This window comes from Actinospineispora acaciae DSM 45401, assembly GCF_000620785.1.
Classification (GTDB): domain Bacteria; phylum Actinomycetota; class Actinomycetes; order Mycobacteriales; family Pseudonocardiaceae; genus Pseudonocardia; species Pseudonocardia acaciae.
The window spans coordinates 422,073-750,166 of the sequence record NZ_JIAI01000002.1; the positions used below are offsets into that span (position 1 = coordinate 422,073).

Consider the following 328,094-nt stretch of genomic DNA (forward strand, 5'->3'; position numbering starts at 1 on the left):
CTGCCCACCCCGAACATCACCGACCTGTTCACCAGCCTGCGCGGCAAGGTCAAGCTGCTGGGCACGGACGGCCAGCTGACCGAGATGCGCAAGATCAACCCCGTCTACCAGGTGGCCACCATCCCCGGCGCGACCTACCCGGGCGCGGTGGACACCCCGACGATCGTGGTGCCCAACCTGCTGCTGGTGCCGACCACCATGGACCCGGCGGTGGCCTGCGTGCTGACCAGGACGCTCTACGAGCGCACCGCCGAGTTGGTGGCCGCCAACCCGTCCGCCCGCGACATCACCCGGCAGAACGCGCGCGCGACCGACCCCGTCCCGCTGCACCCGGGCGCCGCCCGCGCCCTGGACGCCCTCGGCGCTGGATAGTCACCTTACGTCAAATCTTCCATTGCACTGCGTATGAGCGCCCGAGCCGCGGCGCCATACACGGCGGATTGCTGTAGGTGTGCGAACATCTCGGCATAAAGACGGACTTCGCTCGGCTGTGTGATCTGCAATTCAGCCGTAGGTGTTTCGACGCAGACCAATGTGTCGTCGTAGATCCAGTATGGGACTTGCGAGAAGGTTTTGCGAATTTCGGACTGTGGGATGATCCCGAGGCTGATCCTTGGTAAGGACATCGTGGCGAGGAGCCGGTCGAGCTGGCCCGCCATGGTCTCCCGGCCACCGACGCGCACGCGTATTGCGTTCTCTTCGAGTACGACAGCGAAACGGCGACTTCCGGAGTATAGAATCGCTTGCCGTTCCAGGCGTGCCCGAAGGGCGTCATCGACGTCGTTCGGGGCGTTCAAGAAGTCGATAAAGTATCTCAAGACCGCTAATGAGTAGTCCGCTGTCTGGAATAGTCCAGGTATGGCGCTGTGCTCGTATATGCGAAACAGCGTTGTCTGTTCGTAGAGCGGTACCGACGCCATCATGAGGTGCTTCATGCCCGCGCGGGTCTGCCGACGCCACTCAACGTACATCGAATCAATGGCGCGCGCTGTGGCGATGAGGTCTGGTATTTCGTCCTCGACGCCGCAGGCGTGGCACCACGCTCTAATGTTCTCTTCGGAAGGTGCCTGGTTCCCGTTCTCTATTCGGCTGACTTTCGTGAAGTGACACCCGACGGAAGTCGCCAGGGCTCGTCCCGTGAGGCCAGCCTGCTTGCGGAGATCCCGGAGCCGGAGCCCGAGCGACTCTCGAGCTTGCTGAGCGGGACTAGCCGGCCTTGTATTCACGATCGGTAATCGACAGTTCCCAGACGGCGTCGAATGCGGCTCGGCACAGATTGACGGCATAGGGGTCGCGCGTCTTCTGGCGGTCGACAACCAGGCCGCCTGCCGCAAAGATCAAGAAGACAACGATCTCGTTATCAAATAGCCAGAAGTCGTTACCTGGCAGGGCGATCGTTGATACGCGAGCGCGCGGAACCCAGCGGATGTCCTCCCCGGCCTCGACATACAGATGAGAGTCCTTGAGTACCCATTGCTGATATTCCGAGATTGGTTCCGATATTATCCGAGCCCGCCGAAATACCTTACCCGCACGCGAGGCGTCACGTACGGTGTCGAACCATGGTTGCAGCCACTCGGTGTCGTCGGGTTCGCCTGCCTGCCATCTAGCGAAATGCGGTATCTCGGCCGATGTTCCGTACGAATCCCGCATCTCCAGATGCAGTGCTTCTTGGCGAAACGAAGAAAACAGGCTTGCCAAGGATTCGTAGGAGATGCTTTCCAAGGTTCAGCTCCCAACGAGTTCGAGTACAGCGTGACGGGAGACTTCGACGCAGTCCTCGTGGTCCGGGATCTCCATCTGGCTCAGCGCCTCGTGATCGGTGACCTTCTTCCCGCGGATAATGTAGTTTCCGGAGTCGGTTACATGCACTATGGGCGGAATCAGGTTCACGATGGCGCCATCAACTCCGTCCTTTGTCAGGTGCTCCATGAGCTTCGCTGGGACCTCCACCAGAGTCTCATCGTCTAGCACGGTCACCGCGGCCAGGATCTGGGGATCGGTCACGATCCAGCCCTGCACGACATACGAGCCGTGGTCGGTGGCGTACAAGGTCGGTGACTGGTTGGGCTGGGAGTCCTTGCCGAGGAAGGTGAGTCGCATCGCCACTCCTTCGAGAGCCGTTGCAGATCTTCTCAAGACATCGAGCGTCCGACAGTGTGGCACACGGGTCAAGAACTCGGTGAGCTTCAGGGATCGACAGGGTTCTGACAGGCGAACTCGCCGCCAGTTCCACGACGGCGCGAACGCTCCCCACAACTTTCTGCAACATCGTTGAGCTTGCCGCGTTGACGTTCGTAGCGTTGCTGACATGCAGACGGCGGACGAGCGGGCCCTCGACGATTTCCCCAGCGAGCAGACCGTCCGCTTGGCGGCAACGCGCCACCCGCTCCCTGCGTCGCGGTGTGAGACATCGAACATCGGCCCAGGTCTCGGCGTGATCGACAACGGCACGCGATGCGGGCCGGCTCCCGACTGGGGCAGTGCCGTACTGCAGTACTGGCTCGCCAAGCGGCGCGGTGAACGCACCCTGCGCCGGGCACGGCGGCGTGGCTGACCGGCGGGAGTGCTCCGTTGGCTGAGTCGGAGAACTGCGTGTGCGGTGTCAGCCTGAAACCGCCGTCCACTGGTGAATGGTGGTGGCCCCAGGCTGACCCGGAACCCGGCCCGGACGTTCGAGCCGTGGTCCGCTACGGCGGACATCCATACATGAACCGCCTTATCCGGACGAAGAGTGGGTGGATTGCGCGACACGGCTCTCCGCAGCCTCAGCCATGGCGCGAAGTCGGGCTCTGCGTGGCAGGGAATTGTCATCCGGTGGTCCGCGCAAGAGTACTTGGGGAGGGGACGTGATCTCGGTGGCGACCGATCTTCGCTCGGACCAGGGCGACGACGGTACGAAGAAGCCAATGAGCCCGCTCAAGGTTCGGCTCTGGTGGCTCTGGCAGTGGTTTCTCGGCGCTTGTGAGTTGACCTGGGCGCTGCTCAGGCCGCGTTAATGCGCGAACTCAGGCCCCGGCGTTGTCCTGCCGGGGCTGAGCCAGCGAAGTGCGAGTCAGAAGTGGGTGCCGTGGCGGACTTTACGGTCGGCGGCGAACGCGGCGTCCAGGGCGGGGCGAGCGCGCGGGCCTCCTCCGCGTCGACGTACCGGACGCCGCCTGGCACCCCGCCTACCTACGGCTTGGGCTCTGGCCCATCGCGCCACTCGCACAACCGGAGATGCTTCGCCTCGGCGAATCGCTACCGGTGGCCTGGCGGACCAGTAAGCGGCTGTTTCGCCTGCGGCTCGCGCGCGCCGGATTCACCCCGGCCGTCACCGAGCCGCGCAACCCCGAATCGTTCGACGACACGATGCGTGACGCCCTTCGCCGCCACGCGCCGCGACTGCTCGCCCGGATGCTCGCGGAGTCGGTGCTCGTCGACTTGGGCTTCGTCAACCCTGACAGTCTCACAACGACCCTGCGCCGCCTCCGGCGCGGCTCACCGGCCCCGCCGCTGCTCTACGACATGCTCGCTGTGGAGGTCGGGCTACGGAGCATGACCAGCCACAACACGTCGCCACACGCCACCGGGATACCGACATGATCGACGCCGCAAGCCTGGCTGAGGCGAACATCGTCTACCGCCACCCCAACCTCTACGACGAGCTGACCCACGCCGATGACCAGGCGGACACCGTGGCCCGGGTCGTGGCCGACCTCGGCGCCCGGGTGGCGACGGTGCTGGATCTCGGCTGCGGCACCGGCCGCGACCTGGGCATCTTCCGGAACCGATGCGGCTGGTCGGGAGTGGGTATCGACCTACAACCACAGATGATCGACTACGCCCGCACTACCCGCCCCGACCTTGACCTACGGGTCGGGGATCTCCGCGACCTGCGCCTACACGCCAGGTTCGACCTGATCACCTGCCTGGGAAACAGCCTCGCCTACCTGCACACCGACCGCGAGCTCGCTGCGGTCGCCGAGACGGCGAGCGAACACGCCCACCCCGGCGCCCTGTTGATCATCAACACCCTCACCACGCCGCCGCCGGAAGCTTCCGACAGCTCACACCGGGTGCACACCGCGGACGGGGACGCCACGGTGACCATCAACTCACGGTGGCACCCGGACACCCGCCTGCACACCACCTCCCGGGCCTGGGACTTCGACCACGGCGGATCCGCCCTGGACAGGTTGGTCCGCCGCGTCATCGCACGAGACGAGCTGGACGCGATCCTTGCGGGCGCCCATTTCGAGACCGTGCGCGGGCACGAATCGCCTTTTGCGGTCTACCAGGCGCCGGATCGGCGTTTATAGGCTGGTGGTCACGACCATGCCCGCTGATGTGCCGGACTCCATCCGCCCGCGGCACAGTCGGTGCGGCGAGGCGGGTTCTGGGGGATCGCCGGCCGGCGGCTAGAAGTGGGTGCCGTGGCGGACTTCGCGGTCGGCGGCGAACGCGGAGTCCAGGGCGGCGAGCACCGCCGGGTCGTCGGCCGCGAGCAGGCCGGCCCTGGCCATGGCGTGCGCGCGGTGCGAGCCGAAGTAGAGCATGGCCAGGGTGGCGATGTTCAGGTGCGCGTCCGGTTCGGACGTGACGCGCTCGCAGCTCGCGCCGCCGGGGCCGCCGCGTAGCCGGAAGCGCCCGCCGAGGTCCAGGAACGGGTCGGCGACGTCGAGCACCGCGTCGATGTCGACCGGGTAGCGGCGGGCGGCCAGGGTCCGCTCCACGTCCAGGATGCGCGCCCACAGGCCGTCCGCCAGGTCGGTGGTCCGCACCTGGCGCGGGTCCTCGAGCAGCCACGGCAGCGGGTCGTCGAGCGGGCAGGCCTCGCTGGTGACGGTGTGGGTCAGGTCCAGGCCGAGCAGGACGCGCCAGAGCGCGGCGTGGGCGTCCTCGGTGGCCGCGAAGAAGTCGACCACCCGGCAGGAGCGGTCGGACTGGTGGATGCGGTACGAGGCGTAGCCGTCCGGATGCACCAGGTGGAACAGCTCGGTGCCGCCGCCCCGCCGCTCGGCGCGGTCCACGAACTCGTGGTCCCACCAGGGCTCGCTGCGGGACAGCGCGCCGGGAGTGACCGCCGCCCACCGCCGGTGCACGTCCGGGGCGAGCGCGCGGGCCTCCTCCGCGTCGACGTACCGGACGCCGCCCGGGTTGGGCGCGTCCGCCCGCATCCGGGCCAGCCGCCGGTCGATCCGCACCTCGCGCTGCCGGCTGGCCTGCCCGTACCCGAACCGCCCGTAGATCCCGCCCTCGCTGGCGGTCAGCACCGACAGCGCCACGCCCTGCTCGGCGTGCTCGCGGTGCTGGCGGTCCATCAGCCCGCGCAGGATGCCCTGCCGCCGGTGGGTGGCCGCCACCGACACCCAGGTCACGCCCTCGGTGGCCAGCGTCGCGCCGCCGGGCACCGTGATCTCGAACGGGAACGCGCCGGTCACGCCCAGGATGGTGGCGTCGGCGGGATCGTAGGCGAGCAGGTAGCGGTCCGGGTCGAACAGCGGGCGGAAGTCGTCGATGTCGGTGCTGGTGTAGGTGATCCCGAACGCCCGGCTGTCGGCCGCCGACATCGCGAGCAGGTCGTCGGGCAGGGCGTGACGGATCTCGAACTTCATGGTCACCGATTCTGTCGTCGATCACCCCGCGGTGTCGACCAGGTTACGGCGGTGTCACTCTCCGTACATCGCCAGGGCGGACCCGAGGAGCAGCAGGCCGCGCGCGGTGCGCGGGTCGGCGCCGGTCACGGTGGTCACCCGGGTCAGCCGGTTGTCCACGGTGTTGGGGTGCACGTGCAGGGCTCGCGCGGTGCGCCGGCGGTTGAAGTCCTGCGCGAGGTAGGCGCGCACGGTGTCCAGCAGGTCGGGGTCGGCGCGCAGGGCGGCCACGACGGACTCCAGCTCGGGCCGGGCCGCGCTGTCGTGGTCCAGGTGATACTCGAGGAGCAGCTCGCCGAGCACGGCGACCTCGCCCGGGTTCGGGGACAGCCGCAGCAGCCGCCGCGCCTGGCCGGCCGCCGACGGCACCGCGCCCAGGCTCGCCGCGTGCGCGAACCCGGCGCTCACGTCGGCCCCGGCGGCCTCGCGCAACGGGCGCATCGCCGCGCGGGCCGCCGCCAGGTCGTCGCGCTCGGCCCCGGCTGACGGGGTCGACGGCCGCAGCACCAGCCCGCCGTCGGGGTCCAGCGCGGCCAGCACCTCCTCGCCGAGCGCGGTGGTCAGCGCCCTGGTGAGCTGGTGGACCTTGCGGCGCCCGGCCAGGCGTTGGCCCACCGCGTCGCCGACGGACTCGGCGGGCTGCTGGCCGAACCGCAGCGCCAGCACCGCGTAGGCGTCCGCGAGCCGGATCCCGGCGCGGTGCGCGAGGTCGGCGGCGGGCTCGCCGGCCACCAGCGCCCGGACCACCGCGCGCACCGCCTCCCGTTCCTCGCTGTGCGCGGCCTGGAACTCCCGCTGGTGCGCCTGGACCGCCGCGTTCGCCACCGTGTGCAGGCAGCGCAGCAGGACGCCGGCCGCCGGCCCCGGTGGGCTCCCGCCGGCCAGGGACACGACCTCGTCCCACAGCGTCTCGGCTGCGACGAAGTACGCGTCGACGAAGTCGGCCACCGGCAGTCCCTCGGCGCCCCGGTCGCGGGCGCGGTCCCGGAACAGCCGCAGGTCGGCGCCGGCGGGCTCGCGGCCGTCCCGGACCGCGCGCAGGAACAGCCGGCCGAACGCGTGGCAGGTGTGCGCCATGTGCCGGTGCAGGTGGTCGGGCACCGTGCCCTGGTAGCGGGGCGAGCGGTCGGCGTACGCGTGCAGGGTGCGGTCCACCACCTCGGGCAGCCGGTGCTCCAGCCGGTTCCAGAGTGGTTGTGACATGTCACAGGACGTTAGTCGGAAGAGTGGACAATGAGCGCTGTCGCGCCGGCTGCGAACGGCCCAGAGTTGGGTTGTAGTACATGACGCCCGTCACAGGGAGACCCATGCAGACCGACCGCTGCGAGCCGCTGTTCGCGCCGAGGTCGATCGCGGTGGTCGGGGTGTCCGGCCGGGCGGGGCTGTCCTGGGGGCGGATCACCGTGCAGCGGCTGTTGGCCGGCGGGTACGGCGGCGAGGTGGTCGCGGTGGCGCGCGGCCCGGTGGAGCTGGCGGGGGTACGGGCGGTGCGGTCGCTCGGCGAGATCGGGTACGGGCCGGACCTGGTGGTGGTGGCCACGCCGGCGGCCACCGTGCCCGGGGTGCTGCGCGAGGCCCGCGAGGCCGGTGCCGGCGCGGCGGTGGTGTACGCGGCGGGGTTCGCCGAGGCCGGCGGGCACGAGCTGGAGGCGGAGCTGCGGGCGGCGGCGGGCGAGCTGGCGGTGCTGGGGCCGAACTGCCTGGGCCTGGTCGGCCGGCGCGCGGCGGTGCGGCTGTCGCCGACGGCGATGCTGGACCGCGAGCAGGCCCCGCCCGGGCCGGTGGCTGTGGTGTCGCACAGCGGTGCGCTGGGGTTCGTGCTGCTCGACATGCTGGAGCGGGCCGGGGTGGGCTACTGCTACTACGCGAGCACCGGGAACGAGGCGTGCCTGGGCGCCGCCGAGGTCGGGCGCTACCTGCTGGCCAGGCCCGAGGTGGAGGTGCTGGTGCTCTACCTGGAGGCGGTGCGCGACGCGGCCGGGCTGCGCGAGCTGGGCCGGCTGGCGCGCCGGTCGGGCAAGGCGGTGGTCGCGCTCGCGGCCGGTCGCAGTGAGGCCGGGCGCCGCGCCGCGCTGTCGCACACGGCGGCTGTGGCCGGGGACCGGCTGCTGCTCGCGTCGCTGTGCCGGCAGGAGGGGATCACGCTGGCCGCCGACGACGACCAGCTGGTGGACGCGGTGCTGTGCGCGCGCCGGGGCGTCACGCTGCCGCCGTCACCCCGGCTGGCGATCCTGACCATGTCCGGCGGCGCCGGGGGCGTGCTGGCGGACAACCTGACGGCGCTGGGCGCGCGGATCCCGGCGCTGTCCGACGCGACCCGGCGCGGGCTGGCCGAGGTCGGCGGGGTGGAGGCCACCGACGCGAACCCGGTGGACCTCGGCGGGAACGTGGGGCACTGGGTGGACCGGCTCCAGGCGCTGCTCGGGGTGCTCGACGCCGACCCCGAGGTGGACGGCGTCGTGCTGTACCTGACCTTCGGCGACCGGTTCCTGGACGCCTACCGCCGCGTCGCCGAGCGCGCCTCGGCCGCGCGCACCCCCACCTGGTTCGTCTGGACGTGCGCGCCGGCGGGGGAGCGGGAGCGGCTGGGCCGCCCGGACACGGTGCTGGACGGCATCGGCTCGCTCACCCGGCGGCTGTCGGTGCTGCTGCCGGACACGGTGCCGCCGCGTCCGCGCCCCGCCCGACCCCGCGTGCCCGGGCGGACGGTCTGGACCGAGCTGCGCGCGGCGCCGCTGCTGGCCGACGCCGGCATCGCGCACGTGCCGACGGTGTCCGCCGCCGACGCCGAGGACCTGACGGCGGCGGTACGGGACCGAGGGTGGCCGGGCCCGTTCGTGGTCAAGGGCGACGCGGCGGACGTGCCGCACCGCGCCCGGCTCGGCCTGGTCCGGCTGGACGTGACGGCGGCCGAGCTGCCCGCCGCGGCCGAGGCGGTCGCCGGGCGGCTGGCGACGGCCTCCACCGACCCCGGCCGTCGCCTGGTCGCCCAACCCCTGCTCGACCACTGTGCCGAGCTCGCGCTGGGCGCCGTCCGCGACCCGATCTACGGCACCGCCGTGCTGCTCGGCGCGGGCGGCGACCGGGCCGAGGACGGCGCGGCACCCCGGCGCGGCCTGCTGCTCCCAGCCGCCGACGGCCAGGTCCGCGAGCTCGCGTCCTGGGCGGCCACCGTCCTCGCCGCCCCCGCCGACGCCACCGCCGGGGTGCTCGAAGCGCTGGCCGGGCTGCTCGCCGACCACCCGGAGATCACCGAGGTGGACGTCAACCCGCTGTGCGTCGTCGGTGACCGGCTGGTCGCCGTGGACGCGCTGATCACCGTCACCGAGGAGGGCACGCCGTGACCGACCTGCTCGACTACGCCGACCGGATGTGGCGCGGCGAGGCCAACGCCCGTGCCTACCACTCCGGGACGCTGCGCGCCGAGGGCCTGCACGAGCTCGCCGACGGCGTGTGGATGTGGCCCGCATTCGGCAACGTCTACGCCTTCCCCACCGCCGACGGGCTGCTCTGCTACGACACCGGCGGCGCCCAGACCGCCGCCGAGCTGTTCGCCGCCGTCCGCGCCCGCACCGACGTGCCGCTGCACACCGCGATCTACTCGCACGGGCACATCGACCACGTGTTCGGCATGGCCGCGTTCGACGCGGAGGCCACCTCGCGCGGCCGGCCTCGGCCCAACGTGGTCGCGCACCGGGACGTGGAACCCCGGTTCCGCCGCTACCAGGCCACCCTCGGCTACAACACGGTGATCAACCAGCGGCAGTTCCAGAGCCCGGGTTTCCGCTGGCCCGCCGAGTACCGGTTCCCCGACACGACCTACGCCGAGTCGGCCACCCTTCGGATCGGCGACCTTGACGTCCACCTGCGGCACTGGCGCGGCGAGACCGACGACGCCACCGTCGCCTGGTTCCCGGACCGGGGCATCCTGTGCTGCGGCGACTTCTTCATCTGGGCCTGCCCGAACCCCGGGAACCCGCAGAAGGTGCAGCGCTACGCGCTGGAGTGGGCACGGGCCCTGCGTTGGATGGCGAGCCTGGGCGCGGAGCTGCTGCTGCCCGGGCACGGCCTGCCCGTCGTGGGCGCCGACCGGGTCCGCACCGCGCTCACCGACGCCGCCGACCTGCTCACCACCCTGCACGACCAGACGGTCGAGGCGATGAACGCCGGCGCCACCCTCGACGAGGTGATCCACGGCGTGACCGCGCCGGCCGAGCTGCTGCGCAAGCCCTACCTGCGGCCCAGCTACGACGAGCCGGAGTTCATCGTGCGCAACGTCTGGCGGTTCTACGGCGGGTGGTACGACGGCGACCCGGCGAGCCTCAAGCCGGCCCGGCGCGGCGAGCTGGCCGGCGAGCTCGCCGCGCTGTCCGGCGGCAGCGCCCGGCTGGCCTCGCGGGCGCGCGAGCTGCTGGCGGCCGGCGAGCACCGGCTGGCCGGCCACCTCGCGCAGCTCGCGGTGGACGCCGACGACCGCGACGCCGACGCGCACGCCGCCCGCGCCGAGGTGTTCACCGCACTGGAGAAGGCGGCCACCTCGACCATGGCCAAAGGCGTCTACGCCTGGGCGGCCGCCGAGTCCCGCGCCGTCCTGGCCGGCGACGACCTGGACGCCCAACTGCGCGCGCACACCGAGGGCCGGCTGCGATGGGCGATCTGACCGTCCGTACCCGCGTCGACGCCTCCGGCCGCCGCGAGGCGCGCGCCTGGGTCGTCACCGCGCTGCTGCTGGTCTTCATGCTGATCAACTTCGCGGACAAGGCGGTGCTCGGGCTCGCGGCCACCCCGATCATGCGCGACCTCGGCCTGACCCACGCCGAGTACGGCCTGCTGTCCAGCTCGTTCTACTTCCTGTTCAGCGTGTCCGCGATCGTCGTCGGGTTCGTCTCCAACCGGGTGCCGACCCGGTGGGTGCTGCTGGCCATGGCGGTGGTCTGGGCGCTGACCCAGCTGCCCATGGTCGGCACCGTCGGGTTCGGCGTGCTGATGGCCAGCCGGGTGATCCTGGGTGCGGCCGAGGGCCCGGCCAACCCGGTGGCGATGCACGCCGCGCACAAGTGGTTCCCCAACGAGAGGCGCAGCCTGCCCAGCGCGCTGCTCAACCTCGGCTCCGGCCTCGGCGTCGCACTGGCCGCCCCGCTGCTCACCGCCGTGATCATCACGTTCGGCTGGCACTGGGCGTTCTTCTCCCTGTTCGCCGTCGGGATGGCGTGGGTGGCGCTGTGGGCGCTGCTCGGCCGGGAGGGCTCCGTCGCCTCGGTGCGCAACGACGCGGGGGAGGAGCCCCGGGTGCCGTACTCGAAGATCCTGCTCAGCGGCACCTGGCTCGGCGGATTCCTGGCCGGCTTCGCGGCGTACTGGGCGCTGTCCCTGCTGGTCGCCTGGGTTCCGCCGTACCTGGAGACCGCGCTCGGCTACGGCCCCGCCGCCACCGGCACCCTGGTCGCGCTGCCCTGGGTGGCCGCCTCGGTCCTGATCTTCGGCCAGGGCGTGGTGACCCAGTGGCTGATGCATCGAGGCGTCTCCAGCCGAATGGCCCGGGGCGTCCTCGGCGGGGTCGGCGTCCTGGTCTCCGGCGCCGCCATGGTGGCCTTTCCGCCGCTGCCGGACGGCCCGCTCAAGATCGCGCTGCTCACCCTGGCGTTCAGCGTCGGCGGCATCACGTTCGCGATCGGCCAGACCGTCTCCGCCGAGATCAGCCCCGCCCGCCAGCGCGGCGCCGTACTCGCCATCGGCACCGGCCTCGTCACCTTCGCCGGCCTGCTCGCCCCCTATCTGACCGGCCGCATCATCCAGGCGGCCGCAACCCCCGCCGCCGGCTACCGGCTCGCCTTCACCCTGACCGGCGCCCTCATGCTCCTCGGCGGCACCCTGGCCGTCATCTTCGTCCGCCCCGAACGCGACGCCACCCGCCTCGGCCTGCGCTGACCCCGCCTCACGAACACGGCGGGCTGTCGTCAGCCCCGGGCGGCAGAAGGTCGCGCTCCGCCTTCGTGAACGGCCGGTTCGCCGCCGAACACAGCCTGTCGTGCCAGGCTCGCGCCGTCAGCGGCAGGTCGTACGGCAGCTCGCCGTTGACGCCGAGCACCGGTGCGTGTGGATCTCCGGCCGTCAGTCGCAGGTTCACGTCCGGGACGCCGTCCATCGAGCCGGCTTCCCTGCCCGAGGCCAGGTCGACAAACGTCACCCGGGCTTCGTTGTTGCCGGTCAGCACGCAGAGGTTGCCCTCAGCGTCGAAGCCTACAAGTGACCGTCCGTCGGTCATAGGAATCGGAGGCTGGAGCAGATTGGCCGGCTCGACGCTCCAGAGCTCGATGGTCTTGCTGTTGGTCAGGATGGCGATCCGCTGGCCGGTCGGATCGAAAGCCACCGAGTCGGTGCCCCATGGCCGGACCGGGATGGTGGCGACCTCGCGGCCGGTCAGCGCGTCCCAGATCTTGACGTCGCGGGCGCCCGTCACGGCGACCTGGCCGGGTGGACGCCCCGGGCGGGCGGTGAGCCCGACCTCGCGGAACAGCCGGTCGAACTCTTCGGGCGGCCCCAATGTGACGGGGGCAGCGAGTAAGCGCCCTGTCATGGCATCCAGCGCGGAGAGCACGCCCCCGCTGACCGCCAGCATCATGGTCGTGCTCCCTTCGGTGGCGAAGTGGGCACCAAACCCGGACCCGCCCAGCGTCCCAGGCCCGCCCAGTGCCGGGCCGGGGGCTACGAACGTGGTGGCCTTGGTCAGCGGCACGATGTCGTACCGGTCGGTCTCTACACGGCCGTCGACAGGGTGGTGCAACCACATCGAGTTTCCCACCAGGATCGCGCTCGTGGTGGGCGGCAGTCCCTCGACGGCCGCTATGCGACGCCCGGTGGCGCGATCCTCTACCGCGAATGTGCCCTGTCCTCTCGTCGGGGTGTCGGGGTACAGGCTGAGGTAGCGGTCGCCATCCATCAACTGGCGCGACCGCGGTATTTCCTGGTCGGTCAGGCCGGGCTCGGTACGCATGCGCAGCAACGAGGTCCCGTGCGCGACCAGCGCCGAGGGCTGACCGGTGACCGTCGAGACACCCAGCGCCCGCGCCGAACCAATGAACGTGTTCGTCAACTCCAGCGCCGGGACGCTCACCCAACGTTTCGTCCCGCTGCCAAGGTCGGTGAGCCGGAGCCGACCGTGAGATCGAGCCGCGGCCGAATCCTGCTCGACCAGCCAGCCACCATCTGTGGACAGTCCGACGTGTGAGGAACAGATCGATTCGACCGAGCTGAACCGCATCGCCGGTACGGATCCGTCGACCTGGGTCACCACCATCGTCGGCCGGCGATAGATGCTGCTGCCCTGAGCCGGCTCGCAGGAGACGAGCGTTGCCCCGTCCCGTGCCACCGCCGCGTCGGGCGCCATGACGGCCAGCTCCGATCCGTCTGCCACGGAACGCACGACCAACCGGCTGTCACGGCCGCTTGGGGCGCTATCCCGGACGAGGACTCGGTTGGGGTCGGGGGTGAGCCAGAAGCCATAAACCGTGCGGTCCGCCGGCAGTGGGCGCGGCTCGGGATGCCTCGCCACGCACTCGGCGAGCTCACATATCCGGAGTTCGACGACGCTCGTCTGAGCGCTGTCGGTGAGCCAGGCGAGTCGTTTGCCGTCCGGGGAGAACTTGACGAACCCCTGCTGCTGCCCGGTGGCCACGGTCATGGGTTCGGCGCGAGTCAGGATGTCGCGCACCCGCAGTGTGCCGTCCTTGGTGAGGTAGGCGAACCATCGGCCGTCCGGGCTCAGGTCTCCTTGCAGCTCGGTGGGGAGGTTCGGAATCTCCCAGCGCTGCGGTGCCGGTCCGGTGATGCCGGTGACAACTGTCAACGGCCTGGCGGTGAGCACCGCTGTGTCGCCCCTGACCCAGACATCTTTGATCGGGGCAGTGGTCAGCTCGGTGATCTCGGCGTCGAGCGTGGGCATGGCGAGATAGGCGTTGGCCAGGGCGGTGCGTGCCTGTGGGCTCGTCGGGTCAGAACGCCACGCGGCGAGCGCGAGTTGGGCGGCGGTGGAGATGTCGGCGGGCGCCCGACTCTGCGACTCCCGTCCCAGGGTTTCCGCGTTGGCCGCCTGGAGTCGGGTGCTGAGCTCGCCGCCGCGAATGGATGCGGCGACCGACAGCGCGGCAGCGGCGAGCGCCAGCACCGTGAGCACCGCGATGACAAGCCGTCGGGTCCGGACGCGGAGCCGATGCGCCTGGGCGCTGGCCAGCAGGAAGTCGTCCTCGACCGGGCGCAGGGGTAGATGGCGAGGGTCGGTTCGGACTCGGTTGGCCGCCTCGGTCGCGGTATCGAGCAGGTCACCCTGGTAGAGGTAGGAACGATCGCGGCGGCTTCGGTTCCACTCGTCGGCGGCGAGGCGCAGGCGGGCGTGCACCATGCGGTCACCGTGGACCTCCTCCAACCAGGTGTCGCGCAGTAGCGGCCATGCGGTGAGGAGCGCCTCGTGGCTTATCTCGACGGTGTCAGCGGCGAGGGTGACCAACCGCGCGTCGGCGAAGGTTTCCAGAACCTTCTCGACATCGCCGGGGTTGTCACCTCTCGCCAGTTCGGCGCGGCGCACCCGATCCGCGGTGTCCACCCCGTCGCCACTGGTGGCCACCAACCGGGTGAAGACTCGCCGAGCCGTCTCTTGCTGGGGCGAGGTGAGGCGTTGGTACGCCCGTTGCGCGCTCCGGGCGAGGGCTCCCTCGATACCGCCGGTGCGCTCGTAGTCGGCCAGGGTCAACGCCTGACCGGTACGTTCCCGCCAGGCTTGGTCCAGGGCGTGCGAGAGCAGCGGCAACGATCCGGCGGACGTCGCGGCGGCCATCTCGTGCAGTAGGACCTCGGCTAGTCCGTCCTCGACCTGGGCGCCGGCCTGTTTCGCCGGTTCGGTGATGGCCAGCCGCAACTGCCGTTCGGTCATCGATGTGACCAGGTACCGGTCCTGGACCGCGGCCGTCAGCTCGGGGTACTCGGCGCAGCGCGTCTCGAAGTCGGCGCGCACCACCAGTGTCACCACCGCCGCGGGGGCGCTGCCCGCTCCGTTCGTCGCGGCGTGCAACGCGTTGACGAATGCTCGCCGCTGCTCGTCGTCCTCGCAGTGAGTGAACATCTGCTCGAACTGATCGACCACCAGCAACAGCCGGCCCGCGGTCGAGTCGAGCCCGGGGGCTTGGGCCGAGGCGGCTTGCCGCGCGGTGAGGGCGAATGAGCCCGGGTCGCCGGCGAGGCTCCGGCGGATGGTGGCCGCGTCGGCGCGCGCGATCGGCGCGACCCGCTCGGCGAGTTCGTCCAGGGGGTTCGCGGTCGGGGTCAGCACCAGGCGTGGCCAGCTTGCCGAGCCTGGCGCGGCCAGCGCCCCAGCCCGAACGCGGGGGAGCACGCCGGCGCGCAGCAGCGAGGACTTGCCGGCGCCCGAGACCCCGGACACCACCACCAGCGCCGATCTGTCCATGCGCTCGAGGATCTTCGCGGCGGCCTCGTCCCGCCCGTGGAAGAACCGCTCGTCCCACTGCTCGAACCGGCTCAGACCCCGGTACGGCGAGTCGATGTTCCCGGCCTCGTCGGCCAGCGGCGGTGGAGCCAGCGCGTCGGTCCACGTGCCGTGAAAGATGTTGATCTGAATGCCGAAGTCGCCGGCCAGCACGCCCCGGGCGCCGCGCGCATCGAACGAGGGTCGTTGCCGGGGTGCCCTGGCCCCCTCCGTGTCACCGCCGCCCACCGTGACACCCCCTGCCCGCGATCCCGGTCATGAGCACGGCGGGTTCGGATCGGTGCCCCTGGGCAGGAGCCGAAGCTCGGCATCGGTGAAGGGCCGGCTGGCCACCGCGCAGAGTCTGTCGCGCCAGGCCTGAGCGGTCAGTGGCAGCTCGTATGGGCGCGCTCCCGCCATTCTGGTGTCGTCCACCGATACCACCGGCGCGCCGTGCAGGGCCGCCGCGGTCCGCACATCGGGCACGGAGCTCATCGCGCCGGCCTCTTGGCCCTTCTCGGTGTCGATGAACGCCAGGCGGTCCCCCTGGGCGCTGACGGTATCGAGGTAGCCGTCCGCATCGAACCCGAGGAGAGCGCCGGCATCGGCCGACGCGATCGGCGGTCGCACCGGTGCGACCGACTCGACGTCCCAGATTTCGATGGTCTTGTTCTCGGTCAGGATGGCGATCCGCCTGCCGGATCGGTCGAAGGCCATCGAACTGTTCTCCGCCGCGCGTAGCGGAATCGTCGCGAGCCGGTCGCCGCCCCGCGCGTCCCAGATCTGGACTTCCCGCCGGCCCCACACCGCTACCTGGCCGGGGTGCTCAGGACGAGCGACGAGCTGCTCATAGCCGATCTCATCCACGGCGTCCCGGGGCGGCAGCGTGACTGGCGGCGCGAGCGGCCTTCCGGTCATCGGGTCCAGGGCGGCGAGCACCCTGCCATAGATCGTCAGCAACATGGTCGCGCGTTCCTCCGCGAGGGCGATGGCCGAGCCGGGGCTCCGTCGTTCAGAGCCCGGCGGCACGAACGTTGCGGCCATGCGCAGGGGCGATATGTCGTACCGGTCGATCCGCGTGAGGCCGTCTGACGAGTTGACCAACCACAGCGAGTTGCCCACGAGAATGGGATTCGTGCCGCTCGACTGGCCGGGGATCGTGGCGATGCGTTGCCCGGAGGCGGCGTCGTCCACCGCCACGGTGGCCCCGCTCGCCGTCTCCGTGCTCTTCGGACTTATCACGCTGACGTAGCGACCGCCGTCCGCGAGCCTGCGGGTTATCGGCCTGTCCAGGCCCTTCAGGGCAGGTTCGGTACGCAGCCGCAACAGCGACGTACCGTGGGCGAACATCACCGTGGGCTCGCCGGCGGCCGAAGAGACGCCGAGCGCGTTTTCCACGGAGATTGGCGTCTGGCGCCTGATATCGAAGTCGACCGAGATCGACTTGACGATCACCTGGCGTTCCAGCCCGCCCCGCAGATCGGTCAGCCGGAGCACCGTCTGCGAGGCGCGCGACGCGATCGTCGTGATCAACCAGCCGCCGTCGCTGGACAGCTTCCCGGTGGGGCACGTCGGTCCGTCCAGAGCGAACCGGGTCGGCGGTTGGGGCGTGCCCACGTGCGTCACGGTCACCATCGGCTTCGGGAGGTCGTCGTCGACCTGGGCTTGCTCACAGGAGACAACCTCCGCGCCGTCGCGCGCGACGATGGCCGTTGGCGGCATCGTGGCCAGTTCCGCGCCGTCGGTGAGCGAATGCAGGACCAGCCGGGTGCCGGGCGTCCGCACCGAGCCGTGCCGAACCAGGATCTGGTTGCGGTCGGGCGTGAACCACAGGCCTGCGACGTCGTTGCCCAGCCGAGTGCCGACGCCGTTGGGGATCGTCGCACCGGTGGTTACGTCCCACATTCCCGGCTCGCCGTCGCCAGCGAGAAAGGCAAGGCGGCTGCTGTTCGAGGAGAACCGGGGGTATCCGTCGGGGCGCTGGCCGGTAGCCACCGTCCTCGGCTCGGAGCGAGCCGGGACGTCGCGTATCTGGAGTCTGTTGTCGTTGGTCAGGTAGGCGAACCACCGGCCGTCCGGACTCAGGTCCGTCCGGCTGGGAACGAGGTCCGGTATCTCCCAGCGCCGGGGAGAGGGTCCGGTGATACCGGTGAGGATGACAACACTGTTCGCGGCGTACACCGCCGCCGTGTCGCCTCCGAGGTCGACGGTCACCGCCGGGTCGGTGGTCAGATCGGCGAACTCGGCGTCGAGGGTGGGCATGGCGAGGTAAGCGTTGGCCAGGGCGGTGCGGGCCAGAGGACTCGTCGGGTCGGAGCGCCACGCGGCCAGGGCGAGTTGGGCGGCGACAGCGATGTCGGTGGGTGCCCGGCTTTGTGACTCCCGGCCCAGGGCCTCCGCATTGACCCGCGCCAGTTGCGCGGCGGTTCGGTTGCTCAAGTACCCCGTGAGCCCCGCCGTTGCCATGGTGGTCACGGCGAGCACCGCGAGCACTGCCGTGACGAGTCGCCGGGTTCGGACGACGCGTTCGCGCGCTCGTGCACTGGCTTGGAGGAACTCGTGCTCGCCCCTGCTCAGCGGTTGGTAGCGGGGATCGGTGCGGATGCGGTCGGCGGTCGTGATGGCGGTGACGAGCCGCGTGCCCTGGTACAGGTACGAGCGGTCCCGGGAGTTGCGGTTCCATTCCTCGGCGGCACGCTGCAGCCGGGTGCGCACCGCCCGGTGGGTGCGCGTGTCGGCGAGCCAGTCGCGCAGCAGCGGCCAAGCGGTCAGCAACACCTCGTGGGTGATCTCGACGGTGCCGGCGGCCAAGGTGAGCAGCCGCTCGGAGGCAAAGGTTTCCAGGATTGTCTCGACGTCGGCGGCGTTCTCTCCCCCGGTCAGTTCGGTGCGGGCGACGGGTCTGGCGGTGTCCACACCGTCGTCGCTGGTGGCGACCAGCCGGGGCAAGACCCGTTGGGCGACCTCCCGCTGGTCGGGGGAAATCCGCTCGTAGGCGCGTTCGGCGGTTGCCGCGACGGCGCCCTCGATGCCGCCGGTGCGCTCGTAGTCCGCCAGGGTCAGGGTGTCACCGGTGCGCCCGCGCCAGGCCCGGTCCAGGGCATGGGACAGCAGCGGTAGCGCCCCCGCGCCTGAGACGACAACACGTCGGGCGCCACCCGGTGAGGACGCCGACGCGGGGTCGAGCATCTCGCGTAGCAACGCATCGACCAGGTCGTCGTCGACGGTGGCGCCGGCGCGTTTGGCCGGTTCGGTGATGGCCAGGCGCAGTTGTCGCTCGGTCATCGAGGTGAGCAGGTAGCGGTCTTGGACGGCGGGTTCGAGCTCGGGGTACTCGGCGCAGCGGGGTTCGAAGTCGGCTCGGAGCACGAGGATTACCAGGGCTCCGGGTCGTCGAGAGGGGCCGGGGCGGCCGGTCGCGGCGGCGCGCAACGCGGTGATGAACGCGCGCCGCTGTGTCTCGTCGGGGCATTGGGTGAACAGCTGCTCGAACTGGTCGACGACGAGGATCAGCCGCCGGCCGTCGGTGCCGTCGTGCTCGGGGGCCTGGGCGGCTACGGCCTGGCGGGCGGTGAGGGCGAAGGATGCCGGGTCGTCGGTGAGGTTGGTGCGGATGATGGCCGGTTCGGTCCGGGCGATCGGCGCGATCTTGGCGGCGAGCTCGTCGAGCGGGCTGGCGGTGGGGGTGAGCACCAGGCGCGGCCAGGAGTCCGAGCCTGGCGCGGCCAGCTCGCCGGCGCGGATGCGGGGGAGCACGCCGGCGCGCAGTAGCGAGGACTTGCCCGCTCCCGAGACACCGGAAACGACAAGCAGCCCCGATGTGTCGAGCTGTTCAGAAATTCGGCCCACCAATTCCTTGGCGGCTGTCTCGCGCCCGAAGAAGAACCTCTCGTCCCGTTGTTCGAACTGGCTCAGGCCGCGATACGGCGATTCGATCTCTCCGGACTCGTCGGCCAGCGGCGGGGAAACGCGCGTAGCGGTCCAGGTGCCGTTGTAGTAGTTGATCTGGACGCCGAAGTCACCGATGAGCACGCCCTGAGCTCCGCGCAGGTCAAGGGCATGCGGATCTGGGGCGGGCGGCTCTGTCCCCTCCGGGTCGGTCATTGTGACGGTGGTTTCCCATGGACGATTCCGTGAACACCGATCGGACCATCATGCCCAGGAAAGTAAAGCCTGTCACCATTCGATCGAGAAAACGAGCGGCGGTTGCCTCACCAGCACGGGCTGGCTCGGAGCCTGGCGAGGCCTTCTCGGTCGCCGGGGCCGAAGCCGGCGAGGCCGGTGTAGTTGGGTGCCATCAGCTCGCCGGGGGCGTTCACGTGGTCGAGGCCGACCAGGTGGCCCAGCTCGTGCATGACGATCGCGCGGGCCCGGACGTAGCCGTCGCGGCGGTTGAGGAGCTCGGCGAGGCCGTCGCGGTTGAGGACCACCTGGCCGGTGACGTAGCGGGCGGACTCGGGGCCCGCGGGCTCCAGGGAGGTGCTGCCGCCGATGCCCTCGATGTCGCCCCGGACCCGGGGGAACTCGGCGCGGTCGGCCCAGGCGATGAGTACGGGCTGGGCGTTCTGGCGCGGAGATCGCGGGCCGCCGCCGTCGCCGGACAGGTCGGGGCGCTGTTGGGTGACGCCGTCGTCGGCGAAGGTGAAGCCGGAGGCGGCGGCGACCTGGTGCACGGCGTCCTGGACCAGGTTCGCGGCGGCGTCGGGCTGGCCGGACGGGTTCAGCACGTAGTGGATCGGGCGGCACGGGTCGTAGCCGACGGGGCGGCCGGTCGGCGTGGTCATCAGGAAGGCGTGCGGGCCGGTCCCGGTGGGGCTGGGCTCGCGGGCGCTGTCGCCCACCGACCACGGGCCGGGTATCCCGGTCAGCAGGCTCGGGAACGCCCGCCCCAGTCCGTACACCAGTCCCAGCACCGCCAGCGCGCACCCTATGAAGATCAGGTTGGCCCGGCCGAGCCGGCGCTTGCGGCCGCGTTGGGCGCCACGGTCCAGCCGATCCAGCTCCGCCAGCCGGCGCGACATCTGCCGGTAGCGCATCCAGGCGCGAGCCCTGCGCACGATCCCCACGCGGGGATTCTGCCAAGGCTCCGGCTCAGGGCACTCCCGGCGGCGGGGTGAGCACGCGCCGGATCCAGTCGGCCCGCACCGCGTTCGCGCACCGGGCCACCCTTGCCTCGGGGGAGAACCCCGAAAACCCGTGGTAGCCCCCGGCCCAGACGTGCAGCTCGGCCTGGCCCCCCGCGTCCCAGATGCGCTGGGCGTACCGGGCGGCCTCGTCGCGGAACACCTCGGCGGCGCCCACCTCGATGAACGCCGAGGGCAGGCCGGACAGGTCGGTGGCCCGCGCCGGCGCCGCGTACGGCGAGACGCCCTCGGTGCCGCGCCGCTCGCCGAGCAGCGCCGTCCAGCCGGTGTGGTTGTTGTTGCGGTCCCAGGCGCCGATGCCGTCGTACTGGTGGCTCGACCCGGTGTCGTTGCGGTCGTCCAGCATCGGGCAGCTCAGCAGCTGGCCGGCCAGCGCGGGGCCGCCCCGGTCGCGGGCCAGCAGCGCCACCGCCGCGCTCAGGCCGCCGCCCGCGCTCATGCCCATCAGCAGGATGCGGGCCGGGTCGACGCCCAGCTCCTCCGCCGCGCCGGCCATCCAGGCCAGGCCGGCGTAGCAGTCCTCCACCGGGGCCGGGTGCGGGTGCTCGGGGGCCAGCCGGTACTCCACGCTCACCGCCACCGCGCCGTGCTCCTCGACCAGCTTGATCAGCGACTCGACGCCGAAGAAGCGGTTGCCGAGGACCAGGCCGCCGCCGTGGATGTGGTACAGCCCTGGCGAGTGGCCGTCTGTACCACCCGCCGGCCGCAGCACGGTCACCGTGACGTCCGGTTCGCCGGGCGGGCCGGGGACGTCGCGGTGCTCGAACTCCACGGCGTGGCCGTCCACCAGCTGTTCGATCGGCGGCACCAGCGTGGCGAAGTGCGCCCGGTTGGTCAGGATGGTGTCGGCGCGCAGCGGGACGATCTCCACCAGGTCCAGGAACGCGGCGAGCCCGTCCACCAGCTCGGGGTCGTAGGGGACGCGGATGGTCATGCCGTTGCCCCCAGGGTGCGGCGGAACCAGGACGACCGGGCCGCGAGCGCGGTCGTGGTGGCGTCGCTGTCCGGCGCGATGCGGTCGAAGCCGTGGTAGGCGCCGGCCCAGACGTGCAGCTCGGTGGGCACCCCCGCCCGCCACAGCCGCGTGCAGTACTCGACGTTCTCGTCCAGGAACACCTCCGACTCGCCGACCTCGACGAACGCCGGCGGCAGCCCGGACAGGTCGGTGGCGCGGGCCGGCGCGGCGTACTCCGAGACCCCGGAACCGCCGTGATCGTCGCCGAGCAGGCTGCGCCAGCCGAACTCGTTGCTGGCCCTGCTCCACATCGGGGCGTCGGCGTGGCGCAGCGCGGACGGCGAGCCGTTGCGGTCGTCGATCATCGGACAGAGCAGCATCTGGCCGGCCAGCGCGGGGCCGCCCCGGTCGCGGGCCAGCAGCGCGACGCCCGCGCTCAGCCCGCCGCCCGCGCTGCCCCCGCCGATGATCAGCTTGTCCGGGTCGAAGCCCAGCTCGTCGGCGTGCTCGGCCATCCACACCAGGCCGGCGTAGCAGTCCTCCACCGGCGCCGGGTGCGGGTGCTCGGGGGCCAGCCGGTATTCCACGGTGACCCCGACGAACCCGAACTCCTCGATCTGGCCGACCATCCTCGGCAGGTCGGAGAACCGGTTGTCCAGGACCATGCCGCCGCCGTGGATGTTGTAGAAACCCGGGGCGCCGGGCCGAGGGTGCCGGGGCCGCAGGATGGTGACCGTCAGGTCCGGGCTGCCGGGGATCACCCGGTCCTCCCAGGTGATCGCGCGCCCGCCGATCGCCTCGGCGCAGGTCAGGTTCGCGTCGGCCACCGTGTGGCGGGCCTCGGCCAGGATCTCGGCGGTCAGCGCCCGTGGCTCGCGGGTGGCGAGCAGCTCGCGCAGGGCGCCGGCCAGCTCGGGGTCGAACTCGGTGCCGGCGCGCGCGGTCACGGCCCCTCCGGGTCGACGACGCCACGGTCCGCCCAGAACGGGGTCACCAGCTCGCGCAGCCGTTCGCCCCCGACCCGCTCGACCAGGTCCACCGCCGCCAGGTTCTCCCGCAGCTGCTCGATGCCGGTCGCGCCGAACAGCGTCGTCGCGTTCGCCGGGTGGGTGAGGGTGAACGCCAGGCACAGCTGGGCGGGGGTGGCGCCCAGCTCGTCGGCGACCGCGCGGACGCCGGCCACCGAGCCCTCGATCCGCTCCCTGATCCCGCCGGGGTCGCGCCCGACCTGGCGGGCCCCGCCGCCCTTGCCGAGCAGCACGCCGCCCTCGAACACGTCGGAGGACTCCAGCGACACCCCCTGGGCGAAGATCCGGGCGAACGGCTCGCCGTCCGGGATCGAGCGGCGGGCCACGCTGTACTTGAGCTGGGCGATCGACGGCCCGGCCACGCCGGCGGACGCGGCGCTGTCGATCAGGGTCTGGACGTTGGTGGCCGACCAGTTGTTCACGCCCCAGCTCCGGATCAGGCCGGCGTGGTCCAGCTCGGCGAGGTCCAGCACGAGCTGGCCGAGGTCGACCTCGTGGCGGATGTCGCCGAGGACGACCAGGTCGGCGTGCTCCACCCCGGCGCGCAGCAGTGCGTTCTCGATCTGGTCGCGCAGCGACCGGGTGGGGTACTCCTCCAGCCACAGCTTCGCCGAGAGCAGGTAGTCCTCGCGGCGCAGCCCGGCCGCCCGCACCATCGCCGAGAAGATCACGTCGGTGAATACCCTCGGCGGGCGGTCCGGCTGCCCGTACACCCCGACGTCGAACAGGTTGACGCCGGCGTCGACGGCCTCGCGGAGCATGCCGACCGCGTCCCGGAAGTCCATCCGGTCATAGGTGTGCCAGGAGCCGAGCGAGAGCACGCCGGCGCTGGGTCCGGAACGGCCGATGCTCCGGCGGGGGACGGTGGTCGAGCCCGCTGCTGACATGCGCTCTCCTTGCTGTGAGTGATCGGGGTTCTCAGGGCAGGCGTGGGTCCACAACGGCCTTGATCTGGTCGAGCCGGGACATCGCGCGCACCGAGTCGGTGGCCCGCGCCAGGCCGACCGGCTCGCTGAGCAGCTCGTCCCACGGCATCCGGTCGCCGAAGGTGCGGAAGAACTCCACCGCGCGGTGGTAGTCGGCGATGTCGCCGTTGAGCGAGCCGGCCACCGTCAGCTCCTTGCCCATGATCGTGCCGAGCGGGACGGGGGAGGTGGCCGGCCCGGTCGACCCGACGACGGCGATCCTGCCGCGCTGCGCCGCGAACGCCACCGCCTCCTCGCCGACCGTGGGCCCGCCGGCGAAGTCGAACACGTAGTCCGCGCCCCGGCCGCCGGTCAGCTCGTACACCCGCGCGATGCGGTCGGCCACCCCGAGGTCGAGCGGCACGGCGGCGGTGGCGCCGAACCGGGTCGCGGTGACCAGCCGCCCGGTCGGCGAGCCGACGGTGATCACCATGCCGGCGCCCGAGATGTGCGCGACCGCCGTGGCCACGATCCCCAGCGCGCCGGCGCCCTGCACCACCACCGTCGATCCCGGCCGGATCCCGCCGACCCGGTCCACCGCCCGCAGCACCGTCTTGCCCGCGCATCCGGACATCGCCGCCCAGCCGTCCGGCACGTCCGCCGGCAGGATCAGCTTCGCCGCGCCCGGCGTGACGTAGCAGTACTCGGCCAGCCCGCCCGTCGCGTACGGCGGCCGGTCGGCGCGCTGCCGGAAGCCGTACCCGCGCCGCGCGCAGAGCACCGGCTCACGCAGCACGCTGCACCCTCGGCACTCGCCGCAGGTCGACTCCGACCAGCCGATCCGGTCACCGGCCGCGATCGCCCTGCCGAACGTGTCGACGGTGCCGTCCCCGGCGGCCACCACCTCGCCGACCATCTCGTGCCCGAGCACCATGGGCAACATGTCCGGCAGCGACATCCGGCCGCTCCACAGGTGCACGTCCGTGCCGCACAGCGTGGCGCAGGTGATCCGCACCAGCGCCGCGCCCGGCTCGACCTCCTTCGGAAGCGGCAGCTCCTGACGCTCCAGCGGCTTGCCGTGCTCGGTCAGCACGGCGGCCCCGGTCGTCGTCGGCAGCTCAGTCGGCAGCGCTGTCGGCAGCGCCGTCTTCGAAGCCATCGTCACCCTCCGTTGGCCGAGCTAGCCGGGCGTTTAGTCTACATACGTTGAAGAAAATCAGGTGAGCAGTTGGCCGCCGTCGACCTGGAGCACGGCGCCGGTGATGTGGCGGGCCTCGTCGGAGGCCAGGAAGGCCACGGCGGGGGCGATGTCGGTGACCTGTGCGATGGTGCCGAGGGGGATGCGGGCCTCCCAGCGCCGGCGGGCCTCGGGGTTGGTGGTGAGGCGCTCGGTCATGGGGGTGACGACCGGGCCGGGGGCCACGGCGTTGACGCGGATGCCGTGCGGGGCCAGCTCGATGGCGGCCGAGCGGGTGAGCGCGTCGACGGCGGCCTTCGTCGCCTCGTAGTGGCCGAGGCCGGGCGTGGGCTGGCGGGCGCCGATCGAGGAGATGTTGACGATCGCGCCCCGGACGCCTTGGGTGAGCATGTGCGCGCCGACGGCCCTGGTCATCAGGAAGGTGCCCCGGAAGTTCACCCGCACGCAGTTGTCGAACGTGGCCACGTCCAGCTCGACCAGGGCGCCGGCGCCGCCGCTCAGGCCGGCGTTGTTGACCAGCACGTCGACGGTGCCGAAGCGGTGCTCCAGCTCGGCGATCGCGGCGTCGACCGAGGCGGCGTCGGCGACGTCGAGGGCCATGTGGTCCGCGCCGATCCGGTCGGCCACGTCCTTGGCGCGGTCGGTGGCGCGGTCGGCGAGTATCACGCGGTCGTTGCGGGCGAGGAATGCCTCGGCGACGGCCCGGCCGATGCCGCCGGCGCCTCCGGTCACCACGACTGTCCTGGGCATGGGCCTCCCAACGGCGGGTTCTGGTCTACGATCGTAGAATAAAATCGCATGTCAAGGGGGCGCGACATGGAACAGGTACCCGCCGGACGGCTCGGGTCGGGCGGCACCTCGCTGTTCGGGCTGGGGTCGTGGAACACCTGGGACCGGATGGCGTTCGACGACGTGGTCGCGTTGATCCGGTATTGCCTGGACGTGGGTGTCACGCTTTTCGACGTCGCGCATTACAACATGGGTCCGCATGCCGAGCAGTCGCGTACCGATCTCATTTTCGGGTCCGCGATACGGGAGGCCGGCGTGTCCCGCGACGAGTATCAGTTGTGCGGAAAGCTCTGGTTGTGGGAATACCCGACGGTGAGTTTCGCCGACCAGATGTCGACGTCGCTGGACCGGATCGGGGTGGACCGGGCCGACGCGGTGGTGGTCGGTGACTACCGCGAGCGGCCGGACATCCCTCGGATCGTCACCGACGTCGCCGACCTGATCCGGGCCGGGCGGTTCGACGGCTGGGGGGTGAACAACTGGAAGGCCGCCGACCTGGACCTCGCCATCGAGTTCGCCGAAAGGGAAGGGCTCACGCCGCCGGAATTCGCCCAGCTCAAGTACAGCGTCGCGCGGCGGTCGATGGCCGAGGGCAGCGCATACGGCGCGCATTTCGCCGCCGGAAGGCTCGCATTGCAGGCATCCGACGTGTTCGAGGGCGGGATCCTGGTCGGGAAGGCATTTCCGACGCGCAAGATCGGCGCCGACCCCGGCGGGATCCGGGAGTCGATACGGGAGGCTGCCGGCGCGGTCGCGGAGATCGCCGCGCGGTTCGGCGCGTCCCCGGCGCAGGCGGCCGTCGCGTTCTGTCTCGGGCACCCGGCGGTGGGGAACGTGCTGTTCGGCGTCACCAGCCGGGAGCAGTTGGACGACAACCTGGGTGCGTTGGCGTTGTGGCGCGAGCACGGGCGCGAGCTGCGGGCGGCGCTGGAGGAGCTCTGGCTCGACCGGGCGGTGCGGTCCGACGGCGGGTAGCGGTTATAGCGGACGACCGGTCGTATAGTTTGTACGAAAACGGGAGGACAGACGATGGGCGCGCGGGCGGGCACGGTCGACCAACGGCTGGTGCGGGGCGCGCGGACCAGGCGGACCATCGCGCGCCGCGCCGCCGACATGGCCTCGGTGGAGGGGCTCAACGGGCTGAGCATCGGCCGGCTGGCCACCGACCTCGGGCTGAGCAAGAGCGGCGTGCAGACCCTGTTCGGGACCAAGGAGCGGCTGCAGGTCGCCGCCGTCGAGTCCGCGCGCGAGACGTTCCTGGACGCGGTCGTGCGGCCCGCGTCGGAGGCGCCGCGCGGCGTTGCTCGGCTGCGGGCGCTGATCGAGCGCTGGATCGCCTACGTGGAGGCGCCGGTGTTCCCCGGCGGCTGCTTCTGGGCGGCGAACCTGGCCGAGTTCGACGGCCGGCCGGGCGAGGTGCGCGACGTCCTGTTCGGCTACCACCGGGACTGGCGCGCGCTCATCGCCGGCGAGCTGCGCGAGGCCGTCCGCGCCGGGGAGATCGCCGAGCCGGACGTCGAGCTGGCGGCGTTCCAGATCGTCGCCGTGCTCCTGGCCGCGAACACCGGCCTGCGGCTCGGCGGCGACGGCGGTGCCGACGTGGACATGGCCCGCCGCGTCGTCGACGGGTTCCTCACGCCACCGGGCTGAGCCGGTTACGCCGCCGCGTCCCAGCGGGCGGAGCGTTGGTGGCTCCTGAGGTCGCTCGGTGGCCTGGGTCCGCACCGTGAAGACCGCCTCGAGGGCGGGCTCGAGACCGGAAGGCCGGGCGACGCGCGGATGCGCCACCCGGCTTACCCAGGCGCCTACTGGCCGAGCCTGGTGGCGCTGGTCCGGGCCTGTTATGGGAGATTCGGGTGGTGCGCCGGACGACTGCCCTCCCGATCTTCCTGGGAGCGCTGGGTCTGGCCTTGCTCGCGATTGCCGAGAATGTCGCGGCGGACAAGTTGCCGGCCGCCTGGGAGCCCTATCTGTGGATTGCGTGGCCGGTAGTCGGCTTGGGAGCGGTGGCGACGACCGTCATCGGCCTGCGTGCGACGAGGAGGACGTCGAACGAGGCTCGCGTCGTTCCGGCGGCGGTCCGCGACGCGCTGATCTCCCGGGTGCGCGAGTACTGGGTCGACGGTGTTCTGCACGCGTCACTGTGGAACGCCGCCCGGATCAGGCTGGGTATGAACGTGCAGGAGAACGCCCCGCACCCCTGGGGTCTCCGCACCGCGGGTCCGGGCGCGGAGCCGCGAACAGTCGCGCCCAGCACCTCGATCGTCGAGGTCTTTGATGAAAGCGACAAGCTGCTTCTCATCTTGGGGGAGCCGGGCGGGGGTAAGACCACGATGTTGCTCGAGCTGGCCGAGCAACTCCTGGGACGCGCCGGCGCCGCCGCGCAGCCGGTTCCGGTGGTATTTCCACTGGCCTCATGGGCATCGGCGCAGCCGCTCGATGAGTGGATGGCCGATGAGCTGTCGGCTCGATACGACATTCCGCCGAGGTGGTCACGCACGCTGGTGATGGGCGAACAGCTCATCCCACTGCTGGACGGTCTGGACGAGGTCGACCCGGACGACCGTGCCCAATGCGCCAAGGCGATCAACGCCTACCGTGCGGAACACGGCGCCACCCGTGTCGTGGTGTGCTGCCGCGCGGACGACTACCGAAGGCTCGACGCCAAGGTGGACAGCTACGCGACCGTGACCATTCAGCCGTTGCGTCCCGATCAGGTGGAACGCTTTCTGGTGGACGCGGGTGAGGCGGCCAGAGGTGTGCGCGTCGCGCTCACCGCCGAGCCGGCGCTCTGGGAGCTGCTGGAGTCACCGCTGCTGCTCAGCGTGTTCGTGCTGACCTACGCCGACTCACGGGTGGAGCCGGGTGACCTGGCTGCTGGTCGGCGCGATCGGCTGTACTCCGCCTATGTCCACAGGCAGTTGCGTGGTGGCCAGCCGGACGGGCGCGAGCCGGGGCAGAGCATTCGCCGGCTGGCCTTCCTGGCAAGCATGGGAGAAGTGGTCGACCTGGAACTTGTCCCCACCGCATTCCGGTCGTGGACGCAGGGGGGATGGTGGTCGACGCCGAACGGGTTGGCGTTGACGGTCTGCATGCTGGTCGGCTCCGGAGCGTTGGGTGGCGTCGCGGGCGCCCTGCTCGGCTGGGGTGGTGCCGTGGGAGGCTGCTTGCTCGGGGGTGCTATTGGTACCTGCGGGGCGCCGGCTCAGCCGCGCGACGAGTTCGGTTGGAGGTTCGTCGGGATCATCCTGATCGGCCTGATAGCTCCCCAAATCCTCTTCTGGGGAAATTCGCCGGAATGTCATGACATCGTGTGGGTGGGACCGAGTTTCACCTATCCTCCGTCGACGACCGGACCGGCAATGCCGACGTTCACGCCAGGGCACTATGCATGCAACTCCTGGGTTGGCCTGTTCTACTTGGTGCCTTGGATTATCGTCGCTTATGTAACTGCATTAGTCATCTTTCTCGCCCGCGTTGGCGGGGCCGCGAAGTCAAGTCGGCCTCGATGGAAGATGCCGGGTCCGACGGCGTGCGCGGCGGCTCGGAGTGGGTTGCGAACCGCCGCACTGGCCGGGGTCCTCGCTCCCATTCTGCCCGCGGTGGTCGTCGCGTTGACGGTGTCCGGGGAGGTAGGCATCCGGTTCGCCGGCGTTGTCGCCGTCGCCGCGGTTCTTGGGCCGATCTGTTTCGGGGGGTACGCGCTCGTGGAGCAGGTAATCGCATACTGGATTCTGCGTAAGCATGGCCTGCTGCCTACACCGCTGCGCCCGTTTCTCGACTATGCGACCTCGTGTCTGCTGCTTCGTCGGATCGGCGAGGACTATGTGTTCGTGCACCGCGAACTTCAGCTGCATTTCAGACACGTGTGGCTCGAGACGCGCGGCGAAGAAGTGAGGTCACTTCGCCGCGCGAACGACTTTCGGTGACGAGCTCAGTATCCTCGGGCACTACGCCGCCGCGTCCCAGCGGGCGGAGCGTTGGTGCCACACCAGCACCAGCACGATCACCACCAGCGGCAGCACGCCCCGGTAGACGCTCAGCGACGGGAACGAGCTGAGCAGGCCCTGCAGCGCGCCGAGCCCGAGCCCGCCGAGGAGGGTGCCCCAGAAGCTGTGGAACGCGCCGATCAGGGCGGCGGCGAACGCCCAGGTGATGAGCAGGCTCAGGTTGTTGAAGTCGTTCTGGAAGCTGGGCGCCACCACCATCATGGCCAGCGCGGTCGCGGCGCCGGTGAGCATCCAGACGATCGCCGCCAGCCGGGGCGCGGCCACCCCGACCAGCTGGGCGGTGCCCGGCCGCGACGCCAGCGCGCGCAGTTGCAGCCCGGTGTGGGTGCGCGCCAGCAGCACCATCGGCACCACCGTGAACACCACCGCCAGCCCGCACACGATCAGGACCGTCCACACCACCGTGACGCCGGCGACGGTGAAGGCCGGGTGGGCGAACGGGTCGGGGAAGTTGTGCGGGTGGGCGGCGCCGAACGCCATCCCGCCGATCCCGAGCAGCGCGGTGAACAGCACCACCGTGACCGCCGCCTTCACCTCCTCCTTGCCGGCGGCGAAGAACCGGGTCATCACCAGGCCGATCGCCCCGTGCGCCAGCGCCCCGACGACCAGCCCGACCAGCACCGCGACCACCAGCGGCACGCCCTGTTCGTAGAGCAGCACCATGGCGAACGCGCCGAACGCCCCGACCGAGGCCTGGGTGAAGTTGACGACGGCCACGAACCGGTAGGTCAACAATGTGCACAGGCCGAGCAACGCGAACGCGCCGCCGCCGACCAGGCCGGCGATCGCGGTGGACAACTGCAGCATTTCTCTGCTCCGCTCTCAGCCCGCGGCCTTGGGCAGGGTGAAGAAGTCGCTGTTCAGCGTTTCCCAGCTGCCGTCCTTCACCTTGACCATTTTGATGGCCTGGTTCGGGGCGTGCGACTTCCCCGGCCCGAACACCAGCGGCGAGCCGACCATGGGAATGGAGTACGGAGTGCCGGCGCGCAATGCCTTGGTGACGGACTCGCGGGTGATCGGGCCCTGGATGGACTTCAGCACCGCGATGATCCAGTCGGCGGCCACATAGGCGCCCTGGGTGAACGCGGTCTGTTTCACCTTTCCCCGCTCGGCGGCCGCGCGCCAGCCGGCGTTGGCCGAGCTCTGCGCGGTGTAGGGCTCGAACTCACTGGCCAGGTACACCTTCATGCCCAGCGGTGAGGACGCCTGGGCCAGCTCGGCGGAGTAGGAGGAGGCGTCGAACAGGAAGTCGACGTTCTGCATTCCCTGGTTCTGCGCGGCCTTCAGTACGGAAAGCCCGACGGTGTCGGCGCCGTTGCGGAACAGCGCGTCGCAGCCGGCGTCCTTGGCGCGCAGCAGGTACGGGGTGAAGTTGGCCTCGGTGAGCGGCAGGCTGTCGTCCATCAATGCCGGCTGTTGGCCGGTGATCGCCGTCCATTGTTTCACCGCTTCGAGCTGTGCCTGTTTCGAACCGGGGGTGGCGGCCAGGAAGATGCAGATCTTCTTGTCGTTCAGGAACTTGGACGCGTAGTAGAGGTCGGCCGTGATGGAGGTGAACGGGCCGATGTTCACCGGCGTGATGTTCGGGCTGGTGAAGCAGAACGGGTCGGCGCCGATCGCCACCACCGAGAGCAGCTCCTGCTGCTGGTAGTAGCCGTGGTTGGTGCCGCAGTCCACGAAGCTGGTCGAGCCGACCATGGCGACCACGTCCTTGTCGACGTAGTCGCGGGCCAGCCTGGCCGCCTCGGTGGGGCTGCCGGTGTCGTCGCCCGAGAGGTACTCGATGGTGCGGCCGTTGATCCCGCCGCGCGCGTTGACCTCGTCGAACACCGTCTGGATCATCTTCTGCGCGTCGTTGCCGAACGGCTGCGGGGACAGCGTGAACAGCCCGCCCAACCTGATCGGCCCGGTGTCGCCGCCCGAACCGCCCGAGCCGCAGGCGGCGAGCAGCAGCGCCGCGACCAGCGCCAGCGCGGTGCCGGCCGCCCGCCTCTTCGCGTTCGTGACCACGTGGCCTCCTCAGTTGCCGACCGGGGTGCGCCCGGGGGAAGGTGCCTCGGCGGACCCCAGGTACGCCCGCACGACCTCGGGGTCGGCGAGCACGGACTCCGGGTCGCCGTGCGCGATCACCCGTCCGAAGTCGATGACGATCAGGGACTCGCAGGCCAGCCGGACCAGCTCCAGGTCGTGCTCGACCAGCAGCACGCTGGTGCCGGTGCGCTCCGGGATCTGGGCGATCCGCCCGCCCAGCAGCCGCCGTTCGCGCGCGCCCTGGCCGGCGGCGGGCTCGTCGAGCAGCAGCATGGACGGGCGGCCGGCGACCAGGCCGGCGACCTCCAGCATCCGCCGGCTGCCCACGTCCATCGTCCCGATCGGCAGGTGCGCGGGTGGGCACCCGAACCAGTCGAGGTACTCGGCCAGCTCGTCGGCGTGCGGGGTACGGCCGGCGGCGGTGGACACGAACCTGCCGGCGGTGAGCGTCGGCGGCACCCGGAGCTGCTGGAAGCTGCGGCGCAGGCCGGCCCTGGCGCGGCGGTGCGGCGGCCCGGTGATCGGCTTGCCGTCCAGGAACACCGAGCCGGTGCACGGCGTGAACCCGGTGGCCGCGTTGATCAGCGTGGACTTGCCGGCGCCGTTCGGGCCGATCAGGCCGACCACCGAGCCCTTGGGCACGGCGAAGCTCACGTCGTCCACGGCGGTGACGGTGCCGAAGCGGACGGTCAGGTCGCGGATCTCCAGCGCGGTCGGTCGGTCGTGGTCCCCGGCGGCGTCCGGTCGGGGGGTCCGGGGGGTCACGGTGGCCGGCGGTCGGGCAGCGGTGGTGTGTTGGCGGGCGAGCTTGGCCTGCCGGCGGGCGCGGATGATCTCGCTCTGCCCGAGCTGGCCCCTGCCCTCCGCGATGACCAGCACCGCGAGCACGCCGAACAGGACCTTCACGTACGCCTGCGGGACGTGCACGGCGTCCATCAGCACCGGCATCAGCGCGCCGGTCAGGCCGGCGATCACCGCCGCGTCCCAGTGCCGGACGCCGATCACCACGGCGATCGCGAAGTACGTCAGCGAGATCTGCGAGGAGAACGCGGTCGGCGTGGTGGACCCGGCCTGGCCGACCAGCAGCGCGCCGCCGACGCCGCCGATGAACGCGCTGACCGCGAACGCCGCCAGCTTGCCGCGCGCCACGTTGGTGCCGTGCGCGGCGGCGCCCCGCTCGGAGTAGCGCAGCTCCAGCCAGGACGCCCCGAGCCGGGAGCGGTCCAGCAGCGCCAGCGCCACGAACAGCAGCGCCACCACGATCACCGCGAACCTGAAGTAGCCGCCGTCGCTGGTGAACCCGGCCGGACGGGTCACGAAGCTGAAGTTCTCCGCGCCCGGGTACTGCAGCGGCCCGAACACCACGTCGACCGCCGTGGCGAAGGTGAACGTGGCGATCGCCAGGTTCACCCCGCGCAGCCGCAGCGCCGGCAGCCCGATCAGCAGCCCGGCCGGCACGGCGGCCAGCCCCGCCAGCACCATCCAGGCAGCGAACCCGCCGGGCACCTCGGCGACGTTGCACCAGCCGACCACCCAGGCGCCGATCATCGCGAACGACATCTGGCACAGCGAGATCACGCCCACCCGGCCGGTGATCACGCCCAGGCTCTGCATGATCGGGATCGCGACGACCCCGCTGGTGAGCAGGAAGATCCAGTAGTGGCCCAGGGTGGCCGGCACCACCAGCAACACCACGACCGTCACCGCCGCCGGCAAGGCCACCGCCCGCGCCACCCGCCGCCACGCCAGGGCCGGCTCGGGCTCAGCCGGCTCGTCGCGCGCCATTGCCCGCCTCCACCTCGCCCAGGTACAAGCTCTCCAACAGCTCGTCGGACGCGCGCAGCTCGGCGCACCCGCCGTCGTAGACGACCTCGCCGCCGCGCAGCACGTACGCCCGCCGCCCGAGCTCCAGCGCCAGCCGGGCGAACTGCTCGACCAGCAGCACCGCGATCCCGGCGTCGGCCAGCTCCCGCACCGCCGCCATCAGCCGCGCCACCACCCTCGGCGCGAGCCCCTGCGACAGCTCGTCGACCATCAGCGCCTTGGGCCGCAACAACAGCGCGCGGCCGAGCACCAGCATCTGCTGCTCACCCCCCGAGAGCAGCCCGCCCGCGACATGCCGGCGCTCGGCCAGCTCGGGAAACATCTCGAACACCTCGTCCACCGCGCGCCCGCCCGAGGCGACCAGGAGGTTCTCCGTGGTGGTCAGCTCGGGGAAGACGCTGCGGCCCTCCTCGACGTGCGCCAGCCCCGCCGCCACCCGCCGGAACGGCTCCTTGCGGTCGATCCGCGCCCCGTCCAGGCTGATCGTCCCGGCGGCCAGGTCCACGATCCCGGAGATCCCCTCCAGCAGCGTCGTCTTGCCGGCGCCGTTCGCCCCGAGCAGCACGGTGATCGCGCCGGCCTCGACGGACAGCGAGACGTCCCGCACCACCGGGAGGCGCTCGCGTTCCACGGTGACGCCGTCGACGCTCAACACGCGGCGCCCACCGCGCGGCGAACCCCTGGAATGCCGTCGTACATCGGGTTCCGCACAAGCGCGTCCCTTCCGCCCCGAGGAGTGTTCGGCCTGGTCACTCGCCGGCTTGCCCCCCGCGAGCTGGCCAGATTCGGCGGCACGAGCTGTTGGATCTACGCATGTTGACAGACCGGGATGGTGGCGTCAATGGTTGCGTCTACGCGTGTAGGAACAAATCTCGAACCGAAGGAGCGCACCGGTGACGGCCTCTTCCAACACCCCGGCACCCGATGGCATCGTCGACATCGCCGTCGGTTACATGGCCGCCAAACAGCTGTTCGCGGCCAGCCGCATCGGGCTGTTCGCCGCGCTGGCCGATCGACCGCTCGGTCCGGCGGAGCTGGCCGAACGCACCGGCGTCACGCCCCGGGTGGCCCGCATCCTGGCCGACGCGATGGCGTCGCGTGGGTTGCTCGTGCGGGCGGAGGGGTGCTACGGGCTGAGCCCGGCCGCCGCGACGTACCTCGTGGGGTCGGGGTCACGGCTGGACCTGGCGCCGTTCCTGGCGTTTCTCAACGAGGTCAGCTACCCGCACTGGGTGGGGTTCGACGCGACGGTGGACAGCTCGGAGCCTGGCCACCTGGATCTGGGTGGCTCGCGCCGGGACACCTTCCTGGCCGGCGTGATGACCTACAACGCGCTGCACGCCGCCATGCTCGCCGACGGCTTCGACTTCGGCCCGTACCGGGAGCTGCTCGACCTGGGCGGGCTGTCCGGCGCGTTCAGCATCGAGGCGATGCGGCGCAACGAGCGGTTGCGCACCACGTTCGTGTTCGACCCCGGCTCGGTCGACCGGGTGGTGCGGGAGGCCACCGAGGCGGGGTTCGGGCAGCGTGTCACGGGGATCGGTGCGGTGACCGACACGGCCGAGCCGCCGCGCGGTGGGTTCGACCTGGTGATGGCCAACCACGTGGTGCACCGGTTCTCCGAGGAGCAGAACGCCGGGATACTGGCGCGGGCGCGCGCGGCCTCGGCGCCGGGGGCGCGGCTGGTGCTGCTCGACTTCTTCCTGGACGACGACGAGCGCCAGCGCCCGCTGGACGCGCTGCACGCGGCGGAGTACCTGGTCATCGACGGGACCGTGGTGTACCCGGAGTCCGAGGTGCGCGGCTGGCTGGCCGGGGCGGGCTGGACGGTGGACGGCAGGCTCGCGTTGCCCGGCAGCCCGCGCGCGTTGTTGGCGACGGCTGGCTGATCGGGGCGTTACGGGCGGGTCAGGCCGTCCAGGAACGACGTCACGAGCCGTTGCTGACGCTCCACGCTGGAGTGCTCGGCGCCGACCACGTTCATCACGGTGGCCCCGGCGTTGAGCAGCACCACCTGGTCGACGAGCAGCTCGTCCGGGGTCTCGGTGAGGATGTCGCCGTCCTCGCGGCCCTCGGCGATGAACCGGAACAGGGTGGCGCGCCAGTGCTCCAGGTGTTCGAGGTACTTCTCGTGCAGCCGGGGGTTCGACAGCGACGCGTGCCAGAACGTCAGCAGCACCTTGCCGGCCTGGATGCGCTCCTCGTCGATCGGCATCGCGGAGTGGCAGATCTCGCGCAGCGCGTCCAGGCCCCGCAGCTCGTCCAGCGAGATGTGCCTGGCCACCTTGCCCAGCGCGCGCTCGTAGGTGGCCTGGATGATGTCGTCCTTGCTGGTGAAGTAGATCTTGAGGGCACCGTTGGCAAAGCCGGCCGCGCTCGCGATCCCGCGCATGGTGGCGGCCTCCATGCCACCGCGGGTGATCAGGTCCCAGGTGACGTCGACGATGTCGCTGCGCCGCCGGTCGTAGTCGATGATCTTCGGCACGCGTGGCCCTTCCCTATCCGATATAGCGGGCCAGGATTCTACCAGCGTAGGACGAAAAGTCGCCGGAGCGTGGGCTAGGTGGTTCGCTCGCGCAGGATGTCGGCGAGCACGGCGGCCTGGCTCAGCTCGGGTTGCTTGGTCGCGGTGAGCAGGGTCAGCGGCCCGGTTCGTGCCAGCTCGCGCAGTCGCCGCAGCCCGTCGCCGCGCTCGGGCTGCTCCAGCTCGGCGCGGTATCGCCGGTCGAACTCGGCGAACCGCTCCGGGTCATGGCCGTACCATGTGCGCAGCTCGGACGAGGGGGCAACGTCCTTGAGCCAGGTGTCCAAGTGTGCCCGTTCCTTCGTCAGCCCGCGCGGCCAGAGCCGGTCGACGAGCACCCGGTGACCGTCCCGGTCCTCCCGAGGGTCGTACACCCGCCGGACCCGGACGTCGATCCCCGCGCCGGCCTCGGCCATCCCGCCACGCTACCTCCGGCCGCCGCCGGTGCCTCGCCGCGCCACCCGGCCGTACAGCTCGCGCCACGCGTCCGGTCGACGGGTTTCGTGATCATCAGGCACTCATGGTTGTTATAGCGCCTTGTAAGCAACCGTGGTGGCCTGATGATCATGTGGGAGGGAGGGGGGACGGTGTGTGCCCGGTCAGGGGCAGCGCGCGGCGTGGTCCGGAGTGGGGGCCGGGTGCGTACGGGCCGGAGCCGGAGCCCGTAGGTACGGAGCCAGGCTGAGCAGGCCGAGCGCGGCGAGCGCGGCGCCGACCCAGAGCGGCGAGGTCAGGCCGAGTCCGGCGCCGATGGTGATCGCGCCCAGCGACGGGCCGACCACGATGCCCACGTTGGCGGTGGCCGTCGCGACGGTGGCCACCAGCGGCCGGTCGTTGCCCACCCGCATGGTGCGCGCCGAGACCGCGGGCAGTAGCGACACCCCGGACAGCCCCACGCCGACCATCGCGGCCACCGCCACCCACGGCACCTGGGCGAACAGCGCGAAGACCACCAACAGCACGGTGAGCGCGACCAGCCCCGCGGTGAGCACCGCCATGGTGTGCCGGTCCGCGAACCGCCCGACCACCGCGTTCCCGACCACCGTCGCGGCGCCGTAGCCGAACATGAGCGCCGGGGCCACCGCGCCGTCGAAGCCGCTGACCCAGGTGAAGACCGCGGCGAGGTAGCTGAACGCCGAGAACGCCGCGCCGATCAGCAGCGCCGTGGTGGCGTACGACGCCCACAGGTGCGGGTTGCGGAACGCCGCCAGCTCGGCGCGCACCGTCACCCCCACATCGGCCGGCCGCGCCGCGCTCGGCACGAACGCCAGGATCGCGACGCCCGCCAGCGCGGTCAGCGCGGCCACCGCCCAGAACGCGCCCCGCCAGCCCACGTGCTGGCTGATCACCATGGTGGCCGGCACCCCGACCACCGAGCCGAGCATGATCCCGCCGAACACGAGCGACGCTGCCCGCCCGCGCAGCGCCGGCCCGACCAGGGATGCGGCCAGCGCCACCGCCACGCCGAAGAACGCCGACTCGGCCACTCCGGCGATCACCCGGCTGGCGAGCATCACCGCGTAGTCCGGCGCGACGGCGCCCAGCGTCTGGCCGACCAGGAACACCCCGGTGAGCAGCAGGAGCACCGGCTTGTGCCGCGCCCGCAGCAGCCCGAGGGTGAGCAGCGGCCCGCCGATCACCATGGCCGCCGCGAACGCCGAGACCAGGTAGCCGATCGCGGGCACCGACACGCCCAGCCCGCCGGCCAGCTCGGGAAGGATCCCGGCGACCATGAACTCGCTGCTGGTCATCGCGAACGTGGTGAGCCCGAGCAGGTAGATGGCGAGTGGCATGCGCGCCGTCTCTCCCTCGTCAAATTTTTCGACTGATCTGTACAAAATGCGGTCACGACGACGTCACTCGAGGCCGGCCAGCGTGCCCTCCACGATGTCGAGCAGCGCCGTCCGGTCGGTGCTGACCCTGGTGAGCACCCGCAGGCCGTAGTAGGCGCTCTGCACGGTGCGGGCCAGCCGCAGCGCATCCCGGTCGGTGCGGAACTCGCCGTCGCGCTGGCCCTCCTCGATCACCTCGCGCAGCGCGCCCTCCAGCTTGTCGAACTGGCGCTTGGCGGCGCGGGCCACCGCCTCGTCGCGGCCGGCGGCGTCGATCGCGGCGTTGATGGCCATGCAGCCGCGCCGGGTGGGGTCGTCGAGGTCGGTGTCGATCACCCACAACATCAGCTCGCGCAGCCGCTGCCGTGCCGGTTTCGGTTGCCGCAGCGTCGCCAGCTGCCCCCCGAAACCGATCTCGGAGTACTTCCGCAGGCTGGTCAGGTAGAGCTGGTGCTTGCCGCCGAAGGCGTTGTAGAGGCTGCCCCGGCCGAGCCCGGTGCTGGCGCACAGCTCGGCGGTGGAGGTGGCCTCGTAGCCCCTGGTCCAGAACGTCTCCATGGCGGCCCGCACCGCCTCGGTGTCGTCGAACTCCCGGGGCCTGCCCATGGCGCGACCGTAATCTCTTTTGTATCGGTCAGTCAAGAATCCTAGAGCCAGCCGTTGTTCTCGGCGATGCGGGCGGCGTCGGCGCCGCCGGTGGCGTTGGTCTTGCCGATGGCCGAGGACAGGTGGTTGCGGACGGTGCCGTGCGAGAGGTGCAGCTCCTTGGCGATCTCGGCCGCGGTGTGGCCGAGGCGGGCCTGGGTGAGCACCTCGCGTTCCCGGTCGGTGAGCGGGTTGACGCCGGTGGCCAGCGACTCGGCGGCCAGTTCGGGGTCGACGGCGCGCAGCCCGCCGTGCACCCGCCGGATGGCGTCGACCAGGCGCTCGGGCGGGGCGTCCTTGAGCACGAACCCGCTCGCCCCCGCGGCCATCGCCCTGGCGAAGTACCCGGGGCGGCCGAACGTGGTGCAGATGATGATCCGGCAGCCGGGTTGGGCGGCGCGCAGCTCGGCTGCGGTGGCCAGCCCGTCCTTGCCCGGCATCTGCACGTCGAGCAGGGCCACGTCCGGGCGGGTGTCGGCGGCGGCTCGCAGCGCATCCTCGCCGGTGGCCGCCTCGGCGACCACGGTGATGTCCGGCTCCAGGTTGAGCACGGCGACCAGACCGCCCCGGACCAGCGCCTGGTCGTCGGCCACCAGCACCTTGATCACGTTCATCGCGGCACCTCCGCGCGCAGCCGGTACCCGCCGGCGGGCAAGGGCGCGGCGGTGACGGTGCCGTGCACGGCGGCCATCCGCTCGGCCAGGCCCGCGAGCCCGTTGCCCGGCGCTCCCGGCGGCTCGGCGCCCGGCGGGCCGTCGTCGACCACCTCCAGCCAGTGCGCGGCCAGCCGCACGGTGCACCGGCTCGCGCCGCTGTGCCGGATCACGTTGGTCACCCCTTCGCGCAGGACGTAGGCGAGCGGCTCCTCCAACCCGGGCGCCACGTCGTCCACGGCGTGCGGCAGGTCGGCCTCGATCCCGGCGGCCCGCAGCGCCGCACGCGCGGACACCAGCTCGGCGGCCAGCGACATCCGCCGCTGGTCCGACACGGTGGCGCGGATGTCCGCCAGCGCCCGCCGGGACAGCTCCTCGGTGTCCCTGATCTCCGTGAGCACCCGGTCGGCGGGGGCGCCGCTCTCCAGCAGGCGCCGCGACAGCGAGGTCTTCACCGTGATCGTCGTGAGGCTGTGGCCGAGCACGTCGTGCAGGTCGCGGGCCAGCCGGGCGCGCTCACCGGCCACCGCGAGCTCCCGGATCTCCGAACGGGCCGCTTGCAGCTTGCCGGCGATCCGGACGATTCGGGACAGGCTCAGGGTGATGACCGCGATCAACGCCAGCATCACGGTGCTCAACCAGTCCGGCCGGCCGGCGTGCAGCCAGGAGGCGAGCGGACAGAACGCGATGCACGCCATCCCGATCCACTGCGCCCAGCCCAACGGCAGCAACATCACCGAGCCGCTCAACGCATAGCCGAGCACGCCCGGGGAGGTGTTGCCCTCGACCACCAGGTAGCCGATGCCCAGCACGAACAGCGTGACGACCAGCGCGATCCGCCCGGCCGGCGGCCAGCGTGTCGCCAGCCACCACACCGCCAGGTACGCCGTGCCGTAACAGGCGGCCAGCGGCGCCAGCCAGGCGACCGGGCTGCCCACCCGCACCGCCTCGGTCACGGCCGGCAGCAGGAACACCACGAACAGCGACGCCAGGATCCGGTCCCGCCGGCGGGCTCGACCCCAGTACCCGGACGGATCGAACGTCGGCCATTCCAGCGGATCGACCCGGAAGTCGTCCGGGTCGTCCCTGCCGGTCTCGGCGCTGCTCACCGGGCCAACCCTACGGACGGCCGGCGCGGCCTCGGATCGTCCACGTGATCAGGACGCCGTACGTGGCGACCATGAGTGCGGTGGACGCGGCCACGGCGACGTCGACGGGCAGCAGGTAGACCAGCGGGACCCGGAGCACGGCCTCGGCGAGCAGCCCGCCGCCCCAGCCGGCGGACAACACGTACCAGCGCCGGCGCAGGGCGGGCTCGGCGGCGGTTCGTGCGCGCAGCTCGGCGGCGGCGTCCGGGCCGGCGAACCGCTGCGCCGCGTAGTAGCACAGCGGGCTTCGGGTCAGGCAGCTCGCCAGGAACACGATCCCGGCCACACCGTTGACGATGGACTCCTTGACCAGCATGAACCGTTGATCGCCCGTGAGGAACGCCAGCCCGAGCCCGGCCGCGAACAGCACCAGCAGGAACGCCGCGAACACGTCCAGGTTGCGGCGCCGCAGGGCGACCCAGACGATGCGCGCGACACACGCGACGGTGCCGGCCGTCAGCGCCACGAAGTCGCCGAGGCCCAGCGCGCGGGCGCCGTAGTAGACGGCCACCGGAATGCCGACGTCTGCGGCCAGCGGACGCACCATCGTCCGAAAGCTGGGGCGGGCGGTCTTGGTTGTGGTCGTCGTGGTCCTGGTCATCGCTTCTCCTGAAATCGTCACAGGTGAAGCGTCGCGCGCGGTGGCCGCCCGTGACCCCGACAGCGGTCACCGTCCGGGGATGACAGTTGTCATCCGCGCGGGGGTTCGGCGGCGTGCAGGGCCGGGATCACCTCGGCGGCGAACAGCTTGCTGGCCTCGGCGAGCAGTTCGGGGTCGGCGTCGCGGGAGTGGCCGGCGATGACCAGGTGGGTCAGGCCGGTGTCCAGCAGGGCGGTGAGCCGGCGGACGCAGTGTTCGGGGGTGCCGATCACGGCGAAGCGGTCGACGAAGGCGGGGTCGCGCAGCGCGGCCCGGCCGGAGCCGAGCGTGGCGTGGCCGTGCGCGTCGTAGGCGTCGGTGATCTCGTTGACCGCCGCGCGGTCGGTTGAGGCCAGGCCGTGGGTGCCGCCGCGTTGCATGCCGGAGAAGCGCGCGAACACGCTGAGGCTGCCCGCGACCAGGTCGTGCGCGGTCTCCGGGCGGGGGTGGCACACGGCGTTCACGTAGGCGCCGAACGAGATGGCGTCGGGGTCGAGGCCGGCCTCGGCGCGGGCCTGGCGGGCGACCCCGATCGCCCAGCGCACCCGGTCGGGGTCGGCGCCCACGGTGAACGACAGCCGGTCGGCGACGCGGGCGCCGGCGGCGATCGCCTTCGGGCCGGTGGCCGCCACGTCGACCGGGACCTTGGGCAGCCCGGTGTCGGTGATCCACGACATCCGGCTGGGGTAGCCGTCCAGGTCGACGGGCTGGCCGGCGAGGTAGCGCTGCAGGTGGCGCAGGTGGGCCTCGAAGTCGGGCACGGCGGCCGGACGGCGGCCGAGGTGGGACAGCGCGGAGTCGCCCCGGCCGATGCCGAGCACGGCCCGGCCGCCGGAGTACTGCTGAACCGTCGCGATCGCGGCGGCGGTGACCGCCGGGTGCCGGGTGACCGGGTTGGTGACGCCGGTGCCCAGCCCGAGGGTGTCGGTCACGGTGGCGGCCATGGTCAGCACCGCGTACGGGTCGCCGGTGAGGTTCTGGCTGTCGGCCACCAGCAGGCCGTCCCAGCCGTGGTCCTCGGCCTGGCGGGCCAGCCGGGGCAGCTCGCGCGCGGAGGTGAAGCTGAGCATCCAGATCTCCGGGTGCACGGATGAGGTCCTCTCGTTGGTTACCGCCACTGTTCGCCCACCGCGTCCAGGGTGGTGACCCAGCCGAACGCGGTGCCGATGACCTTGAGCGCGTGCTCGTGGGTGGCCGTGTCCATGTCCGCGGTGGCGTCCGCGACGACGTGCGCGTTCAGGTTCGCGTACGCGGCGTCGCGGACGGTGGAGTCGACGCAGGTGCCGGTCAGGACGCCACAGAGCACCACAGTGTCGAGCCCGCGCTCGTGCAGCAGCGCCCGCAGCGGGGTGTCCCAGAACGCGCTGAACCTGGTCTTGGTGATCACCGGGTCGCCAGGGGCCGGGCGCAGCTCGTCGACGCCGTCGGCGTCCCATGAGCCCGGCGCGAGGTAGCCGCTCGCGACCAGCTCGGGGAACAGGTGCGCGACGATCGGGAAGTCGCCGACGTGCACGTGCCGGGTGTGCAGCACCGGCACGCCGGCCCGCCGGGCGAGGCCGACCAACCGCCGGCAGGGTTCGATCACGGCGGCCAGCGGGGTCACGTCGTAGCCGGCGCGCGCCCAGGAGCCGTCCGGGTGGCAGAAGCCGTTCTGCATGTCCACCACGACCAGCGCGGTGCGGCCGGTCACGGGGACACGTCCTCGAGCCGGCGGTTGCGGGTGCGCACGGTCAGCTGGGCCAGCGCCGCCGCCGCGACCAGGAACCCGCAGATGATCGCCAGCGCGGCCGGGGCGTGCAGCCGCTCCACGTTCTGCGCGATCAGGAACACCCCGATCCCGCCGCCGACGTGCCCGATCCCATCGGTGATGCCGAACGCGCCGGCGCGCATCCGGGTCGGGAAGCTCTCCGCGGTCAGCGCGTAGGTCGGCGCGAACCACAGGTTGTAGCCGAAGAAGATCAGCACCGAGCCCAGGAACGCCACCGGCATGCTGCCGCCGCTCGCGCCGACCAGGACCGCGCCCACGATCACGATCGCGGTGCCCACCGGCAGCCAGTGCTTGCGTTCCAGCGCCTCGACCACGAAGTAGCCGACGACCTCGGCGGCCAGGTAGCCGAACGTGCCGATGGCGACGATCATCCCGGCCTCGGACGGGGTGTACCGGACCGCGGACAGGATCGAGGTCAGCCCGGCGCCGAAGCCGTACACGGTGGTGTACGCCAGCACCCAGATCGCCGTGATGAGCAGGCACCTGCCCAGGTAGCGGCGGCTGGTGAACAGGTCGAGCAGCGAGCCTCGCCCGGCCGGCTCGGGCACCGAGGGCGCGGGGGCCGGGGTCGGCTCGCGAGGTGGCGTCCAGCCGCGCGAGCGCGCCCGGCGCTCCATGTCGACGATCACGGCGTCCGCCCTGGCCAGCTTGCCGCGCGCCAGCAGCCATCGTGGCGACTCCGGGAGCTTGAGCCGCAGCAGCAGCGCGACCAGCGCCAACAGCGCGCCGACGGCGTACATCCACCGCCATGCTCCCGGGTTGTCGGCGCTCGCGGCGGCGAACGGCAGGCCCTGCGGCCACGGCGCGGCGGGGGTGGTGAGCACCAGGCCCAGCCAGGTCGCGCCGGCCGCCCCGATGGCGGAGAGCACCAGCACCAGGGTGGTGAACCTGGCGCGGGCGGCCCGGGGCGCCACCTCGCTGATGTAGACGTTCACGATCGCGATGTCCGCGCCGACGCCCAGCCCGGTGATCGCCCGGGCCAGCACGAAGTGGGTGTAGTCGCCGGCCAGCGCGTTGTACAGCGAACCGAGGCCGGTGAGCAGCATGGTGAACATCAACATGTCTCGCCGGCCGAAGCGGTCGGCCAGCCGGCTGAGCACCACCGCGCCGACCGCGTAGCCCACCAGGTTGGCCAGCACCGGGGTGCCGAGCCAGTGCACGGCCGTCTCCGGCGCGCAGCCCGCCACGATGTCCAGGCAGGTCTGGATGAACGAGACGTTGATGTCGAAGATGTCGTAGTAGGTGAACGCGGTGCCGATGCCGATCACCACGACGAACAACCGGGGCAGCGACCAGACGTCGATCCGGTCGAGCCTGCGCAGGTGTCCGCCGGCGTCGGTGGCGGGCGCTGTGTGAGTCATGACGGCCTCCCGCACAAGAGAGTGCGTGCCGTCACACGCCCCTGTGAACTGCGCGAGCGGCGAACCTGGCTCGTATCCGAGACACTTGGGAGACACTTGGGGGACACTTGGCGGGTGCGACCGAGCGAACAGGTGCCCAGCGCGACGCGGGCGTTGACGGTGCTGCGGATGCTGGCCGCCCAGCCGGGGCCGGTGCCCGCGGCCGTGATCGCGCGCGAGGTCGGGTTGCCCCGCTCGACGACGTATCACCTGCTCGCGGCCATGGCCGAGCAGGGTTTCGTCGCGCACCTCGCGGAGGAACGCCGGTGGGCGCTGGACGTCGCCGCGTTCGAGATCGGCTCGGCGTACCTGCGGCACCGCCCGCTGGAGCGGCTGGCCCGCCCGCTGCTGGCGCGGCTGGTCGACGCGGTCGGCGAGACCGCCCAGCTCGGGGTGCTGCACGGGCCGGACATCCTGTACCTGCTCAAGGAGCAGCCGCGCCGCCCGGTGCCGCTGATCAGCGACGTCGGGGTGCGGCTGCCCGGCGCGCTCACCGCGTCCGGGCGCGCGATCCTCGCCTACCTGCCCAGGGCACAGGTGCGCGCGCTGTTCCCGTCGCCGGCGGCGTTCGTGGACCGCACCGGCCGGGGCCCGCGCTCGCTGGCCCAGCTGCGCCGGCTGCTGGCCGAGGACCGCCGCCGGGGCTGGTCGGACGAGGACGAGTGCGTGACCGAGGGGTTCGCCTCGGTGGCGGCCGCCGCGTTCGACCACGGCGGCCGGCCGGTCGCGGCCATCGGCGTGACCTTCCCGCGCCCGTCCCGGGAGCCCGACCAGTGGCCCGCCGTGGCCGCCCAGGTGCGGACCGCGGCGGCGGCGCTGACCCGGCGGCTGCGCGGGCGCGAACCGTCCTGAGCGGGCGCCGTCATCGAGCTACCGGCGCGGTGGCCACCGCAATAGGCTCGCCGGCGTGACCGAGCTGCCCGAACCAGTCGATGACCACCTGCGGCAACGCGCCTCGGACGCGGACCGGGAGCGGGTCGCGGCGGTGCTGCGCAACGCGACGGCCGAGGGCCGCCTGACCATGGGCGAGCTGGACGAACGGCTGGCCGCGCTGTACGCGACGAAGACCTACGGCGAGCTGGTGCCGTTCACCAGGGACCTGCCCGTGCCCGCGCAGCCCCCGGTGCCCGAGGCGTCTGCGGCGGCGGGCGCGGGCGCCGGCGTGGTCGGTACCCCCGCCTCCCGGCACGCGATAGCCGTGATGTCCGGCTTCCGGTACAAGGGCGACTGGGTGGTTCCGACCAGCATGACCGCGTTCGCCTTCTGGGGCGGCGGGGAGATCGACCTGCGGTACGCGCGGTTCACCGGGCCGGAGACGACCATCCGGTGCACGGCGATCATGGGCGGGGTCTCGATCACCGTGCCGGAGGACATCACCGTGCGCGTGGACGGCGTCGGCATCATGGGCGGCTTCGACCGAGGCGGCGCCGGCGAGGGGCCGCCCGGGGCGCCGGTCGTGCGCATCACCGGTTTCGCGTTCTGGGGCGGGGTCGACGTGCGACGCAAGAAGCGCAAGCAGCGGCCCCAGATCGAGGGGTGAGGGCGGGCGCCCGACCCGGTGATGTCTGGTATCTGAGACGGAACCGGGGGCTCGGCCCTGGCCTCCGGCGGGCGGGGCGGCAATGCTCGGGCCGAGATCGTCCGTGGCAAGACGGGAGTGACGAGATGAGCGAACCACGACAGGTCCGAGCCCCCCGGGGCAGCGCGCTCACCGCGAGGAGCTGGCAGACCGAGGCGCCGCTGCGGATGCTCCAGAACAACCTGGACCCGGAGGTCGCCGAGCGGCCGGACGCGCTGGTGGTCTACGGCGGCACCGGGCGCGCCGCCCGGGACTGGGCCAGCTTCGACGCCATGGTCAGGACGCTGACCACGCTCGCGGACGACGAGACGATGCTGGTGCAGTCCGGGCGGCCGGTCGGCGTGCTGCGGACCCACGAGTGGGCGCCCCGGGTGCTGATCGCGAACTCCAACCTGGTCGGTGACTGGGCGAACTGGCCGGAGTTCCGCCGGCTGGAGCACCTCGGGCTGACCATGTACGGCCAGATGACGGCCGGGTCGTGGATCTACATCGGCACCCAGGGCATCGTGCAGGGCACCTACGAGACGTTCGCGGCCGTCGCGGAGAAGCGGTTCGGCGGCACCCTGGCCGGCACGCTCACGCTGACCGCCGGCTGCGGCGGGATGGGCGGCGCGCAGCCGCTGGCGGTCACGCTCAACGACGGCGTCTGCCTGATCGTGGACGTGGACGAGACCCGGCTGCGGCGCCGGGTGGAGCACCGCTACCTCGACGAGGTCGCCCCGGACCTGGACGCGGCGATCGAACGCTGCGAGCGCGCGAAGCGGGAGCGGCGCGCGCTGTCGGTCGGGGTGGTGGGCAACGGCGCCTGGGTGTTCCCCGAGCTGCTCCGGCGGGGCGTGGAGATCGACATCGTGACCGACCAGACCAGCGCGCACGACCCGCTGAGCTACCTGCCCGAGGGCATCGACCTGGACGACTGGGGCGACTACGCGGAGAAGAAGCCGCAGGAGTTCACCGACCGGGCGCGCGCCTCGATGGCCAAGCACGTGGAGGCGATGGTCGGGTTCGCCGACGCCGGCGCCGAGGTGTTCGACTACGGCAACTCCATCCGGGACGAGGCGCGCCAGGGCGGGTTCGACCGGGCGTTCGCCTACCCGGGCTTCGTGCCGGCGTACATCCGGCCGCTGTTCTGCGAGGGCAAGGGGCCGTTCCGGTGGGTGGCGCTGTCCGGCGACCCGAAGGACATCGCGGCCACCGACCGCGCGGTGCTGGAGCTGTTCGGAGACAACGACAGGCTGCAGCGGTGGATCCGCGCGGCCCAGGACCGGATCGCCTTCCAGGGCCTGCCGGCGCGGATCTGCTGGCTGGGGCACGGCGAGCGGGACCGGGCCGGGCTGCGGTTCAACGAGCTGGTGGCCTCCGGCGAGATCAGCGCGCCGATCGCGATCGGCCGCGACCACCTGGACGGCGGGTCGGTGGCCTCGCCGTACCGGGAGACCGAGGCGATGGCCGACGGCTCGGACGCGATCGCGGACTGGCCGCTGCTCAACGCGATGCTGAACACCGCCAGCGGCGCGACCTGGGTGTCCATCCACCACGGCGGTGGGGTGGGCATCGGGCGCAGCATCCACGCCGGCCAGGTGAGCGTGGCCGACGGCACCGAGCTGGCCGCGCGCAAGCTGGCCAGGGTGCTGGACAACGACCCGGCCACCGGGGTGCTGCGGCACGTCGACGCCGGCTACGAGCTGGCCGGTCAGGTCGCCGAGGAGCACGGGATCCGGGTTCCCATCCAGGAAACGGACTCATGACGTTCGACGGGCTGTGGGACGAGCTGGCGCCGGTCGGTCGGGACGCGGGCAGCGGTGGTTACCGCCGGTTCGCGTGGACCCGTACGGACGGTGAGCTGCGCGAATGGTTCACCGGGGAGGCGCGGCGGCGGTCGCTGGACGTCATGAGCGACCGGGGCGGCAACCTGTGGGCCTGGCTGGGTGACCCGGACGCCGACGGGCCGGGGCTGGTGGTGGGCAGCCACCTGGACTCGGTGCCGGACGGCGGCGCGTTCGACGGCCCGCTCGGCGTGGTGTCCGCGTTCGCGGCGTTGGACGCGCTGCGCGAGTCCGGCTGGCGCCCGAGCCGGCCGCTGGCGATCGCGGCGTTCTCCGACGAGGAGGGCGCCCGGTTCGGGGTGGCCTGCGCCGGCAGCCGGATCATCACCGGCGCGCTGGACGCGGACCGGGCCCGCTCGCTGGCGGACGTGGACGGCACCACGATGGCGGAGGCGATGGCGGCCGCCGGGCACGACCCGGCGCGGGTCGGGCGGGACGACGAGGCGCTGCGCCGGGTCGGGACGTTCGTCGAGCTGCACATCGAGCAGGGCAAGGGGCTGGTCGACGGCGACGCGGCGGTCGGGGTGGCGAGCGCCATCTGGCCGCACGGGCGGTGGCGGCTGGACCTGCGCGGGCGGGCCGACCACGCCGGCACCACCCGGCTCGCGGACCGCTCGGACCCGATGCTCGACCTGGCCGCCGCCATCGCGAAGGCCCGCGCCGCCGCGGCCGAGCACGACGCGCTGGCCACCATCGGCAAGCTCGCCGTGCACCCGAACGGCGTGAACGCCATCCCGTCGGCGGTGACCGCATGGCTGGACGCCCGAGGCCCTGTCGAGGCGGACGTCAGGAAGGTGGTGGCCGCCGTGGGCGCCGCCGCCGGGGTGACGCCGGCCGAGGAGTCGTGGACCTCGGCCACCGCGTTCGACGCCGAACTGCGGGACAGGCTCGCGCGCGTGCTGGCCGGCGCCGACGGAAAGCCGGCCCCCGTGCTCCCCACCGGGGCCGGGCACGACGCCGGCATCCTGTCCGCCGCCGGCATCCCGACCGCCATGCTGTTCGTCCGCAACCCGACGGGCGTGTCCCACGCGCCCGACGAGCACGCCGAGCCGGCCGACTGCCACCACGGCGTGCGCGCGCTGGCCCAGGTGCTGGAGAACCTGGCGTGACCTGGTTCTGCGAGCACGCCTGGCTCGACGACGGCGTCCGGGCGAACGTGCGGGTGGTCGCGGACGCGGGGCGGATCACGGCGGTCACCGCCGGCGCGGACCCGGCGCCCGGCGACACCAGGCTGGCCGGCCTGGTGCTGCCCGGGTTCGCCAACGCGCACAGCCACGCCTTCCACCGCGCGCTGCGCGGGCGCACGCACGACAGGGGCGGCACGTTCTGGACGTGGCGGGAGCGGATGTACGCCGTCGCGCAGCGGCTCGACCCGGACGGCTACCTCGCGCTGGCCCGAGCGGCGTACGCGGAGATGGCGCTGGCCGGGGTCACGGCGGTCGGCGAGTTCCACTACCTGCACCACGGCCCGGGCGGGACCCCGTACCACGACCCGAACGCCATGGGCCGCGCGCTCATCGCGGCCGCCGCCGACGCCGGGATCCGGCTGACCCTGCTGGACGCCTGCTACCTCGCGGGCGGGCTCACCGCCGGCGGCCACACCCCGCCGGACCCGGTCCAAAAAAGGTTCGCCGACGCCGACGCCGCCGCATGGGCCGAACGGGTCGCGGAACTGGCCGACAGCGACACCGTACGGATCGGCGCCGCCGTGCACTCCGTGCGCGCCGTCCCCGCGGACCAGCTCGCGCCCGTACTCACCGCCGCCCGTGACCGGCCGCTGCACGCGCACCTCTCCGAGCAGCCCGCCGAGAACGAGGCCTGCCTGGCGCACTACCGGCAGACCCCGACCGCGCTGCTGGCCGCCCACGGAGTCCTCGGCGAACACACCACCGCCGTCCACGCCACCCACCTGACCAGCGAGGACATCCGGCGGCTGGGCGGCTCGCGGACGACCGTGTGCGCCTGCCCGACCACCGAGGCCGACCTCGGCGACGGCATCGGCCCGTTCCGCGCGCTGGCCGACGCCGGCTCCCCGCTGGCCGTGGGCAGCGACCAGCACGCGCACACCGACCTGCTCACCGAGGCGCGGCTGGTCGAGTCCTACGAGCGGCTGGCCCACCGCGAGCGCGGCCGGTTCACCCCGCCGGCGCTGGTCGCCGCGCTGACCGAGGCCGGCCAGGCGAGCATCGGCTGGCCCGACGCCGGCCGCATCGCCCCCGGCCGGCGCGCCGACCTGGTCGCCGTCGCGCTGGACACCGCGCGCACCGCGGGCACAACGCCCGAGCAGGCCGTGCTGGTCGCCACCGCACCCGACGTGCACACCGTGATCGTCGACGGACGCCAGGTCGTCACCGCCGGACGCCACCTGCTCGGAGACGTCGGAGCACACCTGAGGACCGCCATCGAACCGCTGTGGGAGAAACCATGAGCACGCTCGTCACCGGCATCGCCGAGCTGGTCACCAACGACCCGGCCCAGGGCGAGGGTCCGCTGGGCCTGCTCACCGACGCCGCGCTGGTGGTCGACGACGACCACATCGCCTGGGTCGGGCCGGCCGCCCGCGCCCCCGATGCCGACGACCGCGTGGACGTCGACGGCCGCGCGGTACTGCCCGGGTTCGTGGACAGCCACACCCACCTGGTGTTCGCCGACGAGCGGGCCGCCGAGTTCGAGGCGCGCATGTCCGGCGCCCGCTACGACGGCGGCGGCATCGCCTCCACGGTGCGCGCCACCCGGGCGGCCGACGACGCCACGCTGCGCGCACGCCTGAACCAACTGGTCGCCGAGGCCCGCGCCCAGGGCACCACCACGATCGAGGTCAAGAGCGGGTACGGGCTGAACATCGCCGACGAGGAGCGCGCGCTGCGGCTGGCCGGCGAGGTCACCACCGAGACGACGTACCTGGGCGCCCACATCGTCGCGCCCGAGTACGCCGGCAAGGTGGACGAGTACGTCGAGCTGGTCACCGGGCCGATGCTGGCCGCCTGCGCGCCGCACGCCCGCTGGGTCGACGTGTTCTGCGAGCCCGCGTCCCCCCACGCCTTCGACGCCGACGCCAGCCGCGTGATCCTGCAAGCCGGCCGCGCCGCCGGGCTGGACCTGAGGCTGCACGGCAACCAGCTCTCCGAGGGACCCGGCGTGCGCCTGGGCGTCGAGCTGGGCGCCGCGAGCGTGGACCACTGCACGTTCCTGTCCGACGCCGACGTCGACGCGCTGGCCGGCGGCGACACGGTGGCCACCCTGCTGCCCGGCGTGGAGTTCTCCACCCGCCAGCCCTACCCGGACGCGCGCCGGCTGCTCGACGCCGGCGCCACCGTGGCGCTGGCCACCGACTGCAACCCCGGCACCTGCTACACCTCGTCCATGCCGTTCTGCATCGCGCTGGCCGTCCGCGAGATGCGCATGACGCCCGTCGAGGCGGTCCAGGCGGCCACCCTGGGCGCGGCCCGGGCGCTGCGCCGCGACGACGTCGGCCACCTGCGCATCGGCGCGCGGGCCGACCTCGCGCTCCTGAACGCCCCCTCCTACCGCCACCTGGCCTACCGCCCCGGAGTCCCGCTCGCCCGCACCCTGGAGCTCCCCTAGCAACTTTACATCGGACTATCTCTTGTCAAGCTAGCTATACAACAGCTACAGTTTTGTCAACTTCGTCGGGGAGGTTGACATGAGCGGCGCGGCGGGAACGGTTCCGTCCGGTTCGACCGAGCGGTGGACCGATCGCAAGCGGTACCTGTGGTTGATCGGCCTGGTGGTGCCGTCGCTGGCGTTCCTGGCGATCGGCATGCACGCGGTGACCGGCTGGGGCGTCTGGTTCTGGATCGGCCCGATCGTCATCCTCGGGGTGGTGCCGGCGATCGACCTGGTGGCCGGCCTGGACAGGTCGAACCCGCCGGACGACGTGATCGAGGCGCTGGAGAACGACAGGTACTACCGCTGGATCACCTACGCGTTCCTGCCGATCCAGTACGCCGGCTTCGTCGTGGCGTTCTGGCTGATCGCGCGCGGTGACCTGACGCTGGTGGACAAGATCGGGCTGGCGATCAGCATCGGGTGCGTGGGCGGGATCGGCATCAACACCGCGCACGAGCTCGGGCACAAGAAGGAGAGCCACGAGCGCTGGCTGTCGAAGATCGCGCTGGCGCAGAGCTTCTACGGGCACTTCTACATCGAGCACAACCGGGGCCACCACGTGCGGGTGGCCACCCCGGAGGACCCGGCCAGCAGCAGGGTCGGGGAGAGCTTCTACCGGTTCTGGCCGCGCACGGTGGCCGGCTCGGTGCGGTCGGCCTGGCGGCTGGAGCGCAAGCGCTACGCCCGGCGCGACCGGCACCCGTACCGGATCGGCAACGACGTGCTCAACGCCTGGCTGATGTCCGCGGTGCTGTGGGCCGCGATGGTCGCCTGGCTGGGCGTGGGCATCCTGCCGTACCTGGTGATCCAGGCGGTGGTCGGGTTCTCGCTGCTGGAGATCGTCAACTACATGGAGCACTACGGGATGCTGCGGCGGAAGGTCGGCCCGCCGGACCGGCGCCGCTACCAGCGGGTGGACCCGAGCCACAGCTGGAACTCCAACAACATCGCCACCAACGTGCTGCTCTACCACCTGCAGCGGCACAGCGACCACCACGCCAACCCGGTCCGCCGGTACCAGACGCTGCGCGACTTCGCCGAGTCGCCGGTGCTGCCCACCGGGTACTCCGGGATGATGACGCTGGCCCTGATCCCGCCGGTCTGGCGGCGGGTGATGGACCCGCGCGTGCTCGCGCACTTCGACGGCGACATCACCCGCGCCAACATCCAGCCCGGCCGGCGGGCGAAGGTCCTGGCCCGGTACGGAGCCGCGGCGCCGGCGGTCGAGCACTACCCTGCCGACAGCCCTGCCGACCCCCTGGGCAACGCCGAGGCCGGCGGGACGTGCCCCGGCTGCGGTTACGTCTACGACGAGAAGCGCGGCGACCCGCGCGAGGGGTTCCCGGCCGGCACGCCGTGGTCGGTGATCCCGGACTCCTGGTGTTGCCCCGACTGCGGGGTGAAGGAGAAGGTCGACTTCGTGGCAACGGGGACGGTGAGTGCGTGACCATCGGCAGCGAGCGGTCGGCGGTACCGGGCGAGGGCGGCCGGTACCGCCGGCCGCTGATCGAGGCGGCCATCAAGCTCACCGCCGAGGCCGGCTGGGCGGCGGTCACCATGGCACGGCTGGCCGAGGTCGTCGGGGTGAGCCGCCAGACCGTCTACAACGAGATCGGCTCCAAGACCGCGTTGGCCGAGGCCATGGTCTCCCACGAGCTGGGCCGGTTCCTCGCCCTGGTCCGCGACGCGTTCGACCGCCACCCCGAGGACCTGGTCGAGGCGATCTACGCGGCCGCGCTCGGCGTGCTGGAGCTCGCCCACGACAACGCCCTGATCAGGGCGATCGCCTCGGCCACCCACGGCGCCGACACCGAGCTGCTGCCGCTGCTGACCACCAGGGCCGGCACCCTGCTCACCGAGGCCGAGGCGCTGCTGACCCGCCGGGTGCGCTCCTACCGCCCGCCGCTGACCGCCGACCAGGCCGCCGTGCTCGGTGACCTGATCGTCCGGCTGGCCCTGAGCCACATCATGCAACCCTCCGACACCCCGGCCCGCACCGCCGACGGCATCGCCTGGGTCGCCGCCCGCGTCGTCGGCGCCACCTCCGCCCCGCCGCTGCGCCTGGCACGGGCCTAGTCCGGCGCGAACCGACCGCCCGGCAGCGCCTGTACGTCGCGGGCGTCCACGAACACCCGCCGGTGGTTGAACGAGATCGCCCAGAACCGCCGCTGTCCGGTGACCACGCTGTGGTTGTCCGGCGTGTCGGTGCCGTCGAAGCGCGCGAAGTAGTACGCCCCCGGGTTCTCCGCGACGCCGAGGTACACCTGCCCGGCCGGGATGCGGTACGGCAGCGGCGCGAGGTCCGTCGCCGGGATCGTGCCCGGATAGGCGGCCGCCTCCGGGTACGCGGCGCCGTACACCGGAATGGACGTCCGCCCCGGCCGGGGGGTCAGCATCGGCCCGAGCCACCCACCGGGCACGCCGAGCCGACCGCCCGGATCCCGAAACCAGGCCAGCCGCCCGCCGAACCAGATCGCCGTCCACTCGCCGCTGCGCCCCGCCGTGACGAACGACTGCCCGGCCACCGCCTTCGCCGACCAGTCCGACACCTCGGTGGTCCCCGGCGAGCCGTCCGGGTGCACCGCCGGGTCGCCGATCAGCGGGGCGTCGGCGGCCGGGGCGGTCCGCAGGTAGACCACGTTGGAGCCCTGCGCCGGCAGGTCGGTGCACCTCGCCCGCACGCACTGGCGCAGCGGCTGGGCGTTGGCGTCGAACGGCGGCACCAGCGTGAGCACCGACGGCACCGGCACCGGAGGGGCCGCCGCGCTCGCCGGCGACGGCCGGTCACCGCGCAGCGGCTCGCCGAGCAGGGCGAAGAACCGGTCCCAGTCCCAGTACGGGCCGGGGTCGTAGTGCGCCGTGCCGGCCCCCTTCGGCGTGGCGCTGGGCACCTCCTCGTGGCCGAGGATGTGCTCGCGGTCCAGCGGGATGTGGTAGCGGGCCGCGAGGTAGCGCACCAACCGCGCGGAGGACTCGTACATCGCGTCGGTGTACCAGCGGGCGCCGTCGACGAGCACCCCCTCGTGCTCGATGCCGATCGAATGCGTGTTGTACCAGTAGTTCCCGGCGTGGTAGGCGATGTCCTCGGTGCGGACGGCCTGGGTCACGTCGCCGTCCGAGGAACGCACCACGTAGTGCGCCGCCGCGCCCTTGCGCGGGTTGGCGAACAGGCCGAGCGTCCTGTCGTAGGTCTCCTCGGTGTCGTGAATGACGATGTAGCGAATGTCGTTCCCGTCGTGCGGCCGGTCCGCCGTGTCGTAGTTCCCGTCCGCCGCATAGGCGGCCGGGACGAAATGGCACGCCAGCCCCGTCGGGCATTCCGGCACACCGGGATTCGTCGGCGCGAAGACCAGCGGCAGCGCCGAGACCGCAATAGCGGCGACGACGGCGCAGGCCCGGCGAATCCGGCCCCGGGCGGCCCCGGACCTCGAACGCCCGGGCCGGTCGTGAACGACACGTGCGGAGGATGGCATCGAGCGGAACGGTACACGCCCCGGCGACGCGACCGCCGATCGGTGCGGTTCGTGACGGTGATCGACCGGGCGATGCGATGTTCGACACCATTTCCTATGCCGCGCGGGAATGGTGCAATTACTTCCCGGCGAGCCGTCCGCAAGCGTTGCTTGGTCTCAGCGGCACTGACCACCCGTGTCGCCGTCTTCCGTACCGGCCACCGGCCGACCGATGCTGGGGTGCGACGACAGCGGCTCAACGGGGAGGCCGTCGGTGGAGCACGGGGAAGCGGGCGACCAGAAGCTGCGCCGGACGCTGTCCGCCCAGCAGTTGTTGTTCATCTCGATCGGCTCGATCATCGGGTCCGGCTGGCTGTTCGCGGTGCTCGCGGCGGGTTCGGTGGCCGGGCCGGCGGTGGTCGTCTCCTGGGTGCTGGCCGCGGTGCTGGTCCTGTTCATGGCGCTGAACTACGCCGAGACCGGGACCATGCTCCCGCGCAGCGGCGGCATCGTGCGCTACCCGTACCTCACCCACGGCGGGTACCTGGGGTTCCTGATGGGCTGGTCGATGCTGCTGGGCGCGGTGACGACGGTGGCCATCGAGGCGCTCGGCGTCACCCAGTACGCGGCGTCCTACATTCACGAGTGGACCGGGGTCGCGCTGACCGGAGCGGCGGAGGGAAAGAACACGCTCACCGGGGCCGGCCGTATCGTGGCGGTACTGCTGATGGTCGCATTCTTCATTATCAACGTTCTCGGGATACGGTTCTTCGGTCGGTTCAACCAATGGGTGAGCTGGTGGAAGCTCATTATCCCCGTGTTGACGTTCGTGTTGTTGTTCGCGGTATTCCACGGTTCGAACTTCACCATGTACGGAGGCGTCGCGCCGAGGGGCTGGGGCGCGGTGTTCAACGCCATTGCGGTGTCCGGGATCGTGTTCGCGTTCCAGGGGTTCCGGGAAGGGGTGAACTTCGGCGGCGAGTCGCGGCGGCCGCAGCGTGACATCCTCATTGCCACGGTGGGGTCGGTGCTGGTCTGCGCGGTCATCTACGTGCTGTTGCAGGCGGCGTTCGTCGGCGCGCTGAACTGGGGTGCGGCCGGGGTGCGGCCCGGTGACTGGGCCGGGCTGGAGACGAGCGGGTGGGCGCACCAGCCGCTGTACTCGGCGCTGGAGTCGTCGGGCGTGGCGCTGCTGGGCGCGTTCGGGGTGTTCCTGCTGGTCGACGCGGTGATCTCGCCGGCCGGCACCGGCTGGATCTACATGGGCGACACCGCCCGCACGGTGTACGGGATGGCCGTGCACGGCGGGCTGCCCGGCGTGTTCGGGCGGATCAGCGACCGCCACCGGGTGCCGTGGGCCGGGCTGGTCGGCTGCCTGGTGGTCGGCTGCGCGTTCTTCCTGCCGTTCCCGGGCTGGTACCAGCTCATCGGGTTCACCAGCTCCACCGCCGTGGTGACCTACCTGGCCGCGGCCCCCCAGCTCCAGGTGATGCGGCGGGTGGCGCCGGACGCCGAGCGGCCGTTCGTGCTGCGCCGCTCGCGGCTGTTCTCCCCGCTGGGGTTCCTGGCCGCGAGCATGATCCTCTACTGGTCCGGGTACGAGGTGCTGAACGGGGTGGTGGCCACGGTCCTGGTCGCGCTGCCGGTCTACGCGCTGTACCAGGGGCGCAGGCAGGGCCGGCTGGCCGACGGCGCGGCGAAGGCGACCGGCGTGGCGTTCCTGGTGTGCTGGGCCGCGACGCAGGTGGCCGGCCCGCTCGGCACCGGGGTGCTGCCGTTCCCCGCGTTCTGGGGCCTGGTCGCCGCCGAGGTGGCGGCGTTCACGGCGCTGATGTGGCGGGCCGCCACGCCCGAGGGGCGCCGGGAGCTGGGGGCGGCGAGCTGGGCGGTGGTGCTGCTGCTCGCGCTGTACCTGCTGTCGTACTACGGCGCCTACGGCGGCCTGGACAGCCCGGTGCTGCCGTTCCCGTGGGACAGCGCGGTGGCGCTGGTGCTCGGGCTGGGCTGCTACTACTGGGCGGTCGCCAGCGGCTATGCCACGGCGGAGCTGCGCGCGACGGTCAGGTGCCGGGAACCGGAGGGGGCGCAGGGGTGACGGACGTGGTGATCGTGGGCGCCGGGGTGGTGGGCGCGAGCGTGGCGTTCCACCTCGCCGAGCGGGGCGTGGACACGCTGGTGCTGGACGCCGCCGGCTGCCTCGGCGGGCAGACGCCGCGCTCCGGGGCGATCATCCGGGGGCACCACGCCACGGTGGTGGAGGCCGGCCTGGCCTGGGAGAGCCTCACCGACTACTACGAGCGGTGGGACGAGCGGGTGGGCGGCGGATGCGGGTTCACCCGCAGCGGTTTCGCCTACCTCGCCGACGAGGCCGACGCCCCGGCGGTGCGGGCCAACGTCGCCATGCTGCGCCCGCACGGGCTGGCCGAGGAGCTGCTCGAACCCGACGAGCTGGCCGAGGTCGAACCGGCCGCCGTGCCCGACGGCATCAGCCTGGTGGCCTACGAGGAGCGGGCCGGTTACGCCGACCCGGTGGCCACCACGCTCGGGCTGCTCGCGGCCGCGCGGCGGCTCGGGGCGCGGGTGGAGCGGGCGCGCGCGGTGTCGGTGATCGAGTCCGGCGGGCGGGTCTCCGGCGTGCTGACCGACGCCGGTGCGCGGCGCGCGGACGCGGTGCTGCTCGCGGCGGGGGCCTGGACGCCGGGCCTGGCCGCCGGCGTCGGCGTCGAGCTGCCGATCCGGGCCGCGCGCATCCAGGTCATGCTGTACCAACGCCCGTACCAGCTCACGACCCACCTGGTCATGACCGACGTCGCCAACGACACCTACCTGCGCCCCACCGCCGACTGGTGCACCCTGGTCGGCCGGCACGCCCCGGAGCGGGAGTGGCTGGCCGGCCCGGACGCGGACACCGGCGAACCCGACGAGTCGTTCGTCCGGGACTGCCGCGAGCGCCTGGGCCGGCGCGTCCCGAGCATGCGCGACGCCGCCTACCGCCTGGGCCGGACCTGCGCGCTGGACATCACCCCCGACGGGCGCCCGGTGCTCGGCCCGACCGGGCCCGACGGGCTGTACGTGGCGGCGGGCTGGAGCGGCTCGGGCTTCGGCAAGGCGCCCGCGATCGGCGCGGAGCTCGCGCGCTGGATGGTCGACGGCGGCCCCGAACGCCCGGAGCTGACCCGGTTCGGCCCGCGCCGGTTCGTCACCGGCGAACTGATCACCGGCGAGCACGAGTACGGCGCCACCGGCCCGCACTGAGCCCTGCAGGTTGACACGACCGGGTGGCGTCCCTACTTTGTGTAAAGCGTTACACACACGGAGCACGGAGTCCTCGCACCGCAGGCAATGGAGCTTGGGGGAGGCCGTTGAACACCGCGATCCCGAAGGTCACGCTGGATCACCTCTCGGTGCGGCTGGCCGGCAACCAGATCCTCGACGACGTCACGCTCACGGTGGAGCCGCACGAGCTGGTGGGCATCATCGGCACCTCCGGCGGCGGGAAGACGACGTTGCTGCGGGCGGTGGCCGGGCTGTTGCCGGCGGCCGGCGGCTCGGTGCTGCTCGACGGCGACGAGGTGCTGTTCCCGACGCCGAGGATCGCCATGGTGTTCCAGCAGTTCGGGCTGTTCCCGTGGAAGACGGTGCGGGCGAACGTGGAGTACGGGCTGCGCGTGCAGGGCCGGGCCGACGAGGGCGGCGGGGTGGACCGGCTGCTGGAGATCATGAACCTGGCGCACGTGGCGCGGCTGTACCCGCACCAGCTCTCCGGCGGGATGAAGCAGCGGGTGGGGATCGCCAGGGCGCTGTGCGTGGAGCCCGAGCTGCTGTTGCTGGACGAGCCGTTCAGCTCGGTGGACGCGATCACCCGCGAGGTGCTGCAGAACGAGGTGCTGCGGCTGTGGGAGCGCAACCGGGACATGACCGGGATGTTGATCACGCACGACATCGACGAGGCGATCCTGATGGCCGACCGGATAGTGGTCATCGACGGCCCGCCGGGGCGGGTCGCGATGCAGGTTCCGGTGCGCATCCCCCGCCCGCGCACGCCCAGGGGCGTGCGGTCCCACGAGTCCTACGCCGACCTGCGTGACCAGCTCTGGTCCGCGCTGCAGAACGGCTCGCACCTGGAGCGGACATGACGACGATGACCAGCCCGCAGCCGGTCAGCGCGGGCCGGCCGCCGAGGACCCGCCGGCCGGCCCGGAGCATCAACGCGCCGCTCGCGCCCGGCACGACGTGGGCGCTGCGGCTGGCCTCGGTGGTGGCGATCCTCGCGGGCTGGGAGGCGTACGGCAGGGCGGTGAACCCGGTGCTGCTGTCCTCGCCGAGCGCGATCGCCGTCGCGTTCGTGCGGATGGTCGCGGACGGGACGCTGCCCCATGCGCTGGGCGAGAGCCTGGTCGTGCTGGGCATGGGCTCGCTGATCGGGGTGGCGGTCGGGCTGGGCGTGGGCCTGGCCGCCGGGCGCAACCGGGTGCTGGCGGCGCTGATCGAGCTGCCGCTCAACGCCCTCTACGCGACGCCCAGCGTGGCGCTGATCCCGGTCATCGTGGTGTGGTTCGGCTTCGGGCCGACCGCGAAGACGGTGGTGGTGATCCTGTTCGTGCTGTTCCCTGTGCTGATCAACACCATGCGCGGGGTCCAGGAGGTGGATCGCGAGCTGGTCGAGGTGGCCCGCTCGTTCTGCTCGGGCGAACGGCGCATGTGGTTCGACCTGATCCTGCCCTCGGCGCTGCCGTACGTGGTGACCGGGCTGCGGCTGGCCATCGGGCGGGCGCTGATCGGCGTGATCGTGGCCGAGTTCTTCACCGCGTTCGCCGGCCTCGGGCACCTGATCGTGACCAACGCGAACAGCTTCCGCACCGACCGGACGTTCGTCCCCATCCTGGTCATCGCGGTGTTCGGCGTGCTGCTGACCGCGCTGCTGGAGCTGGTCGAGCGTCGCATCGTCCGCTGGTCGGCGAAGGACTGAGGGGGGGCGGCATGCGTACGACACGGGCTCTGCTCGCCGTCCTCTGCCTGCTCGTCGCCGGCTGCGGCGCCTTCGGAGACCGCCCGAGCGCGCCCAGCGGCCCCGGCGGCGGCACCACGATCCGCCTGGGCCTGCCGACCGGGGTGACGAGCTTCGCCAACGCCGACATCGTTGTCGCCCAGCAGAAGGGGTTCCTCGCCGAGGCCGGGCTGAGCGTCCAGACGCAGAACCTGCGCTCGGGGGTGTCGGTGGCGCAGGGCGTGGTCGGCGGCGCGCTCGACGTCGGGGCGGCCAGCATCGAGCCCGTGGTCAACGCAACCGCCGCCGGCGGGGACGTCGCGATCATCGGCGCCTACACCGACCGCCTCGCGGTCTCCGCCGTGACCCCGTCCACCATCCGTACCCCCGCCGACCTGCGCGGGCGCCGGGTGGGCGTGCAGGAGGTCGGCGCGTTCCGCGAGGTGATGTCCAGGCTGGTGCTCAAGTCCGGCGGCCTGACGCCCCGGGACGTGGAGTACGTGCCGGTGGACGCGCAGAACTACACCGCGGCACTGGTCGACGGCCGCATCCAGTCGGCGATCCTGCAGACCGAGCAGGGCATCGCGGCGGTGCGGCAGAACCCGAACCTGCACGTGCTGGCGAACCTCGCCGACATCGTCCCGACCTACCACTACGGCACGTACTTCGTGTCCCGGCCGTGGCTGGAGCGCAACCGGGACACCGCCACCCGGCTGCTCACCGCGCTGACCAGGGCGCACCGGTTCATGTACGAGAACAAGGCGGAGACGGTCCGGATCGTCGCGGGCGCCACCACGTTCGGCGAGGACGTCATCTCCGCCGCGTACGACGAGTTGCTCGGCCGCCAGGGCGTGTTCCCGGTGAACACCGGCCTGGACCGCGAGCGGATCGAGGCGACGGTGGCCACCATGCGCGGGCTGGGGATCCTCGAGCACGACCCGCCGCCGTACGAGCGGCTGGTGGACAGCGGCCCTGTGACCGCCGCCGTGTCGACGCTGGGAGAGCGGCGCGGCGACCCCCGCTGGCGATAGGCGTGCACCGGCTCGACGACAGAGAGGACCGACGATGGCTGAAAAGGATTACATGGACGCCGACGCGAACGCCGAGCGCAAGCACAACATCCTGGCGCTGTCCTACGCCGAGGTCACCGAGCGGCTGGCCGAGGGCAACCAGGACGTGGTGCTCGTGCCGCTCGGCAGCACCGAGAAGCACGGCGCGCACCTCCCGCTGGGCACCGACAGCTACGTGACCATGGAGGTCGTCGAGCGGACCGCCCGCGACGCCGACGTGCTGTACTCGCCGCTGGTCCCGTTCGGCTACTCGCCGCACCACATGGGCCGGCACCTTGAAGGCGCCGGGACCATCACGCTGCGCGCCGAGACCTACCGCCGGGTGATGCACGACGTGGCCCGCAGCCTGATCTACCACGGCTTCCGCAAGCTGGTGTTCGTCAGCCACCACGGCTCGAACGTCAAGCCGATCGACGAGATCATGCGCCAGCTGCGCTACGACACCGGCGCGTACATCTCGTACTACAAGACGCCGACCGAGCGGGACGCCTCGGTGGTGGCCGACCTGTTCGACAACCCGCCGGAGGAGACCCCGGGCTGGCACTCCAGCGAGCTGGAGACCTCGGTGCTGATGGCCACCGCCGACGGGCTGGTCGACATGGACCGCGCGGTGTCCGACACCGCGCATGCGCCGGCCTACATGACCGGGGCGTTCTCCAAGGTCGACGGCACCGCGACCGTGAAGTTCCAGGGCTCGGAGAACATCTGGGTGCCGATGGAGCACCACGAGTACTGCGACACCGCGGTGATCGGCAACCCGTTCCGGTCCAACCGGGACAAGGGCCTGGCCATGCTGGACCGGATGGCCGCGCACCTGACCGCGTACGTCAACGAGGTGCGGCAGTTCAAGGTCGAGATCACCCGGAGCGACTACCCGGAGCGGGCGTGAGGCTGTGACCGAGGCGGCGGTGAGGCTCCTGCGCGAGGAGCTGGTGGCGGTGTCCCGGCGCGGGTACGAACGTGGCCTGGTGGTCGGGGTGAGCGGCAACAACAGCGTGCGGGTGCCCGGCACCGAGCTGGTGCTGATCAAGGCGACCGGCGGCTGCCAGGGCGAGATGGACGTCTCGGACACCGTGCTGATGCGGCTGGACGGCACGGTGCTCGACGACGGGCGCCGGCCGTCCAAGGAGTGGCGCTGGCACCTGGAGGTCTACCGGAACCGGCCGGACGTGGGCGGGATCGTGCACCTGCACCCGCCGCACGCCGTCGCGTTCGCGGTGGCCGACGAGCCGATCCCGCTGGTGCACACGGCGGCCAGGGCGCACCTGCGCCGGGTAGGCGTGGTCGGGCTGCTGCCGGCCGGGTCGGCGGAGCTGGCCGCCGAGGTGGCGCGGGTGCTGGCCGACCCGGACACCCGCGCCGTGGTGCTGCGCGAGCACGGCACCATCACCGTCGGGCCGGACCTGCGGACCGCGTACTACCGCACCGAGTACCTGGAGGACAACGCCAGGGTCGCGCTGCTCGCCGCGCGGCTGCGGCTGACCACGCCCGGCGGGCTGCGGCTGGCCGAGGACACGGCGCCGCTCGCGGAGGTCGGCGGATGAAGCCCGAGTTCGTGGCGGTGCTGGCCACCATGGACACGAAGTCCGCCGAGGCCAGGTTCGTCCGCGACGAGCTGACCGGCCACGGCCTCGCGGCCCGGCTGGTGGACACCGGGCTGCGCCCCTGCCCAGGGGCCGACGTGGCCGCCGCGGAGGTGGCGGGCGCGGGCGGTCACGAGCTCGCGGACCTGCGCGAACACGCACGCCGGGACGTGGCGATGGCCGCGATGGGGGACGGGGCCGGGGTGCTGCTGCGCGGCTGGCTGGCGGACGGGCGGCTGCTCGGCGTGATCGGCATCGGCGGCAACCAGGGCACCTCGATCGCGGCGGCCGCCGTGCGCGAGCTGCCGTACGGGCTGCCCAAGGTGGTGGTGTCCACCGTGGCGTCCGGGAACGTGCGCGGGTTCGTCGGGGACTCCGACATCACCATGATGTTCGCCGTCGGCGACCTGCTCGGCGGCCCCAACGAGGTCACCGGGCCGGTGCTGCGCCGGGCGGCCGCCGCGCTGGCCGGCATGATCTCGGTGCGCGACCAGCCCTGGCTACCCGAGAGCGGCCGGCCGGTCGCGGTGACCGCGTTCGGCAACACCCACGCGGCGGTCACCTCGGCGTCCGCCCGGCTGGCCGCCGCCGGGCGACGCGCGGTGGCGTTCCACGCCTCGGGCGCCTGCGGGTCGGCGATGGAACGACTGGTCGAGGACGGCATGTTCGCCGGCGTGCTGGACCTGACCACGCACGAGCTGCTCGGCGAGCTGGAGCCGGCGGACATCTACGCCCCGGTGCGCCCGGGCCGGCTGACCGCGGCGGGCCGCCGTGCGCTGCCGCAGGTGATCGCGCCCGGCGGCCTGGAGTACTACTGCTTCGGCGCCGAGGACACCATCCCGGCCAGGCTGCGCGGGCGGGCCGTCCACCACCACAACCCCAGGAACACGAACGTGCGCGCCGACGCCGACGAGCTGGCGGCGGTGGCCCGGCTGCTCGCGGCGCGGGCCAACGCCGCCCGGGGCCCGACCGCCGTGCTGGTCCCGCTGCGCGGCTGGTCGGAGGTGGGCGCCCCGGGCGGCGCGCTGCACGACCCGGCGGCGAACGCGGCGTTCGTCCACGTGCTCCACGCCGAGCTGGCCCCGTCGGTGGAGCTGCGCGAGCTGGACATGACGATCAACGATCCCCGGTTCGGCACCGAGGCGGCCGAGGTCCTGCTCGGTGCGCTGACCGGGACGCGACGCTCGGAGGTGGTGCGAGGATGACGATCCCGGACATGATGCGGGCCGCCGTGCTGTTCGGCCCCGGCGACATTCGGGTGGTGGACCGCCCGGTGCCCAAGCCGGGGCCGCACCAGGTGCTGGTGCGGGTGGCGATGTGCGGCACCTGCGCGACCGACCTGAAGATCTTCGACGGGCACTTCCCGCAGACCCCGCCGTTCGGCGAGTTCACCCCCGGCCACGAGTGGACGGGCACGGTGGCCGACCTCGGCGAGGGCGTCGACGAGCTCGCCCCCGGCGACAAGGTGTGCATCGAGGTGCACGCCGGCTGCGGCCGGTGCGACAACTGCGTGGTCGGCCGCTACACCGCGTGCCTGAACTACGCCCGCCCCGGTAAAGGCCAACGGGCGAGTGGAATCACCGTCGACGGCGGCTTCGCCGAGTACGCGGTGCACGACGTCAAGGCGCTGTACAAGATGCCGGAGACGGTGTCGTTCGAGGACGCCGTGCTGATCACTACGGCCGGCACCGGGCTGTACGGCATCGACGTGGCCGGCGGGTACATGGCCGGGCAGGACGTGGTGGTGGTCGGCCCCGGCCCGATCGGCCTGATGACCGTGCAGCTGTGCACGCAGCTCGCGGCGCGCCGGGTGATCCTGGTCGGCACCAGGGAGTCACGCCTGCGCCTGGGCGCCGAGCTGGGCGCGGACGAGATCGTCAACGCGCGCGAGGTCGACCCGGTCGCCAGGGTCCGCGAGCTGACCGGCGGCGACGGCGCGGACTGGGTGATCGAGTCCTCCGGTGGGCCGTCGGTGCCCGAGCAGTGCGTCCAGATGACCAAGCGCGGCGGGCGGATCGTGTTCGTGGCGTTCTACCCGGGGCCGATCACCTTCGACCTCAGCGCGGCCGTCCGGAGCGACATCACCATGTACACCTCCCGGGGCGAGGGCGGCAACAACGTGAAGCGGGCGGTGGCGATGGCCGCGGCCGGGAAGCTGCGCGGCGCCCGGCTGGTGTCCCACCGGTTCGACCTGGCGGACATCGCGGAGGCGTTCCGGGTGGTGCGCGAGCGCGACGGCGACCCGATGAAGGTCGTACTGGTGCCCTGAGCGGGGGCGCCCGGCGTGTAATGCTTTACGCGAGAGCGAGCGCGTCGGGAACGGGGAGAGCGGATGCCCAGGAACAAGGCGGCCGTCAGCATCAGGGACGTGGCCGCGGCGGCGGGCGTCTCGGTCGCGACGGTGTCCCGGGTGCTCAGCCCCGCCTCGGCGGACATCGTGGTGCGCGAGGAGACCCGCGACCGGGTGGTGCGCGCCATCAACGAGCTGGGCTACCGGCCGAACGACCTGGCCAGGGCGCTGTTGCAGCAGCGCACCTCGACGATCGGGCTGGTGCTGCCGGACATCTCCAACCCGTACTACCCGCCGCTGGTGCGCGGGGTGGAGGACGCCGCGTCCCAGCTCGGCTACCGGGTCGTGCTGTGCAACACCGACCGCGACCCGGCCAAGACGGCCGCCTACCTGGACACGCTGGTCAAGGCCCGGGTGGACGGCGTGATCGTGGCCGGCGGGAACCTCTCCGAGCTGCCCGGGCACCCCCGCGTGTTCGAGACATACCGGACCAAGCTGGTCATGGTCGGCCGGCACGGGCTGGCGCACCCGTCGGTCCGGGTGGACAACACCGCCGCGACCGAGGACGCCACCGCCCACCTGATCGGCCTCGGCCACCGCGGGATCGCGTTCCTCGGCGGCCCCGAGGGTTCCAGCACCGCCCAGGACCGCCTGCTCGGCCACCGCCGCGCGATGGCCGCCGCCGCCCTGCCCACCGCCGAGCGCGTCGCCGGCTTCGACGAACACGGCGGCTACGACGCGGCCCGCTCGCTGCTCACCGGCACGCCCCCGACGGCGCTGCTGTGCGCGAACGACCGGATGGCGTTCGGGGCCTACGCCGCGCTCGCCGACGCCGGCCTCGCGGTGCCGGCGGACGTCTCGGTGGTCGGCTTCGACGACGTCCCGATGGCGTCCTACGTCCGCCCCACCCTGACCACCGTCGCTGTGCCCACCTACGAGCTGGGCCGGGCCGCCATGCGCCTGCTCCAGGACGCGCTGGACGGGTCGGCGGCCACCGAGCCGGTCCTGCTGCCCACCCGGCTGGTGCACCGGGCCAGCTGCGCCCGGCTCGCCTGAGTCGGCCGGGCGCCGGTCACTGCCTCGCGGCCGAGGTTGCCGGTGGTTGCGGCGGTTCGTCCGGCCGGCTTCCCCGTTCGGTAGCGACCATGCTCAGCGCACCGGCGGCGAGCACCAGCCCGGCGAGCGCCGCGGCGACCACCCGCCGGCGGCATGCCTCCCGTCGTTGGCGCCGCACGCTGCGGCGGACGTAGTCCTGGCTGGCGGGGGAGACCTCGTCGCCTCGGGTGGGCATCCACCGCTGGGACGTGGCGAGCGCGGTGCCGCGCAGCAGCGCCTCCGGGTCGTGGGCGGCGTGCTCCCAGCGTTCGCGGTGTTGGTCGAGTTGGGCGCGCCAGGCGAGGAAACCGCGGTCCTCGGTCAGCCAGGCCCGCAGCTGTGGCCAGTGCTCGATCAGGGCCTGGTGGGCCAGCTCGAGAATCTCCCCACCGTTGCCGCAGTCTCGCAGCACCACCAGCCGGCCGGCCGCCAGCCGGGGCACCAGGTGTCGCGACTCGGGCGGGACCTCGGCCATTGGCACGGGCCGGCGCGCGAACCGGCCGTCCCGGTCGGGCTGGGTGAGCTGGGTGAGCAGCCGGCGCAGCCAGTACTGCTCGGCGGGGTGGCGGAACTGGGCGAGCAGGTGCTCGGCCCGCCGGGCCACCGCGCCGGCGACCCCGCCGGCCGCGTGGTAGGCGGCGAGGGTGAGGTAGCCGCCCGTCCGCCGTTCCCACAGCCGCGTGAGCAGCGACTCCACCAGCGGGAGCTGGCCGGGCTCGGTCCCGGCATCGTCCAGGATGCGGTCGACCAGGCCCGGTTCGAACGACAGGCCGGGCGCCCACCGCGCCGGGCCGACCACCGCCTCGCGCAGCCGGGTGCGGTCCATCGGGCCGACCAGCACGGTGCCCGCCACCAGCGCGGAGCCGGCGTCGAGGACGGAGTCCAGCGACCGGGGCAGCCGCTCCGCCGCCGCCGGCGTCATCAGGTCGGTCAGCGACTCCCAGCGCACGGTGAGCACCGCGCGCAGCCGCCCGGTCCCGACCAGGTCGACGACCAGCAGCAACAGCTCGCGCGCCACCCCGGGGTGGCTGGCCGCCAGGTCCTCGAACTGGTCGACGAACAGCAGCACGCCCGGCTCCGGGGCCCGGGCCGCCAGCTCCCCGATGGCCTCGCTGATGGCAGAGCCGCGAACCGACGGGTCTGGTGCACGCAAGCGCCTGGCCAGGTCGGCGATGGCCGCCGCCTGCGCGTCCCGGGACTGCCACGGTCGTAGCGCCGGAACCAGGGCGGCGGCCAGCGCGTCGGCCGGCCTGGTGCCGGGCCCGACACGGAGCTCGGCGACCCGCACCCCCGCATTGCGCCGCCGGGGCAGCAGCCCGGCGCGCACCAGCGACGACTTCCCGATGCCCGAGGGTCCGGCCACGGCGACCAGCGGCTGGGCGGCGGCCGCGGCGAGCAGCCGTTCGATGTCGGGGTCGCGGCCGAAGAAGAACGCCGCGTGCTCCTCGCCGAACGGCTCCAGGCCGCGGTAGGGGCACGGCAGCAGCTCCGGGTCGACGCCGAGCACCTGTTCGATCGGGATCAGGTAGGCGGTGGTGGTGTCGGGACTACGGTCGGCGGCCACCGTCATGCCGACCACCGCGCCGCTGTCCTCGTCCCACACGGGGGAGCCGCTGAAGCCCTCCACGATGCCCTGCTCGCCCGGGGCGGCCTGCAGCTGGAACCAGTGGGTGCCCTGCTCGCCGCGGATCCTCCCGGTAGCCCACACGCCGTCGGCTTGACCTTCCGGGAAGCCGAGCACCCGGAAACCGTGGTCCCACAGGGCGTCCACCCGCCGCAGCGGCGGCATCCGCGCGCCGCCGGGCACCGGCCGCTCCAGCCGCAGCACCGCCACGTCACCGGTCCCGTCCGGCCGGATCGGCATCCAGTGCCGAACCCGGGCCCGCAGCGGCTCGGAGCCGGCGTCGCGCACAAGCGGCAGGTCGATCCGGACCGGCGCCCGAGGCGGCATCGGCGCATAGGGGTCGGACGCGGTGGCCTCGGCGACGACGTGCGCGCAGGTGCCCACCAGGTCCGGGCCGATCAGGAAGCCCGCGCCGACGACCTCACCACCGGGCGCCAGCACCCGCACGACGGCCCTCGCCTGATCACGCACCGCGCGGCGCGCCGGATGCTCTGCCACCCGGACGACTCTGTCAGCCGTCCGATGGGAGTGGTCCCAGTCAGCCGCAGGGCGAACCGTCGCCCACATCGGCGGGCAGTGACGAGCGTTCTCCGGCCGGGAATGGGCGACCGGCGAACTTGCACAAATCGTCGCGCCACTGCTGGGGCGTGATGGCCATGGAGGACGGGGGGACGCCGCCGACCCCGTCGAGCGTCAGCGTTGCGCCGTCGGTGGACAGCTTGCCCGACTGCTGGTACGCGAGCCCGATCGAGCCGACCTGGCGGCCGGCGGAGGGGCTCCAGAACGTCGCCCGGTAGCCGAGGAGGGGATTCTGGGTCTGGATGAGCACGGTGCCGTCCGCGGCGATCCCGATGAGCGTGGATCCGGTCGGCACCGGGATCGGTGGGTGCGCCAGCTCGTGCCGGCCCACGTCCCAGACTTGCAGCGTCCCGGAGTCGACGAGCGTCGCGAGTTGAGAACCGTCGTGGTTGAAGGCGATCGAGTGTTCCCCCGCCGGGCTGCCTTCCCATGGTCTCAGGGTCTGCAGTAGCCGCTGCGCGGGTAGGTCCCACAGCTGCACCTCATGGTCGGGGCCCATGATGGCGACCTGGCCGGGATGCTGGGGGCGCGGCGCCAGTCTCGGGGACCCGCCGCGTCCGTCAGGCGGGACGGGCACACCGATCATCACCCCCCTGGCCGTGTCCCAGAGCGACACCTTCCCATCGCTCAGCGCGTAGAGACGTCCCGGTTCGGCCGCGATCGCGGTTTCCTCCGCTGAACCCGCCTGGGAGGGTGGGAGCGGATAGCTGCTGACCGGATCGAGACCCGGGAGCCTGAAGGTGTCCACTCGCAAGCCCTGCTCGGTCTGGACAGGAAAGGACAGCAGGTCCCCTTCGACCTCTGAGAGCTGCGGGTGCGCAGGGCCCGCGTCGCCGGAGACGGGGATGCTGGCAACCCGTCGCCCGGAGCGACGGTCGAACGTGGTGATCCGGTCGAAGTTGTAGGCCACGACCACGCTGCCGTCCGCGCCCAGCTCCGTGCGAACCGGCTTTATCTCCCAGCTCGGCTCGGGCGTCGTCGCCAGGCGGAGCACCGACCGGCCGCTGACCAACAGCAGGACGGGGCCGTCCGCGCCGCTTGCGACGCCCATGTCCTCGACGGGGCGGAAGCCGGCGGTCCAGCCCCTGGGCGACACGGCGAACGCCGGGACGAACGTGTCGTAGGTCATGCCGTCCGCCAGGCGGATCACCCGTACCGCTACTCCGTTGGACTCGGGCAGTACCCACCGTTCCTCGACGACATGTCCTCGGTCCGCGGTGATACGCAGGTTCTTGCAGGTGAACTGGCCGGAGTCACGCAGAGGGATCCGCCGGAGTTCGGCGCCCGACGCCGCCTGCCATACGGTGAGGAACGCATTGTCGGGGTTCGTGTCGTCGCAGGAGACGACCGACCGTCCGTGCTGGGTGACGATGGCGGGTGCGGGGAAGGACACCTTCTCGGCGCCGGTGGACAGTGACCTGGCCACGACCCGTGTCCCCGCGTCCTTCTCGGCCAGGGCGGTGGCGAACAGGATGGTGTCCGGGTCCGTGGTGGGCGTTATCTCCGGCTTGCTGCCGTCGGGGACCGGCGGCACCGTGTGCGGCAGCGCCGTGCGGGTCCGGGTGTCCCACACCGTGAGCTGCCGTCCGGCCGGCGTCGAGGGCCCCAGCCAGGCAAGCCGTTCGCCGTCGGGGCTGAACCCGTGTACCTCCGAGCCCTTCGGCGCATCCCACAACGGGACGGACTTCTGCGTTCGGACGTCCCAGAGCTCCATGCCGTGCTCGAATCCCGGGGCGAGCAGCTGCGAGCCGTCCCCGCTGATGATGAGGGCAGAGCCGGCGGGCAGGTCCCAGCGTCGCGGTGGCTGCGGACCGGTCAGGCCGGTCAGCACGACGTCATGATCGGTCAGGTCGGTCGCCACCATGGTGTCGCCGTTCGCGCTCTGCCGAAACCTCGCGATTCGCTGCCCCGTGATGTCCGGGTGCACCCCGGTGACCGATCGCATGGCGAACGCGGAGACGGCCAGCGCTTCGCGTGCGGGCAGGCTGTTCGGGTCGGCGTGCCAGGCGGCGAGGGCCAGCCGGCTGCCGAGCTCCGGGTCGGTGCGGGTCACGGCGAGTGCCTCGCGGCCGAGGCTGCCGGCGGTCGCGGCTCGTAGTTGTTCTTCCAGTCGGTTTCCGCGTTCGGTCACGGTTACGGTCAGGGCGCCGGCGGCGAGTACGAGCACGGCGAGCACGGCCGTGACCACCCGCCAGCGCCGCACCTCGCGGCGCTGGCGTACCACGCTGCGGCGCACGTAGTCCTGGCTGGCCGGGGACACCTCGGCGCCTCGGGTGGGCATCCACTGCTGGGCGGCGGCGAGCGCGGTGCCGCGCAGGAGCGCGCCGGCGTCGTGGGCGGCGCGCTCCCAGCGCTCGCGCTGTTGGTCGAGTTGGGCGCGCCAGGCAAGGAAGTCGCGGTCCTCGGCCAGCCAGGCCCGCAGCCGTGGCCAGTGTTCGACCAGGGCCTGGTGCGCCAGTTCGACGGTCTCCCCGCCGTTGCCGTGGTGTTGGGTCACGACCAGCCGGCCGGCCGCCAGCCGGGGCACCAGGTGCCGCGCCTCGGGCGGGATCTCGGTCATCGGCACGGGCCGGCGTACGAATCGGCCGTCGCGGTCCGGCTGGGTGAGCTGGGTGAGCAGCCGGCGCAGCCAGTACTGCTCGGCGGGGTCGCGGAACTGGGCGAGCAGGTGCTCGGCGCGGGCAGCCAGTGCCCCGGCGACGCCGCCCGCCGCGTGGTAGGCGGCGAGCGTGAGATAGCCGCCGGAGCGCCGTTCCCACAACTGCGTGAGCAGCGACTCCACCAGCGGTAGCTGGCCGGGTTCGGTCCCTGCGTCGTCCAGGATGCGGTCGACCAGGCCCGGTTCGAACGACAGGCCGGGCGCTCGCCGCGCCGGGCCGACCACCGTGTCCCGCAGCCGGGTGCGGTCCATCGGGCCGACCAGCACGGTGCCCGCCACCAGCGCGGAGCCGGCGTCGAGGACGGAGTCCAGCGACCGGGGCAGCGGACCGGCGGCGGCCGCCGGGGCCATCAGGTCGGTCAGCGACTCCCAGCGCACGGTGAGCACCGCGCGCAGCCGCCCGGTCTCGACCAGCTCGACGACCAGCAGCAACAGCTCGCGCGCCACCCCGGGCTGGGTGGCCGCCAGCTCCTCGAACTGGTCGACGAACAGCAGCACACCCGGCCCGGGCGCAGTGCCCACCAGCTCCCGGACGGCCCTGGCGCGAGCCGACGGGTCCGGCGCGCGCAGCCGCTCGACCATCCCGGCGACGGCCGCCGCCGACTCATTCGGCGCCAGCCCCGGGCGCAGGGCACGGATCAGGGCGGCGGCCAGCGCGGCGGCCGGCACCGTGCCGGGTCCGACGCGCAGATCGGCGACCCGCACCCCCGCATCGCGCCGCCGGGGCAGCAGCCCCGCGCGCACCAGCGACGACTTCCCAACCCCCGAGGGTCCGGCCACGGCGACCAGCGGCTGGGCGGCGACCGCGGCCAGCAGCCGTTCGATGTCCGGGTCGCGGCCGAAGAAGAACGCCGCGTGCTCCTCGCCGAACGGCTCCAACCCCCGGTACGGGCACGGCAGCAGCTCCGGGTCGACGCCGAGCACCTGCTCGATCGGGATCAGATACGCCGTGCCTGACTCCGCCCTCCGGTCCGCCGCCACCGTCATGCCGACCACCGCGCCGCTGTCCTCGTCCCACACCGGCGAGCCGCTGAAGCCCTCCACGATGCCCTGCTCGCCCGGCGCCGCCTGCAGCTGGAACCAGCGCGTGCCCTGCTCGCCCCGGATCCTCCCGGTAGCCCACACCCCGTCGGCTTGACCTTCCGGAAACCCGAGTACCCGGAAACCGTGGTCCCACAGCGCGTCCACCCGCCGCAGCGGCGGCATCCGCGCACCGCCGGGCACCGGCCGCTCCAGCCGCAGCACCGCCACATCGCCGGTCCCGTCCGGCCGGATCGGTGACCAGTTCCGCACTCGCGCGCGCAGCGGCTCGGAGCCGTGCACCAGCGGCAGGTCCACCCGCACCGGCGCCCGAGGCGGCAGCGGCGCATAGGGGTCGGACGCGGCGGCGTCGGCGACGACGTGCGCACAGGTACCCACCAGGTCCGGCCCGATCAGGAAACCCGCACCGACGACCTCCCCACCGGGCGTCAGCACCCGCACGACAGCCCTCGCCTGATCCCGCACCGCACCGCGGGCCGGGTGCACCCCCACGCGGCGATTCTGTCATCCGTTCGGAGTACGACCAACGCGATACCCAACCGAACCGAGGCTCGGCGGGTCGTTCCGCACGATACGGCGGAGCCGGGCCGCTCACGCTGGTTGGTCTGGAGGGGAGGTCACGATGATTCTTGGGATCCTCGTCTGCCTGTTGGTGGCCGGGTCTGTGGCTCTGGTGGTGAGCCTGACGCCAGGCAAGGTTTCGGTGGTACGTGCGATCGTGCCGGTCGTGGTGTTGTCCGTGGCGCTCACCGCGTGCAGCTTCAGGGTCGGAAGCGGGAGCGGGGCGGACACCGCTCGGTTCGACATCCCTGGCTACAATTTCACCTTCGAGTACCCGAAGTCATTTGTCATGTCGGAAGACGTCAGGATCGAAAAGTCCGTGGGCGGCGATCGGCACACCAAGAATGTCGCTGTCGCCCTCGACAACTCAAACATGATCATGGCCACTCGTAGGCTCCTGCGCCGCGACGTCACCAAAGAAAGTCTCGCCTCGGTCCGTCCGGAGCTCGACAAGGTCATCACGGAGCTCGCCACCGGAAATTTTGATCCGGGAAAAGAGATCGAAATCGGCGGATTTCCTGGCTTCGAGTATCAAATTCCCTTCGGTGACAAGCAAAGTCGCTACATCGTGTTCTTTGACGGCGCTGTCCAGTACACCCTCAACTGCCAGTCCACCACACAACACCGCACGGAGATCGCCGACGCATGTCGGACCGTGGAACACACCCTGCGGCGCCGCGGTGCCGAAACCGCCCGCTTCGATCTGCCTGGCCACAATTTCACCTTCGAGTACCCGAAAGCATGGAGCACAACGGAGGACGTCAACGCCGACGGAACCGCGCAAACAGGTCCTTCCGGTTCCGGTCAAAAGCGCGTCGCACTTCTTCTTGATGGCTCCAATATGATGATCATTAGCCGCACTCACCTGAGTGGTGATGTCACGAAGGAAAACATTGCCTCGATCCAGCCGGAGCAAGACGGCAACATGGCGGAACTGGCCGGCTCCAACGTCGGACCGGGAAAACCAATCGAACTGAGCGGGTTCCCCGGCCTCGAGTACCAGGTCCCCTTCGCGGACGTGCACAGCCGCTACCTCATATTCTTCGACGGCGCGGTCAAGTACACCCTCGACTGTCAGTCGACCGAGCAGCACCGCGCGGAGATCACCAACGCGTGCCAGACCGCGGAGCACACGCTGCAGCGCCGCGGAGCGGAGAACACCCGCTTCGATGAGGCTGGATACAATTTCACTTTCGAATACCCGAAAGCGTTTACCAAAACAGAAAAGGGTCCCGCCGAGTCCGGCGCCAAGGACATTACGCTTGCCCTTGACGACTTTCATGTGATAAGTATCCATCGTGGAAACGTGGATCACGATGTCACGAAGGAGAACATGGCCTCGGCTCAGTCGGAGTTCGACAGCAGGGCCACGAAGGCGTTCGGCCCTCTCACTGCTCCGGGCAAGCTGATCGAACTGGGAGGATTCCCCGGGCTCGAATATCAGGCTTCAATCGCAAACGAGCAAATTCGTATGATCATTTTATTCGACGGAAGGGTCTTCTACGCCATCGACTGCCGGTCCGCCGGGCGGCATGGCGCGGAAATCAACGACGCCTTCCAGGCCATGCAACGCACCCTGCGACATCGCTGATCGAGGAGGTCTCAGTGGAAGCGCCCGCGCCCGAGGGAACTCCGTACCACAGACTCGGGGTTGACTCCCGGTACCACTGGTGGCGGCCTCCCGTGGAACTTGTCGTAGTCCTTGTGGCCTGGGCCGTCCTCATGAGCATCGTTCTGTCCGTGTACCGGGCCCTGGGCGTCGACCCGCTGTCGTGGGAAACGCCGATCGGGAGAGCGATTTTCGACCACTGGTGGTACGGGGCTTTGTTCCCGGCCATCCTCGGGACGATGCTTGTGGTGGGGCGCCGCCCGGGAAGCGTGTCCAGCGTCGTGGGCTGCATCCGATGGCGGTGGCTCGGGGCATGCGCCGCGCGGGCGACGCTCGTTGTCGTGCTCCTTGTCCTCGCCAGGCTCTGGGACCTCGGCGGGTGGCAGCCGGAGCGTTGGCCAGGCATGGGGACCTGGGCCGCCGCTGCCGGTATCGCATTGGTGGGTGCCCCGCTGGAAGCCCTGGGTTACCAGTATTTCCGTGGCTGGCTGCTGCAGGCGTTCGGCGCATGGATCGCGCGGCCGTGGATTGCGGCGGCGCTCGCGACGGCGGTACTCGTGCTCGCGCACGGGTGGCCACGCAACCTCGCGCTGATCGCCCACGATGTGATCGTGGGCCTTGCCGTGTGCTGGCTGGTGCTCCGAACCGGCGGCCTGGAAGCCGCGATCGGGCTGTCCGTGGTCGAAAAGCTCGCCATCGACGTGGTAGGCCACAGCCAGAGGTTCCCGGACGCACCGATGCCGTCCATGGAGATGAGCCCTGTCGCCCTGCTCGTCCAGCTCCTGCCATTCACACTGGCCACCCTCGTCTACACATGGTGGATCAGCCGTGCGGCCCGCCCCCTTTCGGCCCCCGCTCCCTCGGGTTTCGGATCGGCGACCCGGACGGACTAGGCCGCCGCGAGGTCGCCGAGGGCGGGTACGGTCGGGTATGGCTGCTGACGACAGGGCGTCGATCCGGGAGCGGCTCGACCTGGCCGGCGCGGACTGGCGGAGGGCGCCCGGGTCGGACCCGAGCGAGCCGCTGGTGGAGTACGCGTTCGTGAGGGGTACGGACGGTCAGATCTACGTGGCGTTGCGGGACGCCGCGAACCCCGACGGCCCGTACCAGGTCTACACCCGCAGGGAGTGGGAGGCGTTCGTCGGCGGCATCGGCGACGGCGACTTCGACGAGCGCTACTGACGCGGGTGTCGTGCCCGGTCGTCCGGCGTCCCGTTCCGCTGGGCGACGAGCGTGGCGACCAGGTCGGCGATCTGTCGTTGACCGGCAGCGAATTCGTCGAGCCGAACGCGCATTTCGTTGAACCCGGCATCCACCTTCTGGAATATCGTTTCCATGTTCTGGAATCCGGTGTCCAGCGTCTGCCGCAGGCTGGCTATGTCGGCGCGCATCTCGCTGAGGAGCCGGTTGTTCTCTTCACGGAACTCACGGATCTCCTCGCGGAGTTTGCGCATCTCGCCAAGCATCACAGCGACCTTCCGACGGACTCCGCCGGGCTACTTGTCGTTCGGCCGTTCGCCCTGCTGTGCGATGAGCCTGGCCAGCAGGTCGGCGATCTGCTGGTGGCTAGCTGCGCTGGCGTCGAGCAGCCCGCGCAACTCGATGAACTTGGAGTCCACTTTCTGGAACTCGGCGTCCATTCTTCGGAATCCGGTGCCCACCGTCTGCTGCAGTTCGGTCAGGTCTGTACGCACGTCGGTCAGGTCCTCGCGCATGGCGTTGAGGACGCGGTTGTTCTGGTCGCGGAACTCGCGGACCTCGGTGCGGACCTCGCGGACATCGGTGCGGATCTCGGCGACGTCGCGGTCGGCTCCGCCGGCCAGGACACGGGCGGCGGCCGCGTCCTGTTCGGTGTGGCGTACGCGGTCCGACAGTTGGCGGACCTCGGACTCCAGCGCGGTGACTCGGGCTTCCAGGTCGGGAGACTCTGGCATGGCGGCAGCCTAGCGCGGCGGGCCGACCAGGTGCTGCGAACGGTCGGAAATGGCTGGTCAGAGGCCGTGAGTGGTTAGCGTTGCTATGACAACGCTAACCACTCACGGGGTGTCGAGGGTGCCGTTGAGGGCGGCGGTGCGCAGGGCGTGCCAGTTTTGGGGGCTCATGGTGAAGATCGGGCTGGCGGCGGCGAGCTTGTGGTCGCGGACGGCTCGGGCGCCCTCGTTGTTCAGCCAGGCGATTTCGACGCAGTCTTGGCCGCCTCCGCTGCCGCCTCCGCCGCCGCTTCGGCGTGCTTTGCGCCAGCGGAGGTGGGTGTGCGGGTGGTTCGGATCGCTTGCCGTCACTGTGACCACCTACTTCGTGCGTTACGGACCCGATCGGCGCGCCATCTCGGTCGCCACGTCCAGTATGAGCGCCTTGGAGGCCGGCAAGCTCAGCGCCGCGACCCTTCGGCGTTCCCAACCAAGCCTATAAGGCTCTGTCGCGCCTGTCCGGTCGCGATAGAAGCTGTCTCCGTGCGCTTCGACCTGCACGAGGTCGGCGGCGGTGTCGTTGTCGAAGCGCAGGAGCATGAACGAGATGCCGATGCCCGGATAGGCGCCCGCGTCGCTCGGTTGGACCTGGATCTCCACGTTCGGCAGGGCGGACAGCTCGACCAGGTGGAGGAGCTGCCGGTGCATGACCGTCGGCCCGCCGATCGGGAGCCGCAACGCGTTCTCGTGGATGATCGCCCGGAACATCGGCGGGTGCTCTTGGGTCAGCACGGCCTGCCGGGCGAGGCGCGCGGCTATGAGCCGGTCGTTGTGCTCGGGCGCCAGGCTGTCCGCCTCGAACAGGGCGCGCACGTAGTCCTCGGTCTGGAAGTGCGCGGGGATCAGGTCGATCAGCGCGTAGAGGATCTCGCTGGCGTCGGTCTCCATGTCCAGCGCGCTTCGGGTCTTGACCGAGTAGATCGCCGGGTACTGGCCTCGGCGCATCCGGGTCTCGCGCAGCATCTCCAGCAGCGCGTCGCGCTCGGCCTCCGGGATGTCGTAGGCGTCGGCCAGCGCGAGGACGTCCTGGCGCTTGAGCCTGGTCTCGCCGCGTTCGATCCGGGTCATCGTCGCCGGGCTGACCTCGATCACCTGGGCGGCGTCCTCGCGGTCGATGCCGGCGTCCCTGCGGAAGGATCGCAGCGCGGCGCCGAGCTGTTTGCGCTGGCTGACGCTGCTGGTGCGGGCGCGCTTTCCGGTCGTCACGGGTTGCTCCATCCTGTTCACTCCGCGTCAAGGCCTGCCTTCATACTGAACGTTCCAACTGCACGACCAGCGATTCACTCGTTTGGATGAGTATCGTTTTTGAACGTTCATTGTTAACTTCGCGATGTGGACGTCATTGAGACCGCCGCCTGGTGGGCCATCGAGCAGCCGGGCTGGGTCGAGCGGGTCTTCGAGCGGCACGTCTCGGACGACGGCAGGTGCACCGGCTGCGGCAGCTACCGGCCGGTGCCGTGGCCGTGCGTCCTGGTCGTCATCGCCCGCCGGGCACAGGAGCTCATCGAGCTCGGCCGCGCCCAACGGGGCGGCGTCGGCGAGCGACCCGCGCCACGGCGACCGGCGCCGATGCGGCCGAGGGTGCCGGGGCAGCGAGTGACGCCGGGGGCGGCGTGATGTGTGAATCGATCGTCTATCGGGTGTGGGGGTATGTCGTGCCTGGCGCGGCGGGTGGCGTCGACTGCCTGTGCGACGTGTGGTTCTCGGGGGAGGAACGGGCGCGGGCGTTCGCGGAGGCGATGTTGCTGGACATCCACCGGGAGGTGGTGGTCGGCTTCGGCGACCCTCGGGTGTTCTGGTGCGAGCTGGTCGCGGGGCGGCGCGGTGACAGCGGTTGGCGGCCGGACGGGCCGGTGCGGGTCGCGCGGTTGGACAGCCCGCACGGACTGGTCGACTGGAGGCGTTCGCCGGAGCTGCCCCGGCCGAGGGCAGGCTCGGTATGAGGCAGCGCGGACGTTCAGAGCCGGCGGTGGGGGGTGAAGAGGCGGCGGTCGCGGTGGGTCACGGTGGCCATGACGCGCGAGCGCCAGGGGGTGTTCGTGGCGCGGCGGTACTCGGGGGTGTCGAACGCTTCGGGGCCGTCCACCGCGTGCAGCGCCAGCAGGGTCGGGGCGTCGCCGGTGACGAGGCGGTAGCGGGTGGTGTGGCGCCAGCCGGGCACCTGGCTCAGGGCGGGGATGTGCTCGCGCTCGTACCAGTCGTCGAGGGCGGCGTCGTCGGTGCTGGTCATGGCCACCGCGATGAGCAGGGGGGCGCCGGCGGCCGGATCGCGGCCGGGGTCGGTGGCGGGGTGGGGCAGCCGTTCGTAGACGCGGCGGTCCAGGGTGTCCAGGCGGGACATGACGTCGCGTTCGCGGTCGCTGCGGTCGGAGCGCAGCGAGCGGTAGGCGGGGGTGTCGAGCAGGGCGAGGTCCAGGGTGTAGACGGCCAGCCAGCTCGGGCGCCTGCCGTCCGATGCGACGTAACGCCAGCCGGCACGCACCTGGTCGAACGCCATCCGCGCCGGGGCGTGCTCGTTGTCGTACCAGTCGTGGAACTCCGGTCCGGGCACGGCGCCCGGTTCGGAGAGCACGTACAGCAGTCCGTCACGCATCGGTGTCGTCCGTTCTGAGGTAACGTCGTTGATCGTCTCGGGGATCGGAGGGTTGGGGGTGTCTCGCGAGGATCCGGACGTCATCGACTCGGTGGAGAAGGCGCTGCGGGTGTTGATGACGTTCTCCGCCGAGTATCCGGCGTTGACCGTCAGCGAGACGGCCGAGCTGACCGGCCTGACCAGGGCCACCGCGCGGCGGGTGCTGCTCACCCTGACCAGGCTCGGGTTCGCCCGCGCGGACGACCGGCGGTTCCGGCTCAACCCGAGCGTGCTGCGGCTCGGCTACGGGTACCTGAGCAGCCAGCCGTGGTGGGACCATGCCCAGCCGCACATGCGCACGCTGGCCAACCGGCTCGACGAGTCGTGCTCGATGGCGGTGCTGGACGGGGCGGACATCGTCTACGTGGCCAGGGTGCCGAGCAGCCGGAGCATGTCGATCACGCTGACCACCGGGTCGCGGCTGCCGGCGTACCCGACCTCGATGGGGCGGGTGCTGCTGGCCGCGTTGCCGCCGGACGAGCTGGACGCCTACTTCCGGGACGTCACGCTCACGGCGCTGACCGAGCACACGATCACCGACGAGGCACGGCTGCGCGGGGAGCTGGACGCGGTGCGCGCCCGGGGTTACGCGCTGATCGACGGCGAGCGGGAGATCGGCGTGCGCTCGATCGCCGCGCCGGTGCGGACCAGGGCGGGAGCGGTGCTGGCGGCGCTGAACGTGTCGGTCAACGCCGCCCGGATCTCCGTCGAGGACCTCACCGAGCGCTGCGTCCCGGCGCTGCTGGAGACGGCCTCGACGATCTCCGCCGAGGTGGGCTTCACCGACCATTAGAAGTCGTAGCAGGCCACGGGGTTGTCCACCAGCAGGGCGCGCGGGTCCGGGGTGATGTCGGCCAGCAGGTCGACCAGGTCGCCGTCGTCGGGCGCGGCGCCGGTGATGTTGGGGTGCGGGAAGTCGGTGCCCCAGAGCACCCGCTCGGGGGCGTGGCGGGCCAGCAACGCGGCCAGCTCGGCGGCGTCGGACAGGTCGGGCGGGCGCAGCGCCAGCCGGTCGGCGCCGCTGAGCTTGACCCACACCCGGCCGGTGTCCAGCAGCCGGCGCAGCGCGGTCACGGCGGGAGAGTTGAGGCCGGCGCGCAGGTCCACCCTGGCCATGTGGTCGATCACCACCGGGGCGCCGAGGTCGCGCACCATCCGTTCGTGCTCGGCGATGCCGTCGCCGGCCACGTGCAGCGCGATGTGCCAGCCGTGCGGGCGGACCAGGTCCACGATCGACGTGATCGTCTCGGCGCTGGGAGCCGGGCCGAGGTGCGGGGTGAAGTGCAGCCGGGCGCCGCGCACGCCGGCCTCGTGCAGCTCGGCGACCTGGGACGGCGGTGTGGACGGGCGGATCAGCGCCACGCCCCGGTAGCGGCCGGCGCCCCGGTGCAGGGCGTCGAGCAGCGAGGCGTGGTCGGTGCCGTGCGCGGCGGACTGGACCAGCACGGCCCGGGAGAGCCCGAGCAGCTCGTGCAGTGCCTCCAGGTGCTCCAGCGGCGCCTCGGGCGGGGTGAACGTGCGGTCCGGGGCGTAGGGGAAGCGGTCGGTCGGCCCGAAGATGTGGCAGTGCGCGTCCACCGCGCCGGGCGGCAGGGACAGCGACGGGCGGTGCGGGTTCGGGTGCGGTCCGGGGTTGCTCATCAGCCTCCTCAAGGAACGTCAGTCGCAGCGGGCGGTCATGCCGCCGTCCACCACTATCTCGGTGCCCGTCACGAACCGGGCCTCGTCGGAGGCCAGGAACAGCGCGGCGCACGCGGTGTCCCGGCCGTCGCCGTCCACCGGCAGCGGGATGCGTGCCCGGCGGGCGGCCAGCAGGGCCGAGACGTCGCCGCCGGCGCGCTGCCCGGCCAGCCGCGCCTCGACCATCGGGGTGTGCAGCTGGCCGGGCACCACGGTGTTCACCCGGATGCGGTGCTCGGCGTACTGGACGGCGGTGACCCGGGACAGCTGGATCACCCCGGCCTTGGCCGCCGCGTACCCGACCTGCGCGGAGCCGGTCCAGCGCAGCCCGGAGGTGGACGCGATGTTCACGATCGCGCCGCCGCCCGCCGAGCGCATCACCGGGATGACCTCGCGGCAGCCGTAGAACGCCGCCGTGAGGTTGACGTCCAGCTGCGCGCGCCAGGTGGCGTCGTCCAGCTCGGCGGCGCCGCCGGCCCGCGACCCGCCGACGTTGTTGACCAGCACGTCCACCGTGCCGAAGGCGGCCACGGCGGCTTCGATCATGGCGGTCACCTGGGCGGGGTCGGTGACGTCCGCGGTGTGCGGGCGGACCTCGCCGCGATCAACCAGCTCGCGGGTGGCGGCCAGCGCGGCGGCGTCGCGGTCCACGGCGAGCACCCGCGCGCCCTCCCGGGCGAACAGCACGGCGGTGGCGCGCCCGTTGCCCCAGCCCGGCCCGACGCTGCCGGCCCCGGTGACCACCGCGACCTTGCCGGCCAGCCGCCCGGTCACGCCACGCCCACCTGCAGTGCGACCAGGAACCGGGACACCAGGTTGTAGGCGCCCACGGTGGCGGTCAGCTCCACGATCCGCCGGTCGTCGAAGTGCTCGCGCAGCTTGTCGAACAGCTCGTCGGGCACCTGCACGTCCTTGGTCATCGCGTCGGTGTAGTCCCTGGCCAGCCGCAGCCGCTCGCCGAGCACCTCGTCGGCGTCCACATCGGGCGGCGCCGGGATCCGGAGCACGGCGATCTGCTCCGCCGTGAGCCCCTCCGCGAGCCCCTCCGGCTCGTGCGCCTGCCACTCGTAGTCCGCGCCGTTGAGCGCGGCGACCCGCAGGATGGCCAGCTCGCGCACGTCGCCGGCCAGCTCGCAGCGTCGCCGGATGGCGCCGAGCAGGCTGTTCCAGCCGTCGGCAACCGGCGGGCTGTGCAGCAGCATCTGGTCCAGCGGGGTCAGCCAGCCGCCGCGTCGCAGCCGAATGCGGTCCGCCACATCACCGTCGCCGGTGACGTGCTCGATCCGGACCATCGAACCTCCTTCTCGTCGTGGGTCAGGAACTGCGCTCGGTCGCGAGCGGAGCGTTTTCCAGCGGTTCGGAACCGGACAGCCGCGCGTTGACCTTGGGCACGTCGAGCTGGTTCTCCCAGCGGGCCACCACCAGGCTGCCCATCATCTGCCCGCACAGGCTGACCAGCCCGCGCATGGTGGACAGGAACCGGTCCACGCCCAGGATCAGCATGATGCCGACCACCGGAACCGCGCCGGTGGAGGACAGCGTGGCGGCCAGGATCACGAACCCGGCCCCGGCCACCCCCGCGCTGCCCTTCGAGGTGATCAGGAACACCGCGAGCAGGCCCAGCTGCTGCCACAGCGACAGCTCGATGCCGAACGCCTGCCCGATGTACAGCGAGGCGAACCCCAGGTACAGGCACACCCCGTCGCCGTTGAACGCGTACCCGGACGGCACGACCAGCCCGACGATCCGCTTCGGCGCGCCCAGCCGCTGCAGCTTGGTCATCAGCTGCGGCATCACCGCCTCGTAGTTCGCGGTGCCCAGCGTGATCAGCAGCTCGTCCTTGAAGTACCGGGCGATGGGCAGGAACCGCAGCCCGCACATCCGCGCCACCAGCCCGAAGAACGCCACGGCGAACACCACGCCCGCGATCCAGAACAGCGCGACGAACGCGCCGAGGCTGACCAGCGTGCCCACCCCGAACTTGCCGGTGGTGTACGCCATCGCGCCGAACGCCCCGAGCGGCGCCAGGTACATGACCATCCGCACCACGCCGAACGTCGCCTCGCCGACCAGCTCCACGCCGCGCACCAGCGGTTCGCCGCGCTCGCCCATCAGCTTGATCGCCACCGCGAACACCAGCGAGATCAGCAGCACCTGCAGCACGTTTCCCTCGGTGAACGCGCTGACCGCCGTCTTCGGGATGATGTCGACGATGAAGTCGTACCAGTGCTGATGCTCGCCGGTCTGCACGTACTGCGCGGCGGACCCGGACAGCTTGAGGTCGGCGGGGTTGGCGTGCACGGTGCGCCCCGGGGCGAACACGTCCATCACGATCAGCCCGAAGATCAGCGCCACCGTGGTGGCCACCTCGAAGTAGACCAGCGCCTTCACCCCGACCCGGCCCACGCTGGTGAGCTGGCCGGCCGAGGCCACGCCGGTGACGATGGTGCAGAACACCACCGGCGCGATCAGCATCTGGATCAGCGCGATGAACCCGGTGCCGACCGGCTGCAGCGAGGCGCCGACGTCCGGCGCGACCAGCCCGAGCGCGGCTCCCAGCACGATCGCCACCAACACCGTCACGTACAGCTTCGTGGTGAACGCACCGCGCAGGAACAAGCGGACGGACATTGTCGGCTCCAGTTCGACTGACGTACAGATGCTCGTCTGACGTACGAGCATCATGACGGCCGTCCACCCCGAACGTCAACCAGCAGCCCCAACCTCGGGCGCGGCGCCAGGGTCGGATACGGCGCTGGTGCGCGCTGGTGGAGAGGTGGCGTTCGTGGAACCGTTGCGGGACGGCGATCCGGGTGAGGTGGGGCGGTACCGGTTGGTCGGCCGGCTCCATGCGAACGACAACTGTGAGGTGTTCCTCGGCCGTGCGCCCGACGGCGTCCTGGCCGCCGTGCGGGTGATGCACGCGAGCCATGCCCTCAGCGCCCGGTTCCGGGCCCGGTTCGCCCGGGAGGTCGCCCTGGTCGCCGCGATCCGGACGCCGTGGGCGGCCCCCGTGCTCGACAGCGACGCGGAGGCGGCCACACCGTGGGTTGCCAGTGAGTACGTCGCGGGCCCCGCGCTGGCCGAGGTGGTGGCGCGGACCGGGCCGTTGCCCGAGGCGCAGGTCGGGGTGATCGGGGCCCGGCTGGCCGCCGCGCTCGCCGAGCTGCACGCCCTCGGCGGGTTGCACGGCGACCTGAAGCCGTCCCACGTGCTGATCGCCGCGGACGGCCCTCGGCTGATCGACTTCGAGGTCGGCCGGGCCGTGGACGCCACGGCCACGCTCATCGGCGCGAGGTTGAGCGTGCCGGCGTTCACCTCGCCCGAGCAGGCCCTCGGCGAGGACGCCGTGCCGGCCTCCGACGTGTTCTCGCTGGCCGGCGTGCTGGCGTACGCCGCGAGCGGGCGCGAGCCGTTCGGCCTGACCGGCAACCCGGTGGCGATGGTGCGCCGTATCACCGACGAGCACCCCGAGCTGTCCGGGGTGCCGCACGCGCTGGCCCGGGTGCTGCAGCCCTGCCTGGCCAAGCAGCCCGCCACCCGGCCGACCGCCGCCGACCTGGTGACCCGGTTCGCCAGGTGGGCGCGGGCACCGCTCGCCGAGGCGTGGCCGAGCGGCCACCAGGACCTGTGGATCGAGACGTTCTGAGCGCCGTGGCCCCCAACCGCGGGGCCGGCGGCGGGGTCGAGTACGGCGTGGAGTCATTGCGCGCCGGCGATCCGGCTGGGGTGGGTCCGTACCGGCTGCTCGGCCGGCTGGGTTCCGGCGGTATGGGGGAGGTGTTCCTGGGCAGCCGCGAGGACGGCCGGCTGGCCGCGGTGAAGATGGTGCACACCGCGCTGGCCGGCGACGCCCGGTTCCGGGTCCGGTTCGCCAGGGAGGTCACCACCGCGTGGGCCGTCGGTGGCCCCTGGGTTGCCGCCGTGCTGGACGCCGACCCGGCCGCCCCGGTGCCCTGGCTGGCGACCGAGTTCGTCGCCGGGCCGTCGCTGGACCGGGCGGTGGAGGTCGGGGGCCCGCTGCCGCCCGGGATCGCTGCCGTGACGGGCGTCCGGCTGGCCGGCGCGCTGGCCCGGTTGCACGCCCGGGGCGTGGTGCATCGGGACCTCAAGCCGTCCAACGTGCTGCTCACCGCCGGTGGCCCGCGCCTGATCGACTTCGGCATCGCGCGCGCCCTCGACGCGACGGCGATCACCCAGACCGGGACGGTGCTGGGCCCGCCGGGGTTCATGTCCCCGGAGCAGGCCCTCGGCGAGGAGGTGGGGCCGGCCGGCGACGTGTTCTCGCTGGCCGCCGTGCTCGCCTACGCCATCACCGGGCGCGGCCCGTTCGGCGAGGCCGGCAACCCCGTCGTGCTGATGCGCCGGGTCATCGACGACGAGCCGGACCTGGCCGGCGTCCCCGACGACCTCCGCGAGCCGCTGCAACGATGCCTGGCGAAGGCGCCGTCGGACCGGGTCGGCGCCGACGAGCTGGCCGACCTGCTGGCCGCTCACCAGGGCACCGAGGAGGGCTGGCCGCCGCCGGAGCTGGCCCGGCTGATGACGGCGCCGCCGCTGCCCGCCGTGCCGCCGGCACCGGGGGCACCGGGGACACCGGAGGCACGGCCGCGGCGGCCGCTCGGTCGCAGGGCGGTGCTCACCGGCGTCGGTGGGACGGCGCTCGCCGGCCTGGTCGCCGCCGCGCTCGCCCCCCGTGCCGAGGTCGTCCCCCGTATCGAGGTCGTCCGCCCTGAGGTCGTGCCCCTGCCCTCGCCGCCGCCCGGTACGGGCGCGCTGTGGACGTTCCGGGCCATCGACCGGGTCAGCGCCCTGGAGGTGGCCGGCGACACGGTGTTCGTCGGGGCCGGGGCCACCGTCACCGGGCTGGACGCCGCCACCGGACGGCAACGCTGGCTGCACAACGTCATTCTGGACGGCACCGGGCGGCTGGGCAGTGAGGTCACGCTGAGCGCGAACCCGGATGTGGTGTACGTGTCGACCGGGGGCAGCGTGGTGGCGCTGGACGCGGCGACCGGACAGCGGCGTTGGGCAACCCACATGGGGTACATCCCGCCGTACGAGGCAGTGGTTGGCGTGCGGGTCGCGGCGGCCGAGGACGTGGCCTATGCCACGGCGGCCAACAGGGTCGTCGCGCTGGATTCCGCGACCGGGCAGGTCCGCTGGACCCACCTGGTGGCACGGCGGTTCGCCGGCTCGCCCCGGGCGGAGGGCGGCCGAGTGTTCGTCACCTCCGACGCGGACATCGAGGCGCTCGACAGGGCCACCGGTGCGCCGCTGTGGCGCCGCGGCACCGGCGCGGAGTACTCCAGCTACCTCGCCGTGTCCGGGGGCCTCGTGGTGCAGACCAGCTGGCTGCTCGGGGTGGTCTGCGTCGACGCCGCGACCGGTGCGCCGCGATGGAAGGTCGACGGCGACCGGGTGCTCGGGCGGAACTCGGTTCCGGTGGTCGCGGGCGGGGTCGTCCTGATGTCCGGCCGCGACGAGCGGATCCATGCGCTGGAGCTGGACACCGGCACCGAGCGGTGGGCGCGGCCGGACCAGGCCGCCGGTGCCGGCACGGCGAACCTGACGCCGGCCGCCGACGGCGGGACCGCCTTCACCGGCAACTCCACGAACGGCCGGGTCTACGCGTTCGACCTGGCGACCGGGGCCACCCGCTGGCGGTACCGGACGGGCGCCGAGCTGACCGGGATCAACTACCTCGCCGCCCGCGCCGGCACCGTGTACCTGGCCGGGATCAGCAGCCCGACCGTGCAGGCGGTGAGGTCGGCATGAGCGTCGGGGCACAGGTGGCGCCGCTGCGCCCGTCCGACCCGACGGCGGTCGGCCCGTACCGGCTGCTCGGGCGGCTGGGCGCGGGCGGCATGGGGGAGGTGTTCCTGGGCCGGGGCGGCGGCCGGCTGGCGGCGGTGAAGGTGGTGCACCGGGCGCTCGCCGCACAGGAGCGGTTCCGCGAGCGGTTCGCGCGCGAGGTCGCCACGGTGCGGGCGATCGACGCCCCGTGGGCCTCGGCCGTGATCGACGCCGATGCCTCGGGGCCGAGGCCGTGGCTGGCCACCGAGTACGTCGCCGGGCCGTCGCTGGAGCACGCGGTGTCCTCGGCCGGCCCGCTGCCGGGGATCGAGGTGGCCGCGCTCGCCGCCCGGCTGGCCGGGGCGCTGGCCGAGCTGCACCCGCTCGGGGTTGTGCACCGCGACCTGAAGCCGTCGAACGTGCTGCTCGGCGCCGATGCCCCCAAGCTCATCGACTTCGGCCTGGCCAGGGCCGTCGACGACGCCGCCGTGACCCAGACCGGCCTGGTGCTGGGCACGCCCGCCTACATGTCGCCCGAGCAGGCGCTCGGCGCCGAGGTGGGCCCGGCCTCGGACCTGTTCTCGCTGGCGTCCGTGCTGGTCCACGCCGCGACCGGGGTCGGCCCGTTCGGCACCGCGAGCAACCCGGTTGCGATGCTGCGGCGGGTCTGCGACCAGGAGCCGGAGCTGGCCGAGGCGCCGGAGTGGCTGCGGCTGCTGGCGCGGGCGTGCCTGGCCAAGGACCCGGCCGCCCGGCCCACCGCCGCCGCGCTGGCCGGCCGGCTCGCCCGGCTGCCCGGCGCCGGTCGGGCGCCGTGGCCGCCGCCGGTGACCGCCGCGCGCATCGATGGGCTGTCCACCTCGGGGCCGCGCCGGCTCGACCGGAGGGCGCTGCTGGGCGGGCTCACCCTCGGGGCCGGCGCGGCCGTCGTCGCGGCAGTGGCGTGGGCGGCCGGCACCACGAGCCCCGACCCGTTCGCGGCCGGCCCGGCCGCCGGCCGGCTGCGCTGGAAGGCCCCGCTCGGGGCGGGGGTGGACCACGTGGCCGTCACCGACCGCGTGGTGTACGCGTCGGCCCAGGACAGCGCCGTCTACGCGCTGGACGCGGCCACCGGCCGTCAACTGTGGACGTTCACCACCCGGCACGTTCCGAGGCGGCCGATCCCCGTCGGCGGCACCGTCTACTTCGACGACGGCACCTACGCCTATGCGCTTGACGCGGGCACCGGGCGGCTGCGCTGGGACAAGGAGTTCGCGAGGATCACCTCGGCGAGCGGGGACACCCCGGTCGGGGTGATCTACGAGCACAACGTGTACACCGCCGTCGGGTACGACCCGTCGCGCGGCGACGTGCGGTGGCGGTACCCGTTTCCGGCCGACGACAGCCACGCCGACACCCCGACGGTGGCGGCCGACGGCCTGGTGCACCTGGCGTTCGACGCCACCCTGGTGACCCTGAACGGCGCGACCGGCATCCCGCTGTGGCAACTCCTGTGGCGAGGGGGCTGGCGGCGCAGGGTCGCGGTCACCGACGGCAAGGTCTTCGGCCTGGCCGACGGCGCCGTGGCGGCCTGGGGCGCACGCTCGGGGGTGGAGCTCTGGCGCAGCCCGCTCGAGGACGGCTTCACGGGCGGGCTGGTCGCCGCCGACCACACCGTCTACCACAGCGGCGGCTCCACGCTCACCGCCTGGGACGCGAACACCGGACAGGCGCGCTGGCGGGTGCCCGACGCGCCGGTTGGCGGCTTCGCGAGCCTCGACACCGTGCCGGCCGCGCTGGACGACACCCTCTACGCCGTCCAGCGGCGCATCGAGCGGTCCGCCCCGAGGGTGGTGCTGACCGCGCGCTCCACCGGCACCGGCGACGAGCGCTGGGACGTGCCGCTCGACGGGACGGACGCCGAGGGCGGTTCGCTGTCCTTCTCGACCCCGATGACCGCCGGTGGCGCCGTCTTCTTCGGCTCCGGGCCCGCTCAGGAGAGCACCCGCGACGGCGCCGTCTACGCGGTGGAGCTGGCCTGAGCCCTACTTCTTGAGGCGGCGGCTGCCGCCGTGCCAGTCCTGCTGCACACCCACCTCGCCGGTGTCGACACCGAAGGAGGGGAGCTGGGGCAGCTCGCGCAGGCTGCGCTTGAGCTCGGCGAAGCCGGGGAAGCCGGCCAGCCCGACGACGTGGTCCCACAGCTCGACCGACCGCTCCTCGTCGGGCAGGCGGCTGATCACCGGGCCGAAGAACGCCACCCCGTCCGGCGGGCCGAAGTGCAGGATCGGGGTGCCGACGTCCTTGCCGGTCAGCGACAGGGCCTCGTCGGTCTCGGCCTGTAGCTCGGCGTCCCAGGAGGTGTCGTCCAGGGCGTCGGCCAGCTCGGCGGGCAGGCCGGCCTGCTCCAGGACCGGCAGGACGAACTCCCGCGTGCCGCGCCGGCCGACGGCCTCCGCCTCGTCGGGCACGAACCCGCTCTCGAAGACGTGCGCGCCCATCGCCGCGTAGAGCGGGCCGACGGCATCGCGGCCGTGCTCGGCGCGGGCGCGCGCGGCGACCCGGAGCAGCCGCAGCCCGGCGGTGTGGCTGGCGGTGTACTCCGGCGGGAAGTGCGTGTCGTAGTCGATGTGCGCGTTGAGCAGCCGCAGCGAGATGAACCGCCAGTCCACCGAGTAGTCCCGTCGGGCCTGCACGATCCGGACCCACTTGCTGGTCAGCCAGGCGAACGGGCAGGTCGGGTCGAAGTAGAAATGGACGTCAGCCATGCCGAAAGCCTAAGCGCCGCCGTCGTCAGCGGCAGTCGATTCCGCCGGGGGGTGGGGTCAGGGTGGTGAGATAGTGCAGGACGGGTGCGTCGACGCAGGGCGCGTCGCCGACGAGGAAGACGCCGTGTTGTTTGCCGTGGTGGGTGATCAGCGGGCTGTGGAGCTGGTTGGCGAGCAGTCGGTTGCCGTCGTAGGTGGCGGCGGGGTCGTCGGTGGCGGCGACGACAACGAACGGCGGCAGGTTCGATACGTCGAATGTGTGTGGTGTGCTGGTGGGCGGGGCGGGCCAGAAAGCGCATCTGTCGAGCGGAGCCTGGCCGTGGAAGCCGCCGATGGCGAGGAACGGGGCGGCGGCGAATATTCGTTGTTGTTGGGTTGCCACCTCGGCGCGGTTGGGGATGCGCGGGCCGTCGAGGCAGAGTGTCGCGTTCTCCAGCGTGAGGTCCTCGGTGGTGTCGAATCGTTCGACGGTGGCACGCAGCGCGTCACCGTGGCCGGAGCGGAGTTGGCGCAGTCCTGTTGTGATTCCCGGCCAGCCGGATGGGCTGTAGAGCCCGTCCAGGACGCCTTGCAGCGCCTCGCCGGCGGTCAACGGCCGGTCGCCGGCCGGAACCGGTCGGGTGAGCAGCGGTCTGAGGATCGTGTGCAGGACGCGCGTGGCCTGCCGAGGGTCGGTGCCCACCGGGCAGTCGCGGTGGCGGGCGCAGTCGGCGGCGTAGGCGTCGAAGGCGCGCTGCATGCTGCCGTAGTACTTCGCCATGTCGATCACCGGGCCGTCCAGCGGCTCACCGCTGTCGAGCACCATGGCACGAACCCGGTCCGGAAACGCCTGCGCGTAGGCGGCACCGAGCCGCGTGCCGTAGGAGTAGCCAACATAGGTCAGTTTCGGATCGCCGAGGACGGCGCGGATGAGGTCGAGATCCCGGGCGGTCTCCCGGGTTCCTAGGCGCCCCAGGAGTTGCGTACCCGTGCGTTGGATGCATTTGGCGACGTAGTCCCGGTTGTTGCGTTCGGTTGCGTCGACTCCGGCCGGGGTCCAATCGGTTTCGATGTCGTCGGGGCGCATCGCCGCGTTCTCCTCGGGGGTGAGGCACTGGATCCGAGGGGTGGACGCGCCCGATCCGCGCGGATCGAAGCCGACCACGTCGAACCGGTCGCCGAGTGCCTTGGCACCGAGGGTGGCCGTGCGCAGGCCGAGCGTGCCCGGCCCGCCGGGATTGAGTACCACCGACCCGATCCGGTCGCCGCGCGCGCGGTGCCGGGAAATCGCGACCTGCGCCGTCGGGCCGGAAGGCAGATCGTAATCGATCGGCACCAGCACCCGGGCGCATTCGATATCGGGACCGAGCTGGGGGCCGTCGGGAGTGAAGCCGGAGCATGGGCTCCATGTGATGTGCTGGTCGTAGTACTTGGCCAGCCCGGTGTCATTGGTCGATCCGGGGGTCGATCCGGTACACGCGGTGCCGACAGCGAATACGACGGCCATCGCCGCGGCGGCGCCGATTACCCGAACGTACATGGGTCGCGCCTGTCTCGAAAAAGCAATTGTCACGCCACCTGACGGTATGTTCGCCACGCTCCCTGACATATCAGGGAGCTCCCGAATCCGCGGTCAGGCTAACCTCGCGTCGACTCCGGAGCGAAATCATTTGGTGAACGTCATGGTCGCGAATTGTGCCCTCGGTTCTCGCTCGGCGTGCGGATGGCGTTGCGGTAGCGCTCGGCCAGGGTGCGCAGCTGCTCGACCAGCTCGGGCGGATCCTCGACGGTGAAGTCGACGCCGAGCAGCCCGAGGTGCACCGCGAGGGCCTGCACGCTGTCCGCGCCGGTGTGCAGGACGCAGGTGTCCGCGTCCACCGCCCGCACGGTGCCCACCGCGGCGTTGATCCGCTCGCCGACGACCTCCGCCGCCGCGTGCACGGTCACCGAGGCCCGGTAGCGCCACGCCGCCGAGGACACCCCGCGCATCACCCGCTCGACCACGTCCTCCGGCGGCTGGCGCGGGGCGAACCGGGGGCCGGCCGGGGCGCGCGGGACGAGCCGGTCGACCCGGAACGTCCGCCAGTCCGCGCGGTCCAGGTCCCACGCCACCAGGTACCAGCGCCGACCCCAGTTCACCAGCCGGTACGGCTCCACCTCGCGCACGCTCGCGGCGCCGTCGTGGCCCCGGTAGTCCAGGCGCAGCCGCTGGTGGTCGCGGCAGGCGGCGGCCAGCGCGGTCAGCGTCTCGGCGGCGACCCGTGGTCCGGGCTCGTCGCGGGGCACCGGCACGGTGTGGGTCTGCAGCGCGTTCACCCGCCGGCGCAGCCGGGACGGCAGCAGCCGCTCCAGCTTGGTCAGCGCGCGCAGCGAGGTCTCCTCGACGCCGGCGATGGTGCCGCCGGCCGCGGTGCGCAGGCCGATCGCGACGGCGACGGCCTCCTCGTCGTCCAGCAGCAGCGGCGGCAGCCGGGCGCCGGCGCCGAGCCGGTACCCGCCGACGTTGCCCCGGGTGCCGTGCACCGGGTAGCCCAGCGCGCGCAGCCGCTCGACGTCCTTGCGGACCGTCCGGGTGCTGACCTCCAGGCGGGCGGCCAGCTCCGGACCCGTCCAGTCCCGGGGTGCCTGCAGCAGCGACAGCAGGTGCAGCAGCCGGGCCGAAGTCTCCATCACCCTTGCGAGAATGCCAGCGCTACAGGAACGAAACCTTCCTAATAGGCCCGTAGCGTCGAGGTCATGGGAAACAACACCGAGATCACGCCGTTCCGCGTCGACGTCCCCCAGGCCGACCTCGACGACCTCGCCGACCGGCTGGCCCGGGTCCGCTGGGCGAACGAGCTGCCGGCCGACCAGGTCACCGACGGGATCCAGAAGGGCCCGGTCCGGCCGGGCTGGGAGTACGGGGTGCCGCTGGAGTACGTGCAACGGCTGGTGGCGCGCTGGCGCGACGGCTACGACTGGCGCGAGTGGGAGGCGAAGCTCAACGAGTACCCGCAGTTCACCACGGAGATCGACGGGCAGAACATCCACTTCCTGCACGTGCGCTCGCCCGAGCCGGACGCCACCCCGCTGATCCTCACCCACGGCTGGCCCAACTCCGTGTTCGAGTACCTGAACGTGATCGGCCCGCTCACCGACGCGTTCCACCTGGTGATCCCGTCGCTGCCGGGCTTCGGCTTCTCCGGGCACACCCGCGAGAACGGCTGGAACCGCTACCGCACCGCCCGGGCGTGGGCCGAGCTGATGCGCCGGCTCGGGTACGGGCGGTACGGCGCGCACGGCAACGACGCCGGTTCCTACGTCGCCCCGGAGCTGGGCCGCGTCGACCCCGAGCACGTGATCGGCGTGCACGTCACGCAGCTGTTCTCGTTCCCGTCCGGCGACCCGGCCGAGTTCGACGGGCTCACGCCGAGCGAGCTGGAGCAGGTGCAATTTCTCAAGTACTTCGACGACAACATGTCCGCCTACGCCAAGCTCCAGCAGACCGCCCCGCAGAACCTGGCGCACGCCCTGGCCGACTCGCCGACCGGCCAGCTCGCCTGGAGCGCCCAGCTGCTCTCCGGCACCGACGACGACCACGTGCTCACCAACGCCACCCTGTACTGGCTGACCAACACGGCCGCCTCGTCCGCGCGGTTCTACTACGAGGACCACCACGCCGAGCACCCGAGCGAGCCGACCACCGCCCCGACCGGCCTGGCCAGCTTCGCGTTCGACTTCACCCCGCTGCGCCGCTTCGCCGAGCGCGACCACCGCAACATCGTGTCCTGGAACGAGTACGAGCGCGGCAGCCACTGGGCCACCCAGGACGCCCCCGACCTGCTCGTCGACGACATCCGAGGCTTCTTCCGCCGGGTCAGCGGTTGATCAGCGGTTGATCCAGGGGCCGTCGTGGGCGGCGGCGAGGGTGGGGTCCTCGCCGTGCGCCTCGTCGGTGAGCAGGGTGCGCATCGCGCGCCACGCCACGGCCGGGTCGGACAGTGCGTGGTAGATCGGCGGGATCGGCTTGTCCACGCCGGCGAGGGTGTACGCGGCGATCATCCCGGCGTGCGCGGAGTACTCCACGGTGAACACGACGTCCTCGGGGATCTCCACGAACTGGCCGACGAAGGCGAAGTTCTCCGCGCCCGGCGGCACCACCGGCGGGCGGTCGCCGGGCTCGCGCGGCTGGAACTGGGCGTCGATGTAGGGCATCTGGACGTGGGTGACGGTGGTGGTTTCCCGGGTGCGGGCGTTGACCCGCTCGTCGAAACCCAGGTGACCGAGCAGCTCGTCGAGGATCTCGGCGCCGGTCGACCGCTCGATCGTCTTGCCGGTGTGGTCGCCGGGAGTGTCGCTGAACAGCGCGTAGCCCCACAGCGTGGACGTGCCGGCGAGCTGGTCACGGAAGTGCGGCTGGTGCGGCACGACGATCGAGAGCAGCCAGCTCGACCGGTGCCAGGTCATCAGGTTGCCCTCGCCCGGCGGGTTGCCGGTGTACTGCTCGATCGCGTCCAGCAGGTCGGGGGCGTGCATGGTCAGCGTGAACGACTTCCACTTCGTCTCCTCCACCGGCCCGTAGAACCGCTCCGGCCGGCCGAAGTCGTCGAACTTTCGCGCGAGCTTCTCCCAGAGGGTCCAGCTCGCGTCGCGCTTGTCCAGGATCAGCTCGGTGGTGGTGTCGTCGCCGGCGTAGTCGGTGTCGGCGGTCATCGAGCCGAGCGTCACGATCGCGTGGTCGCCGGCGCCCAGCTCGATCACGGACGGGCCGTTCGCGTCCCGGATGTGCAGCGCGGTCACCCGCCGGGAGCCGGTGTCGCCGGCGAAGTCGACGTCCTCCACCCGGGTGCCGAAGCGCACGTCCACGCCCCGGTCGGTGAGCCAGGCCTCGATCGGCCTGATCACCGAGTCGTACTGGTTGTAGACGCTGCGCCGCACGCCGGCCAGGGTGTCGATCCGGTCGAACTCCTGGGTGAACCGCAGGAAGTAGCGTTTCAGCTCGATCGCGCTGTGCCAGCTCTGGAACGCGAAGGTGGTGCGCCACAGCGTCCAGAAATGGCTGGAGAAGAACTCCTCGTCGAAGAAGTCTGTGATCCGGCGCGCGCCGATGACCCGCTCCGGCAGCGCCAGCAGCCGCAGCAGCGCCACCCGGTCGCGCGGCCGGAAGCCCAGCTCGGACGCGTCGGCGATGGTGCGGTCAGGGTTGACGATCCGTGCCCTGGAGTGCGGCGGCAGCGCCGGGTAGAACTCGCGGAACTCGGCCAGCACCGAGCGTGACGGGTCCTCCAGGCTCGGGATCGTGTCCAGCAGGTTCCACAGGCACTGGTAGGCCTCCTCCTCGAACATCCGCCCGCCCCGGGTGACGTAGGCCGGGAGCTTCTGCTCGGCGGGGACGGGGGAGCGGGCGCCGTCCATGGACCCGCCGGTGACGTCGAGCTGTTCGAGGAAGTGGATGTGCTCGCCCGGGATGCCGGCGTCGCGGATCAGGAACGCGGCCGAGGACATGGTCGCGATGCCGCCGCCGACCATCCAGACGTGCGAGTCCTTGGTCAGTGTCATGAAGGGCTCCTCACAGCTGGCCGAGGGTGACGTTGACCGCCTGGGGCCGGCCGTCCCTGACGAACGCCACCGGGACCTGGTCGCCGGGCTTGACCGAGGCCAGCGCCTTGTTCAGGTCGACGATCGTGCGGGTCTCGGTGTTCGCGACCTTGGTGATGATGTCGCCGGCGCGCAGGCCGGCCTTCTGGGCGCCGCCGCCGGGCAGCACCTCGACCACGCCGGCGCCGGTGAGCCGGTCGGCGAAGTCGATCACCGTGCGGGCGACCACGCCGAGGGCGGCGCGGCCGGAGTTGGTCACCTTGCCGTCGGCGATGATCTGGTCGGCGATCCGCCTGACGGTGTTGCTGGAGATGGCGAACCCGATCCCCGGCGCGGCGCCGCCCAGCTGCGCGTCGGTGGCGGCCAGGGTGGGGATGCCGATTACGTTGCGGTTCATGTCGACCAGCGCGCCGCCGCTGTTGCCCGGGTTGATCGCCGCCGAGGTCTGGACCATGTCGGCGATGCTGGTGCCGCCCGGGGAGGCCTGGCTGCGCGGCTCGGTGACGGTGCGCCCGACCGCCGAGACGATCCCGTCGGCCACGCTGCTGGACAGCCCGAGCGGGTTGCCCATCGCGAGCACCAGCTGCCCGACCGCGAGCTTGCTGGAGTCGCCGAAGGTGGCCGGCCGCACCGGCACCGGCCCGTCCACCTTGATCACCGCGAGGTCGTCGGGGGGATAGCTGGCGACCAGCGTGGCCGGCGTCGGCGTGGTGCCGGTGGCGAAGGTGACCTGGAAGCGGGTGTCGGTGCCCACGACGTGCGCATTGGTGACGATGTGGCCCTTGTCGTCGTACACCACCCCGGACCCGAGCCCGCTGTCGCTGGTGATCTGCACGACGGACGGCAGCACGTCGCGCACCACCTGCTCGTAGCCGGACTCGGTGGCCGCCGTGCCACCCTGGCCGGGCGACTCGCCCGGCGGCGCGGCCGGTGGGGCCTTCGGCGGCCCGGTGACCGGCGGGGCCGTGCTGCACCCCACGAACCCCACGAACACCGCTACCACCGCGACCGCTGTGACCGCCACCCCCGCCGCGGCGGCCGTCGTGGCCCGGAGACCGGTCATCAGCGTGCGCATCTGGACTCCCCGGCTACGTCACGTTCACCCCGTTTGTCACAGCAGGCCGACTATGTGCGGACTTCGCGGCCCCAGACAACACAGACCACCCGTGCGAGCGGCCCCCGGAAGGGGCGCTACATCTCCATGCCGTTCGAGCCCATGAGCGGGCGGACCTCCACGGCGCCGGTGCCGGCGGCCGGGAGCCGGGCGGCGATCGCGATCGCCTGCTCGGCCCCGTCGCAGTCGACCACGAGGTAGCCGGCCAGGCGCTCCCCGGACTCCAGGTACGGCCCGGCCGCGGTGGTCACGGCCCGGTCGCGCACCCGCACGGTCGTGGCGTTGATCGGGTCGGCCACCGGGGCGTGGTCGATCAGCTCGCCGGAGTCGATGATCTCCTCGGTCGGCTCGACGCCCTCGTGCGCGCCGCCGTAGACCAACAGCAGGTACTTCACGCCCCGCGCTCCTCCCTGACCGCCCGGTGACGGCCTCACCCGGTGGTCGGAGCGCGCGGCCGGTTCTTGACGTGTGTGACTCAGATCACATCGTCGGTCGGACCCGGTGAGTTCGGGTTCGCCACGCCGTCGAACCCAGACATGAGCAGCTTCGCTACAGAGTTCTTCCGCAACCGGGTCGGCGGCCGGGCGGCGGCGGTCGGGACCGTCGTCAGGGTGCTCAGCGCGGTGGTGTTCGCCCCGGCCGCGCTGGCCAAGTTCGTCGACCTCGACATGGCGACGCGGGGCATGGCCGGCTTCGGCTACCCGGCCACGCCGCTGCTGCCGCTGGCGCTCGGGGTGCTCGAGATGGGCGGGGCGCTGCTGTTGCTGGTCGGGCTGGGCACCCGGCTGGTGGCGTTCGGGCTGGGCCTGGTGATGATCGGCGCGACCGTCGCCAACGTGCGGTTCTTCCCGGAGATGACCCCGCTGACAGTGGTGTTGTTCGTGTTCATGGCCTACCTGCTCTGGGCCGGCCCCGGCGCCCTCGCGGTGGACAACCGGCTGCGCGCCCGGCTCACCGGGGCTGGCCCCACAGCTCGCGCAGCGCGGCGTTGACCTCGGCGGGCCGCTGGGTGTGCGGGTAGTAGCCGGGCACGGCCAGCAGGCGGGCGCCGAGGGCGTCGGCCACCGCGTCCGCGCAGGCCACCAGCGCCTCGCCGACGTTGCGGCGGTACAGCTCCGGGTCGCGCCAGGTGCCTCGGATCACCAGGCTCGCCACGCCGGCGTCGCGCAACGCGGCCAGCGGCACCGGCACCTCCGTGCCCCCGGCGGTCCACCAGCAGCAGCCGGTACCGGTCCGCCAGCGGGCGCTGCGCGGCGAACCCGTACGCGTCGTCGTCTCCCCAGGTGAAGATGTTGTGCGCGAAGACGGCCGGCGCACCGGCACCCCCGGTCTCGTCCCACACCGTCACGTGCACTGTCTCGGCGGCCATCGCCTGAGGTTAGGGTGGAGCCATGCGTTGACGCCTGCCCGGCAGCCGGGCACCCCCGTCGTCTCCTTCGTGCCATCGACCCCGAACACGACAGCCACGAAGGAGATCTCCTCATATGAGCACGTCCATCGACGTCCCCGCCGAGCTGGCCGAGCTGCACGACAAGGACGGCGGCCGCGACTGGATCGCCGCGCTGCCGAGGCAGGCGGCCGAGTTCCTGGACCGCTGGCAGCTGCGCCCGGAAGGCCCCACCTGGCACGGCATGGCCTCGCTGGTGTTGCCGGTGACCAGGGCGGACGGCGTGCCCGCCGCGCTCAAGCTGCAACGCGTCACCGACGAGACCGAAGGCGTCGCGCTCGGCCTGCTGACCTGGGACGGCGACGGCATCGTGCGGGTGCTCGACCACGACCCGGACACCGGCACCATCCTGCTGGAACGGCTGGACGAGACCCGCCCGCTGACCGCCGTGGCCGACGACACCGAGGCGCTGCGGATCCTCGCCGGGCTGCTCGCGCGCCTGGTCGCGGTGCCGGCGCCGCCGGGCCTGCGCCGGCTGGGCGACATCGCCGCCGCCATGCTCGACCAGGTGCCGCACGCGGTGCCCACGCTGTCCGACCCGGCGCAGCGGCGGCTGGCGCGGGCCTGCGCGTCCGCCGTGGCCGAACTGGTCGGCGAGCCCGGCGACCGGCTGCTGCACTGGGACCTGCACTACGAGAACGTGCTCGCCGCCGAGCGCGAACCCTGGCTGGCGATCGACCCGGTGCCGCTGGCCGGCGACCCGTGTTTCGAGCTGATGCCGGCGCTGCACAACAGGTGGGACGAGGTGGTCGCGACCGGCGACGTGCGCGGCGCGGTGCTGCGCCGCTTCGACCAGCTGACCGAGGCGCTCGGCCTGGACCGGCAGCGGGCCAGGGGGTGGACGCTCGGGCGGGTGCTGCAGAACACCCTGTGGGACATCGAGGACGGCGGGACGAAAATGGACCCGACCCAGGTCGCCATCGCGACGGCGATGCTGGAGCGTCGTTGATCGATACGCCCGAGCGTCCGGCCGTCGCGAGAAGTTAACACAACCGTTTCGCGCTCCCGGCGATCATCATGACCAGAGGCGGGGACCGAGCCGATGATGACCTACCGGGGGTGGTTGGGGATGTCCGACGGGCCGAGCGCGGAGCCTTGGCACTGCGGCGAGCCTCGGCCCGTCGGGCGGGAGCACCCGGTGTGGACGTACCTCGCGATCATCGTCGGCACCGCGGTGGTCGCCGGCCTGGTCGTGCACCACTGGTATCGGGGGCAGGTGGGGGATGTGATGGTCGGGCTGGTCCTGGGCGTGGCGTTGGCGATGGCGGCGGCCGCGCTGCGGCGGGTGGGCGGCGGTCGGTTCGTTCCACGACAGCGGCTGACGTTCCGGCTGGCGGCGGACTCTGCCGAGGCCAGGGAGCTGGCGGTCGCGGCGCTGCGCGAGCTCTCCGCGCGGCGGGTGCGCGCGGAGAACCCGCTGGTGGTCGAGGCGTGGACGGGCATGAGCTGGCAGAGCTGGGGCGAGCGGGTCAGGATCGAGCTCTGGCCGGTCGAGGGGATGACCGACGTCGTGGTGTCCAGCAACCCCCGGTTGTGGCTCACGCTGGTGGACTGGGGCAAGGGCCGAGGCAACGTCGAGACGGTCGCGCGCGGGATGCGCGGGCTCATGCCGGGCTGAACGTGAACGAGGCGGGCAGGGTGTAGTGCCAGCCCTCCCGCCAGCCGAAGGGGGCGTCGACGAGGTTCTCGATGGCGGCCCCGGCCAGCAGGCAGTCGAGCGCCCATTTGTTGGCCGAATGGGAGATCAGCAGGACGCGCCGGCCGTCCCAGCCGGTGGCCAGGTCGTGCAGGAACTCGCCGGTGGCCGCGATGACCTGGCGGTAGCTCTGGCCGCCGGGGTAGGGGTCGTCGATGTGGCGCGCGCGCAGGGGCGCGAGGACGTCGACCGGGCAGCCGTTCAGCTCGCCGTAGTCGCACTCGCGCAGCCGTGGGTCCTGGTGGATGGGGACGTCGGTGCCGGCGAAGGCGATCTCCGCTGTCTCGACGGCCCGGTGCAGGTCGGAGACGAACACGGCCGCGAGCCCGGTGTCCCGGCGCCGGTCGCCGAGCTCGGCGGCGAGCTTGCGGCCCCGTTCGGAGAGTGTGCCCGGCAGCCAGCCGGTCGCGATGAGCTTCTCGTTGTCCTCGGTCAGCGAATGTGTCTCGTAGACGATCTCGACGGCCATGCGGGAGAGTCTCTCGCGCCGTATGGCGAGCTATGCGGCACCCGGGCCGAACACCCGGGTCACCAGCTCGCGGCGGCTGCGGACGCCGGCCTTGGCGAAGATCGACTTGAGGTGGCCCTGGACGGTGTGCCGGGAGATGAACAGGCGGGACGCGATCTCGGCGGTGTCCCAGCCCCGCAGGACCAGGTCGGTCAGCTCGCGCTCGCGGGCGGTGAACCCGTAGGCGGCCGAGATCAGCGGCGCGACCGAGGGCGGGCTCGCGGCCTGCAGGACGATCGCCACCCGCCCTGAGCCGCCGCCCGTGGCCGGCGAGCCGTGCAGCTGGACCCACCGGCCCGACCCGCCGAGCACGCGCGTGCTGGCCTGCCCGCCGTCGCGCCTGACCCGCTCGGCGACCGCGAGCAGCGCGAACGGCAGCGGTTCGGGTCCGGCGCCGGCGTCGAGGTCGTCGAGCCAGGCCCTGGCCGGCCCGGTGATCGACTCCACCCGCCCGTCCCGGTCGAGCAGGAGCACGCCCGGCCACAGCGCCGCCGCGTCGCCCACCGTCCTGGCGTGCACGCCCGCGGTGCGCAGCCCCCGGCCGAGCAGCGGCGCCACGGCGTGCGCGAAGTCCCGCTCGTCCTCGGTGAAGTCGCCGGGCGCCTCCCGGAAGAGCGCGAAGCAGCCCCAGCAGGCGCCGTCCACGACCAGCGCCGCGCGCAGCTCGCCGGTGACGTTGACCGGTCGCAGCAGCTCGCGGTAGCGCGGGCTGCGGTCCAGCCGGCCCTCGGTCGCCTCGCTGAGCACGCCGCTGTGCCGGCGCGCGCCGGCCAGCCCGACGAACGAGTTGTAGTCGCCGCTCAGGTACGCCAGCTCGGCGACCCGGGCATCGGGCGGCGGCATGTGCGTCGCGTGGAGGCCGGTCTCGATCAGCGACGCCGGGTCCATGGTGTGCCAGCAGCCGGCCTCGTGCGGCACGGCCGAGGCGAGCAGCCCGGTCGCCTCGTCCAGGAACGCCGCGATGTCCAGCCGGGCCTCGGACAGCCGCGCCACGCGCTCCCGGACGCGGGCGCGGGTGTCGTGTCTCACACCTGCCAGAGTAGGACGATCATGCTCCAGATACCCCACAAATGTGGCATAGCCGCTGGTCGGGGCGCTCCGTAGCGTTCGGGCAGAACACGGGCCGAGGGGGTCGACATGTCAGTACCGGGTATGAGCGTGGTGCGCGCGGGCGAGGGGCCGTCGCACTGGCTGGTGGGGGACACCCACACGATCAAGGCCACGGCCGCGTCGACCGGCGGCGCGTTCGGCCTCGTCGAGGTGTCCGTGCCACCCGGGTCCGGGCCGCCGCCGCACGTGCACACCCGGGAGGACGAGTCGTTCTACCTGCTCGACGGGGTGCTCGAGGTCGCGGCGGGCGGCCAGGTGTCCCTGCTGCGCCCCGGCGACTTCGCGTTCCTGCCGCGCGGCGTCCCGCACTGGTTCACCAACCCGGGCGTGGCCGCGGCCCGGGCACTGATCCTGGTCACGCCCGGGGGCTTCGAGCGGTTCTTCGCCGAGGCCGGCGAACCGGCCCGCCCCGGCGAGCAGGCCCCGCCGTTCCACCCCGACCAGGCCGAACGCCTCACCGAGCTGACCCGGCGCTACGGCGGCGACCTCCCGGCGCTCACCACCTGAGAGGAAGCCCGTCATGCCCGACGCGCACACCGTCTTCACCGCGGTCGACTCGCTGGACTCCCGTGTCATGATCGCGCTGTTCGCCGAGGACGGCACCATGGTGTTCGGCAACCGTGAGCCGATGCGGGGCCGGGAGGCCATCGTGGCCGGGGTCGAGGCGTTCCTGTCGACGATCAGGGGCCTGCGCCACGACATCCGGCGTGAGTGGACCGTCGGGGCGGACACCATTGCCGAGACCGACGTGACCTACACCCGCCACGACGACAAGCGGGTCACCATCCCCGCCGTGTCCATCTGGCGGGTCCGCGACGACGGCCTGATCACCGACTACCGGGTGTTCTACGACCCGTCCCCGCTGTTCGCCGCGTAGTCCTCGGCCAGCACCCCGCGCAGCGCCGTCGCGAAGGCGTCCGGATCGGTGACGAAGCCCATGTGGTCGCCCGGGAGGTCGGCCACCGGCGCGTCCAGCCGCGCGGCCAGCGCCGTCGAGGTGCGGTGGCAGAGCTGGCCCCGCGAGGCCGTTCCGATGCCGACCACGATCCGGGTGCCGGCCGCGCGCAGGGCGTCGATGTCGGGGCGGTGGCGGGTGGTCGGCCGGAGCATGTGGGCGAGCATGTAGTCGCCGTTGGCCTGCGCCACCTCCGGCGGCAGCGACGGGTCGGACAGCGGCGGCGCCTCGCCGTCGCCCGGGATCTCGAAGCCGCTCAGCGCGAAGAACTTCCCCCACGCGGCGTCCGTGTCGCCCCGGCGGTGGGTGTCGTACACGTCGTCGATCGCCACGCGCAGCTCCGCGCGGTCGGGCAGCAGCTCGATCAGCGGCGGTTCGTGCGCGACCAGGGTGCGCACCCGCTCGGGGTGGTGGGCGACCAGCTCGAGCGCGGTGATCGCCCCGCCGCTGGTGCCGAGCACGGACGCCGGCTCGTCGCCCAACGCCGCCAGCACGCGCCGCGCGTCGTCGGCACGCAGCTCCGGCGTCGAGTCCTGGGTCGGGTCGTCCAGCGGGCTGTGGGAGATGCCCCGGGGGTCCGTGGTCACCACCGTGTACTCGTCGGCGAGCCGGTCGGCCAGCGGCGCGAACGGGTAGCTCTCCATCGGCGCGCCGATCAGCAGCAGCACCGGGCCAGAGCCCCGGACCTCGTAGTACAGCCGCGCGCCCGGCACCCGAAGGGTGTGTGTGGTCGTCATCTCTGTCGTCCTCCTGACGGGTAACTGGGTCGATTTCTGTCGGTGGTCGTCGTTAGCGTCGGCCCCGGCTACCGGTACTGACCGGGCCCGGCCTGTGATCTGGTCGGGACGGAGCATGGGATTCGGACACGCTCCTGTTGCACCTGCGTGCGTGGCGCAGGTCATGTGGGTTCGAGCGATGAGTTGTGACGGGCCGGCGGGTCTCAACCCGGGAGACCACCGGCGAGGAGAGGACGTAGTGATGAGTACCGCCGCCCCCGAGGTACGGAAGGCGACCCGGCGCGAATGGGTCGGCCTTGCCGTGCTGGCGCTGGCCTGCCTGCTGTACGTGATGGACCTGACGGTGCTGCACCTCGCGGTGCCGGCGATCACCGAGGACCTCAAGCCGACCAGCACCCAGCTGCTGTGGATCATCGACGTCTACGGGTTCATGGTGGCCGGTGCGCTGGTCACCATGGGCACGCTCGGTGACCGGATCGGCCGGCGGCGGCTGCTGCTCTGGGGCGCGGCGGCGTTCGGGCTGGTGTCGCTGCTGGCCGCGTTCTCCACCAGCGCGGAGATGCTGATCGTCAGCCGCGCGCTGCTGGGCATCGCCGGCGCCACGGTGGCCCCCTCGACGCTGTCGCTGATCTTCCACATGTTCCAGGACCCGAAGGAGCGGACCACCGCCGTCGGCATCTGGATCGGCGCGTTCTCCGCCGGCAGCGCGGTGGGGCCGGTGCTCGGCGGGCTGGTGCTGCAGGCGTTCTGGTGGGGCTCGGTGTTCCTGCTGGCGCTGCCGGTGATGGGCGCGCTGCTGGTCCTCGGGCCGAAGGTGCTGCCGGAGTACCGCGACCCCAACGCCGGCCGGCTGGACCCGATCAGCGCCGGGATGTCGGTGGTCGCGCTGCTCGCGGCGGTGTACGGGCTCAAGCAGATCGCTCAGGACGGCGTGACGGCGGTGTCGGTGCTGGCCATCCTGGTCGGCGTGGCGGTCGGGGCGCTGTGGGTGCGCCGGCAGCGGCGCCGGGAGGACCCGATGATCGACGTCGGGCTGTTCCGGATCAGGACGTTCAACTCCGCGCTGGCGGTGAACTTCCTGGCGATCTTCGTGATGGTGGGCTACTTCCTGTTCATCTTCCAGTACCTGCAGCTGGTGGCGGGCATGTCCGCGCTGGTGGCGGGGCTGTGGTCGCTGCCGTCCGCGGTGGGCTTCGTGATCAGCTCGCAGCTCGCGCCGAAGCTGCTCAGCGGGGTGCGCCCGGCCTACGTGGTCGCCGGCGGGCTGGCCATCTCGGCGGTCGGGCTGGTCATCCTGACGCAGGTCGAGGTGGCGACCGGGCTGGTCTCGCTGGTGCTGGCGTCCGTGGTGATCTCGATCGGGATGGGCCCGGTGTTCGGGCTGACCACCGAGATGATCGTGGGCTCGGCGCCGGAGGAGAAGGCCGGCGCCGCGTCGGGCATCTCGGAGACGGCCGCCGAGCTGGGCGGCGCGCTGGGCATCGCGGCGCTGGGCAGCATCGGCGTGTCGCTGTACCGGGGTGGGATCGCGGACGGCCTGCCCGCCGGCGTCCCGGCCGACGCCGCGCACCAGGCCACCGACACCCTGGGCGGGGCGATCAGCGCCGCGTCCCGGTTGCCGGCCGAGCTGGGCGCGGAGCTGGTCGCCGTGGCGCAGCGCGCGTTCGTGTCCGGCCTGGTCTGGACCTCGGCGGTGGCCGCGGTGATCGCGGCGGTGATCGCGGTGGTGGCGGCGGTGGCGCTGCGCGGCGCGGGCACGCCGTCGCCGAACGCCGCGGACGCCACGGACGAGGACGTGGACGACACCGCGCCGGAGCTGGAGGAGCCGGCGGCCAGCCGCACGCACTGATCGTTGCGGGGGTGTTAGGGGTTTCGTGATACCGACGGTGCCCGTGAGGCGGTAACGTGCCCGCGTGCCCGAGCTGCCGCCGGAGTACCTGGACCCCAACACCCCGCCCGACGTGGTCGTCACGGACCGGGTGCGCCCGCCGATCGAGGACCCCACCCTCGGCGAGCCACTCGGTCCGCCCGCGCCGGACCTGCCGTCCGTCCCGGACTCGCCGGCGCGCCGGCTGGTCACCATCGGCGACTCGCTGACCCACGGCATGATCAGCGGCGCGGTGTTCCGCACCGACCTGTCCTGGCCCGCGCTGGTCGCCGAGAACCTCGGCGCGGGGCCCTTCACGCACCCCACCTACGCCGGTCCGCTGGACGGCCTGCCGCTCAACCTGGAGACCGTGCTGCGCCAGCTCCAGGACCGCTACGGCGAGGACCTCAACCTGGCCGAACGGATCGGCCTGCCGGTGACGCTGCAACGGCTGGTCGACGCCAACGAGGACTACTGGGAGCGCGGCGACGGACACCGCCCGCCGCCCACCGACGTCCGCTACGACAACCTGGGCATCTACGGCTGGGACGTGCGCGACGCGCTGTCCTACTCCGCCGCCCGGGCCACCGCCCGCGCCAACCTCCCCACCCACGACGACCTGCTCGGCGCCAAGCCGGAGAACGACAACGACATCGCCGCCGCCTCGGTGCTCGCCCCGTTCGGCCCCGATGCCGCCCAGCTCGACGCCGCCGCCCGGCACGGCGCCGACGGCGGCATCGGCGCGCTGGTGATCATGCTCGGCGCCAACAACGCGCTGGGCTCCGTGATCGACAAGAACCCCCGCTGGTCCGGCCCCGGCTTCGACGACCTGGACAGCAAGGAGGCGTTCAACGTCTGGCGCCCCAGCCACTTCGCCCAGGAGTACGCCAACCTGGTCGCCGCGCTGCGCCCGATCGCGGCCCGGACCGTGCTGCTGGCCACCGTCCCGCACGTCACGATCGCGCCCATCGCCAAGGGCATCAACCCGGACAACCCCGGCCAGAAATGGCGCGAAGGCAGCCGCTACTTCCCCTACTACGTCGACCCCTGGATCGACGAGCGTTCCTTCCGCCCGTCCAAGCACCGCCACCTCACCCACCAGCAGGCGCGCGCGATCGACTCGGCGATCGACCAGTTCAACGACACCATCACCGAGGCCGTCCGCCAGGCCCGGCGCGAGGGCCGCGACTGGCAGGTGCTCGACCTGTGCGGCGTCCTGGACGGCCTGAGCTACCGCCGCTTCGCCGACGACCCGGCCGCCGCCGCCCGCAACGACTGGCGCCGCTTCGGCATCCCCCCGGCCCTTGCCGACCTGGACACCCGCTTCTTCTCCTCGGACAAGACCGGCCGCCACGCCGGCGGCCTGTTCGGCCTGGACGGCGTCCACCCGACCACCTGCGGCTACGGCATCGTCGCCCAGGCCGTCCTGGACATCCTCGCCCCCGGCACCACCATCGACTTCGCCGCCCTACGCACCCGCGACACCCTCAACACCCACCCTCCACCCCTCCTGGCGTCCATTTTCGAGCTCCTGGCCCCCTTCCTAACCTGGTTCGTCTCACCCCCACCGCAACCGCCCCCGGCCTAGGGCGCCAACGCCCCCAGCGTCCGCCGGCCGTCCGGATCTCCCTCGGTGGCCGGGACCAGCGCGATCTCGTCGAGCCCGGCCTCGGAGTAGGCCCGGATGCGGGCACGAACGGCCTCCACGTCACCCACCAACCCAACGGTCTCGACCGCCCACCGGGGCAGCGCGGCGAGCAGCTCGGCTCGCGGAGCGCCCTCGTCCGCCAGACGCACCGCGTCGTGCAGCCCGGACTCGAGGAACACCTCCCGATACCCGCGCACCGTGAGGTACCCGGCGACGCTGCCCAGGATCTGGTCGTACGACTCCGCCGTCGGGTCCACCGCCGCCGGAAGCCACGCGGCCAGCGTCGGCGCCCGCCGGTTCGCCTGGCTGGCCGCCGCGTCCAGCTTCGCCCGCAGTCCGCGAACCTGCTCCGGCGACACCAGATCGAGCACCATCCGGTCGGCGTAGCGGGCCGCCACGGCGATCGCCCTGTCGCCGAACGCCGCGACCGTCAAGGGCCCGGTCGGCCCGGCCAGCCGCTGCCGGAACCCGCCGCCCGGCACCACCTCGCCGCCCGGCCCGCCGCGCTGATGGTCGAACAGCTCACGCACCCGCGCACTGCACTCCGCGAGCACGGTGGCCACCCGTGCCCGTGACCGCCCGTGCACGCCCTCCACCACCCGCACGCTGGACGCGCCGAGCGCGACCCCCACCGGCCGCCCGATCACCGCCTCGGCGGACGCGGCGCCGCGCACGATCGTGAGCGGATCGCGGACCGAGACCGCCACCGGCCCCGCCGTCACCGCTATCCGCTCCGTCCCCAACCCGACCGCCGCGCCGAGCACGAACGAGTCCCAGGTCGGCCCCTCGCCGAGCCACACCTCCGGATAGCCCAGCCGATCCGCCACCGCCGCCACCCGCAACGCCTCGGCCGGCGCGCTGTCGTCCTCACGGGACGCCGCCACCACACTGATCTCCATCCTCGCCACGCTGTCGCGGTGCGCGTTAAGGATCCGTGAGGACCGGCGGTCAACGCCGTCGACGCGGCCCCGGCCGGTGCACACTCGGTGCCATGAGGATTCCGCCGCAGCGGTTCGCCCCGCTCGCCGGGCGCACGGCCACCATCATGCGGCTGGTCGCGGCGCTCGCGGTCGCGCTCGTCGTCGGCTGCCCGCTGCTCCTGTGGGGCCTGCCGGCGTAGGGATCAGGGCTTGCGGGCGACGCCCCCGTACGAGGAGCCCACCGGCTGGGCGCTGCCCACCTCGGCCGCGTCCGGACGCCACAGCGAACCCGACACCAGCCCGGGCTCCAGCAGCTCCAGGCCGCGGAAGTAGCGGCGGAAGTGGCCGTCGGTGCGCAGGTAGAAGGCCTGGATGCCGGTCTCGTTGCGGTTCTGGATGCCCTGGCTCACCGCCGCGTCGTTGTCGACCCCGTCGTGGACGAGCAGGTAGCTGCCCGACGGCACGGCCGCCATCAACTGGTCGACGATCGAGCACGCCTCGTCGAAGTCGGCGATGTGGCCCAGCAGCCCGAAGAGGATCACCCCGACCGGCTTGTCGAAGTCCAGCGTCTTCGCGGCCTCGGCGAGGATGAACGCCGGGTCGTGCGCGTCGGCCTCCAGGTAGACGCAGGTGCCCTCCGGGGTGGAGCTGCCCACCCAGGCCTGGACGTGCGCGCGCACCACCGGGTCGTTGTCGACGTACACCACCCGGGCGTCCGGATGCACGGCCTGGGCGACCTGGTGGGTGTCCGCGAGGTCCGAGGGCGCGGGCAGGCCGCAGCCGACGTCCAGGAACTGGCGCACCCCGCCCTCGGTGGCCACCGCGTGCACCGCGCGCATCAGGTAGCGCTGCGCCTGGCGGGCCAGGTTGAAGATCTCCGGGAACGCCGAGGCGAACGCGTCCCCGGTGCTCCGGTCGAGCGGGTAGTTGTCCCGGCCGCCCTGTACGTAGTTCCAGAACCGGGCGGGGGACGGCCGCTGAAAGTACTCGTCCGCTATCGCCGGCCGTTCTGTCTGTTCCTCGCCCACGAAACCGTCAAGCTCCCGTCGGGGTCGATCACTTTTGCGTGCAACCTTATCGCCATATCCTGCGTCCGGGGCCGGTGTGGCGGCGCCCGGGGTCGTGCCGAGGGACCGGAGGTATCCGTGTGACCAGCCCGTCCGGCGAGAGCGCGGTGCTGCGGTTCACCGGGGTCGGCAAGCGGTTCGACGGCGGGACCGAGGCGTTGGCGGGGGTCGAGCTGGCGGTCGCGCGGCGCGAGTTCGTCAGCGTGGTCGGGCCGTCCGGGTGCGGCAAGACCACCCTGCTGCGGCTGGCCAGCGGCCTGTCCGCGCCCAGCGAGGGGCGGATCGAGCGGCCGCCGGAGCGGATCGCGTACGTGTTCCAGGACCCCACCCTGCTGCCCTGGCGCACCGCGCTGCGCAACGTCGAGCTGGTCACCGAGCTGCACCGGATGTCGCGGTCGGCGCGGCGGGCGCGGGCGCTGGACGCGTTGAAGCGGGTCGGGCTGGACGGGTTCGAGCGGCGGCTGCCCGCGCAGCTCTCCGGCGGGATGCGGATGCGGGTGTCGCTGGCCAGGGCGCTGGTGATGGAGCCGGAGGTGTTCCTGTTCGACGAGCCGTTCGGCGCGCTGGACGAGATCACCCGGCTGCGGATGCAGGAGGAGCTGCAGCGGGTGATGGGCGACGGCGGCTTCAGCTCGCTGTTCATCACCCACTCCGTGGCCGAGGCGGTGTTCCTGTCCCACCGGGTGCTGGTGATGTCCACCCGGCCGGGCCGGATCGTGGCCGAGGTCGAGGTCCCGATCCCGTTCCCCCGGCCGGCCACGCTGCGCTTCGAGCCCGAGTTCGGCCGGCTCGGCGCCCGGGTGTCCGAGGCGCTGGCCGGGGCGCACCGGTGACCACCACCGACCGCGCCCTCGCGCGGGACGACACCGAACGGGCACCGGCAGGGGAGAACGGGGCGGGTCGGGGCCGGCTGCGCCCGCTGGCCCGCGCGGTGCTGCCGATACTGGTCACCCTGATCGCGTTCCTGGGCATCTGGCTGGCGGTGAGCTACCTGCTGCTCACCCCGGACCGCCGGGAGATCCTGGTGCCGCCGCCGCAGCGGGTGCTCACCGAGTCGATCATGCAGTGGTCGCACCTGCGGCCGATGCTGGAGGCGCTGCTGCTGGACGTTCAGGTGTCCATGCTGGGCCTGCTCATCGCTGCGGTGCTCGGCATCCTCGCCGCGATCGTGATGAGCCAGGCCTGGTGGCTGGAGCGCAGCATCTACCCGTTCGCGGTGCTGCTGCAGGTGGTGCCGATCCTGGCGATCGTGCCGCTGATCGGGCTGTGGACGAACTACGGCTGGACCGGCCGGGTGGTGGTGTGCGTGATCATCGCGATCTTCCCGATGATCGCGAACACGCTGTTCGGCATCCACTCGGCGGACCCGGGCGCGCACGAGCTGTTCACCCTGCACGGGGCCACCCGCTGGCAGCGGCTGACCAAGCTGCAGCTGCCCGCCGCGCTGCCGGCGGTGTTCACCGGGCTGCGGATCTCCTCGGGGCTGTCGGTGATCGGCGCGCTGGTCGGCGACTTCTTCTTCGTGCAGGGCCAGCCCGGGCTGGGGACGCTGCTGGCCGTCTACATCTCCCGGGTGCAGTCCGCCGACCTGTTCACCGCGATCCTGCTCAGCACGTTGTACGGCGTGGTGGTGTTCTCCGCGTTCACCGCCCTCGGCTCGGTGGCGCTGCGGTCCTGGTACAGCGGGGCGCAGCGGCGGCTCAGTTGAGCTTGACCGCCGGGTTGATGAACCGGTTGGTGGCGATGTCCTCCGCCTTGAGGTTCGGCTTCACGTTGGCTCCCGAGCTCTTCAGGCTCGGGCTCAGCAGGTCGATGGCGGCCTGCACCCGCGCCGGGTCCATCCCGCCCAGGGCGCCGGTGCTGGGGTCGTTGGCCGCGAGGCGCAGGTCCTTCATGACCGTCGCGGCGTGCTGGGCGACCCCGAGGGAGAACGTCCAGCCGGTGTTGAACCTGGCCACGGCGTCGACCATGAGCTGGTTGGTGGGGCCGGGGTTGGTCAGGTAGTCGAGCTGGGCGCGCTGCAGGATGGGCACGAGCTTGGCCAGGCAGCCGGACAGCGGGCCGAGGTCGGCGGCGCGGACCGAGAGCGGCTCCGGGTAGACCGGGTAGCCGACGTCGGCGAGCAGCTGGTACTTCACCGGCTTCTTCCAGCTCGGCAGCTCGTGCTGGTAGGTGTAGAGCTCGTTGGTGGCGTAGCCCTGCTGGGCGATCGTCGGGTCGGTGACGAACCGGGCGGGCGCGCCGGTGTAGCCGGCCTCCACCTGCTCGGGCTTGATCATTCCCTTGCTCACCAGCATCGGGGCGAAGTGGCTGTCCTTGGACACCACGACCTTGGCGTTGGAGGCACCGATGTCGGCGATGCCGCGCCACTCCGGGTGGCTGGCCGGGTCCCACATCAGGATCTGCGGGCTCTTGTTCTGCGGGGCGAACACGGCGGTCATCGGCTGGTTGGCCGAGGTCGCGATCGCCAGGTCGGTGTGCACCCCGCCGAGCGTGATCGAGCGGTCCAGGTACATCCGCGCCGGCACGGTGGCGAACCCGATGGCCCCGCCGCCGCTGCGGACCTCCAGCCTGACGCCGGTGTCCTTCCCGGCCGCGACCAGCGGGCCGGTGACCAGCTTGTGCTCGGCGTCGATGGTGGATCCCGGGCCGAGCAGCTGGTACAGCGACGCGTCGTCCGCGCTGGGCTCCCAGGAGTTCTGCACGACGATGGTGGCCGGGCAGGCGCCGGCCAGCCGCTCGGACTCCGGCGCCGGCGGCAGCGGCAGCGGGGCGGCGCCCGGCGCGGGAGCCGGCGTGCTCGAACCTGCGCAGCCGGTCAGGACGGTACCGAGCAAGGCGGCGGCCAGCGCCGACGCGGTTCGAACGGGAAACGACATGGATGCACTCCGGAATCTGTCTCTGTCAGGTCTTGCGGGCGACGGCTCCCCAACACGTGATCACCGGGCGCAGCACCCCGACCTCGACCTTTTCCGGTCGCCACCTGGCCGCCAACCCAATGCCCGGTTCGAGGACTTCCAGCCCTCGGAAGTATGCGCGGAACTGTTCCTCGGTACGCAGGTGGTAGGGCTGGATTCCGGTCGCGTTCCGATTATCGATCCCTTGACGGACCGCCCGGTCTTTGTCGACCCCGTCGTGAAGGACCAGATAGCTTCCGGGAACAATCCTGTTCATCAAATGGTCGAGGACGGAACGCGCCTCGTCGAAGTCGGTGATGTGCCCCAGGATGCCGGAGAGCACCACCGCGACCGGCTCGGACAGGTCCAGCGTCCGGCCGGCCTCGGCGAGGATGCGCTCCGGTTCGCGGGCGTCGGCCTCGACGTAGCTGCACGCCCCCTCGGGGGTGGAGCTGCGCAGCCAGGCCTGCGTGTGGGCGCGGACCACCTTGTCGTTGTCCACGTACACCACCCGGGCGTCGGGGCGCACGCGCTGGGCCACCTCGTGGATGTCGGCCAGGTCGCGGGGGACCGGCAGGCCGCAGCCGACGTCCAGGAACTGGCGCACACCGCCCTCGGCGGCCACCGCCCGCACCGCGCGCATGAGGAACCGCCGGGCCTGGTCGGCCAGCATGAATATGTCCGGGAATGCCGTCGCGAAGGCGTCCGCCGCCACCCGGTCGAGCGGATAGTTGTCCCGGCCGCCCTGGAGATAGTTCCAGAACCGAGCGGGCGACGGCGTCCGGAAGTATGCTTCCGGTAACGCCGCCTCGGGAAGCGGAGCCTGTCCCACCCTCTCATCCTCGCCCACGAAGCATCAAGATTTCGTTCGGGTCGATCACGCTTTCCCGTAACCCTATCTTCTTCCGGACGGAAATGTCTTGGCTTATAACACTTCCCGGATTGGATCAGGCGGCGTAGCGGGCGACGGTCTCCGGGTGGATGACGATCCGGACGATGTCGGAGTCGACCATCTCCCGCAGCGTCGCGGCCTTCTCCGGGTCGGAGAGGTCCCAGTAGCGCGCCCCGAGCCGGGAGGCCAGCTCGCCCGCGCCGTCCGGCTCGATGGTGACCGTCCCGACGATCGAGATCCACCGCTCCGGCTCGCCGGCGTTGTTCGCCACCAGGATCGAGGCCCTCGGCGAGTCCCGCAGCCGCCGCACCTTCGGCGACGTGACGCCGGAGAACAGCTGCACGGTCCCCTCGGGGGTGCTCTCGAACCACACCGGCCGGGTGGTCGGCCACGCCCCGTCGCCGGGTGCCGCAACGGTGATGAAGCCGAGCCTGGTCTCGGCCAGGAAGGCCCTGTCGTCGTCGGTGAGCACCGCCGTCATGTCCGGATCCTCCGTCGTTAGGGGTTCGACCTCACGCTACCGGGGCGCCCGGGTCGATTATCGTCACCGGCGTGATCGGCCTACGCATCCGCGACCTGCGCACCGCCCGCTCGATGACGGTCACCGAGCTGGCCAGGGCGGCCGACGTGTCGGTTGGCCTGATCAGCCAGGTGGAGCGGGGGATCAGCGACCCGAGCCTGGAGACGCTGCGGCGCATCGCGCGGGTGCTGGAGACGCCGCTGTTCAACCTGTTCGCCGAGACGGGTGGCGAGCGGGTGGCGGTGGTGCGCAAGGACGCGCGGATGTTCGTCCGCTCGCCGCGCGGCGGGATCACCTACCAGCGGCTGTCCTCGGGCAGCGGGAAGATCGAGGTCCTGGAGGGGCGGCTGGATCCCGGCGCGGCGTCCTCGGAGGAGCCGTGGAGCCATCCGTCCGAGGAGTGCGTGGTGGTGCTGACCGGCCGGCTGGTCGTCGAGGTGGAGGACGCGCGCCACGAGCTCGCCGAGGGGGACAGCGCGTCCTTCGACTCCCGCTCGCCGCACCGCTACCTCAACGAGACGTCCGAGCCGGTGCGCTTCCTGCTCTCCATCACGCCGCCGAGCTACTGACCTGCTTGTTCACCTGCCCGCCCGGCGTCCCGGGCGGGCTCGGCGTTCCTCCTCTCAGGCCAGTTCGGGAACCCGCAGGTGGGCGACGGCCAGCTCGAACTCGCAGACGTCGAGCATGTCGACGCCCGCCTCGCGGGTGGCCTCCTCCCGCACCGAGGCCGCCCGCTCCCGGCTGTCCTCCAACGCCCGCTGGCTGTCGAAGGTCACCGAGGAGACCGCGCGGCCGGTGTCGCGGTTGATCATCAGGCTGGCGCTGCAGAACCCGTCCAGGGACTCCATCGCCGGCAGCGGGACCATCCGGAACACGTCGATGGCCCTGTCGATCCCGTCCATCTGGGCCTGCACCCAGGTGGAGCGGACGCAGGCGCCCGGACGAGACGTGTGATCACGGTGTAGGACGGCGATCTCCCAGTGTTCGACCTGGGGCTCGCCGCCGAGCATCTCGGCCACGCGGTCACGGATCGGTCCGGCCCGATCCTCGCTGGCCCTCATGGCATCCTCCGACTGCCATGCGCTGGTTGCGATGCACCGGCCGGCCATCCGGTCGACCAGCATGGACAGGCCCACGCACCCCTCGATGTCCAGGAGTTGGGGCATCACCTCGTCCCGGACGTGGGCCACGCCTGCGTCGATCGACTCCAGGCGCGCGTGAACTGTTGTGGATCGTGCGTACACGGTCCACCCCCTTCCGGTTGCCGGCGTGCTATAACGCACACCGGCACCCCACCTTTCTCCGGGTCGCGGTGGCATGGCAATGACCGTTTCGGGGGGTGCGACTCAGCCTGTCGGGGCTCGGCCGCGCCTGGCGAGCACCAGGTAGGCGATGGTGAGCAGCGCGAAGAACGGGACGCCGGCCAGCCAGGCGGCCTCCAGGCCCTCGATGAACGCGGTGGACACCAGCACCGCGCACAGGAACAGGGCGGCGAGCCCGGTGGTGTACGGGGCGCCCCAGAGGCGGGCGGGGGCCGGCTGGTCGCCCCGGGCGCGGCGGAACGCCCAGTGCGTCACCAGGATCATGATCCACACGACCAGCGCGCCGAAGATGGAGACGCCGAACAGCGCCACGTACGCGCTGTCCTCGGCCACCTTGGACAGCGTCGCCGCCAGCGCGAGCCCGAGCGCGCTGAGCACCAGTGCGTTGCGCGGCACGCCGGCGCGGGACAGCCGCCCGGTCCAGGCCGGGGCGTAGCCGTCGTGGGCCAGCGAGTGCAGCATCCGGGTGGTCAGGTAGAGGTTCGTGTTGGCGCTGGACAGCGCGGCGGTGATGACCACGAAGTTGATGACGGTCGCCGCGGCGGAGATGCCGGCGCCGTTGAAGACCAGCACGAACGGGCTGGCCGCGATCGTGCCGCCGTGCGCCGCGGTGGTCGTCCACGGCACCACGGTGAGCACGATCGCGATGGCCAGCACGTAGAACAGCACCAGCCGCAGCACCATCTGGCGGGCGGCGCGCGGGATGTCCCGCTCCGGGTGCTCGGACTCCGCCGCGGTGACCGCGACCACCTCGGTGCCGACGTAGCTGAACATCACGAACACCATGGCCAGGAACAGCCCGGGGATCCCGTTCGGCAGGAAGCCGCCGTGCTCGGTGAGGTTGCCGAACCCGGTGGCCGGCGCCTTCGGCAGGCCCACGGTGATCAGCACGACGCCGAGCAGGATGAACACCACGATCGCGACCACCTTGATCATGGCGAACCAGTACTCGACGGTGCCGAAGAACCGCACGGCGGCCGCGTTCGCCGCGAGCACCACCGCGGAGAACACCACCACCGGCAGCCACAGCGGCAGCTGCGGCCACCAGTACTGCACGTAGATGCCGCTGGCCACCACCTCGCCGCCGATCGCGATGACCTGGATCGTCCAGTACGTCCAGCGCTGCACGAACCCGGCCAGCCCGCCGAGGTAGCGCCGCGCGACGGCGCCGAACGAGCCGGCCTCCGGGTGCACGGACACCATCTCGGCCAGCGCCCACGCGATGACGAACGCGACCAGCGCGCACAGCACGTACGCGATCACCGTGCCGGGCCCGGCCTGCTTGATGGCCAGGCCGGAGCCGAGGAACAGCCCGGTGCCGATGGCGCCGCCCAGGCCGATCATGGACAGTTGCCGGCCGGTGAGCGAGCGCCGCAGCCCGCCGTTCTCGGCGGTGGAGGGCCTGTCGACGGCGGGGCGCATGGCGGCTCCGTTTTCAGTCAGGCTGAACGAATTCAGGGATTGTGGGGGGATGTGACGGACCTGTCAACGGCCGGGATTCCGACCGTCACGGCGTCCGAGGGCGGCGGCTTGGTGACCAGGCTGACCACGACGGTGACCAGGATGTTGAGCACCAGCGCGGGGAGTCCGACCACGGTGCCGGCCGGGCACAGCGCGAGCATCGCGTTGCCGAACGGCGGGATGGCTACCGCGAGGCCGCCGACCACCGTGCCGCTGATCGCGCCGGCCGCGCTGATCCGCCGCCACAGCAGCGAGCCGAACAGCGCGGGGGCGAGCTGGCCGATGGCGTTGTAGACGCCGACCATGATGTCCAGCAGTGCCTGGGTGCGGGCCATGGTGATCAGCACGGCGGCGGCGGTGAGCACCACGGCGGCGATCCGGCTGATCCGCAGCTGTTCGGCCTCGCTCGCCTCGCCTCGGACGACCGGGTAGACGTTGCGGGTGAACAGGCTGCTGCAGCAGAGCACCAGCACGGCGGTGGGGATCAGCGCGACCAGGATGCCGGAGCCGGCGAGCAGCCCGATCAGCCAGTCCGGCGCGTGGGTGCGGGCGAACAGCAGCAGCGCGCCGTTGGCCGCCGCGCCGCGCAGCCCGGGGTTGGTCAGCAGCGCGGCCAGCGCGACCACGACGACCAGCAGGTAGAACAGCGAGTACAGCGGCTGGACGATCTGGTTGCGGCGGATGGTGCGCACGTCCTTGGCGGTGAACGAGACCTGGAAGGAGTGCGGGAAGACGAACGCGCCGATCGGGGCGAGCAGCAGGAAGCTCATCCACCACCACTGGTTGTGTGCCCCGCCGGTGAGGCCGGGCAGGGTGGCCGCGTCCGGATGACGCTCGGCGACCGCGTCGAAGATGCCGCCCCAGCCGGACACCCCCGCCGCGCCGGCCGCGATGAGCGCCAGGATCAGCAGCACCACCACGATGAGGATGTCCTTGACCACCGCGCCGAACGCCGCGCTGCGCATGCCGCCGACCCCGATGAACACCGCGACCAGCAGGCCGGCCGCGACGATGCTCAGCGAGTCGGGGGTTTGCGGGCCGAACAGCGTCTTGAGCATCAGGGACAGGCCGGTGAGCTGGACCTGCGCGTACATCAACAGCGCCAGGATGCCGAACAGGCCGAGCGCCGCGCCCAGCCACGGCGCCGCGAACCGGCGGGAGAAGTAGTCGCCCTCGGTCATCAGGCCGTGGTCCTTGCCGGCCCGCCAGATCCTGGGCACCGCCCAGTAGCCGAACGCGGAGGTGAGCACGACCGTGCCGAGGATGTAGTAGGCGGGCGCGCCGTCGGCGTACACCGCCTGCGAGGCGCCCAGGATGGAGAACGTCGTGAACGTCTCGCCGGCGAGCAGGAACCAGAACAGGAAGCCGCCGAACCGGCGCCCGCCGACCGACCACTCGCGCACGTCGACCCGCCGGCCCCTGGCGGCCAGCCAGATCCCGCCACCGATCGCGCCCAGCGCGACCACCGCCGCCACCGCGTAGATCATCGCCTCAGGTCCTGTCGATGTCGCCGCGGGCGCTGTCGATCGCGTAGGCCACGCCGATCGCGGCGCTGCCGACGATCACCCCAAGAACCATCCAGACCAGCAGGAACGGCACGTGGCCGAACGCGTACCCGACGCTGCCGGCCCAGGGCACGGCCACAATGCACCAGAGGAAGGGCACGATGAGCAGCAGCCAGTGCCAGCGCCTCGGGCGTGACGGCGACGCGGGGGTACGCCTCTGGACCTCCATACCCGGCGAGCCTGCTGCGATTGCGTCCCGTTGTCAATCAGGCTAAAGATATTCGAGCACAATGAAATTTTCGGGCGGTCGGGGAGGTATCACGAGATGGCGGACGGTGGCGCGGCGGCTCGGTTCCGCGCGGAGTTCCCGGCGCTGGCGGACACCGTGCACCTGGCCAGTTGCAGCCAGGGCGCGCTGTCCGGCCGGCTGACCTACGCCCTGCAGGAGATCGCCTTCTCGCTGCGGGACAAGGGCGCGCCGTGGGAGGACTGGGTCGCCGAGGTGGAGCGCGCCCGGGCGGGGTTCGCCCGGTTCATCGGCGCCGAGCCGGGCGAGATCGCCGTGCTGTCCTGCGCCTCCGAGGCCGCCTACCAGGTCGCGTCCAGCATGGACTGGGCACGACGAGCCGCGATCGTGACCACCGACCTGGAGTTCCCCTCCATCGCGCAGGTCTGGCGGGCACAGGGCGGGCGCGGCGCGAGCGTGCGGGTGGCCAGGGACAACGGCACCACGGTGACCGCCGAGGGGTACGCCGAGCAGATCGACGAGGACGTCAACCTGGTGTCGGTGCCGATGGCGCTCTACGGCAACGGCGCCCGGCCTCCGGTGCGCGAGGTGGTGGAGCTGGCGCACGAGCGGGGCGCGCGGGTGTTCGTGGACGCCTACCAGGGCACCGGGGTGCTGCCGGTGGACGTGCACGAGCTGGGGTGTGACTACCTGGCGAGCGGCTCGCTGAAGTACCTGCTGGGGCTGCCGGGCATCGCGTTCCTCTACGTCCGCGCCGGCACCGAGCACCAGCGCGACCCGGAGCTGACGGGGTGGTTCGGCCGCCGCGACCCGTTCTCGTTCGACCCCCGGCTGGTGGACTTCCCCGCCGAGGCCCGGCGGTTCGAGACGGGTACCCACCCGATCCCGTCCGCGTACGCGGCCAACGCGGGGTTGGAGCTGCTCGCGCCGCTGGACATGGCCACCGTGTTCGAGCACGTCTCCACGCTGGCCGCCGAGCTGTCCGAGCAGCTGGCCGGCGACGGCGAGATGATCGCCAGCCCGACCGATGCGGCCGGGCGAGGGCCGCAGGTCGCGATCGTGGACCAGGACCCGGACGCCCTGGCACGCTGGCTGGCGCGGCGGCGGATCGTGACCGCCCCCCGGGGGCGGCTGCTGCGACTGTCGCTGCACTACTACAGCGACCGCTCGGACGTGGCCGCCGTGGTCGACGCCATCCGTAGGTACCGGAAGGAGTCCTAGATGGTCACCGTGTTCCGGGCGCCGAGGCTGCTCACCCACGCCGACGCGCCGCTGGTGGACGACGGGGCGGTGGTCGTCGACGGCGAGCGGATCGTCGCGGCCGGGGCGTGGAGCGAGATCGAGGTCCCGGCGCCGGCGCAGGTACGAGAGCTGGACGACGTCACGCTGCTGCCCGGGCTGGTCGACGCGCACGTGCACCTCGCCATGGACGCCGAGCCGACGTCCACCGGCACCGACCTGTCCCGCCCGGACGCGGAGCTGGCGCTGGTCATGGCGCAGAGCGCGCGCCGGCTGCTGGACGCCGGCGTCACCACCGCCCGCGACCTGGGCTGCCCGGGCACGCTGTCGGTGGCGGTGCGCGACGCCATCGCCGCCCGCCGCATCCCCGGCCCGAGGATGCTGGTGGCCAACGCCCCGATCACGGTCACCGGCGGGCACGCCTGGGCGATGGGCGGGGAGGCGGACACCGCCGAGGACGTGGTGCGCCAGGTGCGGCTGCGGGCGAAGGAGGGCGCCGACCTCGTCAAGATCATGACGACCGGCGGGTTCATGACCGCCGGCAGCCGGCCGTGGCACGCCCGCTACACGGTCGAGCACCTGTCCGCCGGCGTGGACGAGGCGCACCGCCTCGGCATGCGGGTGACCACCCACGCGCTGGGCGTGGAGGGGATCGCCCGCGCCGTCGCCGCCGGGGTGGACTCGATCGAGCACTGCGCCTGGCTGACCGAGACCGGCAGCCGGTTCGATCCCGCCGTGGCCGCGCGGATGGTGGCCGCCGGCATCGCCGTCTGCCCGACCATGAACACCGCGTGCCTGCCCGAGCCGTACTTCTGCCCGTGGGACTCGCGCGCCGCCGTGCTCGACAACCTCCGGGCCATGCACGCCGCCGGCCTGGAGATCATCGCGGGCACCGACGCCGGCATCGGGATGGTGCCGTTCCAGCGCTACGCGGACGGCCTGGACATCCTCGGCGAGGCCGGCATGAGCCCGAGGCAGGTGCTTGCCGCCGCCACCGCGAAGGCCGCGCGCGCCTGCGGCCTCGCCTCCGTCACCGGGACCCTGGCCCCCGGCATGGCCGCCGACGTGCTCGCCGTCCCCGGCGACCCGACCGAGGACCTGTCGGTCCTGCACCGCCCGCTGTTCGTGCTGGCCCGAGGCGACGAGCACGCCTGCGCCCCCGCCGGCGAACCGACCGGCGACGCCGCGACCGCCGAACGGATCCGCGCCACCCTCACCGCCGGCGCCGGCCGGGCCTGACCTCCGCCGACACCCCCCATCGACGCCGGCGGTCGGTCAGGCCCGGCCGGGTGTCAGCACGCCGAGTCCAGCGGGGCGAGCAGCCGCAGGTCCGGCGGCACCAGGGTGGTGGACAGCAGCAGCTCGACGATCAGGTTGTGGTTGATCGCGTTGCCGATGGGCTCGCCGACCTCGTCGCGGGTGAGCCCGGGGACGTCGTGCTCGACCAGGCGCCTGCGCACGGCGCTGACGATGTGCTCGGCCCGCTTCGGGCGCCAGCCCTCGCGCGGGCGCAGCTCGGCCAGGTCCTCGGCGACCTGGGTCCAGGACAACGGCTGCGGGAACGCCTCGTGGCGCAGGTAGCGCTGGCCGAGGACGACCAGCACCAGGCGCTCAATGTCGGTGAGCCGCCAGCCCGGCGTGACGCTGGTGCTGTCGTCCTCGCGGACCGCGTCGGCGTCGAGGCGGGGCGCGCCCGCGACGCGGACCTCCAGCAGGTGCTCGGGCCCGTGCCCGGACCGGATGAACAGCGGCGTGTACGCCACCGCCAGCGGCTCCTCGTGCCCGCTGAGCAGCAGGTGCGACCCGGGCATTCGGATCGGGACCCGGCCGGTGTTGCGCACCGACCAGCGGTGGCCGTCGTGGCTGATCACCCCGTGCCGGCGGCTCACCGCCCGGTCGCCCTCGCCGACGCACACGTGCACCTCGGGCTCGTTGCGGCCGAACACCACATCGAGGCGGGCGGTGGGGGAGACCGAGATGCCGCCCCGGTCGCCCAGCGCGAACAGGGTGCCGACCGGGCATGGCGGTAACCCCCTGGCGAGGCTGCCGGTCCCGGCCGGAAGCAGTTGTACCCCGTACGTCGTCTCGTTCGTCACCGCGTTGCCGCCCATGAGGGCATCCTGCCCAACCCGGCTTGGGAGCGTTCCCGGTTGTAGGGTTCGGTCGTCTTTGTCCAGAGCACCACCGGTAGCGAGGCTGGGTCGATGGAGTCCGGGTCGGTGATGTTCGGGCGCTACCGGCTGCACGAGCGGATCGGCGCCGGCGGGATGGGGGTGGTCTGGCGGGCCACCGACCAGCGGCGGGACCGGACCGTCGCGCTCAAGCGGATCTCGCTGACCGACGGGAACGGCGGCGAGCCCCCTTCGGTGGTGCGGGCGCGGGCGTTGCGGGAGGCGGCCACCGCGGAGCGGCTGCGGGGCAACCCCAGAGTGGTGGCCACCCACGACGTGCACGTCGAGCACGACTCCGTGTGGCTGGTGATGGAGTACGTGCCCTCGCGCAGCCTGGCCGCGCTGCGCCGCGAGCACGGCCGGCTCGACGCGGTGGCGGTGGCCAGGATCGGCACGGCGGTGGCCGAGGCGCTGGCGGCCGGGCACGAGCTGGGCATCGTGCACCGGGACGTCACGCCGAGCAACGTGCTGGTCGCCGACGACGGCACCGTCAAGCTGGCCGACTTCGGGGTGTCCCACCTGTCCGGGCACCCGGAGGTCACCGAGGACGGGATGATCAGCGGCACCATCGCCTACCTGGCGCCGGAGGTCGCGGCCGGCGGCGAGTCGACCCCCGCCTCGGACGTGTTCTCGCTGGGCGCCACGCTGTACGCCGCGATCGAGGGCGAGCCGCCGTTCGGGCTGGACCAGAACAAGCTGCGGCTGCTGAACGTGGTGCGCACCGGGATCATCCGCCCGCCCACCTCGGCCGGCGCGCTGACCTCGCTGCTGCTGCGCCTGCTGGTTCGGGATCCGGCGGTGCGCCCGGACGCCGCCACCGCGGCCGCGCTGTTCGACCGCTTCGCCACCAGGGCCGGCGCCGTCGACACCGAGGACCTGCCACCCGACCAGCCGGCGCCCGATGAGCCGTCCGAGGCCACCGAGCCGCCCCGGCGAGAGCGGACGGCGGTGCTTCCGCGGGTGTGGCACTGGTCGCGGCTGGGGCGCAGGCGGGTGGTGGCGTTGGGGCTCGTGCTGTGCACGGCCTCGGTCGCCGTCGTGGGGTACCGGTGGCTGGCCGGCCCCGACGCGCCACCGGTCGGCGTACCGCCGCTGCCCGCGACGACCGGCCCGGTCTCGCTCACCGGGGACCAGAAGGCGGCCGACCCGTGCGCGCTGGTCGACCTGGACTGGCTGCGCCAGTTCGGCCGGCCGTCGATCGTCAACCCGGCCCAACTGAGCGGGTGCCGGGTGAAGATCGTTACGCCGCGCGACACCGATGTGTACCTGGCGTTGTCGTTCCGCAGGTCAGCGGACACTGTCGCCTCGGTCGGCGGCAGCCCCGAACGGATCGGCGAGATGACCCTGGTGCGCAAGGAGCCCGTCCGCACAGGGTCGCTGTCCGGTTGCGATCGGATCCTCTTCCTCACGGACCGCACCCGGGTCTTCATCGGCGGGCACGGCATCGACGAGTTCGACATGTGCAGGCTCGCCGACGTGGGCGCCGCCGTCGCCATCGGCGCGCTTGCCCGCGACGGCGTCACGTACCGGCCGGGCCGCGCCGCCGCGTGGGCGAGCGGCGACCAGGACGCCTGCACCCTGCTCACCGGCGCCGAGCTGGCCACCGTGGCGGACCTCAACCCGACCATCCGCATCCCCGGCTTCGCCAACTGGTCCTGCTTCTGGGGCACTACGACCAAGAGCGTCGAGATCTACCTGCTGCTGAACGACTCGACACCGGGCGACTACGGTGACGCCACCATCATCGCCGGCCGCCGCGCCTGGCTGAGGATCCTGCCCGACGGCAAGCTCCGTCGATGTGATGCCACCGTCGTCTCCCGGCCGGCGGCGACCGCGGCCAGCGTCACGGAGCTGGCCCTTGTCGCGGTCAAGGGCTCGGAGCAGAACGAACGGCTGTGCGGGTGGGCGAGCGAGCTGGCCGCTTCGGTGGTGAACCGCCTACCGGCCTAAGCGCGCGGCGGGCGGGAATGTGCGCGGCCGGTACGAGGGTTGGCGTAGGCATGGCGATCGAGAACCTGGGCGCGGTCGGGATGTGGGTACGTCACTCGGGGGTGAGCCCTCGGGTAGCGAGCGAGCTGGAGCGGCTCGGGTACTCGACGATCTGGCTGGGCGCCTCGCCGGCGGCCGGGCTGGACGTCGTCGACCCGCTGCTGGAGGCCACCGAGCGGCTGGTGGTCGGCACCAGCATCGTCAACGTGTGGACCGCGCCGGCCAAGCCGGTCGCCGAGTCGTTCCACCGGCTGGAGGCGAGGTACCCGGGGCGGTTCGTGCTCGGCATCGGCGCCGGGCACCGCGAGCACAACACCGACTACCGCAAGCCCTACGACGCGCTGGTGGACTACCTCGACGAGCTGGACCAGGCCGGCGTCCCGGCGCACCGGCGGGCGTTGGCCGCGCTCGGGCCGCGCGTGCTGGAGCTGGCCCGCACCCGCACCGCCGGCGCGCTGCCGTACCTCATCACCCCCGACCACACCCGGGGCGCGCGCGAGCGGCTGGGCGTGGCGCCGCTGCTGGTGGCCGAGCAGAAGGTCGTGCTGGACGCCGACCCCGAGCGCGCCCGCCGGCTCGGCCGCGCCCGGGTCGGCCCGTACCTGCGGCTGTCCAACTACGTGGCCAACCTGCGCCGGCTCGGGTTCTCCGACGACGACGTGACCTTCCCCGGCAGCGACCGGGTGGTCGACGCGCTGGCCGTGCACGGCGACGCGGACGCGGTCGCCGCCGGGCTGCGCGCGCACCTGGAGGCGGGCGCGAGCCAGGTCGCCGTCCAGATACTGGCCGAGGACGACGACATCCTGCCCACCGCGCGGGCGCTGGCCGGCCGGGTCTGGGCCGCCTAGCCGCCGATCCGGCCGGCCAGGGTGGCCTGGCCGGGGCCGGCCAGCTCCTCCACCACGCCGCGCCGGCCGGCGGCGGCCATCAGAAGCGCCTCGCCGGGACCCCGCACCTCCGGCCCGTTGCCGTGCGACCAGTCCAGGTCGGTGGCGATCAGCCGCAGGCCCCGGGTCCGCCAGTAAGCGCCGATGGGCGGGGCGATCATGGCGCAGCGCAGCCCCTGGGCCAGCCGGTCGGGCGGGATCTGCCGGGGCAGGCCCAGCGGGCGCCGGATGTCCTGGTGGTGGATCATCGCGTCGAGCATCGCGACCATGCCGCCGAGCGCGGCGGTCAGGCCCCTCGGCTCCAGGTGGTCGTTGAGCAGGGTGAGCAGCTGGTCGGGGTCGCGCGTGCCGTACTCCGCCAACCCGACGGCGTTGGTCCGGTTGAGCGCGAACCGTCCCTTGACGAACCGCCCGACCAGCGCCCGGGTGTCCAGCTCGTCGTAGCTGAGCATGTGTGCCACCACGTCGCGCACCCGCCAGCCCTCGCACAGGCTCGGCGCCTCCCACTGTTCGGGAGACAGGGTGGCGAGCAGCTCGGCGAGGTCGGCCCGCTCGTCGCGCGCGAAGCGCTTCAGGTTCACGGCATGCATGCTTAACGGCTATGGGAGGTTCGCGCAATGATCGGGATCACGGCCGGGAGCTGGCCGGGGTGCGCGAGCGTTGCCTGGCGTTGCCGGAGGTGACAGAGGGACTCACGCATGGCGCGCCGACCTGGTTCGTGCGCGGGCGGCGCTCGTTCGCCAAGTTCGTCGAGCCGGCGGAGCACCCCCGCCTGGGGCAGCCGAGGGTGGCGCTCTGGGCGGCGGCACCGCCGGGGGCGCGCCAGGAGCTGCTCGCCGCCGAGCCCGACAGGTTCTTCGCCCCGGCCTTCGGTGGGTCCGGCTGGGTCGGCATGTGGCTGGACCCCGGCCCGGACTGGGACGAGGTCACCGAGGTGATCACCGACGCCTACCGCCAGGTGGCCCCGAAGCGGCTGGTCGCCCGGCTCGACCGGTGAGTCACAGCGCGGCCCAGCTGTCCGGCCGGGTGCCGTCGACGTCGGTGAACCCGTACTCGCGCGCCAGCTCGGCGGAGGTGACCGAGCGCTGGTTCCACCTGGCCCGGTCCGGGTCGGCGGCCAGCGCGGCCACGGCGCGGCCCACGTACCGGGGCGACTCGGAGCCCTCGAACCCCTCACGGGCGCTGGGGTAGCCCTCGACCTTGCCGGGGACCAGCGCGTCGCGCCAGTTGTCCTCGGTGACGCCGAAGTTGGCGAGCATCATCTCCGAGCGCAGCCAGCCCGGGGTCAGCGCCACCGCCGTCCCGCCGCGTTCGGCCAGCTCGTGGCCCTGGGAGAACGCCAGCCGGTTCACCGCGACCTTGGCTAGGTCGTAGTACACCGAGATCCGGTACCGGGAGGCGTTGAACTCGGCGGTGCCGTCGGTGATCTCGACCAGCAGGCCGCCGCCCGGGCGGTCGACCAGCAGCGGCAGCAGGTGGTGGGAGGTGATCACGTGGGTCTCGACGGCCAGCCGGAGGATGCGCAGGCCCTTGTCGAGGTCGTGCTCCCAGATCGGGGTGTTCCACTCCGGCGGGGCGCCCTTGAGCCGCTCGGCGCCCCAGATGTCGTTGACCAGCACGTGGATCCGGCCGTGTTCGTCGCGGATCCGCTCGGCCAGGGCGCGGACCCGGTCGGGGTCGAGGTGGTCCACCGGGACGGCGACCCCGACCCCGCCGAGCGCGGTAACCAGCTCGGCGGTCTCCTCGATCGTCTCCGGGCGGTCCGTGTAGTCGGAGCGGTCGGTGCCGGTGCGGCTGCTGCGCCCGGTGCAGATGACCGTCGCGCCGGCCTCGCCCAGCGCGGCGGCGATGCCCCGCCCGGCGCCCCGGGTCGCCCCGGCGACCACGGCGATCCGCCCGCGCAACGCGTCCCGGTCCGGCGTCCATGTACCTGGGGCCATCTCGCGAGTGTGACAGCCTGGTCCGACTAGTCGTCGAGCACGGCGAGGTCGAGGCGGGCGAGGCGTTCCGGGTCGGCCAGGATGTCCAGCTCGACGACCTTGCCGGCGCTGACGGTGAACCCGAGCACCGAGAACGGCCGCCCGTCGCGGGAGGCGACGAGCCCGGCGGCCCCGTTGACCAGCGCCGGCCGTACCCGCGAGCCGGGCGCGCCGAGGCGGGAGTAGGTGATCGCCTGGCGGGCGACCGCGGCGGCGCCCCTGACCTCGGCGGGCGCCCCGACGGCCAGGGCGCCCTGGTCGGCGCGCAGCACCACGTCCGGGTCGAGCACCGCGACCAGCGCGTCGAAGTCGCCGTCCCTGGCCGCCACGAGGAACGCGTCGACCACCTCGCGCTGGCGGTCCAGGTCGGGGTCCGGCACGGGGGCGCTCGCCCGGACGCGACGGCGGGCGCGGCTGGCCAGTTGGCGCGCGGCGGCGGGGGAGCGGCCCACCAGCGGGGCGATCTGCTCGAACGGCACTCCGAAGGTGTCGTGCAGCACGAACGCGAGCCGTTCGGCGGGCGCGAGCGTCTCCAGCACGACCAGCATCGCCAGGCCTACCGAGTCGGCCAGCAGCGCCTCGTGCTCCGGGTCGGTGCCGGTGTCGCGGCTGACCACCGGGTCCGGCACGTGCGGGCCGAGCGGCTCCTCACGGCGCGAGCTTCTGGACCGCAGCATGTCCAGGCAGACCCGGGCCACGGTGGTGGTCAGCCAGCCGCCCAGGTTGTGGATGGCGCCGGAGTCTGAGCGGCTGAGCCGAAGCCAGGCCTCCTGCACGGCGTCGTCGGCCTCGGTCAGGGAGCCGAGCATTCGGTACGCCACCGCCCGCAGGTGGCCCCGGTTCTCCTCGAACCGCGTGGCCAGCCAGTCGCCGTCGTCCATCTGTCACATTCCTCCGTCGCGCTCCGTCAGTGCGGTGACGTACCGGAACCGACGTTTGTGACAACCCCGTGACAACCCAAGGAGACAGCTCATCATGCAGCCACGGATCGAGCACCCGGTCAGGATCTTCCCCGCCGCGATGGACGCGCTGAACGCGCTGGCGAAGTCCTCCGAGGAGGCCGGCCTGCCGGCGCCGCTGGTCCCCATGGTCCACCTGCGCGCCAGCCAGATCAACGGCTGCAGCGTGTGCGTCGAGATGCACTGGCGGGAGCTGGCGCGGGCGGACGGGACGGACAAGCGGGCGATCATGGTCGCGGCCTGGCGGGAGGCGCCGTACTTCACCGACGCCGAGCGCGCCGCGCTGGCCCTCACCGAGGCCACCACCCGGCTCGCCGACCGTCCTGACCCGGTCCCGGACGAGATCTGGGAGGAGGCCGCCAAGCACTACGACGAGCGGGAGCTGGCGGCCCTGCTGCTGGCGATCGCGAACATCAACGTCTGGAACCGGCTCAACGCGGCCACCCGCCACCCGGCCGGGCGCCTACCCGTCTGACCGGAGCACCTCGGCGAAGAACTCCCGCACCGGGTCGAGCACGGCGATGCCGTCGTGCTCGACCCCGGGGACCACGTCGTGGCGGACCTTGACGCGGTGCCGCTCCAGGCTGTCCCGCAGCGCGCGCATCCGGTCCTGGCGGTTGGCGCCCTGCCGGTCCGCGCCGGGCATCCACCGGGGGCCGTCCGGGCGGATGGTGATCTCCCAGGTCGCGGTGTCCTCCGCGCCGATCACCAGCTGCACCGCCACGGCCCGGACGGCGTCCAGGTCGAGCCCGGTCCCGAACCGCTGCTCCAGGTCGCGCACGCCGACCCAGAAGTCCGCCTCGGTGTCCAGCAGGGTGACCACGCCCGGAGCGCCCACCGACACCGCCGCCAGCCGCCGAGGGTGCAGGTACAGGAAGCGGTGCGCGAAGTGGCCGCCGCCGGAGAAGCCGTGCAGCAGGAACCGCTCCGCGCGCACCCGCCAGGTCCGCGCGACCTCGTCCACCATGGCCAGCAGCACCCGGTCGAACCGGATGCCCTCGTACTCGATGAACTTGTAGTTGTCCAGCTCGCCGGGCGTCCCGATGCCGACCGGGAACAGCGGCGCGAGCGCGATGCAGCGGTGCCGCTCGCAGAACTCGGCGAACTCGTCGCGGTAGCGGTGGGCGCCGCGCTCGGTGCCGTGCATCAGCACGACCAGCGGGTACTCGTGGTCGCCGTCCTCGTCGTAGTCGTGCGGGACGTACGCGCAGTAGCTGAACCGCTGGTCGTACTGGGACGCGAAGAACGGCGTGGTGCCGAAGTGGTAGTACGACAGCCTCTTACCGTGCCCCGGCACGTTCCGCATGCGGTAGCTCCTCCTGGTCTTCCTCTTCGATGGTTGGGGGCGCGCGCCGTCGACGTTCCAGCACTCGGGCCAGCCACGACAACAGCAGGTTCAGTGCGACGTAGAGCGCCGCGACGGTCAGGTAGGTGGGCAGCAGGTTCGAGGTGTACTCGCCGAGCACCTTCGCGGAGTCCAGCAGCTCGGGGTAGCTGACCACGTAGCCGAGCGTGGTGTCCTTGAGCAGCGCGACCAGCTGGCTCAGCAGCGCGGGCGCCAACGCCCGCAGGACCTGCGGGATGACCACCGAGGCCATGGTCTGCGCCCGCGTCATGCCCAGCGCCTGCGCCGCCTCGACCTGGCCCCGGTCCAGCGCCAGGATCCCGGCCCGGACGATCTCGGCCAGCACCGCCGTGTTGTGGATGATCAGCGAGAGGGTGAGCTGCCAGAACGGCGGCACCTGCACCCCGGCGACGGGCAGCCCGAGCAGGAACACGTAGATCACCAGCAGCAGCGGTATCGCCCGGAACAGCTCCACGTACGCGGTGGCGACCCGGCTCAGGGGCGCGTACGCCGACAGCCGGGCCAGCGCCACGAGCACCGCCAGCGGGAACGACACCGCCCCGGCCACCGCCGCCGCCATCAGCGTCGAGCCGAGCGCGCGCAGCAGGAACCGCTGGACGGGCCACTCAGTGAACACCGCCCAGCGGTCCGCGTCGAGCTGACCGCGCGTACCCAGGTTCGCCAGCACCACGACCAGCGCCCCGGCCAGCACCAGCACGGTGACCGCCGTGGCCGCCCGGATCCGGCGCCGGGCGCGCGGCCCCGGCGCGTCGAACAGGAACGTCTCGGCCATGGCTGACATCGCGGGCGCTACCGACCGACCCGCAGCCGGCGCTCGACCACCCCGCCGAGCAGCCCGGCGCCCAGCGTGATCAGTACATAGCACAGGCCCGCGCAGAGGAACGCCGGCACCGGCTGCGCATAGTTGACGTTCAGCATCCGGGTGACCCCGGTCAGGTCCATCACGCCGACCGAGGCGGCCAGCGAGGTGCTCAACGCCACCGCGATGAAGATGTTGGTCAGCGGCTGCACCATGGAGCGGAACGCCTGCGGCAGCACCACGTGCACGAGCACCTGCGTGAACGTCATCCCGACCGCGCGCGCCGCCTCCACCTGGCCGACGCCGACGTTGTTCACCCCGGACCGGATCGCCTCGCACACGTACGCCGCCGCGTAGCTGGCCACCCCGGCGACCACCGAGGCGAACAGCGAGACGCTCACCCCGGCGTCCGGCAGCGCGAACACGATGAGCACCAGCAGCATCAGCAGCGGCACGTTGCGGAAGATCTCCACGTAGCCGGTGCCGAGCGCGCGCAGCAGCGGCACCGGGCAGATCCGCGCCACGGCGACGACGGTGCCCAGGACGAGCGCGCAGGCGAACGACAGCACCGTCAGCTCGACGGTGGTGAGCAGACCGCCGCCGATCGCGTCCAGGTTGGCCCAGATGGCGTCCAACGTCGTTGTCCTCCTTTCGTGCCGGTGCCGGTGCCGTTTGCCGTGGTCAGGAGCCGGGGACCGAGCCGATCTCCGGTGGTGCCGGCGGGCCGTCGCGTTCGACGGTGCCGACGGTCGCGCGCCACAGCCGCTGCCAGGTGCCGTCCGCGTAGATCGTGCGCAGCCAGTGGTTCACCACCGCCTTGAGCCGGGGGTCCTGTTTGGACATGCCGATGCCGAACGGGGCGTCCCGGGTCGGCGGCCCGGCGAACTTGACGTCGTCGTGGCGCATCGCGAACCCGGACAGGATGGCGCTGTTGAGGAAGAAGGCGTCCACCCTGCCCTGTTGCAGCGCGCGCAGGCACTGGGTGGCCGAGTCGAAGATGACCTGCCTGGCGCCGGGCTGCAGCCGCCGCAGCGCCTCCGCCGCGACGGCCGGCATCGTGCAGGTGGTCACGCCGTCGAGGTCGGCCAGGCCGTGCACGGCGGTGTTGTCCCTGCGCACCAGGATCGCGCCGCCGCCGATGAGGTAGGGCCCGGCGAAGTCCACCAGCCTGGCCCGCTGCGGGGTGATCTGGTACGTGGCGACGGTGAAGTCGATGGTGCCGTTCTGGATCAGCGCCTCGCGGGTGTCGCTGGTGACGTTCACCCAGCTCACGTCCGGCCGGCCGGTGAGGTACTTGGCGAGCATCCGCGCCAGCGAGGCGTCGAAGCCGGTGTACTCGCCGGTCATCGGGTCCTTCAGGGAGTAGAGCGGGACGTCGTAGCCGGCGCCGATGCTGACCGTGCCGCGCCGCCTGATCGCCTGCGCGGCCGGGCTGGCCGCCAGGTCCGCGTCGGTGGCCACCGGAGCCGCGTCGACGGCCGCCCGCACCGCGCGCTGGTCGCCACCGGACGCCTTGTCGTATCGCGAGCTGACCCCGCCGCAGCCTCCGGTGATGAGTGCGGCGATGACCAGCACGGTGACGACGAGCGTCCTTGCCCGCATGGCGCGTTCCTCGGATCGACTGTAATGATGACTACCGATCTGTCGTATCTGCTACAGTAGCCGTGTGTCGCAGACATCACAAGGGGAGCGCGAGATGTAATGAGTACTACAGATCCCGGGGAGGCCCCGCTGGCGCGCCGCATCGCGGAGCGGGCCGACGTGCTGACGCCGACCGAGCTGATGGTCGCCGAGTACCTGCGCGCCCGCTCCGAGGAGGTGCTGTTCGCCACCGCCGAGCAGCTCGCCAAGGCCGCCGGCACCAGCGATGCCACCGTGATCCGCACCGCGAAGGCGCTGGGCTACTCCGGGCTGCCCGAGCTCAAGCACGACGTGGGCGGTTACCTGGTGCGGGTGCGCCGGCCCGCCGTCCGGCTGGCGCAGCGCATCGAGCACGCCGGCGAGTCGGCCGGGCTGCTCGACTCGGTGTTCGCCGAGGCCGCCGAGCGGCTGGCCGAGACCCGCCGGCTGCTGCGCACCGAGGAGGTCCAGCGCGCGGTGGACCTCCTGGCCGGGGCCACCGAGGTGGTCGGCTACGGCGTCGGGATCTCCGCGCTGGTCGCCGAGTACCTGACGACCAGGCTGACCAGGGTCGGCGTGCGCGCCCGGGCGGCCGGCGCCACCGGGTTCCGGCTCGCCGACGAGCTGCTGGCGCTCGCCGGGGGCGACGTGTTGGTGATCTACGCGCCGGGCCGGATGCTCCCCGAGCTGGACGTCATCCTGGACCACGCCGCCGAGGTCGGCGCCCGGGTGGTGCTGGTCTCCGACTCGCTGGGCGCGCGCCTCGGCGACCGGGTCACCGTCGCGCTGCCGGCCGTGCACTCCGGCAGCGGGCTGACCGGTGAGTGCCTCGCCTCCACCGTGCTCACCGACACGCTCGTACTCGGCGTCGCCGCCCGCGACGAGCACCGCTCGACGGCGGCATCCGACCTGCTCACCGGCCTGCGCGGGCGGCTGTCGTCCCCACCGCCGCGCCGGCCGAGGGTCAGGGACGGACCAGCACCTTGAGCGCCGTGCGGTCGTTCATGGCGCGGTAGCCGTCGGCGATGTCCTCCAGCTTGACGGTGCTGTCGAAGACCCGGCCCGAAGGGAGCAGGCCGGCCAGCGCGTCGGGCAGGAACTCGGGGATGTACGCCCGCGCCGGCGCCACCCCGCCGGTGATGGTCAGGTTGCGCAGGAACACATCGAAGTCCAGCCGGGCGTCCCGGTACTGGGGCACGCCCACCCTGGCGATCGTGCCGGCATCGCGCGCCACGCCGAGCGCGGTCTCGAACGCGTCGACGGTGCCCACGCACTCCAGCACGTGCGGCGCGCCGTCGCCGGTCAGCTCGCGCACCCTGGCCACCGCCGGCTCGCCGCGCTCGGCGACGACGTCGGTGGCGCCGAACTCGCGGCCCAGGTCGGTGCGGTCGGGGTGGCGGCCCATGAGCACGATCCGGTTGGCGCCGCGGCGGTGGGCGGCGAGCACGGCGGACAGGCCCACGGCGCCGTCGCCGATCACCACCACGGTGGCGCCCTGACCCACCCCGGCCCGCACGGCGGCGTGGTGGCCGGTGGGGAACACGTCGGACAGCGACAGCAGCGCCGGCATGTGCTCCTCGGCGGTGTCGGCGGGCAACTTCACCAGCGTGCCGTCCGCCTGAGGCGCGCGCACCGCCTCGCCGTGCGCGCCGTCCACGTCGCCGACCGCCCAGCGCCCGCCGTTGCGGCACGAGCTGGTCCACCCGGCGCGGCAGTACTCGCAGGTGTTGTCGCTCCACAGGAACGGCGCGAGCACCAGGTCGCCGGCGCGCACGGTGGTCACCTCGGCGCCGGTCTCCTCGACCACGCCGATGAACTCGTGCCCGATGCGCTGGCCACCGGGCGGCGGCGCGGCGCTCCTGTACTTCCACAGGTCGCTGCCGCAGACGCAGGTCAGCGTGACGCGCACGATCGCGTCCGTCGGGTGCAGCAGTGCCGGGTCGGGCACGTCTTCGACCCGGACGTCGCCGGGGCCGTGGATGACTGTCGCTCGCATGGCTGCCTCATTCCTCGGGTAGCTGATTCTGGGCGCGCGGGATCGCGGGGTTTGCGCAGGGTCACAGCGAGAGGGCGGCGGCAGCGGCCGTGGGGCGCCGGCTCGGGACGTGAGCATGATCGAGGCGCGCGGCCGCACCTCATGCGTATCAGCCGCGGTCGGGCCCACGCAAGTCGTCCGGACCCGTCTCACACCGGGCGGACCCGTTCAGCCGGGTGATGAGCGGCCAGAAGAGGTCGTCGACGATCGACCGGATCCGTTCGGGGGAGATCGGCCGCAGGGTCATCAGGATGTCGTGGCGGATGAGCTGGAACGGCAGTTCGAGCAGGTCCGTCGGGATCCGCGCGAGGTCGATCTCGCCGCGGTCGTGAGCCCGGCGGTACACCTCGTCGGATCGGTGCGGGCGGTCGCCGAGCATGATGAGGCGGGCCTCCTCCGGGGTGAGCCCGGTGTTGTGGTGCAGGCCCGCGAACGTCGCGCCGATGAGCGTCGCGAACTCCGTCCGTTCGGCGTTGACGGTCGTGAGCAGCGCGAGCACGTCGTCGCGCAGGTTGCCGGTGTCCGGGACCGCCACCGGATGGGTGTCGCCGTAGTGGCGGACGGCGGCGAGCACGAGGTCGTTCTTGTCCGCCCAGCGGCGGTAGAGCACCGCGACCCCGCTCCTCGCGCGGTCCGCGACGGACTCCATGGTCAGCTTCGCAAAGCCGACCGCGACCAGCTCCTCCCAGGCCGCCGTGAGCAGCGCGTGCTCCAGCTCGGCCCCTCGGCGGCGGCGTTTGACCGCGTCGGCGGTCGTCGTGGACGCGGCTCGCTCGCTGGGCATGTCGTCCAGAATAAGAGAGGTTTGCATTCCTTCGCCAGCGACCGTACCGTCGGAAATAAGAAACGAAACCAACTCTTAACGCGAACGCGGGAGCGGAAGGATCATGATGTTCGACGTCGTCATCGTCGGGGGAGGGCCGGTCGGGCTGTTCCTCGCCTGCGAGCTCAAGCTGGCCGGGGTCGACCCGGTGGTGCTGGAGCGGCTGCCCGAAGCGAGCCAGGCGCACAAGGCCAACGGGTTCACCGGCCAGGTGGTGCGCCTGATGGATCACCGGGGCCTGTTCGAGCGGTGCGGCGGTACGGGGGCGCCGACGCCCGCGCCGGTGTTCTACTTCGGGGCGATGCCGCTGCCGCTGCGGACGCTCGGCGCGGACAACCCGATGCACTTCCTGCAGGTCAACCAGCGTGACCTCGAGCGCGTGCTCGGCGAGCGGGCGTCCGAGCTGGGCGTGGACGTGCGCCGTGAGCACGAGGTCCGTTCCCTCACCCAGTCGGACGACCACGTCGAGCTGCTCACCGTGACCAGCGACGGCAGGGGCACCCGGCTCACGGCCCGGTTCGTCGTCGGCTGCGACGGCGGCCACAGCGTGGTCCGCAAGCGGTCGGGGATCGCGTTCCCCGGGCTCGTCGACGAACGGATCGTCTCCCGCACGGCCCACATCGCGCCGACCGGGCAGATCAGGCCGGCGTCGGCCGAGCGGTCCAGACAGGCGCTGAGCGGGCGGATCCTGATCGACGGCTACGGCGCGATCGACGGGAACTTCCATCGGACGGAGCGCGGGGTCATCGGGATCGCGCTGTTCGACCCCGAACGCCCCCTCATCAACACCCTCGAGTGGGAGGACCATCCGGACGGCAGCTTCCCCGGCCCCGGCGCCCCCATGACGCTGGCCGAGATGCAGGCCAGCGTCGAGCGGGTGCTGGACGTGAACGTCCCCCTGTACCCGCCCCCGGACGGCGCACCGACCCTGCTGCGCCGTATCACCGGGCGGAACACGCGCCTGGCCGAGCGGTATCGCGACCGCCGGGTATTCCTCGCCGGCGACGCCGCCCACGTGCACCCGGCCACCGGCGGCCCCGGCCTCAACCTCGGGCTGCAGGACGCCGCCAACCTCGCCTGGAAGCTCGCGGCCCACCTGCACGGCTGGGCTCCCGACGGGCTGCTCGACAGCTACCAGGCCGAACGCCGCGCGCTCGGTCAGCGGGTCTACATGCAGACGCAGTCCCAGACGGCCCTGATGGCGCCCGGCAGCGCCGTGACCGCCCTGCGGGAGCTGTTCACCGAGATGCTGAACGGCCGGGAGAACCTGCGGATGATCGCCGACCTGATGGCCGGCGCCGACGTCCGCTACGACATGGGCGAGCCGGACCCGGCCCCGGTGACCGGGTGGTTCGCGCCGAGCCTGGAGCTGACCACCGAAGACGGACGCCGGTGCCGCCTCGCCGAGCTGCGCCGCGGCGCCCGACCGCTGCTCCTGGACCTCACCGGCGACGCGCAGCTCGCCGAGGCACTGTCACCCTGGGCCGACCGGGTCGACTCGGTGGCCGCCCACACCCCGACCCCTCCGGCTCCCGCGCTGCTCATCCGCCCCGACGGCTACGTCGCCTGGGCCGGAGCCGACCCCGACGGCCTGTGCGCCGCACTGAGCCGCTGGTTCGGCACACCCCTGCGAGCCGGGTCAGGCGCGCAGGCCTGAGTACGCGTAGTCCCAGAAGGCGTCGGCGACCTCGGCGGCGGTGAGCGCGCCGTCGGGCCGGTACCACTGGTAGGCCCAGTTGCTCATGCCGAACAGCGCGCGGCTGAACAGCTCCGGGCTCACCTCGCGGAACGTGCCGGAGCTGATGCCGCCTCGGATGACGTCGCGGATCATCGCCTCGTACCGCTGGCGCTTCTGGGTCGCCACCGCCTGGTCGGCGTCGGGCAGCTCGCGGTGGTTCTCGAAGAACACCCGGCACTGGCCCCGGCGGGTGGAGATGTTGTGCAGGAAATCGTGAATGACGCCGCGCAGCATCTCGGCCTCGCCCACCTGGGCGTCGATCCGTGCCTGCTGGCTCTGGATCAGGCCGTCGATGAGCTCTTCGTGCATGTACCACAGGAGATCCGTCTTGCTCCGGAAGTAGTGGTACAGGGTGGGCTTGCCGATTCCCACGGCCGCCGCGATCTCGTCCATCGAGGAGCCGGTGTAGCCTCGCCGCTCGAACAGGTCCGCCGCCGCCCGGATGATCTCAGCGCGTCGTTCGTCTTTGGACATGTTGCGACGCTCTGTCCGTCGCGCCGAAACTGACATTGTTGTTTTCCCCGCTTCGTCCCTATGTGTTCATAATGCGGACCCCACTAGAGCGTGCCCAGGCTGGCAGGGATATTACCAGTTCGGCCGTCCGGCCCGCGGCCGACCGATTGCCGGGGCCGCCGAGCCGCCCTCGTCGGGTGGTGAATGTGACCGGCCCGAGACATTTTCACGGCGCCCTGCCCGGTCGCCGGCGGCGGTGCGCGGGCGGGGTCGACCCGGCCTCGCCGGGCACGCTGGCTGAGCACCGGGAACGCCGCCAGGCGCCAGATCGCCGCTCGTCAGAGCGTTGACAGTGCCGCGATCGTGTGGGATGGTCGATACCCGACCGACTGGTCGGTCGTGACGAAGGTTTCATCGGTGAGGCCGGCGGAAGGTGGCACGGCGTGGACTTCAGCATCCCGTCCGAGCTCGACATGTTCGTCGATTCCGTGCGTCAGTTCCGCGAGAAGGAGCTCATGCCGCTGGAGCATCAGTTCCTGCTCGACGGGAAATTCAGCTCGGAGCAGCGGACCGAGCTGGAGGAGCGCGCCAGGCGGCAGGGTTTCTGGGCGCTCGACGTGCCCGAGGAGTACGGCGGGCAGGGGATGGGAACGCTCGCCACCTGTCTTGTCGCCGAGGAGCTCTACAAACATCCGGCCATGTTCGACTTCGGCGGAAGCCCCGAACCTGTGCTGTACGAGGGAACGGAGCAACAAAAGCAGAAATACCTGTATCCGGTCATCGAAGAGGGCAAGCGCAGCTGTTATGCGTTCACCGAGCCGGGGACGGGCTCGGACTTCGCGCGAATCACCACGACGGCGGTGAGCAAGGGAGACGAATGGGTCATCAACGGCACGAAGATCTTCATTTCGGAGGCGGACCGGGCTGACTTCTGCATCCTGTTCGCCAGCACCGACCCGGCCGCCGGCGGCCGGGGGATCACGTGCTTCCTGGTCGACAAGGACACCCCCGGCTTCGAGCTGTCCCGGCCGATCCCGACCATGGGCGACAACTGGGAGCCGCACGAGCTGTCGTTCCGGGACTGCGTGGTGCCGGACTCGGCGCGCCTGGGCGAGGTGGGCGGCGGCTGGTCGCTGGCCAGCGAGCAGCTTACCCACGGGCGGCTGCGCATCGCCGCGTACCAGCTGGGGATCGCACAGCGCTGCATCGACCTGGCCACCGACTGGGCCAAGCAGCGGGTGACCTGGGGCAAGCCGATCGCCACCCGGCAGGCCGTGCAGTTCATGCTGGCCGACTCGGTGGTCGAGCTGGACGCGGCCCGGATGCTGGTCTACCGGGCGGCGTGGATGGCCGACGAGGGCCGGCCGATACGCAACGAGGCGTTCATGGCCAAGCTGTACGCCACCGAGATGGCGCAGCGTGTCACCGATCGGTGTCTACAGATCTTCGGCGGGCTCGGGTACAGCAGGGAGCTACCGATCCAGAGCTTCTACCGGCAGGTCCGGGTGTGGCGGATCGGGCACGGTACGGCGGAGATCCATCGCTGGATGATCGCGCGGAACCTGCTCGGGCTCTCCTCACGGGACTGACCGGGGTCCGGGCGCCGACGACGGGACAAAGGAGTTCGGGCGTGGACATGGTCGGGAACCGCACGTTGTCAGATCTGCTGGTGGAGCGGACGCGGCGCCATCCGGAGCGCCCAGCGCTGGTCGTCGAGGACCGCGCGGGCGAGGTCACCGGCTACAGCTACGACGAGCTGCTCGACGCGGTGCGCCGGGCCGCCGCCGGGCTGTCCGAGCTGGGCATCGGCCCTGGCGACGCGGTGGTGCTGCAGCTGCGCAACAGCGCGGAGTTCGTGTTCGCCTGGCTCGGGCTGGCCTGGCTCGGCGCGGTGTCGGTGCCGTCCAACGTGGCCAACGCGGCGGCCGAGCTGACCTACCTGGCCGAGTTCTCCGAGGCCGTTGGCTACATCACCGAGCCGGACTACGCCGGCACGTTCGACGAGATCCTGCCCGGCCTGCCCCGGATGCGGCACCGGATCCTGGCTCGCACGGCTGACGCAGGCGGCGGCGTGCTCTTCGACGACCTGTTGAAGCACCCGCCGCTGCCGCCGGACTCCTCGGCGCCCGGCGCGGAGCAGGTGCTGGAGATGATCTTCACGTCCGGCACCACCGCGCGCCCCAAGGCGGTCATGCTCACCCACGCCAACCTGCTGTGGGCCGGCGAGCGGGTGGTCAGGGGCGCGGCGCTGGCCGAGGGCGACCGGCTGATCACCGCGCTGCCGATGTTCCACATCAACGCCCAGGAGATCACCGAGCTGGCCGCGCTGACCGTCGGCGGCACCGCCGTGCTGGTGGAGGAGTACCGCGCGAGCAAGTTCTGGTCGCAGCTGCGCCGGCACCGGGCGAACGCGGTGAGCCTGGTCGCGATGCAGGTCAGGACGCTGCTGGCGCAGCCGGAGACGAACGGCGACGCCGAGCACGAGCTGCGCAGGGTGATCTACGCGATCAACGTCAGCGACTCGGAGAAGGAGGAGTTCGAGCGGCGGTTCGGGGTCGAGCTGTGCAACGGCTACGGCCTGTCCGAGGGGGGCACGGTGGTCACCTTCGCGCCGCCGTTCGGGGACAAGCGCTGGCCCTCGATCGGGCTGCCCAACGGCGACCGGCAGGTGCGGATCGTCGACGAGCTCGGCCAGGACCTGCCGCCCGGCGGGGTCGGGGAGATCATCGTGTCCGGGGTGCCCGGGCGGACCCTGATGAAGGGCTACTTCAAGGACCCGGCCGCCACCGCCGCCGCCATGCGCGACGGCTGGCTCTACACCGGTGACTTCGGCTATCTCGACGAAAAGGGCTATGCGTATTTCGTCGATCGCAAGAAGGATCTCATCAAAAGGGCCGGGGAGAACGTGTCGGCCAGCGAGGTGGAGTTCGCGCTGTCCGAGCATCCGTCGATAGCCGAGGCGGCGGTGGTCGGGGCGCCGGACCCGATTCGGGACGAGGAGGTCGTGGCGTTCGTGGTGGCCGTCCAGGGGGCGGAGCTGACCGTCGAGGAGATCCAGGAGCACTGCCGTTCCCGGATCGCCTCGTTCAAGGTCCCCACGACCGTGCACATCGTCCCGGAACTGCCGAAGACGTCGATCGGAAAGATTGAGAAGAAAGTGCTGAGACAGCGGGTGGCGTCGGTATGAGCGACTTCGACGCGGCGTACGACGCGATACGGGCCAAGGTCGGTGACGTGACGACGACGCGTATCGGGCCGATTCGGGCGTTGGACTTCCAGCGGTTCGCGGTGGCCAGCGGGGAAACGCCGGGACGGTATGACGAACACGCGCCGCCGCTGTTCCTGACCAGTGTGCTCGGCTGGGGCGACGGTCCGGTCGATGACGAGCTGCGCCCGGACGGGACGGGCACCGAGGAGACCGCCGACCTGCCGCTTTCCGGTTTGCGGCTGATGGGCGCCGGGCAGGAGCTGGAGTTCGGCGAGCCGCTGTGCGACGGGGTCACGGTGACGGTGGAGACGTCGATCGCGGACGTCCAGCTGAAAGAGGGGAGATCCGGGCGGTTGATGCTGCTCACCATTCTGCGCGCCTACTCCGACGAGTCGGGGCGGCGGCTGGTCACCTGCCGGGAGAACTTCATCGCGCGGCCGGGGGTGTGAGCCGTGTATTTCGAGGACGTGGAGGTGGGCGCCGCGATCGAACCGGTCACGGTCCGGCCCACCACCGTTCAGCTGTTCCGGTTCAGCGCGGTCACCTGGAACGCGCACCGGATCCATTACGACACCGCGTACGCGCGCGCCGAGGGATATCCCGACGTGTTGGTGCAGTCGCATCTGCACGGCTGTTTCCTGGCCCGTACCGCATTGGAATGGGCGGGGCCGGCGGCGCGGCTGCGGAAGTTCAGTTGGCAGAACCGGCATCTCGCGGTCCCGGACGACAAGCTCACCTGCACCGGGCAGGTCGTGAACCGAATTGTCGACGACTCCGGGGCCGGGCTCGTCGAATGCGCGCTGGAGGAGCGCAACGGCGACGGCGTGCTGTGCGCCCCCGGGACGGCCGTGCTGGAGCTTCCTCGGAGGGGTGGATGACTGACACCGAGACCCGGCTGTACCGGACCATGGCCCGGATCCGGCACTTCGAGCTGGCCGCGTCCCGGCTGATGGCGTCCGGGAAGCTGGCCGGCTCGCTGCACGTGTCGATCGGGCAGGAGGCCGTCGCGGCCGGCGTCTGCGACACGCTGCGGACCAGCGACTACATCACCACCACCCACCGGGGCCACGGCCACTGCATCGCCAAGGGCGGCGGGCTGGAGCCGATGATGGCCGAGCTGTTCGGCCGGGAGGGCGGGTACTGCGGCGGCCGGTCCGGGTCCATGCACATCGCCGACCCGCGCGCCGGCATCCTGGGCGCGAACGCGATCGTCGGCGCCGGCATCCCGATCGCGCTGGGCGGGGCGTTCGCGGCGATGCGGCGCGGCGACCACGGCGTGGCGGTGGCGTTCTTCGGCGAGGGCGCGGTCGCGCAGGGCGTGTTCCACGAGTCGCTGAACCTGGCGGCGCTGTGGCGGCTGCCGGTGGTGTTCGTCTGCGAGAACAACCTGTACGCGGAGCTGACCCCCGTCGGCGTGCACCTGGCCGCCGAGCGGGTGGCCGACCTGGCCTCGGCGTACCGGATCCCGGCCAGCCAGGTGGACGGCAACGACGCGCTCGCGGTGCGCGCGGAGGCGGCGAAGGCCGTCCAGCGGGCCCGGGACGGCGACGGGCCGACCCTGCTGGAGTGCATGACCTATCGCTGGCACGGCCACTTCGAGGGCGACCCGCAGCGCTACCGGGACGCCGAGGAGGTCCAGCGCTGGAAGGACGCCGACCCGCTGGTCAAGCTGGCCGCCGCCGCGCCGGACCGCGCCGACGCCTTCGCGCGGGTCGAAGCGGAAGCCGAGCGCGAGGTCGCGGAGGCCGTCGAAGCGGCCCAGCGCGCGCCCGAGCCACCGCCGTCCTCGGTGCTGGCCGACGTCTACGCGGCAGAGGGGGTCAGGTGAGCCGGGTCAAGTACTGGCAGGCGGTGAACTCCGCGCTGCGCGAGGAGCTGGCGCGCGACCAGCGGGTGCACCTGTTCGGCGAGGACGTCGGCGCCCCCGGCGGGCCGTTCGGGGCGACCCGGAACCTGCAGGCGGAGTTTGGCGAGTGGCGGGTGCGCGACACCCCGATCAGCGAGGGCGTGATCACCGGGCTGGCGGTGGGCTCGGCGATGGCCGGGCTGCGGCCGGTCGCGGAGATCATGTACTTCGACTTCATGACGCTGGCCATGGACCAGCTGGTGAACCAGGCCGCCAAGATGCGCTACATGTCGGCCGGCGGGTTCTCCGTGCCGCTGACCATCCGCACCCTGTGCGGCGCCGGCCGGGGCTCCGGGCCGCAGCACTCGCAGAGCCTGGAGGCCTGGCTCGCCTCGGTGCCCGGGCTGAAGGTGGTCTGGGGCGGCACCCCGGCCGACGCGAAGGGCCTGCTCAAGTCCGCCATCAGGGACGACGACCCGGTGGTGGTGATCGAGAGCGTGTCGCAGTGGACCCAGCGCGGCGAGGTGCCCGACGACCCGGAGGCGCTGGTGCCGATCGGCGCCGGGCTGGTCCGCCGGTCGGGGCAGGACCTGACGCTGGTCTGTTGGGGCGGCACCGTGGCCCGGGCGGTGGCCGCCGCCGAGACGCTCGCCGACGAGCACGGCGTCGACGCCGAGGTGCTGGACCTGCGCACGCTCAGCCCGCTGGACCGGCCGCTGATCCTGGGCTCGCTGAACAAGACGGGCCGGCTGGTGGTCGTCCAGGACGCGACGGGGCCGTGCAGCATCGGCTCGGAGGTCGTCCGGCTGGCCGCCACCGAGGGGTTCGGGTCGCTGCGCGCGCCGGCGGTGCTGCTCAGCGCGCCGTTCGCGCCGGTGCCGTTCCCGCCCGGGCTGGAGCGCGAGTACTACCCGCAGGCCGACGACCTGGTCGCGGCGGTGCTCGCCGCGCTGGAGAGGACCCCCGCGTGACCGAGATTGTCGTCCCGAAGTGGGGCGTGACCATGGACGAGGCGACCCTGCTGCAGTGGCTCAAGCAGGTCGGCGACCAGGTCGCGGTGGACGAGCCGGTGGCCGAGATGGAGACCGACAAGGCCACCGCCGAGGTGCTCAGCCAGGCCAGCGGCCGGATCGTCGAGCTGTGCGTGGCCGAGGGCGAGGACGTGGTGCCCGGCCAGGTGATCGCCCGGTTGTCGACGGATGGGGGCTCCCAGTGACTGTCACCCACACGCGCACCACCAGCCAGCTCGTGGCCGAGTTCGTGGCCGGCTTCGAGTTCGCCGACGCGCCCCCCGACGTGCGGGAGAAGGCCAAGGTCACCCTGCTGCACGACCTGGGCGTCGGGCTCGCCGGCCACCGGCTAGCCGAGACGGCGTTCGCGCTGGCCAAGGACGTCGGCGCGGCCCCCAACGGCGGCGGCGCGCGGCTTCCGGTGGACGGCACGAGCGTGACGGTGGACATGGCGGCGCTGGCCACCGGAGCCATGGTGCACGCCCGTACCCAGGACGACACCCAGCTCGCCATCTCCACCCACCTCGGTGCCACCACGCTGCCCGCCCTGCTCGCCCTGGGCGACCGTTCCGACAGTTCGGGCACGGAGCTGCTCACCGCGATGGTCGCCGGCTACGAGGCGGCGTCCGCGATCGCCGAGGCGCACGCCGCCGACTCCACCGCGCGCGGCTTCCGGGCCAGCAGCATCTACGGCCCGCTCGCCTCGGCCGCCGCCTGCGCCCGCCTGCTCGGCCTGAACCAGGAGCAGACGACCTCCGCGCTCGGACTGGCGGCCGGTTTCGGCGGCGGCACCAACCAGACCTGGGTGGCCGGCACCCAGGAGTGGCGCTACCAGGTCGGCATGGCCAGCCGCAACGGCATGACCGCAGCGCTGCTGGCCGCCAGGGGCGTGACCGGCGCCCCGGACGCGCTGGAGGGCGCCGCCGGCCACTACCGCTCGTTCGCCGGCACCCAGCCGGCCGAGCCCGCCGGCGCCGACCTGGGCGAGCGGTGGCGGACCCGCGACGTCACCTACAAGCCGTTCCCGGTGTGCGCGATCAACCAGGTACCGGTCACCGTGATGGTCGACCTGGTGACCACCCACGACGTGCACCCCGAGCAGGTGGCCGACGTGGAGCTGCGGCTGGCCCCGGTGGACGCGGCCTACCCGGGCACCGACACCCACGGCCCGTTCACCGACGTCGGCGGCACCCTGATGAGCGCGCCGTACTGCCTCGCGGTGGCCATCCGCCGGCGCACCGTCGTGCTGGACGACCTCTACGGCTTCGACGACACCGAGCTGATGGGCCTGGCCGACCGGATCCAGGTGATCCCGGACGAGACGCTGACCACCGGCTCCTGTCGGATCACCGTGCGGCTGCGCGACGGCGCCTCGGTGTCCGACTCCTTTCTGCCGGGCCCGGACACCTTCAACTGGGGCCGCGACGAGGCCGCCGACCGGCTCCGCCAGATCGCAGGCGAGATGCCGCTGTCCCCGGCCGGCCTGGACGAGTTCATCGCCGTCGTGCTCGACCTGGACAACCGCACGGTTCGTGAACTGATCGACAAGACCCTGCCCTGAGCCCCGGGAACTCCTCAGCGACGAGGAAAGCGAGAAGGCGTTGGACTTCTTCCTACAGCTCGCCCTGCAAGGCGTGGCATTGGGCACCGTGTACGCACTGGTCGGCCAGGGGCTCAACGTCACCTTCTCCACCCTCAAGGTGGTCAACTTCGCGCACGGCTCGTTCCTGATGATCGCGGTCATGATCGCGCTGTCCGCCCTCGGCGCCGGGCTGCCGCTGGCGCTGGCCATGGTGGTCGGGATCGTGGCGGTGGCGGTGCTGGGCATCGCGGTGGAGCGGATAGCCATCCGGCCGGTGCTGAAGAACGCCGGCGGGCTCGGCTGGGTGGTGGCCACGCTGGGCGCGGCGATCGTCATCAAGGCGATCGCGAGCGATGTCTACGGCGCGCAGCCCCGCGCCTTCCCGCCGGTCATCTTCGACGCCACCGACTTCGTGAGCATCGCCGGCGTGCGGATGTCGCTGCAACTGCTGCTGGTGGCGGGCGTGGCGCTGCTGGTGCTGGCGCTGTTCGAGCTGGGGGTGCGGCACACCACCTGGGGGATGGTGCTGCGGGCGACCAGCTACGACCAGGAGTCCGCCCGGCTGCGCGGCATCCGGGTGGAGTGGGTGGTGACCGCCTCGTTCGTGCTCAGCGCCGCGCTGGCCGGGCTGGCCGGGGTGCTGCTCGCGCCGATCACCGGCGTCAGCCCGGCGTTCGGCATGACGCTGATGCTCAACGGCTTCGCCGCCGCGGTGGTCGGCGGCATGGGCAGCTCGCTGGGCGCGCTGGTCGGCGGGGTGCTGGTCGGGGCCACCGAGCTGCTGGTCGGCGGCTACATCTCCACCGCCGCGCAGCACGCGGTGGCGTTCACCGTCCTGGTGCTGGTGCTCATGGTCCGGCCCGGCGGGCTGTTCGGGGCGCGGGAGGTGCAGAAGGTATGACCGCGCTGCTGCAACGAACGCTGCTGCAACGGCTGCCGCGCTGGCTGCTGCCGACCCTGTTCACGATCGCCGTGCTGGCGGTGCCGTTCGTGTTCTCCGGCCGGATCGTGCAGCTGACGATCCTGCTCGGCGTCAACGCGCTGCTCGGGCAGAGCATCAACCTGCTCACCGGGTACACCGGCCAGATCTCCCTGGGGCAGGCCGCGATGTACGGCGCCGGGGCCTACGGCAGCGGAGTGCTGTCCACGCTGCTGGAGTGGCCGATCTGGGTCACGGTGCCGGCCGGGATCGCGCTGGCGATGCTGCTCGGCGCGCTGGTGTCCATCCCGGCCGGGCGGGTCCGCGACTTCTACCTGGCCATGGTCAGCCTCGGGCTGGGCATCCTCGGCGCCGAGGTCATCGCGCAGTGGGACACGGTGACCGGCGGGTTCTCCGGGCTGTCCAACGTGCCGTCCTCGGTGCTGCGGAACCTGACGGTGTTCGGCCACACCTTCGGGCTGGTGGACTACTACTACCTGGCGGTGCTCGCCGTCGCGGTGGTGACCTGGCTGTTCGCCGGGGTGCTCAAGTCGCACATCGGGCGCTCGTTCGTGGCGATCAGCGAGAGCGAGGTCGCGGCGGCCACCCTGGGCGTGTCCGCCGGCAGCCGCAAGCGGATGGCGTACGTGCTCAGCGCCGGCCTGGCCGGGGTGGCCGGGACGATGTACGCGCACCTGGTCGGGTTCCTGAGCCCGGACGCGTTCTCGGTGGACGCCTCGGTGGCCATCCTGGTGTTCGCGGTGCTGGGCGGGCTGCGCACGCTGGCCGGCCCGTTCCTCGGCGCCGCCGTGCTGACCTACCTGCCCGACCAGCTCCAGGCGTTCAGCCGCCACCAGCTACTGATCTACGGCGTGGTGCTGCTGGTGTCGTTCCTGATCCTGCCGCGCGGGCTGACCGGGCTACTGCCGTACCGCACCGGCCTGATCCACCGATCGATCGCTCAGCGGGGTCCGGACGAACCCAACGAACCGGCCTCGGTCGCGGTCGAGGAGCCGGCCGACGGCCCGCTGCTGGAGGTGGCCGGGCTGAGCAAGGCGTTCGTCGGCGTCCGCGCCCTGGACGGGGTGGACATGTCGGTACGGACCGGCTCGATCCACGGGCTGATCGGCCCGAACGGCTCCGGCAAGACCACCCTGCTCAACGTCATCTCCGGCGTCGAGCCGCCCACCGCCGGCACCGTGCGGTTCGCCGGCGCCCGCATCGACGGCCGCCGCCCGCACGAGGTCGCCAGGCTCGGCGTGGCCCGCACCTTCCAGCACCCGCTGTGCTTCCCCGAGCTGACAGTCCGGGAGAACGCGCTGGTCGGCGCCGAACGGCTGTACCGGGGCGGGCTGGCGGGGCCGATGCTGCGGCTGCCCGGGGCGATGGCCGAGGAGCGGCGGCTGCTGCGCGACGCTGACCAGGCGCTGGAGCGGGTCGGGCTCACCGAGCTGGCCGACGAGCTGGCCGGCGGCCTGCCGTTCGGCCGGCAGCGGATGCTGGAGCTGGCCAGGGCGCTGGTGGCGCGGCCCCGGCTGCTGATGCTCGACGAGCCCGCCGCCGGCCTGGCCGAACCAGACCTGGTCGAGCTCGGCGCCCTGCTGCGCGACCTGCGCGACGGCGGCATGACCATCGTGGTGATCGAGCACCACGTGGACTTCCTGTTCGAGCTGGCCTCGTCGGTGACCGTGCTCGACCACGGCGCGGTGATCTTCTCCGGGGCGACCGAGGACGTCCGCCGCGACCCGCGCGTCCTGGAGGCGTACCTCGGTTCCGAAACGGTGAAGGAGGACGTCTAGCCGTGCTCACCGTGGAGAACATCTCGGTCGGCTACGGGCCGGTGCGCGCGGTGCGCGAGCTGTCCCTGGAGCTGAAACCCGGGCAGCTCGGCACGGTCGTCGGGGCCAACGGGGCGGGGAAGTCCTCGCTGCTCAAGGCGGTCAGCGGACTGGTGCCGGTGCGGTCGGGGACGATCACGTTCGACGGCGAGCGGATCGAGGCGACCCCGGCGCACCGCCGCACCGAGCTGGGCATCGCGCACGTGCTGGAGGGCCACCGCGTCTTCGGCGACCAGAGCGTGGAGGCGAACCTGGTGCTCGGCGCGCTGCGCCGGTACCGGTCCCGGCGGGCGCGCGCCGAGGTGCGCGCGGACGTGTCCGCCCAGTACGAGCGGTTCCCGATCCTCGGCGAGCGCCGCGCCCAGCTCGCCGCCACCCTCAGCGGCGGTGAGCAGCAGATGCTGGCCACCTCGGTGGCGCTGATGTCGCGCCCGCGCCTGCTGCTGCTGGACGAACCCTCGCTCGGGCTCGCGCCCAAACTGGTCGAGGAGACGTTCCGGCTGATCACCGCGCTGCGCGAGGAAGGCCTGACGGTCCTGCTGGTCGAGCAGCGCGCGTCGCTGGCGCTGCGGATCGCAGACTACGGCTGGGTGCTGCGCCGAGGCGAGCTGGTCGCCGCCGGCCCCCCGAGCGAGCTGACCGAGGGCGCCCAACTGGATCAGGCCTACCTCGGAGCGGCGACCTAGCCCTGAAGGCGGAGGAGAACCAATGGTGGTTTTGCTCGACAGAAGGCGTTTCCTGGCCGCCGCGGCCGGCTCGGCGGCGATGCTGGCCACCGGCTGCGCGGGCAGCGCGGCGCTGGGCGGGGACCGCGTCGCGCGCGGGGACGGACTCCTCACCATCGGCCTGACCACGGCGCTGACCGGCCCGTACTCCGAGTTCGGCGTGCCGATGAAGAACTGCGTGGACCTGGCCATCAAGCAGGCCAACGACACCGGCGGCGTGCTCGGCCGCCAGGTGAAACTGGTCAGCTACGACGACCAGCTCGTCGCCGAGACCGCCCAGGCGAACATGCGCCGGCTCCTCGACGAGGACAACGTCGACTTCGTTCTCGCCCCCGCCGGCAGCGGCCCGGTCCTGGCGGTTCTCCCGCTGGTGAACGCCAAGGGCCGGATCATGATGAACACCACCGCCCAGACGATGAAGATCGTCTACCCGCACGGCACCGACCGGCCGCCCTACCAGAACGTGTTCAGCTTCTCGCCGGGCAGCCAGATCGAGGGCCACTTCATGGGCGACCTGCTCGCCCGCAAGTTCCGCAAGGTCGGCGTCGTCGCGGAGAGCACCCCGTACGGCCAGACCGAGATGGCCGACATCGCGGCCGCCGCGAAGGCCGGCGGCGCCGCGGTGGTGGCCACCGAGAGCTACGACCAGGGCGCCACCGACCTCACGGCCCAACTGGCCCGCATCCGCTCCGCCGGCGCCGAGGCCATCGGCATGGTCGGGCTGGGCAGCGACGCGGCCACCGCCCGCCAGACCATGGCTCGCCTGGGCATGATGGACACCCCGTTCCTGATCAGCCTGGGCGCCGGCACGGTGGTCTACCCCGACCGCGCCCGCGAGCTGGTCAGCGGCACCATCGGCGTCCAGTTCGCCGCGTTCGACGGCGGCGCGCCGGCCACCGAGTCGGCCCGCGAGCTGTCCCGGGCCTACCGCGCGGCGTACGGCAACGACCGGCACTACGGCCCGAACGAGTGGCCGGTCCCGTCCTTCGGCAACACCCCGGCCAGCTCCTACGACTCGGTGAAGGTCCTGCTCGAGGCCATCAAACGGGCCGGGAGCACGGACAACGCGAAGATCATCGCCGAGCTGAACTCCGGCCGCCCGTTCCCCGCCGCGCGCGGCGACTACCGCTTCTCCCCGCAGTCCCACTTCGCCGTCACCGCCGACCTGCTCACCGTGAAGGTGTTCCGGGCCGGCCCCGGCGGCGCGCTCGACTACACCCCTTACCAGGCCTGAAAGGCGGCTGACATGGGAACCGGTACGAGCACCGACCTGACCGCGACCGAGCTTGCCGAGGCCTACGGCTCCGGCGAGCTGTCCCCGGTGCAGGCCACCACCGACGCGCTGGCGGCGATCGAGGCCCGCGACGGGGAGACCAACGCGTTCTGCCTGGTCGACGCGGAGTCCGCGCTGGCCGCCGCCGCGCTGTCCGAGCAGCGCTGGCGCGCCGGCCGCCAGCTCGGTGCGCTGGACGGGGTGCCGACCTCGATCAAGGACCTGCTGCTCACCAAGGGCTGGCCGACGCTGCGCGGCAGCAGGTGCGTGGACCGCGAGCAGGACTGGGACGTGGACAGCCCGATCGTGGCCCGGCTGCGCGAGGCCGGCGCGGTGCTCATCGGCAAGACCAACACCCCGGAGCTGGGCTGGAAGGGCGTCACCGACAACCCGCTGACCGGCGTGACCCGCAACCCCTGGGACCGCACCCGCACTCCGGGCGGCTCCAGCGGCGGCAGCTCGACCGCCGTCGCCCTCGGCATGGGCACGCTCTCGGTCGGCACCGACGGCGGCGGCTCGATCCGCATCCCGGCCTCGTTCTGCGGCGTCGTCGGGTTCAAGCCGACGCACTCGCGCGTCCCGCTCTACCCGTCCAGCGCGCTGGGCATACTCGCGCACGGCGGCCCGATCGCGCGCTCGGTCGACGACGTGGCCCTGATGATGGACGCGCTCGCGATCCCCGACCACCGCGACCCGTTCGGCCTGGGACCGGTGGCCGCGAGCTTCCGGGACACCAGCGGCCTGGACGTGCTGGCGCTGCGGATGGCCTTCTCCGCCGACCTCGGCTACGTCCAGGTGGACCCCGAGGTGGGCCGTCTGGTGTCCGAGGCGGTGGCCGGCCTGCAATCGGCCGGCGCCCGCATCGAGGCCTCCGACCCCGGTTTCGAGGACCCGATCGCTTCCTTCGACGTGCTCTGGGAGGCCGGCGCGGCGGGCTGGCTGGAGATGTTCATGCGCGACCACATCGACGACGTCGACCCGGGCCTGCGCGGCGTGGTGGAGCGCGGCCTGCGCCACTCCGCCCAGGACTACCTGAAGGCCTACACCGAGCGCCTGAGCCTGGGCATCCTGATGGGCGAGTTCCACACCCGCTACGACGTGCTGATCACCCCGACGGTCCCGATCCAGCCGTTCGAGGCCGGCCACAACGTCCCGCCCGGCAGCGGCCTGCCGGACTGGACCCGCTGGACCCCGTTCACCTACCCGTTCAACATGACCCAGCAGCCCGCGATCAGCGTCCCCGTCGGCTTCACCGCCTCCGGCCTGCCGGTAGGCCTGCAGATAGTCGGCCCCCGCCACAGCGACCGCCTGGTGCTCGCCGTGGCCAAGCTCGTCGAACAGGTCTGCGCCGCCGCCCGCCGCCCCAGCGACTGCCCGTAACCCCTGACCCGTGAGTGGTTAGCGTTGTCATAGCAACGCTAACCACTCACGGGTCCTGATCAGCGGAAACGGTCGGCCACAGTGGACAGCCGATCGAGCGCGCGCAAAGTGTCCGCCTCCGGGGCGGTCTCCAGGGCGAACGAGACCTCGCTGACGCCGGCGTCGACGAACCGGGCCACCACGTCCGGGTCCGCGCCCACGCCGCCGATGGTGATCGGCACGCCGGGGCGGCCGTGCTCGGCCAGCCAGGCGGAGACCTCGCGCAGGGTGGCCGGATCGGTGGCCACCCGGGGGAACCAGCCGTCGCCGTGCGCGAGCAGCCGGTTGCGCGCCGCGACGCTCTCGCCGCCGACGTAGACGGGCGGGTGCGGCGACTGCACGGGCTTGGGCCACAGGTAGATCGGGTCGAAGTCGATGAACCGCCCGTGGAACTCCGCCTCCTCCCGGGTCCAGATCGTTTTCAGCGCGGCCAGCTGCTCGTCCAGCAATTCGCCGCGGGTGGCCGGGTCGACGCCGTGGTTGCGCATTTCCTCGCGGTTCCAACCGGCGCCGACGCCGAACACCGCCCGGCCCCCGGAGACCAGGTCCAGGCTGGCCACCGATTTGGCGGTATGAATGACGTCGCGCTCCGGCAACAGTGCTATACCGGTGGCCAGCCGGAGCGTTTTCGTCGCGCCCGCCGCGGCGGTGAGCGCGACAAAGGGATCTACCGAGCGGAAGTACGACCGGGGCAGCATCGGGCCGCCTCCCCACGGCGTCTCCCTGCGCACCGGAATATGCGAATGCTCGGCCAGGAAGAGCGTTGCGAAGCCCCGTTCTTCCAGCGCGCGCCCGAGCGCCGCCGGGCCGACTCCTTCGTCCGAGACGATCGTGTTGACCGCAAATTTCATACAGTGGTCCCCTCTGCAGATCTGGCCGCTGACCTGCGGAGAATCGGTTGACATGGGCTATGTCACATGGGAAGGTACGTACTCGACCGACTGGTCGGTCGTGAACTTTTCGTGATCGTAGCACCTCCAGGAGCAGCGAGATGACGGACCGCACGTCGACGAAGATGGGCACCGCGAAGATCGCGGCCGCCGCGCTCGCCGGATCGAGCATCGAGAACTACGACTTCTTCATTTATGGAACGGCCGCCGCGCTGGTGTTCCCCTCGCTGTTCTTCCCCGAGCAGAGCGCGCTGACCAGTGCATTGCTGGCGTTCGCCACGTTTTCGGTCGGCTTTCTGGCCCGGCCGTTGGGCGCGGTGTTGTTCGGCCATTACGGAGATGTGCACGGGCGCAAGAAGGCGCTGACCATCGCGTTGGTGTCCATGGGCTTCGCGTCGGTGCTCATCGGGTTGCTGCCGCCTTTCCGGACCATCGGCGTGGCGGCGCCGCTGATACTGGTGCTGCTGCGGTTCGTGCAGGGCATCGCGATGGGCGGGCAGCAGGGCGGCGTGGTGCTGCTGGCGATGGAGAGCGCGCCGGACCACAAGCGGGGCTTCTACTCCAGCTTCGCGCAGGCCGGCGGCCCGGCCGGCATCCTCATCGGCAACCTGGTGTTCCTGATCGCGCTGCGCACCACCTCGCCGGAGGCGTTCCAGTCCTGGGGCTGGCGGGTGCCGTTCCTGTGCAGCGCGGTGCTGATCGCGCTGGCCGTCTACATCCAGTACCGGCTGGAGGAGACGCACGCCTTCCAGCGGCACCAGCAGGTCAAGGAGGTGGCGCCGGAGGCCGTGGCGCCGGTCACCAGGTCGCCGATCCTGGACGTGCTGCGCATCTACCCCCGGCAGATCGCGCTGGTGGCCGCCGCGTACATCGGCATCAACGTCACCTACTACCTGTACATGACGTTCGTGGTCTCCTACGCCACCAACCCCGCCCTGCTCGGCATGTCCAAGGACGTCGTGCTCGGCGCGGTGCTGCTGGCCGCCGGGGTGCAGCTGGTGACGCTGCCGATCGCCGGCGCGGTGTCCGACCGGGTCGGCCGGCGCCGGATGCTGCTGATCGGCTCGGGCGCCACGGTGATCTTCTCGTTCGGCTTCTGGCCCATGATCGACACTCGCTCGCCGGCCGTGGTCGTGCTCGCGCTGGTGGTCGCGCTCGGCGTGCTGCACACGATCATGTACGGGCCGCAGAGCGCGTTCTTCGCCGAGACGTTCGCCACCAGGATGCGCTACTCCGGCATCTCGCTGGGCGTGCAGATCGGCGCCGTCTGCGGCGGCGCGTTCGCCCCGCTGATCGCCACCGCGCTGATCGCCGGCTTCCACTCCTCGTTCCCCGTGGCCCTCTACATGGCGCTGGTCTGCGTGATCACGTTCGCCGCCGTGTGGATGCTGAAGGAGACCTACCTGACCAAGCTGGACGAGCCGGACCGCCGCACCCACCTGGCCGACGACGTGGCCTGAGTCCCCGTAAGCTCGGCGCGAGGGCGGTTGGGCGCCGAGCTTGCGGGAGGGGCCGCTGTGAGTGTCGAGTTCTGGGTGACATCGTTCATCGTCGTCGTGACGCCGGGCACGGGCGTGCTCTACACCATGGCGGCGGGGCTGTCCCGGGGCCTGCGGGCCAGCATGATCGCGGCGGTCGGCTGCACGCTGGGCATCGTGCCGCACATGGTCGCCGCGATCACCGGCCTGGCCGCGCTGCTGCACGCCAGCGCGATGGCCTTCCAGGTGGTCAAGTACGCGGGCGTGGCCTACCTGCTGTACATGGCGTGGAGCACGCTGCGGGACAAGGGCGCGCTCACCGTGGAGCGGGACACCACCCCGCACTCGGCCCGCAAGGTGATCGGCTCGGGCATCCTGGTGAACATCCTGAACCCGAAGCTGACGATCTTCTTCTTCGCGTTCCTGCCCCAGTTCGTGAGTCCGACCGAGCCCAACGCGTACCTGCGCATGATCGAGATGAGCGCGGTGTTCATGCTGCTCACGCTCGTCGTGTTCGTCGGCTACGGCAAGTTCGCCTCGGCCATCCGGGGCCACGTCATCTCCCGCCCGAAGGTGCTGACCTGGATGCGCCGCACGTTCGCCGGCGCGTTCGTGGCCCTCGGAGCAAAGCTCGCCTTCGACTAGCGCGGAGCGTCATTCGTTCAGGTGCCGGCGGACGAACACGCCGATCTTGTCGATGGCCTGCTGCGCCTCGGGCAGCAGCCAGGTCATGAGCTGGTAGACGTGCATCATGCCCTCGGCGACCTGGAGCTCGGCGGCCACGCCGGCGGCGCGGGCGTTGTCGACCAGCCGCAGCGTGTCGTCGAGCAGCATTTCGTCGGTACCGACCTGCAGCAGCAGCGGCGGCAGGCCGGACAGGTCGGCGAAGACGGGGGAGGCCAGCGGGTCGGTCGGGTCGTGGCCGTCCAGGTAGGTGGCCGCGTTCTGCAGCCCCATCTCGGGCGTGACCAGCGGGTCCAGCTCCACGTTGGAGTGGTACGAGCGGCCACCGCAGCTCAGGTCCGACCAGGCCGACAGCGTCACGGCGCACGCGGGCAGCGGTTCGCCGGCGTCGCGCAGTGCGACCATGGCGGCCAGCGCGATGCCACCGCCCGCGGAGTCGCCGGCGAGCGCGAGCCGCTCCGGGCGGACCCCCTCGGCGAGCAGCCCCCGGTAGGCGGCCAGCGCGTCGCGCAGCGCGGCCGGGAACACCTTCTCCGGCGCGAGCGCGTACTCCGCGGAGAACAGCCGTGCCCCGGCGGCCCGCGCGATGCGGGCGGTCAGGTCGGCGTGGCTGCGCGGCGAGCCGATGGTGAACCCGCCGCCGTGGAAGTACAGGACAGCGCGACCCGCACCGGGACCGAAGCAACCCCGCGAAGAGCGCTCATCAAGCCCCGCCGGCGTGTGAGGCGAGGACACCGTTCCGGTGTCCGTCTCGGGCGGGGTGAACCACAGGCCGGGTACGCCGCCGACGCTGGACTGCTCCACGGTGACGTCCTCGGGCACCGGCGGCGCCATCCGGTCGTAGCCGGCCCGCACGTCGTGTACCGGCATGTCGTCGCGCAGCCAGGAGCCGAACGCCTCGGCCACCACCTCGGTGTTGCGTTTCGATGCCATTCGCACGCTCCTACTTGGCCGGTTCGTACTGGGCGGTCACCCGGCTCGGCGTCAGCCGCAGCACGACCCGGACGTTCGCGGCGTCCTCCGGCGGGTACGGCTTGCCCATGTACTTGATCGACAACTGGTCGAGCACGCGCCTGTCCTCGTCCAGCGACACCGCGACCGAGCCGTTGATCGAGAAGTAGCGCACCGGGTTCTCCGGGTCGATCACGACGACGCTGGCGCGCGGGTCGCGTTCCAGGTTGCGCGCCTTGACCCGCCTGGCGACCGTCGACATGAGCACGTCGTCGCCGTCGCGCAACGCCCAGATCGGGGTGCTGTGCGGGGAGCCGTCGGCGTTCAGCGTGGTCAGCACGACCAGCTCGGTCCCGTCGAGCAGCTCCTTGGCGCGCTCGGGCAGCTTGTCGGTCACTCTCTCTCCGTTCCTTGTCTACGTGGGTCTACTTGGCGCCGGTGACGTTGGCGTACTTCTGGAGCACGCCGGTGCCGGTGAGGTAGCGGGAGTTGGCGGGCAGTTCGGGCATCAGGGCCAGGTCGGTGGTGCCGGGCGTGAAGTAGGTGTCGACGTTGTCCTTGGTCAGCACCACCATCGGCGGCGAGGTGAGCTCGGGCAGCGTCGCGCCCTGTTGCACGGCGGCCACCATGGCCAGCACGAACTCGCCCCAGTGGGCGTAGAAGCCGGTCTGCTCGGTGACCCAGCCGTCGTTCGCGCGCAGCGCCTTCACCGCGTCGCCGTTGCCGCCGAAGCCGGAGACGATGGCGTCGCGGGTACGCCCGGCGTTCTCGATCGCGCGCCGGGCGGCGACGGTCACGTCGTCGGCGGTGGTGTAGAGCACGATGTGCCGGTTGGCCGGGATGGACTGCAGCGCCCTGGTCATCGCCGGGTACGCGATGTCCGCGGTGAAGTCCAGGTCCACCTGCAGGCCCTGTTCGCCGCCGATCGTGGTCGTGCTCGGCGTAATGTCCCGGGACGGCACGTGCGTCATGCCCGGCACCAGCCCGGAGAGCTTGTCGTAGAAGCTGGTCACCGCGATGTTCACCGACGGGCCGTACTTCGCGGCCTGCCCGATCACCACGGTGGTGTTCTCGCCGGTCCAGCCCCGGGCGGCCATCTGCTTGGCCATCGCCTCCGCGCCCAGGCCGGCCAGGTACGGCTGGTCGAAGTTGAACAGCGGGCAGCCCTCGACCGGCACGTTCACCGAGATGCACGGGATGCCCGAGCGCTTGAACGTCTGGCTGACCCTGCTGGTCGCGTCGGCGGCCGACGGGTACTCCACGATCACGTCGGGCTTGGCGGCGACCATCAGGTTGGCGTTGCTGAGCATGGCCTCGGCGGTGCCCTTGTTGTCGTAGATGGTGACCTTGGCGCCGAGCTTCTCGGCCTGCTGCTTGAACGTCTCGCCTTGGGAGACGATCAGCGGGTTGGCGGCCGTTGCGATGGCGAACGCGAACGTCTTGCCCTGGAAGTCGACGGTGCCGGCGGGCACCGGTTGTTTCCCACCACCGGCCGGGGCACCCGCCTGACCGCCGCCACCGCACGCGGTCAGTAGCGCCATGGCCCCTACAACAACTGCCATCAAGGTTCGGCTCTGAACCATGGGTTATTCACGCTCCTGGCGCGAGGGCGGGCCGGAGGCTCGTCCGAGTGGCTGGATCAGGCAGTTTGATCGCCGAAGGCGATTCGTGAATAACCCTCTGATTAGGAGTCACAGCTCGTCCCTTCCCGATCACACGGCTCGCCGGGCGCGTTCCTGCAACTTGCCGAAGCCGACGGCGAGCAGCAGCACCGCGCCGCTGACGATCTGCTGGTAGAAGCTGGGCACCCGCTGGATGGTGAGGCCGTCGGACACCGCGCCGAGCAGCAGCACCCCGATCACCGCGCCGGCCACGCTGCCCCGCCCGCCGCCCAGCGCCGCGCCGCCGAGCACCACGGCGGCCAGGCTCTGCAGGGTGATCTCCGAGCCCAGGCTGCCGGTGGCCGCGAGCAGCTGGCTGGCGGTGACCACCCCGGCCACGGCGGCGAGCACGGCGGACACGATGTACACGCCGCCCTCGACGGCGACCACTCGTACCCCCGCCAGCCGGGCGGCGTCCCGGTTCCCGCCGACCATGTACACCCGCCGCCCGAAGATCGTCCACCGCAGCACCAGGTGCACCGCGACCACCAGGGCGGCGGCCAGCAGGACGTGCACCGCGATGCCGTCGAACGCCTCGTCGCCGAGGAACCCGGCCCCGGCCGGCACCGGCAGCGTCTGGCCGTTCGCCACCGTGAACGCGACGCCGCCGGTGATGGACAGCGTGGCCAGCGTGGTGATCAGCGCGTTGATCCTGGCCCAGCCGATGAGCACCAGGTGCACCGCGCCGACCAGCGCGCCGACCGCGATCACCGCCAGCAGCGCCGTCGCCGCCGAGCGCCCGTCGGCGGTGAGCCGGGCGTAGAGCACGGCGGACAGCGGGATCACGCCGCCGATGGACAGGTCGAACCCGCCGGCCACCACCGTCAGCAACTGCCCGAGCGAGGCGATCATGATCACGCTGGCGGTGGCCAGGATGACCGTGGCGTTGGAGTACGTGGCGAAGCCGTCGATGAAGAGCCCGAACCCGACGACGACCAGCACCAGGAAGGTGCCGACGCCCGCGGTCACCGGCACCCGGGCCAGCACCGGGACCCGGACCGGGGCCGGTGGCGCCTGCGTGCCGAGGTCAGTCATGGTGGTGTCCTCCGGCGGCGGCCAGCGCGAGCGCCCTGTTGCCCGTCTTCTCATCACCGGCCAGCTCGGCCACCACCCGGCCGTCGCGCAGCACGATCAGCCGGTCGGTGGCGCCCACCGCCTCCTGCAGGTCGGAGGTCACCAGCACCACCGAGGACCCGGCCCTGGCGAACTCGGTGAGCATCCGGTGGATCTGCGCGCGCGAGCCGATGTCCACGCCCCGGGTCGGCTCGTGCAGCACCAGCACCTTCGGCGCGGCCGCCATCCGGCTGGCCACCAGCACCTTCTGCTGGTTGCCTCCGCTGAGCTGCTCGACCTCCTGGCCCACCGCCCGGCACCTGACGTCGAACCGTTCGGCCAGCTCGCGCCCGGCCCGCGCCTGTGCCCTCGAACGCATCCAGCCCAGCCGGGCGAACCTGCCGATCACCATCATGGTCAGGTGCTCGGCCACGCTCTGGCTCAGCGCCAGGCCCTCGGTCTTGCGCTCGGACGGGACGTAGCCGATGGACAGCCGCCGGGCCCGGCGCGGCGAGCGCGGCACCGGGCGGCGGACCGAGCCGGTGACCAGCGAACCGGTGATGCCGGCCTGGTCGCCGCCGAGCCCGCGCGCGACCGCCTCGACCCCCGACCCGACCAGCCCGAACACGCCGAGCACCTCGCCTTCGCGAATGCCGAAGCTGACCTCCCGCAGCGCCGGCCGCCGCTCCCGCGACCAGCCGGACACCTCCATCGCGACCGGGAACGCGGCGCCGTCGCCGGTCAGGGTCGCCGGCTCGGCGTAGTCGCGCCCGAGCATGGCCGAGACCGTGCGGGCCGGGCTGGTGCGCCCGGTCGGGGACAGGTCGACCAGGCCGCCGTTGCGCAGCACCGCCACCCGGTCGCCGATCTCGAAGCACTCGTCGAGGTGGTGGCTGACGTAGACCAGGCAGGTGCCGCGCTGCTTGAGCCGGTGCAGGTGCCGCAGCAGCGTGCGGGTCTCGTGGGCGTACAGCGACGCGGTGGGCTCGTCCAGGATGAGCAGCCGCACGTCGCTGGCCAGCGCCTTGGCCACCTCGACGAGCTGGCGCTCGGCCAGCGGCAGCTCGGCCATGCGCCGGCGCACGTCGATGCGGATGTCCAGCTCGTCGAGGATCTCCCCGGCGCGCCGGCGCATCCAGCGCTGCGGCGCCCAGGCCCGCCCGCGCGGCCAGTTGGCCAGCATGATGTTCTCGGCGACGGTCAGGTCGGGGACGTAGGCCAGCTCCTGCGGGATCAGGCCGATGCCCTGGGCCCGGCCGTCGCGCGGCGAGCGCAGCGCGGTGGTCCGTCCCTCGATCGCGAGGGTGCCCTCGGTCGGCGCGACGGTGCCGCTCATGACTCCCACGAGCGTCGACTTGCCCGCGCCGTTCTCACCGACCAGCGCCGTGCAGTGGCCGGGCGCGAAGTCAAGGTTGATATCGCGCAAAACCCATGTCGAACCGTAGCGCTTGCCGATTCCGGCTAAGGTGACTAATGGCGACTGATCGCTCATGGGCGGTACCGCGCATTCGATATTACGAACGCCGCTCGCATGTCATTACGCTACCGCTCGCGGCCATTCCGGTCAATGAAATTCGTGCCCTTCGTGCAATGGCGAACGAATGGTCCGTTCTGGCCGTCGGAATTGACGGCTCGAGCCGCGCCCGAACGGGCCCGTCGGCCCGATCCGGCGCGGCCCTGCCGGGGAGCGGGAGCTCGCCAGGCATCACAGCTCACAGCTCGCTACGAGCCGTCTCGCGCAGGCCGATGAGGCTGGCCAGGGTGAGTGCGGCGGCCACGATGAGCAAGAACCCGGGGGACATGGTGTTGCCCGTCTGCTTGATCAGCCAGGTCGCCAGGTACGGCGCGGTGCCGCCGGTGACGATGGCCGCGATGTTGAAGCCGAGCGCGAACCCGCTGTAGCGCACCCGGGTGCCGAACACCTCGGCGAGCGTGGCGAACAGCGGCCCCATGATCGCGGCCACGCACACCCCGAGCACGCAGTGGCCCAGGATGGCCAGCGGCATCGAGCCGGCCCGCATGAGCAGGAACATCGGGATGGTGAGCACGATGAACGCCACGCACCCGATCCGCAGCGTGGCCTTGCGCCCGATCCGGTCCGACCAGTGCCCGAACAGCGGGATGGTGAGGGTGCCGACGATCAGCGCGGCGGTGGTCGACCAGTTCGCCCCGGCCGCGCCGAACCCGCCCTCGCGCTGCAGGTACACCGTCAGGTAGACGAACACGATGTAGTAGCCGGCGAAGTCGACCAGGCAGATCCCGAACGTGCGCAGCACCGACGTCCAGGACTTCGTGACCACCTCGACGATCGGAAGCTTCGCGATGTCGCCGCGCTCCTCGATGCGCCGGAACGCCGGCGAGTCCTCCAGCCGCAGCCGCACGTACAGCCCGACGATCCCGAACGGCAGCGCCAGCAGGAACGGGATGCGCCAGCCGCCGGCGTTGATCTGCTCCGGCGTCATGGCCAGGTACATCGTGCCGATCATCCCGGAGGCCACCAGCAGACCGATGTTGGAGCCGACCTGCGGCATCGAGCAGAGCAGCCCACGCCTGGCCGGCGGGCTGATCTCGGCGACGTAGGAGGCGGCGCCCGGGTTCTCCCCGCCGGCCGACATGCCCTGCACCAGGCGCGCCACGACCAGCAGCAGCGGCGCCACGAACCCGATCGCCGCGTACGAAGGGAGCAGCCCGATGGCGAACGTGCCCAGCGACATGATGATCACGGCGGCGGCCAGTGCGGTGCGCCGGCCGAACCGGTCGCCGAGGTGCCCGAACAGCACGCCCCCGAGCGGGCGCACCACGAACGAGATGGCGAACACGGCGAACGTGGACAGCAGCGCCGCCGTCGGGTTCTCGGACGGGAAGAACAGCGCCGCGAACGTGGTCGCCAGATAGCCGTAGATTCCGTAGTCGTAATACTCGACGGCGGATCCGATGGCCCCGGCGAACACCACCCTGCGGCGGGCCGAACGGGACGGTAACGCGGGAGTCGCGACCATTTCGTGGTCGCGCGTCGCTTCGGACATGTCTGCTCCAGCTGGTGTCTTTGGGGGCTGGGGGAATTACCGGCTGGTGCGTTCCAGAATCGAGCGGTGCCGGATGGTGACGCCGTCGGTGAACTGGGCGAACCCGCGCACCCGGGCCAGCGCGTCGCTTTCCATCACGTGCCGGTGGGCCAGGTCGTAGGTGGCCAGGAAACGGCGCTCGTGGGAGAGCGCCCGGAACCGCCGGCCCCCCAACAGCCCGGCCGGGTTCACCTCGGGCACGTGCGTGCCGTTGTACCACTCGTGGAACGCGTCGAGGTCGACGTCGTCGTGCACGTCGATCTCGATCTTGAACAGGTAGCGGGCGCTGTCCGCCAGCGGCCGGGCGTCCGGCGCGGCGAAGATCTCCTGGAACCACGCGCTGCCGTTGTCCGGTTGGCCCTCCCCATCGACCTCCAGCGCGGACAGCCAGCTCCCCGGCCCTTCCAGCACGCGGAACAGGGTCTCCTCCGCCGGCAGCCGGACCGCGTCGCCGGCCGCCAGGTCCGTCAGGCGCAGCAGCGTGCCCATCAGCGCCCGCCCCCCGTGGGCGCGGAGCCGGACAGCGACTCGGTGATCAGCCCGTACAGCTCGGGGCGACGGTCGCGGAACAGCGTCAGGTAGCGGCGCTGGGCGCGCAGGTCGGCGCCGGTCAGCACGGCGCGCACCGCCTCCTCCCGGTCGGTGCCCGAGCTGGCGAGCGTGTCACCGCTCGGCCCGGCGATGGCGCTGCGGCCGTAGAAGGTCTGGTCGCCGTCGGTGCCGGTGCGGTTGCAGCCCATGAAGAACACCGCGTTCTCCATCGCCCGGGTCGCGCAGCGCTGGATGATGCTGTCCGGCGGGACCTTGCCCGGCTGCACCGCCGACGCCCACAACGACACGATGATCTCCGCGCCCATCAGCGTCTGCACCCGCGCCAGCTCGGGAAAGCGCACGTCGTAGCACAGGTTGAGGGCGATGTTGCCCAGCTCGGTGGGGTACACGTCGACGGTGTCGCCGGCGATGTAGTACTCCTTCTCGTCCCGGCAGGCGTGCGTCTTGTGGTGCACGCCGACCAGCTCGCCGCGCGGGTCGATCAGCACCGCGCTGTTGTAGAGCACCTCCGGGATGCGCGGGTGGGTCTGCGATATCCCGGTGACGACGTAGGCCCCGGCCGCCCGCGCCGCGGCGCCGAGGCGCTCGGTGGTCGGGCCGGGCACCGGCTCGGAGGCGGCGTACATCCGCTCGGCGAACTCGTCGTCGCGGGCCGAGCGCACGTAGCCGGTGCTGCTCAGCTCCGGGAACACCACCAGCTCGGCGCCGTGCTCGCGGCCCTCCCGTTCGACATGGGCGGCCATCCGTTCGGCGTTCTTGTCCGGGTCCAGCTCGACCGCCGCGAGCTGGACGAGCGACACGCGCACCTGGTCCTTCACATCCGCCTCCCATCAGCGAGGGCGTGACCCGTGTGAGCTGGTCGAGCACCGTACCACGGTGTGGTCCGAGAAAACCACTGTGCGGTTCGAAGGGTCATCGCCGAGCTTTGACACCTCAGTTTGGACCGTGTTATGAAACATGACAACCACCAGACGGAACAGATCCCTCTGGTCGAGACGCTCGAGGCACGAAGGACGGTGGCGATGAAGCACTTGCGGGTGGGACCGGTGCACCTGGACGACATCCCGAAGGAGACCTCGGCCGCGGACGGCCGGCTCTGGCAGGACACCTGGCCGGACGGGACCCAGCGGCGGGTCTACACCCGTGACGAGGGCAACACCGACGCCAGCACGTTCATGCTGAACTTCCCGCCCGGCTACGCCCGCCCGCAGGAGCTGGAGTACAAGAAGACCAACCCGGTCGGCCGCTTCGAGTACCACACCTGCCACGAGGAGCTGTTCGTCCTCAAGGGCACGTTCAAGTTCGACGACTGGTACGAGATGCGGGACTTCGGCTACTTCAACCACCCGCCGTACTGGCTGCACCCGGCGCACCAGCACGCCCCGGAGGGGGTGGACCTGTTCATCACGAACTCCGGGCCGGTGGACTTCACCTACGTGCCGATCCCGGAGGACTGGGACCAGCGCGAGCTCCTCATGGAGGGCTTCCCGCACAAGTCGCGCAGCCGCCCCGTCGCCGCGCTGGAGATCGCCGACCTGCCGTGGGAGCCGGTGCTCGACCCGGACGGCGGCCGGACCGGGATCGAGGGCAAGCACCTCTGGGACGACCTGGACGACGGCTGGACCACCTGGCTGATGCGGGTGCCGGAGGGCTGGTCGGGCACCGGCGCGGCGGAGGCGAACCCGGGCGGCGACAGGTTCCTGGTGATCGAGGGCGACCTCACCCTGGACCGTGGGGAGAAGGTGGAGCTGTCCTCGATGTCGTACTTCTGCGACCCCGACCAGTTCGTCTACCCCGGCGCCGGCACCGGCAGCAACGAGGGCTGCCTGGCCATCCGCTGGACCAAGGACGACACCCTCGGGCTGCCCGTCCTGCGGTTCTGATCGCTGTGTCTCACCCAAAGGTCGGGCTATTCATCAAGACCGCCTCCGGCGGTCGGCGCGCCGTCGCGACAGTCCAGGTCGCCTCGGTCAGGCGCGCAGTCCGGCGCTCGGGCGGACCTCCGGCCCGCCGTCGCTGGCCGGACCTATGAATAGCCCTCCCGTGAAGCTGGGACTGTCGCTGGGCATGGCCGGGATGGGCCTTGCCGAGCAGCTGGCCGCGGCCGGGCGGGTGGAGCGGGCCGGCGCGGACTCGGTCGCCTCGCTGGAGGCCGGGTACGACGTCTTCGCGGTCACCTCCGCGCTGGCCGGCGTCACGGCGCGGCCCCGGCTGTTCTCCGGCGTGGCGACCTGGGCGCGGCCGCCGGTGGCCGCCGCCCGGGCCGCCGCGACGGTGGACGAGCTGTCCGGCGGCCGGTTCGTGCTCGGGCTGGGCAGCATGCCGCGCGCGTGGAGCCGGGACTACTACGGCATCGACTCCGACCGGCCGGTGGCGCGGATGCGCGAGTACGTCGAGGTGATCCGGGGCGCGCTGGGCTCGCACGCGCGGCCGTTCACGCACGCCGGCGAGCACTTCTCGATCAACGGCTACCGGCTGCCCCGGGAGCCGGTGCGCGAGCGGGTTCCCATTCACCTGGGCGCGACCCGGCCAGGCATGGCCAGGCTGGCCGGCGAGGTCGCCGACGGCGTGCTGGTGAACTTCGTCTGCACGCCGGACTGGCTGGTGGACGTGGTGCTGCCGGCGGTGCGCGGCGGCGAGGACGTCTCCGGCCGGCGGGTCGAGCGCGGGCTTCTGGTGTGCTGCGCGGTGCACGACTCGCCGGCCACGGCACGCGAGTGGCTGCGCGAGTCGTTCCGGGGCCACCTGCGGGTGCCGTACTTCTACCAGGTGGCCGCGCACGCCGGCATCGAGCCGTCCGAGACCCGGAGGCTGGCCGAGGCCGGGGACGCCGACGGCGCGCTCGCCGCGATCCCGGACGAGCTGCTCGACGCGATGGGCGTGGCCGGTTCCGTGCCGACGGTGTGCGCCCGGCTCGCCGAGCTGGCCGAACACGTCGACCACATCCAGCTCATGCCGCCCCGGCACCTGGCCGGCGAGGCGCTCGCCCACGCCATCGCCGGCATCGTCGAGGTGATCCAGGCCAATGTTGACGAGCACGCCCGCGCCGGGTAGAACAAATCATCTAGCGGAACGTATATTTCATGACACGGAACGATGCCGTTCAGGGGGGTCCGCAGCGTGATTGCATGATGTGCGCTTTCTCGCCTCTATGGAACGGACGGTGGATGTGGTGAACCGGATACCCGCTGGCATGGGGAACGACGGGGTCCCGGTGCGCGCGGTGAGCCGCGCGGTGGCGCTGCTGGTGGCGCTGACCGACGGCCCGAGGCCGCTCGGGCACCTCGCGGCCGCGACCGAGCTGTCCAAGACGACGGCGTTCCGGCTGCTGGCCACGCTGGCCGGGGACCACCTGGTGATCCAGGACCCGGACACCGGGGTGTACAGCCTCGGCCCGGGCTGCCTGCAGTTCCTGGACACGCTCAGCGGCCCCGGGAACGGGCTGGAGTTCGTGGCCCGACCCGAGCTGGAGCGGCTGCGCAACGAGACCGGCGAGACCGCCGCCGTGCACGTCCGCGTCGGTGGCCAGCGCATCTGCGTCACCGAGCTGCCCAGCCGGCAGACCATCCGCTACATCGCCGGCGTCGGGGTGGCCGAGCCGGTGCACGCCGGCTCGGCCGGGAAGGTGCTGCTGGCCTGGCTGGACGCCGACGAGCTGGGGCACCTGCTGGAGCTGCTGCCGATGGAGCCTCGGACCACGACGACGATCACCAACCGCGCGGTGCTGCTGGACGCGCTGGCCTCGGTGCGCGAGCGCGGATGGGCGGTCAGCCACGGCGAGCGCATCGAGGGCGCCATCGGGGTGAGCGTCCCGATCCGCGACGGCCGGGGGAAGGTGCTGGCCTCGCTGAGCGTGATCGGCCCGGCCGGAAGGCTCACCGACGAGCGGCAGGCCGAGGCGTTGCCGCTGGTCACGGAGGCGGCGGCGCGGATCACCGAACGCCTGGTGCGGGCCGGGGAGGCCGGCCAGCCGCGCCGTTCCGCCGCGGATGTCGAGACGGCCGCCACGACTGGAGGGACTGGTCATGATTGACGACGTCGAGGTGCTCGGCGCCGGCATGCACGAGTTCGGGCGGTTCCCGGACCGCTCGCTGAAGGACCTCGGCGGGGTCGCGGTGCGGCGCGCGCTGGACGACGCCGGGGTCGGGCTGGGCGACATCGACGCGGTGTACTCGGCGAACAGCCTGGCCGGCCTGATCACCGGGCAGGAGCAGATCCGGGGCCAGACGGTGGTGCGCGACGTCGGCCTGGAGGGCGTGCCGGTGGTGAACGTGGAGAACGCCTGCGCCAGCGGGTCCACTGCGTTCCGCGAGGCCGTGATGGCGGTGGCAGCCGGGTTCGCCCGGGTCGTGCTCGTGGTCGGGCACGAGAAGATGTACCACGCCGACCGGACCAGGGCGCTGGAGGCGCTGCGCTCGGCCAGTGACCTGGAGGTGACCGCCGGGCTCGGGCTGCAGTTCACCGCCGTGTACGCGATGCGGCTGCGCGCCCGGCTGGACGACGGCAGCCTCACCCTCGACGACCTGGCCGCCGCGACCGTCAAGTCGCACGCCGCCGGCGCCCGCAACCCGTACGCCCAGCACCGCAAGGAGGTCACCGCGGACGAGGTGCTGGCCAGCCGGATGATCGCCGACCCGCTGACGCTGCCGATGTGCAGCTCGATCAGCGACGGGGCCGCCGCGGTGATCGTGGCTCGCCGTGGTGCGGTGCCCGGCTTGCAGGGCCGTACCTCGGTGCGGGTCCGCGCCAGCGCGCTGCGCACCAGTAAACAGACCGACGGTCGGTCTGTCGCGAGCAGGACGGCGGCGGACGCGTACGACCAGAGCGGCGTCGGCCCGGAGGACGTGGACGTCCTGGAGGTTCACGACGCGATGGCCCCCGGCGAGCTGCTCTACTACGAGCACCTGGGCCTGTGCCCGGAGGGCGAGGGCGCAAGGCTGCTGCGCGACGGCGTGACCGGCCCCGGCGGGGCGCACGAGGTCAACCCGAGCGGCGGGCTGTCCTCGCGCGGCCACCCGGTCGGCGCCACCGGGGTCGCCCAGATCGCCGAGCTGACCTGGCAGCTGCGCGGCCAGGCGGAGCAACGGCAGGTGGACGGCGCCCGGATCGCGCTGGCGCAGAACAGCGGCGGCTGGGCCGACGGCGACTCCGCGGTGTGCGCGATCCATGTGTTGGAGGGAGCCCGATGACGGCGGTGCACGCGGATACCCCGAGCACGCAACGCCCGAGGCTGGACCGCGAGGCCGGCGCGCTGGTCGGCTCCCGCTGCACCGCCTGCGGCTGGGTCTGCTGGCCACCCAAGGCCGGCTGCCCGCGCTGCTATGCCACCGATCTCACACCCGCCGCCCTGCCCACCACCGGGACGCTGGTCAGCTGGACCCGGGTCTGGGTGCCGGTCGAAGGCATCGAACCGCCCTACCTGCTGGGCATGGTCGAGCTCGGCGAGATCCGAGTCTTCGCCCAGCTGCGTGACCTCGGTGAGGACGCGACGGTGCCGGCCCCGGTCCGCCTCGAGCTCGCCGAGGAGGAAGCCACCCCACAGTTCTGGTTCGTCCCCGCGTAAACCGTCGGCGATTGTGAGGCATTGATGGACCTGGGGTACCTGCTCCGGCACGGCGCCGGCGAGAACCCGTCGGCGACGGCGGTGAGCGCACCGCAGGGCCGGCTGACCTACGGCGAGCTGGACGCCGACGCCGGCCGGCTGGCGAACGCGCTGCTCGGCCTGGGCCTGCGCCCGGGTGACCGGGTAGCGGTGCTGCTGCGCAACCGGCTGGAGTACCCGGTCGTGGACGTCGCGCTGGCCAGCGCCGGCCTGGTCCGCGTCGCGCTGAACGTGCGCCTGGACCCCGGCACGTTCCGCTACATCGCGGCCGACTGCGAGGTCCGCGCGCTGATCACCGAGGCGGCCTTCGACGAGATCTCCGCCGAGCTGTCCGCCGAGGCCGCAATCCCGTGGCTGCGCATCGGCGAGCCGGGCTCCGAACCGCCCGCCAAAGCGCTGGACTACCGCACCACCCTGGACGCCGCCCGCCCGGAGCACCCCCCGGAGCGCGACCGCACCGACGAGCTGGCCTGGATCTCCTACACCTCGGGCAGCACCGGCCGCCCCAAGGGCGTCATGCTCAGCCACCGGGCGCTGGTGCGCGTGGCCGTCAACCTCATGGTGGAGCTCGGCGCGGAGACCACCGCCGACTCCGTCCTGCTCGTCCAACCCCTCTCGCACGGCGCCGGCTACTTCGCGCTGGCCTACCTGGCCTGCGGCGGGCACCTGCACGTGCGGCACGGCTTCGACCCCGAGGAGGCCGTCCGGCTGGGCCGCGACGAGCACATCAACACCCTCAAGCTGGTCCCCACCATGCTGATGGACATGCTGGAGGTCGCCGAGACGCCGGCCTACCGCAACATCGTCTACGGCGCCGCGCCGATCGCGTCGGATGTGCTCGGCAGCGCGCTGGAGCGCTACGGGCCGGTGCTGGCCCAGCTCTACGGCCAGTCCGAGGCGCCGATGACGATCACCTGGCTGCCCAAGGCCGACCACCGGGTGGGGGAGGAGCGGGTCCGCTCGGTGGGGCGGGCCTGGCGCGGCGTGCGGGTCGACGTGGTCGACGAGAACGGCGTCGCGCTGCGCCCTGGCGAGATGGGCGAGATAGTGGTCTCCGGGCACCACCTGATGGACGGCTACTGGGCCAAGCCGGAGCTGACCGCCGACACGCTCAAGGACGGCCGGCTGTGGACCAGGGACATGGGCCACCGGGACGAGCACGGCTATGTCTACCTGCGCGGCCGCCGGGATGACATGATCAACTCCGGCGGTTTCAACATCGCGCCGAAGGAGGTTGAGGATGTTGTCGTACGTTTCCCCGGGGTCCGGGAGGCGTCCGCCATCGGGGTCGCCGACCAGCGCTGGGGCGAGGCGGTGCGGGTGTTCGTGGCACCGGAGCGCGGCGTCGTGCTCGACGAGCAGGCGCTCATCGAGTTCTGCAAGCCCGAGCTGGGCTTCCGCCGCCCCCGGTCGGTCATCGTGGTCCCCGAGCTGCCGCGCACCCCGTACGGCAAGGTCGACCGGCTCAGCCTGCGCACGCACTCGACGGGGTGAGCGGCGATGACCGCGAGCAGGGCGAACGACGCACAGGTCCCGATCGAACGGCACTACGGCGGCCCGCCGGAGGACCGGTCGCTGCGCGAGTGGGTGGACCGGCGCGCGGCCGACGGCCCGCCCTACCGCCCGTACGCCATGATCTACACCGGCCAGGGCAGCCCGGAGATGACCGCCGAGCGGATCCGGATGCTGCGCGAGGTCGGCGCGGAGTCCGTCCTGCTGGCCTGTGACCTGCCGTCGCAGCTCGGGTTCGACGCGGACCACCGGCTGGCGCGCGCGCAGGTGGGCAGGGCCGGGGTGTCCTGCTCGACCCTGGACGACATGCGCGCGATAGCCGACGGCATCGACGTGCACACCGTGGACAGCGTCGGGATGCTGGCCAACAGCGTCGGCCACGTCGGCCTGGCGCAGGTGCACGAGGTGCTGACCGAGCGCGGCGTGGCCGACCGGGTACGGCTGGTCATGCAGAACGACCCGCTCAAGGAGTTCACCGCGCGCGGCACCGAGCTGTTCACCCCCGAGCAGTCGGTGCGGATCGCCTGCGACGCGGTCGGCTACGCGGTCGAGAACGAGATCCCCGGCTACGCCATGACCGTCTGCTCCAACCACTACGACGTGGCCGGCGCCGGGCCGGTCACCGCGCTGGCGATCGCGCTGGCCAACGGCGTGGCCTACCTCGACGAGCTGGTGGCGCGCGGGTACCCGGCGACCGAGGCGGCGCGGCGGATGATGCTGTTCGTCAACGAGCGCAGCGACCTGTTCGTGGGTGCGGCGATCTTCCGGTCCACCCGGGTGCTGTGGGGCGAGCTGCTGCGCGAGCGGTTCGGGGTACGGGCCGAGGACGTCCCGCCGGTGGCGCTGATGGGTTACGCGCACGGGCTGGAGAGCGACCGCGAGCCGCTGGCCAACGTCGCGCGGGTGGCGATCAGCGTGGCCGCCGCGACCCTGGGCGGCGCGGACTACCTGTGCGCGGCGTCCTACGACGAGCCGCTGCGGGTGCCCTCCCCGGACGCCTCCGCGTTGGCGGTGCGCACCCTGCGCACGGTCGGCGCCGAGCACGGCGTGACCAACTCGGTGGACCCGCTGGCCGGTTCGTTCAAGCTCGACGAGGTGCAGGCGCGGGTCGAGGCGGACGTGCGGGCCGAGCTGGACCGCATCTTCGAGCGCGGCGGCGCCGTGGCCTGCCTGCACGACGGCTACATCGCCGCGCTGATCGACCACGGCCGGGGCACCCGCCAGCGCCAGCTCGACGCCGGCGAGCGCCAGTTCATCGGCGAGAACACGGTGGCCGCGCCGCAGTGGCGCCAGCTGTTCACCGGCTCCAGCGCCCCCGCGCCCGGCATGGACACCGTCGAGTCCGCGCTCAGGGAACGGATCGTCGAGCACAAGGACAAGCACGCCGGCCCCGCCCTGGACCGCGCGCTGGACAAGGTGCGGGTGGCCGCCGCCGGCACCGACAACCTCGTACCCCCCACCCGGGACGCACTGCGCGCCGGCGCCACCATCGAACAGATCCTGTCCGCCACCCGCGCCGGCTTCGAGGAAGCAGCATGAGTAGACGGGGCCGGGTAGTGCTCAGCAAGGTCGGTCTGGACGGCCACGACGTCGGCATCCGACTGGTCGCCAAAAAGCTCACCGAAGCCGGCGTCGAAGTCGTCTACCTCGGCAAACGCAACCTGCCCGACGTCATCGTGGCCACCGCGATCGCCGAGGACGTGGACGTCATCGGGATCAGCTCGCTCAGCGGCGGCCTTGCCGAGTTCACCACCGAGCTCCTCGAACTACTCGAAAAAGAGGACGTCGACATCCCCGTGATCACCGGCGGCATCCTCGAAGAGGCCGACCGTGACCGCGCCCTAGCCGCCGGCGTCCGCCACCACTTCGGCCCCGGCGCCTCCCTAGCCGAAGTAGTCGACTCCTTCACTGCTCTTATCCCAGCTCAGACCCCGTGAGTGGTTAGCGTTGTCATAGCAACGCTAACCACTCACGGGTCATGACCAGCGGTTTTGGGTGGCGGCCGTTCGGACGGCGCGCAGGACGGTGGACAGTACGGGGTGGGCGGAGCGCGCGGAGTGCAGGGCCGGGCCGGTGAGGCGGTCGACCTCGGCAGCGCAGGTCGCGCACCGGCGGCCGGGGGGTGCGCTCAACGCCCCGGGGGCGACGACGTATCCGCAGGCGGACCGGTAGTACCCGGTGTGCCGGCTGGCGGCGAAGTCGACGTCGCTGACCGCGTGCTCGACGTGGTCGCGCACGCAGGTCATCCAGCAGCCCTCCCAGTCGGGAAGTTCGGAGTCGAGGCGTCCCCGGTGATCAGGGGAGTGCCCGGGCGAGTGCTCCGGCGGGTGTGGAGGTCCGGCAGGCTCCGCCCGGCGTCGCCTCGCTAGCATCATGCCTCCCACCCGGGCCTTTTTGCTCGGCGGCTGCGGGCCTGGGGAGGTCATTATGATATCGGGAACTCGTGAGCAGAAGTGGGTTCCCGGAATAATACTCATTCGATGTAACGCCGCGCGCGGTGCTCGTGGGTAAGGGGAGGCGAAAGGTGAGCCAGGGCAGCGGCGACGTGGTGAACGCGACCGTGCGCAGGTGGCAGCTGACCGAGACGCTGCGGCAGCTGCGCGAGCGTGCCGGGCTGACCATCGAGGAGGCGGTCGAGAAGCTGCGGGCGAGCACCGGCACCTGGTCGCGCTCCAAGCTCGGGCGGATCGAGACCCGGGAGCAGGGCGTGCGGGTCCGCGAGGTGGAGCAGCTGCTCGACCTCTACCGCGTCGAGGAGGTCGACGTGCGGGAATGGCTGCTCGACCTGGCGGCCACCGCGCACGAGCGGGGCTACTGGCACGCCATCCGCAAGGACCTCCCGGAGGACTTCCACGAGTTCCTGAACGTGGAGGCGGCGCTGGTGGCGCTGCGCCAGTTCGAGGCCATGCTGATCCCCGGGCTGCTGCAGACCGCCGACTTCACCCGCGCGCTGATCAACGGGGCGATCCCCGGGCTGGCGCCCGACCTGGTGGAGCGCAGGGTGCTGGCCCGCCTCGCCCGCCAGCAGGTGCTGACCAGGGAGCACCCGCTCGAGTACCACGCGATCCTGGACGAGTCCATCCTGGAGCGCCCGATCGGCGGCCAGCACGTCATGCGCGCCCAGCTCCAGCACCTGGTCGACCGCGCCTCGGCGCCCAACATCATGCTGCAGGTGCTGCCCAAGTCGGCGGGCGCCACCCCGGCGCTGGAGGGGCCGTTCTCGGTGCTCACGCTGCCCGATCCGATCCCCGACTTCGGTTACACAGAGGGGCCGGGCGGCGCCGTTTATATTGAAGATCGCGCGAAGGTGAGATCCATTATCATGACGTGGGGGATCTTGATCGAGCGGGCGTTGCCGCAGGCAGACTCCCTGGAACTGATCGAGAAGACCGCCCGGTACTACACCTGACCACGATCCAGAGGAGAGCGCGGAATGACCGATCACGACTCTCTGACCCGCGCCGCGTGGCGCAAGAGCAGCTTCTCCGGCAGCGGTGGTCCCGGCGGCGGCAACTGCGTGGAGGTCGCCGCCCTGCCCGATGGCCGCATCGCGGTCCGCAACAGCACCGACCCGCACGGCCCCGTCGCGTTGTTCGGCCGTGCCGAGATGGGCGCCTGGGTCCGTGGCTGCCGAGCGGGGGAGTTCGACGGGCTGGCCTGAGGACGCCGGCCTGAACGCACCCGTGCTGGTCACATCCCGCTCGGCGGCCGAGTACCGCGCGATGTTCGACCTCACCGCGACGGACCTGGCCGCCGGTTCGGTGCTGGACTGCTGCGCCGGCGGATCCAGCTTCGCCGCCGAGACCGGGGCGCGGGTGGTCGCCGTGGACCCGGCCTACGCCATCGGCCGGCGGGCGCTGGCCGAGACGGTGCTTTCCGGGCTCCGCGATGGCGACCGGATCATCGACCGGAACCGGGAGCGCTTCGAATGGGGCTGGTACGGCACCCCGGAGCGGCGGGCGGCCGCCCGCGTCGACGCGGCGCACCGGTTCCTCGCCGACCTCGGCGAACGCCCCGGTCGCTACCTGGCGGGGGCGCTGCCGCACCTGCCGCTGGCCGACGCGAGCTTCGAGCTGGTGCTGTGCTCGCACATGCTGTTCACCTGGGCGAACCAGCTCGACGCCGACTGGCACCGGGCGGCCCTCGCCGAGCTGGTCAGGGTGTCGCGCCGCGAGGTGCGGGTGTTTCCGCTGGTCGTGCAGGGCACTGGCGAGCCGGTCGGCTTCCTGGACGAGCTGCGCACCGGCCTGGCCGCGTCCGGCCACCGCACCGAGGTGCGCGACGTGCCGTACCGCTTCCAGCGCGGGGCCCATGCCATGCTCGTCGTCCGTACCGGGCGGCGTTAGAGCGCGGCGAACCGCCGCAGGCCCTCGACCGTCTCGCCGGTGTGCAGGGTGGCCATCCCGTGGCGGAACTCCCTGGCCAGCGCGTCGGACAGCGGCCGGTCCCACTGCTCGTAGCTGGACATCCGGTCGGAGCGCATGGCCGCCTGCGGATGGGCGGCGATCACGGCGGCCAGTTCGAGCGCGGCGTCGAGGGCGGTGCCGGGCTCGACCAGCCGGTTCACCAGCCCCATGCGCAGCGCCTCCGCTCCGGAGACGCCGCGCCCGGTCAGGATCAGGTCCAGCGCGTTGCCGTGGCCGACCAGCCGGGGCAGCCGGACGGTGCCGCCGTCCATCAGTGGGATGCCCCAGCGCCGGCAGTAGACGCCGAACACCGCGTCGGTGCCGGCCACCCGCAGGTCGCACCAGCACGCGAGCTCCAGCCCGCCGGCCACCGCGACCTTCTCGACGGCCGCGATGACAGGCTTGGACAGCAGCATCCGGGTCGGGCCGACCGGCCCGTCGCCGTCCGCCTCCACCCGGCTGACCCGCTCGCCGCCCTCGACCATGGCCTTGAGGTCGGCGCCCGCGCAGAACCGCCCGCCCGCCCCGGTCAGCACCGCGACCCGTAGCTCGGGGTCGGCGTCGAAGCGGCGCATCGCGGCGGCCAGCGCCTCGGCGGTGGGCCTGTCGACGGCGTTGCAGACTTCCGGGCGGTCCAGGGTGACGGTGACGATCGGCCCGGCCACGTCGTAGTGAACCGTCATGGGTTGCCCTCACGTTCCCTTAGGGAATATCTCTACGCTGGCAGCGTCCACCTTCCTGAAGGGAACGTCAAGTGGCCGAGCTGAACGCGACGGGCGCCTCGCTGCTGGGGTTCCTGCACGACGGCCCGCGCACCGGTTGGGACCTGCTGCGCGCGGTGGAGCACAACCTGGGGCACTTCTGGAACGTGACGTCCAGCCACGTCTACCGCGAGCTCAAGGCGCTCGAGGCGCGCGGGTACATCGAGGCCGGGCCGCGCCAGGCCCGGGAGCGGCGGCCGTACTCGATCACGCAGGAGGGGCGGGTGGCGTTCACGGAGTGGCTCAGCCAGGAGCCCGGGCTGGAGACGATGCGGATCCCGCTGCTGGTCACGCTGTGGTTCGGCGCCCACCTCGACCCGGCGCTGCTGCGCCGTTTCCTGGACAGCCATCGCGCCATCAACGAGCGGCGGCTGGCCTACTACCGGTCGGTGCCCGCCGAGATGCTGGCGGAGAACCCGTACCTGGCGGCGGTGGTCGGGTTCGGGATCGACTACGAGCGTGCGGTGCTGAACTGGATGGACGGGCTGGACGACACGCTGCCCGGCCTGGAGTCGTGACCGTCGGTACCGTCCGCGTCACGGATCAGGTCGCGTAATCGCCGGCCCAGCCACACGGCGTCCTCGACGCGCTCGTCGATCGCGGCCAGTCCGGCGGCGAGCGCGAGCATCCGGAACTCGCCGCGCTGGGCGTCGGCGAGCGCGGCCGAGTCACGCTCCGCGCCGTCCAGCACCGCGCGCAGCGTGGCGTGCCTGGTCGCGAGCTCGCGCCAGGCCTGGGCCACGGCGTCCAGCGGCCGGGCGTGGTCGGCGAACTCGATGGCCGCGTCCAGGCGCGCGGACAGCGCGGTGGCCCAGCGCACCTGAAGCCCGACCAGCTGCTCGTCGGTGAGCTCCGGGTCCGGCCGGTCCGGGTCACGCACCTGGTCGAGAACGGCGTTGAGCTCGGCGTAGCCCGCGAGGGCCCTGCGTCCCATGGCCGGTCCTCCGTTCCACTAGGCTTGTAACAAGGTTACAAGACGAGTGTAACACTGTAATGCGGCCTCGCGTTGGGAAGCGGCTCAGCGGTGCAGGGCCTTGCGGGCCAGCCAGTTGCCGAGGAACTGGGCGGCCTGCACGATCACGATGATCACGACCACGGTGACCAGCGTGACCGGCCAGTTGAACTGCTGGTATCCGTAGGTGATGGCGAAGTTGCCCAGCCCGCCGCCACCCACGTAGCCGGCCATCGCGGACATGTCCACCACCGCGACGAAGATGAACGTGTAGCCCAGCACCAGCGGTCCGAGCGCCTCCGGGATCAGCACGGTGAGGATGATCCGAGGCTTGCTCGCGCCCATCGCCCGCGCCGCCTCGATCACGCCCGGGTCGATGGCGATCAGGTTCTGCTCCACCACCCGCCCGATCACGAAGCTGGCCATCGCCGACATCGGGAACACCACCGACTGCGTCCCGATGGTGGTGCCCATGACGAGCAGCGTGAGCGGCCCGACCGCGGTGATGAAGATGATGAACGGGATCGGTCGGATGATGTTGACCAGCACGTTGAGCAGGTGGAACACCACCGGGTTGCGCAGCAGCCCTCCCGGGCGGGTGGCGTAGAGCAGCACCCCGATGAGCAGCCCGAGCACACCGGCGATGACCATCGTCCAGGCCACCATGTAGATCGTCTGCTGGAACGACAACAGCAGCACCGGGGAGAGCTGGTCCCAGTTGTTCATGGCAGCTCCTCAACGGACGCGAGCTGATCCAGCTCGGCGATCAGCGCGTCCACCGAGGCGTCCTCGCCGACCAGCTCGTAGGTGATGCTGCCGAACGGCTTCTCGGCCAGCTCGCCGATGCCGCCGTAGATGATCGTGCTCCGCACGTTGTGCTCACCGAGCTTGCGGGCCAGGGTGGCCTGGGAGGCGCCGTCGTCGCGGACCGCGACCGTCACGATCCGCCCCGGGAAGCTGTGCCGCAGCCGGCGCAGCGTCTCCGGCGGTGGCCTGTCCCGCAGCACGCTGTGCACGAAACGCCTGGTCGCGGGCTCGCGCGGGCGGGCGAACACGTCGTAGATGGGTCCGTGCTCGATCACCCTGCCGTTCTCCATGACGGCCACCTTGTCGCAGATGGAGCTGACCACGTCCATCTCGTGGGTGATCACCACGACGGTGGTGCCCAGCTCGGTGTTGATCTTCTTGAGCAGGGCCAGCACGTCGCGGGTGGTCTCCGGGTCCAGCGCGCTGGTGGCCTCGTCGGCGAGCAGGATGGTGGGGTCGGTGGCCAGCGCCCGCGCGATGCCGACGCGCTGCTTCTGGCCGCCGGAGAGCTGGTTGGGGTACTGGCGGGCCTGGTCGGCGATGCCGACGAACTCCAGCAGCTCGGCCACCCGGGCCGCCCGCCGCTCGCGCGGCCAACCCGCCACCTTCAGCGGGTAGGCCACGTTCCCGGCGGCGGTGCGCGAGTTGAGCAGGTTGAACTGCTGGAAGATCATGCCGACCTGGGCGCGCAGCCGGCGCAGCTCGCGCTCGGTCAGGCCGGCGACCTCCTTGCCGTCCACCACCACCGTGCCCCGGCTGGGCGTCTCCAGGCCGTTGATCAACCTGACCAGCGTGCTCTTGCCGGCGCCGGAGTAGCCGATGACGCCGACGACCTCGCCGCGCTCCACGTCGAGGTCGACCGAGTCGACGGCGGTGATCACGTTCTTGCCGACCCGGAAGTCCTTCGCGGCGTTGCGGAAGCTGATGACCGGCGGCACCGGACTACCCGACGGTCTTGCGGATGGTGTCCTCCAGCGCCGCCGTGGTGGCCTGCAGGTCCGCCGCGTCGTTGTTCTTGAACACGGTGGTGGCGCCGAGGTCCTTCTTGGCGGCGGCCTCCACCTCGGGGTCGTGGTAGATCTGCACCAGCTTCAGGTAGGTCGGGTTGTTCTTGTCCTGGTCGCGGGCCACGAACACGTTGATGTACGGCTTGGACGCCGCGCTGTTGGGGTCGTCGGTGAAGATCGTGTCGTTCGGGCCGAGCCCGGCGGGCGTCGCGTAGTCGTTGTTGGTCACGGCGCCGTCCACGCTGGGCAGGTTGGCCGCCGTCTGCGCCGCGTCCACCGGGACCACCGTCACCTTGGACGCGGCGGTGTCGATGTCGTTCGGGGTGGACAGCGCGTTCCCGCCGCCCTTGAGGGTGATCAGCTTCGCCGCCTGGAGCACCAGCAGCGCCCTGGCCTGGTTGGTCGGGTCGTTGGGGATCGCGATCTGGCCGCCGGCCGGGACCTCGGCCACCGAGCGGTGCTTGCGCGAGTACAGCGGCAGCGGGTACACGGCGGTGGCGCCGATCGGGCGCAGGGTGTCGTGGTTGCGCACGTTGTAGTTGGCCAGGTACTGCATGTGCTGGAACTCGTTGAGCTGCAGCTGGTTCTGCGAGAGCGCCGGGTTGGGCTGGTTGTAGTCGGTGAAGTTGACCAGCTGGACGTCGATGCCCTGGTCCTTGGCCTTGCGCTGGAAGACCTGCCAGAAGCCCTGCTGGGCGTTCGCCACGCCGATCTTGACGGTGGTCGCCGACGAGCTGGACCCCGGCGCCGAGCAGGCCGCCGAGACCGCCACCGCGATCGCGACGACCGCCAGGAACAGCCCCTTCGGCCGTGATGTCCTCTTCACCGGTTCTCCCTTTCATTCACTGAGGTTCGTACCATCGTGTACCACCGCCATGACACGTGCGGGCAGGCGCGCGCGACGCTGGGCGGTTCGGCAGTGGTGGGCGGCCGGGGTTACCGGCGACAGCGGCCGGACGGACAACACGAGGACGGCGTGCGTGCGGGCGCATCAGCCATGTGGAGAACCCCTCGTGGACGGTGGCCGGTTCGTCACCGTGTTCGGCCGATAGTCGATGGTTTCGGTCAACTATCTCAGGGTCGACGGTAGCAGGGCGCGTTTTGTGGCGTGGTGACCCGCGTGGTGACGGAGACAACAGTCGGTAATCTGATACTTTTCTCGGCGGTTGGGACATGCGCCCGCGAACGACCGATGACGACCTCGCGGCTCGGCGTGACCGGCTCCCCGGGTCACGGCGAGCGCCGGGGTCGATGTCATGGTCGTGACGGATGGGGCGGGTGTGACGCCGCGAGCCGTGTTGATCACGGACGTTTGACCAGCTATATAACAGTGCCTTACGGAGTGCGACGCGTTGATCGCTGAGCGTGATGGGCGTTCGCTCCTGTGATGGATGGGTCGATCGTGACCGGGTGGGCCGATGTGGCGAACCTGTCGGACGGTGTGGAATCCGCACCCGAGTGAGGTAAGGCTTTCCACCCGTGTGGGTGGCCCCGCAACGAGCTGAGGGCACTTATCTTCGACTCACCATGTACCCGAACCGGGACTCGTTCGTCGCGCAGCGACCGGCTCTGGTGATCCGCCCCAGCGGCGCCAGCCGGCGAGCCGGTCGTAGGCTCCGACGGGTGGCGCGCCGCCACGACCGGCTCACGCTGGCCGACCACGTGGCCTACTGGCGGGCCCACCGTTCCGGCCGCCAGTGCACCCGGGGCCGGTCGAGCTTCGCCTTCTCGGTGCACCTGCGGATCGCGCTCGTGGCCGTCTTCCTGCTCGCCGGGCTGACCGCCGGCATGCTGTTCGCCTGATCTGGTTCTTTAGGATCGTCCGCGTACTTCAGCGCGATCCGGAGGTCTGGTGAAGCTTCTCTACCCGACGAACGTGGACGGTCTGCCCGAGGCTCCGGCGGACGTGACGGTGGTCGGCTACGACCCCAGGCTGCCCATCCCGGCCGAGCACCACGACGCCGAGGTGCTGGTGTCCTGGGGGAGCACCACCGAGCTGATGCGGGAGGCCGCCGACCGGCTGACCAAGCTGCGCTGGGTGCAGGGCCTCGCCGCCGGGCCGGACGAGGTGCTCGCCGCAGGCTTCGCGCCGGACGTGGCGATCACCTCCGGGCGTTCCCTGCACGACGACACAGTGGCCGAGCACGCGCTCGCGCTGATCCTCGCCGGGCTGCGCGGGCTGCACCTGCTCGTCGCCGCGCAGCCGGAGCACCGGTGGCGCGCCGACCTGGGCGGCCCGCGCGTCGAGCGCGCCGACGGCCGGCTGGAGACGCTGCACGGGGCGAACGTACTGATCTGGGGGTTCGGCGCGATCGCCGAGACGCTCGCGCCGCTGCTCACCGCGCTCGGCGCCACCGTGACCGGGGTGGCCCGGCGCGCCGGCGAGCGGGCCGGCTACCCGGTGCGCGCCGCCGCCGACCTGCCCGCGCTGCTGCCGGGCACGGACGTGCTGGTGATGATCCTGCCGCACGCCCCGGACACCGCGAACGCGCTGAGCGCCGAGCTGCTCGCGCTGCTGCCCGCCCGCTCCTGGCTGGTCAACGTGGGGCGGGGCAGCACCGTCGACGAGGACGCGCTGGTCGACACCCTGCGCGCGGGCCGGATCGCGGGCGCCGCGCTGGACGTGTTCCGCACCGAGCCGCTGCCCGCCGACTCGCCGCTCTGGACGCTGCCGAACGTGATCATCACCCCGCACACCGCCGGCGGCCGCCCGCGCGGGGCGGCCGCCCTGGTGACCGAGAACCTGGCCGCGTTCCTGGCCGGGCGCCCGCTGCGCAACGCCGTGGACCGCTGAGCCACGCACTGAGCCACTCACCGGGCCGCCGTCCTGCCTCGCGTCCTGACCCACAGCAGCACGGCGCACCCGATGGCGACGGCCAGGCCGGCCGCCGCGACGGCGAAGATCGTGCCCGCCGACGACCCGGTTCCGAGCATGATCCCGGCCACGCTCGGGCCCGCGATCGAACCGGCCTTGCCCAGCGCGGACGCCCACCCGATGCCCGTGGTCCGGTGCTCGGGCGGGTACAGCGACACCGCCATCCCGAGCTGGCCGCTCTGGCTGCCGCTGATCCCGGCGCCGGCCCCGGCGAGCAGGATCAGCAACGCCACGCCGCCGGCGCTCCCGCCCGCCATCGCCACCAGGCACAGCGCGCCGAGCAGCGGCAGCACGACCAGCGTGCGCCCGATGCCCAGCCGCGCGGCCAGCGGGATCACCGCCACCCCGCCCGCGATGGCGCCGAGGTAGACGAACGCCAGCCCCAGCGGCGCCTCGGCGGCGCCGAACCCGAGCTGGCCGAGCAGCACCGGCACCCATGACGTCAGCGCCGTGGACACCAGGAAGGCGAGGAACGCGAACGTCCAGAGCAGCAGCGTGTCCAGCCGCACGGCTCGCTCGAAGAGCTGGGCCACCCGCTCGGTGCGACGGCCTTCGCCCACCACCGGAGCGCGCTCGGCGGGCAGGAACGCCACCAGCAGCAGCGCCGTCGCGCCCGACACCACTCCGGCCGACCAGAACAGCCCCTCGGTGCCGAACATCGTGATCAACTGCTGGCTGGCGACGCCGGCCACCGTGGCGCCGGCCGCGAACCCGAGCGTCACCAGCAACGGCACCACCTGGCGTTGCCGCTTCGAGCTGAAGTCCGTCGCGAACGCCACCCCCGACGGGTACGCCCCGCCGAAACCGAGCCCGGTCACCAGCCGCACCAGTGTCACCGCCTCGACCGAATGCGTGGGCAGCACCATCGCCGTCACCAGCGTGCCCGCCGAGAACAGGACCGAGCTGCCGATCAGCAGCCGCCGCCGGCCGATCCCGCGCGCCGCCCACCCGGACGCGATGTACCCGACGACGACGCCCACGCTCGTGGCCACCAGCGGCAGCGTGAAGGCGGCCGGAACCAGGCCCCAGTCGCCGGCGAGGGCGGGGATCGCCAGTGCCAGCGCGCTGGTGTCGAACCCGTCCATGAAGACCGGGAGGAAGCACAGCGCGACCACGAGCCAGTTCGTCCTGACCGAGTTCTGGATCATGATGCGGTGGTGATCCGGAAGACGGGGTAGCCGGGCGCGATGCGCAGCAGCTCGTCGTCGGAGGCGTCCGGGCCGACCCCGTCGAAGAACACGCCGACCTCGAACTTCCAGCGCCGGAGGTAGGCGCGCAGCAGGTCGGGCTTGTCGGCGTCGGCCAGCTCGACGGCGGTGAACCGTTCCACCCGCCGTCCGACCGCCAGCTCGCCGCCGCCCGCGGCGCGCATGTTGCGCACCCACTGGGTGTGTCCGCGCGGTGCGACCAGGTAGGAGGCGCCGCCGTGGGTGAGCAGGTTGACCGGGGTGCTGCGCCATTCGCCGCTCGTGCGACCGCGTACCCGCAGTACACGCGAGCCCCAGACGCTGACCCCGGCGCGGGTCAGGGCGGCGACGACCGTGTTGAAGATCCTGGTCGAGCGGGACACCTCGAGGTATCGGGCGTTCATGTTCACTGTCATTCTCCCTGTCCGAATGAGAGCACTGCTCTCGATGTAGAGCAGTGAACAGCAACCGGTGCGTCATGTCAAGAGCAGCGCTCTCGTATTTGACTAGCGCTCTCCCACGGGGCATGCTGAGGCGCATGAACGCCGCCCGTACCGCCCGAGAGCGCGCCCGCGCCGAGCTGACCAGGGAGATCGCCGACGAGGCGCGCCGGCAGTTGGCCGAGTCCGGGCCGAACGGGCTGTCGCTGCGCGCGGTGGCCCGGGAGCTCGGCATGGTGTCCTCCGCGCTGTACAGGTACTTCCCGAGCCGCGACGACCTGCTCACGGCGCTGATCCTTGACGCGTACGGCGCGGTCGGGGCCGCCGCGGAGAAGGCCGACCGGTCCGACCTCGACCCGGTCCGGCGCTGGCTGGACGTGTGCGCGGCGGTCCGAGACTGGGCCCGCGCCCATCCGCACGAGTACGCGCTGGTCTACGGCTCGCCGGTGCCCGGCTACCAGGCGCCCCGGTCCACCGTCCCGGAGGCGGCGCGGGTGCCCCTGGTGCTGGTGGGCGTGGTCCGTGACGCCTGGGCGGCCGGTTCGATCACCCCGCCGGCGGACCGCCCCGAGCCCGGCCCGCTGCTGTCCGAGCAGCTGCGCGAGCTGGCCGCGTCGGTCGCGCCCGAGCTGCCCGCCCCGGTGCTGACCTGCGCCCTGATCGCCTGGACGCAGCTCTTCGGCATGATCAGCTTCGAGCTGTTCGGCCAGCTCGTCGGCAGCGTCGACCCGACCGACGAGTTCTTCGCCAACGCCACCGCGCGGATGGCCGAGCTGGTCGGCCTGGCCCCGGTCGCCGCCTAGCCGCCTAGCCGCCTAGCCGGCCTGGGTGCGCCGGTCGAAGACCAGGTCGCGGGCGGTGTCCAGGGCGCGGGCCACGGCGCCCTGCAGCACGCCGCTGTCGCCCAGCTCGCTGGCCACGATGCGCGGGCGCAGCGGGCTCAGCTCGGCGATCCGCCGCGTGATCGCCTCGTCGAACATGTCCAGGTTGCGTCCGACGCCGCCGGCGAGCACCACCAGCTCCGGGTCCAGGATCGCGGTGACCGCCGCGATCAGCGCGCCGATCCTGCGCCCCTCGGCGAGCACGATCTCCCGCGCCTTCGGTTCCCCGGCGGCCGCCGAGGCGAACACCTCCTTGGCCGAGCGGGCGGTCAGCCCGGCGCGGCGTGCGGCCCTGGCCACCCCGCCCGCGGACGCCACCGACTCGGTCATGCCGTGCTGGCGGGAGTCCGGCTCGGTCACGTCGCCGTCGGCGGACGGGAGGAAGCCGACCTCGCCGGCCGCCCCGCTGCCGCCGACGTACAGCTCGCCGTTGATCACGATCCCCATGCCGACGCCGGTGCCGATGGAGACCAGCACGAAGTTGCGCACCCCGCGACCGGCGCCGAACGCCAGCTCGCCGACCGCGGCCAGGTTGATGTCGTTCTCGATCGCGGCCCGGACGCCGAGCGCGGCGTGCAGCTCGTCGACCAGTCCGGCGCGGCCCCAGCCGGGCAGGTTGGGCGCGAGCGAGAGCCGTCCGGTGGCCGGGTCGAGCACGCCGGGGCTGCCGATCACGGCGTAGCTCATCGTCGACCAGTCCACCCCGGCGGAGGCCGCCACCTCGTGCGCCAGCGTGTGCACCCGCCGCACCAGGTCGGCCGACGAGCGCGCGGAGTTGTGCACGTCGGCGCGCCCGATGAACTCCCCGCGCAGGTCGGCGATGGCCAGCCGGATCCAGTCCCGGCCGATGTCCACCCCGGCGACCAGCCCGGCGCGGGCGTTCATGTCGTAGATCGCCGTGGTCGGCCCCGGCCGCCCGGACAGCGAACCGACCAGCTCGACCAGCCCGGCCGCCTCCAGCCCGGCCAGCGCCGAGGACACCGTGGGCTTGGACAGCCCGGTGACCTTGGCCAGCTCGACCCGGGAGGACGGTCCGTGCTCCAGGAAGTGCGCGAGCAACAGCCGCTCGTTCATCGTCCGCAGCAGCTGTGGGTTGCCCCGGAGCGGCCGCCGGCCCCCCACGGCCGGCGGTTGCTCATGCTGGACACCCACCGCGTCAGTAAACTACCTTTCTTACCAACGCTCAATCGGGCGCCCCGCAACTCCGTCCAGAGGGTGAACCCATGCGTCAACGACGACTCGTGATGGCTGTGACGGCCGCGGCGCTCGTGGTGGTGGCCGCCGGTTGTGGCTCCGGGGGCGGTCAGCCGGCCGGCGGCGGTGGCGCCCAGGGGAGCGGCGGCACCTCGGCGACGATCGCGCTGTTCCTGCCGGAGTCCAAGACGACCCGGTACGAGGCGTTCGACAGGCCGCTGTTCGAGGCGAAGGTCAAGCAGCTCTGCGCCGGCTGCAAGGTGCTCTACGCCAACGCCGACCAGGACCCGGCCAAGCAGCAGGGCCAGGTCGAGTCCGCGCTGACCCAGGGCGCGAACGTGCTGGTGCTGGACGCGGTGGACGCCTCGGCGGTGGCGCCGCTGGTCAACCAGGCCAAGCAGAAGAAGGCCCCGGTGGTTGCCTACGACCGGCTGATCTCCGGCATCGGCTACGACTACTACGTCTCGTTCGACAACGTGAAGGTCGGCGAGGTGCAGGGCCAGGCGCTGCTGGACGAGCTGAACCGGCGCGGCACCACCGACAAGGGCCAGATCGTGATGCTCAACGGCGCGCCCACCGACCCGAGCGCCGGGGACTACAAGAAGGGCGCGCACAAGGCGCTGGACGGCAAGGTCAAGATCGGCCGTGAGTTCGACACCCCGGACTGGAGCCCGGACAAGGCCCAGCAGGAGACCGAGCAGGCCATCACCGCGCTGGGCCGGGACTCGGTGATCGGCATCTACGCCGCGAACGACGGCATGGCCAGCGGCGCGGTCACCGCGATCAAGCGCGCCGGCTACCCGACGCCGCCCCCGGTGACCGGCCAGGACGCCGAGCTGACCGCCGTGCAGCGGATCCTCACCGGCGACCAGACCATGACCGTCTACCTGAACATCCGCCAGCAGGCGGAGAAGGCGGCCGAGCTGGCCGTCTCGCTGGCCAAGGGCGAGCGCCCGCCGGCCCCGACGACCTCCAACAACGGCTCGGCGGACATCCCGTCGTTCCTGCTCGACCCGCTGGTGGTGACCAAGTCCAACATCAAGGACACCATCGTCAAGGACAGCTTCTACACGGCCGACCAGATCTGCACGGCGGATGTGGGCTCGGCCTGTGCGCAGGCCGGGCTGCGGTGACCCCCACCGCGACCGACACCGGCCCCACTCCCCAGCCAGCGCCCCGGGCCGAGAAGCAGCCTGTGCTCTCGGTCCGGGGCGCATCCAAGCGCTACGGCGCGGTGCGCGCGCTGGACGGGGTCGACCTCGACGTGCGCGCCGGCGAGGTGGTCGCGCTGGTCGGCGACAACGGCGCGGGCAAGTCGACGCTGGTCAAGGTGGTCTCGGGGGCGCTCACGCCGGACGCGGGGGAGATCCGCTTCGACGGCGAGCCGGTGCGGATCCAGCGCCCGCAGGACGCGCAGGCGCTGGGCATCACCACCGTGTTCCAGGACCTGGCGCTGTGCGAGAACCTGGACGTGGTGGCCAACCTGCACCTGGGCGCCGAGGCGCGCCGGTACGGGGTGCTCGGCGAGATCGGCATGGAGCGGCGGGCCCGCGACCTGCTCGGCTCGCTGGACGTCAGGATCCCGGACGTGCGCACGCCCGTCGCGTCGCTGTCCGGCGGGCAGCGCCAGTCGGTGGCGATCGCGCGCGCCCTGCTCGGCGAGCCGAAGATGGTCATCCTTGACGAGCCCACCGCGGCGCTCGGGGTCGAGCAGACCGCGCAGGTGCTGGAGCTGATCGGGCGGCTGCGCCGGCGCGGGCTCGCGGTGCTGTTGATCTCGCACAACCTGGCCGACGTGCGCGCGGTCAGCGACCGGGTGGTGGTGCTGCGGCTGGGGCGCAACGCGGGCACCTTCGAGACCGCGAAGGCCAGCCAGGAGGACATCGTGGCCGCGATCACCGGGGCAGGCGCCCAATGAGTGGGCCGTCGACGCGCGACGACGTCGTGAGCAAGCCGTCCGTCACACCCGCGCCACCCCCCGCGGAGACGGCCCCGCGCCCCGGCCTGCTGGAGGCCGCCAGGGAACGGCTGCGCCGGGGTGACCTCGGCTCGGTCCCGGTCGCCGTCGGTCTCGTCCTCATCGCCGTCATCTTCTCCTCGCTCAACGAGCACTTCCTCTCCCCGGAGAACCTGACCAACCTGGCCCTGCAGATGGCCGCCACCGGCACCATCGCGCTGGGCGTCGTGCTGGTGCTGCTGCTCGGCGAGATCGACCTGTCGGTGGGCTCGGTGAGCGGGCTGGCCGCGGTGGTGATGACCCTGCTCGCGGTGCGCCAGGGCTGGAGCCCGGTGCTCGCGGTGCTCGGCGCGCTGGTCGTGGCCGCGGCGATCGGCCTGGTGCACGGGCTGATGCGGACCAAGCTGAGCATGCCGTCGTTCGTGGTCACGCTGGCCGGGCTGATCGGCTGGCAGGGCCTGCTGCTCTACCTGCTGGGCAGCCAGGGCACCGTCAACCTCCCGTTCGACCGGGGCGTGGCGCTGCTGTCCGACACCTGGCTGCCGCCGGCGGTCGGCTGGGCGCTGGCGGTGGTGCTGGTCGGGGCGCACCTGGCGGCGACCCTGGTCACCCGGCGGCTGCGGGTACGGGCGGAGCTGTCGGTGTCCTCGCTCGGCTGGGTCGTCGCGCGTTCCGGCGGGCTGGCGGTGCTGCTGGCGGCCGCCGTGCTGGTGCTCAACTCCGACCGGGGCGTCCCGCTCACGCTGGTGATCTTCGGCGGCCTGGTGATCGGGCTGGACCTGGCGTTGCGGCGCACGGTGTGGGGCCGGCGGATGTACGCGGTCGGCGGCAACGCCGAGGCGTCGCGGCGGGCCGGGATCAACGTCACGGCGGTGCGGATCATGGCGTTCGTCGGGGCGTCCGCACTCGCGTCGGTGGGCGGCATGCTGGCGGCGTCGCGGCTGGCGGCGGTGAACCAGAGCTCGGGTGGCAGCGACATCCTGCTGATGGCGATCGCCGCCGCCGTGATCGGCGGCACCAGCCTGTTCGGCGGCCGGGGCCGGGCCTACGCCGCGCTGCTGGGCATCCTGGTGATCCAGTCGATCACGAACGGCATGCTGCTGCTCAACGTGGACTCCTCGGTGCGGTTCATGGTCACCGGCGCGGTGCTCGCGGTCGCCGTCGCGATCGACTCGGTGGCCAGGCGCGAGGCCACGTGACCGAACGCTTCGTGCTGGCGGTGGACTTCGGGGGCACCAAGGCCAGCGTGGCCGCGATGGACGCGGCCGGCCGGACGCTGGCCGCCGAGCGGCTGGCCATGCACCCCGAGCGCGGCGCCGAACAGGCGCTGGTCCGCACCCTGGACACCGCGAAGGCCCTGATCGCCGACGCGGGCGCGGACCGGCTGGCCGCCGCCGGGGTCGCCAGCCCCGGGATCGTCCGCCCGGACGGGGTGCTGCTCGCGCCGAACGTGCCCGGCTGGTCCCGGCTGCGGCTGCAAGAACGGTTCGAGTCCGCGCTCGGGGTGCCCGCGCTGTGCGCCACCGACGTCAAGGCCGCCACCCTGGCCGAGGCCCGCTGGGGGCTGCTGCGCGGCGTGCACACCGGCCTGCACCTGAACCTGGGCACCGGGATCGCGGTCGGCGTGCTGGTCGACGGCGCGGTGCTGACCGGGGCGCACGGCGCCGCCGGCGAGATCGGCTACAACGTCGTCGATCCGGGGGACAGGCTCGGCCCGCACCAGGGTCACGCGCCGCTGGAGGAACGCGTCGGCGGCGGCGGCCTGGGCCGGCGCGGACGTGCATACGGCGGAGACGGCGACGCCGCGTCGGTGTTCGCCCTGGCCGCGACCGACCCGGCGATGCGGGCGTTCCTGGACGAGACGCTCGACGAACTGGCCGTGCACGTCACCAACACCGCGATCCTGGTCGACCCCGAGCGGATCACCGTCGGCGGCGGCCTTGCCGAGTCCTCGGACGTGGTCCTGCCGGCACTGGCGCGCCTGCTGAACCGCGCGGCCCCCTTCCCGCCCGAGCTCATGCTCGCCCGCTTCGCCCAGGACGGCGCGTTGGTCGGCGCCGCCGCCCTCGCCTGGGACGCGCTCGCACGCCGGTAAACCCCGAGGTCAAGACCCGTGAGTGGTTAGCGTTGCTATGACAACGCTAACCACTCACGGCCTCTGACCAGCGGTTTCACGGGCGGTGCAGCCGTACGACGGCGGCCGCGCCGAGTGCGAGCAGGCAGGCGATCGTCAGGTAGGCGGTGTGGTAGCCGTCCAGTCGGGCCGCCGGGCCGTCACCCGGGCCGCCGCCGGCGATGGCGACCAGCGCCGCCACGCCGACGCCGGCGCCCACCTGTTGGGCGGTGATGTTGAACGCACCGGCCACGCCGTGCCGGTCGGGGGCCACCCCGGTCAGGGACGCGGCGGTGAGCGCGGTGTACGCCAATCCCTGGCCGACGGACATGACGACGATTCCCGGCAACAAATACGTCCAGTACGACCCGGCCAGCGGCGTCCGTATCCAGCTGACAATTCCGACGGCCATCAGGACCAGGCCGACGACCAGCACACGGCGTTGACCGAACCGGTTCATCACCCGCCCGGCAACGGTGGACCCGACGGCAACGAGGACGCTCATCGGCAACACCGCAAGACCCGACCACAATGCCGAGAAACCGAGAATGCCCTGCATGTACAGCGGCGCGAAGAACAGGAACCCGTTGAGCGCGAAGAAGAACAGCCCGCCGGAGAGGGTGGCCGCGCGCACCGGCCCCGAGCGCAGGATCCCCACCGGGAACAATGGCTCGGGCGCGCGCCGCTCCCATGCCACGAAGCCGGCCGCCAGCACCACGAACGCCACCGCCGCCCCGGTGCCCGCCTGGCTCACCGCGACGCTCACGGCCACAATCGCCGAGGTCACCAGGACCGCCCCCGGTACATCCAGCGCCAGCACCCGCGCCCGCCCGGCCGCCGGACCCGGCAGCACGAAACGCACCGCGACCAGCACCAACACGCCCATCGCCGCACTGGCACCGAACACCGAGCTCCAGCCGAACGCGCTGGTGAGGACCCCGCCCAGCACCAGCCCGACGCCGAAGCTGGCGGCCCCGACGGTGGTGTAGACGCCCAACGCCCGGTTCCGCGCCGGCCCTTCCGGGAACGTCTGGGACAGCAGCGCGATGGCCGAGGGCACCGAGACCGCCGCGCCGACGCCCTGCACCGCCCTGGCCGCGATGAGCACCCATGCCGTCGACGCGACGGAAGCGGCCAACGCGCCGGCGGTGAATATCCCCACCCCGAACGCCAACACCAGCCTGCGGCTGTAGACGTCGGCCAGCCGGCCGCCGAAAAGCAGAAACCCCGCGAAGGCGATTCCGTAACCGGTGGTCGTCCATTGCAGCAATGCGTCGTCCATGCCCAGTGAACGCCCGATCGCGGGCAATGCCGGATTCACCACCGCCACGCTGCCGATATCGAGGGCCACCGTCGCGGCGAGGACTGTCAATGCCGCCCAGAGTCGGGGGGAGAACGAGGTCACCGCGTCACACTCGCGGCGCGCGGCCGGCTTAGCCAGCGCCCAACCGTGCCCGGTCACCCCGTGACTGGTCCTGGCCGTACCACCCAAGCCCTTGAACGCCGCGCGCCGGCCGGCGAGGCTGGCCGGGTGCCCACCCGAACGGAGCTGAGCCACTTCCTGCGGTCCCGCCGGGGCCGGATCCGTCCCGAGGACGTCGGCCTGGCCGCCACCGGCCGCCGCCGCACGCCCGGGCTGCGCCGCCCGGAGCTCGCCCACCTCGCCGGCATCAGCGCGGACTACTACGTCCGGCTCGAACAGGGGCGCGGAGTCCGGCCCTCGACCGGCGTGCTGGAGTCGCTGGCCGCCGCGCTCGGGCTCAGCGACGACGAGCGCGACCACCTGTTCACCCTGGCCAGGGACGAGCCCGCGCCGCGCCGGGCCGGCCACCGCGAGCACGTCCGGCCCAGCGTGCACCGGCTGCTGCAGCTGCTCAACCCGACGACCCCCGCGTTCGTGGTGGGCCGGCGGCTGCAGGTGCTCGCCTGGAACGGCATGGCCGCCGCGCTGATCACCGACTTCGACGCCTGCCCGGCCGGCGAGCGCAACATCGTGCGGCACGGGTTCCGCGATCCGGCCGCCCGCCGGCTGTACGTCCGCTGGGAGGAGATGGCCAGGACGGAGCTGGCGCACCTGCGGGTCGCCGCCGGCCGCTACCCGGACGACCCGGTGATCACCGCGCTGGTGGACGAACTGCGCGCCACCAGCGCCGAGTTCCGGCTGTGGTGGGCCTGCCACGACGTCGAGGGCAGGGGCCACGGCCGCAAGGAGCTGGACCACCCGCTGGTCGGGCGCCTGACCCTGGACTACGAGTCGCTGGCCGTGCCCGGCGCGCCGGACCAGCACCTGGTCACCTACACCGCCCCCGCCGGCAGCCCGTCGGCGGCCGGCCTGGACCACCTCGCCTGCCTGACCGGCAACCGCCAGCGGCCTGCGAGGATGCACCGATGAGCGAGTCCGACCCCGTGCTGGACGGCGCGCTGGGCAGGTTGCGCGCGCTGTGCATGGCGCTGCCGGAGGCCACCGAGCGGCTCAGCCACGGCGAGCCGACCTGGTTCGTGCGCGGCAGGAAGGTGTTCGTGATGTTCGCCGGCCGCCACCACGACGACCGGGTGGCGTTCTGGTGCAAGGCCAACGCCGAGGACCGCGACGCGCTGGTCGCCGAGGACGGCGGCCGCTTCTTCGTGCCTCCCTACGTCGGTGTCCGGGGTTGGCTGGGGGTGTACCTGGACGTCGGCACGGTGGACTGGACGGAGGTCGACGAGATCGTCCGGGACGCCTACCGGCTGATCGCCCCGAAGAAGCTGGCCGCCCTGCTCGACTAGGCCGTGCTTAAGAAGTCCAGGGCGATGGGCTTCGTGATCCAGGTGGCTCATGGCAAGGCGGAGGTGAGCCCGGGTACCGGGGTTGTACCCGGGCTTGCCTCCAACGCCGCCAGGGGCCGCCTGGGCGCGAAGACCGCGATCAGGGGCTTCTTAAACATGGCCTAGGCGCCGGCCCCGGTCGGGGCGATGACGCACATCATGGCCATGTCCTCGTGTTCGAGGTTGTGGCAGTGCATGACGTAGCGGCCGGGATAGTCGGTGAACCGCACGGCCAGCGTGACCTGCTCGGCGGGGCGCAGGTCCACGGTGTCCTTCCAGCCGGTGTCGCCGGGGCCGGGACCGTGGGCGCCCCTCCCGACCACCTGGAACGGATCCAGGTGCAGGTGCACGGGGTGGTGCAGGTCGGAGTAGACCCGCCACAGCTCCACCTCGCCGAGCGCCGGCGCGGCGTCGGTCCTGGCCGGGTCGAAGCGCTGGCCGTTGATCATCCAGTTGGTGTCGGTGCCCCGGCCGGGCTTCGGGACCGCGCCCCGGGTGATCTGCCAGTCCCGGCGCACCGCCCCCTCGGCGGGGCGGAGCTGCTCGATCTCGGTGAGCTGGCGCGGCACCGACGAGTCGTCGCGGGCGCGCCGGGCCACCCGGAAGCGCATGACCAGCCCGGCCGGCCCGGTCTCCAGCCGGTTGACCAGCGTCACCTCGGTGCCGACCGGGTACTCGGCGAAGTCGACCACCATGTCGAACCGCTCGCCGGGCGCGATGTCGAACTCGACGTGCCGCATCGGGCGGGCGAGCAGGCCGCCGTCGGACCCGATCTGGGTGAACCGTCCGCCGGGCTCCAGCGCGAGCCGGTAGCGGCGGGCGTTCGAGGCGTTGAGCAGGCGCAGCCGGTAGCGGGCCGCGTCCACCTCGGCGACCGGCCAGGGCGCGCCGTTGACCAGGATCACGTCGCCGAGCACGCCCTCCATCCAGGCAGGCTCCACCCCCGGGACGGCACGCAGCGACGGGTCCACCGAGGGGTAGCTGAACTGGCCGTCGGCGGTGAACGCGCGGTCGCAGATGAGCAGCGGCAGCTCACGGTCGCCGCGCGGCAGCGGCAGCGCGTCCTCCTCGGCGTCGCGGACCAGGTGGAACCCGGCCAGTCCCCGGTAGACCTGCGGGCCGGTGAAGTCCATCCGGTGGTCGTGGTACCAGAGCGTGGCGGCCCGCTGCCGCATCGGGTAGGCGTACTCCCGGCTGCCGACCCTCAGGTCGCCGGGCATCGAGTGCCCGGTGGGCCGCCAGCCGGGCGGCACCACCAGGTCCAGCGGCCAGCCGTCGCTGTCGTGCGGGGTGTGCCCGCCGTGCAGGTGGGTGGCCGTCGGCACCGGCAGCCGGTTGTGGTGCGTCACGGTGACCGGCTCCCCGGACCGGGTCTCCACCGTCGGGCCGGGAAAGACGCCGTCGTAGCCCAGGATCCGGGTGCGCCGGCCGGGCAGGATCTCCACCTCGGCCACCCGCTGCACGATGTCGATGCGCCCGTTCACCGGCCGGCGGACCGGCGGGACGGGCAGCGGCACGGTGAACGGTTCGGGCAGCGGCACGGCGCTGCGCACCAGGGCGGCGGTCTGGCCGGGCGGGTTGCCGGACCCGAGCAGCGCGTAGCCGCCCAGCCCGGCGACCGCCGCCGCGCCGCCGGCCAACCCCAGGAACCGCCGCCGGTTCGGCCGGCTCACCGGGACGCACCCGGGCGCCAGGCGGCGACGACCATCGCGCTGGTCGCGGCCACCAGCGCTATCCCCAGCGCCACGTGCAGCGGGACGATGCGCTCGAACCCGGACCGGAACTGCAGCACCGTTCCCCCGAGCAACGCGACCGACACCGGGACCGGCCACAACCGGCCCCCGGCGATCCAGTGGACCAGCGCCGCCAGGAGCACCGCCGCCGCCGCGTAGGCCACGAAGGCGGCGTTCTGGGAGTGCTGCTTGAGCGCGGTGAAGTCCCCGCCGATGTACCGGCTGGCGAGCAGCCCCTGGCCGAGCACGGTGATCAGCAGCACCGCGACCCCGACGCGCAGCGCCCACAGCGCGGCTCGGGCGACCTGGGACCTGGTCGATCGTGCCTGGTTAACCGTCATGTCCGGCAACCTATATGTAGACAGTCTGCGTATACATCGATATTTCCGCTGACCGACCCACACGCCTGACAGATAGACTCCCTACCTATGAAACCGGACGGCGTGCGCGGGCACCTGGACGCGCTGATCCTGGCCGTGCTCGAGCGGGGGCCGCTGCACGGCTACGCGGTGATCGAAGCGCTGCAACGGCGCAGCGGCGGCGCGCTGGACCTGCCCACCGGCACCGTCTACCCGGCGCTGCGCCGGCTGGAGGCGTCCAGGTGGATCTCCGGCAGCTGGAGCACGGTCGGCGGCCGCCGTCGCCGCACCTACCAGCTGACCAGGGCGGGCCGGCACGCGCTGTCCGGCCAGCGCGCCGAGTGGCGGGAGTTCCACCGGGTCATCGACGGGTTCCTCGGGGGTGACCGGTGGCAGGTGCCCGCGCCGTGACGCCGGACCCGGTCGAGGACCTGCTCACCGATCTCGACGCCGAGCTTCTCGGCCCGCGCCGGGAACGCCGCACCCTGATCGCCGAGGCCCGCGACGGCCTGTCCGACGCCGTGTCCGGCTACCTGGGCGCGGGGATGACGCTCGTCGAGGCGAAGGCGCGCGCCGCGGCCGACTTCGGCACCGTCCCCCAGCTGCGCGACGCCTACCAGGATGTGCTGGTCCGCGCGCTGGGGCGCCGGCTGCTGCTGCCGCTGGTCGCGATGGGCTTCGGGAGCCCGCTGTGGGACCTGATGTTCGCCACCTCGGGATCGGCCGACCGCCCGGCCGGGCCGGCGTGGCTGTGCTCGGTCCACGACGTGGTGAACGGCGGCGCGGTGCTGGTCGCCGCCGTCGGCTGGGTGTTGCTCCGGCTGGCGGCCAGGCGCGGCCGCTCGCCCCGGGCCGTGGTGCTCGGCCTGGCGGGGAGCTGCGCGTTCGCCGTGCTGGCGCACCTGGTGGCCGCGGCGGCACTGCTGCTGCCCCAGCTGCCGTTCGTGCGACGGGTGGCGCTGGAGGCGCCGCTGGCACCGGTGGTGGTGCTGATGTGCGCCTCGGTGTGCGTGCTGGCGGTGCGGACGACGCTGTACGCCGGCTCCGTCTGCCGGCCGGGACGCGGGCTCAGCCGGTGACGCCGGCCGGGGTCGGTGAGAGCAGGCCGACGCTCTCCAGCGCGGCGCGGACCGCCGCCGTCTCGGCCTCGTCGGCGGCCACCAGCGGCAGCCGCAGGCCGCCGACGCGGTGTCCGAGCAGGTTCAGCGCCGCCTTGACCGAGACCGGGTTGGTCACGCTCATCGCCCGGTAGACAGCCTGCAGCGAGGCGTCGATCTCGGCGCGGCGCGCCGGCTCGTCCACCATCCGGTGCATCTGCTCGCCGATCACATGGCTGGCTACCAGGATGCCGCCGCAGCCGCCCAGGTCCAGGGTGCGGGCGAAGATCTCGTCGTTGCCCGCGTACAGGCCCAGCCCGTCCACCTGCGCCAGGTTGGCGTTGTTGGCCTGCTTGACGTAGTCGATGCGCTCGATCTGGGCCAGCTCGGCGAGCAGGTCGTTGGGCAGGTCGATGACCACCCGGGACGGGATGTTGTACAGCACGATCGGCTTGTCGGTGGCCGCCGAGACCTCGCGGTAGTGGGTGAGGATGCCGCGCCGGTTGGGCTTGTTGTAGTACGGGGTCACCGACAGCACCGCGTCCACGCCCAGCCCGGTGGCCTTCTCGGTGAGGTGGCAGGCGTGCCGGGTGTTGTTCGAGCCGGTGCCGGCCACGATCGTGGCGCCCGGCGGGCGGTGCCGGCAGGCCAGCTCGATCACCCGCAGGTGCTCGTCGTCGTCCAGGGTGGAGGCCTCGCCGGTGGTCCCGCAGACCACGAAGCCGTCCGAGCCGTGCGCGGCCAGGTGGTGCATGAGATCGACGAACGCCTCCTCGTCGACGGCGAGGTTGTCGTCGAACGGGGTGACGATCGCGGTGAGGACGGAACCGAGCGACATGCTGCACAGCTTCCCTCGCGCCGGCCAGGAAGTCGAGTGGCCACGGACCTGTTGACCCGGGGATTCTCCAAAGGCCATGGTGGGACGCGTCACACGCCGGGACCCCGGGAGGCCAGCCATGTCCACAGCCGCCGTCGACCAGGTGCTCGCCCTGGCGGTCGCCGCCGGTGACGTCCCGAACGCGACGGCCGTGGCCGCCGACCGCGACGGCGTGATCTACGAGGGTTCCGCGGGCCCGCGCGCGGTCGGCCAGGACGACCCGGTCGGGCCGGACAGCATGTTCCGGATCGCGTCCCAGACCAAGATGGTGGTCACCGTCGCCGCGCTGCAGCAGGTGGAGCGGGGGAACCTGGAGCTGGACGCCCCGGTGGACACCTACCTGCCCGAGTTCGCCGACCTGCGGGTCCTGGAGGGCTTCGACGGGGACACCCCGAAGCTGCGCCCGGCCGGCGCGCGGGCCACCGTGCGCCACCTGGTCACCCACACCACCGGGCTGGGCTACGACTTCTTCAGCGCCGACGTCCGGCGCTGGCAGGAGGTGACCGGGACCCGGGGCGTGAACTCGGGCTCGATGGAGGTGTTCACCGCGCCGCTGACCTGCGACCCCGGGACCCGGTTCGAGTACGGCATCAACAGCGACTGGCTGGGCCGGGTGGTGGAGGCGGCCAGCGGCCAGTCGCTGGACGCCTACCTGGACGTCAACGTCCTCGGGCCGCTGGGCATGCACAACACCACGTTCCTGATGACCGAGGAGCAGCGGGCGAACTCGGTGCCGGTGCACATGCGCGGCGAGGACGGCGCCTGGCAGGCCACCGGGGTGGACTGGAGCCAGAGCCCGCAGTGGTGGGCCGGCGGGCACGGGCTGTACGCCACGCCGCGCGACTACCTGGCGTTCCAGCGGATGCTGCTCGGCGGCGGCACCCTCGGCGACGCGAGGATCCTGGAGCCGGCGACCGTGGCGGCGGCGTTCACCAACCAGATCGGCTCGCTGGACTTCCCGGCCTCGATCCCCACCGCCGACCCCGTCACCACCTGCGAGGTCAACCTCGGCCCCGGGCTGAAGTGGGGGTACGGGCTGCTGCTGAACACCGAGCGGGCACCGGGCATGCGCGCGGCCGGCAGCGGGGCATGGGCCGGCATCTTCAACACGCACTACTGGGTGGACCCCACCAGCGGCATCACCGCCGCGATCTACACCCAGACGCTGCCGTTCGTCGACCCCGGCGCGCTGCGGATGTACCTGGACTTCGAGCGGGCGCTCTACGCGTCGCTGTGACGGGCGCGCCCGGGTAGGTTGAGCGCGGACTCACTTCCGGGAGGGACATTGAAGCTGGCGACCGTTCGGACCCAGGCAGGCACCCGCGCGGTGCGGTTGGACGCGGATCGCGCGGTGCAGACCGGCCACGCCGACGTCGGCGAGCTGCTGCGGCACCCGGACTGGCGGGACCTGGCGACGGCCGCCGACGGGGCGGAGCACGCCCTGGACGGGCTGGACTACGCCCCGCTGGTGCCCGCGCCAGAGAAGATCATCTGCGTCGGGCTGAACTACCGCGACCACATCCAGGAGACCGGCCGTACGCCGCCGGAGTACCCGACGCTGTTCGCCAAGTTCCCGCCCACGCTGGTCGGCGCCTATGACGACGTGCTGCTACCGGCGGCGTCCGACCAGGTGGACTGGGAGGCCGAGCTCGCGGTGGTGGTCGGCGCGCCGGCCCGTCACGTGTCGGCGGCCGAGGCGGTGGCCGCGATCGCCGGCTTCAGCGTGCTCAACGACGTCTCGGTGCGCGACTACCAGTACCGGACGCTGCAGTGGCTGCAGGGCAAGATGTTCGAGGCCACCACGCCGCTCGGCCCGGCGCTGGTCACTCCGGACGAGGTCGACGGGGGGACCGCGATCGACGCGGAGATCACCACCGAGGTGGACGGCGAGGTGCTGCAGCGCTCGACCACCGGGCAGCTCGTTTTCGACCCCGCCGCGCTGGTCGCCTACGTCTCGGAGATCATCACGTTGCGCCCTGGCGACGTGATCGCGACGGGCACCCCCGGCGGCGTCGGCCACGCCCGCACGCCACCCAGGCACCTGTCCGACGGCAACGTGCTCACCACCCGGATCGCCGGCGTCGGCGAGTGCCGCAACGTCTGCCGCAAGGAGAAGCTGTCCTAAGCCGTCACCGGTCGGTGAGCCGGCCCAGCTGTCGCTGCACCTCGTCCAGCCGGGCCTGCAGCAGCGCCACCTCGGCGGTGAGCAACGGGATCAGGGCATCCCGGTCGGCGTCGCTCTCGACGGTCGCGGGGGCGGCCGCGCTGTCCGGCGCCGCCTCGGCGGGCTGAACCGGAGGCGAGGCCCCGCCCAGGTCGAACGGTCGCACCGGGTCGTACGGGCGGTTCGTCTCGTCCTCGGCGACCGGGGTGCCGCCGAGCAGCTTGGAGAAGCCCTCCAGGGCGAGCCCCGGGCGCGGGCTGGCGCACGCCGTGCACACCGCGACCAGCCGCCGCCACCCCATCGAGCCGGCGCCGGTCTCCACGAACACCGTCGCCGCGTGCCCGCACCCGCACCTGCCGACCCGCACCCTGGTGACCCGCTGCCGGGCGTAGCGCAGCCCCCGCTCGTAGCGCAGGAACCGCCCGGACACCGCGACCTCCAGCAGCACCGCGTACCGGTAGTCCGGGTCGCAGGCCAGCGCCCGGGCGTCGTCGAGGGTGTGCACGCAGTAGAAGCCGCAGTCACACCACCGAGACGGGCTGCGATGTCGCCCGCCCTGGGCGCACTCGGCGTCGGCCCGTACCCCGTACACGCTCGCCCGGCCGAGGGTCACCCCGCTGAACCCCGCGCGGCCACCGTCCGCCGAGATCATCGGGTGTGCCAGCTTGTACCCGCGCAGCGGCGTGGTCAGCTGTTCCTTCGGGGTGCGCCGGACGGGCGACCAGCCCGCCATCGGGCTAGGCCTTGGCGTGTGCGACGGCCGGTTCGGCCGGCGACTCCACCCGCGTGGTCGGCACGGACGCGGCCGGCGTGGTCTTCTCGACCGCCTCGACCGACTCGGTGGGCGCCTGCGGCTCCTCGATCGGCGCCTGCTCGACTACCTCGCCGACGGAAAGCATCTTTCCGAGCCTCATCCCGGCCTCCCAGGTGCAGCGTGCGTGCTCGTTCCTTCAAGGCTGACTCGACGAGCCGCCGATGTCCAGAGCATAGGGCGTGTCCGTCCCCCATGAGGATCACCGGCCCCGCCCGACCGGCCTAGCGGTGTCACCGTGAGAGATGGCTCAGAGGTGGCTCAGAGGTGGCGCAGCGCCGGCCAGATCCGCGCCCAGGAGTCGCGGCGGTCGGTGGCCAGCCAGATCGGCGTGCCGTCCAGCGGGGTGCGGGCTCCGAGCGCCGAGGTGTCCACGGTTGCCAGCCGCCGCACGGCGCCGAAGTACGGCCGGATCGCCGAGGGGTCGCCGACGAACAGCACCGCGTCTGACCCGTCATCCCTGGGGGAGCCGAAGTACCAGTACCCCCGGTGCCCGCTGTACACCTCGGGCAGGCCCCGCGCCGGTCCGAACCTGTCCAGCGCGGCCGCCTCCCGGTAGTTCTCGGTGACGATCACCAGGCCCGGCCACGCCGAGCTCGGCACCGTCAGGTAGGCGTCGGCCACGGTGTCCGCGAGCTCCGGCCAGCCGACCTCGCCGAGCCGTGGGCTGGGGCCCACCAGCGGCCGGTCGTGGTCCAGCCAGGAGACCGGGCCGACCGGCAGCACGGGCAGCGCCAGCAGCGCGGACAGCGCGAGCACCGGCCAGCGCGGCACCCACCGGAACAGCCGGGGCAGCCGCCCGCGCTCCACCTCGACCGCCGCCGCCGCCCACAGCACCGGGAACATCCCTGCCACGTAGTACGCCCGCCCGTCGGCCAGCACGAACAGCCCGGTGACCCCGATCGCTGTCCAGCCGAGGAAGGCGTACGGGCGCAGCTCCGGCGCCCGCAGCAGCCGCGCCGCCCCGTAGCAGGCCCCGAGCGCGCCGGCCCCGATCCCGGCGCACACCAGCACCAGCGGCAGGAACGTCGACGCCCCGCCCAGCGCCTCCTGCTCGGCGGCGAGCCGGCCGTTCAGGGCCAGCTGCGGCCAGCCGTGCCGGGCCTGCCACACCAGCACGGGCACGGCGGTGACCAGGGCGAACCCGCCGGCCAGCCACAGCCGTGGGCGGGCGCCCAGCTCGCGAGGCCCCACGGTGAGCACGGCGACCACCACGACCGCCCAGAACGCCGCGATCAGGTACCTGGCCTGCAGCCCGACGGCGGTCACCAGGCCGAGCCAGAGCAGCAGCCGGTCGTCCCTGGTGCGCACCCAGCGGGCCAGCAGCCAGGTGCACACCGCCCACAGGAACGCGTCCACGGTCGGGGCGGACAGCAGATGCCCGGCGCCGAGCGTGAACGCCGAGCCGGCGTACACGGCGGCGGCCAGCACCTGGGCGTACCGCGCGCCACCCAGCTCGCGGGCGGTCAGCGCGGTCACCACCACCCCGGCCGAGGTGACCACCGCGGCCGGCAGCCGCAGGCCGACCAGCGAGCCGCCGGTCACCGCGTCCATGGCACGGGCGAGCAGCGGCAGCAGCGGCGGCAGGTCCGCGTAGGCCCAGTCCGGATGGTCGCCGGCGGCGAGCAGGTACAGCTCGTCGCCGAAGTAGCCGTAGCGCCAGCTCACCGCGAGCAGGACCGCGCCCACCGCGCCGGCGAGCGCCAGGACAGGCCGGACGGCCAGCGGGGCGACCGACTCGCCCGCGCTCCGGCCCGCCGTCAAGCCCGCTTGCATGTAACTGTGCCCCCTACGACCCTTCCCAGGACCTGTATTGCATCTCGTGGCCGACGCCGACGGGAGCGCGAGAGGTGGGAAGCGAGCGCGCCGAAGGTGGGCCTCGACGGCGCTGTACTGCGACTTTCGTCGCATAGCGGATGGCCAACGAAGGTGTTTGCCCTGGTTCGGCGGGCGCGGCCGGGATCGGTGAGTACCGTGCATACGCGTGGAGCACTCGAACCCGGCCCGGTGGTGGGCCGGGCTGCGGACATCGCGGCGCGAACTGATCTTCGACGCGGTGATGGTGCTGCTCGTCGAGGCCTTCCTGGTGATGGTGCTCTGGGAGCTGCTGGTCCAGCACGGCCCGTGGGGCCTGGTGATCCAGGCGGTGCTCGCGGCGACCCTGCTGTTCCGCCGCTCGGCGCCGCTGACCGTGCTGACGTTGATGCTGCTGAGCACCATCGCGCTGATCCCGGTCGGGCAGTGGTGGCCCAACCTGATGCTGTCCATGATCGGGGACATCAACCAGGGCTGGCTGGTGCTCGCGGTGCCGTTCGCCGCCTACGCCGCGCTGGTCTACAGCAGCGACCGGCGGCGCGCCTGGATCATGAGCGGCGCGATCATGGTGGTGGCCACCCGGCCGTGGGACCCGGCGGTGTTCGAACGCACCGTCGGCGTCGTCATCGTCGTCGGGCTGCCCGCGCTGCTGGGCAACTACGTGGCCAGCCTGAACGAGCGGGTGGAGCGCGCCGAGCGCGAGCAGCACCGGCTGGCCGAGCAGGCCAGGGTGGAGGAACGGGTCCGGCTGGCCGCCGAGATGCACGACGTGGTCACCCACCGGGTGAGCCTGATGGTGCTGCAGGCCGGCGCCCTGGGCGTGACCGCCACCGACGCCGAGACCAGGGCCGCCGCCGAGGACCTGCGCGCCGCCGGCTGCCAGGCGCTGGAGGAGCTGCGCGACCTGGTCGGGGTGTTGCGCGCGGCGCCGGAGGACGCGGTGGAGGACGTCGCGGTGGCCCGCGCCGGCGGCCAGGCCGGCGCGCCGGACTTCGCCGAGCTGCTCACCGAGTCCGAGTCGATCGGCGTGTCCGTCGAGCTGGACCAGCGGGGCAACCCGGCGATCGCGTCCCCGGTGGTCGGCCGCACCGCCTACCGGATCGTGCAGGAGGCGCTGACCAACGTCCGCAAGCACGCGCCCGGCGCCACCGCCAAGGTGACCATGGACTACCAGTCCGACCGGGTCCGGCTGACCGTCCGCAACAGCGCCCCCGAACGGCAGGTGGACGAGAGCCTCACCGCCAGCGGCTCCGGCACCGGCCTGCTCGGGCTGCGCCAGCGCGTCGAGCTGGTCAGCGGAACATTGCATGCCGGCCCGACCGAGGACGGCGGCTTCGAGGTGGACGCGACGCTGCCGTCCTACGTGCCGACCCGCGAGGAGCCGGCCCGGTCCGGCGCCCGCGCGCACCGGGTGCGCAACGGGCCGGCGAACGGCGCCCCGGCGTGGGCGCACCCAGCGCGGAGGGATGCATGATCCGGGTCATCGTGGTCGACGACGAGCCGATGGTGTGCGCGCACCTGCGCACCATCCTGGGCTCGGCGCCGGACATCGAGGTGGTGGAGGCCGCCCACGACGGCGCGGCCGGCGTGGAGGCGGTGGTCCGCCACCGCCCGCACGTGGTGCTGATGGACCTGCGGATGCCCGGCGTGGACGGGCTGACCGCGATCGCCCGCATCGCCGCGCTGCCCGAGCCGCCCACCGTGGTCGCGCTGACCACCTTCGACGCCGACCAGTACGTGATCCGCGCGCTGCGCGCCGGCGCCGCCGGGTTCCTGGTCAAGTCCACCCCGCCGGAGGACCTGATCGGCCTGGTCAGGGTCGCCGCCGACGGCCACACCGTGCTGTCCCCGGCCGCCGCCCGCCGCCTGGTCGCCGCGTCCTCGGACGAGCACGCCAGCCGCGACCGCGCGCTGTCGCTGATCCGCGAGCTCACCGACCGCGAGACCGACGTCCTGACCTGCCTGGGCGAGGGCCTGTCCAACGCCCAGATCGCCAAGCGGCTGTTCCTGTCCGAGACCACCGTGAAGGGCTACGTCTCGCGCATCCTGGTCAAGCTGGACTGCGAGAACCGCACCCAGGCCGGCCTGCTCGCCTACGACGCCGGCCTGGTGTCGCGGTAGCCCGTGAGCGGCGTCAGCCGTTGGTGACCTCGATGGAGCCGGCCTTCGTCTTGGCCTTGATCTTGTGCGGGGAGTTGTTGTCCCGCTGGACCTCGACCTCGGGGTGGCCGGTCTTGGACTCGGCCTGCACCGCGTAGCCGGTACCGGACGGCACCTGGATCTCCACGCCGCCGGCGTTCGACGAGGCGTCGACCAGGTCCGGCGCCTGCTTGAACTGCAGCTCGACCCCGCCGGCCCGGCTCTCCGCGGTGACCGACTTGCTGGTCAGGTCCTTGCCGTCGACGCCGCCCGCGCTGGTCTTGGCCGCCACGGTGCCCGCCGAGCCGGCCAGCTTGATGCCGCCGGCCCCGCTGGTGAGGTCCAGGTTGGTGCCGGCGGGGGCGCGGATCTCCCAGTCGACCTCGCAGCGGTAGTTCACCGGGCGCTGGTCCGGGCAGCCGGAGTTGGTCAGCGTCAGCGTGTTCCCGGCGACGTTGTGGCTGGTGGTGGGCTTGCTGTCGGTCCAGCGGAGCTTCTCGGTGACCGAGATCGGGCCGTCCGCCGCCACCACCGAGACCGAGCCGGCCCTCCCGTCCAGGCGCAGCTGGGTGACCGGGTCGTTGACCGTGTACGCGTTCTGCTCGACCTTCGAGCCGTCGTTCGACGAGGACGACGAGCTGGAGGAGCTGTTCGAGCTGGAGCTGTTCTGCGAGCTGTCCGTCGCCGGGTTGCAGGCGGCGGTGGCGAGCACGGCCAGCCCGAGCAGCGCGGCCGGCAGCCAGCGTGGGATGTGGGGGAGAGGGGAGGCGGTCACGCGCCGCATTAAACCGCGTGTGACGGCCGCCGACTTGACCCGGCCCCTCGGGGCAGGCTTTATCGTCGGTCGTTGGGAGCGGGTGATGGGCATGAAGATCGGCGAGGCGGCGGCGCGCGCGGGCGCCACCCGCAAGGCGGTGCGGTACTACGAGTCGCTGGGCCTGATCAGGCCCACCCGGCTGAGCAACGGCTACCGGGACTACAGCGAGCTGGACGTGCGCCGGGTGCACGAGGTGCGCTCGCTGAACCGGCTCGGCATCCCCGTCGAGCAGACCGGGGCGTTCCTGGAGTGCCTGGCCGAGGGCGCCGAGCACGGCGACGACTGCCCGGCCTCGCTGGCCACCTACCGGGACGTGATCGCCGAGCTGACCGAGCGCATCGCCGCGCTGACCACCAGGCGGGCCGCCCTGCTCGACCGGCTGCACGCCGCCGCCGACCGCACCGGGGAAAGGGACACCGTGACCGACCTGACCCAACTGCCCGCCGACCTGCCCGAACCCACCGACGACGGCGCCGCCGACCACCTGCCCGGCCGCCCCGCCCCGACCGCGACCCTGACCTCCACGGACGGCGAGACCATCGCGCTCGACGCGTTGGGCCCCGGCCGCACCGTGATCTACGTCTACCCCCTGACCGGCCGCCCCGGCGTCGACCTGCCGGAAGGCTGGGACACCATCCCCGGCGCCCGCGGCTGCACCACCGAGGCCTGCGACTTCCGCGACCACCACGACGAGCTGCTCGCCGCCGGGGCAAGCCGGGTCTACGGCCTGTCCAGCCAGGACACCGACTACCAGCGCGAGCTCGTGACCAGGCTGCGCCTGCCGTTCCCCATGCTCTCCGACGCCGCCCTGACCCTGGCCGCCCTCCTCCCCACCTTCCAGGCCGGCGCCCTGACCCTGTACCGCCGCCTCACCCTGGTCATCACCGACAACGTGATCGAACACGTCTTCTACCCCGTGTTCCCACCCAACGAACACGCCCGCCAAGTCCTCACTTGGCTCCGCGCGCCCTAAAACCCGCCCGCGAGTCGGGGCTCCGGGCACACTGAGTCGGGCGTTTCGGCACATCCTCAAACCCGCGACTCAGTGTGCTGAGACGCCCGACTCGCGGATGGGTTTTAAGGTGATGGGTGCGAACCGACACCTGGAGGACACCGTGACCGAACCGGCCGTGCCGGACCTGGCCAGCCTGACCATCGGAGTGCTGGGCGGCACCGGGCCGCAGGGAAAGGGGCTTGCGCTGCGGTGGGCGGTGGCCGGGCTGCGGGTGGTGATCGGGTCGCGGAGCGCGGAGCGGGCGGAGAAGGCGGCCGCGGAGTTGGCCGAGCTGGCCGTGTCGGTGAACCCGTCGGCGGAGGTCAGTGGCGCGGACAACCACGGCTGCGCGGCCGCCGCCGACCTGGTGCTGGTCGCGGTGCCGTGGGACGGTCATGACGCGCTGTTGACCTCGTTGCGGGAGCAGCTGGCCGGCAAGATCGTCATCGACTGCGTGAACCCGCTCGGGTTCGACAAGCAGGGGCCGTTCCCGTTGCGGGTGGCGGAGGGCAGCGCCGCGCAGCAGGCCGCCGCGCTGCTGCCGGAGTCCCGGGTGACCGCCGCGTTCCACCACGTGTCCGCCGTGACCCTGGCCGACCTGTCGGTGCCGAAGATCGACCTGGACGTGCTGGTGCTCGGCGAGGACCGGGCGGCAACGGATCAGGTGCGGGCGCTGGCCGACACGATCCCGGGCGTGCGGGGGGTGTACGGCGGCCGGTTGCGCAACGCCGGCCAGGTGGAGGCGCTGACCGCGAACCTGATCGCGATCAACCGGCGGTACAAGACGCACGCGGGCATTCGGATCACAGACCTGCCGTGAGCCTGGTCGACGACCTCGGCGAGCCGGTGCCCCTGCACGGGTGCCCGAACAGGGTGGTCTCGCTGGTGCCGTCGATCACCGAGGCCGTCGCGGTGAGCGTGCCCGGCGTGCTGGCCGGGGCCACCGACTACTGCACGCACCCGGCCGGGCTGGCGGTGGCCAGGGTCGGCGGGTCGAAGTACCCGAAGCTGGACGCGGTGCGCGCGGTCGGTGCGGACCTGGTGCTGGCCAACGCCGAGGAGAACCGGCGGGAGGACGTGGCGGCGCTGCGCGCGGACGGCATCCCGGTCTGGGTGACCGAGGCGGCGGCCGGCGTGCCGGCGGCACTGGCCTCGATGCGCCGGATGCTCGCCGCCGTGTTCGGGCTGGAGGGCGACCGTGAGCCGTCCTGGCTGGTTGATGCCATGGACGAGTGGTCGGATCCGGTGCCCGCGGTAACAGCCACAGCGGTGGTGCCGGTGTGGCGGCGGCCGTGGGTGGTGCTGGGCCGGGACACCTTCGCCGGTGACGTGCTCCGCCGCCTCGGCATCGCCAACGCCTATGCCGGGCATGCCGAGCGCTACCCCCGCCCGCCGCTGTCCGAGCTGCGCGGGCTGCTCGACGCCGGCCGGGCCGACCTGGTGGCACTGCCCGACGAGCCGTACCGCTTCACCGCCGAGGACGGCCCGGACGCGTTCCCCGGCGCCCGGTACGCGCTGCTGGACGGGCGGCTGCTGACCTGGTGCGGGCCGTCGCTGGCCGGCGCCCGTCGAGTGCTGGGTGACCAGCTCGCCGACGCCTAGGCGAACCGGTCGGTCGCGGTGAGCAGGGCGTCCCGGATGCCCGGTTCGTCGAACGCGTGCCCGGCGTCGTCCACCATGACCAGCTCCGAGCCGGCCCAGGCCCGGTGCAGCTCCCACGCGGTACGCGCCGGCGTGGCGATGTCGTAGCGACCCTGCACGATCACGCCGGGGATGCCGGCCAGCAGCGTCGCGTCCCGCAGCAGCTGGCCCTCGGCGAGGAACCCGGCGTGGCGCATGTAGTGGTTCTCGATGCGGGCGAACGCGAGCGCGAACTCCGGCGTGCCGAACGCGCCGACCACGTCCGGGCGGGGAACCAGCGTGATCGTGGCCCCCTCCCACACGCTCCAGGCCACCGCCGCCCGCCCGGCCACCGCCGGGTCCGGGTCGTGCAGCAGCCGGTGGTACCCGCCGATGATCGCCACGCTGCCGGCCTGGTGCAGCTCCGGCGGCAGCGGCGCCAGGAACTTCGCCCACAGGTCCGGGAACAGCGCGCTGGCCCCGCCGCCGTAGAACCAGTCCAGCTCCCAGCGGCGCAGTGTGAAGATCCCGCGCAGCACCAGCTCGGTGACCTGGTCGGGGTGCGCCTGGGCGTAGGCGAGCGCGAGCGTCGAGCCCCAGGACCCGCCGAACACCAGCCACCGCTCGACGCCCAGGTGCGCGCGCAGCAGCTCCAGGTCGGCGACCAGGTGCCCGGTGGTGTTCGCGGTCAGCGCGGCGCGCGCGGTGTCGGGGTCCGGCGAAGCGGCGTGCGGCCTGCTCCGCCCGCACCCGCGCTGGTCGACCAGGATGATCTGGTAGGCGGACGGGTCGAACGCCCGCCGGTGGAACGGCTTGCAGCCGCCCCCCGGCCCGCCGTGCAGGAACACCGCGGGCTTGCCGTCCGGGTTGCCGCAGCACTCCCAGTACAGCTCGTGGCCGTCGCCGACGGGGAGCATGCCGTGCTCGTACGGCTCGATGGGTGGGTAGGGCTCGCGCACCCCGGACATTGTGGTGTGCCGGGCTTGGGAATCTCAGCGGGGTCTCCGCGCGGGCGCGGGATCCGCCGCGCCCGCGCGGGACGTCTCTTCGAGTGTTACGAGTACGAGTGTTCGGGGTCCGGGTACATTCCGCCGCGCACCTCGGCACCGAACGTTTGCGCGGCCGTCAGCAGCACGTCACCCAGGTCGGCGTAGCGCTTGACGAACCGAGGCGTGCGGCCGCGGTTCAGCCCGGCCATGTCCTGCCAGACCAGCACCTGCGCGTCGCAGTCCGGCCCGGCGCCGATGCCCACGGTCGGGATGGCCAGCTCCGCGGTCACCCGCTTGGCCACGTCGGCGGGCACCATCTCCAGCACCACCGCGAACGCCCCGGCCTCCTGCAGCGCCAGCGCGTCGGCGATGAGGGCCTCGCCGCCCTCGCCCCGGCCCTGCACCCGGTAGCCGCCGATGGTGTGCTCGCTCTGCGGGGTGAAGCCCAGGTGCGCCATGACCGGCACGCCGGCCCCGACCAGCGCCTCGACCTGCGGCGCGAACCGTCGCCCGCCCTCCAGCTTGACCGCGTGCGCGCCGCCGTCCTTGAGGAACCTGGTGGCCGTCTCCAGCGCCTGGGCGGGGCCGATCTGGTAGCTGCCGAACGGCAGGTCGGCCACCACCAGCGCCCGGTGGGTCGCCCGCACCACGGCGCGGACCAGCGGCAACAGCTCGTCCACCGTGATCGGCAGCGTGCTGTCGTAGCCGTAGACGTTGTTGGCCGCCGAGTCGCCGACCAGCAGCACCGGGATGCCGGCCTGGTCGAAGATCTCCGCGGCGTAGGTGTCGTAGGCGGTGAGCATCGGCCACCGCTCGCCGCGCTCCTTCATCGCCCGCAGCTGGGGGATCCGGACCCGCTTGACCGGCGCGCTCGGATCGGTGCGGTAGGGCGCGAGTTGTTCGGTGTGTTCGGCGTGCGATGTGGGTGACGTCATCGTCAACCGTCCTCCCTCGAGGCCCGCACCGGCGGGTCCCCGGGTCGTTTCCGGTGTGGTGCACACAGCGTCGCACCCCGGTAGCGGAAACGGACCCCGCTGCGACGAGCCTCACAGCCTTCGATCTCCTTTTCAGGGTCTGACCTGCGGAGATGTCGGTGTCGGAGGTCAGCGGAAGGTCATGGCGGCGCGCACCACCTCGGGGTCGAGCGCGGCGCCGGGCAGCGGGTGCGCCGCGTCCGCCCGCAGCCCGTCCAGCAGCACCGCGAGGTGGCGCCGCCAGGCGTGCGGGGCGGCGGCGCGGACCCCGTCGGTGGCCCCCACCACGGCCCACACCAACAGCCCGAGGTCGGTCAGCTCGATGTCCGCGCGCAGCACCCCGGCCCGGTGCGCGCGCTCGACCAGCGCGGCGAACAGCTCGTGGCCGCGCTCCTTGGCCCGCTCGGTGGCGCTGTCCGGCGGCAGCGAGTGCACGCAGACGTCGGTGAACCCCCTGTCGGCGGCCTGCAGCTCGGCGACCGCGGTGAGGTGCTCCACCAGCGCCTGCCACGGGTCCGGGTGCTCCAGCGCGCGCTCGGCGAGGCGCACCAGCTCGTGCACCCGGTCGGCCATCGCGGCGTCGACCAGCTCCGCGCGGCTGGGGAACCGGTTGTACAGCGTCCCGATGCTCACGCCCGCGCGCCGGGCCACCTCGTCCAGCGGGGCCTGGAGTCCGCGCTCGGTGAACACCTCGCGGGCGGCCTCGACCAGCAGCTCGCGGTTGCGGCGCGCGTCGGCCCGCAACGGCCGGTCGCGCGTCGACGTCATGGCCCGAGCCTATCAACTTGAGGGTCTGCTCAAGTTACGGTTATCTTGAGGACGTACTCAACTTAAACGCTTGGAGGAGGACCTCATGACGAGGACGCTCGCGGTGTTCGGTGCCGGCCCGGCCCTGGGCCTCTCGGTGGCGCGCAGGTTCGGCAAGGAGGGCTACCGGGTCGCCCTGGTGGCGAGGGACCGCGCCAAGCTGGACCGCCTGGAGGCGGAGCTGCGCACGGACGGGCTCACGGCGGCCACCGCGACCGCCGACCTCGCCGACGAGGCCCAGTTGCGCTCGGCGGTGGCCGCCGTGACCGACACGTTCGGCACCCCCGACGTGGTGCTCTACGCGCCGGGCGACGTGAGCCGGCTGCCGGTGTCCGCCCTGGACCTCGGATCCGAGGAGCTGCGCACCTGGCTGCCGCTGCACCTGCTCAGCCCGGTCGCGCTGATCCAGGCGGTGCTGCCGGGCATGCTGGCGCGCGGGTCGGGAGCGGTGCTGGTCGCGCAGGGGGCCAGCGCGCGCGAGCCGATGTCCGCGCTGGCCAGCGTCGGGGCGCCGCAGGCCGGGCTGCTCAACTACCTGCACGCGCTGGCCGCCGAGGTGGGTCCGCGCGGGGTGTACATCGGCACCCTGCTGATCGGCGCGCTGATCGAGCGCAGCGCGGCCGCCGAGCTCTGGGACGGCGGGCACTTCGAGACGGTCGAGGCCGGCGAGGTGCCCCGGATCGAGCCGGACGCGCTGGCCGAGCGCTACTGGGAGATGGTCCGCGACCGCGCCCTGGTGGAGCAGTCGGCGCCGTAAGACCGTTCCACTCAGTAGGACGCGGCCCTCCGCGCCCGGATGTGACCCGGCTTACGATCCGCCGGTCCGCGCAGCCGGTCAAAGGAGGCCAGGCGTGATCGTTCGTGACGAGGTGCCGCGCTGCCCGGTGGCGGCCGGCTTCGACCCGTTCGACGCCGGCTACCTCGCCGACCCCCACCAGGAGCTGGCACGGCTGCGGGACGAGTCACCGATCTGGTACTCGCCGGCGCTGGAGCGGTGGGTGGTCACCCGGTACGAGGACATCGACCGCATCCTCACCGACCCGGCCACCTTCTCGGCCGCCGAGGCGCAGCGCCCGGTGCACCCGGCCTGCCCGGAGGCCGCCGAGATCCTCTCCGGCCTGCGCCTGGTGCCGACCATGTCCAACTGCGACCCGCCGGAGCATCGCCGCTACCGGTCGGTGATGAGCCGGGCGATGTCACCCCGGCGGGTCGCGGCGCTGCGCCCGACCATCGAGAAGCGGACCACCGAGCTGCTCGACGGCTTCGCCTCGCGGCCGCGCGCCGACCTGGTGCGCGAGCTGTTCTACCCGCTGCCCGCGCTCACCGTGTTCGCGCTGATCGGCTTCCCGCCCGAGGACAGTGACCGGATCAAGGCCTGGTGCGCGGACAAGCTGGAGGTCAACTGGGGCCGCCCGACCGTCGAGCAGCAGGTCCGCTCCGCCCAAGGCATGATCGACTACTTCGACTACTGCGCCCGGTTCGTCGCCCGCCGCCGCGCCGAGCCGGCCGACGACCTGGTCAGCGACCTGATCGCGGACGAGCGCGGCCTCACCGACGAGGAGGTCACCAGCCTGATCTTCGCGCTCAGCTTCGCCGGCCACGAGACGACGACGAACCTGCTCGGCAACATGACCCTGCACCTGCTGCGCGAGCCCGGCGCCTGGGAGGAGGTCCGCGCGGACCGCTCGCTGATCCCGGGCGCGGTCGAGGAGACCCTGCGCTACGAGAGCTCGGTGCCGATGTGGCGGCGGGTGACCACCCGGGACACCGAGGTGGGCGGGGTGGCGCTGCCGGCCGGCGCCCGGCTGGTGCTGGCGTTCGCGGCCGCGGACCGCCAGCCCGACGTGTTCGGAGAGCCCGACCGGTTCGACATCCGCCGCCCGAACGCCCGCCGCCAGCTCTCCTTCGGCCGGGGCATCCACCTGTGCCTGGGCGCCGCGATGGCCCGCATGGAATGCGAGATCGTGATCAACCTGATGGCCGACCGGCTGCCCGGCCTGCAGCTCGTACCCGGCCAGGACGTGGCGTTCTCGCCGAACCTGTCGTTCCGGGGTCCGCTGGCCCTGCACGCCGAGTGGGTCAGGGGCGGCGTTCCCGCCAGCCGTTCGTGATCGGCAGCCGCCGGTCGCGGCCGAACGCGCGCAGGCTGATCTTGGTGCCGGGCGGGTACTGGCGGCGCTTGTACTCCGCGCGGTCCACCTTGCGCACGATGTCCTCCACCAGGCCTGCGTCGAAGCCGGCCGCGAGCAGCTCGGAGAAGCCTCGGTCGGCCTCGACGTAGTCGTCGAGCAGCGGGTCCAGCAGCGCGTAGTCGGGCAGCGAGTCGGTGTCGAGCTGCCCCGGCCGCAGCTCGGCGGACGGCGGCTTGGTGATCGAGTTCTCCGGGATCGGGGGTGTCTCGCCGCGCTTCTCCGCCTCCTCGTTGCGCCACTCGGCGAGCCGCCAGACCAGGGTCTTCGGCACGTCCTTGATCGGCGCGAAGCCACCGACCGCGTCGCCGTACATGGTCGAGTAGCCGACCGCCAGCTCGCTCTTGTTCCCGGTGGCCAGCACCAGGTGGCCGTGCGCGTTGGACAGTGCCATGAGCGTGACGCCTCGGCAGCGGGCCTGCACGTTCTCCTCGGCCAGCCCGGTGAGCCCGAGCTGGTTGACGAACACGTCCACCATGCCGCCGATCGGTTGCACCGAGTAGTGCAGCCCGGTGCGCCGGGCCAGCTCGGCGGCGTCGTCGCGGGAGTGCTGCGACGAGTACGCCGACGGCATGGACACCGCGTACACCGCGTCCGCGCCCAGCGCGTCCACCGCCAGCGCGGCGACCAGCGCCGAGTCGATCCCGCCCGACAGCGCGAGCACCGCCGACCGGAAGCCGTTCTTGTACGCGTAGTCGCGCAGCCCGGTGACCAGCGCGCCCCACACCTCGGCCTCCTCCGAGAGCGGCTCGGCCACCGTCCCGACCTCGGCGGCCGCCGTCGACGCCGGCTCGGCGGGCGCCTCGGAGATCACCACCCGGTCCACCGTGAACCCGCCGGCCTCCTCCAGCCCGCGCCACGCCGAACCGGGCAGGTCCAGGTCGACCACCACCAGGTGCTCGACGAACTGGGGAGCCCGCGCGAGCAACCGACCGTCCGCGTCCACCACCAGCGAGTCGCCGTCGAACACCAGCTCGTCCTGCCCGCCGATCAGGTTGCAGTACGCCAGCGCGGCGCCCGCCTCGCTGGCTCGCCGGGCGACCAGCGGCAGCCGCAGGTCGTCCTTGTCCCGCTCGTACGGCGAGGCGTTGGGGGAGAGCACCAGGTCCACCCCGAGCTCACCCAGCGCCGCGATCGGCCCGCCGTCCTGCCAGATGTCCTCGCAGATCACCACGCCGACGTCCACCCCGGCCAGCCGCGCCACCGCCAGCGACGAGCCCGGCTTGAAGTAGCGCCGCTCGTCGAACACCCCGTAGTTGGGCAGGTGGTGCTTGAACTGGCGGGCGAGCACCCGGCCGCCGTGCAGCAGCGCGGCGCCGTTGCGCGGCCCGCCGCCCGGCTCGTCAGGGTCCGCGTCCAGGTAACCGACCACGGCGAGCAGCTCGCCGCAGCCGGCCTCGGCCAGCCGACCGGCCAGCCGGTCCAGCGCCGCGACCGAGGCCAGCTGGAACGACTCGCGCAGCGCCAGGTCCTCGACCGGGTAGCCGGTGAGCCCCATCTCCGGCAGCACCACCGCGTCCGCCCCGGCCTCGGCGGCCCTGCGGCACCAGTCGACGATCTTCTCGGCGTTACCCGCCAGGTCCCCCACGCACGTGTCGACCTGGGCCAGCGCGATCCGCAGCCTTGCCATGACCCCATCATCCCGCACGGGCTAACCGCCCCGATACGCGTTGTGACCAGCCAGGCAGGTGACGGCGCCACGCCGGCTGACCACCACTTCTGTGACCGAACGGGCATCCAGGGCAGACTGGTCGGCGATGAAGCGCACAACACGGGGCCGGCGTCGTCGCCCCTTCCTGATCCTGGCCGCGATCGCGGCGGTCACGGCCCCGCTGATCGGGTGCTCCGCGCCGGCGCCGGCCAGCACCCTCGGGACCGGCGCCGCCGTCGGTCCGGTGCCCAACGGCGACCTGCAGAAGTTCTATGCGCAGAAGCTCGAGTGGGGGCCGTGCGCGGGCTTCGCGCCGTCGATCGACGACAAGGCCACCTTCGCCGAGTCCAAGTACGACTGCACCTATCTGCAGGTGCCGCTGGACTACGCGCAGCCGAACGGCAAGACCGCGCAGATCGCGGTGCTGCGGCAGAAGGCCAGCGCGCCCAACCAGAAGATCGGTTCGCTGCTGGTCAACCCGGGCGGGCCGGGCGCGTCGGGCACCGAGTCGGTGACCAGCGTGTCCAAGGTGGCCGGTGACGGCCCGCTGGCCCAGCGGTTCGACCTGGTCGGGTTCGACCCGCGCGGGGTGGGCGCGAGCAAGCCGGCCATCCACTGCTTCACCCCGGCCGAGCGCGACGCCGACCGGGCCGACGACGAGGCCGACAACACCCCCGAGGGTGTGGCCAAGCTGGAGCAGAAGGCCAAGGACTACGACGCCAAGTGCGAGCAGCGCTCCGGGCGTGACCTGCTGGCCAACGTCGGCACCCGCGACGTGGTCAGGGACATGGACGTGCTGCGCTCCGCGTTGGGCGACGCCAAGCTGACCTACCTGGGCTACTCCTACGGCACCCGGCTCGGGTACTCCTACGCCGAGGCGTATCCGCAGAACGTGCGGGCCATGGTGCTCGACGGCGCGCTCGACCCGGACCAGAACCTGATCGACCGCTCGGTGGCCCAGTCCGCCGGCTTCCAGCAGGCGTTCGACGCGTTCGCCAAGTCCTGCGCGTCCCAGCCGGCCTGCCCGCTGGGCCAGGACCCGGCCGCCGCGACGGAGAACTTCAAGAAGCTGGTCCTGCCGCTGATCAAGAATCCGTTCCCGCAGCCGGACGGGCGCAAGCTGTCCTACAGCGACGCGATGACCGGCATCATCCAGGCGCTCTACAGCCAACAGCTGTGGCAGCCGCTGCAGCTGGGCCTGCAGGAGCTGGCCGACCGCCGCCTGCTCACCGACCGCCCGACCGGGCTGATCATGCTGCTCGCGGACCTCTACCAGGGCCGCCAGGCCGACGGCAGCTACCAGTACACGCTCGACGCGTTCACCGCGATCGGCTGCGTGGACGACAAGCCGGTCACCGACCCGGCGGTGACCCTGGAGGCGGACAAGCGGGCCCGCGCGGCGGCGCCGTTCCGCGACGACGGCCGAGGCCCGCAGCCGGCGCGCGACCCCTGCGCGTTCTGGCCGGTGCCCAACACCAGCGAGCCGCACCTGCCCACCGCCAAGGGGCTGCCCCCGGTGGTGGTCGTGTCCGGCACCGGCGACCCGGCCACCCCCTACCAGGCCGGCGTCAACCTGGCCAAGGCACTCAGCGCCCGCCTGCTGACCGTCGAGGGCAACCAGCACACCGTGGCGCTGCAGGGCGCCTCACCGTGCGTGGACGACGCCGTGACCAAGTACTTCACCGACCTGACACTGCCCCCGGACACGGCACGCTGCGCGGTCTCGGCCGGCTGACCCCGGCCGGACGGGTCCGTTCGGAGTAGCGGCGTTTGCGATAGCACACGTTCGTCCCGATTCGGCCGTGCGCGCCGAGGAGGCCGTGTTCCCTGGCCGTTATGACACGGCCTGGATACCGCCGCGGCGAGCCGACCCGCCCGCCGAGCGGTGCCCTGGCGCGCAAGGCGGTTGTCGTCGGGGCGGTGCTCGCGGCCGCGGTGGTACTGCTCGCGACGTTGACCGTGGTGTGGGCGCCGTCCTCCGACGTCAGCACCAGCCCGGCGGGCGGCGTGGGAGGCTTGCTGGGCCCCGCGCTGGCCAAGAAGGACTCCGAGGACTCCAAGGACTCGGACGACGACGATGACGACTCGGGCGGGAGCAAGGGCTCCAGCAAGAAGTCGAAGCGCGGCGGCTCGGACGACGAGGACTCGGGCAAGAAGAAGAGCTCCTCCAAGAAGGGCGGCTCGTCGAAGAAGTCTGGCTCGTCGAAGAGCAGCTCCTCCGACGGCGACTCGGACGGCTCAGGCTCGTCATCCGGTGGCTCGTCATCCGGTGGCGGCTCGTCGTCCGGCTCCGGCCCGACCGGAACCAACTCGGGCTCAGGCACGGGCTCGGGCACAGGCACAGGCACCGGCTCGGGCACCGGTGGCAGCGCCCCGACCGGCCGCGCCGGCCCGGCCGCCAACATCAACTGTACGAAGGAGGTCACCGACGAGCCCGGGTTGAAGGAGGCGCTGGCCTCGGCCGGTCCGAACGACGTGATCTGCGTGAAGGGCAACCTCGGCAAGTCGCCTGCGCCGTCCTCAGGGCCATCCCCCGGGCCGTCCACGTCGTCCCCGGTCCCCACGCCGAGCGTGCTGCCGCCGTTCGGGCTGCCCATGCCGTCCGGCGGCCCGACGAGCACCTGCGGGCCGGGGGCGGTGTGCAAGCAGAACAACCGCTCGTCCTCCGGCTCCTCGAACGGCTCGGGCGGGGGCTCGGCGCCGACCTCGAAGAACCAGTCCCTCGGCACCCCGGGCGGCGGAGGGGGCGGCGCGACCGACGCCGCCGCGACCGGGTTCACCGGCCCGCCCGGCGCCACCACCCCCAAGCAGGAGAACTGCTCCAAACAGGTCGACGGCGCCGGCCTGTCCCAGGCGGTCACCGGGGCCTCGCCAGGGGACCGGATCTGCGTCACCGGCGACTCGCCGAACCGCCTCGTGATCAACAAGGGCGGCACGGAGCAGGCGCCGATCCAGGTCATCGGCAACGGCAAGACCAGCGTGAAGGGCATCACCGTCAAGGCCAGCAACGTCGTCGTGGACGGCTTTCAGGTGCTCGGCGCCCAGGCCCCCGGCATCGAGCTGACCGGCGACCACATCACCGCCCAGAACAACACCGTCAAGCACCCCACCGGCGGCGACTTCGACGGCATGCGGTTCTTCGGCAACAACATCAAGATCCTGCACAACACGATCAGCGACATCAACCCCGACGGCGGCAGCGCGCACGCGGACTGCATGCAGACCTTCACCAGCGGCAAGCCGTCCAGCGAGAACCTGGTCATCGACGGCAACCGGTGCGAGAAGATCGCGAACATCTGCCTGATGGCCGAGGGTCCCGGCGACGTGGGCGACGGCGGCGGGGGCGACGGGACCTCGGCGAACTGGACGTACAGCAACAACTTCTGCGAGTTCGGCGCGTCCCAGGGCGTCATGGTGGAGGCGGTGCAGAAGGTCACCATCCGCAACAACCAGTTCGAAGGCAAGTCGGACAAGGCGATCGGCCTGGACATCGGCTCCACCGGGGCCACCGTCGCCGCGAACGTCCTCGGCCAGGGCATCGACCACGAGGTCGGCATGGACTCCAAGTCCAGGCAGGGCTACCAGGGCCCGCAGCCCGGTGGCGGGCCGTGACCTGGCGGAAGACGACGCGCTCGCTCGCCGGGGCGCTCAGCGTGATCATCGTGGTGATACCGGGTCCGGACGGCTCGGGCTCGGACAGATCGAGCTCCGGCACGTCCGAGCGGCCCGCGACGGCCTCGGTGCGGCTGGTCACCGGCACCGGCGACACGGTCAGGGTCACCGACGCCAACTCGCTGTCCCAGGCGCTCGCCGGAGCCAAACCGGGCCGGACGATCGAGCTGGCCGACGGCACCTACACCGGCAAGTTCGTGATCAACACCGCCGGCGAGGAGGGCAACCCGATCACCCTGAAGGGCTCCAGGGACGCCGTGCTCACCGGCGGCGACGGCGGCTCCGGCTACGACCTGCACCTGGACGGGGCGAACCACTGGCAGCTGGTCGGCTTCACCGTCTCCGGCCTGGAGAAGGGGATCATGACCGACAGGACGAACCACACGGTGCTCTCCGGCCTCGACGTCGGCAACACCGGCGCCGAGGCCGTGCACTTCGGCAACTTCAGCTCGGACAACGTCGTGCAGGACTCCGTCATCCACGACACCGGCAAGGCCAAGCCGCAGTTCGGCGAGGGCCTCTACTTCGGCACCGCCAAGTCCAACTGGTCCACGAAGTCCGGCGGCCAACCGGACAGGTCGAACAACAACAAGGCGCTCAACAACACCTTCAGGTCGATCACCGCCGAGAACATCGACGTCAAGGAGGAGACCAGCGGCGGGCTCATCGCCGGCAACAAGTTCGACGGCTCGGCGATCTCCGGCAAGAACTTCGCCGACTCGGTGCTCGACGTCAAGGGCGTCGGCTACCGGGTCGTGAACAACACCACCACCGGCAGCAGCGCCGCGCTCAAGAACGGCTTCGAGACCCACGTGATCACCGGTCCGGACACCTCCGGGTGCCGCAACACGTTCGACGGCAACGTCTTCGACGGCGTCCGGTTCAACGGCGGCCAGGAGATCGTGCTCGACGCCAAGTGCGGTGATCCGTGACCGCGCGGGGTTCGCCGAAGGTCCGCCGGTAGGCGCCGGGCGTGGTGCCGAGGTGCGCCCGGAAGTGGCGGCGCAGGTTGACCGCCGAGGCGAGCCCGACCCGGGTGGCGATGGACTCCACCGGGAGGTCGGTCTGCTCCAGCAGCACCCGCGCCGCGTCGAGGCGCTGGGCGAGCAGCCACTCTCCCGGGCTGGTGCCGAGCTGTTCGGTGAACCGCCGGCTGAGGGTCCGGCTCGACAGTTGGGCGCGTTGGGCGAGCCGGCCGACGGTCAGCAGGGTGTCGAGCCGCGAGCTGGCCCACTCCAGCAGCGGCGCCAGCGAGTCATCCGCCCTGGCCGGGGCGGGTTGGGTGGCGTACTGGAGCTGGCTGCCCTCCCGGTGCGGCGGCAGCACCATGTTGCGGGCGATCTGGGCGGCATGGGCCGCGCCGTGGTCGCGGCGCACGAGGTGCAGGCACAGGTCGATGCCCGCGCCGGTCCCGGCGCTGGTCGCGACGTCGCCGTGGTCCACGTAGAGGACGTCAGGGTCCACCCGCACCTCGGGGAAGGCGGCGGCGAGCTGGCCGGTCTGGCGCCAGTGCGTGGTGGCGCGGCGGCCGTCGAGCAGGCCGGTCCGGGCGAGGACGAACGCGCCCGTGCAGATGGCGGCGATCCGCGCCCCGCGCCGGTGGGCGTCCAGCAGTGCCTCGATGACGGCCGGCGACGCCGGTGCGCCGGGCGGCTGCCAGCCGGGGATGACCACGGTGTCCGCGTCCCTGACCGCCGCCAGGCCCGCGTCGACGAGCATCGTGTAGCCGACGGTGGTCCGCACGGGGCCGGGGCGTTCGGCGCAGACCCGGAAGTCGTAGTGGGCCGGCACGTCCGGGCGGGTGCCGCCGAAGACCTCGGCGGCGCTGGCCAGCTCGAAGGGTGACTGGGGCGGGTTGAGCAGGGCCACCACTTGATGACGGCTCATGGCACGATTCTACCCATAGATGTCTTTTCGGACTCTCGGCTGGTAGAAGGCGCCGAGGGCACAGTGGAGCCATGAGCGGTGTGCTGAGAACCGAGATCCAGGTCGACGGAGAAATAGCCAGCTACCTGACCGTGGAGCGCGACGGCCCCACCGTGTTGATGCTGCACGGGACGTACTGGAGCCGGGTGTGGCTCCCGGTGCTGGGCCGTGTCGCCGAGGCGGGGCTGCGGCCGGTCGCGGTCGATCTGCCCGGCCTGGGCCGCTCCGGAGGCGAGCTGACCCCGGAGACGGCCACCGTCCCGGCCCTGGCGGAGTGGGTGACCCGGTTCGCGTCCGCTTTGAAGCTCTCCGGGCCGGTCGCAGTGGCGGGTCACGACATCGGCGGCGCCATCGCCCAGCATCTCCTCGCCCATGAGCGGCTGGAGGTGTCCAGGCTGGCCCTGGTCAACTCCGTCACCTACGACTCCTGGCCGGCGCCGCACGTGGCCCGGTTCGGGGATCCGGCGGCCACCGCCGACGATGTACTGGCCGCCCGCCGGAAGGCGGTGACATCGGCGCTGGCCGGTGCCGCCACCGAGCAACTGGTCGCCGACTACGTGGATCCGTGGACCGATCCGAGGGTCCGCCGCTCCTGGCTGGCCATGGCGGGCGCGGCGGACAGCCGCTACACCCTCGACCTCGTCCCCGCGCTGAAGCGGTCCACGACGCCCAAGCTTCTGGTCTGGGGCGAGGACGACGCCTTCGAGACGGTGGAGTACGCCGAGAAGTTCGCCTCGGAGATCCCGCACACCACGCTCATCCGCATCCCGGCCGCGGACCACATCCCCACCGAGAACGCCCCCGACCGGATCGCCCGCGCCCTCGTCGACTTCTTCACGGCGTAGCTACCGGCTCAGCCGCTGATACCTGCGCACGGCCAGCGGCAGGAACACCGCCGTGATCACGATCGGCCAGACCACGGCCATCAGCGCGGAGTTCTGCTCGACCCAGCTCCCGCCGGTGGCCACCGGGGTGCCGTACAGCTCGCGGATGGCGTTGGCCGTGGCGGACACCGGGTTCCACATCGCGATCGCGCCCAGCCAGTCCGGCATCAGGTGCGGCGGGGTGAACACGCTGGACACCATGCCGAACGGGAACGCCAGCGCGAACAGGTTGCCCGCCGCCTCCTGGTTGGCCACCTTCAGCCCGATCCACACGCCGACCCAGATCAACGCGAACCGCAGCCACAGCAGCAGCCCGAACGCGACCAGCCCGGCGACCACGCCGGTGTTCGACCGCCAGCCGATGACCAGCGCGATCACCATCAGCACCAGCAGGTCCAGCGCGGCGTGCAGCACGTCGGACAGGCCCCGGCCGGTGACCACGGCGGACGGCGACATCGGCATGGACCGGAACCGGTCGGTGACCCCGCGCTCCTTGTCGATCGCCACCGCCATCGCGGTGTTCATGAACCCGAACGCCATGGTCATCGCGAACATGCCGGGCATCGCGTACGACTTGTAGTCGGTGCCCTCGCCGACGTTCATCGCGCTGCCGAACACGTAGACGAACAGCAGCACCGACACGATCGGGAAGCCCAGCTGCCAGGCGATCAGCGACGGCTGCTTGACCAGGTGGGTCAGCTCGCGGCGGACGATCGTCCAGGAGTCCGCCAGCGCCCAGTAGACCCTGCGCTCGGGCCGGTTCTCGGTGGGCAGAGCGGTGGTCATACCGAAACTCCTTCCGGTTCGGTGTCGTTGGCGGACGCGCGCTCGTCCGTGGCCGGGCGCCCGGTGAGCCGCAGGAACACCTCGTCGAGCGTGGGCCGGCGCAGGCCGATGTCCTCGGTGGCGAACCCGCCGTCCTGCAGCGCGTTGGCCACCTCGGTGAGAACCCGGACCCGGTCGGTGACCGCGGCGTGCACCCTGGGCTCCCTCGGGTCGGTCCACGGGTTGGGGTCGCCGGAGATCCGGGCCAGGAGCGCGGCCACCTCCGGCAGGTCGGCCGGGTCGCCGAGCAGCACCTCGATCCGGTCGCCGCCGATGGCCCGCTTGAGCCCGGCCGGGGTGTCCTCGATGACGTTGTGCCCCTTGTCGATCACCGCTATCCGGTCCGAGAGCTTGTCGGCCTCGTCCAGGTAGTGCGTGGTGAGCAGGACCGTGGTGCCGCCGCCGGCCAGCTCGCGCACCGCCTCCCACACCTCGATGCGCCCGCGCGGGTCCAGGCCGGTGGTCGGTTCGTCCAGGAACAGCACCTCGGGCGCCAGGATCATGCTCGAGGCCAGGTCCAGCCGTCGGCGCATGCCGCCGCTGAACCCCTTGACCTGCTTGTCGGCCGACTCGGTCAGGCTGAACCGCTCCAGCAGCTCGTCGGCGCGGCGCCGGGCGTCGGGCCCGCTCAGGTGGAACAGCCTGGCGAACATCACCAGGTTCTGCCGGGCGGTGAGGATCTCGTCCACGGCGGCGTTCTGCCCGGTCAGCCCGATCCGCTGGCGCACAAGCCTGGGCTCGGTCCGCACGTCGAACCCGGCCACCGTGGCCCTGCCGCCGTCCAGCCTGATCAGCGTGGACAGGATGCGCACCGCCGTGGTCTTGCCGGCGCCGTTCGGCCCGAGCAGCCCGAACACGCTTCCCTTGGGCACGGCCAGGTCGAGCCCGTCCAGCGCCGGCTTGTCGCCGTACCGCTTGAGCAGGCCCTCGGCCAGCACCGAGTACTCGGATGACATTCGTGTCCCTTCCGCCCAGATCGAACTGAGTACGCTGTACCCAGATTAGAGTACGGTGTACTCAGTTCGCATATGAGTTTTTCGGGAGCAACCGATGACGACCGTGCAGAGCGGCAGCGGCGACCTCAGCCGGAGCCTGGAGCTGCTCTGGCGCGGCCGCGAACCGATGAGCCGAGGCCCCAAGCCGGGGCTCACCCTCGAACGGCTGGTGGCCGCCGCCGTCGCGCTGGCCGACCGGGAGGGGGTCGGGGCGCTGTCCATGCGCAAGGTGGCCGCCGAGCTCGGCGTCGGCACCATGTCGCTGTACCGCTACGTCCCGGGCAAGAGCGAGCTGATCGACCTGATGCTCGACCACGTCTACGGCGAGCCGGACACCTTGGTCGAGCACCGGGGCAAGCCGTGGCGGACCGTCATGGAGCTGGTCGCGCGCGGCACCTGGGAGATCTACCGCGACCATCCGTGGCTGCTCCAGGTCAACCAGGCCCGGCCGATCCTGGGGCCGAACGCGCTGGCCGGCTTCGACTTCGCGCTCGCCGCGCTGGACGGCCTGGGCCTGACCGGCCAGGAGCGGGTCGCGCTGATCGTCACGTTGGACAACTTCGTGACCGGCACCGCCCGTACCTACACCCTGGCGCGGCAGGCCAGCCAGGAGACCGGGATCAGCGACGAGGACTTCTGGGCGGCGCAGGAGCCGATCCTGGAGCAGGCGATGGCCACCGGCGCCTACCCCCAGGTCGCCGCCCTGCCCGACGACGCGTTCAGCATGGACGGCGAGCAGGCGCTGGAGTTCGGCCTGCGGCCGCTGCTGGACGGGTTCGAGCGGTTGGTCGCGAGCCGCCGCCAAAGCCCGGAAACATGACCGTAACGCGGCCTTCCTAGTCTTGACGGTCATGGACCGCCAGCAGGAGTTCGTGCTGCGCACGCTCGAGGAACGCGACATCCGCTTCGTGCGGCTGTGGTTCACCGACGTGCTGGGCTACCTCAAGTCGGTGGCGATCGCGCCCGCCGAGCTGGAGGGCGCCTTCGCCGAGGGGATCGGTTTCGACGGCTCCGCGATCGAGGGCTTCGCCCGGGTCTACGAGTCGGACATGGTGGCCAAGCCCGACCCGGCCACCTTCCAGGTGCTGCCCTGGGAGACCCCGGACCGCAACCACTACTCGGCGCGGATGTTCTGCGACATCAACATGCCCGACGGGTCGCCGTCCTGGGCGGACCCCCGGCACGTGCTGCGCCGCGCGCTGAGCAAGGCCGGCGAGGCCGGGTTCACCTGCTACGTGCACCCCGAGATCGAGTTCTACCTGCTCAAGGACCTGCCCAGCGACGGCTCGCCGCCGGTGGCCGCCGACTCCGGCGGGTACTTCGACCAGTCCAGCCACGACACCGCGCCACACTTCCGCCGCAACGCCATCGAGACGCTGGAGTCGATGGGCATCTCGGTGGAGTTCAGCCACCACGAGGACGCGCCCGGCATGCAGGAGATCGACCTGCGTTACGCCGACGCGCTGACCATGGCCGACAACATCATGACGTTCCGGTACGTGGTCAAGGAGGTGGCGCTGACCCAGGGCGTGCGGGCCTCGTTCATGCCCAAGCCGTTCACCAACCAGCCCGGCTCGGCGATGCACACCCACTTCAGCCTGTTCGAGGGCGACCGCAACGCGTTCCACGACCCGAACGACCCCTACGAGCTCTCCGAGGTCGGCAAGGCGTTCGTGGCCGGCGTGCTCCGGCACGCCCGGGAGATCACGGCGGTCACCAACCAGTGGGTGAACTCCTACAAGCGCCTGGTCGTCGGCGGTGAGGCGCCGACCGCCGTCTGCTGGGGGCACGCGAACCGGTCGGCGCTGGTCAGGGTGCCGATGTACTCGCCGGGCAAGGCGTCCTCGCGGCGGGTGGAGATCCGCTCGCTGGACACCGCGTGCAACCCGTACCTGGCCTTCGCGGTGGTCCTCGGCGCCGGGCTGACCGGCGTGCAGAAGGGCTACGAGCTGTCCGCGGCGGCCGGCGACGACGTGTGGTCGCTGACCGAGATCGAGCGCCGCGCGCTGGGCTACGAGATGCTGCCGCAGAACCTCACCGAGGCGCTCGCGGTCATGGAGCACTCCGAGCTGGTCGCGCAGATCCTCGGCGAGCACGTGTTCGACTTCTTCCTGCGCAACAAGCGGGCCGAGTGGGACGCCTACCGCCGCAACGTCACGCCGTACGAGCTGGCCACGTACCTGCCGGTCCTCTGACCCGCGCAGTTCATTCAAAGTTCACCTTCTCGTACCAGCCTTCTGGGTGGCTGACTGGCCACCTGGGAGGGGAGAGACGGGTGGAGATCTCACTCATCGTGATCGTGGTGGTCATCACCGCGCTGGCCTTCGACTTCACCAACGGGTTCCACGACACCGCCAACGCCATGGCCACCTCGGTGGCCACCGGTGCGCTCGCGCCGAAGGTGGCCGTCGCCGTCTCGGCGGTGCTCAACCTGGTCGGTGCGTTCCTCTCGATCGAGGTGGCCAAGACCATCTCGAGCGGGTTGGTGGACGATGCCAAGATCAGTCCAACGGTGATCTTCGGAGGCCTGGTCGGGGCGATCCTGTGGAACCTGGCGACCTGGTACGCGGGGCTGCCGTCCAGCTCGTCGCACGCGCTGTTCGGCGGCCTGATCGGGGCGACCTGGGTGGCCGCCGGCGCGGACGCTGTGAAGTTCGGCGCGGTGGTGTCCAAGGTGCTGGTGCCGGCGGTGGCGGCGCCGATCGTGGCCGGCCTGGCCGCGCTGGCCGCCACCTACTTCGCCTACCGGATCACCGCGCGGACCCGCCAGGACGTGGTGGGCCGAGGCTTCAAGATCGGCCAGATCGTGTCCGCGTCGATGGTCTCGCTCGCGCACGGCACCAACGACGCGCAGAAGACCATGGGCATCATCACGCTGACCCTGGTCGCCGGTGGCCTGCTGCCCAGCGGCTCGGCGCCGCCGTTCTGGGTGATCGCCAGCGCCGGCCTGGCCATCGCGCTGGGCACCTACCTCGGCGGCTGGCGGATCATCCGCACCCTGGGCAAGGGCCTCTACGACATGCAGACCCCGCAGGGCTTCGCCGCCGAGACCAGCAGCACCGCCGTCATCCTGGTGTCCAGCCACCTGGGCTTCCCGCTGTCCACCACGCAGGTCGCCTCCGGCTCGATCTTCGGTGCCGGCGCCGGCCGGCGGCTGGCCGACGTCCGCTGGTCGGTGGCCGGGCGGATGGTGATCGCCTGGCTGCTCACCCTGCCCGCCGCCGCGATCGTCGGCGCCCTGGCCGGCCGCGTCGCCGACACCGGCACGATCGGGACCATCATCGTCGCGCTGGCCGGCATCGCCGTGGCCGCCGGCATCTACCTCGCGTCCCGCCGTGCCCCGGTGGGCGCCCACAACGTCAACGACGTGCCCTCGCCGGCCGTGCCCGCCGCCGCGAGCGCCTGAACCGAAAGGGTCGAAAATGTCGATCGCATGGGGATCGCTGGCCCAGGTGCTCCTGGTCGGTGTCGGCGTCACGGTGGCCGTGGTGGTGCTCTTCTCGCTCGGCGTGACCGGCCTGGCCGCCCGGGCGGACGGTGGTGAGTCCGGCGCCGGGTCCGGCCAGGGTACGGCGGTAGCGGCCATCTGCTTCGCGGTGTGCGCGCTGGTGGTCGGCTACGGGGTGTACTTGATCGTCGCCTGAGCCGGGGCACGGCCGCCGTCAGAACGGTGGTGGGTCGGGGTTGTCGTCGGGCTCGGGTAGCGGGGCGATGATGGGTTCGCCCTGGGTGGTGTGGGTTTGGCCGAGCGGGCTGATCCAGGTGAACGTTCCGGGTTCGGGTTGTTCGAGTCGCCAGCCTCCCATCGATGTTGGTTTGACGACTGACTCCGCCCCGCTCAGCCTCCGAGAGCGAGGCGTACTGGGCGGTCGGTCCTTCGGCTTTACCGGCGGTTAGTGTCGGACCAGATCGACGCTGATGGCCGATGAAGGCAGCTGATGGCATGGTCGTCCGCGCCGGCTGGCTCCGCGCCTGCCTCCGGCAGGTAGTTGCGAAACCCGCCTGATAGATGCTCGAGAGCAAGATAAGAATAGAAACAGAACAAATCAGGACTACGCTGATGCGGTCAGAGCGGTCAGACTTGGCGCCCAAATGGGACTGAGTTTTGTGCTCCTGCGTGAAGCGTACCGTGGTAGCACCAGCCCGCTCGATAAGCCCTGCGCCTGGGCAGCTCAATGAGTTGTGCATCATCTGGGGTGTCCAGGTGTCCAGGGTGGATCGATACTCGGCTGTCTCCTGGGCGGTTGTTCCGGGACCTGAGGATGTACCTCCGCGTGAGGTGTACCGCGGTTGGTGCCGATCACTTCGACAGTTCCAGTTCGGTTGCTGTGCCACATCGCGTTCGAGGAGTCGAGGCTCAGGTGTTGTCCGTGTTCTCTACCGGCGGGAGGCGCGCGTGCGCCGTCCTGTCGTTGTGGGCGCGCGGTGCGATGCCGGTGGTGTCATCGCTTTCGTTCGGCAGGATGTTGGTCGGCGCCTTGATGATATGGATGGCTGCGGCATTCATTTCGATGAACGGTAATCCGGTGGAAGCCGATTCTGTTCATCGGGAAAGCGCCGCGGCGGTCGAGCCGGCCGGCTATGTTGATGAGGGTTTCGACGGGTCGGACGACGGATCGAGTGTGGTTGCGCCGCGTTGGGCCGGCGGCATGGGTCGCGCCCAGCCCGCCGTGAGCGGTACGCCCGCATCGGCGGAGGATCCAGATGCTGAGTACCTCGAGCCCGCAGTGGCGGCATGGCCGAGGGCAAGCGGCGCCGGCCAGGGCGCCGCTCCGGCGGTCACCAGCCAGGCGGGTGGCACGGTCGAGCGGGCGGCCTCGGAAGGGCCGGGCGACTCGTCGTTCGACCTCGTGGCCGATCTGTCGAACCGGCTGGGCCTGGCGTGGAACCGTGGCACGGGCGGTGGTTCGGCGACCGCGCGGTTGCTGGAACCACCGCCCGAGCGGGCTGGGCAGGTCCGTGAGGTGGCGCGTGAGACCTACGGCCAGGGCGCGGCCGAGACGGCCGGCGACACCCGTACCGGTGATCACTGGCCGGTGCAGCGTCCTCGCCTGCGCGCCGAGGCCGGCCGACAGTCCAGCGAGCTCGAGGCCCCTCGGCAGCTGCCCCGGCCTCGGGTGAACGCCCTGCAGCCGGCTTCCGCCGCGACGAGCGGCGGATCCTCGGGCGGGCGGGCCGACGAGCTGACGGGCGGTTTCGTCGACCTGGTCTCCGGGATCGTCGGCACGGTGGCCGGCAAGAAAGCCGGCGACAGCACCCGCCAAGGATTGAGCGGCATCTCTGACCAGGTGTCTGCCGCGCTGCGCGCCGGACACAAGCTCAACACCACCAGCGGCGCGGACGCGTCCGGCAGCGGCGACGTGAGCACCGCCGCGCAACCCGGCACCCGTGAACGCGCCTCCCAGACCAACACCGACAACGGCGCCGCGCTCGCGCTGGCCGCCGGTCACAAGACCAACCAGCCGGACTGCACCGGCACCCCGGACTGCGCGGACAACGGCCCCGCGCTGACCGGTCGCAAGCCCACCACCCAGGCCGCCCGAGGCCCACCAGCCCGCCCGCGTGACCACAACCAGAACTCCGCCGCCACGACATCCCAGGCGGCGCTACACAACGGGCTCAACGCAAAACAACTCAACAAGATCGTCGACAAGGTCGCCGGCGGGGCACTGGACTTCACCCAGAACCTGCTCGGCGGACTATCCAAACTCTTCGCCAACAACGGCCAGACCAACAACAAGGCCAACGGCGGCTCGGCCGGACAGCAGAGCGGCCACTCCCGCCACGGCGGCTCGGGTGACCTGACCGGCAAGATCTCCAAACTGACCAACGGCTTCGTCCAAGACCTGCTCAAGCTCGTCGGCAAGACCGGCGGCCAGGGCAAGGGCAGCGGCCACAGCCCGCCCGGCCAAGGCGGCAAGTCCGGCAAGGGCGGCGACTTGGGCAAGAAGATCTCCGGGCTGGTCGACGACTTCGTCTCCAACGTGCTCAAACTCGTCGGCAAGGCCGGCGGCCAGGGCAACGGCTCCGGCGGCCAAGCCGGCCGTCCCGGCCGGGGCAGCGGCTCACAGCAGGGCGGGAGCGACCTCGGCGAGCAGATCACCCAGCTGACCGGAAACTTCGTCCAGAACCTCCTCAAGCTCGTCGGCGCCACCGGCGGCGGCAAGAACGGCCAGTCCAGCCACGGCGGCCAGTCCAGCAAGAGCGGCAAGGGTGGCTCGGACGACGGCCTGGGCAAGAAGGTCTCCGGCCTCGTCGACAACTTCGTCTCCAACGTCCTCAATCTCGTCAGCAAGACCAGCGGCCAAGGCAACGGCTCCGGCAACAGCCAGGGCAGTGGCAGCCTCGGAGAGCAAATCACCGAACTGACCGGAAACTTCGTCCAGAACCTCCTCAAACTGGTCGGCGCCACCGGCGGCGGCCAGGGCAAGGGCTCCGGCGGCGGCCAGTCCGGCCAGGGCGTGAGCCAGGGCGAGGACCAGCAGGCTCAGCCCGAGGAGCCGATCACCCACCGGCTGCTTCGGCCCGGCAACGCCGCCCAGGGCTCCGGCGCGCGCGGCATCGAGAACGTCGACCAGGCGCTCGGCGGGGTCGTCGACATGGTCTCCGGGCTGGTGACCTCCGTGGCCGGCAAGAAGGCCGGCGCGCAGGCCCGCCAAACCCTCACCGGCCTCGCCGACGACGTCTCCGCCGCGATCGCCGCCGCCGGCCGCAACGGCCTGGACTCCCGAGGCCGGGGCATGGACGGAACCAACACCGCCACCCCGGTCGGCTCCGGCCACGACGGCGGCTCCCCGGCCACCCCGCCCGACGAGGCCACCGGCCCGATCACCTGCCAGGCCATCGGCGTCTGCCCGGCCCCCAGCGCCCCGACCAAGCAACGCGCCGGCGCCCCTCAGCCCCGAGGCCCACCGGCCCCGGAGGCCAGCCAGGCGCCAACCCCGATCGCTCCCCCCGCCAAGAAGGCACCGCTCCCCACCGGCATCACCCCAGCCCAGGCCACCAACGCCGACACGATCGTCAAGGTCGGCCAGAAGATGGGCATCCCCAAGCAAGGACTCCAGGTAGCCCTCGCCGCGGCGTTCCAGGAGTCCGGACTGCGCAACGTCCGCTACGGTGACCGCGACTCCCTCGGGCTGTTCCAGCAGCGCCCATCGCAAGGATGGGGAAAGCCTTCCCAGGTACTGGACCCGACCTACGCGGCCACCCAGTTCTTCAACCACCTCAAGAAGGTCCCCGGCTGGGAAAAGAAGTCCATCACCCAAGCCGCCCAGGCCGTACAGCGCTCCGCGTTCCCCAACGCCTACGCCAAATGGGCAAAGAAGGCCTCCGAGTTGGTCGATTACGTGCTGAGCAACCAGCCCCCGAAGCCAGCCCCCACACCGGCCCCGCAAACCGTGCCGCAACCATCCCCGAAACCCGCCCCCAGCACTGGTACGCCACCCACCGGTGGCTCCGTACCCGACCTGCTCCAGCCGGTGGACGTGGCCAAGCCGTCGTCCGGTGGCGGGCAGGGTGGTAGGTCTGGGCAGGTCGGACCGGGACCACGGCCGCCGGCGCCAGGCCTGGATGAGGCGATGTCGCGGTTCGCGAACACGGCTTCAGAGATCATGTCGCAGGTCGTGGGTCGGAAGGGCCCCGGCCAGTACCAGGGCGGCCGGCGTCATGGTCAGGGCGATCTGGCGGGGTCGATTCGTGAGCTGACCGGTGGATTCGTGTCCGACCTGTTGGGGTTGCTCGGTGTGTCGAAGCCGGGCGCGTCGTCTGGTGGTGGGACCGGGCAGGTCGGACCGCGGCCACGGCCGCCGGCGCCGGGGCTGGATGAGGCGTGGTCGCGGTTCGCGGACACGGCGTCGGGCATCGTGTCGCGGGTGGCCGGCAGGCGGGCCGGTGAGCGCTTTCAGGGCGCGTTGGCAGACCTGGGTGAGCAGTTGATCGGGCCGCCCGGCCGCCCGGGCGGCACTGGTTCGAGCGGCCAGCGGAGTGGAAGCGATCTGGCGGGGTCGATTCGTGAGCTGACCGGTGGATTCGTGTCCGACCTGTTGGGGTTGCCCGGTGTGTCGAAGCCGGGATCAGACGATGTCGGCGACTCCAGTGACCGGGCCGGTCAGCGGGTTCAGCCGGAGCGGCCCGACCGGCGCGGCGACGGGGCCGGTGGATTGATCGGCTCAATCCTCGACGCGGTCTCGGACCTCACCGAGGGCGCCTTGGGCTCGATGTCGTCGGCGCTGGGCCAGGCACCGAGCTCGGGTCACCAGCAACGGCCTGGTGAGCGCCGCCGCGCTGGTGTCGGGCGGGACGACCTGGCCGGCCCGGTCCAGGAGCTGACGAGCAGGTTCGTGTCCGACCTGCTTGATCGGCTCGACCCGGTGCGGCCGCGCGAGTCGGGCGGCGAGCGCTCCGATCAGAGGCCCTGGGACGAGGACGGCCCGGTGGGTCGTGCTGGCCGGCCCGCGGGTGGCGGCAACAGCAGCGGGGGCGGGCTCGGACGTCGCTCCTCGTTGGAGGAGTTTGATCAGGTTCTGTCCGGGGTGACCGACATGGTGTCCGGGCTGGTGACCAGGGCGGCCGGTCAACGCGCCGGCGGGCAGGCACGGCGGGTGCTGTCCAGTGCGGCCGAGGATGTGCTGACGGCATTGCGGGCCGCCGGCGACGGACGGCGCGGCGGACTCATCCCCGATGGCAGGCCCGGTGGGTCGGCGGGCGGGGTGCCCGGTTCGGGTGGCACGTCCGGCCCTGGTGGCGGTGACGGCGGGTGGTCGCTGGACACCGCCCACGGCCGGTTTGCCGGCACCGAGTGCCAGAGCGACGCCGAGTGCGCCCTGGCCGGCGGCAGCCTCAAGACCCGCCAGCCGGGCCCGCTGGGCGGGCGCGCACCTCCCGAGCTGCTGAACACAGACACCCAGAGCCCGTACCGGCTGGCCTCCTGGTGGCGGAACAACGACACCGGCGTCAGCCAGGCACTCAACGACCGGCTCGCGGTGGTCAAGGGCCAGAAGAGCCTGGAAGAGGCCAAGGCCCAGCTGGACGCCAAGAAGATCACCAAGGCCGCCTACGACGAGAAGGTCTCCGCCCAGAAGGCGTTGCAGACCAAGGCCGACCAGTCGGCCGCCCAGCTCAACCCCGACGACAGCAAGCTGATCAACGACACCATCACGGGCCAGCGCAACCTGGCCACCTCCAAGACCAAGCTGGACGAGGCGCGCAAGCAGCTCGACGCCAAGAAGATCAGTCAGGCCGACTACGACAAGCAGGCCGCCGCCTACAACACCCAGCGCGAGAAGGTCGACTCGCAGACCGCGCAGCTGCGCGACGCCGCCGGCTACAACTCCCTCAACGGCGCCGACCCCGGACACGACGGCGCCGGGGCGGCCTGCAGCGCGAACGGGGCGTTCGGCGAATGCGCCACCGCCGCCGTGGACGCCAAGACCGGCAAGGCCACCGAGAACCAGAGCCTGTGCCTGCTCGGCGTCTCCGACTGCGCCAGCTCGTCCAAGGCCGGCGACCGGACCGCGTCGGCGACCTGCGACATCGACAAGGGCTGCGCCACCAGCAGCATGGCCGGCAAGACCACCGCGCAGGCCACCTGCGGCGTCGGGGACTGCGAGACCTCGACGGTCGCCGACTCCCCGGGCGCGGACACCGTCTGCCAGGCCAAGGGTGGCTGTACGCAGAACGGGAAGACCCCGACCGAACCGGACAAGCAGGACCTGGCCGCCGGCAAGACCGAGGGAAGCTCGCAGACCCACGGCACCTGCACCAAGGACTGCGCGCTGGTTGGCTTCGCCACCCGGGCCGACGCCGGCTCGGACTGCCAGACCCGCAACGGCACGTGCGACACCGACTCCACCGGCCGCCGCGCCACCGAAACAAAGCCCGCCCCGGCCAACGAGACCGCCGCCCAGGCCGCGCAGCGCGCCGCGCAGACCAGCAAGGACAACGGCAGCGACAACGGACAAGCCACCAGCAAGGCCCACTGCCAGGCCAACTCGATCGGCTGCGACACCACCACCACGGTCAAGGCCGGCGTGGACAAGACCACCGGCAAGCGCGGCTGGCTGACCGAGCTCGTGTTCGGCCCGGCCGAGGACACCACCGACACCTCCAGCCCGGCCAAGCCGGCCGCCGAGGCCGCCGCCCGCTGCGCCCAGGGCGCCACCGACTGCTCCGGCAACGCCGCGACCACCACCGGCGGCAAGACCGAGAACACCACGACCACCCCTGAAAAGCCGGCGGTGGCCGAGGACAAGGCCTCGGGGCAGGTCAAGGTCCCGGCCACCCCGGCCAAGACGAACACCGACAGCCGCACCCTGTCCGGCACCGCCAACTGCCAGATCAAGGGCGGCAAGTGCACCTCCGCCTCGGGCCCGGGCGAGGACGGCGGCACGCTGTCCTACGCCGACGTCAACTGCCAGGCCAAGGGCTGCGAGGGCAAGGGCACCACCGCCACCAACGCCGAGATCACCGCCGGCGTGAACGGCAAGACCGCCACCCGCAAGATCGACGCCCACCACGAGTGCACCGTCGGCGGCACCACCGGCGACTGCTCCACCGACGCCTCCTCCACCGTCACCAACAACAACACCGGCCTCGACCCCGACATCGAGCTGACCGCCACCGGCACCGAGCAGCCCAAGAAGACCGACCCGACCGCCGAGCTGGCCAAGGGCCTGACCGCGACCAGCAAGACGATCACCACGGTCAACTGCGACTCGGCCGACTGCAAGGGCGCCCAGCGCGGCGGTACCTCCGGCTCGGCCTCCGGGGACGTCAAGGAGCGCGCCAGCAAGGCCGCCACCAGCTGCGAGGTCCACGGCATCGGCGGCACCTGCGGCTCGGCCACCGACACCGAGGTCTCCTACCGCTCTGCTGACAACACGGCCCAGACCGGCCCCGACGGCAAGCCCCAGCCCGCCGGTGTGGTCAGCGTGTCCCACGCCGACTCCCAGGTCCGCTGCGGCAACATCAACACCGACTCCAAGGAATGCGGCGGCAAGGCCCACACGGAGACCTCGGCCCTGGACACCGCGGTCTCCAAGCACTGGCGCGGCGCCTCCACCGACGCCGACTGCACGGTGAAGGGCGGCGGCTGCCAGGGCCAGGCCAGCTCGGACGCCTCCACCACCACCGACCACGTCAAGACCGACCCGAAGACCGGCAAGCCACTGCCCGGCCAGCCCACGTCCGGCCCGACCGCCACCTCCCGCGCCGCCGCGAGCGTGGACTGTCGGTCGGTGGCGTGTTCGGGGAGCGCGCGCACCTCCTCGGCCGCCTTCGACACCGCGGTGGCCGGTGGCAAGCCGCGCACCTCCGAGGGCAGCGCGGGCTGCCAGGCCGGTGCCGGGTCCTGCCAGGTACAGACCCTGTCCCACGCCACCACCGGTCCCGGCGCGGCCACCGCCTACGCCGCCGGCCAGCCGGCCAGCGCCGGCCAGAGCGCCAACGTCGGCCAGACCGTCAGCGGCGCCGGCCAGGCCGTCAGCGGCGCCGGCCAGGCCGTCAGCGCCGACCGGTTGGGTTCCGGCCCGTCGGCCGCCTCCACCGCCGGCGGCAAGCTGTCCTGCCAGGCCGAGGACCAGTGCGTCGGCGGCAACGGCGGCAAGATCACCGCGACGGTCACCGCCACCGATCCGTCGGTCTCCGACCAGCCGCGCGGCAACCGCGCCGAGGGCTACTGCACCGACGCCACCGCCGCCGGCTGCACCGCCGTGGTCAACGGCGCCGCGTCCTCCGCCCCGGACGCCAACCGCATCGCCCCAATGGTCGCCGACCAGCCCACCAGCAACGCCACCGTCACCAACACCGCGACCGGGGAGAACACCGGCAACAAGACCGGCGAGCGCACGAACACCGGCGCCGGAGGTAAGAACGGCAGGGCCGCCAAGGATGTCACCGCCACCCCCGAGGGCCAGGACCCGGCCGGCCAGGGCGGCCAGCGGCCCAACCCACCGGCCACCGCTCCCGGGGCGTCCGCGAGCTCGGGCGGTCCGACCGTTCCCGGCGCGTCCAGCTGGACCTCCGCCTGGGCCGCAGTGCACTGCGACGGCGACAGCGCCTGCAAGGGCACCCCACACAGCTCGGCCACCGGGCTGGGCGCCGACAACCACAACAGCGGCGGCGCAGGCTCGCGGGGCCCACCGGAGGCCACCGGAACCACCAACGCACGCTGCGACACCTCCGGTGCCGCCTGCCAGGCCACCAGCGACACCACCGCCGGGTCCGGGCAGGTCGTCGCCGACATCTTGACCGAACAGAACAAGGCCGCCGCCGAACAGGCCGGCCAACAACTCGAGCGGGCCAAGCAGGCCGCCGAACAGGCCAAGCAGGCCGCTATCGCCCCCAGCGCCACCGCCGAGCAGCGCAAGGCCGCCACCGCCGCCGACAAGGCCGTCGAGCAGGCCACCAAGGCCGCCACCGACGCCGCCGACGCCGCGAAGAAGCCGGTCACCGACGCCCCCGCCACCCTGGCTCTCTCGCACGCCGCCGCCCGCTGCGCCGGCTCGACCAACGGCGCCGGCTGCACCGCGACCACCACCGGCGACACCACCGGGCTGCCCGGCACCTCCCACACCAGCGCCGCCTGCGCCCCCGGACCCGGGGGATGCGCGGTCACCAGCGTCGCGTCCGCGCGCATCACCCAGAACGCCGGTCAGGGCGCGGACGGTAAGCCCATCCCGGGGGCCACCGGCGGCGCGCAGACCAGCTCCGAGGTCTCCTGTCCCAAGGCGGGCTGCACCGGAAAGGTCACCGGCACCGCGAACCCCACCGCCGGCCCGGACGGCCAGCGGTCCCGCTCGGTTGCCAACGGCGACGCGGCCTGCGACGGCTCGGGCACGTGTGAGGCCCAGATCACCGCCGGCTCGTCCACCACGACCTCCACCCCCGCGAACGGGGCGGCGGACGGGTTCGCCGCCACCAGCGCCCACGTCGAGGTGGCCTGTGGCAACGGCGGCGCCGGCTGCGGCACCCGCGCCTCGTCCAGCACCGAGACCGCCGGCGCCGACAAGGTGACCGCCAAGTCCACCACCAGCTGCCAGACCGGCGGCACCTGCCAGGCCGGCACCGGCGGGATGGCCGCGAAGGACTTCACCGAGGCCAGCGCGAACTGCGCCGTCACCGGTTGCCGCACCCACACCGAGGGCAACGCCGAGGCCACCCCGCCACCGGGCACGGCGCCGAATACCACCGCGTCCCACGCCGCCACCTCACGCACCGACTGCACCGCCGGCGCGGGCGGCCGGTGCGGCGGCTCCAGCCGGGTCGCGGCCAGCCCGGAGTACGCGCTCGCGGCCGCCGCCTGCGCGGGTTCGCCCTGTTCGTACTCCTACCGGGCGGAGAGCCACGCCACCGCGCCCGGGGCGAAGGCGGACGGGGTCGGGTCCGGCGCCGGAACGACCTCCGGCGGGGGCCAGGTGGTCACCTCGGCCAACGCACTGGGCGGGAAGGGACACGCGCAGGGCGCGGCGTCCTGCCAGGGCAGCGCGGGCGCGAACTGCTCGTACAGCTGGTCGGCCACCGCGTCCGACACCGCGACCAAGGGCACGTCCGTGGCCAGGGCGAACGCCCGTGACGCCGACAAGGGCACCATGGGCGCGAGCGGCGGCGCCGTCGCGGCCGAGGCACAGGCAGGCCTCGGGCTCGCCGCCGCGAACGTGCTCTGTACGAACTCGTCGCGCTGCGCCAAGAGCTACTACGCGCACACGGTGACCAGCTTCCGGGGCGGCTCCCGGCCGGCGACCGAGCGGCAGGCCGGCGGCTATCTGGCGCACACCCGCGGCGGCACCTGCTCGGGCACCAAGGGCACCGGTTGCGGCATCGCCGCCAGCAACCCTCGACTCTGCTTCGGGGACTGCTCCAACTTCGAGCCCGTCCGAGGCGACCGGTTCATCGCCACCGCTCCCCGCATGCAACCTCGCCGCGTCGTCCAGCGGCCCGTCGCCGGCGGGGCCACCCGCGGCAAACCGGCCGCCAAACCAGTCGCCAAACCAGTCGCCAAACCGGTCGCCAAGCGGGCGGTCGAGGCGCAGCCGGTCAAGGAGGACCACACCGCCAGCGGCCAGGTGGTGACGAGCACGATGACCTCGAAGACAGCGCGGTCGGCGGGCGTTCCGGATGGTGAGCGGACCCGGCAGGTCACCGACGGCAAGATCGCGGTCAAGGACAACGGAAAGGTCACCGAGAAGACCTGCGCCCAGGAGTGTGATGTGACCGGCGCGCGCGGGCAGACCGTTCGCTACGACGCCCGGTCGCCGGATGCCAAGCTCGTCGGCAAAGCCCGCACCGGACGCAAAGGCACCGGCGAGCACGTCGTCTCCAACAACGAAAGCATCAAGATCGCCCAGGACAAGGCCTACAACACGTACGTGACCAGCAAGGGCAGCAAGCCCGCTGCGATCAACGGCCACACGGGCGGGGGGTTCAACCTGACCGCGCCACCAGGCACGGTGAACAACCTGCGGTACACCGCCAACCCCCGGATGCCGTTCCAGGGCCGAATGAAGATCGCGGCCGCGCCGGGAGACACCTATCAGGGGCCGAAGATCGGCCTGCCGCCCGGTGTGAAGGCCATCAAGCCGGATGCCCCGGGACAAGACAAGATCGACTTCAAGAACAGCACCTGGCTGGAGTTCGACGCCGAGGGATCGGGGCGGATCCGGTACGACGGGCAGGCCACGTTCCGGTCCGCCGAGGGAGTGCGAGCGGATTCGCTCGGTGCGGCGGTGACCGCGGGTGGGTTCACGGATCTGGCGTTGCCGCACTACGAGAACGACAAGCAGGTCACGGCCGGCCACTACAAGATCGAGAACCAGAAGGGCTCCATCGTGTTCGCCGACGGGCGGACCATGAGCAACCTGATGGACCGGAACGTCACCTGGTTGCGGGCGACCACGCCGGACGAGAACGGCAAGGGCGGCGGCCTGGACTGCGGCGGTGAGTGCCAGACGGTGAGCCCGGAGGCACTCAAGGGCAACCTGAACGGGATCTTCCACTGCGACGCCTGTGAGCTGCGGGAAGGGTACGCCACCGGGGACGAGCAGTTCGCGGTCGGCCGCAAGGACCTGAAGCCCGGCCAGCGGTTAGTCGCGAACGGGAAGGACCCGTTCGCCGCCGGCTACCGGGAGGTGGTCAACTGGTCGAACGAGCCGGTGACCAGCAAGACCCTCCAGGGCCACGCGACGACCTGCTATGGCAGGCTGTGCGGGTTCACCCAGCTCAACCCGGACTCGTACGGCGACTGGGGCGGGGTGCGGTGCTCCGGCACGTGCCAGGTGCGTGACCCCAACGGCCGGATGCTGCTCGACGTCAAGGGCAGCGGCGGTGGGACGCTGCTGCCCAACGCGACGGACCCGGCCAAGAACACCGGCCACTGGTGCGAGGGCGACATGCGGTGCACCAGCCCGGACAACGCCCCGTGGCTGCCGATACGCGAGTCGGCCAACGCGCGGCAGGTGGCCAACCGGCTGGCCGGGACCGCTCAGGGCGGGTTCGAGATCCCGGAGAAGACCTCGAACGACCTGGCCGGATTGGAGAGCCTCAACCGGAGCCCGGGGGATCGCACGCCGCTGACCGCCTCGGAGATCGAGACGTTACGCAACAGCCCGGACTGGAACGACCAGGCAGCCCTGCGCAACTACTACGCCGAGGTCGGCGCCCCACAGGGCTACCAGACCGGGCTGGCCACCATCGCCGCCGCTCGCGACCACAGCCTGCAGCAACGCTGGGCCAAGGACGCGGAGGGGGTGCAGGGCCAGATCAGCGCGTTGGGCGCGGACATCAGGGCGGCGCTGGCCAGCGGCGGGCTGAGCCGTTCCGAGAAGAAGGTGTTGAACAGCAAGATCGCGGCGATCGAGGCGCAGGCGCCGGGCCTGCTCGCCGAGTGGAAGCCGGCCCAGGAGCGGCTGGGCGACGACGTGCAGGCGACCTGGACCACCCCGAAGGGCAGCCCGGGGGCGTTGTCCGGCGGCGCCGACCCGAAGCTGGTCGCGCAGATCCTGGGCACCGACTACGACCCGGCCAAGGGACCCGCCGACGCGCAGGCGGTCAACAAGATGCGCGAGGCCCAGGACCGGGTCGTTCGCGAGAAGATCGCGATGAGCAACGACCTCCGGCCCCGGGATGCCGCGCTGCAGCAGGAGCAAAACGCCGTCGAGGCGATCGTCCAGCAGGCCGAGGAACGTGGTTTCGCCCTGCCCGAGGAAAGGCGGCAGGTGAAGGCGTACAACGCCGCCGCTCGGCAGTTCCAGGCCGATAAGGCGCGCTGGGAGGACAAGGTGGATCTCGCCGCGGCTCCGCTGCGGGATCTGGATGTGGCATTCGGGGACAACTCCGGCCAGGTCGCCCTCAACCCCGGAGAGAAGACCAACGGCCAACGGCTGCGCGCGGCCAACGCCACCCTGAACGATATCCAAAACCTGGCCTTCGCGATGAAGGACTCACGAAATCCCGCGGAACGGGAGGTCGCCCGCAACCTGCGTGGGATCTATGAAACGCAGAAGCTGTACTACAATTCAGTTCGAGACGAGGCTCACCCGCCAGATAGAGACCTGTTCTCCGGTGTCCTAAAACCCTCCACCATGTATCCGGACGCGGCGATCAGCGTGACCGCCGCGGGAGTGAACCGGCGGCTCGGGGAATGGGCGGCCAACCATGATGACGGGTTGCTGCACGACGCGTTCCCGAAACTGACCCCGAAGGAGCGCGTGTCGCTGGCCTGGCAGGAGGCCGACCCGCGGAAGCTGGCCACGTTCGACCCCGCGCGCCTCAACGACCGGCTGACCGATAGCCAAGAACAAGTCGAGTTCCTGATGACGGTCGCCTCGCGCACCCCGGAGAAGCCGGATGCCACTCCAGAGGAGCGCTATGGACTGGACTTCGCCAAGGCCCTCTCTTCAAGCCAGACGGCGAGCAAGCTCAAGGTCTACACGCGCAACCTGTCCGAGGGAGACCGAACAAATATCGCTTTGGACTTTGCGGCGTATCGCCTGAAGAAGAAGGAAAGCCCCTACCGGGCCGGGGTCAACGCCGTACGCGACTTTGTGAAGGAAACGTACTCGTTCACCGGAAAGCAGTTGAGCGAGTTCGTCGCGGATATGGTGGTTCTGCCGGTGACCTTGGTCGAAGGTTGGACCACCGACGTGACCAACTTGGCCGTCGGCGGCGTGAAGTCGGTGGCCCACCAAAACGCCGGCTACCTGCTGCCCAGCGAGGACGACATACCAGGCCCGAGCACCGCCGAGGACCGCTGGCTGGGCAAGTACCCGTTGACCGCCGGCTATGTGCGGTCGGTCCACAACTTCGCCAAGGCGTTGGGTACCGGCCATTGGGACACGGAGGGGAACATATACCAATCAGCCTTCTCGCATCTCATGGCCATCGCCGGGGCAGCCAGCCCGCTGGCCAGGAATTCGGCGTTGCGCGGGGCGAACACCTTCGCCAAGGTCACCGAGCTGGAGAAGCGGTTCGACATGGCGCCGGGCACGATCGGCCGAATCCACTCCGGGGAGAAACCGCTGAAGCTCACCCCTGCGCAGCACGCGGCGGTGATCGAAGGGCGGCGGCTGCTGGACCTCTCGTCCCGGTCTCTGGTGGAGATCAGACCTGTGACGGACCGCGGCGCGATCGCGAAACGGGTCAAGGAGCTGGAGCGTGGGGCCGGATTGGAGGAGGGCACGATCGGGCGGATCCACTCCGGGGCGCAAATCGCGCTCACCAGGCGGCAGGCCGCGTACGTGCCCATAGGACGGTCGTACATCACCACCGCGCGGTTGTACGCGTGGGAAGCCGCCCTTCTCGGTATACCGGGACGGCTCGTGACGCTTCCGCTCAGAATCCCCAGGGCCGTGCTGAGCGGCACAGGCAAGACGCTGCACTGGGCCGGCGACCGTCTGGACCGGTCTGGTACCCGCCGCGCCGCGGGCGGGAAACCCGGGCGGCTCGCCGACGCGATGATGAACAGTGGCGTAGGGCTCAAGGCCATCGCCGATCCGATGCTGTTGATCGGCAAGCACGGCGTCTACGGGGCCGTGCGCGCCACCATGACCAACCGGCGCCCGGGCATCGGCCGCGCGGACACCGGCCGCGCCGCGCTCGACGCCGCGAGGGCCGCGACCGTCACCCGTATCCGAACCGAACCGTCACGTGGTCTGGCCGTGGTCTCCGATGCGATCTTCGGTCGGCGCAACATGATCAATCACCGGATCGCTCGCGCGGAACGCCAGCACAGGCAGGCCCTGATGGATCACGGCCTGATCGGCGCGATGCCGACCTTGTTCCCTCCCCGCTACCGCGGACCTGGCTACACCCAGGTACCGGCCGCGTCGGCGCACATGCCAAAGACTCAGGCACGGATCGCCCAGGTCTGGCGGCAAATCGACGCATTCCGGAAGCTGATGGAGGAGACGCGGGCGCGCATCGAGGATCGGTTCCCCGAATATCTGGGCTACCGGGGCCCGTATCACGACCAGCTCGGTGAGATGTTGCAGCACAGGCTGCGTCTCGCTCAGGAACTGGCAGGCAGGTACCGGGCCGAGCACGACGAGGCAGTCGCCCGCGGCGAGGACCCCGCGTACATCAAGAAGACGGAGAAGATGCTCTCCGGCCAGCTAGCCGAGATCGAGCTGCTCGACCGACATCTCCAGACCCTGCCGGAGCGCCTGGCCGAGCTGGGCAGGCAAGAGGCGGAACTCGGGCGCTCACAGGCTCATCTCGAGCACTTGGAACGCAAGCTGGCCAAGCTGCGCGCCAGGCTGGACGGGCACTCTCGGACCCCACACAGCCCGGACCCCGCGCCACCGACCCCGGGACGCCGAGGACACGAAGCCCCACCGACCGGCCGCGGCGGTCGGTCCAGCGCCGGCGGTGAACGCGACCCACAGCCGAACGGCCATGGCGACGCCGACACCCCATCGGGTTCGCACGTCCCCCCTGCGAAGGGCACGGGTGACAAGTCCGACCCCTCCGGCGAGAGCGCACCGGCCAACCCGCTGAGCAAGGCACCTAAGCGAGGACCTCCGCGGGTCAAGGCTGCCATCAACAAACTGGCCCACCGCATCGTGGACGGGACCGTCACGGTGGCGAAGGTCGCCACCGCCATGGTGCTCACCCTTGTGCTGGTCATGTCCGCCCCGACCGCCGAGGTACCCGGCTGGAACAGCCATGGGCACACCGGGTCAGTCCAGGTCGAGGCCGGCAAGGCGGGCCAGTCACCGACCGGCAAGGCCGACTCGACGGGACGGTCCGAGAATCCGACGGCCACGAACGGCGCCGGCCACGATGCCAGGAAGGAGGTCGACCAGGACGGCCTGACCAGAACCGACAACAACCCTGGCCGAGTCGCTCCCGCCCGCCAGCACGTGGGCGCGCGCACGACCCCGCACGGCGGTTCGCCGTTCGCGGTCGCCGCCGTTCTCACGGCCGGCGGGGTGAATGCCGATCCCGACGTCGGCGGCAGGGCAGACGCACCAGCCGTGAACGACGGAGTGTTGGCTAGCGCGAGGCCGGCCCAGGACACGGTGGCGGCTCCGCAAGGCCGGACCGCCCCGCAGGTCGGCTGGCACACCAAGTTCGGCATGCCCGAGCCGATCGACGACGGGCAAGAAGCGGGCCGAAGCGGGCCCGTCGACGCATCGAAGTCGATGCAAGGGCCGCTGGCTCGCTCCAGCCACTCGCGGATGGCCGACGCCCCGAGCCCATCGGCCAAGGACACCCACGCCGGCACGACCACCCTCGACAACGGCGGTTCGACGGCTGGTGAGGCGACGCCTGGCCAGACACGTGGCGGGCAGGCTCTGCCCAAGACCGAGCAGCAGCACGACACGGGCACGGCGGCGCACAACTCGAGGAGCACGCAAAACCAGAACGCCAACGCGGACCACACCGTCACCGCCGGCGACAGCGTGACCTACCTGGTTGTTGTGAGCACCGACCGGAGCGCCGGCTCGAACGCACCGGGCGGCTCGGACGGCTCGTACGCCCCGGATAGCCCGACGCTGCCCACCTGGCGACCGGTGGTGACCATCCCGTTCGTAGACCCGCCGACACGCTCGACGACCGCGGCCAAGCGGCGGATGGACCGCCTGAACAGCCCGTCCCGGTGGATGCGGCCCGGTGGCCTGGGCCGGGCCACCGGGTGGGTGCGGTTCGGCGCGTGGACCGCGGTGGCCGCCTCGCTCACCGCGTTGATCACCGTCGGCGCCCCGGTGGCCTTGCCGGCGCTGGGCTCCGTGGTCACCGCGCCGTGGCTGTTCGGAGTGGGTGCCGTGGCCGTGGGCATCGGCTCGGTTCTGTTGCGGGATCTGGCCACTCCGATGCGGGGTCCACCGTCTCGCCGGACCGTGTTCTTCGCCGGCTTCCGCCCGGGCGTGGCGGCGGCGGTGGCGACGGCGTTCACCGCCGGCCTCGTCCCGGCGCTGATTACCGCCGGGCTCGCCGTCGTCGTCGGGTTCTACGGGATCACCATGGCGGACCCGCTGCCCAAGGACGTGCGCGGCAAGTTGGGGTCCCACGTGAGCCTGGCGTGGTCGTGGCTCGCGTCGGGCCTGCGCCGGGTCAGCGGTTACGGTCTGGGCGGGTCCATCGGTTCGCGCGGCCGGCGGAACATCAACCGCGTGCCGATCAGCGGCCGGTGGGCGTGGACGCTGGCCGCCTACGGCCTGACCACGTTGCTGCCCGGCCAGCCGCCCGGGTGGATCGGCGTCGCGGTCTCGGCCGCGTTGACCGCGTTGACCTGGGCCATCCAACGACGCGGACCCCCGCCCAACGGGTTGATCTCGTGGTTCGCCTCGTCGGCCACCTTCCTGGCCGACAAGACGGCCACCGCGGTGTCTCGGGGCCGCCGGTTCGCCCGCGTCGTCACCATCACCGCCCTGGCCGGCGCCTTGCTTCTACTCGGAGTCGGCGGTGTGGCGTCGGCTCATGGGCAGTCGGCTCCGGTCGATGCCGGTTGGGCCGTTCCGGATGTATGGGGGCTGGGCGGTTGGACCGTCGTGGTCGGCGCCGGGCTCGTTGCCGGGGTGATCTTCGGAATTCGGGTGGTGCTGAGGCACAGCCTCACCGTGCGTGACGTGCTCGGTGGCGTGGCCAGGTGGGCGACGTCCACTGCTGGGCGGGCGTGGGTGCTGGGCGGCCTCGTGGTGCTCGGCCTGGTGAACGTGCCGGCGGCTGGTTGGGCGCTGGCCGCCAGTTGGGTGTCTCGGGCCGTTGACTGGCTGCACCGGGCCGCCGGGCAGATGCCTACCGCGGTGGAGCCCGCCGCGTTCGCGGTGCTGGGCCTGCTCGGTGTGCTGTGGGCGTCGGGTGTGTGGTTGCCGACCGACCGGGCGTCGCGCATGGCGGGCGTGCTCGGGGGGGCCGCGCACCTGGTGGCCCAGTCCGCGGCGCTGTGGACGGCGTTGGCGACGGGCGCGGGTGGCTGGCTGTCGATCGCGGTGCACGGGCTGTTCGCGGTCGGCGGTGTGTTGTTCCTGGCCGCGGGCGCTGGCACCGGTAAGTGGACCGGACGGTTCGCGCTGGTGACGTTCCCGGTGTTCGCTCTTGCCGCGGCCGGGTTGGCCGGCGGGCTGGTCTTCGCCGGGGTGTGGCGGGCGGCGGTCCCGGCTGTGGCGCTGGCCGCCGCTTACGGCTACGTGTTGTTCAGGCCACAGCTCGCCACGGGCTCCGGCGGTGGTGGGGTGTGGGTTCGTGCCGGCCCGCTCGGCGTGATCGGCGCGGCCGGGTTGATGACCCACGGACTGTCACGACTGTGGACCGAGGGCCTGTTGGTCGGGGTGTTGTCGACCTCGGCGGCGGCGATCACGCTGGTCGTCCTGATCGCACGGCCGGACCCCTCGCGTGCCGTGCGGGTCCGGGCGTTGGTGTGGGTGGTGGGTCTCGCGTTGACGCTGTTCGCCATCACGGCGCGGCCGGTGTTCGACGTGGTGTTGCCGTTGGCCTCGACGATGGCGATGACCACCCGAAGCAATGTCGTGCTGTTGCGGAACCTGCCGTCATGGTGGTCGGACCAGGTCAAACCCCTCCGTTGGTTGCACATCGGGTTGATGGCCGCGCACGTGCTGACGTTCATCACCAGCGTCCACGCGAACATCCCAACCGGGTCCATGCCGTGGTGGGAGTTCGCGGAGAGCGCGGGGTTCGCTTTCTCCCATCTCGGGTTCGTACTCAGCGGCAAGCTGGCCCGGCTGGCCGCCGGTGACCGGAACAGCCTGGACCCCAACCACGACAGCCCACACCGGCGGTGGGCCCGGTTCGCCACACTGGCCCTGTTCACCGGGTCCACCTGGTCGTGGTGGACACGGTTGATGTTCGAGCAGGGTTTCTGGGCCGCCGGATGGAACGGTGACCCGCTCAAGCTCGCCGTCGTGATCCCCCTGGCGTTCACGGCCACCTCCCTCATCATGCAACTGATCGAATCGTTTGCCGAAGAGATCCTTCAACGCACCGGCCGCCGCATCACCCTCGGAGGACGGACGCTCGCCTGGCTCGACGACGGCAGCCAGATGATCTTTTCCAACGTGCTGATGTCGTTCAAGAGCCCCACCGCGGCACTCATCCTGATCGGCGTCCTCATAGTGATCAACACCGGGATCCTGTGGACGATCCTGAGCCGAGGCCCACCACAAAACACCCCCACCAAGACCCCCACACCCATCCTGGCCCAACACATAGCCACAGCATGGAAGTGGCTCACCACCGCACTGACCTGGGGCTGGACCCACGCACCGCGGTGGGTCCGCATCGCTGTGCGGGCCGTCGTACTCATCGCCACGGCAGCGATCATCCTGCTGATCCTCACCGGCCGCGCACACGCCGACAACGGCATCGAGACCAGTCAGGGCTGGCTACCGGAATGGGTGCTGGCCTGGATACCAGTTGTGGTCAGCGGCGGGCTTGTCCTGGCCAGGGTGGCGATCGGGGCTCGGATGGTATCCCCGGCTGGGCGGGCGTGGGTGATGGGCGGCCTGGCGGTGGCCGCGCTGGTGAACGTCCCGGCGACCATCTGGGCACGGGCTGGCGAGTGGCTGTCGCAGGCTGGCGAGTGGCTGTCGCGGGCCGCCGGGCAGATGCCTACCGCGGTGGAGCCCGCCGGGTTCGCGGTGCTGGGCCTGCTCGGTGTGCTGTGGGCGTCGGGTGTGTCGTTGCCGGGCCGGCTGGACCGGACCTCGCGCATAGTGGGCGTGCTCGGCTGGGCCGGGCATGTGGTGGCCCAGTCCGCGGCGCTGTGGACGGCGTTGGCGACGGGCGCGGGTGGCTGGCTGTCGATCGCGGTGCATGGGCTGTTCGCGTCCGCGGGCGGGCTGTTCCTGGCCACCGCGCTGCCAAGGGCGTTGTTCGGCCCTGGCGCCAGGAAGTGGCCGAGGCGGTTCGAGCTGGTGGCGTTCCCGTTGTTCGCCCTTGCTTCGGGCGGGGTGGCCACCGGGCTGGCCATGGCTGGTTCGTGGTGGGCGGCGTTCCCGGTTGCGGTGCTGACCGCGGCATACGGCTATGTGTCCGGGTCACGCATCTCTCAACGTATCAGCGGTGCGGTATGGGCACCCGCCCGCCAGATCGGCGGGATCGGCGCGTTCGGCCTGATGGTTCATGGGCTGACGAGGCTGTGGGCCGAGGGCCTCACGGTTGGTGTGGTGTCGTCCGCCGCGGCGGCGACCGCGCTGGTCACTCTGACCTGGGCGGCTGGGCGCCCCGGGACACCCATCCGGGAGCGGGCCAAAGGCACCAGTGTTTCCTTCAGGATCGCGTTCTTGTCCAGCGCGGCGCTGGCGATGGCCGTGCTGCTTCTCGGTGTCTATACGGCGCGAGCGTTGGCGCATGGTGTGCCTGAGCTGGCCGATGGGCTGCTGTTCAATCTCGCGTTCGGTGGTTATCTGGTCGGGTTCTTCGCGGTGGCTACTTGGTTCGGCTACTACGCCCGGCGGGGTCTTTCCGTTCTCACCTTGTTGGGCGCCGGGGTCGGCTACGGCATGTTCGCGCTGCTCGGCGTCCCCGGAGCTCTGGGTGGGGCGCTGATCCTCGGCCTGGCCGGCAGTGCGTTCGGCAAGGTCACCGGGCTGGCCATGGAGTGGATCAACCGCACCACCGATCAGCGCCGAGGGCGGGGCGAGACGGTCATCTTCGTTGATGGGCTGCTGGGGTTCATGGTCCTGGCGGTCACCATCCTGATCCCGGCCATCGTCACGGTGCAGGCATGGCTGTTGGAGACCTACTCGCTGGGGGCGGCCGCCGGATTCACCGCTGCGCTCGCAGTGATCGCCGCCGCCGCGATGTGGCTGACCACGCCTCCCGAGCTCGCCAGCCGGAAGAAGCCGAGCGGCCACCCGGTGTTCGAGCCACTGTCGAGGCTGCGTGATCCGTTCGTGCTCAAGGTCGCCGGGGTGTCCGCGCTGACCCAGGCGACCATCTCGGTGTTCGACGCGTTCTGGGAACTCGCGCTCGATCCCGCCGCCGCGTGGATGCATGCCGTGACCGGCTTCGGGCTGGTCGGCGGCGGCGTGGTAATCGCCGGGATCTTCGGAGTCGCCGATTGGCGCTCCTATCGCAGCGGAGGGAAGACGAAGAGCTTCCTGAGTCGTTCCCCCAACGCGTTCGTCTTCTGGATGGCCGCCCTGATGGCGGTCAGCGGCCTGGTCACCGTCACCACACAGTTCGTTGGGGGTCCCAGCTATGGGATCGTCTTCCAGGGCGTCTTCGGTGAAGCCTCCTCCACCGGCCTCACCCTCGGCACCCAGGCAGCGCTGTTGCTCTTCTTCACCCTGCGCGGCGAGCTAGACAACTACCACCCCGCCGACACCGCCAACAACTTCGCCGGCGCGGTCGGAAAGTTCATCAGCCCACTAATCGCCTTCATCACGTGGCCACTGGCCCAATGGGCCGCCCTCACCCCACAAATCGCGACCACTGCGCTCGCCGCCTTCGCCGTGGCCCTCACCATCCGACCAATCCACCTCGCCGGGAAGATGCCAGCCCTCGCGGCGGGAGTGGGCGCGCTGGCCGGTTACGGCACGGCACTAGTCGGGATGAGCCCGCTAGTCGGGTTCGCCGCTGGGCTGGTTGGATCCGTGATCTGGGCATGGCTGAACCATCGCAACAAGATGAAACCGGCCGCTCTCGTACTGCCGCTGACACTTGGAACTCTGCTCGGCACGGCCCTGGAATGGGCCGCCCCCGCCAGCTGGACCAGTTCCACCGGACTCTCCTCGGCTCTGGCCGGGATCGCCGCGACAACCAGCATCGTGGCATGGCGCAAAGTCCGCACCATCACCATTCCACGACTACACCTACCCACACGAACCATCATCATCATCACAACCGTGGCAGTAACCGTGGCCGCACTACTCGTAATACTCGCCACCACCGGACTCGCCACACAACCACCAACCAGCGCCACCACCTCGACTACCGGTCATGCCCCCGGTGTAGTGCCTGGCAGCGGCGTCGAGGTCGGTCAGGGTTGGTTGCCGGGTTGGGTGCCTGTGGTGGTCGGTGTTGGGTTTGTGGTTGTTGGGGTGTTGTCCGGGGTTCGGGCGATGTTGAAGCGCAACCTGACCGTGGGTGAGGTGTTCCCCGGTGTGGCCAGGTGGGGGGTGGCTGGTCTCGCGGTGGTCGGCGTGTCGAGCGTGCCCGTGGCCGTATGGGCGGCGGGTTGGGCATACGCCACCGACTGGATGTCGCGGGTTGTTGACCGGTTGTCGCGGGTTGCCGAGCAGATGCCTGCCGCTGTCGAGCCCGCGGCGTTCGCGGTGTTGGGTCTGCTCGGCATTGTCCATGCCTCGGGCTTGTCGAGGCCGGGTTCCTGGCTGGGCCGGGCACTGCCCGTGGTGGGTGTGCTTGGTTGGGTCGGGCACCTGTTGGCCCAGTCCGCGGCGTTGTGGACAGCCATAGACACGGCCGGCGTCGGGTTCCCGATAGTGGTGCACGGGCTGTTCACCCTCGCCGGTGGGCTGTTCCTGGCCAGGGCGCCGCCGACGGCGGCGGTGAAGGCGTTGTTCAACACCGGAACCGGCACCGGTATTGGGGCTGGGAAGTGGCCGGGGCGGTTGGAGTTGGTGGGGTTCTCGGTGTTCAGCCTTGCCGCCGCGGGGCTGGCCGGTGGGTTGGCGCTGGCTGGTTCGTGGTGGGCGGCGGTCCCGGTCGCGGTGCTGGCCGCCGCATACGGCTACGTGTTGTTCAGGCCACAGCTCGCCACGGGCTCCGGCGGTGGTGGGGTGTGGGCTCGTGCCGGTCCGATCGGCGTGATCGGCGCAGCCGGGTTGATGACCCACGGACTGTCAAGACTGTGGACCGAGGGCCTGTTGGTTGGGGTGTGGGCCTCCGCCCTAGCGGTCACCACGCTGGGCATTCTGACCTGGGCGATCGGGCGGCCCGGGACGCCTAACCGGGTTTGGGCCTCAGGCACCAGCGTCTCCCACAGGATCTCGTTCCTGTCCAGCGCGGCGCTGGCAATGGCGTTGCTGCTTCTCGGTGTCTATACCGCGCGAGCGTTGGCGCGCGGCGTGCCTGAGCTGGCCGATGGGCTGCTGTTCAACCTTGCGTTCGGCGGCTATCTGGCCGGGTTCTTCGCGGTGGCTACTTGGTTCGGCTATCACGCCCGGCAGGGTCTTTCCGTCGTCACTGTGTTGGGCGCTGGGGTCGGCTATGGCATGTTCGCGCTGCTCGGCGTCCCCGGAGCTCTGGTCGGGGCGGTTGTCCTTGGCCTGGCCGGCGCCGCGTTCGGCAAGCTCGCGGTGTTGGTCATGGAGTGGATCAACCACACCAGCGGACAGCGCCGCGACAAGGGCGAGACTGTCATCCTCACCTCCAGCCTGCTCGGGTTCGCGGTCCTGGTACTGACCATCCTGATCCCGGCCATCATCACCGTGCAGAACTGGTTGTTGAACACCTACTCGCTGGCCGCGGCCGCCGGGTTCACCGCCGCGCTCGCCGTGGTCGCCGCCGCCGCGATGTGGCTGACCACACCTCCCGAGCTCGCCACCCGGGAAAAGCCGAAAGGCAACCCGGTGACCGAGCCGCTGCAGATGCTGGGCGTCCCGTTCGTGCTCAAGATCGCCTTGGTATCCCTACTGACCCAAGCGACCATCGCGCCGTTCGACGCGTTCTGGGAACTCGCGCTCAGTCCCACCGCCTCAGCCCTGACACACGGCGTGACCAGCTTCGGGCTGGTCGCCGGCGGCCTGGTAACCCTCGGGATCTTCCTCGTCGCCGACCTGGGCAAGTACTACGGCGCGAAGAAGGGCAAGCAAACCGAGGACTTCCTGAAACGTTCCCCCACCACACTCCTGATCTGGACAGCAGCCGCGATGGCGCTCAGTGGCCTGGTCACCGCAGCCACCCAGTTCGCAGGGAACCCCGACGTCGGGATCCTGTTCCAGGGCGTCGTCGGTGAAACCACCTCCACCCTCATCACCATGGTCGCCCCGGCCGCGCTATCGCTCTACTTCGCTCAGCACACCCAGACAGACCGACTCTCACCCGCCGACACCGTCAACAGCCTCGCCGGCGCGGTCGGCAAGTTCATCAGCCCACTGATCGCCGGCTTCATCACGTGGCCACTGGCCCAATGGGCCGCCCTCACCCCACAAATCGCGACCACCGCGCTCGCCACCTTCGCCGTGGCCATCACCATCCGACCAATCCACATCGCCGGGAAGATGCCAGCCCTCGCGGCGGGAGTGGGCGCGCTGGCCGGCTATGGCGCAGCACTGGGAATAAGCCCGCTCGTCGGGTTCGCCGCCGGACTGATCGGGGTCGCCGGCTGGGCATGGCTGAACCACCACAATAAAATGAAACCGGCCGCGTTCGTGCAGGCTGTAACACTTGGAGCTCTGCCCGGCACGGTTCTGGGGTGGGCAGCCCCTACCAACTGGACCAGCTCGACCGGACCTTTCTTGGCGCTGGCCACACTCGCCGCGATAACCAGCATCGTGGCATGGCGCAAAGTCCACACCATCACCACCCCACGACTACACCTACCCACGCGCACAATCATGATCATCACAACCGTGGCAGTCGCCGTGGCCGCACTACTCGTAATACTCGCCACCACCGGACTCGCCACACAACCACCAACCGCACCACCAACCAGCGATAGCGATTTCTGGACGTCCCTGATGTCGTCTCCGGCCGCTCTGATCGTTGTGGCGCTGCTGGCGGGGGCCGGACTCATGCTGGCCAACCTGGCGATACGCAAAGCTCAGAAATCACCAGTATTCACATCAATGCGGATACCCAACTTCCGTCGGTTCATCGTCGACCAGCAGGTCCTCGGAGCGGCGGGCGGGGCCGGCGGGGCACCGGCCGTGGTGGCGTTGCTGACCGCTGGGCTGCTGCTCGGCGCCCCCGCGTTCACGCTGCCTAACAGGTGGACGTCGCGGACGGCCACCTCCGCCCTGGCCCTGCTCATCTGGGCCATCACCCGCCGCGGCCCACCACAGCCACCAACCGGTAACCAACCCCGCACCAGCCTCAACCGATGGGCTCGGCTGGCCGCGCGGGCCGGTGTGACCACCAGTGCGGTGGTGATCACCCTGCTGGTATTCGCCGGCCTCGCACACGCCCACAGCGGCACGGCCGGCCAGGACTGGCCGCCAGGTTGGGTGCCTGCTGTGGTGGGTGGCGGGCTGGTACTCGCCGGGGCGCTGTTCGTGGTTCGGGCGGTGCTCAAGCACGACATCACCTTCCGGGACGTGTTCGTCCCGCTGGTCCACCGGAAAGCGGTCAGCCCGAAGCTCACCTCGAACCGGCTGAAGATCGTGTTCAGCTCGCCCGGTGGGCACGGGTCGCGGCCGTACGAGACCGGCTACACCGCGCTGCGGATGGCGCAGGTGGCCAGGGCACTGCCCGAGATCGTCGATCGTCGCGGAGTTCGGCGCATCGTGGTGGAGGAACTGGAGACCGGGGACGCCCGCAACGTGATCGACAAAGCGGGGGTGTTGACCGCGACGATCTGGCTGGCCACCCCTGGCGCCGGACGGCACCTGAAGGGACAGCTGCGCGACGAGGTCGATCGGGTGTTGGCGGGCACCCAGGTCTCCGCGCGGGTCGACTACCAGACGCAGTCGCTGGGCGCCGCGGTGACGGCATGGCTGGCGGCGTGGGTCCAGGCCGCTGACTGGCCGGACCGGATCGCCCGCTGGGCACGGACGGTGGTGGGGGCACGCGCCCCACCACCGGGTGAGGCGGCGGTGACCATCAGCACCGGAGAGGGCCGAGGCCCGGCGTGGCTGAACGAGTGGCTGGCCAGCCACGGTGACGAGCTGCTGGGCTGGTTCCACCGGCTCCACGATCTCGCGGAGAAGTCGAAAAAGGAGTATCGGACCCAGGAGTACATCGAGACGGTGCTGCGCGAGTTGGGGGTTCAGTCGAGGCGGGTGGCGGGCACCGGGCTGGTAGCCGATGTCGGATCCGGCCGGCCGAGGGCGGCCCTCCGCGCCGACATCGACGCGCTGCCGTTCAAGGACGAGAACGGCCACGAGTACGCCTACCACGCCTGCGGCCACGACGCGCACGGGACCGCCGCGCTGGGCCTGGCCGCGGTGTTGGCCTCGATCCCGGAGGCGGAACGGCCGGTCGGCAGCGTGCGGCTGCTGTTCCAACCGGCCGAAGAGGTGGCCACCGGGGCCCGAGCGATGATCGAAGAAGGTGTGCTCGACGACGGGGTGGACTGGGCCTTCGCGCTGCACACCTACCCCAAGGCACGGGCAGGCACGATCGGCGTACGGCACGGCACCATCGACTCCGCCGCGGTGCTGCTCGACATCAAATTCGCCTCGACACCCGACGCCCCGGTCCGCGCCGCCGAGGTAGTCACCGGCGTGCAGCGGCTGATCGATCAGGACCCGGGGTTGGTGCTGGGGATCGGCGAGGTCCACGCCGGCGTCGGCCCGGAACCGGCCGTGGTGGCCGGGATGATCCGGCTCGCCACCCTGCCGGACGGGGAAGGCCTGGAAGCCCGCATCCGGTTGCTGGTGGACGACGTGTTCGCCGGCAGCGGCACCGTCGCGGAGGTCAAGTACGAGCTGCTGACCCCGCCTGTGGTCAACGACTCGGTCACCGCGCGGATCTTCCGCGAGGCGGTGATCGCCGCGCTGGGCGCGGACGGCGTGTTCGAGGCCGACCAGTCATGGGGCAGCGACGACTTCGGCGAGTACAACAAGCTGGTGCCCGGCGGGCTGGGCCGCTGGGGAATCTGGTCCGGCCGCGGCCCACAGGGCGACCTGCATCAACGCGACCTGCGCGTCGACCCGCGCGCGCTCGAGGCCGGCGTGCGCGTGCTCGTCCACCTGATGCTCGTCGCGCTGCGCACCACGCCCCCCGACCCCGCCGCGCGCGACCAGGGATCGTCCCCCCGGTGAGCATGAGAACGCTTCGGTCCGTGCACGGCCGACGGTTCACGGTTTGCCCGGCGAGCTGATTTGTGCACGGAGGTCTGTTGGGAAAGACAGGCGCGCGAGGCAACAGCTCTAGGTGGCTACCAGGTCGGGTCCAGTTGGTGGAGCCGTTCCACTGAGAAGCCCGTGTCGGCCGTCTTGTCCCATTTGGGGAAGATGGGTTCCGGGTGGAGCTTCAGCGAGAAGACGAGCGCGGCGCAGGCGAGCAACACGTACACCGGGGACGGTGTGGGCGCCGGCCGTGGCGAGTGGGAGCGCCCGAGCATGGCGAGCGCGGCGACGAAGGCCACGAAGGCGAGCGCCCACCAGCGTCGGTAGTCGTTGCCGACGGTGCTCAGCAGGACCGCGACGAGCGCGAACCCGGCCGCGAGCGCGCCGAGGCGCCCATCGGCGGTACCGGCGACCGTGGTCCGCAGCATCGTCGTGGTGAGCAGGTAACAACCACCGAACACGACCACGCCGGTGAGCACGGTGAGCGGCGACATGCCGAGGAAGAACCTGAAGCCCTGGGTCGCCGTCTGCCCCAGCGTCGAGATGGTGTTCTCCTTGGCGAGGTTCACGTCCAGCCCAGCGGCGTTCGCCTCGGCGATCAGCCTGGTGAGCGCGTCCCGGGACGGTCGGCCCACCATGCTGAGCGCCGCGACGGCGGTGCCCGGGGCGAGCACCGCCGCCGTGACGACTCGCAGCCGCTGCCCGGTCCAGCCCAGGCGGCGCAGCGCTATCACCGCGATCGGCGCCACGAAGGCGAACAGCAGTTCCTCCGTAGCGGTCGCCAGCAGAACCAGTGCCCCGATGCCGACAGCGCGGGCCGAGCGATGGGCCGTGCTCCCCGCGCACAGCACCGAGATCGTCGCCATGGCCGCGAACCCGACACCGTCAAAGCGACCGATGATCCGCATCAGTTGGTCGAACGTGAACGGCGAGGCGACGACAAGGGCGACGACGAGCAGCCTCGGCTCGGCCTCGGACACCGTCCTGGCGAGCAGGGTCACCAACACCAGCAGCGCGATCGCCCCGGCGGCCAACATCCCGCCCGCGAGCCAGGTGGCGTGTGCCGCGGTCGGGGATTCGGTGAACAGCCGGAGGAACTCCCCCGGAAGACCGCGACGGACAAACCCGTCGCGATAGTCCACCCAGTACGCGCTGGCCCGAGCGCCGGAGACGAACGGGTCGTCGAGGACGCGCTCGTACAGCTCGGTCGCGAGGACGAAGGCCACCACGACGAGCGCGATCCCCGAGACACCACCACGCAGCATCGACCACCGGTCCACCCGCTGGGGCGCCGGAGGAGCCGTAACGCTCATGCGGAGAGCACCAGGAAGCCGCCCAACATCTCACACACCACTCGATCGCGGTAATCCACCAGGACCTCCGACGTCACTCAGTTCCGCATACCACCTGGCTGTTCCTCGGCCACCGCGCCGCACAACCCTCTCGCTCGGGCGCGCTCGCCGAACAGCCGCAAGCGCGCTCCGCGCCCGTCACCCAGGCCCGTATCGCGGCGTTCCGACGACCCTCGCTTCACGCACGGATACGACAGGCCCCTGCGCTTCGAACGGCGGACGGGCACGGCAACCTCCGTTGACAGAAAGGTCCAGAGCTGACGCTAGCAGCGCAACAATGTTTTCGTTCAGTACATCGAGTGGGCAAGAACCAAACGAGAACATTTCCAGAATCCTCACCCTACAGGATAGGCGTACCCGGCTCAGGTCACGCTCGGAGAAACGTATGGTTACAGCGATGACGCGCCCTCGCCGATAAGAATATCGCGGCATTGTGACCGAACGATGGAGTCGCGGCATGACGTGGATGGGCGCGAACCGGGATAATGATGTTTCATCCGCACGATGAGGGTCCATGGGGGTGCCCCGACATAGTCGCGGAAGATATCCGTTATCAAATACTAGGCCCGGTCACTGCCGCGATCAAGGGCGACCCGGTTAGAGTGGTGCCGCCGAAGCGCGCCGCGGTGCTGGCGGTGTTGTTGCTCAACGCCAACCGGGTGGTCGCCGACGAACGGATCATCGAGTTGGTCTGGGGAAGGAATCCACCACCCAGCGCCAGAAGCGTCCTGCGTGTACACATTTCGGAACTGCGTGCCCGGCTGGCCCAGTGCATGATCGGCCGCGCCGGGAGCGGCTACCTGATCGATGTAGCGCCCACCCAACTGGATCTGCAGGTATTCCTCGACATGGTGGCTGTCGCACAGTCCGAGTCGCGAGCGGGGCACGCCAAGCAAGCGGCGCGGCGATTGCGCTCCGCGCTGCGGTTGTGGACCGGCCCGGCACTCGACGGCGTGACCGGCGTACTGATCGAACACGAACGGCATAGCCTCGAAGAGCACCGACTCACCGTTGTCGAGGAACTATTTGAGGCCGAACTGGCCGCTGGTAATCACACCCGTATTGTGGACGAGCTGGCCAAGGTCACCGGTAACCATCCGTTCCGAGAACGCCTGGCGGCTCAGCTCATGCTCACGCTGCACCGATGCGGACGCAGATCCGAGGCGCTGCAAGTCTACACCGACATCCGCCGACGGCTGGTGGATGAACTCGGCATCGAACCGGGCCAGCCGCTACGCGACATGCAGGTAATAATCCTCAACGGCCAGGACCCGGCCGAGCCAACGGCGCCAGCGATCGATGACAGGGCGGATGACGCGGAAGCCGAGGACGAGTCAAAAAACCGCCTCGGCGAGCAGCACACGAACAGTTCCGCCTCCGGCCACGACACCGAGATGCCCACCGTCAGCGTGTCGCAACCAGATGAGATCAGCTCGCTGTACGACATCACCCAACACCTGAGCCGAAAGATCGATGAGGTGGACGCCAAGCTGAACCTCATTCTGACTCATCTCGGTCAGCCCCACGCGAATGCGTTCCAAACCAGCAAGGACCCAGAGAATTGACCGTCCTCGACGCGGTTACTCTGTGATCTCCCGAAGGTAGGACGCGCCGGGACCTCTGCTGGCGGTCCATCTGGTCGTAGCGGCCGTTGAGTAGCCCGAGGAACACATCCGCGCGGATCTGGTCCAACCGGCCGGGGTACCCGGCGCGTTTGGCCGCGCGGGCCAGCCGGTCGATGCGTTCACAGGCCGCTGCGGCCTCGTCGGGTGGCAGCCCGTCGGCGGTGATCACGGCGGTGCCGTCCGGGTTCAGGTAGCCGATGACGGATCGGTCGGTGATGGCTTTTCGTACTGGTCGCGGGCGCGGGCGCGGTCGGGGTCGGGGTCGATGACCATGCGCGCCAGCCGCGCCCGTAACTGGCCCGAGGTCAACCCTCCGGCTTGCGGCAGCAGCGCGCGGCAGATCCGTTCGATCTCCTCGGCGGGTAGGCCGGCGAGGTGGTCGGTGAAGGCGCGAACTTTGGGCCGGTCGATCTCACCGTTGTCCAATGCGCTCCACACCGCCGGGAGCTGAGAGGTCAGCACTTCGGCGAAGTCGTGTTCGGCCTCCGCCGCGCGCCGTGTCCAGGCCGGGGCGGGGAGGGTTTCGTCCGCGCCATACCGCGACGGTTGACCCAACTGACCGACCTCGTGCAGCCCGGCGTTCGGGTCGCGGCGGCCCACTTCAGCGACCACCGCCAAGATCCGGGCATCGTCGTGGGCGCGCTGCCGTGAGCGGGCCTGCAGCAGGCACCGACAAAACCTGGCTGCCGCAGGAAGCCAGACCCAACGCGCCCAGCCGCCACTAGGGGACGGCACCAAGCAACCTACAAACTCAGGTCGTCGGAAATCGCGCCAGCGATTTTCGAACGAAACACATGACGGCACGCATGAGTACGAACCCAGAGAACCAGAGCGGCGAGCACGACACGGACGCGGTAGGTTCCCGGACGCACGGTGATCGGGACGAGAAGGAGTGAGAGATGAGCACGGCCGCGCGGCCACCAGGACCATACGACTTCCTGCCTGAGGTGCCGTCGTTCACGGTGACCAGCGCAGACATCGCCGACGGCCAGACCCTCCCGGAGGCGCAGCGCAGCGGCGCGTTCGGAGTGCCGGGCGGCCGGGACGTGTCCCCGCAGCTGTCCTGGTCGGGCGCACCCGCCGGGACCAGGAGCTACGCGGTGACCTGCTACGACCCGGATGCTCCCACCGGCAGCGGGTTCTGGCACTGGGCGGTGGCCAACATCCCGGCCAGCGTCACGGAGCTCCCCACGGACGCGGGCGCTGTGGGCGGCGCGGCGATGCCCGCAGGCGCGCTGACGCTGGCGAACGACGGGGGGATGAGGGGTTACGTCGGCGCCGCCCCGCCGCCGGGACACGGCGACCACAGGTACTACTTCACGGTGCACGCGGTGGGCGTGGAGTCGCTGGAGCTGCCCGACGGTGCCACCCCGGCCTACCTCGGGTTCAACCTGTTCTCGAACACCGTCGGACGCGCGGTCCTGATCGGGCTGTTCGGGCGCTGAGTACCCGTGACCGAGCGGCGTAACGGAACGTCGCTGATCCGGCTCGGCCTCACCGAGCCGTGGGCGGAGCAGACGCTCGTCGAGCTGGGCTGGTGGCGCGACGGCCGGCCGGTGCCCGAGGCCGAGCCGGTGATGTGGGCGCTGGCCCGCAGTCCGGACCCCAACCTGGCGCTGCGGGCCGTCGAGCGGCTGGCGGCGTCCCTGGCCGAGGCCGGGGATGGCGGCTGGGCCGAGCTGGACGGCGCGCTGCGGACCGACCTGGGGCTGCGTGGGCGGCTGTTGGCCCTGCTCGGGGCGTCCACCGCGCTGGGGGACCACCTGATCACCCGGCCGGAGCTGTGGCGGGAGCTGGCCTCCGGCCGGGCGCTCGACCCGGACCGGCTGCCCGACCTGGAGGCCCGGTCCGAGGCGCTGCTCGGCGCGGTGGGCGCGACGTGCAACGACGACGGCGTACCGGGCGGCGCGAAAGCCACGCTCACCGGGCAGGAGGCGATCGGCGCGCTGCGCGAGGCGTACCGGGACGCGCTGGTGGAGATCGCGGCGGCCGACGTGGCGGCGGTGGGGGAGCCGGTGCTCCCGGTGTTGCCGGTCGAGCTGGTCGCAGCGCAGCTCGCGGACCTGGCCAGCGCGGCGTTGCGCGCGGCGCTCGCGGTGGCCGCCGCCGAGGTCGAGCCGCCGGACGGGGACGAACCCCTGCCCCGCCTCGCGGTGATCGCCATGGGCAAGTGCGGCGGCAACGAGCTGAACTACGTCAGCGACGTGGACGTGATCTTCGTCGCGGAGCCGGCGGACGCCACCGCCACCCGGCTGGCGTCCACGCTGATGCGGGTGGCCGGCGAGGCGTGCTTCCCGGTGGACGCCAACCTGCGCCCGGAGGGCCGGCACGGCGCGCTGGTCCGCACCCTGGACAGCCACCTCACCTACTACCGAAGGTGGGCCAAGACGTGGGAGTTCCAGGCGCTGCTCAAGGCCAGGCCGGTGGCCGGCGACCCGGAGCTGGGCGCGGAGTACGCCGACGCGGTGGCGCCCATGGTGTGGACCGCCGCGGACCGGGACGACTTCGTGCCCGAGGTGCAGGCCATGCGCCGGCGGGTGGAGCAGCACATCCGCCCGGACCACCAGGACCGCGAGCTCAAGCTGGGCCGGGGCGGGCTGCGTGACGTGGAGTTCGCCGTGCAGCTGCTGCAGCTCGTGCACGGCAGGGCGGACCCGGAGATCCGGTCCGGCTCGACCCTGGACGCGCTGGCCGCGCTGGGCGCCGGCGGCTACGTGGGCCGCGACGACGCCGCGAACCTGGCCGCTTCGTACCGGTTCCTGAGGCTGCTCGAACACCGGCTGCAGCTGTCCAGGCTGCGCCGCACCCACCTGCTGCCGGCCGAGACGGACACCGCGGAGCTGCGCTGGCTGGCCCGCGCCGCGAAGATGCGCCCGGACGGCCGCCGCGACGCGGTCGGCGTGCTGCTCGCGGAGTGGCGCAACAACACCCGCCGGGTGCGCCGGCTGCACGAGAAGCTGTTCTACCGGCCGCTGCTGGCCGCGGTCTCGCAGCTCCCGGGCGAGGCGCTGCGGCTCTCGCCCAAGTCGGCGGCGCGCCGGCTGGCCGCGCTGGGCTGGGCGTCCCCGGAGGGCGCGCTGAACCACCTGCGGGCGCTGACCGGCGGGGTGTCCCGGGCGGCGGCCATCCAGCGCACGCTGCTGCCGGTGCTGCTCGAACAGCTCGCCGACACCGCCGACCCGGACCGCGGGCTGCTGGCCTACCGGCGGGTGTCCGAGGCGCTCGCGGACACCCCGTGGTACCTGCGCCTGCTGCGGGACGAGGGTGCCGTGGCCCAGCGGCTGATGCTCGTGCTCGGAACCTCGGCGCTGGTGCCCGACCTGTTGGTGCGCGCCCCCGAGGTGTTGCGGCTGCTCGCGGACACCTCGCCCAAGGCCGACCTGGCCACCAGGGACCCGGCCGAGGTGGCCGCCTCGCTGTGCACCGCGGTGGCGCGGCACCCGGACCCGGCGGCGGCGGTCGCGGCGGCGCGCTCACTGCGCCGGCACGAGCTGCTGCGGGTGGCCTGCGCCGACCTGCTGGGCCTGATGCCGGTGGCCGGCGTGTGCGCGGCGCTCAGCGAGGTGTGGGCGGCCGTGCTGCGCTCCGCGCTGGACGCGGTGCTGCGCGGCCAGACCGGCGAGCCGAGGGCGCGGCTGGCCGTGATCGGCATGGGGCGGCTCGGCGGCGCCGAGCTGGGCTACGGCTCGGACGCGGACGTGCTGTTCGTCTGCGAGCCGGTCGACGGTGCCACCGAGCACGAGGCGGTGCGGTGGGCCACGGCGGTCGCGGAGAAGGTGCGGGGCCTGCTCGGGGCGCCGAGCCCGGACCCGGCGCTGGTGGTGGACGCCGACCTGCGCCCGGAGGGCCGCAGCGGTCCGCTGGTGCGCACCGCGGAGTCGTACCGGGCGTACTACGCGAAGTGGGCCGAGGCCTGGGAGGCGCAGGCGCTGCTGCGGGCGCGCCCGCTGGCCGGCGATCCGGAGCTGGGCGAGCGGTTCCACGCGCTGATCGATCCGATCCGCTACCCGGACGGCGGCCTGCCACCGGACAAGGTCACCGAGATCCGGCGGATCAAGGCCAGGGTGGACGCCGAGCGGCTGCCCCGGGGCGCCGACCGCGCTACCCACACCAAGCTCGGCCATGGTGGCCTGGCCGACGTCGAGTGGACCGTCCAGCTGCTGCAGCTGCGGCACGCCGCCGAGGTCCCCGAGCTGCGCACCACCTCGACCCTGGACGGGCTGCGGGCGGCCGCCGAGGCGGGCCTGCTCGCCGGGGAGGACGCCGAGGAGCTGGCCGCCGGCTGGACCATGGCCACCCGGGCCCGCAACGCCGTCACCCTGGTGCGCGGCAAACCGGCCGACCAGCTGCCCCGCTCCGGCCGGGAGCTCGCGGCGGTGGCCATGGCGATGGGGCACCCGGCCGGTGGCGATCCCGGTGAGTTCATCGACGAGTACCGGCGCGTCACCCGCCGCGCCAGGGCGGTGGTCGAGCGGGTCTTCTACGCGGGCGACTGACCCCCGAAACTCGGGTGCGCGCGGCGTTAACGTGAACCCATGCCGTCCACGAACCACCTGCTCGCCTTCGCGGTGGCCTCGGTCGTCCTGGCCCTGATCCCGGGTCCCTCGCTGCTGTTCGTGGTGAGCCGGGCCATCGCGCACGGCCGGCGGGCCGCGCTGGGCAGCGTCGCCGGCAACTCCACCGGTGCCGCGGCCCTGGTGGTGCTGGTCGCGGTCGGGCTGGGCAGCGCGGTCGAGCGCTCGCTGGCGCTGTACACGGCGATCAAGCTGGTCGGCGCGGTGTACCTGGTGTACCTGGGCATACGGACCTTCCGGGAGCGCCGCGCGCTGGCCGACGTGCTGGGCGACGGCGAGGCGGTCGGCGTGGGCCGGCACGTCTACTGGCAGGGCGTGCTGGTCGGGGCGACCAACCCGAAGACGATGGTGTTCTTCGCCGCCGTGCTGCCCCAGTTCGTGGACCCGACGGCCGGCGGGGTGCCGATGCAGATGATCGTGCTCGGGCTGATGTTCGTACTGATCGCCACCGCGTCGGACAGCGTGTGGGGCCTGCTCGCCGGCGGTGTGCGCGACTGGCTGGCCCGCTCGCCGCGGCGGGCGGCCGCGCTGGGCGGCGCCGGTGGCCTGAGCATGATCGGGCTGGGGCTCGGCCTGGCCGTGACCGGCCGCCGCGACTAACGCACGGCGGGTTCGGCGGTCAGCGTGCCGGCGGCGGCGTCGATCGTGGCGGTGGTGCCCAGCGGGACGGCGAGCGGGTCGGGTCCGTGCCCCAGTTCGAGGCCGCCCAGCACCGGCACGCCCAACGACAGGAGCCGGTCGCGCAGCACGTCGCGCAGCGTCCAACCGCGGTCGGTGTAGCCGTCGAACCCGGTGAACCGGCCCAGCGCGACGCCGTGCACGCCGCGCAGCGAGCCGGAGCGGATGAGGTGGGTGAGCTGCCGGTCGACCTGCCCCAGGCCGATTGTCCGCTCGGCTTCGAGGAAGAGGACGGCACCGGCGAGGTCGGGCAGCCCGGCACCGATGAACCCCACGACGGTGGGCAGGTTGCCGCCGACCAGCGGCCCGACGGCGCGCCCGGGCGCCTGGATCGCGGCCGTGATCGAGTCCTCGTCGCGTTGCAGGGTGACGGGTGCGGCCTCGGTGAGCAGCGTACGGACAGCGCCCGCGGCACGGTCGCCGGCCAGGCAGCCGTGGACGCCGGCCAGCCGGGCGTGCCGCCAGAGCGCGAGGTGCAGGTTGGTGATGTCGCTGAACCCGACCACCGGCTTCGGGTCCGCCTGCGCCGCGGCGTGGTCGATGCCGTCCACGATCCGGTAGGCACCCGCCCCGCCCCGGGTGGCGATCACGGCGCGGACCCCGGGGTCGCGGAACGCGTCGTTCAGGTCGGCCAGCCGGTCCTCGTCCCGGCCGGCCATGTAGCCCCACCTGTCCAGGACATGGTCACCGCACTCCACCCGCAGGCCCCAGCCCTGGAGAATACGAACCGACTCGGCGACCCACTCGCGATCGGGACAGCTCGCGGGCGACACCAGCCGAACCCGGTCGCCGGGCCGGAGCCTGGGCGCGCGGCGCGGCACTACGCGGGCAGCTCCTCGGGCATCCCGAACGCGGCGAACAGCGAGGTGTCGAAGTAGCAGGCGGTGTGCGAGACGCCGGCCGCCGTGACCGTGAGCTGCTGGATCTGGAACGGACGGAACACGCCGTCGGCGTCGACGTGGTACACCCCGAACGCGGCCTGACCGTTCGCGGACGTGGCCACCAGCCGCATCTGACCCGGCCCGGTCGCCGGGCACTGCTCGGCGATCAGGCGCCCGATCGTGCCGGCGCCCTGGAACCAGCCGGTGAACGGCGGCATCTCCCAGACCGCGTCCTCGGTGAGCAGCTCCACGATCCGGTCCACGTCGTAGTCCTCGAACGCGGCCACGTACTTGTCCAGCAGCTCGCGGGCGCGCTCGTCGTCGGCGGGCAGCTCGGGGCCCGCATCGGGCGCGTGCTTGGCCACCTGGGCGCGGGCTCGTTGCAGCGCGCTGTTCGCGGCGGCCACCGACATGTCCAGCGCCTCGGCGACCTCGCTGGCCTGCCAGGCCAGCACGTCACGCAGGATGAACACGGCCCGCTGCCTCGGGGTGAGCAGCTGCAGCGCGGCGACGAAGGCCAGCCGCACGCTGTCCCGGGTCACCACCTGCTCGGCGGGGTCGGCGTCCGGCTCGCCCCAGACCATCGAGTCCGGCAGCGGCTCCAGCCAGGGCAGCTCCGGGCGCTGTTCGAGCTCGCCGCTGGGGCTGGACGGGGGTGCGCCGAGCCCCGTGGGCAGCGGGCGGCGCTGGCCCTGGTCGAGCGCGGTCAGGCAGGCGTTGGTGGCGATCCGGTACAGCCAGGTCCGCACCGAGGACCGCCGCTCGAAGCCGTGGAAGGCGCGCCACGCCCGCAGGTAGGTCTCCTGCACGAGGTCCTCGGCCTCGTGCACCGACCCCAGCATCCGGTAGCAGTGCGCGGTGATCTCCCGCCGCAGCGGTTCCACCTGCTCCCGGAACGACTCGTCGACGTCCACCGTGCTGACAACGTCACTCACGAGTGGAGAAACTAGCGCGTGACCCGATGAGTTCCCGAGCTGATTCCGGTCTGATCTCCCGACGGCACATCGGAAAGGACGAAACGTGGATCGGATGATCTTTATCAACCTGCCGACGAAGGACCTGGCCGCGTCCAGGGAGTTCTACACCGGTCTCGGTTTCTCGATCAACGAGCAGTTCTCCGACGACAAGTGCGCGTGCGTCGTCGTCTCGGACACGATCTACGTGATGGTGCTGGTGGAGGACAGGTTCCGCGAGTTCCTCAGGGGCGAGATCAGCCCGTCGGACACGACCGAGGCGATCCTGTGCCTGTCCGCGGAGAGCCGCGCCGAGGTGGATGACCTGCTGCGCAGGGCGCTCGCGCACGGCGGCAAGCCGTGGCACGAGGTGAGGGCAGACGGGCCGATGTACGGCGGCAGCTTCACCGACCCGGACGGCCACGTCTGGGAGGTGATGTACATGGACATGAGCGAGGTCACGGGGAGCGGGCCAAACTAAGGACCTATGACCCAGTATCGCGCCTCGTTCGACGCCGTGATCAATTTTGGCAATGGCGGCGACCTGGTGGTGCACGGGTTTCGCGTCGACGTCCCATCGCCCGACGTGTCCGAGGCCGAGATCGCGGCGTTGTTCGTCACATCGCTCGGGCTGCTGATGACCGAGAACGTGGAGCTCGGCAACGTCGAGATCTTCGCCGAACCGCACAAGGGCACCCGGGGAGGGCCGGCGGACCGCTCCGCCGGTCCTCTCGGCGCGGGTGGCCGGCTGGTCGAGCTGAGCCATGTCATCCGGGCCGGGATGGTGACCTATCCGGGGCTCCCCGGTCCGGAGATCAGCTCGCACCTGACCAGGGAGGCGTCCCGGGAGCACTATGCCGAGGGGACGGAGTTCGCGATCGACCGGCTGAGCCTGGTCGGGAACACCGGCACCTACCTCGACTCGCCCTACCACCGCTATCCGGACGGGCCCGACCTGAGCACCATCTCGCTGGACAGGGTCGTCGACCTGCCGGCCGTCGTCGTCCGGACCACCGGCGCTCGCGGCCGTGGCATCGACGTCGGCGCGGTGGCCGCCCTCGGCGACGACGTCCGGGGCGCGGCCGTGCTGCTGCACACCGGCGACTCGGCCCGGTTCGGTACCCCGGAGTACGCCGAGGACCACCACTTCCTCACCGGGGACGCCGCCGCGTGGCTGGCCGAGCGCGGCCCGGCGCTGGTCGGCATCGACGCCGTCAACATCGACGACACCCGCGGTGGTGACCGCCCCGCGCACAGCCTCCTGCTCGCCGCCGGCATCCCGGTCGTCGAACACCTGACCGGCCTGGACCAGCTGCCCCCGGCGGGCGCCCGGTTCACCGCCGTGCCGCTGCGGGTCGCGGGCCTGGGCACCGTGCCGGTGCGCGCGTTCGCCCGCCTACCCGTGTGACCCGGCAAGCAGGAGGTCCCGGTCGCGCCAGGCCAGCCGGAGCAGGGTCAGCGCGCTGGCCGACAGCCTCGGATCGAGCCGGTCGATCGCCTCGCCGGTGAACGGGATGTCGAAGCGGCCGCCGCGACCGACAAGCCGACCCTCGTCGTTGACCTCGACCAGGTCGGCGAAGAGCCGGTCGAACGTCTCGTCCTCGATGACGGCCACGGTGAGCTGCACGGCACCCAGCTCCAGGGGTTCGAGCACGAGGCCGTAGTGCCAGACCCGGAATCGGCCGTCGTCGCGAGCCCGCTGGAAGGAACGGAAGGGCTCCTGGCCGGCGTAGTCGACGGACCGGCCACTGGAGCCGTCATGCTCGGGGTTGCCGAGCAGCTCCTCGGAGAACTCCCGCATGATGTTGCGCCACAGCGACAGGTCCTCGCGCGCGTGGTTCATCGACGACGGCTGGAACTCCCCGGCCGGCATCACGTGGCACAGCCCGCCGCCGTCGGCGACCTTGCCGCCGTCGCGTTCGTGCAGGACGAAGCGGTGGCCACCGGCCCGACCCCGTCGGATGGTCAGGGTGCTGATACCCGGCGACATCAGCAGCCGGCCGGGGTCGAACGGATCGCCCAGGGCCGCCCGCAGCGGCAGAACGTCCCATCCGGGCACCGCGCCGCCACCGGCCAGCCACGCGGCCTTGAACTCGTGCGCCAGCGACTGCTTGACATCGAACACGTCGAAGAACGTCGACGTGGTGAAGGTCAGGGTGTACTCGCCGTCGTTGTGCAGGTCCAGCAGCCGGTAGCTGGGCCGGTTCTCCAGCAGGCGCGGCCGCACCAGGTCACGCACGGCGCGGCTGTACCCGCTGTAGCGCCGGCCGGTGTCGGTGAGCGGCAGCACGTGATCGTGCAACCCCAAGGGCCGGGGCGGAGCGGCCTCGGACCACTCCATACGTATCCGGTCGAGGTCGACGGGCTGGTCGAGCAGCCAGCCCGGCCCGGTGAGGACATGGCCGCCGGGTGCGCGCGCCGAGCGCGGGTAGAGCCAGGCCGCCAGCTCGGTCAGCTCACGTCCGCGCACCCCCGGCGCCTGCCGCACTCGAAGCCACTCCCGCTGGCTGCGCACCACATCCGCGGCGCTGAGGCCCGGGTCTGGACCATCGGCCTGCTCCGGCGGCCCGAGCAACTCGTGAATCGGCCGGCCGAACTGGCGTTGGAGCACCCGGGCGGTGGACGGATGCGGGCGGGCGACCTTGCCGGCCGCGATGCGCTGCAGGTGCTCCGAGCTCAGCGACACCACGCGGATCCCGGACTCGCGGTACAGAGCCCGCGCGTGGGCGAGGAACTGCTCGGCCAACTCGGGCCAGGTCCGTAGCTCGGCGGCGACGAGCTGTTCGAGCAGGGTCCGGGGTTGTTCACGCGACACGTCCCGCCCCCTTGGAAAGCGGTGTCATCGTTGCACATCCATCATCGAAACCTCATGGCGTCCTGCCTTGTGATGATCGTCGTGACACATCAGACATCCGTCCATGTATTCGCCGTTCACGCGGTCCATCCGAGGCAGATCAGAGGGACCGACACCGTGTGGACGGCCGAGGATGACGCCGAGGAACGAGCCAGCAAGGTGAGCACCGATCCAGACGTCCTTGCCGCGGCCGTCACCCGGTTCACTCTGAACACCCCCGGGGAGCGGCACCCCGCGGCGCTGTATGTAGACGGCGTGCGGCAACGACTGCCTCACATCAGCGACGACCGGCGAGTGCTGGCCAACGGGCTGAAGGGTCAGCTCGGGCGGTGACTCTGGCCGAGGCCGGTCGCGGGCGGCGTCATTCGGCGGAGGGCGTTGCGTGGCGTCGTTCGGCTCGGGTTCGGAGGCGGTCGGCGGTGGCTTCGTCGGCGGGTAGGAACGCCTCGAGGTGCAGCTCGGCGAGGGTGACGTCGGTCGCGGTGGCGAACGAGGTCAGGGTGGTGATCAGGTTCAGTTCGCCGTCGGCCGAGGCCAGGCGCATCGGTACGGAGAAGCCGAGGTGGTCGCGGCCGACGGTGGCGGGCGGCAGGTATCCGGCCAGCTCGGCGATGAACTCGTCGAGCCGGGGGTCCGGGCTGCGCCGTGACCTGGCGCGGAGGTTCTCGATGACGTGGCGGCCCCACTCGTCCAGGTTTCGTACCCTGCGGCCCATGCCCCGCGGATGGAGCATCAGCCGGAGCATGTTGAACGGGGGGTTCAGCAGGTCGGGCGCGGCGCCCTCGGTGAACACCTCGACGGCGTCGTTCGTCGCCACCACCCGGCCGTAGCCGGCGATGACGAGGGCCGGATACGGCTGGTGGCCGCGCAGGATCTGGTCCAGCGCGGCGCGCACCGGGCGCAGCGCGGAGTCGTCCAGGCCGGACTCGGCGAAGACCGGGGCGTAGCCGGCCGCGGCGAGCAGGTCGTTGCGTTCCCGCAGGGACAGGCCGAGCGACTCGGCCAGCCGGATCACCACCGCGCGCCCCGGGTGCGAGCGGCCACTTTCGATGAAGCTCACGTGGCGCTGCGTGGTGTCGGCGAGCGCCGCCAGTTCGAGCTGGCTGACCCGGCGCAGGTTGCGCCAGCGCCGAAGCTCCGTGCCCACCCCGTTGCGCTCGACTGTGCTGCTCACCGTGCTGTTCTACCCCGCGCCGGTTGCTGCCGGCGATTCCTTCGAGGGAATTGCCGGGCGCCGCGAGCGTCCGCACGATCTCACCGCAGCCACGAACGAGAAGGGCACGTGATGAAGTCCTACCGTCTTGATCCCGGTCATGGGCTCACCGTCCATGACGAGGACGAACCGAAACCGGGACGCGGCCAGGTGCTGGTCGGGATCCGCGCGGCCTCGGTCGGTTTCCGCGACCTGATGGTCCTGGCCGGCAACTATCCGCTGCCGATCGCGCCGGGGGTGGTGCCCGGGTGCGAGGGGGTGGGCGAGGTGGTCGCCGTCGGCGAGGACGTGACGCGGGTGCGGCCGGGTGACCGGGTGGCGGCCACGGTGTTTCCGCGCTGGCTGGACGGACCGTTCAGGCGGGAGAACGCCGCGCAGTTGGGCACGATGGTCGACGGCGTGCTGACCGAGCTCGCGCTGCTGTCCGAGGACGGCGTGGTGGGCATCCCGGAGCACCTCTCCTACCAGGAGGCCGCCGCGCTCCCGCTGGCCGCCGTGACCGCCTGGAACTCCCTGACCAGCGGCAACGAACTGAGGCCCGGTGCCACGGTGCTTACGCTCGGCTCCGGTGCGGTGTCCCTGTTCGCCCTCCAGCTGGCCAAGCTCGCCGGCGCGGAGGTCATCGCGACCACGTCGAGCGACGCGAAGGCCGAGCGGCTGAAGGCGCTCGGTGCCGACGAAGTGATCAACTATCGGGAGCATCCGAACTGGTCGGAGCGGGTGCGCGCGTTGACCGGCGAGCGGGGCGTCGACCTGGTCGTGGATCCGAGCGGGCCGCTCTCGGAGTCGCTGCGGTCCGTGGCGGCCAGCGGTGAGGTGGCCTTCGTCGGCTACACCCTGTCCGGTGCCGAGGGCGCGCAACCCATCGACCCGGGCCTGCTGTTCATGGCCGGCGCGACGCTGCGCCGGATCGCCACCGGAAGCCGGGCGCATTTCCTCGAGCTGAACCAGGCGGTGCGGGTGCACCGGCTGCGCCCGGTGATCGACCGGGTGTTCCCGTTCGACCGGGTCCCCGACGCCCTGGAGCACTGCCGGTCGGGGCGTGGTTTCGGCAAGATCATCATCGCCAACTGAGGACGGAGACATCCAGTGAACCTGCGCACGCTGTACGACGACATCGCCGGCGAAGCGACAGCGCTGATCGGCGCGGTGGACACCGGATCGCTGGGCCTGCCCACGCCGTGTACCGAGTGGACGGTCCGGGACCTGGTCAACCACATGGTCGCCACCACCACGGTGGTCGCGTTCGCCAGGGAGCGCGACGGGGTGACCGCGGCCGAGCTGCGCGACCTTCAGGCCGCCGACCACATCGACGCCGACCACACCGCCGCCTGGAAAGCGGCCGCCCAGCGGCTCATCACAGCCTTCGCCGACGAGGACGCGCTGCGGCGGCCGCTGACCCTGGCCGGCCTCGGGGAGCAACCGGGCGAAGCGGCGCTGAGCATCGCGGTCTTCGATCTCGGCACCCACTGCACCGACCTCGCCCACGCCACCGGCCGGCCCATGCCCACGGCCGAGCTGCTCGAACAGACGCTGGCCATCGGCAGGCAGGTGCTCGCCGAGCGCCGTGACCCCGCCCTGTTCGGCCCGGAGCGCCCGGCGCCCGCCGGCGCGCCGATCGCGGTGCGGCTGCTCGCCTTCGCGGGACGGGAGGTCTGAGCTCAGGCGCCCACGTACGCCGCGAGGTGCTCGCCGGTGAGGGTGGAGCGGGCGGCGACCAGGTCGCCGGGCGTGCCCTCGAAGACGATCCGGCCGCCGTCGTGGCCCGCGCCGGGGCCGAGGTCGATGATCCAGTCCGCGTGCGCCATGACCGCCTGGTGGTGCTCGACGACGATGACCGACTTGCCGGCGTCGACGAGCTTGTCGAGCAGTCCGAGCAGCTGCTCCACATCGGCGAGGTGCAGGCCGGTGGTCGGCTCGTCGAGGACGTAGATCCCGCCCTTCTCGCCCATCCGGGTGGCCAGCTTGAGCCGCTGCCGCTCGCCGCCGGACAGCGTGGTCAGCGGCTGGCCGAGGCGCAGGTAGCCCAACCCGACGTCGTCGAGCCGTTCGAGGATCACGTGCGCCGCCGGCGTTCGTGCCTCGCCCTCGCCGAAGAACGCCAGCGCCTCGGCCACCGACATCGCGAGCACCTCGCTGATGTCGCGCCCGCCGAGGTGGTGTTCCAGGACCGAGGCCCCGAACCGCTTCCCCTCGCACTCCTCGCAGGTGGTGGTGACGGTGTCCATGAACCCCAGCTCGGTGTAGATGACGCCGGCGCCGTTGCAGGCGGGGCAGGCGCCCTCGGAGTTGGAGCTGAACAGCGCCGGCTTCACGTCGTTGGCCTTGGCGAACGCCTTGCGGATCGGGTCGAGCAGCCCGCTGTACGTCGCCGGGTTGCTCCGCCGCGAGCCGCGGATCGGGGTCTGGTCGATGGAGACCACGCCGGCGTCGGCGGGCATCGAGGTGTGCACCAGCGAGCTCTTGCCCGAGCCGGCGACGCCGGTGACGACGGTGAGCACCCCCAGCGGGATGTCGACGTCCACGGACCGCAGGTTGTGCGCGGTCGCGCCTCGGATCTCCAGCGTGCCGGTGGGGGTACGGACGGTCGGTTTGAGCGCGGCCCGGTCGTCGAGGTGGCGGCCGGTGATGGTGCCGCTGGCCCGCAGCCCCTCGACGGTGCCCTCGAAGCAGACCGCCCCGCCCGCCGAGCCAGCGCCGGGGCCGAGGTCCACGACGTGGTCGGCGATCGCGATCGCCTCCGGCTCGTGCTCCACGACGAGCACCGTGTTGCCCTTGTTCCGCAGCTGCAGCAGCAGGTCGTTCATCCGCGCGACGTCGTGAGGGTGCAGGCCGGTGGTGGGCTCGTCGAAGACGTAGGTGACGTCGGTGAGCGAGGAGCCGAGGTGGCGGATCATCTTGACGCGCTGCGCCTCACCGCCGGACAGGGTGGCGGACGGGCGATCCAGCGAGAGGTAACCCAATCCGATGTCGACGAACGAGTCGAGCGTCTCCGACAGCTTGGTGAGCAGCGGCGCCATCGACGGCTGGTCGAGCCCGCGCACCCAGCCGGCGAGGTCGCTGATCTGCATGGCGCTGACGTCGGCGATGTTGACCCCGTCGATCTTCGACGACCTGGCCGTCTCGTTGAGCCGGGTCCCGTCGCACTCCGGGCAGACGGCATGGGTGACCGCCCGGTCCACGAACGCGCGGATGTGCGGCTGCAGCGACTCCCGGTCCTTGGACAGCATCGACCTCTGGATCCGTGGGATCAGCCCCTCGTACCAGACGTTGACGCCGTTGACCTTGATCCTGGTCTGTTCCTTGTAGAGCAGGTCGTTGAGCTCGCGCTTGGTGTACTTGCGGATCGGCTTGTCCGGGTCGTGGAAGCCCGAGTTCCGGAAGATCGTGCCGTACCAGCTGTCCCCGGTGTAGTTGGGAATCAGCAGTGCGCCCTCGTTGAGTGACTTGCTGTCGTCGTAGAGCTGGGTGAGGTCGAAGTCCGAGGTCCGGCCGGTGCCCTCGCAGCGCGGGCACTGGCCGCCGACGATGTTGAACTCGCGGCGTTCCTTGATCGTCCGGCCGCCGCGCTCGAAGCTGACCGCACCCGCCCCGCTGATCGAGGCGACGTTGAAGGAGAACGCCTTCGGCGACCCGATGTGCGGTTGTCCCAGCCGGCTGAACAGGATGCGCAGCATCGCGCCGGTGTCGGTGACGGTCCCCACGGTGGAGCGGGAGTCGCCGCCGATCCGCTCCTGGTCGATGAGGATCGCGGTGGTCAGGCCGTCGAGCACGTCGACCTCGGGGCGGGCCATCGTCGGCATGAAGCCCTGCACGAACGCGCTGTACGTCTCGTTGATCATCCGCTGCGACTCGGCGGCGATCGTGCCGAACACCAGCGAGCTCTTGCCCGAGCCGGACACGCCGGTGAACACCGTCAGCCGGCGCTTCGGGATCTCGACGCTGACGTCGCGGAGGTTGTTGACGCGCGCGCCGTGCACCCGGATCAGGTCGTGGCTGTCGGCGACGTGCTGGGCGTGCGCCTGGGTTCTGGTGGCCGTGCTCATGGGTACTCAGTGCACCTCGAAAATGCGGATCATGTTGCCGGCGGGGTCGCGGAAGGCACAGTCCCGGACGCCCCACGGCTGGTCGGTCGGCTCCTGGACGACCTCCGCCCCGCTGCTACTACCGGACTGGAGCCGCTCGAAGGTGTCGTCGAGGTTCTTGGTGGCCAGGTTGATGCCGGCGTAGGTGCCCTTGGCCATCATCTCGGCGATGGTGCGGCGCTCGTCGTCGGTGATCCCGGGGTCGGCGGCCGGCGGGTGCAGCACGATGGACGTGCCGGGCTGCGCGGGCGGGCCGACCGTGATCCAGTGCAGGCCGCCGTACTCGACGTCGTTGCGGACTTCGAAGCCGAGGGTGTCGCGGTAGAAGGCCAGCGAGGCGGCCGGGTCGTCGTGGGGGAGGAAGGCCTGGTGAATGGTGAGGTCCATGGCGCTCACGCTAAGTGCGGCGCCGGGGCCGGTGCTTCTCGATTCCTGATCGGTCTGGTGACCTGTTTGGCCACGCACGGCGACATCCCCGCCGCCGCGTCCGCCCGCTCGCGCCGGTAGACGCTGGGCGGCACGCCGACCAGCTCGGTGAACCGCGTGCTGAACGTGCCCAGCGACGAGCAGCCGACCGCGAAGCAGACCTCGGTCACGCTCAGGTCGCCCCGGCGCAGCAGCGCCATCGCGCGCTCGATGCGCCGGGTCATCAGGTAGGAGTACGGGGACTCGCCGTAGGCCCGCCGGAACTCCCGGCTCAGGTGCCCGGCGGACATGTGCGCGCCGCGAGCGAGCGCCTCGACGTCCAGCGGCTGCGCGTACTCCCGGTCGATCCGGTCGCGGACGCGCCGCAGCCTCGCAAGGTCGCCCAGGCGCTGTGCCTCGGCGGGTCTGCTGGTCATTCGCGCGATGGTGCCACATCGCGGCACTCCACGGCCGGCCGCTGACGTTTGTGCAGGTCACCACCCGTGAGTGGTTAGAGGTGCCATAGCACCTCTAACCACTCACGGGTTCTGAGCAGGGGTTATACGTCGTAGTACAGGGCGAACTCGTAGGGGTGCGGGCGCAGGCGGAGCGGGTCGATCTCGTTCTCCCGCTTCAGCGAGATCCAGGTCTCGATGAGGTCGGGTGTGAACACGCCGCCTTCGAGCAGGTAGTCGTGGTCGGCCTCGAGCTTGTCGATCACGGCGGCGAGGCTGCCGGGCACCTGGGTGACGTTCGCGGCCTCCTCGGGCGGAAGCTCGTAGAGGTCCTTGTCGATCGGTGCGGGCGGCTCGATCTTGTTCTTCACGCCGTCCAGGCCGGCCATCATCATGGCGGCGAACGCCAGGTACGGGTTGCCGGAGGAGTCCGGGCAGCGGAACTCCAGGCGCTTGGCCTTCGGGTTCGAGCCGCTGATCGGGATCCGCACGCAGGCCGACCGGTTGCGGCTGGAGTAGACCAGGTTCACCGGGGCCTCGAAGCCGGGCACCAGCCGGTGGTAGGAGTTCACCGTCGGGTTGGTGAACGCCAGCAGGCTGGGCGCGTGGTGCAGCAGGCCGCCGATGTAGTGCCGGCAGGTGTCGGAGATGCCGCCGTAGCCGGACTCGTCGTGGAACAGCGGCGCGCCGTCCTTCCACAGCGACTGGTGGGTGTGCATGCCGGAGCCGTTGTCACCGAACAGCGGCTTGGGCATGAACGTGACGGTCTTGCCGGCGTCCCACGCGGTGTGCTTGAGGATGTACTTGTACAACTGCAGGTCGTCGGCGGCGTGCAGCAGCGTGTTGTACTTGTAGTTGATCTCCGCCTGGCCCGCCGTGCCGACCTCGTGGTGCGACTTCTCCACCTCGAACCCGGCGTTGATGAGGTGGGTGGTCATGGCGTTGCGCAGGTCGGCGAAGTGGTCGGTCGGCGGGACGGGGAAGTACCCCATCTTGTAGTTGATCTTGTAGCCGCGGTTGTTCGTCTCCGAGCCGCTGTTCCACCAGCCCTCTTCGGAGTCGATGTAGTGGTAGGCGGCGTTCGGCGTGGTGTCGAAGCGGACCGAGTCGAAGATGTAGAACTCGGCCTCCGGGGCGAAGAACGCGGTGTCCGCGATGCCCGAGCTGGCCAGGTACTGCTCGGCCTTGCGGGCGACGTTGCGCGGGTCGCGGCTGTAGGGCTCCAGGGTGAGCGGGTCGTGCACGAAGAAGTTGATGTTCAGCGTCTTCTCGGTCCGGAACGGGTCGACGCGCGCGGTCGCCGGGTCCGGCAGCAGCTGCATGTCCGACTCGTGGATGGACTGGAAGCCGCGCACCGACGAGCCGTCGAAGGCAAGCCCTTCGTTGTAGACGTCCTCGGTGAAGAACTCGGCCGGGACCGTGAAGTGCTGCATGATTCCTGGCAGGTCACAGAACCGGACGTCGACGTACTTCACCTCCTCGTCGGAGATGAAACGCAGGACCTCGTCGGAGTTGCTGAACACTCTCGTTGGCTCCCTCGTACGTGGCTCAGGTCAACCTCGGGCCATGGGTGTGTGGCCCTCGCGCCGCGTTGCGCGCGGGCGGTTCGGCGTGGGTGCCGAAGATGCGGCGAAACTATGTGGACCGTGTTGCCCGTTCATCACTGAAGCGTTTCGCCCGTGTTAACGGCCGCATTCGTGCGTGTGATCACAGTAGCCTACCGGCGGGTCATAGGCTGGGGCCGTGACCAGATGGACCGGATCGTGGTTGACCGGCTCGGACGAGGGTGGCCAGCGGGACGGCTACCCGGGGGAGCGGCTCGGGCTGCCCGAGGAAGGCGTCGGCTCGGTGGCCGGGCTGGGCCGGCGGGCCGTGGCGTTCGTGTTCGACCTGCTGCTCAGCGCGCTGGTCGCCGGCCTGTTCACCGCGCCGGTGCTGCCGGGGAACTGGAGCCTGCTGGCCTGGGCGGTGTTGACGGTGGTTCCGACCGCGGCGTTCGGCATGACGCCGGGCATGGTGCTGTTCGGGCTGCGGGTGGCCAGGTTGGGCGGCGCGGCGTTCGTCGGGCTTCCGCGCGCGCTGCTGCGGACCGTGCTGCTGTTCTTCGTGGTGCCGGCGGTGGTGACGAACTCCGACAAGCGCGGGCTGCACGACCGTGCGGTGGGCACGGTGGTGCTGCTCAGCCGGTGAGTCAGGCGGTGGCGTGCCGGCGGCGGTAGGCGGCCGCCTTCGCCCGGTTGCCGCATTCGCGCATGTCGCACCAGCGGCGCGAGCCCCGGCGGGACGCGTCCAGGTACAGCCGGCTGCACGGGCTGGCGCCGCAGCGCTTGAGCTGTCCGCGCGCCGGACCGCCGAGCAGTTCGATCGCCGCCCTGGCCACCGTGGCCCGCACCGCCCGTAGGTCCCCGGTACGGACAAGCTCGCCCGGGCCTCGCAACGTCACAGCCACCGGCGCGTTCTCCGCGGCCGCGTTGACCAGCTCGACGTCGCCGGGGTCGGCGGGCTCGCGCTGGATGCTGGCCATGACGAGCCGGTAGATCGCCTCCCGCAGGGCGACGGTGGCGGCCAGGTCGCGGGCCTCGGCGGGGGGTGCGGTGTCCACCAGCCCGGCCTCCAGCGCCCAGCGGGCCAGCGCCTCCGGGTCGGTCAGCAGGTCGTAGCGGTCCTCGGCGTGCCGGTGGCCCACGGTGCCGGCCAGGTCCAGCGCGACGTGTCCGGAGATGAACCTGAACCTCATGCGGCCAGCATAACCGGTTTGACAGGTTACTTGCATCATGGCTAGCGTCGGTAACCGTACTGAGGGGTTAGTTGGGAGGGGTTCGATGGTGCGGTCACAGAGGGTGGACGCGGTGTTGCCGCCGGTGTTCGTGCTGCTGTGGAGCAGCGCGTTCGTGGCCGCCGTGATCGGGGTGGGCGCCGCCCCGCCGCTGTTGCTCACGTTCGCCCGGTTCACCCTGGCGGGGGTGCTGCTGGCCGCGCTGGCGCTGGTCACCGGGGCGCGCTGGCCGCGCGGGCGCCAGCTCGGCCATGTCGCGGTCAGCGGCCTGCTCATCCAGGCGGTGAACTTCGGCGCCGCCTACCTGGCGATCGCGGACGGGCTGCCCGGCGGCGTGGTGGCGCTGGTGCAGGGGCTCAACCCGGTGCTGATCGCGCTGCTCGCCGCGCCGCTGCTGCGGGAGCGGATCCGGCCGTTGCAGTGGTGGGGGTTCGGGATCGGCGGCGTGGGCGTGCTGCTCGCGGTGCTGGACCAGTGGAAGGCGTCCGCCGGGAGCGTGGTGTGCGCGGTGGTCGGGTTGGTCGGGCTGAGCGCGGGCACCGTCTACCAGAAGCGGTACGTGCGGGACATGAACGTACTCTCCGGTACCGCCGTGCAGTTCGGCGTCAGCGCCCCGGTGCTCGGGGTGGCCACCCTGCTGCTGGAGCGGCCGGCGGTGGCCGACTGGCCGGCGTTCGGCGCGGCGTTGGCCTGGATCGTGCTGGTGAACTCGGTTGGGACGTTCGTGCTGCTCAACGTGATGCTGCGGCGCGGGGCGGCGAACCGGGTGGGCAGCATGTTCTTCCTGACCCCGGCGGTGACCGCGGTGCTGTCCTGGCTGGTGCTCGGCGCCACGCTGAGCACCCTGGAGCTGGTCGGGCTCGCGCTGGGCGGGGTCGGCGTGCTGCTGGCCGCTGTGCCGATTCGCGCCCGGGAGCCCGGCGTCAGCGGCGCCGGACCGCGCGCTGCACGCTGCGGATCTTCGCTCCCTGCGGCAACGGCCCCTTCGGCATCGCCGCGGCGCGCGAGCTGAGCGCGTTGAGCCTGCCCTCCAGGACGTCCATCTGCTTGGCGGTGATGTTGCGCGGCAGCTTGGTCATGTGCATCTTCAGCTTGCGCAGCGGCACCTGGCCCTCGTCGTTGCCGACGACGACGTCGTAGATGGGGATGCTGCCGACCAGCCGGGCCACCCGCTTCTTCTCCTGGGCGAGCAGCGACTTCACCCGGTGCGGGGCGCCCTCGGCGACCAGGATGACACCGGGGCGGCCGATCACCCGGTGCACCGCGTCGAGCTGGGTGGTGCCGGCGACGCCCTGGCTGACCCGCCACTGGCCGCGCATGTTGTCCAGCGCCCAGCCGGCCGCGCCGGGCTGCCCCTCGGCCTGGCCGTAGACCGAGCGCTCCACCCTGCGGCCGAACACGAAGATGGCGGCCAGCACGCCGATCGCGATGCCGAGCGGGAGCACCACCCAGTGCATGTCGAAGATCAGGCCGATGCCGAAGACCACCGCCGTGCTGAGCACGATCAGCCCGACCATGATCGGTATCAGCAGCTTGTCCTGCTTGCGTTGCATGTTGAACGCCTGGAAGAGCTGCTTGCGGCGCTGCTTGGACTCGGCCTTCTTGGCGCGTTTGGCTTCCGCGCGTGCGGCTTTGTCCTGCTGGGTCTTGGCTTTCGCGGGCTGGGACTGGGCGGCCATAGTCCCAGGATACGGCCGGACCCGGTCTAGCGGGCGAGCAGGGACGCGGCTTCCTGCGCGGCCGGGCCCTCGTCGGCCAGGTGGGCCAGCGGCTCGGGGAGCGCTTCGCCCCGGTGCCCGACGGCCTGGGCGTAGAGCCGCCCGGCCCGGTAGGACGAGCGGACCAGCGGGCCGGCCATCACCCCGGAGAAGCCGATCCGCTCGGCGGTCTCGGAGTGCTCCAGGAACTCCTCGGGCTTCACCCAGCGGTCCACCGGGTGGTGCCGCTTGCTCGGGCGCAGGTACTGGGTGATGGTGACGATCTCGCAGCCGGCCGCGTGCAGGTCGCGCAGCGCGGCGGTCACCTCGTCGGGGGTCTCGCCCATGCCCAGGATCAGGTTGGACTTGGTGACCAGGCCGGCGGCACGGGCCTTGGTCAGGACCTCCAGCGAGCGCTCGTAGCGGAACCCGGGCCGGATCCGGCGGAAGATCCTCGGCACCGTCTCCAGGTTGTGCGCGAGCACCTCGGGGCGCGAGCCGAACACCTCGGCGAGCTGGTCGTCGTCGGAGTTGAAGTCCGGGATCAGCAGCTCGACGCCGGTGCCCGGGCACAGCGCGTGGATCTGCCGGACGGTCTCGGCGTAGAGCCAGGCGCCGCCGTCGGCCAGGTCGTCGCGGGCCACGCCGGTGATCGTGGAGTAGCGCAGGCCCATGGTGTGCACCGACTCGGCGACTCGGCGCGGCTCGTCACGGTCCAGCGGGGTGGGGCGGCCGGTGTCGATCTGGCAGAAGTCGCAGCGGCGGGTGCACTGCTGGCCGCCGATGAGGAAGGTGGCCTCCCGGTCCTCCCAGCACTCGTAGATGTTGGGGCAGCCGGCCTCCTCGCACACCGTGTGCAGGCCGCCGGTGCGGACCAGGCTCTTCAGCTCGGTGAAGTGCGGGCCCATCCTCGCCCGGGTGCGGATCCACGGCGGCTTCGACTCGATCGGGGTCTCCGCGTTGCGGACCTCGAGCCGCAGGAGCTTGCGTCCTTCCGGGGTGACGGTCACCTGGCCACTGTAACTCGCGCGGCCGTCAGGCGACCGTGGCCAGCTCGGGGCTCAGCTCCCGGCGGCCGGAGCGGATCAGGTCGCGGAACGCGCGCCCCAACCGGACGGAGTCTTCGACCGGGTCGGACATCGCCGACACGCCGGCGCCGAGCGCGAGCATCCGGTACTCCCAGCGCTGCGCCTCGGCCAGCGCCTCGGAGCGGTCCTCGTGGGCGTCCAGCACCGCGCGCAGCGTCCGGTTCTCGGCGGCCAGCGTGCGCCAGGCCGCCGCCACCGCGTCGACCAGCGGTTCGGGACCGGCGAACTCGATGGCCGAGTCCAGCCGGGCGGACAGCGCGGTGCTCCAGCGGTACTGCAGGCCGAGCAGCTGGTCGTCGGTGACGGTGATCGGGGAGGACGAACGGCGGGCCTGGTCGAGGACCGCGTTGAGCTCGGCGTAGCTGGTCTTCGCCATGGTGTACCCCCTGTGGTCTGTGGGACCGGTAGGGCCGTGCCGCCAGCACTTTCCGTACCGGATGTCACCAACATACCAGCAGTACGTACCGGCGGTAGGTAATATGATTCAGGTCATGTCGACGACGAAGTCTCGGCGCCCGTTGGCTCGGCGCTCCCGCCGCGAGGAGTACTCCGAGAGCACCCGCGCCGCCCTGGTGACCAGCGCCATCGAGCTGTTTGCCGAGCGCGGGTACGCGGAGACCTCGTTGGACGCGATCGCCTCGGCGGCCCGGGTCACCAAGGGCGCGCTCTACCACCACTTCCCGGGCGGGAAGAAGGCACTGTTCGCGGCCGCGTTCGACCAGATCGAGGAGGACGTGCACGTCAGGCTGGTCGAGGCCGCGCGCGCGGAGGCCGACTCGCCGTGGGAGGCGGGGATGGCGTCGCTGCGCGCCTTCCTGGACTTCTGCCTGGAGCCGACCTACCGCAGGATCGTCTGGCAGGAGGGTCCGCACGTGATGGGCTTCGCCGCCTGGTGGGAGTGCGAGGAGCGGTACTCGCTGGGCCTGATCGCGGCCATCCTGGAGAAGCTGATGGACGCCGGCCAGATCGAGCGGCTGCCGATCGACCCGCTGGCCCGCACCATCTCCGGGGCGCTGGCCGGCGCGGCCACCGCGATGAGCGTGGCCGTCGACCCGCAGCGGGTGCGTGCGGAGTTCGAGCAGGTCATCGCCCGGTTGATGCAGGGGCTGCGGCCGCTCGGGAGCTGTTCGGAATCAGCGCAGCGCGAGCCCCTGGGTCCCGGCGGCGGGTAGCGGGTGGTCGGCGACCGGGAGCGTGCCGTCCAGCGCCTCGGTCATGGCGGTGGTGACGTCGTCGATCACGTCCTCGATGCGGACCTCGCGGCCCAGTTCGGCGCTCAGCGAGGTGACCCCGGCGTCGGGGATCCCGCAGGCCACGATCTGGCCGAACCCGCCCATGTCCGGGTTGCAGTTCAGCGCGAAGCCGTGCAGCGTCACCCCGCGCTGCACCCGGACCCCGATCGCGCCGACCTTGCGCTCGGGGCGCAGGCCCTCGGCGGGCACCCAGACCCCGCTGCGCCCGTCCACCCGGCCGGTGGCCAGGCCCTGGCGGGCGCACACCGCGATCAGGGCCTCCTCCAGCCTGCGCACGTAGTCCACCACGTCGATCGGGTCGGCCAGGCCGATGATCGGGTAGCCGGTGAGCTGGCCGGGGCCGTGCCAGGTGATCCGCCCGCCCCGGTCGACGTCGACCACCGGGGTGCCGTCGGTGGGCTTCTCCCATTCCCTGGTGCGCTTGCCGGCGGTGTACACCGGCGGGTGCTCCAGCAGCATGAGCACGTCGGGGCCGGTGCCGTCGGCGCGGGCGGCGGCGTGCTCGCGCTGCTGCTCCCAGGCCACGTGGTAGTCGACGTGGCCGAGGCGCAGCGGCGTGATCGGGTCGGTGCTGGCGCGGCAGGAGGCGGCGGCGGGGGAGGTGGTGGAAGAAGAGGTGGCTGCGAGGGTCACAGGCTCACCGTACGCCCGTCAGGTGTTACCGGGTGGTAGCGGCGGAGAGCGCCTCGGCGAGGGTGGCGTGCCGGTACGGGAAGCCGTGGCGTTGCAGCACGGCGGGCGCCGCGCGCGGGCCGGTCAGCGCCAGCTCGTCGGCCGCCTCGCCGAGCACCGCGCGCAGCGCGACGGCCGGTACCGGGAACGGCGTGGGCCGGTTCACCGCGCGGCCCAGCTCCTCGGTGAACCGGGCGTTGGTCACCTGCTCCGGGGCGACCAGGTTGACAGGGCCGGTCACCTCGGGGTGTTCGAGCAGGAAGGCGATGGCGCCCACCTCGTCGTCCAGCGAGATCCACGGCAGGTACTGCCGGCCGCTGCCCAGCCGGCCCCCGAGCGCCAGCGAGAACAGCGGCCGCAGCCGGCCGAGCAGCCCACCGGAGGGGGAGAGCACGGCGCCGCTGCGCAGCCGGACCACCCGGCTGGCGGGCTGGGCGGCGGCCGTGGCCGCCTCCCAGTCCCGGCACACCTCGGCCAGGAAACCCGCGCCCAGCGGCGCGGTCTCGTCCACCTCGCGGTCGCCGGTGTCGCCGTAGTAGCTGATCCCGGAGGCGTTGACCATGGTCGGGATGCCGTGCGCGGCGACGGCGGCGGCGAGCACCTCGGTCGGCTCCACCCTGCTGTCCCTGATGGCCTGCTTGCGCGCGCCGCTCCAGCGCCGGTCGCCGATGCCCACCCCGCAGAGGTTGACCACCGCGTCCACCCCGTCCAGCGCGCCGGACTGCAGCCAGCCGGCCGGCGGGTCCCAGCCGCGCTCGTCGGGCGCCCTCGGCGCGCGGCGCACCAGCCGGAGCACCTCGTGCCCGGTGTGCCGCAGGTGCGGGACGAGGCTGGTGCCGATGAGGCCGGACGAGCCAGCGATCATGACGCGCATGTGGGTGATGCTTTCGTACTCCGGGCCGGGGGCGCGAGAGGGGGCTAGTCTCCGCTCATGATCGATGCGCGGGGGTCGCTCGAACGGGTCGACTTCGGCGCCGCGCGGGTGTACGCGATCCCGATGCGGACGCGGTTCCGGGGGATCACCGTCCGGGAGGGGATGGTGCTGCCGGGCGCGGTGGGCTGGGGCGAGTTCTGCCCGTTTCCCGAGTACGGCGACGAGGAGGCGGCCGGGTGGCTGGCCACCGCCGTCGAGGCTGCCGCGCACGGCTGGCCGGAGCCGGTGCGCGAGCGGGTGCCGGTGAACGTCACGGTGCCGGCGGTGGGCCCGGAGCGGGCGTACCGAATCGTCGCCGCGTCCGGGTGCGCCACCGCGAAGGTCAAGGTCGCCGACCATCCGGGCTCGGCCGGTGAGGACGCCGCGCGGGTGGCCGCCGTGCGCGAGGCGCTCGGGCCGGCCGGCGCCGTCCGGGTGGATGCGAACGCCGCGTGGGACGTGGACACGGCGGTGGCTCGGATCGAGTCGTTGGACCGGGCGGCGGGCGGGCTGCAGTACGTCGAGCAGCCGTGCGCGTCGGTGGAGGAGCTGGCGGCGGTGCGGCGGCGGGTGCGGGCGCCGATCGCCGCCGACGAGTCGATCCGCCGCGCCGAGGACCCGACCCGGGTGGCGGCGGCCGGCGCGGCGGACTTCGCCGTGGTCAAGTGCACGCCGCTGGGCGGGGTGCGGCGGTCGCTGCGGATCGCGCGTGCCGCCGGGTTGCCCTGCGTGGTGTCCTCCGCGCTGGAGACCGGCGTCGGGCTGGCCGCCGAGCTGGCGCTGGCCGGCGCGCTGCCCGAACTGGAGCTGGCCTGCGGCCTGGGCACGCTCTCGCTCCTGGACGGCGACCTGGTCCCGGACCCGCCTCAGCTCCTGGACGGCCACCTGCCCGTACCCATGCAACCGCCCGTACCCACCCCCGAACTCCTGGACCGCTACGCCCACCCCGACCCGGAGCGCACGCGCTGGTGGCACGCCCGCCTGGACCGGGTATCCGCGCTGCTCAGAACCCGTGAGTGGCTAGGGCCGTCATAGCGGCCCTAGCCACTCACGGGTTGGTCAGGCGCCGTTGAGGCCGAGGTCGGCTTCGAAGGCGGCGGTTTCCACGCGGCGTTTGACGGCGGACAGGAAGCGGCCGGCGTCGGCGCCGTCGACCAGGCGGTGGTCGTAGGTCAGGACCAGGTTCGCGATGGAGCGGATGGCGATGGCGTCGTTGCCGAGGGCGTCGGTGACCACGACGGGGCGTTTCACCACGGCGCCGGTGCCGAGGATGGCGACCTGCGGCTGGTTGATGATGGGCGTGTCGGTCAGCGAGCCGCGCGAGCCGATGTTGGTCACCGTGAAGGTGCCGCCGGAGAGCTCGTCCGGGCGGGCCTTGTTGGTGCGGGTGCGCAGGGCCAGGTCGGCGATCGCGCGCGCGATGCCCGCCAGGTTGAGGTTGCCGGCGTCGTGGATCACGGGCACGACCAGGCCGCGGTCGGTGTCCACGGCGATGCCGATGTGCTCGGCGTCGTGGTAGGTCACCTCGCCGGCCGCTGTGTCGATCGAGGCGTTGACCTGCGGGAACAGCTTGAGCGAGTCGATGGCCGCCTTGACGAAGAACGACAGGAAGGTCAGCTTCACGCCCTCGCGGGCCTCGAAGTCGGCCTTCGCCAGCTGGCGCAGCCGGGCGACCCGGGTGACGTCCACCTCGAGCATGGCGGTGAGCTGCGCGGAGACCTGCAGCGACTCCGTCATCCGCTGCGCGATCACCTTGCGCAGCCGGGGCAGCTTCTGGGTGGTGCCGCGCAGCTTCGCGGCCTCGGCCGCCGACGGCTCGCTGGGCGCGGGCGGCGCGCTGGCCGCGGGGAGCGGGGCGGCGGCCGGTGCGGGTGCGGACGGTGCGGGTGCCGAGGGTGCCGGCGCCGGCTTCTCCGCGGCGGCGAGCACGTCCTGCTTGCGGATCCGGCCGCCGACTCCGGTGCCCTTGATCGTGGTCAGGTCCACGTTGTGCTGGGCGGCCAGCTTGCGCACCAGCGGGGTGACGTACGGGCCGCCGTCGGCGGAGGTGTCGGGCGCGGAGCCGTTGTCGGTGGCCGGTTGCGCGGGCGCCGGCGCGCTCTCCGGCTCGCGCCACGGGGAGCCGGAGGCCTGCGCGGGCTCGGCCGGTGCCGACTGTGCGGGCTGGGCCGGCGGTTGCGTCGGCTCGGCCGGTGGGGCGGGTGCGGACGGGGCGGCGGAGCCGGAGCCGACCACGGCCAGCCGGCCGCCCACCTCGACGGTCTCGTCCTCGCCGGCGACGATCTCCAGCACGGTGCCGGCCACCGGGGAGGGGATCTCGGTGTCGACCTTGTCGGTGGACACCTCGAGCAGCGGCTCGTCCACCTCGACCCGGTCGCCGACCTGCTTGAGCCAGCGGGTGACGGTGCCCTCGGTGACGCTCTCGCCGAGCGCCGGCATCGTCACCGGCGTGCCGTCGCCGCCGGACCCGGTCTGCGCGGCGGCCGGCTGTTCGGCGGCCTGGGCGGGTTCGGGCTCGGCCCGGCGTTCGGGCTGGGGCTCGGCGGCCGCCGGGGCTTCCGGAGCCTCCTGGGCCGCCGGGGCGGCGGACTCGGACCCTGATCCGGATCCGGACCCGCCGGCGCCGTCCGCGATGACCGCGAGCTCGGCGCCCACCTCCACGGTTTCGTCCTCGGCCACCACGATGCGCTCCAGCACGCCGGCGGCGGGGGAAGGGATCTCGGTGTCGACCTTGTCGGTGGACACCTCGAGCAACGGCTCGTCCACCTCGACCCGGTCGCCCTCCTGCTTGAGCCAGCGGGTGATGGTGCCCTCGGTGACGCTTTCACCGAGCGCTGGCATCTGGACGGAGAAGGCCATGGCTACTTCTGACTCCTCGTTGCTCTGTGTCGCTGTGCGCGATGCACCGGCGGGACGGCCACTAGCCGTGGGTGTGCAGCGGCTTGCCGGCGAGCGCGAGATGCGCCTCACCGAGTGCCTCGGTCTGAGTGGGGTGGGCATGTACCAGGGGCGCCACGTCCTCGGCGTGGGCGTCCCAGTTGTAGATCAGTTGTGCCTCGCCGATCAGCTCGCCGACCCGGCCGCCGACCATGTGCACGCCGACCACGGGTCCGCTGGTGCCCTCGGCGCCCGCCTTGACCAGCTTCACCGCCCCCGAGGTGCGCAGGATCTGGCTCTTGCCGTTGCCGGCGAGGTCGTAGGTGAGGGTCTGCACCTCGCCGAACCGCTCCCTGGCCTGCGCCTCGGTGAGGCCGACCGAGGCGACCTCGGGCTCGCAGTAGGTGACCCTCGGGATGCCCGCCTCGTCGATCGGCGGCGGGTTCAGCCCGGCGATGGTCTCGGCCACGAAGATGCCCTGCTGGAAGCCGCGGTGGGCGAGCTGCAGCCCGGGCACGATGTCGCCGACGGCGTAGACGTTCGGACGGTTGGTGCGCAGCTTCTCGTCGACCGTCACGAAGCCCCGGTCCAGGGCGATGCCGGCCTCCTCGTACCCGTGGCCGGCGGTGTTCGGCCCGCGCCCGACCGCGACCAGCAGCAGGTCGGCCTCCAGGGTCTCGCCGGACTCCAGCTTGACGGTGACGCCGTCGTCGGTCTGGTTCGCTCCGGTGAACTTGACCCCGGTCTTGGCGGCGATCTTGCGGCGGCGGAAGGCGCGTTCGAGCTGCTTGGAGGCGAACTCGTCCTCGTTCGGGACCAGCCGGGGCAGCGCCTCCACGACGGTGACCTCGGCGCCGAAGCTGCGCCACACGCTGGCGAACTCGACCCCGATCACGCCGCCGCCGAGCACCACCACCCGCTTGGGCACCTCGTTCAGGGTGAGCGCCTGGTCGCTGGTGATGATCCGGCCGCCGATCTCGAGGCCGGGCAGGCTGCGCGCGTAGCTGCCGGTGGCCAGGACCACGTTGTCGCCGGTGTAGCGGTCCCCGTTGACCTCGACGGCGCCCGCGCCGCCGCCCGAGGTGACGAACGTGCCGCTGCCCTCGACGTAGGTGATCCCCCGGGACGCCACGAGCCCCTGCAGGCCCTTGTAGAGCCGGCCGACCACGCCGTCCTTGTAGGTGTTCACCCCGGCCATGTCGATGCCGGCCAGCGAGCTCTTGACGCCGATCTGGTCGCCCTCGCGGGCGGCGTCGGCGACCTCGGCGGCGTGCAGCAGGGCCTTGGTGGGGATGCAGCCCCGGTGCAGGCAGGTGCCGCCCAGCTTGTCCTTCTCCACCAGCGTGACGGATAGGCCTAGCTCAGCGGCGCGCAGCGCGCACGCGTACCCACCCGATCCGCCACCGAGGATCACCAGGTTGGCACCGCTGTCGGCCACTTTCGATCTCCCTGCTGTCGCGGGCGCTGTCCTCGTCTCGGCCCGTCGAGCCGCCGTGGCTGATGTTCCGGGCCTCGGTCATCTTGTCACCAATGCCGTGCCGGGAGAAAACCGCGCATCCGGAACGTTGGCTCTGCATCCGGTCTGTGGGAGAACCCGGGGGGCGTGACGATGAGCCTGTGGAGCCGGCTGCGCGGAGACGCTGGTGGCGGCGGTGGCCGGCGGGGCGCCACGTCGGCGGACATCGACCACCTCAGCGCATGGGCACGGGCTCGGACCGGCGTCGAGGCGTTCGTCGAACCCCGGACGATGGTGACCGAAACGACAGTCGTGCTCGTCGCCAAGGACGGCGAGTGGACCCGGCGGCGGATCAGCGGCCCCGCCGGCGCCCGCAAGCTCGGCCGCGCGCTGCGCATCCCGGTCTACGACGCGCAGATCGTCGGCTACCCGCAGCGGATGCGCGACTACGACGCCCGCCAGCGGCTGCTGCGCGACCGGGACCGCCGCGAGCGGGGCTAAACCGCCCTGGTCGTCGGCTCGTGGCGGACCGGGAAGTTCATCGAGCGGGCGATGAAGCACATCTTGTGCGCCCGCTCGTGCAGCTCGCCGGTGGCCTCGACCATGGCCGGCTCGGCGACCGTGACCTCCGGGCGCAGCACCACCTCGCTGAACTGGCCGGAGCCGTCCGCGTTCTCCGCCATGGTGCCCCCGGCGCGGTCCACGTACTCGGTGACCACCACGCCGGAGGTGGCGGCGAGGTGCAGGAACCACAGCATGTGGCACTCGGACAGCGCGGCGACCAGCAGCTCCTCCGGGTTGTACCGGCTGGGGTCGCCCCGGAACGCGGGATCGGACGAGCCGAGCAGCACCGGCTTGCCGTCCGCGCTGATCTCGTGGTCGCGGCTGAAGTCGCGGTAGCCGGAGGTGCCGGTGCCCTTGTTCCCGGTCCAGGTCACGGTCGTCGCGTAGCTGTGTGTGCGCCCCATGGGCTCACACTAGAAGCCCTCAGGCGGTGGTGCCCAGGATCGGCTCGGACTCGACGATGCCCTCGTCGGTCGGGCGCTGCCCGCCCAGCGCGCGTTGCCGCTGCCGGGCCCGCAGCTCCGGGTGGGCATCGGCGGGCCGGGCGTAGCCGTAGCGTTCCCGGGCCTGCGCCGGGGTGAGCGTCTCGGGCCGCTCGGGCGGGATCCCGAGCAGCGCCGGGCCGGCGACCGGCACCGTGCTGGGCGAGATGATCCCGAGCGCCAGCAGCTCGGCGCGCCGGCTCAGGTGGATCAGGGCGAAGTTGAACCGTGAGATCGGCCGGATCAGCGCGTCGGTCAGCCGCGACTGGCGCAGCCCGCCCATCTCCCGCATCCACCGGGGCATGGTGGCCAGCGTGGCCTTGCGCAGCAGCATGGTCAGGAACCTGGCGCCCGGGCGCAGCGGCCACGGCATCGGCGGCAGCATGACCTCGGCGCGCAGCAGGTGGTTCATGGCCGTGCGGGCGATCTCGGAGCCGACCAGGTGCGGGCGCATCCGCTCGAAGTACGCCCGGACGCCCTCCCGGGTGCGCGGCACGTCGGCGGGGTCGCAGGTCTGCAGCTCGGCGGCGACCGCGCACTCCTCCCAGTAGCGGGCCTCGTCCTCGGCCGACAGGCGCCCCGGGCCGTACCGCTCGTAGGCGTAGAGCACCGAGTGCCACGCGGTGAGCAGGATCCACAGCTGCGACGCCGGGTCGTTGGCGTCGTAGGGCCGCCCGCTGTACGGCTCGGTGCCCACCCCCACCGAATGCACCTTGACCAGCACGTCGGCCGCCTTCATGGTGGAGCGGCTGTCGCCGAAGGCGACCATCGCGAAGTAGCGGAGGGTGCGGTCGTAGCGGGTGCGCGGGCGCTGGTAGATGCCCTGGGTGTCGGTGACCGAGGCGACCAGCCCCGGGTCCAGCTCCTCGACGACGACCGCCCGCTGGAACCCGACGGTCAGCGAGGTCGGGTAGCTCCACACCCGCCAGGTGACCGAGTCGGGCCCGAAGAACCCGTAGTCCTCGGCGGGCCGGATGTCCTTGCGCTTGGGGATCACGATGGGCACGGGCATCGCGGGTGCTCCTTGTTACGGTTCCGTAGTAATATCCTACGGTCGAGTAGCTTTGTCGAGCAGTGCCACCCGATAGGTGACGAGCACCGTGACGACCGTCCGCAAGCGCCGGGCCTACGCGCCCAGGGTCTCGGCCGAGCAGCGCCGTACGCAACTGCTGGACGCCGCGCTGCGCCTGGTGGTCACCCGGGGGCATCGCGCGGTCACCATGGAGGCGGTCGCCGAGCGGGCCGGCGTCACCAAGCCCGTCGTCTACGGCATGTACGCCAACCGCGCGGAGCTGCTCGCCGCGCTGCTGGCCCGCGAGCAGGAGCAGGCGCTGGCCCAGGTGCTCGACATCCTGCCCGCCGACCTGGACCATCGGCCGCCGCCCGAGCTCGGCGAGGCGCTGGCGCGGTTCCTGGACCGGTTCCTGCCGCTGGTGCGTGCCGCGCCGGACCGTTGGCACTGCATCCTGATGCAGGTCCCCGGCGTGCCCGCCGAGTTCCACGCCGCGCGCGACGCCGCCCGCGCCGTGGTGCTCGCCCGCGCCCAGCACCTGGCCGCCGGGCTGCTGCCCGAGCTGGATCCCGAGATCGTCGGGCACACCCTGGTGACACTGGCCGAGATGGCCGCCCGCCTGGTCCTCACCGACCCCGAGCGCTATTACCCCGACCGGTTCACCTCGGTGGTGCGCGCTCTGGCTACCTCATGAGTCAGCCGTTCTCGGCAATGTCGGTGAGCACGGCGGCCAGGGTGCGGACCGGGACGCCGGTGCCGCCCTTGGGGGTGTAGCCCCACGGGCCGCCGGTGTTGAAGGACGGGCCGGCGATGTCGATGTGCGCCCACGGCAGGCCGTCGGCCACGAACTCGCGCAGGAACAGCCCGGCGGAGAGCATGCCGCCCCACCGGTGGCCGGTCACGTTGGCCAGGTCGGCCAGCCGGGAGTCCAGGTCGGCGCGCAGCTCCTCGGGCAGCGGCATCGGCCAGCCGCCCTCACCGGTGGCCCGCGCGTGCCCGGCCACCCGGTCCCGGAAGTCGTCGCTGCCCATCACGCCGGCGGTGCGGTTGCCCAGCGAGACCACCTGCGCGCCGGTCAGGGTGGACGTCTCGATCAGGTAGTCGGGGGAGTCCTCGGCGGCGCGGACGATCGCGTCGGCCAGGATCAGCCGGCCCTCGGCGTCGGTGTTGAGCACCTCGACGGTCTTGCCGCCGTACATGGTGAGCACGTCGCCGGGGCGGTACGAGGTGCCCGAGGGCATGTTCTCCACCATCGGGACGGTCGCGGTCACCGCCAGCGGCAGCTTCAGCTCGGCGGCCAGCGCGACGGTGGCGATCACGGCGGCCGCGCCGGACATGTCCGAGGTCATGTGGTCCATGTTGGCCGCCGGCTTGATGGAGATGCCGCCGGTGTCGAACGTGACGCCCTTGCCGACCAGCGCCACCGTGGCCCTCGGCGAGTCGCCGCCGGACCAGCGCAGCCGGACCAGCCGGGGCAGCCGGGACGAGCCGCCGCCCACGCCCAGCACGCCGCCGTAGCCGGCCTCGGCGAGCTGGGCCTCGTCGAGCACCTCGACCTCCAGCCCGGCGCCGGCGCCGATCTCGGCGGCGCGGGCGGCGAAGCTGGCCGGGTAGAGGTCGTTGGGCGGGGTGTTGATCAGGTTGCGGGCGGTGCGCACGGCGCCGGCCACCGCCACCGCGCGGGCCAGCGTCGACTCGGCGTCGGAAGCGTCGGCGCCGGCCGGGGCGAGCAGGTCGACCCGGCGCAGCGGCTTCTTGGCGGCGCCGTTGCTCTTGTACTCGGTGAACGCGTACGCGCCGAGCAGCGCGCCCTCCGCGGCGGCCGCCAGGTCCAGCCGGGACAGCGTGCTGACCGCCCGCTCGGTGCCGGCCAGCGCCCTGGCCGCCGAGCCGGACGCCCTGCGCACCTGCTCGGCCGTTGCCGCGTCGGCCTGTGAAGGGGCCGCCGAGCCGCGCTGCCGGTCGCTCGGCGCCGCCCCGAGACCGACCGCGACCACCAGCGGCGCCGCCACCGCGCCCCTGCTGGGCAGCTTGACCACCTCGTCGGCCTTGCCGGTGGCGCCGGCCAGGGCCAGCAGCTCCAGCAGGCCGCCGTCGACACCGCCGGACTCGGCGAACGCGGCGTCCACGTCGTCCGCCCCGCCGGCCAGCGAGGGTCCGTCCTCGCCGGAGCGCAGGCCGACGATCAACGCGTCGGCGTCGGCGGTCGCGGCGGAACCGGTGACCAGGCTGAACTCGGGGGTGCTCACGGGACTCCTCGGGGTGCACTGCGGGATGTTGACGCGGTCCGGCCGAGTGCGAACGGCGGATCGACTCCGGTTCGAAATGCTAATGACACCCTCGTGCGTCCGAACGGGCGACGTCCGGTGTCACGCTGTTGCGGTGCCCGATGTGTTGCCGCGACGGCTCGGATCGGCCGACGCTGTCATGCTCGGCCTCGCCGCGATGCTGGGCACCGGTGTCTTCATCGTGTTCGCCCCGGCGGCGGCGCGGGCCGGCGCCTGGTTGCCGCTGGCGATCGCGCTGGCCGGCCTGGTCGCGGCGTGCAACGCGTTCTCCACCGCCGACCTGGCCGCACGCCACCAGGAGTCCGGCGGCGGCTACATCTACTGCCGGGAGCGGCTGGCGCCCTGGGTCGGGCGGCTGGCCGGGGTGGCGTTCCTCGCCGCCAAGACGGCGTCCGCGGCGGCGGCGGCCGGGGTGTTCGGCCACTACGTGCTGCCCTCGCACCCGCTGTGGGCCGCGGTCCCGCTGATCGTGGTGGTCGGCGGGCTGAACGCGCTCGGGATGCGCTGGACGGCCAGGGGCGCCTGGGTGATGGTGCCCGGGGTGCTCGCGGTGCTGGCCGTCGTGGTGGTGGTCGGGCTGCTCTGGTCGGCCCCTCCGGACTGGTCGCCGGACGGATTGTCCGGCGCGGGCACGGGGGCCGGTGGCATCGCGATAGCCGGAGCGCCGCGCGCGGTGGACCTGGGCGCGCTGCCGCACCCGGTGAGCCCGCTCGGCGTGCTGACCGCCGCCGGGTTCGTGTTCTTCGCGTTCGCCGGCTTCGCCCGGACCGTCAGCCTCGGTGAGGAGCTGCGCGACCCGTCCCGGGCGCTGCGCCGGGCCATCCCGGCCTCGTTGCTGATCACGTTGGTGGTCTACCTCGCGGTGGGCGTCGCGCTGCTGCACGCGCTCGGGGTGAACCGGCTGGGCATGGAGTCGGCGCCGCTGGCCGCCGCGGTGGGTGGCGCGGAGGCCCCGGCGCTGGGCGTGGTGGTTCGGGTCGGCGCGGCGGCGGCCACGGTGTCCGCGCTGCTCGGCGTGCTGATCGGGGTGAGCCGCACGACGCTGGCGATGGCCCGGCGGCGCGAGCTGCCCGGCTGGCTGGCGGCGATCGGCCCGGCCGGCCAGCCCCGGCGGGCGGACCTGGTCGGTGCCCTCGCGGCGGTGTTGATCGCGGTGTTCGCCGGGCCGATCGCGGCGGTGGCGTTGTCCGCGTGCTGCGCGCTGGTCTACTACGCGGTGGTCAACCTCGCCGCGCTGCGGCTGCCGGCCGCCGCGCGGACCTGGCCGGCGTGGACCTCGGCGCTCGGGCTGGCGCTGTGCCTGGCGCTGGCCGCGCTGCTGCCGCCGAAGTACGTGGTGGCCACCGTCGCGGTGCTGGTGGCCGGTTCGCTGGTCACCGGGCTGCTGTCGTGGCGGGCGCGGCGTGACTCGGTCGGCCCGGGTGGCGCGGCCGCCTCGGAAACCCGGCAGGACATGTAGCGTCCCCGGGGTGAGCGATCTCCGGCACAGCCCGTTGCACGAGCGTCACGTCGCGCTGGACGCGACCATGGCCCCGTTCGGCGGCTGGACGATGCCCATCTCCTACCCGGACGGCGGGGTGGTGGCCGAGCACACGGCGGTGCGCGAGGCGGTCGGCGTGTTCGACGTCAGCCACCTGGGCACGGCCGTGATCTCCGGGCCCGGCGCGGCGGCCTTCGTGAACCGCTGCCTGACCAACAACCTCGACCGGATCGAGGCCGGCCAGGCGCAGTACACGCTGTGCTGCGCCGACGACGGCGGGGTGCTCGACGACCTCATCGTCTACCGGGTCACCGACGACGAGCTGCTGATCATGCCGAACGCCGCGAACGCCGCCGTCGTGCTCGGCCGGCTCACCGAGGCCGCCCCGGACGGCGTGCGGGTGACCGACCGGCACGCCGAGCTGGCCGTGCTGGCGGTGCAGGGGCCGCGATCACCGGAGGTGCTCGACGAGCTGGGGCTGCCCAGCGAGCTGGACTACATGGCGTTCCGGGACGTCGGCGACGTCCGGGTGTGCCGGACCGGGTACACCGGGGAGCACGGCTACGAGCTGGTGGTGGACGCGGCCGCCGCGCCCGGCCTCTGGGACCGGCTGCTCGCCGCCGCCACGCCGTTGGGCGGGCGCGCCTGCGGGCTGGGCGCCAGGGACACCCTGCGCACCGAGGCCGGTTACCCGCTGCACGGCCAGGACCTGAGCCCGGAGATCAGCCCGGTGCAGGCCGGCTGTGGGTGGGCCGTCGGCTGGCGCAAGCCGGAGTTCTGGGGGCGGTCCGTGCTGGTGGCCGAGCGGGAGAACGGGCCGGCGCGGCGGCTGCGCGGGCTGCGCGCGACCGGGCGGGGGGTGCCCCGGCCGGGGATGGCGGTCTTGGCTGGCGACGCCGAGATCGGGCACGTCACGTCCGGGACGTTCTCCCCGACGCTGCGCACCGGCATCGCGCTCGCGCTGCTGGACGCCTCCTCGGGCGTCTCCGACGGCGACCCGGTGCGGGTGGACGTGCGCGGGCGGCCGCTGGACTGCGTGGTCGCCAAGCCGCCGTTCGTGCCGTCCCGGGTGCGCTGAGCCCGGATCAGGCGTCGGGCCCGGTACCGGGGTCCTTGCCGTCCCGCCGTCCGGACCGGCCCAGCGCGGCGCGCACCTGGCACACCGTGCGGTAGGCCGCGTGCAGGTCGCCGCTGAACGCCTGCGGGTGCTCGGCGGTGAGCTCCTCGTGCAGGGCGACGGCCTCCTCGGCGGCGGCCAGCGCCTCCGGCAGGTCACGGCCGCAGGCCACCCGCACCTGGGCGAACGAGCACAGCGCCTGGCCCAGGTACTGCCGGTGGCCGACCGGGTCCACCGGGACCACGCACCGGTGCAGGTAGACGGCCTCCTGGGTGGCGGCGAGCGCGGCGTCCAGCCGGCCCACCTCGGCGGCGGCGACGCCGAAGTTGTGCAGCGCGCGGGCCAGCTCGGACTCGTAGACCACCGGCGCCATCGCGGCCAGCCGCCGGTAGATCTCGGCGGTCTCCTCGGCCAGCCGGCAGGCCACGGTGAACCGGCCCTGGCCGGCGAGCACCAGGCCCAGGTTGTTCACCGAGGTGGCCATGCAGTGCTCGAAGGCGGTCGGGTCGTTGCGGGCGAGCATCCGGTAGAGCGGGTTGTGCCGGCGCAGCCCGCGCAGGATCAGCACCGACTCCTCGGCGGCCTCCACCGCCGCCTCGTGCTCGCCGAGGTCGGAGTGGGCCAGCCCCAGGTTGCTCAGCGCCACCGCCAGCCCCACGGCCAGCTGGATCCGGCGCATCACGCGCAGCCGGCCGCACCGGTCCCGCAGCTCGCGGTAGAGCGCCACCGAGTCCGCCAGCGCCGCCCTGGCCTGCTCGCGCTGGCCGCGCCGGGACGCCCACAGCCCCCAGCAGGACAGCGCGAGGGCGAGCTCGCCGTGATAGCGGGTCGGCTCGTGCCGGGCCAGCCTGCGGTAGATCCGCACCACGCCCTCGACGGTCACGCAGGCCTGGCCGAGCCGTCCCTTGCGGGCCTGCCGCAGCGCCAGGGTCTGCTTCAGGCGGGCGGCCCTGGCCAGGTCGGACTCCGAACCGGCCCAGCCGCGCTCGGCACGCTCATCGGGGCCGGCGGCGTCGGCGGCGAGATCCTCGACAAGGGCGGCCATGCCGATGCTGAATCCCCGGGTGGGACGTTCGTCCAGCACGGCGCCGACCCCCGTCTACTACGAAAGTTGCCTTGACAGCGCATTCTCCGTGATGAGTGGGCGATTCGCACAGGTCCATGTCGTGGAAATTTCGTCGCCCGTCCGGCGGCACCCCGCGCTCGCTCCCCGTGGTCGGCTTGCTCCCGCGTCCACCACAGTGCCCATCGGTGCCCACCGAGTAGCCCAAGAAGTGGGAGGTCCAACCATCGGAGTTGCAATCCAAGCTACCGTGGACGCATGAGCACCGCGTCGCCATCTCGATTTCATCGCACGCTCAACCCCGCGCCGGCCTCCGCCGCGCGCCGGGAGGAGGTACTGGCCAACCCCGGGTTCGGCAAGTACTTCACCGACCACATGGTGACGATTCGCTGGACCGAGGAGCGCGGCTGGCACGACCCGTCGGTGGTGCCGTACGGGCCGCTGTCGCTGGATCCGGCGTCGATGGTGCTGCACTACGGGCAGGAGATCTTCGAGGGCCTCAAGGTGTACCGGCAGCCGGACGGCTCGGTGGCGTCTTTCCGCGCGGACGTCAACGCGGCGCGGTTCCGCACGTCGGCGGCCCGGCTGGCCATGCCCGGGCTGCCCGACGAGCTGTTCCTCGACTCGCTGTCCGAGCTGATGGCGGTGGACCACGAGTGGGTGCCGGCGGCCGGCGGGGAGGACTCGCTGTACGTGCGGCCGTTCATGGTGGCCACCGAGGTGGGCCTGGGGGTGCGGCCGGCCGCCGAGTACCTCTACCTGCTGATCGCCTCGCCGGCCGGGCCGTACTTCACCGGCGGCGTCAAGCCGGTGGACGTCTGGCTGGCCACCGACTACACCCGCGCCTCGCCGGGCGGCACCGGCGCGGCCAAGTGCGGCGGGAACTACGCCGCTTCGCTGCTGCCCCAGCGCCAGGCCGCCGAGAACGGCTGCGCGCAGGTCGCCTACCTGGACGCCGGCGAGCGGCGCTGGGTGGAGGAGATGGGCAGCAACAACCTGTTCTTCGTCTTCGGCTCGGGCGACCAGGTCGAGCTGGTCACCCCTGAGCTGACCGGCAGCATCCTGTCCGGCGTGGTCAGGGACTCGCTGCTGGTGCTGGCCAAGGAGCTGGGCTGCGAGGTCACCGTGCGCAAGGTGTCGGCCCAGGAGTGGCTGGAGGGCGCCGAGGACGGCCGGATCACCGAGGTGTTCGGCTCCGGCACCGCCGTGGTGATCAGCCCGATCGGCGCGGTCAAGCACGCCGGCGGGTCGGTGCGGATCGGCGACGGCGAGCCGGGGCCGGTGACCACCAAGCTGCGCAGGCTGCTCACCGACATCCAGCGCGGCTCGGCGCCGGACACCCACCACTGGATGCAGCGGCTGACCTAGGCGCTGGCTCCGGTCGCCGAGCCGAGCGACCGGGCCAGGTCGGCCATCTCGGCGCGGTAGAGCTTCGCCGGGTCGGTGGTCAGGCTCGCCAGGTGGCCGTAGACCTCCAGGGCCACCAGTCCGTGCATCCGACCCCAGACGCGTACGGCCAGGCCCACCCCGTCCGGCGGCAGCTCCGGGTGCGCCTGGCGGACCTGCCGGGCCAGGGCCGGATCGAAGTCCTCCCAGCGGTGCTCGCCGGTGGCCTGGACGGTCCGCGCGCGCGGCCATGCGGCGGCGACGAGATCGCTGAGCATCGCGCAGGCCCGGTGCGCGGCCACCGGCAGCGGACCGTCGGTGGGCGCCTGGTAGCCGGGGATCGGATCGCCGTAGAGCAGCTGGAACTCGTCCGGGCTGGTCACGGCCCAGCGCCGGTAGGCCATCGCGACGGCCACCAGCCTGCCGGCCGGGTCGTCGGCGGGCACGGCGTCGCGGGCGGCCTCCTCCTGGTCGGCCAGCTCGTTGTACGTCTCGGTGATCAGTTCGGTGATCAGCGCGTCCCGGGTGTCGAAGTAGCCGTACACGGCTCCCGGCGTCATCCCCATCTCGCGGGCGATCGCCCGCAGGGAGATGGCGGCTGGCCCTTCGGCGGCCATGTGTGTGCGGGCGATCGCCTTGATCTCCCGCACGGTCTGCGCCCGCAACCGCTCGCGTCGGGTCGGCAGCCGAATCTCCATGGCGACAGGTTAGCGGGCGTGCTGTTACTGACAGCTGTGCACTTGACTATACGGCGTTCAGATTTAAGACTGGCGATTAGATTAATGAACGCTGAAGGGGCAGAGCCGGAGGTTGCGTGATGCGGATCGGGGTCATCGGGGCGAGCGGCAACATCGGTCAGCGGGTGGTGGCGGAGGCGCTGCGGCGCGGCCACCAGGTCACCGGGTTCACCCGCCCGGCCTCGACTCCGCCGGACGGCCCCGCCGGGGTCACCTGGCGGGCACTGGACGTGCTCGACCCGGCCAGCGTGACCCCCGCCATCGCCGGGCTGGACGTGCTGGTGAGCGCCTACCAGCCGGGCAACGCGGCCAACGACCTCGACGACACGGTGGCACGGTCGATCGCCGACCCGAGTGTCTACGTCACCGCCGCGAGGTCGCTGCTCACCGCGATGGAGTCGTACCCGGTGCTGCGGTTGATCGTGATCGGTGGCGCGGGCAGCCTGGAGCTGCGGCCCGGAGTCACCGGCGTTGACGACCCGGATGCGCTGCGGGCCGGCCTGGTGAGCCTGGGCCTGCCGCCGGAGTACGAGGCCGCCGTGCACGGCCACCGCGATGCGCTGAACACCTACCGCACCTCGAACCGGCTGTGGACGTACCTGAGCCCGGCGCAGCGGATCGAGCCAGGCGAGCGCACCGGCCGCTTCCGGCTGGGCGGGGACCAGGTCCTGCTGGACGCGAACGGCGAGAGCCGCATCTCGTACGAGGACTTCGCGGTCGCCCTGGTCGACGAGGCCGAGCTGCCCCGGCACGTGCAGCGCCGGTTCACCGTGGCCTACTGAACGGCGGTGGTCACGAGCACGGTGGTCACGGCCAGCTCGGCGGCGGCGCCCAGGACGTCGCCGGTGAGGCCGCCGAAGCGGCGGCGGGTGTGCGCGGACAGCGCGACGACCGGGGCCGCCGCGAGCAGTACCGCCAGCGGGCCCTGCCAGGGGCGGGTCGGCACGGCCAGCACCGCGACGGCGGCCAGCGCGAGGCCGGCCAGCGCGGGCACCGGCCATGGTTGGCCGCCGGCGACCAGCGCGCCGAGCCCGTCCGGCCGGGCCGCCGGGACGCCTCGGCGGCAGCACCAGCCGAACGCGCACCGGCCGGCCACCACCGCGATGACCACAGCGGGCCAGCGGTCCGGGTGGCCGGCCAGCGCGGCCAGCGACCCGGCCTGCAGGCCGACCAGGACCACCAGGGTGACCACCGCGAACGGCCCGGCGCCGCCGTCGCGCATGACCGCCAAGGCGCGCTCCGGCGGGCCGTAGCAGCCCAGGCCGTCGGCGGTGTCGGCCAGGCCGTCCAGGTGCATGCCCCGGGTGCCCAGGGCCAGCGCCGCGATCGTCAGGAGGCCCGCGACCGGTCCCGGGAGTCCGAGCGCGGCCAGCCCGTAGAGCAGGCCGGCCGCCGCGAGCCCGAGCACCAGCCCGGCCGCCGGAGCCCATCGGATGGCGGCGGCGGCCACCCGGCGGTCCACCGGGTCCGGCGCCCGCACCGGCAGCACCGTCAGCCAGCTCAGCGCCAGCCGGAGCCCGCGCATCGGCCTATCCGGTCGTCGCGTCGGCCGCCGCCTCGCTGACCCCGGCGTCGGCGAAGGTGGCCATGTCGGAGAGCACCCGTCCGGCCATCGTCACCAGCGGCAGCGCGGCCAGCGCCCCGGAGCCCTCGCCGAGGCGCATGTCCAGCTCCAGGACGGGGGACAGGCCCAGGTGGTCGAGAACTATGCCGTGCGCCGGTTCGACCGAGCGGTGAGCGGCCAGCCACCAGGCCTTGGCGCCGGGGGCCAGCTCCTCGGCGACCAGCGCGGCCGCGCCGACCACCAGCCCGTCCAGCAGCACGGGGGTGCGCCGGGCGGCGGCCTGGGCCAGGAACCCGGCCAGGGCGGCCAGGTCGGCGCCGCCGGCGGTGCGCAGCAGCGCGAGCGGGTCGCGGCCCACCCGGCGGGCCCGGCGCAGCGCGTCGCGGACGGCGGCGGCCTTGCGCATCCAGCCGGCGTCGTCGATCCCGGTGCCCCTGCCGACCACCGCCACCGGCTCGGCGCCGGTCAGCGCGGCGACCAGCACGGACGCCGGGGTGGTGTTGCCGATGCCCATGTCGCCGGCGATGAGCAGGTCGGCCCCCTGGTCGACCTCCTCGTCCGCGATCGCGCGCCCGGCGGCCACGGCGTCGCGCGCCTGGGCGTCGGTGAGCGCGTCCTCGACGTCGATCCGGCCGCTGGAGCGCCGTACTTTGTACCGGGCCACCGCGTCCGGGACGTCGGCGGTGGGGATGTCCACGGCGAGGTCGACCACCCGGACCGACGCCCCGGCCACCGAGGCCAGCACGTTCACCGCCGCGCCGCCGGCCAGGAAGTTCGCCACCATCTGGCCGGTGACCTCCGGCGGGTACGCGGACACGCCGCCGTGCCGGGCCACGCCGTGGTCGCCGGCGAACACCACCACCCGGGGCCGGCTCAGCGGCCGGGGCGGACACGCGCCCTGGCAGGCGGCCAGCCACCCGCCGAGCTTCTCCAGCCGCCCGAGCGAACCGGCCGGTTTGGTCAGCCGGGTGTGCCGTTCGGCGGCGAGCCGGCGGGCCTCCTCGTCGGGCGGGGTGACCGCCGGGAACTCCACGGTCGTGCTCGCGCCAGCGCTCTCCTCAGCGTCCGTGTCCGCCGCCGGGGGCGTGTCGACAACGGCGGCCGCGGCCGCAGAGGTGGCCGCGGCGGCGGGGGCGGCCGCGGGCGGGGGCGCGTCTCCGGCCGGGGGCGTCGGTACGGGCGAGGGCTCGGCGTCCGGGTCGCGGCGCCGCAGCGTCGTCGGGATGCCCGCGACCAGGAGCACGACCTCGTCGCACGCCTCGGCCAGGCGCGCGTTGAGGGCGCCCAGCTCGTCGCGGAACAGCCGCCCGGACCGGGTCGCCGGGACCACCCCGAGCCCGACCTCCGCCGACACCAGCACCACCCGGACCGGGCACCGGCGGACCGCGTCCACCAGCTCGTCCACCCCGGCCGCCACCGAGGCGAGCGCGTCCTGCCCACCGTCCCAGCCGCCGGCGTCGTCGAACCGCCCGGTCAGCCAGGTGCCCAGGTCGTCCACCAGCACCGGGTCGTCGTCGTCCGCCCGGAGCAGCTCGGCGGCCAGGTCCGGAGCCTCCACCGTCCGCCAGCCCGCCGGCCGCCGTGCCCGGTGCGCCTCGATCCTGGCGGCCCACTCGGCGTCCTCGGGATCGACCCGCCCGGTCGCCAGGTACCGGACCGGCATGTCGGCCCGCAGCAGTCCCTCGGCATGCGCCGACTTGCCGGACCGGGCACCGCCCAGGATGAGTGTTCGTCGGCCGGTCGCCCTCGGTTCTGGCACGGTCGCACGCTACCCTGCGCCCCCGTGGCATTCCGCTGGCGATACCTGGACGCGCAGGGCACCGAGACGTCGGGCCCGGACCTGACGTTCCCCGAGCAGGTCGAGGCCGAGGCCTGGTTCACCGACACCTGGCCGGAGCTCCTGGACGGCGGGGTGCACGCCGTCACCCTGCTGGAGACGACGGACTCGCACGAGCGGGAGGTCTACGGGCCGATGAGCCTGCACGGACAGGCCTGACCGCCGAGCCCAGCCAGGCCAGGCCGGTCCGCACGTGGTAGCCCCACAGCCCGATCTGGCCGCCGTACCGCGCCACCAGGTCGTCCATCGAGACGCCGGGGCCGTACAGCGTGGCGATCGCCCGGGTGAACACCGGCAGCTCGGCGGGCACCACGTCCAGCCGGCCGAGCACCCGCAGCGCGATCCCGGTCGCGGTGAACTCGCCGACGCCCCGGATGCGGCGCAGCTCGGCGAGCAGCTCGGCGGTCGGCGCCCGGTAGCCCCAGTCCGGCGCCCAGCCGGCCAGCCGGTCGAGCACGGCGGCCAGGTACTCGGCCTGCCGTTGGTTAGCCGCGAACGGGGCCAGCTCGCCCGCTGACAGGCCGGCCAGCCGGTCGAGCGTGGGGAAGGCCTGGTAGCGGACGCCGTCCAGCTCCAGCGAGGAGCCGAACTCGGCGGCCAGCCGGCGCTTGCGGGCGCCCGCCTGGGCCTGCGAGGTGCGCTGGGCGAGCACGAAGTAGCTGGCGCCCTCGGCGAGGCCGGCGAACCTGACCTGGTGCAGCCCCTCGGTCTCGGCGAGCACCGGCGCCATCGGCGGGTCGTCCCTGGCGGCGGCCAGGAACGGCGCCGGGTCGTCGTCCAGCGACAGCCAGCGCGCCACCGCGACCGCCACCTGGTCGCGCTCGTCCGCCGAGCCCGCGCCGTGCACGGCCAGCGAGACGCCGCCCTCGGCCGCCGCGACCTCGGCGACCACCGCCCCGCCGTCGGCGAGGGCGAACGCCTTGCGCACCACCCCGCCCGAAACCCGCTGCTCGCCCGCGCACGGCGCGAAACCGGCCATCGCGCGCAGCGACAGCGCCAGCTCGAACGGCCGGGCCGCCGTCAACACCAAGCGCTCCATGCCGGACAGGCTGCCAGCCACCCCCGACAGTTCCGCCTCAGCCGGTGACCTTCTCCGGGTCGCGCTCCACCACATTCCCGAGCACCTCGTCCACCTGGCGCAGCACAGCCGGGTCCAGCCGCACCCCGGCGGCGGTGACGTTGTCGGCGATCTGCTCGGGCCGGCTGGCGCCGATGATCGCCGCGGCCACGTTGTCCCGGCGCAGCACCCAGGCCAGCGCCAGCGCGGCCATGCTCAGCCCGGCCTCGGCGGCGACGGGCTCGAGCCCCTGGACCCTGGTGAGCACGTCCTCGCGCATCCACCGGGAGATCATCTGAGCGCCGCCGGTGGCCTCGTCGGTGGCCCGTGAGCCCGCCGGCGGCGCCGCTCCCGGCCGGTACTTGCCGGTCAGCACGCCCTGCGCGAGCGGGGACCAGACGATCTGGGACATGCCCTCCCGCTCGCAGGCGGGCATCACCGCCGGTTCGATCACCCGCCATAACATCGAGTACTGCGGCTGGTTCGAGATCAGCGGCACCCGCAGCTCCCTGGCCAGCTCGGCGCCGGCCGCTATCTGCTCCGGGTTCCACTCCGAGACGCCCAGGTAGAGCACCTTGCCGGCGTGCACAAGGTCGGCGAACGCGGACATGGTCTCTTCCAGCGGGGTGCTGTGGTCGTACCGGTGCGCCTGGTAGAGGTCCACGTAGTCGGTGCCCAGCCGGCGCAGCGAGCCGTGGATCGACTCGGTGATGTGCTTGCGGCCCAGCCCCCTGTCGTTGCGGCCGGGGCCGCTGGGGAAGTACACCTTGGTGCAGATCTCCACCCCCTCCCGCCGCTGCCCGGCCAGGGCTCGTCCCAGCACCTGCTCGGCGCGGGTGGCGGCGTAGACGTCGGCGGTGTCGAAGGTGGTGATGCCGACGTCGAGCGCGGCATGCACGCAGGCCGTGGCCTGCTCCTCTTCGACCTGGCCGCCGTGGGTGATCCAGTTTCCGTAGGCAAGGGCACTGACCGTGAGGCCGCTGCGGCCGAGACGACGGAACTCCATGATCGGGGACCTTACGCCCGAATGGCGTACCGGAACCGGCCTATATCAAGAGGTAATGGTTAGGGGACCGGATCGCCGCGCTTGACCTTCGGCTTCGGCACCCGCAGCTTGCGGATCTGGCTGGACCGGCTGAACGCGTACCAGCCCAGGCCGAGCGGGCTGATGTTCTCCTTGGGGAAACGCGCCCTGGCCAGCTGGGTCACCCGCCGGCCCAGCAGCACGCCCTCCAGCGCCATGGCCACCATCATGGCCATGCAGAACAGGCTCACGTAGCTCTGGATCACCGGGGTGGACTGCAGCACCAGGGACAGGATCACCAGCCCGGCCAGCGGCATGAACAACCCGGCCAGGTGCGGGCGCGAGTCGACGATGTCGCGCACGTACGCCTTGACCGGACCCCGGTCACGGGGCAGCAGCGCGCGCTCGTCGCCGGCGAGCATCCGGCCCCGGCGCTCGGCGGCCTCCTTGCGGCGCTCGGCCCGGCTGGCCCGGTTCTTGCGGGCCAGCTTCTGCGCCTCCCGCTGGGTCTTCGGCGGCGGCGGGGCGGGACCGCGGCGCTTGCCCTCCGCGTCGCGCCGCTTGGGGGTCGGACGCCCCTTCGCTGGGGTGTAGCTCCGGCCGAACGCGTCCTTGATCGTCGTGGCGTCCTCGACCTCGGCTTCGGAGCCCTCGACGGCGGTGTCTGCCGCATCATCGGACCGGCGGCGCAGGAACCTCACGTGCTCAACCATAGCGGCCGGGTAGCGTGCTCCGGGTGCGTGTCGTGATCGCTCCAGACTCGTTCGGCGGAACGCTGTCCGCGCCCCAGGCCGCCGAGGCGATGGCCGAGGGGTGGCGGCGGGTCGCCGCCGATGACCAGCTGCGCCTCATCCCGCTCGCCGACGGGGGCACCGGGTTCGTCGACGTGCTGCACACCGTGCTCGGCGGCGTCCTGCACTCGACCCGGGTCACCGGGCCGCTGCACGGGGCCGAGGTGGACGCCTCCTGGCTGCGGGTCGGCAAGACCGCCTACCTGGAGATGGCGCAGGCCAGCGGGCTGCACATGGTGCCCCCCGAGCGCCGGGACCCGGACGCCGCGAAGCGGGCCGGCAGCCGGGGCGTCGGCGAGCTGATCCTCGCGGCGGCGGCCGACCCCGAGGTGTCCAGGATCGTGGTCGGGCTCGGCGGGTCGGCCAACACCGACGGCGGCGCCGGGGCGCTGGCCGCGCTGGGCGGCACGCCGCTGGACGCGGACGGCGCGCCGCTGCCCGAGGGCGGCGCCGCGCTGGCCAGGTGCGCCGCGCTGGCGGCACCGCCCGCGCTGCCCGCCGGGGTCGAGCTGGTGCTGGCCGGCGACGTGGACAACCCGCTGCTCGGCGAGCACGGCGCGGCGGCGGTGTTCGGACCGCAGAAGGGTGCCGACGCCGCCGCCGTGGAGGAGCTGGACGCCGCGCTGGGCTGCTACGCGAAGGTGCTCGCGGCCGCGGTGAACCTCGACGCCGAGGAGCTTGCCACCGCACCGGGCGGTGGCGCGGCCGGCGGGCTGGGGGCGGCATTGGCAGCGGTGGGCGGGCGGCGGGTGTCCGGCGCTGGGCTGGTCCGCGAGCTGTGCGGCCTGGACGCCGCGCTGGACGCCGCCGACCTGGTGCTCACCGGCGAGGGCAGCTTCGACTTCCAGTCGCTGCGCGGCAAGCTGATCACCACCGTGGCCGAGGCGGCCGCCGTGCGCGGGGTGCCCTGCCTGGTGCTGGCCGGCCGGGTGGCGGTGGGTCGGCGGGAGGCGGCGGCGCACGGCGTCCAGGACGCGTACTCGGTGGCCGAGCACGCCGGCGGGGTGGAGGCCTCGATGGCCGACCCGGCCGGCACGCTGGCCGATCTGGCCGCCGATATCGCCGGCCAGTGGAGTGGCTCACGCTGACCGGCGTGTTCTGTTGTGACACGATGGCAGGTAGCTGGAACATCCACGGCGCGGGCCGTGTTGGCAGTCGTGGAGGTCCGCAACGCGAGGCAAGGGAGAGCAGATGACCGTCGACAACAGCACCACCACTGAGCAGACACACGGCGTGGAGCTGACCGAGGCGGCCGCCCTCAAGGCCAAGGCCCTGCTCGACCAGGAGGGCCGTGACGACATGCACCTGCGCATCGCCGTGCAGCCGGGCGGCTGCGCCGGCCTGCGCTACCAGCTGTTCTTCGACGACCGGTCGCTGGACGGCGACCTGTACCGCGAGTTCAGCGGCCTGCGTGTCGGGGTGGACCGGATGAGCGCGCCGTACCTGCAGGGCGCCGTGATCGACTTCGTGGACACGATCGAGAAGCAGGGCTTCACCATCGACAACCCGAACGCGGGCGGCTCCTGCGCGTGCGGCGACTCGTTCAACTGATCCCGGCGCGGCAGACGATCGTCGGCGGTAAGGTCACGCAACGTGCCTATCGCCGTGACCGGGTCCATCGCGACCGACCACCTCATGCACTTTCCGGGCCGCTTCGCCGAACAGCTGGTGGCCGACCAGCTGGAACGGGTGTCGCTGAGCTTCCTGGTCGATGACCTGGTCATCAGGCGGGGCGGTGTCGCCGGGAACATCGCCTACGCCCTCGGGGTCCTCGGCCAGGCGCCGATGCTGGTCGGCGCGGTCGGCGGCGACTTCGCCGAGTACCGCGCCGACCTGGAGCGGTTCGGGGTGGACTGCTCGCTGGTGCACGTGTGTGAGGACGTTCACACCGCCCGTTTTGTCTGCACCACCGACGACGACATGCGCCAGATCGCGTCGTTCTACACAGGTGCGATGGCCCGGGCGGGGGAGATCTCGCTGGCCCCGGCGCTGAGCCGGCCGGGCGGCCCCGACCTGGTGCTGATCGGCGCCGACGATCCGACCGCGATGCTGCGCCACACCGACGAGTGCCGGGCGCTCGGCGTTCCGTTCGCCGCGGACCCGTCCCAGCAGGTGACCCGGATGGACGGGCCGGAGATCCGGCGGCTGGTCGAGGGCGCCCGCTACCTGCTCACCAACGACTACGAGTGGGAGCTGCTGCTGCGCAAGACCGGCTGGACCGAGGCCGAGGTGGGCGCGCGGGTGGACGTGCGGATCACCACGCACGGCGAGCACGGCGCCCTGCTGGTCGGCAAGGACGGCGTGCAGCTCAAGGTCGGGGTGGTCCCGGAGACCGCCAAGATCGACCCGACCGGCGTGGGTGACGGGTTCCGCGCCGGGTTCCTGGCCGGCGTGTCCGAGGGCCTGTCGCTGGAGCGCTCGGCCCAGCTCGGCTCGCTGGTCGCGGTCATCGTGCTGGAGACCGACGGCCCGCAGGAGTGGGCCTGGGACAAGGCCCGCGCGGTCGAGCGCCTGCGCGACGCCTACGGCCCCGACGCGGCCGCCGAAATCTCCGCCAAGCTGCCCTAGCGTCGCGCACCTTGTTGGGCTGTCGCACACCGTGCGGGGTGTGCGACGGCCCAACTACCTGTGCGGCGGCCCCGTCTCTGAGAGGCCGAAACCGGTCACGAGGTCGTCGAGGCCGGCCTTGATGCGGTCGAGGCTCATGCCGTCGTGGTTGCGCTGGTGGGTGAACAGGCCGGCGGCCAGGGGTGCGAGCAGGGCGTCGGCCAGGTAGTAGGCGTCCGCGTCGGGGCGCGCGTCCGCGATCAGGGTCGCCAGGTGGCGGTGGTGCACGGCGTACGGGCCGGTGCGGTAGCGGCGCGGGGTGGGCATGGTGGCCTCGGCGGCGGCCATCAGCGGTCCGTAGGTGTCCAGGACGTCGGCGTAGGCGTGCAGGAACGCGCGGATGCGGTCGGCCGGTGGGGCGCCGGGGCCCAGCGGCGGCGGGCCGTCGACCATGCCGCGCTGGAGCTGGCTCTCCCGGCGGTCCATCATCGCCTCGACCAGCCCGCCCTGGTCGCCGAAGCGCCGGTACACGGTGCCGACCCCGACGCCGGCCGCCCTGGCCACCGCGTTCATGGTGAGCGCCTCGACCCCCCGGCGCGCGACCACGCGCTCCGCCGTCGCCAGGATCTTCGCCCGGTTGCGGGCGGCGTCGGCCCGCTCGGCCGATCCCGGCGGCGTGTTGGTCGGCATACCGGAATGCTATCCGGATACTCCTTGACAACCGGATAGCGCTCCGGTTCTCTCGTAACTGGATAGCAATCCGGTTAGGGAGGCGGACGATGATCGATGTCGATCTCGGCATGCTGCTGCTCCGGGCTCCGGTAGGGCTGTTGCTGGCGGGCCACGGCGTGCAGAAGCTGTTCGGCTGGTTCGGCGGCGACGGGCCGGCGGCCACCGGGGAGGCGTTCGAGTCGCTGGGCTACCGGCACGGGCGGGCGATGGCCGTCGTCGCCGGGCTCACCGAGGTCGGCGCCGGGCTCGGGCTGGCCGCCGGGCTGCTCACGCCGCTGGCGGCGGCCGGGGTGATCGGGGTGATGGCCAACGCGGCGGTGTCGGCGCACGGCAGGGCCGGGTTGTGGGCGCAGCACGGCGGCTACGAGTATCCGCTGGTGGTGGCCTCAGTGGCGGCCGGCGTGGCGCTGCACGGGCCGGGGGCGTTCTCGGTCGACGGCGTGGTCGGCCTCGCGGACGGCGGGCTCGGACCGGGGCTCGGCGCTATCGGACTCGGTGTCCTCAGCGCCGTGGCCGTCCTGGCCACCCGCCGAGAGGTCGCGCCGAGGTGACCTCGCGCCCGGCGCTGGTGCTCGTCCTGCTGTGCGCCGCCCAGTTCGTGGTGATCCTGGACACCACGATCGTGAACGTCGCGCTGCCGTCGATCCAGGCCGACCTCGGGTTCGCCTCGCCGTCCGATCTGCAGTACGTGATCTCGCTGTACGCATTGACGTTCGGCGGCTCGCTGATCCTGGCCGGCCGGGCCGCCGACCTGGTCGGCCGCCGCCGGGTGTTCGTCACCGGCCTGGTGGTGTTCGTCGCCGCGTCGCTGGCCTGCGGCCTGGCGGCCGGTCCGGCAACCCTGCTGGCCGCCCGCGCCGCGCAGGGTGTGGCCAGCGCCATGGTGTCGGCGGCCGCGCTGACCCTGCTGACCACGTCGTTCCCCGAGGGCGCCGGCCGGAACCGGGCACTGGGCGCCTGGGGAGCGGTGGGCGGCGCCGCCGGTGCCAGCGGCCTGCTGTTCGGCGGCGTGCTGACCGACCTGGCCGGCTGGCCGTCGGTGTTCTTCATCAACCTGCCGATCGGTCTGGTCGCGGCCGTGTCGGCGTTACGACTGCTCCCCGGGGCGCCGGCGGCCGGTCGCGGCCGGTCGCCGGACCTGCCGGGGGCGGTCACCGTGACGGCCGGGCTCGGGCTGCTGATCTTCGGGCTCACCCGGGCCGAGCAGGGCGGCGTCCTTTCGGGGGACACGGCGGGCGCGTTGATCGGTTCGGTGGCGCTGCTGGCGGCGTTCGTGCTGGTCGAGCGGCGGGTGCGGGCGCCGCTGGTGCGGTTCGGGCTGTTCCGGGTGCCCGGTGTGGCCGGCGCCAACGCCGCCGCCCTACTGCTCAACGCGATCATCGCCTCGAACCTGTTCTTCACCACGCTCTACGTGCAGCACGTACTCGGCTTCACCCCGCTGCTCACCGGCCTGGCGTTCCTGCCGAACAGCGCGCTGGTCGTGGCCGGCTCGGCGGTGGGCTCGCGGCTGGCCGGTCGCCTCGGCACCAGCCCCGTGCTGGCCACCGGCTTCGGCGTGCTCCTGGTCGCCTCGCTGCTGCTCGCGCGCGTGCCCCCGACCGCCGCGAGCTACCCCGTCCACGTCCTACCCGGCTTCGCCCTGACCGGCCTGGGCCTCGGGCTCGCGTTCGTGTCCGTGACCATCGCCGCGACCCGGGGCGTCGACCCCCGCGACCAGGGCCTGGCCTCGGGCACGGTGAACACCGCGCAGCAGGTCGGCTTCGCCGTCGGCATCGCGGCCGTCGTCGGCGCGGCCGGCCCCGACCAGGCCACGGGCTACCTCATCGACGCCGCGCTGGCCGCCGTGGCCCTGACGCTGGCGCTGGTCACACCTGGACGGGGTAGTGCGGCTCGGGGATCTCGGGGCGGATCCGCCGCTCCACCGTGATGCCGTGCCAGATCATGAACACCAGCAGGGTCCAGATCCGGCGGCTGTGGTCGGTCGGCCCGGTGCGGTGCTCGTCGAGCATCCGCTGCACGGCGGCCAGGTCCAGCAGGTGGTCGGTCTGGCTGTCCCGGATGATCCCGGTCGCCCAGGAGTACATCTCGTCGCGCAGCCAGTGCCGGATCGGCACCGGGAAGCCCAGCTTGCGCCGGTGCAGCACGTGCGCCGGCACGATGCCCTCCAGCGCCCGGCGCAGCGCGTACTTCGTCGTCCCCGAGCCGTCGGTACGCCCGGCGATCTTCTCCGCGAGCGGGATCTCGGCGGCCACCTCGAACACCTCGGGGTCCAGGAACGGCACCCGCAGCTCCAGCGAGTTCGCCATGGTCATCTTGTCCGCCTTGACCAGGATGTCGCCGCGCAGCCAGGTGAACAGGTCCACGTGCTGCATCCGGGCCACCGGGTCCCAACCGGCCGACTCGCGGTACCACTTCGCGGTGATGTCGGTGAACGAGCGGCGGGGGTCGTAGGTGCGCAGCACGGTGGCCAGCTCGCCGTCGCGGAAGATCCGGGCGTTGCCGTAGTAGCGGTCCTCCAGGCGCAGCGCGCCCCGGCGCAGCAGGTCCTTGCCGCGCACCCCGTCCGGAATCCTGGTCGACAGCCGGCCCATCGCGCGCCGGACCCCGCCGGGCACCTTCTCGAACGGCGCCAGCGACAGCGGCTCGCGGTAGATCGTGTACCCGCCGAACAGCTCGTCGGCGCCCTCCCCGGAGAGCACCACCTTGACGTGCTGGCGGGCCTCCCTGGCCACGAACCACAGCGGGACCAGCGCCGGGTCCGCCACCGGGTCGTCCAGGTACCAGACGATCAGCGGCAGGGCGTCCATCAGCTCGTCCGGCTTGACCGTCCGGATGACGTGGCGCACCCCGATCGCGGCGGCCGACTCGGCGGCCACGTCCACCTCGGAGTAGCCCTCCCGGTCGAAGCCGGTGGTGAAGGTGATCAGGTTCGGGTTGTGCTCCTTGGCCAGCGCCGCGATCGCGGTGGAGTCGATGCCGCCGGACAGGAACGCCCCGACCGTGACGTCCGCGCGCATGTGCTTGGCCACCGAGTCGCGCATGGCGTCCGCGACCCGCCCGTACAGCGCGTCCTTCTCGGCCGGGCTCGACACGGGTGTGGGGGAGAACACGGGCGTGAAGTACCGCTCGGTGACCGGCTCCTCGCCGGGGCGCACGGTGAACAGCGTGCCGGACTCCACCCGCCGGATCTCCCGGTGCATGGTGGCCGGCTCGGGCACGTACTGCATCAACAGGTAGTGCTGCAGCGCCGGCTCGTCCAGCGACAGCACCGGGGCCAGCTCCTGCAGGCTCTTCTTCTCGCTGGCGAACGCGGTGCCGTCCGGGCCGGTCATGGTGAACAGCGGCTTGATGCCGAACGGGTCGCGGGCGCCGAACAGCACCTTCTCCTGGGCGTCCCAGATCAGGAACGCGAACATGCCGCGCAGCCTGGCCACCGCCGCCGGCCCCCAGTGGTGGTAGGCCGCGACGACCACCTCGCTGTCGCCGTCGGTCGCGAACTCGGCGCCGTGCTCGGCGATGAGCTGTTCGCGCAGCTCCAGGTAGTTGTAGACCTCGCCGTTGTAGACCAGCGTGTAGCGCCCGTGCGCGTAGCGCAGCGGCTGGTGCGAGCGGTCCAGGTCGATGATGGACAGCCGGTTGAAGCCGAGCACCACGTCCTGGTCGTGCCACTCGCCGGTCTCGTCGGGGCCCCGGTGCCGCGCGCAGCGCAGCGCGCCGGTCACCTCGCTGGCCCGTGCGGGCGCGTCAGCCCGCGCCGTCAGCAGTCCCAGTAGCCCACACACGCGGCCGTACGCCCCTTCCAGCTCGCCGGCAGGAACCCGCAGAGTACGCCCGCCCCGTGGGGCACCTCACGTGCGGCGGGTGGGCCCCAGCGGCGCCGACGCCGCCGGCGTTCTATAGGCTGCCCGACGAGTAGTCGCTGTTCCGCCGGATGGCGGGGCGGGCGGCGGTGAACACGTGTGGGAGGCAGCGAAAGGTGAGGGGCACCCGGTTCGGGCGGGCGATCAAGATCGCCGGCCTGGCCGCCGTCGTGGCGGTCTCGGCGAGCGGATGTTCGTTCCAGGAAGTCATCCGCTTCGGCTGGCCGGAGGGTGTCACCCCGCAGGCCACCGAGATGCGCCACCTGTGGACCACGCTGGTGATCGCCTCGCTGGTCGTCGGCGTGATCGTCTGGGGGCTGACCGTCTGGACGGTGATCTTCCACCGCAAGCGCGGCGACGGCGAGCTGCCGACGCAGTTCCAGTACAGCCTGCCGGTGGAGATCGTCAGCGTGGTGCTGCCGACGATCATCGTGGCCGGCATCTTCGGCTACACGGTGCTGGTGCAGAACGACGTCGACAAGGCGGTCGCCAAGCCCGACGTCAAGGTCGGGGTCAACGCGTTCCAGTGGAACTGGGAGTTCACCTACCCGGAGAACCCGACCGGCCGCGACATCAGGACGCTGGGCACCAGCGGCACCATCCCGATCCTGGTGCTGCCCACCGACCGCAGCATCGAGTTCACGCTGGACTCCAAGGACGTGATCCACTCCTTCTTCGTGCCGGAGTTCCTGTTCAAGCGGGACGTCTTCCCGGACCCGGAGAAGAACAACCAGGACAACACGTTCGTGATCGACAAGATCGAGAAGCAGGGTGCCTTCGTCGGGCGCTGCGCCGAGCTCTGCGGCAGCTACCACTCCGCGATGAACTTCGAGGTGCGCGCGCTGAGCCCGGACCTCTACGACCGCTACCTGAAGCTGCGCACCCAGACCAACCCGATCACCGGGGTGCCGAACTCCGCGGGTGAGGCGCTGGCCGCGCTCAACTGCGGCGAGCTGTGCGCCCCGCAGGCCATCACCACCTATCCGTTCCACACCGAGCGCACCCAACGCGGCGCGTCGGTACGGACCAACAGCTGAGGCTTGGGCAGCCCGGAAAGGATGGCGGTGCAATGAAGGTCGAGTCACGCATCTTCGAGATCTGCACGGTGTTCTTCTTCGTCTGCGCCGTGGTGTACTGGCTGCTCTCCTACGAGCCGGTCGGCATCGTCGGCCTGACCCTCACCGGCGGCCTCTCGCTGATCATCGGCACCTACTTCCGGTTCGTGTCCCGCCGGCTGGAGGGGCGCCCGGAGGACAATCCGGAGGCCGAGGTCGCCGACGGCGCCGGCGACATGGGGTTCTTCAGCCCGGGCAGCTACTGGCCGATCGGGGTGGCCTTCGCCGTCGCGATGGCCGGGGTCAGCGTCGCCTACTGGCTGCCATGGGCCATCGTCATCTCCGGGGTGGTCCTCCTGATCATGGTGGGTGGCCTGCTCTTCGAGTATCACCTACCGCCGTCCGGGCACTAGATCACCAGGCCTGGGGGTGATCTCCAGCCCTCGGCTCATCCTGCGAACGCTCACCGCCGCCGAGGCGGAGCGAGCGCTGGACGGGCCCGCGTCGGACCGTCCGGGTTTCGCGGACGGTTATCCGTCCACGTTCGCCACCGAAGTGCTCCGCCTGGTGGCCCTGTATCCGGCGACCGATCACAACCTCGGCGGCGGCATGCCGGACCTGGGGCCGTGGCTGGTCGAGCGGCGCTCCGACAACGCGATCATCGGGACGGTCAGCTGCGCGCGGATGACCGACCCTTCGGCGGTCACCGTCGGCTACGACCTGGCGCCGTCCTGCTGGGGTGAGGGCTACGCCACCGAGGCGCTCACCGCGGTGGTCGCGCACCTGCTCAGCGTGCCGGCGGTGTGGCGGGTGTGCGCCGAGGCGCGCGCCGACCACCTGGCCAGCCGGCGGGTGATGGAGAAGTCGGGGCTGCGCTGGATGCGCGACGAGGTGGTCGAGCACGACGGCAGGGACGTCAAGCTCGCGCACTACGCGATCGACCGCCCCGGCCCGCTCTAGGGCCGGTGGGTCACGGCGGCCACGAGGCGAGCGGGTGCGGGTCCGGAGGGGTGTCCTCATCGGAGCGTCCGCCCCCGAGCACGGCGGCGCCGGTGGTGTAGAGCAGGCGGCTGCCGCTGTCGACCAGCGCCCGCGCGCCGGGCAGGTCCGCGTCGCCGAGCGGGGCGCCGGCGTGCACGACCAGGTCGTACCCGGCGGCCGCGGTGGTCAGCGAGGGCGGGTCGAGCAGGTCGCCGGCCACCGTCGGGTACGCGTCCGGGAGCGGGCGGCCGCCGGGGCGGTGCAGGGCGGCGACGTCGTGGCCGGCCGCCGTGAGGGCCGAGGCCGCGCGCGAGCCGATGTAGCCGGTGGCGCCGATGACGAGGACCTTCATGCGGGTACGACCTCCGTGGTGAGCAGCTGCGTCGTGCCGGTCTCGGCGGCCCGCGCGATCGCCTCGAGCGTGCGCTGGATCCGGGCCGCGGTGTGGAACGTGGGCAGCTCGGCCGGGCCGCCGTCGAGTGCGCGGCCGAGCAAGCGGTAGAGGCCGGCGACGTTCGCGGCCGGGTCGTCCGGAACACCCGGGGGCGCGACCCGGTACCGCTCCGGGACGGCCAGCTCTCCCGGCGTGCCGCCGGCCGGCGCGAACCGGACCCGCCAGGACGCCCAGTTGCTGTAGTGGCCGGGGCTCGCGGGCGTGACCGTCAGCGTGCCCTCGGTGCCGGTGAGCCGCAGGTGAAAGCCGTCCGGGGCGGAGCCGTTGCCGCCCTGCAGGGTGATCGAGGCGACCGCGCCGCCGGCGAACCGCCCGGCGACGGCCACCTGGCCGGCGACCTCGTTCGCGACCGCCTCGCCGGTCTCCACGCCGGTCTCCACGAGGCGCACCCGATCGTGCCGGTTCGCGGTCACGGCGGCGACCTCGGCCAGCTCGCCGGCGACCAGCTCGACGGCCGCGACCGTGTGGCCGACCATGATCGTGAGCACGTCGTTGGCGGTGCCGGCCGCCGTGCCCCAGGCCAGGTCGCGGAGGATCCGGCTGCCGCCGAGCGGATCGGCGCCGCCCGTGAACGCGACCGACTCCACCGCTCCGAGGCGCCCCTGCCTGACCAGGTCGCGGACGAAGCGGGCGCCGGGGGAGGCGTACACCTGCAGGCCGATCGCGTGCCGCACGCCGGCCGCGTCCGCCTTCGCGGCCAGCTCGGCCGCCTCGCCGGCGGTGACCGTGAGCGGCCACTCGACGAGCACGTGCTTGCCGGCGTCGAGCGCGGCCCGGACGGCCGGCGCGTGGTCGGGCGCCTTCACCGACACGACGACGAGGTCGACGTCGGGGTGGTTGGCCAGGGCGGGGGCGCCGGCGAAGGCGTGCCGCGCCCCGAACGCGTCGGCGGCCGCTCTGGCGCTCGCTTCGCGCGTCGTGGCGACCGCCACGAGCTCGTACTCGTCGAGCCCGGCCAGCGCCGGCACGTGCGCCGAGGCGGCCCACCCGCGCGTCGCGCTGGCGCCGACGATCCCGACCCGGATCCTGTCGGTCATGGCTGTCCCTTCTAGTTTTGTATCTGCCGGTACGAAACTAGCGATGTCCGATCGGGCCGGTCAAGGGGGTAACGTACCGAGAGGTAAAAAACTGGGGAGGGTTACGCGATGGCCGGTGGGCGGCCGCGCGCGTTCGACGAGGACGCCGCGCTGGACCGGGCGCTGGAGGTGTTCTGGCGCCAGGGGTACGAGGGCACGGCGCTGTCCGACCTCACCGAGGCGATGGGAATCAACCGGCCCAGCCTCTACGGCGCCTTCGGCAACAAGGAGGCGCTGTTCCGCCGGGTGCTGGACCGCTACATCGACGGGCCGGGCGGGTTCGCCGCCGCCGCGCTGGCCGAGCCGCGCGCCCGGGACGTGGTCGAGCGGATCCTGACCGGGGCGGTGGGGCTGACCACCGACTCGGGGCACCCGGGGTGCCTGAGCGTGCACAACGTGCAGGCCTGCGGCACGGACTGCGAGCCGGTGCGCAAGGCGGTGGTCGACCGCCGCACCGCCGCGTGGGCCGCGCTCCGGGAGCGGCTGGAGCGGGCGCGGGACGAGCGCGATCTGCCCCGCGACGCCGACCCGGCCGCCCTGGCCCGGTACGTCCTCACGGTCTCCGACGGCATCGCCACCCAGGCGGCCAGCGGCGCCACCCCCGATGACCTGCGGAGGGTCGTCGACATCGCGCTGGCGGCCTGGCCGTACGGGTAACGGTCAGGCCCGGGTGGCGAGGCCGAACAGGGTCACCAGCTCGCGGGCGTACGCGGGGAGGTCCAGCTCGGGCTTGGTGCGCAGCAGGAACGGCAGCCGGTCCAGCGAGCGCTGGATGGTCGCGGCCATCACGAACGTGTCGAAGCTCCGGAACTCCCCGCCGGCCTGGCCTCGGCGCAGGATGTCCTGGATGTGGCCGAGCACGCCACGGTCGGTGTCGGCGTCGTACGCGGCGTCGTGACCCTCCTCGTCGTGCAGCGCCGCGAAGATCGACTGCAGCGCGCGCATCCGGGTGCGGTGGGCGTCCACGAAGGCGACCACGCCGGTGAGGTAGGCGCGCAGTTGGTCGGCGGCGGTGCCGGTGGGTGGGCTCGGCGGCGCGCCGGGTGGCTGGTTGATCGGGCGGCTGGCCGGCTCCACGTCCGCCCGGGCGAGCAGGAACCTGTCGATCGAGGCGTACACGTCGGCCACCACGGCCTTGACCAGCTCGTCCTTGCCGGCGAAGTGGTAGGAGATGAGCCGGGTGCTGCTCAGGCCGCCGCGCTCGGCGATCCGGGCGAACGTGGTGCGGCGGTAGCCGAGGGCGGCGATGGTCTCGATCGTGGCGGCGATGATCTGCGCGCGCCGGGCCGTCGCCGCGGCGGTCGGTTCGGGTGCGGACACGGGGTGGCTTCCGTCGGAGGGGTCGGTTGCGAGCGATTTACTCAGCCAAGTAAGTTCGCCGCGGTGAGCATAACCGAGCACCGACCGACGGCCGGCAACCGGAAGGCGGCGTGGGCGTTGGTCGTCCTCGCGCCGGTCAGCGCGGAGGTGACGTTCAGCGGCGTGACGATGCCGGCCATGTGGCTGCTGCTGCCGGCGCTGGTGGTGATGTACGGCGCGGGCGTGCTGTTGCTGCGTGAGCTGGTCGTCCGGTTCGGCGGGGGATGGCCCAGCCTGGTGGTGGCGGGGCTGGTCTACGAGCTGGTCGAGGACGGCATCGGCCTGCAGGCGCTGACCAGCCCGAAGCTGTACAACGCGGCCGACTGGGGGCCGAGGGTCCTCGGGTTCAACACCACGTACTGGGAGTCGCAGATCGGGTACCACGTCGTGTTCAGCGTGCTCATCCCGGTGCTGCTCGCCGACCTGCTCTTTCCCGGTCATCGTGGCCGTCCGTACTTGCGGCGCGGTGGCCTGGTCATGGCCGGGGTCGGGGCGGTCGTCGGGGTAGCGCTGTTGCGGGTGGGGATCGCCGGTACCGAGGATCCCGGCTACCAGGCACCGCTGCCGGTGGTGCTCGGGATCCTGGTGGCGGTCGCGGTGCTCCTGGTCGTCGCGCTGCGGGTGCTGCCGGGCGGGGTTCGCGGGCCGGTGCCGGCGGGCCACGCGCCCCGGCCGGCCGTGGTGGCGCTCGTCGCGGGGGCGGCGTGCGCGTGCTTCCTCGGCCTGCTGATGCCGGCCGGCCTGCCGCCCGACGGGCCGGCGATCGGCAGCGGCGGGTGGGTGCTCGTTCCGATGGCGCTGGCCGCCGTCGTCGCGGTCGGTACCGGGGTGGCGGTCCGCCGGTGGTTCACGGCGCCCAACTGGTCGGACGGCTACCGGGTCTGGCTGGCCGGCGGTGCCCTGATCGGCCGCACGCTCTACGTGGTGGTCACCGCCCCGGCGGCGAACGACTACCGGTGGGGGCCGGCCGGCGTCGCGATCGGCATCGGGACGGTGATGATCGCGGCCATGGCGTACCTGCTGGCCCGCCTGTCCCGCCGCGTCACGGCCGGTTCAGGCCGCGGCCTGCAGTAGCGCCATCAGGCTGGTGCGGTTGGTCACGCCGAGCTTGCGGTAGACGTTCTGCAGGTGCTTGTGCACCGTGCGCGGGCTGATGGCCAGGCTGCGGGCGATCTCCCGGTCGGTCAGGCCGCCGGCCAGCCTGTCGCACACCGTGCGCTCGGCCGGGGTGAGGCCGGGCAGCGCCGCCCGGGCGGCGGCCAGGTCGTTCACGTGCCGTTCCAGCAGCCGAGCGGAGGCGGCCAGCTCGGCGAGCCGGGCGTTGCGGTCCATCGCCTGCGCGACATGCGGGGCGATCAGTTCGAGGATGGCCCGGTCGCGCGCGGAGAAGCCGCGCCGGGAGCGGTTGAACGTGAGGTTCGTTCCGTACCGGGGATCCAGGCTGACCAGGCACATCAGCTGGTCGAGCGTGCCTCGGGCGGCGTAGAAGTCGACGAACAGCGGCAGCCGGCGCAGCTCGGCCGGCGCGGCCAGGTCGGACAGCGCGATGGGGCTGCCCAGCATCAGCTTGCCCGAGCGGTAGGCGGCCAGGCCCGGGTGCTGGTCGAACACCGCGTGGAAGTCCGAGGAGCCGCTGATGTTCTGCTCGGCCGGTACCACGGCCGCCGCCACCAGCCGCTCGGAGCGGTGGTCCACCCTGGTGTAGGCCGTCACGTCGGCGCCGACCAGGCGGCCCAGCTCGGCCAGCACCTCCACGGGCGGCGCGGTGCCGGGCCCGGTCGGCTCGGAGTTGAGCGCGTACACCAGGTCCAGCACCCGCCGCAGGTCCTTCGACCCGACCGTATGCATACCGGCCATTGTGCCGGTATCCGCTGGTCGAGCGCGCGCAATATCTTAGGTCTGGCCGGCCGTGACCGTGACCGGCGCCCGCCTGGGCGCTGTGTTCTCGCCTCACTCGCCGGCGGGGCTCGATGCGCGCTCTTCGCGGGGTTGATCGGGTACCGGTGCGGGTCGCGCGGTAGCTAGAACCGAGCCAGCCAGGATGAGCAGGAACGCGATGACGATCGACGCGGTGAGTGGCTCACCGAGCAGCGCGACCCCGGCGGCGACCGCGACCGCCGGGTTCACGTAGGTGAACACCATCGCGCGGGTCGTCCCGACCTCCCGGATCAGCTCGAAGAACACCACGAACGCCACCGCCGTGCACAGCACCGCCAGCCCGCCCAGCGCGGCCAGCACCTCGACCGGCGGTACCTCGACCGGCCAGGTCAGCGTCGCCGGCACGGTGTACACCAGCGCGGCCAACGTCAGGCAGGCGGCGGTCAGGGTGATCGTGGGAACCTCGGCCAGCTTGTGCGCGGCGACCACCGGGGCGCTGGCGTAGCCGACGGCCACCAACAGCATCTCCGCCACCGACCAGCCGGTGCCGCCGCCCAGGTGCGGCACCGCCAGCAGGGCCACCCCGGCGAGCCCGACACCGAGCCCCACCCAGCGCGCCGGGCCGAGCCGTTCGGTGTCGCCGAGCAGCCGCGACAGCACCACCGCGATGATCGGCACGGCCGCGATGAGCAGGCCGGTCATCGAGCTGGTCAGCGTGCGCTCGGCGTCGGAGAGCAGCCACCACGGGCCGATGATCTCCAGCCCGGCGAAGAACAGCACCGGCCGCCAACGCCGGCGCAACGCGGCCCACCCGCCGGCCCGCGCGGCCAACGGAAGCAACACCACGGCACCGACCGCCGTGCGGGCGAACACCAGCACCGGCACCGACACGCCCTGCACCGCCACCTTGATCATCAGGTACGGGATGCCCCAGAGCAGGCACATCGCCGCGAACAGAACCCACCCTCGCCGAGTCACAGCGTCCCATCCGTTCCAGGGCACCGACCGTCGGCGGCCCGACGACCAGCGTCGCCGTCACACCACCGCGATGTCTTGAACGCTGTTGCGGAACGCCCCGGGTGTGACGCCCAACACGCGGCGGAACCACCGGGTCAGGTGGGCCTGGTCGGCGAACCCGACGGCGGCCGCCAGCTCGGACGGCCGGGCGCCGCGCTCCAGCAGCCCGCGCGCCCTGGCCACCCGGTGCTGCGCCAGCCAGGCATACGGCGGCATCCCGACCTCCGCGCGGAACGCCCGCACCAGCTGGTACCGGGACAGCCCCAGCCCGGCCGCGATCTCGGCCAGCGACGGCGGGTCCACCACCTGGTCGCCCAGCCGCGCCATCACCCGGTGCGCCACCGCGCCGACCGGACGCGCCTGACCATCCGGCCCCGGCACGGCATGCCGGCGCACCAGCGTGGCCAGCACCCCGCACAGCCGCGCTTCCACCTCGAGCGCATCGACACCCCCGGTCCGACGAGCCATCGCCGCATGCACCGCGCACAGCTCGCGGGCCAGCGGCGGATCGTGGATCACCAGGTCGCGGAAGCGCGTGCGCCGGCCCGGCGACCCGGCAAGCTCACCGAGCAGCGCCGCCGACGGGTACATCACCCGGTAGGCGAACCCCGCCCGCCGCGCCGGCGCCCCGGTGTGCACCTCCTCGGGCTCGACCACCACCAGCGTCCCGGGCCCGGCGTAGTGGGCCTCGCCTCGGTAACACACCACCTCGCGGCCCACCGTGCACGCGCCCACCGCGAACTCCTCGTGCATGTGCGGGGCGTAGCTGCGTCGCACCAACTGGGCGTGCATGAGGTCCATGGCCGGCCCGCCACCGGCGCTGACCCGCGTCCACACCGCCCAGTCCTTCGGCAGGCCGGTCATCAGCGCCGAGACTACTCCGGGCTCACTCGCCCCAGCGGGACGCGGCGGTCCCGGCCTCGATCAGGGACACCCCGCCCTCCGCGCGCTCCCTGGCCAGCTCGCCCGGCAACGTGTAGCGCTCGGCCTTCTCCGGGCGCGCCCTGACCTGCGCGACGATCTCGTCGGCGAGCGTGCGCGCCATCGCCAGCCGGGGATACGCGGCGTGGATCGCGGCGGCCACCTCGTCGGTGACGATCTCGACCCGCCAGCCGAAGTCCATCCGGATGCCGGTGTACGTCAGCGCGGCCACCGGGCCTCGGCGCTCCGCGATCCCGGGCGAGGTGTGCAGCGCGATCGCCTCCCACACGGTGTCCACCTCGGCGGCGGTCAGCCCGCGCTCGGTGAGGAACTCGGCGGCCAGGTCGGCGCCGTCCACCTCGAACCGCTGGGTGCCGTTGCCCCGCTCGCTGAGCCCGACGTCGTGCAGCAGGGAGGCCAGGAACGTCAGCCTGGCGTCGTAGTCCTCGCCGTCGCGCATGCCCTCGTGCTCGGCCAGCAGCCGGGCGAACAGGTAGCCGCGGATGCTGTGGTTGGCCACCGGGGTCGACTCGATGCCCCGAATCCACTCGACCGTGGCGGTGGACAGCTCGTCGGTGGGAAGCGCGATCACGGGTTGAAGATCACTGATGTTCGTCACCCGTCGATCCTCGCTCGCCGCGCCCGGGACCCGTGAGAGACGAACCTGCCACGGTGCCCGTGTATTCGGACGCCGTCGGAGACCAAAAAAGGGGCGTCTCCGACCTGATCGGAGACGCCCCTTCGTGGTGTCCAGTGCTCAGCCGTCGACGTCCTTAGGCCGGCCGACCAGCTCGCGGGTCTCGTCCCGCTGCTCGGACTCGGCGCCGTGGCCGTTGCCGTTCTGCTCGGCGCGGGCGGCGGCCAGCTCGGCCGACTGCTCCGGCGGGTCCGGGCGCAGCAGCGAGCCGGGCACCGGGTGGCCGGCGGAACCGAGCTGGTTCATCCGCTTGGGCACCGGGGCGCCCTGGTACTCCAGCGGGATGGCGTGGCCGTGCGAGTCGACCCCGGCCAGCGGCTGGTGCACCTCGATGAACTCACCGTGCGGCAGCCGCTTGATGATGCCGGTCTCCACACCGTGCTCCAGCACCGCCCGGTCGCTGCGCTGCAGCCCGATGCAGATCCGGTACGTCACCCAGTAGGCCAGCGGCGGGAGCAGCAGGATGCCGATCCTGCCCGCCCAGGTGGTGGCGTTCAGCGAGATGTTGAACTTGTCGGCGATGATGTCGTTCGCGCCGAGCAGCAGCAGCCAGCCGTAGAACGTGATGGCCATCACGCCCAGCGAGGTGCGTACCGGCACGTCCCTGGGCCGCTGCAGCAGGTTGTGCAGCGCGTTGTCCTTGGTGAACTTCCGCTCGATCATCGGGTACGCGGCCGCCAGGCCGTGGATCAGCGGCAGGAACAACGGGCTGGCCCAGAAGGCCGGCGGTATCAGGTAGGTGTGCGCGATGTCGATCTCCCAGGGCGGGAAGATCCGCAGCATGCCCTCGGTGAACAGCACGTACCAGTCCGGCTGGGAGCCGGCGGAGATGTGTGCCGCGTTGTACGGGCCGAAGTTCCAGATCGGGTTGATCTGGAAGATCCCGCCCATGATGGCGATCACGCCGACGTTGACCGCGAAGAACGCGCCGCCCTTGGCCGCGAAGGTGGGCATGATCCGGATGCCGACCACGTTCTTCTCGGTGCGGCCGGGGCCGGGGAACTGGGTGTGCTTCTGGTACCAGACCAGGCCCACGTGCACCGCGATGAGCGCCAGCAGGATGCCCGGCAGCAGGAGCACGTGCACGATGTAGAGCCGGGGGATGAGCTCGGTGCCAGGGAACTCACCGCCGAAGATCAGCCAGTGCACCCAGGTGCCCATCACCGGGACCGAGAGCACGAACCCGGACATGATCCGCAGGCCGGTGCCGGAGAGCAGGTCGTCGGGCAGCGAGTAGCCGGTGAAGCCCTCCAGGAAGCCCATCAGCAGCAGCACGACGCCGATCAGCCAGTTCGTCTCGCGCGGCTTGCGGAACGCTCCGGTGAAGAACGTCCGGAACATGTGCACCATCATCGCGGCCATGAACAGCAGCGCCGCCCAGTGGTGCACCTGGCGCACGAACAGCCCGCCGCGCACGTCGAAGGAGATCTCCAGCGCGCTCTCGTACGCCCGGGACATGCCCAGGCCGCGCAGGTTGTCGAACACCCCGTTGTAGGTGACCTCCTCCATCGAGGGGTCGAAGAACAGCCCGAGGTAGGTGCCGGAGAGCAGCAGCACGATGAAGCTGTACAGGGCGATCTCGCCGAGCATGAACGACCAGTGCGTCGGGAAGACCTTGTTGAACTGCTTGCGCAGCCCGCCGGCCGGGTGGAACCGCTGGTCGAGCTCGTCCAGTCCCTCGGCGGCCTTGGCCTTCAGACCCCCCGAGCTTGTCGTGGGGGTGGTGATGGAACTCATGATCTCCGCTCCCAGAAGCCAGGTCCGACAGCCTCGTTGAAATCGCCTCTCGCTATGAAGTATCCCTCGCTGTCCACGGTGATGGGAAGTTCGGGAAGCGCGCGGGTGGCCGGGCCGAAGATGGGCTTGCCGTACTCGGTCGCCAGGAACTGCGACTGGTGACACGGGCAGAGGATCCGGTTCGTCTGCGCCTCGTACAGCGAGGTCGGGCAGCCGAGGTGGGTGCAGACCTTGGAGTAGGCATAGTAGTCGCCGTAGTGGTAGTCCTCCTGGCCGGCGCGCTGGGTGACCCGCTCACCGGGGCGCAGCCGGATGAGCATCACCGGCGCGTCGGAGGCGTGCAGCGCCTTGTCCAGCTTGTGCGGGTCCTCCAGGTCGGAGAGCCGGAACGGGAACACCGTCTCCATGGAGGCCGCGTCCAGGTCCTCCGGCCGCACCCGGACCTCGATCTTGTTCTTGATGACCTCTTCGGACGAGACGCCGGTGTCGCGGCGCAGGTAGACCTTCTCGCCGTTCTCCGGCGCCCACGGGGTCACCCACAGCGCGGCCTTGTCGCCGCCCTTCCACGGGTTGCGGACCAGGCCGCCGAGCGCGACCACGCCGAACCCGAGCCCGAACACCCCGCCGGCCAGCCCGAGGGAGCGCTTGATCAGCGACCGGCGGGCGATGCCGGTGCCCTTGCCGGCGCTGGCCAGCTGCGCCATCACGGTGCGGCGCTCCAGCTCGCCGGAGCGGCCGTCGTGGCGCTGCTGCACCGCGATCTCGTCCGGGAAGAACTTCTTGACGTAGGCGATCAGGCCCATGCCGATGCCCAGCACCGCGACGCCGAAGCTGGCCCCGATGATCGGTGTGTACATCGAGTAGATGAGGTGGCCCGGCTGGTTCGGCGGCACGTAGTGGAACGGCCAGAACAGGAACGCGGCCAGGAACACCAGCCCGGCCAGCCCGGAGATCAGGAACCAGCCGGCGACGCCGCGCTCGGCGCGCTTCTCGGCGCGGGTGCCGGGGACCGGCCACCTGTTGGCGTTGCGCGCCACCACCACGTCGTCGAGCTCGCCGGCCAGCGTGGCCAGCTGCTCCTCGCTCATGTCGTCCAGCTCGGCCTCGGTCGGCCGCCGAGCCGGACTCTGCGACCCGTCGGTCATGCCTTCGCTCCCAACCACAGTGTGACGGCAACCAACGCGGTGATGCCGACGATCCAGGCGATCAAACCCTCGGACACCGGCCCGATGCCGCCGAGCGGGTTACCGCCGGGGTTGTTCTGCCCGTCCGAGACCGACTTGACGTAGGCGATGATGTCCTTCTTCTCCTCCGGCGCGAGCTGGCGGTCGGAGAAGTGCGGCATGTTCTGCGGGCCGCTGAGCATCGCGGTGTAGATCTGGTCCTCGCTGGCCGGCGCGAGCGGCGGCGCGTACTTCCCGGAGGACAGCGCGCCGCCCTGGCCGGTGAAGTTGTGGCACGAGGCGCAGTTCAGCCGGAACAGCTCGCCGCCCCGGGCCGGGTCGCCGCCGCGCAGCGCCAGCCCGTGCTCCGCCGGCCGCTCCGGCCCACCGCCGTTGGCCTGCACGAACGCCGACAGCGCGTCGGTGTTGCGCCGGCCCTCCTCGGTGTTCTGGTCGAACTCGGCGAGCGGGTGCTTGCGCTCGGCCTGCGCCTCCTGGCGGGCCAGCGGCATCCGTCCGCTGGAGACCTGGAAGTAGGTGGCCGCCGAGCCGGCCCCGATCAGGCTGGGACCGCGGTCCGCGACGCCCTGCAGGTTGGAGCCGTGGCAGCTGATGCAGTGGTTGTTGAACACCTGCTGGCCCTGGGCCACGAGCGCGGAGTCGTCCGCCGCGACGGCGGTCTGCGGCTGCGGGGCGAACGCGGCGTAGAGCCCGCCGGAGCCCAGCAGCGCGAACCCGAGCGCCAGGGCGGCCGCCACGCGGCGGTGCAGCTTGGTCCGTGCGGATCGGCCCTTCGAACGGCTCAGTGTGGTGGTGGTTCTCATCGCGGAGTCTTGAACCCTCGCTGTCAGGTCGGGCGCTCGAGGAGCGGTCAGCGGATGAAGTAGATCACGGAGAACAGGCCGATCCAGACCACGTCGACGAAGTGCCAGTAGTACGACACCACGATGGCCGCGGTGGCCTGGGCCGGGGTGAACTTGCTGAGCTTGGTGCGGATCAGCAGGTAGACGAAGGCGATCAGGCCGCCCGTGACGTGCAGCGCGTGGAAACCGGTGGTCAGGTAGAACACGGTGCCGTACGCGCTGGACGGGATCGTGGTGTGGTGCTCCGTGATCAGCACCCGGTACTCGTTGACCTGGCCGAGGACGAACGCGGTGCCCATCACCAGGGTGATCAGGTACCAGCGGCGCAGCCCGAACACGTCACCGCGCTCGGCGGCGAACACGCCGTACTGGCAGGTGAACGAGGACGCGACCAGGATGATCGTGACGACCAGCGCGTACGGCACGTTGAGCTCGGTCGGCGGTGGCGGCCACTCGCCGACGTTCTGCGCTCGCGCGGTGAAGTAGATGGCGAACAGCCCCGCGAAGAACATCAGCTCGCTGGAGAGCCACACGATGGTCCCGATGCTGACCATGTTCGGGCGGTTCAGCGAGTGGATACGCTGGCTGATGTTGGGCGCTGCCGTCGTCACGTGGGTCATTATTACCCGCGCGTTTCGCCCGAGTGGCTCAGGGTTGCGCACGGTGAGTCATGGGTGTGGTAGCTCACTGTGGCGATGGGTACGCCGGACCCGGCCTGGCCTATTATTTGCGCCGCACCGACCTGGGAGGAAGCTGACCGCCGTGAGCAACGCAGTCGACACGGGGAGGCCGGCACGCACGGTGCTCGTCCTCAGCCACCGGCCCGCCGTGCGAGAGTCGATCATCACGGCCGTCGGCCGCCGACCCGCCCCGGACGTGGGCAGGGTGCGGTTCCTGGAGGCCGAGAACGTGGCCGAGGTGCTGGCCGCGATGGACTCCGGCCAGGTGGACCTGGCGATCCTGGACGGCGAGGCGCAGCCCACCGGCGGCATGGGCCTGTCCCGCCAGTTGAAGAACGAGATCACCGACTGTCCTCCGATCGTGGTGGCCGTGCAGCGCCGCGACGACCGCTGGCTGGCCACCTGGTCGCAGGCCGACGCCGTGCTGGTGCACCCGCTGGACCCGCTGGCGGCCGCCGAGACGGTGGCCGAGGTGTTGCGCGGCGTTGGTGATTCCTCAGCCGCACCGGCCGTGCGCGGCTGATAACCGTCTCGGCGATGTGACGGGATAGACATGAGTACAGAGACCGGCGTGCCGGAGCGGAGCTGGCCGGGGCTGCTCGGCCAACTGCTCGGCGGCACCGACCTGACCGCGGCCGACACCGCGTGGGTGATGGACCAGGTGCTGGCCGGCGACGCCAGCGACGTGCGGCTGGCCGGCTTCCTGATCGCGCTGCGCGGCAAGGGCGAGACCGCCGAGGAGATCGCCGGGCTGGCCGAGGCGATGCTGGCGCGCGCCCGCCGGGTCACCCTCACCGCCCCGGCGGTGGACGTGGTCGGCACCGGCGGCGACCACTCGCAGAGCGTGAACATCTCCAGCATGTCCGCCATCGTGGTGGCCGCCGCCGGGGTGCCCGTGGTCAAGCACGGCAACCGGGCGGCGTCCTCGCGCTCCGGCGCCGCCGACCTGCTCGAGGCGCTCGGCGTGGCCATCGAGCTGTCGCCGGGCGCGGTGGCGCGCTGCGTGGCCGAGGTGGGCGTGGGCTTCTGCTTCGCCCCGGCGTTCCACCCCGCCATGCGCCACGCCGGCCCGGTGCGCAGCCAGCTGGGCGTGCCGACCGCCATGAACGTGCTCGGCCCGCTGACCAACCCGGCGCAGCCCCCGGCCGGCCTGGTCGGCTGCGCGGACCCCCGGCTGGCCCCGGTGCTGGCCGCCGTGCTGGCCGGCCGAGGTGGCTCGGCGCTGGTGGTGCGTGGCGACGACGGGCTGGACGAGATCACCACCACCAGCACCACCTCGGTGTGGGTGGTGGCCGGCGGCGCGGTGCGGCGGGAGACGCTGGACGCGGCCGAGCTGGGCGTGCCCCGGGCGACGGCGTCCGACCTGCGCGGCGGGGACGCGGCGGTCAACGCCGAGGTGACCCGCCGGCTGCTGGCCGGGGAGAAGGGGCCGGTCCGCGACGCCGTGCTGGTGAACGCGGCCGCCGCCGTCGCCGCCTTCGGCGGGCTGCGCGGCGAGCTGACCGCCGAGGTCCGCGCCGGCCTGGACAGGGCGGCCCACGCCGTCGACTCCGGGGCGGCGGCCGACCTGCTGGAGCGCTGGGCGACGTTGTCCCAGAAGCTCGCCGCCTCGCCCGACGAGGACTGACCAGGGCGTGCCGATCTCCCGGGACGTCCTGTTCCGCCTGGTCACGAACGAGCGCCTGGAGCGGGCCGTGCGGTCCGTACCGCCGGGGGAGCGGCTGGCCTGGAAGGCGGCCTCGCGCTACGTCGCCGGCACCACCTTCGAGGACGCGGCCCGGGTCGCCCGCCGGCTGCGCGAGCACGGGGTGGCGTGCGCCATCGACCGGTTCGGCGAGCTGGTCGAGGACGCCTCGATGGCGCGCCGGGTGGCCGACGGCTACCTGCGGCTGGCCGGCGAGCTGACCGGGCTGCCGGACGGGACGTGGCTGGCGGTGGACCTCTCGCACCTGGGCCTGGACGTGGACCCACGCGGATGCGCCGACCACCTGGCGGCGATCGCGCGGGCGTTGCCGGAGGGCCGGCGGATCCAGGTCGGCGCCGAGGACACCGCCCGGACCGACGCGGTCCTGACCTGCGTGCTCGACGTGGCTGCCCGCGACCTGGCCGACCGGCTGGGCGCCACCGTCCAGGCCAACCTGCGCCGCACCCCCTCGGACCTGGACCGCCTGCTGGCCGCCGGCGTGCACATCCGGCTGGTCAAGGGCGCCTACGTCGAGCCGACCGCCCGTGCCCTGCGCTACGGCGAGCCCACCGACGTCGCCTACCTGCGCCTGGCCCACCGTCTCGCGGCCGCCGACGCCCCGTTCGCGCTGGCCACCCACGACGGCGTGCTGCGCGAGGCGCTGCTGTCCGCGCTCGGCCCGGTCCCGGTGGAGCAGCTCTTCGGCGTGCGCCCGGACGTGGTGGACGACCTGGTCGCCCGCGAGGTGCCCGTCCGCGTCTACGTCCCGTACGGAGACAACTGGTTCCGCTACCTGATGCGCCGGCTCGCGGAGTCGCGCGGCTCCTAACCACTTCCGCGAGTCGGGCGTCTCAGCACACTGAGTCGCGCGTTTCAGCACATCGGGAGTGCGCTGGGGCGCCCGACTCAGTGTGCCCACACGCCCGACTCGCCGAAGTTCTGTGCGGGCGCTAGCGCTTGCGCTGGTGCCACCACCAGCGGGCGAGGACGACGAGTGCGGACACCAGCATGGCCAGCACGACCAGCTTGCCGAGCGGGGAGGACATCCCGGTCGGGTCGGCGTCGGTGAACACGCCTGCCACGCTACCGGCGTTCCGGGGCGCGTCTCGGCGGTGTCCTACCGTGGCCGGGTGCGACTGACCCATTTCCGTGAGCTGATGGCCAACGAGTTCGGCGAGGTGCGGGCCACCTCGCTGGCGACCGACCACGTGTTCGCCGAGCTCGACGGGCAGACCGTGAACCAGGCGCTGGAGGCCGGCTGGGAGCCCAGGGAGATCTGGAAGGTGGTCTGCGTGGCCTACGAGGTCCCGCGCGAGCGGCGGTGAGCGCGGATTGTCCCCTATCGGCGTGTCACTGTCGGCTTCGAACAGCCGTTCGGCTAAGGTGTTCTCCACATCCGGTGGAGTTGTCCACAGATGACGCTCGCGGTCGCCGAACCGTCGGCCCTGCCGCCTAACGTCATCCACATCGCGTTCCTACGTCAGCAAGGTGGCATTCGATGACCGCTCCCGACCGCGAGAAGGCCCTGTCCCTCGCGTTGGCCCAGATCGAGAAGAACCACGGCAAGGGCTCGGTGATGCGTCTGGGCGATGAGGCGCGGGCGCCGGTGGGGATCATCCCGACGGGCTCCATCGCGCTCGACGTCGCCCTGGGCGTCGGCGGCCTGCCGAGGGGCCGGGTGGTGGAGATCTACGGCCCCGAGTCCTCCGGTAAGACGACGCTCACCCTGCACGCGGTGGCCAACGCGCAGGCCGCCGGCGGCATCGCCGCGTTCATCGACGCCGAGCACGCGCTCGACCCGGAGTACGCCAAGGTCCTCGGCGTCGACACCGACGCGCTGCTGGTCTCCCAGCCGGACACCGGCGAGCAGGCGCTGGAGATCGCCGACATGCTGATCCGCTCCGGCGCGCTGGACCTCATCGTGATCGACTCGGTGGCCGCGCTGGTGCCGCGCGCCGAGATCGAGGGCGAGATGGGCGACAGCCACGTCGGCCTGCAGGCCCGGCTGATGAGCCAGGCGCTGCGGAAGATCACCAGTGCGCTGAACAACTCGGGCACCACCGCGATCTTCATCAACCAGCTCCGGGAGAAGATCGGCGTGATGTTCGGCTCCCCGGAGACCACGACCGGTGGCCGGGCGCTGAAGTTCTACGCCTCGGTCCGGCTGGACATCCGGCGGATCGAGACGCTCAAGGACGGCACCGAGGCGGTCGGCAACCGGACCAGGGTCAAGGTGGTGAAGAACAAGGTCGCCCCGCCGTTCAAGCAGGCCGAGTTCGACATGCTGTTCGGGCACGGCATCAGCCGGGAGGGCTCGCTGATCGACGTCGGCGTGGAGCAGGCGCTGATCCGCAAGTCCGGCGCCTGGTACACCTACGAGGGCGACCAGCTCGGCCAGGGCAAGGAGAACGCCCGCAAGTTCCTGCTGGAGAACCCGGACGTGGCCGCCGAGATCGAGAAGCGGATCAAGGAGAAGCTCGGGATCGGCGCCCAGCTCGACGCCGACGAGACGGTGCCGGCCCCCGTCGACTTCTAGTAGTGGCGGGCACGGAGACCGACCCCCCTGGTGACCCCGAGACGGTGGCCAAGGCCATCTGCCTGCGGCTGCTCACCGACCGGGCACGGACACGTACCGAGCTCGCGGCCGCGCTGCACCGCAAGGGCGTGCCCGCCGAGGTCGCCGAGCGCGTCCTCGGCCGGTTCTCCGAGGTCGGCCTGATCGACGACGCGGCATTCGCCGAGCAGTGGGTGCGTTCCCGGCACAACTCGCGCGGCCTGGCCCGGCGCGCGCTGGCCGCCGAGCTGCACCGCAAGGGCGTGGACGGCGAGGTGGTCGGCCGCGCGGTGGCGGCGCTGGACCGCGACAGCGAGGAGCGGCGGGCCCGCGAGCTGGTCGACCGCAAGCTGCGGACCATCCCGTCGGCCGACCACCGCGCGGCGAACCGGCTGGTGGGCATGCTCGCGCGCAAGGGCTACCCGGCGGGCCTGGCCTACCGGGTGGTCCGGGAGGCCCTGAGCGAGCGCGGCGTGAAGGGGCTGCCGGAGGAAGCGGACCTGGACTAGCGGGTCACGAGGGTCACGGTGTGACGGGGTCGGGGGCTTCGCGGCGCAGCACGGTGACGTCGGCGTCCACGCTGCCGATCGCGGGCAGGGTCCGCACGAAGGAGAGCAGCGTGTCCCGGAACGCGGCGGTGGCGTGCGACGCGGCGACGTCGGCCCGCCGCGCCAGCGCCACGGTGCGGTAGAGCGGCGGGATCAGTGTGGTACGGCGCAGCCGGGGCCGGCCGATGAACATCAGGTCGGGCACCACGGCGACGCCCGTGTCGTTCTCCACCAGCCGCAGCACCGCGTCCATCTCGCCGCCCTCGACCGCGAACCGGGGCGTCACGCCGGCCTCCCGGTACGCGCGCAGCGTCACCTCGCGCAGGTCGTAGCCGCTGCGGAACATGACCAGCTCGCGGCGGGCCAGCTCGGACACCGACATCGACCCCCGCCTCGCCGGCGCCTGGCCGGACCGCGCCGAGGCCACCGACAGCCGCTCGCGCAGCAGCGGCATCACCGACAGGCTCGGATCCAGCCCGGCCGGCGGCACGATCACCAGCGCCTCGTCCAGCTCGCCGCGCAACAGGTCGCGCACCAGCAGCTGCGAGCCGTTCTCCGCCAGCTCCAGGTGGATCGCCGGATGCCGCTGGTGGAACAGCCGCAGCACGTCGGCCAGCAGCCCGACGCACAGGCTCGGGGTGGCGCCCACCCGGACCCGGCCCCGGCGCAGGCCGATCAGCTCGGCCACCGCCGTCCGGGCGCCCTCGCTGTCCGCCAGCATCCGCCGGGCCAGCGGCAGCACCGCCTCCCCGGCCGGGGTCAGCGCCAGCTCGCCCCGGCCACCGGACTTCGCCCGGTCCACCAGCGGGGCGCCCAGCTGCTCCTCGAGCGCCCTGACCTGCCGGCTGAGCGTGGGTTGCGCAACCCCGCACTGCTCGGCAGCACGGGTGAAATTGCGCACGTCAGCGAGCGCGACGAAGTACGCGAGCTGCAGCAGCGTCATACCCATAGCCTACGGGCATCACTCCTGACACGCCGATGCATTGGACGTCGACGGCCTGCGGTAGTTGGCTGGTACCCCGAACATCAATCCCGTACTGACAGTCCTAGGCTCCATGGCATATCACCTTTCCGACGACGTGGTCTCGGCGCACAGCGATCCCAGATGCGTGGCACGTCCGCCGGCTTGAAGAGACAGGTAAGGAAGACCTGACGTGTCCACCACCACAGATGCGCCCTCGGGTCGGGCGCAGATCAGCGCGCGAACGCTCCGGACCGACAGGTGGTGGCTCCCGCCGCTGCTCACGGTCATCGGCCTGGCGGCGTGGGTCATCTACGCCACGGTCCGGGTATTCATGCAGAAGTGGTACTGGGTGCCGGAGCACCACTACCTCACGCCGTTCTACTCGCCGTGCGTGTCGGCGGGCTGCGATCCCGAGTCGGCGCTGTTCGGCCGGTTCCTCCCGGACTGGCCGATCCTGCCGTTCGGCGCGATCAGCCTGCCGTTCCTGCTGCTGTTCCGGCTCACCTGCTACTACTACCGCAAGGCCTACTACCGCAGCTTCTGGCAGTCGCCGCCGGCCTGCGCGGTGGCCGAGCCGCACGCGCGTTACACCGGCGAGACCCGGTTCCCGCTGCTCGGGCAGAACCTGCACCGCTACTTCTTCTACATCGCGTTCCTCATCTCGATCGTGAACACGGTGGACGCGGTCCTGGCGTTTCGGGGTACGGGCGGCGGGTTCGGCATCGGGTTGGGCACCGTGATCCTCTGGGCGAACGTGCTGCTGCTGTGGGCGTACACCGTGTCCTGCCACTCCTGCCGGAGCATCATGGGGGGACGGCTCAACCACTTCTCCAAACACCCGGTGCGGTACTGGGCGTGGACCCAGGTGACGAAGCTGAACGCCAAGCACCAGCAGCTGGCCTGGACCACGCTGGGATCCCTGGCGGTGGCCGACTTCTATGTCATGGCGCTCGCCGCGGGGTGGTTCGCCGATCCGCGGATCGTGAACTGAGGCCGCCGAGATGACAACAGGTGAGAACATGACCAGCGAAGCAGACACTCGCACCGAGATCGAGCGGCACTCCTACGACGTGGTGGTCATCGGCGCCGGCGGCGCCGGGCTGCGCGCCGCGATCGAGGCCCGCCAGCAGGGCAAGAAGACGGCGATCATCAGCAAGTCGCTGTTCGGCAAGGCGCACACGGTGATGGCCGAGGGCGGCGCCGCGGCCGCCATGGGCAACGTGAACCCGAACGACAACTGGCAGGTGCACTACCGCGACACCATGCGCGGCGGGAAGTTCCTGAACAACTGGCGGATGGCCGAGCTGCACGCCAAGGAGGCCCCGGACCGGGTCTGGGAGCTGGAGACCTACGGCGCGCTGTTCGACCGCACCAAGGACGGCAAGATCAGCCAGCGGAACTTCGGCGGGCACACGTTCCCCCGGCTGGCGCACGTCGGCGACCGAACCGGCCTGGAGCTGATCCGTACCCTGCAGCAGAAGATCGTCTCGTTGCAGCAGGAGGACTTCAAGCAGACCGGGGACTACGAGTCACACATCAAGGTCTTCCACGAGTGCACGATCACCGATCTGATCAAGACCGACGGCCGGATCTCCGGAGCCTTCGGCTACTGGCGCAACACCGGCCGGTTCATCCTGTTCGAGACCGGCGCGGTGGTGCTGGCGACCGGCGGCATCGGCAAGTCGTTCAAGACCACCAGCAACTCCTGGGAGTACACCGGGGACGGCCACGCGCTGGCCCTTCGCGCAGGCGCGACGCTGATCAACATGGAGTTCATCCAGTTCCACCCCACCGGGATGGTCTGGCCGCTGTCGGTGAAGGGGCTGCTGGTCACCGAGTCGGTCCGAGGTGACGGCGGGGTGCTGCGCAACTCCGAGGGCAAGCGGTTCATGTTCGACTACATCCCGGAGGTGTTCCGGGAGCAGTACGCCACCACCGAGGAGGAGGGCGACCGCTGGTACACCGACCAGGAGAACAACCGGCGCCCACCGGAGCTGCTGCCCCGCGACGAGGTGGCTCGCGCGATCAACTCCGAGGTCAAGGCCGGCCGGGGCTCGCCGCAGGGTGGCGTGTTCCTGGACGTGTCCACCCGGATGCCGGCCGAGGTGATCCTCAAGAAGCTCCCGTCGATGCATCACCAGTTCAAGGAGCTGGCCGACGTCGACATCACCAAGGAGCCGATGCAGGTCGGTCCGACCTGCCACTACGTGATGGGCGGCATCGAGGTCGACCCGGACACGGCGGCGTCCAAGGTGCCCGGGCTGTTCGCCGCCGGCGAGTGCTCCGGTGGGATGCACGGTTCGAACCGGCTCGGCGGCAACTCGCTGTCCGACCTGCTGGTGTTCGGCCGCCGCGCCGGCCTCGGAGCGGCCAACTACCTCGATGAGCTGGGCGCGGCGCCGGCGGTCGACGAGACCGAGGTCGCCACGGCGCGGGATCGTGCGCTGCTGCCGTTCCGCCAGGAGGGCGGGGAGAACCCGTACACGGTCCACCTCGAGCTGCAACAGGCCATGAACGACCTGGTGGGCATCATCCGCAAGGCCGACGAGATGGAGCTCGCGCTCAAGAAGCTCGAGGACTTCGCCACCCGGACCACCCAGGTCGCGGTCGAAGGCCACCGCGAGTTCAACCCCGGCTGGCACCTCGCGCTGGACCTGCGCAACATGCTGCTGGTCTCGCTGTGCGTGGCCAAGGCGGCGCTGGAGCGCACCGAGAGCCGGGGGGGACACACCCGCGACGACTACCCGGTGATGGACGCCGACTGGCGGCACGTGCTGCTGGTGCTCTCCGCCGAGGGCGAGGGGAAGGTCCGGCTGGAGCGCCAGGAGCAGGTCCCGATGCGGCCGGATCTGCTCGACCTGTTCGAGATGGACGAGCTGAAGAAGTACTACACCGGTGAGGAGCTCGGCGGCCACCGGGCAGGCACGGAGGGACAGGCATGAGCTACACGGCGCACTTCCGCGTCTGGCGGGGCGACTCGGAGAAGGGCGACCTGGTCGACTACCAGGTCGAGGTCAACGAGGGTGAGGTCGTGCTCGACATCATCCACCGGCTGCAGCAGACCCAGGCCGGCGACCTCGCGGTGCGGTGGAACTGCAAGGCCGGCAAGTGCGGTTCGTGCAGCGCGGAGATCAACGGCCGGCCCCGGCTGATGTGCATGACCCGGATGAACACGTTCGAGGAGTCCGAGGTCATCACCGTCACGCCGCTGCGCACCTTCCCGGTGGTCCGCGACCTGGTGACCGACGTGGAGTTCAACTACCAGAAGGCGCGGGAGATCCCGGCGTTCGCGCCACCGGCCGGCGTCGCCCCCGGCGAGTACCGCATGCAGCAGGTCGACGTGGAACGCAGCCAGGAGTTCCGCAAGTGCATCGAGTGCTACCTGTGCCAGAACACCTGCCACGTGGTGCGTGACCACGAGGAGAACAAGGCGGAGTTCGCCGGCCCGCGCTACCTGATGCGCATCGCCGAGCTGGACATGCACCCGCTCGACTCCGCCGACCGCCAGCGCGCCGCGCAGGAGGAGCACGGCCTCGGCTTCTGCAACATCACCAAGTGCTGCACCGAGGTCTGCCCCGAGCACATCAAGATCACCGACAACGCGCTCATCCCGCTCAAGGAGCGCGTGGTCGACCGCAAGTACGACCCGCTGGTCTGGCTCGGCAACAAGATCCGCCGCCGTCAGCCGTCCGACGCCTGACCGGGACGGGTGCGTGAGCCGGCCGTTCCGAGCGCTCGCTCCGTGAGGCGTTCGGGACGGCCGGTTGCGGCGGAGGTGTGGGCGGCGGTGAGGATGTCCGCGATGTGCACCGCGGTGTTCCATGCCTGGCTGCGGCTGCCTGCCCGGCCGAGCTGGTCAAGGAACGCTTGGTGGACCGCTTTGGTCCAGGTCCTATGGGTGTGTCCGCCGGCGGAGTGGTCCTCGGTTGTCGAACCGTAGGTAGTTGTGGCGGTGGTCAGGTCGAGCCGTCCGTTGTGCAGCCGGGCGCGGCCGCGTGCGCCATGCAGCTCGTAGGTGTTGGTGCGGGTGGTTCCGTGCCAGGTCAGCGTGATCGTCGCGGTGGCGTCGTTCGCCAGCCGCATGCTCAGGCGGGCGGCGTGGTCGGCGCCATTTTCGCCGGTAGTCGTCGTGCAGGCCACGGAGGTGACCGGTTGACCGGCGAGTTCGCAGGCCAGGTAGCAGGCGTGCGGGCCGTGGTCGTAGAGAATTCCGCCGCCGGCCGAGGGTTGTGTCCGCCAGGCGAGGTGGCCGTGGGCGGGTTTGGTCCGGCTGATCGCGATGGCCACGTGGAGGACGGGGCCGATCACTGTGGTTGCGATCGTCCGTAGGTGCTCCACGGCGGGGGAGTGCAGGTAGTTGTGCACCGGGTAGAGCACCAGGCCGGCGTCGGCGGCGATCTTTGCCAGCTGGCGTCCCGCGTTGGCGTCCAGCACCGCCGGTTTCTCGCACAGTACGTGCGCTCGGTGCCGGACCAGCGCGGTTCGCATGTGTTCCTCGTGGTACGCGGGCGGGGTGCACACGACCACGATGTCCGGATGCACGTCCAGCTCATCGAGCCGGGCCCCGATCGCGGCCGAGGGATACCGTGCGGATGCCGCGTTCCGTCGGGCCGCCGCCCGGTCGGCGATGCCGGTGATCCGGATGGCCGGTCGGTCGGCCAGCAGAGTCGCGTGCAGTTCGCCCGCGCCCCCGTAGCCGACGATCACGACGTCCATGTGTTGAGGATCGACGCGATGGTGTGCGCCGCATCGGTCAGCTCGGCGATGTCTATGGTCAGCGGCGGATACAGGCGCAGCGAGCCGCCTCCGGTCATCACCAGCACGCCGTTCTCGAGCAGCCGGGTGAATACGGCGTGCAGTTGTTTCTTGTCGAGCGGGGCTCGGGTTTTCTCGTCCGCGACGAGCTCGATGCCGACGGCGAGCCCGATGCCGCGGATCTCGCCGACAATTCCGCGTTCGGGTATCACCTCGCGCAGCAGCGCGGTGAACTCGGCCCCTACGGTGCGCGCGCGCTCGGCGAGGCCCCGGCCGCGGACGACCTGAGCGACGCTCGCTACCGCGGCGCAAGCCAGTGGGAAACCGCCGTAGCTGGATGAGCTGGCGCTCGGTTTACCGAAGGTGCCGGTTTCCATGATTTCCGCGGGTGCGGCGATCGCCGATACCGGGTAGCCGTTGCCCATGCCTTTACCCAGTACCACGATGTCCGGGGAGACATCCTCGCTGGCCAGGATCGTGCCGGTCCGGCCGAGGCCGGTCATGGATTCGTCGGCGATCAGCAGCGCGTCGTGTTCGTCCGCCAGCTCCCGCAGTGCGGCGAGGTATCCGGGCGGTGGGATGACGTTGCCGGCGCGTCCCTGCACCGGTTCGACCAGGATCGCGGCCAGCGATCCGCTGGAGGTCTCACGCAGGGTTTCCCGTGCGAGGTCGACACAGGCCAGTCCGCAGGCTGGGTAGGTGGCCTTCAAGGGGCATCGGTAGCAGTAGGCGTACGGGGTCGTGTGCACTCCGGTCATGGCCGGGCCCAGGCCGGCGCGTGCTCCGCCGGTCGCCGCCAGCGCGGCGGCGGTTCTGCCGTGGAACCCGCGCCAGAACGAAAGGATCTCGAACTTTCCGGTGGCCGATTTGGCCAGCCTGATCGCCGCCTCCACCGCCTCGGCGCCGCCGCTGTAGAACTGCACGCGGTTCAGCGTCGCCGGGAGGAGGCCGGCGAGGCCGCGCAGCGCGTCCAGCCGTGCGGTCGAGGCGTGCGCGCCGATCATCCACGCATCGAGCTGCCGGTGCAGGGCGTCGAGGTAGCCGGGATGGCTGTGGCCGATGAGATTCACCCCGGCCCCGCCCATCAGGTCGAGGTAGTCCCGTCCGTCCGCATCGGTCAGCCATGCCCCGCCGGCCCGCTCGATCACCAGACCAGCCCAGGCCACCGCCTCGGACACGCCGGGGCCGAGGACGGCCAGTTCCTCGGCCCAGTGCTCGGCCTGACCGCCGCTCATCGCAACACCACCGCCGCTCGAAAGCCCCCGCCCGGGTGGCGTTGCTCGGCGGCCACCCGATTGCGGGTGTAGCTGTTCGCGCAGTCCGTCGCGTAGTAGAAGGCGCCGCCGCGAACGACGCGCCGAACACCGGGCAGGTCGGGGTTTTCCCGGCCATCGCCGGCGTCATAGGGATAACCGTGTGCCGGGGTGCGGTAAGACGGACCCCACGCGCTGCGCGTCCATTCCCACACGTTCCCGATCAGATCGACACAGCCTGTGATGTTGTCGCCGCCGGGGGAGAACGTGCCCACCGGGACCGGGCCGCCGAGGCCGGTCGCACGGATATTGCACCGCGTGGCATCGGGTCGAGTACCCCATGGATACGGGTCGCCTCGCCCATTGCCGGCGGCGCATTCCCACTCGACTTCGCTGGGCACCATCACTTGCTCCGTCTCGGTCAGGATTCGCCGGTCGTGCAGCAGCCGGTCCAGCCACGCGCAATAGCGGCGCGCGTCGTGGAAGGACACGTTCACCACCGGCCAGTTCGTCCCGCGTTCCCATAGGTCTGTGCGGGTCTCCCAGTGGTCGGGGCACGGCCCGCCCTCGGCGATCAGAAACGTGAGATATTGCCGGTCGGTGATGGGTGTGCGGGACAGCAAGAACGGCGGCAGCTCGACCCGACGGCGGGGTGCTTCGGCCGGATCGGTGTTGTCGGCCCCGATCAGCGCTGCCCCGCCTGGCTGTTGGACGAACTCGGGCAGGAAGAGGCGATGTGCGGCCGCGTCGAACACGTGACGAGGCAGCCGGCCTTTCCAGCGCAGCATGGAAAGCGCGGGTTGAGCCGACCTTCGGGCGAGACGCTCCGCGTAATCCTGGACCTGAGCGGACAGGTCGCGCTTGGCCAGGTCGTTCAGCTCGTAGCGGGCTTGCTCGTGACCGTTGTCGGCGAGCCCCGCGAGTTCGAGGGCGGCGTCCAGCCGGGATCCCTCGTCCGGCGAGAACAGATCCGCGTGGATGTGCTCGGGCAGCAATGGAGTGCGCGGGCCGGGCAGGATCGAGCTGGTTTTCCAGGAGGGGAGCGCGCATGCGTCACCGCCGAGCGCTCGGATCAGATCAGCCGCGCGGGCGGCCGCCGTGTCCAAGCCGCAATCCGTGCCCGCGGTGGCATCGGTGGCCAGTGCGCGATCCAACGCGTGCTCGACGCTCGACGCTCGACGCTCGACGCTCGACGCTCGACGCTCG

The 328,094-nt window shown here is 72.0% G+C and carries 303 protein-coding genes and 2 pseudogenes (1 of these 305 only partly in view); 153 read left to right on the forward strand and 152 right to left on the reverse strand.

The window, feature by feature from the left end:
- Nucleotides 1-372, forward strand: partial view of a TAXI family TRAP transporter solute-binding subunit gene (locus N912_RS0111625; RefSeq protein WP_051580061.1) — the 3' portion only. Its footprint begins 630 nt before the window's first position; the window shows 372 of its 1,002 coding nt (coding positions 631-1,002); the start codon falls outside the window, past its left edge; its stop codon occupies nucleotides 370-372.
- 5 nt (nucleotides 373-377) lie between these two features.
- Here N912_RS0111625 and N912_RS0111630 read toward each other — a convergent pair whose 3' ends face one another.
- From N912_RS0111630 to N912_RS61535, 4 genes and pseudogenes are all read right to left on the reverse strand, one after another.
- Nucleotides 378-935 (reverse strand): DUF5753 domain-containing protein, encoded by a 558-nt coding sequence (locus tag N912_RS0111630; RefSeq protein ID WP_425415296.1) that lies wholly within the window; start codon nucleotides 933-935, stop codon nucleotides 378-380.
- Between the two features lie 87 nt (nucleotides 936-1,022).
- Nucleotides 1,023-1,286, reverse strand: a pseudogene (locus tag N912_RS65695) (helix-turn-helix domain-containing protein); the annotation flags it as partial.
- Entirely contained in the window at nucleotides 1,207-1,725 is a 519-nt protein-coding gene (locus tag N912_RS62000) for a DUF6879 family protein (protein ID WP_084210818.1), read from the reverse strand. The pseudogene N912_RS65695 and the gene N912_RS62000, both read right to left, overlap by 80 nt.
- A gap of 3 nt (nucleotides 1,726-1,728) precedes the next feature.
- Entirely contained in the window at nucleotides 1,729-2,103 is a 375-nt protein-coding gene (locus N912_RS61535) for a hypothetical protein (protein WP_028922558.1), read from the reverse strand.
- A 208-nt stretch (nucleotides 2,104-2,311) separates the two neighbouring features.
- Here N912_RS61535 and N912_RS63420 point away from each other — a divergent pair, with 208 nt between their 5' ends.
- The 3 genes from N912_RS63420 to N912_RS51255 all read left to right on the forward strand — a co-directional run bounded on the left by N912_RS63420 (nucleotide 2,312) and on the right by N912_RS51255 (nucleotide 4,301).
- Complete coding sequence (locus tag N912_RS63420) at nucleotides 2,312-2,557, forward strand: hypothetical protein (protein ID WP_156993440.1); 246 nt, start codon at nucleotides 2,312-2,314, stop codon at nucleotides 2,555-2,557.
- Nucleotides 2,558-3,246: 689 nt separating this feature from the next.
- Nucleotides 3,247-3,585 (forward strand): hypothetical protein, encoded by a 339-nt coding sequence (locus N912_RS0111645; protein ID WP_156993442.1) that lies wholly within the window; start codon nucleotides 3,247-3,249, stop codon nucleotides 3,583-3,585.
- On the forward strand, nucleotides 3,582-4,301 hold the full coding sequence (locus N912_RS51255; protein ID WP_051580062.1) for a class I SAM-dependent methyltransferase: 720 nt from the start codon (nucleotides 3,582-3,584) through the stop codon (nucleotides 4,299-4,301). The genes N912_RS0111645 and N912_RS51255 overlap by 4 nt, the downstream gene beginning before the upstream one ends.
- 99 nt (nucleotides 4,302-4,400) lie before the next feature.
- On the opposite strand, the gene N912_RS51260 is transcribed toward N912_RS51255, so the two are convergent.
- Together N912_RS51260 and N912_RS0111660 are read right to left on the reverse strand one after the other, a co-directional pair.
- Nucleotides 4,401-5,597, reverse strand: coding sequence for a GNAT family N-acetyltransferase (locus N912_RS51260; protein ID WP_037064226.1), 1,197 nt, complete (start codon nucleotides 5,595-5,597; stop codon nucleotides 4,401-4,403).
- Nucleotides 5,598-5,651: 54 nt separating this feature from the next.
- Nucleotides 5,652-6,839, reverse strand: a complete 1,188-nt coding sequence (locus tag N912_RS0111660; protein WP_028922560.1) for a PucR family transcriptional regulator — start codon at nucleotides 6,837-6,839, stop codon at nucleotides 5,652-5,654.
- 104 nt (nucleotides 6,840-6,943) lie between these two features.
- Here N912_RS0111660 and N912_RS0111665 point away from each other — a divergent pair, with 104 nt between their 5' ends.
- The 3 genes from N912_RS0111665 to N912_RS0111675 are packed head-to-tail and all read left to right on the forward strand — an operon-like array spanning nucleotide 6,944 to nucleotide 11,564.
- Nucleotides 6,944-8,980 (forward strand): acetate--CoA ligase family protein, encoded by a 2,037-nt coding sequence (locus N912_RS0111665; protein WP_028922561.1) that lies wholly within the window; start codon nucleotides 6,944-6,946, stop codon nucleotides 8,978-8,980.
- A complete protein-coding gene (locus N912_RS0111670; RefSeq protein WP_028922562.1) occupies nucleotides 8,977-10,296 on the forward strand; it encodes an alkyl sulfatase dimerization domain-containing protein in 1,320 nt (439 codons plus the stop codon). Before N912_RS0111665 ends, N912_RS0111670 begins: the two co-directional genes overlap by 4 nt.
- Complete coding sequence (locus N912_RS0111675; protein ID WP_037064229.1) at nucleotides 10,284-11,564, forward strand: MFS transporter; 1,281 nt, start codon at nucleotides 10,284-10,286, stop codon at nucleotides 11,562-11,564. The genes N912_RS0111670 and N912_RS0111675 overlap by 13 nt, the downstream gene beginning before the upstream one ends.
- 7 nt (nucleotides 11,565-11,571) lie before the next feature.
- Here N912_RS0111675 and N912_RS60185 read toward each other — a convergent pair whose 3' ends face one another.
- The 8 genes from N912_RS60185 to N912_RS0111715 form a co-directional block, all read right to left on the reverse strand.
- Nucleotides 11,572-15,360: an nSTAND1 domain-containing NTPase gene (locus N912_RS60185; RefSeq protein ID WP_342670848.1), complete on the reverse strand. Its 3,789-nt coding sequence runs from the start codon at nucleotides 15,358-15,360 to the stop codon at nucleotides 11,572-11,574.
- Nucleotides 15,361-15,387: 27 nt separating this feature from the next.
- Entirely contained in the window at nucleotides 15,388-19,143 is a 3,756-nt protein-coding gene (locus N912_RS60190) for an nSTAND1 domain-containing NTPase (RefSeq protein ID WP_028922565.1), read from the reverse strand.
- 179 nt (nucleotides 19,144-19,322) lie between these two features.
- Nucleotides 19,323-20,177, reverse strand: a complete 855-nt coding sequence (locus tag N912_RS51275; RefSeq protein WP_156993447.1) for a matrixin family metalloprotease — start codon at nucleotides 20,175-20,177, stop codon at nucleotides 19,323-19,325.
- 25 nt (nucleotides 20,178-20,202) lie between these two features.
- Entirely contained in the window at nucleotides 20,203-21,189 is a 987-nt protein-coding gene (locus N912_RS0111695) for an alpha/beta hydrolase (RefSeq protein ID WP_028922566.1), read from the reverse strand.
- Complete coding sequence (locus tag N912_RS0111700; RefSeq protein ID WP_028922567.1) at nucleotides 21,186-22,157, reverse strand: alpha/beta hydrolase; 972 nt, start codon at nucleotides 22,155-22,157, stop codon at nucleotides 21,186-21,188. Before N912_RS0111700 ends, N912_RS0111695 begins: the two co-directional genes overlap by 4 nt.
- Complete coding sequence (locus N912_RS0111705) at nucleotides 22,154-23,125, reverse strand: aldo/keto reductase (protein WP_028922568.1); 972 nt, start codon at nucleotides 23,123-23,125, stop codon at nucleotides 22,154-22,156. Before N912_RS0111705 ends, N912_RS0111700 begins: the two co-directional genes overlap by 4 nt.
- Before the next feature lie 31 nt (nucleotides 23,126-23,156).
- Nucleotides 23,157-24,302, reverse strand: a complete 1,146-nt coding sequence (locus N912_RS0111710; RefSeq protein ID WP_051580280.1) for a zinc-binding dehydrogenase — start codon at nucleotides 24,300-24,302, stop codon at nucleotides 23,157-23,159.
- A gap of 57 nt (nucleotides 24,303-24,359) precedes the next feature.
- A complete protein-coding gene (locus N912_RS0111715; RefSeq protein WP_037064231.1) occupies nucleotides 24,360-25,091 on the reverse strand; it encodes an SDR family NAD(P)-dependent oxidoreductase in 732 nt (243 codons plus the stop codon).
- Nucleotides 25,092-25,157: 66 nt separating this feature from the next.
- Here N912_RS0111715 and N912_RS0111720 point away from each other — a divergent pair, with 66 nt between their 5' ends.
- From N912_RS0111720 to N912_RS0111730, 3 genes are all read left to right on the forward strand, one after another.
- The gene (locus N912_RS0111720; protein WP_028922571.1) at nucleotides 25,158-26,105 is read left to right on the forward strand and encodes an aldo/keto reductase; all 948 of its coding nucleotides are present in this window, start codon (nucleotides 25,158-25,160) and stop codon (nucleotides 26,103-26,105) included.
- Between the two features lie 54 nt (nucleotides 26,106-26,159).
- Nucleotides 26,160-26,780, forward strand: a complete 621-nt coding sequence (locus N912_RS0111725) for a TetR/AcrR family transcriptional regulator (RefSeq protein ID WP_028922572.1) — start codon at nucleotides 26,160-26,162, stop codon at nucleotides 26,778-26,780.
- 206 nt (nucleotides 26,781-26,986) lie between these two features.
- On the forward strand, nucleotides 26,987-29,059 hold the full coding sequence (locus N912_RS0111730) for an NACHT domain-containing protein (protein ID WP_028922573.1): 2,073 nt from the start codon (nucleotides 26,987-26,989) through the stop codon (nucleotides 29,057-29,059).
- Nucleotides 29,060-29,080: 21 nt separating this feature from the next.
- On the opposite strand, the gene N912_RS0111735 is transcribed toward N912_RS0111730, so the two are convergent.
- Genes N912_RS0111735 through N912_RS0111750 form a run of 4 tightly spaced genes read right to left on the reverse strand, consistent with a single transcriptional unit; the run spans nucleotide 29,081 to nucleotide 33,650 of the window.
- The gene (locus N912_RS0111735; RefSeq protein WP_028922574.1) at nucleotides 29,081-29,947 is read right to left on the reverse strand and encodes an ABC transporter permease subunit; all 867 of its coding nucleotides are present in this window, start codon (nucleotides 29,945-29,947) and stop codon (nucleotides 29,081-29,083) included.
- A 15-nt stretch (nucleotides 29,948-29,962) separates the two neighbouring features.
- Complete coding sequence (locus N912_RS0111740) at nucleotides 29,963-31,150, reverse strand: ABC transporter substrate-binding protein (protein ID WP_051580064.1); 1,188 nt, start codon at nucleotides 31,148-31,150, stop codon at nucleotides 29,963-29,965.
- Between the two features lie 9 nt (nucleotides 31,151-31,159).
- Entirely contained in the window at nucleotides 31,160-32,956 is a 1,797-nt protein-coding gene (locus tag N912_RS0111745; protein ID WP_051580065.1) for a branched-chain amino acid ABC transporter ATP-binding protein/permease, read from the reverse strand.
- Complete coding sequence (locus tag N912_RS0111750) at nucleotides 32,934-33,650, reverse strand: ABC transporter ATP-binding protein (protein WP_028922577.1); 717 nt, start codon at nucleotides 33,648-33,650, stop codon at nucleotides 32,934-32,936. The genes N912_RS0111745 and N912_RS0111750 overlap by 23 nt, the downstream gene beginning before the upstream one ends.
- Nucleotides 33,651-33,888: 238 nt before the next feature.
- On the opposite strand from N912_RS0111750, the gene N912_RS0111755 reads away from it, so the two are divergent.
- Complete coding sequence (locus N912_RS0111755; protein ID WP_028922578.1) at nucleotides 33,889-34,884, forward strand: methyltransferase family protein; 996 nt, start codon at nucleotides 33,889-33,891, stop codon at nucleotides 34,882-34,884.
- An 8-nt stretch (nucleotides 34,885-34,892) separates the two neighbouring features.
- On the opposite strand, the gene N912_RS0111760 is transcribed toward N912_RS0111755, so the two are convergent.
- The 10 genes from N912_RS0111760 to N912_RS0111805 form a co-directional block, all read right to left on the reverse strand.
- The gene (locus N912_RS0111760) at nucleotides 34,893-35,480 is read right to left on the reverse strand and encodes a TetR/AcrR family transcriptional regulator (RefSeq protein WP_028922579.1); all 588 of its coding nucleotides are present in this window, start codon (nucleotides 35,478-35,480) and stop codon (nucleotides 34,893-34,895) included.
- A 74-nt stretch (nucleotides 35,481-35,554) separates the two neighbouring features.
- A complete protein-coding gene (locus N912_RS0111765) occupies nucleotides 35,555-35,935 on the reverse strand; it encodes a DUF488 domain-containing protein (protein WP_028922580.1) in 381 nt (126 codons plus the stop codon).
- A gap of 183 nt (nucleotides 35,936-36,118) precedes the next feature.
- Nucleotides 36,119-37,312 carry an MFS transporter gene (locus N912_RS0111770; protein WP_028922581.1) on the reverse strand — a complete coding sequence of 398 codons (1,194 nt, stop codon included), beginning with the start codon at nucleotides 37,310-37,312 and terminating at the stop codon, nucleotides 36,119-36,121.
- A 63-nt stretch (nucleotides 37,313-37,375) separates the two neighbouring features.
- A complete protein-coding gene (locus N912_RS0111775; protein WP_028922582.1) occupies nucleotides 37,376-37,957 on the reverse strand; it encodes a TetR/AcrR family transcriptional regulator in 582 nt (193 codons plus the stop codon).
- A 41-nt stretch (nucleotides 37,958-37,998) separates the two neighbouring features.
- Nucleotides 37,999-38,604 carry a response regulator transcription factor gene (locus N912_RS0111780; protein WP_028922583.1) on the reverse strand — a complete coding sequence of 202 codons (606 nt, stop codon included), beginning with the start codon at nucleotides 38,602-38,604 and terminating at the stop codon, nucleotides 37,999-38,001.
- Between the two features lie 2 nt (nucleotides 38,605-38,606).
- The gene (locus tag N912_RS51280) at nucleotides 38,607-39,758 is read right to left on the reverse strand and encodes a sensor histidine kinase (protein ID WP_037064742.1); all 1,152 of its coding nucleotides are present in this window, start codon (nucleotides 39,756-39,758) and stop codon (nucleotides 38,607-38,609) included.
- Nucleotides 39,759-39,768: 10 nt separating this feature from the next.
- The gene (locus N912_RS0111790) at nucleotides 39,769-40,398 is read right to left on the reverse strand and encodes a VC0807 family protein (RefSeq protein ID WP_028922584.1); all 630 of its coding nucleotides are present in this window, start codon (nucleotides 40,396-40,398) and stop codon (nucleotides 39,769-39,771) included.
- 89 nt (nucleotides 40,399-40,487) lie between these two features.
- Complete coding sequence (locus N912_RS60195) at nucleotides 40,488-41,525, reverse strand: LLM class flavin-dependent oxidoreductase (RefSeq protein WP_051580066.1); 1,038 nt, start codon at nucleotides 41,523-41,525, stop codon at nucleotides 40,488-40,490.
- Between the two features lie 20 nt (nucleotides 41,526-41,545).
- On the reverse strand, nucleotides 41,546-42,127 hold the full coding sequence (locus N912_RS0111800; RefSeq protein ID WP_028922585.1) for a cysteine hydrolase family protein: 582 nt from the start codon (nucleotides 42,125-42,127) through the stop codon (nucleotides 41,546-41,548).
- Nucleotides 42,124-43,566, reverse strand: coding sequence for an MFS transporter (locus tag N912_RS0111805; RefSeq protein ID WP_028922586.1), 1,443 nt, complete (start codon nucleotides 43,564-43,566; stop codon nucleotides 42,124-42,126). The genes N912_RS0111800 and N912_RS0111805 overlap by 4 nt, the downstream gene beginning before the upstream one ends.
- Before the next feature lie 114 nt (nucleotides 43,567-43,680).
- Between N912_RS0111805 and N912_RS0111810 the strand changes: the two genes are divergently transcribed.
- From N912_RS0111810 to N912_RS0111845, 8 genes are all read left to right on the forward strand, one after another.
- Nucleotides 43,681-44,457 carry an IclR family transcriptional regulator gene (locus tag N912_RS0111810; protein WP_211261216.1) on the forward strand — a complete coding sequence of 259 codons (777 nt, stop codon included), beginning with the start codon at nucleotides 43,681-43,683 and terminating at the stop codon, nucleotides 44,455-44,457.
- Nucleotides 44,458-44,512: 55 nt separating this feature from the next.
- Complete coding sequence (locus N912_RS0111815) at nucleotides 44,513-45,145, forward strand: DUF1707 SHOCT-like domain-containing protein (protein ID WP_028922588.1); 633 nt, start codon at nucleotides 44,513-44,515, stop codon at nucleotides 45,143-45,145.
- Nucleotides 45,146-45,270: 125 nt separating this feature from the next.
- A complete protein-coding gene (hutU, locus tag N912_RS0111820; protein ID WP_028922589.1) occupies nucleotides 45,271-46,932 on the forward strand; it encodes a urocanate hydratase in 1,662 nt (553 codons plus the stop codon).
- A complete protein-coding gene (locus tag N912_RS0111825) occupies nucleotides 46,929-48,119 on the forward strand; it encodes an allantoate amidohydrolase (RefSeq protein WP_028922590.1) in 1,191 nt (396 codons plus the stop codon). Before hutU ends, N912_RS0111825 begins: the two co-directional genes overlap by 4 nt.
- The gene (locus N912_RS0111830; RefSeq protein WP_028922591.1) at nucleotides 48,116-49,438 is read left to right on the forward strand and encodes a formimidoylglutamate deiminase; all 1,323 of its coding nucleotides are present in this window, start codon (nucleotides 48,116-48,118) and stop codon (nucleotides 49,436-49,438) included. The genes N912_RS0111825 and N912_RS0111830 overlap by 4 nt, the downstream gene beginning before the upstream one ends.
- A complete protein-coding gene (hutI, locus tag N912_RS0111835; protein WP_028922592.1) occupies nucleotides 49,435-50,595 on the forward strand; it encodes an imidazolonepropionase in 1,161 nt (386 codons plus the stop codon). Before N912_RS0111830 ends, hutI begins: the two co-directional genes overlap by 4 nt.
- A 79-nt stretch (nucleotides 50,596-50,674) precedes the next feature.
- On the forward strand, nucleotides 50,675-52,087 hold the full coding sequence (locus N912_RS0111840; RefSeq protein WP_028922593.1) for a fatty acid desaturase: 1,413 nt from the start codon (nucleotides 50,675-50,677) through the stop codon (nucleotides 52,085-52,087).
- On the forward strand, nucleotides 52,084-52,716 hold the full coding sequence (locus N912_RS0111845; protein ID WP_028922594.1) for a TetR/AcrR family transcriptional regulator: 633 nt from the start codon (nucleotides 52,084-52,086) through the stop codon (nucleotides 52,714-52,716). The genes N912_RS0111840 and N912_RS0111845 overlap by 4 nt, the downstream gene beginning before the upstream one ends.
- Here the strand turns inward: N912_RS0111845 and N912_RS0111850 are convergent.
- On the reverse strand, nucleotides 52,713-54,113 hold the full coding sequence (locus tag N912_RS0111850; RefSeq protein WP_084210819.1) for an N-acetylmuramoyl-L-alanine amidase: 1,401 nt from the start codon (nucleotides 54,111-54,113) through the stop codon (nucleotides 52,713-52,715). The genes N912_RS0111845 and N912_RS0111850 overlap by 4 nt on opposite strands.
- A gap of 253 nt (nucleotides 54,114-54,366) precedes the next feature.
- Here N912_RS0111850 and N912_RS51290 point away from each other — a divergent pair, with 253 nt between their 5' ends.
- The 10 genes from N912_RS51290 to N912_RS0111900 all read left to right on the forward strand — a co-directional run bounded on the left by N912_RS51290 (nucleotide 54,367) and on the right by N912_RS0111900 (nucleotide 65,078).
- Entirely contained in the window at nucleotides 54,367-56,187 is a 1,821-nt protein-coding gene (locus N912_RS51290) for an APC family permease (RefSeq protein ID WP_245645256.1), read from the forward strand.
- Nucleotides 56,184-57,347 carry an NAD(P)/FAD-dependent oxidoreductase gene (locus tag N912_RS0111860; RefSeq protein WP_028922596.1) on the forward strand — a complete coding sequence of 388 codons (1,164 nt, stop codon included), beginning with the start codon at nucleotides 56,184-56,186 and terminating at the stop codon, nucleotides 57,345-57,347. The genes N912_RS51290 and N912_RS0111860 overlap by 4 nt, the downstream gene beginning before the upstream one ends.
- A gap of 107 nt (nucleotides 57,348-57,454) precedes the next feature.
- Nucleotides 57,455-58,228, forward strand: a complete 774-nt coding sequence (locus N912_RS51295) for an ABC transporter ATP-binding protein (protein ID WP_051580068.1) — start codon at nucleotides 57,455-57,457, stop codon at nucleotides 58,226-58,228.
- Complete coding sequence (locus tag N912_RS0111870; RefSeq protein WP_051580069.1) at nucleotides 58,225-59,061, forward strand: ABC transporter permease; 837 nt, start codon at nucleotides 58,225-58,227, stop codon at nucleotides 59,059-59,061. Before N912_RS51295 ends, N912_RS0111870 begins: the two co-directional genes overlap by 4 nt.
- A gap of 11 nt (nucleotides 59,062-59,072) precedes the next feature.
- Nucleotides 59,073-60,110, forward strand: a complete 1,038-nt coding sequence (locus N912_RS0111875) for an ABC transporter substrate-binding protein (RefSeq protein WP_028922598.1) — start codon at nucleotides 59,073-59,075, stop codon at nucleotides 60,108-60,110.
- 34 nt (nucleotides 60,111-60,144) lie between these two features.
- Nucleotides 60,145-61,038, forward strand: a complete 894-nt coding sequence (locus N912_RS60200; protein WP_064745241.1) for a creatininase family protein — start codon at nucleotides 60,145-60,147, stop codon at nucleotides 61,036-61,038.
- A 19-nt stretch (nucleotides 61,039-61,057) separates the two neighbouring features.
- Nucleotides 61,058-61,693 carry a class II aldolase/adducin family protein gene (locus tag N912_RS51305; protein WP_169747865.1) on the forward strand — a complete coding sequence of 212 codons (636 nt, stop codon included), beginning with the start codon at nucleotides 61,058-61,060 and terminating at the stop codon, nucleotides 61,691-61,693.
- Nucleotides 61,690-62,937: a Tm-1-like ATP-binding domain-containing protein gene (locus N912_RS51310; protein WP_037064237.1), complete on the forward strand. Its 1,248-nt coding sequence runs from the start codon at nucleotides 61,690-61,692 to the stop codon at nucleotides 62,935-62,937. Before N912_RS51305 ends, N912_RS51310 begins: the two co-directional genes overlap by 4 nt.
- A complete protein-coding gene (locus N912_RS0111895) occupies nucleotides 62,934-64,001 on the forward strand; it encodes a zinc-dependent alcohol dehydrogenase (RefSeq protein ID WP_028922599.1) in 1,068 nt (355 codons plus the stop codon). Before N912_RS51310 ends, N912_RS0111895 begins: the two co-directional genes overlap by 4 nt.
- A gap of 63 nt (nucleotides 64,002-64,064) precedes the next feature.
- Nucleotides 64,065-65,078, forward strand: a complete 1,014-nt coding sequence (locus N912_RS0111900) for a LacI family DNA-binding transcriptional regulator (protein WP_028922600.1) — start codon at nucleotides 64,065-64,067, stop codon at nucleotides 65,076-65,078.
- 16 nt (nucleotides 65,079-65,094) lie between these two features.
- Here N912_RS0111900 and N912_RS0111905 read toward each other — a convergent pair whose 3' ends face one another.
- Nucleotides 65,095-67,239, reverse strand: coding sequence for a S1 family peptidase (locus N912_RS0111905; RefSeq protein WP_169747866.1), 2,145 nt, complete (start codon nucleotides 67,237-67,239; stop codon nucleotides 65,095-65,097).
- 40 nt (nucleotides 67,240-67,279) lie between these two features.
- Entirely contained in the window at nucleotides 67,280-71,461 is a 4,182-nt protein-coding gene (locus N912_RS0111910; protein WP_169747867.1) for an nSTAND1 domain-containing NTPase, read from the reverse strand.
- Between the two features lie 181 nt (nucleotides 71,462-71,642).
- On the opposite strand from N912_RS0111910, the gene N912_RS0111915 reads away from it, so the two are divergent.
- From N912_RS0111915 to N912_RS0111925, 3 genes are all read left to right on the forward strand, one after another.
- Complete coding sequence (locus N912_RS0111915) at nucleotides 71,643-73,172, forward strand: hypothetical protein (RefSeq protein WP_028922603.1); 1,530 nt, start codon at nucleotides 71,643-71,645, stop codon at nucleotides 73,170-73,172.
- A gap of 131 nt (nucleotides 73,173-73,303) precedes the next feature.
- Nucleotides 73,304-74,083 carry a CPBP family glutamic-type intramembrane protease gene (locus N912_RS60205; RefSeq protein WP_156993450.1) on the forward strand — a complete coding sequence of 260 codons (780 nt, stop codon included), beginning with the start codon at nucleotides 73,304-73,306 and terminating at the stop codon, nucleotides 74,081-74,083.
- Between the two features lie 37 nt (nucleotides 74,084-74,120).
- Complete coding sequence (locus tag N912_RS0111925) at nucleotides 74,121-74,372, forward strand: DUF397 domain-containing protein (RefSeq protein WP_028922604.1); 252 nt, start codon at nucleotides 74,121-74,123, stop codon at nucleotides 74,370-74,372.
- Here N912_RS0111925 and N912_RS0111930 read toward each other — a convergent pair.
- From N912_RS0111930 to N912_RS0111945, 4 genes are all read right to left on the reverse strand, one after another.
- Nucleotides 74,366-74,656: a hypothetical protein gene (locus N912_RS0111930; RefSeq protein ID WP_156993453.1), complete on the reverse strand. Its 291-nt coding sequence runs from the start codon at nucleotides 74,654-74,656 to the stop codon at nucleotides 74,366-74,368. The genes N912_RS0111925 and N912_RS0111930 overlap by 7 nt on opposite strands.
- Nucleotides 74,657-74,686: 30 nt before the next feature.
- Nucleotides 74,687-75,124 (reverse strand): hypothetical protein, encoded by a 438-nt coding sequence (locus N912_RS0111935; protein WP_028922606.1) that lies wholly within the window; start codon nucleotides 75,122-75,124, stop codon nucleotides 74,687-74,689.
- Nucleotides 75,125-75,226: 102 nt separating this feature from the next.
- Nucleotides 75,227-75,472, reverse strand: a complete 246-nt coding sequence (locus N912_RS0111940) for a DUF397 domain-containing protein (protein WP_028922607.1) — start codon at nucleotides 75,470-75,472, stop codon at nucleotides 75,227-75,229.
- Between the two features lie 21 nt (nucleotides 75,473-75,493).
- Nucleotides 75,494-76,366, reverse strand: coding sequence for a helix-turn-helix domain-containing protein (locus tag N912_RS0111945; RefSeq protein ID WP_169747868.1), 873 nt, complete (start codon nucleotides 76,364-76,366; stop codon nucleotides 75,494-75,496).
- Between the two features lie 126 nt (nucleotides 76,367-76,492).
- On the opposite strand from N912_RS0111945, the gene N912_RS0111950 reads away from it, so the two are divergent.
- Complete coding sequence (locus N912_RS0111950) at nucleotides 76,493-76,777, forward strand: hypothetical protein (RefSeq protein WP_028922609.1); 285 nt, start codon at nucleotides 76,493-76,495, stop codon at nucleotides 76,775-76,777.
- Nucleotides 76,777-77,103 carry a hypothetical protein gene (locus N912_RS0111955; RefSeq protein WP_156993456.1) on the forward strand — a complete coding sequence of 109 codons (327 nt, stop codon included), beginning with the start codon at nucleotides 76,777-76,779 and terminating at the stop codon, nucleotides 77,101-77,103. The genes N912_RS0111950 and N912_RS0111955 overlap by 1 nt, the downstream gene beginning before the upstream one ends.
- A 14-nt stretch (nucleotides 77,104-77,117) precedes the next feature.
- Here the strand turns inward: N912_RS0111955 and N912_RS60210 are convergent, their stop codons facing one another.
- Entirely contained in the window at nucleotides 77,118-77,753 is a 636-nt protein-coding gene (locus N912_RS60210; protein ID WP_028922611.1) for a hypothetical protein, read from the reverse strand.
- 58 nt (nucleotides 77,754-77,811) lie between these two features.
- On the opposite strand from N912_RS60210, the gene N912_RS0111965 reads away from it, so the two are divergent.
- Nucleotides 77,812-78,585 carry an IclR family transcriptional regulator domain-containing protein gene (locus N912_RS0111965; protein WP_028922612.1) on the forward strand — a complete coding sequence of 258 codons (774 nt, stop codon included), beginning with the start codon at nucleotides 77,812-77,814 and terminating at the stop codon, nucleotides 78,583-78,585.
- On the opposite strand, the gene N912_RS0111970 is transcribed toward N912_RS0111965, so the two are convergent.
- The 4 genes from N912_RS0111970 to N912_RS0111985 are packed head-to-tail and all read right to left on the reverse strand — an operon-like array spanning nucleotide 78,582 to nucleotide 82,103.
- Nucleotides 78,582-79,433 (reverse strand): amidohydrolase family protein, encoded by an 852-nt coding sequence (locus N912_RS0111970; RefSeq protein ID WP_028922613.1) that lies wholly within the window; start codon nucleotides 79,431-79,433, stop codon nucleotides 78,582-78,584. The genes N912_RS0111965 and N912_RS0111970 overlap by 4 nt on opposite strands.
- Nucleotides 79,434-79,451: 18 nt before the next feature.
- Nucleotides 79,452-80,246: an SDR family NAD(P)-dependent oxidoreductase gene (locus tag N912_RS0111975; RefSeq protein ID WP_028922614.1), complete on the reverse strand. Its 795-nt coding sequence runs from the start codon at nucleotides 80,244-80,246 to the stop codon at nucleotides 79,452-79,454.
- Nucleotides 80,243-80,764: a carboxymuconolactone decarboxylase family protein gene (locus tag N912_RS0111980; RefSeq protein WP_028922615.1), complete on the reverse strand. Its 522-nt coding sequence runs from the start codon at nucleotides 80,762-80,764 to the stop codon at nucleotides 80,243-80,245. Before N912_RS0111980 ends, N912_RS0111975 begins: the two co-directional genes overlap by 4 nt.
- Nucleotides 80,765-80,786: 22 nt before the next feature.
- Nucleotides 80,787-82,103 carry a cation:dicarboxylate symporter family transporter gene (locus N912_RS0111985; RefSeq protein ID WP_028922616.1) on the reverse strand — a complete coding sequence of 439 codons (1,317 nt, stop codon included), beginning with the start codon at nucleotides 82,101-82,103 and terminating at the stop codon, nucleotides 80,787-80,789.
- Nucleotides 82,104-82,257: 154 nt separating this feature from the next.
- Here N912_RS0111985 and N912_RS51325 point away from each other — a divergent pair, with 154 nt between their 5' ends.
- Genes N912_RS51325 through N912_RS64505 form a run of 3 tightly spaced genes read left to right on the forward strand, consistent with a single transcriptional unit; the run spans nucleotide 82,258 to nucleotide 87,289 of the window.
- Nucleotides 82,258-83,121, forward strand: a complete 864-nt coding sequence (locus tag N912_RS51325) for a serine/threonine-protein kinase (protein ID WP_169747869.1) — start codon at nucleotides 82,258-82,260, stop codon at nucleotides 83,119-83,121.
- A gap of 5 nt (nucleotides 83,122-83,126) precedes the next feature.
- On the forward strand, nucleotides 83,127-85,250 hold the full coding sequence (locus N912_RS60215) for a serine/threonine-protein kinase (protein WP_051580074.1): 2,124 nt from the start codon (nucleotides 83,127-83,129) through the stop codon (nucleotides 85,248-85,250).
- On the forward strand, nucleotides 85,247-87,289 hold the full coding sequence (locus tag N912_RS64505) for a serine/threonine-protein kinase (protein ID WP_051580075.1): 2,043 nt from the start codon (nucleotides 85,247-85,249) through the stop codon (nucleotides 87,287-87,289). Before N912_RS60215 ends, N912_RS64505 begins: the two co-directional genes overlap by 4 nt.
- A gap of 3 nt (nucleotides 87,290-87,292) precedes the next feature.
- Here the strand turns inward: N912_RS64505 and N912_RS0112005 are convergent, their stop codons facing one another.
- The 3 genes from N912_RS0112005 to N912_RS0112015 all read right to left on the reverse strand — a co-directional run bounded on the left by N912_RS0112005 (nucleotide 87,293) and on the right by N912_RS0112015 (nucleotide 90,667).
- Entirely contained in the window at nucleotides 87,293-88,015 is a 723-nt protein-coding gene (locus N912_RS0112005; protein ID WP_028922617.1) for a mycothiol-dependent nitroreductase Rv2466c family protein, read from the reverse strand.
- A 25-nt stretch (nucleotides 88,016-88,040) separates the two neighbouring features.
- Nucleotides 88,041-89,534 (reverse strand): alpha/beta fold hydrolase, encoded by a 1,494-nt coding sequence (locus tag N912_RS0112010; RefSeq protein WP_028922618.1) that lies wholly within the window; start codon nucleotides 89,532-89,534, stop codon nucleotides 88,041-88,043.
- Between the two features lie 140 nt (nucleotides 89,535-89,674).
- Nucleotides 89,675-90,667, reverse strand: a complete 993-nt coding sequence (locus N912_RS0112015) for a helix-turn-helix transcriptional regulator (RefSeq protein ID WP_028922619.1) — start codon at nucleotides 90,665-90,667, stop codon at nucleotides 89,675-89,677.
- 63 nt (nucleotides 90,668-90,730) lie between these two features.
- On the opposite strand from N912_RS0112015, the gene N912_RS0112020 reads away from it, so the two are divergent.
- Nucleotides 90,731-91,861: an epoxide hydrolase family protein gene (locus tag N912_RS0112020; RefSeq protein ID WP_028922620.1), complete on the forward strand. Its 1,131-nt coding sequence runs from the start codon at nucleotides 90,731-90,733 to the stop codon at nucleotides 91,859-91,861.
- Here the strand turns inward: N912_RS0112020 and N912_RS51345 are convergent, their stop codons facing one another.
- From N912_RS51345 to N912_RS51350, 3 genes are all read right to left on the reverse strand, one after another.
- Entirely contained in the window at nucleotides 91,862-93,532 is a 1,671-nt protein-coding gene (locus N912_RS51345) for an oleate hydratase (protein ID WP_051580077.1), read from the reverse strand.
- 10 nt (nucleotides 93,533-93,542) lie between these two features.
- Nucleotides 93,543-94,646: a S1C family serine protease gene (locus N912_RS0112030; RefSeq protein ID WP_051580078.1), complete on the reverse strand. Its 1,104-nt coding sequence runs from the start codon at nucleotides 94,644-94,646 to the stop codon at nucleotides 93,543-93,545.
- Between the two features lie 116 nt (nucleotides 94,647-94,762).
- Nucleotides 94,763-95,080: a YciI family protein gene (locus N912_RS51350; protein WP_051580079.1), complete on the reverse strand. Its 318-nt coding sequence runs from the start codon at nucleotides 95,078-95,080 to the stop codon at nucleotides 94,763-94,765.
- Between the two features lie 141 nt (nucleotides 95,081-95,221).
- Between N912_RS51350 and N912_RS60225 the strand changes: the two genes are divergently transcribed.
- On the forward strand, nucleotides 95,222-95,677 hold the full coding sequence (locus N912_RS60225) for a DoxX family protein (RefSeq protein WP_051580080.1): 456 nt from the start codon (nucleotides 95,222-95,224) through the stop codon (nucleotides 95,675-95,677).
- On the opposite strand, the gene N912_RS65135 is transcribed toward N912_RS60225, so the two are convergent.
- The gene (locus N912_RS65135) at nucleotides 95,637-95,870 is read right to left on the reverse strand and encodes a hypothetical protein (RefSeq protein ID WP_211261217.1); all 234 of its coding nucleotides are present in this window, start codon (nucleotides 95,868-95,870) and stop codon (nucleotides 95,637-95,639) included. The two genes, N912_RS60225 and N912_RS65135, sit on opposite strands and share 41 nt — an antisense overlap.
- A 299-nt stretch (nucleotides 95,871-96,169) precedes the next feature.
- Between N912_RS65135 and N912_RS0112050 the strand changes: the two genes are divergently transcribed.
- Together N912_RS0112050 and N912_RS0112055 are read left to right on the forward strand one after the other, a co-directional pair.
- Nucleotides 96,170-97,081 carry an aminoglycoside phosphotransferase family protein gene (locus tag N912_RS0112050; protein ID WP_028922623.1) on the forward strand — a complete coding sequence of 304 codons (912 nt, stop codon included), beginning with the start codon at nucleotides 96,170-96,172 and terminating at the stop codon, nucleotides 97,079-97,081.
- A 120-nt stretch (nucleotides 97,082-97,201) separates the two neighbouring features.
- A complete protein-coding gene (locus tag N912_RS0112055) occupies nucleotides 97,202-97,750 on the forward strand; it encodes a hypothetical protein (protein WP_156993459.1) in 549 nt (182 codons plus the stop codon).
- Here the strand turns inward: N912_RS0112055 and N912_RS0112060 are convergent.
- Together N912_RS0112060 and N912_RS51360 are read right to left on the reverse strand one after the other, a co-directional pair.
- Complete coding sequence (locus N912_RS0112060) at nucleotides 97,737-98,297, reverse strand: histidine phosphatase family protein (protein ID WP_028922625.1); 561 nt, start codon at nucleotides 98,295-98,297, stop codon at nucleotides 97,737-97,739. The two genes, N912_RS0112055 and N912_RS0112060, sit on opposite strands and share 14 nt — an antisense overlap.
- Nucleotides 98,298-98,327: 30 nt before the next feature.
- Nucleotides 98,328-99,365, reverse strand: a complete 1,038-nt coding sequence (locus N912_RS51360) for a helix-turn-helix domain-containing protein (protein WP_051580081.1) — start codon at nucleotides 99,363-99,365, stop codon at nucleotides 98,328-98,330.
- A 108-nt stretch (nucleotides 99,366-99,473) separates the two neighbouring features.
- Between N912_RS51360 and N912_RS0112070 the strand changes: the two genes are divergently transcribed.
- Complete coding sequence (locus N912_RS0112070; protein ID WP_028922626.1) at nucleotides 99,474-99,953, forward strand: quercetin 2,3-dioxygenase; 480 nt, start codon at nucleotides 99,474-99,476, stop codon at nucleotides 99,951-99,953.
- A gap of 13 nt (nucleotides 99,954-99,966) precedes the next feature.
- On the forward strand, nucleotides 99,967-100,323 hold the full coding sequence (locus N912_RS0112075) for a nuclear transport factor 2 family protein (protein WP_028922627.1): 357 nt from the start codon (nucleotides 99,967-99,969) through the stop codon (nucleotides 100,321-100,323).
- Here N912_RS0112075 and N912_RS0112080 read toward each other — a convergent pair.
- Nucleotides 100,293-101,138, reverse strand: coding sequence for an alpha/beta fold hydrolase (locus N912_RS0112080; RefSeq protein WP_028922628.1), 846 nt, complete (start codon nucleotides 101,136-101,138; stop codon nucleotides 100,293-100,295). The genes N912_RS0112075 and N912_RS0112080 overlap by 31 nt on opposite strands.
- 241 nt (nucleotides 101,139-101,379) lie before the next feature.
- On the opposite strand from N912_RS0112080, the gene N912_RS51365 reads away from it, so the two are divergent.
- Both N912_RS51365 and N912_RS51370 read left to right on the forward strand, forming a co-directional pair.
- Complete coding sequence (locus N912_RS51365; protein WP_084210827.1) at nucleotides 101,380-102,987, forward strand: MFS transporter; 1,608 nt, start codon at nucleotides 101,380-101,382, stop codon at nucleotides 102,985-102,987.
- A 64-nt stretch (nucleotides 102,988-103,051) separates the two neighbouring features.
- Nucleotides 103,052-104,593 (forward strand): SGNH/GDSL hydrolase family protein, encoded by a 1,542-nt coding sequence (locus N912_RS51370; protein WP_051580082.1) that lies wholly within the window; start codon nucleotides 103,052-103,054, stop codon nucleotides 104,591-104,593.
- Here N912_RS51370 and N912_RS0112095 read toward each other — a convergent pair.
- Entirely contained in the window at nucleotides 104,590-105,552 is a 963-nt protein-coding gene (locus tag N912_RS0112095; RefSeq protein ID WP_028922629.1) for an LLM class F420-dependent oxidoreductase, read from the reverse strand. The two genes, N912_RS51370 and N912_RS0112095, sit on opposite strands and share 4 nt — an antisense overlap.
- 92 nt (nucleotides 105,553-105,644) lie before the next feature.
- Between N912_RS0112095 and N912_RS66455 the strand changes: the two genes are divergently transcribed.
- Complete coding sequence (locus tag N912_RS66455; protein WP_281176260.1) at nucleotides 105,645-105,773, forward strand: hypothetical protein; 129 nt, start codon at nucleotides 105,645-105,647, stop codon at nucleotides 105,771-105,773.
- 3 nt (nucleotides 105,774-105,776) lie between these two features.
- On the opposite strand, the gene N912_RS0112105 is transcribed toward N912_RS66455, so the two are convergent.
- On the reverse strand, nucleotides 105,777-106,601 hold the full coding sequence (locus N912_RS0112105; RefSeq protein WP_211261218.1) for an SAM-dependent methyltransferase: 825 nt from the start codon (nucleotides 106,599-106,601) through the stop codon (nucleotides 105,777-105,779).
- 119 nt (nucleotides 106,602-106,720) lie between these two features.
- Here N912_RS0112105 and N912_RS0112110 point away from each other — a divergent pair, with 119 nt between their 5' ends.
- Nucleotides 106,721-107,473 carry an ABC transporter ATP-binding protein gene (locus N912_RS0112110; protein ID WP_245645257.1) on the forward strand — a complete coding sequence of 251 codons (753 nt, stop codon included), beginning with the start codon at nucleotides 106,721-106,723 and terminating at the stop codon, nucleotides 107,471-107,473.
- Nucleotides 107,470-108,348, forward strand: a complete 879-nt coding sequence (locus N912_RS0112115) for an ABC transporter permease (RefSeq protein ID WP_028922632.1) — start codon at nucleotides 107,470-107,472, stop codon at nucleotides 108,346-108,348. The genes N912_RS0112110 and N912_RS0112115 overlap by 4 nt, the downstream gene beginning before the upstream one ends.
- Here the strand turns inward: N912_RS0112115 and N912_RS0112120 are convergent.
- The 3 genes from N912_RS0112120 to N912_RS0112130 form a co-directional block, all read right to left on the reverse strand.
- On the reverse strand, nucleotides 108,341-109,519 hold the full coding sequence (locus tag N912_RS0112120) for a hypothetical protein (RefSeq protein WP_028922633.1): 1,179 nt from the start codon (nucleotides 109,517-109,519) through the stop codon (nucleotides 108,341-108,343). The two genes, N912_RS0112115 and N912_RS0112120, sit on opposite strands and share 8 nt — an antisense overlap.
- A 25-nt stretch (nucleotides 109,520-109,544) precedes the next feature.
- Complete coding sequence (locus N912_RS0112125) at nucleotides 109,545-110,369, reverse strand: SAM-dependent methyltransferase (protein ID WP_028922634.1); 825 nt, start codon at nucleotides 110,367-110,369, stop codon at nucleotides 109,545-109,547.
- Nucleotides 110,370-110,484: 115 nt separating this feature from the next.
- Complete coding sequence (locus tag N912_RS0112130; protein WP_028922635.1) at nucleotides 110,485-110,910, reverse strand: pyridoxamine 5'-phosphate oxidase family protein; 426 nt, start codon at nucleotides 110,908-110,910, stop codon at nucleotides 110,485-110,487.
- Between the two features lie 71 nt (nucleotides 110,911-110,981).
- Between N912_RS0112130 and N912_RS0112135 the strand changes: the two genes are divergently transcribed.
- The gene (locus N912_RS0112135) at nucleotides 110,982-111,518 is read left to right on the forward strand and encodes a helix-turn-helix domain-containing protein (protein ID WP_028922636.1); all 537 of its coding nucleotides are present in this window, start codon (nucleotides 110,982-110,984) and stop codon (nucleotides 111,516-111,518) included.
- A 54-nt stretch (nucleotides 111,519-111,572) separates the two neighbouring features.
- Here N912_RS0112135 and N912_RS0112140 read toward each other — a convergent pair whose 3' ends face one another.
- The 4 genes from N912_RS0112140 to N912_RS51380 form a co-directional block, all read right to left on the reverse strand.
- Nucleotides 111,573-112,139 carry a hypothetical protein gene (locus N912_RS0112140; RefSeq protein ID WP_245645258.1) on the reverse strand — a complete coding sequence of 189 codons (567 nt, stop codon included), beginning with the start codon at nucleotides 112,137-112,139 and terminating at the stop codon, nucleotides 111,573-111,575.
- 156 nt (nucleotides 112,140-112,295) lie between these two features.
- Nucleotides 112,296-113,693: an amino acid permease gene (locus N912_RS0112145; RefSeq protein WP_037064247.1), complete on the reverse strand. Its 1,398-nt coding sequence runs from the start codon at nucleotides 113,691-113,693 to the stop codon at nucleotides 112,296-112,298.
- A gap of 32 nt (nucleotides 113,694-113,725) precedes the next feature.
- Nucleotides 113,726-115,219, reverse strand: a complete 1,494-nt coding sequence (locus N912_RS51375) for a sodium:solute symporter family protein (RefSeq protein WP_051580083.1) — start codon at nucleotides 115,217-115,219, stop codon at nucleotides 113,726-113,728.
- 4 nt (nucleotides 115,220-115,223) lie between these two features.
- A complete protein-coding gene (locus N912_RS51380; protein WP_037064249.1) occupies nucleotides 115,224-115,466 on the reverse strand; it encodes a hypothetical protein in 243 nt (80 codons plus the stop codon).
- Nucleotides 115,467-115,562: 96 nt separating this feature from the next.
- On the opposite strand from N912_RS51380, the gene N912_RS0112160 reads away from it, so the two are divergent.
- Both N912_RS0112160 and N912_RS51385 read left to right on the forward strand, forming a co-directional pair.
- Nucleotides 115,563-116,705: an aminotransferase class V-fold PLP-dependent enzyme gene (locus tag N912_RS0112160; protein WP_028922639.1), complete on the forward strand. Its 1,143-nt coding sequence runs from the start codon at nucleotides 115,563-115,565 to the stop codon at nucleotides 116,703-116,705.
- Complete coding sequence (locus tag N912_RS51385; RefSeq protein ID WP_051580084.1) at nucleotides 116,706-117,962, forward strand: metal-dependent hydrolase family protein; 1,257 nt, start codon at nucleotides 116,706-116,708, stop codon at nucleotides 117,960-117,962.
- Nucleotides 117,963-118,015: 53 nt separating this feature from the next.
- Here the strand turns inward: N912_RS51385 and N912_RS0112170 are convergent, their stop codons facing one another.
- On the reverse strand, nucleotides 118,016-118,834 hold the full coding sequence (locus tag N912_RS0112170) for an FHA domain-containing protein (RefSeq protein WP_064745242.1): 819 nt from the start codon (nucleotides 118,832-118,834) through the stop codon (nucleotides 118,016-118,018).
- A gap of 93 nt (nucleotides 118,835-118,927) precedes the next feature.
- Between N912_RS0112170 and N912_RS60230 the strand changes: the two genes are divergently transcribed.
- Nucleotides 118,928-120,844, forward strand: a complete 1,917-nt coding sequence (locus tag N912_RS60230) for a serine/threonine-protein kinase (RefSeq protein WP_051580085.1) — start codon at nucleotides 118,928-118,930, stop codon at nucleotides 120,842-120,844.
- Between the two features lie 50 nt (nucleotides 120,845-120,894).
- Nucleotides 120,895-121,731 carry an LLM class F420-dependent oxidoreductase gene (locus N912_RS0112180; protein WP_037064252.1) on the forward strand — a complete coding sequence of 279 codons (837 nt, stop codon included), beginning with the start codon at nucleotides 120,895-120,897 and terminating at the stop codon, nucleotides 121,729-121,731.
- Here N912_RS0112180 and N912_RS0112185 read toward each other — a convergent pair.
- Nucleotides 121,728-122,360 carry a maleylpyruvate isomerase family mycothiol-dependent enzyme gene (locus N912_RS0112185; RefSeq protein ID WP_028922642.1) on the reverse strand — a complete coding sequence of 211 codons (633 nt, stop codon included), beginning with the start codon at nucleotides 122,358-122,360 and terminating at the stop codon, nucleotides 121,728-121,730. The two genes, N912_RS0112180 and N912_RS0112185, sit on opposite strands and share 4 nt — an antisense overlap.
- Nucleotides 122,361-122,371: 11 nt before the next feature.
- Between N912_RS0112185 and N912_RS0112190 the strand changes: the two genes are divergently transcribed.
- Entirely contained in the window at nucleotides 122,372-122,767 is a 396-nt protein-coding gene (locus N912_RS0112190; RefSeq protein ID WP_051580086.1) for an MmcQ/YjbR family DNA-binding protein, read from the forward strand.
- A gap of 1 nt (nucleotide 122,768) precedes the next feature.
- On the opposite strand, the gene N912_RS0112195 is transcribed toward N912_RS0112190, so the two are convergent.
- Nucleotides 122,769-123,710: an SDR family oxidoreductase gene (locus N912_RS0112195; RefSeq protein WP_037064254.1), complete on the reverse strand. Its 942-nt coding sequence runs from the start codon at nucleotides 123,708-123,710 to the stop codon at nucleotides 122,769-122,771.
- A 26-nt stretch (nucleotides 123,711-123,736) separates the two neighbouring features.
- Entirely contained in the window at nucleotides 123,737-124,630 is an 894-nt protein-coding gene (gene sigJ / locus N912_RS0112200) for an RNA polymerase sigma factor SigJ (RefSeq protein ID WP_028922645.1), read from the reverse strand.
- 94 nt (nucleotides 124,631-124,724) lie between these two features.
- Between sigJ and N912_RS0112205 the strand changes: the two genes are divergently transcribed.
- Nucleotides 124,725-125,183 (forward strand): carboxymuconolactone decarboxylase family protein, encoded by a 459-nt coding sequence (locus tag N912_RS0112205; protein ID WP_028922646.1) that lies wholly within the window; start codon nucleotides 124,725-124,727, stop codon nucleotides 125,181-125,183.
- On the opposite strand, the gene N912_RS0112210 is transcribed toward N912_RS0112205, so the two are convergent.
- The 4 genes from N912_RS0112210 to N912_RS0112225 are packed head-to-tail and all read right to left on the reverse strand — an operon-like array spanning nucleotide 125,172 to nucleotide 128,475.
- A complete protein-coding gene (locus N912_RS0112210) occupies nucleotides 125,172-126,014 on the reverse strand; it encodes a hydrolase (protein ID WP_028922647.1) in 843 nt (280 codons plus the stop codon). The two genes, N912_RS0112205 and N912_RS0112210, sit on opposite strands and share 12 nt — an antisense overlap.
- On the reverse strand, nucleotides 125,989-126,846 hold the full coding sequence (locus tag N912_RS0112215) for an amino acid ABC transporter permease (RefSeq protein WP_051580087.1): 858 nt from the start codon (nucleotides 126,844-126,846) through the stop codon (nucleotides 125,989-125,991). The genes N912_RS0112210 and N912_RS0112215 overlap by 26 nt, the downstream gene beginning before the upstream one ends.
- A 17-nt stretch (nucleotides 126,847-126,863) precedes the next feature.
- On the reverse strand, nucleotides 126,864-127,508 hold the full coding sequence (locus tag N912_RS0112220) for an amino acid ABC transporter permease (RefSeq protein WP_028922649.1): 645 nt from the start codon (nucleotides 127,506-127,508) through the stop codon (nucleotides 126,864-126,866).
- A 46-nt stretch (nucleotides 127,509-127,554) separates the two neighbouring features.
- Entirely contained in the window at nucleotides 127,555-128,475 is a 921-nt protein-coding gene (locus tag N912_RS0112225) for a glutamate ABC transporter substrate-binding protein (RefSeq protein WP_051580088.1), read from the reverse strand.
- Between the two features lie 99 nt (nucleotides 128,476-128,574).
- On the opposite strand from N912_RS0112225, the gene N912_RS0112230 reads away from it, so the two are divergent.
- Nucleotides 128,575-129,480 carry a MurR/RpiR family transcriptional regulator gene (locus tag N912_RS0112230; RefSeq protein WP_028922651.1) on the forward strand — a complete coding sequence of 302 codons (906 nt, stop codon included), beginning with the start codon at nucleotides 128,575-128,577 and terminating at the stop codon, nucleotides 129,478-129,480.
- Here the strand turns inward: N912_RS0112230 and N912_RS0112235 are convergent.
- Entirely contained in the window at nucleotides 129,458-130,489 is a 1,032-nt protein-coding gene (locus tag N912_RS0112235) for a zinc-binding dehydrogenase (protein WP_028922652.1), read from the reverse strand. The two genes, N912_RS0112230 and N912_RS0112235, sit on opposite strands and share 23 nt — an antisense overlap.
- Nucleotides 130,490-130,637: 148 nt before the next feature.
- Nucleotides 130,638-131,312 (reverse strand): TetR/AcrR family transcriptional regulator, encoded by a 675-nt coding sequence (locus N912_RS51395; protein ID WP_051580090.1) that lies wholly within the window; start codon nucleotides 131,310-131,312, stop codon nucleotides 130,638-130,640.
- Nucleotides 131,313-131,415: 103 nt separating this feature from the next.
- Here N912_RS51395 and N912_RS0112245 point away from each other — a divergent pair, with 103 nt between their 5' ends.
- A complete protein-coding gene (locus N912_RS0112245) occupies nucleotides 131,416-133,008 on the forward strand; it encodes an FAD-dependent monooxygenase (protein ID WP_156993462.1) in 1,593 nt (530 codons plus the stop codon).
- Here the strand turns inward: N912_RS0112245 and N912_RS51400 are convergent.
- A complete protein-coding gene (locus N912_RS51400; RefSeq protein WP_037064256.1) occupies nucleotides 132,991-133,563 on the reverse strand; it encodes a TetR/AcrR family transcriptional regulator in 573 nt (190 codons plus the stop codon). The genes N912_RS0112245 and N912_RS51400 overlap by 18 nt on opposite strands.
- A gap of 422 nt (nucleotides 133,564-133,985) precedes the next feature.
- Here N912_RS51400 and N912_RS0112255 point away from each other — a divergent pair, with 422 nt between their 5' ends.
- Genes N912_RS0112255 through N912_RS51415 form a run of 13 tightly spaced genes read left to right on the forward strand, consistent with a single transcriptional unit; the run spans nucleotide 133,986 to nucleotide 147,323 of the window.
- A complete protein-coding gene (locus N912_RS0112255) occupies nucleotides 133,986-135,131 on the forward strand; it encodes an acyl-CoA dehydrogenase family protein (protein WP_028922654.1) in 1,146 nt (381 codons plus the stop codon).
- A 47-nt stretch (nucleotides 135,132-135,178) separates the two neighbouring features.
- Nucleotides 135,179-136,729, forward strand: a complete 1,551-nt coding sequence (locus N912_RS0112260) for an AMP-binding protein (RefSeq protein ID WP_051580284.1) — start codon at nucleotides 135,179-135,181, stop codon at nucleotides 136,727-136,729.
- Nucleotides 136,726-137,199 carry an FAS1-like dehydratase domain-containing protein gene (locus tag N912_RS0112265; protein ID WP_028922656.1) on the forward strand — a complete coding sequence of 158 codons (474 nt, stop codon included), beginning with the start codon at nucleotides 136,726-136,728 and terminating at the stop codon, nucleotides 137,197-137,199. Before N912_RS0112260 ends, N912_RS0112265 begins: the two co-directional genes overlap by 4 nt.
- Before the next feature lie 3 nt (nucleotides 137,200-137,202).
- Nucleotides 137,203-137,628 carry a hotdog family protein gene (locus N912_RS0112270; protein WP_028922657.1) on the forward strand — a complete coding sequence of 142 codons (426 nt, stop codon included), beginning with the start codon at nucleotides 137,203-137,205 and terminating at the stop codon, nucleotides 137,626-137,628.
- Entirely contained in the window at nucleotides 137,625-138,578 is a 954-nt protein-coding gene (locus tag N912_RS0112275; protein WP_028922658.1) for a thiamine pyrophosphate-dependent dehydrogenase E1 component subunit alpha, read from the forward strand. The genes N912_RS0112270 and N912_RS0112275 overlap by 4 nt, the downstream gene beginning before the upstream one ends.
- Nucleotides 138,575-139,567, forward strand: coding sequence for an alpha-ketoacid dehydrogenase subunit beta (locus tag N912_RS0112280; protein WP_028922659.1), 993 nt, complete (start codon nucleotides 138,575-138,577; stop codon nucleotides 139,565-139,567). The genes N912_RS0112275 and N912_RS0112280 overlap by 4 nt, the downstream gene beginning before the upstream one ends.
- Entirely contained in the window at nucleotides 139,564-139,812 is a 249-nt protein-coding gene (locus N912_RS0112285) for a biotin/lipoyl-containing protein (protein ID WP_028922660.1), read from the forward strand. Before N912_RS0112280 ends, N912_RS0112285 begins: the two co-directional genes overlap by 4 nt.
- Complete coding sequence (locus N912_RS51405; RefSeq protein WP_051580091.1) at nucleotides 139,809-141,167, forward strand: MmgE/PrpD family protein; 1,359 nt, start codon at nucleotides 139,809-139,811, stop codon at nucleotides 141,165-141,167. Before N912_RS0112285 ends, N912_RS51405 begins: the two co-directional genes overlap by 4 nt.
- A gap of 40 nt (nucleotides 141,168-141,207) precedes the next feature.
- Nucleotides 141,208-142,089 (forward strand): branched-chain amino acid ABC transporter permease, encoded by an 882-nt coding sequence (locus tag N912_RS0112295; protein ID WP_028922661.1) that lies wholly within the window; start codon nucleotides 141,208-141,210, stop codon nucleotides 142,087-142,089.
- Nucleotides 142,086-143,906, forward strand: coding sequence for a branched-chain amino acid ABC transporter ATP-binding protein/permease (locus N912_RS0112300; RefSeq protein WP_037064259.1), 1,821 nt, complete (start codon nucleotides 142,086-142,088; stop codon nucleotides 143,904-143,906). The genes N912_RS0112295 and N912_RS0112300 overlap by 4 nt, the downstream gene beginning before the upstream one ends.
- A gap of 2 nt (nucleotides 143,907-143,908) precedes the next feature.
- The gene (locus N912_RS0112305) at nucleotides 143,909-144,631 is read left to right on the forward strand and encodes an ABC transporter ATP-binding protein (protein WP_028922663.1); all 723 of its coding nucleotides are present in this window, start codon (nucleotides 143,909-143,911) and stop codon (nucleotides 144,629-144,631) included.
- 22 nt (nucleotides 144,632-144,653) lie between these two features.
- Nucleotides 144,654-145,904: an ABC transporter substrate-binding protein gene (locus N912_RS51410; RefSeq protein ID WP_051580093.1), complete on the forward strand. Its 1,251-nt coding sequence runs from the start codon at nucleotides 144,654-144,656 to the stop codon at nucleotides 145,902-145,904.
- Between the two features lie 12 nt (nucleotides 145,905-145,916).
- The gene (locus N912_RS51415; RefSeq protein ID WP_051580094.1) at nucleotides 145,917-147,323 is read left to right on the forward strand and encodes an amidase; all 1,407 of its coding nucleotides are present in this window, start codon (nucleotides 145,917-145,919) and stop codon (nucleotides 147,321-147,323) included.
- A gap of 59 nt (nucleotides 147,324-147,382) precedes the next feature.
- Here N912_RS51415 and N912_RS0112320 read toward each other — a convergent pair whose 3' ends face one another.
- Complete coding sequence (locus tag N912_RS0112320; protein WP_028922664.1) at nucleotides 147,383-148,213, reverse strand: LLM class F420-dependent oxidoreductase; 831 nt, start codon at nucleotides 148,211-148,213, stop codon at nucleotides 147,383-147,385.
- A gap of 140 nt (nucleotides 148,214-148,353) precedes the next feature.
- Here N912_RS0112320 and N912_RS0112325 point away from each other — a divergent pair, with 140 nt between their 5' ends.
- Both N912_RS0112325 and N912_RS0112330 read left to right on the forward strand, forming a co-directional pair.
- Complete coding sequence (locus tag N912_RS0112325; protein WP_028922665.1) at nucleotides 148,354-149,712, forward strand: MFS transporter; 1,359 nt, start codon at nucleotides 148,354-148,356, stop codon at nucleotides 149,710-149,712.
- Between the two features lie 57 nt (nucleotides 149,713-149,769).
- A complete protein-coding gene (locus N912_RS0112330) occupies nucleotides 149,770-150,375 on the forward strand; it encodes a LysE family translocator (RefSeq protein WP_028922666.1) in 606 nt (201 codons plus the stop codon).
- 9 nt (nucleotides 150,376-150,384) lie between these two features.
- Here N912_RS0112330 and N912_RS0112335 read toward each other — a convergent pair whose 3' ends face one another.
- The 8 genes from N912_RS0112335 to N912_RS0112370 form a co-directional block, all read right to left on the reverse strand.
- Complete coding sequence (locus tag N912_RS0112335) at nucleotides 150,385-151,347, reverse strand: alpha/beta hydrolase (protein ID WP_051580095.1); 963 nt, start codon at nucleotides 151,345-151,347, stop codon at nucleotides 150,385-150,387.
- Between the two features lie 10 nt (nucleotides 151,348-151,357).
- On the reverse strand, nucleotides 151,358-151,762 hold the full coding sequence (locus tag N912_RS0112340) for a PPOX class F420-dependent oxidoreductase (RefSeq protein WP_028922668.1): 405 nt from the start codon (nucleotides 151,760-151,762) through the stop codon (nucleotides 151,358-151,360).
- A 28-nt stretch (nucleotides 151,763-151,790) separates the two neighbouring features.
- Complete coding sequence (locus N912_RS0112345; protein ID WP_169747870.1) at nucleotides 151,791-152,906, reverse strand: sugar ABC transporter substrate-binding protein; 1,116 nt, start codon at nucleotides 152,904-152,906, stop codon at nucleotides 151,791-151,793.
- 171 nt (nucleotides 152,907-153,077) lie between these two features.
- Nucleotides 153,078-154,061, reverse strand: coding sequence for an ABC transporter permease (locus N912_RS0112350; protein ID WP_028922670.1), 984 nt, complete (start codon nucleotides 154,059-154,061; stop codon nucleotides 153,078-153,080).
- Nucleotides 154,054-155,571: a sugar ABC transporter ATP-binding protein gene (locus tag N912_RS0112355; RefSeq protein WP_028922671.1), complete on the reverse strand. Its 1,518-nt coding sequence runs from the start codon at nucleotides 155,569-155,571 to the stop codon at nucleotides 154,054-154,056. Before N912_RS0112355 ends, N912_RS0112350 begins: the two co-directional genes overlap by 8 nt.
- A 220-nt stretch (nucleotides 155,572-155,791) precedes the next feature.
- Nucleotides 155,792-157,105 carry an MFS transporter gene (locus N912_RS0112360; RefSeq protein ID WP_084210832.1) on the reverse strand — a complete coding sequence of 438 codons (1,314 nt, stop codon included), beginning with the start codon at nucleotides 157,103-157,105 and terminating at the stop codon, nucleotides 155,792-155,794.
- A 36-nt stretch (nucleotides 157,106-157,141) separates the two neighbouring features.
- Nucleotides 157,142-157,633 carry a hypothetical protein gene (locus tag N912_RS0112365; protein ID WP_028922673.1) on the reverse strand — a complete coding sequence of 164 codons (492 nt, stop codon included), beginning with the start codon at nucleotides 157,631-157,633 and terminating at the stop codon, nucleotides 157,142-157,144.
- Nucleotides 157,633-158,514 carry a carbon-nitrogen hydrolase family protein gene (locus tag N912_RS0112370; protein WP_028922674.1) on the reverse strand — a complete coding sequence of 294 codons (882 nt, stop codon included), beginning with the start codon at nucleotides 158,512-158,514 and terminating at the stop codon, nucleotides 157,633-157,635. The genes N912_RS0112365 and N912_RS0112370 overlap by 1 nt, the downstream gene beginning before the upstream one ends.
- Before the next feature lie 204 nt (nucleotides 158,515-158,718).
- On the opposite strand from N912_RS0112370, the gene N912_RS0112375 reads away from it, so the two are divergent.
- From N912_RS0112375 to N912_RS0112410, 8 genes are all read left to right on the forward strand, one after another.
- Complete coding sequence (locus N912_RS0112375) at nucleotides 158,719-159,579, forward strand: DUF4437 domain-containing protein (protein ID WP_169747871.1); 861 nt, start codon at nucleotides 158,719-158,721, stop codon at nucleotides 159,577-159,579.
- Nucleotides 159,580-159,739: 160 nt separating this feature from the next.
- Nucleotides 159,740-160,750: an LLM class flavin-dependent oxidoreductase gene (locus N912_RS0112380; RefSeq protein WP_028922676.1), complete on the forward strand. Its 1,011-nt coding sequence runs from the start codon at nucleotides 159,740-159,742 to the stop codon at nucleotides 160,748-160,750.
- Between the two features lie 139 nt (nucleotides 160,751-160,889).
- The gene (locus tag N912_RS60235; RefSeq protein WP_051580097.1) at nucleotides 160,890-161,729 is read left to right on the forward strand and encodes an IclR family transcriptional regulator; all 840 of its coding nucleotides are present in this window, start codon (nucleotides 160,890-160,892) and stop codon (nucleotides 161,727-161,729) included.
- Nucleotides 161,722-162,885: a thiolase family protein gene (locus tag N912_RS0112390; RefSeq protein WP_028922677.1), complete on the forward strand. Its 1,164-nt coding sequence runs from the start codon at nucleotides 161,722-161,724 to the stop codon at nucleotides 162,883-162,885. The genes N912_RS60235 and N912_RS0112390 overlap by 8 nt, the downstream gene beginning before the upstream one ends.
- Complete coding sequence (locus N912_RS60240; RefSeq protein ID WP_051580098.1) at nucleotides 162,882-163,259, forward strand: Zn-ribbon domain-containing OB-fold protein; 378 nt, start codon at nucleotides 162,882-162,884, stop codon at nucleotides 163,257-163,259. Before N912_RS0112390 ends, N912_RS60240 begins: the two co-directional genes overlap by 4 nt.
- Nucleotides 163,260-163,283: 24 nt before the next feature.
- A complete protein-coding gene (locus N912_RS0112400) occupies nucleotides 163,284-164,792 on the forward strand; it encodes a class I adenylate-forming enzyme family protein (RefSeq protein ID WP_028922678.1) in 1,509 nt (502 codons plus the stop codon).
- Nucleotides 164,793-164,798: 6 nt separating this feature from the next.
- Nucleotides 164,799-166,349 carry a methylmalonyl-CoA mutase family protein gene (locus tag N912_RS0112405; protein WP_028922679.1) on the forward strand — a complete coding sequence of 517 codons (1,551 nt, stop codon included), beginning with the start codon at nucleotides 164,799-164,801 and terminating at the stop codon, nucleotides 166,347-166,349.
- Nucleotides 166,346-166,747: a cobalamin B12-binding domain-containing protein gene (locus N912_RS0112410; RefSeq protein WP_028922680.1), complete on the forward strand. Its 402-nt coding sequence runs from the start codon at nucleotides 166,346-166,348 to the stop codon at nucleotides 166,745-166,747. Before N912_RS0112405 ends, N912_RS0112410 begins: the two co-directional genes overlap by 4 nt.
- A gap of 39 nt (nucleotides 166,748-166,786) precedes the next feature.
- On the opposite strand, the gene N912_RS0112415 is transcribed toward N912_RS0112410, so the two are convergent.
- Nucleotides 166,787-167,056 carry a hypothetical protein gene (locus tag N912_RS0112415; protein WP_028922681.1) on the reverse strand — a complete coding sequence of 90 codons (270 nt, stop codon included), beginning with the start codon at nucleotides 167,054-167,056 and terminating at the stop codon, nucleotides 166,787-166,789.
- A 278-nt stretch (nucleotides 167,057-167,334) separates the two neighbouring features.
- Between N912_RS0112415 and N912_RS0112420 the strand changes: the two genes are divergently transcribed.
- Genes N912_RS0112420 through N912_RS0112430 form a run of 3 tightly spaced genes read left to right on the forward strand, consistent with a single transcriptional unit; the run spans nucleotide 167,335 to nucleotide 169,156 of the window.
- Nucleotides 167,335-168,219 (forward strand): helix-turn-helix domain-containing protein, encoded by an 885-nt coding sequence (locus N912_RS0112420; protein ID WP_028922682.1) that lies wholly within the window; start codon nucleotides 167,335-167,337, stop codon nucleotides 168,217-168,219.
- A 24-nt stretch (nucleotides 168,220-168,243) separates the two neighbouring features.
- Nucleotides 168,244-168,471 (forward strand): DUF397 domain-containing protein, encoded by a 228-nt coding sequence (locus tag N912_RS0112425; protein WP_028922683.1) that lies wholly within the window; start codon nucleotides 168,244-168,246, stop codon nucleotides 168,469-168,471.
- 22 nt (nucleotides 168,472-168,493) lie between these two features.
- Nucleotides 168,494-169,156, forward strand: coding sequence for a methyltransferase domain-containing protein (locus tag N912_RS0112430; RefSeq protein ID WP_037064263.1), 663 nt, complete (start codon nucleotides 168,494-168,496; stop codon nucleotides 169,154-169,156).
- Here N912_RS0112430 and N912_RS0112435 read toward each other — a convergent pair.
- Nucleotides 169,153-169,899 (reverse strand): crotonase/enoyl-CoA hydratase family protein, encoded by a 747-nt coding sequence (locus N912_RS0112435; RefSeq protein WP_028922685.1) that lies wholly within the window; start codon nucleotides 169,897-169,899, stop codon nucleotides 169,153-169,155. The genes N912_RS0112430 and N912_RS0112435 overlap by 4 nt on opposite strands.
- A gap of 71 nt (nucleotides 169,900-169,970) precedes the next feature.
- On the opposite strand from N912_RS0112435, the gene N912_RS0112440 reads away from it, so the two are divergent.
- Entirely contained in the window at nucleotides 169,971-170,495 is a 525-nt protein-coding gene (locus N912_RS0112440; RefSeq protein ID WP_028922686.1) for a PadR family transcriptional regulator, read from the forward strand.
- Here the strand turns inward: N912_RS0112440 and N912_RS60245 are convergent.
- The 4 genes from N912_RS60245 to N912_RS0112460 all read right to left on the reverse strand — a co-directional run bounded on the left by N912_RS60245 (nucleotide 170,429) and on the right by N912_RS0112460 (nucleotide 173,569).
- Nucleotides 170,429-170,911, reverse strand: coding sequence for a hypothetical protein (locus N912_RS60245; RefSeq protein ID WP_051580100.1), 483 nt, complete (start codon nucleotides 170,909-170,911; stop codon nucleotides 170,429-170,431). The genes N912_RS0112440 and N912_RS60245 overlap by 67 nt on opposite strands.
- Before the next feature lie 84 nt (nucleotides 170,912-170,995).
- Nucleotides 170,996-171,655 carry a methionine ABC transporter permease gene (locus tag N912_RS0112450; RefSeq protein ID WP_028922687.1) on the reverse strand — a complete coding sequence of 220 codons (660 nt, stop codon included), beginning with the start codon at nucleotides 171,653-171,655 and terminating at the stop codon, nucleotides 170,996-170,998.
- Nucleotides 171,652-172,674: a methionine ABC transporter ATP-binding protein gene (locus N912_RS0112455; protein ID WP_028922688.1), complete on the reverse strand. Its 1,023-nt coding sequence runs from the start codon at nucleotides 172,672-172,674 to the stop codon at nucleotides 171,652-171,654. Before N912_RS0112455 ends, N912_RS0112450 begins: the two co-directional genes overlap by 4 nt.
- Before the next feature lie 4 nt (nucleotides 172,675-172,678).
- Nucleotides 172,679-173,569: a MetQ/NlpA family ABC transporter substrate-binding protein gene (locus N912_RS0112460; RefSeq protein WP_028922689.1), complete on the reverse strand. Its 891-nt coding sequence runs from the start codon at nucleotides 173,567-173,569 to the stop codon at nucleotides 172,679-172,681.
- A 797-nt stretch (nucleotides 173,570-174,366) separates the two neighbouring features.
- On the opposite strand from N912_RS0112460, the gene N912_RS0112465 reads away from it, so the two are divergent.
- Together N912_RS0112465 and N912_RS0112470 are read left to right on the forward strand one after the other, a co-directional pair.
- Nucleotides 174,367-174,546: a hypothetical protein gene (locus N912_RS0112465; protein WP_156993465.1), complete on the forward strand. Its 180-nt coding sequence runs from the start codon at nucleotides 174,367-174,369 to the stop codon at nucleotides 174,544-174,546.
- 49 nt (nucleotides 174,547-174,595) lie between these two features.
- On the forward strand, nucleotides 174,596-175,537 hold the full coding sequence (locus N912_RS0112470) for an NAD(P)-dependent oxidoreductase (protein ID WP_028922691.1): 942 nt from the start codon (nucleotides 174,596-174,598) through the stop codon (nucleotides 175,535-175,537).
- Between the two features lie 17 nt (nucleotides 175,538-175,554).
- Here N912_RS0112470 and N912_RS0112475 read toward each other — a convergent pair whose 3' ends face one another.
- A complete protein-coding gene (locus N912_RS0112475) occupies nucleotides 175,555-176,766 on the reverse strand; it encodes an MFS transporter (RefSeq protein ID WP_037064267.1) in 1,212 nt (403 codons plus the stop codon).
- Nucleotides 176,763-177,209 (reverse strand): nitroreductase family deazaflavin-dependent oxidoreductase, encoded by a 447-nt coding sequence (locus tag N912_RS0112480; protein ID WP_028922693.1) that lies wholly within the window; start codon nucleotides 177,207-177,209, stop codon nucleotides 176,763-176,765. The genes N912_RS0112475 and N912_RS0112480 overlap by 4 nt, the downstream gene beginning before the upstream one ends.
- Nucleotides 177,210-177,343: 134 nt before the next feature.
- On the opposite strand from N912_RS0112480, the gene N912_RS0112485 reads away from it, so the two are divergent.
- Nucleotides 177,344-178,048, forward strand: coding sequence for a TetR/AcrR family transcriptional regulator (locus N912_RS0112485; RefSeq protein WP_028922694.1), 705 nt, complete (start codon nucleotides 177,344-177,346; stop codon nucleotides 178,046-178,048).
- Nucleotides 178,049-178,060: 12 nt separating this feature from the next.
- On the opposite strand, the gene N912_RS0112490 is transcribed toward N912_RS0112485, so the two are convergent.
- Nucleotides 178,061-179,200, reverse strand: a complete 1,140-nt coding sequence (locus tag N912_RS0112490; protein ID WP_051580286.1) for an ROK family transcriptional regulator — start codon at nucleotides 179,198-179,200, stop codon at nucleotides 178,061-178,063.
- Between the two features lie 170 nt (nucleotides 179,201-179,370).
- Between N912_RS0112490 and N912_RS0112495 the strand changes: the two genes are divergently transcribed.
- The 4 genes from N912_RS0112495 to N912_RS0112510 are packed head-to-tail and all read left to right on the forward strand — an operon-like array spanning nucleotide 179,371 to nucleotide 183,372.
- Nucleotides 179,371-180,453: a sugar ABC transporter substrate-binding protein gene (locus tag N912_RS0112495; RefSeq protein ID WP_211261220.1), complete on the forward strand. Its 1,083-nt coding sequence runs from the start codon at nucleotides 179,371-179,373 to the stop codon at nucleotides 180,451-180,453.
- Complete coding sequence (locus N912_RS0112500) at nucleotides 180,450-181,238, forward strand: ATP-binding cassette domain-containing protein (RefSeq protein WP_084210835.1); 789 nt, start codon at nucleotides 180,450-180,452, stop codon at nucleotides 181,236-181,238. Before N912_RS0112495 ends, N912_RS0112500 begins: the two co-directional genes overlap by 4 nt.
- Nucleotides 181,239-181,264: 26 nt before the next feature.
- Nucleotides 181,265-182,476 carry a sugar ABC transporter permease gene (locus tag N912_RS0112505; protein WP_211261221.1) on the forward strand — a complete coding sequence of 404 codons (1,212 nt, stop codon included), beginning with the start codon at nucleotides 181,265-181,267 and terminating at the stop codon, nucleotides 182,474-182,476.
- On the forward strand, nucleotides 182,473-183,372 hold the full coding sequence (locus N912_RS0112510) for an ROK family protein (RefSeq protein WP_028922699.1): 900 nt from the start codon (nucleotides 182,473-182,475) through the stop codon (nucleotides 183,370-183,372). The genes N912_RS0112505 and N912_RS0112510 overlap by 4 nt, the downstream gene beginning before the upstream one ends.
- A 76-nt stretch (nucleotides 183,373-183,448) precedes the next feature.
- Here N912_RS0112510 and N912_RS0112515 read toward each other — a convergent pair whose 3' ends face one another.
- Nucleotides 183,449-184,852 (reverse strand): MFS transporter, encoded by a 1,404-nt coding sequence (locus N912_RS0112515; protein WP_211261222.1) that lies wholly within the window; start codon nucleotides 184,850-184,852, stop codon nucleotides 183,449-183,451.
- 69 nt (nucleotides 184,853-184,921) lie between these two features.
- On the opposite strand from N912_RS0112515, the gene N912_RS51435 reads away from it, so the two are divergent.
- Nucleotides 184,922-185,782, forward strand: coding sequence for a helix-turn-helix transcriptional regulator (locus N912_RS51435; RefSeq protein ID WP_037064271.1), 861 nt, complete (start codon nucleotides 184,922-184,924; stop codon nucleotides 185,780-185,782).
- Nucleotides 185,779-186,156, forward strand: a complete 378-nt coding sequence (locus N912_RS0112525) for an MmcQ/YjbR family DNA-binding protein (protein WP_051580102.1) — start codon at nucleotides 185,779-185,781, stop codon at nucleotides 186,154-186,156. Before N912_RS51435 ends, N912_RS0112525 begins: the two co-directional genes overlap by 4 nt.
- Before the next feature lie 161 nt (nucleotides 186,157-186,317).
- Here N912_RS0112525 and N912_RS0112535 read toward each other — a convergent pair whose 3' ends face one another.
- Together N912_RS0112535 and N912_RS60250 are read right to left on the reverse strand one after the other, a co-directional pair.
- The gene (locus N912_RS0112535; protein WP_028922702.1) at nucleotides 186,318-187,868 is read right to left on the reverse strand and encodes a multicopper oxidase family protein; all 1,551 of its coding nucleotides are present in this window, start codon (nucleotides 187,866-187,868) and stop codon (nucleotides 186,318-186,320) included.
- Entirely contained in the window at nucleotides 187,865-188,269 is a 405-nt protein-coding gene (locus N912_RS60250; protein ID WP_156993468.1) for a hypothetical protein, read from the reverse strand. Before N912_RS60250 ends, N912_RS0112535 begins: the two co-directional genes overlap by 4 nt.
- Nucleotides 188,270-188,356: 87 nt before the next feature.
- Here N912_RS60250 and N912_RS0112545 point away from each other — a divergent pair, with 87 nt between their 5' ends.
- Entirely contained in the window at nucleotides 188,357-188,698 is a 342-nt protein-coding gene (locus N912_RS0112545; RefSeq protein WP_028922703.1) for a PadR family transcriptional regulator, read from the forward strand.
- Nucleotides 188,695-189,366, forward strand: coding sequence for a permease prefix domain 1-containing protein (locus tag N912_RS60255; protein WP_156993471.1), 672 nt, complete (start codon nucleotides 188,695-188,697; stop codon nucleotides 189,364-189,366). The genes N912_RS0112545 and N912_RS60255 overlap by 4 nt, the downstream gene beginning before the upstream one ends.
- On the opposite strand, the gene dapA is transcribed toward N912_RS60255, so the two are convergent.
- Nucleotides 189,356-190,222 carry a 4-hydroxy-tetrahydrodipicolinate synthase gene (dapA, locus tag N912_RS0112555; protein ID WP_028922704.1) on the reverse strand — a complete coding sequence of 289 codons (867 nt, stop codon included), beginning with the start codon at nucleotides 190,220-190,222 and terminating at the stop codon, nucleotides 189,356-189,358. The two genes, N912_RS60255 and dapA, sit on opposite strands and share 11 nt — an antisense overlap.
- Nucleotides 190,223-190,340: 118 nt before the next feature.
- Here dapA and N912_RS0112560 point away from each other — a divergent pair, with 118 nt between their 5' ends.
- Together N912_RS0112560 and N912_RS0112565 are read left to right on the forward strand one after the other, a co-directional pair.
- Complete coding sequence (locus N912_RS0112560) at nucleotides 190,341-191,498, forward strand: serine hydrolase domain-containing protein (protein WP_028922705.1); 1,158 nt, start codon at nucleotides 190,341-190,343, stop codon at nucleotides 191,496-191,498.
- A gap of 48 nt (nucleotides 191,499-191,546) precedes the next feature.
- Nucleotides 191,547-192,386, forward strand: coding sequence for a fumarylacetoacetate hydrolase family protein (locus N912_RS0112565; RefSeq protein ID WP_028922706.1), 840 nt, complete (start codon nucleotides 191,547-191,549; stop codon nucleotides 192,384-192,386).
- 4 nt (nucleotides 192,387-192,390) lie between these two features.
- Here N912_RS0112565 and N912_RS0112570 read toward each other — a convergent pair whose 3' ends face one another.
- The 3 genes from N912_RS0112570 to N912_RS0112580 form a co-directional block, all read right to left on the reverse strand.
- Nucleotides 192,391-193,158: a hypothetical protein gene (locus N912_RS0112570; RefSeq protein WP_028922707.1), complete on the reverse strand. Its 768-nt coding sequence runs from the start codon at nucleotides 193,156-193,158 to the stop codon at nucleotides 192,391-192,393.
- Nucleotides 193,159-193,162: 4 nt separating this feature from the next.
- Nucleotides 193,163-193,324 carry a hypothetical protein gene (locus N912_RS63430; protein ID WP_156993474.1) on the reverse strand — a complete coding sequence of 54 codons (162 nt, stop codon included), beginning with the start codon at nucleotides 193,322-193,324 and terminating at the stop codon, nucleotides 193,163-193,165.
- Nucleotides 193,325-193,497: 173 nt separating this feature from the next.
- The gene (locus tag N912_RS0112580) at nucleotides 193,498-195,000 is read right to left on the reverse strand and encodes an ArnT family glycosyltransferase (RefSeq protein WP_245645260.1); all 1,503 of its coding nucleotides are present in this window, start codon (nucleotides 194,998-195,000) and stop codon (nucleotides 193,498-193,500) included.
- A 220-nt stretch (nucleotides 195,001-195,220) separates the two neighbouring features.
- On the opposite strand from N912_RS0112580, the gene N912_RS51450 reads away from it, so the two are divergent.
- Nucleotides 195,221-196,525, forward strand: a complete 1,305-nt coding sequence (locus tag N912_RS51450) for a sensor histidine kinase (protein ID WP_064745244.1) — start codon at nucleotides 195,221-195,223, stop codon at nucleotides 196,523-196,525.
- On the forward strand, nucleotides 196,522-197,172 hold the full coding sequence (locus N912_RS0112590; protein WP_028922709.1) for a response regulator: 651 nt from the start codon (nucleotides 196,522-196,524) through the stop codon (nucleotides 197,170-197,172). Before N912_RS51450 ends, N912_RS0112590 begins: the two co-directional genes overlap by 4 nt.
- A 13-nt stretch (nucleotides 197,173-197,185) precedes the next feature.
- Here N912_RS0112590 and N912_RS51455 read toward each other — a convergent pair whose 3' ends face one another.
- A complete protein-coding gene (locus tag N912_RS51455; protein ID WP_169747872.1) occupies nucleotides 197,186-197,965 on the reverse strand; it encodes a DUF4097 family beta strand repeat-containing protein in 780 nt (259 codons plus the stop codon).
- An 85-nt stretch (nucleotides 197,966-198,050) separates the two neighbouring features.
- Here N912_RS51455 and N912_RS0112600 point away from each other — a divergent pair, with 85 nt between their 5' ends.
- The 3 genes from N912_RS0112600 (at nucleotide 198,051) to N912_RS0112610 (ending at nucleotide 200,603) form a co-directional block, all read left to right on the forward strand.
- Complete coding sequence (locus N912_RS0112600) at nucleotides 198,051-198,980, forward strand: redoxin domain-containing protein (RefSeq protein ID WP_211261223.1); 930 nt, start codon at nucleotides 198,051-198,053, stop codon at nucleotides 198,978-198,980.
- A 112-nt stretch (nucleotides 198,981-199,092) separates the two neighbouring features.
- Nucleotides 199,093-199,821: an NADPH-dependent F420 reductase gene (gene npdG / locus N912_RS0112605; protein WP_037064275.1), complete on the forward strand. Its 729-nt coding sequence runs from the start codon at nucleotides 199,093-199,095 to the stop codon at nucleotides 199,819-199,821.
- A gap of 2 nt (nucleotides 199,822-199,823) precedes the next feature.
- Nucleotides 199,824-200,603: a helical backbone metal receptor gene (locus tag N912_RS0112610; protein WP_028922713.1), complete on the forward strand. Its 780-nt coding sequence runs from the start codon at nucleotides 199,824-199,826 to the stop codon at nucleotides 200,601-200,603.
- Here N912_RS0112610 and pip read toward each other — a convergent pair.
- The 3 genes from pip to N912_RS0112625 all read right to left on the reverse strand — a co-directional run bounded on the left by pip (nucleotide 200,600) and on the right by N912_RS0112625 (nucleotide 203,352).
- Nucleotides 200,600-201,589 carry a prolyl aminopeptidase gene (gene pip / locus N912_RS0112615; RefSeq protein WP_211261224.1) on the reverse strand — a complete coding sequence of 330 codons (990 nt, stop codon included), beginning with the start codon at nucleotides 201,587-201,589 and terminating at the stop codon, nucleotides 200,600-200,602. The two genes, N912_RS0112610 and pip, sit on opposite strands and share 4 nt — an antisense overlap.
- An 86-nt stretch (nucleotides 201,590-201,675) precedes the next feature.
- The gene (gene panB, locus N912_RS0112620) at nucleotides 201,676-202,545 is read right to left on the reverse strand and encodes a 3-methyl-2-oxobutanoate hydroxymethyltransferase (RefSeq protein ID WP_028922715.1); all 870 of its coding nucleotides are present in this window, start codon (nucleotides 202,543-202,545) and stop codon (nucleotides 201,676-201,678) included.
- A gap of 168 nt (nucleotides 202,546-202,713) precedes the next feature.
- Complete coding sequence (locus N912_RS0112625) at nucleotides 202,714-203,352, reverse strand: TetR/AcrR family transcriptional regulator (RefSeq protein WP_028922716.1); 639 nt, start codon at nucleotides 203,350-203,352, stop codon at nucleotides 202,714-202,716.
- 85 nt (nucleotides 203,353-203,437) lie between these two features.
- Here N912_RS0112625 and N912_RS0112630 point away from each other — a divergent pair, with 85 nt between their 5' ends.
- Both N912_RS0112630 and N912_RS51460 read left to right on the forward strand, forming a co-directional pair.
- A complete protein-coding gene (locus N912_RS0112630) occupies nucleotides 203,438-204,148 on the forward strand; it encodes an SDR family NAD(P)-dependent oxidoreductase (protein WP_028922717.1) in 711 nt (236 codons plus the stop codon).
- A 94-nt stretch (nucleotides 204,149-204,242) separates the two neighbouring features.
- Nucleotides 204,243-205,502 carry a cytochrome P450 gene (locus N912_RS51460; RefSeq protein ID WP_051580105.1) on the forward strand — a complete coding sequence of 420 codons (1,260 nt, stop codon included), beginning with the start codon at nucleotides 204,243-204,245 and terminating at the stop codon, nucleotides 205,500-205,502.
- Here N912_RS51460 and N912_RS0112640 read toward each other — a convergent pair.
- Nucleotides 205,471-207,210 carry an NAD+ synthase gene (locus tag N912_RS0112640; protein ID WP_028922718.1) on the reverse strand — a complete coding sequence of 580 codons (1,740 nt, stop codon included), beginning with the start codon at nucleotides 207,208-207,210 and terminating at the stop codon, nucleotides 205,471-205,473. The genes N912_RS51460 and N912_RS0112640 overlap by 32 nt on opposite strands.
- 127 nt (nucleotides 207,211-207,337) lie before the next feature.
- Between N912_RS0112640 and N912_RS0112645 the strand changes: the two genes are divergently transcribed.
- The 3 genes from N912_RS0112645 to N912_RS51470 all read left to right on the forward strand — a co-directional run bounded on the left by N912_RS0112645 (nucleotide 207,338) and on the right by N912_RS51470 (nucleotide 211,835).
- Nucleotides 207,338-208,966 (forward strand): alpha/beta hydrolase, encoded by a 1,629-nt coding sequence (locus N912_RS0112645; RefSeq protein WP_051580106.1) that lies wholly within the window; start codon nucleotides 207,338-207,340, stop codon nucleotides 208,964-208,966.
- A 101-nt stretch (nucleotides 208,967-209,067) separates the two neighbouring features.
- On the forward strand, nucleotides 209,068-210,843 hold the full coding sequence (locus N912_RS65700; RefSeq protein WP_245645261.1) for a right-handed parallel beta-helix repeat-containing protein: 1,776 nt from the start codon (nucleotides 209,068-209,070) through the stop codon (nucleotides 210,841-210,843).
- A complete protein-coding gene (locus N912_RS51470) occupies nucleotides 210,840-211,835 on the forward strand; it encodes a right-handed parallel beta-helix repeat-containing protein (protein ID WP_051580107.1) in 996 nt (331 codons plus the stop codon). The genes N912_RS65700 and N912_RS51470 overlap by 4 nt, the downstream gene beginning before the upstream one ends.
- Here the strand turns inward: N912_RS51470 and N912_RS51475 are convergent.
- The gene (locus N912_RS51475) at nucleotides 211,786-212,790 is read right to left on the reverse strand and encodes a GlxA family transcriptional regulator (RefSeq protein ID WP_051580108.1); all 1,005 of its coding nucleotides are present in this window, start codon (nucleotides 212,788-212,790) and stop codon (nucleotides 211,786-211,788) included. The two genes, N912_RS51470 and N912_RS51475, sit on opposite strands and share 50 nt — an antisense overlap.
- A 71-nt stretch (nucleotides 212,791-212,861) precedes the next feature.
- Between N912_RS51475 and N912_RS0112665 the strand changes: the two genes are divergently transcribed.
- Nucleotides 212,862-213,674, forward strand: a complete 813-nt coding sequence (locus N912_RS0112665; RefSeq protein ID WP_037064278.1) for an alpha/beta fold hydrolase — start codon at nucleotides 212,862-212,864, stop codon at nucleotides 213,672-213,674.
- Here the strand turns inward: N912_RS0112665 and N912_RS0112670 are convergent, their stop codons facing one another.
- The gene (locus N912_RS0112670) at nucleotides 213,675-214,499 is read right to left on the reverse strand and encodes an ABC transporter permease (protein ID WP_028922721.1); all 825 of its coding nucleotides are present in this window, start codon (nucleotides 214,497-214,499) and stop codon (nucleotides 213,675-213,677) included.
- Nucleotides 214,496-215,494 carry a daunorubicin resistance protein DrrA family ABC transporter ATP-binding protein gene (locus N912_RS0112675; protein WP_028922722.1) on the reverse strand — a complete coding sequence of 333 codons (999 nt, stop codon included), beginning with the start codon at nucleotides 215,492-215,494 and terminating at the stop codon, nucleotides 214,496-214,498. The genes N912_RS0112670 and N912_RS0112675 overlap by 4 nt, the downstream gene beginning before the upstream one ends.
- A gap of 94 nt (nucleotides 215,495-215,588) precedes the next feature.
- On the opposite strand from N912_RS0112675, the gene N912_RS0112680 reads away from it, so the two are divergent.
- From N912_RS0112680 to N912_RS0112695, 4 genes are all read left to right on the forward strand, one after another.
- Nucleotides 215,589-216,353, forward strand: a complete 765-nt coding sequence (locus N912_RS0112680) for a TetR/AcrR family transcriptional regulator (RefSeq protein WP_028922723.1) — start codon at nucleotides 215,589-215,591, stop codon at nucleotides 216,351-216,353.
- A 31-nt stretch (nucleotides 216,354-216,384) separates the two neighbouring features.
- Nucleotides 216,385-217,728 carry a glutamine synthetase family protein gene (locus N912_RS0112685; RefSeq protein ID WP_028922724.1) on the forward strand — a complete coding sequence of 448 codons (1,344 nt, stop codon included), beginning with the start codon at nucleotides 216,385-216,387 and terminating at the stop codon, nucleotides 217,726-217,728.
- An 80-nt stretch (nucleotides 217,729-217,808) separates the two neighbouring features.
- The gene (locus N912_RS0112690) at nucleotides 217,809-218,939 is read left to right on the forward strand and encodes an inorganic phosphate transporter (protein ID WP_028922725.1); all 1,131 of its coding nucleotides are present in this window, start codon (nucleotides 217,809-217,811) and stop codon (nucleotides 218,937-218,939) included.
- Nucleotides 218,940-218,955: 16 nt separating this feature from the next.
- Nucleotides 218,956-219,177, forward strand: coding sequence for a hypothetical protein (locus N912_RS0112695; protein ID WP_028922726.1), 222 nt, complete (start codon nucleotides 218,956-218,958; stop codon nucleotides 219,175-219,177).
- Nucleotides 219,178-219,195: 18 nt separating this feature from the next.
- Here the strand turns inward: N912_RS0112695 and N912_RS63435 are convergent, their stop codons facing one another.
- Both N912_RS63435 and N912_RS63440 read right to left on the reverse strand, forming a co-directional pair.
- The gene (locus N912_RS63435) at nucleotides 219,196-219,339 is read right to left on the reverse strand and encodes a hypothetical protein (RefSeq protein WP_156993479.1); all 144 of its coding nucleotides are present in this window, start codon (nucleotides 219,337-219,339) and stop codon (nucleotides 219,196-219,198) included.
- 551 nt (nucleotides 219,340-219,890) lie between these two features.
- Nucleotides 219,891-220,040 carry a hypothetical protein gene (locus N912_RS63440; RefSeq protein WP_156993481.1) on the reverse strand — a complete coding sequence of 50 codons (150 nt, stop codon included), beginning with the start codon at nucleotides 220,038-220,040 and terminating at the stop codon, nucleotides 219,891-219,893.
- 220 nt (nucleotides 220,041-220,260) lie between these two features.
- On the opposite strand from N912_RS63440, the gene N912_RS51480 reads away from it, so the two are divergent.
- On the forward strand, nucleotides 220,261-245,874 hold the full coding sequence (locus tag N912_RS51480) for an amidohydrolase (RefSeq protein WP_037064281.1): 25,614 nt from the start codon (nucleotides 220,261-220,263) through the stop codon (nucleotides 245,872-245,874).
- Nucleotides 245,875-245,990: 116 nt separating this feature from the next.
- Here the strand turns inward: N912_RS51480 and N912_RS0112715 are convergent, their stop codons facing one another.
- Complete coding sequence (locus tag N912_RS0112715) at nucleotides 245,991-247,214, reverse strand: hypothetical protein (protein ID WP_156993484.1); 1,224 nt, start codon at nucleotides 247,212-247,214, stop codon at nucleotides 245,991-245,993.
- A gap of 641 nt (nucleotides 247,215-247,855) precedes the next feature.
- Between N912_RS0112715 and N912_RS51485 the strand changes: the two genes are divergently transcribed.
- Nucleotides 247,856-248,818 carry an AfsR/SARP family transcriptional regulator gene (locus N912_RS51485; protein WP_169747873.1) on the forward strand — a complete coding sequence of 321 codons (963 nt, stop codon included), beginning with the start codon at nucleotides 247,856-247,858 and terminating at the stop codon, nucleotides 248,816-248,818.
- A 246-nt stretch (nucleotides 248,819-249,064) separates the two neighbouring features.
- Here the strand turns inward: N912_RS51485 and N912_RS64510 are convergent, their stop codons facing one another.
- On the reverse strand, nucleotides 249,065-249,496 hold the full coding sequence (locus tag N912_RS64510; RefSeq protein WP_169747874.1) for a DUF222 domain-containing protein: 432 nt from the start codon (nucleotides 249,494-249,496) through the stop codon (nucleotides 249,065-249,067).
- A 281-nt stretch (nucleotides 249,497-249,777) separates the two neighbouring features.
- On the opposite strand from N912_RS64510, the gene N912_RS0112735 reads away from it, so the two are divergent.
- Genes N912_RS0112735 through N912_RS0112745 form a run of 3 tightly spaced genes read left to right on the forward strand, consistent with a single transcriptional unit; the run spans nucleotide 249,778 to nucleotide 254,052 of the window.
- Nucleotides 249,778-250,323: a YbhB/YbcL family Raf kinase inhibitor-like protein gene (locus tag N912_RS0112735; RefSeq protein ID WP_028922729.1), complete on the forward strand. Its 546-nt coding sequence runs from the start codon at nucleotides 249,778-249,780 to the stop codon at nucleotides 250,321-250,323.
- Between the two features lie 6 nt (nucleotides 250,324-250,329).
- Nucleotides 250,330-253,374 carry a bifunctional [glutamine synthetase] adenylyltransferase/[glutamine synthetase]-adenylyl-L-tyrosine phosphorylase gene (locus tag N912_RS0112740; protein WP_028922730.1) on the forward strand — a complete coding sequence of 1,015 codons (3,045 nt, stop codon included), beginning with the start codon at nucleotides 250,330-250,332 and terminating at the stop codon, nucleotides 253,372-253,374.
- Between the two features lie 39 nt (nucleotides 253,375-253,413).
- The gene (locus N912_RS0112745; protein WP_028922731.1) at nucleotides 253,414-254,052 is read left to right on the forward strand and encodes a LysE family translocator; all 639 of its coding nucleotides are present in this window, start codon (nucleotides 253,414-253,416) and stop codon (nucleotides 254,050-254,052) included.
- On the opposite strand, the gene N912_RS0112750 is transcribed toward N912_RS0112745, so the two are convergent.
- Both N912_RS0112750 and N912_RS0112755 read right to left on the reverse strand, forming a co-directional pair.
- Nucleotides 254,049-254,951, reverse strand: coding sequence for a S66 peptidase family protein (locus N912_RS0112750; protein ID WP_028922732.1), 903 nt, complete (start codon nucleotides 254,949-254,951; stop codon nucleotides 254,049-254,051). The genes N912_RS0112745 and N912_RS0112750 overlap by 4 nt on opposite strands.
- Nucleotides 254,951-255,946 (reverse strand): sigma-70 family RNA polymerase sigma factor, encoded by a 996-nt coding sequence (locus N912_RS0112755; RefSeq protein ID WP_084210839.1) that lies wholly within the window; start codon nucleotides 255,944-255,946, stop codon nucleotides 254,951-254,953. Before N912_RS0112755 ends, N912_RS0112750 begins: the two co-directional genes overlap by 1 nt.
- Before the next feature lie 94 nt (nucleotides 255,947-256,040).
- Here N912_RS0112755 and N912_RS0112760 point away from each other — a divergent pair, with 94 nt between their 5' ends.
- Together N912_RS0112760 and N912_RS0112765 are read left to right on the forward strand one after the other, a co-directional pair.
- Entirely contained in the window at nucleotides 256,041-256,445 is a 405-nt protein-coding gene (locus tag N912_RS0112760; protein ID WP_037064286.1) for a VOC family protein, read from the forward strand.
- A gap of 6 nt (nucleotides 256,446-256,451) precedes the next feature.
- Complete coding sequence (locus N912_RS0112765; protein WP_028922735.1) at nucleotides 256,452-257,372, forward strand: cyclase family protein; 921 nt, start codon at nucleotides 256,452-256,454, stop codon at nucleotides 257,370-257,372.
- Here N912_RS0112765 and N912_RS51490 read toward each other — a convergent pair.
- On the reverse strand, nucleotides 257,361-258,779 hold the full coding sequence (locus N912_RS51490; RefSeq protein ID WP_245645262.1) for an XRE family transcriptional regulator: 1,419 nt from the start codon (nucleotides 258,777-258,779) through the stop codon (nucleotides 257,361-257,363). The genes N912_RS0112765 and N912_RS51490 overlap by 12 nt on opposite strands.
- 72 nt (nucleotides 258,780-258,851) lie before the next feature.
- On the opposite strand from N912_RS51490, the gene N912_RS0112775 reads away from it, so the two are divergent.
- Nucleotides 258,852-259,151, forward strand: coding sequence for a hypothetical protein (locus tag N912_RS0112775; RefSeq protein WP_169747875.1), 300 nt, complete (start codon nucleotides 258,852-258,854; stop codon nucleotides 259,149-259,151).
- A gap of 28 nt (nucleotides 259,152-259,179) precedes the next feature.
- Here the strand turns inward: N912_RS0112775 and N912_RS0112780 are convergent, their stop codons facing one another.
- Entirely contained in the window at nucleotides 259,180-259,992 is an 813-nt protein-coding gene (locus N912_RS0112780; RefSeq protein WP_028922737.1) for a helix-turn-helix domain-containing protein, read from the reverse strand.
- Nucleotides 259,993-260,103: 111 nt separating this feature from the next.
- Between N912_RS0112780 and N912_RS0112785 the strand changes: the two genes are divergently transcribed.
- Both N912_RS0112785 and N912_RS0112790 read left to right on the forward strand, forming a co-directional pair.
- A complete protein-coding gene (locus N912_RS0112785) occupies nucleotides 260,104-261,105 on the forward strand; it encodes a zinc-dependent alcohol dehydrogenase family protein (protein WP_028922738.1) in 1,002 nt (333 codons plus the stop codon).
- A 15-nt stretch (nucleotides 261,106-261,120) separates the two neighbouring features.
- Complete coding sequence (locus N912_RS0112790; protein WP_028922739.1) at nucleotides 261,121-261,690, forward strand: TIGR03086 family metal-binding protein; 570 nt, start codon at nucleotides 261,121-261,123, stop codon at nucleotides 261,688-261,690.
- Nucleotides 261,691-261,692: 2 nt separating this feature from the next.
- Here N912_RS0112790 and N912_RS0112795 read toward each other — a convergent pair whose 3' ends face one another.
- From N912_RS0112795 to glnA, 4 genes are all read right to left on the reverse strand, one after another.
- Nucleotides 261,693-264,077 (reverse strand): ATP-binding cassette domain-containing protein, encoded by a 2,385-nt coding sequence (locus tag N912_RS0112795; protein WP_028922740.1) that lies wholly within the window; start codon nucleotides 264,075-264,077, stop codon nucleotides 261,693-261,695.
- Between the two features lie 6 nt (nucleotides 264,078-264,083).
- Nucleotides 264,084-264,503: a VOC family protein gene (locus N912_RS0112800; RefSeq protein WP_028922741.1), complete on the reverse strand. Its 420-nt coding sequence runs from the start codon at nucleotides 264,501-264,503 to the stop codon at nucleotides 264,084-264,086.
- Nucleotides 264,504-264,508: 5 nt separating this feature from the next.
- Nucleotides 264,509-264,958 (reverse strand): helix-turn-helix transcriptional regulator, encoded by a 450-nt coding sequence (locus N912_RS0112805; RefSeq protein ID WP_028922742.1) that lies wholly within the window; start codon nucleotides 264,956-264,958, stop codon nucleotides 264,509-264,511.
- Nucleotides 264,959-265,080: 122 nt separating this feature from the next.
- Complete coding sequence (gene glnA, locus N912_RS0112810; protein WP_028922743.1) at nucleotides 265,081-266,499, reverse strand: type I glutamate--ammonia ligase; 1,419 nt, start codon at nucleotides 266,497-266,499, stop codon at nucleotides 265,081-265,083.
- 220 nt (nucleotides 266,500-266,719) lie between these two features.
- Here glnA and N912_RS0112815 point away from each other — a divergent pair, with 220 nt between their 5' ends.
- Nucleotides 266,720-267,166, forward strand: coding sequence for an RDD family protein (locus N912_RS0112815; protein WP_028922744.1), 447 nt, complete (start codon nucleotides 266,720-266,722; stop codon nucleotides 267,164-267,166).
- A gap of 1 nt (nucleotide 267,167) precedes the next feature.
- On the opposite strand, the gene N912_RS0112820 is transcribed toward N912_RS0112815, so the two are convergent.
- Nucleotides 267,168-267,713, reverse strand: a complete 546-nt coding sequence (locus N912_RS0112820) for a CGNR zinc finger domain-containing protein (protein ID WP_028922745.1) — start codon at nucleotides 267,711-267,713, stop codon at nucleotides 267,168-267,170.
- A gap of 85 nt (nucleotides 267,714-267,798) precedes the next feature.
- Between N912_RS0112820 and N912_RS51495 the strand changes: the two genes are divergently transcribed.
- Entirely contained in the window at nucleotides 267,799-268,764 is a 966-nt protein-coding gene (locus N912_RS51495; RefSeq protein WP_169747876.1) for a DMT family transporter, read from the forward strand.
- On the opposite strand, the gene N912_RS0112830 is transcribed toward N912_RS51495, so the two are convergent.
- Genes N912_RS0112830 through N912_RS51500 form a run of 3 tightly spaced genes read right to left on the reverse strand, consistent with a single transcriptional unit; the run spans nucleotide 268,676 to nucleotide 270,913 of the window.
- On the reverse strand, nucleotides 268,676-269,431 hold the full coding sequence (locus tag N912_RS0112830) for a DUF4191 domain-containing protein (RefSeq protein WP_028922746.1): 756 nt from the start codon (nucleotides 269,429-269,431) through the stop codon (nucleotides 268,676-268,678). The genes N912_RS51495 and N912_RS0112830 overlap by 89 nt on opposite strands.
- A 26-nt stretch (nucleotides 269,432-269,457) precedes the next feature.
- A complete protein-coding gene (lipA, locus tag N912_RS0112835; RefSeq protein WP_028922747.1) occupies nucleotides 269,458-270,459 on the reverse strand; it encodes a lipoyl synthase in 1,002 nt (333 codons plus the stop codon).
- Between the two features lie 25 nt (nucleotides 270,460-270,484).
- Nucleotides 270,485-270,913 carry a hypothetical protein gene (locus tag N912_RS51500; RefSeq protein WP_051580110.1) on the reverse strand — a complete coding sequence of 143 codons (429 nt, stop codon included), beginning with the start codon at nucleotides 270,911-270,913 and terminating at the stop codon, nucleotides 270,485-270,487.
- Nucleotides 270,914-271,028: 115 nt separating this feature from the next.
- Between N912_RS51500 and N912_RS51505 the strand changes: the two genes are divergently transcribed.
- Complete coding sequence (locus N912_RS51505) at nucleotides 271,029-271,709, forward strand: TetR/AcrR family transcriptional regulator (protein ID WP_051580111.1); 681 nt, start codon at nucleotides 271,029-271,031, stop codon at nucleotides 271,707-271,709.
- On the opposite strand, the gene lipB is transcribed toward N912_RS51505, so the two are convergent.
- Both lipB and N912_RS0112855 read right to left on the reverse strand, forming a co-directional pair.
- The gene (gene lipB / locus N912_RS0112850) at nucleotides 271,671-272,423 is read right to left on the reverse strand and encodes a lipoyl(octanoyl) transferase LipB (RefSeq protein WP_028922748.1); all 753 of its coding nucleotides are present in this window, start codon (nucleotides 272,421-272,423) and stop codon (nucleotides 271,671-271,673) included. The two genes, N912_RS51505 and lipB, sit on opposite strands and share 39 nt — an antisense overlap.
- A gap of 25 nt (nucleotides 272,424-272,448) precedes the next feature.
- Nucleotides 272,449-273,336: a TIGR01777 family oxidoreductase gene (locus tag N912_RS0112855; protein WP_028922749.1), complete on the reverse strand. Its 888-nt coding sequence runs from the start codon at nucleotides 273,334-273,336 to the stop codon at nucleotides 272,449-272,451.
- A gap of 57 nt (nucleotides 273,337-273,393) precedes the next feature.
- Here N912_RS0112855 and N912_RS0112860 point away from each other — a divergent pair, with 57 nt between their 5' ends.
- Nucleotides 273,394-274,410, forward strand: a complete 1,017-nt coding sequence (locus N912_RS0112860; RefSeq protein WP_211261225.1) for an o-succinylbenzoate synthase — start codon at nucleotides 273,394-273,396, stop codon at nucleotides 274,408-274,410.
- A 24-nt stretch (nucleotides 274,411-274,434) separates the two neighbouring features.
- Here the strand turns inward: N912_RS0112860 and sucB are convergent, their stop codons facing one another.
- Entirely contained in the window at nucleotides 274,435-276,234 is a 1,800-nt protein-coding gene (gene sucB, locus N912_RS0112865) for a 2-oxoglutarate dehydrogenase, E2 component, dihydrolipoamide succinyltransferase (protein WP_028922751.1), read from the reverse strand.
- 61 nt (nucleotides 276,235-276,295) lie between these two features.
- Nucleotides 276,296-277,690, reverse strand: coding sequence for a dihydrolipoyl dehydrogenase (gene lpdA, locus N912_RS0112870; protein ID WP_028922752.1), 1,395 nt, complete (start codon nucleotides 277,688-277,690; stop codon nucleotides 276,296-276,298).
- A 171-nt stretch (nucleotides 277,691-277,861) separates the two neighbouring features.
- Here lpdA and N912_RS0112875 point away from each other — a divergent pair, with 171 nt between their 5' ends.
- On the forward strand, nucleotides 277,862-278,209 hold the full coding sequence (locus N912_RS0112875; protein ID WP_028922753.1) for a hypothetical protein: 348 nt from the start codon (nucleotides 277,862-277,864) through the stop codon (nucleotides 278,207-278,209).
- Here the strand turns inward: N912_RS0112875 and N912_RS0112880 are convergent.
- Together N912_RS0112880 and N912_RS0112885 are read right to left on the reverse strand one after the other, a co-directional pair.
- On the reverse strand, nucleotides 278,206-278,676 hold the full coding sequence (locus tag N912_RS0112880) for an OsmC family protein (RefSeq protein WP_028922754.1): 471 nt from the start codon (nucleotides 278,674-278,676) through the stop codon (nucleotides 278,206-278,208). The two genes, N912_RS0112875 and N912_RS0112880, sit on opposite strands and share 4 nt — an antisense overlap.
- Before the next feature lie 19 nt (nucleotides 278,677-278,695).
- The gene (locus N912_RS0112885) at nucleotides 278,696-279,766 is read right to left on the reverse strand and encodes an oxygenase MpaB family protein (RefSeq protein ID WP_028922755.1); all 1,071 of its coding nucleotides are present in this window, start codon (nucleotides 279,764-279,766) and stop codon (nucleotides 278,696-278,698) included.
- A gap of 76 nt (nucleotides 279,767-279,842) precedes the next feature.
- On the opposite strand from N912_RS0112885, the gene N912_RS0112890 reads away from it, so the two are divergent.
- A complete protein-coding gene (locus N912_RS0112890; protein ID WP_037064289.1) occupies nucleotides 279,843-280,460 on the forward strand; it encodes a TetR/AcrR family transcriptional regulator in 618 nt (205 codons plus the stop codon).
- A gap of 1 nt (nucleotide 280,461) precedes the next feature.
- Here the strand turns inward: N912_RS0112890 and N912_RS0112895 are convergent, their stop codons facing one another.
- On the reverse strand, nucleotides 280,462-282,015 hold the full coding sequence (locus N912_RS0112895) for a leucyl aminopeptidase (RefSeq protein ID WP_028922757.1): 1,554 nt from the start codon (nucleotides 282,013-282,015) through the stop codon (nucleotides 280,462-280,464).
- A 133-nt stretch (nucleotides 282,016-282,148) separates the two neighbouring features.
- Here N912_RS0112895 and N912_RS51510 point away from each other — a divergent pair, with 133 nt between their 5' ends.
- Together N912_RS51510 and gcvT are read left to right on the forward strand one after the other, a co-directional pair.
- Nucleotides 282,149-283,513, forward strand: a complete 1,365-nt coding sequence (locus N912_RS51510) for an APC family permease (RefSeq protein WP_245645263.1) — start codon at nucleotides 282,149-282,151, stop codon at nucleotides 283,511-283,513.
- 10 nt (nucleotides 283,514-283,523) lie between these two features.
- Nucleotides 283,524-284,612: a glycine cleavage system aminomethyltransferase GcvT gene (gene gcvT / locus N912_RS0112905; RefSeq protein WP_028922758.1), complete on the forward strand. Its 1,089-nt coding sequence runs from the start codon at nucleotides 283,524-283,526 to the stop codon at nucleotides 284,610-284,612.
- Nucleotides 284,613-284,619: 7 nt separating this feature from the next.
- Here the strand turns inward: gcvT and N912_RS0112910 are convergent, their stop codons facing one another.
- Nucleotides 284,620-285,735 (reverse strand): tetratricopeptide repeat protein, encoded by a 1,116-nt coding sequence (locus N912_RS0112910; protein ID WP_028922759.1) that lies wholly within the window; start codon nucleotides 285,733-285,735, stop codon nucleotides 284,620-284,622.
- A 237-nt stretch (nucleotides 285,736-285,972) separates the two neighbouring features.
- On the opposite strand from N912_RS0112910, the gene N912_RS0112915 reads away from it, so the two are divergent.
- The gene (locus N912_RS0112915) at nucleotides 285,973-287,082 is read left to right on the forward strand and encodes a branched-chain amino acid aminotransferase (RefSeq protein ID WP_028922760.1); all 1,110 of its coding nucleotides are present in this window, start codon (nucleotides 285,973-285,975) and stop codon (nucleotides 287,080-287,082) included.
- Here N912_RS0112915 and N912_RS0112920 read toward each other — a convergent pair.
- Nucleotides 287,079-287,798 (reverse strand): TetR/AcrR family transcriptional regulator, encoded by a 720-nt coding sequence (locus N912_RS0112920; protein WP_028922761.1) that lies wholly within the window; start codon nucleotides 287,796-287,798, stop codon nucleotides 287,079-287,081. The genes N912_RS0112915 and N912_RS0112920 overlap by 4 nt on opposite strands.
- Before the next feature lie 119 nt (nucleotides 287,799-287,917).
- Between N912_RS0112920 and N912_RS0112925 the strand changes: the two genes are divergently transcribed.
- Nucleotides 287,918-288,619, forward strand: coding sequence for an NAD(P)-dependent oxidoreductase (locus N912_RS0112925; RefSeq protein ID WP_028922762.1), 702 nt, complete (start codon nucleotides 287,918-287,920; stop codon nucleotides 288,617-288,619).
- On the opposite strand, the gene N912_RS0112930 is transcribed toward N912_RS0112925, so the two are convergent.
- The 3 genes and pseudogenes from N912_RS0112930 to cobU all read right to left on the reverse strand — a co-directional run.
- Entirely contained in the window at nucleotides 288,613-289,362 is a 750-nt protein-coding gene (locus N912_RS0112930; protein ID WP_028922763.1) for an adenosylcobinamide-GDP ribazoletransferase, read from the reverse strand. The genes N912_RS0112925 and N912_RS0112930 overlap by 7 nt on opposite strands.
- Before the next feature lie 4 nt (nucleotides 289,363-289,366).
- Nucleotides 289,367-290,434: a nicotinate-nucleotide--dimethylbenzimidazole phosphoribosyltransferase gene (gene cobT / locus N912_RS65140; protein WP_211261265.1), complete on the reverse strand. Its 1,068-nt coding sequence runs from the start codon at nucleotides 290,432-290,434 to the stop codon at nucleotides 289,367-289,369.
- Between the two features lie 183 nt (nucleotides 290,435-290,617).
- Nucleotides 290,618-291,160, reverse strand: a pseudogene (gene cobU / locus N912_RS65145) (bifunctional adenosylcobinamide kinase/adenosylcobinamide-phosphate guanylyltransferase); the annotation flags it as partial.
- A 24-nt stretch (nucleotides 291,161-291,184) separates the two neighbouring features.
- On the opposite strand from cobU, the gene N912_RS62010 reads away from it, so the two are divergent.
- A complete protein-coding gene (locus N912_RS62010) occupies nucleotides 291,185-291,397 on the forward strand; it encodes a hypothetical protein (RefSeq protein WP_084210842.1) in 213 nt (70 codons plus the stop codon).
- Here the strand turns inward: N912_RS62010 and N912_RS0112940 are convergent.
- The 3 genes from N912_RS0112940 to N912_RS0112950 are packed head-to-tail and all read right to left on the reverse strand — an operon-like array spanning nucleotide 291,324 to nucleotide 294,020.
- Complete coding sequence (locus tag N912_RS0112940) at nucleotides 291,324-292,277, reverse strand: DNA-3-methyladenine glycosylase family protein (protein WP_028922765.1); 954 nt, start codon at nucleotides 292,275-292,277, stop codon at nucleotides 291,324-291,326. The genes N912_RS62010 and N912_RS0112940 overlap by 74 nt on opposite strands.
- Before the next feature lie 37 nt (nucleotides 292,278-292,314).
- Nucleotides 292,315-293,301 (reverse strand): aldo/keto reductase family protein, encoded by a 987-nt coding sequence (locus N912_RS0112945; protein ID WP_028922766.1) that lies wholly within the window; start codon nucleotides 293,299-293,301, stop codon nucleotides 292,315-292,317.
- Between the two features lie 59 nt (nucleotides 293,302-293,360).
- A complete protein-coding gene (locus N912_RS0112950; RefSeq protein ID WP_028922767.1) occupies nucleotides 293,361-294,020 on the reverse strand; it encodes a DUF3043 domain-containing protein in 660 nt (219 codons plus the stop codon).
- 35 nt (nucleotides 294,021-294,055) lie between these two features.
- Here N912_RS0112950 and N912_RS0112955 point away from each other — a divergent pair, with 35 nt between their 5' ends.
- The 3 genes from N912_RS0112955 (at nucleotide 294,056) to N912_RS0112965 (ending at nucleotide 296,678) form a co-directional block, all read left to right on the forward strand.
- The gene (locus N912_RS0112955; protein ID WP_028922768.1) at nucleotides 294,056-295,198 is read left to right on the forward strand and encodes a glycerate kinase family protein; all 1,143 of its coding nucleotides are present in this window, start codon (nucleotides 294,056-294,058) and stop codon (nucleotides 295,196-295,198) included.
- Nucleotides 295,199-295,301: 103 nt separating this feature from the next.
- The gene (locus N912_RS0112960) at nucleotides 295,302-295,661 is read left to right on the forward strand and encodes a HesB/IscA family protein (protein ID WP_028922769.1); all 360 of its coding nucleotides are present in this window, start codon (nucleotides 295,302-295,304) and stop codon (nucleotides 295,659-295,661) included.
- Nucleotides 295,662-295,745: 84 nt separating this feature from the next.
- Nucleotides 295,746-296,678 carry a carbohydrate kinase family protein gene (locus tag N912_RS0112965; RefSeq protein ID WP_211261266.1) on the forward strand — a complete coding sequence of 311 codons (933 nt, stop codon included), beginning with the start codon at nucleotides 295,746-295,748 and terminating at the stop codon, nucleotides 296,676-296,678.
- A 54-nt stretch (nucleotides 296,679-296,732) separates the two neighbouring features.
- Here the strand turns inward: N912_RS0112965 and N912_RS0112970 are convergent, their stop codons facing one another.
- Nucleotides 296,733-297,347, reverse strand: a complete 615-nt coding sequence (locus N912_RS0112970) for a TetR/AcrR family transcriptional regulator (protein WP_028922771.1) — start codon at nucleotides 297,345-297,347, stop codon at nucleotides 296,733-296,735.
- 89 nt (nucleotides 297,348-297,436) lie between these two features.
- On the opposite strand from N912_RS0112970, the gene N912_RS0112975 reads away from it, so the two are divergent.
- Nucleotides 297,437-297,940, forward strand: a complete 504-nt coding sequence (locus tag N912_RS0112975; RefSeq protein WP_028922772.1) for a DoxX family protein — start codon at nucleotides 297,437-297,439, stop codon at nucleotides 297,938-297,940.
- Nucleotides 297,937-299,316 carry an MFS transporter gene (locus tag N912_RS51515; RefSeq protein WP_051580114.1) on the forward strand — a complete coding sequence of 460 codons (1,380 nt, stop codon included), beginning with the start codon at nucleotides 297,937-297,939 and terminating at the stop codon, nucleotides 299,314-299,316. The genes N912_RS0112975 and N912_RS51515 overlap by 4 nt, the downstream gene beginning before the upstream one ends.
- Here N912_RS51515 and asnB read toward each other — a convergent pair.
- Nucleotides 299,255-301,171: an asparagine synthase (glutamine-hydrolyzing) gene (gene asnB / locus N912_RS0112985; RefSeq protein WP_028922773.1), complete on the reverse strand. Its 1,917-nt coding sequence runs from the start codon at nucleotides 301,169-301,171 to the stop codon at nucleotides 299,255-299,257. The two genes, N912_RS51515 and asnB, sit on opposite strands and share 62 nt — an antisense overlap.
- Nucleotides 301,172-301,320: 149 nt before the next feature.
- On the opposite strand from asnB, the gene ctaC reads away from it, so the two are divergent.
- The 3 genes from ctaC to N912_RS0113000 are packed head-to-tail and all read left to right on the forward strand — an operon-like array spanning nucleotide 301,321 to nucleotide 303,264.
- Nucleotides 301,321-302,286, forward strand: coding sequence for an aa3-type cytochrome oxidase subunit II (ctaC, locus tag N912_RS0112990; RefSeq protein ID WP_084210844.1), 966 nt, complete (start codon nucleotides 301,321-301,323; stop codon nucleotides 302,284-302,286).
- A gap of 32 nt (nucleotides 302,287-302,318) precedes the next feature.
- Nucleotides 302,319-302,717 carry a cytochrome c oxidase subunit 4 gene (locus tag N912_RS0112995; RefSeq protein WP_028922775.1) on the forward strand — a complete coding sequence of 133 codons (399 nt, stop codon included), beginning with the start codon at nucleotides 302,319-302,321 and terminating at the stop codon, nucleotides 302,715-302,717.
- Nucleotides 302,718-302,733: 16 nt separating this feature from the next.
- Entirely contained in the window at nucleotides 302,734-303,264 is a 531-nt protein-coding gene (locus N912_RS0113000) for a GNAT family N-acetyltransferase (protein WP_028922776.1), read from the forward strand.
- 10 nt (nucleotides 303,265-303,274) lie between these two features.
- On the opposite strand, the gene N912_RS0113005 is transcribed toward N912_RS0113000, so the two are convergent.
- Together N912_RS0113005 and N912_RS0113010 are read right to left on the reverse strand one after the other, a co-directional pair.
- Entirely contained in the window at nucleotides 303,275-303,637 is a 363-nt protein-coding gene (locus N912_RS0113005) for an NAD-dependent epimerase/dehydratase family protein (protein WP_028922777.1), read from the reverse strand.
- A complete protein-coding gene (locus N912_RS0113010; protein ID WP_028922778.1) occupies nucleotides 303,634-304,776 on the reverse strand; it encodes a Gfo/Idh/MocA family protein in 1,143 nt (380 codons plus the stop codon). Before N912_RS0113010 ends, N912_RS0113005 begins: the two co-directional genes overlap by 4 nt.
- Nucleotides 304,777-304,884: 108 nt before the next feature.
- Here N912_RS0113010 and N912_RS0113015 point away from each other — a divergent pair, with 108 nt between their 5' ends.
- A complete protein-coding gene (locus N912_RS0113015; protein ID WP_028922779.1) occupies nucleotides 304,885-305,472 on the forward strand; it encodes a TetR/AcrR family transcriptional regulator in 588 nt (195 codons plus the stop codon).
- 3 nt (nucleotides 305,473-305,475) lie between these two features.
- On the opposite strand, the gene N912_RS0113020 is transcribed toward N912_RS0113015, so the two are convergent.
- The gene (locus N912_RS0113020) at nucleotides 305,476-306,135 is read right to left on the reverse strand and encodes a TetR/AcrR family transcriptional regulator (RefSeq protein ID WP_028922780.1); all 660 of its coding nucleotides are present in this window, start codon (nucleotides 306,133-306,135) and stop codon (nucleotides 305,476-305,478) included.
- Between the two features lie 63 nt (nucleotides 306,136-306,198).
- Here N912_RS0113020 and N912_RS0113025 point away from each other — a divergent pair, with 63 nt between their 5' ends.
- Complete coding sequence (locus N912_RS0113025; protein ID WP_084210846.1) at nucleotides 306,199-307,248, forward strand: hypothetical protein; 1,050 nt, start codon at nucleotides 306,199-306,201, stop codon at nucleotides 307,246-307,248.
- On the opposite strand, the gene N912_RS65705 is transcribed toward N912_RS0113025, so the two are convergent.
- From N912_RS65705 to ctaE, 8 genes are all read right to left on the reverse strand, one after another.
- The gene (locus N912_RS65705) at nucleotides 307,228-308,022 is read right to left on the reverse strand and encodes a helix-turn-helix transcriptional regulator (protein WP_051580115.1); all 795 of its coding nucleotides are present in this window, start codon (nucleotides 308,020-308,022) and stop codon (nucleotides 307,228-307,230) included. The genes N912_RS0113025 and N912_RS65705 overlap by 21 nt on opposite strands.
- Nucleotides 308,023-308,124: 102 nt before the next feature.
- A complete protein-coding gene (locus N912_RS51525; protein WP_037064292.1) occupies nucleotides 308,125-309,030 on the reverse strand; it encodes a DMT family transporter in 906 nt (301 codons plus the stop codon).
- A gap of 57 nt (nucleotides 309,031-309,087) precedes the next feature.
- Complete coding sequence (locus tag N912_RS0113040) at nucleotides 309,088-309,933, reverse strand: helix-turn-helix transcriptional regulator (protein WP_028922782.1); 846 nt, start codon at nucleotides 309,931-309,933, stop codon at nucleotides 309,088-309,090.
- Nucleotides 309,934-309,955: 22 nt separating this feature from the next.
- A complete protein-coding gene (locus N912_RS0113045; RefSeq protein ID WP_245645264.1) occupies nucleotides 309,956-310,609 on the reverse strand; it encodes an HD domain-containing protein in 654 nt (217 codons plus the stop codon).
- Nucleotides 310,610-310,747: 138 nt separating this feature from the next.
- Nucleotides 310,748-312,424: a cytochrome bc1 complex cytochrome b subunit gene (qcrB, locus tag N912_RS0113050; RefSeq protein WP_028922784.1), complete on the reverse strand. Its 1,677-nt coding sequence runs from the start codon at nucleotides 312,422-312,424 to the stop codon at nucleotides 310,748-310,750.
- Nucleotides 312,421-313,569: a cytochrome bc1 complex Rieske iron-sulfur subunit gene (gene qcrA, locus N912_RS0113055; protein ID WP_028922785.1), complete on the reverse strand. Its 1,149-nt coding sequence runs from the start codon at nucleotides 313,567-313,569 to the stop codon at nucleotides 312,421-312,423. Before qcrA ends, qcrB begins: the two co-directional genes overlap by 4 nt.
- The gene (qcrC, locus tag N912_RS0113060) at nucleotides 313,566-314,411 is read right to left on the reverse strand and encodes a cytochrome bc1 complex diheme cytochrome c subunit (RefSeq protein ID WP_028922786.1); all 846 of its coding nucleotides are present in this window, start codon (nucleotides 314,409-314,411) and stop codon (nucleotides 313,566-313,568) included. The genes qcrA and qcrC overlap by 4 nt, the downstream gene beginning before the upstream one ends.
- A gap of 47 nt (nucleotides 314,412-314,458) precedes the next feature.
- Entirely contained in the window at nucleotides 314,459-315,070 is a 612-nt protein-coding gene (ctaE, locus tag N912_RS0113065) for an aa3-type cytochrome oxidase subunit III (protein WP_156993490.1), read from the reverse strand.
- 142 nt (nucleotides 315,071-315,212) lie between these two features.
- On the opposite strand from ctaE, the gene N912_RS0113070 reads away from it, so the two are divergent.
- Genes N912_RS0113070 through N912_RS0113080 form a run of 3 tightly spaced genes read left to right on the forward strand, consistent with a single transcriptional unit; the run spans nucleotide 315,213 to nucleotide 317,643 of the window.
- Nucleotides 315,213-315,653: a response regulator gene (locus N912_RS0113070; RefSeq protein WP_051580116.1), complete on the forward strand. Its 441-nt coding sequence runs from the start codon at nucleotides 315,213-315,215 to the stop codon at nucleotides 315,651-315,653.
- A 30-nt stretch (nucleotides 315,654-315,683) separates the two neighbouring features.
- Complete coding sequence (trpD, locus tag N912_RS0113075; protein ID WP_028922789.1) at nucleotides 315,684-316,757, forward strand: anthranilate phosphoribosyltransferase; 1,074 nt, start codon at nucleotides 315,684-315,686, stop codon at nucleotides 316,755-316,757.
- A gap of 7 nt (nucleotides 316,758-316,764) precedes the next feature.
- A complete protein-coding gene (locus N912_RS0113080; RefSeq protein WP_028922790.1) occupies nucleotides 316,765-317,643 on the forward strand; it encodes a proline dehydrogenase family protein in 879 nt (292 codons plus the stop codon).
- A 121-nt stretch (nucleotides 317,644-317,764) separates the two neighbouring features.
- Here N912_RS0113080 and N912_RS66460 read toward each other — a convergent pair whose 3' ends face one another.
- A complete protein-coding gene (locus N912_RS66460) occupies nucleotides 317,765-317,887 on the reverse strand; it encodes a hypothetical protein (protein WP_281176264.1) in 123 nt (40 codons plus the stop codon).
- Nucleotides 317,888-317,944: 57 nt separating this feature from the next.
- Between N912_RS66460 and N912_RS0113090 the strand changes: the two genes are divergently transcribed.
- The 3 genes from N912_RS0113090 (at nucleotide 317,945) to N912_RS51530 (ending at nucleotide 319,877) form a co-directional block, all read left to right on the forward strand.
- Complete coding sequence (locus N912_RS0113090) at nucleotides 317,945-318,139, forward strand: DUF3046 domain-containing protein (RefSeq protein ID WP_028922791.1); 195 nt, start codon at nucleotides 317,945-317,947, stop codon at nucleotides 318,137-318,139.
- A gap of 173 nt (nucleotides 318,140-318,312) precedes the next feature.
- On the forward strand, nucleotides 318,313-319,350 hold the full coding sequence (gene recA, locus N912_RS0113095; protein WP_028922792.1) for a recombinase RecA: 1,038 nt from the start codon (nucleotides 318,313-318,315) through the stop codon (nucleotides 319,348-319,350).
- A 2-nt stretch (nucleotides 319,351-319,352) separates the two neighbouring features.
- Complete coding sequence (locus N912_RS51530) at nucleotides 319,353-319,877, forward strand: regulatory protein RecX (RefSeq protein ID WP_051580117.1); 525 nt, start codon at nucleotides 319,353-319,355, stop codon at nucleotides 319,875-319,877.
- Between the two features lie 13 nt (nucleotides 319,878-319,890).
- Here N912_RS51530 and N912_RS0113105 read toward each other — a convergent pair whose 3' ends face one another.
- Nucleotides 319,891-320,859 carry a LysR family transcriptional regulator gene (locus N912_RS0113105; RefSeq protein ID WP_028922793.1) on the reverse strand — a complete coding sequence of 323 codons (969 nt, stop codon included), beginning with the start codon at nucleotides 320,857-320,859 and terminating at the stop codon, nucleotides 319,891-319,893.
- Nucleotides 320,860-321,070: 211 nt separating this feature from the next.
- On the opposite strand from N912_RS0113105, the gene N912_RS0113110 reads away from it, so the two are divergent.
- From N912_RS0113110 to N912_RS0113120, 3 genes are read left to right on the forward strand one after another with little or no spacing between them, the layout of a single operon-like run.
- A complete protein-coding gene (locus N912_RS0113110) occupies nucleotides 321,071-321,871 on the forward strand; it encodes a hypothetical protein (protein ID WP_028922794.1) in 801 nt (266 codons plus the stop codon).
- A gap of 28 nt (nucleotides 321,872-321,899) precedes the next feature.
- A complete protein-coding gene (locus N912_RS0113115; RefSeq protein ID WP_028922795.1) occupies nucleotides 321,900-323,822 on the forward strand; it encodes a fumarate reductase/succinate dehydrogenase flavoprotein subunit in 1,923 nt (640 codons plus the stop codon).
- The gene (locus N912_RS0113120) at nucleotides 323,819-324,580 is read left to right on the forward strand and encodes a succinate dehydrogenase/fumarate reductase iron-sulfur subunit (RefSeq protein ID WP_028922796.1); all 762 of its coding nucleotides are present in this window, start codon (nucleotides 323,819-323,821) and stop codon (nucleotides 324,578-324,580) included. Before N912_RS0113115 ends, N912_RS0113120 begins: the two co-directional genes overlap by 4 nt.
- Here the strand turns inward: N912_RS0113120 and N912_RS60260 are convergent.
- From N912_RS60260 to N912_RS60265, 3 genes are all read right to left on the reverse strand, one after another.
- Nucleotides 324,562-325,596: a Gfo/Idh/MocA family protein gene (locus N912_RS60260; RefSeq protein ID WP_051580118.1), complete on the reverse strand. Its 1,035-nt coding sequence runs from the start codon at nucleotides 325,594-325,596 to the stop codon at nucleotides 324,562-324,564. The genes N912_RS0113120 and N912_RS60260 overlap by 19 nt on opposite strands.
- Entirely contained in the window at nucleotides 325,584-326,870 is a 1,287-nt protein-coding gene (locus N912_RS51540) for an aspartate aminotransferase family protein (protein ID WP_051580119.1), read from the reverse strand. The genes N912_RS60260 and N912_RS51540 overlap by 13 nt, the downstream gene beginning before the upstream one ends.
- The coding region (locus N912_RS60265) for a formylglycine-generating enzyme family protein (RefSeq protein WP_211261226.1) at nucleotides 326,867-328,094 on the reverse strand (1,228 nt) is incomplete at its 5' end. The genes N912_RS60265 and N912_RS51540, both read right to left, overlap by 4 nt.

Coding starts and splice junctions, on each gene's coding strand:
- N912_RS0112400 (WP_028922678.1), top strand. CDS start 163,284: ATGGACCTGGGGTACCTGCTCCGGCACGGCGCCGGCGAGAACCCGTCG.
- N912_RS0111665 (WP_028922561.1), top strand. CDS start 6,944: ATGCAGACCGACCGCTGCGAGCCGCTGTTCGCGCCGAGGTCGATCGCG.
- N912_RS0111895 (WP_028922599.1), top strand. CDS start 62,934: ATGACGATCCCGGACATGATGCGGGCCGCCGTGCTGTTCGGCCCCGGC.
- N912_RS60200 (WP_064745241.1), top strand. CDS start 60,145: ATGGCTGAAAAGGATTACATGGACGCCGACGCGAACGCCGAGCGCAAG.
- N912_RS0111970 (WP_028922613.1), bottom strand. CDS start 79,433: ATGAGCAACCCCGGACCGCACCCGAACCCGCACCGCCCGTCGCTGTCC.
- N912_RS0111850 (WP_084210819.1), bottom strand. CDS start 54,113: ATGCCATCCTCCGCACGTGTCGTTCACGACCGGCCCGGGCGTTCGAGG.
- N912_RS0112180 (WP_037064252.1), top strand. CDS start 120,895: ATGGCGATCGAGAACCTGGGCGCGGTCGGGATGTGGGTACGTCACTCG.
- N912_RS0112260 (WP_051580284.1), top strand. CDS start 135,179: ATGGTCGGGAACCGCACGTTGTCAGATCTGCTGGTGGAGCGGACGCGG.
- N912_RS0112630 (WP_028922717.1), top strand. CDS start 203,438: ATGACGAGGACGCTCGCGGTGTTCGGTGCCGGCCCGGCCCTGGGCCTC.
- N912_RS0112230 (WP_028922651.1), top strand. CDS start 128,575: ATGAGTACTACAGATCCCGGGGAGGCCCCGCTGGCGCGCCGCATCGCG.
- N912_RS0111955 (WP_156993456.1), top strand. CDS start 76,777: ATGTGTGAATCGATCGTCTATCGGGTGTGGGGGTATGTCGTGCCTGGC.
- N912_RS0112715 (WP_156993484.1), bottom strand. CDS start 247,214: ATGAGCGTTACGGCTCCTCCGGCGCCCCAGCGGGTGGACCGGTGGTCG.
- N912_RS0112345 (WP_169747870.1), bottom strand. CDS start 152,906: ATGGCGCTACTGACCGCGTGCGGTGGCGGCGGTCAGGCGGGTGCCCCG.
- panB (WP_028922715.1), bottom strand. CDS start 202,545: ATGACGTCACCCACATCGCACGCCGAACACACCGAACAACTCGCGCCC.
- N912_RS51395 (WP_051580090.1), bottom strand. CDS start 131,312: ATGCCCAGCGAGCGAGCCGCGTCCACGACGACCGCCGACGCGGTCAAA.
- N912_RS0112960 (WP_028922769.1), top strand. CDS start 295,302: ATGACCGTCGACAACAGCACCACCACTGAGCAGACACACGGCGTGGAG.
- N912_RS60225 (WP_051580080.1), top strand. CDS start 95,222: ATGAGCAGCTTCGCTACAGAGTTCTTCCGCAACCGGGTCGGCGGCCGG.
- N912_RS0111745 (WP_051580065.1), bottom strand. CDS start 32,956: ATGGCGCGCGACGAGCCGGCTGAGCCCGAGCCGGCCCTGGCGTGGCGG.
- N912_RS0112300 (WP_037064259.1), top strand. CDS start 142,086: ATGACCGCGCTGCTGCAACGAACGCTGCTGCAACGGCTGCCGCGCTGG.
- N912_RS0112975 (WP_028922772.1), top strand. CDS start 297,437: ATGATCGATGTCGATCTCGGCATGCTGCTGCTCCGGGCTCCGGTAGGG.
- N912_RS0112355 (WP_028922671.1), bottom strand. CDS start 155,571: ATGAGCGATCAGTCGCCATTAGTCACCTTAGCCGGAATCGGCAAGCGC.
- N912_RS63420 (WP_156993440.1), top strand. CDS start 2,312: ATGCAGACGGCGGACGAGCGGGCCCTCGACGATTTCCCCAGCGAGCAG.
- N912_RS0112480 (WP_028922693.1), bottom strand. CDS start 177,209: ATGAACGCCCGATACCTCGAGGTGTCCCGCTCGACCAGGATCTTCAAC.
- N912_RS0112685 (WP_028922724.1), top strand. CDS start 216,385: ATGGACCGCCAGCAGGAGTTCGTGCTGCGCACGCTCGAGGAACGCGAC.
- N912_RS0112560 (WP_028922705.1), top strand. CDS start 190,341: ATGTCCACAGCCGCCGTCGACCAGGTGCTCGCCCTGGCGGTCGCCGCC.
- N912_RS0112665 (WP_037064278.1), top strand. CDS start 212,862: ATGAGCGGTGTGCTGAGAACCGAGATCCAGGTCGACGGAGAAATAGCC.
- N912_RS0112820 (WP_028922745.1), bottom strand. CDS start 267,713: ATGAGGTTCAGGTTCATCTCCGGACACGTCGCGCTGGACCTGGCCGGC.
- N912_RS0112675 (WP_028922722.1), bottom strand. CDS start 215,494: ATGTCATCCGAGTACTCGGTGCTGGCCGAGGGCCTGCTCAAGCGGTAC.
- N912_RS0112970 (WP_028922771.1), bottom strand. CDS start 297,347: ATGCCGACCAACACGCCGCCGGGATCGGCCGAGCGGGCCGACGCCGCC.
- N912_RS51375 (WP_051580083.1), bottom strand. CDS start 115,219: ATGATCTACGCGGTGGCGGCGGTGGTCGCGCTGGGCGCGATCGGTGGC.
- N912_RS0112490 (WP_051580286.1), bottom strand. CDS start 179,200: ATGAACGAGCGGCTGTTGCTCGCGCACTTCCTGGAGCACGGACCGTCC.
- N912_RS0112450 (WP_028922687.1), bottom strand. CDS start 171,655: ATGAACAACTGGGACCAGCTCTCCCCGGTGCTGCTGTTGTCGTTCCAG.
- N912_RS63440 (WP_156993481.1), bottom strand. CDS start 220,040: ATGAATGCCGCAGCCATCCATATCATCAAGGCGCCGACCAACATCCTG.
- N912_RS51540 (WP_051580119.1), bottom strand. CDS start 326,870: ATGAGCGGCGGTCAGGCCGAGCACTGGGCCGAGGAACTGGCCGTCCTC.
- N912_RS51345 (WP_051580077.1), bottom strand. CDS start 93,532: ATGACACTGACCAAGGACTCGCACGTCTGGATGGTCGGCGGCGGCATC.
- N912_RS51365 (WP_084210827.1), top strand. CDS start 101,380: ATGAGTACCGCCGCCCCCGAGGTACGGAAGGCGACCCGGCGCGAATGG.
- N912_RS0111915 (WP_028922603.1), top strand. CDS start 71,643: ATGATTCTTGGGATCCTCGTCTGCCTGTTGGTGGCCGGGTCTGTGGCT.
- N912_RS0112215 (WP_051580087.1), bottom strand. CDS start 126,846: ATGGCCGAGACGTTCCTGTTCGACGCGCCGGGGCCGCGCGCCCGGCGC.
- N912_RS60240 (WP_051580098.1), top strand. CDS start 162,882: ATGACGGCGGTGCACGCGGATACCCCGAGCACGCAACGCCCGAGGCTG.
- N912_RS0112225 (WP_051580088.1), bottom strand. CDS start 128,475: ATGCGGGCAAGGACGCTCGTCGTCACCGTGCTGGTCATCGCCGCACTC.
- N912_RS0111825 (WP_028922590.1), top strand. CDS start 46,929: ATGACGTTCGACGGGCTGTGGGACGAGCTGGCGCCGGTCGGTCGGGAC.
- N912_RS0111875 (WP_028922598.1), top strand. CDS start 59,073: ATGCGTACGACACGGGCTCTGCTCGCCGTCCTCTGCCTGCTCGTCGCC.
- N912_RS0111925 (WP_028922604.1), top strand. CDS start 74,121: ATGGCTGCTGACGACAGGGCGTCGATCCGGGAGCGGCTCGACCTGGCC.
- N912_RS0113105 (WP_028922793.1), bottom strand. CDS start 320,859: ATGACGCTGCTGCAGCTCGCGTACTTCGTCGCGCTCGCTGACGTGCGC.
- N912_RS51410 (WP_051580093.1), top strand. CDS start 144,654: ATGGTGGTTTTGCTCGACAGAAGGCGTTTCCTGGCCGCCGCGGCCGGC.
- N912_RS0112545 (WP_028922703.1), top strand. CDS start 188,357: ATGAAACCGGACGGCGTGCGCGGGCACCTGGACGCGCTGATCCTGGCC.
- N912_RS63430 (WP_156993474.1), bottom strand. CDS start 193,324: ATGCTTTCCGTCGGCGAGGTAGTCGAGCAGGCGCCGATCGAGGAGCCG.
- N912_RS0111695 (WP_028922566.1), bottom strand. CDS start 21,189: ATGACCATCCGCGTCCCCTACGACCCCGAGCTGGTGGACGGGCTCGCC.
- N912_RS61535 (WP_028922558.1), bottom strand. CDS start 2,103: ATGCGACTCACCTTCCTCGGCAAGGACTCCCAGCCCAACCAGTCACCG.
- qcrA (WP_028922785.1), bottom strand. CDS start 313,569: ATGACCGACGGGTCGCAGAGTCCGGCTCGGCGGCCGACCGAGGCCGAG.
- N912_RS0113120 (WP_028922796.1), top strand. CDS start 323,819: ATGAGCTACACGGCGCACTTCCGCGTCTGGCGGGGCGACTCGGAGAAG.
- N912_RS0112830 (WP_028922746.1), bottom strand. CDS start 269,431: ATGGCCGCCCAGTCCCAGCCCGCGAAAGCCAAGACCCAGCAGGACAAA.
- N912_RS60235 (WP_051580097.1), top strand. CDS start 160,890: ATGGGGAACGACGGGGTCCCGGTGCGCGCGGTGAGCCGCGCGGTGGCG.
- N912_RS0113040 (WP_028922782.1), bottom strand. CDS start 309,933: ATGACCGGCCTGCCGAAGGACTGGGCGGTGTGGACGCGGGTCAGCGCC.
- N912_RS0112590 (WP_028922709.1), top strand. CDS start 196,522: ATGATCCGGGTCATCGTGGTCGACGACGAGCCGATGGTGTGCGCGCAC.
- N912_RS0112060 (WP_028922625.1), bottom strand. CDS start 98,297: ATGGCCGTCGAGATCGTCTACGAGACACATTCGCTGACCGAGGACAAC.
- N912_RS0112695 (WP_028922726.1), top strand. CDS start 218,956: ATGTCGATCGCATGGGGATCGCTGGCCCAGGTGCTCCTGGTCGGTGTC.
- N912_RS0112745 (WP_028922731.1), top strand. CDS start 253,414: ATGCCGTCCACGAACCACCTGCTCGCCTTCGCGGTGGCCTCGGTCGTC.
- N912_RS65705 (WP_051580115.1), bottom strand. CDS start 308,022: ATGCATACGGTCGGGTCGAAGGACCTGCGGCGGGTGCTGGACCTGGTG.
- N912_RS0112785 (WP_028922738.1), top strand. CDS start 260,104: ATGAAGTCCTACCGTCTTGATCCCGGTCATGGGCTCACCGTCCATGAC.
- N912_RS0112475 (WP_037064267.1), bottom strand. CDS start 176,766: ATGATCCAGAACTCGGTCAGGACGAACTGGCTCGTGGTCGCGCTGTGC.
- trpD (WP_028922789.1), top strand. CDS start 315,684: ATGAGTACAGAGACCGGCGTGCCGGAGCGGAGCTGGCCGGGGCTGCTC.
- N912_RS60250 (WP_156993468.1), bottom strand. CDS start 188,269: ATGACGGTTAACCAGGCACGATCGACCAGGTCCCAGGTCGCCCGAGCC.
- N912_RS51385 (WP_051580084.1), top strand. CDS start 116,706: ATGGTCACCGTGTTCCGGGCGCCGAGGCTGCTCACCCACGCCGACGCG.
- N912_RS0112185 (WP_028922642.1), bottom strand. CDS start 122,360: ATGCATGCCGTGAACCTGAAGCGCTTCGCGCGCGACGAGCGGGCCGAC.
- qcrB (WP_028922784.1), bottom strand. CDS start 312,424: ATGAGTTCCATCACCACCCCCACGACAAGCTCGGGGGGTCTGAAGGCC.
- N912_RS0112775 (WP_169747875.1), top strand. CDS start 258,852: ATGATCGTCGTGACACATCAGACATCCGTCCATGTATTCGCCGTTCAC.
- N912_RS0112915 (WP_028922760.1), top strand. CDS start 285,973: ATGAGCACCGCGTCGCCATCTCGATTTCATCGCACGCTCAACCCCGCG.
- N912_RS0111675 (WP_037064229.1), top strand. CDS start 10,284: ATGGGCGATCTGACCGTCCGTACCCGCGTCGACGCCTCCGGCCGCCGC.
- N912_RS0112170 (WP_064745242.1), bottom strand. CDS start 118,834: ATGGGCGGCAACGCGGTGACGAACGAGACGACGTACGGGGTACAACTG.
- pip (WP_211261224.1), bottom strand. CDS start 201,589: ATGTCCGGGGTGCGCGAGCCCTACCCACCCATCGAGCCGTACGAGCAC.
- N912_RS0112415 (WP_028922681.1), bottom strand. CDS start 167,056: ATGACCTGCGTGCGCGACCACGTCGAGCACGCGGTCAGCGACGTCGAC.
- N912_RS0112005 (WP_028922617.1), bottom strand. CDS start 88,015: ATGGCTGACGTCCATTTCTACTTCGACCCGACCTGCCCGTTCGCCTGG.
- N912_RS0111790 (WP_028922584.1), bottom strand. CDS start 40,398: ATGACCAGGACCACGACGACCACAACCAAGACCGCCCGCCCCAGCTTT.
- N912_RS0112855 (WP_028922749.1), bottom strand. CDS start 273,336: ATGCGCGTCATGATCGCTGGCTCGTCCGGCCTCATCGGCACCAGCCTC.
- N912_RS63435 (WP_156993479.1), bottom strand. CDS start 219,339: ATGGGAGGCTGGCGACTCGAACAACCCGAACCCGGAACGTTCACCTGG.
- N912_RS0112190 (WP_051580086.1), top strand. CDS start 122,372: ATGGGAGGTTCGCGCAATGATCGGGATCACGGCCGGGAGCTGGCCGGG.
- N912_RS0112640 (WP_028922718.1), bottom strand. CDS start 207,210: ATGGCAAGGCTGCGGATCGCGCTGGCCCAGGTCGACACGTGCGTGGGG.
- N912_RS0112245 (WP_156993462.1), top strand. CDS start 131,416: ATGATGTTCGACGTCGTCATCGTCGGGGGAGGGCCGGTCGGGCTGTTC.
- N912_RS0111630 (WP_425415296.1), bottom strand. CDS start 935: ATGAAGCACCTCATGATGGCGTCGGTACCGCTCTACGAACAGACAACG.
- N912_RS0112210 (WP_028922647.1), bottom strand. CDS start 126,014: ATGCGGAACGTGCCGGGGCACGGTAAGAGGCTGTCGTACTACCACTTC.
- N912_RS0112625 (WP_028922716.1), bottom strand. CDS start 203,352: ATGACGTCGACGCGCGACCGGCCGTTGCGGGCCGACGCGCGCCGCAAC.
- N912_RS60260 (WP_051580118.1), bottom strand. CDS start 325,596: ATGGACGTCGTGATCGTCGGCTACGGGGGCGCGGGCGAACTGCACGCG.
- N912_RS0112670 (WP_028922721.1), bottom strand. CDS start 214,499: ATGACCACCGCTCTGCCCACCGAGAACCGGCCCGAGCGCAGGGTCTAC.
- N912_RS0112600 (WP_211261223.1), top strand. CDS start 198,051: ATGGGCATGAAGATCGGCGAGGCGGCGGCGCGCGCGGGCGCCACCCGC.
- sigJ (WP_028922645.1), bottom strand. CDS start 124,630: ATGGACGACGGCGACTGGCTGGCCACGCGGTTCGAGGAGAACCGGGGC.
- N912_RS51500 (WP_051580110.1), bottom strand. CDS start 270,913: ATGGCGAAGACCAGCTACGCCGAGCTCAACGCGGTCCTCGACCAGGCC.
- N912_RS0112160 (WP_028922639.1), top strand. CDS start 115,563: ATGGCGGACGGTGGCGCGGCGGCTCGGTTCCGCGCGGAGTTCCCGGCG.
- N912_RS0112265 (WP_028922656.1), top strand. CDS start 136,726: ATGAGCGACTTCGACGCGGCGTACGACGCGATACGGGCCAAGGTCGGT.
- hutU (WP_028922589.1), top strand. CDS start 45,271: ATGAGCGAACCACGACAGGTCCGAGCCCCCCGGGGCAGCGCGCTCACC.
- N912_RS0111805 (WP_028922586.1), bottom strand. CDS start 43,566: ATGACTCACACAGCGCCCGCCACCGACGCCGGCGGACACCTGCGCAGG.
- N912_RS0112050 (WP_028922623.1), top strand. CDS start 96,170: ATGAGCACGTCCATCGACGTCCCCGCCGAGCTGGCCGAGCTGCACGAC.
- N912_RS60205 (WP_156993450.1), top strand. CDS start 73,304: ATGAGCATCGTTCTGTCCGTGTACCGGGCCCTGGGCGTCGACCCGCTG.
- N912_RS0112760 (WP_037064286.1), top strand. CDS start 256,041: ATGATCTTTATCAACCTGCCGACGAAGGACCTGGCCGCGTCCAGGGAG.
- npdG (WP_037064275.1), top strand. CDS start 199,093: ATGGGTGCGAACCGACACCTGGAGGACACCGTGACCGAACCGGCCGTG.
- N912_RS0112275 (WP_028922658.1), top strand. CDS start 137,625: ATGACTGACACCGAGACCCGGCTGTACCGGACCATGGCCCGGATCCGG.
- N912_RS66455 (WP_281176260.1), top strand. CDS start 105,645: ATGAGGATTCCGCCGCAGCGGTTCGCCCCGCTCGCCGGGCGCACGGCC.
- N912_RS0113005 (WP_028922777.1), bottom strand. CDS start 303,637: ATGAAGGTCCTCGTCATCGGCGCCACCGGCTACATCGGCTCGCGCGCG.
- N912_RS0112485 (WP_028922694.1), top strand. CDS start 177,344: ATGAACGCCGCCCGTACCGCCCGAGAGCGCGCCCGCGCCGAGCTGACC.
- N912_RS0112765 (WP_028922735.1), top strand. CDS start 256,452: ATGACCCAGTATCGCGCCTCGTTCGACGCCGTGATCAATTTTGGCAAT.
- N912_RS0112195 (WP_037064254.1), bottom strand. CDS start 123,710: ATGGCCCCAGGTACATGGACGCCGGACCGGGACGCGTTGCGCGGGCGG.
- N912_RS60210 (WP_028922611.1), bottom strand. CDS start 77,753: ATGCGTGACGGACTGCTGTACGTGCTCTCCGAACCGGGCGCCGTGCCC.
- N912_RS0112120 (WP_028922633.1), bottom strand. CDS start 109,519: ATGTCGTTTCCCGTTCGAACCGCGTCGGCGCTGGCCGCCGCCTTGCTC.
- N912_RS0112390 (WP_028922677.1), top strand. CDS start 161,722: ATGATTGACGACGTCGAGGTGCTCGGCGCCGGCATGCACGAGTTCGGG.
- dapA (WP_028922704.1), bottom strand. CDS start 190,222: ATGTCGCTCGGTTCCGTCCTCACCGCGATCGTCACCCCGTTCGACGAC.
- N912_RS64505 (WP_051580075.1), top strand. CDS start 85,247: ATGAGCGTCGGGGCACAGGTGGCGCCGCTGCGCCCGTCCGACCCGACG.
- ctaC (WP_084210844.1), top strand. CDS start 301,321: ATGGCGGGGCGGGCGGCGGTGAACACGTGTGGGAGGCAGCGAAAGGTG.
- N912_RS0112205 (WP_028922646.1), top strand. CDS start 124,725: ATGCAGCCACGGATCGAGCACCCGGTCAGGATCTTCCCCGCCGCGATG.
- N912_RS0112080 (WP_028922628.1), bottom strand. CDS start 101,138: ATGACGACCACACACACCCTTCGGGTGCCGGGCGCGCGGCTGTACTAC.
- N912_RS0111870 (WP_051580069.1), top strand. CDS start 58,225: ATGACGACGATGACCAGCCCGCAGCCGGTCAGCGCGGGCCGGCCGCCG.
- N912_RS0113115 (WP_028922795.1), top strand. CDS start 321,900: ATGACCAGCGAAGCAGACACTCGCACCGAGATCGAGCGGCACTCCTAC.
- N912_RS51310 (WP_037064237.1), top strand. CDS start 61,690: ATGAAGCCCGAGTTCGTGGCGGTGCTGGCCACCATGGACACGAAGTCC.
- N912_RS0112645 (WP_051580106.1), top strand. CDS start 207,338: ATGAAGCGCACAACACGGGGCCGGCGTCGTCGCCCCTTCCTGATCCTG.
- N912_RS0112335 (WP_051580095.1), bottom strand. CDS start 151,347: ATGGCATCGAAACGCAACACCGAGGTGGTGGCCGAGGCGTTCGGCTCC.
- N912_RS0112945 (WP_028922766.1), bottom strand. CDS start 293,301: ATGGAGTTCCGTCGTCTCGGCCGCAGCGGCCTCACGGTCAGTGCCCTT.
- N912_RS51505 (WP_051580111.1), top strand. CDS start 271,029: ATGTCGACGACGAAGTCTCGGCGCCCGTTGGCTCGGCGCTCCCGCCGC.
- N912_RS0112010 (WP_028922618.1), bottom strand. CDS start 89,534: ATGTACGTTCGGGTAATCGGCGCCGCCGCGGCGATGGCCGTCGTATTC.
- N912_RS0111735 (WP_028922574.1), bottom strand. CDS start 29,947: ATGCTGCAGTTGTCCACCGCGATCGCCGGCCTGGTCGGCGGCGGCGCG.
- N912_RS0112930 (WP_028922763.1), bottom strand. CDS start 289,362: ATGCGCGGGCTCCGGCTGGCGCTGAGCTGGCTGACGGTGCTGCCGGTG.
- N912_RS0112435 (WP_028922685.1), bottom strand. CDS start 169,899: ATGACGGTTCACTACGACGTGGCCGGGCCGATCGTCACCGTCACCCTG.
- recA (WP_028922792.1), top strand. CDS start 318,313: ATGACCGCTCCCGACCGCGAGAAGGCCCTGTCCCTCGCGTTGGCCCAG.
- N912_RS0111660 (WP_028922560.1), bottom strand. CDS start 6,839: ATGTCACAACCACTCTGGAACCGGCTGGAGCACCGGCTGCCCGAGGTG.
- N912_RS60230 (WP_051580085.1), top strand. CDS start 118,928: ATGGAGTCCGGGTCGGTGATGTTCGGGCGCTACCGGCTGCACGAGCGG.
- N912_RS0112325 (WP_028922665.1), top strand. CDS start 148,354: ATGACGGACCGCACGTCGACGAAGATGGGCACCGCGAAGATCGCGGCC.
- N912_RS0112410 (WP_028922680.1), top strand. CDS start 166,346: ATGAGTAGACGGGGCCGGGTAGTGCTCAGCAAGGTCGGTCTGGACGGC.
- N912_RS0112795 (WP_028922740.1), bottom strand. CDS start 264,077: ATGAGCACGGCCACCAGAACCCAGGCGCACGCCCAGCACGTCGCCGAC.
- N912_RS0111715 (WP_037064231.1), bottom strand. CDS start 25,091: ATGCCCAGGACAGTCGTGGTGACCGGAGGCGCCGGCGGCATCGGCCGG.
- N912_RS51475 (WP_051580108.1), bottom strand. CDS start 212,790: ATGAGCCGTCATCAAGTGGTGGCCCTGCTCAACCCGCCCCAGTCACCC.
- N912_RS0112735 (WP_028922729.1), top strand. CDS start 249,778: ATGAGCACGGCCGCGCGGCCACCAGGACCATACGACTTCCTGCCTGAG.
- N912_RS0111935 (WP_028922606.1), bottom strand. CDS start 75,124: ATGCCAGAGTCTCCCGACCTGGAAGCCCGAGTCACCGCGCTGGAGTCC.
- N912_RS0111900 (WP_028922600.1), top strand. CDS start 64,065: ATGCCCAGGAACAAGGCGGCCGTCAGCATCAGGGACGTGGCCGCGGCG.
- N912_RS0113015 (WP_028922779.1), top strand. CDS start 304,885: ATGGCCGGTGGGCGGCCGCGCGCGTTCGACGAGGACGCCGCGCTGGAC.
- N912_RS60245 (WP_051580100.1), bottom strand. CDS start 170,911: ATGGGACGCAGGGCCCTCGCGGGCTACGCCGAGCTCAACGCCGTTCTC.
- N912_RS0111720 (WP_028922571.1), top strand. CDS start 25,158: ATGGAACAGGTACCCGCCGGACGGCTCGGGTCGGGCGGCACCTCGCTG.
- N912_RS0112925 (WP_028922762.1), top strand. CDS start 287,918: ATGCGGATCGGGGTCATCGGGGCGAGCGGCAACATCGGTCAGCGGGTG.
- N912_RS0112405 (WP_028922679.1), top strand. CDS start 164,799: ATGACCGCGAGCAGGGCGAACGACGCACAGGTCCCGATCGAACGGCAC.
- N912_RS0111930 (WP_156993453.1), bottom strand. CDS start 74,656: ATGCTTGGCGAGATGCGCAAACTCCGCGAGGAGATCCGTGAGTTCCGT.
- sucB (WP_028922751.1), bottom strand. CDS start 276,234: ATGGCCTTCTCCGTCCAGATGCCAGCGCTCGGTGAAAGCGTCACCGAG.
- N912_RS0111980 (WP_028922615.1), bottom strand. CDS start 80,764: ATGGTCCGGATCGAGCACGTCACCGGCGACGGTGATGTGGCGGACCGC.
- N912_RS0113010 (WP_028922778.1), bottom strand. CDS start 304,776: ATGACCGACAGGATCCGGGTCGGGATCGTCGGCGCCAGCGCGACGCGC.
- N912_RS0112995 (WP_028922775.1), top strand. CDS start 302,319: ATGAAGGTCGAGTCACGCATCTTCGAGATCTGCACGGTGTTCTTCTTC.
- N912_RS51400 (WP_037064256.1), bottom strand. CDS start 133,563: ATGTCCAAAGACGAACGACGCGCTGAGATCATCCGGGCGGCGGCGGAC.
- hutI (WP_028922592.1), top strand. CDS start 49,435: ATGAGCACGCTCGTCACCGGCATCGCCGAGCTGGTCACCAACGACCCG.
- N912_RS0112375 (WP_169747871.1), top strand. CDS start 158,719: ATGAAGCACTTGCGGGTGGGACCGGTGCACCTGGACGACATCCCGAAG.
- N912_RS0112570 (WP_028922707.1), bottom strand. CDS start 193,158: ATGGCGGGCTGGTCGCCCGTCCGGCGCACCCCGAAGGAACAGCTGACC.
- N912_RS0112805 (WP_028922742.1), bottom strand. CDS start 264,958: ATGACCAGCAGACCCGCCGAGGCACAGCGCCTGGGCGACCTTGCGAGG.
- N912_RS0112860 (WP_211261225.1), top strand. CDS start 273,394: ATGATCGATGCGCGGGGGTCGCTCGAACGGGTCGACTTCGGCGCCGCG.
- N912_RS51260 (WP_037064226.1), bottom strand. CDS start 5,597: ATGAAGTTCGAGATCCGTCACGCCCTGCCCGACGACCTGCTCGCGATG.
- N912_RS0112880 (WP_028922754.1), bottom strand. CDS start 278,676: ATGGGGCGCACACACAGCTACGCGACGACCGTGACCTGGACCGGGAAC.
- N912_RS0112940 (WP_028922765.1), bottom strand. CDS start 292,277: ATGGAGCGCTTGGTGTTGACGGCGGCCCGGCCGTTCGAGCTGGCGCTG.
- N912_RS0112425 (WP_028922683.1), top strand. CDS start 168,244: ATGACCGATCACGACTCTCTGACCCGCGCCGCGTGGCGCAAGAGCAGC.
- N912_RS51380 (WP_037064249.1), bottom strand. CDS start 115,466: ATGGAGGTCCAGAGGCGTACCCCCGCGTCGCCGTCACGCCCGAGGCGC.
- N912_RS51255 (WP_051580062.1), top strand. CDS start 3,582: ATGATCGACGCCGCAAGCCTGGCTGAGGCGAACATCGTCTACCGCCAC.
- N912_RS0111705 (WP_028922568.1), bottom strand. CDS start 23,125: ATGTCAGCAGCGGGCTCGACCACCGTCCCCCGCCGGAGCATCGGCCGT.
- N912_RS51495 (WP_169747876.1), top strand. CDS start 267,799: ATGGTGCGGTCACAGAGGGTGGACGCGGTGTTGCCGCCGGTGTTCGTG.
- N912_RS65700 (WP_245645261.1), top strand. CDS start 209,068: ATGACACGGCCTGGATACCGCCGCGGCGAGCCGACCCGCCCGCCGAGC.
- N912_RS0112680 (WP_028922723.1), top strand. CDS start 215,589: ATGACGACCGTGCAGAGCGGCAGCGGCGACCTCAGCCGGAGCCTGGAG.
- N912_RS0111985 (WP_028922616.1), bottom strand. CDS start 82,103: ATGTCCGTCCGCTTGTTCCTGCGCGGTGCGTTCACCACGAAGCTGTAC.
- qcrC (WP_028922786.1), bottom strand. CDS start 314,411: ATGAGAACCACCACCACACTGAGCCGTTCGAAGGGCCGATCCGCACGG.
- N912_RS0112350 (WP_028922670.1), bottom strand. CDS start 154,061: ATGACTGACCTCGGCACGCAGGCGCCACCGGCCCCGGTCCGGGTCCCG.
- N912_RS0111765 (WP_028922580.1), bottom strand. CDS start 35,935: ATGGCCGAGGCCGGCGCGGGGATCGACGTCCGGGTCCGGCGGGTGTAC.
- N912_RS0111710 (WP_051580280.1), bottom strand. CDS start 24,302: ATGGCTTCGAAGACGGCGCTGCCGACAGCGCTGCCGACTGAGCTGCCG.
- N912_RS0112030 (WP_051580078.1), bottom strand. CDS start 94,646: ATGCGCACGCTGATGACCGGTCTCCGGGCCACGACGGCCGCCGCGGCG.
- N912_RS0111725 (WP_028922572.1), top strand. CDS start 26,160: ATGGGCGCGCGGGCGGGCACGGTCGACCAACGGCTGGTGCGGGGCGCG.
- N912_RS0112320 (WP_028922664.1), bottom strand. CDS start 148,213: ATGAAATTTGCGGTCAACACGATCGTCTCGGACGAAGGAGTCGGCCCG.
- N912_RS0112020 (WP_028922620.1), top strand. CDS start 90,731: ATGGGAAACAACACCGAGATCACGCCGTTCCGCGTCGACGTCCCCCAG.
- N912_RS0112920 (WP_028922761.1), bottom strand. CDS start 287,798: ATGGAGATTCGGCTGCCGACCCGACGCGAGCGGTTGCGGGCGCAGACC.
- N912_RS0112525 (WP_051580102.1), top strand. CDS start 185,779: ATGAGCGAGTCCGACCCCGTGCTGGACGGCGCGCTGGGCAGGTTGCGC.
- N912_RS0112145 (WP_037064247.1), bottom strand. CDS start 113,693: ATGCGCCCCGCCGTCGACAGGCCCTCCACCGCCGAGAACGGCGGGCTG.
- N912_RS0112800 (WP_028922741.1), bottom strand. CDS start 264,503: ATGGACCTCACCATTCACCAGGCCTTCCTCCCCCACGACGACCCGGCC.
- N912_RS0111840 (WP_028922593.1), top strand. CDS start 50,675: ATGAGCGGCGCGGCGGGAACGGTTCCGTCCGGTTCGACCGAGCGGTGG.
- N912_RS0112055 (WP_156993459.1), top strand. CDS start 97,202: ATGTCCGACGGGCCGAGCGCGGAGCCTTGGCACTGCGGCGAGCCTCGG.
- N912_RS0112360 (WP_084210832.1), bottom strand. CDS start 157,105: ATGTCCGAAGCGACGCGCGACCACGAAATGGTCGCGACTCCCGCGTTA.
- N912_RS0112885 (WP_028922755.1), bottom strand. CDS start 279,766: ATGCCCGTGCCCATCGTGATCCCCAAGCGCAAGGACATCCGGCCCGCC.
- N912_RS51415 (WP_051580094.1), top strand. CDS start 145,917: ATGGGAACCGGTACGAGCACCGACCTGACCGCGACCGAGCTTGCCGAG.
- N912_RS0112965 (WP_211261266.1), top strand. CDS start 295,746: ATGCACTTTCCGGGCCGCTTCGCCGAACAGCTGGTGGCCGACCAGCTG.
- N912_RS0112875 (WP_028922753.1), top strand. CDS start 277,862: ATGAGCCTGTGGAGCCGGCTGCGCGGAGACGCTGGTGGCGGCGGTGGC.
- N912_RS0112095 (WP_028922629.1), bottom strand. CDS start 105,552: ATGGAGATCAGTGTGGTGGCGGCGTCCCGTGAGGACGACAGCGCGCCG.
- N912_RS0111770 (WP_028922581.1), bottom strand. CDS start 37,312: ATGCCACTCGCCATCTACCTGCTCGGGCTCACCACGTTCGCGATGACC.
- N912_RS0112130 (WP_028922635.1), bottom strand. CDS start 110,910: ATGACGGCGGTGCTCACCGACGACGACAGGGCCTTCCTGGCCGAGACC.
- N912_RS0112235 (WP_028922652.1), bottom strand. CDS start 130,489: ATGCGAGCGACAGTCATCCACGGCCCCGGCGACGTCCGGGTCGAAGAC.
- ctaE (WP_156993490.1), bottom strand. CDS start 315,070: ATGACCCACGTGACGACGGCAGCGCCCAACATCAGCCAGCGTATCCAC.
- N912_RS0112075 (WP_028922627.1), top strand. CDS start 99,967: ATGCCCGACGCGCACACCGTCTTCACCGCGGTCGACTCGCTGGACTCC.
- N912_RS0112365 (WP_028922673.1), bottom strand. CDS start 157,633: ATGGGCACGCTGCTGCGCCTGACGGACCTGGCGGCCGGCGACGCGGTC.
- N912_RS0112495 (WP_211261220.1), top strand. CDS start 179,371: ATGGCTGTGACGGCCGCGGCGCTCGTGGTGGTGGCCGCCGGTTGTGGC.
- N912_RS0112070 (WP_028922626.1), top strand. CDS start 99,474: ATGTCAGTACCGGGTATGAGCGTGGTGCGCGCGGGCGAGGGGCCGTCG.
- N912_RS0111775 (WP_028922582.1), bottom strand. CDS start 37,957: ATGGGCAGGCCCCGGGAGTTCGACGACACCGAGGCGGTGCGGGCCGCC.